This is a genomic window from Sphingomonas sp. SRI_018 (genome assembly GCF_057586275.1).
The window spans coordinates 218734-669179 of sequence record NZ_JBYCZO010000002.1 but is presented as its reverse complement, the minus strand read 5'-3'; the positions used below and the strand labels follow the sequence as shown (position 1 = coordinate 669179).

Annotated in this window: 423 protein-coding genes and 4 tRNA genes (1 of these 427 running past the window's edge); 206 read left to right on the top strand and 221 right to left on the bottom strand. The window is 68.4% G+C overall.

Annotation, left to right across the window (positions count from 1 at the left end; translation table 11 throughout):
- The 10 genes from lra1 to AC2YHA_RS15105 all read left to right on the top strand — a co-directional run.
- Positions 1–565, top strand: partial view of an L-rhamnose 1-dehydrogenase Lra1 gene (lra1, locus tag AC2YHA_RS15150; RefSeq protein ID WP_487402260.1) — the 3' portion only. 197 nt of this gene lie to the left of the window's left edge; only the last 565 of its 762 coding nucleotides appear in the window; its start codon lies beyond the left edge, outside the window; it ends in the stop codon at positions 563–565.
- Positions 562–1701 (top strand): FMN-dependent L-lactate dehydrogenase LldD, encoded by a 1140-nt coding sequence (lldD, locus tag AC2YHA_RS15145; RefSeq protein WP_487402259.1) that lies wholly within the window; start codon positions 562–564, stop codon positions 1699–1701. The genes lra1 and lldD overlap by 4 nt, the downstream gene beginning before the upstream one ends.
- A 264-nt stretch (positions 1702–1965) precedes the next feature.
- Entirely contained in the window at positions 1966–3174 is a 1209-nt protein-coding gene (gene rhmD, locus AC2YHA_RS15140) for an L-rhamnonate dehydratase (RefSeq protein WP_487402258.1), read from the top strand.
- A gap of 9 nt (positions 3175–3183) precedes the next feature.
- The gene (locus AC2YHA_RS15135; protein WP_487402257.1) at positions 3184–4032 is read left to right on the top strand and encodes a 2,4-didehydro-3-deoxy-L-rhamnonate hydrolase; all 849 of its coding nucleotides are present in this window, start codon (positions 3184–3186) and stop codon (positions 4030–4032) included.
- Positions 4029–4778, top strand: a complete 750-nt coding sequence (locus tag AC2YHA_RS15130) for an SDR family NAD(P)-dependent oxidoreductase (protein ID WP_487402256.1) — start codon at positions 4029–4031, stop codon at positions 4776–4778. Before AC2YHA_RS15135 ends, AC2YHA_RS15130 begins: the two co-directional genes overlap by 4 nt.
- A gap of 57 nt (positions 4779–4835) precedes the next feature.
- Positions 4836–5744 (top strand): amidohydrolase family protein, encoded by a 909-nt coding sequence (locus AC2YHA_RS15125; protein WP_487402255.1) that lies wholly within the window; start codon positions 4836–4838, stop codon positions 5742–5744.
- 190 nt (positions 5745–5934) lie between these two features.
- Complete coding sequence (rhaT, locus tag AC2YHA_RS15120; RefSeq protein ID WP_233784201.1) at positions 5935–7017, top strand: L-rhamnose/proton symporter RhaT; 1083 nt, start codon at positions 5935–5937, stop codon at positions 7015–7017.
- Positions 7014–10211 (top strand): alpha-L-rhamnosidase, encoded by a 3198-nt coding sequence (locus AC2YHA_RS15115; protein WP_487402254.1) that lies wholly within the window; start codon positions 7014–7016, stop codon positions 10209–10211. Before rhaT ends, AC2YHA_RS15115 begins: the two co-directional genes overlap by 4 nt.
- Before the next feature lie 12 nt (positions 10212–10223).
- Complete coding sequence (locus AC2YHA_RS15110; protein ID WP_487402253.1) at positions 10224–10892, top strand: aspartate/glutamate racemase family protein; 669 nt, start codon at positions 10224–10226, stop codon at positions 10890–10892.
- On the top strand, positions 10889–12142 hold the full coding sequence (locus tag AC2YHA_RS15105) for an MFS transporter (RefSeq protein ID WP_487402252.1): 1254 nt from the start codon (positions 10889–10891) through the stop codon (positions 12140–12142). Before AC2YHA_RS15110 ends, AC2YHA_RS15105 begins: the two co-directional genes overlap by 4 nt.
- Before the next feature lie 26 nt (positions 12143–12168).
- Here the strand turns inward: AC2YHA_RS15105 and AC2YHA_RS15100 are convergent, their stop codons facing one another.
- From AC2YHA_RS15100 to AC2YHA_RS15090, 3 genes are read right to left on the bottom strand one after another with little or no spacing between them, the layout of a single operon-like run.
- The gene (locus tag AC2YHA_RS15100) at positions 12169–13440 is read right to left on the bottom strand and encodes a four-carbon acid sugar kinase family protein (protein ID WP_487402251.1); all 1272 of its coding nucleotides are present in this window, start codon (positions 13438–13440) and stop codon (positions 12169–12171) included.
- Entirely contained in the window at positions 13437–14705 is a 1269-nt protein-coding gene (locus AC2YHA_RS15095; protein WP_487402250.1) for a ribulose-bisphosphate carboxylase large subunit family protein, read from the bottom strand. Before AC2YHA_RS15095 ends, AC2YHA_RS15100 begins: the two co-directional genes overlap by 4 nt.
- Positions 14705–16537, bottom strand: coding sequence for a beta-L-arabinofuranosidase domain-containing protein (locus AC2YHA_RS15090; RefSeq protein ID WP_487402249.1), 1833 nt, complete (start codon positions 16535–16537; stop codon positions 14705–14707). The genes AC2YHA_RS15095 and AC2YHA_RS15090 overlap by 1 nt, the downstream gene beginning before the upstream one ends.
- Before the next feature lie 122 nt (positions 16538–16659).
- Here AC2YHA_RS15090 and AC2YHA_RS15085 point away from each other — a divergent pair, with 122 nt between their 5' ends.
- Both AC2YHA_RS15085 and AC2YHA_RS15080 read left to right on the top strand, forming a co-directional pair.
- Entirely contained in the window at positions 16660–18702 is a 2043-nt protein-coding gene (locus tag AC2YHA_RS15085) for a beta-galactosidase (RefSeq protein WP_487402248.1), read from the top strand.
- 10 nt (positions 18703–18712) lie between these two features.
- Positions 18713–19924: an SGNH/GDSL hydrolase family protein gene (locus AC2YHA_RS15080; protein ID WP_487402247.1), complete on the top strand. Its 1212-nt coding sequence runs from the start codon at positions 18713–18715 to the stop codon at positions 19922–19924.
- Between the two features lie 138 nt (positions 19925–20062).
- On the opposite strand, the gene AC2YHA_RS15075 is transcribed toward AC2YHA_RS15080, so the two are convergent.
- The 5 genes from AC2YHA_RS15075 to AC2YHA_RS15055 form a co-directional block, all read right to left on the bottom strand.
- Positions 20063–22246, bottom strand: a complete 2184-nt coding sequence (locus AC2YHA_RS15075; RefSeq protein WP_487402246.1) for a hypothetical protein — start codon at positions 22244–22246, stop codon at positions 20063–20065.
- Positions 22247–22482: 236 nt separating this feature from the next.
- Positions 22483–24090, bottom strand: a complete 1608-nt coding sequence (locus AC2YHA_RS15070; protein WP_487402245.1) for an alpha-L-fucosidase — start codon at positions 24088–24090, stop codon at positions 22483–22485.
- 80 nt (positions 24091–24170) lie between these two features.
- Positions 24171–25457 (bottom strand): glycolate oxidase subunit GlcF, encoded by a 1287-nt coding sequence (gene glcF, locus AC2YHA_RS15065; protein WP_487402244.1) that lies wholly within the window; start codon positions 25455–25457, stop codon positions 24171–24173.
- A gap of 3 nt (positions 25458–25460) precedes the next feature.
- Positions 25461–26591, bottom strand: a complete 1131-nt coding sequence (locus tag AC2YHA_RS15060) for an FAD-binding protein (RefSeq protein ID WP_487402243.1) — start codon at positions 26589–26591, stop codon at positions 25461–25463.
- Positions 26591–28084 (bottom strand): FAD-linked oxidase C-terminal domain-containing protein, encoded by a 1494-nt coding sequence (locus AC2YHA_RS15055; protein ID WP_487402242.1) that lies wholly within the window; start codon positions 28082–28084, stop codon positions 26591–26593. Before AC2YHA_RS15055 ends, AC2YHA_RS15060 begins: the two co-directional genes overlap by 1 nt.
- 108 nt (positions 28085–28192) lie before the next feature.
- Here AC2YHA_RS15055 and AC2YHA_RS15050 point away from each other — a divergent pair, with 108 nt between their 5' ends.
- The 7 genes from AC2YHA_RS15050 (at position 28193) to apnL (ending at position 36117) form a co-directional block, all read left to right on the top strand.
- The gene (locus tag AC2YHA_RS15050) at positions 28193–29020 is read left to right on the top strand and encodes a phosphogluconate dehydrogenase C-terminal domain-containing protein (protein WP_233784215.1); all 828 of its coding nucleotides are present in this window, start codon (positions 28193–28195) and stop codon (positions 29018–29020) included.
- A gap of 261 nt (positions 29021–29281) precedes the next feature.
- A complete protein-coding gene (locus AC2YHA_RS15045; RefSeq protein WP_487402241.1) occupies positions 29282–30226 on the top strand; it encodes a substrate-binding domain-containing protein in 945 nt (314 codons plus the stop codon).
- On the top strand, positions 30223–30777 hold the full coding sequence (locus AC2YHA_RS15040; RefSeq protein WP_487402240.1) for a DUF2291 family protein: 555 nt from the start codon (positions 30223–30225) through the stop codon (positions 30775–30777). The genes AC2YHA_RS15045 and AC2YHA_RS15040 overlap by 4 nt, the downstream gene beginning before the upstream one ends.
- Entirely contained in the window at positions 30774–32288 is a 1515-nt protein-coding gene (locus AC2YHA_RS15035; RefSeq protein WP_487402239.1) for a sugar ABC transporter ATP-binding protein, read from the top strand. Before AC2YHA_RS15040 ends, AC2YHA_RS15035 begins: the two co-directional genes overlap by 4 nt.
- Positions 32289–32298: 10 nt before the next feature.
- Positions 32299–33324 carry an ABC transporter permease gene (locus tag AC2YHA_RS15030; RefSeq protein ID WP_487402238.1) on the top strand — a complete coding sequence of 342 codons (1026 nt, stop codon included), beginning with the start codon at positions 32299–32301 and terminating at the stop codon, positions 33322–33324.
- Entirely contained in the window at positions 33321–34346 is a 1026-nt protein-coding gene (locus AC2YHA_RS15025) for a Gfo/Idh/MocA family protein (protein ID WP_487402237.1), read from the top strand. The genes AC2YHA_RS15030 and AC2YHA_RS15025 overlap by 4 nt, the downstream gene beginning before the upstream one ends.
- Positions 34330–36117: a D-apionate lactonase gene (gene apnL, locus AC2YHA_RS15020; protein ID WP_487402236.1), complete on the top strand. Its 1788-nt coding sequence runs from the start codon at positions 34330–34332 to the stop codon at positions 36115–36117. The genes AC2YHA_RS15025 and apnL overlap by 17 nt, the downstream gene beginning before the upstream one ends.
- Here the strand turns inward: apnL and AC2YHA_RS15015 are convergent.
- Both AC2YHA_RS15015 and AC2YHA_RS15010 read right to left on the bottom strand, forming a co-directional pair.
- On the bottom strand, positions 36114–36851 hold the full coding sequence (locus tag AC2YHA_RS15015; protein WP_233784221.1) for a transcriptional regulator NanR: 738 nt from the start codon (positions 36849–36851) through the stop codon (positions 36114–36116). The genes apnL and AC2YHA_RS15015 overlap by 4 nt on opposite strands.
- A 26-nt stretch (positions 36852–36877) precedes the next feature.
- Entirely contained in the window at positions 36878–38143 is a 1266-nt protein-coding gene (locus AC2YHA_RS15010; protein ID WP_487402235.1) for an MFS transporter, read from the bottom strand.
- A gap of 270 nt (positions 38144–38413) precedes the next feature.
- Here AC2YHA_RS15010 and AC2YHA_RS15005 point away from each other — a divergent pair, with 270 nt between their 5' ends.
- The 3 genes from AC2YHA_RS15005 (at position 38414) to AC2YHA_RS14995 (ending at position 47209) form a co-directional block, all read left to right on the top strand.
- Positions 38414–41464 carry a TonB-dependent receptor plug domain-containing protein gene (locus AC2YHA_RS15005; RefSeq protein ID WP_487402234.1) on the top strand — a complete coding sequence of 1017 codons (3051 nt, stop codon included), beginning with the start codon at positions 38414–38416 and terminating at the stop codon, positions 41462–41464.
- A gap of 62 nt (positions 41465–41526) precedes the next feature.
- Positions 41527–43137 (top strand): DUF5060 domain-containing protein, encoded by a 1611-nt coding sequence (locus AC2YHA_RS15000; RefSeq protein ID WP_487402233.1) that lies wholly within the window; start codon positions 41527–41529, stop codon positions 43135–43137.
- Positions 43138–43150: 13 nt separating this feature from the next.
- Positions 43151–47209: a glycosyl hydrolase gene (locus tag AC2YHA_RS14995; RefSeq protein WP_487402232.1), complete on the top strand. Its 4059-nt coding sequence runs from the start codon at positions 43151–43153 to the stop codon at positions 47207–47209.
- Between the two features lie 153 nt (positions 47210–47362).
- Here AC2YHA_RS14995 and AC2YHA_RS14990 read toward each other — a convergent pair whose 3' ends face one another.
- The 5 genes from AC2YHA_RS14990 to AC2YHA_RS14970 form a co-directional block, all read right to left on the bottom strand.
- Entirely contained in the window at positions 47363–48412 is a 1050-nt protein-coding gene (locus AC2YHA_RS14990) for a glycoside hydrolase family protein (protein ID WP_487402231.1), read from the bottom strand.
- Positions 48413–48582: 170 nt separating this feature from the next.
- Positions 48583–50385, bottom strand: coding sequence for an IlvD/Edd family dehydratase (locus tag AC2YHA_RS14985; protein WP_487402230.1), 1803 nt, complete (start codon positions 50383–50385; stop codon positions 48583–48585).
- Between the two features lies 1 nt (position 50386).
- The gene (locus AC2YHA_RS14980) at positions 50387–51130 is read right to left on the bottom strand and encodes a FadR/GntR family transcriptional regulator (RefSeq protein WP_233784228.1); all 744 of its coding nucleotides are present in this window, start codon (positions 51128–51130) and stop codon (positions 50387–50389) included.
- A gap of 356 nt (positions 51131–51486) precedes the next feature.
- Positions 51487–51561 (bottom strand) — tRNA-Thr (locus AC2YHA_RS14975).
- 428 nt (positions 51562–51989) lie between these two features.
- The gene (locus AC2YHA_RS14970) at positions 51990–53780 is read right to left on the bottom strand and encodes an aminopeptidase P family protein (RefSeq protein ID WP_487402229.1); all 1791 of its coding nucleotides are present in this window, start codon (positions 53778–53780) and stop codon (positions 51990–51992) included.
- A gap of 134 nt (positions 53781–53914) precedes the next feature.
- Between AC2YHA_RS14970 and AC2YHA_RS14965 the strand changes: the two genes are divergently transcribed.
- Positions 53915–55975 carry a S9 family peptidase gene (locus AC2YHA_RS14965; protein ID WP_487402228.1) on the top strand — a complete coding sequence of 687 codons (2061 nt, stop codon included), beginning with the start codon at positions 53915–53917 and terminating at the stop codon, positions 55973–55975.
- A gap of 141 nt (positions 55976–56116) precedes the next feature.
- Here the strand turns inward: AC2YHA_RS14965 and AC2YHA_RS14960 are convergent, their stop codons facing one another.
- The 3 genes from AC2YHA_RS14960 to AC2YHA_RS14950 all read right to left on the bottom strand — a co-directional run bounded on the left by AC2YHA_RS14960 (position 56117) and on the right by AC2YHA_RS14950 (position 57522).
- Positions 56117–56374 carry a YjhX family toxin gene (locus AC2YHA_RS14960; protein ID WP_487402227.1) on the bottom strand — a complete coding sequence of 86 codons (258 nt, stop codon included), beginning with the start codon at positions 56372–56374 and terminating at the stop codon, positions 56117–56119.
- A 175-nt stretch (positions 56375–56549) separates the two neighbouring features.
- Positions 56550–56906, bottom strand: coding sequence for a GntR family transcriptional regulator (locus AC2YHA_RS14955; protein ID WP_233784232.1), 357 nt, complete (start codon positions 56904–56906; stop codon positions 56550–56552).
- Positions 56907–56943: 37 nt separating this feature from the next.
- Positions 56944–57522: a nitroreductase family protein gene (locus AC2YHA_RS14950; RefSeq protein WP_487402226.1), complete on the bottom strand. Its 579-nt coding sequence runs from the start codon at positions 57520–57522 to the stop codon at positions 56944–56946.
- Between the two features lie 116 nt (positions 57523–57638).
- On the opposite strand from AC2YHA_RS14950, the gene AC2YHA_RS14945 reads away from it, so the two are divergent.
- From AC2YHA_RS14945 to AC2YHA_RS14935, 3 genes are read left to right on the top strand one after another with little or no spacing between them, the layout of a single operon-like run.
- Positions 57639–59240 (top strand): peptide MFS transporter, encoded by a 1602-nt coding sequence (locus tag AC2YHA_RS14945; RefSeq protein WP_487402225.1) that lies wholly within the window; start codon positions 57639–57641, stop codon positions 59238–59240.
- A 56-nt stretch (positions 59241–59296) separates the two neighbouring features.
- Positions 59297–60001, top strand: a complete 705-nt coding sequence (locus tag AC2YHA_RS14940; protein ID WP_487402224.1) for an NnrU family protein — start codon at positions 59297–59299, stop codon at positions 59999–60001.
- Complete coding sequence (locus tag AC2YHA_RS14935; RefSeq protein WP_487402223.1) at positions 59998–60405, top strand: GFA family protein; 408 nt, start codon at positions 59998–60000, stop codon at positions 60403–60405. Before AC2YHA_RS14940 ends, AC2YHA_RS14935 begins: the two co-directional genes overlap by 4 nt.
- A 38-nt stretch (positions 60406–60443) precedes the next feature.
- Here the strand turns inward: AC2YHA_RS14935 and AC2YHA_RS14930 are convergent, their stop codons facing one another.
- A complete protein-coding gene (locus tag AC2YHA_RS14930) occupies positions 60444–61391 on the bottom strand; it encodes an aspartyl protease family protein (RefSeq protein WP_487402222.1) in 948 nt (315 codons plus the stop codon).
- 32 nt (positions 61392–61423) lie between these two features.
- Positions 61424–63361, bottom strand: a complete 1938-nt coding sequence (gene acs / locus AC2YHA_RS14925) for an acetate--CoA ligase (RefSeq protein ID WP_487402221.1) — start codon at positions 63359–63361, stop codon at positions 61424–61426.
- Positions 63362–63497: 136 nt separating this feature from the next.
- On the opposite strand from acs, the gene AC2YHA_RS14920 reads away from it, so the two are divergent.
- The 4 genes from AC2YHA_RS14920 to AC2YHA_RS14905 are packed head-to-tail and all read left to right on the top strand — an operon-like array spanning position 63498 to position 68332.
- On the top strand, positions 63498–65012 hold the full coding sequence (locus AC2YHA_RS14920) for an efflux transporter outer membrane subunit (RefSeq protein WP_487402220.1): 1515 nt from the start codon (positions 63498–63500) through the stop codon (positions 65010–65012).
- Entirely contained in the window at positions 65012–66409 is a 1398-nt protein-coding gene (locus tag AC2YHA_RS14915; protein ID WP_487402219.1) for an efflux RND transporter periplasmic adaptor subunit, read from the top strand. Before AC2YHA_RS14920 ends, AC2YHA_RS14915 begins: the two co-directional genes overlap by 1 nt.
- A 1-nt stretch (position 66410) precedes the next feature.
- Positions 66411–67127 carry an ABC transporter ATP-binding protein gene (locus tag AC2YHA_RS14910; protein WP_487402325.1) on the top strand — a complete coding sequence of 239 codons (717 nt, stop codon included), beginning with the start codon at positions 66411–66413 and terminating at the stop codon, positions 67125–67127.
- On the top strand, positions 67124–68332 hold the full coding sequence (locus AC2YHA_RS14905; protein WP_233784241.1) for an ABC transporter permease: 1209 nt from the start codon (positions 67124–67126) through the stop codon (positions 68330–68332). Before AC2YHA_RS14910 ends, AC2YHA_RS14905 begins: the two co-directional genes overlap by 4 nt.
- 81 nt (positions 68333–68413) lie before the next feature.
- On the opposite strand, the gene AC2YHA_RS14900 is transcribed toward AC2YHA_RS14905, so the two are convergent.
- Complete coding sequence (locus AC2YHA_RS14900; protein ID WP_487402218.1) at positions 68414–69037, bottom strand: nucleotidyltransferase family protein; 624 nt, start codon at positions 69035–69037, stop codon at positions 68414–68416.
- Positions 69024–69941 carry an XdhC family protein gene (locus AC2YHA_RS14895; protein WP_487402217.1) on the bottom strand — a complete coding sequence of 306 codons (918 nt, stop codon included), beginning with the start codon at positions 69939–69941 and terminating at the stop codon, positions 69024–69026. The genes AC2YHA_RS14900 and AC2YHA_RS14895 overlap by 14 nt, the downstream gene beginning before the upstream one ends.
- A gap of 120 nt (positions 69942–70061) precedes the next feature.
- Between AC2YHA_RS14895 and AC2YHA_RS14890 the strand changes: the two genes are divergently transcribed.
- Together AC2YHA_RS14890 and AC2YHA_RS14885 are read left to right on the top strand one after the other, a co-directional pair.
- Positions 70062–71105 (top strand): glycerophosphodiester phosphodiesterase, encoded by a 1044-nt coding sequence (locus AC2YHA_RS14890; RefSeq protein WP_487402324.1) that lies wholly within the window; start codon positions 70062–70064, stop codon positions 71103–71105.
- Between the two features lie 9 nt (positions 71106–71114).
- Complete coding sequence (locus AC2YHA_RS14885) at positions 71115–71411, top strand: hypothetical protein (RefSeq protein ID WP_487402216.1); 297 nt, start codon at positions 71115–71117, stop codon at positions 71409–71411.
- 91 nt (positions 71412–71502) lie between these two features.
- On the opposite strand, the gene AC2YHA_RS14880 is transcribed toward AC2YHA_RS14885, so the two are convergent.
- Complete coding sequence (locus AC2YHA_RS14880) at positions 71503–72258, bottom strand: alpha/beta hydrolase (RefSeq protein WP_487402215.1); 756 nt, start codon at positions 72256–72258, stop codon at positions 71503–71505.
- A complete protein-coding gene (locus tag AC2YHA_RS14875) occupies positions 72234–72920 on the bottom strand; it encodes a TIGR02117 family protein (RefSeq protein WP_487402214.1) in 687 nt (228 codons plus the stop codon). Before AC2YHA_RS14875 ends, AC2YHA_RS14880 begins: the two co-directional genes overlap by 25 nt.
- Before the next feature lie 24 nt (positions 72921–72944).
- Here AC2YHA_RS14875 and phhA point away from each other — a divergent pair, with 24 nt between their 5' ends.
- Positions 72945–73820 (top strand): phenylalanine 4-monooxygenase, encoded by an 876-nt coding sequence (phhA, locus tag AC2YHA_RS14870; protein ID WP_487402213.1) that lies wholly within the window; start codon positions 72945–72947, stop codon positions 73818–73820.
- Positions 73821–74037: 217 nt separating this feature from the next.
- Here the strand turns inward: phhA and AC2YHA_RS14865 are convergent, their stop codons facing one another.
- From AC2YHA_RS14865 to AC2YHA_RS14825, 9 genes are all read right to left on the bottom strand, one after another.
- Positions 74038–74943, bottom strand: coding sequence for a 50S ribosomal protein L11 methyltransferase (locus AC2YHA_RS14865; protein WP_487402212.1), 906 nt, complete (start codon positions 74941–74943; stop codon positions 74038–74040).
- Positions 74940–75638: an SDR family NAD(P)-dependent oxidoreductase gene (locus AC2YHA_RS14860; protein WP_487402211.1), complete on the bottom strand. Its 699-nt coding sequence runs from the start codon at positions 75636–75638 to the stop codon at positions 74940–74942. The genes AC2YHA_RS14865 and AC2YHA_RS14860 overlap by 4 nt, the downstream gene beginning before the upstream one ends.
- A 38-nt stretch (positions 75639–75676) precedes the next feature.
- Positions 75677–77047: a methyl-accepting chemotaxis protein gene (locus AC2YHA_RS14855; protein ID WP_487402210.1), complete on the bottom strand. Its 1371-nt coding sequence runs from the start codon at positions 77045–77047 to the stop codon at positions 75677–75679.
- Positions 77048–77062: 15 nt separating this feature from the next.
- Positions 77063–78418 carry a methyl-accepting chemotaxis protein gene (locus AC2YHA_RS14850; RefSeq protein ID WP_406693577.1) on the bottom strand — a complete coding sequence of 452 codons (1356 nt, stop codon included), beginning with the start codon at positions 78416–78418 and terminating at the stop codon, positions 77063–77065.
- 285 nt (positions 78419–78703) lie between these two features.
- Positions 78704–79783 carry a DNA replication/repair protein RecF gene (gene recF / locus AC2YHA_RS14845; RefSeq protein ID WP_233784252.1) on the bottom strand — a complete coding sequence of 360 codons (1080 nt, stop codon included), beginning with the start codon at positions 79781–79783 and terminating at the stop codon, positions 78704–78706.
- 153 nt (positions 79784–79936) lie between these two features.
- Positions 79937–80734 (bottom strand): Coq4 family protein, encoded by a 798-nt coding sequence (locus tag AC2YHA_RS14840; RefSeq protein ID WP_487402209.1) that lies wholly within the window; start codon positions 80732–80734, stop codon positions 79937–79939.
- A gap of 75 nt (positions 80735–80809) precedes the next feature.
- On the bottom strand, positions 80810–81058 hold the full coding sequence (locus tag AC2YHA_RS14835) for a hypothetical protein (RefSeq protein WP_233784254.1): 249 nt from the start codon (positions 81056–81058) through the stop codon (positions 80810–80812).
- Between the two features lie 32 nt (positions 81059–81090).
- On the bottom strand, positions 81091–82194 hold the full coding sequence (gene dnaN, locus AC2YHA_RS14830) for a DNA polymerase III subunit beta (protein ID WP_233784255.1): 1104 nt from the start codon (positions 82192–82194) through the stop codon (positions 81091–81093).
- Between the two features lie 136 nt (positions 82195–82330).
- A complete protein-coding gene (locus AC2YHA_RS14825) occupies positions 82331–82927 on the bottom strand; it encodes an outer membrane protein (RefSeq protein WP_233784256.1) in 597 nt (198 codons plus the stop codon).
- Between the two features lie 134 nt (positions 82928–83061).
- Between AC2YHA_RS14825 and AC2YHA_RS14820 the strand changes: the two genes are divergently transcribed.
- Together AC2YHA_RS14820 and AC2YHA_RS14815 are read left to right on the top strand one after the other, a co-directional pair.
- A complete protein-coding gene (locus AC2YHA_RS14820; RefSeq protein ID WP_487402208.1) occupies positions 83062–83718 on the top strand; it encodes a histidine phosphatase family protein in 657 nt (218 codons plus the stop codon).
- 5 nt (positions 83719–83723) lie between these two features.
- Positions 83724–84182 (top strand): invasion associated locus B family protein, encoded by a 459-nt coding sequence (locus AC2YHA_RS14815; protein ID WP_487402323.1) that lies wholly within the window; start codon positions 83724–83726, stop codon positions 84180–84182.
- On the opposite strand, the gene AC2YHA_RS14810 is transcribed toward AC2YHA_RS14815, so the two are convergent.
- Entirely contained in the window at positions 84116–85045 is a 930-nt protein-coding gene (locus AC2YHA_RS14810; RefSeq protein WP_487402207.1) for a LysR family transcriptional regulator, read from the bottom strand. The two genes, AC2YHA_RS14815 and AC2YHA_RS14810, sit on opposite strands and share 67 nt — an antisense overlap.
- A gap of 91 nt (positions 85046–85136) precedes the next feature.
- Here AC2YHA_RS14810 and AC2YHA_RS14805 point away from each other — a divergent pair, with 91 nt between their 5' ends.
- The 7 genes from AC2YHA_RS14805 (at position 85137) to AC2YHA_RS14775 (ending at position 92407) form a co-directional block, all read left to right on the top strand.
- A complete protein-coding gene (locus tag AC2YHA_RS14805) occupies positions 85137–86072 on the top strand; it encodes an NAD-dependent epimerase/dehydratase family protein (protein ID WP_487402206.1) in 936 nt (311 codons plus the stop codon).
- Between the two features lie 102 nt (positions 86073–86174).
- Positions 86175–87380 (top strand): FG-GAP repeat domain-containing protein, encoded by a 1206-nt coding sequence (locus tag AC2YHA_RS14800; RefSeq protein ID WP_487402205.1) that lies wholly within the window; start codon positions 86175–86177, stop codon positions 87378–87380.
- A gap of 240 nt (positions 87381–87620) precedes the next feature.
- The gene (gene rlmN / locus AC2YHA_RS14795) at positions 87621–88805 is read left to right on the top strand and encodes a dual-specificity RNA methyltransferase RlmN (protein ID WP_487402204.1); all 1185 of its coding nucleotides are present in this window, start codon (positions 87621–87623) and stop codon (positions 88803–88805) included.
- 94 nt (positions 88806–88899) lie between these two features.
- On the top strand, positions 88900–89658 hold the full coding sequence (locus AC2YHA_RS14790; RefSeq protein WP_487402203.1) for a sulfite exporter TauE/SafE family protein: 759 nt from the start codon (positions 88900–88902) through the stop codon (positions 89656–89658).
- 11 nt (positions 89659–89669) lie between these two features.
- Positions 89670–90386: a cytochrome b/b6 domain-containing protein gene (locus AC2YHA_RS14785; protein ID WP_487402202.1), complete on the top strand. Its 717-nt coding sequence runs from the start codon at positions 89670–89672 to the stop codon at positions 90384–90386.
- Positions 90383–91129: a molybdopterin-dependent oxidoreductase gene (locus AC2YHA_RS14780; RefSeq protein WP_487402201.1), complete on the top strand. Its 747-nt coding sequence runs from the start codon at positions 90383–90385 to the stop codon at positions 91127–91129. Before AC2YHA_RS14785 ends, AC2YHA_RS14780 begins: the two co-directional genes overlap by 4 nt.
- 48 nt (positions 91130–91177) lie before the next feature.
- The gene (locus AC2YHA_RS14775; protein ID WP_487402200.1) at positions 91178–92407 is read left to right on the top strand and encodes a class I SAM-dependent methyltransferase; all 1230 of its coding nucleotides are present in this window, start codon (positions 91178–91180) and stop codon (positions 92405–92407) included.
- 128 nt (positions 92408–92535) lie between these two features.
- Here AC2YHA_RS14775 and AC2YHA_RS14770 read toward each other — a convergent pair whose 3' ends face one another.
- Positions 92536–92955 carry a DUF1801 domain-containing protein gene (locus tag AC2YHA_RS14770; RefSeq protein ID WP_487402199.1) on the bottom strand — a complete coding sequence of 140 codons (420 nt, stop codon included), beginning with the start codon at positions 92953–92955 and terminating at the stop codon, positions 92536–92538.
- A gap of 144 nt (positions 92956–93099) precedes the next feature.
- On the opposite strand from AC2YHA_RS14770, the gene AC2YHA_RS14765 reads away from it, so the two are divergent.
- The 5 genes from AC2YHA_RS14765 to AC2YHA_RS14745 all read left to right on the top strand — a co-directional run bounded on the left by AC2YHA_RS14765 (position 93100) and on the right by AC2YHA_RS14745 (position 100726).
- Entirely contained in the window at positions 93100–94416 is a 1317-nt protein-coding gene (locus tag AC2YHA_RS14765) for an MATE family efflux transporter (RefSeq protein ID WP_487402198.1), read from the top strand.
- Between the two features lie 38 nt (positions 94417–94454).
- Entirely contained in the window at positions 94455–95675 is a 1221-nt protein-coding gene (locus tag AC2YHA_RS14760; protein ID WP_487402197.1) for an argininosuccinate synthase, read from the top strand.
- Between the two features lie 82 nt (positions 95676–95757).
- Positions 95758–97272 carry an NAD(P)/FAD-dependent oxidoreductase gene (locus AC2YHA_RS14755; RefSeq protein WP_487402196.1) on the top strand — a complete coding sequence of 505 codons (1515 nt, stop codon included), beginning with the start codon at positions 95758–95760 and terminating at the stop codon, positions 97270–97272.
- A gap of 15 nt (positions 97273–97287) precedes the next feature.
- Positions 97288–99075, top strand: a complete 1788-nt coding sequence (locus AC2YHA_RS14750) for a hypothetical protein (RefSeq protein ID WP_233784270.1) — start codon at positions 97288–97290, stop codon at positions 99073–99075.
- Positions 99076–99085: 10 nt separating this feature from the next.
- Positions 99086–100726, top strand: coding sequence for a hypothetical protein (locus tag AC2YHA_RS14745; protein ID WP_487402195.1), 1641 nt, complete (start codon positions 99086–99088; stop codon positions 100724–100726).
- Here AC2YHA_RS14745 and AC2YHA_RS14740 read toward each other — a convergent pair.
- The 4 genes from AC2YHA_RS14740 to sseA are packed head-to-tail and all read right to left on the bottom strand — an operon-like array spanning position 100704 to position 105179.
- On the bottom strand, positions 100704–101846 hold the full coding sequence (locus AC2YHA_RS14740; protein WP_487402194.1) for a GNAT family N-acetyltransferase: 1143 nt from the start codon (positions 101844–101846) through the stop codon (positions 100704–100706). The genes AC2YHA_RS14745 and AC2YHA_RS14740 overlap by 23 nt on opposite strands.
- On the bottom strand, positions 101843–103159 hold the full coding sequence (locus AC2YHA_RS14735; protein WP_233784273.1) for a mechanosensitive ion channel family protein: 1317 nt from the start codon (positions 103157–103159) through the stop codon (positions 101843–101845). Before AC2YHA_RS14735 ends, AC2YHA_RS14740 begins: the two co-directional genes overlap by 4 nt.
- Positions 103156–104343 carry a cystathionine beta-lyase gene (gene metC / locus AC2YHA_RS14730; RefSeq protein WP_487402193.1) on the bottom strand — a complete coding sequence of 396 codons (1188 nt, stop codon included), beginning with the start codon at positions 104341–104343 and terminating at the stop codon, positions 103156–103158. The genes AC2YHA_RS14735 and metC overlap by 4 nt, the downstream gene beginning before the upstream one ends.
- The gene (sseA, locus tag AC2YHA_RS14725) at positions 104340–105179 is read right to left on the bottom strand and encodes a 3-mercaptopyruvate sulfurtransferase (RefSeq protein WP_487402192.1); all 840 of its coding nucleotides are present in this window, start codon (positions 105177–105179) and stop codon (positions 104340–104342) included. Before sseA ends, metC begins: the two co-directional genes overlap by 4 nt.
- Positions 105180–105250: 71 nt before the next feature.
- Between sseA and queF the strand changes: the two genes are divergently transcribed.
- The 3 genes from queF (at position 105251) to AC2YHA_RS14710 (ending at position 109427) form a co-directional block, all read left to right on the top strand.
- Positions 105251–105697 (top strand): preQ(1) synthase, encoded by a 447-nt coding sequence (queF, locus tag AC2YHA_RS14720; protein ID WP_233784276.1) that lies wholly within the window; start codon positions 105251–105253, stop codon positions 105695–105697.
- A gap of 133 nt (positions 105698–105830) precedes the next feature.
- The gene (locus AC2YHA_RS14715; RefSeq protein ID WP_487402191.1) at positions 105831–108098 is read left to right on the top strand and encodes a glycosyltransferase family 4 protein; all 2268 of its coding nucleotides are present in this window, start codon (positions 105831–105833) and stop codon (positions 108096–108098) included.
- A gap of 57 nt (positions 108099–108155) precedes the next feature.
- Entirely contained in the window at positions 108156–109427 is a 1272-nt protein-coding gene (locus AC2YHA_RS14710) for a glycoside hydrolase family 130 protein (RefSeq protein WP_487402322.1), read from the top strand.
- Here AC2YHA_RS14710 and AC2YHA_RS14705 read toward each other — a convergent pair.
- The 4 genes from AC2YHA_RS14705 to AC2YHA_RS14690 all read right to left on the bottom strand — a co-directional run bounded on the left by AC2YHA_RS14705 (position 109402) and on the right by AC2YHA_RS14690 (position 113322).
- Positions 109402–111351: an OPT family oligopeptide transporter gene (locus AC2YHA_RS14705; protein WP_487402190.1), complete on the bottom strand. Its 1950-nt coding sequence runs from the start codon at positions 111349–111351 to the stop codon at positions 109402–109404. The two genes, AC2YHA_RS14710 and AC2YHA_RS14705, sit on opposite strands and share 26 nt — an antisense overlap.
- 145 nt (positions 111352–111496) lie before the next feature.
- Positions 111497–111781: a type II toxin-antitoxin system RelE/ParE family toxin gene (locus AC2YHA_RS14700; RefSeq protein ID WP_487402189.1), complete on the bottom strand. Its 285-nt coding sequence runs from the start codon at positions 111779–111781 to the stop codon at positions 111497–111499.
- Positions 111769–112041: a CopG family ribbon-helix-helix protein gene (locus AC2YHA_RS14695; RefSeq protein WP_487402188.1), complete on the bottom strand. Its 273-nt coding sequence runs from the start codon at positions 112039–112041 to the stop codon at positions 111769–111771. Before AC2YHA_RS14695 ends, AC2YHA_RS14700 begins: the two co-directional genes overlap by 13 nt.
- A 72-nt stretch (positions 112042–112113) precedes the next feature.
- Positions 112114–113322 (bottom strand): M20 metallopeptidase family protein, encoded by a 1209-nt coding sequence (locus AC2YHA_RS14690; protein ID WP_487402187.1) that lies wholly within the window; start codon positions 113320–113322, stop codon positions 112114–112116.
- A gap of 344 nt (positions 113323–113666) precedes the next feature.
- Here AC2YHA_RS14690 and AC2YHA_RS14685 point away from each other — a divergent pair, with 344 nt between their 5' ends.
- Positions 113667–115952 (top strand): TonB-dependent receptor plug domain-containing protein, encoded by a 2286-nt coding sequence (locus AC2YHA_RS14685; RefSeq protein ID WP_487402186.1) that lies wholly within the window; start codon positions 113667–113669, stop codon positions 115950–115952.
- A 170-nt stretch (positions 115953–116122) separates the two neighbouring features.
- Here the strand turns inward: AC2YHA_RS14685 and AC2YHA_RS14680 are convergent, their stop codons facing one another.
- The 4 genes from AC2YHA_RS14680 to hflK all read right to left on the bottom strand — a co-directional run bounded on the left by AC2YHA_RS14680 (position 116123) and on the right by hflK (position 121455).
- Positions 116123–117730 (bottom strand): helicase HerA-like domain-containing protein, encoded by a 1608-nt coding sequence (locus tag AC2YHA_RS14680; RefSeq protein WP_487402185.1) that lies wholly within the window; start codon positions 117728–117730, stop codon positions 116123–116125.
- Positions 117731–117797: 67 nt separating this feature from the next.
- Positions 117798–119318, bottom strand: a complete 1521-nt coding sequence (locus AC2YHA_RS14675; RefSeq protein ID WP_487402184.1) for a Do family serine endopeptidase — start codon at positions 119316–119318, stop codon at positions 117798–117800.
- Positions 119319–119464: 146 nt separating this feature from the next.
- The gene (gene hflC / locus AC2YHA_RS14670; RefSeq protein ID WP_233784286.1) at positions 119465–120325 is read right to left on the bottom strand and encodes a protease modulator HflC; all 861 of its coding nucleotides are present in this window, start codon (positions 120323–120325) and stop codon (positions 119465–119467) included.
- Positions 120322–121455: a protease modulator HflK gene (gene hflK / locus AC2YHA_RS14665; RefSeq protein ID WP_233784287.1), complete on the bottom strand. Its 1134-nt coding sequence runs from the start codon at positions 121453–121455 to the stop codon at positions 120322–120324. The genes hflC and hflK overlap by 4 nt, the downstream gene beginning before the upstream one ends.
- A gap of 70 nt (positions 121456–121525) precedes the next feature.
- On the opposite strand from hflK, the gene AC2YHA_RS14660 reads away from it, so the two are divergent.
- The 4 genes from AC2YHA_RS14660 (at position 121526) to AC2YHA_RS14645 (ending at position 127042) form a co-directional block, all read left to right on the top strand.
- Complete coding sequence (locus AC2YHA_RS14660) at positions 121526–122470, top strand: Mrp/NBP35 family ATP-binding protein (RefSeq protein WP_487402183.1); 945 nt, start codon at positions 121526–121528, stop codon at positions 122468–122470.
- Between the two features lies 1 nt (position 122471).
- Positions 122472–122900 (top strand): CoA-binding protein, encoded by a 429-nt coding sequence (locus AC2YHA_RS14655; protein WP_487402182.1) that lies wholly within the window; start codon positions 122472–122474, stop codon positions 122898–122900.
- 259 nt (positions 122901–123159) lie between these two features.
- Entirely contained in the window at positions 123160–125757 is a 2598-nt protein-coding gene (locus AC2YHA_RS14650; protein ID WP_487402181.1) for a TonB-dependent receptor, read from the top strand.
- Positions 125758–125764: 7 nt separating this feature from the next.
- A complete protein-coding gene (locus tag AC2YHA_RS14645) occupies positions 125765–127042 on the top strand; it encodes an alpha/beta hydrolase family protein (protein WP_487402180.1) in 1278 nt (425 codons plus the stop codon).
- Positions 127043–127044: 2 nt separating this feature from the next.
- On the opposite strand, the gene AC2YHA_RS14640 is transcribed toward AC2YHA_RS14645, so the two are convergent.
- A complete protein-coding gene (locus AC2YHA_RS14640) occupies positions 127045–128505 on the bottom strand; it encodes a mannitol dehydrogenase family protein (RefSeq protein ID WP_487402179.1) in 1461 nt (486 codons plus the stop codon).
- Between the two features lie 180 nt (positions 128506–128685).
- On the opposite strand from AC2YHA_RS14640, the gene AC2YHA_RS14635 reads away from it, so the two are divergent.
- The gene (locus AC2YHA_RS14635) at positions 128686–131343 is read left to right on the top strand and encodes a glycoside hydrolase family 2 TIM barrel-domain containing protein (protein WP_487402178.1); all 2658 of its coding nucleotides are present in this window, start codon (positions 128686–128688) and stop codon (positions 131341–131343) included.
- Here the strand turns inward: AC2YHA_RS14635 and AC2YHA_RS14630 are convergent, their stop codons facing one another.
- The 5 genes from AC2YHA_RS14630 to AC2YHA_RS14610 form a co-directional block, all read right to left on the bottom strand.
- Positions 131344–131706, bottom strand: a complete 363-nt coding sequence (locus tag AC2YHA_RS14630; protein ID WP_487402177.1) for an L-rhamnose mutarotase — start codon at positions 131704–131706, stop codon at positions 131344–131346.
- On the bottom strand, positions 131703–132722 hold the full coding sequence (locus AC2YHA_RS14625; RefSeq protein ID WP_487402176.1) for an aldo/keto reductase: 1020 nt from the start codon (positions 132720–132722) through the stop codon (positions 131703–131705). The genes AC2YHA_RS14630 and AC2YHA_RS14625 overlap by 4 nt, the downstream gene beginning before the upstream one ends.
- Positions 132719–133561, bottom strand: a complete 843-nt coding sequence (locus AC2YHA_RS14620) for an amidohydrolase family protein (RefSeq protein ID WP_487402175.1) — start codon at positions 133559–133561, stop codon at positions 132719–132721. Before AC2YHA_RS14620 ends, AC2YHA_RS14625 begins: the two co-directional genes overlap by 4 nt.
- Complete coding sequence (locus AC2YHA_RS14615; RefSeq protein ID WP_487402174.1) at positions 133561–134250, bottom strand: GntR family transcriptional regulator; 690 nt, start codon at positions 134248–134250, stop codon at positions 133561–133563. Before AC2YHA_RS14615 ends, AC2YHA_RS14620 begins: the two co-directional genes overlap by 1 nt.
- A 93-nt stretch (positions 134251–134343) precedes the next feature.
- A complete protein-coding gene (locus AC2YHA_RS14610; RefSeq protein WP_487402173.1) occupies positions 134344–135963 on the bottom strand; it encodes a rhamnogalacturonidase in 1620 nt (539 codons plus the stop codon).
- A 75-nt stretch (positions 135964–136038) separates the two neighbouring features.
- Here AC2YHA_RS14610 and AC2YHA_RS14605 point away from each other — a divergent pair, with 75 nt between their 5' ends.
- Together AC2YHA_RS14605 and AC2YHA_RS14600 are read left to right on the top strand one after the other, a co-directional pair.
- The gene (locus tag AC2YHA_RS14605) at positions 136039–137412 is read left to right on the top strand and encodes a glycoside hydrolase family 28 protein (protein ID WP_487402172.1); all 1374 of its coding nucleotides are present in this window, start codon (positions 136039–136041) and stop codon (positions 137410–137412) included.
- 68 nt (positions 137413–137480) lie between these two features.
- Complete coding sequence (locus tag AC2YHA_RS14600; RefSeq protein WP_487402171.1) at positions 137481–139004, top strand: tryptophan halogenase family protein; 1524 nt, start codon at positions 137481–137483, stop codon at positions 139002–139004.
- Here the strand turns inward: AC2YHA_RS14600 and AC2YHA_RS14595 are convergent.
- Positions 138965–140386, bottom strand: a complete 1422-nt coding sequence (locus AC2YHA_RS14595) for a sensor histidine kinase (RefSeq protein WP_487402170.1) — start codon at positions 140384–140386, stop codon at positions 138965–138967. The two genes, AC2YHA_RS14600 and AC2YHA_RS14595, sit on opposite strands and share 40 nt — an antisense overlap.
- Positions 140383–141117: a response regulator gene (locus tag AC2YHA_RS14590; protein ID WP_487402169.1), complete on the bottom strand. Its 735-nt coding sequence runs from the start codon at positions 141115–141117 to the stop codon at positions 140383–140385. The genes AC2YHA_RS14595 and AC2YHA_RS14590 overlap by 4 nt, the downstream gene beginning before the upstream one ends.
- A 133-nt stretch (positions 141118–141250) precedes the next feature.
- Here AC2YHA_RS14590 and AC2YHA_RS14585 point away from each other — a divergent pair, with 133 nt between their 5' ends.
- Positions 141251–142087, top strand: a complete 837-nt coding sequence (locus AC2YHA_RS14585; protein ID WP_487402168.1) for a MipA/OmpV family protein — start codon at positions 141251–141253, stop codon at positions 142085–142087.
- Positions 142088–142252: 165 nt separating this feature from the next.
- Here the strand turns inward: AC2YHA_RS14585 and AC2YHA_RS14580 are convergent, their stop codons facing one another.
- The 4 genes from AC2YHA_RS14580 to AC2YHA_RS14565 all read right to left on the bottom strand — a co-directional run bounded on the left by AC2YHA_RS14580 (position 142253) and on the right by AC2YHA_RS14565 (position 148098).
- The gene (locus AC2YHA_RS14580; protein WP_487402167.1) at positions 142253–144301 is read right to left on the bottom strand and encodes a hypothetical protein; all 2049 of its coding nucleotides are present in this window, start codon (positions 144299–144301) and stop codon (positions 142253–142255) included.
- A 44-nt stretch (positions 144302–144345) separates the two neighbouring features.
- The gene (locus tag AC2YHA_RS14575) at positions 144346–146982 is read right to left on the bottom strand and encodes a TonB-dependent receptor (protein WP_487402166.1); all 2637 of its coding nucleotides are present in this window, start codon (positions 146980–146982) and stop codon (positions 144346–144348) included.
- 160 nt (positions 146983–147142) lie between these two features.
- Entirely contained in the window at positions 147143–147538 is a 396-nt protein-coding gene (locus AC2YHA_RS14570) for a hypothetical protein (protein WP_487402165.1), read from the bottom strand.
- Positions 147539–147597: 59 nt separating this feature from the next.
- The gene (locus AC2YHA_RS14565) at positions 147598–148098 is read right to left on the bottom strand and encodes an Hsp20/alpha crystallin family protein (RefSeq protein ID WP_487402164.1); all 501 of its coding nucleotides are present in this window, start codon (positions 148096–148098) and stop codon (positions 147598–147600) included.
- A 220-nt stretch (positions 148099–148318) separates the two neighbouring features.
- On the opposite strand from AC2YHA_RS14565, the gene AC2YHA_RS14560 reads away from it, so the two are divergent.
- Both AC2YHA_RS14560 and AC2YHA_RS14555 read left to right on the top strand, forming a co-directional pair.
- Entirely contained in the window at positions 148319–148738 is a 420-nt protein-coding gene (locus AC2YHA_RS14560) for a secondary thiamine-phosphate synthase enzyme YjbQ (protein WP_487402163.1), read from the top strand.
- Positions 148739–148742: 4 nt separating this feature from the next.
- Complete coding sequence (locus AC2YHA_RS14555) at positions 148743–149198, top strand: NUDIX hydrolase (RefSeq protein WP_487402162.1); 456 nt, start codon at positions 148743–148745, stop codon at positions 149196–149198.
- Here AC2YHA_RS14555 and AC2YHA_RS14550 read toward each other — a convergent pair.
- The 8 genes from AC2YHA_RS14550 to AC2YHA_RS14515 all read right to left on the bottom strand — a co-directional run bounded on the left by AC2YHA_RS14550 (position 149188) and on the right by AC2YHA_RS14515 (position 157157).
- Positions 149188–149961: a nucleotidyltransferase family protein gene (locus AC2YHA_RS14550; RefSeq protein WP_487402161.1), complete on the bottom strand. Its 774-nt coding sequence runs from the start codon at positions 149959–149961 to the stop codon at positions 149188–149190. The two genes, AC2YHA_RS14555 and AC2YHA_RS14550, sit on opposite strands and share 11 nt — an antisense overlap.
- Positions 149928–150857 carry a hypothetical protein gene (locus tag AC2YHA_RS14545; protein WP_487402160.1) on the bottom strand — a complete coding sequence of 310 codons (930 nt, stop codon included), beginning with the start codon at positions 150855–150857 and terminating at the stop codon, positions 149928–149930. Before AC2YHA_RS14545 ends, AC2YHA_RS14550 begins: the two co-directional genes overlap by 34 nt.
- The gene (locus tag AC2YHA_RS14540; RefSeq protein WP_487402159.1) at positions 150854–151873 is read right to left on the bottom strand and encodes a diacylglycerol/lipid kinase family protein; all 1020 of its coding nucleotides are present in this window, start codon (positions 151871–151873) and stop codon (positions 150854–150856) included. The genes AC2YHA_RS14545 and AC2YHA_RS14540 overlap by 4 nt, the downstream gene beginning before the upstream one ends.
- Positions 151874–152058: 185 nt before the next feature.
- Positions 152059–152526, bottom strand: a complete 468-nt coding sequence (locus tag AC2YHA_RS14535) for a DUF2141 domain-containing protein (protein WP_487402158.1) — start codon at positions 152524–152526, stop codon at positions 152059–152061.
- A 286-nt stretch (positions 152527–152812) separates the two neighbouring features.
- Complete coding sequence (locus tag AC2YHA_RS14530) at positions 152813–154153, bottom strand: lipopolysaccharide biosynthesis protein (RefSeq protein ID WP_487402157.1); 1341 nt, start codon at positions 154151–154153, stop codon at positions 152813–152815.
- Complete coding sequence (locus AC2YHA_RS14525) at positions 154150–155280, bottom strand: CDP-alcohol phosphatidyltransferase family protein (protein ID WP_487402156.1); 1131 nt, start codon at positions 155278–155280, stop codon at positions 154150–154152. The genes AC2YHA_RS14530 and AC2YHA_RS14525 overlap by 4 nt, the downstream gene beginning before the upstream one ends.
- A gap of 54 nt (positions 155281–155334) precedes the next feature.
- Positions 155335–156447, bottom strand: a complete 1113-nt coding sequence (locus AC2YHA_RS14520; protein WP_487402155.1) for a hypothetical protein — start codon at positions 156445–156447, stop codon at positions 155335–155337.
- Complete coding sequence (locus AC2YHA_RS14515) at positions 156444–157157, bottom strand: phosphocholine cytidylyltransferase family protein (RefSeq protein WP_233784316.1); 714 nt, start codon at positions 157155–157157, stop codon at positions 156444–156446. Before AC2YHA_RS14515 ends, AC2YHA_RS14520 begins: the two co-directional genes overlap by 4 nt.
- A 115-nt stretch (positions 157158–157272) precedes the next feature.
- Here AC2YHA_RS14515 and AC2YHA_RS14510 point away from each other — a divergent pair, with 115 nt between their 5' ends.
- Entirely contained in the window at positions 157273–157959 is a 687-nt protein-coding gene (locus AC2YHA_RS14510) for an HAD family hydrolase (RefSeq protein WP_487402154.1), read from the top strand.
- Here AC2YHA_RS14510 and AC2YHA_RS14505 read toward each other — a convergent pair.
- The 13 genes from AC2YHA_RS14505 to AC2YHA_RS14445 form a co-directional block, all read right to left on the bottom strand.
- Complete coding sequence (locus tag AC2YHA_RS14505; protein ID WP_487402153.1) at positions 157895–159382, bottom strand: hypothetical protein; 1488 nt, start codon at positions 159380–159382, stop codon at positions 157895–157897. The genes AC2YHA_RS14510 and AC2YHA_RS14505 overlap by 65 nt on opposite strands.
- Positions 159383–159418: 36 nt before the next feature.
- Positions 159419–159814, bottom strand: a complete 396-nt coding sequence (locus AC2YHA_RS14500; protein WP_487402152.1) for a hypothetical protein — start codon at positions 159812–159814, stop codon at positions 159419–159421.
- Between the two features lie 4 nt (positions 159815–159818).
- Entirely contained in the window at positions 159819–160310 is a 492-nt protein-coding gene (locus tag AC2YHA_RS14495) for a demethoxyubiquinone hydroxylase family protein (protein ID WP_487402321.1), read from the bottom strand.
- A gap of 44 nt (positions 160311–160354) precedes the next feature.
- Positions 160355–160831, bottom strand: a complete 477-nt coding sequence (locus tag AC2YHA_RS14490; RefSeq protein ID WP_487402151.1) for a disulfide bond formation protein B — start codon at positions 160829–160831, stop codon at positions 160355–160357.
- A gap of 11 nt (positions 160832–160842) precedes the next feature.
- Complete coding sequence (locus AC2YHA_RS14485) at positions 160843–162180, bottom strand: S41 family peptidase (protein WP_487402320.1); 1338 nt, start codon at positions 162178–162180, stop codon at positions 160843–160845.
- Positions 162181–162278: 98 nt separating this feature from the next.
- The gene (locus AC2YHA_RS14480; RefSeq protein ID WP_487402150.1) at positions 162279–163424 is read right to left on the bottom strand and encodes a murein hydrolase activator EnvC family protein; all 1146 of its coding nucleotides are present in this window, start codon (positions 163422–163424) and stop codon (positions 162279–162281) included.
- A gap of 2 nt (positions 163425–163426) precedes the next feature.
- On the bottom strand, positions 163427–163846 hold the full coding sequence (locus AC2YHA_RS14475; RefSeq protein ID WP_233784322.1) for a 23S rRNA (pseudouridine(1915)-N(3))-methyltransferase RlmH: 420 nt from the start codon (positions 163844–163846) through the stop codon (positions 163427–163429).
- A 7-nt stretch (positions 163847–163853) separates the two neighbouring features.
- On the bottom strand, positions 163854–164237 hold the full coding sequence (gene rsfS, locus AC2YHA_RS14470) for a ribosome silencing factor (protein WP_487402149.1): 384 nt from the start codon (positions 164235–164237) through the stop codon (positions 163854–163856).
- Between the two features lie 14 nt (positions 164238–164251).
- Positions 164252–164872, bottom strand: coding sequence for a nicotinate-nucleotide adenylyltransferase (locus AC2YHA_RS14465; RefSeq protein ID WP_487402148.1), 621 nt, complete (start codon positions 164870–164872; stop codon positions 164252–164254).
- On the bottom strand, positions 164869–165153 hold the full coding sequence (locus AC2YHA_RS14460; RefSeq protein ID WP_487402147.1) for a type II toxin-antitoxin system RelE/ParE family toxin: 285 nt from the start codon (positions 165151–165153) through the stop codon (positions 164869–164871). Before AC2YHA_RS14460 ends, AC2YHA_RS14465 begins: the two co-directional genes overlap by 4 nt.
- Positions 165150–165404 (bottom strand): CopG family ribbon-helix-helix protein, encoded by a 255-nt coding sequence (locus AC2YHA_RS14455; RefSeq protein ID WP_233784326.1) that lies wholly within the window; start codon positions 165402–165404, stop codon positions 165150–165152. Before AC2YHA_RS14455 ends, AC2YHA_RS14460 begins: the two co-directional genes overlap by 4 nt.
- A 42-nt stretch (positions 165405–165446) precedes the next feature.
- On the bottom strand, positions 165447–166484 hold the full coding sequence (locus AC2YHA_RS14450; protein ID WP_487402146.1) for an aldo/keto reductase: 1038 nt from the start codon (positions 166482–166484) through the stop codon (positions 165447–165449).
- Between the two features lie 68 nt (positions 166485–166552).
- Positions 166553–167800, bottom strand: coding sequence for a glutamate-5-semialdehyde dehydrogenase (locus AC2YHA_RS14445; RefSeq protein WP_487402145.1), 1248 nt, complete (start codon positions 167798–167800; stop codon positions 166553–166555).
- A gap of 50 nt (positions 167801–167850) precedes the next feature.
- On the opposite strand from AC2YHA_RS14445, the gene AC2YHA_RS14440 reads away from it, so the two are divergent.
- Entirely contained in the window at positions 167851–168924 is a 1074-nt protein-coding gene (locus AC2YHA_RS14440; RefSeq protein WP_487402144.1) for a DUF3667 domain-containing protein, read from the top strand.
- A gap of 170 nt (positions 168925–169094) precedes the next feature.
- Positions 169095–169760 (top strand): hypothetical protein, encoded by a 666-nt coding sequence (locus AC2YHA_RS14435; protein WP_487402143.1) that lies wholly within the window; start codon positions 169095–169097, stop codon positions 169758–169760.
- Between the two features lie 120 nt (positions 169761–169880).
- On the opposite strand, the gene AC2YHA_RS14430 is transcribed toward AC2YHA_RS14435, so the two are convergent.
- The 3 genes from AC2YHA_RS14430 to AC2YHA_RS14420 form a co-directional block, all read right to left on the bottom strand.
- The gene (locus tag AC2YHA_RS14430; protein ID WP_487402142.1) at positions 169881–170261 is read right to left on the bottom strand and encodes a hypothetical protein; all 381 of its coding nucleotides are present in this window, start codon (positions 170259–170261) and stop codon (positions 169881–169883) included.
- Positions 170262–170678: 417 nt separating this feature from the next.
- Positions 170679–171110, bottom strand: a complete 432-nt coding sequence (locus tag AC2YHA_RS14425) for a YbaY family lipoprotein (RefSeq protein ID WP_487402141.1) — start codon at positions 171108–171110, stop codon at positions 170679–170681.
- A 24-nt stretch (positions 171111–171134) separates the two neighbouring features.
- Positions 171135–172037: a DUF3011 domain-containing protein gene (locus AC2YHA_RS14420; RefSeq protein WP_487402140.1), complete on the bottom strand. Its 903-nt coding sequence runs from the start codon at positions 172035–172037 to the stop codon at positions 171135–171137.
- 234 nt (positions 172038–172271) lie between these two features.
- Here AC2YHA_RS14420 and AC2YHA_RS14415 point away from each other — a divergent pair, with 234 nt between their 5' ends.
- The 3 genes from AC2YHA_RS14415 (at position 172272) to AC2YHA_RS14405 (ending at position 175572) form a co-directional block, all read left to right on the top strand.
- A complete protein-coding gene (locus AC2YHA_RS14415) occupies positions 172272–172565 on the top strand; it encodes a hypothetical protein (RefSeq protein WP_233784334.1) in 294 nt (97 codons plus the stop codon).
- 515 nt (positions 172566–173080) lie between these two features.
- Positions 173081–175000 (top strand): ribonucleoside-diphosphate reductase subunit alpha, encoded by a 1920-nt coding sequence (locus tag AC2YHA_RS14410; RefSeq protein ID WP_487402139.1) that lies wholly within the window; start codon positions 173081–173083, stop codon positions 174998–175000.
- Between the two features lie 152 nt (positions 175001–175152).
- A complete protein-coding gene (locus tag AC2YHA_RS14405) occupies positions 175153–175572 on the top strand; it encodes an endonuclease domain-containing protein (RefSeq protein WP_487402138.1) in 420 nt (139 codons plus the stop codon).
- A 74-nt stretch (positions 175573–175646) separates the two neighbouring features.
- Here AC2YHA_RS14405 and AC2YHA_RS14400 read toward each other — a convergent pair whose 3' ends face one another.
- Complete coding sequence (locus AC2YHA_RS14400; protein ID WP_233784336.1) at positions 175647–175889, bottom strand: DUF2171 domain-containing protein; 243 nt, start codon at positions 175887–175889, stop codon at positions 175647–175649.
- 83 nt (positions 175890–175972) lie between these two features.
- On the opposite strand from AC2YHA_RS14400, the gene AC2YHA_RS14395 reads away from it, so the two are divergent.
- From AC2YHA_RS14395 to AC2YHA_RS14370, 6 genes are all read left to right on the top strand, one after another.
- Positions 175973–176281 (top strand): hypothetical protein, encoded by a 309-nt coding sequence (locus AC2YHA_RS14395; protein WP_233784337.1) that lies wholly within the window; start codon positions 175973–175975, stop codon positions 176279–176281.
- Positions 176278–176472 carry a hypothetical protein gene (locus tag AC2YHA_RS14390; protein ID WP_233784338.1) on the top strand — a complete coding sequence of 65 codons (195 nt, stop codon included), beginning with the start codon at positions 176278–176280 and terminating at the stop codon, positions 176470–176472. Before AC2YHA_RS14395 ends, AC2YHA_RS14390 begins: the two co-directional genes overlap by 4 nt.
- Positions 176473–176477: 5 nt before the next feature.
- Positions 176478–176786, top strand: a complete 309-nt coding sequence (locus tag AC2YHA_RS14385) for a hypothetical protein (RefSeq protein ID WP_487402137.1) — start codon at positions 176478–176480, stop codon at positions 176784–176786.
- Between the two features lie 16 nt (positions 176787–176802).
- A complete protein-coding gene (locus AC2YHA_RS14380; protein ID WP_487402136.1) occupies positions 176803–177861 on the top strand; it encodes a ribonucleotide-diphosphate reductase subunit beta in 1059 nt (352 codons plus the stop codon).
- 2 nt (positions 177862–177863) lie between these two features.
- A complete protein-coding gene (locus AC2YHA_RS14375) occupies positions 177864–179273 on the top strand; it encodes a hypothetical protein (protein ID WP_487402135.1) in 1410 nt (469 codons plus the stop codon).
- 73 nt (positions 179274–179346) lie between these two features.
- Positions 179347–179988 carry a hypothetical protein gene (locus AC2YHA_RS14370; RefSeq protein ID WP_487402134.1) on the top strand — a complete coding sequence of 214 codons (642 nt, stop codon included), beginning with the start codon at positions 179347–179349 and terminating at the stop codon, positions 179986–179988.
- 299 nt (positions 179989–180287) lie between these two features.
- Here the strand turns inward: AC2YHA_RS14370 and AC2YHA_RS14365 are convergent, their stop codons facing one another.
- The 4 genes from AC2YHA_RS14365 to AC2YHA_RS14350 form a co-directional block, all read right to left on the bottom strand.
- Positions 180288–181694, bottom strand: a complete 1407-nt coding sequence (locus AC2YHA_RS14365) for an alpha,alpha-trehalose-phosphate synthase (UDP-forming) (RefSeq protein ID WP_487402133.1) — start codon at positions 181692–181694, stop codon at positions 180288–180290.
- The gene (locus AC2YHA_RS14360; protein WP_487402132.1) at positions 181676–183472 is read right to left on the bottom strand and encodes a glycoside hydrolase family 15 protein; all 1797 of its coding nucleotides are present in this window, start codon (positions 183470–183472) and stop codon (positions 181676–181678) included. The genes AC2YHA_RS14365 and AC2YHA_RS14360 overlap by 19 nt, the downstream gene beginning before the upstream one ends.
- Entirely contained in the window at positions 183469–184158 is a 690-nt protein-coding gene (gene otsB / locus AC2YHA_RS14355) for a trehalose-phosphatase (protein ID WP_487402319.1), read from the bottom strand. Before otsB ends, AC2YHA_RS14360 begins: the two co-directional genes overlap by 4 nt.
- A 274-nt stretch (positions 184159–184432) precedes the next feature.
- Entirely contained in the window at positions 184433–184822 is a 390-nt protein-coding gene (locus tag AC2YHA_RS14350; RefSeq protein WP_233784346.1) for a response regulator, read from the bottom strand.
- Between the two features lie 57 nt (positions 184823–184879).
- Here AC2YHA_RS14350 and AC2YHA_RS14345 point away from each other — a divergent pair, with 57 nt between their 5' ends.
- The 4 genes from AC2YHA_RS14345 (at position 184880) to AC2YHA_RS14330 (ending at position 187338) form a co-directional block, all read left to right on the top strand.
- On the top strand, positions 184880–185119 hold the full coding sequence (locus tag AC2YHA_RS14345; protein WP_487402131.1) for a DUF3572 family protein: 240 nt from the start codon (positions 184880–184882) through the stop codon (positions 185117–185119).
- Entirely contained in the window at positions 185116–185763 is a 648-nt protein-coding gene (locus AC2YHA_RS14340) for an HAD family hydrolase (protein ID WP_487402130.1), read from the top strand. Before AC2YHA_RS14345 ends, AC2YHA_RS14340 begins: the two co-directional genes overlap by 4 nt.
- Positions 185760–186236: a RidA family protein gene (locus tag AC2YHA_RS14335; RefSeq protein WP_487402129.1), complete on the top strand. Its 477-nt coding sequence runs from the start codon at positions 185760–185762 to the stop codon at positions 186234–186236. The genes AC2YHA_RS14340 and AC2YHA_RS14335 overlap by 4 nt, the downstream gene beginning before the upstream one ends.
- A 298-nt stretch (positions 186237–186534) precedes the next feature.
- Positions 186535–187338, top strand: a complete 804-nt coding sequence (locus tag AC2YHA_RS14330; RefSeq protein ID WP_487402128.1) for a TorF family putative porin — start codon at positions 186535–186537, stop codon at positions 187336–187338.
- A 138-nt stretch (positions 187339–187476) separates the two neighbouring features.
- Here the strand turns inward: AC2YHA_RS14330 and AC2YHA_RS14325 are convergent, their stop codons facing one another.
- The 8 genes from AC2YHA_RS14325 to AC2YHA_RS14290 all read right to left on the bottom strand — a co-directional run bounded on the left by AC2YHA_RS14325 (position 187477) and on the right by AC2YHA_RS14290 (position 195070).
- A complete protein-coding gene (locus tag AC2YHA_RS14325) occupies positions 187477–187911 on the bottom strand; it encodes a DUF3035 domain-containing protein (RefSeq protein WP_233784351.1) in 435 nt (144 codons plus the stop codon).
- Complete coding sequence (gene lspA, locus AC2YHA_RS14320; protein ID WP_487402127.1) at positions 187904–188410, bottom strand: signal peptidase II; 507 nt, start codon at positions 188408–188410, stop codon at positions 187904–187906. The genes AC2YHA_RS14325 and lspA overlap by 8 nt, the downstream gene beginning before the upstream one ends.
- Before the next feature lies 1 nt (position 188411).
- On the bottom strand, positions 188412–191297 hold the full coding sequence (gene ileS, locus AC2YHA_RS14315) for an isoleucine--tRNA ligase (protein WP_487402126.1): 2886 nt from the start codon (positions 191295–191297) through the stop codon (positions 188412–188414).
- Positions 191298–191344: 47 nt separating this feature from the next.
- Complete coding sequence (locus tag AC2YHA_RS14310) at positions 191345–192271, bottom strand: bifunctional riboflavin kinase/FAD synthetase (RefSeq protein WP_487402125.1); 927 nt, start codon at positions 192269–192271, stop codon at positions 191345–191347.
- Between the two features lie 19 nt (positions 192272–192290).
- Positions 192291–193460: a dipeptidase gene (locus AC2YHA_RS14305; RefSeq protein WP_487402124.1), complete on the bottom strand. Its 1170-nt coding sequence runs from the start codon at positions 193458–193460 to the stop codon at positions 192291–192293.
- Positions 193461–193571: 111 nt separating this feature from the next.
- On the bottom strand, positions 193572–194042 hold the full coding sequence (locus tag AC2YHA_RS14300) for a dihydrofolate reductase (RefSeq protein WP_487402123.1): 471 nt from the start codon (positions 194040–194042) through the stop codon (positions 193572–193574).
- Positions 194043–194049: 7 nt separating this feature from the next.
- Complete coding sequence (locus tag AC2YHA_RS14295) at positions 194050–194208, bottom strand: hypothetical protein (RefSeq protein ID WP_487402122.1); 159 nt, start codon at positions 194206–194208, stop codon at positions 194050–194052.
- 67 nt (positions 194209–194275) lie between these two features.
- Positions 194276–195070: a thymidylate synthase gene (locus tag AC2YHA_RS14290; protein WP_487402121.1), complete on the bottom strand. Its 795-nt coding sequence runs from the start codon at positions 195068–195070 to the stop codon at positions 194276–194278.
- 130 nt (positions 195071–195200) lie between these two features.
- Between AC2YHA_RS14290 and AC2YHA_RS14285 the strand changes: the two genes are divergently transcribed.
- Complete coding sequence (locus AC2YHA_RS14285) at positions 195201–195590, top strand: JAB domain-containing protein (RefSeq protein WP_487402120.1); 390 nt, start codon at positions 195201–195203, stop codon at positions 195588–195590.
- Here AC2YHA_RS14285 and AC2YHA_RS14280 read toward each other — a convergent pair.
- From AC2YHA_RS14280 to AC2YHA_RS14265, 4 genes are all read right to left on the bottom strand, one after another.
- Positions 195568–196317, bottom strand: coding sequence for a class I SAM-dependent methyltransferase (locus AC2YHA_RS14280; RefSeq protein WP_487402119.1), 750 nt, complete (start codon positions 196315–196317; stop codon positions 195568–195570). The two genes, AC2YHA_RS14285 and AC2YHA_RS14280, sit on opposite strands and share 23 nt — an antisense overlap.
- A complete protein-coding gene (gene prfB / locus AC2YHA_RS14275; protein ID WP_233784361.1) occupies positions 196314–197441 on the bottom strand; it encodes a peptide chain release factor 2 in 1128 nt (375 codons plus the stop codon). The genes AC2YHA_RS14280 and prfB overlap by 4 nt, the downstream gene beginning before the upstream one ends.
- A gap of 112 nt (positions 197442–197553) precedes the next feature.
- On the bottom strand, positions 197554–200082 hold the full coding sequence (locus AC2YHA_RS14270) for a penicillin-binding protein 1A (protein WP_233784362.1): 2529 nt from the start codon (positions 200080–200082) through the stop codon (positions 197554–197556).
- A 37-nt stretch (positions 200083–200119) separates the two neighbouring features.
- On the bottom strand, positions 200120–201307 hold the full coding sequence (locus AC2YHA_RS14265; protein ID WP_487402118.1) for an N-acetylmuramoyl-L-alanine amidase family protein: 1188 nt from the start codon (positions 201305–201307) through the stop codon (positions 200120–200122).
- A 396-nt stretch (positions 201308–201703) separates the two neighbouring features.
- Between AC2YHA_RS14265 and AC2YHA_RS14260 the strand changes: the two genes are divergently transcribed.
- The 5 genes from AC2YHA_RS14260 to AC2YHA_RS14240 all read left to right on the top strand — a co-directional run bounded on the left by AC2YHA_RS14260 (position 201704) and on the right by AC2YHA_RS14240 (position 208192).
- The gene (locus AC2YHA_RS14260) at positions 201704–204232 is read left to right on the top strand and encodes an Rne/Rng family ribonuclease (protein ID WP_487402117.1); all 2529 of its coding nucleotides are present in this window, start codon (positions 201704–201706) and stop codon (positions 204230–204232) included.
- A gap of 101 nt (positions 204233–204333) precedes the next feature.
- A complete protein-coding gene (locus AC2YHA_RS14255) occupies positions 204334–205698 on the top strand; it encodes a M48 family metalloprotease (protein WP_487402116.1) in 1365 nt (454 codons plus the stop codon).
- Positions 205695–206411, top strand: coding sequence for a DsbA family protein (locus AC2YHA_RS14250; protein WP_233784366.1), 717 nt, complete (start codon positions 205695–205697; stop codon positions 206409–206411). The genes AC2YHA_RS14255 and AC2YHA_RS14250 overlap by 4 nt, the downstream gene beginning before the upstream one ends.
- 90 nt (positions 206412–206501) lie before the next feature.
- Entirely contained in the window at positions 206502–207425 is a 924-nt protein-coding gene (locus AC2YHA_RS14245; protein WP_487402318.1) for an ABC transporter ATP-binding protein, read from the top strand.
- Positions 207425–208192, top strand: coding sequence for an ABC transporter permease (locus AC2YHA_RS14240; protein WP_487402115.1), 768 nt, complete (start codon positions 207425–207427; stop codon positions 208190–208192). The genes AC2YHA_RS14245 and AC2YHA_RS14240 overlap by 1 nt, the downstream gene beginning before the upstream one ends.
- 132 nt (positions 208193–208324) lie before the next feature.
- Here the strand turns inward: AC2YHA_RS14240 and glpX are convergent, their stop codons facing one another.
- The 4 genes from glpX to AC2YHA_RS14220 all read right to left on the bottom strand — a co-directional run bounded on the left by glpX (position 208325) and on the right by AC2YHA_RS14220 (position 212750).
- The gene (gene glpX / locus AC2YHA_RS14235) at positions 208325–209290 is read right to left on the bottom strand and encodes a class II fructose-bisphosphatase (RefSeq protein WP_487402114.1); all 966 of its coding nucleotides are present in this window, start codon (positions 209288–209290) and stop codon (positions 208325–208327) included.
- Positions 209291–209407: 117 nt separating this feature from the next.
- Positions 209408–210700: a homoserine dehydrogenase gene (locus tag AC2YHA_RS14230; protein ID WP_487402113.1), complete on the bottom strand. Its 1293-nt coding sequence runs from the start codon at positions 210698–210700 to the stop codon at positions 209408–209410.
- A 92-nt stretch (positions 210701–210792) separates the two neighbouring features.
- Positions 210793–212121 carry a PQQ-dependent sugar dehydrogenase gene (locus AC2YHA_RS14225; RefSeq protein WP_487402112.1) on the bottom strand — a complete coding sequence of 443 codons (1329 nt, stop codon included), beginning with the start codon at positions 212119–212121 and terminating at the stop codon, positions 210793–210795.
- Positions 212122–212159: 38 nt separating this feature from the next.
- Entirely contained in the window at positions 212160–212750 is a 591-nt protein-coding gene (locus AC2YHA_RS14220) for a TetR/AcrR family transcriptional regulator (protein ID WP_233784372.1), read from the bottom strand.
- Positions 212751–212836: 86 nt separating this feature from the next.
- Here AC2YHA_RS14220 and AC2YHA_RS14215 point away from each other — a divergent pair, with 86 nt between their 5' ends.
- The 4 genes from AC2YHA_RS14215 to AC2YHA_RS14200 all read left to right on the top strand — a co-directional run bounded on the left by AC2YHA_RS14215 (position 212837) and on the right by AC2YHA_RS14200 (position 216909).
- The gene (locus tag AC2YHA_RS14215; RefSeq protein WP_487402111.1) at positions 212837–213454 is read left to right on the top strand and encodes a glutathione binding-like protein; all 618 of its coding nucleotides are present in this window, start codon (positions 212837–212839) and stop codon (positions 213452–213454) included.
- Between the two features lie 235 nt (positions 213455–213689).
- Positions 213690–214850, top strand: coding sequence for a lycopene beta-cyclase CrtY (gene crtY / locus AC2YHA_RS14210; protein ID WP_487402110.1), 1161 nt, complete (start codon positions 213690–213692; stop codon positions 214848–214850).
- Positions 214850–216331 (top strand): phytoene desaturase, encoded by a 1482-nt coding sequence (locus tag AC2YHA_RS14205; RefSeq protein WP_487402109.1) that lies wholly within the window; start codon positions 214850–214852, stop codon positions 216329–216331. Before crtY ends, AC2YHA_RS14205 begins: the two co-directional genes overlap by 1 nt.
- The gene (locus tag AC2YHA_RS14200) at positions 216328–216909 is read left to right on the top strand and encodes an LOG family protein (RefSeq protein ID WP_487402108.1); all 582 of its coding nucleotides are present in this window, start codon (positions 216328–216330) and stop codon (positions 216907–216909) included. Before AC2YHA_RS14205 ends, AC2YHA_RS14200 begins: the two co-directional genes overlap by 4 nt.
- Before the next feature lie 9 nt (positions 216910–216918).
- Here AC2YHA_RS14200 and AC2YHA_RS14195 read toward each other — a convergent pair whose 3' ends face one another.
- Positions 216919–217326, bottom strand: a complete 408-nt coding sequence (locus tag AC2YHA_RS14195; protein WP_487402107.1) for a hypothetical protein — start codon at positions 217324–217326, stop codon at positions 216919–216921.
- Between the two features lie 108 nt (positions 217327–217434).
- Here AC2YHA_RS14195 and AC2YHA_RS14190 point away from each other — a divergent pair, with 108 nt between their 5' ends.
- Positions 217435–219249, top strand: coding sequence for an ABCB family ABC transporter ATP-binding protein/permease (locus tag AC2YHA_RS14190; protein WP_487402106.1), 1815 nt, complete (start codon positions 217435–217437; stop codon positions 219247–219249).
- Between the two features lie 105 nt (positions 219250–219354).
- Here the strand turns inward: AC2YHA_RS14190 and AC2YHA_RS14185 are convergent, their stop codons facing one another.
- Positions 219355–221145, bottom strand: coding sequence for an ABC transporter ATP-binding protein (locus AC2YHA_RS14185; protein ID WP_487402105.1), 1791 nt, complete (start codon positions 221143–221145; stop codon positions 219355–219357).
- A 392-nt stretch (positions 221146–221537) separates the two neighbouring features.
- On the opposite strand from AC2YHA_RS14185, the gene recQ reads away from it, so the two are divergent.
- From recQ to AC2YHA_RS14160, 5 genes are read left to right on the top strand one after another with little or no spacing between them, the layout of a single operon-like run.
- Positions 221538–223304 carry a DNA helicase RecQ gene (gene recQ, locus AC2YHA_RS14180; protein WP_487402104.1) on the top strand — a complete coding sequence of 589 codons (1767 nt, stop codon included), beginning with the start codon at positions 221538–221540 and terminating at the stop codon, positions 223302–223304.
- Positions 223301–223732, top strand: coding sequence for a TIGR01244 family sulfur transferase (locus AC2YHA_RS14175; protein WP_233786660.1), 432 nt, complete (start codon positions 223301–223303; stop codon positions 223730–223732). The genes recQ and AC2YHA_RS14175 overlap by 4 nt, the downstream gene beginning before the upstream one ends.
- A complete protein-coding gene (locus AC2YHA_RS14170) occupies positions 223729–224118 on the top strand; it encodes a hypothetical protein (protein ID WP_233784380.1) in 390 nt (129 codons plus the stop codon). The genes AC2YHA_RS14175 and AC2YHA_RS14170 overlap by 4 nt, the downstream gene beginning before the upstream one ends.
- A gap of 10 nt (positions 224119–224128) precedes the next feature.
- Positions 224129–225199, top strand: a complete 1071-nt coding sequence (locus AC2YHA_RS14165) for a sterol desaturase family protein (protein ID WP_487402103.1) — start codon at positions 224129–224131, stop codon at positions 225197–225199.
- Positions 225108–226595 (top strand): GMC family oxidoreductase, encoded by a 1488-nt coding sequence (locus AC2YHA_RS14160; RefSeq protein ID WP_487402102.1) that lies wholly within the window; start codon positions 225108–225110, stop codon positions 226593–226595. The genes AC2YHA_RS14165 and AC2YHA_RS14160 overlap by 92 nt, the downstream gene beginning before the upstream one ends.
- A gap of 26 nt (positions 226596–226621) precedes the next feature.
- Here the strand turns inward: AC2YHA_RS14160 and AC2YHA_RS14155 are convergent, their stop codons facing one another.
- On the bottom strand, positions 226622–227287 hold the full coding sequence (locus tag AC2YHA_RS14155; RefSeq protein ID WP_487402101.1) for an RlmE family RNA methyltransferase: 666 nt from the start codon (positions 227285–227287) through the stop codon (positions 226622–226624).
- Positions 227284–228288, bottom strand: a complete 1005-nt coding sequence (locus tag AC2YHA_RS14150) for a Ppx/GppA phosphatase family protein (protein ID WP_233784384.1) — start codon at positions 228286–228288, stop codon at positions 227284–227286. Before AC2YHA_RS14150 ends, AC2YHA_RS14155 begins: the two co-directional genes overlap by 4 nt.
- 180 nt (positions 228289–228468) lie before the next feature.
- On the opposite strand from AC2YHA_RS14150, the gene AC2YHA_RS14145 reads away from it, so the two are divergent.
- Together AC2YHA_RS14145 and AC2YHA_RS14140 are read left to right on the top strand one after the other, a co-directional pair.
- Positions 228469–228542, top strand: a tRNA-Gln gene (locus AC2YHA_RS14145).
- A gap of 29 nt (positions 228543–228571) precedes the next feature.
- Positions 228572–229195: a peptidylprolyl isomerase gene (locus AC2YHA_RS14140; protein ID WP_487402100.1), complete on the top strand. Its 624-nt coding sequence runs from the start codon at positions 228572–228574 to the stop codon at positions 229193–229195.
- Here the strand turns inward: AC2YHA_RS14140 and AC2YHA_RS14135 are convergent.
- Positions 229192–229797, bottom strand: a complete 606-nt coding sequence (locus AC2YHA_RS14135) for a TlpA family protein disulfide reductase (protein WP_487402099.1) — start codon at positions 229795–229797, stop codon at positions 229192–229194. The genes AC2YHA_RS14140 and AC2YHA_RS14135 overlap by 4 nt on opposite strands.
- A gap of 16 nt (positions 229798–229813) precedes the next feature.
- Between AC2YHA_RS14135 and argH the strand changes: the two genes are divergently transcribed.
- From argH to AC2YHA_RS14110, 5 genes are read left to right on the top strand one after another with little or no spacing between them, the layout of a single operon-like run.
- Complete coding sequence (gene argH / locus AC2YHA_RS14130) at positions 229814–231190, top strand: argininosuccinate lyase (protein ID WP_487402317.1); 1377 nt, start codon at positions 229814–229816, stop codon at positions 231188–231190.
- The gene (locus AC2YHA_RS14125; protein ID WP_233784387.1) at positions 231187–231423 is read left to right on the top strand and encodes a hypothetical protein; all 237 of its coding nucleotides are present in this window, start codon (positions 231187–231189) and stop codon (positions 231421–231423) included. The genes argH and AC2YHA_RS14125 overlap by 4 nt, the downstream gene beginning before the upstream one ends.
- 19 nt (positions 231424–231442) lie before the next feature.
- Entirely contained in the window at positions 231443–232699 is a 1257-nt protein-coding gene (gene lysA, locus AC2YHA_RS14120; RefSeq protein ID WP_487402098.1) for a diaminopimelate decarboxylase, read from the top strand.
- Complete coding sequence (locus AC2YHA_RS14115) at positions 232696–233448, top strand: precorrin-2 dehydrogenase/sirohydrochlorin ferrochelatase family protein (RefSeq protein WP_487402316.1); 753 nt, start codon at positions 232696–232698, stop codon at positions 233446–233448. The genes lysA and AC2YHA_RS14115 overlap by 4 nt, the downstream gene beginning before the upstream one ends.
- Positions 233445–234389 (top strand): zinc transporter ZntB, encoded by a 945-nt coding sequence (locus tag AC2YHA_RS14110; RefSeq protein WP_487402097.1) that lies wholly within the window; start codon positions 233445–233447, stop codon positions 234387–234389. The genes AC2YHA_RS14115 and AC2YHA_RS14110 overlap by 4 nt, the downstream gene beginning before the upstream one ends.
- Before the next feature lie 91 nt (positions 234390–234480).
- On the opposite strand, the gene AC2YHA_RS14105 is transcribed toward AC2YHA_RS14110, so the two are convergent.
- The 19 genes from AC2YHA_RS14105 to AC2YHA_RS14015 form a co-directional block, all read right to left on the bottom strand.
- Positions 234481–235017, bottom strand: coding sequence for an NADPH-dependent FMN reductase (locus AC2YHA_RS14105; RefSeq protein ID WP_487402096.1), 537 nt, complete (start codon positions 235015–235017; stop codon positions 234481–234483).
- 208 nt (positions 235018–235225) lie between these two features.
- Complete coding sequence (locus tag AC2YHA_RS14100) at positions 235226–235621, bottom strand: flagellar export chaperone FliS (protein ID WP_487402095.1); 396 nt, start codon at positions 235619–235621, stop codon at positions 235226–235228.
- An 8-nt stretch (positions 235622–235629) separates the two neighbouring features.
- A complete protein-coding gene (gene fliD / locus AC2YHA_RS14095; RefSeq protein ID WP_487402094.1) occupies positions 235630–237012 on the bottom strand; it encodes a flagellar filament capping protein FliD in 1383 nt (460 codons plus the stop codon).
- A 141-nt stretch (positions 237013–237153) separates the two neighbouring features.
- Positions 237154–238284, bottom strand: a complete 1131-nt coding sequence (gene flhB, locus AC2YHA_RS14090) for a flagellar type III secretion system protein FlhB (RefSeq protein ID WP_487402093.1) — start codon at positions 238282–238284, stop codon at positions 237154–237156.
- Entirely contained in the window at positions 238284–239057 is a 774-nt protein-coding gene (fliR, locus tag AC2YHA_RS14085) for a flagellar biosynthetic protein FliR (protein ID WP_233784394.1), read from the bottom strand. Before fliR ends, flhB begins: the two co-directional genes overlap by 1 nt.
- A 3-nt stretch (positions 239058–239060) precedes the next feature.
- On the bottom strand, positions 239061–239330 hold the full coding sequence (gene fliQ / locus AC2YHA_RS14080; RefSeq protein WP_233784395.1) for a flagellar biosynthesis protein FliQ: 270 nt from the start codon (positions 239328–239330) through the stop codon (positions 239061–239063).
- Positions 239331–239334: 4 nt separating this feature from the next.
- Complete coding sequence (gene fliP, locus AC2YHA_RS14075; protein WP_487402315.1) at positions 239335–240111, bottom strand: flagellar type III secretion system pore protein FliP; 777 nt, start codon at positions 240109–240111, stop codon at positions 239335–239337.
- 56 nt (positions 240112–240167) lie between these two features.
- A complete protein-coding gene (locus AC2YHA_RS14070; RefSeq protein WP_233784396.1) occupies positions 240168–240422 on the bottom strand; it encodes a flagellar biosynthetic protein FliO in 255 nt (84 codons plus the stop codon).
- Positions 240422–240718 carry a flagellar motor switch protein FliN gene (gene fliN, locus AC2YHA_RS14065; protein WP_487402092.1) on the bottom strand — a complete coding sequence of 99 codons (297 nt, stop codon included), beginning with the start codon at positions 240716–240718 and terminating at the stop codon, positions 240422–240424. The genes AC2YHA_RS14070 and fliN overlap by 1 nt, the downstream gene beginning before the upstream one ends.
- Positions 240715–241671, bottom strand: a complete 957-nt coding sequence (locus AC2YHA_RS14060; RefSeq protein WP_233784398.1) for a flagellar motor switch protein FliM — start codon at positions 241669–241671, stop codon at positions 240715–240717. The genes fliN and AC2YHA_RS14060 overlap by 4 nt, the downstream gene beginning before the upstream one ends.
- A gap of 6 nt (positions 241672–241677) precedes the next feature.
- Positions 241678–242298, bottom strand: coding sequence for a flagellar basal body-associated FliL family protein (locus AC2YHA_RS14055; RefSeq protein ID WP_487402091.1), 621 nt, complete (start codon positions 242296–242298; stop codon positions 241678–241680).
- Positions 242299–242316: 18 nt separating this feature from the next.
- Positions 242317–243942 (bottom strand): flagellar hook-length control protein FliK, encoded by a 1626-nt coding sequence (locus AC2YHA_RS14050; RefSeq protein ID WP_487402090.1) that lies wholly within the window; start codon positions 243940–243942, stop codon positions 242317–242319.
- A 36-nt stretch (positions 243943–243978) separates the two neighbouring features.
- Positions 243979–244401, bottom strand: a complete 423-nt coding sequence (locus tag AC2YHA_RS14045; RefSeq protein WP_487402089.1) for a hypothetical protein — start codon at positions 244399–244401, stop codon at positions 243979–243981.
- Positions 244394–245713 (bottom strand): FliI/YscN family ATPase, encoded by a 1320-nt coding sequence (locus AC2YHA_RS14040; RefSeq protein WP_233784402.1) that lies wholly within the window; start codon positions 245711–245713, stop codon positions 244394–244396. The genes AC2YHA_RS14045 and AC2YHA_RS14040 overlap by 8 nt, the downstream gene beginning before the upstream one ends.
- Positions 245714–245723: 10 nt before the next feature.
- On the bottom strand, positions 245724–246440 hold the full coding sequence (locus AC2YHA_RS14035; protein ID WP_233784403.1) for a FliH/SctL family protein: 717 nt from the start codon (positions 246438–246440) through the stop codon (positions 245724–245726).
- On the bottom strand, positions 246433–247434 hold the full coding sequence (gene fliG / locus AC2YHA_RS14030) for a flagellar motor switch protein FliG (protein WP_487402314.1): 1002 nt from the start codon (positions 247432–247434) through the stop codon (positions 246433–246435). The genes AC2YHA_RS14035 and fliG overlap by 8 nt, the downstream gene beginning before the upstream one ends.
- Before the next feature lie 2 nt (positions 247435–247436).
- Positions 247437–249116, bottom strand: a complete 1680-nt coding sequence (fliF, locus tag AC2YHA_RS14025; RefSeq protein WP_233784405.1) for a flagellar basal-body MS-ring/collar protein FliF — start codon at positions 249114–249116, stop codon at positions 247437–247439.
- 3 nt (positions 249117–249119) lie between these two features.
- Complete coding sequence (gene fliE / locus AC2YHA_RS14020; RefSeq protein WP_487402088.1) at positions 249120–249479, bottom strand: flagellar hook-basal body complex protein FliE; 360 nt, start codon at positions 249477–249479, stop codon at positions 249120–249122.
- Positions 249476–250744: a sigma-54 interaction domain-containing protein gene (locus AC2YHA_RS14015; protein WP_233784407.1), complete on the bottom strand. Its 1269-nt coding sequence runs from the start codon at positions 250742–250744 to the stop codon at positions 249476–249478. The genes fliE and AC2YHA_RS14015 overlap by 4 nt, the downstream gene beginning before the upstream one ends.
- A 304-nt stretch (positions 250745–251048) precedes the next feature.
- Here AC2YHA_RS14015 and AC2YHA_RS14010 point away from each other — a divergent pair, with 304 nt between their 5' ends.
- Positions 251049–251867, top strand: a complete 819-nt coding sequence (locus AC2YHA_RS14010; protein WP_233784408.1) for a flagellin N-terminal helical domain-containing protein — start codon at positions 251049–251051, stop codon at positions 251865–251867.
- A gap of 103 nt (positions 251868–251970) precedes the next feature.
- Here AC2YHA_RS14010 and AC2YHA_RS14005 read toward each other — a convergent pair whose 3' ends face one another.
- Positions 251971–252639, bottom strand: a complete 669-nt coding sequence (locus AC2YHA_RS14005; RefSeq protein ID WP_487402087.1) for an ArsR/SmtB family transcription factor — start codon at positions 252637–252639, stop codon at positions 251971–251973.
- Positions 252640–252710: 71 nt separating this feature from the next.
- On the opposite strand from AC2YHA_RS14005, the gene AC2YHA_RS14000 reads away from it, so the two are divergent.
- Together AC2YHA_RS14000 and AC2YHA_RS13995 are read left to right on the top strand one after the other, a co-directional pair.
- Entirely contained in the window at positions 252711–253016 is a 306-nt protein-coding gene (locus AC2YHA_RS14000; protein ID WP_487402086.1) for an NIPSNAP family protein, read from the top strand.
- A complete protein-coding gene (locus tag AC2YHA_RS13995; protein ID WP_487402085.1) occupies positions 253013–253351 on the top strand; it encodes an antibiotic biosynthesis monooxygenase family protein in 339 nt (112 codons plus the stop codon). Before AC2YHA_RS14000 ends, AC2YHA_RS13995 begins: the two co-directional genes overlap by 4 nt.
- Here the strand turns inward: AC2YHA_RS13995 and AC2YHA_RS13990 are convergent.
- From AC2YHA_RS13990 to AC2YHA_RS13945, 10 genes are all read right to left on the bottom strand, one after another.
- Complete coding sequence (locus AC2YHA_RS13990) at positions 253348–253584, bottom strand: helix-turn-helix domain-containing protein (RefSeq protein ID WP_487402084.1); 237 nt, start codon at positions 253582–253584, stop codon at positions 253348–253350. The two genes, AC2YHA_RS13995 and AC2YHA_RS13990, sit on opposite strands and share 4 nt — an antisense overlap.
- 1 nt (position 253585) lies before the next feature.
- Positions 253586–254047, bottom strand: coding sequence for a hypothetical protein (locus AC2YHA_RS13985; RefSeq protein ID WP_487402083.1), 462 nt, complete (start codon positions 254045–254047; stop codon positions 253586–253588).
- Positions 254048–254142: 95 nt separating this feature from the next.
- The gene (locus AC2YHA_RS13980) at positions 254143–254883 is read right to left on the bottom strand and encodes a sigma-70 family RNA polymerase sigma factor (RefSeq protein ID WP_487402313.1); all 741 of its coding nucleotides are present in this window, start codon (positions 254881–254883) and stop codon (positions 254143–254145) included.
- Positions 254883–256967, bottom strand: a complete 2085-nt coding sequence (gene flhA / locus AC2YHA_RS13975) for a flagellar biosynthesis protein FlhA (RefSeq protein WP_487402082.1) — start codon at positions 256965–256967, stop codon at positions 254883–254885. Before flhA ends, AC2YHA_RS13980 begins: the two co-directional genes overlap by 1 nt.
- Before the next feature lie 3 nt (positions 256968–256970).
- Complete coding sequence (locus AC2YHA_RS13970) at positions 256971–257813, bottom strand: lytic transglycosylase domain-containing protein (protein WP_487402081.1); 843 nt, start codon at positions 257811–257813, stop codon at positions 256971–256973.
- 177 nt (positions 257814–257990) lie between these two features.
- Positions 257991–258302 (bottom strand): flagellar protein FlgN, encoded by a 312-nt coding sequence (locus tag AC2YHA_RS13965; RefSeq protein ID WP_487402080.1) that lies wholly within the window; start codon positions 258300–258302, stop codon positions 257991–257993.
- A complete protein-coding gene (gene flgM, locus AC2YHA_RS13960) occupies positions 258289–258600 on the bottom strand; it encodes a flagellar biosynthesis anti-sigma factor FlgM (protein WP_487402079.1) in 312 nt (103 codons plus the stop codon). Before flgM ends, AC2YHA_RS13965 begins: the two co-directional genes overlap by 14 nt.
- Positions 258601–258667: 67 nt before the next feature.
- Positions 258668–259201, bottom strand: a complete 534-nt coding sequence (locus tag AC2YHA_RS13955) for a flagella basal body P-ring formation protein FlgA (protein ID WP_233784417.1) — start codon at positions 259199–259201, stop codon at positions 258668–258670.
- Positions 259198–259704, bottom strand: a complete 507-nt coding sequence (locus AC2YHA_RS13950; protein WP_233784418.1) for a flagellar motor protein MotB — start codon at positions 259702–259704, stop codon at positions 259198–259200. Before AC2YHA_RS13950 ends, AC2YHA_RS13955 begins: the two co-directional genes overlap by 4 nt.
- The gene (locus AC2YHA_RS13945; protein ID WP_487402078.1) at positions 259701–260360 is read right to left on the bottom strand and encodes a motility protein A; all 660 of its coding nucleotides are present in this window, start codon (positions 260358–260360) and stop codon (positions 259701–259703) included. Before AC2YHA_RS13945 ends, AC2YHA_RS13950 begins: the two co-directional genes overlap by 4 nt.
- Before the next feature lie 283 nt (positions 260361–260643).
- On the opposite strand from AC2YHA_RS13945, the gene flgB reads away from it, so the two are divergent.
- The 13 genes from flgB to AC2YHA_RS13880 all read left to right on the top strand — a co-directional run bounded on the left by flgB (position 260644) and on the right by AC2YHA_RS13880 (position 271381).
- On the top strand, positions 260644–260991 hold the full coding sequence (gene flgB, locus AC2YHA_RS13940) for a flagellar basal body rod protein FlgB (RefSeq protein ID WP_233784420.1): 348 nt from the start codon (positions 260644–260646) through the stop codon (positions 260989–260991).
- Between the two features lie 2 nt (positions 260992–260993).
- Positions 260994–261404 (top strand): flagellar basal body rod protein FlgC, encoded by a 411-nt coding sequence (gene flgC, locus AC2YHA_RS13935; RefSeq protein ID WP_233784421.1) that lies wholly within the window; start codon positions 260994–260996, stop codon positions 261402–261404.
- 2 nt (positions 261405–261406) lie between these two features.
- Positions 261407–262093, top strand: a complete 687-nt coding sequence (locus AC2YHA_RS13930) for a flagellar hook assembly protein FlgD (protein ID WP_233784422.1) — start codon at positions 261407–261409, stop codon at positions 262091–262093.
- A 29-nt stretch (positions 262094–262122) separates the two neighbouring features.
- A complete protein-coding gene (locus AC2YHA_RS13925; RefSeq protein ID WP_487402077.1) occupies positions 262123–263451 on the top strand; it encodes a flagellar hook protein FlgE in 1329 nt (442 codons plus the stop codon).
- A gap of 28 nt (positions 263452–263479) precedes the next feature.
- Positions 263480–264229 carry a flagellar basal-body rod protein FlgF gene (gene flgF / locus AC2YHA_RS13920; protein ID WP_487402076.1) on the top strand — a complete coding sequence of 250 codons (750 nt, stop codon included), beginning with the start codon at positions 263480–263482 and terminating at the stop codon, positions 264227–264229.
- Positions 264230–264245: 16 nt separating this feature from the next.
- The gene (flgG, locus tag AC2YHA_RS13915; RefSeq protein WP_233784425.1) at positions 264246–265034 is read left to right on the top strand and encodes a flagellar basal-body rod protein FlgG; all 789 of its coding nucleotides are present in this window, start codon (positions 264246–264248) and stop codon (positions 265032–265034) included.
- A gap of 56 nt (positions 265035–265090) precedes the next feature.
- Positions 265091–265792, top strand: coding sequence for a flagellar basal body L-ring protein FlgH (locus AC2YHA_RS13910; protein ID WP_487402075.1), 702 nt, complete (start codon positions 265091–265093; stop codon positions 265790–265792).
- Between the two features lie 2 nt (positions 265793–265794).
- Complete coding sequence (locus AC2YHA_RS13905; protein WP_233784427.1) at positions 265795–266898, top strand: flagellar basal body P-ring protein FlgI; 1104 nt, start codon at positions 265795–265797, stop codon at positions 266896–266898.
- Positions 266895–267212, top strand: coding sequence for a rod-binding protein (locus AC2YHA_RS13900; protein WP_487402074.1), 318 nt, complete (start codon positions 266895–266897; stop codon positions 267210–267212). Before AC2YHA_RS13905 ends, AC2YHA_RS13900 begins: the two co-directional genes overlap by 4 nt.
- Positions 267209–268540 (top strand): flagellar hook-associated protein FlgK, encoded by a 1332-nt coding sequence (flgK, locus tag AC2YHA_RS13895; protein WP_487402073.1) that lies wholly within the window; start codon positions 267209–267211, stop codon positions 268538–268540. Before AC2YHA_RS13900 ends, flgK begins: the two co-directional genes overlap by 4 nt.
- Positions 268541–268551: 11 nt before the next feature.
- A complete protein-coding gene (gene flgL / locus AC2YHA_RS13890; protein ID WP_233784430.1) occupies positions 268552–269454 on the top strand; it encodes a flagellar hook-associated protein FlgL in 903 nt (300 codons plus the stop codon).
- A 154-nt stretch (positions 269455–269608) separates the two neighbouring features.
- Positions 269609–270472, top strand: coding sequence for a flagellar motor stator protein MotA (gene motA, locus AC2YHA_RS13885; protein WP_233784431.1), 864 nt, complete (start codon positions 269609–269611; stop codon positions 270470–270472).
- Between the two features lie 3 nt (positions 270473–270475).
- Entirely contained in the window at positions 270476–271381 is a 906-nt protein-coding gene (locus AC2YHA_RS13880; protein ID WP_233784432.1) for a flagellar motor protein MotB, read from the top strand.
- Positions 271382–271408: 27 nt separating this feature from the next.
- Here AC2YHA_RS13880 and AC2YHA_RS13875 read toward each other — a convergent pair.
- A tRNA-Leu gene (locus tag AC2YHA_RS13875) sits at positions 271409–271495 on the bottom strand.
- A gap of 110 nt (positions 271496–271605) precedes the next feature.
- On the opposite strand from AC2YHA_RS13875, the gene AC2YHA_RS13870 reads away from it, so the two are divergent.
- A complete protein-coding gene (locus tag AC2YHA_RS13870) occupies positions 271606–272949 on the top strand; it encodes an MATE family efflux transporter (RefSeq protein ID WP_487402072.1) in 1344 nt (447 codons plus the stop codon).
- Between the two features lie 147 nt (positions 272950–273096).
- Here AC2YHA_RS13870 and AC2YHA_RS13865 read toward each other — a convergent pair whose 3' ends face one another.
- A complete protein-coding gene (locus AC2YHA_RS13865; RefSeq protein WP_487402071.1) occupies positions 273097–273924 on the bottom strand; it encodes an MJ0042-type zinc finger domain-containing protein in 828 nt (275 codons plus the stop codon).
- Between the two features lie 178 nt (positions 273925–274102).
- Between AC2YHA_RS13865 and ftsE the strand changes: the two genes are divergently transcribed.
- The 5 genes from ftsE to AC2YHA_RS13840 are packed head-to-tail and all read left to right on the top strand — an operon-like array spanning position 274103 to position 277434.
- Complete coding sequence (ftsE, locus tag AC2YHA_RS13860) at positions 274103–274807, top strand: cell division ATP-binding protein FtsE (RefSeq protein ID WP_233784435.1); 705 nt, start codon at positions 274103–274105, stop codon at positions 274805–274807.
- Positions 274804–275703, top strand: a complete 900-nt coding sequence (locus tag AC2YHA_RS13855; RefSeq protein ID WP_487402070.1) for a cell division protein FtsX — start codon at positions 274804–274806, stop codon at positions 275701–275703. The genes ftsE and AC2YHA_RS13855 overlap by 4 nt, the downstream gene beginning before the upstream one ends.
- Positions 275704–275705: 2 nt before the next feature.
- Positions 275706–276242, top strand: coding sequence for a YdcF family protein (locus AC2YHA_RS13850; protein WP_487402312.1), 537 nt, complete (start codon positions 275706–275708; stop codon positions 276240–276242).
- Positions 276239–276937 (top strand): lysophospholipid acyltransferase family protein, encoded by a 699-nt coding sequence (locus AC2YHA_RS13845; RefSeq protein WP_487402069.1) that lies wholly within the window; start codon positions 276239–276241, stop codon positions 276935–276937. The genes AC2YHA_RS13850 and AC2YHA_RS13845 overlap by 4 nt, the downstream gene beginning before the upstream one ends.
- A gap of 5 nt (positions 276938–276942) precedes the next feature.
- Positions 276943–277434: an anthrone oxygenase family protein gene (locus AC2YHA_RS13840; protein ID WP_487402068.1), complete on the top strand. Its 492-nt coding sequence runs from the start codon at positions 276943–276945 to the stop codon at positions 277432–277434.
- Here AC2YHA_RS13840 and AC2YHA_RS13835 read toward each other — a convergent pair.
- Both AC2YHA_RS13835 and hisC read right to left on the bottom strand, forming a co-directional pair.
- Positions 277428–278336 (bottom strand): prephenate/arogenate dehydrogenase family protein, encoded by a 909-nt coding sequence (locus AC2YHA_RS13835; protein WP_487402067.1) that lies wholly within the window; start codon positions 278334–278336, stop codon positions 277428–277430. The genes AC2YHA_RS13840 and AC2YHA_RS13835 overlap by 7 nt on opposite strands.
- Positions 278336–279436: a histidinol-phosphate transaminase gene (gene hisC / locus AC2YHA_RS13830; RefSeq protein ID WP_487402066.1), complete on the bottom strand. Its 1101-nt coding sequence runs from the start codon at positions 279434–279436 to the stop codon at positions 278336–278338. The genes AC2YHA_RS13835 and hisC overlap by 1 nt, the downstream gene beginning before the upstream one ends.
- 95 nt (positions 279437–279531) lie before the next feature.
- On the opposite strand from hisC, the gene metX reads away from it, so the two are divergent.
- Genes metX through AC2YHA_RS13810 form a run of 4 tightly spaced genes read left to right on the top strand, consistent with a single transcriptional unit; the run spans position 279532 to position 281940 of the window.
- Complete coding sequence (metX, locus tag AC2YHA_RS13825) at positions 279532–280650, top strand: homoserine O-acetyltransferase MetX (RefSeq protein WP_487402065.1); 1119 nt, start codon at positions 279532–279534, stop codon at positions 280648–280650.
- Positions 280643–281095, top strand: coding sequence for a GNAT family N-acetyltransferase (locus AC2YHA_RS13820; RefSeq protein ID WP_487402064.1), 453 nt, complete (start codon positions 280643–280645; stop codon positions 281093–281095). The genes metX and AC2YHA_RS13820 overlap by 8 nt, the downstream gene beginning before the upstream one ends.
- Positions 281073–281675, top strand: coding sequence for a methionine biosynthesis protein MetW (gene metW, locus AC2YHA_RS13815; RefSeq protein ID WP_487402063.1), 603 nt, complete (start codon positions 281073–281075; stop codon positions 281673–281675). The genes AC2YHA_RS13820 and metW overlap by 23 nt, the downstream gene beginning before the upstream one ends.
- 28 nt (positions 281676–281703) lie before the next feature.
- Positions 281704–281940, top strand: coding sequence for a hypothetical protein (locus AC2YHA_RS13810; RefSeq protein WP_487402062.1), 237 nt, complete (start codon positions 281704–281706; stop codon positions 281938–281940).
- 115 nt (positions 281941–282055) lie between these two features.
- On the opposite strand, the gene ssb is transcribed toward AC2YHA_RS13810, so the two are convergent.
- From ssb to AC2YHA_RS13785, 5 genes are read right to left on the bottom strand one after another with little or no spacing between them, the layout of a single operon-like run.
- Complete coding sequence (gene ssb / locus AC2YHA_RS13805; RefSeq protein ID WP_487402061.1) at positions 282056–282601, bottom strand: single-stranded DNA-binding protein; 546 nt, start codon at positions 282599–282601, stop codon at positions 282056–282058.
- A gap of 10 nt (positions 282602–282611) precedes the next feature.
- A complete protein-coding gene (feoB, locus tag AC2YHA_RS13800; protein WP_487402311.1) occupies positions 282612–284456 on the bottom strand; it encodes a ferrous iron transporter B in 1845 nt (614 codons plus the stop codon).
- A 37-nt stretch (positions 284457–284493) separates the two neighbouring features.
- Complete coding sequence (locus AC2YHA_RS13795; RefSeq protein ID WP_233784446.1) at positions 284494–284763, bottom strand: FeoA family protein; 270 nt, start codon at positions 284761–284763, stop codon at positions 284494–284496.
- Between the two features lie 54 nt (positions 284764–284817).
- On the bottom strand, positions 284818–285477 hold the full coding sequence (locus tag AC2YHA_RS13790) for a COQ9 family protein (protein ID WP_487402060.1): 660 nt from the start codon (positions 285475–285477) through the stop codon (positions 284818–284820).
- Positions 285470–286414 carry a DMT family transporter gene (locus AC2YHA_RS13785; protein WP_487402059.1) on the bottom strand — a complete coding sequence of 315 codons (945 nt, stop codon included), beginning with the start codon at positions 286412–286414 and terminating at the stop codon, positions 285470–285472. The genes AC2YHA_RS13790 and AC2YHA_RS13785 overlap by 8 nt, the downstream gene beginning before the upstream one ends.
- 58 nt (positions 286415–286472) lie before the next feature.
- Here AC2YHA_RS13785 and AC2YHA_RS13780 point away from each other — a divergent pair, with 58 nt between their 5' ends.
- The gene (locus tag AC2YHA_RS13780) at positions 286473–287552 is read left to right on the top strand and encodes an alkene reductase (protein ID WP_487402058.1); all 1080 of its coding nucleotides are present in this window, start codon (positions 286473–286475) and stop codon (positions 287550–287552) included.
- On the opposite strand, the gene ubiG is transcribed toward AC2YHA_RS13780, so the two are convergent.
- Positions 287553–288290, bottom strand: coding sequence for a bifunctional 2-polyprenyl-6-hydroxyphenol methylase/3-demethylubiquinol 3-O-methyltransferase UbiG (ubiG, locus tag AC2YHA_RS13775; RefSeq protein WP_487402057.1), 738 nt, complete (start codon positions 288288–288290; stop codon positions 287553–287555).
- Between the two features lie 51 nt (positions 288291–288341).
- Here ubiG and AC2YHA_RS13770 point away from each other — a divergent pair, with 51 nt between their 5' ends.
- From AC2YHA_RS13770 to AC2YHA_RS13760, 3 genes are read left to right on the top strand one after another with little or no spacing between them, the layout of a single operon-like run.
- Positions 288342–289598: an aspartate kinase gene (locus AC2YHA_RS13770; protein ID WP_233784451.1), complete on the top strand. Its 1257-nt coding sequence runs from the start codon at positions 288342–288344 to the stop codon at positions 289596–289598.
- Between the two features lie 45 nt (positions 289599–289643).
- Entirely contained in the window at positions 289644–290672 is a 1029-nt protein-coding gene (locus AC2YHA_RS13765) for an NAD(P)H-dependent flavin oxidoreductase (protein WP_487402056.1), read from the top strand.
- 1 nt (position 290673) lies between these two features.
- Entirely contained in the window at positions 290674–291258 is a 585-nt protein-coding gene (locus AC2YHA_RS13760; RefSeq protein WP_487402055.1) for a YdeI/OmpD-associated family protein, read from the top strand.
- Positions 291259–291373: 115 nt separating this feature from the next.
- Here the strand turns inward: AC2YHA_RS13760 and AC2YHA_RS13755 are convergent, their stop codons facing one another.
- Positions 291374–291694, bottom strand: coding sequence for a hypothetical protein (locus AC2YHA_RS13755; RefSeq protein WP_487402054.1), 321 nt, complete (start codon positions 291692–291694; stop codon positions 291374–291376).
- Between the two features lie 136 nt (positions 291695–291830).
- On the opposite strand from AC2YHA_RS13755, the gene ptsP reads away from it, so the two are divergent.
- The 6 genes from ptsP (at position 291831) to AC2YHA_RS13725 (ending at position 299725) form a co-directional block, all read left to right on the top strand.
- Positions 291831–294110: a phosphoenolpyruvate--protein phosphotransferase gene (gene ptsP, locus AC2YHA_RS13750; RefSeq protein ID WP_487402053.1), complete on the top strand. Its 2280-nt coding sequence runs from the start codon at positions 291831–291833 to the stop codon at positions 294108–294110.
- Between the two features lie 236 nt (positions 294111–294346).
- Positions 294347–295177: a helix-turn-helix domain-containing protein gene (locus AC2YHA_RS13745; protein WP_487402052.1), complete on the top strand. Its 831-nt coding sequence runs from the start codon at positions 294347–294349 to the stop codon at positions 295175–295177.
- Between the two features lie 68 nt (positions 295178–295245).
- Entirely contained in the window at positions 295246–296157 is a 912-nt protein-coding gene (locus tag AC2YHA_RS13740; protein ID WP_487402051.1) for a tetratricopeptide repeat protein, read from the top strand.
- 1 nt (position 296158) lies between these two features.
- Positions 296159–297133: a tRNA lysidine(34) synthetase TilS gene (tilS, locus tag AC2YHA_RS13735; RefSeq protein WP_487402050.1), complete on the top strand. Its 975-nt coding sequence runs from the start codon at positions 296159–296161 to the stop codon at positions 297131–297133.
- Positions 297134–297213: 80 nt separating this feature from the next.
- Positions 297214–299178, top strand: coding sequence for an ATP-dependent zinc metalloprotease FtsH (gene ftsH / locus AC2YHA_RS13730; RefSeq protein ID WP_233784459.1), 1965 nt, complete (start codon positions 297214–297216; stop codon positions 299176–299178).
- Between the two features lie 178 nt (positions 299179–299356).
- Entirely contained in the window at positions 299357–299725 is a 369-nt protein-coding gene (locus AC2YHA_RS13725; RefSeq protein WP_233784460.1) for a hypothetical protein, read from the top strand.
- Between the two features lie 444 nt (positions 299726–300169).
- Here the strand turns inward: AC2YHA_RS13725 and AC2YHA_RS13720 are convergent, their stop codons facing one another.
- Positions 300170–300667, bottom strand: a complete 498-nt coding sequence (locus AC2YHA_RS13720) for a MarR family winged helix-turn-helix transcriptional regulator (protein ID WP_487402049.1) — start codon at positions 300665–300667, stop codon at positions 300170–300172.
- Between the two features lie 64 nt (positions 300668–300731).
- On the opposite strand from AC2YHA_RS13720, the gene AC2YHA_RS13715 reads away from it, so the two are divergent.
- Positions 300732–302243, top strand: coding sequence for an FAD-dependent oxidoreductase (locus AC2YHA_RS13715; RefSeq protein ID WP_487402048.1), 1512 nt, complete (start codon positions 300732–300734; stop codon positions 302241–302243).
- Positions 302244–302373: 130 nt separating this feature from the next.
- Here the strand turns inward: AC2YHA_RS13715 and AC2YHA_RS13710 are convergent, their stop codons facing one another.
- On the bottom strand, positions 302374–303204 hold the full coding sequence (locus AC2YHA_RS13710) for a tyrosine-type recombinase/integrase (RefSeq protein WP_487402047.1): 831 nt from the start codon (positions 303202–303204) through the stop codon (positions 302374–302376).
- A gap of 640 nt (positions 303205–303844) precedes the next feature.
- Here AC2YHA_RS13710 and AC2YHA_RS13705 point away from each other — a divergent pair.
- Positions 303845–304285, top strand: a complete 441-nt coding sequence (locus AC2YHA_RS13705; RefSeq protein WP_487402046.1) for a ParB-like protein — start codon at positions 303845–303847, stop codon at positions 304283–304285.
- Here AC2YHA_RS13705 and AC2YHA_RS13700 read toward each other — a convergent pair.
- Entirely contained in the window at positions 304271–312259 is a 7989-nt protein-coding gene (locus tag AC2YHA_RS13700; RefSeq protein WP_487402045.1) for an autotransporter-associated beta strand repeat-containing protein, read from the bottom strand. The genes AC2YHA_RS13705 and AC2YHA_RS13700 overlap by 15 nt on opposite strands.
- A 177-nt stretch (positions 312260–312436) precedes the next feature.
- Here AC2YHA_RS13700 and AC2YHA_RS13695 point away from each other — a divergent pair, with 177 nt between their 5' ends.
- On the top strand, positions 312437–313345 hold the full coding sequence (locus AC2YHA_RS13695; protein WP_487402044.1) for a hypothetical protein: 909 nt from the start codon (positions 312437–312439) through the stop codon (positions 313343–313345).
- A gap of 133 nt (positions 313346–313478) precedes the next feature.
- On the opposite strand, the gene groL is transcribed toward AC2YHA_RS13695, so the two are convergent.
- Positions 313479–315098, bottom strand: a complete 1620-nt coding sequence (gene groL, locus AC2YHA_RS13690) for a chaperonin GroEL (protein WP_487402043.1) — start codon at positions 315096–315098, stop codon at positions 313479–313481.
- Positions 315099–315135: 37 nt separating this feature from the next.
- A complete protein-coding gene (gene groES / locus AC2YHA_RS13685; protein ID WP_487402042.1) occupies positions 315136–315450 on the bottom strand; it encodes a co-chaperone GroES in 315 nt (104 codons plus the stop codon).
- Positions 315451–315606: 156 nt separating this feature from the next.
- Here groES and AC2YHA_RS13680 point away from each other — a divergent pair, with 156 nt between their 5' ends.
- The 5 genes from AC2YHA_RS13680 to AC2YHA_RS13660 all read left to right on the top strand — a co-directional run bounded on the left by AC2YHA_RS13680 (position 315607) and on the right by AC2YHA_RS13660 (position 320549).
- A complete protein-coding gene (locus AC2YHA_RS13680) occupies positions 315607–315942 on the top strand; it encodes a hypothetical protein (RefSeq protein ID WP_487402041.1) in 336 nt (111 codons plus the stop codon).
- Positions 315939–316208 carry an usg protein gene (locus AC2YHA_RS13675; RefSeq protein WP_487402040.1) on the top strand — a complete coding sequence of 90 codons (270 nt, stop codon included), beginning with the start codon at positions 315939–315941 and terminating at the stop codon, positions 316206–316208. The genes AC2YHA_RS13680 and AC2YHA_RS13675 overlap by 4 nt, the downstream gene beginning before the upstream one ends.
- Positions 316209–316385: 177 nt before the next feature.
- On the top strand, positions 316386–316877 hold the full coding sequence (locus AC2YHA_RS13670) for an Hsp20 family protein (protein WP_487402039.1): 492 nt from the start codon (positions 316386–316388) through the stop codon (positions 316875–316877).
- Between the two features lie 360 nt (positions 316878–317237).
- Positions 317238–317603, top strand: a complete 366-nt coding sequence (locus AC2YHA_RS13665) for a nuclear transport factor 2 family protein (RefSeq protein WP_487402038.1) — start codon at positions 317238–317240, stop codon at positions 317601–317603.
- Positions 317604–318002: 399 nt separating this feature from the next.
- Entirely contained in the window at positions 318003–320549 is a 2547-nt protein-coding gene (locus tag AC2YHA_RS13660; RefSeq protein WP_487402037.1) for a TonB-dependent receptor plug domain-containing protein, read from the top strand.
- Positions 320550–320735: 186 nt separating this feature from the next.
- On the opposite strand, the gene AC2YHA_RS13655 is transcribed toward AC2YHA_RS13660, so the two are convergent.
- Together AC2YHA_RS13655 and AC2YHA_RS13650 are read right to left on the bottom strand one after the other, a co-directional pair.
- Positions 320736–321962, bottom strand: a complete 1227-nt coding sequence (locus AC2YHA_RS13655; protein ID WP_487402036.1) for a dipeptidase — start codon at positions 321960–321962, stop codon at positions 320736–320738.
- A 49-nt stretch (positions 321963–322011) separates the two neighbouring features.
- Complete coding sequence (locus tag AC2YHA_RS13650; RefSeq protein WP_487402035.1) at positions 322012–322587, bottom strand: cytochrome c; 576 nt, start codon at positions 322585–322587, stop codon at positions 322012–322014.
- 216 nt (positions 322588–322803) lie between these two features.
- On the opposite strand from AC2YHA_RS13650, the gene AC2YHA_RS13645 reads away from it, so the two are divergent.
- The 8 genes from AC2YHA_RS13645 to AC2YHA_RS13610 all read left to right on the top strand — a co-directional run bounded on the left by AC2YHA_RS13645 (position 322804) and on the right by AC2YHA_RS13610 (position 328739).
- Positions 322804–323682: a hypothetical protein gene (locus AC2YHA_RS13645; protein ID WP_487402034.1), complete on the top strand. Its 879-nt coding sequence runs from the start codon at positions 322804–322806 to the stop codon at positions 323680–323682.
- 122 nt (positions 323683–323804) lie between these two features.
- A complete protein-coding gene (locus AC2YHA_RS13640; RefSeq protein WP_487402033.1) occupies positions 323805–324863 on the top strand; it encodes a LysR substrate-binding domain-containing protein in 1059 nt (352 codons plus the stop codon).
- Between the two features lie 66 nt (positions 324864–324929).
- Positions 324930–325352 carry a DUF6152 family protein gene (locus AC2YHA_RS13635; protein ID WP_487402032.1) on the top strand — a complete coding sequence of 141 codons (423 nt, stop codon included), beginning with the start codon at positions 324930–324932 and terminating at the stop codon, positions 325350–325352.
- Between the two features lie 28 nt (positions 325353–325380).
- Positions 325381–325878, top strand: a complete 498-nt coding sequence (locus AC2YHA_RS13630; RefSeq protein ID WP_487402031.1) for a DUF6644 family protein — start codon at positions 325381–325383, stop codon at positions 325876–325878.
- Between the two features lie 9 nt (positions 325879–325887).
- Positions 325888–326355, top strand: a complete 468-nt coding sequence (locus tag AC2YHA_RS13625) for a DUF6644 family protein (RefSeq protein ID WP_487402030.1) — start codon at positions 325888–325890, stop codon at positions 326353–326355.
- A 398-nt stretch (positions 326356–326753) separates the two neighbouring features.
- On the top strand, positions 326754–327533 hold the full coding sequence (locus AC2YHA_RS13620) for a hypothetical protein (protein WP_487402029.1): 780 nt from the start codon (positions 326754–326756) through the stop codon (positions 327531–327533).
- A gap of 758 nt (positions 327534–328291) precedes the next feature.
- Positions 328292–328513: a hypothetical protein gene (locus tag AC2YHA_RS13615; RefSeq protein WP_487402028.1), complete on the top strand. Its 222-nt coding sequence runs from the start codon at positions 328292–328294 to the stop codon at positions 328511–328513.
- A 40-nt stretch (positions 328514–328553) separates the two neighbouring features.
- Entirely contained in the window at positions 328554–328739 is a 186-nt protein-coding gene (locus AC2YHA_RS13610; RefSeq protein ID WP_487402027.1) for a hypothetical protein, read from the top strand.
- Between the two features lie 144 nt (positions 328740–328883).
- On the opposite strand, the gene AC2YHA_RS13605 is transcribed toward AC2YHA_RS13610, so the two are convergent.
- Positions 328884–329360, bottom strand: a complete 477-nt coding sequence (locus tag AC2YHA_RS13605) for a hypothetical protein (RefSeq protein WP_487402026.1) — start codon at positions 329358–329360, stop codon at positions 328884–328886.
- Here AC2YHA_RS13605 and AC2YHA_RS13600 point away from each other — a divergent pair.
- From AC2YHA_RS13600 to AC2YHA_RS13585, 4 genes are all read left to right on the top strand, one after another.
- Positions 329353–329475, top strand: coding sequence for a hypothetical protein (locus AC2YHA_RS13600; protein ID WP_487402025.1), 123 nt, complete (start codon positions 329353–329355; stop codon positions 329473–329475). The two genes, AC2YHA_RS13605 and AC2YHA_RS13600, sit on opposite strands and share 8 nt — an antisense overlap.
- Positions 329476–329573: 98 nt before the next feature.
- Positions 329574–330491 (top strand): transglutaminase family protein, encoded by a 918-nt coding sequence (locus AC2YHA_RS13595; protein WP_487402024.1) that lies wholly within the window; start codon positions 329574–329576, stop codon positions 330489–330491.
- 59 nt (positions 330492–330550) lie between these two features.
- Positions 330551–330730, top strand: coding sequence for a hypothetical protein (locus tag AC2YHA_RS13590; RefSeq protein ID WP_487402023.1), 180 nt, complete (start codon positions 330551–330553; stop codon positions 330728–330730).
- Positions 330731–330823: 93 nt separating this feature from the next.
- Entirely contained in the window at positions 330824–331927 is a 1104-nt protein-coding gene (locus AC2YHA_RS13585; protein ID WP_487402022.1) for a calcium:cation antiporter, read from the top strand.
- A 129-nt stretch (positions 331928–332056) separates the two neighbouring features.
- Here AC2YHA_RS13585 and AC2YHA_RS13580 read toward each other — a convergent pair whose 3' ends face one another.
- Positions 332057–332329, bottom strand: coding sequence for a hypothetical protein (locus AC2YHA_RS13580; RefSeq protein ID WP_487402021.1), 273 nt, complete (start codon positions 332327–332329; stop codon positions 332057–332059).
- Between the two features lie 759 nt (positions 332330–333088).
- Here AC2YHA_RS13580 and AC2YHA_RS13575 point away from each other — a divergent pair.
- Positions 333089–333355: a hypothetical protein gene (locus tag AC2YHA_RS13575; protein ID WP_487402020.1), complete on the top strand. Its 267-nt coding sequence runs from the start codon at positions 333089–333091 to the stop codon at positions 333353–333355.
- Here the strand turns inward: AC2YHA_RS13575 and AC2YHA_RS13570 are convergent.
- From AC2YHA_RS13570 to AC2YHA_RS13510, 13 genes are all read right to left on the bottom strand, one after another.
- Positions 333330–333569, bottom strand: coding sequence for a helix-turn-helix domain-containing protein (locus tag AC2YHA_RS13570; protein ID WP_487402019.1), 240 nt, complete (start codon positions 333567–333569; stop codon positions 333330–333332). The genes AC2YHA_RS13575 and AC2YHA_RS13570 overlap by 26 nt on opposite strands.
- Positions 333566–333781: a DUF2274 domain-containing protein gene (locus tag AC2YHA_RS13565; protein WP_487402018.1), complete on the bottom strand. Its 216-nt coding sequence runs from the start codon at positions 333779–333781 to the stop codon at positions 333566–333568. The genes AC2YHA_RS13570 and AC2YHA_RS13565 overlap by 4 nt, the downstream gene beginning before the upstream one ends.
- Before the next feature lie 7 nt (positions 333782–333788).
- Positions 333789–335012: a TraB/TrbI/VirB10 family type IV secretion system protein gene (locus AC2YHA_RS13560; protein ID WP_487402017.1), complete on the bottom strand. Its 1224-nt coding sequence runs from the start codon at positions 335010–335012 to the stop codon at positions 333789–333791.
- Complete coding sequence (gene trbG, locus AC2YHA_RS13555; protein ID WP_487402016.1) at positions 335012–335857, bottom strand: P-type conjugative transfer protein TrbG; 846 nt, start codon at positions 335855–335857, stop codon at positions 335012–335014. The genes AC2YHA_RS13560 and trbG overlap by 1 nt, the downstream gene beginning before the upstream one ends.
- The gene (gene trbF, locus AC2YHA_RS13550) at positions 335854–336654 is read right to left on the bottom strand and encodes a conjugal transfer protein TrbF (RefSeq protein WP_487402015.1); all 801 of its coding nucleotides are present in this window, start codon (positions 336652–336654) and stop codon (positions 335854–335856) included. The genes trbG and trbF overlap by 4 nt, the downstream gene beginning before the upstream one ends.
- Before the next feature lies 1 nt (position 336655).
- Positions 336656–337954: a P-type conjugative transfer protein TrbL gene (gene trbL, locus AC2YHA_RS13545; RefSeq protein WP_487402014.1), complete on the bottom strand. Its 1299-nt coding sequence runs from the start codon at positions 337952–337954 to the stop codon at positions 336656–336658.
- Between the two features lie 110 nt (positions 337955–338064).
- On the bottom strand, positions 338065–338817 hold the full coding sequence (gene trbJ, locus AC2YHA_RS13540) for a P-type conjugative transfer protein TrbJ (RefSeq protein ID WP_487402013.1): 753 nt from the start codon (positions 338815–338817) through the stop codon (positions 338065–338067).
- The gene (gene trbE / locus AC2YHA_RS13535; RefSeq protein WP_487402012.1) at positions 338814–341267 is read right to left on the bottom strand and encodes a conjugal transfer protein TrbE; all 2454 of its coding nucleotides are present in this window, start codon (positions 341265–341267) and stop codon (positions 338814–338816) included. Before trbE ends, trbJ begins: the two co-directional genes overlap by 4 nt.
- On the bottom strand, positions 341261–341530 hold the full coding sequence (locus tag AC2YHA_RS13530) for a VirB3 family type IV secretion system protein (RefSeq protein WP_487402011.1): 270 nt from the start codon (positions 341528–341530) through the stop codon (positions 341261–341263). Before AC2YHA_RS13530 ends, trbE begins: the two co-directional genes overlap by 7 nt.
- Positions 341527–341859, bottom strand: a complete 333-nt coding sequence (locus AC2YHA_RS13525; protein WP_487402010.1) for a TrbC/VirB2 family type IV secretion system protein — start codon at positions 341857–341859, stop codon at positions 341527–341529. Before AC2YHA_RS13525 ends, AC2YHA_RS13530 begins: the two co-directional genes overlap by 4 nt.
- 3 nt (positions 341860–341862) lie before the next feature.
- On the bottom strand, positions 341863–342816 hold the full coding sequence (gene trbB / locus AC2YHA_RS13520) for a P-type conjugative transfer ATPase TrbB (RefSeq protein WP_487402310.1): 954 nt from the start codon (positions 342814–342816) through the stop codon (positions 341863–341865).
- Positions 342817–342860: 44 nt separating this feature from the next.
- Positions 342861–343265: a ribbon-helix-helix domain-containing protein gene (locus tag AC2YHA_RS13515; protein ID WP_487402009.1), complete on the bottom strand. Its 405-nt coding sequence runs from the start codon at positions 343263–343265 to the stop codon at positions 342861–342863.
- 2 nt (positions 343266–343267) lie between these two features.
- Positions 343268–345286, bottom strand: a complete 2019-nt coding sequence (locus AC2YHA_RS13510; RefSeq protein ID WP_487402008.1) for a conjugal transfer protein TraG — start codon at positions 345284–345286, stop codon at positions 343268–343270.
- A 176-nt stretch (positions 345287–345462) separates the two neighbouring features.
- Here AC2YHA_RS13510 and AC2YHA_RS13505 point away from each other — a divergent pair, with 176 nt between their 5' ends.
- On the top strand, positions 345463–347493 hold the full coding sequence (locus tag AC2YHA_RS13505; protein WP_487402007.1) for a hypothetical protein: 2031 nt from the start codon (positions 345463–345465) through the stop codon (positions 347491–347493).
- A 72-nt stretch (positions 347494–347565) separates the two neighbouring features.
- Here the strand turns inward: AC2YHA_RS13505 and AC2YHA_RS13500 are convergent, their stop codons facing one another.
- Entirely contained in the window at positions 347566–348471 is a 906-nt protein-coding gene (locus AC2YHA_RS13500; RefSeq protein WP_487402006.1) for a HEPN domain-containing protein, read from the bottom strand.
- A 308-nt stretch (positions 348472–348779) separates the two neighbouring features.
- Here AC2YHA_RS13500 and AC2YHA_RS13495 point away from each other — a divergent pair, with 308 nt between their 5' ends.
- Genes AC2YHA_RS13495 through AC2YHA_RS13475 form a run of 5 tightly spaced genes read left to right on the top strand, consistent with a single transcriptional unit; the run spans position 348780 to position 354694 of the window.
- On the top strand, positions 348780–350492 hold the full coding sequence (locus tag AC2YHA_RS13495; protein WP_487402005.1) for an Eco57I restriction-modification methylase domain-containing protein: 1713 nt from the start codon (positions 348780–348782) through the stop codon (positions 350490–350492).
- Positions 350493–350544: 52 nt separating this feature from the next.
- Positions 350545–351234 (top strand): PaeR7I family type II restriction endonuclease, encoded by a 690-nt coding sequence (locus AC2YHA_RS13490; RefSeq protein WP_487402004.1) that lies wholly within the window; start codon positions 350545–350547, stop codon positions 351232–351234.
- A gap of 3 nt (positions 351235–351237) precedes the next feature.
- Positions 351238–352320: an ABC-three component system protein gene (locus tag AC2YHA_RS13485; RefSeq protein WP_487402003.1), complete on the top strand. Its 1083-nt coding sequence runs from the start codon at positions 351238–351240 to the stop codon at positions 352318–352320.
- Positions 352308–352808 (top strand): ABC-three component system middle component 2, encoded by a 501-nt coding sequence (locus tag AC2YHA_RS13480; RefSeq protein WP_487402002.1) that lies wholly within the window; start codon positions 352308–352310, stop codon positions 352806–352808. The genes AC2YHA_RS13485 and AC2YHA_RS13480 overlap by 13 nt, the downstream gene beginning before the upstream one ends.
- Positions 352805–354694 carry an AAA family ATPase gene (locus AC2YHA_RS13475; protein WP_487402001.1) on the top strand — a complete coding sequence of 630 codons (1890 nt, stop codon included), beginning with the start codon at positions 352805–352807 and terminating at the stop codon, positions 354692–354694. Before AC2YHA_RS13480 ends, AC2YHA_RS13475 begins: the two co-directional genes overlap by 4 nt.
- Positions 354695–354731: 37 nt before the next feature.
- Here AC2YHA_RS13475 and AC2YHA_RS13470 read toward each other — a convergent pair whose 3' ends face one another.
- The gene (locus AC2YHA_RS13470; protein ID WP_487402000.1) at positions 354732–356306 is read right to left on the bottom strand and encodes an ATP-binding protein; all 1575 of its coding nucleotides are present in this window, start codon (positions 356304–356306) and stop codon (positions 354732–354734) included.
- Between the two features lie 232 nt (positions 356307–356538).
- Between AC2YHA_RS13470 and AC2YHA_RS13465 the strand changes: the two genes are divergently transcribed.
- Positions 356539–356736: a hypothetical protein gene (locus AC2YHA_RS13465; RefSeq protein ID WP_487401999.1), complete on the top strand. Its 198-nt coding sequence runs from the start codon at positions 356539–356541 to the stop codon at positions 356734–356736.
- Positions 356737–356757: 21 nt separating this feature from the next.
- On the opposite strand, the gene AC2YHA_RS13460 is transcribed toward AC2YHA_RS13465, so the two are convergent.
- Positions 356758–358131, bottom strand: coding sequence for an alginate export family protein (locus AC2YHA_RS13460; RefSeq protein WP_487401998.1), 1374 nt, complete (start codon positions 358129–358131; stop codon positions 356758–356760).
- A 47-nt stretch (positions 358132–358178) separates the two neighbouring features.
- Between AC2YHA_RS13460 and AC2YHA_RS13455 the strand changes: the two genes are divergently transcribed.
- The 5 genes from AC2YHA_RS13455 (at position 358179) to AC2YHA_RS13435 (ending at position 364009) form a co-directional block, all read left to right on the top strand.
- Positions 358179–359135, top strand: coding sequence for a chromate resistance protein ChrB domain-containing protein (locus AC2YHA_RS13455; RefSeq protein ID WP_487401997.1), 957 nt, complete (start codon positions 358179–358181; stop codon positions 359133–359135).
- Positions 359132–360538, top strand: coding sequence for a chromate efflux transporter (chrA, locus tag AC2YHA_RS13450; protein ID WP_487401996.1), 1407 nt, complete (start codon positions 359132–359134; stop codon positions 360536–360538). The genes AC2YHA_RS13455 and chrA overlap by 4 nt, the downstream gene beginning before the upstream one ends.
- A 71-nt stretch (positions 360539–360609) precedes the next feature.
- Complete coding sequence (locus AC2YHA_RS13445; RefSeq protein ID WP_487401995.1) at positions 360610–361299, top strand: superoxide dismutase; 690 nt, start codon at positions 360610–360612, stop codon at positions 361297–361299.
- Positions 361300–361312: 13 nt separating this feature from the next.
- Positions 361313–361768, top strand: coding sequence for a chromate resistance protein ChrB domain-containing protein (locus AC2YHA_RS13440; RefSeq protein WP_487401994.1), 456 nt, complete (start codon positions 361313–361315; stop codon positions 361766–361768).
- A 276-nt stretch (positions 361769–362044) separates the two neighbouring features.
- Positions 362045–364009 (top strand): TonB-dependent receptor plug domain-containing protein, encoded by a 1965-nt coding sequence (locus AC2YHA_RS13435; RefSeq protein WP_487401993.1) that lies wholly within the window; start codon positions 362045–362047, stop codon positions 364007–364009.
- Here AC2YHA_RS13435 and AC2YHA_RS13430 read toward each other — a convergent pair.
- On the bottom strand, positions 363972–364643 hold the full coding sequence (locus tag AC2YHA_RS13430; RefSeq protein WP_487401992.1) for a cation efflux transmembrane domain-containing protein: 672 nt from the start codon (positions 364641–364643) through the stop codon (positions 363972–363974). The two genes, AC2YHA_RS13435 and AC2YHA_RS13430, sit on opposite strands and share 38 nt — an antisense overlap.
- A gap of 67 nt (positions 364644–364710) precedes the next feature.
- Here AC2YHA_RS13430 and AC2YHA_RS13425 point away from each other — a divergent pair, with 67 nt between their 5' ends.
- Positions 364711–365106: a MerR family transcriptional regulator gene (locus AC2YHA_RS13425; protein WP_487401991.1), complete on the top strand. Its 396-nt coding sequence runs from the start codon at positions 364711–364713 to the stop codon at positions 365104–365106.
- Positions 365107–365154: 48 nt separating this feature from the next.
- Here AC2YHA_RS13425 and rlxS read toward each other — a convergent pair whose 3' ends face one another.
- Positions 365155–367128, bottom strand: a complete 1974-nt coding sequence (rlxS, locus tag AC2YHA_RS13420; RefSeq protein WP_487401990.1) for a relaxase/mobilization nuclease RlxS — start codon at positions 367126–367128, stop codon at positions 365155–365157.
- A 328-nt stretch (positions 367129–367456) separates the two neighbouring features.
- Here rlxS and AC2YHA_RS13415 point away from each other — a divergent pair, with 328 nt between their 5' ends.
- Positions 367457–367843, top strand: a complete 387-nt coding sequence (locus AC2YHA_RS13415; protein ID WP_487401989.1) for a response regulator — start codon at positions 367457–367459, stop codon at positions 367841–367843.
- Positions 367844–367988: 145 nt separating this feature from the next.
- Here AC2YHA_RS13415 and AC2YHA_RS13410 read toward each other — a convergent pair whose 3' ends face one another.
- From AC2YHA_RS13410 to AC2YHA_RS13390, 5 genes are all read right to left on the bottom strand, one after another.
- Positions 367989–368357, bottom strand: a complete 369-nt coding sequence (locus AC2YHA_RS13410; protein ID WP_487401988.1) for a hypothetical protein — start codon at positions 368355–368357, stop codon at positions 367989–367991.
- A gap of 544 nt (positions 368358–368901) precedes the next feature.
- The gene (locus AC2YHA_RS13405; protein WP_487401987.1) at positions 368902–369582 is read right to left on the bottom strand and encodes a lytic transglycosylase domain-containing protein; all 681 of its coding nucleotides are present in this window, start codon (positions 369580–369582) and stop codon (positions 368902–368904) included.
- Positions 369579–370172: a S26 family signal peptidase gene (locus tag AC2YHA_RS13400; RefSeq protein WP_487401986.1), complete on the bottom strand. Its 594-nt coding sequence runs from the start codon at positions 370170–370172 to the stop codon at positions 369579–369581. Before AC2YHA_RS13400 ends, AC2YHA_RS13405 begins: the two co-directional genes overlap by 4 nt.
- On the bottom strand, positions 370165–370392 hold the full coding sequence (locus tag AC2YHA_RS13395) for a helix-turn-helix transcriptional regulator (protein ID WP_487401985.1): 228 nt from the start codon (positions 370390–370392) through the stop codon (positions 370165–370167). The genes AC2YHA_RS13400 and AC2YHA_RS13395 overlap by 8 nt, the downstream gene beginning before the upstream one ends.
- 164 nt (positions 370393–370556) lie before the next feature.
- A complete protein-coding gene (locus tag AC2YHA_RS13390; protein WP_487401984.1) occupies positions 370557–370877 on the bottom strand; it encodes a DUF736 domain-containing protein in 321 nt (106 codons plus the stop codon).
- A gap of 385 nt (positions 370878–371262) precedes the next feature.
- Here AC2YHA_RS13390 and AC2YHA_RS13385 point away from each other — a divergent pair, with 385 nt between their 5' ends.
- Together AC2YHA_RS13385 and AC2YHA_RS13380 are read left to right on the top strand one after the other, a co-directional pair.
- Positions 371263–371733 carry a thermonuclease family protein gene (locus AC2YHA_RS13385; RefSeq protein WP_487401983.1) on the top strand — a complete coding sequence of 157 codons (471 nt, stop codon included), beginning with the start codon at positions 371263–371265 and terminating at the stop codon, positions 371731–371733.
- A 71-nt stretch (positions 371734–371804) separates the two neighbouring features.
- Complete coding sequence (locus tag AC2YHA_RS13380) at positions 371805–372146, top strand: DUF4440 domain-containing protein (RefSeq protein WP_487401982.1); 342 nt, start codon at positions 371805–371807, stop codon at positions 372144–372146.
- A 178-nt stretch (positions 372147–372324) separates the two neighbouring features.
- Here the strand turns inward: AC2YHA_RS13380 and AC2YHA_RS13375 are convergent, their stop codons facing one another.
- From AC2YHA_RS13375 to AC2YHA_RS13350, 6 genes are all read right to left on the bottom strand, one after another.
- Complete coding sequence (locus AC2YHA_RS13375; RefSeq protein WP_487401981.1) at positions 372325–374172, bottom strand: ParB/RepB/Spo0J family partition protein; 1848 nt, start codon at positions 374170–374172, stop codon at positions 372325–372327.
- Positions 374173–374277: 105 nt separating this feature from the next.
- Entirely contained in the window at positions 374278–374709 is a 432-nt protein-coding gene (locus AC2YHA_RS13370; protein ID WP_487401980.1) for a DUF2958 domain-containing protein, read from the bottom strand.
- 369 nt (positions 374710–375078) lie between these two features.
- On the bottom strand, positions 375079–375204 hold the full coding sequence (locus tag AC2YHA_RS13365; RefSeq protein WP_487401979.1) for a hypothetical protein: 126 nt from the start codon (positions 375202–375204) through the stop codon (positions 375079–375081).
- Positions 375205–375320: 116 nt separating this feature from the next.
- The gene (locus AC2YHA_RS13360) at positions 375321–376646 is read right to left on the bottom strand and encodes a glycoside hydrolase family 130 protein (protein WP_487401978.1); all 1326 of its coding nucleotides are present in this window, start codon (positions 376644–376646) and stop codon (positions 375321–375323) included.
- Positions 376627–376800, bottom strand: a complete 174-nt coding sequence (locus AC2YHA_RS13355; RefSeq protein WP_487401977.1) for a hypothetical protein — start codon at positions 376798–376800, stop codon at positions 376627–376629. Before AC2YHA_RS13355 ends, AC2YHA_RS13360 begins: the two co-directional genes overlap by 20 nt.
- Positions 376801–376803: 3 nt before the next feature.
- Positions 376804–377127 (bottom strand): hypothetical protein, encoded by a 324-nt coding sequence (locus AC2YHA_RS13350; RefSeq protein WP_487401976.1) that lies wholly within the window; start codon positions 377125–377127, stop codon positions 376804–376806.
- A gap of 155 nt (positions 377128–377282) precedes the next feature.
- Between AC2YHA_RS13350 and AC2YHA_RS13345 the strand changes: the two genes are divergently transcribed.
- The gene (locus AC2YHA_RS13345; protein WP_487401975.1) at positions 377283–377513 is read left to right on the top strand and encodes a hypothetical protein; all 231 of its coding nucleotides are present in this window, start codon (positions 377283–377285) and stop codon (positions 377511–377513) included.
- Positions 377498–379060, top strand: coding sequence for an MBL fold metallo-hydrolase (locus tag AC2YHA_RS13340; protein WP_487401974.1), 1563 nt, complete (start codon positions 377498–377500; stop codon positions 379058–379060). The genes AC2YHA_RS13345 and AC2YHA_RS13340 overlap by 16 nt, the downstream gene beginning before the upstream one ends.
- A gap of 49 nt (positions 379061–379109) precedes the next feature.
- Here the strand turns inward: AC2YHA_RS13340 and AC2YHA_RS13335 are convergent, their stop codons facing one another.
- From AC2YHA_RS13335 to AC2YHA_RS13325, 3 genes are all read right to left on the bottom strand, one after another.
- Positions 379110–380399 carry a glycosyltransferase family 4 protein gene (locus tag AC2YHA_RS13335; protein WP_487401973.1) on the bottom strand — a complete coding sequence of 430 codons (1290 nt, stop codon included), beginning with the start codon at positions 380397–380399 and terminating at the stop codon, positions 379110–379112.
- 89 nt (positions 380400–380488) lie between these two features.
- Positions 380489–381448 (bottom strand): L,D-transpeptidase, encoded by a 960-nt coding sequence (locus tag AC2YHA_RS13330; RefSeq protein ID WP_487401972.1) that lies wholly within the window; start codon positions 381446–381448, stop codon positions 380489–380491.
- Entirely contained in the window at positions 381445–381807 is a 363-nt protein-coding gene (locus tag AC2YHA_RS13325; RefSeq protein WP_487401971.1) for a host attachment protein, read from the bottom strand. Before AC2YHA_RS13325 ends, AC2YHA_RS13330 begins: the two co-directional genes overlap by 4 nt.
- A gap of 195 nt (positions 381808–382002) precedes the next feature.
- Here AC2YHA_RS13325 and AC2YHA_RS13320 point away from each other — a divergent pair, with 195 nt between their 5' ends.
- The gene (locus AC2YHA_RS13320) at positions 382003–382830 is read left to right on the top strand and encodes a universal stress protein (protein ID WP_487401970.1); all 828 of its coding nucleotides are present in this window, start codon (positions 382003–382005) and stop codon (positions 382828–382830) included.
- Positions 382831–382879: 49 nt separating this feature from the next.
- On the opposite strand, the gene AC2YHA_RS13315 is transcribed toward AC2YHA_RS13320, so the two are convergent.
- From AC2YHA_RS13315 to AC2YHA_RS13305, 3 genes are all read right to left on the bottom strand, one after another.
- Positions 382880–383530 (bottom strand): BON domain-containing protein, encoded by a 651-nt coding sequence (locus AC2YHA_RS13315; RefSeq protein ID WP_487401969.1) that lies wholly within the window; start codon positions 383528–383530, stop codon positions 382880–382882.
- 465 nt (positions 383531–383995) lie between these two features.
- Positions 383996–384649: an NAD(P)H-dependent oxidoreductase gene (locus AC2YHA_RS13310; protein ID WP_487401968.1), complete on the bottom strand. Its 654-nt coding sequence runs from the start codon at positions 384647–384649 to the stop codon at positions 383996–383998.
- Between the two features lie 11 nt (positions 384650–384660).
- Positions 384661–384804 (bottom strand): hypothetical protein, encoded by a 144-nt coding sequence (locus AC2YHA_RS13305; RefSeq protein ID WP_487401967.1) that lies wholly within the window; start codon positions 384802–384804, stop codon positions 384661–384663.
- Between the two features lie 131 nt (positions 384805–384935).
- On the opposite strand from AC2YHA_RS13305, the gene AC2YHA_RS13300 reads away from it, so the two are divergent.
- Positions 384936–387590 (top strand): bifunctional acetate--CoA ligase family protein/GNAT family N-acetyltransferase, encoded by a 2655-nt coding sequence (locus tag AC2YHA_RS13300; RefSeq protein WP_487401966.1) that lies wholly within the window; start codon positions 384936–384938, stop codon positions 387588–387590.
- Positions 387591–387603: 13 nt separating this feature from the next.
- Here the strand turns inward: AC2YHA_RS13300 and AC2YHA_RS13295 are convergent, their stop codons facing one another.
- From AC2YHA_RS13295 to AC2YHA_RS13280, 4 genes are all read right to left on the bottom strand, one after another.
- Positions 387604–388227 carry a response regulator transcription factor gene (locus tag AC2YHA_RS13295; RefSeq protein WP_487401965.1) on the bottom strand — a complete coding sequence of 208 codons (624 nt, stop codon included), beginning with the start codon at positions 388225–388227 and terminating at the stop codon, positions 387604–387606.
- Positions 388224–390098: a PAS domain S-box protein gene (locus AC2YHA_RS13290; protein WP_487401964.1), complete on the bottom strand. Its 1875-nt coding sequence runs from the start codon at positions 390096–390098 to the stop codon at positions 388224–388226. Before AC2YHA_RS13290 ends, AC2YHA_RS13295 begins: the two co-directional genes overlap by 4 nt.
- A gap of 143 nt (positions 390099–390241) precedes the next feature.
- Positions 390242–390625 carry a response regulator gene (locus tag AC2YHA_RS13285; protein ID WP_487401963.1) on the bottom strand — a complete coding sequence of 128 codons (384 nt, stop codon included), beginning with the start codon at positions 390623–390625 and terminating at the stop codon, positions 390242–390244.
- Positions 390626–390877: 252 nt separating this feature from the next.
- Positions 390878–391681: a universal stress protein gene (locus AC2YHA_RS13280; RefSeq protein WP_487401962.1), complete on the bottom strand. Its 804-nt coding sequence runs from the start codon at positions 391679–391681 to the stop codon at positions 390878–390880.
- Positions 391682–391823: 142 nt separating this feature from the next.
- On the opposite strand from AC2YHA_RS13280, the gene AC2YHA_RS13275 reads away from it, so the two are divergent.
- The gene (locus tag AC2YHA_RS13275) at positions 391824–392474 is read left to right on the top strand and encodes a DsbA family oxidoreductase (RefSeq protein WP_487401961.1); all 651 of its coding nucleotides are present in this window, start codon (positions 391824–391826) and stop codon (positions 392472–392474) included.
- Between the two features lie 43 nt (positions 392475–392517).
- Here the strand turns inward: AC2YHA_RS13275 and AC2YHA_RS13270 are convergent, their stop codons facing one another.
- From AC2YHA_RS13270 to AC2YHA_RS13260, 3 genes are all read right to left on the bottom strand, one after another.
- Complete coding sequence (locus AC2YHA_RS13270; RefSeq protein WP_487401960.1) at positions 392518–393177, bottom strand: YoaK family protein; 660 nt, start codon at positions 393175–393177, stop codon at positions 392518–392520.
- Positions 393178–393257: 80 nt separating this feature from the next.
- Complete coding sequence (fixJ, locus tag AC2YHA_RS13265) at positions 393258–393872, bottom strand: response regulator FixJ (protein WP_487401959.1); 615 nt, start codon at positions 393870–393872, stop codon at positions 393258–393260.
- Positions 393859–395169 carry a sensor histidine kinase gene (locus AC2YHA_RS13260; protein WP_487401958.1) on the bottom strand — a complete coding sequence of 437 codons (1311 nt, stop codon included), beginning with the start codon at positions 395167–395169 and terminating at the stop codon, positions 393859–393861. The genes fixJ and AC2YHA_RS13260 overlap by 14 nt, the downstream gene beginning before the upstream one ends.
- 344 nt (positions 395170–395513) lie before the next feature.
- Here AC2YHA_RS13260 and AC2YHA_RS13255 point away from each other — a divergent pair, with 344 nt between their 5' ends.
- The 3 genes from AC2YHA_RS13255 to AC2YHA_RS13245 are packed head-to-tail and all read left to right on the top strand — an operon-like array spanning position 395514 to position 396981.
- Positions 395514–396203, top strand: a complete 690-nt coding sequence (locus AC2YHA_RS13255; RefSeq protein WP_487401957.1) for an alternative oxidase — start codon at positions 395514–395516, stop codon at positions 396201–396203.
- 24 nt (positions 396204–396227) lie between these two features.
- Positions 396228–396578 carry a response regulator transcription factor gene (locus tag AC2YHA_RS13250; protein WP_487401956.1) on the top strand — a complete coding sequence of 117 codons (351 nt, stop codon included), beginning with the start codon at positions 396228–396230 and terminating at the stop codon, positions 396576–396578.
- A gap of 1 nt (position 396579) precedes the next feature.
- The gene (locus tag AC2YHA_RS13245) at positions 396580–396981 is read left to right on the top strand and encodes a group III truncated hemoglobin (protein WP_487401955.1); all 402 of its coding nucleotides are present in this window, start codon (positions 396580–396582) and stop codon (positions 396979–396981) included.
- Here the strand turns inward: AC2YHA_RS13245 and AC2YHA_RS13240 are convergent.
- Positions 396978–397679 (bottom strand): VIT1/CCC1 transporter family protein, encoded by a 702-nt coding sequence (locus AC2YHA_RS13240; protein WP_487401954.1) that lies wholly within the window; start codon positions 397677–397679, stop codon positions 396978–396980. The genes AC2YHA_RS13245 and AC2YHA_RS13240 overlap by 4 nt on opposite strands.
- Positions 397680–397804: 125 nt before the next feature.
- Between AC2YHA_RS13240 and AC2YHA_RS13235 the strand changes: the two genes are divergently transcribed.
- From AC2YHA_RS13235 to AC2YHA_RS13220, 4 genes are all read left to right on the top strand, one after another.
- On the top strand, positions 397805–398227 hold the full coding sequence (locus AC2YHA_RS13235) for a universal stress protein (RefSeq protein ID WP_487401953.1): 423 nt from the start codon (positions 397805–397807) through the stop codon (positions 398225–398227).
- Positions 398224–400842: a cation-translocating P-type ATPase gene (locus AC2YHA_RS13230; protein WP_487401952.1), complete on the top strand. Its 2619-nt coding sequence runs from the start codon at positions 398224–398226 to the stop codon at positions 400840–400842. The genes AC2YHA_RS13235 and AC2YHA_RS13230 overlap by 4 nt, the downstream gene beginning before the upstream one ends.
- Positions 400839–402113: an MgtC/SapB family protein gene (locus tag AC2YHA_RS13225; protein WP_487401951.1), complete on the top strand. Its 1275-nt coding sequence runs from the start codon at positions 400839–400841 to the stop codon at positions 402111–402113. The genes AC2YHA_RS13230 and AC2YHA_RS13225 overlap by 4 nt, the downstream gene beginning before the upstream one ends.
- 81 nt (positions 402114–402194) lie before the next feature.
- Positions 402195–403271 carry an NAD(P)-dependent alcohol dehydrogenase gene (locus AC2YHA_RS13220; RefSeq protein ID WP_487401950.1) on the top strand — a complete coding sequence of 359 codons (1077 nt, stop codon included), beginning with the start codon at positions 402195–402197 and terminating at the stop codon, positions 403269–403271.
- Between the two features lie 309 nt (positions 403272–403580).
- Here AC2YHA_RS13220 and AC2YHA_RS13215 read toward each other — a convergent pair whose 3' ends face one another.
- Together AC2YHA_RS13215 and AC2YHA_RS13210 are read right to left on the bottom strand one after the other, a co-directional pair.
- On the bottom strand, positions 403581–403922 hold the full coding sequence (locus tag AC2YHA_RS13215; RefSeq protein WP_487402309.1) for a DNA -binding domain-containing protein: 342 nt from the start codon (positions 403920–403922) through the stop codon (positions 403581–403583).
- Positions 403923–404076: 154 nt separating this feature from the next.
- Positions 404077–404289: a transcriptional regulator domain-containing protein gene (locus AC2YHA_RS13210; RefSeq protein ID WP_487402308.1), complete on the bottom strand. Its 213-nt coding sequence runs from the start codon at positions 404287–404289 to the stop codon at positions 404077–404079.
- Between the two features lie 317 nt (positions 404290–404606).
- On the opposite strand from AC2YHA_RS13210, the gene AC2YHA_RS13205 reads away from it, so the two are divergent.
- Together AC2YHA_RS13205 and AC2YHA_RS13200 are read left to right on the top strand one after the other, a co-directional pair.
- Complete coding sequence (locus AC2YHA_RS13205) at positions 404607–405392, top strand: LuxR family transcriptional regulator (RefSeq protein ID WP_487401949.1); 786 nt, start codon at positions 404607–404609, stop codon at positions 405390–405392.
- Between the two features lie 75 nt (positions 405393–405467).
- On the top strand, positions 405468–405824 hold the full coding sequence (locus AC2YHA_RS13200; RefSeq protein WP_487401948.1) for an acyl-homoserine-lactone synthase: 357 nt from the start codon (positions 405468–405470) through the stop codon (positions 405822–405824).
- Positions 405825–406058: 234 nt separating this feature from the next.
- Here the strand turns inward: AC2YHA_RS13200 and AC2YHA_RS13195 are convergent, their stop codons facing one another.
- Positions 406059–407156: an alpha/beta hydrolase gene (locus AC2YHA_RS13195; RefSeq protein ID WP_487401947.1), complete on the bottom strand. Its 1098-nt coding sequence runs from the start codon at positions 407154–407156 to the stop codon at positions 406059–406061.
- 19 nt (positions 407157–407175) lie between these two features.
- Entirely contained in the window at positions 407176–408420 is a 1245-nt protein-coding gene (locus AC2YHA_RS13190) for an MFS transporter (RefSeq protein WP_487401946.1), read from the bottom strand.
- Between the two features lie 75 nt (positions 408421–408495).
- Here AC2YHA_RS13190 and AC2YHA_RS13185 point away from each other — a divergent pair, with 75 nt between their 5' ends.
- Entirely contained in the window at positions 408496–409392 is an 897-nt protein-coding gene (locus tag AC2YHA_RS13185; RefSeq protein WP_487401945.1) for a LysR family transcriptional regulator, read from the top strand.
- Between the two features lie 241 nt (positions 409393–409633).
- Here AC2YHA_RS13185 and AC2YHA_RS13180 read toward each other — a convergent pair whose 3' ends face one another.
- Positions 409634–410524, bottom strand: a complete 891-nt coding sequence (locus AC2YHA_RS13180) for an alpha/beta fold hydrolase (protein WP_487401944.1) — start codon at positions 410522–410524, stop codon at positions 409634–409636.
- A 57-nt stretch (positions 410525–410581) separates the two neighbouring features.
- On the opposite strand from AC2YHA_RS13180, the gene AC2YHA_RS13175 reads away from it, so the two are divergent.
- From AC2YHA_RS13175 to AC2YHA_RS13150, 6 genes are all read left to right on the top strand, one after another.
- Positions 410582–411082 (top strand): winged helix-turn-helix transcriptional regulator, encoded by a 501-nt coding sequence (locus AC2YHA_RS13175; RefSeq protein WP_487401943.1) that lies wholly within the window; start codon positions 410582–410584, stop codon positions 411080–411082.
- Positions 411079–411672: a DsbA family protein gene (locus AC2YHA_RS13170; protein ID WP_487401942.1), complete on the top strand. Its 594-nt coding sequence runs from the start codon at positions 411079–411081 to the stop codon at positions 411670–411672. Before AC2YHA_RS13175 ends, AC2YHA_RS13170 begins: the two co-directional genes overlap by 4 nt.
- Positions 411669–412370 (top strand): SDR family NAD(P)-dependent oxidoreductase, encoded by a 702-nt coding sequence (locus tag AC2YHA_RS13165; protein WP_487401941.1) that lies wholly within the window; start codon positions 411669–411671, stop codon positions 412368–412370. The genes AC2YHA_RS13170 and AC2YHA_RS13165 overlap by 4 nt, the downstream gene beginning before the upstream one ends.
- A gap of 5 nt (positions 412371–412375) precedes the next feature.
- Entirely contained in the window at positions 412376–412849 is a 474-nt protein-coding gene (locus AC2YHA_RS13160; protein WP_487402307.1) for a PaaI family thioesterase, read from the top strand.
- 18 nt (positions 412850–412867) lie between these two features.
- The gene (locus tag AC2YHA_RS13155; protein WP_487401940.1) at positions 412868–413893 is read left to right on the top strand and encodes an NADP-dependent oxidoreductase; all 1026 of its coding nucleotides are present in this window, start codon (positions 412868–412870) and stop codon (positions 413891–413893) included.
- A 202-nt stretch (positions 413894–414095) separates the two neighbouring features.
- Complete coding sequence (locus tag AC2YHA_RS13150) at positions 414096–415262, top strand: hypothetical protein (protein ID WP_487401939.1); 1167 nt, start codon at positions 414096–414098, stop codon at positions 415260–415262.
- 13 nt (positions 415263–415275) lie between these two features.
- On the opposite strand, the gene AC2YHA_RS13145 is transcribed toward AC2YHA_RS13150, so the two are convergent.
- Both AC2YHA_RS13145 and AC2YHA_RS13140 read right to left on the bottom strand, forming a co-directional pair.
- On the bottom strand, positions 415276–416505 hold the full coding sequence (locus tag AC2YHA_RS13145; protein ID WP_487401938.1) for a tyrosine-type recombinase/integrase: 1230 nt from the start codon (positions 416503–416505) through the stop codon (positions 415276–415278).
- Positions 416506–416667: 162 nt separating this feature from the next.
- Positions 416668–416754, bottom strand: a tRNA-Leu gene (locus AC2YHA_RS13140).
- 123 nt (positions 416755–416877) lie between these two features.
- On the opposite strand from AC2YHA_RS13140, the gene AC2YHA_RS13135 reads away from it, so the two are divergent.
- From AC2YHA_RS13135 to AC2YHA_RS13090, 10 genes are all read left to right on the top strand, one after another.
- Complete coding sequence (locus tag AC2YHA_RS13135; RefSeq protein WP_487401937.1) at positions 416878–417810, top strand: complex I NDUFA9 subunit family protein; 933 nt, start codon at positions 416878–416880, stop codon at positions 417808–417810.
- A gap of 50 nt (positions 417811–417860) precedes the next feature.
- Positions 417861–418658 (top strand): undecaprenyl-diphosphate phosphatase, encoded by a 798-nt coding sequence (locus AC2YHA_RS13130; RefSeq protein ID WP_487401936.1) that lies wholly within the window; start codon positions 417861–417863, stop codon positions 418656–418658.
- Between the two features lie 155 nt (positions 418659–418813).
- Positions 418814–420247 (top strand): NAD(P)-dependent oxidoreductase, encoded by a 1434-nt coding sequence (locus AC2YHA_RS13125; protein WP_487401935.1) that lies wholly within the window; start codon positions 418814–418816, stop codon positions 420245–420247.
- Complete coding sequence (locus AC2YHA_RS13120) at positions 420169–420963, top strand: DUF2059 domain-containing protein (RefSeq protein WP_487402328.1); 795 nt, start codon at positions 420169–420171, stop codon at positions 420961–420963. Before AC2YHA_RS13125 ends, AC2YHA_RS13120 begins: the two co-directional genes overlap by 79 nt.
- Positions 420960–425477 carry a glutamate synthase large subunit gene (gltB, locus tag AC2YHA_RS13115; protein ID WP_487401934.1) on the top strand — a complete coding sequence of 1506 codons (4518 nt, stop codon included), beginning with the start codon at positions 420960–420962 and terminating at the stop codon, positions 425475–425477. The genes AC2YHA_RS13120 and gltB overlap by 4 nt, the downstream gene beginning before the upstream one ends.
- Positions 425478–425714: 237 nt before the next feature.
- Positions 425715–426770, top strand: coding sequence for an alginate lyase family protein (locus tag AC2YHA_RS13110; RefSeq protein ID WP_487401933.1), 1056 nt, complete (start codon positions 425715–425717; stop codon positions 426768–426770).
- Between the two features lie 131 nt (positions 426771–426901).
- A complete protein-coding gene (locus AC2YHA_RS13105; RefSeq protein ID WP_233784470.1) occupies positions 426902–427366 on the top strand; it encodes a hypothetical protein in 465 nt (154 codons plus the stop codon).
- Between the two features lie 46 nt (positions 427367–427412).
- Positions 427413–428084 carry a glutathione S-transferase family protein gene (locus AC2YHA_RS13100; RefSeq protein WP_233784471.1) on the top strand — a complete coding sequence of 224 codons (672 nt, stop codon included), beginning with the start codon at positions 427413–427415 and terminating at the stop codon, positions 428082–428084.
- Positions 428085–428232: 148 nt separating this feature from the next.
- Complete coding sequence (locus tag AC2YHA_RS13095; RefSeq protein ID WP_487401932.1) at positions 428233–428847, top strand: YbhB/YbcL family Raf kinase inhibitor-like protein; 615 nt, start codon at positions 428233–428235, stop codon at positions 428845–428847.
- 521 nt (positions 428848–429368) lie between these two features.
- Entirely contained in the window at positions 429369–430220 is an 852-nt protein-coding gene (locus tag AC2YHA_RS13090; protein ID WP_487401931.1) for an SDR family oxidoreductase, read from the top strand.
- 15 nt (positions 430221–430235) lie between these two features.
- Here the strand turns inward: AC2YHA_RS13090 and AC2YHA_RS13085 are convergent, their stop codons facing one another.
- From AC2YHA_RS13085 to AC2YHA_RS13075, 3 genes are all read right to left on the bottom strand, one after another.
- Positions 430236–431267, bottom strand: a complete 1032-nt coding sequence (locus AC2YHA_RS13085; RefSeq protein WP_487401930.1) for a GGDEF domain-containing protein — start codon at positions 431265–431267, stop codon at positions 430236–430238.
- A 108-nt stretch (positions 431268–431375) separates the two neighbouring features.
- Positions 431376–431927 (bottom strand): peroxiredoxin, encoded by a 552-nt coding sequence (locus AC2YHA_RS13080; RefSeq protein WP_487401929.1) that lies wholly within the window; start codon positions 431925–431927, stop codon positions 431376–431378.
- 59 nt (positions 431928–431986) lie between these two features.
- On the bottom strand, positions 431987–433021 hold the full coding sequence (locus tag AC2YHA_RS13075) for a phospholipase A (RefSeq protein ID WP_487401928.1): 1035 nt from the start codon (positions 433019–433021) through the stop codon (positions 431987–431989).
- Between the two features lie 50 nt (positions 433022–433071).
- Between AC2YHA_RS13075 and hisN the strand changes: the two genes are divergently transcribed.
- Positions 433072–433854 (top strand): histidinol-phosphatase, encoded by a 783-nt coding sequence (gene hisN, locus AC2YHA_RS13070; protein WP_233784477.1) that lies wholly within the window; start codon positions 433072–433074, stop codon positions 433852–433854.
- Between the two features lie 21 nt (positions 433855–433875).
- Here the strand turns inward: hisN and AC2YHA_RS13065 are convergent, their stop codons facing one another.
- Entirely contained in the window at positions 433876–435261 is a 1386-nt protein-coding gene (locus AC2YHA_RS13065; RefSeq protein WP_487401927.1) for a hypothetical protein, read from the bottom strand.
- Between the two features lie 111 nt (positions 435262–435372).
- Here AC2YHA_RS13065 and AC2YHA_RS13060 point away from each other — a divergent pair, with 111 nt between their 5' ends.
- Positions 435373–436884 (top strand): UxaA family hydrolase, encoded by a 1512-nt coding sequence (locus AC2YHA_RS13060; RefSeq protein WP_487401926.1) that lies wholly within the window; start codon positions 435373–435375, stop codon positions 436882–436884.
- Here AC2YHA_RS13060 and AC2YHA_RS13055 read toward each other — a convergent pair.
- From AC2YHA_RS13055 to AC2YHA_RS13020, 8 genes are all read right to left on the bottom strand, one after another.
- Positions 436881–437678, bottom strand: a complete 798-nt coding sequence (locus tag AC2YHA_RS13055) for an IclR family transcriptional regulator (RefSeq protein WP_487401925.1) — start codon at positions 437676–437678, stop codon at positions 436881–436883. The genes AC2YHA_RS13060 and AC2YHA_RS13055 overlap by 4 nt on opposite strands.
- Positions 437678–438970, bottom strand: a complete 1293-nt coding sequence (fucP, locus tag AC2YHA_RS13050; RefSeq protein ID WP_487401924.1) for an L-fucose:H+ symporter permease — start codon at positions 438968–438970, stop codon at positions 437678–437680. The genes AC2YHA_RS13055 and fucP overlap by 1 nt, the downstream gene beginning before the upstream one ends.
- Before the next feature lie 10 nt (positions 438971–438980).
- Positions 438981–439991, bottom strand: a complete 1011-nt coding sequence (locus tag AC2YHA_RS13045; RefSeq protein ID WP_487401923.1) for a zinc-binding alcohol dehydrogenase family protein — start codon at positions 439989–439991, stop codon at positions 438981–438983.
- Between the two features lie 122 nt (positions 439992–440113).
- Complete coding sequence (locus tag AC2YHA_RS13040) at positions 440114–440644, bottom strand: OmpH family outer membrane protein (protein ID WP_487401922.1); 531 nt, start codon at positions 440642–440644, stop codon at positions 440114–440116.
- Between the two features lie 19 nt (positions 440645–440663).
- Positions 440664–441089 (bottom strand): outer membrane protein assembly factor BamE domain-containing protein, encoded by a 426-nt coding sequence (gene bamE, locus AC2YHA_RS13035; protein WP_487401921.1) that lies wholly within the window; start codon positions 441087–441089, stop codon positions 440664–440666.
- Positions 441090–441123: 34 nt separating this feature from the next.
- Positions 441124–447177 (bottom strand): hypothetical protein, encoded by a 6054-nt coding sequence (locus tag AC2YHA_RS13030; protein ID WP_487401920.1) that lies wholly within the window; start codon positions 447175–447177, stop codon positions 441124–441126.
- Positions 447178–447416: 239 nt separating this feature from the next.
- Positions 447417–448187, bottom strand: coding sequence for a hypothetical protein (locus AC2YHA_RS13025; protein WP_487401919.1), 771 nt, complete (start codon positions 448185–448187; stop codon positions 447417–447419).
- An 845-nt stretch (positions 448188–449032) separates the two neighbouring features.
- On the bottom strand, positions 449033–449752 hold the full coding sequence (locus AC2YHA_RS13020) for a response regulator transcription factor (protein ID WP_487401918.1): 720 nt from the start codon (positions 449750–449752) through the stop codon (positions 449033–449035).
- Positions 449753–450446 lie beyond the last annotated feature (694 nt).

The following is a 450446-nucleotide window of genomic DNA, read 5'->3' as shown; positions in this document are numbered from 1 at the left end:
CCCGGAGACCGCGACCGACTTCGTCGCGCGCGCGACCGCGGCGCTGGGCCGCGTCGACGTGTTCGTCAACAACGCCGGCATCTGCCCGTTCCACGCCTTCCTCGACATGCCGGTCGAGACGCTGGAGCGCACGATGCGGGTCAACCTGCACGGCGCCTATTTCATGGTGCAGGCGGCGGCCAAGCAGATGGTGGCGCAGGGCGACGGCGGCTCGATCATCGCCATGTCTTCGATCTCCGCGCTGGTCGGCGGCGAGTATCAGACGCACTATACCCCGACCAAGGCGGGCGTGCTGTCGCTGATGCAGTCGACCGCGATCGCGCTCGGCAAGCACGGCATCCGCTGCAACGCGCTGCTGCCCGGCACCATCCTGACCGACATCAACAAGGACGACCTCGCCGACGTGGAGAAGCGCCGGTACATGGAGAGCCGCGTGCCGCTCGGCCGGCTGGGCCAGCCCGAGGACATGGTCGGGCCGACGGTGTTCCTCGCCTCCGACCTCGCGCAGTATGTCACCGGCGCGGCGCTGCTGGTCGACGGCGGCATGTTCGTGAACCTCCAGTGACGACGATCGCCTCGACGCTCGACTTCCGCACGGCGGCGAAGCGGCGGCTGCCGCGGTTCCTGTTCGATTATGCCGATGGCGGCGCCTATGCCGAGGCGACGCTGGCGCGCAACGTCGCCGACCTCCAGACGGTGGCGCTGCGCCAGCGCGTGCTGGGCGACGTCGCCGAGATCGACCTGTCGACGACCTTATTCGGACGCGCGCAGCCGCTGCCGGTCGCGCTGGGGCCGATCGGCATCGGCGGCATGTACCGCCGCCGCGGCGAGACGCAGGCGGCGCGCGCCGCCAATGCGCGGGGGCTGCCGTTCACCGTCTCGACCGTCGCGCTCTGCTCGATCGGCGAGATCGCGCGGGCGAGCCCGGGGCCGCTGTGGTTCCAGCTCTACGTGATCCGCGACCGCGGCTTCATGGGCGACCTGATCGCCGCCGCCAAGGAAGCCGGAGCGGAGGCGCTGGTGTTCACCGTCGACATGCCAGTGCCCGGCGCGCGCTATCGCGACGCGCATTCGGGCATGTCGGGTCCGAACGCGCCGCTGCGCCGCGTGCTGCAGGCGATCGGCAAGCCCGGCTGGGCGTGGGACGTCGGCATCCGCGGGCGGCCGCACCGGCTCGGCAACCTCGAGCCAGTGCTCGGCAACGCCAGCGGGATGAACGATTACATGGGCTGGCTCGGCGCCAACTTCGATCCGTCGATCACCTGGCGCGACCTCGACTGGATCCGCGCGGCGTGGGACGGCCCGCTGATCATCAAGGGCATCCTCGACCCCGAGGACGCGCGCGCCGCCGCCGACATCGGCGCGAACGGCATCGTCGTGTCCAACCACGGCGGCCGTCAGCTCGACGGCGTGCTGTCGAGCGCGCGGGCGCTGCCGGCGATCGCCGACGCGGTGCGCGACCGGGTGACGGTGCTGGCCGATTCGGGCATCCGTTCGGGGCTCGACGTGGTGCGGATGCTGGCGCTCGGCGCGCACGGCGTGCTGCTCGGCCGCGCCTGGCTCTATGCGCTGGCGGCACGGGGCGAGGCCGGCGTCGTGCAGCTGCTCGACCTGATCGAGAAGGAGATGCGCGTCGCGATGACGCTGACGGGGGTGAATGCGGTCGCCAAGATCGATCGGTCGATTTTGGCGGAAGGCTGACCTGGAACAATAAGCCCCTCCCCTTCAGGGGAGGGGTTGGGGGTGGGGGAGTGCGGCAGGCTCTGTCGCTTGGGGCGAGTCCCCACCCCAACCCCTCCCCTGAAGGGGAGGGGCTAGAGACCGATTTCCAGTTCGATATAATATTACTATTCTAGACAGCCCGGCCCGAATGAGGCTAAGGCTCGCTTCATCGGAAATTGGATCCACGCAGCGTTTCAACATATGGACCGGACGACCAAAAGGTAATACTAATATTATATCCATATGGTTGAGAGGGGAGGTTCGGCGGTGGCGCTATCGAGGATCAAGCATGTTCGCGCATTCACGGTGCGCGGCGGAGGCGCCGATTATCACGACCAGGGCGCGGGCCACTGGATCGACGACCATATCGCCACCCCGATGGCGCGCTATCCCGAATATCGCAGCTCACGGCAGAGCTTCGGCATCAACGTGCTCGGCACGCTGGTGGTCGAGCTGGAGGCCGAGGATGGCACTATCGGCTTCGCGGTGACCACCGGCGGCGAGCCCGCGGCGTTCATCGTCGAGAAGCACCTCTCCCGCTTCCTGATCGGCCGCGATCCGGCCGAATATGAGAAGATCTGGGACCAGATGTACTTCTCGACGCAATATTACGGGCGCAAGGGGCTGGTGGTGAACGCCATCTCCGGGGTCGACCTTGCCCTGTGGGACCTGCTCGGCAAGCTGCGCGGCGAGCCGGTGTACCAGCTGCTCGGCGGCGCGGTGCGCGACGAGCTCCAGTTCTATGCGACCGGCGCGCGGCCCGACGTCGCCAAAGAGCTCGGCTTCATCGGCGGCAAGCTCCCGCTCCATCACGGTCCGGCCGAGGGGCTGGAAGGGCTCAAGAAGAACGTCGCGCTGCTCGCCGATATGCGGTCGAAGGTCGGCGACGATTTCTGGCTGATGTACGATTGCTGGATGGCGCTGGACGTCGACTATGCGACGCGGCTCGCCATCGCCTGCCACGAGCTCGGCCTCAAGTGGATTGAGGAGGCGCTCTCGCCCGACGACTATTGGGGCTATGCCGAGCTCAGGCGCAACGTGCCGAAGGGCATGCTGGTCACCACCGGCGAGCATGAGGCGACCCGCTGGGGCTTCCGGATGCTGCTCGAGATGGAATGCTGCGACATCATCCAGCCCGACGTCGGCTGGTGCGGCGGCGTCACCGAGCTGCTCAAGATCTCCGCGCTCGCCGACGCGCGCGGCAAGCTGGTCGTGCCGCACGGCTCGTCGGTCTACAGCTATCATTTCGTGATCACCCGCCACAACTCGCCGTTCGCCGAGTTCCTGATGATGCACCCCGGCCCGACCGAGGTGGTGCCGATGTTCGCCCCGCAGCTGCTCGGCGAGCCGGTGCCCGAGAACGGCCGCATCAGGGCGTCGGCGCTCGACAAGCCGGGCTTTGGCGTCGAGCTCAACCGCGATATCGCCCTCCACCGTCCCTACCCGAACTGAGGAACCCCCATGAAGTTTTGCCGCTATGGCGCGAAGGGCGCCGAGAAGCCCGGTCTGATCGACGCCGACGGCCGCATCCGCGACCTGTCGGGCAAGGTGAGCGACATCACCGTCGACGCGGTCGCCGGGCTGGCGGGCGTCGATCCGGCGTCGCTGCCGCTGGTCGAGGGCGAGCCGCGCTACGGCGTGCCGGTCACCGGCATCAGCAAGATCGTCGCGATCGGCCTCAACTATGCCGATCACGCGCATGAATCGGGCCTGCCGATCCCGACCGAGCCGGTCATGTTCATGAAGGCGCTGTCGAGCCTGTCGGGCCCGAACGACGATGTCGTGCTGCCCAAGGATTCGACCCACAGCGACTGGGAGGTCGAGTTGGGCGTCGTGATCGGCAAGACCTGCCGCTACGTCGAGGAAGCCGACGCGCTCGGCCATGTCGCGGGCTATGTGCTGGCGAACGACGTGTCGGAGCGCTTCAACCAGAAGGAGCGCGGCTCGCAATGGTCGAAGGGCAAGGGCCACGACACCTTCTGCCCGGTCGGCCCCTGGCTGGTGACGCCCGACGAGGTCGGCGACGTGCAGAACCTGGCGATGAGCCTCGACGTCAACGGCGAGCGGATGCAGACCGGCAATACGAAGACGATGATCTTCAACGTCGCCGAGATCATCTCCTACGTCAGCCGCTATGTCACGCTGCTGCCGGGCGACCTCATCATCACCGGCACCCCGCCGGGCGTCGGCGAGGGCAAGAAGCCCGAGAAGATCTTCCTCAAGGCCGGCGACGAGATGGCGCTGACCATCGAGAAGCTCGGGCAGCAGCGGCAGAAGGTGGTCGCGTTCGACCTGGGGGCGTTCGCGTGACGCTCTATCCCGGCCGTTTCTTCCAGCGGACCGCAATCGTCACGGGCGGCGCGTCGGGCCTCGGCAAGGCGGTGGCGCGGCGCATCGTCGCCGAGGGCGGCACCGTCGCGCTGTGGGACCTCAACCCCGAGGCGCTCGCCGCGGCGAAGGAGGAGGTCGGCGCCGCCGACATCCAGGCGCTCGACGTGTCCGATCCGGCCGCGGTCGAGGCGGCGGCCAAGGCCAGCGCCGCCGCGCTCGGCAAGGTCGACATCCTGGTCTGCTCGGCAGGCATCACCGGCGCGACCGCCACCGTCCACGAGTATCCGATCGACAGCTGGCAGCGGGTGATCGACATCAACCTGAACGGCCTGTTCTACTGCAACCGCGCCGTGGTGCCGTTCATGCTGGCGAACGGCTATGGCCGCATCGTCAACATCGCCTCGGTCGCCGGCAAGGAAGGCAATCCCAATGCCTCCGCCTATTCGGCGTCCAAGGCGGGCGTGATCGGCTTCACCAAGAGTCTCGGCAAGGAGCTCGCCGGGAAGGGCGTGATCGCCAACAGCCTGACGCCCGCCACCTTCGAGAGCCCGATCCTCGCCCAGCTCCCGCAGAGCCAGGTCGACTATATGCGCTCGAAGATCCCGATGGGCCGTCTCGGCGAGGTCGAGGAATCGGCCGCCATGGTCTGCTTCATGGCGAGCGAGGAGTGCAGCTTCACCACCGCGTCGACCTTCGACACCTCGGGGGGGCGCACCACCTTCTGACGTTTAGGCGGCAGCCGCCCGCAAGAGGCGGCGCCGGCCCTCTGGGGAGAGATTAGAGTGCCGGAGATTCCGTTCGTCGACGCCCATGTCCACCTGTGGGACCTGTCGCGCATCCATTATCCGTGGCTGACGGGCCCCTTTTCCGACGACGGTCCCAACGGCAGCGTCGAGCCGATCGCCAGGGACTATCTGCTCGACGACTATCTGGCGGATGCGGCGCGGTGGAACGTGGTCGGCATGGTGCATGTCGATGCGGGCGCCGAACCAGCAGCGGCGCTCGCCGAGACCGAATGGCTCCAGGCGATGCGCGATGAGCGCGGGATGCCGAGCGGCATCGTCGCCTTCGCCGCGCTCGACGACCCGGATGTGGACGCGCTGCTCGCCGCCCATGCCAAGCATCCCGGCGTCCGCGGCATCCGCCATATCGTCAACTGGCACCCCGACCCCAAGCGCACCTACGGCCCGCGCGACGTGACGCGGGACGAAGCGTGGGCGCGCGGCTATGCCCGGCTCGCCCATCACGGCCTGTCGTTCGACCTGCAATGCTATCCCGGCCAGATGGAGCCGCTCGCCGGTCTGATCGCGCGTCATCCGGACGTGCCGGTGATCGTCAACCACATGGGCATGGCGGTCGCGACCGACCCCGACGGCTTCGGCGACTGGCGGCGCGGGATGCGCGCGCTCGCCGCCAACGCCCATGTCGTCACCAAGATCTCGGGCGTCGGCTTCGTCCACCGCCCGTGGACGATCGAGCAGGTCCGCCCGCTGATCCTTGAGGCGATCGAGATCTTCGGCGCGGAGCGCTGCCTGTTCGCGAGCGACTTCCCCACCGACAAGCTGTTCGGCAGCTTCGACCGGCACATGGAGGCCTATCACGGCATCGTCGCCGACTTCACCGATGCCGAGAAGCGCGCGCTGTTCGGCGCCAACGCCAACCGCGTCTACCGCCTGGGCCTCGACCTGTGATCGCGCCCGTTCCGCAACGACCGATCGCAGGGGCCGCTGGAGGCCGTTCGATTGAAGTTGAACCATCGTCATTCCCGCGAAGGCGGGAATCCATTGTCGCTGAAGTCGATGAGACTCACGACTGCCAGCCAGAATGGATTCCCGCCTTCGCGGGAATGACGGTCCCATCTGTGATGAATGGAGCCAATGCATGAACGGCAATCCGCTTCTCGGCGTCGTCTTCCATTGGCTCGGCGGCTTCTCCTCGGCGACCTTCTACGTGCCCTATCGCGGCATCAGGCGGTGGAGCTGGGAGATCTTCTGGATCACCGGCGGCATCTTCTCCTGGGTGATCGCGCCCTGGGTGATGGCGAGCATCCAGACCAACGACCTGCTGGGCGTGATGGCGCAGGTGCCGGGCCATATCGCCGGCCTCTGCATCCTGTTCGGCATATTGTGGGGCTTCGGCGGGCTCACCTACGGGCTCACCATGCGCTATCTCGGCCTGTCGCTCGGCATGGCGGTGGTGCTGGGGCTGTGCACCGTGTTCGGCACGCTGATCCCGCCGATCTTCCAGGGCGACTTCGCCAGCAAGCTGCTCGGCACCACCAGCGGCCTCGTCATCCTGCTCGGCCTGGCGATCACGCTCGCGGGCATCATCGTCGTCGCGCTGGCGGGCGCGCGCAAGGACGCCGCGCTGTCGGCCGAGAAGAAGGCGGAGGCGATCGCCGAGTTCGACTTCCGCAAGGGGATCGCGGTCGCGATCTTCTCCGGCATCATGTCGGCCTGCTTCGCCTTCGGCCTCGCGGCGGGCGAGCCGATCAAGGCGATCTCCGCCGCCGCCGGCACCGGTCCCTTGTGGACCGGACTGCCGACGCTGTGTCTCGTCATGTTCGGCGGCCTCATCACCAACGCGATCTGGTGCGGCTTCCTCATCGTCCGCAACGGCACCGCGGGCGAGTTCGTCGGCCGGCCGGGCAAGGCCGCCGACGCCGACGGCAGCCCGCCGCCGCTGCTCGCCAACTATCTGCTCGCCGCGCTGGGCGGGACGCTCTGGTACTTCCAGTTCTTCTTCTACACGATGGGCGAGAGCCAGATGGGGCGCTTCGGCTTCTCGTCGTGGACGCTGCACATGGCGAGCATCATCATCTTCGGCACCCTGTGGGGCTTCGGCTTCAAGGAGTGGAAGGACGCCGCGCCGCGCGTGCGCGGCATGGTGTGGTTCGGCATCTTCCTGCTCGTCGCCGCGACGGTGGTGATCGGCTACGGCAACATGCTGGGAGCCGCGGCGTGACCAGCCGCCGCGAGTTCCTCGCCGCCACCGGCACCGCCGCCGCGCTCGCCGCCGTCCCGGCCCGCGCCGCCTCGCCGGCCCTCGCGGTAACGGACCTGCGCGCCGAGCACACGACCGACCTGCTCGGCACGGACGTCGCCAGGCCGCGCCTGTCCTGGCGGATCGAGGCGGACGGGCGCAGCGTGAAACAGGCGCGCTACCGCATCCAGGCCGGGACCGGCTCCGGCAAGGCCGACCTGTGGGACAGCGGCAGCGTCGCCTCCGACGCGACCTTCGACATCGCCTGGGCCGGCAAGCCGCTCCAGTCGATGCAGCGCGTGTGGTGGAACGTCGAGGTCACGGACGACCGCGGCCGCACTGCCCGTTCCACCCCGGCGTGGTTCGAAACCGGCCTGTTCTCCCCTGCCGACTGGCGCGCCGAGTGGATCGAGGCCGAGGACGCGCTCGCTGCCGCCGATCGCGCGGCCGGCGTGCAATGGGTGTGGACCGAGAAGGCGCTCGACAGCCGCCCGCACGCCTTCCGCCTCGACTTCGAGGCGCCAGCCGACCTCGAGCGCGCCGAGATCCTGATCGCCGGCAAGGACCATATGCGCGGCGTGTGGATCAACGGCGAGCACAAGACGCCCGACGCGCTGCCCCTCGGGCTCGGCTGGGATACGATGCTGCCGTTCTGGGGCACTTTGCTCCCGTTCGAGGGCAATATCCGGCCTGGCCGCAACAGCGTCTGCGCGCTGGTCGAGGCCGAGACCACCGGCTTCTTCCCAGTCGACGGCGGCGCCTTCGCCGCGCTGATCCGCCTGCATCGCAAGGGCGGCCGGATCGACCGCATCGTCGGCAGCGTCTGGCGGGTGATGCCGGATGCGCCGAAGGGCTGGACCGAGCCCGGCTTCGATGCAAGCGGCTGGGCGCGGCCGGTAAAGAGCGGATCGCACGCCCAGAACGACCCGCGCCCGTCCGAGCCGGCAATGCTGCTCAGGACCGGCTTCACGCCGAGGAAGAAAGTGGTCGCGGCGCGCCTCTACGCGACCGCGCTCGGCGCCTATGACGCGCGCATCAACGGCAAGCGCGTCACCACTGCGCATCTGGCGCCGGAGATCAGCGTCGCCAGGGACCATGTCTTCTACCAGACCTACGACGTCACGAAGCTGATCGCGCCGGGCGAGAACGCGCTGGGCGTGGTGGTCGGCGACGGCTGGTATGCCGGCGCCTATGGCTGGCGGATGGAGCGCTACGGCTTCGGCCCGGCGCCGCGCCGGCTGCGCGCGCAGCTTCGGCTCGACTATGAGGACGGCTTGCACGACTGGGTCGTCACCGGCCCCGACTGGCGCATCGGCCGGTCCTGCATCCTCAAGTCGGACATCTACAACGGCGAGACCTGCGACGCGCGGCTGAAGGCCCCCGGTTGGGACGCGCCTGGATTCGATGCGTCCGGCTGGAGCCCCGTCAGGGTCGGCGCCGCGCCCGCCGCCAGGCTGGTCGCGCAGACCTCGCCGCTGCTCACCGCGAACATGACCCGCCACGCCGCAACGGTGACGCAGCCGGCGCCCGGCCGCTTCGTGTTCGACTTCGGCCAGAATTTCGCCGGCTGGGTGCGGCTCAAGGCCAGGGGCCCGAGCGGCACCGCAATCACGCTGCGCTTCGCCGAGCTGCTGAAGAAGGACGGCACCGCCGACCAATCCAACCTTCGCCTCGCGGAATGCACCGACCGCTTCGTCCTGCGCGGCGATGCCGGCGGCGAGACGCTCGAGCCGCGCTTCACCTACCACGGCTTCCGCTATGTCGAGGTCGAGGGCTATCCCGGCACGCCGACGCTCGCCGACATCGAGGGCGTCGTCGTCTACAGCGGCTGCCGCACCACCGGCGAGATGCGCTTCGCCGCGCCGCTGCTCCAGAAGATCTGGCAGAACGCCGAATGGAGCCAGCGCTCCAACTTCTTCGCGGTGCCGACCGACTGCCCGCAGCGCGACGAGCGCATGGGCTGGATGGGCGACATCCAGGTGTTCCTCGACGCCGCCGCGTTCAACATGGAGGTCGATCCCTTCATCCGCCGCTTCCTGACCGAAGTGCGCGCGGCGCAGCGGCCGGACGGCGCCTATCCGATCGTGGTGCCGCAGCCTCTCTCCTTCCCCGACGTGGTGACGGCGGGCTGGAGCGAGGCGGGGATCATCCTCCCCTATCAGCTGTGGCAGCGCTACGGCGACACCGCCGTCATCGACGAGAACTGGGCGGCGATGGAAGGCTGGATGGCCTATGTCGCGCGCGACAATCCCGACTTCATCTGGCGCAAGGACCGCGGGCTCGACCTCGGCGACTGGCTGTCGGTCGATGCGGTCAAGCCCGACGACGAGACCACGCCGCGCATCCTGTGCGCAACCGCCTATTGGGCTTGGGTAGCCGAGCTCATGGCGGAAATGGCGACCGCGACCGGGCGCACCACCGACGCCGCGCGCTACACGGACCTGCGCGGGAAGATCGTCCGAGCCGCGCAGCAGGCCCTGCTCAAGCCCGACGGCACCGCCGGCAACGGCAGCCAGACCAGCCAGGTGCTCGCGCTCCATTGCGGCCTCACCCCGCCCGACCAGCGCGCCGCCGCGGCGAAGATCCTCGCCGCCGACATCCGCCGCAGGGGCATGAAGCTGTCGACCGGCTTCCTCGGCACGCCCTACCTCCTCGACGTGCTCGCCGACGCGGGCGAATGGGACGTCGTCAGCGGCCTGCTGCTCCAGACCGGCTATCCGAGCTGGGGCTATATGCCGGTCAAGGGCGCGACGACGGTGTGGGAGCGCTGGAACGGCGACGTCGGCGACATCGCGATGAACAGCTACAACCATTACGCGCTGGGGGCGGTGGTCGGCTTCTTCTATCGCCGCCTCGCCGGCATCGCGCCGGCCGCGCCGGGCTTCCGCCGCATCGCGGTGCGGCCGGTGTGGCTGCCGCAGGTCGGCAAGGTCGCGGCCAAGTACGAATCCTGCGTCGGCACCATCGCGACCGAGGTCGACGGCGACGCGCAGGGCCTCACCAGCCTCGCGCTCACCGTTCCCGCCAACAGCGTCGCCGAGGTCGAGCTTCCCGCGCGCGCCTGGCGCGAGGGCGGCCGCGCACTCGACGGCCATTCCGACGTCCGCAATCTGCGCCACGAGCGGGGCCTCGTCCGCTTCGAGGTCGGCTCCGGCGCCTACTGCTTTACGATCTAAGAGGAATTTTCCTTGCCCACCCTCGGACTCATCCACAATTCGCCGATGCTCGCGCCGGTGTTCAACGAGATCGCGGCGCGGATCATGCCCGACGTCAAGCTGCTGCACTTCGTCGACGAGAGCACGATCAAGAACACGATCGCCGCCGGCCATCTTCAGAAGGCGACGATGCGGCAGGTGATCCGGCTGGTCGGCTCGACCTTCGACGCCGGCTGCGACGCGGCGCTGGTGACCTGCTCGTCGATCGGGCGCGCGGTCGACATGGCGGCCGAGCTCTATGACCAGCCCGTGCTGCGCGTCGACCGGCCGATGGCGGAGAAGGCGGTCGCGACCGGCCGCCGCATCGGCGTCGTGGCGACGCTGTCGACCACGCTTCAGCCCACCGCCGACCTCGTCCGCCGCGTCGCCGCGGAGCAGGGCAAGGACATCGAGCTGGTAGAGCACCTGTGCGAAGGCGCGTTCGAGGCGGTGATGGCCGGCGACGGCGCCACCCACGACCGCATCGTCGGCGAGGCGCTGACCGAGGGGCTCAAGGGCGTCGACGTGATCCTGCTCGCGCAGGCCTCGATGGCCCGCGTCGTGGCGAGCCTGCCCGAGGGTGCGGTGGCGGCGCCGGTGTTCTCCAGCCCCGAGCTCGGGCTCGAGCGCGCGCGTGACGTGCTGGCGAGCCTGGGGAAGTGAAGAAGCGGCGCCTCGTTCTCGGCTTCCTGGCCCTCCTGTCGATCATCACCTTCATCGACCGGATGGCGATCGCGGTCACTGGCCCCACGATCCAGAAGGACCTGGGCATCAGCCCCGTGCAATGGGGCTGGGTGCTGAGCGCCTATGTGATCGCCTATGCCGTGTTCGAGATTCCCTCGGGCGCGATGGGCGACCGGCACGGCTATCGCAAGGAGCTGACGCGGATTACCGTCTGGTGGTCCTTCTTCACCGCGATCACCGCCGCGTGCCGCAATTTCTGGCAGCTCGCCGCGGCGCGCTTCCTGTTCGGGCTGGGGGCGGCGGGTGCCTATCCCAACATGACCGGTGTGCTCTACCGCTGGTTGCCGGCACGCGAGCGGGCGCGCGGCCAGGGCGTGATCTGGGCGGCGAGCCGCTTCGGCGGGGCGCTGGCGCCGCTGCTGCTGGTGCCGGCCAACGCCCATCTCGGCTGGCAGGCGGTGTTCCTGATCCTTGGGGCGATCGGCTTCGTCTGGGCGATCGCCTGGTGGCGCTGGTTCCACGACCGCCCCGCGGAGCAGCCCGGCATCACCGCCGAGGAGGTCGCCGAGATCGGCAGCGACGATCATGGCGGCCACGCCGGCACGCCATGGGGCAAGCTGCTCGGCCTGCCGCAGCTGTGGCTGATCGCCCTCGCCTATTTCTTCTACGCGTTCGGCAGCTGGTTCTTCTTCGGCTGGTTCCCGACCTGGATGGTCAAGGGCGCCGGCTTCAGCGAAGCCGAGATGGGACTCTACGGATCGATCCCGTTCCTGCTCGGCGTGGTCGGCAACCTGCTCGGCGGCGTGCTGTGCGACCGGCTGGCGACGCGGATCGGCATCCGCAGCGCCTATCGGCTGATCGCAGCGATCTGCCTGGTGCTCACCGCCGCGCTGCTGGTCGCGATGAGCCTGGCGACGAGCAAGCTGATGGTGGTGATCTGCTGCGGCGCGGCGTTCATGGTGATGGACCTGATGCTGCCCGCAGCCTGGGCGATGTGCATGGCGATCGGCGGCCGCTACGGCGGCACCGCGAGCGGGGTGATGAACACCGCCGGCAATCTGGGCGGGTTCATCTGCTCGGTCGCGTTCGGCTACGTCGTCAAGGCGACCGGCAACTACAACCTGCCGCTGCAGGGCGTCGCGGCGATGGTGCTGGTGGCGGCGGCGATCTTCGCGGTGATCGATTGTACCAAGGGGCTCGATCACAAGGCGACGGCGGAAGCCCTCTAAGCTCCTCCCCGGTACGGGGAGGAACTTTAGCGCCCCCGCCGCACCGTCTCGAAGAAACCGTCGCCGCCCATCTGGCCGCCCTTGAGCACCAGCTCGAGCCCGTCGACAGCCGCTTCCTCGGCATGGGCGCACACCAGCGGCGCGCCGGGTTCGAGCGGTGCCGCCCAGGTCAGCGCGTCGATGCCGAGCTCGGCGACGCCGTGGCTCGACGTATCCCCGCCCGCGAACAGGACGCGGCTGAGGCGCTGCCGCCGGATGATCTCATGCGCCACGCGGCCCAGCGCCACGCCCAACCGGTCACCGGCCGCGGGTGCGGCATCGCCGAGCGGCCCGTCCGCCGAGTGGATCACGCAGCGCCCGCCCGCCGCCAGCGCCGTCTCGGCCGCTCCGACCAGCCGCGCCTCTTCCGCCGTCTCGCCATTCAGCAGCGCCGGGACGTCGGCGCGCACGCCGGCGTAGCCCTCCGTCATCCCCCGCGCGATCTGCCGCGCCGTCACCGGCGAGCAGCTTCCGCTCACCACCAGCAGCCGGTCGACCTCACCTGCCCGCGCCAGCTCGCCGGGAGCTTCGACCGCACCATTCGCCTGCCACGCCATCACCAGCGCGCGCGTGACGCCCGAGCTGCCGACCGCGAAACGCGTCCCGCGCGACAGCAGCAGCTCGCCCGCCACGGCGAGGCTCGGCATGTCGACGCCGTCGAACAACACCGCGCCCTCGCCCACCGCGTCGAACACCGCAGCAGCCTCGCCCGCCTGGATACGGTCGATCGGCACCAGCGCCACCGGCATGTTGGTCTGCAGCGCGAGATGGCGGCGCAGGTCCGCCTCGTGCATCGGCGTCACCGGATGGCGCGACATGGTCGGGTGGCGGTCGATGCGGAACACCTCGCCGCCTGCCGCCGCGAACAGGTTGCCGAACACGACGTAGCGGCCGAGATGCGGCGCCCCGACCAGGATCGGCACCATGCCGCCGAACGTCCGCGCGCCGATTTCCATCGCGCGGCCGATCGAGCCGGTGGCCGGGCTCGAATCGAAGGTCGAGCAGGTCTTGTAATGGACCACCGATGCCTCCCCGAGCGCCGCAAAGGCGTTCGGCAGGTTGGCATCCATCCATTCGGGCGAGCGGCTGCGGCTGTCCCCTGCAATCCCGATAGCGCCCACGTCGGGGAAACGCGCGCGCAATGCTTCGTCGGGCCGGCGCAGGAACAGCACCGCTGGCACCCCGCCCTCGGCGAGCTGCTCGAGGACGTCGGTCGAGCCGGTGAAATCGTCGCCGTAATAGCCGTAGAGCAGGGTCACCCCGCGAACGCCCCGAGCGCAGCCTGCAGTTCGGGCGCCTGGCGCGACGCCTCATCGAGCGGTACGCCCGCCACCGCCGCGTCCCAAGCCTGGCGGAGCGCGGTCACGCCCGCCGCCGGCCCACCGGGATGCGCGAGGATGCCGCCTCCCGCGGCGAAGATCAGGTCGGTCGAGCCCAATGCCTCATAGGTTGCGTGCGCCTGCTTGGCCGACTGGCCGGAGGAGAAGACCGGCATGATCTCGCAACCCGGATGCGGCGGGTCGAACATCGGCGTCAGGCATTCGCGCGCCGAGGCGATCACGCTTTCGTTCGCTTCGCAGAACTTGTTGTCGATGCCGTTGACGTGGGTGTGGTCGATCCCCGCCAGCCGCCACAGCTTCTGAAAGGCGACGTAGCTCATGCCGATCGCCGGCGAGCGGCCGAGCATCCCCCAGCCGTTGCGGTGGCCATGGATGGGAAGCTGAGAATGTGCGCGCAGCATCTTCATCGCCGGCAGGCCGATCGAGTTCATGCTCGCCATGACGCAGGTGCCGCCCTCGGCCAGCACATGATCGTGGCGGCGCAGCATCTCGTCGATGTCGCCGGTGAGGTTGGCGGCGTACATCGCCTTCTTGCCGGTGCGATCGGCATGGGCGTTGATCACGCGCATCACCGCCGAGATCCGCGCTTCGAACGGACAGGCTGGGCCGTCGGCCTGGAGCTCGTCGTCCTTGATGAAGTCGATGCCGGCGTCGAGCAGCCCGGCGACCTGCGCAGCGGTTGCCTCGGGGTCGAGGCCGACACTCGGCTTGATGATCGTGCCGATCATCGGGCGGTCCCAGACGTCGGCGAGCTTGCGCGTGCCATGCACGCCGAACTGCGGCCCCTGATAGCGATCGAGGAACACGGGCGGCAGCCTGAGGTCGAGCAGCTTGAGGCCGGAGAAGGCCTTCAGTTCCGACAGGTTGCCCGCGACCGTCGCGAGCAGGTTCGGCAGCGACGGCCCGAAATTATGGACCGGCCACGACAGCACCACCCGCGCCGTCCGCCGCCGCCCGTCGCCGCCGCCCTTGGGCAGGCCGGAGCCGGGTAGCGACGGCGCCGCCGCATCCTCCAGCTCCTCGATCGATTCGACCACTGCCGCATGCGCCTCGCGCAGCGCGTCGGTCTCGCCGGGCACGCGGACGAAGGTGCCGGTCGACTGCTCGCCGGCCATCGTCTCCGCCGCCTGGGCAAGCGGGAAGGCGGTCTCGATCCAATAGGTCGCGTAGACGCGGTTCGTCATCAGGCGACCTTGAAGTAAGTGTTGTAGCGCTCGGTATCGATCGCGAAATAGGGCACGAACACCAGGTCGCGGCCGTCGACGCTGGCGCGATAGGCCTGGGTCTGGTTGGCGATCGGAGCGAGCGCGCTGGGCAGCGCGATCGTCTGGACCTCGATGCCCGCCCACGGATTGACGCCGACGTACATCACTGCACCGCGCAGGACGGCGGCGATATTGGGGTTCTGGTCGTCGATCGGCAGCGTGCGCAGCGGCTGCGGCAGGACGAGATCGACAGTGTCGCCCGCCTTCCACGTCCGCGAGACGGTCGCGAGCGTGCCCGGCGTCGCCGCCTGCGGCTGACCGTTGACCGCCAGCGTCGCACCCTTCGCCCATGCCGGGATGCGCAGCTTCATCGCGAAGCGGCCATTGCCGGGCCTCCGCACCGTCAGCCGCACCGTGTCGGTCGCCGGATAGCCGGTCTCCTGCGCCACCTCGACCGCGCCGCCCGCACGGTCCCACGTCACCTGCGACGAGGCGTACATGTTGACGACCAGCGCGTCGTCGTCATGGAAATAGAGCCCCTGCACATAGTCGGCGACGCCCTGCACCAGCGTGCCCGAGCAGCACGGCCATTTCTTCTGGTAGTAGAGCTTCTCGCCGACGGGTCCGTAGTTCGAATAATAGGGATAGCCGCCGTCGCTGTCGGGCAGGCGGGTCGCCAGCATCGTGTTGTAGAGCGTGCGCTCGAGCCCGTCGCCGTACACCGGCTCGCCGGTGAAGCGGATCAGGTAGCGCGCCAGCTTCATGTCGGCGAAGCTGCCGCAGGGCGTCTCGAAATGCGCCTTGGAGGACTTGAGGCTGGCGGCGAGCTTGCCCTGGTGGAGCTCGACGAACTGCTCCTCCGGCCCCCAGCCGCCGCTCGCGAAGCGCTGCGGCTCCATGAACTTCCAGGCGTTGACCAGCGCCTGCCGGTACTTGGGGTCGCCGAGGTGGAGATAGGCCTGCGCGCCCGAGCTCAGCGCGATCGTGTGACTGTAGGCGTGCTTGGTCGGCAGCACGTCCTGCCCGGCCGCGAGCGGATCGAACCACTCCTTGTTGAGGAGATAGTGGACCGCCATCGCGCGGTATTTCTCGTCGCCGGTGATGTCGGCGACGTGGAACAGGTTCTCGGAGAGGACATAGGTCTCGTCATAGGGCGGATCGACCTTGCCGATGCGGTCGCGCGAGACCGGCGAGATATAGGGCACGCACTTGTCGATGATGATCGGCAGCAGCTCCTTGGCGCGCGCGACCCCGCTCAGCCGATAGGCGTCGACCAGCGCGACGACATATTTGTCCATGACATAGGCGGCCCATTGCGCCTGCGCGTTCTTGCCGGCGTAGGGATTCCTGGCGGCGATCATCGCCTCGCCGAAGCCGTCGACCAGCGCCGCGACCTTGGCGTGCGCCGCCTTGTCGCCGGTGGTCGCCGCGAGGCGGGCGAGCCCGGAGACATACTGACCGAAGGCGAGCCCGGGCACGAAACCATCGGCATCATACCAGCCGCCCATGTCCGGCCCCGGCGCCGGCAGGCCGGCGTTCTGGCGGAAGACCTTGAGCAGGCGATCGTTGTCGAGCGCCAGATAATGGGCGTGGATGCGGTCGTAATGCTCCTTGATCCGGCCGCTCCCGGTCAGCTGGACCGCGCCATAGGGGAATTCATGGAGCACTTCCCTGCCGCGCATCGCCGCAGCCGCCGCGCCCGCCCAGGCGGTGGAGGGCATCGCCGCCGCGCCGGCCGCCGCCGTCGCGCAGGCCGCGCAATGGAAGAAATCGCGCCTCGACACGCCTTCGGTCACCATGTCGTCCTTCATCCCATCCTCGCCCGATTCTGTCTGGCGTTCCCCGCGCCAACCCGCTTATACATATTCATATGATAATACGAATGGCAAGGGGAGGTGGTATGATCTGTAGGCCAGCAATAGCGGCTCTGGCAATGGCCTTGAGCAGCGTTGCCGCCCACGCCCAGCCGCCTGAGACGACGGCATTCCTGGCCCGCGCGACGGCCTTCGCCGACCGTCCGGCGATTGCCGTCGGCGTCTCCTGGTATCCCGAGCAATGGCCCGAGAGCCGCTGGGCGACCGATCTCGACATGATGAAGGCGACCGGCTTCAACACCGTACGCCTCGCCGAATTCGCCTGGAGCCGGATGGAGCCGGAGGAAGGCAGGTTCGACTTCGCCTGGCTCGACCGGGCGATCGCCGCGGCGGCGCGGCGCGGCTTCATGGTGGTACTCGGCACGCCGACCGCCGCGCCGCCGGCGTGGCTTACCCAGAAATACCCCGACACGCTGCGCGTCGACGAGAACGGCCAGCGCGCCGGCCATGGCGGGCGGCGCCACTTCTCCTTCGCCAGCAGGCGCTACCGCGACTTCGCCCGCCGCATCGCGACCGAGATGGCGAAGCGCTACGGCCACAATCCGGCGGTGGTCGGCTGGCAGATCGACAATGAGGTCGGGCCGCCGTCCTTCGATCCCGAATCGATCGCCGCCTGGCACGCCTTCCTCAAGGCCCGCTACGGCACGATCGACGAGCTCAACCGCCGCTGGGCCACCGAATATTGGAGCCAGCACTACAACGACTTCGACCAGGTCCCGCTCCACGCCACCGGCCAGCAGAACCCGGGGCTGCTGCTCGACTTCAAGCATTTCACCACCGCGACCTGGACCGACTACGTCCAGAACCAGGTCCGTGCGATCCGCCCGCTGATCGACCCGCGTGCCTTCGTCACCACCAACACCATGTTCTGGAACGCGGGCTTCGACCATTTCGTCATGCACCGCGATCTCGATCTGGCGTCCTGGGACAATTACATCCCGAACGGCCGGCCCGACTGGGTGGCGAACGGCGCCAACCACGACCTCGTCCGCGGCTACAAGCAGCGCAACTTCTGGCTGATGGAGACCCAGCCCGGCCGCGTCGACTGGGTGCCGGTCAACCGCGCGCTCGATCCGGGGCAGGTGCGCGAGCTTGCCTGGCAGTCGGTCGCGCACGGTGCCGACGCGGTGCTCTACTGGCAGTGGCGCCCGGCCGCGAACGGGCAGGAGACCTATCACGGCGCGATCCTCGGCCAGGACGGCCAGCCCAACCCGATCCAGCCGGAGATCGCCCGCGTCGCGGCCGACCTCACCAGGGCCGCGCCGCTGCTCGCTGATACCGAGCCGGCGGCGAAGGTGGCGATGATCTTCTCCTACGACAGCCGCTGGGCGATCGACCTGCAGCGCCACCACAAGGATTTCGATCCGGTCAAGGCGTTCACCGATTTCTACCGGCCGCTGCGGGTGCAGTCGCAGGGTGTCCATATCTTGCCCGTCGAGGCCGATCTCAAACGCTACCCGCTGGTAGTCGCACCCGACCTCAACGTGCTGACCGAGGCGCAGGCGAAGGGGCTCGAAGCCTATGTCCGCGGCGGTGGCCATCTCGTCCTCGGCCCGCGCTCGGGCATGAAGGACGACGCCAATGCGCTGTGGCCGGAGCGCCAGCCGGGCCCGCTCGCGAAGCTGCTCGGCGCGCGGGTCGAGCAGTTCTATGCGCTGGACGAAGGCGTCGGCATCGCCGGTTCGATCACCGGCAAGGCCTCGATCTGGGCCGAGGCGCTGGCGCCGGAGGCGACCGACGTCCGCACCCTCGCCACCTACACCGATCCCGGCGGATGGCTCGACGGCAAGCCCGCGATCGTGACCCGCAAGGTAGGGCGCGGCAGCATCACTTACGTCGGCGCCTGGCTTGATGCCGACACCATGGCGAAACTGGCGACAACGTTGCTCGCCGATGCCGGCGTGAAGCCGCTGATCGCCGACGCGCACCCCGACCTCGAGATCGCCGAGCGTACCGGCGCCGGCAAGCGCGTGCTGATCGTCATCAACCACGGCGCGGTCGCTCATCCGCTCACACCGCCCGCCGGCGCGAAACCGGCCGGCGGGGACTGGACGAACGGCCAGGTCGCCGCGCATGGTGTCGCCCTCTTCCAGCTTCCGTAAAGGATCGTCGATGAAGCCTCTCCGCCTGGCTCCGGCCCTGCTCGGCCTGCTCGCGCTCACCGCCGCTCACGCCGCCGCGCCCCAGCATTGGGTGCCGGGCTGGACTTCGTCGCCGATCGGCTATGAGCCGGATATCCGCGACGGCCTCGGCCGCCCGTTCAAGGACGAGACGGTGCGCCAGGAGGTCCGCGCGGGCATCGCCGGCACCACGATCCGCATCCGCTTCACCAACGAACTGTCGGACGTGCCGCTTCGCATCGGCGCCGCTTCGATCCTGCGGCTCGACGAGTCGGGGAAGCCGGTTCCCGGCAGCCTCCGCCCGCTGACCTTCAGCGGGGTCCGCGACGTCCGCGTGCCGACGCATGCGCCGATGCTGTCGGACCCAATCGCCTATCCGGTGAAGGCCGGCGAGCGCCTCGCCGTCTCGGTCCATTTCCCCGAGGAGGCCGCGCCGCCCGCCCATGCCCAGATGGTCGACGTCGCGGCCGGCGATACGACCGGATCGCTCGACCTGCCATCACCGCGCCACGTCCGCGCCTCGGGTATCGTCAGTGCGGTCGACGTGGTGAGCCCGGCGGCCTCGCGCGTGCTGGTGGCGTTCGGCGATTCGATCACCGAGGGCGCCGGCGCCACGCCGGGCAAGGCGATGAGCTGGCCCGACCAACTGGGCCGGATGCTGGCGGCAAGCCCGCGCGGTCGCTGCTGGGCAGTCGCCAACCAGGGCATCAGCGGCAACCGCCTGCTCAGCGAAGGGCGCGGCCCCAACGCACTGTCGCGCTTCGACCGCGACGTGCTGTCGGTGCCCGGCGCCACCCATGTCGTGATCCTCGAAGGCATCAACGACATCGGCAAGGTCAAGGACCCGGCGAAGGACTGGCAGCCGCCCGCCGACAAGCTGATCGCCGCCTATGAGCAGCTCCTCGCCCGCGCCCACGCCCGCGGCCTCAAGGTGATCTTCGGCACGCTGCTGCCCTATGAGGGCGCCGGCTATGCCTCGCCCGACGGCGAGCAGCGCCGCGCGACCCTCAACCGCTGGCTGCGCGCCAATGCCAAGCGTTTCGACGGCCTGATCGACTTCGACGCGGCGATGCAGGAGCCCGGCCAGCCGACGGTGATGCGCCTAGCCGAGCAGATCGGCGACCATCTCCACCCGAATGACGCGGGCTACACGACGATGGCGAAGACCGCGCTGCCGGTGGTGCTGGCGCAGGGGTGCCGGTGATCCTGAAGCGGATTCGATCAGCGTGAATCCGTCCCCCGGCGAAGGCCGGGGCCCAGTCGCGAACGGTTTGAGACTGGGCCCCGGCCTTCGCCGGGGAACAGCTGCTTCAAGCCGAAGCCGATCCGGATCGATCCTACGCTACCGCACCACCCGGATCAGGTAGCTCGTCGTCGCCGGCTTGCCGACCGCAATCTCCCAGCCCGGCTCGATCATCTTGCCCTTGATCTCCGGCCCGACCGGCCGCGCCGATCCGTCGAGCGGCTGCGCGAACACGCCGACCGCGCCCTCCAGGTCCTTGAGCTGGATCCACCCGGTGATCGGCTCGATCACCGTCGGCGCGGTGCCCCAGTTGGTCAGCATCGCGCGCCGTTCGTCCCAGACCTGGCCGCTGTTCTCGACCTTGCCGGTGGTGGTGAGCAGCATCCGGTTGGAGAGGCTGAGCGGCTTGCCGTCCAGCGACGACAGCGTGATCGTCGCGAAGCGGTTGCGGATGTCGGCGGCGAGGTGGCGCGTCTGCACCTTGGCATTGGCGCTGACGAAGCCGACCAGCGCCTGGCTCAGCGGCGTATCGATCGTCACCAGCCCGTCTTTGCCGCCCTGGGTGCGCCAGCTGAGCTCGCCGGTATCCGACACGATCGGGTTCATCGGCGGCAGCGGCGCCGGCAGGCTCGGCTTGCAATCGAGGCACGAGACCCGCGAGCCGTGGACCAGCGGGATCGTCATGTCGAAGCCGGGCGTGTAATAGGGCATCGCCGCACGCGGCAGCCGCGAGGCCTCGCTGATCTGGTCGGTCGAATAGGACCGCGTCAGCACCTCCTTCGCCGCCGACACGTCGCCGCGCAGGAACAGCATCGCGCCTGCCGGCATCTGCGCCATCTTCACCGGATCGAGCGTCATGTCGAAATGGTCGCCGATCATCGGCTTCCACTGGCCGGCGATCTTGGTCTCGAAGGTGTAGAAGAAGATGCCGTCCCAGTCCTGCAGCGCCGCGTAGGACGCCAGGATCGGGATCATCTCCGACGCATAGTCGCTGGGATAGGGGTGGTTGACCTCGCTCACCGTGAACGGCTTGCCGACCGTCGCCGAGCGGGCGAGCTTCTGGATGATCGACAGCTCGGGGCTGTTCACCATCGGCTCGTTGCGGCGGCCGTAGATGGCGGGGTGCTGCCAATAGACGTGCGCGTCCATGATGTCGGACTTCACCGCCGTGCGCATCAGCGGCTGGTTGGCGATGAAATAGGTATGGTCCGCCATCGGGATGATCGGCGATTTGACCCCGACCTCGTCCTTCAGGAAGCGCTTCATCTCGGCGTGGAAGTCGATCTCGACCTGCGTCAGGAAGCCGAGCTCCGCGTCGAGCCTGAGGCGCGGCGCCTCGGGATGGTCGCCGCGGCGCATGAACGGGATCGGCTGCCCTTCGGCGACGCCCGCCATCCGGCGCAGCTCGGCCACTTCGGCCGGCTTGCGGTTCTTCGCCAGCCAGTCGTTGTACATGCCGACCAGCAGCGCCTGATAGTGCGGCGTCATGTCGAGCTGGATGTTCGCCCCGCCCGGCACGCGCTCGCCGCGCAGCCAGTTGCGCATCCAGAATTCGAGCAGCGAATTCTCGTTCACCACTTCGACGATCACCACCGCCGGATCGTCGGCGTAGCGCAGCTTGGTATAGGGATTGAGGTGGCCGAGCAGCTGCTTCGCATATTCCTTCTGCGCGGCGATCAGCTCGGGGCCGAAATAGGTGAAGGCCTTGGCCGGACCGAGCAGCTCGGCGTCGGGGATGCCGTCGCCGGCCTTGTAGCGGCGGCCGACGTTCAGGTTGAAGTCGACGTAGATGCCGTTCTTCTTGAGCTCGGCGATCCAATAGTCGAGCCGGTCGAGCCGCTCGGCGTTGAACGCGCCCCGGCTGGACTGCTGATCCCAGCGGATCAGCCCGCGCGGCGCATGGGTGAAAGGCCCGGCGGTCGGCGAGACCTCCTCGCCCGCGTTGCGGATCGGGTTCACCGTGTCGGGCATGTCGAGGAAATGCAGCCGCACGCAATTGACCCCGAGCCGCGCCAGCGCGGCGGCATAGGTCACGGCATCCTCGTGCGACGGGATCTCCTCCGATCCCACCGCCCAGCCGGTCATGTTGACGCCCCAGCAGCGGAAACGCTTGCCGTCCGGGCGGTAGAGGTGGCCGTCCCTCGCCTGGATGAAGCCGTACTTCCCGGCCGGGCCGTCCAGCAGGAAGCGGGCGTCGGCGGCGGAGTCGACCCTCAGCTCATGGTTGACCGGAAAGGGCTGGAGCGGAATGTCTTGCGCAAGCGACGGCGCTGCGGCGAACAACGCGCACGCCGCCGAGAGGACGCGCCCTAGAGTCGGATTCGGCCAGCATGAATCCGTTCCCCGGCGAAGGCCGGGGCCCAGTTTCGAACTGCTCGCAACTGGGCCCCGGCCTTCGCCGGGGAACAGCTGCTTCAAGCCAGATGGATCAAATTCCAGCCGTTGCCCTCGACTCATCGCCCCCTCCTATTCTGTCGATCTTCGGCGACGCGCCGATGCCAGGCGCGCAATCTCCCGGCTCAGCGCGTCCTGATCTTGAGTGCGTAGGGGAAGGCGCCGTCGCCGACCGCCGGCAAGGTGACCTCGAGCCCCTTGGGCGTCTGCTTCCAGCTGATCCGGCCCCCGCCGAGCAGCTCGATGCTCCTGATCGGCGCGTCGAGATAGGGCGTGCCGGCGTAGAGCGTCTTGACCAGCACCCGCCCATCCTTCGGCCGCGAGAGGCCGAGCGCGTAGAGCGCATCGCCCTTGGTGGTGAAGCGGATGTCGGCCGGGGTGAAGCCCTTCACCGCCGACTCCTCGACCTGCCCGCCGACGCGGACCTGGCCCGACTTGGTCGGCCCCTCGCCGAAATATTTGAACGGCCGCGTGCCGTAGATCGCCTCGCCGTTGACCTTGAGCCAGCCGCCCATGCCGCGCAGCACCGTCGCGATCTCGTCGGGGATGGTGCCGTCGGCCTTGGGCCCGACGTTGAGCAGCAGGTTGCCGTTCTTGCTGACGATGTCGATCAGGTCGGCCACCAGCGACGGCGCGGTGCGGTAGGTGTCGTTCTGGGCATAGCCCCAGCTGTGGATGCTGACCGAGGTGTCCGACTGCCAGGGCGTGAGCTTCAGCGCGTCGGTCTTGCCGCGCTCCATGTCGAACAGCGCGCTGCCCTCGGCGAACTGCGAACCCTTGTAGGCGATGATGCCCTGCTCGTGCCGCGCGGCCGAGCGGTTGTAGTAATAGGCGGCGGTGTCGCGCATCAGCGGCTCGAACATCGGCGCCGAGGTCCACCAGTCGAAATAGATGAGCTCGGGCCGGTATTTGTCGATCAGCTCGGTGGTGCGCGCCATCCAGTCGTTCAGGAACGCCTGGTTCGGCGGCATCCAGTTCTGGAGCGAATCGCTGTCCGGCCAGGTGGTCGGCGCGTCGGCGGGAAGGCCGGTCGGCGCCGCCGGGCCGTAGAGGCCGGCGTACTTCGGATCGTTGACGTCCGAATCATAGGTGCGGCCCATATGGTACCACCACCAATGCTCCGCGCGGTGGGAGGAGAGGCCGAAGTGCATGCCCTTCGCCCGCGCCGCCTGCGCGATCAGCCCCACCACGTCGCGGTGCGGCCCCATCTCCGCCGCGTCCCATTCGGTGAGGTCGGAGGCGTACATCGCGAAGCCATCGCAATGCTCGGCGACCGGCACGACGTAGCGCGCGCCGGCGTCGGAAAAGAGCTGGATCCAGGCGGCGGGATCGAACTTCTCCGCCTTGAACCGGGGGATGAAGTCCTTGTAGCCGAACTTCGACTGCGGGCCGTAGGTCTTGACGTGGTGCTCGTAGGCGGCGTTGCCCGGCACGTACATGTTGCGCGAATACCATTCGTTCGCGAACGCCGGCACCGAATAGACGCCCCAGTGGATGAAGATGCCGAACTTGGCGTCGCGGAACCATTCCGGCGTGCGATAGCCCTGGCGCAGCGAATCCCAGTCGGACTTGAACGGCCCCTGCGCGACGCCCGCCTGCACCTCGCGCAGCTTGGCGTCGACCTTGGCCTGATAGCCCGGCACCTCGGCGGCCGCCGGCGCGGCGACCGCCAGCGCGAGCAGCGATGCCGACATCGCGGCCATGCGCCCGATCGAACCCTTGATCCCGGCCATCAACGCCTCTCCCCCGCTTGTGCTTTCGCTATCGTTAGCCGGGTAAGGAAGGTCGGATCAACAAAAATCCTATAATCACACTAATTGAATGCCGCCGGCTTCGGCCCGCCGGTCGCCCAGTCGAGCAGCTCGACGGTGTGGACCACGGGAATCGCCGCCCGCTGCCCGATCTGCACCGCGCAGCCGATGTTGCCGGTGGCGATCACGTCGGCATCGAGCCGAGCGAGGTTCGCCGCCTTGCGGTCGCCGAGCTGGCCGGCGATCTCGGGCTGGAGGATGTTGTAGGTGCCGGCCGAGCCGCAGCAGAGGTGCGCCTCCACCGGCGTGCGCACGACATAGCCGGCGCCGGCGAGCAGCCGCTTCGGCGCCTCGGTGACCCTCTGGCCATGCTGGAGCGAGCAGGCGGCGTGATAGGCGACCGTCAGCCCGTGCCCGTCACCGGCCGGCAGCTCCGCCTCGATCAGCAGCTCGCTCACGTCCTTCGCCAGCGCCGATACTCGCGCCGCCTTGTCGGCATAGGCGGGGTCCTCGCGCAGCATGAAGCCATAGTCCTTGATCGTGGTGCCGCAGCCCGAGGTGGTGATGACGATCGCGTCGAGCCCGCCGTCCTCGATCAGCGCGGTCCAGGCGTCGACGTTGCGGCGCGCGGCGGCGAGGCTCGCGGCGTCCTTGCCCATGTGATGGACCAGCGCGCCGCAGCAGCCCTCGCCGGGCGCGAACACCACGTCGTAGCCCGCGCGGTTGAGCAGCCGCACCGTCGCCGCGCGGATTTCGGGGCGCAGCACCGGCTCGGCGCAGCCCTGCATCAGCGCCACCCGCCCGCGCGCCCGCGGCGCCGGCGAGGGTGCGTCGGAGGGCGCCGGCGGCACCCGCTTCGGCGCCAGCGCCAGCATCGCCGCCATCGGCTTGAGCGCGGCGATGCGCTCGACCAGCGGCGTCGCCGGCCGCGCGAGCCGGGCCAGGGCGAGCGCGAGCCGGAACCGCCCCTGATAGGGCAGCACCTGGGCCAGCAGCGTGCGGAACAGCCGCTCGCGCAACGGCCGGCGATAGCGCTCCTCGATATAGGCGCGGGCGTGGTCGACCAGGTGCATGTAGTTCACGCCGGACGGGCAGGTGGTCATGCACGACAGACAGGAGAGACAGCGGTCGATGTGCTTGACGATCTCCGCGGTCGGCTCGCGCTCGTTCTCGAGCATGTCCTTCATCAGGTAAATACGGCCGCGCGGGCTGTCGAGCTCGTCGCCGAGCAGCACATAGGTCGGGCAGGTCGCGGTGCAGAAGCCGCAATGCACGCACTTGCGGATCACCGCCTCGGACGCTGCCATCGCCGGATCGGCGAGCTGTTCGGGGGAGAAATGGGTCTGCATGGCCTAGAAGCGCCCCGTCTCGAACACGCCCGCCGGATCGAAGGCGCGGCGCACCCGCGCCTCCAGCGCGGCGACGCCGGGGGTAGGTGGGTGGAGTGTCGGCACGGCGACGCGCATCGCTTCGGGCGCGCGGATGAGGGTGGCGTGGCCGCCTGCCCGTGCTGCGGCGTCGCGTACCAGCGTGGGGTCGCCGTCGAACGCGACCCAAACCAGCCCGCCGGCCCAGTCGAACAGCCAACGTGCGCCGTGCGGCTCCAGTGCAGCGGCGACCGCCGGACCGGCGCTCGGCGGCACGTTGATGCGCCAAAGGGGCTTGAGAAGTGGCGCGCGCAGCCGGTCCCACCACGCCGCGTCCTCTTCGCCGTCGAGTGCGACCACCGGTCCGTGCTCGCCAAGCACCTGTTCGATCATCCGGCACCGGGCCGTCACCGATGGCCCGAACCCGAGCAGCCGGAGCGCCGTCACCGAGGGTCCGTCCCCCGCTGGCAGATAGGCCGCCGCGCCGACCTCGGCCGGCGATCCCATCGCCGCCGCCATCACCTTCACCGCCGCCGCTGGATCGAGCCCCTCCACCGCGCGCGTCGCCGCAATCAGCGGGCGCGGCAGCACCTTCAGCGTCATCTCGGTGATCGCGAACAGCCGGCCCCAGCTTCCCGCCGCGAGCTTGGGCAGGTCGTAGCCGGTGACGTTCTTCACCACCTTCGCCCCGGCCACGAAAACCTCCGCCCGCCCCGACACCGCGCGCAGTCCGAGCAGATGATCGCGCGGCGCTCCGCCGGAAAGCCTGAGCGACCCCGCCACGCCCGCTGCGACCACGCCGCCGATCGTCGCTGCGCCCGCCGTCTCGCCAAGCAACGGCCCATGGTCGAACGGATCGAACGCCAGCCTTTGCCCGCGTCCGGCGACCAGCGCCTCGACCTCGACGAGCGGCGTCCCCGGCCGCACCGTCAGCACCAGCTCGGCCGGGTCGTAGTCGATCACGCCGGACAGCCCCGACAGGTCGAGTATCCGCGCCTCTGGCCGCGGCGCGCCGATCGCCGCCTTGCTGCCGCCGCCGCGGATGTCGAGCGTCGTGCCGGACCGGATGGCGTCGGCGATCGCGTCGCGGACCTCGGCTTCGCTGGTCGGTCGCATCAGAAGCGCGGCAGCTCGGGATGGGGCAGCTGCCCGCGATGGATATGCATCCGGCCGAGCTCGGCGCAGCGGTGCAGCGTCGGGAACACCTTGCCGGGATTGAGCAGCCCCTTCGGATCGAACGCGCATTTCAGCCGCTGCTGCTGGGCGAGGTCGTCCTCGCCGAACATCGTCGGCATCAGGTCGCGCTTCTCGACGCCGACGCCATGCTCGCCGGTCAGCACCCCGCCGACCTCGACACAGAGCCGCAGGATGTCGCTCCCGAACGCCTCGGCGCGCTCGAGCTGGCCGGGCTGATTGGCGTCGTAGAGGATCAGCGGATGGAGGTTGCCGTCGCCGGCGTGGAAGACGTTGGCGACCTCCAGCCCGTAGCGTTCGGACAGTTGGTTCATCCGCTCCAGCACCTCGGGCAGGCGCCGGCGCGGGATGGTGCCGTCCATGCAGTAATAGTCGGGCGAGATGCGTCCCACCGCCGGGAACGCGGCCTTGCGCCCGGCCCAGAAGGCGACCCGCTCCGCGTCGTCCTGCGAGGCGCGGAGCGTGGTCGATCCGTTCGCCCGCGCGATCTTCGTCACTTCCTCGATCAGATGGTCACACTCGGCGCCGACCCCGTCGAGCTCGACGATCAGCAGCGCCTCGACGTCGAGCGGATAGCCGACCTGGACGAACGCCTCGGCGGCATGGATCGCCGGCTTGTCCATCATCTCCATGCCCGCCGGGATGATGCCGGCGGCGATCACGTCGGCGACGCATTGCCCGGCGCCCTCGACGCTCGGGAAGCCGATCAGCAGCGCCCGCGCGCCCTCGGGCTTGGGCAGGATGCGCACCGTCACCTCGGTGACGACGCCGAGCAAGCCCTCCGATCCTACGACGACGCCGAGCAGGTCGAGACCCGCCGGATCGAGCTGCCGCCCGCCCAGCCGCACGATCTCGCCGTCCATCATCACCAGCTCGACGCCGAGCACGTTGTTGGTGGTGAGTCCGTATTTCAGGCAATGCACCCCGCCCGAATTCTCGGCGACGTTGCCGCCGATCGAGCAGGCGATCTGGCTCGACGGGTCAGGCGCGTAATAGAAGCCGCGCTCCTCGACCGCGCGGGTGATGGCGAGGTTGGTGACGCCCGGCTGCACCACCGCGATGCGGTCGTCATAGTCGATGTCGAGCACGCGGTTGAACTTGCCGAGCCCCAGCAGCACCGCATCCGCCAGCGGCAGCGCCCCGCCCGACAGCGAGGTGCCCGATCCGCGCGGCACCACCTTCACCCCCTCGGCATGGCACCAGCGCAGCACCCGGGAGACCTGCTCGGTCGTCTCGGGCAGCACCACCACCATCGGCATCTGGCGATAGGCGGTAAGCCCGTCGCTCTCATAGGGACGCAGGCCGTCGGGATCGGCGATCACGCCCTCGCCCGGCACGATCCGCCGGAGCGCCGCGACGATCGCATCGCGCCGCGCCAGCGTTCCGGCGTCGGGTTCGGGCATCTTCAGCGTCATGCGGTCCTTCCTACTCCCCACCGTCATCCCGGCGCAAAACTCGCTACTTGCACTACTCATTATACCAGCATACCATGACCGCCAAGTCAGCTTTGCGGAGGCATTCACATGGTCGCGATTGCGCTGTTCGGCGCGGGCGGGAAGATGGGCGCGCGCCTGTCGCGCAACCTCAAATCGAGCGAATACGACGTCCGCCACGTCGAACTGAGTGAGACCGGCCGCGCGCGCCTGCGCGACGAGCTCGGCATCGAATGCGTCGACCAGGCGGCCGCGCTCGAGGGCGTCGACGTGGTGATCCTCGCCGTGCCCGACACGCATGTCGGCAAGGTCGCGCACGAGATCTCGCCTGCGCTCAAGGCCGGCACGATGGTGGTCGCGCTCGATGCCGCCGCGCCCTTCGCCGGGCATTTCCCGGACCGGAGCGACCTCACCTATTTCGTCACCCACCCCTGCCACCCGCCGATCTTCAACGACGAGACCGATCCCGCCGCGCGCGACGACCGGTTCGGCGGGCTCCACGCGCGCCAGAGCATCGTCAGCGCGCTGATGCAGGGGCCGGAGGAGCATTACGACCTCGGCGAGGAAATCGCCAAAGTGATCTGGGCGCCGATCCTGCGCTCGCACAAGGTGACGGTCGAGCAGATGGCGCTGCTCGAGCCGGGCCTGTCGGAGACGGTCTGCGCCTCGCTGCTCGACGTCATGCGCGAGGCGATGGACGAGGTGGTCGACCGCGGCGTGCCCGCGGAGGCCGCACGCGACTTCCTGCTCGGCCATATGAACATCCTGGCCGCCGTGATCTTCAAGCACGTCCCCGGCGTCTTCTCCGACGCGTGCAACAAGGCGATCACCTTCGGCAAGCCGGCGCTGATGCGCGAGGACTGGAAGAAGGTGTTCGAGCCCGACGAGCTCGCCGCCAGCATCCAGCGGATCACCTGACGCGGATTTGGTCTAGGACGGATCGACGTTTGAGGGAGTGACTGACATCTCAACCCTCCTCCCCGTCACCCCGGACTTGGTCCGGGGTCCACCGGGAGGCAAGGACTGGACAAGAGGTTTTGAGCGCAGTCGGCGAGGCGCAGTGGACCCCGGACCAAGTCCGGGGTGACGGTCGGGAAGCGGGCTACGGAAGACCTACAACCTCAAAGGTCGACCGGCTCTAAGGCTCCCAAAAAAGAGGAGCGGGATCGGGAGAGGCAGATGATCGCAAGGCGCACGGTTCTGGGCATGTTGGGAGCAGCGACGCTGGTCGCGGGCTGCTCGTCCACTGCCGGCGCCGGGCACGGCATCATCGCGATCATCACGCCGCCCTACGACAACCCCTTCTTCCGCGCCCAGGCGGAGGCGGCACGCGACCGTGCGGTGGCGCTCGGCTACGAGCCGCTGATGCTCGTCCACGACGACGACGCCAGCAAACAGTCCGAGATGATCGATACGGCGATCGCGCGCGGGGCCAAGGCGATCATCCTCGACAATGCCGGCGCCGCCGCCACGGTGGCCGCGGTGCGCCGCGCCAAGACGGCGGGCGTGCCCTCCTTCCTGATCGACCGCGAATTGAACGTGCGCGGCGTCGCCGTCTCGCAGATCGTCTCGAACAACTATCAGGGCGCGCAGATCGGCGCCGAGGCGTTCGTCGCGGCGATGGGCGAGAGGGGCGCCTACGCCGAGCTGGTCGGGCGCGAGGCGGACACCAACGCGACGATCCGGTCCGAGGGCTTTCACGCGATCGTCGACCAGTACCCCGATCTCGAGCTGGTCGCGCGCCAGTCGGCCAACTGGAGCCAGACCGAGGCCTATGCCAAGATGGAATCGATGCTGCAGGCCAATCCGCAGATCAAAGGGGTGATCGCGGGCAACGACACCATGGCGATGGGCGCCTGGGCGGCGCTCAAGGCGGCGGGACGCACCGACGTGATCGTGGTCGGCTTCGACGGCAGCGACGACGTGAAGCAGTCGATCCTATCGGGCGGCATCCGCGCGACCGTGCTCCAGCCCGCCTCGCGCCAGGCGCGGATGGCGGTCGAGCAGGCCGACGCCTACCTGCGCACCGGCAGGACGGGCGCGCCCGAGAAGCAGCTGATCGACTGCATCCTGATCGTGCCGGGCAACGCCCGACGGCTCAGCAACTTCGACATGCGCGCATGACGCGGGCAACCTGGATGATCGCGCTGGCGCTGCTCGCCGGCTGCCGGCTCGAGACGCGCGAGGAGGCGGCGCGCCATGCGGCGAGCGCCGAGGTCGCCGACATCGACGGCATGGCCGACGAGGCGGCGCGCGATCTTCCCGCCGCAATCGCCGGCAAGGCGGCAGCGTTCCAGCCGGGCCGCACCGGCGATACCGCGCTCGCGGTGCGCCTCGCCGGCCGCGTGCTCGCGCTGGCCGGCGGCGAGCGGGCACGGTCGCTCGCCATAGACACCGACGGCGACGGCAGCCCCGACGCGATCGTCCAGCTCGGCCCGGTGGTGCGCGGCACGGCGCTGCGCGACGCGCTCGGCACGCGCACCTTCAACGACTTCGACAGCCAGATCGAGTACGCCCGTTACGCCCGCGCCATCAACGACCGCATCGTCGGCCGGGTGCGCGCCGCGGCGAAGGGCCTGACGCCCGGCGCGCACGTCGAGGTGATCGGCGCCTATGTGCCCGGCGACGACCGTCCCGCCTTCATCACCCCGGCCACGATCCGGCCCGCCGCATGACCGCCCCGCGTCTCCGCGCCGAGCGCGTGTCGAAGCTCTATCCCGGCGTGCAGGCGCTCGATGCGGTCGACTTCGACGTCCATGCCGGTGCGGTCAACGTGCTGATCGGCGAGAACGGCGCGGGCAAGTCGACGCTGATGAAGATCATCGCCGGGGTCGAGGCGCCGAGCGCGGGCCGCCTGCTGCTCGACGGCGATGAGGTGAGCTTCGCCGACCCCGCCGCTGCCGCGCGGCAGGGCGTGTGCATGGTGTTCCAGGAGCTGAGCCTGTTCGCCAACCTCAGCATCGCCGAGAACGTCTTCATCGGCCGCGAGCGTTGCCGGATGGGCATCGACATCGACCAGGCTTCCGAGATCGAGCGTACCCGCGAGGTGCTGGCGCGGCTCGGCCATCCGCTCGATCCGCGCGCGCTCGTCTCCTCGCTCACCATCGGCCAGCAGCAGATCGTCGAGATCGCCCGCGCGCTGGCGCAGGATGCGCGGGTGCTGATCCTCGACGAACCGACCTCGGCGCTGAGCGCGGCCGAGGCGGAGACGCTGTTCGGGGTCATCACCGAGCTGAAGGCGCGCGGCGTCGCCATCGTCTACATCTCGCACCGGCTCGAGGAGCTGAAGCGGATCGGCGACCACGTCACCGTCCTGCGCGACGGCCGCCTCGTCGCCACCGCCGAGATGCGCGACGTCGACGTGCCGTGGATCGTCCGCCAGATGATCGGCCGCGACGCCCCCACACGCGCCGAATCATCGCGCGGCGAGCCGGGCGCGGAGGTGCTGCGCGTCACCGACCTCGTCCTGCCCCGCGAGCGCGGCGGCTTCACCGTCGACCATGTCTCGCTGACGGTGCGCGCGGGCGAGATCGTCGGCATTTACGGCCTGCTCGGCGCCGGCCGCACCGAGCTGCTCGAATCGATCATGGGCTGCCGCCGCGACGCGACCGGACGGGTCGAGATCGCCGGCACCGACGTGACCGGCCGCGACGTCGCCGGACGCATGGCCGCCGGCGTCGCACTGGTACCGGAGGACCGCCGCCACGCCGGCTTCGTCCACAGCTTCTCGGTCGCGCGCAACCTGACGCTGGCCAGCCTCAGGCGATTCACCCGCCTGTTCCATCTCGATCCCGCGCGCGAGGCCGAAGCGGTGAATGCCTCGACCGGCGATCTCGCCATCAAGGCGGCTGGCCCCGATACGCTGGTCACCACTCTGTCGGGCGGCAACCAGCAGAAGGTGGTGATCGGCAAGGCGCTGCTCACCCGGCCGAGGGTGCTGCTGCTCGACGAGCCCACGCGCGGCGTCGACGTCGGCGCCAAGGCCGAGCAGTACCGGCTGATCCGCCGCCTCGCCGACGAAGGGCTGGGCGTGCTGTTCGCGACGTCCGAGCTCGACGAACTGACCGCGCTCGCCGACCGCGTCCTGGTGATGCGCGAGGGGATGATCGCGCTCGACCTGCCGTGCGACGCGGCCGATCATGACGGCATCACCGCCGCGGCCAATCCGCGTGCCGAGGCGGCCTGAAGGGGGAACGATGGGAGGCGACACGCTGCTTGTGCTGATGCGGCTGAGGACGGTGATCGCGCTGGTCGTCGTGCTCGCCGTCTTCTCCGCCGCCGCGCCCAATTTCCTCAGCAGCGCCAACATGGTGCTGATGCTGAAGCATGTCGCGCTGAACGCGATCCTGGCGATCGGCCTCACCTATGTCATCGTCGCCGGCGGCATCGACCTGTCGGTGGGATCGGTGGCGGGGCTCGCCGGCATGGTCGCGGGGTTCCTGATGCTGAACGGCGTACCGGTCGGCGGCGACATGCTGGTGCGCTTCAACCTGTTCGAGATCATCCTGATCGTGCTCGCGCTCGGCGTCGCGATCGGGTTCGTCAACGGCCTGCTCGTCGCACGGCTCAAGGTCGCGCCGTTCATCGCCACGCTCGGCACGCTCTACGTCGTGCGCGGCGCCGCGCTGCTGTCGTCGGACGGGCGGACCTTCCCCGACCTCGTCGGCGATCCCTATTACGGCACCGAAGGGTTCCCGGTAATCGGTGGCGGATACCTCCTCGGTCTGCCGGTGTCGGTGTGGATCCTGGCGGTGATCGCCGCGATCGCCGCCTATGTCGCGATGCGCACGCCGCTCGGGCGGCAGGTCTATGCGGTCGGCGGCAACGCCCATGCCGCAGCGCTTTCGGGCATCCGCGTGAACCGCGTGCTGGTCGTCACCTACATGGTCTCCGGCTTCTGCGCGGCGGTGGTCGGCCTGATCATCGCCTCCGAGCTGCAGGCGGCGCACCCAGCCACCGGCGAAACCTTCGAGCTCAACGCCATCGCCGCGGCGGTGCTCGGCGGCGCCTCGATGAGCGGCGGGCGCGGGACCATCGTCGGCACCTTGGTCGGCGCGGCGGTGATCGGCGTGCTCGGCGACGGCATGGTGATGATGGGGGTGAGCGCCTTCTGGCAGATGGTGATCAAGGGCCTGGTGATCATCGCCGCGGTGCTGCTCGACGGCGCCCAGGCGCGGCTCCAGCATCGCGTCGCCATCCGGCGCGCGGCGGCGATGGCATGAGCTTGCGCGGCGCTCTCATCGGCTGCGGCTTCTTTGCCGCCAACCAGCTCCATGCCTGGCGCGACCTGGAGGGTGCCGAGATCGTCGCGATCTGCGATACCGACGCCGCGCGCCTCGCCGTCACCGGCGACCAGTTCGGCATCGTCCGGCGCTACACCGATGCGGCGGAGATGCTCGCGGCTGAGAAACTCGACTTCGTCGACATCGCCACGACACCGCCCAGCCACCGCGCGCTGGTCGAGCTCGCCGCCCGCCATCGCCTGCCGGTGATCTGCCAGAAGCCGCTCGCCGCCACCTACGCCGATGCCGAGGCGATGGTCGCCGCCTGCGACGCCGCCGGCGTACCGATGATGGTCCACGAGAACTTCCGCTGGCAGGCCCCGATCCGTGCCCTGCGCGGAGTGATCGACGAAGGGCGCATCGGCACCCCTTTCTTCGCCCGCTTCGCCTTCCGCTCCGGCTTCGACGTCTACGCCGCCCAGCCGTACCTCGCCGAGGGCGAGCGGTTCATCATCGAGGACCTCGGCATCCACATTCTCGACGTCGCCCGCTTCGTGATGGGCGAGGCGGCGACGCTCACCTGCCGCACCCAACGCGTCAACCCTGCGATCCGCGGCGAGGACGTCGCGACGATCATGCTCGGCCATGCGGGCGGCGCCACCAGCATCGTCGATTGCAGCTACGCGACCCCGATCCACGACGAGCTGTTCCCGCAGACGCTGATCGAAGTCGACGGCGACCGCGGTCGGCTGAAGCTGGAGGCGAACTACCGTCTCACCATCGAGGACCGCGATTCGCTTGAGGTCCGCGACGTCGCCCCACCGCTGCTGCCCTGGGCGGAACGGCCGTGGCACGGCATCCAGGAAAGCGTCGCCGCGATCCAGCGCCACTGGGTCGAATGCCTCGCCGCCGGCTGCGAGCCCGACACCTCAGGCCATGACAACCTCCGTACGCTCGCGCTGGTCGACGCCGCCTATCGCAGCGCCGCCGAGGGTCGCACGATCGATGTCGACCCGCGCTGAGGACCTCTACGGCACAAACGAGCCCGAGCCGGCGCCGCTGCGGCTGGCAATGGGTCCGCTGTCGTTCGAGCTGGTCGACGGCAATGTCCGCGCGATCCGCGTCGGCGGGACGGAAGTGCTGCGCGGCATCCAGTATCTCGTGCGCGACCGCGACTGGGGCACGCTGAGCCCCGCGATCACCGATCTCGCGGTGACGGAACATGGCGACCGCATCACCATCACCTATCGTGCGTCGGTGCGCGACCCCGATGGCGCGAGGCTGGATTATCAGGCGACGATCCACGCCACCGGCACCAGCCTGGAATTCGCCGTGGAGGCTGCGGCGCAGGACGACTTCACCACCAATCGCCTCGGCTTCTGCGTGCTGCACCCGGCCGGCCTCGCGGGTGCCCCGCTGACGGTCGAGCACGGCGACGGCAGCATCGAACGATCGGCCTTTCCGACGCTGATCGAGCCGTGGCAGCCCTTCACCGATATCCGCGCGCTGATCCATCGCCAGGATGGCGCGACGATCGCCTGCCGCCTCGACGGCGACACCTTCGAGATGGAGGACCAGCGCAACTGGTCCGACGCCTCGTACAAGACCTACGTTCGTCCGCTCGCGCGGCCCTGGCCTTATATGGTGCCCGCCGGCACGGCCGATCGCCAGTCGGTGACGATCGCCATCGAGGGATCGCTATCGCCGGCGGCGCAAGCGAGCGGCCCGGTCACGATCGCACTCGACAATCCGGTCGGTGCGATGCCGCGCATCGGCCTGGTGGTCACCGCCGCTCAAGCCGCCGCCACGCTCGCCGAAGCTGAGGCATTACGGTCGATCGCCCCGCAGGACCTGCTGCTGACCTTCGAAGCCCACGCCGGACATGGCGCCGCCGAGATGCAGGCACTGGCGGAGGCCCGCATCGTCGATGCCCGCATCACGCTCGAATGCGTCGTCGCCGCTGCTGGCGATCTCGACGCGGAGCTCGGCACGATCGCGGAGCTTGTCGGCGATGCCGGGCTCGAGCTCGATGCCATATCGATCTTCCCCGCTCCCGACCTGCAATCGACGCCGCCCGGCAGCGAATGGCCCGCCTGCCCGCCGCTGGAGCAGGTCTATGCCGCCGCCCGCCGCGCCTTCCCGGGTGTCACGCTCGGCGGCGGCATGTTCGGCTATTTCACCGAGCTCAACCGCAAGCGCCCGCCGCTCGCGCCGCTCGACTATGTGACACACGCCACCTGCCCGATCGTCCACGCCGCCGACGACCGCAGCGTCATGCAGACGCTGGAGGTCATTCCCCACATCGTGCGCTCCGCCCGCGCGATCATCGGCGACAAGCCCTATCGGTTGGGTCCGAGCACGATCGGCATGCGCCAGAACCCTTATGGCTCGCGGACGATGGACAACCCCGATCGCCGCCGCATCCCGATGGCCCAGGCCGACCCGCGTCAGGACGGCCGCTTCGCCGCCGCCTGGACGCTCGGCTATGTCGCGGCGAGCGAGGCAGCCGGGCTCGACACGCTGACGCTCGGTGCGCTGACCGGCCCGTTCGGGCTGCTCGGCGATGACGGCCCGCGCCCTGTGTTCGCGACGGTGAAGGAGCTTGCCGCGCTGGCCGGAGCGCCGCGGCGGGCGTGCCGCTCGTCGGCCCCGGACCGGGTCCTGGCAGTCGCCACGGACCGCGCGGTCCTGCTCGCCAACCTTACCGCAGAACCATGCGAGGTCCGCATCGACGGCACCGCGCGCCGGCTCACGCTCGGCGCCTATGAGACGGCGAACGTCTCCGTCGCCTAGCCGGACGCCTCGACGTCCCTCGTATGCGCATAGAGGTGGTTCGAGCGTTCCAGATGCCGCACCATCGCCTGCTCCGCCCCTTCGGGATCATGCGCCGCGATGCGATCGATGATCTCGCCATGCTCGGCCAGCGTGCGCTCGCTCTGGCCCTGCCAGATCAGCATATGGGCGTGGTATTGCTGCAGCCAGCTCAGCATCCCTTCGCTCACCGCGCTGTAGATCGGGTTGCCGGTGATCCGGGCGATGCGGGTGTGGAAGCCCATGTCGACCCGCACGAACGCCGCCGCGTCGCCCGCGACCGATCGCTGCCGCTCGACGATCTCGCGCAGCTCGGCGACGTCGTCTCCGCTCGCCAGCTCGGCCGCCTTGCGCACCATCCCGCGCTCGAAGAAGCTGCGCGCCTCCTTCAGATTCTCCAGCGATTCCGGCGAGGCCGACAGCAGCAGCTGCGCCACCGTATCGATCTGACGGATCGCCGCCTGCGCGGTGATCTCGCGCACCCGCGCGCGCTCGCCATGGCTGATCGTCACCAGCCCGAGATTGGCGAGCGCCTGCATCGCCTCCCGGATCGCAGGGCGGCCGACGCCGAAGCGCGTCATCAGCTCGCGCTCCGACGGCAGGCTCTCGCCGGGGCCGCGCTCGCCGCTGACGATCATCGCCTTCAGCCTGTCGAAGACTTCGTCCGCAAGCTTGCGCCTGACGATGGTTTCGTTGTCCGGAGGTGTCACGGCCACGATCTTCTTCCCAAAATAGCCAGCGATCAAGTCGATTGCGGGACCGCCGACGGCGCCGGACGCTCGGCGAAACCGCGCGTGCAGTCGATCAGCGCGAACAACCCGGCCGCGACCAGCACCATCGCCGCGACGCCCCGCACCGGCAGGTCATAGTCCCCGGTGCCCTCGACCAGATAGCCGAACGCGACCGCGCAGACGAAGCCGCCGAAGTTGCCCAGCGTGTTCATCACCGCCGTCGCGGTGCCGCCGTGCCGTCCGCCGATCGTCATGCACATCGCCCAGGCGCTCGGCAGCATCAGGTCCATGACGGCGAAGCTCGCGCCGGCCAGCACGACCACGGCGGTCGCATCATGGACATGCGTCATCGCGTAGAGCAGCACCGCGGTGGTCAGCAGGCACAGCGAGGCGATCAGCCGATAGCCGACCCGGATGCCCAGCCGCACCTCCAGCCAGTCGCACAGCACGCCGCCGATGAGGTTGCTGACCACGCCGAGGATGAAGGGGATGGCGGCGTAGAACCCCATCTCGGCGGTCGAGAAGCCGCGCGCCTTGATCAGCCAGGTCGGGAACCAGCTGAAGAAGAACCATACGCCGAAGCAGTAGAAGAAATAGGCGAGGGCGATCAGCCAGAGCTGCGGCAATGCGAACAGCTGCCGCCACGGCGTGCCGTCATGCAGGCCGCCGCGATCCGCGCCGATCTCCGCCAGCTCGGCGGGCGTGATCCCCGGCATGTCGGCGGGCCGGTCGCGGAACCACAGGCGGAACGCCGCGACCCAGACGAAGCCGACCAGCCCCATCACCACGAACACCGTGCGCCAGCCGGCCAGCTCCATCAGCGGCACCAGCAGCAGCGGCGCCAGCGCGCCGCCGAGCCGGCTCGCCGACCAGATCACGCCCTGTCCCCGCGCCCGCTCGCGCGCCGGCAGCCAGCGGTAGAGGATGCCGGCGATGTTGGGATAGGCGCCCGCCGCCCCCGCCCCGAACAGGAAGCGCGCGCCGGCGATCTGCCAGACGTTGCGGCAAAAGGCGGTGACCAACGTGAAGAACGACCACCACAGAGTGATCCGGGTGAGCTCGCGACGATAGCCGCGATGATCGCCGAGCGCGCCGGAGGGGATTTCGAACGCCGAATAGGCGAGCGCATAGGCGCTCAGCACCCAGCCCCATGACACCGGATCGATCGCCAGGTCGCGCTGGATCGCCGGGCCGGTCACCGCGATCACCATCCGGTCGAGGAAGGTGATGACCGACAGCGCGGCCAGGATCGCGACGACCAGATGCCGCTTTCTCATCCCCTCTCCCTCGTCCGGCGTTCGATTCGCCAATCTCACTGGTATGATGATCTAAAGAGTCGCCGCTATGCAATGGTTTCGTTCAATTTCCTTATATATCTTATAATAATAAGATAAGATTTCTGTTGCTCATTATACCAGCATACCATATAACTGCCTGGCCGCAGATCGGACGACCGGGGACCCCGGATCGGCCGGCAGCGGCAGGGAGGTCAGGCCGCAAGCACCGCATCCAGTCGGGCACGGCCAAGGAGAGGGGAGTCTCAATCCATGAAGACATTCGGCCGTGCTCGTGCGCCCTTGCGCACCCTGCTCGCGAGCGGCGCCGCCGTATCGGCGCTTTGCCTTGCCGGCATCGCCCACGCCCAGACCGCGCCGGCAGCGGAGCCGGCCCAGGCCGAACCGGCCGGCGATCAGGTGCCTGCCAGCGACATCATCGTCACCGGCTCGCGCATCGCCAGCCCGTCGCTCACCTCACCCTCGCCGCTGCAGGCGGTGACGGCCCAGCTGATCGAGAACGCCGGCGCGACCAACGTCCAGGACGTGCTCCAGCAGATCCCGGCGGTCGGCGTCCCGAGCCAGAGCCGCGTCACCGGCGGCAACGACACCAATCCGGGCCTGGCGACCGTCAACCTGCGCAACCTGGGGTCGGACCGCACGCTGGTGCTGATCGACGGCCGCCGCACGGTCGCCGGCATCCCCGGCACCGCGCAGGTCGACCTGTCGATGATCCCGGCGCCGTTCATCGAGCGCGTCGACGTGCTGACCGGCGGCGCCTCGGCCGTGTACGGGTCGGACGCCATCGCGGGCGTCGTCAACTTCATCTACAAGAAGAAGTTCGAGGGGCTGCGCCTCAACGTCCAGTCCGGCATTTCCGAGCACGGCGACGACTGGCGGTTCGCGGCCAACGCGACGTTCGGCCAGAACTTCGCCGGCGACCGCGGCAACCTGATGGTCTATGCCGGCTGGAACCAGGAAGGCGCGGTCGACAATGCCGATCGCGAGCGGACCGCCACATCCTTCGCCAGCCTCGGCAACTCGCAGCGCGTGGGCGGCAACAACGATGCCAACCTGACCGCCGCGCAGAACCTGTTCACGCGACTCTATGCCCCGTCGAACGTCGGGCCGGGCGGTATCTTCAACTTCGGTGGCTCCGGCAACCGCATCATCCTGCCCGACGGCACCTTCCGCGGCTACAATGTCGCGCTCGACGGCTTCAACGCAGCGCCATACGGTCAGATCGCTTCGCCATCGAAGCAGATCACGCTCGCGTCGCGGCTCAACTACGACGTGACCGACCACGTCAACGTGTTCTTCGAATCGACCTATGTGAACTATCGCACCAACGGGCGCCGCGAGGCGTCGCCGATGCGTACCGACAGCGCATTGGGCGCGTTCACCGGGACGGGCGGCTATTATCCGATCCAGTTCAGCGTGCTCAATCCCAACACCGGTCAGGCGGTGATCCTCAACAACCCGCTGGTCCCGGCCGCGGTGTTCGCCGCGGCGGACAATCGCAACAACAATGATGCGATCAATTCCAAGGACATGAGCTTCCTGATCCGCACCACCATGTTCCCGCCGGGAACGCGCAGCACACCGACCGAACGCGACAATTTCCGCGTCGCCGGCGGCGCGAAGGTCGACCTCGGCGGCAGCTGGAACCTCGACGCCTATTATCAGTACGGCTTCACCAAGCAGAACCAGCGGATGACCGGCCTCGCCGATCTCTACCGCCTGGCCGAGGCGCTGCAGGTCATCCCCGACGCCTTCGACTATGACCGCGACGGCAACACGACCGAGGCGATCTGCGTCAACGCCAACGCGCGGGCGCAGGGCTGCGTGCCGATCGACGTCTACGGCCTCAACCCCGACGGGACGAGCAAGATCTCGCAGGCCGCGGTCGACTATCTGCGCACCGAGATGAGCCGCGAATCCAAGCAGGAGATGCAGGTCGCCGCGGTCAACCTCACCGGCTCGCTGTTCAAGCTGCCGGCCGGCCCGGTGCAGGTGTCGGTGGGTGCCGAATATCGCCGGGAATCGAGCAAGGAGGACTTCGATCCCCTGACCAACGCGGCGCGCAACGGCTATGTCCAGCTGCTCGACACCCATGGCAGCTTCAACGTCAAGGAACTCTACGGCGAGATCGTCGTGCCCATCCTGTCGGACACGCCGTTCTTCGACAATCTGACGCTGCGCGGCGCGGGCCGGATGTCCGACTATTCGACCGTCGGCACCTTCTACGCCTGGAACGTCGGCGCCGAATGGTCGCCGATCCCGGACATCCGCTTCCGCGGCGTCTATGCGCTCGCGGTGCGCGCGCCGAACATCGGCGAGCTGTTCGCGGCGTCGGCGGCAGGCATCATCACCATCACCGATCCGTGCCAGGGCGTGACGCTGACCCAGACCGGCTCGACCGCCGAGAACTGCCGCGCCGATCCGGGCGTGCTCGCCAATATCCGGCAGAACGGGTCGTTCACGCTGACCTTCTCCGACACGCAGGGCGTCGGCGGCATCACCGCGAGCAACCCGGACATCCGCGAGGAAACGGGCAAGACGCTGACGCTCGGCGTCGTCGTCAATCCGCGGTCGATCGATGCGCTGCGCAACCTGACGCTCACCGCCGACTATTTCGACATCAAGCTGGAAGGCGCGATCAACCGCCTGTCGGCGGCGACCGTGCTCAACAAATGCTATCGCGACGGCCTGGCCGACTTCTGCCAGTTCGTCACCCGGCGGTCGCAGGCGTCGGGCGCGTTCAGCGTCGGATCGGTCGAGCAGATCGTCCGCGGCCTGGTCAACAGCGGCGGCTCGTTCACGCGCGGCCTGGATTTCACCCTGAGCTACAGCCACGACGTCCTGGGCGGCAAGGCGAGCCTCACCGGAAGCTGGACCCATCTGCTCAAGAACGGCTTCAACGCGCTGACCGGCGACCCTTACGACAATACGATGGGCGAGATCGGCTCACCGCGCGATACCGCCAACGTCAGCCTGTCGTGGGACAATGACGATTTCGGCTTCACCGTCAGCAACGACTATGTCGGACCGCAGATGTTCGATTACGAGAACTACCAGACGACCTTCCGGCTGGCCGACGGATCGCTGCCCGACAAGAAGTATTTCACCATCGATTCAAAGATCTACACCGACGCGCAGCTACGCTTTAAGGGCATCGACCGGTTCGAGTTCTACGTCGGCGTGAACAACCTCTTCGATGTCCAGCCGCCGTCGATCTACGCCGGCCCGCCAGCATCGAACGCAAACGCGATCTGGGACCCGATCGGCCGCCGCTATTATGCGGGCGTGCGGTTGAACTTCTGACCTGATCCGCGCGGCGAGGCGGGCGCCGTTCCCGCCTCGACCGGACGAAGAGGGAGAGTTTCTTGCCCGTAAGCCGCCGCGAAGTGCTGGTCGGATCCGTCGCCTGCGGTGCGGCGACGCTGGCCCGGGCGGCGGAGATGCCGGCCGAGGTCGAGCGCTGGGGGATATGGGAGGCGTCGTTCGAAGGCCCGGCCACGGGCAATCCCTTCGACGACGTGCGCATCGCCGCCATTCTCGAGGGCCCGGGCAAGCGCCTCCGCGTGCCCGGCTTCTACGACGGCGACGGTGTCTATCGCATCCGCTTCAGCCCACCCGAGCAGGGCCGATGGCGCTGGACGACGGACAGCAACGTGGCAGCGCTGCACGGCCGCAGCGGCAGCTTCGAGGCGACCGCACCGAGCAAGGGCAATCGCGGCCCGGTGCGCGTGACGCCGGACGGCTATCACTTCGCCTATGCCGACGGCACGCCGTTCCGCCAGATCGGGACGACCTCCTATTCCTGGGCGCTCCAGTCGGACGCGAAATGCGCCGAGACGCTGGCAACGCTCAACGCGTCGCCGTTCAACAAGATGCGGATGTGCGTATTCCCGAACGTGCCGGCGGTCGCGACCGACCCGTTCGTCCGTACCGGCGCCGGCCTCAAGGACTGGGACCCGGCGCGCTTCGACCCGGCCTATTTCCGCCGCTTCGAGGATCGCATCCGCCGCCTCGGCGAGATCGGCATCGAGGCGGACGTCATCCTCTACCACCCCTATGATCCGAAGCGCGGCTATTCGGACATGCGGCGCGCCGACGACGAGCGCTACATCCGCTACGTCGCCGCGCGCTTCGGCGCCTTCCGCAACGTCTGGTGGTCGATGGCGAACGAATATGACCTCGTGCCGACCAAGACGACGGCGGACTGGGATCATCTGTTCCAGCTGCTGCAGGCGGCGGACCCGCATGACCGCCTGCGCTCGATCCACCAGTTCGACGTCTATTACGACGCCCGGCGCCCGTGGATCACCCACGCCAGCATCCAGAACAACAGCGCCGTGCTCGACGACCTGCGCGCCGCGCTCCATCGCGATTTCGCGCTCAAGCCGGTGATCTTCGACGAGGTCGCGTACGAAGGCAATTTCAACGAGCCCTGGGGCTGGCTGAAGGCGGAGGAGTTGGTTGAGCGCTTCTGGTACGGGCTCGTCGGTGGCACCTATGTCGGGCACAGCGAGACGTGGGAGCCGAACCGCGACGCCCGCTTCTCCTGGCTGGGCCAGGGCGGTAGGCTGACCGGCACCAGCGCGCCGCGCCTCGCCTTCCTGCGCAGGATCATGGAGGAGGGCCCCACGCCGGGCTTCGAGCCGATCCAGGCGTGGTGGAACCATCACGTCGCCGGCAAGCCCTATGAATATTACCTTCGCTACTTCGGAAAGGACACGCCGCGCGAATGGCCGGTCGTGCTGCCGAGCGGTACGGGCACCGGTCACGGGAACACGCCGCCCGATCGCGGCAAGGACCCCATCGCGCTCAGGGCGGACATCATCGACACCTGGGCCATGACGATCACGCCGGTCGACGGCGTCTTCCGCATGTCGCCGCGCGGCGACTATGAGCTTCACGATCCGGCGCGGCCGATCATCCGGCTGCCGGACAAGCCTTACTTGGCCGTCAGGCTCGTCAAAACTCAGGGTTGATAGGGAGAGACTGATGGAACGCCGCACCTTCCTCGCAGGCGCCGCGGCCGGCAGCTTCGCGGTCGCGCTGAACTGGCCGGTGCCGGCGCCGGCCGAGGGCGGCGACCCGCTCCGCGACGCCTTCCGCGCGCCGCCGCCCGATGCCAGGCCGCACACCTGGTGGCACTGGATGAACGGCAACGTCACCGCCGACGGCATCACCCGCGACCTCGAGGCGCTGGCGCGCGTCGGCGTCGGCGGGGTGCAGATGTTCGACGTCGGCTGCGGCATCCCTGCCGGCCCCGCACGCACCCTGAGCCCGGAGTGGATCAAGCTCGTCCGCCACGCCGCCGACGAATGCGGCCGGCTCGGCCTGTCCTTCACCCTCCACAATTGCCCCGGCTGGTCGTCGAGCGGCGGCCCCTGGATCACGCCCGCGCTGTCGATGCAGCAGCTCGTCTGGAGCGAGGCGACCGTCACGGGCGGTACGGTGGACCGCACCCTGCCGAGGCCCTTCACCCGCCTCGACCATTATCGCGACGCGATAGTGGTCGCCTTTCCGTCACTTCCCGGCGACCGGACGGAGGCGCGCGGCCAGATCGCCCGCGCCACGCTCGACGGCCAGGCGGCGGAGGTCCGCGTCCTCACCGATGGCGACGCCACGACCGCGCTCGACGTGAAGCCCGGCGACACGCCGTCCCAGCTCGTGCTCGAGTTCGCCGCCCCCTACCGCGCCCGCACGCTCGTCATCCGCGCCACCGCCGACGGCAGCGCCAATTTCGCGCAGCAGGCGATGATCCGCATCGAGGCCTCCGACGACGGCCGCAGCTATCGCTCCATCGGCGAGGCGGCGGTACCCAACTGGCGCCTCCACACCGTCCCGCCGATCGTCGCCAGCCTGGCGACCACCGCCGCCCGCTTCTTCCGCGTCTCCTTCCCCACGCCGATGCAGGTCGCCGAGCTCTCGCTCTCCGCCGACCCGCGCATCGCCGATGTCGGGACCAAGGCCGGCTGGGGCCGCGACGCCAACCAGGGCGAAGCGCCCGGCACCGACTCCGGCCCCGCGATCGATCCCAGATCGGTGATCGACATCAGCCGCCACATGGACGCCGACGGCCGTCTCCGCTGGCAGGCGCCGCCGGGCAGCTGGACCATCCTCCGCTTCGGCCACACCGCCACCGGCGCGCGCAACGTCTCCGCCTCGGCGGACGGTGGCGGGCTAGAGTGCGACAAGTTCAGCGCCGCCGCGCTCGACTTCCACTTCGACAGATATTTCGCCGAGGTCCTCCCCGCCCTCGAACGCCTCGGCAAGCGCGACCTCGCCGGCGCGATCATCGACAGCTACGAGACGGGAATGCAGAACTGGACCGCGGACCTGCCGCCCGAGTTCCAGGCCCGCCGCGGCTACGCCATCACGCCCTGGATGCCCGCCCTCACCGGCCGCATCGTCGGCGACGCCGAGCGCTCGGAACGCTTCCTCTGGGACGTGCGCTGTGTCCACGCCACGCTGATGGAGGACCGCTACTACGGCCGCTTCCACGAGCTCTGCCGGCAGCACGGCCTCGTTTCCTACACCGAGCCCTACGGCAACGGCCCGTTCGACGACCAGCAGGCCGGCGCCAGGGTCGACGCGCTGATGGGCGAATTCTGGGTGCGCGGCGGTGCCGCCGCCTATTCGGTCAAGGTCGCCGCCACCACCGCCCACGTCCACGGCAAGACCTTCGTCGGCGCGGAGAGCTTCACCGGCCGCCCGGCCCAGTCGCGCTGGCTCGAACACCCTTACGCGATGAAGGCGCTGGGCGACGAGATGTATACGCTCGGCCTCAACCACTTCGTCTTCCACCGCTACGCCCAGCAGCCGCACCCGACCGCGAGGCCCGGCATGACGATGGGCCCCTGGGGCTTCCACTTCGACCGCACCAACACCTGGTTCGAGGACGCCGGCCCCTGGCTGACCTACGCCGCCCGCTGCCAGCACATGCTGCGCCAGGGCCATTTCGCCGCCGACATCCTCTATTTCAGCGGCGAGAACTCGCCGGTCCAGGTGCCGACGCACGTCGAGGAGCCGATCGCCGCCACCCTCTCCGGCGCGCGGCCGCAGCTGCCGCTGCCGGTCCCCGCCGGTCACGACTATGACGTCGCCGACGCCGAGGTGCTGATGAAGCGCGTCCGCATCGAGGACGGCCGCATCCTGCTCCCCGAGGGTACGAGCTATCGCGTGCTGGTGATGCCCGAGGACCGCCGCATCACCCGCGAGCTGCTGGCGAAGCTCGCCGAGTTCGTCCGCGCCGGCATGTGGCTGGTCGGCCCGCGCGTCGAACATTCCCATGGCCTCGCCGGCTATCCCGACAGCGACGTCGAGGTCCGCCGCCTCGCCGCCGAGCTGTGGGGCGACCTCGACGGCCGCACCCGCACCTCGCGCACTGTCGGCAAGGGGCGCGTGTTCTGGGGCGTGCCGCTGCGCGACGTGCTCGACGCCGCCGGCTGCCCGCCCGACGTCGAGATCGGCGCGCGCTCGCCCGATCCGTTCGTCAACTGGATCCACCGCCACGCCGACGGCGCCGACGTCTATTTCGTCGCCAACGGCCGCCGCCGGGCCGAGGACCTGGTCTGCACCTTCCGCGTCGCCGGCCGCCGCCCTGAGCGCTGGGACCCGATGACGGGCGCGACCAGCCCGCTGCCGGTCTACGAACAGACGAACGGCCGCACCCGCGTCGCGCTGCGCCTCGATGAGGCGGGCTCCTGCTTCGTCATCTTCCGTGAGCCAGCCGGCTCGTCGATGTCGTTGCTCGCGGGCCCAGCCGGCCCCGTGCTCCAGACCAATCCCTATCCATCGGCGACTGCGCCCAACGCGGTCGACAGCTTCACCGTCACCGCCTGGATCAAGCCCGAGACCGACCTGTGGCCGATCGATCCGGCGATCGCCTCGACCAGCGAGGCGCCCGAGATCGCCGCCGCGCGCAAGACCGCGCTCGCCCGCACCGGCGGCGGCATGGAGCGGCTGGGGACGAGCGGCGCCAGCTTCCTGATCGACCCGCCCGCGGGCGATGTTGCCTATGGCGCCGGCCACGCCACGCTCGCCGTCTCAGCCGGCCGCAACGGCGTGATCCTCTACGAGAATGGCGGGGCAAGCTATCGGCCGGCGCTCGCGGCGCCCGTGCCGATCGCCGGCTGGACCCATCTAGCCGTGACCTACGACGACGGCCGTCCCGCCATCTTCCTCGACGGCAAGCCGGTGGCGACCGGCGCGCGCTCGGCCGCGCGCGTCCACGCGGCGCTCGGCCTCAGCGTTGCCCACCCGCGCCATTTCGAAGGCGACGTCGCCGCTCTCGATCTCCATCTCCGCCCGCTCGGCGCTGCCGACATCGCCCGGCTCGCCGCCGGCGGGCCGCCGGCTTCGGACGGCCCGCCGCCGATCGAGGTCGCCGCCGACGGCCTGCTGGTCTGGCAGAACGGCAGCTACGCGCTCGGCGGACGCAGCATCGCGGCGCGCGGCCTCGCACCGGCAATGACGCTCGCCGGTCCCTGGCAGGTGAGCTTCCCGCCTGATCTCGGCGCGCCGCCGTCGATCACGCTCGACCGGCTGGCGTCGCTCCACCGTCACGACGACTTCGGCGTCCGGCACTTCTCCGGCACCGCCACTTGGCGCACGCGCTTCGACGTTCCCGCGAGCGCGCTCGGCCGCAACCGCCGCCTGTTCCTCGATCTCGGCCGGGTCGAGGTAATCGCCGCCGTCCGCGTCAACGGCCGCGACCTCGGCAAGCTGTGGAAGCCGCCGTTCCGCATCGACGTCACCGACGCGGTGCGCGCGGGCGCGAACGCGCTGGAGGTCGCCGTCACCAACCTCTGGCCCAACCGCCTGATCGGCGACGAGCATTTCCCGGCGGAGTACGAATACACCGTCACCAACGCCGGCTCGACCGGCGGCATCGCCGCGCTGCCCGACTGGTATCGCCAGGGCCGCCCCAAGCCGGCCGGCAAGCGCGTGACCTTCGCGACGTGGCGGCATTACGATGCGAAGGCACCGCTGCTCGAATCCGGCCTGCTGGGGCCGGTGAGACTGCTCCAGGCGGAACGCTATCCGCTAGGCTGACAAAGCTCCTCCCCGGCACGGGGAGGGGGACCGCCGACCGAAGGTCGGTGGTGGAGGGGGCCCGCCGCAGCGGATTCCGGCGCCGAGAGCCCCCTCCACCAAGCCGCTACGCGTCTTGGTCCCCCTCCCTGTGCCGGGGAGGAGCTTCAATCCTCACCAGGGCTTCGACCGCGCCACCGCCAGCCCGCGCGTGTCGTTGGGCCACTTCCCGCTGACCGCACAGTAGAAGTGATAGAGCGCGCCGTCGTGCCAGATCACCGCCGGCTTGTGCGCGAATTTCTCGTCGATCGATCCCGGCGGGCCGACATCGACCAGCACCTCGTCGACCTTCCTGAAATCGGTGAGGTTGTCGCCGATCGCGAGCAGGTCGCGCGCGAATCCGTCCTGCGCCAGCCCGAAGTAGAACATCGCCCACTGGCCGCGATGCCTCACTACCACCGGATCGCTGGCGAACCGCGAATCGGGCTTCCCCGGCGCGCCGTTGGGGATCAGAGGATTGCCCGGGTGCCGCGTCCAGGTCTTGAGGTCCTTCGACGTCGCGAGTCCGGTCTGCTCGTGCCACGGCGTGCCGGTCGTCTTGGCGTTGTAGAACAGGTAGAAGGTATCGCCTTCCTTGATGAGATAGGGCTTGTAGAGCCCGCCCTTCTCCCACTCCGCGCCGTCCTCGGCGCGCAGGATCACCGGCCCGCGCTCCCAGTGGATGAAGTCGTCGCTCCACGCGAGCCCGATCACCGCCGCGCCTTCTTCATAGCCGGCGTTGGGATAGGCGTGCCACGCCGCCAGGTAGCGGCCATTGACCTTGATCAGCCGCGCCGGCGACATCAGATCGTTCTCGCGCAGGATCGAGGCGCAGGCGATGTTGTAGCGCGTGATCGGATCGCTGGGATCGCGCGCCATGATCACGCCCAGGCGGCGCCAGTTCACTAGATCGTCGGACTCGCAGATGCCGGTCTGGTATCCGGTGCCGTCGAAGCCGACATGGGTCAGGTAGAATTTGCCGTTGGCGGAAAAGACGAACGGGCAATCGACCGCCTTCTCGTCGAAGGCACCCTTCACGCCCGATCCGGCGAGGACCAGCTTGGGATATTTGTACGGCGTGCGATAGGGCGCGATCGGGTCCGCCATCGCCCGCGCCGAGCCGGGCACCACCAGCGCGCCGGCGCCGGCGGCAGCGGTGCCGAGAAGGGTGCGGCGGTCGATCATCTTATGTATCCTCGTAATCCTAAACCCCTCTCCCTTTGGGAGAGGGAGGGGCCCGCTCGGCGAAGCCGAGTGGGAGGGTGAGGGCGACCATCGCTCGCCGCAGTCACCCTCACCCTCCCGCCGCCTCCGGCGGCTCCTTCCCTCTCCCAATGGGAGAGGGACAGTGATCCCTAATGGCTGTCGCGCGGCACGCCGAAGGTCTCGTCGATCCGCTGGAACCGCTCGGCGCCCTCCAGGATCGCGCCGCTGCCCATCTGACCCACCACCTCGCGCTGCAGCGCCTGCCACGGCGTCTGCGAGGCCGGGAAGGCGAAGCCGCCCTTCGCGTCCAGCTCGCGCCGCCGCTCGGCGAGCTCCTCGTCGCCGATCAGCAGGTCGACACGCCCGCGGCCGACGTCGATGCGGAGGCGATCATAGGTCCGCACCAGCGCCAGGTTGCCCCCCGCAGCCGCCTCGGGGCTCGCGTTGAGGATCGACGGTGATCCGCTGGTGCCCGACTGGCGCCCGTCGCCAAGGCACGGCAGCTCGTGCACGCCCTGCCGGATCAGATAGTCGGGCGGCCGCATGTTCACGACCTCGGCTGCGCCCGGATAGCCGATCGGGCCGGCGCCGCGGATGACGAGGATGTCGGTATCGGTGACGCCCAGGCTCTCGTCGTCGATGCGGTGGTGATAGTCCTCGGGCCCGTCGAACACGATCGCGCGGCCCTCGAACGCCTCGGGATCGTCGGGATTGCTGAGGAAGCGCGCACGGAACTCGGGCGAGATCACGCTGGTCTTCATGATCGCGCTGTCGAACAGGTTGCCGGTCATCACCTTGAAGCCGGCGGCATCCTTGAGAGGCTGGTCGAAGCTGCGGATCACCTCCGGCAGCTCGATCTTCGCATCCCGGCAATTGTCGCCGATTGAGCGGCCGTTGACGGTCAGCGCTTCCTCGCGGATCAGCCCCTGGCGCATCAGCTCGCCGACCACCGCCGGCACGCCGCCGGCATGGTGATAGTCCTCGCCCAGATATTCGCCGGCCGGCTGGAGGTTGACGAGCAGCGGCACGTCGTACCCCGCCTTCTCCCAATCCTCGATCGACAGCTCGACCCCGGCATGGCGCGCGATCGCGGCGAGATGGATCGGCGCGTTGGTCGAGCCCCCGATGGCGGTGTTGACCACGATCGCGTTGAGGAAGGCGTCGCGCGTCAGGATGTCGGACGGGCGCAGGTTCTCGCGCACCATCTCGACCGCGCGCTTGCCGGTGCGGTAGGCGACCTGCTGGCGCTCGCGATAGGGCGCCGGGATCGCCGCCGATCCGGGAAGCTGCATCCCCAGCGCCTCGGCGAGCGAGTTCATCGTCGTCGCGGTGCCCATGGTGTTGCAATAGCCGGTCGACGGCGCCGAGCTCGCGACCAGCTCGATGAACTGCTTGTAGTCGATCTCGCCCGCGGCGAGCATCTGCCGCGCCTTCCACACGATCGTGCCGGAGCCGGTCCGCTCGCCGCGATGCCAGCCGTTGAGCATCGGCCCGACCGACAGCGCGATCGCCGGGATGTCGACGGTCGCCGCCGCCATCAGGCAGGCCGGCGTGGTCTTGTCGCAGCCGATCGTCAGCACCACGCCGTCGAGCGGATAGCCGTACAAGGTCTCGACCAGCCCCAGATAGGCAAGGTTGCGATCGAGCCCTGCGGTCGGCCGCTTGCCCGTCTCCTGGATCGGATGGACCGGGAATTCGAGCGCGATGCCGCCCGCCTCGCGGATGCCCTCGCGCACGCGCTCGGCGAGCACGATGTGGTGGCGGTTACAGGGAGAAAGGTCGCTGCCGGTCTGCGCGATGCCGATGATCGGCTTGTCCGACTGCAGCTCCTCCAGCGTCAGGCCGTAGTTGAGGTAGCGCTCCAGATAGAGCGCGGTCATGTCGGGATTATGCGGATTGTCGAACCACGCGCGCGATCTCAGCTTGCGGGGGCCGTTGTCGTCTCGACTCATCCTATTTCCTTGCTCCGGATTCGGTTCTGGCGATGCGTTCGACGCCGTGGTTGATCATCGCGCGCATCGCTTCGGCGGCGGTGGCGCCGTCACCCGCCTCGATCGCGTCGGCGATGCGCTTGTGGCCGCGGACGCTGACCTCATGTTCGCTCTCCTCGCGGACCGGCGAGCTGAGCGTGAATGACGCGACCAGCGCGGTCTCGACCACCGCCGACATCGACCGCATCAGCACGTTGCCCGAAGCGCGGCCGACCGCGCGGTGGAAATCGAGGTCGGCTTCGGCGAACTCGCGGGCGCTGCCGGTGGCGAGCCGCATCGCCTCGACGCAGCGGTGGAGCTCGGCGATGTCCTCGGCCGAGCGCCGCTCCGCCGCCACCGCGGCCGCCGCCGGCTCGAGCGCGAGGCGCACCTCGGTCAGGTCGCGGCGGAAGTCCGCGTCGAACCCGCGCGCCACCTTCCACGACAGCACGTCGGCATCGAAAAAGTTCCAGTGCGACGAATCGAGTACGGTGGTGCCGACCCGCGTCTTCGAGACGATCAATCCCTTGGCGGTCAGCGTCTTCAGCACCTCGCGCAGCACGGTACGGGAGATACCGAAGCGGCTGAGGATCTCGCTCTCCCCCGGGATCTTGGATCCGGGGGGATAGACGCCGGCGATGATCTCGCCGCCCAGGGCTCGCGCGACCTGATCGTGGCTCGAAAGCGCTCCCTCGGTATATTTGTGGAATTTGGCTGGGGATGCCATCGTGGAAGCTCCTGCTCGACCGCCGCCGCCCGATGCGGGCGGCATCACCACCCGCAGGACCGGCCCGTCCCCGGGAAATCCGGCAACGTGCCCCACGTCATCGGTCATTTGGCAGCCCCAAGGCAATCGGCCGACAACCGGACAACGAGAGAGCGCCCACCCGGGCCACACCGACCTTCCACTCCCTGTCCATGCACCCTCCCGCGGCATTATATGATTGGTAATATTTTATACACGAACGCGCAAGAAACGCCAGCACGTTAGCGCTACCATAACGCATCCTCATGCGCCGATCACGAATTTTATGGTCGTAGCTGGGGCCCCACAGGGGCAGGTTCAGCGAAAAAGGGGAGAAATGGTGCTGCCGGTGAGGATTGAACTCACGACCTCAGCCTTACCAAGGATGCGCTCTACCACTGAGCTACGGCAGCACTCGCCCGGAGGGGAAGCGCGCTAAGAGACGAGGAGGCGCCGATTGTCAAGGTGATAGCTGCGCGCCTATCGCATCCCCATGGAAACGCCCGACGCCAGAAAAGCCCGCCTCGCCGAAGCGCTGCGCGCCAACCTGCGCCGCCGCAAGGCCCAGGTACGCGAAGCTGCGGCCGAGTCGCTGCCGCCGCCTTCGCCACCAACGTCACCGCGCCGCGAGGATCAGGACGGATAGACGTTCGGGATTGCGGGTCTTCCCTAATCCCGTCCCAACCGTCACCCCGGACTTGTTCCGGGGTCCACCGAGCCCCGCGGTCTGCACTCAAACCTCTTGCCCCGGTCCTTGCCTCCCGGTGGACCCCGGAACAAGTCCGGGGTGACGGTGAATGAAGAGGAGATGACCTCATCCCCTCAAATCCCGACCCACCCCCTAAATCGGCGCGCATTTGGCGAGCAGCCAGCGGCGGTGCTCGGCGTCGAGGTCGGGGCCGAGCAGGTCCAGCACCTCGGCATGATAGGCGTTGAGCCACTGCCGCTCGCCATCGCTCAACAGCCGCGGCTCGATCAGCGCGCGCTCGATCGGCGCGAAGGTGAGAGTCTCGAACGCCAGCATCGGCGCGTCGCCGCCGGGCACGTCGCGCTCCACCACCAGGATCAGGTTCTCGATGCGGATGCCGTATTCGCCCGCCTTGTAATAGCCGGGCTCGTTCGAGAGGATCATGCCCGGCCGCAGCGGCTCGGCCGGGCCGCCGCCCGGATAGTTGGGCTTGGCGATGCGCTGCGGCCCCTCATGGACCGACAGATAAGCGCCGACGCCGTGGCCGGTGCCATGAGCGAAGTCGAGACCTGCCTCCCACAGCGGCCGCCGCGCGAAGGAATCGAGCTGGCCGCCGGTGGTCCCCTCCGGGAACACCGCGGTGGCGATGGCGATATGGCCCTTGAGCACGCGGGTGAAACGGTCGCGCATCTCCAGCGTCGGCTCCCCGATCGGGATGACGCGGGTGATGTCGGTGGTGCCGTCGCGCCACTGGCCGCCCGAGTCGATCAGGTAGAGCTGGCCGGGCCCGATCGGCGCGTTCGATTCGGCATCGGCCTTGTAGTGCGGGCTGGCGCCATGCGCCCCGGTCGCCGAGATGGTGTCGAACGAGAGGTCGACCGCGCCGGCCTCCTCGCGCAGCTTCTGGAGATGGTCGGAGGCGGCGATCTCGGTGAGCCCGCCCTTGGGCGCCGCGGCCTCGATCCACTTCAGGAACCGGACCATCACCACGCCGTCGCGCGCCTGCGCCGCCTTGTGGCCGGCGACCTCGGCCGGGTTCTTCTGCGCGCGCGGCAAAACGGTCGGATCGCGCAGCGCCAGCACGGTCGCGCCGCCAGCATCGAGCGCGTCGAACACCGCCGCGACCGACCGCTCGGGATCGACGACGACGCGCTTGCCGGCGAAGCGGCCCAGCGCCAGCGCGAACTCCCGCCTGTCGTGGACGCGCACCGCGTTGCCGAGATGCTGGGCGACCTCCTCCGTCATCTTCTCGGGCGCGACGAACAGGTCGGCGGTGCCGTCGGCGTTGACCAGCGCATAGGCGAGCGCGACCGGCGTATGCGCGACGTCGCTGCCGCGCATATTGAAGGTCCAGGCGATCGAATCGAGCGCCGAGAGCACGGCGGCGTCCGCGCCCTGCGCGGTCAGCCAGTCGGCGACCTCCGCCCGCTTGGCGGCGGAGGATTTGCCGGCGAGCGCATCGTCCTGCACCACAAGCCGCGCATCAGAAGGTGCAGGCTTGTCGGGCCACACCGCATCGACCGGATTGGTGTCCACCGCCACCAGCTCCGCCCCCTGGCCGGCGAGCGCCTTTCGCGCCTCCTCGACCCAGGCGCGGGTATGCAGCCACGGATCATAGCCGATCCGCGCGCCCTGGCCCGCGTTGGCGCGCAGCCACTCGGCGACGCTGGTGCCCGGCACCGACACGAACTGCCAATCGCTGCCGTCGACCTGCTGGCGAACCTGCAGCGTGTAGCGCCCGTCGGTGAAGATCGCCGCGCTTTCCGGCAGCACCACCGCGGTGCCGGCCGAGCCCTGGAAGCCGGTCAGCCACTCGAGCCGGCGCGCGTAGGAACCGACATATTCGGACATATGCTCGTCGGTGAGCGGCACGACGAAACCGTCGAGCCTGCGGGCCCGCAGCTGCTCGCGGAGCGCCGTCAGACGATCATGATGCGTGGACACGCCAACCTCCGTTCGCTCTGGGCTTGCCTGTCCCGGCGCGAGCCGGAATCGAAGGCCGTATTCTTTCTTACCGACCGGGTTAGAAGAAAGGACAGGGCTTCGACAAGCTCAGCCCGAACGGTATGGAGGGGCGTATGTCGAACCTTCCCAAGCCGCCCGCCGCCGAACGGCGCCCGCACACATCCACTCACCATGGCGCCGAGCTTTCCGACGATTGGGCCTGGCTCCGCGATCCGGGCTACCCCAAGGTCACCGACCCCGACGTGCTCGCCTATCTCAAGGCGGAGAACGACTATTACGAAGCGGTGATGGCACCGCTGAAGCCGCTCGCCGACACGCTGTTCACGGAGATGCGCGGGCGGATCAAGGAAGACGATTCGTCGGTGCCGCAGAAGGACGGCGACTGGCTCTACTGGACCGATTTCGAGACCGGCGGCGAATATCGCCGCTGGTGGCGCAAACCCGTCGGCGGCGGCGAGAACCAGCTCATCCTCGACGAGCCGGCGCTGGCGAAGGGCAAGGAGTATTTCCGGCTCGGCGGCTTCTCCGTCTCCAACAACGGCCGCTGGCTCGCCTATGCCTATGACGACAACGGCTCCGAGCGCTTCCTGCTCAAGGTCAAGGACCTCGAGACCGGCGAGCACCTGCCGGACGAGATTCCCGGCATCCTCTCCGACATCGTCTGGACCAGCGACGACAAGGGCTTCCTCTACGGCCTCGCCAACGACCAGTGGCGCACCGACAACGCCCGCTACCATCGGCTCGGCAGCGACCCGGCCGAGGACGTCGAGCTCTATCACGAGTACGACGAGGGCTATCGCGTCGGCGTCGGCGAGACGCAGTCGCGCAAGTGGCTGATCGTCTCGACCGGCGACCATGTGACGAGCGAGGTGCGCCTGCTTCCGGCCGATGATCCCTTCGCCGAGCCGATCCTGGTCGCCCCGCGCAAGCCCGGCCGCGAATATGACGTCGAGGAGCATGACGGCACGCTCTACATCCACACCAACGACACCGATCCGATGTGGCGGCTGGTGACGGCGCCGATCGCCGATCCCGGCAACTGGTCCGAGCTGATCGCGCCTTCGCCGCATTTCTACATGACCGGCGTCACCACCTTCGCCGATTTCTTCGTGATCGAGGGGCGCGAGGACGGGCTCGATCAGGTCGAGATCCATTATTACGACGGCCATCCCAAGCGCCGCATCGCCTTCCCGGAGGCGAGCTATGTCGCCGGCGTCGGCGACAATCCGGAATATCGCATCGACAAGCTCCGGCTGGGTTACGAATCGATGGTGACGCCCGGCACCGTCTATGACTACGACCTCGCCGACGGCAGCCTGACCACGCTCAAGGTGCAGGAGATTCCCTCGGGTTACGACCCGTCGAAATATGCCACCGAGCGGCTCAAGATCACGGCCCGTGACGGCACCGAGGTGCCGGTTTCCATCGTCTATCCCAGGGGCTTCCCGCGCGACGGATCGGGCAAGCTCTATCTCTACGCCTATGGCGCCTACGGCTATGCGATCCCGCCCGGCTTCTCGACCAGCCGCATGTCGTTCCTCGATCGCGGCATGGCCTTCGCCATCGCCCATATCCGCGGCGGCGACGACCTCGGCCAGCAATGGTATCACGACGGCAAGCTCGAGAAGCGGGAGAACACGTTCAATGACTTCGTCGACGTGGCGAGGGGACTGATCGAGCGCAGCTTCACCCACGAGGGCGGCATCGCCATCGCCGGCCGTTCCGCGGGCGGTGAGCTGATGGGAGCGGTGGTCAATTCCGATCCCGAGCTGTGGGGCGCGGTGGTCGCCGACGTCCCGTTCGTCGACGTGCTCAACACCATGCTCGACGCCAGCCTGCCGCTGACGCCGGGGGAATGGCCAGAATGGGGCAACCCGATCGAGGACAAGGCGGCCTTCGACCTCATCCGCAGCTATTCGCCCTACGACAACGTCCGGGCGCAGGCCTATCCGCCGCTCTACATCTCGGGCGGGCTCAACGACCCACGTGTGACCTATTGGGAACCGGCCAAATGGGCGGCGAAGCTGCGCGCGACCAAGACCGACGACAATGTCCTGGTGCTCAAGACCAACATGGGCGCCGGCCACGGCGGCAAGTCGGGGCGGTGGGAAAGCCTGCGCGAAGCCGCCGAGGAGATGGCATTCATCCTGTGGCAGATGGGCGCGGCCAACTAAAATCCTCCCCGGAACGGGAGGGGGGCCCGCGACGCGCAGCGGCGTGGTGGAGGGGGCCCGGCCCCAAGCGGATCCAGTAAGGAGAACCCCCTCCACCATGCTTCGCATGGTCCCCCTCCCCGTTCCGGGGAGGAGCTTGCGCTACCTGTTGTCGAGCTGCGCCCTAACCGCCTGCAGCCCCAGGCGGCTGATGCGGTAGGGCTGTCCGCCCAAGCTCGCGATCAGGCCGCGCCGCTTCAGGCGCCGGAACAGGGCGAGGGTGCAGTCGGCGAGGACGAAGCCCTCGCGCGTGAAGCAGATCGCCTCGACGATCCGTCCGGTGTCGTCGCGGCGGTGGACGATGCGCCCGCCCTGCGCCAGCGCGTGGAGCACGCGCTGCTCAAATCGGGAAATATTCACGGAAGTTGGTCCGCTGTTATGCGTGAACGGAGCATCCCGCCTGCTCGGGCAGAACGCGCGTACGCCGACGGTCAGCGGAACCCATGGTTCACGCCGCGTCGGATCAGCGGATGGCAAGTTCCTTCATGAAATCCTCGAAATGCGCTCGGACCTTAGGCGAGCGCGCCACCGGCGATCAAGCCGGCTCGTTCTCCAGCAGCTCGGCCGCGTCGAGCCCGAGCAGCGCGATATATCCACGCACCCGCGGCCACACCCCGGTCAGGAACCGCTCGCGCTCGGCAACACGCAGCCGGTCGACCGCGCCCGGCAGCACGAACATGCCGACCCCGCGCCGCACCTCGACATAGCCCTCGTCTTGGAAGCTCTGGTATGCCTTGGCGACGGTCAGCGGGTTGGCGCCCTGGTCGGCGGCGAAGGCCCGGACCGAGGGAAGCTGGTCGCCGGCACGATACTCGCCCCTGAGGATCGCGGCCGCGATCGCGGCGCGGAGCTTGAGATATACGGGACCGTCTTCGTGCTCGAGCGCTGTCATGCTGCCATAATACACCGATTCGGCGGTACGTCCACCCTCATCCTGTCCACTTCCGGACAATGCTGTTCATTTCCGGACGCGGCCGCTCCTCGATCGGCCGGGAGGGCGTGCCGATAAAGACGAAACCGGCGATCCGTTCCGGCGCCGCGCCGAACAGGTCGCGCACCGCATCCGAATAGGCCGCCCAGCCGGTCAGCCAGCCGCCGGCGAAGCCCATCGCGGTGGCGGCATGGAGCAGGTTCATGCCGGCGGCGCCGGCCGACAGCTCCTGCTCCCACAGCGGGATGTGGCTGTCGGGCTTCGGCGCGGACAACACCACCACCAGCGCCGGCGCCTGGCGGGCAAAGCCGTCCATCGCCTCGATCTCCAGCCGCCCCGCCTCCGGCCGCTCGGCGCGATAGGCGGCGACCAGCTTCGCCGCGAAGGCATCGCGCGCCTCGGCCGGCACGATCACGAAGCGCCACGGCGCGAGCTTGCCGTGATCGGGCACGCGCGCGGCGATCTCCAGCATGGCGGCGAGCTGGGCGTCGTCTGGACCGGGGCCGACCAGGTCGCGCGGCTTACCCGACCGGCGGGTGGTGAGCAGCGCGAGCGGGGAGGAGAGGTCGTTGAGCATGACGGTGCCCGTACCAGCCCCTCCACATCGCAACAATGTTTCACCGCGCCCGATTACGCGCTAATCTGATCGATCATCACTTGCCGTATCGACGGCCCTGGGGACCCTCGCATTCCATGATCACACCTTCCGTCTCGGGCGGCGTTCCGGCCGATGCCAAGACCTTCCTCGGCCATCCGCGCGGCCTCTACATGCTGTTCTTCGCCGAGATGTGGGAGCGTTTCTCCTACTACGGCATGCGCGCGATCCTGGTCTTCTACCTCACCAAGCATTTCCTGCTCGGCGACCAGCCGTCCTATGCGATCTACGGCGCCTATACCGCGCTCGTCTACATCACGCCCGTCATCGGCGGGATGATCGCCGACCAGTATCTCGGCGCGCGCAAGGCGGTGCTCGCCGGCGGCGCGTTCATCGCCTTCGGCCATCTGCTGATCGCGCTGGTCGAGGGGCCGCAGGGGATGCAGGGCGGCTATCTCGGCGGCTTCTACCTGGCGCTCGCGGCGATCATCGTCGGCACCGGCTTCCTCAAGGGCAACATCTCGGTGCTGGTGGGGCAGCTCTACGCGCGCGACGACGTGCGGCGCGATCCCGCCTTCTCGATCTTCTATATGGGGATCAACCTGGGCGGGTTCCTCGGCCCGATCGTCGTCGGCTATCTCGGCGAGCGCGTCAGCTGGTCGTGGGGGTTCGGCGCAGCCGGGATCGGCATGATCCTCGGCCTGGTCGTGTTCGTGCTGTTCCAGCGCGAGCTGCACGGCGCGGGCGAGCCGCCGTCGCGCGAGGCGCTCAAGGCGCCGGTCGTCCCCGGCCTGTCGCGTGAATGGGCGACCTATCTGGCGGCAGCACTCGGCGTGCTCGCGATCGGCTGGGTGATCCAGTATCAGAACGCAGTCGGCTGGGCGCTGGTCGCGTTCGCGCTCGTCACCTTCGTCTACGTCCTCTACCGCGCGGTCGCGACGCTGCCGCGGGTCGAGCGCAACCGCGTGTTCGCCGCGCTCTACCTGATCGCGCTGTGCCCCTTGTTCTGGGCCTTGTTCGAGCAGCAGGGATCGTCGCTCAACATCTTCACCGATCGCTCGGTCGACCGCGTCTATTTCGGCTGGGAGGTGCCGGCGTCGCTGTTCCAGTCGGTCAACTCGGTCTTCATCATCCTGTGCGCGCCGATGTTCGCGGGGCTATGGACCTGGCTCAACAAGCGCAACCTCGAGCCGACCGCGGCCTTCAAGTTCGGCATCGGCCTGATCCTGGTCGGCGTCGGCTTCTTCGCGGTCATCGTCGGCGCCGGCACCGGACGGGGCGGGCTGACCCCGGCGATGTACGTCATCCTGCTGTTCTTCTTCCACTCGGCGGCCGAGCTGTGCTTCTCGCCGGTCGGCCTGTCGTCGATGACGCGGCTGTCGATCCCGTCGATGACCGGGCTGATGATGGGCAGCTGGTTTCTGGCGATGGCCGCCGGCAATTTCCTCGCCGGGCTGATCGCGCAGGCGACCGGCGCCGAGGGCGCGGGGGTCGAGGGAATGCTCGACGTCTACGCCAAGATCGGCTGGTGGTCGATCGGCATCGGGGTGATCGCGCTCGGCGTGGCGCCCTTCATCACCCGGCTGATGCACCTCGACTCGCTCGGCGAGCCGCAGGTCGACCACGCCATGGCCGGCGAGAGCGAGCTGGCCGAGGGCGCGGCGACCGGGCCGGACGCCAGCCGCGGACTTAAGGCTTAGGGTGCACGCCGGGCGATGATGCGCTACTCTCTCCCCGAGCAAGGGGGAGGGCCGCCATGTCACCGCTCGGCTGGGTCGTCGTCGCCGCGATCGCGTTCGTCGGATCGCATTTCCTGCTGTCGCATCCGCTCCGCGCGCCGGTCACCCGGGCGCTGGGCGAGCGTGGTTTCTTCGGGCTCTACCTCGTCACCGCCTGGGCGACGCTGATCTGGCTCGGCTGGGCCTATGCGACCATGCCGCCCGAGACGCCGCTGTGGCCGGTCGGCGACGGGTTGTGGATTGTCGGCACCGTGCTCATGTACGTCGCGAGCGTGCTGCTGATCGGCTCTTTCGCGCGCAACCCGGCTTTCCCGACCCGGCCCGGCACCCCGCCGCCGACAGACGTGCCCGAGCCGCGCGGGGTGTTCAGCGTGACGCGCCACCCGATGATGTGGGCGTTCGCGCTGTGGGGCGTGACGCACATGCTGGTGATGCCTATCCCCTCGAACCTCGTGCTGGCGGGCGCGATCGCCGTGCTCGCGCTGGTCGGCGCGGCGCTGCAGGACCGGAAGAAGGAAGCGCAGCAGCCGGAACGCTGGCGCGCGTGGGAGGCGAAGACCAGCTATTGGCCCTTCGCCGCGATCGCCGCCGGGCGGACGAGGTTCACCCCGGCCGGCGTGGTGCCGGTGCTCGGCGGCCTCGCGCTGTGGCTCGCGGCGACCTGGGCGCACATTCCCCTCACCGGCTGGCCGGCGGGCGTGTGGAAGTGGATCGGCGGATGACGGAACGGATCACGGAAGGCGGCTGCCGCTGCGGCGCGGTCCGCTACCGGGCGGTCGGGGAGCCGCGCGCCACCTCGCACTGCCACTGCAGCGACTGCCGCCGGATGGCGGGCGCGCCGACGCTCGCCTGGGTGATCTTTCCCGAGGACAAGCTGGCGATCGTCGCGGGCGCGACCGCGATCCACGAGACTTCGCCCGGCGTCGAATGGGGCTTCTGCGCGCGGTGCGGCACGACGCTGACCTATCGCCGCGCCAATCGACCGGGCCTGTTCGACGTGACGACCGCGACCCTCGACGACCCCGAAGCCTTTCCGCCCGAGAAGGAGATCTGGACCGGCGAGCGGCTGTCGTGGGTCCGTTCGGACCCGGCGATCGCGCATTATCCGCGAACCAGCGCGGACTAGGATACGGAGAGTAGAGGATCGGCCGATCCGACCGCCCATCAATTGGTAACGGCCGACGACAGTCTCGGGACGAGCCAGAGCTTGCCCGCCTTGACGTCCATGACGAAGAAGAACCTGCCGAGCAGCCCCATGCCGAGCAAGCCGTCGCCGAACTCCGCGGGCCAGGGCTTGATGGTCGCCGGCACGTCCTTCTGCGCGACCGGTCCGATCCTGACCTCGGGCAATCGTGCCGAATCGACCATATGGAGCTGGCCCTCACCACCGGCGACAAGCTTCCCGGAGAGCTGCGCGTCCTTGATCCCGAGCCGCGCCCAGGCGGCCGGCGTAAGGGAGAGGCCGTCGCTGGCGCCCATATCCACAGTCAGCAACAGCGTCTGTCCGTTGACCGTTACCTCGATCTGCGGCCTGTCGCCCCGAAGCGCGACCATGGGGAAGGCTTCAGGCGGTTTCGCCGCTCCGCTCGGCGCCAGCTGGAAGGTACGGCGGCCGGGATCAACATTGACCGACAATTCCCTGAAATGCTCGGCGCCGAGAACATATTCGATCTTGCGGCCGACCAGCTTGGAGAGCGGCGCCAGATCGACGGCGGCGGCCGGGCCCTGGATCGTCAACTGCCCCGGGATCGCGACCGGCACGGACAATGCCAGCCTGGCGGGCAACTCCCCGGTCGCCGTCCTGATCATCTTGGTCTTGGTGCCGAATGCCAGTCCCGCCGCCTGCGCGAGACCGGCATCGATCAGGCTCGGACTGGCGCGATTGTCGAGCAGGGCCAGCACATCGCGGCCAGCGACGTTCGCCTTGAAGAGGATCAGGTTGCCCGCCGTTTCATATTGAACCGGCGCGCGCTTGTCCTTGGTGAGGAAGCGCAGTTGAACCGGATAGGTCTCCACCGGCTGCTGGTCGCCGGCCGAAGCGGGTTTCGAGACTTGAGGCGCGGCCTGGGGAGTTAGAACGAGAGCCGAAAGCAGCAGCATCCGCGACAGCATTCAATGGCTCCCCTTCCATCGTCACCGCATTTCTAGATCTTTCCCACCCGGTTCGCCACCAGATCGTCGACCACCGCCGGATCGGCGAGCGTGCTCGTGTCGCCGAGGTTCGACATGTCCCCTTCCGCGATCTTGCGCAGGATGCGGCGCATGATCTTGCCCGAGCGCGTCTTGGGCAGGCCCGGCGCGAACTGGAGCGCGTCCGGCGTCGCGATCGGGCCGATCTCGGTGCGGACCCATTTGACCAGCTCGGTGCGGAGCGCCTCGCTCGCCGTCTCGCCGGCGTTGAGCGTGACATAGGCATAGATGCCCTGCCCCTTCACGTCGTGCGGCATCCCGACCACCGCCGCCTCGGCGACCTTGGGGTGGAGCACCAGCGCGCTCTCGACCTCGGCGGTGCCCATGCGGTGGCCGGAGACGTTGATGACGTCGTCGACCCGGCCGGTGATCCACCAGTATCCGTCCTCGTCGCGGCGGCAGCCGTCGCCCGTGAAATATTTGCCGCGATAGGTGGTGAAATAGGTCTGGAAGAAGCGCGCATGATCGCCCCACACGGTGCGCATCTGCCCCGGCCAGCTGCGCGCGATCACCAGATTGCCCTCGGTCGCGCCCTCCAGCACCTTGCCTTCGGTATCCACCACCTGCGGCTCGATGCCGAGGAAGGGCATCGTCGCGCTGCCGGGCTTGAGGTCGGTCGCGCCGGGCAGCGGGGTGATCATGTGGCCGCCGGTCTCGGTCTGCCACCAGGTATCGACGATCGGGCAGCGGCCCTCGCCGACCACGTCGTAATACCAGCGCCATGCCTCGGGATTGATCGGCTCGCCGACGGTGCCGAGCAGCTTGAGGCTCTTGCGGCTGGTGCTGGCCACATGCTCGTCGCCCTCGCGCATCAGCGCGCGCAGCGCCGTCGGGGCGGTGTAGAGGATCTCGACCTGGTGGCGGTCGACCACCTGCCAGATGCGGCTGGCGTCAGGCCAGTTGGGCACGCCTTCGTACATCAGCGTGGTCGCGCCGTTGGCGAGCGGGCCGTAGAGGATGTAGCTGTGCCCGGTCACCCAGCCGATGTCGGCCGCGCACCAATAGACCTGCCCCGGCCGGTAATCGAACACCAGCTCATGGGTGAGGCTCGCCCACAGCAGATATCCTGCCGAGCTGTGCAGCACACCCTTGGGCTTCCCCGTCGATCCCGAGGTGTAGAGGATGAACAGCGGGTCCTCGGCGTCCATCGCCTCGGCCGGGCAGTCGGCGGAGACCCTGGCCGCCGCATCGTGATACCAGACGTCGCGCTCGCCCATCACGATGTCGCCGCCCGTCGCCTTGACCACGATCACGCGCTCGAGGCTCGGCGTGCGCGCCGCGGCCGCATCGACGTTCGCCTTGAGCGGCACGCGCTTGCCGCCGCGGCGGCCCTCGTCGGCGGTGACGACGATCTTCGAATCGCAATCCTGGATGCGGCCGGCGAGAGCGTCGGGCGAGAAGCCGCCGAACACTACCGAATGGATCGCCCCGATCCGTGCGCAGGCGAGCACCGCGAACGCCGCCTCGGGGATCATCGGCATGTAGATGGTGACGCGGTCGCCCTTCCTGACGCCCTCCGCCTTCAGCACGTTGGCGAAGCGGCACACCTCCTCGAACAGCTGGAGATAGGTGAAGCGCCTCGGCCCTTCGGCGGGATCGTCGGGCTCCCAGATCAGCGCCGTGTCGCCACCGCGGCTGGCGAGATGGCGGTCGAGGCAGTTGGCGGCGACGTTGAGCCGGCCGTCGGCGAACCAGCGGATGCCGAAGTCCGCCTCGGCGAAGCTCCACTCGCCCGCCTTGCTCGGCGGCACGACCCAGTCGAGCCGCTTGGCCTGCTCCAGCCAGAAGCCGTCGGGATCGGCGAGCGACGCCTCGTACATCGCCCGATACCGAGCCCCGTCGACCCGCGCATGACGCGCCCATTCCTCTGGAACCGGATAGACGTCGGCCATGCGCAATTCTCCTTCGCCGCGCCCTTTGCCCAACGGGCATGGGAGGGCGCAAGTCTGAACGAACATTTCCGATCGACGACAATTCGCGACATAAATCCGCTGGACGGCCGGGCCTTGTCCGGTCATCTCATCGCGCATGATGCCGCGTAGCCTGCTCGTCATCCTGACCGCCTCGGGCGCGCTCGCCGGCTGCGCCGTGGGACCGGACTATTACCCGAGGACCGCGGATCAGCTCGGCGTGCCGGATGCCTATTCGGTGCCGGCGGACAGCACCCGACGCGAGGACCTGACCCAATGGTGGACGCGCTTCGACGACCCGCTGCTCCAGCGGCTGGTCGCGAGCGCCGCCGCCACCAACCTCGACGTCGCGCAGGCGGTGACGCGGCTCCGCCAGGCGCGCGAATCGCTGGTACAGGCGCGCGCCGACCTGCTGCCCAGCGTCAGCGGGTCGGGCAATTATTCGCGCAACGTCAACATCCGCGGCGGCACCAGCACGATCACCCTGCCCGACGGCACCGTCACCAACATCTCGCGCAGCTCGAACGACAGCTTCTCGATCGGCGCCGACGCCTCCTATCAGGTCGACCTGTTCGGCGGCGTCCGCCGCGGCATCGAGAGCAGCCGCGCGCAATATCAGGCGACGGGCTACAACTATGCCTCGGTGCTGATCTCGACCCAGTCGGAGATCGCGCGCAACTACATGCTCGCGCGGCAGGCGCAGGCGAACCTCGTCAATGCCAAGGCATCGCTCGCGATCCAGAACGACAATCTGCAGATAGCGCAGTGGCGCGTGCAGGCGGGCCTCGTCTCCTCGCTCGACCAGGAGCAGGCGCGCTCGCAGCGGGCGCAGACCGCCGCCTCGATCCCGCCGATCGAGCAGAGCTACAATGCTGCGGTCTCGCGCCTCGCGGTCCTGACCGGCCAGGCGCCAGGCGCGCTCAAAGGCGAGATGGAGGCGGTGAGGCCGATCCCCGAGGGCCCGAAGACGGTCGGCGTCGGCATCCCGGCCGAGACGCTGCGCCAGCGTCCCGACGTGCTCGCCGCCGAGCGCAACCTCGCGTCCGCGACCGCCCAGATCGGCGTCGCCAAGGCGCAGCTCTACCCCGCGCTGCGCCTCACCGGCAGCATCGACACCAACGCCAACACACTGGGTTCGATCGGCGATATCATCACCGGCAGCGTGTTCGCCGGCCTCACCCAGCTCATCTTCGACGGCGGCCGCGTGCGCTCGCAGGTCAGGTCGAACGAGGCGGCGGCGGACGGCGCGCTGTTCGCCTACAAGGGCACCGTGCTGACCGCGCTGGAGGATGTCGAGAACGCGATCGTCGCGCTCAAGGCGGCCGAGACGCGCGAGCGCGAGTTCGCCGTTGCGCTGGATGCGGCGAACACCACCGCAATCCTCTCGCGCAGCCAGTATCAGGCCGGGCTCACCGACTTCACCACACTCAACCAGGCCGAGGCGTCGCTGCTCTCCGCGCGCAACGGACTGACCCAGGCGCAGAGCGACCGGGCGACCGCGCTCGTCCAGCTCTACGTGGCGCTCGGCGGTGGCTGGAACAGCGCCGCCGTCCCCGAAGCGCCGCCGGCCGGCGCGCCGCAGGGCGTCGTTTCCGAGGCCGCACTCCCTTCGCCACCGCTGCAGGATCGCTGATGGCTACCAACACCGCAGAGCTCAACGATTTCCTCGGCGCCAAGAAGGCACCTGCCTGGCGCCGCTGGGCGAAATGGGTGGCGATCGTCGTCGTCCTGCTGCTGCTCGCGCTGCTCGTCTCGCGCTGCGTGTTCGGTACCGCCGGCAAGCCCGAGTTCGAGACGCAGGCGGCGCGGCGGGGCAATCTCACCGTCACCGTCTCGGCGACCGGCAAGCTCGCGCCGACCAACCAGGTGACGGTGGGCTCGCAGCTGTCGGGCCTGGTCACCAAGGTGATGGTCGACGTCAACGACCGCGTCACCGCCGGCCAGCCGCTCGCGCTGATCGATCCCGAGCAGATCGACGACCAGATCCGTCAAGGCGAGGCGCAGATCGCCAACAACCGCGCGCAGGTCGGCGTCCAGCAGGCGACCGTCGCCGAGGCGCAGGCGCAGCTGCGCCGGATGGAGGAGGTGTCGCGCCTGTCGGGCGGCCGCGTACCGGCCAAGACCGAGATGGCGACCGCGCAGGCCAATTATCAGCGCGCAGTCGCTTCGCTCAAGGCGTCGCAGGCGTCGGTGGCGCAGGCCGAGGCGCAGCTCGCCCAGTCGCGCACCCAGCGCGCCCGTGCGGTGATCGTCTCGCCGGTGTCGGGCGTGGTGCTCGCGCGCCAGGTCGATCCGGGCCAGACCGTCGCCGCCTCGTTCAACACGCCGACGCTGTTCGTGATCGCCGAGGACCTCTCCAAGATGAAGCTGGAGGTCGCGATCGACGAGGCCGACGTCGGCCAGGTCCAGCTCGGCCAGAACGCCAAGTTCACCGTCGACGCCTTCCCGGGCAAGACCTTCCCGGCGGTGATCACCCGCGTCGACCTGGGATCGAACCTGACGGTCGCCAACGCGACGTCGTCATCGTCCTCTTCCACCAGCGGTACGTCGAGCACGCAAGGGCAGGTGGTATCCTATGCCGCGGACTTGACCGTCGGCAATCCGACACTCGAGCTCCGTCCTGGCATGACGGCAACCGCCGACATCGTCACCACGCAGAAGGGGAATGTCCTACTCGTCCCCAACGCCGCCCTCCGCTTCCGCCCCCAGACGGCGACAACCGCCCAGTCGGGCGGAGGCATCACCGGCGCGATCGGCATGCGGCCGCGCCGCATCGGCAACCGGGCGCAACGCGAGGTCACCACCGACCGCGGCGCGCAGCAGACGATCTACGTCAAGGACGAGCAGGGCAATCCCAAGCCGATCCAGATCACCACCGGCGACACCGACGGCACCGTCACCGAAGTGACCGGCGGCGACCTCAAGCCGGGCATGCAGGTGATCACCGGCCAGCTCTCCGGCAACAGCGACCGCGCCGCCACCAAGGGTCAGCGGCGCCAGCGCTCGGGCGGTCCGGGCGGCGGTGGCTGACGTGGCCGGTGATCCGATCATCTCGCTGCGCGGGGTCACCAAGACCTATGGCGAGGGGCCGACCGCCTTCCAGGCGCTGAAGGGCGTCGACCTCGACATCCAGGCCGGCGATTTCGTCGCGGTGATGGGCCCGTCGGGCTCCGGCAAGTCGACGACGATGAACATCCTCGGCTGCCTCGACGTGCCGACCGAAGGGACCTTCCTGTTCCGCGGCCATCATGTCGAGACGCTCGACCGCGACCAGCGCGCACTGCTGCGGCGGCGCTACCTCGGCTTCGTGTTCCAGGGCTTCAACCTGCTCTCGCGCACCAGCGCGCTCGAGAATGTCGAGCTGCCGCTGCTCTACCGCGGCGAGGACCGCAAGGCGCGTCACGACCAGGGCATGGCCGCGCTCGACAAGGTCGGCCTCGCCGAATGGTGGGACCATACCCCGGCCGAGCTCTCCGGCGGCCAGCAGCAGCGCGTCGCCATCGCCCGCGCGATCGTGACCGAACCCGCCGTGTTGCTCGCCGACGAGCCGACCGGCAATCTCGACAGCGAACGCTCGATCGAGATCATGGAGCTGTTGACCGACCTCAACAGGAACAGCGGCATCACCGTGCTCATGGTGACGCACGAGCCCGACATGGCGGCGTTCGCCCACACGGTCGTCCACTTCAAGGACGGGCTGGTCGAGCGGATCGAGGAGAACCACCGGCAGGGAGCGCCGGTGGCATGATCGGCACGACCTTCGTCCTCGCGATCCGGTCGATCCGGCGCCATATCCTGCGCTCGTTCCTCACCATCCTCGGCATCGTCATCGGCGTGGCGGCGGTGGTGACGATGGTGACGCTGGGCAAGGCGACCACCGCGGCGGTGCAGAAGCAGATCGCCGCGCTCGGCACCAACGTGCTCCAGATCCGCCCCGGTCAGGGCTTCGGCCGCGGCGGCGGCGGGCCGCGCCCGCCCGACTTCAAGCCCGAGGACGTCGAGGCGATCCAGCACCAGATCACCGGCGTCACCGCGGTCGCCCCGCAAGCGCAGTCGACCGGCACCGCGATCTACGAGGGCTCCAACTGGTCGACCACAATCAACGGCACCACCAACGCCTATTTCCAGGTCCAGCCCTGGCCGACGCAGCAGGGCCGCACCTTCACCCCGATGGAGGAAGCGGCGGGCAAGGCCGCGTGCATCATCGGCAGCACAGTCTACACCAATCTCTACCGCGGCGGCCGCGCGGTGGGCACGCGAATGCGGATCGGCGGCATCTCGTGCGACGTGATCGGCGTGCTCTCGACCCGCGGCCAGCAGGGCTTCGGCGGCGACCAGGACGATGTCGTCATCATGCCGATCAAGGCGGTGCAGCGCCGCTTCACCGGCACCCGCGACATCCGGCTGATCCTGGTCGGCGTCGACGACGATTATTCGACCGCCACCGTCCAGGCATCGATCGAGGACCTCCTGCGCGAGCGGCGCAACATCACCGCGGGCAAGGACGACGACTTCAACATCTTCGATACCAAGCAGATCAGCGACGCGCTCACTCAATCGACAACCATGCTCACCGGCATCGTCGCGGCGGTGGCGGCGATCAGCCTGGTGGTCGGCGGCATCGGCATCATGAACATCATGCTGGTGTCGGTGACCGAGCGCACGCGCGAGATCGGCATTCGCCTGGCGATCGGCGCGGTGGCCAGCGAGGTGCTGATGCAGTTCCTGGTCGAATCGATCGTGCTGTCGATGCTGGGCGGCCTGGTCGGACTAGTGCTCGGGCAGATTGCGGTGATCGTGATCTCGCCGCTGATCCAGGTCGACTATCTGTTCGATCCGCAGATCAACTTCGTCGCCTTCGCCATCTCGGCGCTGATCGGCGTGGTGTTCGGCTATTTCCCCGCACAGCGCGCAGCGGCGCTGAACCCGATCGACGCGCTGCGGCACGAATAAAGTCCGTCATCCCGGCGAAAGCCGGGATCTCATGCCGCATCGCGCCTTCGCTGGAGATCCCGGCTTCCGCCGGGATGACGGTTATCTCTCGGAGCGGTCGTGCCCCTCCCCGTCGTCGCCGAGGCCGTAGAGCCTGCGCAGCCGCTGCAGGTCCTCGACCGTGTCGATGTCGACCAGCTCGGCCTCGGAGGTGATGACGTGATGGGCGCCGGCGATGATCTTACGCGCGCCCTGGTCGCCTTCCAGCTTCATCAGTTCGTCGAAGTGGTTACGCCCGAACAGCGCCGGCGGACGCGGGGCAACGCCGTCGCTGGAAGCGAGCACCGCATCCGGCCCGCTGGCATAGTCGAGCAGACGGTAGATGTGCGCGGCCGTGACGCGCGGCATGTCGGCAAGCGCGATCATCACCGCCTCCGCACCGGCCTTCTGCGCCGCGTCGATACCGAAATGCAGCGAGCGTGCCATGCCGCGCTCGGGCTCGGGATTGGTCACCACCTCATAGCCGCACGCGGCGAAATCGACGACGGTGCCGGATACCACCGCGATCCGGCGCTTGAACGGCACCGCCTCCAGCGCGACGACGACGTGGAGCGCAAGCGGCTTGTCGAGGAATTCCTCAGCGAGCTTGTCGCGGCTGGCACCGTCGAAGCGGAGCGAGCGGCCGGCGGCGAGCAGGACGAGGGCGGTGTCTTCAGCTCGGATCATGGAAGGCCCTCACCATGGCGGCAGCGATCGAAAGCGCGATCTCGGCCGGGCCGACCGCGCCGATGTCGAGCCCGACCGGCCCGTCGATCCGGGCGAGATCGGCCTCTCCAACGCCGGCGGCGGCCAATCGTTCGCGCCGCGCGGCGTGGCTTTTGCGCGATCCCAGCGCACCGACATAGCCGGTCGGCGCCGACAATGCGGCGATGAGGGCGGGATCGTCGATCTTGGTGTCGTGGCTGAGCGTCACCACCGCCGTCGCCGGATCGGGGGCATAGGCGACGATCGCCTCGTCCGGCCAGCGATCGTCGAGCGTCACGCCGGGAAAGCGCTCTTCAGTGAGGAAGCGGGCGCGGGGATCGATTACGGTGGTCTTCACCCCCAGCTCTCGCGCCATGCCGGCGAGCGCCTGCGCGATCTGAACCGCGCCGACGATCAGCAGCCGGCGCGGCGGATCGTAACGGTTGACGAATCCCGCCTCTAACGGGCGGAGGCTGCTTTGTCCGCTGCCGAGGTCGGTGTTGACGCTGAGCGCCCGCCCCTCGGCGCGTGCCTCGTCGATGCGGTCGAACAGCTCCGGATCGAATCCCTCCGCCGACACCGGCTGCACCAGCACGGCGATCTCGCCGCCGCATGGCAGCCCCACCTCCCAGGCCGCGGCATCGGCGACGCCATAGGTCTTGAGCACCGCCGGCGAGCCCGCGATCACCTCGGCGGCGGTGGTGAGGATGTCGGTCTCGACGCAGCCGCCCGACACCGATCCCTCGAACCGTCCGTCCTGGTGGACGATCATATGCGAGCCCCTCGGCCGCGGCGCCGAGCCCCAGGTCGACACCACCGTGGCCAGCGCCATCGGCGCCCCCTTCCATGCGCGTGCGGCGGCAAGGACGGAATCGTTATCGGCCATGGTTCGTGCGGCTTTCGGGGCGCAGCGTCATACGCGTGACTTCTCGGCGGTGGAATGCATCGGCCTCGCCCCGGCGGACATGCCGCGGTAACGCTTGGAGATGGGTTGGTTTCCCCGATGATGACGCGCTTGTTCCGCCTCGGCAACATCCTCCTGCTGGCGCTGCTCGCCGCGCCGGTGCAGGCTGGCGCGATGGACAGCTCCAAGACGATCGTCATCGCCCATCGCGGCGCCAGCGGCCTCAGGCCCGAGCACACGCTCGCCGCCTACGAGCTCGCGATCGAGCAGGGCGCCGACTTCATCGAGCCCGATCTGGTGCCGACCAAGGACGACGTGCTGGTCGCGCGGCATGAGAACAACATCACCGACACGACCGACGTCGCCGCCCATCCCGAGTTCGCCGACCGCAAGGCGACCAAGACCATCGACGGCGTGACGATGACCGGCTGGTTCACCGAGGATTTCACGCTCTCCGAGCTCAAGACGCTGCGCGCCAAGGAACGGCTGCCGCAGCTCCGTCCCGACAATGCGAAGTATGACGGCCGGTTCGAGATCCCGACCTTCGCCGAGGTGATCGCGCTGGCGAAGCGGCACAACGTCGGCGTCTATCCGGAGACCAAGCACCCGACCTATTTCGCCGCGATCGGCCACCCAACCGACGGCCTGCTGCTCGCCGAGCTCAAGAAGGCCGATTGGGACCGCGCCGACGCGCCGGTGTTCATCCAGTCGTTCGAGGTCGAGAACCTGAAGCGCCTCCACACCCAGACCAAGGTACGCCTGATCCAGCTCATGGATGCGGAGGGCGGCCCGGCCGACGGCGCCGAGCCGAGCTATGCTGCGATGGCGATGCCTGAGGGACTGAAGGCGGTCGCCGCTTATGCCTATGGCATCGGCCCCAACAGGGACATGGTGGTGAAAGGCGACGGTCCGCCGTCCAGCCTGGTCGCCGATGCACACGCCGCGGGACTCAAGGTCCATCCCTGGACCTTCCGGGCCGAGAATTTCTTCCTGCCGCCCCTGTTCCGTGCCGGCCCCGATCCGCGCACGCACGGCCGCATCCAGGGCGACATCGCCCGCCAGCTCGCGCTGGGCATCGATGGCTTTTTCACCGATTTTCCGCTAGATGGCGTCGAGGCCCGCGATCATTTCATCGTCGGCCATTGAGGATGTTCCATGCGTAAGTTCGTGCTTCTCCTGCCGCTCGCCGGCCTCGTGACCGGCGGCTGCGTCGCCAAGGCGGCGTGGGACGTCGCCACGCTGCCGGTGAAGGCGGGCAGCCAGGCCGTCGACTGGTCGACCACCAGCCAGGAGGAGGCCGACCGCAACTACGGCCGCAAGATGCGCAAGCAGGAGGCGGAAGAGGGCAAACAGCGCAAGCAGTGGGAAAAGCACTGCAAGAAGAATCCCGACGATCCGCAGTGCGCGCAATATGGCGGCTATCGCGCGGGTGATCCTGCAACCCAGAATTGATCCTAAAACCCCTCTCCCTTTGGGAGAGGGAGGGGCCCATCGCGTCAGCGATGGGAGGGTGAGGGCGACACCTCACTAGCCGCGGTCCCCCTCACCCTCCCGCGCCTTCGGCACTCCTTCCCTCTCCCAAAGGGAGAGGGACAGTGGCGCCAAGCACCTGCGCGATGATCACCAACACGTCAGGGTTGAGCTGCACGCCGACATGGCTGCTCACCACCTCGATCGCCTTTTCCCCTTCGATCCGGCAGGCGCGTCCGTTCACCAGACCGTCCGAGGCGCTCCAGATCGCGGTGGCCGGCACCGGCAACGGCCGCGCGATCTCCTCACGCAGCGCGGCGACGCGGGGGTCGTCGATACGCTCGCCGGTCAGCCATTCGAAGGCACGCCACACATTGGTCGCGCGCGGATCGCCGGCGAAGGGCGAGCTCACCGTGATCACCTCGCGCACCAGATCGGGCCGGCGATGCGCCGCCAGCCGTGCCATGATCCCGCCGAGGCTCACCCCGATCAGCGTCACCGGCGCGCCCGCCTCCGCCGCCACCGCCGCGATCCGCGCGAACAGCCGCTCGCCCTCCACGCCGATCGTCCGCGCGCCGAGATTGCGCCCTAGCGTCCAGGGAAAAGCTCGATAGCCGAGCCGATTGAGATAGCCGCGCAACGCGAAGTTCGACCGGTCCGAGTTGAACAGCCCCGGCAGCACCAGCACCGGCCGGCCGTCGCCCCGCGGCACCTCCCGCAGCCGCCGCCTGGCTCCGGCAAGTCGCGCCGCATTGATCGCGCCGCGCGGCCATTCGCTGATCCACAGCCGGGCGGGCGGCGGCTTCAGCTTGAGGGCGCGGGCAGCCATGTCATCACCGTTACGGGAAAGGGCGTCCATGCGCCAATCCTGACCCCCGCTGCACGCAGCGCCTCGCCGGTCCAGCTGTTGCAGGTGCGAATCGCGCTGTAGCGGCCGCGCGCGGTGTAGAAGGCGTCATAGGCACCATAACCGAAGCGGCGGCCCGCCTGTTCCGCGAAGCTCGCCCGGATGAAAGCGGCAAGGCGGCGATATTCCTCGGGCCTCAGCACGATCGAGCGCACGCCGGGCCCGACGCGCGGTTCGGGAATCGCGTCGACGTGGATCACGGTGGTGTCGCTGCCGATCGCGCTGCGCAGGACGAGACGTGGGCTCACGTCCCACCAGGTCGGCGTGTTGAGATAGAAATCGCGATCGCCCCAGCCGAAGCTCCGCCAGCCGTAGCCGGCGTAGCGCGGCTCGCGGAAATGTTCCGGCCGCACGAGATCACCCCAATCCACTCCCTCTGCCGACACGGGCACGACGATGCCGGTGTGCACGCCATTGTCCTCGACGTAGATGCGCACGCCCTGTTCCGGCGGATGCCAGCCGCGGTTCGCCGGGATGCTGCCGCCGATCAGTCCGGCCGTGGCATAGGCGAGGATCGCCAGCGCGATCGCCGCCGCCCCCCGGCCGAGCCATGTCGCGATCCGTCGCCCACCACTTCGTTTCATCTGCAACTATGCTATGCTCGCGCTATGGCCGAAGACACCCATGTACTCGATTCCCCGCCCGAAGGCGCTGCCGCCGATTGGACGATCCCGCAGGATTGGCAGCACTATACCGCGGAGGAGCACGCCACCTGGGACACGCTGTTCGCCCGCCAGGCGAAGCTGCTCCCCGGCCGCGCATCGGAGGCGTATCTGCGCGGGCTGCATGCGCTCAAGCTTTCCGACGGCGGCATCCCCAATTTCGAGGAGCTGTCGGAACGGCTGACGAAGCTCACGGGGTGGCAGGTGGTGGCGGTGCCGGGACTGGTGCCCGACGACGTGTTCTTCGACCATATGGCCAATCGCCGCTTCGTCGCGGGCAATTTCATCCGCCGTCCCGACCAGCTCGACTATCTCCAGGAGCCGGACGTCTTCCACGACGTGTTCGGCCATGTGCCGATGCTCGCCGATCCGGTGTTCGCCGACTATCTCGCCGCCTATGGCCGCGGCGGCCTGCGCGCGCTGGAGCTGGGCGCGCTCAAGCAGCTCGCCCGCCTCTACTGGTACACGGTCGAGTTCGGCCTGATCGCCGAGCCTGACGGGCTGCGCATCTACGGCTCCGGCATCGTCTCCAGCTATGCCGAATCGCAGTTCGCGCTCGACGATCCCAGCCCCAACCGGATCATGTTCGATCTGCGGCGCGTAATGCGCACCGAATACCGTATCGATGACTTCCAGCAGAATTATTTCGTCGTGCCCAGCTTCGACGAGCTGCTGCGCGTGACGGTCGAGACCGACTTCGCCCCGCTGTATGCGGAGATCCTGCCGCTCCCCGACATCCCGGTCGGCGAGATCATCGCGGGCGACGAGGTGATCACGCACGGCACCCAAACCTATGCACGGGAGCGAGCGGCTCAGGCGTGAGGCTTATTTTTTGTTCACGCGGAGACGCGGAGGACGCGGAGGTGTCTCGCCTGTGGCCCCGTCTCGCGTCAGCGAGACCTTTCAACCTGTAGCGAGCGATAAGCATGAAGGCTGCTGGCGCGGCTGAGATGGCGGCAGGCGACGCACTCTCCGCGTCCTCCGCGTCTCCGCGTGAACAAATTCTTCCTTCTTCTTCGCGCCTTCGCGTGAACCAATATCAGCGCCGCCGCTTGCGAAGACGCAGGATCGTCCAGTCCCCTCGCTCGATCCGCCCCGCCACCCGACAGCCATGCCGCCGATAGGCGCGCGCGACCGCATCGGCTTGGCTGGTGAGCAACCCCGCCAACACGATCTGCCCGCCCGGCGCCGTCAGCGCAGCGAAGTCGGCCGACATGGCGATCAGCGGCCCCGCCAGGATATTGGCGATCACCAGATCGTAGGGCGCCCGCGCCAGCACCAACGGATCGGCGGCGCCATCGGCCACGGTCAGCGCCAGTTCGCCCGGATGCAGGCCGAGGGGCACGCCATTCACCCCCGCATTCTCGACGGTGACGTCGATCGCCACCGGATCGATGTCGGTCGCGGTGGCATAGGCGCGCGGCCACAGATGCATCGCGGCGAAGGCCAGCAAGCCGGTCCCAGTGCCGAGATCGATCAGATTGCGCACCACCGCGCCCTGCGCCCTGATCGCCTCCAGCATCATCAGGCAGCCCGAGGTGGTCTCATGCGTCCCGGTGCCGAAGGCGAGCCCCGCCTCGATCCGGAACGCCTTGGCGCCCATCGGCACCTCGCCCTTGTTGGTGCCGGTATGGACATAGAAGCGCCGCGTCGCGACCGGCTCGATGCCGGCCTGGCTCAGCGTCACCCAGTCCTCCTCCGCCAGCTTCTCGACCACCGGCTCGGCATCGCCCGCACTCGGCACCAGCGCGCGGAGGCTGGCGATCGCCGCCTTGCCGGGCTTCGCTTCGAAATAGGCATCGAGCTGCCACGCGTTCGGATCGTCGACCACGCGCTCGCTGGTCATCAGCACTGGCACCGGCTCGATCGCGGCGAGCGCATCGCCGATCTCGATCGCCTCCGCCTCGGCGCGGGTGCAGGGGAGAGTCAGCTTCCAGCTCGTCATCGCACGTAACTCGCGCCGTTGATGTCGATCACCGCGCCGGTCATCGACGGCGGCGCCTCCAGCGCCAGGAAGCGCGCCGCCTCCGCCACCTCGGCCGGTTCGGCGACCCGGCCCAGCGGGATGTCGGCGAGCAGCTTGTCGCCGCCGCGGCTCGCCAGATAATCGTCCGCCATGCCGGTCATGGTGAAGCCCGGGCAGATCGCGAAGGCAAGGATGCCCTCGCGGGCATAGCCGCGCGCGATCGTCTTGGTCATCGCGACCATGCCGGCCTTGGACGCGGCATAGTGCCAGTGCGCCGGCGAATCGCCGCGATAGGCGGCGCGGCTGGCGATGTTGACGATGCGGCCGCCCGTGCCTCGCTCCTGCCAGTGGCGCACCGCAAGGCGGCAGAGTTCGGCGGCGGCGGTGAGGTTGATGCGCATTGTCCTCTCCCAGGACGCGGTCCAGGCGTCGTGGACTTGGTCGAGGGGATTGTCCTCGAACACGCCGGCGTTGTTGACGAGGACGTCGATGCGGCCGTCCAGTCTGTCGAGAGCCTTTGTCCACAAGTCCAACGGCGCGGCGGGGTCGGCGAAGTCGGCGCGGATACCGCTCGCGGTGCCATGTCCGACGCAGCGCACGCCCGGCCGGTCGAGCGCGGCGGCGATCGCCGCGCCGATGCCGCGGCTCGATCCGGTGAGAAGCACATGAGTCATCCGCCCCGGATAGGGCGGCAGCGCCGTGCTGGGAAGCGTCAGGCGGCGGCCGAGGACGAGAAGTCGTCGGCCGCCTGCTTGAGAGCGGCGAGCCGGTCGTCGACCGCCCCGAACTCGCGGCCGAGCCGATCGATCTCGGAGGCGACGGCTTCGGTATCGGCACGGATGGCGGCGATAGTGGCGGACATCGAATCGGCCGCCAGCGCGGTCTCGTCCACCGCCGCGGTGATCGCCGTCACCGTCGTCGCCTGCGCCTCCATCGCTCCGCGGATGCGCTCCGCCGAGGTCTGCACCTCGTCCACCGTCATCCGGATCGATGCATTGGTCTCCACCGTCGAGCGCGTCGCCGACTGGATCGCCGCGATCTTCGCCGCGATGTCGTCCGTCGCCCGCGCCGTCTGGTTGGCCAGGCTCTTCACCTCCTGCGCCACCACCGCGAAGCCGCGCCCCGCGTCGCCGGCCCGCGCCGCCTCGATCGTCGCATTCAGCGCCAGCAGGTTCGTCTGACCCGCGATGTCGCGGATCAGCCCCAGGATCGATTCGATCGACTTGGCGTGGTCACTCAGCGTCCCGCTCATCTCCACCGCCTGGCTCGCCTGCGCCGACGCCCGCGTCGCGATCTCGGCCGCCGCCTCGACCTCCATCCGCGCGTCCTCGATCGCCCGGATCAAGCCGGCCGCCGTCTGCGCCGCCTCCCGCATCGCCAGCGCCGACTGCTCCGCCGCCGCCGCAACCTCGCTCGTCTTCCCCAGCATCCCCCGCGCGGAGGCGCCGGTCTGGCCGGCCTGGACACGGATGTCGTTGCCAAGCGCGCTGGTGCCGGCGATCGATTCGGCGATACTCGCCTTGAACTCGCGCGAGCGGGCCCTGCGCTCCTTGTGGGCCTGACGGGCATCGCGCTCGCCGAGATGCGAGGCGAGCAGCTCGGCCTCGATCAGCGCGAGCCGCTGGATCACGTCGGCGATCCGCGCCAGCCGCACCGGATCGCCCTCGACCCTCGCCTCGACCGCGGCCAGCGTCCGGCTGTGTGCGAAGGACAGGGCGGCGAGCAGCGCCGGCAGCGGCACGCCGGCGCGATGTGACTGGGCGGCGTGCTTCTCCGCGAGCACGCGCCATTCCTCGGCGAAGGGCTGGCCGTATTTGGCCTGGGTGTAATGGGCGCTGAGCGCGACCTGCTCGGCCAGCGCCTCGGGCGTGTAGCGGTCGCGGATCGACGCGGTCGCCGCGAGCGAGAGATAATGATCCCAGAAGGCGTGCGCGACCGCCTCGAACTGATCGCCCGCCAGCGCGACGATTTCCGCGCAGGCCGGCGCGATGGCGCCGTCCCAGTCATAGTCGCCGACGCGCTCGGCGAGGCTGCGCTCGCCGCCGCTCCAGCGGCCGAGGTCAGCGCGAAGCCGCTCCGCCATAAGTCATCTCTCCCATCAGGCCGCAACTTTCGTGACGAAGTCGCTGGCGTTGGTCTTGAGCGCACCCAATTGCCCGTCGAGCGCGGCGAAGCCCTCGCCCACCCGATCGATCTCGGAGGCGACGGCTTCGGTATCGGCACGGATGGCGGCGATGGTGGCGGACATCGAATCGGCCGCCAGCGCGGTCTCGTCGACCGCCGCGGTGATCGCCGTCACCGTCGTCGCCTGCGCCTCCATCGCTCCGCGGATGCGCTCCGCCGAGGTCTGCACCTCGTCCACCGTCATCCGGATCGACGCATTGGTCTCCACCGTCGAGCGCGTCGCCGACTGGATCGCCGCGATCTTGGCGGCAATGTCGTCCGTCGCCCGCGCCGTCTGGTTGGCCAGGCTCTTCACCTCCTGCGCCACCACCGCGAAGCCGCGCCCCGCGTCGCCGGCCCGCGCCGCCTCGATCGTCGCATTGAGCGCCAGCAGGTTCGTCTGACCCGCGATGTCGCGGATCAGCCCCAGGATCGATTCGATCGACTTGGCGTGATCGCTCAGCGTCCCGCTCATCTCCACCGCCTGGCTCGCCTGCGCCGACGCCCGCGTCGCGATCTCGGCCGCCGCCTCGACCTCCATCCGCGCGTCCTCGATCGCCCGAATCAGCCCCGCCGCCGTCTGCGCCGCTTCTCGCATCGCCAGCGCCGACTGCTCCGCCGCCGCCGCCACCTCGCTCGTCTTCCCCAGCATCCCGCGCGCGGCGAGCGATGTCCCGCTCGCCTGGTCGCGCAAGGCGACGCCGCGTGTCGACGCGCTCTCGACGGTGGAGGCGATGCTGCTGCGGAAATCCGCCGCCAGCCGGTCGCGGGCGACTCTCTGCCCATGCGCGCTGAACAGGCCGTAGATCGATTCGGTGATCTCGCCTTCCAGGCTGGAGAGACGGATGATGACGTCGATCATCGCCGGCAGCCGCGGATCGGTCGGCTCGACCCGGCGCAGCAGCGCCTCGAGCGCGACGCGGTCGCTCGCGCAGATCATCGAATGCAGCGCCATCGGCTCGATGTCGGCGGCATAGGCCGAGGCGACCGAGCGTTCGATCGAATCGACCCAGGCGCGGCCGCGTGTGTCGAGGAAGCGATTGCGGAGGAAGGTGACGCCGAGCTCGATCATCTTCTGCGTCTCGTGCGGCGCCCAATCGCGCTGGTCGGCGAAGCTCGCCACCCATTGTTCCCAATAAGCGGCCGCGATGCCGTGCGCTTCGGGCTCGATCATGTCCCAGACCGCCCGTGCCGACTCGACGAACGCATCGTCGACGCCGAACACGCGCAGCCGCGTCGGCAGGTCGATCCTGGCGCTCAGGCTTCCGGGCGGCGGCAGATCCTTGGTCAACTCGGTCTCCAGCGTCAGCGCGGCGCACTCACGATGCCGCGCATGTCGTCGCCGGAGATAGGACGGGAATGGTTAAGCGGCGGTTAGGGTCGGTCGACAATTGAGGAGAGCTGACACCTCCCCCCTCGGCGTCACCCCGGACTTGGTCCGGGGTCCACTAAGCCTCGCGGACGGCGCTCAAGCCTCTTGTCCGGTTCCTGCCTTCCGGTGGACCCCGGAACAAGTCCGGGGTGACGGCTGGGAACCGGGCTACGGAAGACCCGCAACCTCAAATGTCGATCCGCCTTAGCCTTCGATAACGCCGTCGACGACGCGATATCGGGTAGCCGGCTCAGGCACCTCGTCGAACAGGCCGGCTTCGGTGCCGGTCATCCACACCTGCCCGATCCCGGCCAGCGCGGCGAACAGCGCAGCGCGGCGGCCGGGGTCGAGATGCGCGGCGACCTCGTCGAGCAGCAGCACCGGCGGACGGGCAGTCGCTTCGGCGACGAGGCCGGCATGGGCGAGGACGATGCCGAACAACAGTGCCTTCTGCTCGCCGGTCGAGCAGAGTGCAGCCGGCTGCCCCCCCTCGACTCCGCTCGGGGCAGGCTTGTCGAGATGCGTCACCGCCAGGTCCTGGCGATGCGGGCCCACCAGCGTCCGGCCGGCGGCGGCATCGCGGCGGCGGCTTTCCCTCAGCGCCGCGGCGAGATCGTCCGCGGCCTCTCCCTCGATCGCCAGCCCCGCACGGGCGAACCCGCCGGGCGCTTCGGCGAGGCGCTCGTTCAGCCGCAGAACGGTGGTGCGCCGCGCCGCATCGATCGCGGCGCCATGCTCGGCCATTGCCGCCTCCAGCGCGGCGAGCCAGTCGGGATCGGCCGGCGCCTCCTCCGCCAATAGCCGGTTGCGCGCGCGCATCGCCGCATCGTATCGGGCAGCGTGATGGGCATGGGCCGGCGCCAGCGCCAGCGTGAGCCGGTCGAGGAAACGGCGCCGCTCCGACGCGGGCTCGACGAACAGCCGGTCCATCGCCGGGGTCAGCCACAGCACCGATACCCATTCCGCCAGCGCCGTCGCCGCGGCGGGCGCACCGTTGATCCGCACGATCCGGCGCTCAGGGGCGGACGGCTGGGTACCGGTGCCGATCTCGATTCCGCCCGCGAGCGTCGCCGCGACCCCGAACCCACCCGCGCCGCCCTGCCGCGCCATCTCCGACAAGGGCGCGCGTCGGAGCCCTCGCCCGGGCGCGAGCAGCGACACCGCCTCCAGCACGTTGGTCTTGCCCGCGCCATTGTCGCCGGTGAGCACGACGAAGCCCGGCCCCGGCGCCAGCGTCGCGGCCGCATGGTTGCGGAAATCGGTGAGGACGAGGCGCGACAGCATCGCGCCATCGCTTAAAGCCTGTTCGAAGGAAGTGGAATCGTGCTCCTGCGAAAGCAGGAGCCCTGGATCACCTGATATCGCCTGCGGCCTGAGCTCCTGCCTTCAGGAGCACCGATAGGCTTCAATCCGAACTGGATGGAGTCTGGGCCAAGATCAGATCGCCTGCACGCCCATCTGGTCGAGGTGGATCTGCGCCTCGTGATATTTGATCGCCGGCAGGATGTTGAGCCGCCGCCGCGCCGCCTCGAGCGGCTCGGCGAGCAGGATCTCGTAATCCTCGGCGTTCAGCCACTTGGCCTGCTTGCCGTGACGATAGCCTTCGATCACTGCGCGCACGACCTTGAGGCTCTTGGTCACACGGATGCTCTTGAGTGCGCCGGCAAGCGCGATCGCGCCCCAGCCGAGTCCCCTGGTCTGGGCAAAGGAAAAGGCGACGAGGCACAGTTCGCCGAGATGCTCCTCGGCGGTATAGCCGGTCAGGATGTGCCAGATGTCGTGGATGTCGCGCTCGCGCTGGCCGAACCAGACGTGCGGGTGCTCGGCCTGTTCCCAGCCGGTTCCGTCCTGATAGCTGATGTCGGCGAGGCCCATTGCCGAGAAGCCGGTCCGGTCGAGGAAGGCGCGGTAATGCGCGCCGACCGATCCTTCAGGCAGCGAATCGAGCCAGGCGCGATCGCTGAAACGCTCGGCGAGGTTGACCCGACGATAGGCGATGCGGCCGCCCTCCACGCTGGTCAGCAGCCGGCGGTAGTTCTTGTGGCTGGTGTCGGCGTTGAGCGCGCGCATGATGCGGAACACCTGCACGGTGTCGTCGCCGTTCGCCATCAGCTTGCGAAGCGCGGTGAAGGCTGCCCGCCAGTCGCGCTTCATCGGCAGGCCGGCGTTGATCACGGGAGCCGGCGCGGCTTCCACTTTGGTGCGCGGCAGGGTATCGATCGCTTGCGTTGCCATGGGTGCGAATCCTTACTGACAATTGTGTCAGTAACCAACGGCGAGGCGGAAATCAAGTTCCAACCGAGCCTGCGCTCAATAGAGCAAGCCGAAGCTCGCTGCGTCCAGGGACATGACCACCACGGCGCAGATGACGAGCCAGAGCGCGGTCAATGGCCATTCACCTTCGCGATCGAACAGTTTCGCCGTGACGGCGGGCATGCCGATGATCCAGAGCAGAAGCCAAGCCGAGCGGATGCCGGTCCAGTCCACGACGAACACCGTCGCTGCAGCGAGGAGCGCGACGATCGCAAGCTGGATCGAGCCGCGCAGGATCGTGACCACCCCGCCCGAAGCCCTCCTTCGAGCGAGACCCGTCAAACCCGCATCGGCATCAGCACATAGAGCGCCGGCGCCTTGTCGTTCTCGCGGATCAGCGTCGGGGCGGCGGCGTCGGCGAGATGGACCTCGACCGAATCGCCCTCGATCTGCGCGAGGATGTCGAGCAGGTAGCGGCTGTTGAAGCCGATCTCGAACGGCATCGCGGCATATTCGCCCGGCACTTCCTCCGCCGCCGCGCCATTCTCGGGCGAGGTCACCGACAGGGTGATCTTGTCGCGGTCGACCGCCATCTTGACCGCGCGGGTCTTCTCGCTGGCGATGGTGGCGACGCGGTCGACGCCTTCCTCGAAGCTGCGCGGGTCGAGCTTCAAGAGCTTGTCGTTGCCGGTCGGGATCACCCGCGAATAATCGGGGAAGGTGCCGTCGATCAGCTTGGAGGTGAGGATCGCCTGGCCGAGGTCGAAGCGGATCTTCGATCCCGACAGCGACACCCCGACCGATCCGTCGACCTCGTCGAGCAGCTTGCGGAGCTCGCCCACCGCTTTCCGCGGCACGATGACATCGGGCATCCCGTCGGCACCGTCCGGCTTCGCCACCGTCACCCGGGCGAGGCGGTGGCCGTCGGTCGCGGCGGCCTTCAGCGAATCGTCGGCGATGTGGAGGAAGATGCCGTTGAGGTAATAGCGCGTCTCCTCGGTCGAGATCGCGAAGCGCGTCTTGTCGATGATCTGCTTGAGCGTCTCCGCCGGCAGCTCGAACTGGGTCGGCAGCTCGCCCTCGGCAATCACGGGGAAGTCGTCCCGCGGCAGCGTCGGCAGCGAGGAATTGTAGCGGCCCGCGCGAATCGCCAGGCGGCCTTCCGCGGCGCTCAGCTCCACCTGGCTGCCTTCGGGCAGCTTGCGCGCGATGTCGAACAGCGTGTGGGCGGAGACGGTGGTCGCGCCGGCCTGGTCGACCGCGGCCGCGACCGTCTCGTCGATCTGCAGGTCGAGGTCGGTCGCCATCAGGCGGATCGCGCCGTCCCCCGATGCCTCGATCAGCACATTGGACAGGATCGGTATGGTGTTCCTGCGCTCGACCACCGATTGGACATGGCTCAGCCCCTTGAGCAGGGTTGCGCGTTCGATCGTCGCCTTCATCTCAAACCCCCGGACGCCCCCGGATGCGGCCGGCGGCAACTTTGCCGAACTATCTCTAGCGCGAAAAAGGGCCGGAGCAAGCGCCCCGGCCCTCTTGTTTGCCGCAATGCGGCAGCTTGACGTCAGAAGCGCCCGATCAGAAGCGGACGCCGACGCCCGCCAGCAGCTGATGGCGGTCGAGATCGACGTCATAGTCGTCGAGCTTGCTGTAGTTCGAGTAGCGATACTCGCCCTTGATGTAGGCGGTCGGCGTGATCTTGTACTCGATGCCGGCGCCGAGGCGGTAGCCGTCGAGGTTGGCGTGATCGCTGACACTGGTGGTGGCAGTGTCGTAGCGCGCGTCGATGCGCTGGTTGGTGTAGCCGGCCTTTGCGTAGAGCAGCGCCCGCGGCGAGACGGCGTAACCGATGCGGCCACCGACGTAGATGTCGCGGCCGGTGTCGACGCGCAGGCGATCGCCCGCAGCGAGCACGTCGTTGGCGCGCGTGTCGGCGCTGGAACCGGTCAGCTCGGCCTCGGCGCCGAACACCGCCTGGCCCGCCTGGAAATCATAGCCGACCGCGCCGCCGTAGACGACGCCGTCCTTGCTGGCACCCTGCCCGCCGTCACCCTTGAAGTGATCCCAGCCGGCCACGCCCTCGACGCGCGGGCCGCTGAACGGCGCCTGGTCCTGGGCGAAGGCGGGGGTTGCGACAGTGGCCGCCAACAGGGCGGCAAGGGCAATCTTACGCATTGGTAACTCCATTCAAACTCCCGCCAGTGGGTGGCGGGACCGGCTAAATGGTGCGCCGCACACCAAGTTGCATGAACCTCAGATAAACAGCGAAAAGCGTTGCATTTCGGCCACAGATCGGGCTTGGCAGGAGCATGGCGGGACGGACCGAACGCAAGGGGCGCGACTTCATCGCGCGGCATGGGGAAACGGTGTTCAACGCTGCGCGGCGGATGCAGGGAAGCCAGCCGCACACACCCCTCACCCGCGCCGGTTTCGCCCAGGCCGATGCGATGGGGGAGGCGCTACGGCGCATCCTGGGGCCCACGCCCAAACTTACCATGTGGTCGTCGAGCGCCGGTCGCGCGCTGCAGACGCTGGCGGTGATCGCCGAGCATCTCGAGCTCGACTGGCACCAGGCGCGTCACGACGACCGGCTGGTCGAGATCGGCATGGGCGAGTGGAGCGGGCGCTACTACCGCGACATCGCGGCGGAGATCGGCGACGGTTTCGTCGACCTGTCGCACGGCCTCTACACGCGCCCGCCGCCCGGCGGCGAATGGTACGACGCTATCGCGACGCGCGTCTCCGGCTGGCTCGACGATACCGACGACGATCCAGGCGACCGGCTCGTCATCATGCACGGCATGTCGAGCCGCGTGCTGCGCGGGGTGATGACCGGTGCCGACGTGCTCCCCCAATTCGACGCGCCGGTGGCGCCCAGCCTGCCGCAGGGATCGATCGCGATGATCGAGCATGGCGTCGAGACGATCGTCCACTGGGGCAGCGGCGAGGGCGGGACGCCGACGTGAGCCTGATGCTCGCGCTGGCGCTGCAGGCGGCGGCGAGCGGGCGGACGCCGCTCGGCGTGTTCGCGCGCTGGGGCGCGTTCCGCGACGCCACGCCCGCGCGCTGCTACGCCATCGCCGAGCCGGTCGCCCACTCCGATGCGCGCCCCTTCGCCAGCATCGCCACCTGGCCGGGCGACGGCGCGCGCAACCAGCTCAACATCCGCCTCAGCCGCCCGCGCGCGCCGAATGCCAAGGTCACGCTGTCGATCGGGGAACGCCGCTTCGAGCTGATCGCGGGCGACCAGGATGCCTGGGCGCCCGACGCGCGCACCGATGCCGCGATCGTCGCCGCGATCCGCGCCGGGCGCAGCATGAGCGTCGAGACGCTGAGCGCCCGCGGCGCCCCCTTCGCCGACATCTATCCCTTGAAGGGCGCCGCCACCGCGATCGACGCCGCTGCGGTCGGCTGCGCTCGGGCGAGATAGGCGCCGAGGCCCGCCACCAGCGCGTCGAACACCGCCCGGATGCGCGCGACGCCGCGCAAGTCCTCATGCATCACCACCCAGGTTTCCAGGTTGTAGCTGAATTCAGCCGCGAACAGGCGCACGAGCGCGGGATCGCGCGCGGCGAGCGGGACCTGGCAGACGCCGATCCCCACACCGGCGCGGATCGCGGCGAGCTGCGCGAGGTCGCTGTCGGACCGGAACATGAAGTCGCCGGTCCCCACCGGCAATCCCTCGGCCTGCACCGCCTTCAGCACGGCATTGTCATGCTCGGGCCCGATCAGACCGCACCGGCGCGCCTCGTCGATCGTCGCCGGTGCGCCGACCCGCGCGAGATAGTCGCGATGCGCGTGCAGCCCGAGCGGGATCGCGCCGATCCGCTTCGCCACCAGCGCCTCCTGCACCGGGCGGACCATCCGTACCGCGACATCGGCCTCGCGCCGGAGCACGTCCTCGTTGCGGTTGCTCGGCGACAGCGCGATCCTCAGCCGCGGGTGCGCCGCGCGCAGCTCGGCCAGGATCGGCGGCAGCACCTCGACCGCGATCACCTCGCTCGCCGAGACGCGGACCACGCCGGCCACTTCGCCCGCCTCGGCCGAGGCCGCCCGCGCCATCGCCTCGGCGGAGAGCGCCATCGCCTCGGCATGGCCGCCGAGCGCCAGTGCGGTCTCGGTCGGGCTGAGCCCGGCGGGCGTGCGGGTGAACAGCGCCACACCGAGCGTCGCCTCCAGCTCCTCGATCCGCCGCCGCACCGTCGGCTGGGCGAGATCGAGCGCGCGCGCGGCACCCGACAGGCTGCCCGCGCGCAACACGGCGAGGAAGGCGCGATGATGATCCCAGTCCATCAAATTTTGATAGGCCGACTGTTTATCCTTGGCAATTTTATGCAGGCACCGAGTGCCTCATATCGCCGCCGTCACATGGATGGAGGCGACGATGGCGAGGACGGCTCTGGTGCTGGGCGCGACCGGCGGGATCGGCGGCGAGACGGCCCGCGCGCTGGCAGCGCACGGGTGGCGCGTGAAAGGGCTGAGCCGCACGCCGCGCACCGGCGACGGGATCGCATGGGTGGTGGGCGACGCGATGGACCGCGAAGCGGTGATGCGCGCCGCCGAGGGCGCGGACGCAATCGTCCATGCGGTCAACCCACCGGGCTATCGCGATTGGGACAGGCTAGTGCTGCCCATGCTCGACAACAGCATCGCCGCGGCGCTGGCGGCGGGCGCGCGGCTGGCGCTGCCCGGCACGATCTACAATTATGATCCCGCCGCTACCCCGGTGGCGCGGCCGGACTCGCCGCAGGCGCCGGCGAGCCGCAAGGGCGCGATCCGCGTCGAGATGGAACGCCGGCTCGCCGAGACGCCCGGCCTGCGCGCGCTGGTGCTGCGCGCCGGCGACTTCTTCGGGCCGCGGCCGGGCAACAGCTGGCTGTCCCAGGGGATGGTGACGCCGGGCAAGCCGGTGCGGTCGGTGATGACGCCGGGCGCGCCGGGAGTCGGCCATGCCTGGGCCTATCTGCCCGACGTCGGCGAGGCGTTCGCGCGGCTGCTCGATCGCGAGGCCGAGCTGCCCGGTTTCGCATGTCATCATTTCGCCGGCTATTGGGACGCCGGCGGAACGCAGTTCGCGCGCGCGGTCGCCGATGCCGGAGGGCAGCCGCACGCGAGGGTCTGGCGGATGCCATGGGCGCCGATGCCGCTGATCGGCCTGTTCAACCCGACGATGCGCGAGATGGTCGAGATGAAGCCCTATTGGCGCCACCCGGTCCGCCTCGACAATACCAGCCTCGTCGCGACGATCGGCGAAGAACCGCACACGCCGCTGGCCGAGGCGCTGGCGACGACGCTTAGGGCTCTGGACTGCCGAAGCTAGGAACTTCCGACGTCGGACTTATGGTGCCGTTTCGCTTTCCGGGACGTTGGCGACGGAGGCTCACATCCGAGGCGCACCCAGGCCAAGGCAGGAGACAGGATCATGGTCCGTCATCTCATTGCATTGACGGTGCTGGCCGCCATGCCGGCCACATCGGCCCCCGGGCCCGACGAACCCAGCTTCATCGACGCGACCGCGACCGCGCTTCCTACGGCGCCGGAGCTCCACGCCCTCGACGGCGTATTCGTCGATGTCGACCGCGACGGCGATCTCGACCTCGCGCTGGCGGTCGAAGGCGACGTGAACCGGCTCTACATCAACGACGGCACGGGCCGCTTCAGCTGGAAGCAAGGCGTGTTCGGCACCAAGGCGCACGACAGCGAGCATGTGCGGACAGCGGACTTCAACGGCGACGGCTGGCCGGACCTGGTCTTCGTCGCGGAGGACGACAAGGCACACCAGCTGTTCCTCGCCGCCCCCGGCGGCCGCTTCACCGACGCGAGCGACCGGCTGCCCGGCCGCAGCGAAGGAAACGGCCTCGCCGTGGGCGACGTGAACCGCGACGGCCTTCCCGACATCGTCATCGGTTCGTCCGGCGCCGCCAAGGGCGACGGGCAGGAGCTGCTCTGGCTCAACGACAAGGCCCGGCCCGGGCATTTCGTCGATGCGACCGCCACCCATCTCCCCGCCGTTCGCGACGACACGCAGGACGTTGCGCTGATCGACATCGACGGCGACGGCGACCTCGACATGGTCGTCGCCAACGAGCGCCCGCCGAGCCGGCTGCTGCTCAATGACGGCCGGGGCCGGTTCATCGACGCGTCCCGCCGGCTGGACCCCAAGGTCCCAATGGAGACGCGCGAAGCGCACGTCTTCGACGCCAACGGCGACGGCCAGGTCGACATCCTGCTGCTCAATCTCACCAGCAACGCCGGCAAGTGGGACAAGGACCCGCAGGCCCGGCTGCTCATCAACGACGGGCGGCGCTTCGTCGACGAGACCGCACGGCGGCTGCCGCCCAATCGTTTTTCGAGCTGGGGCGGCGAGGTCGTCGATTTCGACCATGACGGCCATCCCGACCTGCTGGTCGGCGCGATCGACGTCCCCGGTTTCAAGCCGATGCAGGTCCGCGCCTATCGCAACGATGGCACCGGGCGGTTTCGCGACGTGACCGCCACGGCGATGCCGGCCGAGACCAAGGGGCGCGCGTGGAGCATGGACGTGGGCGACGTGAACCGCGACGGCATCGACGACGTCTTCATCGGCGGATGGGGAACGCAGGCGCGCCTGCTGCTCGGCCGCAAATGAGGCCCGGTCCCGCTGCGCAGCCTTTCGGTCGATGTGGCGGGCGGCCCCGGAGTGTCCGGATGAAATGGAATCGTGCTCCTGCGAAGGCAGGAGCCCAGGATCATGGGGACATCGCCAGCGGCCTGAGCTCCTGCCTTCGCAGGAGCACTGACGCTGCTTCGATCTGAACAGGACAGACCCTAGAAAATCGCCGCCGCTTCCGCTACATGAGCGCCCATGCCAGCAGCATCGGCCGCGCCCATGCCCATTCCCGGGCACATCGATCCCGTGCCCGTCGAGCGCGCCTTCAGGCCGCGCGCGGATGGCCGCATCGACCTGCTCGGCCTGTCGCGCGACGACCTGCGCATGGCGCTGGAGACCGCGCAGCTCGAACCCAAGCAGGCGAAGCTGCGCGCCAAGCAGCTGTGGCACTGGATCTACAACCGCGGCGTCACCGACTTCGAGCTGATGACCGACATCTCGAAGCAGCTCCGCCCGTGGCTGGCGCAGCGCTTCGTGATCAGCCGACCCGAGGTGGTGACCGCGCAGGTCTCGTCCGACGGCACGCGCAAGTGGCTGCTGCGCTCCGACGACGGGCAGGAATATGAGAGCGTCTTCATCCCGGACGCCGATCGCGGCACGCTGTGCGTGTCGAGCCAGGTGGGGTGCACGCTCAACTGCCGCTTCTGCCACACCGGCACGATGCGGCTGGTCCGCAACCTGACGCCGGCCGAGATCGTCGGCCAGGTGATGCTCGCCCGCGACGCGCTCGGCGAATGGCCGAGCCAGCCCGAGGGCCGGATGCTCACCAACATCGTGATGATGGGCATGGGCGAGCCGCTCTACAATTTCGACAACGTCCGCGATGCGCTCAAGCTGGTGATGGACGGCGACGGCCTCGCGCTGTCGAAGCGGCGCATCACCCTGTCGACCTCGGGCGTGGTGCCGATGATGGCGCGCGCGGGCGAGGAGATCGGCGTCAACCTCGCGGTGTCGCTGCACGCGGTGACCAAGGAGATCCGCGACGAGATCGTGCCCTTGAACCGGAAATACGGGATCGAGGAGCTGCTCCAGGCCTGCGCCGACTATCCCGGCGCCAACAACGCGCGGCGGATCACCTTCGAATATGTCATGCTCAGGGACAAGAACGACAGCGACGAGGACGCGCGCGAGCTCGTCCGTCTGATCAAGGCCTACAAGCTGCCGGCCAAGGTCAACCTGATCCCGTTCAACCCCTGGCCCGGTGCGCCCTACGAATGCTCGACGCCGGAGCGGATCAAGGCCTTCTCGAACATCGTGTTCGAAGCCGGCATCTCCGCCCCCGTCCGCACCCCGCGCGGCCGCGACATCGACGCCGCCTGCGGCCAGCTCAAGACCGCTTCCGAGCGGAAGAGCCGCGCCGAGCTCGACCGGCTGGCGGAAGAGAAGCAGGCGGCGCTGGGTTGAGCGCCCTCCGTCATCCCGGCGAAAGCCGGGATCTCCGGCCGCAAGCACACCGCCTGACGCATGAGACTCCGGCTTTCGCCGAAGTGACGTGTTGATGGTCGACCTGTCCTCCCTCGCCCTCGCCGCCGGGGCCGGCCTGATCGGCGGCACGATGAACGCGCTGGCCGGCGGCGGCACCTTCGCCACGCTGCCGGCGCTGATCGCGATCGGGCTGCCCGCCAACATCGCCAACGCCACGTCCAACGTCGCGCTGCTACCGGGGGCGGCGACGAGTGCCTGGGCCTTCCGGGACGAGCTCGGGCCGCTCGGCAAGGTCGACTGGCGCGTGCTCGCCGGCATCACCTTCGTCAGCGGCATCATCGGCAGCCTGCTGCTCGTGCTGACCCCGGCGCGCGCGTTCGACGTCATCGTGCCGTGGCTGCTGCTGTTCGCCTTTGCGGTGATGCTGTTCGGCAGGAGTGCCGCCGCATGGCTGCATGCGCGGGTGACGATCGGCGCGCCGACGCTGGTGGTGTGCCAGGTCTTCCTCGGCATCTACGGCGGCTATTTCGGCGGCGGGGTGGGGCTCGTCACCACCGCGGTCTACGGCCTGCTCGCGCATACCACGCCGCGCCAGATGTTCGCGCCGCGTACGCTGATGCTGGCCATCGCCAACGGTGCGGCGGCGATCGTGTTCATCCTGTTCGCGATGGCGGTGTGGTGGGCGTGCCTGCCGATGCTGATCGGCGGCATCGTCGGCGGCTGGATCGGCGCCGGCATCGGCAAGCGCCTGTCGCCGCTCGCGGTGCGCATCTGGACCCTGCTCGTCACCGGCGTCACCACCGCGGTATTCTTCCACCGCGCCTATTGGTAGGATCGCCCGGCATGGACGAGCCCTCCGTCTCCCCGCCGCCGCAGGTGATCCGCCGACACGCCCTCGCGACGCGGCTGTGGCATTGGACCAATGCCGTCTGCATCTTCGTCCTGCTCGGCTCCGGGCTGATGATCTTCAACGCGCACCCGCATCTCTACTGGGGGCAGTATGGCGCGAACTTCGACCATCCGTGGCTCAGCCTGCCGCGCTGGCCCGGCTGGCTGACAATCCCGTCGACCTACAATCTCGCGCTGGGGCGGCGCTGGCACCTGTTCTTCGCGCTGGTGTTCGCCTTCGGCCTGCTCGCTTTCATGATCGTGAGCCTGCTGAACCGCCATTTCCAGCGCGACTTGACCTTCCGCCGGCGCGAGCTGGCGCCGCGTCACTTGTGGGAAGACCTGAAGGACCATCTCGCCTTTCGCTTCCACGACCCCGACGATCCCGGCCGCTACAACACCCTCCAGAAGGCGAGCTATGTCGCCACCATCTTCGTGCTGATCCCGCTGATGATCTTCACCGGCCTCGCCATGTCGCCCGGCATGAACGCGGCCTGGCCGTGGCTGATCGACCTGTTCGGCGGCCGCCAGTCGGCGCGGTCGATCCATTTCATCGCGGCGGGGCTGATCGCGCTGTTCACCGTCGTCCACCTGACCCTGGTCATCCTCGCCGGCGTCGGCAATGAGCTGCGTTCGATGATCACCGGCAGATGGAAGGTATCGGAAGAATGATCGTCACCCGCCGCGCGCTGATCGGTAGCCTCGCCGCGACCACCCTTGCCGGTTGCGACGCGGTCGGCCGCAACCCGGCCGCGCGCGACATCCTGTTCTCGGCCGAGAACATGCACCGCTGGCTCCAGCGCAGCCTCGCCGGCCGCACCGCGCTGGCGCGCGAGTTCCGGCCGGACCAGATCTCCCCGATCTTCCGCGGCAACGGCACCCAGAACCCCGACTCCCCCGAATATCGGGCCCACGCCGCCGCGAGCTTCGCCGGCTGGCGCATCGCGGTCGACGGGCTGGTCGCCCGCCCGCTCAGCCTGTCGATGGCCGAGCTGCGCCGCATGCCCGCCCGCACCCAGATCACCCGCCACGACTGCGTCGAGGGCTGGAGCGCGATCGGCAAGTGGCATGGTCCACCGCTCAAGCTGCTGCTCGACGCCGCCGGCATGAGCGATCGCGCGCGCTACATCGTCTTCCACTGCGCCGACCGCTTCGGCGTGCGGCCCTATTACGAATCGCTCGACCTGATCGAGGCGCTCCACCCGCAGACCATCCTCGCCTGGGCGCTCAACGACGCGCCGCTGACCGTCCGCAATGGCGCGCCCGTGCGGCTGCGCTGCGAGCGCCAGCTTGGCTACAAACACGCCAAATATGTCCAGCGGATCGAGGCGGTTGCCAGCCTCGATGGCATCCATGGCGGCAAGGGCGGCTATTGGGAGGACAAGGCCGGCTACGACTGGTACGCCGGTATCTGACGAACCGGGGCTTTTGCACAGCCAAAACGATTGCTAGGCAACGGCGCGATGTCGCTGATCGATCGTTTCTTCGCGCGCGCAATCAAGCGCGGCCAGCTCACCGTGATCCACGCCGACGGCAAGCGGGTGAGCTTCGGCACGCCCGATCCCGAGCTGCCGTCGATCACCATCCGCTTCGCCAAGGGCGCGGTCGGCCGCATCCTGCGCGATCCGGCGACGGGCGCGGGCGAGACCTTCATGGACGGATCACTGGCGATCGAGGAGGGCGATATCCTCGGCCTGCTCAGCCTCGCCACCGCCAACAACCCGTGGGAGCGCGACGACAGCGCGCTCGAGGCGAGCTGGCTCGGCCGCGCGCTGACCGCGATCCGCTTCCGCATCGACCGCATCAACATGACGCGCCGGTCGAAACGCAACGTCGCGCATCACTATGATCTCGACGACCGGCTCTACGACCTCTTCCTCGACCGCGACCGCCAATACAGCTGCGCCTATTTCACCGATCCTTCGAACAGCCTCGATCAGGCGCAGGAGGACAAGAAGGCGCACATCGTCGCCAAGCTCGCGATCCAGCCGGGGATGCGCGTGCTCGACATCGGCTGCGGCTGGGGCGGGATGGCGCTCTACATCCACCGCAAGACCGGCGCCGAGGTGCTCGGCGTCACCCTGTCGGAGGAGCAGCTCAAGGTCGCCCGCCGCCGCGCCGAGGAGGCCGGGGTCGCCGACAAGGTCAAGTTCGAGCTGATCGACTATCGCAACCTCACCGGCACCTTCGACCGCATCGTCTCGGTCGGCATGTTCGAGCATGTCGGCACGCTCTACTTCCGCGCCTTCTTCGAGAAATGCCGCGCGCTGCTGACCGAGGAGGGCGTGATGCTGCTCCATACCATCGGCCGCACCGACGGGCCGGGGGTCACCGACAAGTTCACCCAGAAGTACATCTTCCCCGGCGGCTACATCCCCGCCCTGTCGGAGATCGCACGCGGATACGAGGGCGTGCGCATGTTCTGCACCGATATCGAGGTGCTGCGGCTGCACTACGCCTACACGCTGAAGGAGTGGTACGACCGCACCGTCGCGGCGAAGGATGCGCTGGTCGAGCTCTACGACGAACGTTTCTTCCGCATGTGGACCTTCTACCTCGCGGGCGCCTACGTCACCTTCCAGTACGGCAACATGGTGAACTACCAGCTCCAGTTCGCGCGGGGCCGCCACACGCTGCCGATCACCCGTGATTACATGGCCGAGGCGGAAGCCAAGCTGCGCGCGTCGGCGTAAGGTACGAACCTAATTAAGCCCCTCCCCTTCAGGGGAGGGGTTGGGGTGGGGCCTATCCGCAGGCGAGTTGCTTGGGGCACTGCCCCACCCCCGCCCCCTCCCCTGAAGGGGAGGGGCTTATGGTCCAGTCACCCCGGATAGCGCGTGCGATTGTCGGCGAGGCTGCCGGCGATCAGTTCCTCGAGCACGCCCATGTCCACGTCCTTCAGCGACTTGAGGTAGAGACAGCCCTTGCCGGTACTGTGCTTGCCCAGCCGGGCGAGCAGCGCCTCGCGCATCGGATAGCCGCTCGCCAGGTAGAGCGTCAGCGCCGCCTTGCGCGGGCTGAGGCCGATCCGACACATCTCGCCCTCGCGGCCGCTGTCGTATTTGTAGCGGTACTTGCCGAAGCCGATGATCGCCGGACCCCACATCGCCGCCGGCTCGCCGGAAACCTTCGCCATCAGCGCCGCGACGGTGCGCGCGTCGGCGCGGCGGCGTTCGTCTGGAACAGCGTCGAGGAACGCCTCGACCGACGCGGCGGTCGCCTGTGTCTTGTTCTCCGCCATTGCCCTCTCCCCCTCCCGTCACCCCGGCCTTGTGCCGGGGTCCACCGTGCAGCTGGAGCCGAACCGTGCGGACTGTGCGGCACGGTGGCCCCCGGCACAAGGCCGGGGTGACGAAGGGGAAAAGGCGCCCTAAGCCGCCCATCCATGGCCGCCCTCCCCCTCACCCGCCGCTCGATCCTCGCGCAGGCCTGGCCGATCATGGTCGGTCAGATGACGGTGCCGCTGGTCGGCCTGGTCGACACCGCGGTGATCGGACGCACCGGCGATGCCGCGGCGCTGGCCGGGGTCGCGCTCGGCACCACCATCGTCAACTTCATCTTCTGGAGCTTCGGCTTCCTGCGCATGGGCGTGACCGGCATGACTGCCCAGGCGGCCGGCGCGGGCGACACGGCGGAGACCGATGCGCTGCTGGTGCGCGGGCTGGCGGTCGGGCTGGGTTTCGGCGCATTGCTGGTGATGCTTCAGCTCCTGCTTATCCCGCTCGCCTTTCAGCTGCTCGCGGGCGGCGCCGATGTCGACGCGTCGGCCAAGCCCTATGTCGCCGCACGCTTCCTCGGTGCGCCGGCGAGCCTCGCGGTGTTCGCGATCAACGGCTGGCTGCTGGGGCTGGGTCGCACCCGCGCCGCGCTCGCGCTGCAGATCGTGATGAACCTGGTCAACGTCGGGCTCGACGTGCTGTTCGTCTGGCACTTCCACTGGGGTGCGCGCGGCGTCGGGCTCGGCACCGCCTGTGCGGAATGGACCGCCCTGGCGGTCGGTCTCGTGATGGTCGCCCCGCATCTCCGCGCGCTTCGCGATCGGGCCCGCCTGTTCGATGCGGCGAGGATGCGCCGGTTGTTCGCGGTCAACGCCGATATCATGATCCGCACCGTCGCGCTGCTGCTGCTGTTCGCCTGGTTCACCAACGCCGGCGCGCGGCTCGGCGCGACCACGCTGGCGGCGCAGCAGGTGCTGATGCAGGCGGTCGGCATCGTCGCTTTCGTGCTCGACGGGTTCGCCTTCACCGCCGAATCGCGCGTCGGCCATGCCGTCGGCGCGAACTCCCGGGCCGACCTCAGGCGCGCGGTGCGCCTGACGGGGGAGTTCTGCCTGGCGACGGCGCTGATCTTCTGCGCCGTCATCGCCCTCGCCGGCCGCAGCGGCATCGACCTGCTCGTCACCGACGCCGCCGTCCGCGAGCGGGCGGAGGCGCTGCTGCCCTTCGTCGTCCTCGTGCCGCTGGTCGGCACCCCGGCGTGGCTGCTCGACGGCGTGTTCATCGGCGCGACCGGCGGACGGGCGCTGCGCAACGCCGCGATCCTGTCGACGGCGCTCTACGTCGCCACCGATCTCGCGCTCCGCCCGCTCGGCGCGGCGGGGATATGGCTGGGGCTGCTCGCGAGCTATGTCTATCGCGCGCTCGCGCTCGGCTGGCATTGGCCGCGGCTGCTCAGCGGTCTTGCTCCATGGGACCCCGCCTGATACCGGCCCGCGTCCCCGACTCCCTGGAGCCCGTTACCATGTCCGACCAGATCAACCGTGTCGTCCTCGCCTTCTCGGGCGGTCTGGACACCAGCGTGATCCTGAAGTGGCTCCAGCAGACCTATAATTGCGAGGTCGTCACCTTCACCGCCGACCTCGGCCAGGGCGAGGAGCTCGAGCCGGCGCGCGCCAAGGCCGAGCTGATGGGAGTCAAGCCCGAGCACATCTTCATCGACGACCTGCGCGAGGAGTTCGTCAGGGACTATGTCTTCCCGATGATGCGCGCCAATGCGCTCTACGAGGGACTGTACCTGCTCGGCACCTCGATCGCGCGGCCGCTGATCGCCAAGCGCCAGATCGAGATCGCGCGCCAGGTCAATGCCGACGCGGTCAGCCACGGCGCCACCGGCAAGGGCAACGACCAGGTCCGCTTCGAGCTCGGCTATTACGCGCTCGCGCCCGACATCAAGGTGATCGCTCCCTGGCGCGAATGGGACCTCACCAGCCGCACCCGCCTGATCGAGTTCGCCGAGGCGCACCAGATCCCGGTCAGTAAGGACAAGCGCGGCGAAGCGCCCTTCTCGACCGACGCCAACCTCCTCCACACCTCGAGCGAGGGCAAGGTGCTCGAGGATCCGTGGGAGGAAGTGCCGGACTACGTCTATTCGCGCACGGTCAACCCCGAGGACGCGCCCGACGCGCCCGAGATCATCACGATCGATTTCGAGAAGGGCGACGCGGTCGCGATCAACGGCGAGGGCCTGTCGCCCGCGTCGCTGCTGGCGAAGCTCAACGACCTCGGTCGCACCCACGGCATCGGCCGCCTCGATCTCGTCGAGAACCGCTTCGTCGGCATGAAGTCGCGCGGCATGTACGAGACGCCGGGCGGCACCATCCTGCACCTGGCGCACCGCGGCATCGAGCAGATCACGCTCGACCGCGGCGCCGCCCACCTCAAGGACGAGCTGATGCCGCGCTATGCGGAGCTGCTCTACAACGGCTTCTGGTTCTCGCCCGAGCGCGAGATGCTGCAGGCGGCGATCGATCACAGCCAGGCCAAGGTCGCGGGCACGGTGCGGCTCAAGCTCTACAAGGGCGGCGTCCACGTCATCGGCCGCAAGTCGCCGCATTCGCTCTATTCGGAGAAGGTCGTGACCTTCGAGGACGACCAGGGCGCCTACGACCAGCGCGACGCGGCGGGCTTCATCAAGCTGAACGCGCTGCGGCTGCGGCTGCTGGGGCGGCGGGATCGCGCCTGAGCGCGGACCGTCAACGGCGCATTAACTCTATCTTAGCGCCTGCCGCGCCATTGCTCTCCCGTCACAGGGGGAGAGTGGACGGATGGTGGGCGACAATACGGCGGTCGACGTCGCGATCATCGGGGCCGGCCCAGCCGGGCTGACCGCGGCCTATCTGCTTGGCAAGGCCGGCTACTCCGTCACCGTCATCGAGAAGGACCGCGATTACGTCGGCGGCATCAGCCGCACCGTCGAGCATCAGGGCTTCCGCTTCGACATCGGCGGCCATCGCTTCTTCTCCAAGTCGAAGGAAGTGGTCGATCTCTGGAACGAGATCCTGCCGGACGATTTCATCGAACGGCCGCGGATGAGCCGGATCTATTACGAGGGCCGCTTCTACAGCTATCCGCTGCGTGCGTTCGAGGCATTGCGCAATCTCGGCCTCTGGCGCTCGGCGCTGTGCATGGCGAGCTATGCCAAGGCGAAGCTCTTCCCGATCCGCGAGGTGAGAAGCTTCGAGGACTGGGTGATCAACCAGTTCGGGCGCAAGCTCTATTCGATCTTCTTCAAGACCTACACCGAGAAGGTGTGGGGGATGCCATGCGACACCATGTCCGCCGACTGGGCGGCGCAGCGGATCAAGGGCCTCAGCCTCGGCGCCGCGGTGCTCGACGGGCTCAAGCGCTCGCTGGGGCTTAACAAGCGCCCCAACGACGGGATGCAGGCCAAGACGCTGCTCGAAAGCTTCCGCTATCCGCGGCTCGGTCCGGGGATGATGTGGGAAGCTGCCCGCGACAAGGTGATCGGCCACGGCAACCGGGTGCTGATGGGGCATGCGCTGCGCCAGCTCTCGCATGACGACGCCGCCGGACGCTGGCGCGTGCAGGCGACCGGCCCCGCCGGCGAGACGGTTACGATCAGCGCTGCCCACGTCATCTCGAGTGCGCCGATGCGGGAGCTCGCCACCCGCCTCCATCCGCTGCCCGCGGCGCTGCCGCAGGCCTCGGCGCTGCGCTACCGCGACTTCCTGACCGTGGCGCTGATGGTGCGTGCGCCCGATCTCTTTCCGGACAACTGGATCTACATCCACGATTCGAAGGTGAAGGTCGGCCGCGTCCAGAATTTCCGGAGCTGGTCGCCGGAGATGGTCCCCGATCCCGGGATCGCCTGCGTCGGCCTCGAATATTTCTGCTTCGAGGGTGATGGCCTGTGGGCGTCGACCGACGACGAGCTCATCGCGCTGGCGACGCGCGAGATGGCGACACTCGGTCTGTGTCGACCCGACCAGGTGGTCGGCGGCGCGGTGGTCCGCCAGGAAAAGGCCTATCCGGTTTATGACGACGATTACCGCGCCAATGTCGACCGGCTCCGTCACGAGCTGGAGGAACGCCATCCCACGCTGCATCTCGTCGGACGCAACGGCATGCACCGCTACAACAACCAGGACCACGCGATGATGACGGCGATGCTGACGGTGCGGAACATCGTCGCCGGCGAGCGGGTCTACGATGTCTGGGCGGTCAACGAGGATGCCGAGTATCACGAATCCGGCAACGAGGGCGAACGGGCCGCGCTCGCCAGCTTGCGCGGAGTGCCCGAACGACTGAAGGCCGCCTGACGGTACGCGGCACAGATGACCGCGCTTCACCGCCACCCCCTGTTCGCGCCGGTCGCCATCGGCTGGGCCATCGCCGCGGCCGTGCTGACTCTGGTTGCCGCTCGCTCGATCGCCCATCTCTGGTTCCCCGATGCCGACGACGCGATGCGCCTGCTCCAGGTGCGCGACTGGCTCGCGGGACAGAGCTGGTGGGACGTCAGCCAGCACCGGCTGTGGGGCGGCCATTTCGCGATGCACTGGTCGCGTCTGGTCGATCTACCGCTTGCGGCGGTGATGCTCGCGTTTGACCCGCTGGTCGGCCCTGCCGCCTCGAACCGAATCGCGATGACGCTGGTGCCGCTGTTGACGCTGCTCGTGGTGATGGCGCTCGGCGCCGAACTGACCCGCCGGCTGGCCGGCCTGGAGCGGGCAAAGCTGGCCGTGCTGCTGGCACCCCTGTCGGTACCGCTCCTCTTTCAGCTGCGGCCGCTCCGGATCGACCATCATGGTTGGCAGATCGCGCTGGCGATGCTTGCCGCGGTAGTGCTGGTCGGCCGGCCTTCCGCGCGATCTGGAGTGATCATGGGCGGGGCGCTGGCGGTGCTGCTGACGATATCGCTCGAAGGGCTGCCGGTCAGCGCCGTGATGATCGCGATGGCGATGCTGGCATGGGCGTTCGACCCGACGCGGCGGCCGCAGGCGATGGCCTTGATGGGAACGCTTGCGGGCGGGATCGTCCTGCTCCACGTCGCGACCCGTGGACCAGCGATGTTCCAGCCGGCCTGCGACGCCGTCGCGCCAGCCTGGATCGTCGCGATTTGGGTGGCAGCGACCGGCTTCGGCGCGGCGATGCTCGTGCCCGCCCGATCTCTCGTCGCGCGCCTTGCCCTGCTGACGCTGGCCGGCGGTGCGGCGCTGGCGGCGCTCGTTGGCATGGCGCCGGACTGTGTACGCGGCCCCTTCGCCTCACTCGATCCGCTCGTCTATCGCTTCTGGTATCAGAACGTCTCGGAAGGGCTGCCGATATGGCAGCAGACGCTGGCCTGGGCACTGATGACGGCGGGCTTTCCGGTGGTCGGGCTGATGGGCACGATCCTCGCCCGGCGCGGTGCCGCCGGACCCGAGCGCGTGCGCTGGACGATGATGCTGGGGCTCGCGAGCGCATCGTTTGCGCTATCGCTGCTAGTGATCCGCACCGGCGCCACTGCCAATGCGCTGGCGCTTCCCGGGGGCGCATGGCTTCTCCACGCGATGCTGGTGCGTGCGCGTGCCGTGAGGTCGCTGCTGCCGCGCATTGCCGCCACTGCCGGCGCGCTGGTCGCGGCAGCGCCGGGACTGGCGGCGGGCGGGCTCTTCGACCTGCGGGCCTCGCCGGTCACCTTCCCGGTCGCCCCGCTCACCCGTCCGCCATGCACCCATTCGCAGGAGATGGCCGATCTCGCGCAGCTCCCGCCGTCGCTGCTGTTCGCGCCGATCGACGCGACGCCAGCGCTGATAGGCTGGACCAGCCATCGCGCCATCGCCGGCGGCTATCACCGCAATGTCGCGGCAATGCACCGAGTTATCGCCACCTTCATCGCCGATCCGGAGGAGGCGCATCGATCGGTGCTGGCGAGCGGAGCACGCTACGTCGTCGGTTGCCCCGGCGAGAACGAGACCGAGATCTACAAATCCGCGGCCCCGAACGGTTTCTGGGCTCAGCTGGAACGCGGCGAGCGGTTCGACTGGCTCGAACCGGTGCCGATCGCCCATTCGCCGGTCCTCGCCTGGCGTGTCGTCTATCCGTCAAAGCACGGCTTGTCCCAAGGGGGGTCTCGCCCCTAGAAGCCCCCGGATGACCGGGGGCACAGATAAGCTTCATTGGTGGCAGACGCGCTGGTTCGTCGTCGCGGCGGCGATCATCGCGATGATTCCGCTCGTCTGGCCCGACGTGCCGCCGCTGGTCGACCTGCCCGGCCATATGGCGCGCTACCGCGTGCAGCTGAGCCACGGGCAATATCCCTGGCTGACCGAATGGTACAACTTCCGCTGGAGCCTGATCGGCAATCTGGGCGTCGACCTGCTGATCATTCCGCTCGCGCCGGTCGTCGGGCTGGAGTTCGCGGTCAAGCTGATCGTGATGGCGATCCCGGCGCTGATCGCGCTCGGCTTTCTGTGGATCGCGCGCGAAGTGCATGGGCGCATCCCGCCGACCGCATTGTTCGCGCTGCCGCTCGCCTACAGCTATCCCTTCCATTTCGGCTTCGTGAACTTCGCGCTGGCGATGGGCCTCGCGCTCAACGCCTTCGCCTTGTGGCTGCGGCTCGCGCGGACCGGGCATCTCGAGCTGCGGGCGGCCCTGTTCGTGCCGATCGGCGCGGTGATCTGGCTTGCCCACACCTATGGCTGGGGCACGCTGGGCGTGCTCTGCTTCTCGGCGGAGCTCATCCGCCAGCATGACCTGAGGCGAGACCGCAGCGGCGTGATCGCGCGCTGGGTGGTGCCGTGGTTCCATGCGGTGCTGCACTGCCTGCCGCTGGTTCCGCCCGCGCTGCTGATGGTGCTGTGGCGCAGCGGCCATGTCTCCGGCCAGACCGCCGACTGGTTCAACTGGCGGGCGAAGGCGATGTGGGTGCTGATGATCCTGCGCGACCGCTGGATCACCTTCGACATCGCCTCACTGGCGGTGCTGCTGCTCGTGCTGTTCAAGGGCGTGCGCGATCCCAACATCCAATATTCGCGCAACCTGCTGCTGTCGGGGCTGTTCCTGGCGGCGGTGTTCGTGCTGCTGCCGCGCATCATCTTCGGTTCGGCCTATGCCGACATGCGGCTCGCGCCGTTCATGCTCGGCATCGGGCTGGTCGCGCTCAGGCCCAAGCCCGGCATGTCGATGCGCGGCGCCGCCGTGCTCGCGGTGGTGGGCCTCTCCTTCTTCCTCGTGCGAATCGGCGGCACCACGATCAGCTATTGGCTCTACGACCGCGATTACGACCGCGAGCTCAAGGCGCTCGATCACCTACCGGTCGGCGCCCGGCTGGTCAGCTTCGTCGGCGAGACCTGCTACAACGAATGGAAGATGACGCGCCTCCAGCACCTGCCGGGGCTCGCGACGGTGCGGCGGCTCGCCTACACCAACGACCAATGGTCGATGCCGGGCGCGCAGCTGCTGACGGTGCGCTACCGCGCCGCCATTCCTTTCTCGCACGATCCCTCGCAGATCACCACCAGCGTGCAATGCCCGCGCGAATGGTGGCGGCCGATCGCGGTCAGCCTCGCGCGCTTCCCCAGACGGGCGTTCGACTATGTCTGGGTGATCCGCCCGCCGGCCTATGACAAAAGGCTGGAGGCCGGGCTGATCCCGGTATGGCGTCAGGGCAATTCGGCGCTGTTCAAGGTCGACCACAGCGTGCCCCGCGCGCAGCTCTCGCCCAGGGACCTCGGCCCCTATCCCGAGCTCTACCAGCGCATCCAGGTCATGGTGCGCCGCACCTCCTGAACGGGCCGAGCTCGCCCAGGAATTCCTGCTCGTGCTCGATCGCCTGCCGCTCGCGCACCAGGAAGTCGGCGACGGCGCGGCGGAAGTTCGGATCGGGGATATAGTGGGCCGACCAGGTGGTGACGGGTAGATAGCCGCGCGCCAGCTTGTGCTCTCCCTGCGCGCCCGCCTCGACGGTCTTGAGGCCCCGCGCGATCGCCGCATCGATCGCCTGATAATAGCAAAGCTCGAAGTGGAGGAATGGCACCTCCTCGGTACAGCCCCAGTAGCGGCCGTAGAGCGTGTCCTCGCCGATCAGGTTGAGGGCCCCCGCGATCGGCCGGCCGTGGCGCTCGGCGAGGATCAGCAGGCACCGGTCCGCCATCACTTCCCCCAACAGCGAGAAGAAGGCGCGGGTAAGATAGGGTCGCCCCCATTTGCGCGATCCGGTGTCCTGATAGAAACGCCAGAAGACATCCCAATGCGCCTCGGTAAGGTCGCGGCCGGTGACATGACGGATCGTCAGCCCCTCCACCGCCGCCGCCCGCTCGCGCCGGATCGCCTTGCGCTTGCGCGAGGCAAGCTCGCCCAGGAACGCGTCGAAGCTCCGATAGCCGTGGTTCGCCCAGTGGAACTGCGTGCCGGTGCGGATCAGCCAGCCCGCCGCCTCGAACAGCGGCACCTGATCGGGCGCGACGAAGGTGGCGTGTGCCGAGGACAGGCCATGCTGATCGGTCACCGCCTCCAGCGCCGCGATCAGCGTCGAGACCTGTGCCTGGTCCCGGAGCAGCAGTCGCGGCCCCGGCACCGGCGAGAAGGGCACCGCCACCTGCAGCTTGGGATAATAGCGCCCGCCCGCCCGCTCCCAGGCATCGGCCCAACCATGGTCGAACACATATTCGCCCTGGCTGTGGCTCTTGGCATAGGCAGGCGCAATCGCCGCCGCCCGGCCGTCCGTGCCCTCGACCACGACCGGCAGCGCCTGCCATCCGCTCATGCCTCCGACGGAGCCCGACCGCTCAAGGATCGAGAGGAAGGCGTGGCCGACGAACGGATTGGAACTGCCGGCGCAGGCATCCCACTCGGCGGCGGGGATCGACGAGACGCCGTCGGCGATGCGGGCAGTGACGGGGGAGCTCACGCGCGCGATGTAGGATCATCCTGCGCCGACGCCAGTCCGGCAGCGACTTGGCGGCCACCCGCGATCCGCACGTCGCTGCGCGGATAGGGCACGACGATCCCATGCTCCTTGAACAGCCGCCACAGCCGGTTGAGCACGTCCGACCTGACGTTGCCGACCCCGCTCTGCGGATCGTTGATCCACACCAATATGTCGTGCTCGACCGCATATTCGCCGAACGCGGTCACCCAGACGTTGGACGGCGGCGTGTCGAGCACGCGCGGGCTTTCCTTCGCCGCGCGCAGCATCAGCGCCTGCGCGAGCTCGAGGTCGCAGTCATAAGCGACGCGGACCGGGATGCGCACGCGGACGTTGGTGTCGGTATAGGACCAGTTTTCCACCTCCTGGGTCATCAGGATTTCGTTGGGGATCAAATGCTCCTTGCCGTCGCGAGTCACCACGCTGACGGCGCGGACGCCGATCTTGTTGACCCAGCCGAAGCTGTCGCCGACGACGATGACGTCGCCCGGCTTGATCGAGCGGTCCATGAGCAGGATGATCCCGGCGATCAGGTTGCCCACCGTCTTCTGGAGGCCGAAGCCGATCGCCAGCCCCATCGCGCCCGAGAACACCGCGAAGGTGGTGAGATCGATCCCCAGCAGGTCGACCGCGAAGAAGAAGGCGACCACCACCGCCGCGATGGCGATCAGCTTCTGCGCGAGCAGCCGCTGAGTGGGATCGAGCCCGCGCGCGCCCTCCAGCGCCTGCGCGGTCGCGCGGTTGACGAGGCGGACGAGGGCATAGAGCAGCACCGCCGCCACCAGCAGGCTGACCAATGTCAGCAGCGACAGCCGCCGCGACCCGATCTCCACCGCGATCGCGTCGAGGGTCGTGGTGATCGGCGCCAGCCCGCCCACCGCATGGCGCAGCAGCGCGGTGAACACCACCGCCGCCACACTCCACGCGATCCAACGCGACAGGCGGACACCGCGCAGCAGCTCGACCATCGCCAGCGCCCCGGCCGCGCCGAGCGCCACGCCGATGCCGGCATCGGCCAGCGGATGCCAAGGCCAGGCGCGCGACAGGATCGCCAGCAGCAGCGCGGCGGTGCCGTGACGCACGATCGCGCACAGCCGCTTGCCGACGCCTGCGCCGTGCTCGCCGACGCGTGCGGTCCACAGCGCCGTCGCGCGCGGACCGAGAGTCCGCCCCGCCAGCCAGCCGAGCGCGAGCGCCGCGACGACCAGCGCCAGCGCGATGCCGGCCTCGCCCAGCTCGGCCGGGGTCGGCTCCGCCAGACCCTTGGCCGCGAGCCAGGCGCCGGCCCGGCTCATCCCCGCGCCGTCCGCCACGCGGCCAGGCCGGCGTCGAGATCGGCGATGAGGTCGTCGGGGTCCTCCAGCCCGATCGACAGGCGGACCAGCGGCCCATGGCCTTCCCATCGGGTCGCGGTGCGGTAACGCTCCGGATCGACCGGGATCGCCAGACTCTCGAACCCGCCCCAGCTGTAGCCGATGCCGAATAGCTCGAGCGTGTCGATCAGGGCGGCGCGCTCGGCCTCGCCGCCGCCGGCCAGCTCGAACGAGAACAGTCCGGCGCCGCCCTTGAAGTCGCGGACGAACAGGTCATGGCCGGGACAGTCGGGCAAAGCCGGATGGAGCACGCGCGTAACCTCCGGCCGCTCCTTCAACCATTCGGCGATGCGCAGCGCGCTCGCGGCATGGCGCTCCAGCCGCACCGCCATGGTCCGGAGTCCGCGGCTACCGAGCCAGGCATCGTCCGGGCTCGCCGTCTGGCCGAGCTGGTAGCTGGTCGCGCGCAGCCGCTGCCAATGCTCCTCGGTGGTGGTGACCGATCCCAGCATCACGTCGGAATGGCCGGCGATGTATTTGGTGCAGGCCAGGATCGAGAAATCGACCCCCATGCCGATCGCCGGCAGCCCGAGCGGCGTCGCCCAGGTGTTGTCGATCAGCGTGACGACGCCGCGCGCCTTGGCCGCCGCGACGATCGCGGGCACGTCCTGCACCTCGAAGGTGAGGCTGCCCGGGCTCTCCATGAAGATCGCGCGGGTGTTCTCCCCGATCAGCCCGGCAATATCGCCGCCGATCAACGGATCGTAGTAGCGCGTGGTGACGCCGAAGCTCTTGAGCAGCCCGTTCGCGAAATTGCGGGTCGGGTCATAGGCACTGTCCACCAGCAGCAGCTCGTCGCCCGGCCGCAGCACGGAGAGCAGCGCCGTCGACACCGCCGCGACGCCGGAGGGATAGAGCAAAGTCGCGTGCGCCCCCGGCTCCAGCTCGGTCAGCGCCTCGGCGAGCGACCATTGGGTCGGCGTCCCGCGGCGGCCGTAGAACAGGCGGTGATGGGTGTCGCGCGCGGCGCCGGCGCGCAGGTCCGCGACCGAATCGTAGAGGATGGTCGAGGCGCGCCACACCGGCGGGCTGACGATGCCCTGCGTCCATTCCTCGCGCCGGCCGGCGGTGATCGCCTTGGTGGCGGACTTATGCTCGCCGCTCATGCCGCCGCTCCCGTCGCCTTGGGCGTGGAAGGATCGGCGCCCCATTCCGACCAGCTGCCGTCGTAAAGCGGCACCTCGTGTCCCAGCAGATGCGCGCCGAACACCAGCACTGCGGCGGTGACGCCGGAGCCGCAGGTGGCAACGAACGGCCGGTCCGGATCGATGCCGGCGCCGGTGAAGGCGGCGCGGAGCACGTCGCCGCGCTTCCAGGTCTCGTCGGGATGGAACAGGCTGTCCTGCGGCAAGCTCAATGACCCGGGGATGTGGCCGGGCGCCACCCCGGCGCGCGGCTCGGGCGAGCTGCCGGCGAAGCGCGCCGCCGAACGGGCGTCGGCGATCGGCGTCCCCTCCGCCAAGGCCGCCTTCATCCGCGCGAGGTCGCGGACCTCGCCGCTTCCGGGCGTGGTGATGAAATGGCCCGGCGCCGGCTGCTCGTCGCCGCTCGCCACCGGCCGCCCCTCCGCCAACCATTTCGGCAGCCCGCCGTCGAGGATGGCGACCCGTTTCGCTCCGAACAGCCGCAGCATCCACCAGATGCGCGCGGCGCTATGGTGCGGGGAATTGTCGTAGACGACGATGCGATCGTCGTTGGACAGCCCCAGCGCCGAGGCCGCTCGTCCGAACGCCTCGGCGGTGGGAAGCATGTGCGGCAGCGGGCTCGCCGGATCGGACACCGCCTCCAGCGCCATGAACACCGCGCCGGGGATATGCGCCGCACGATATTCGGCGGCGGCGTCGCGGCCATAGTCGGGCAGGATGAATGTCGCATCGACGATGCGGAGATCGCCCGCGCCCATCGCGTCGGCGAGCCATTGAGTGGAGACCAGCGAGTCCATGGCCCGGCTCTAACGGCGGCAAGGCGGAGCGTCGAGTTTTCCTCGGGGCCCTTCCGCCCTACATGGGAGCAATGACTCCGATCCACCTTGGCCAGTCCAGCAGCCTGCCGGCCTCTCCCGAAGAGGCCGTGCTCGATTATGTTCCCAACCCGCGCGCCGGTACCCGTTATCTGGTGCGCTTCGCGGCGCCCGAGTTCACCTCGCTCTGCCCGATCACCGGCCAGCCTGACTTCGCGCATCTGGTGATCGACTATGTGCCGGATGCGACCATCGTCGAATCCAAGTCGCTCAAGCTGTTCCTCGGTAGCTTCCGCAACCACGGCGCCTTCCACGAGGACTGCACCGTCGGCATCGGCCAGCGGCTGTTCGAAGAGATGAAGCCGCATTGGCTCAGGATCGGCGGCTATTGGTATCCGCGCGGCGGCATCCCGATCGACGTGTTCTGGCAGTCGGGCTCGCCGCCCGCCGACGTGTGGGTCCCGGCGCAGGACGTCCCCGGCTATCGCGGGCGCGGCTGAGCGCGCTCGCACCACGTCTGGCGGATTCTTTATGTTGCATTGCAACAGACAAGAAACCATCTTGCTTTGCGAACGTTCTCCGAAGGTTAGGCACAGCGCTCCATAACCTGTGTTGCATTCGCGAAGGGTAGAGATGGAACAGGCGGCGACGGCGAACCGGATCGATCATATCGCGTTGGTGGGCAATTACCTGCCCCGCAAATGCGGCATCGCAACCTATACGACAGATACGTTCAAGGCGCTCAGGGACCGTTATCCGGACCTTCGCGTCGACGTCTATGCGATGGACGATCATCCCGGCCGCTACGCCTATCCGCCGGAAGTCACCGCCGCCATCCCGCAGCACGAACGCCAGGCCTATGTCGCCGCCGCGCGCACGATCGAGGCCAGCGGCGCGCAGGCGCTGTGGGTCCAGCACGAATACGGCATCTTCGGCGGCGCCGCCGGCGAGTATCTGCTGGCGCTGGTCAACCGCGTCACCATTCCCCTCATCGTCACGCTCCACACCGTGCTCGAGCAGCCGAGCCCCGACGAGCGGCGCGTGCTGGAGGCACTGCTTCGCCGCGCCGCCAAGGTGATCGTAATGGCCGAGCGCGGCCGCGAGATCCTGAAGCGCGTCTATGGCGCCAGCCCGCGCAGCATCGCGATGATCCCCCACGGCGTGCCCGACCGCCCGCTGATCGAGGCGGCGACGATGAAGGGCCGCTTCGGCTGGGACGGGCGCGCGGTGATCCTGACCTTCGGTCTGCTCGCACCCAACAAGGGGATCGAGACGATGATCGCGGCGATGCCGGCGATCGTCGCCGAGCATCCCGATGCGCTCTACGTCGTGCTCGGGGCCACTCATCCCAACCTCGTCGCGCACGAGGGCGAGGTCTATCGCGACCGGCTGAAGGGGCTCGCCGCCGAGAAGGGCGTGGCCGACAACCTTCGCTTCGTCGATGCCTTCGTCGAGAACGACGAGCTGCTCGACTATCTTCAGGCAGCCGACATCTACGTCACGCCCTATACCAACCCGGCGCAGATCACCTCGGGGACGCTGAGCTATGCAGTCGGCGTCGGCAAGGCGGTGGTATCCACACCCTACGTCCATGCCACCGAAATCCTCGCCGACGGCCATGGCGTGCTCGTCGGCTTCGACGACAGCGAGGGCTTCGCGCGCGAAATCAACGCGCTGCTCGGCAGCGAGCGCAACCGGTCGCGCCTGTCGGAGCGCGCCTATGCCCGCGGCCGCACGATGATCTGGCCGCGCCTCGCCGAGGCGGCGATGGCGGAGATCGCCGCGATCGTCGCCGCCCAGCCGCGCCGCATCGCCGGCAGTCCGCCGCTCCGCCCGCTGACGCCGGACATTTCGGCCGTCGAGCGGATGAGCGATTCGACCGGCATGCTCCAGCATTCGATCTACTCGATCCCGGATCGGCGCCACGGCTATTGCATCGACGACAATGCCCGCGCGCTGATGCTGATGTGCCGGATCGAGCCCGTGGACGAGGTGGTTCGCGACAAATGGACCAGCGTCTATGCCTCGTTCGTCCAGCACGCCTGGAACCCGGAGGTGCGCCGTTTCCGCAACTTCATGAACTTCGACCGGAGCTGGTGCGAGGATGCGGGTTCGGAGGATTCGAACGGGCGCACGTTGTGGGCGCTCGGCGTCACCGCGAGCGAGGCGCGGCTGCAGAAGCATCGCGACTGGGCGGTGGTGATGTTCGACCGCACCGGCAGCATGGCGCTCGAGCTGGAGGCGCCGCGGGCCCATGCCTTCGCCATGCTCGGCGCCGCGGCGATGCTGAAGGCGCATCCCGAGCACGCATTGGCCCGCACCATTCTCAACCGTTTCGGTGACGAGCTGCTCCAGCTGCTCGACAGCGCCCGCCGGCCCGAATGGAAGTGGTTCGAGATCATGCTCGCCTATGACAACGCCCGGCTGCCGGAGGCGCTGATCCGCGCGGGCCTCGCGCTCGGCCGCGACGATTTCGTCCGCACCGGTCTCGAGACGCTGGAATGGATCGTCGAGCGCCAGACCTCGCCGGAGGGCCGCTTCCGCGCCGTCGGCACCGAGAGCTTCGGCCGTCCCTACGCCGATCCGCTGCCGTTCGACCAGCAGCCGCTGGAGGCGCAGGCGACGATCGACGCCTGCACCGCCGCCTATGACGCGACGCACGAGCAGCGCTGGGTCGAGGAGGCAAACCGCGCCTATCGCTGGTACCTCGGCGTCAACGACCTGGATCTGCCGCTCGCCACGGTGAGCGACGGCGGCTGCTTCGACGGCCTCCAGCCCGACGGTCTCAACCGCAACCAGGGCGCGGAGTCGATCCTGGCGCTTCAACTCGCCTCATGCGCGATTTCTGCTCTTGGAAAGCAGGCCGCACCCGTGGCAGGACCGGCGCACGCCGTCGCCTGACCCCCGGGGTCTTGCGCTCGGCACTGTCATGTGTTCCCGGGGGGCGCTTTGCTCGAGATGTTCCATCATGCGCTGAGGCTGCACGCCGATCCGTCGCGGGTGGTGGTGCGTCCGTTCCACATCGGCTGGACGTCGAACAACGGCGCGCCGAGCCGGACCGAGCGCATCGTCAGCGCGGTATTGGCGATGGACGCCAAGGAGACGCATGCCTCGCTGGAGGCGGTGCTCAAGGATTTCGAGGCGCGGCACTGGCAGACGCGGCGCGTGTTCATGACCCGCTATGACGAGATCGAGGCGCTGCTCGGGCTCGACGGCGCCGATATCGGCGACGAGAAGCGGCAGCTGATCGGCGCCTATTTCTGCCACGAATACAGCTATGCCGCCGCCGCGCTGATGAACCCGAGCGTGGTGCCGCACTATGACCAGAGCGGCATGCCCAAGGGCTCGACCCGCATCCTCATGTCGATGCGGGCGGTGGGCGAGGGCCATATCAGCTCGATCGCCTTCCGCGAGGGGATCGTCACCGACAAGAACCAGCTCAAGCTCGCGCCCGAGCCGCCCTTCGCCACCGCCGCCGACACGCCCGGCGACGAGCTCCATGTGCCGGAGGGGCCGATCACCGTCTACCGGCACCGCGATTCGACGCTGTCCGGCACGGTGATCTTCCCGATTACCGGTGCCCAGTCAAAGGGGCTGGAGGACCTGCGCCTCGTCAGGTTCACCCACGACGACGGCCGCGACGAGTGGATCGGGACCTACACCGCCTACAATGGCGAGCGCATCCAGTCGGAACTGTTGCGCACCACCGACTTCCGCTCCTTCGACCTGGTGCCGATGTCGGGATCGGCGGCGCGCAACAAGGGCATGGCGCTGTTCCCGCGCAAGGTGGGCGGGCGCTACATGATGATCGGGCGGCAGGACGGAGAGAACGTCTATGTCATCTCCTCCGACCGCATCGACCATTGGGACGAGGGCGAAATCCTGCTGAAGCCCGAGCATCCGTGGGAGCTCGTGCAGATGGGCAATTGCGGCCCGCCGATCGAGCTGGACGAGGGCTGGCTGCTCCTCACCCACGGCGTCGGGGCGATGCGCAAATACGCGATCGGCGCGGCGCTGCTCGACAAGGACGATCCGTCCAAGGTGATCGGCCGCACCGCCGAGCCGCTGATCGCCCCCGCCGACCAGGACCGCGAGGGCTATGTTCCCAACGTGGTCTACACCTGCGGAGCGCTGAAGCACGGCGACCGCATCTTCATCCCCTATGGGATCGCGGATTCCTCGATCGGCTTCGCCTTCGTCACGATCAGCGACTTGCTCGCGCAGCTGTGAGCGTGCGCCGGTAGGCGAAGGCGATCAGCGCCGCGAACACCGGCAGCGACAGCCACACCGCCACGCCCTCGAAGTCCGCGATCAGCGCCAGCGGCGCGTCGCTGCCGGTGGCGGCGACGATGCCGGCGAACACCACGCCGAACAGGCTCTCGCCGACGATCAGCCCGGTCGCGACCAGCACGCCCATCCGCGAGAAAAAGTCGCGGCGGGGCGAATCCTTGATCGTGCGCTCCCAGACATGGCCGATCACCGCGCCGACCGGCACCAGCAGGGTCGCCGACATCGGCAGGTAGATGCCCATGCCGAACGCGAGCGGCGGCAGGCCCATCTTGCCGTTGCGGCGCAGCGCCTCGTCGATCGCGACCATCACCACGCCGAACACCGCGCCGGTGCCGATCATCCGCCAGTCGAGCGTGCCGCCGAGCACGCCCTTGGCCAGCGACGAGATCAGCGCCGCCTGCGGCGCCGGCAGCGCGTTCGGCCCGGCATTGGGCGCGCCCGAGAAGCCGAAGGCGATGTTGAGCACGTCGAGCACCGGCGGGATGACCAGGCTGCCGAAGGCGACGCCGATCACCAGCGCCACCTGCTGCTTCCACGGCGTCGCGCCGACCAGCTGGCCGGTCTTCAGGTCCTGGAGATTGTCGTTGGAGATGGTCGCGATCGAGAAGATGATCGCGGTCGCGAACAGCGCATAGGCGACTAGCGCATCGCCGCGCTCGGGCGTTCCGCCGTTACCGTAGACCGCCGCCAGCATCAGCGAGGCCCCGAGGATGGCGAGGATGCCGACCCCCGACACCGGCGAGTTCGACGCGCCGATCAGGCCGGCCATGTAGCCGCACACCGAGGCGATCACGACGCCGATCACCACGACGTAGACGAGCGTCGCGAGGATGATCGGCACCGCATGGTCGGCGATCGGCCCGCCGGCCGCGAACGCCCAGAGCAGATAGGCGATCGGCACGAAGGTGAGCAGGATCGCCCCGCCGACGATTCCGATCGGCAGGTCGCGCTCGGTGAGCTCAAGCACCTGGCCCTGCCCGCGCGCCTTGGCCGCCGCCATCGCCGAACGGATGCCGCCGATGATCGGTCCCAGGATCTTGAGCAGGGTCCACACTGCCGCGACGCCGATCGCGCCGGCGCCGATGAAGCGCACCTGCGTGCGGAACACCTCGCTGACCACGTCGCTGACGGGGCCGGTCAGCCCATGCCAGCTGGTCAGCAGCGGCACCAGCACCACCCAGGCGGTGATCGTCCCCGTCAGCATCGCGAAGCCGACCGACAGGCCGACGAGATGGCCAACCCCGAGCAGCGCCATCGACAGCCCGACCGAATAGCCGCTCCCGGTCGCGCCGACGCGGAAGTTGCGGGTGAGATCGCCGAGCGTGAACTTGAACTGGGTGATCAGCGAGTAGAAGGCCGAGACGAGGCTGCCGGTGACGATCGCGCGCAGCCCCTGCGCGTTCTCCGCATCGCCGGCTTCGGTGCCGGCGCCGACCTTCAGCACCTCGGCGGCGGCGACGCCCTCGGGATAGGGCAGGTCCGATCCGGTCACCAGCGCGCGCCGCAGCGGCACCGAGAACATGACGCCGAGCACGCCGCCGGTCGCGCAGACTGCGACCGAGGTCCAATAGGGGAAGCCCGTCCACCAGCCGACCATGATCAGGCCCGGCAGCACGAAGATGATCGCCGCCAGCGTGCCCGCCGCGCTCGCGATCGTCTGGACGATGTTGTTCTCGAGGATGTTGTGCCCCGGCAGGAACCGCAGGATCGCCATAGAGATGACGGCGGCGGGGATCGAGGTCGCGAAGGTCAGGCCGACCTTCAGCCCCAGATAGACATTCGCCGCGGTGAACAGCAGCGTGATCAGGCCGCCGAGGATGACGCCGCGCAGCGTCAGCTCGCGAAGGGAGCCGGTCTGGGTCATGCGCGGTCCAGCCCGAAAATGTTGACTGAATCGACTCGCCTATCATGTGAGTCGAAGCGGACGAGCGCGGCCGGGGCGTCGTAATCGTGAAACGGCGTCATCCGGCCAAGGTGGCACAGATCGGGCCGTGTAGGAAAATGGTTTGTCAGTAGCCGGCTTCGCGTTGATGGCGAAAGGCGAGAAGGACCGCATCCTCCGCCGGATCGTAATGATAGAGCGCGACGTATCCGGATTCGCCGAAACCGATCACCAGTTCCCGAAGGCCGTCATGGACAGGGCGTCCGACCGTGGGGAAGCGTTCGAGAGTCTTCAGATGCTCGCCGATGACCTCGGCGGCGCGCATCGATGCCGCAGGACTGCGCTCGACGAGAAAGCGGCGACAGCGCTCGAGACCGGCCGCGCCGCCCTCGGTAACGATCAGTCGTGGCAATCAGGCACCGCCGTCTCCGCAGGCGTTCCCCAGGTTTCGAGCCAGGCCGCCACCTCGTCGCCGGTCAGATGCCGCCCCGTCTCACGATAAGCAATCCACGAAGCGAGCGCCTCTCGCTCGAAACCATCACGTGCTTCTTCGCGATCGACATATTGCCGGATCGCCTCACGCATGACCCAATGAGGACTGCGGTCGCGCGCGGCGGCAAGCTTCTGCACGCGGCCCTTCAATTTCTCATCCAGTTTGACCGACGTCGCCATTTTCTTATTCCAAGGTACTACCTGTTGATAATAAGGCCGACAACGCCGCCCAGTCAATTCGGGCGTAAGGCCTCAGCCGAATCCCCCCTCCAGGAAGCGCTCGGCAAAGGCGCAGTGGAGTGCGACGCCCTTCGCCATCACCGCCTCGTCGATCGTCATGCGCGTGTTGTGGAGCGGCGGGGCGGTGGCGGGGTCGACGTCCTCCGGGGCGACGCCGAGGAAGGCCATCGCGCCCGGCACCTCGCGCAGCACATAGGAGAAGTCCTCGCCGCCCATGATCGGCGCTGGGACGGTGCGCCAGCCGCGGCCGCCCAGCCCCTCGGCGATGCCCTGCACCAGCTCGACCGCGCGCGGATCGTTACGCGTCACCGGATAGCCCTCGTCGATGCGTAGCTCTGCGGTGCAGCCGTGTGCGGCAGCGACATGCTCGACGATGCGGGCGAGGCCCGCCTGAGCCTTGGCGCGGGTGGCGTCGGAGAGGGTGCGGAGCGTGCCCTTCATCTCCACCTCGTCGGGGACGATGTTGTAGGCGGAGCCCGCGTCGATCTTCGTGATCGACAGCACCGCCGGGTCGGTGACCGCGATCTGGCGCGCGACGAAGGTCGAGAGCGCGGTCACCATCTCGCAGGCGACCGGGATCGGATCGAGCCCCTCGTGCGGCATCGCCGCGTGCCCGCCCTGGCCGCGCACGGTGATGTTGAGCTGATCGGTCGAGGCGAGCAGCGGGCCCGGGCGGCTCATCACCAGCCCGCCCGGCGCGTTCGGCCAGATATGGAGCGCGAAGGCGGCGTCCGGCCGCGCGATGTCGAGCAGCCCGTCCTCGATCATGTGCCGCGCGCCGTGATGCCCCTCCTCGCCCGGTTGGAACATGAAGACGACGGTGCCGGGAAGCTGCTCGCGCCGCGCCGACAGAGCGCGGGCGGCGCCGACCAGCATCGCCGAATGGCTGTCGTGACCGCAGGCGTGCATCGCGTTCGGCACCCGGCTCGCGAAGTCGAGCCCGGTCTCCTCCGGCATCGGCAGCGCGTCCATGTCGCCACGCAGCAGCACGGTGCGGCCGTTGTCGGAGCCGCCGCGCAGGATGGCAATGAAGCCGGTGGTCGAGGTCGATTCGTGGATCTCGAGTGGCAGCCCCTCCAGCGCCGCACGTAGCTTGGCGGTGGTGCGCGGGCAATGGAGGCCGATCTCGGGATCGGCGTGGATCGCGCGTCGCAGCGCGACGACATCGTCGAGCTCGGCGGCGCCGGCGGCGGTCCAATCGGTGGTGAGGGGGGCGTTCATAAGCGACTCCGGCGAAAAGGCCATCCTAGAGCGAATGGCAGGAATCTGATCAACCATTCGTCACCCCGAACTTGTTCCCGGGGTCCACCGGGCGGTCGAGTACAGGTTTCACCGTTCCAGCTGCAACCCGGCGCCAGTCCTTGGAGGAGTGGATGCCGGAACAAGTCCGGCATGACGAATTATGGGGTCTGGACCCTAGATCGGTGGAGCAGCTGCACACCGTCACAGAACTGAAACCATAACGTCGCCGATACGACATCGATCCCCCCTAGCGGCGGCGGCAAGCGCACGGCCGTGGCGCTCGTCTCACGACCATCTTCATCGCCATCAGGGGGGCGACATCCATGATCGACCGGAAGACCATTCTCTGCGGCTGCGCGCTTGCCGCGCTGCTCGCGCCGATCGGCGCGGTCGCGCAGGATCAGGCCGGTGCCGAGAGTTCGACGCAGAGCGCCGGCGACACACCGCGCGCCAACGACATCATCGTCACCGGCAACATCGAGTTCCGCAACCGCACCGACGATCCCAACCCGGTGCTTTCCTACGACCTCGAATATTTCCAGAAGTTCGAGCCGGTGTCGGTCGGCGAGATGCTGAAGCGCGTGCCGGGCGTGACCTTCACCTCCGACGTGCTAGAATATGATGCGGTGCAGTTCCGCGGCCTGCCGCCGGGCTATACCCAGGTGCTGATCAACGGCCGCCGCGCTCCGGGCGGCGAGGCCGACCGCAGCTTCTTCGTCGACCGCATCCCGGCCGAGCTGGTCGAGCGCATCGAGCTGGTCCGCTCGCCGACCGCCGACCAGCCGAGCGAGGGCGCCGCCGGCACGCTCAACATCATCACCAAGGAATCGACCAGCTTCGAGGGCGGGTTCCTGAAAGGCGGCGCATTGATCAACACCCGGGACGGCGGAGTCCGCCCGTCGGGGGCGATCGCCTATGCCGGCCGCATCAGCGATTCGACCGATTTCTGGGGGGCGCTCAACTATCAGAAGCGGCGCAATCCGAAGAAGAAGGTCTCGTACCGCTTCGACGACACCCCGGTGACCGACGACAAGCGCTTCCCCGACGGGCTGGACAGCAAATACGTCACCGATCCCGAGTTCAACAACTTCGAGGCGCAGAGCGACACCCGGGACGGCAGCGACCTGTCGGGCAGCGGCGAGATCAGGACGCGCTTCGGCGACGGCGGGCATTTCCGCATCGGCGGCTTCTTCGTCGACACCGACCGCGACGAGGACGAGACCTCGCTCACCTGGGAGGGCGCCGACCTCGATTTCGACGGGGTCGAGACCCAGCATGAGGAGATCGACCAGCAGACCTATGCGGTCACCGCCGATGCGCTGATCCCGCTCGGCAATCTGAAGCTCGGCATCGCGGGCGCGTGGAACGCCTACCGCGACCACACCGTCGCCTCGACCTTCAAGGGAGACGAGGAGGATCTGAGCGATCTCGAGGCGGACGAGGTCGAGACGACCCGGATCAAGGACGACGAATATACCGGCACGCTGTTCCTGCGCTACGGCGACGGCGGTCCGTTCAAGGCCAAGGCGGGCATCGATCTGCTCAGCAAGACGCGCAACGGCTTCAATTCGGTGTTCAAGGTCGAGGACGACGAGACCGAGGTCGATCCGGCGGCGAACTTCAAGATCAGGGAGAAGCGCTACGACCCGTACCTGCGCCTCACCTTCGAGCCGGCGAGCGCGCTCACGGTCGACGCGGGCCTGCGTTACGAGATCACCGACCGCAAGACGACCGGTGCCGAGGGCACCGCCAAGTACAATGCCGACCTGCTCAATCCGTCGCTGCATATCCGCTATGCGCCGACGTCGCGCGACCAGTTCCGCGCCTCGGTCGCGCGGACGGTGCGGCGGCCCAACTACGACATGATCTCACCCTATGTGCAGGAAGAGAGCCCGGGCGACGATGACAATACGATCGGCAATCCGTCGCTGCGCAACGAGCAGGCCTGGGGCGTGGACGTCGGCTATGAGCGGCGGCTGGGCGCCAAGGGCATCCTGGGCGTCAACGTCTTCTATCGCGACATCAAGGACCTGATCGAGCTGGTGGCGTTCGAGAACAGCGACGCCGGCGGCCAGAACTTCCGGCCGCAGAACATCGGCGACGGGCAGACCTGGGGCGTCGAGGTCGACTTCTCGACTCCGGTCAAGCTGTTCGGCTTCGGCGAGACCGGCCTGTTCGCCAACTACACCTATCTCGACAGCAAGACGACGGACCCGTTCACCGGCGAGGAGCGGCGCTTCAACAACCAGCCGCACCATATCTACAACGTCGGCTTCATCCAGAACGTCGATCCGGCGGACGTGAGCTTCGGCGCGACCATCTCGGGCCGCAGCCGGGCGACCGAGTCGAACTTCGACGAGACGGTCGGCCTGCGCTACGACCCCGACCTGGAGGCGTTCGTCGAGAAGCGGATCGGCAAACATTTCGTGCTGCGCGCCTCGGTGCAGAACCTGCTCGACCGCGTGAAGTACGAGGATTTCCGCAAGTACGACGGCGACTCGTATGAGGAGATTCTGAAGGCACGCGCCGACGGCGATCTCGACGAATATGAGATCGAGCGCGAGCATTCCGGCCCGCTGGTCCAGCTCACGCTACGCGCGGCGTTCTGATCTTTTGCAACCACGGGCTCCCACGAAGGTGAGAGCCCGTGGCCTGTCTTGTTCGGATTGAAGTAGTGCTCCTGCGAAGGCAGGAGCTCAGGCGGCAAGCGACACCGCGCCGATCCAAGGCTCCTGCCTTCAGGAGCACGTGGGTGCTCAATAGCGGCCAGTGGACCGGACTACCTCCGGAATAACCCGCCCAGCACCCCCCGCACCAACCCGCCCACGATGCTGCCCGCCGCGCCGCCGCGGCGGGAGCCGCCGAAGATCGCCTTGGTCACCTCGTTGGCGACGGCACGCCCGGCGGCGGAGCTGGCCGAGCGGGTCGCGGAGGTGATCGCCTTGTTCCACGGGTTGTTCGCCGCCTCGCGCTCGGCGGCGATGCGGGCGCGTTCGGCTTCCTTGGCGGCGGCCGCCTCCTCCTTCGCCTTGAGCGCGGCCGCCTTCTCCGCCTCGTCCTGCGCCTTGGCGGCGGCGGCCGCGGCGGCGGCCTCGTTGGCCTTGGCGGCGAGGATCTCCTCCGCCGATTCGCGGTCGACCGCGGTGTCGTACTTGGCGCCGATCGCGTCGGTCTGGATCAGCACGCCGCGCTCGACCGGGGTGACCGGGCCGACGCGCGAGTACGGCGGCTTGATCAGCGTGCGCTCGACCGGCGAGGGCGCGCCATCGGGCTGGAGCAGCGACACCAAAGCCTCGCCGACCGCGAGCTCGGTGATCGCGGTGGCGACGTCGACGCCGGGATTGGCGCGGAACGTCTCGGCCGCGGACTTGACCGCCTGCTGGTCCTTGGGGGTGAAGGCGTTTAGCTTGTGCTGGACGCGGTTGTTGAGCTGGGCCGCGACCGTGTCGGGGATGTCGATCGGATTCTGGGTGATGAAATAGACGCCGACGCCCTTCGAGCGGATCAGGCGTACGACCTGCTCGACCTTCTCGAGCAGCGCCTTGGGCGTGTCGTTGAACAGCAGATGCGCCTCGTCGAAGAAGAAGACGAGCTTGGGCTTGTCGGGGTCGCCGACCTCGGGAAGCGTCTCGAACAGCTCGGACAGCAGCCACAGCAGGAAGGTCGAATAGAGCTTGGGGCTCGCCATCAGCTTGTCGGCGGCCAGGATGTTGACGATGCCACGGCCCTTGTCGTCGGTCGCGATGAAGTCCTCGATCGCCAGCGCCGGCTCGCCGAAGAAATGGTCGCCGCCCTGGGCACGCAGCTGGAGCAGCGAGCGCTGGATCGCGCCGACCGACTGTTTCGAGACGTTGCCGTAGGTGGTGGTGAGCTCCTCGGCACGTTCGGCGCAATGGGTCAGCATCGACTGGAGATCGTCGAGGTCGAGCAGCAGCAGCCCGTCCTTGTCGGCGACGTGGAAGGCGATGGTCAGCACGCCTTCCTGCACCTCGTTGAGGTCCATGAGCCGCGCGAGCAGCAGCGGGCCCATCTCGCTGACGGTGGTGCGGATCGGATGGCCCTGCTCGCCGAACAGGTCCCAGAACTGCACCGGATTGTCGGCATAGGCCCAGTCGGTCAGCCCGATCTGCTTGGCGCGCGCGGCGAAGGCCTCATGCGTCTTGGCGGTGGCGGCGCCCGCCATGGCGAGGCCGGAGAGGTCGCCCTTCACGTCCGCGACGAAGCTCGGCACCCCGTTCGCCGAAAAGCCCTCGACGATGCCCTGCAGCGTCACCGTCTTGCCGGTGCCGGTCGCGCCGGCGATCAGGCCGTGACGATTGGCACGCTTGAGCTGGAGCTCCTGCCGGACGCCGGCGGCGCTGGAACCGATGTAGATCGAGTCGGACATGAAAAATCCCTCCCGGGTTGCCCCGGGAGGGATAGCGCGAATGCGCGGTTTTCCAAGCCTGTCGCGGTTATTTCAACCGAACGGCGATGAAGCCGCCGTTGCCGCGCGCCCGCTGGATATAGAGCAGCACCTGGTCGCGCCCGGCCGACTTGGCGGCGTTCACCGCGCTGTTGAACTCGGCGAGGCTCGTCACCGGCGTGCGGTTGACCGAGACGATCACGTCGCCGCGGCGCAGCCCCTTGTTGGCGGCGTCGCTCGAGGGATCGGCGGAGACGATCACCACGCCGCGCGTGGCTGGATCGACGCCAACCTGGCGGGCGATCTGCGGCGTCAGCGGCGTGAGCTGTAGCCCCAGGCTGTTGGGCGTGGTGGCGGAGCCGCCATTGTCGTCCGGCAGCCCGTCGTTGTCGTCGTCATTGTCCTGGCTGAAACCGGTGAGCTGATCCTCCGGCGGACGCGTGCCGACGGTCACGTTGACCGTCACCGGCTTGCCGTCACGCACCACCGACAGCGGTACGCGGGTGCCCGGCGTCTGGCTGGCGATCAGATAGCTCAGCGTCTGATCGGGCGTGACCTCCTTGCCGCCGACGGCGACGACGACGTCGCCCTGCTTGAGGCCGGCCTTGTCGCCCGGCTCGCCCGGCTCGATGCGGCTGACGATCTCGCCGCGGTTCTTCGGCAGACCCAGCGCCGCGGCAATATCGTCTGTGACCGGCTGGATGCCGACACCAAGATAGCCGCGCTGAACCGTCTTGCCCTTGAGCAGCGTGTCGATCACCGGCCGCGCCTCTTCGGCAGGAATCGCGAAGCCGATGCCGACGTTGCCGCCGGTCGGCGACAGGATCTGCGAGTTGATGCCGATGACGTTGCCGTTGAGGTCGAACATCGGGCCGCCCGAATTGCCCTGATTGATCGAGGCATCGGTCTGGATGAAGCGGTCGAGCGGACCGCTGCCGACGCGGTGGACCGCGGAGATGATCCCCGCCGTCACCGTCGAACCGAGCCCGAACGGCTGGCCGATCGCGACCACCCAGTCGCCGACGCGCGCGGCGGTCGAATCGCCCCATTTCACGAACGGCAGGTTGGTGCCCTCGATCTTGAGCAGCGCGAGGTCCGACGCCTGGTCGCGCCCGATCAGCCGCGCCTTGAACTCGCGGCGGTCGGTGAGGGTGACGGTGATGCTGTCGACCACGGCATTGCGCGAGCCGGGCGAGATCACATGGCTGTTGGTGACGATATAGCCGTCGGGAGAGATGATGAAGCCCGATCCCAGCGACGTCGCGTCACGCGTTACCGGACGTCCGCCGCCCTGCTGGCCGAAGCCGAACAGGTCGCCGAACGGCGTCCCCGCGAAGGGATTGGTCTGGTTGACGGTCACGCGCTGCTGGGTCGAGATGTTGACCACGGCGGGCTGCAGCTTCGCCACCATGTCGGCGAAGCTCATCGGCGCACCGGCCTTGGGCGCGGTCGCCTGGATCGTGCCAGGCTCGTTCTGGGCGGTCTGCGCGCCCGCGGGCGGCTGGAGCGTCGCCGAGACGGCGGCCCCGCCAAGAAGGAGCGCTGCGGTGAGAGCGTAGGCGTAACGCACGTTAAGGTCTTCCTCTCGAGCTCGAAATGGACTGGAGCGACGCGGGTCTAATGACGACTACAATGCTGAACGCTCACTGAAGATGAACGGTTCGACAGCAGATGACGCCTTTTTCATGCCCAACTTGGTGATGCCCTCGTTTCGAATCAACGCCCCTGGAACTCGCGCAGATAGCCGTTCTGCGGGCTCAGGATGATCGAGGTGCCGCCGCGCCCCTGGTCGGAGCCGCCGTCGGCGCCGAAGGTGTAGCGGTACGACTGCATGGCCCGATAGAAGTCGTAGAACTGCGCGTCCTTGCCGAAGGCGTCCGCATAGATTTTCGCCGCCTGCGCTTCGGCGTCCGCCCGGACGATCTGGGCGTTGCGCTGGCCCTGGGCGCGGATGGTGAGCGCCTGCTGCTGCCGGGCCGTCCGCATCCGCTCGAGCGCGCTTTCCAGCGGCGTGCCGTCGGGCAGGTCGGCATGTTTTATGCGCACGTCGACGATCTGGACGCCGTACTGGCTGGCGTAGTTCTGCAGGCGCTTCTGGATATTGTCCATCACCTGGCCGCGTTCGGGCGACAGCAGCACCGCGAAGTCGACCTTGCCGAGCTCGGCCCGAAGCGCCGAGCTGAACAGCGGCTGCAGCGCCGAGGTGACGCCGTCGACGCTGCGCGCGGTCACCACCATGCGGAGCGGATCGATCACGCGGAAACGGGCATAGGCGTCGACCTGGAGCCGGAGCTGGTCGGTCGACAGCACCGGCTGGTTGTCGAGGTCGACGTCGAGCACGCGCTTGTCGACCCAGACGATGCGGTCGATGAACGGGATGCGCGCGATCAGGCCCGCGCCGGTGCGGCCGAACTCCTCGCCCTGCCGCCACGCGTTGACGGTGCGCACCGGCACCTCGAAGCGCAGGATCACCGCCTGGCGCGTCTCGGGCACGATGGTGAAGGTGCTGGCGAGCAGGATCAGCGCCGCGAGCAGCAGGATGCCGAACGTCATCGGCCTGCGCAGGACGCCGTTCATTGGGCGCCTCCCTGCTGCACGGCGGGCGGCGTCTGCGCGTCCGGGATCGTGCGCCGCGCCTCGGGCAGCGGCAGATAGGGGGTGACGCCGGGGGCCTCGACGATCGTCTTGTTCGACTTGGCCAGCACCGCCTCCATCGTCTCGTAATACAGGCGCCGCTTGGTGACGTCTGGTGACAGCTTGTATTGCTCGTAGATCTTGTCGAACTGCGCCGCCTCGCCCTGGGCGCGCGCGATCACCTGCTGAGCATAGGCGCGCGCGTTGTTGAGGTTCGACTGCGCCTCCTGCTGCGCGGCCGACACCGCCTTGAAATCGTCGTTGACCGCATTGGGCGGATCGGCCTTGCTGATCGCCACGCCCTGGATGCGGACGCCCGAGTTATACTCGTCGAGCGTCTCCTGCATCAGCTGCTGCACGCGCGCCTCGATCACGGTACGGCCGCGGCCGAGCGCCTGGTCGAGATCGACGTCGGCGACCACCGCACGCATCACGCTTTCCGCCGTCGCGCGCACCGTCTCCTTGGGATCGCGAATCTGGAAGACATAATCCTGCGGATTGCCGATGTTCCAGCGCACCTGATAGGCGAGGTTGATGATGTTCTGGTCGCCCGTCAGCATCAGATTCTCTTCGCTCGAGCTGGTCGGGAAGGTCTCCTCACGGATGTTCTGGACGTCGATCTTCTCGACGTTGTTGAACGGCGACGGCAGTGTCAGGTGGATGCCGGGCTCGAGCACGCCGGCATAGCGGCCGAAGAAGGTGACGACGCCGCGCTCCTGCGGTGCGATCTGCCAGATGCTGGTGAACAGCACCCACAGCGCGACGATCAGCCCGACGCCGATCAGCCACAGGCTGCGCCCCGAGACGCCGCCGGGCAGGCCGGGACCGCCACCACCGCCGCGCGCACGCTTCAGGAACTCATCGAGCGAGCTGACCGATCCGGGGCGCGAGCGCCGGCCCTCGGGCGGAAAGGACCAGGGATTGCGCGGACCGCCGCCACCGCCCTTGCCCGAATCGTCGCCGCCCTTGCCTGAATCATCGCCGCCGCCCGTGGGCTTGCCGCCCCAGGGGCTTTTCGGCGGCTCGTTGCGAAGGATGTGGCCGCGCGCGCGCCATCCCGAAAGAATGTTCATGGAGGCCTTTATAGGACCGGAGACGCGGAAAAACAGTGGCAGTGCGCGAACGGCACCCTAAGTGGCACGGATGGCCGACCCCGAACTCACCAATCTGCCGCCCCGCGTCACCGGTCGCGTGAAGGATGGGCGCGCGACCTTGATGGTCGACGTGACCGGGCTCGATACCGCCGCAGCCGCGCTGCTCGAGGCCGAGGCGCGCGCCGCCGCGGAGGCGCAGGGCCTCACCGATGCGCGCGTGCTGCGCACCAGCGAGCGCCGCCCGCGGCGGCTGATTGCGGTGGCGAGCGGCAAGGGCGGGGTCGGCAAGTCGACCGTATCGGCGAATCTGGCGGTGGCGCTGCGGGCGCTGGGCCGCGATGCGGGGCTGGTCGACGGCGACATCTACGGTCCCTCGCAGCCTCGCTTGCTCGGCGCCGAGGGGATGCAGCCCGACGCGCGCGACAAGAAGATGATCCCCGTGACGACGCCCGCGGGCGTGCCGCTGCTGTCGATGGGGATGCTGGTGCAGTCGGGCCAGGCGCTGGCATGGCGCGGGCCGATGGCATCGAGCGCGCTCGGCCAGCTGATCGATGCGCATTGGGGCGAGGCCGATCCGCTGATCCTCGACCTGCCGCCGGGCACCGGCGATGTCCAGATCACCATGGTGCAGAAGCACAAGCCCGCGGGCGCGGTGATCGTCTCGACCCCGCAGGACCTGGCGCTGATCGACGCGGCGCGCGCGATCGACCTGTTCAACAAGGCCGGCGTGCCGATCATCGGCCTGGTCGAGAACATGGCCGGCTACGCCTGCCCGCATTGCGGCGAGATCTCCGATCCGTTCGGCCAGGGCGGCGCCGAGGCGGAGGCGAAGCGGCTCGGGATCGATTTCCTCGGCCGCATTCCGCTCAGCATCGCCGTGCGGCGCGATTCGGATGCCGGGCGCCCGCCGGCCGCCGGGAACGGGCCGGAGGCGGCGGCGTTCGAGGGGCTGGCGGAACGGCTCGACACCTGGCTCCGCGAACACGGAGGATGACATGCCGCTGACCCGCGACGAGGATATCAAGGCCCTGCTGGAGGGCGCGCGCGTGATCGCGCTGGTCGGCGCCTCCGACCGGCCCGACCGGCCGAGCTATGGCGTGATGAAGCGGCTGCAGGACCACGGCTATCGCGTGATCCCGATCAACCCGCAGATCACCGGCGAGCACATCCACGGCGAGTTCGTGTTCCGCGAGCTCGCGCAGATCGGCGAGCCGATCGACATCGTCGGCATCTTCCGCCGTCCTCAGGCCGCCGGCGAAGCGGTTGACGAGGCGATCCAAGTCGGGGCGAAGGCGGTGTGGATGCAGCTCGGGGTGATCAACCATGAGGCGGCGGCACGCGCGGAGGCGGCAGGACTCAAGGTGGTGATGGACCGTTGTCCCGCGATCGAGATCCCGCGGTTGGGCGTGGCGCCGGTTCGCTAGAAGCCATTCCGACGAACTTAGTCGTGCTCCCGCGAAGGCAAGGAGCCCTGGATCGCGGGCGTGTTGCTTGCGGCCAGATTTCCTGCCTTCGCAGGAGCACTGGGCACTGTGATCTTCGATGGTCCATTCCCTCTGCTCGATCAGAAACTGACTTTTGCCCATAAAATTCGCTTGACTGAAATATCATGCTGCCGGATTGATATCGAGGCTCATAGGCACACATCAGACGCGCCGGGGCCGTTGGCGAGAGGACCCGGCTATGGTTTCCAGGATTTCCTTGCTGGCGTCGGCGGCGCTGGCCGCGCTCGCGGCGACATCGGCGAACGCACAGGTTGCCGCGAGCGGCGCGGGCGGCGGCGCTGATCCGCAGATCGAAGCGGACATCGTCGTCACCGGCCTGCGCGCGACGCTCGCCAATGCGGCGAACATCAAGCGCGATTCGAACCAGATCCAGGATTCGATCGTCGCCGAGGACATCGGCAAGCTGCCCGACACCAACATCGCCGAGACGCTGCAACGCATCCCCGGCGTCCAGATCGCGCGCAACTCGCGCGGCGAGGGTAACGGCTATGTCGTGCACGGCCTCAAGCAGGTGATGACCACGATCAACGGCCGCCAGCTGTTCACCAACACCGGCCGCACCGCGACCTTGCTCGACTTCTCGTCGGACATCCTGTCGGGCCTCGATGTCTACAAGACCGCCACCGCCGACCAGATCGAGGGCGGACTCGGCGGGCTGATCAACATCCGCACCGCCCGTCCGTTCGACTTCAAAGGCTTCCATTTCGCGCTCACCGGATCGGCGGCCTATAGCGACTTCCAGGACAAGGCGTCGCCGCGCGTCTCCGGCGTGGTCAGCGACCGCTTCGATACCGGCATCGGCGAGATCGGCGTGCTGGTCGGCGGCCAGTACGAGCGTTTCTACTCGGCGGGTTACCAGGTCTCGACCAACGTCTACGGCAACACCAACAACCTCTACGATCGCGACGGCGACGGCGTTTTCCCGAACGACAGCGGCGATGCGGTGACGGTGCCGACCCAGTTCCGCCCGCGCTACGAGACCGGCAATCGCGTCCGCTCGACGATGTACGCGGCGCTGCAGTGGCAGCCCTCGCCCGAGCTCGAGATCCACGCGGACGCGATGCGCAGCCATTCGGGCGGGCACAGCTTCACTCAGCAGCTCTCCATCCAGATCGACGGCGCGACGCGCGGCGTGCCCGGGAGCTTCATCTACAAGGACGCGCCGAACGGCAACGTCCCCGACAGCTTCGGGCTGACCAACGCACTGGTGCGCTCGGTCACCGGCGCGTCGGACAATCCCTACGACACCACCAGCCTGGGGCTCGGCTTCAACTGGAAGAGCGGGCGCTTCTCGCTGGCCGGCGAGGCGGCATATATTGATAGCTCAGGGCCATTCTATTCCCGCAGCATCGCGATCCAGACGCGCGCGCCGGGGGCGACGGTCGACCTCTCGGGAGCGACCCCGGACACGTCGGTGAGCGGCGTCGACGTCGCCAATCCCACGAGCTATGCGGCGACGGCCATCTATTCGGACCTCGGCCAGCAGAGCCTCGGCCGCGAGTCGTCGTTCCGCCTCGACGCCAAGTACGAGTTCGCCAACAGCCCGCTGACCGCGCTGCTGGTCGGCGGCCGCTGGGCGCGGCACCGGGCGGTCAACGACGTCTACAGCGTCAGCTCGACGGTGACGCTGACCCAACCGCTCGCCAACGTCGGCGAGCTGACGCCGGGCAATCTGTTCACCGACCAGAACGCCTCGATCAACCAGTGGCTGGCGATCGCCTCCCCCTTCATCAAGGATGCGACGCGCATGCGCGTGCTGGCGGGCATCTCGATCGACGATCCGGTCTATCCACTCGGCAACCACTTCAACTATCTGGAGACGGTCTGGGCCGGCTATGCCCAGGCGCGGTTCGGCTTCGACCTGGGCGTGCCGATCGACGGCAATGTCGGCATCCGCTACGTCAGCACCAAGAACCACCAGCGCGTGTTCGACGCGGCGGGGCAGCCGGTCGAGGGCAGTGCCACCTACGACAATTGGCTGCCGAGCGTGAATGTGCGCGCCAAGTTCACCGACAATCTGTTCCTGCGCCTCGCCTATTCCAAGGCGATCACCCGGCCCGATTTCGGCAACCTGTCGCCGGCGCTGGTGCTCAACGCGGTCAACTTCACCGGCAGCGGCGGCAACCCCAATCTGCAGCCGACCAAGGCCGACCAGTACGACGCCAGCCTCGAATATTATTTCGGCAAGTCCAACTATGCCGCGGTCGCGCTGTTCCAGAAGGACGTCACCGGCTTCATCCAAAAATTCTCGGTGACGGAGACGATCGACGGCCAGGATTATCAGATCAGCCGCCCACGCAACACCGGATCGGGCACGATCAAGGGATTCGAGCTCACCTACCAGCAGTTCCTCGACTTCCTGCCCGGTCTGCTGAGCGGCCTCGGCTTCCAAGGCAACTACACCTATGTCGACAGCAAGCTGCCCGTCGTCGGCCAGACCGTGATGGTGCCGGCGGACCTTTTGTCCAAGCATAGCTTCAACCTGACCGGCATCTATGAGAAAGGACCGCTGTCGCTCCACGTCTCGTACAACCGGCGATCGAAGAGCGTGCAGACCAACTTCGCCGACACGGCCGGACGGACGCTGTGGAACGCGCCGCAGGAATCGCTCGATTTCTCCGCGACCTACGCGTTCGACGAGCATTTTTCGATCAAGTTCGATGCGGTGAATCTGTCGTCGGCCTATCAGGTGCAATATTATGGCACGCCCGACCTTCCGACGCTGTCGAACCAGCTCGACCGCACCTATCAGCTCGGGTTCCACGTCAATTTCTGAAAAGGGGGTGGGCCGGAAGCGGCGACGTTTCCGGCCTTTACTTACGGCGGCGGCGGGGCTGCTCGCCGCGGCGCCGGTGGCCGCGCAGCTCGACGGGAACTTCGACGAGGCAAAGGTCCCCGCCTATACCCTGCCCGATCCGCTGACGGCGGCGGACGGCACGCGCATCACCAGCGCCCGGCAATGGTGGAGGCAGCGCCGGCCCGAGCTCGTCCGCCTGTTCGAGACCAATATCTACGGCATCGCCCCACCGCCGCCGCGCCACATGCGCTTCGTCGTCACCGACCTCGATCGCGCAGCACTGGGCGGTCTCGCGGTGCGCAAGCAGGTGAGCATCTATCTCGACGGCGCCGCCGGGCCACGGATGGCGGTGCTGCTCTACCTTCCTGCCCGCGCGAATAAGCCTGTACCGGTCTTCGTCGGGCCGAACTTCCACGGCAACCAGGCGGTCAATCCCGACCCGGCGATCGCGATCACGCCGAGCTGGGTCGTGCCTGCCGAGGGCGTCGTCAAAGGGCGGGCGACGGAACGCTCGCGCGGCATCGACGCCGCGCAATGGCCGATCGAGGAGATCGTCAAGGCCGGCTACGGCGTCGCCACCTATTTCACCGGCGATCTCTACCCCGACGGCGACGGCAAGTTCGCCGAAAGCATCCAGCCCTATTATCGCACCACCGCCTCGACGCCCGACCGCTGGGGCGCGATCGCGACCTGGGCCTGGGGTCTCAGCCGCGCCTATGACTATCTCGCCACCGACCGCGACGTCGATGCGGGGCGCGTGATCGTGTTCGGCCACTCGCGTTATGGCAAGGCGGCGCTATGGGCGGGCGCGCGCGACACCCGCTTCGCCGCCGTCATCTCGAACGATTCCGGCGAGGGAGGCGCCGCGCTCTACCGGCGACGGTTCGGCGAGACGATCCGGGTGATGAACGACTATTGGTTCGCGCCGACCTACAAGACCTATGCGGATCGCGAGGCGGCGCTGCCGGTCGACGCGCACGAGCTGATCGCGCTGGTGGCGCCGCGGCCTGTCTATGTCGCCAGCGCCAGCCTCGATCTCTGGTCCGATCCCAGGGGCGAGTTCCTCGCGGCCAAGGCGGCCGAGCCGGTTTACCGACTGCTCGCCGCCGAAGGACTCGCAGCCGAGGCGATGCCGCCGCCGGACCAGCCGGTGCTGTCGCGCATTGCCTATCATCTGCGCGCGGGACCGCACGACATCACGCGCTGGGACTGGGCCAACTACATCCGCTTCGCCGACCGCTATCTGCCGGCGAAGCGACGCTGAGCTCAGGCGAGCACCGCCAGCGCTCCGGTGGATTCGAGACGCTCGAGATGGCGGGTCAGCGTCGACCGGACCAGCTCATCCGCGGCGAGCGCGGGCGGGAAGATCGCGTCGATCGCCAGCAGCGCCGCAACGCGCTCCGCCGCCGAGCCGCAGCCCGCAAGCGCCGCCGCGGTCCTGGCCGCAAGGGGGTCGTCGACCGTGAAGGTCGTCCCGGCATCGTCGACGCCGCCCTGCCAGCGCATCCAGGCCGCCACTGCCAGCGCCAGCGTCTCCACCTCCAGCCCCGCCGCGCGCCGCGCCGCGATCGTCGCGAGCAGGCGCTGGGGCAGCTTCTGCGAGCCGTCCATCGCGATCTGGCGCGTGCGGTGCTGCAGCGCGCTGTTGGAGAAGCGCGCCATCAGCTCGCCGCGATAGGCGGCGATATCCAGCCCGGCGGGCGGATCGAGCGTCGTCGCCGCCTCGTCCCACAGCCGTTCGACGAAGCGCCGACCCTCCGGCCGCGCGACGAACTGGTGGACGAACTCGATGCCGGCGAGCCCGCCCAGATAGGCGATCCCCGAATGCGCGCCGTTGAGCAGCCGGAGCTTCGCCTCCTCCCACGGCGCGACGTCGCCGGTGAGCTGGACGCCGAAGCGCACGAAATCGGGCCGTTCGGAGGCGAAGCTGTCCTCGATCACCCATTGGCTGAAGGGCTCGGTCTTGACCATCGCCTGGTCCTCGACGCCGAGCTGGATGGCGAGCGCGGCGATATCGTCGGGCGTGGTCGCCGGCACGATGCGGTCGACCATCGTCTGCGGGAAGGCGCCGTGCCGGTCGATCCATTCCGCCAGGGCCGGGTCGTGCCGCTCGGCCATCGTCAGCACCGCCTGGCGCAGCCGCCGGCCGTTGTGCGGCAGGTTGTCGCAGCTGATCGCGGTAAACGGCGGCAGCCCCGCCTCGCGACGACGGGCGAGGCCGGCGACGAGGAAGCCGGGGGCAGTACGCGGCGCTGCCAGGCTGGCAAGGTCGCTCGCGACGTCCGCCTCCTGCTCGAGCAGCGCGCCGGTCGCCGGGTCGAGGCGATAGCCCTTCTCGGTCACGGTCAGCGTGACGATGTGGACGTCCGGGCTGGCCAGCGCTTCGACCACTGCGGCCGGGCTCTCGGGCGCGACCAGCACGTCCTGCGTCGCGCCGATGATCCGCACGCGCTGTTCGTCGCCCTGACGGACCACCAGGCTGTAGAGCCCGTCCTGCGGCACCATCTGGTCGCGCACGCCCGGCGAGCGCAGCGACACGCCGAGGATGCCCCAGCGCAGATCGCCGTCCGCCAGCGCCGCGTCGAACACCGCCGCCTGATGCGCGCGGTGAAACGCGCCGATGCCGAGATGCACCACGCCGGCGCGAACCGCTGCGCGATCGTAGGGAGGAGGCGTCACCGCCGCAGGCAGGCTGGACAGATTGGACAGGGAAAGCCGGTCGGTCATGATCATCCTAGTTGGCCGGGGCGGGAGGTGAACCGCTGCCAGCGGTCGATTGCGGACGCAAGCTCAAGCAGGCGGACGACCTTCTAGTCCGAACCCTTGCGGCGGCGAAAGAGATATCTCATAACTTTATTGATATCTTAATAGCAGATCGGACGCCGCCGTCCGGGAGAGGGAGCCGCGATGATGCAGCGTCACGTCATGGGAATGCTCGGCCTGCTGGTGGTCGCTTTCCTGCTTCCGACGATGCCGGCGGCGCGTGCGCAGCCTCGCACCGAAGTGGCGCTTGCCGAGGGTTGGCGATTCCATCTCGGCGATGCCCCGGCCGGCGCGATCGCGCCCGGCTTCGACGACGGAAGCTGGGAGCGGGTGTCGGTGCCACACACCTGGAACCGGCTTGGCAGCTATGAGCTGAAGCGTCGTGCCGATGCTAATGTGGTCCGCGGCGTGGGCTGGTATCGGCTCCGGTTCCTGGCGCCCGCCGACCTCCGGCAGAAGCGCGTGTTCCTGCAGTTCGACGCCGCCAGCATCGTCGCCGAGGTCTGGCTGAACGGCCGGCGGCTCGGCGCGCATGCCGGCGCCTTCAGCCGCTTCCGCTTCGACGCCACCAACGCCGTGCGCGAGGGCGACAATGTGCTGGTGGTGAAGGTCGACAATTCCAAGCCCGATCCCGGCAGTCCCACGCAATATGTCGTGCCGATCTCGGGCGATTTCTTCATGTATGGCGGGCTCTATCGGCCGGTGTCGCTGCTGGTCACAGGTGAGCGGCATGTCGACCTGCTCGATCATGGCGGCCCCGGCGTCTACGCGCATGCGACCAGCCTCACCGACCAGGCGGCGGAGGTGTCGGTGCTCGCGCGCCTCCGCAACGACGGATCGGATGCGACCGATCTTACGGTCCGCACGCGCATTGCCGATGCGACGGGGCGGGAGGTAGCGCGAGACGAGCGCACGCTACGTCTGGCGCCGGGCGCCACCGGCGAGAGCCGGGCTGCGTTGAGGCTGACGTCGCCGCGTCGGTGGAACGGTCCGGCCAACCCTTATCTCTATCGGACCATCGTCGAGGTCGTGGACAAGGGGCGCGTTACCGATCGCGTGACCCAGCCGCTCGGCCTGCGCACCGTCGCGATCGATCCGGTGCACGGCTTCATCCTCAACGGACGGCCGATGCAGCTCCACGGCGTCACACGGCATCAGGACCGGCAGGACAAGGGCTGGGCGCTGTCGCTCGCGGATCATGAGGAGGACATGGCGCTGATCCGCGAGATCGGTGCCAACAGCGTGCGCCTGTCGCACTACAACCATGCCGAGCCGTTCGACGACCTCGCCGACCGCTACGGCGTCATCCTCTGGGCCGAGCTGGGGCTGGTCAACCTCGCCTCGATCCCCGGCCAGGCGGACACGCCGCCCGAGATGCGCGCCAGCGCCGAGCAGCAGCTGATCGAGCTGATCCGCCAGAACTACAACCATCCCTCCGTCGCCGTCTGGTCGATCGGCAACGAGATCACCAACTGGTCGTCAAAGGGGCTGACCCCGTCGAACGCGCGGCCGCTGATGACCGCGCTCGACGCGCTCGCGCATCGCGAGGATCCGACGCGGCCGACCACCATCGCCGTGTGCTGCGAGCCGCTGCCGGGCGACAAGGACGACGGGCGCGACCGCACCTCCGGCACCGCCGACACGGTCGCCTACAACCTCTACCTCGGCTGGTACGGATCGGGCCATGCCGAGGAGGCGGCGAAGCTGGGCGGGGTGCTGACCGGATTGCATCGTGAGCGGCCCGACCTGCCGATCGGCGTCGGCGAATATGGCGCTGGCGGCGCGGTGACGCAGCACACCGACAACCCGTTCGGCGGCAAGATCGAAAGCATCTCGCGCCCGCAGCCCGAGGAGGTCCAGGCCGCGGTGCACGAGCTGTCGTGGAAGGGGATCGCGCCGCTCGATTTCCTGTGGGGCAGCTGGGTGTGGCAGATGTTCGACGCGACCAGCGACCTGCGCGAGGAAGGCGACAGCTTCGACATCAATACCAAGGGGCTGGTGACCTTCGACCGCAAGACGCGCAAGGATGCCTTCTACTTCTACAAGGCGGCGTGGAGCGACAAGCCGGTGCTGTACCTGACCGGCCGGCGCTACGTCGATCGCGCCTATCCGATGGTCGACGTGCGCGCCTACAGCAATGCGGCGAGCGCGCCCCTGTCGCTCAACGGGCAACCGGTGGGGACGGCGCGGTGCGCCGATCACGTCTGCGTCTGGCCCGGCGTGCGGCTGCGCCGGGGCGAGAACCGGCTGGAGGCGGTGGCCGGCGGGGTCACCGACCGTATCACCTGGCGCTACGACGGTCCCGAGGATGCGCTCCATGTCCGCACCGGCACGCTCACCGGCGTGACCCTCGGCGACGGGACGCGCTATGGGTCCGACGACTTCTTCACCGGCGGCACCGGCTTCACGCTCAACCCGTTCAAGCGCGAGCTCTACGCCAGCGGGACCGGCAGGCCCGCCAATCCACCCAAGATCGTCACCGGGACGGCGACGCCCGAGCTCTATGCGAGCTGGCGCGCGGGGCAGCGGTTCGGCTACGCGCTGCCGCTTCCCGACGGCGACTATCGAGTGACGCTCCACCTGTTCGATCCGGTGGAGACGGCGGCCGGCAAGCGCGTCTTCACCGTCACCGCGAGCGGCGGCGAGCGGCGCCGCATCGATCCGGTGGCGCTCGCGGGTGCAGGACTGAAGGCGGTGACGGTCGAGCTGCCGGCGACGGCGAAGGACGGCCGGCTCAGGCTCGACTTCGCCGCCGACCGCGGCGAGGCGCTGGTGTCCGCGATCGACGTCGTGCGCCGCTGATCAGTCGCCGAGCCCCTTGTGCTCGGTCAGGCGGAAGATGCGGTCCATCTCGTGCCACTTCGTGCCGGGGGTGGCGGCGGGGATCGGCTGCTGGAACCGCCGCATCCGCTCCTCCCAGGCGACGACGGCGGGGTTGGCCTCGTCCATCGCCGCCTTGCGTTCGGCGGAGAAATCCTCGGCGGCGTCGATGATCATGAACAGCCGGTCGCCGGCACGGTAGATCTCCATGTTGTCGATGCCCGCGTCGCGGATCGACTGGATGACTTGCGGAGGGGTGTGCCCCACCTGATGCCAGCGCTCATATTCGGCGATCAGCGCGGCATCGTCGACGAGATCGAGCGCGAGACAGATGCGGCGGGTCATGCGTCTTCCTTCTGTGCGGACGGCACCGGTGCATCGGCGCGGATCAGCCCCTGCTCTTTGAGCTCAATCCATAGCGTGGCGGGAATGGGCGTGGCGAGCAGACGGCGTGCGTCCGCGACCTGATCGGGGCTACCCATGCCGGGGATCGCCGCCGCCACCTGCGGGTGAGCGAGCGGGAACTGCAGCGCCGCAGCCGCCAGCGGCACGCCATGGCGGTCGCACAGCGCCTCGATCGCCGCGACGCGCTCGACGATCGCGGGCGGGGCCGGCTCGTAATTATAGTGGGGCGTGCCCCCGCCGCGCACGCCGGTCGCGAGGATGCCCGAGTTGAAGGGCCCGCCGATCACGATCCTGACGCCGCGCCGCTCGCACAAGGGCAGGAAGGAGGCGAGCGCCTCCTGTTCGAGCAAGGTATAGCGGCCGGCGAGCAGCACGACGTCGAGGTCGCCGTGCTCCAGCATCTCCTCGACCACCTGATATTCGTTGACGCCGAGGCCGATCGCACCGACGGCGCCGGCCTCGCGCAGCTCGCGCATCGCGCGGTAGCCGCCATCGAGGAACTCGGCGAAGCGGCGGGGATGATCGTCGCCGTGGGTGGCCCGGCCGACATCGTGCACGTAGAGGATGTCGATCCGCTCGCGCCGCAGCCGCTGCCGGCTCGCCTCGTAGGAGCGCATCGCCCCGTCGTAGGAATAGTCGAACACGCTCTCGAACGGCTCGGGTGTGACGAAGCCCTGGCGCGGCCGGCCGGGATCGGCATCGGGACGGGGATCCAGCCGCCGCCCGACCTTGGTCGAGACGATCGCGCTCTCGCCGGGGTCGAGCGCGGACAGCGCCGCGCCGAGCCGCTTCTCGCTGAGGCCGAAGCCGTAGTGCGGTGCGGTGTCGAAATAACGGATGCCGGCGTCCCACGCGGCACGCACCGTGGCGGCGGCATCCTCATCGGGCGTCGCGCGGTAGAGATTGCCGATCGCCGCGGCACCGAAGCCGAGCGGGCCCAGATCGTCGAAGTTCAAAGGTCAGCCTCTCCGATCGCGTAGAAGCGGCGCGCCGCCCCGACGAACAGCTCGTCCCGTGCCGCCGCATCCACCGGTGCGGCGAGATCATAAGCGGTATGGACCCAGTCGGCATAGCTGTCGCCGGCGTGCAGCAGCACCGGCCAGTCGCTGCCCCACATCAGCCTGCCGGGGAAATGCTGGACTAGATGCGCGACATAGGGTTGCAGGTCCGCCGCCGGCCGGCCCGGCGCCTGCTCCGTGCGCAGGCCCGAGAGCTTGCACCAGACATTGGGCAGCTCGGCCAGCGCGGCGATTTCCTCGCGCCAAGGGTCGAGCTCGCCACGCGCGGCGAATGGCTTGGCGCCATGGTCGATCACGATTGGAAGCTCCGGCCAACGCCTCGCGAACGTCAGCAACGGCGCGAGGTGGCGCGGCTGGATCAGCGCATCGAAGCGAAGGCCGTGCGCGATCATCGCCTCGATCGCAGACGCGCGCTCGGGCGCCAATATCCAGTCGTGGTCGTCGATCGCCTGCAGCATCGGCCGCAGCCCGCGCAGCTTTGGCCGGCGCGCCAGCTCGGCGATCCGCGCCGCCGCGTCGGGCCGGTCGAAATCGACCCAGCCGACGATCGCCTTCACCGTCGCGTCGTCGCCGGCGATCTCGCACATCCAGTCGGTGTCGCGGTCGTCCGGCTGCGACTGCACCAGTACGCTGCCGACGAGGTCGATGCCCGCCGCGGCCGACCTCAGGTCATCCGGTACGAAATCGCGATGGATCCGCGGCCATTCGGCGTCAGGCCAGCTCTGCCCCGGTCCGCCGATCCGCCAGAAATGCTGGTGCGCGTCGAGGATGCGCATCAGAACATGCCGAGGATGCGCTGCAGCGCCGCCTGGAAATGGCCGACCAGCGCGGCCTCGGCGGCATCGGCGTCGCGCGCCGCCGCCGCTTCGAGGATGTCGAGGTGCTCGCGCAGCGTCCTCAATGCCAGCGGCTGGGTGACGAGGCGATCGAGGCGGATCAGCGTCACGTAGTTCTTGAGGCGGCGCGAGGTGGTCTCGACCAGCGGGTTGCGCAGGCTGGCGATCATGCCGCCGTGGAGCCGCTCCTCGAGCTCGCCCAGGCGCACGAGCGCGGCGCCATCGAAGCCCGTCCGCTCGATGTCGGCGAGCAGCGTCTTGTGATCGGCGATCAGCCCGGCGACGACATCGGCCTCGGCGGTCTCGGCATAGGCCCGCGCCGCCGCACGCTCGATGATCGTGCGGAACTGATAGGTGCTGCGCGCGAGCTCCAGGTCGGGCTTCAGGAACTGGATGCCGGACCGCGGATGGATCGTCAGCACCCCCTCCGCCTCCAGCACGCGCAGGGCGTCGCGGAGCGGCTGCACGGGGATGCCGAGCAGGTTGACGAGGTCGTTCTGCGAAACGAATGCCCCGGCGGGCACGGTGCGGTCGAACAGCCCCTCCAGCACCTTGCGATAGGCGAGGTCGCTCAACCGTTGCGATCCGGCCACCGAACTGTCCTGCGCCGCTGCCGAAGTTGCCGCCATAGCCCCTGCCATATCTTAACAGCCGATTGATATTTCAAATCGGCATTATTGACCAGAGTGTAGTCGGCGGAGGGAGCTTAGTCGACGTTACCCTTATGCGAAGCTGTGGACATCGCCGATCGCGATATCGCTGCTGTTCTGCGCGGCGACGGCTCCTTCGCGCGTATGAGGAGAGATCAGGCCGTCGACGATCGCGCCCCTGACGTCGTCGAGCACCACGGCGGGCCGCGCATCCGGCGCCTCGGTACGGAAGGTCGCGTTCCTGAGCGCGAGGCGCCGGGCATGCCGCGCGAACAGGCCGAGTGCCGGCAGCGGGCCCATGAAGCTGACCTCCAGGCTGGTCTCGCGCCGGTCGGGCGGCACGCGCGCCGCATCCGCGGCGGTGCCGCCGCCGCGGTGGGTGACGTCGATGTCGGTGAAGCTCACGTCCTCCACCGGCGCGTCGGCGATGCCGGCGACGCCGCAGGGGAAGCGGGGATCGGCCCCGGATATGGTGATGTCGCTGAACCTGATCCGGCGGCATTGGCCGACCGGCGTCCCCGCCGGAGCGCGAAGGCGCGCGGCCTGGCGGACGAACAGCGGATGGTTGACCGGGTCGCGCATGATGATGCCGGAGACGAGCACGTCCTCCAGCGTGCCGCCGTCGACCACGCCCATCAGGATGCCGCGGCTGTTCTCGCAGGTGCAGTCGACGATCCGGATGTTGCGGAAGCCGCCGTTGCTCTCGGTGCCGAGCTTGATGCGGCCGAGCACGCCGATCTTGTCCGGCGCGCGATAGTCGGATGGACGATAGCTGCCGTCGAGCAGCGAGCCCATCGCATAGCCCATCGTCCTGCAGCCGGAGACGGTCACGTCCTCGCACGCGACCTTGCGGCCGAGAGCATAGCTGCTCTTGAGCACGATCGCGTCGTCCTTGGGCGCGTTGACCACGCAGCCGGTCACGCGCACGTCGCGGCAGCAGTCGATGTCAATGCCGTCGCGGTCGGTGTCGACGGTCAGGCCCTCGATTGCCATGTTGGTGACGCCGTGGGCGATCACGCCGAAATGGCCGCCCCGAAGGATGGTGAAGTCGCGCAGCCGCACATTGCGGCAGCGCATCAGGCCGATCGTCTTGTTGGCGCGCCCTACCGCCGCCTGCTCCTTGGGATCGCGGAGCCGCGCCTCGCGCGGGCTGAGCCCGAGCGCGGCGGGCGACTGCCAGCCGGGCCGCCCGTGCCAGCGGTCGCCCGGCCCCTCGCGGTCGAGCCCCACGCCATGCAGCATCCCGCGGCCGATGATCGCGATGTTGGATGCGCCGTCGCCGTAGATCAGGCTGTTGTGGACATGGGTGATCCCGAAGTCCTGAAACTGCTCCTCGAGGTCGTTCTCGGGCGGGTCGTAGCGGGCGCCATGCACAGCGGGGTCCGCCGCCTCGATCACCGATCCGGTCGCGAGCAGCAGCGTCACGTTGTCGAGCAGCCGGATCGAGAAGCAGAGATAGCGCCCCGCCGGCACCAGCACCGTCCCGCCGCCGGCGCGGCTGGCGTCGCGGATGGCGCGGTTGATCGCCGGGCTGTCGATGCTGCGGCCGTCCCCGCGCGCGCCATAGCGCCGCACGTCGTGGACCGACCCGTGAACGCCCGCAGCCGTAGCGAGCGCCGGTGATGTAGCCAACACCGCGGACAGGCCGAGAATCATCGTCCGTCGTTCGAACTCGACCCGCACCTCTCTCATCGCTTATCCCGTTGGCATATCTATTCAAGTATCTACTATATCAGTGCACTAAGAGAGGCAACGGAGGGGAATCGGATGACGCAATCGCGACGGGAGCTTCTGGGGCAGGCGCCGGCGCTGAGCCTGGCTCTTGCGATGCCGGGGCTGTCGGTCCCTGCCCGGGCCGGCCGCCTGTTCGACATCCGCCGCCATGGCGCGATTCCCGACGGCCGGACGGTGAACACCCGCGCGATCCAGAGGGCGATCGACGCCTGCGCCGCGGCGGGCGGCGGCATGATCGTGGTGCCGGCGGGCGTCTTCGTCAGCGGCTCGATCGTGTTGAAACCGGGAGTCGGGCTGGAGCTGCGCAAGGGCGCGGTGCTCAAGGGTTCACCCAATCTCGCAGACTATCCGCTCGTCCTGCGCCGCTTCGTCGAGGCTTATCCCGAAGCGCTGCGGATGGCACTGGTCAACGCGCGGGGCAACCACGGCCTCAGGATCGTCGGGCCCGGCACGCTCGACGGCCACGGCGAACCCTTCTGGCGGCGCTTCTTCCAGACGCCCGAGGAAAGCGTCGAGGGGCGGCGGGTCTATTATCACTTCCCACAGATCTGTTTCATCCAGGATTGCGACGACGTGCTGGTCAGCGGCGTCACCTTCAAGGATGCCGCCTTCTGGAACCTGCACCTCTACCGCTGCCGGCGCGCAGTGGTGGAGGACGCGCGCTTCGAGGTTCCGCATCACATCCGCGCGCCGAGCAGCGACGGCATCGATGTCGACAGCTGCCAGGACGTCACCATCCGTCACTGCCGCTTTTCGGTCGACGACGATTGCATCGCGCTCAAGGGCACGCAGGGCCCCGACGCCGCCGCCTATGCCGAGGCGCCGCCGGTCGAACGTATCCACATCCACGACTGCGTGTTCGAAGCCGGGCTCGGCTGTGTCACCTATGGCACCAACGGGACGATCATCCGCGATGTGAAGGTCGAGCGGATCACCAACCTCGGCGACATGCCGACGATCCGGTTCAAGGTGCGTCCCGACACGCCGGGGCAGGTCTATGAGGGGCTCCGCGTGCGCGGCATCCGCCTCTCACCGGCACCGACCCCTTTCGCGCGCTGGCATAACGGCGAAGTGTTCTACGGCATGACCGATCCGAACTTCGGCGCCGGCGATCCTCCGATCGGGCTGATCGTCAACGCGCGCTTCACCCACGGCACCAAGGTGCCGGCGCGACCGCCCGGCGCGATCATCCGCGACGTGGTGATCGAGGACGTGCGCGGCACCACGCGCGGCTTCGGCAACATCTCGGGCAATGCCACCACCGCGATCTCGGACATCACCTTGCGCGACATCGACGTGACGCTGCTCGATCCCGAGCGGGCGAAGCTGATCGCCCGCGGCGTCCGCAACCTGACGCTCGACCGGGTGCGCGTGAACGGCGCGCCGGCGGAGGTGGTCACGTCCTGAAAGCCGGGCTGGATGTCGGAGCCGATTATGGGGCAGGATGAGCCTTAGGCGTGACGACAGGTAGGACCATGGGTTCGCGGACCGGACCGGACGGAGAGGAGCGGATCGGCCGTGTCGTGATCCTGGGCGGCGGCACGGCGGGGTGGATGACCGCGACGGCGCTGGCCCGGACGTTCGGCCGGCAGCTTTCCGTCACGCTGGTCGAATCGGAGGAGATCGGCATCGTCGGCGTCGGCGAGGCGACGATCCCGACGATCCACTGGTTCAACCAGCTGATCGGCCTCGACGAGCCCGCCTTCCTCCGCGCGACCAGGGCGACGTTCAAGCTCGGCATCGAGTTCGTCGACTGGACGCGGCCCGGCCATCGCTATCTCCACCCGTTCGGCCAATATGGCGTGCCGCTGCCCGGCGTCGCCTTCCATCACCGCTGGCTCAAGGCGCAGGCGGAGGGGCTCGACCTGCCGCTCTCCGCCTTCTCGCTCGCGACGCGGCTCGCGCTGGAGAACCGCTTCGCCAAGCCGGCGAGCGATCCGCGCTCGATCCTGTCGACGCTCGGCTATGCCTATCATTTCGACGCCAGCCTCTATGCGCGCCACCTGCGCGCCCTGGCGGAGGCGGCCGGCGTGGTGCGTGTCGAGGGCAAGCTCGCCACGGTCGAGCGGCATCCCGAGACCGGCTTCGTCACCGCGCTGACCACCGAGCGCGGCGACCGGCTGGCGGGCGAGCTGTTCGTCGACTGCTCGGGCTTCCGCGCGCTGCTGATCGAGGGCGAGATGAAGGCCGGCTACGACGACTGGTCGCACTGGCTGCCCTGCGACCGCGCGGTCGCGGTTCCCTCAGCGCGCATCGCCGGGACGACACCCTACACGCGATCCACCGCGCGGCCAGCAGGGTGGCAATGGCGCATCCCGCTCCAGCACCGCACCGGCAACGGCCTTGTCTACGCCAGCGCGTTCCTGGGCGACGACGAGGCGGCCGCGAACTTGCTCGCCAACCTCGACGGCGAGCCGCTGGCCGAGCCGCGTTTCCTGCGCTTCACCGCAGGGCGGCGCCGGCGCGCGTGGATCGGCAACGTCGTCGCGGTCGGCCTGTCCGCGGGGTTCCTCGAGCCGCTCGAATCGACCAGCATCCACCTCATCCAGAGCGGCATCGCCAAGCTGCTCTCGCTGTTTCCGGACCGCAGCTGCGACCCTGCCCTGGCGGCACGGTTCGACGCGCTGTTCACCGCCGACATGGACAATATCAAGGACCTGCTGATCCTCCACTATCATGCCACCGAGGGCCGGTCCGAGCCGCTGTGGGCGCACTGCCGGCACATGGCGCTGCCGGAGACGCTGGTGGAGCGCGAGGAGCAATACCGCCGCTCCGGCCGGCTGATGATCGGCGCCGACGAGCTGTTCCGCGACGCGAGCTGGCTCGCGGTGCTGAACGGCCAGGGCATCCTGGCCGAGGGCTACCATCCCGTCGCCGACACGATCGACGCGGAGGTCAACCGCACGCAGCTCCGCCGGATCAGCGAGGCGGTCGCGCAGGCGGCCGCCGCGCAGCCCGGTCACGACAAGGCTTTGGCCGAGCTGATCGGATCATCATGAACCGCCGCGATCGGCCTTGCCCCGGCGGGTAGCGCGACGCGGACGGTGAAGCGGCCGCCCGCGCGGTCGAAGGCGATCTCGCCGCCATGGTCGCGCACGATGTCGCGGCTGATCGACAGGCCGAGGCCGGTGCCGCCGGTCTCGCGGCTGCGCGAGCTATCGAGCCGCTCGAACGGCGCGAAGGCGCGCTCGGCATCCTCGGGCGCGATGCCGGGGCCGGGATCGCTCACGTCGATCACGACGCGTTCCCCCGCGCCGCGGAGCGCGATCCGCACGCTGCCGCCGTAGCGGCAGCCATTGGCGACCAGATTGTCGAACACGCGCCGCATCGCCCCCGGGCGGCAGCGGATGTCGAAGTGATCGGGCCCCTCATAGGCGACGTCCTCGCCCATGTCCTTGCAGGTATCGGCGAGGCTGATCAGCAGCGAGGCGAGATCGACCGCCTCCATCGGCTCGCGCCGCGCCTCGCCGCGCATGAAGGCGAGCGCGTCGGCGACCATCGTCTCCATCTCCGCGACGTTGGACTTGAGCTGGGTGCGCTGCTCCTCGTCGGGGACATATTCGGCGAGCAGGCGCAGGCGCGTGAGCGGCGTCCTGAGGTCGTGCGAGATGGCGGCGAGCATCTGCACCCGCTCGTCGACGTAGCGCTTGAGCCGCAGCTGCATCGCGTTGAACGTGTCGGCGATCGCCGCGAATTCGGGCAGGCGCATCCCGGTGATCAGCGTCGGCTCGCGCTCCCGCCCCAACCGCTCCGCCGCGCTGGCGAGGCGACCGAGCGGCACCGCGATGCTCCGCGCCATCCAGATCGAGAAGACCGCGAGGATGAGCAGATTGCCGGCGCTCTCCAGCGCATTGCGGAGATAGTGCGAGAGGGTGTCGCGGGTCTGGTGCGGACGGATGACCAGCCACTGCCCGCCGTCCCGGCGCACGGCGATCTCCAGCCGGCCGAGCACCGCGCCGTCGCGGGTCGGGATATCGGTCCTCCCCAGGAGGGTCGGCATTGTGGGAATGATCCCCGTCGGGGTGCTGGGCGAGCGTTCCCAGAGCACGTCGCTGAACGTGTCCGCCCGGACGCGGACATCGGCTTCGCTCCTGCGCAGCGCGCGTGCCAGCGAGGACCGGAAGTCGTCGGCGAATTGCGCGGCCTTGCCGCCTTGGGAGAAGGGCGGTTCCGGATAAGACGCGATGTCGAGGAAGCGTGCCCGATCCGCGCCGAGGGAGCCGTCACGGGCCTGGACGACGGCATCGACGAGCCACGACCGCTGGACCACGAAGACCGGCGACGGCGGGATCAGCACGCGCAGCACCTGGTCGAACAGGAAAGAGGCGGTCACCGCCAGCACGATGGCGATCGCCAGGCGTATCGAGAGCTTCAGCTTCACGCCGCCATGTCCGGCTCAACCGCGGCGGAGAAGAAATAGCCGCCATTGCGCACGGTCTTGATCAGCGCCGGCGCCTGCGGGTCGGCCTCGACCTTGCGGCGGAGGCGGCTCACCTGCACGTCGATGCTGCGGTCGATGTTGAGGCTCGAGCGGCCGTGGACATAGTCGAGCAGCTGGTCGCGGCTCAGCACCTGCTGCGGATGCTGGACGAGGGCGACCAGCAGGTCGAACTCGCCCGTGGTGAGCTCGACCAGCGAGCCGGCCGGCGAGATCAGGGTGCGCCGGCCGGTGTCGAGTGTCCAGCCGGCGAAGCGGACGCGGCCGGCGGCGTGCTCGCGCGGCGGCGCGGCGCTCATCGCGGCGCGGCGGAGGGCGGCGCGGATGCGGGCGAGCAGCTCGCGCGGGTTGAAGGGCTTGGGCACATAATCATCGGCGCCGAGCTCCAGCCCGATCACGCGGTCGGTGTCGTCGCCGCGCGCGGTCAGCAGGATGATCGGCACGGTGCTGGTGGCGCGCAGGCGCTGGCACAGGGTGAAGCCATCGTCGCCCGGCATCATCACGTCGAGCACGACTACGTCGAACCGGTAGCGGCCGGTGAGCTCGCCCATCTGGCGGCCGTCGGCGGCGCTGGTCACGCGCAGGCCGTTGTCGCCGAGATAGCGCGCCAGCATCGTGCGGATCTGGCGGTCGTCGTCGACGATCAGGATATGCGGCTGTTCCTGGCGGGCCATTTCAGGAGCCTTAGCGTGGCGCCGGAACCGAGTCTGCATCCGTAACAATCTGAAATATCTCGACACCTCTGGGAAATCCCGGACCGGCGTGCGCGACGTATAGGCGCAGGGCACCAACCGACGGAGCCTCCCCATGTACGCAACGCGTCCCGCCTTCCCCTCGCGCCCGGCATGGCGCCATGCGTTCCTCCTGCTCGCGGTGCCCGTCGCCACCGCGTCCGCGGCGGGCGAGGCCCGGGCACAGGCGCAATCGCAGGAGGGCGGCGACTGGCAGGTGACGGTCGGCGCCGGCGCGATCTATACGCCCGACTATGAGGGATCGGACGATCACGACCTCCTCCCGTTCCCGGCGATCTCGATCAGCTATCGCGATCTCTTCTACGTCCGCGGGCCGGAGCTCGGCGTCAACCTGGTCCGGCTCAAGCCCAGCGACGACCTCAAGATCAACATCGGCCCGATGGCGCGCTTCCGCCGCGACCGGCCGGAAGACCGCAACGCCGACCTGAAGGGCCTCGGCGACGTCGATCTGGCCATCGAGGTCGGCGGCGCGCTCGCGATCGAGTACGGCAACGCCTTCCTGCGCGTGGCGGGAGGCAAGGACGTGGCGGGCGGCCATGACGGCGTGGTCGTCGAGGGCGAGGCGGGCCTCCGCTTCAACCTGGCCGAGCGGCTCAATGCCTCGGTCAGTGCGCGCACGAGCTGGGCCGACCGCAAATATATGAGCAGCTATTTCAGCGTCTCCCCCACCCAGTCGGTGGCGAGCGGCCTGCCCGTCTACCGGGCCGAAGGCGGCATCAAGGACGTCGGCGCGGGGCTGAACCTCAACTATCAGCTGAGCCGTCACTGGGTGGTCTCCGCGATCGGCGGCTACTCCCGTCTGCTCAACGACGCCAAGGACGCGCCGCTGGTCCGCCTGCGCGGATCGGACGATCAGTGGACGGGCGGGCTGTTCCTGGCCTATCGATTCTGACCGGCCTGCCATAAATCCGAAATGTCATGCCGGACGTGTTCCGGCATCCACTTCTCCACAGAGACCGGCGTCGAGGTTCCAGCTCGAACCTTGAAACCAATGCCTGGTCGCCCGGTGGAACAAGTCCGGGGTGACGAAGGTGGGGTAGGTTTTCCGCAAACCGCTCTAACGAAGAGAAGCCGGCGGCCGCACCGCAAGATAGACCGTGCTCCACAGCTGTGCGGCGTTCGATTCGTCGACGTCCTGCTTGCCGGCGCCGAACGGCACCACGCGGTAGCGGCCACCTTCATAGGTCCAGGACCAGAGCTCCGAGCTCTGCACCGCGCGCGTCGCGGAGATGGCGCGCCACAGCCGGGCCTGCGCCTCCGCGAGCCGCGTCCGCGTCGCCGCCGGCAGATCGCGCCGCGCGAGCTGGCGCTCGAGCCCGGCGGCGAGCAGCGCCTGCTGCCACGACCACACCACCGTCCCGTGATAGGCGGCGGGGGTGAAGCGCGCCTGCGCCTCGCTCCCCGCCAGCGCCGGATTGGCGACGAGCAGGCCGACGTCGGTCATCAGCCCGGCCGGGAACGGCCGCATGATCGCGCCGACGAAGGTATCGAGATCGGCCGGCGAGGGATCGCCGAACAGCAATGCGAAGCTCTCGTCGGAATTGACGATCGGCACCGGCGCGCCCTTTTCGTCGAGCGAGATGGCATGGAAGGTGAGCGGCGCCGATCCCAGCGCCGCCAGCGCCGGCCGGGCGGGGACGCCGGCGCGCGCGGCATAGTCGCGGATGCTCGCCGCCGCGGTGGCGGCCGGGACCGAGACCCGGAACAGTGCGGGCGCGCGGCTGCGCCATGCCTCGGCCATCGCCCGCGCCCGCGCGAAGGCGGCGCGGTCGTCGGCGGCGAGATAGGCGTCGAGCAACCCGGCGCGGGCGAGGCGGTCGATCGCATCGAGCGCGGCGGGCACGAACACCGCATTGACGTCGAAGGGATAGCGGCCGCGCCCCAGCCCCTCCTCGCTGTCGCGCCATTCGCCGGTCATCCGGCCGGGCTTCAGCGACACGAGATTCGCGATCTCGGGGGCGTCGGCGAAGGGGCGCGCCTGTTCGAGCACGTAGCGCAGGTTGCGCACCAGCGCCTTGCCCGCGGGCTCGGCGGTGCCGGGCTTCGCCGCGCTGGGGACGTCGCGGGCGAGGAAGGCACGGGCCGGGTCGGGCTTGGCATGATCGAGGAGATAGCTTGCCGCCACCGGCGCGAGCATGAAGTCGTCGTCGATCATCGCATAGTCGAGGGTCGGCACGTCGCCGCTGCCGCCGTTGCGGCGGTGCTCGACGACGGCGAATTCGGACAGGCCCTCCTCGTGCGCGACCTCACCCCGGTCGTTGAGCCGCGCCAGCACCGCACCGAGCCCGGCCTCGACCGCGGCCGGCTGGAGCACCGGCATCAGCAGCCGCACCGACATCAGCGTGTCGCGGCCGAAATAGGTGTCGAACCGCCACGATCCGGCGAGGAACTTCTCGCGATAGCTCAGGAAATGCAGCGCGTCGCGCGCGGCCGGATCGTCGGCGGCGCGGTCGTTGAGCAGCTCGGGCAAGGTGAGGCCGGTCAGCGGCGTGTCGCCGCTCGCCGCGACGATCTCCAGGCGGATGCGGCCGCCCGGCGCGGCGGTGATCGTGCCGCCGTCGACCCGCCCCTCCAGCACGTTGAGCTCGAGCCGGTAGCCCGGCGCGCCGTCGAGCCGGTCGCGGGCGTAGAGGATGCGGCTCCCCTCGCTCCGCATCGGCGCCGCGACCTCGGGCGGGAATTTGCCGATCGCCTGATAGTCGCGCAGGAAGCGGACGTTGGAGAGCACCGCCTGCTTCACCGTCAGCCGCGGCGCGGTGACGCTCGCCGCCGCGCGGATGCCGTAGAGCGGGCGGCCGCGGCCGTCGGCCAGCGTCACCGGCTCCGGAGCGCGCTCCAGCCGCCAGCTCGCCGGCGCCGCCACGCGGTCGAACCAGAGGCCCACGCCGCTGTTCCCTGCCGGGAAGGCGACGAGGATGCGCGGGTCGGCTCCCGAGCGCAGCAGCAGGTGCGCGGCGACCTGGCCGTCGCGGACGAAGGCGTTGAGGTTCTGCCCCTCGGTCAATTGATAGCTGAGCTCGGGCGTGCCGCTCGCCTGTGGGGGCGAGGCCATGCCGGAATCGCCTGCCGCGATCAGGCACAGCCCCGCCACCAGCCCCAGGCCCACTCCGGCCCTAACTCTTCCCGCGGCTCCCCGCGCCTGCCTCCCCATCAGAATTTCAGCGTCACCGTGCCGCCATAGGTCGGCCCGACGATGCCGCGGGCGTAGAAGAAGCCCGAATCCGCGTTCTGCGTCTGGCCCTGGCGCGGGTTGCCCTCTGTCAGGCCCATCACGTTGAAGATGTTGTCGGCGTCGAAGCTCACCTGCAGCCGCTCGGTGATGTTGAGGCTGATGCCCGCCCCCGTCACGCCATAGCCGGGCAGCGCGACGCCGTTGCCGGAATCGGCGAAGATCTTCCCGATATATTTGTAGCGCGCATAGACCTCGCCGAGGCCGCCCGGCAGCTTGAAGGTCGGGGTGATCGTGTAGAGCGTCGAGGGGGTGCGCTCGGGCCGGTTGCCGCTGTAGGTCGGCTGCGCCACGCCGTTCAGCGTCAGGTTCTGCAGCTTGGGCTTCTGGAACACGCCGGCGAAGTCGATGGAGAACCAGTTGACCGGGCGCACCGCGACGTCGACCTCGACGCCGGTGGTCCTGAGGTCCGCCAGGAAGGTGTCGAGCTGGGTCGGGTCGGTCGGGCTGATGAAATTGTAGAACTGGTCGTTGAAGTTGGTGCGGAACACCGTCGCCGAGGCGCTGACGAAGCGGCCGAGCTGGTAGCGCACGCCGGCCTCGTAGAGCTCGATCTCGGTGATCGGATCGGTGTTGTTGGTCTGGAAGCCGAGCGCATAGCGCGCATAGACGGCGAGGTTCGGCGTGATGCGGTAGTTGGCGCCGACCGTCCAGGCGACCTTCTCCTGCGTGCGGCGCGTCACGTTGAACGTGCCGTCCCAGGTCGAGCCCGGCGCGGGAAGGACGACGCCTGCGCCGGACGGCGGCGGCGGGTTGACCGCGGCGGCGCGGCCGTCGCGGAACACCGCGGAGTCGCTTTCCCAGCGCACGCCCGCGTCCAGGTGGAGATTGTCGCCGATCTGCAGCTCGTCATTGGCGTAGAGCGAGAAGGACTTGTCGTCGCGCTCGCGGATGCCGACGCCCCAGTCGCCGTAGGAGATGAGGCCGTTGTCGCTCAACGTGCCGACGACGTTGTTGTTCGCATCGAGCGCGACGATGTCGTAAATGTCGCTGTTGTTGCGGACGTCGTTGACCACCGTCCCGACCGCCGACTGGTTCTGCTTGCGGCTGACGTCGTAATATTGGACGCCGAAGGTCAGCGAGTTCTTGAACGACCCGCTCTCCATCTCCCAGCGCGCGCCGACGTTCAGGCCGAAGTCGTGGCCCTTCAGATAATCGTGGTTGAGCACGGTCTGCTGGAGGAAGCCGTTGCCGTTCAATGCGTTCAGCGCATCGGTCTGGTTCGCGCCGATGACCTCCCCGGTACGCAGGTTCTTGATGCCGAGACGCGCGGCGGCGGGGAAGGCGGTCAGCCCGCGATCGAGGAAGCTCATCCCGTCGATGACGCTCACCCGATCGAGCGGCGAAGACTCCGGCGTCAGATAATCGACCGCACTGGCGAGGCCGCCGTTGCCGGTGCCCGATCCGGGGAAGAGGCCGTTGAAGTCGTAGCTGAGATCGAGATAGCGGCTGTGGGCGAACAGCTCGAGCCCGTCCGCGACCGGCTTCTCGAAGTCGATGCGGAGCTGCTTGGTCTTGCTGCGCACGCCCTGGGTGTACCGGAAGTCGCGGAAGCCGTCGCTGTCGACGAAGTTCGACACCGGCACCGAGATGCGGGAGAAGGCGTCGCCGCCGATATTGTCCTTCTGCGGATCGAGCCCCGGCACCCCGTCCGGATCGCCGTTGTTGTAGGCATAGGGCATGCCGGCGTAATAGGCGGTCTTGAGATCGCCGATCTTGCCGGTCAGCCGGACATATCCCCCGTCGTCGAAGCGATATTCGAGCATCGCCTTCACGCGATAGCCGTCATAGTCGAACGGGTTCTTGCGGACGCCCGGGCTGCTCTGGAAATAGCCGCCGACGCTGAAGGCGAGATTGTCGGCGATCGGCGCGGAATAATAGAGGTCGGCGCGCTTCAGGCCGTAGTCGTAGGCGGTGACCTTGGCGATGCCCTCCGCCTCTTTGAAGTTGGGCTTGCGCGAGATGAAGTTGATCGTCGCGCCCGCGCCGTTGACCGTCAGCACGCCCGACGAGCCGCCCTTCACCGCCTCCAGCCGGTCGATGGTGAGGTCCTGCGCGAAGAAGAAGTCGGCGCCGCCGCCCTGATAGAGCACGGGCATCCCGTCCTCCTCGAGCTGGACGAAGCGCTGGCCGCCGCCCTGGAGGCCGCGGACCGAATAGTTGTTGGAGACCTCGCCCGCCGTTCCTTCGACGAAGATGCCCGGCACCAGCTCGAGCATGTCGGCCGTGGAGCGCGGCGCGCGGCGGTCGAGGTCCTCGCGCGTGGCGAAGGTGATGTCGGCCGAGGAGGTGATCAGCGGACGGTCGCGCGAAGTCTGGCCGGTGACGACGATGTCCTGCGTATAGTCCTGCGGGTCCGCGGACGAGGCGGGAGCGGCCGTCTGAGGTTGAGACTGGGCTTGGGCCTGAGCCTCCGCCTGAGGCGGGGCGGTCGGGGCGGGCGTCGGGGTCGGCGCCGGGGTGGCGGGTTCGGCCTGCGCGAACGCGGGCGCCGCCGGCAGGACTGCCGCGCTCAGCAGCAGCGCGGCACGAACACTGATACGCGCGTGAACAGGCATGTCTCCTCCGACGCTCCAGAACGCGGCCGGACCGGTTAGGGTCCGCATATCCGCCATTATCGTCCCGACGCCGCTGAACTCCGGGCCGGGCTCTGGAAACGGTTACATTATGCCTTATCGCCGGCCGCGGAACAACTCCGGCGCCGCGGGGGAACGGAGATCAGGCACCTTTCGGCGCAGAACCGCTGGGCCAGCGGGCCGGAAGCAAGGTGACGGGCACCGGTTCCGCAACGGGTGTCCATCCCTGCTTCGCGAGCACGTCGTTGCTCTCGATCGCCTCGCGGCCGCGGCCGAGCGACCAGGTGATGTGATAGGTGCTGCCGTCGGGCCGGTCGGTGGTGCCGTCGATCCGCACCGCCATCGCCTCCACCCCGGCGCCGTCGTCGGCGATGCCGACGATCTCGCCGATGGCCGGCTCGGGCAGCGGATCGTCCGGGCCCGCGCCCGACCGCAGCGTCACATGGTCCGCCACCACCTCCGGCCAATGCGGCGGAAAGCGCTCGAGGAGCACCGCGCGCTCGTCGCGGTCGAGCTTCCAGCCGATCACGTCCGCCATCGTCGGTCTCCTGAAAAGGGAGGGGAGGCCCCGTGAGAACGGGCGCGCCTCCCCGAGCCTCAGTGCCGCGTGTCGGCGTTGATCGGGATGCGGCGGCCGCGCTCGGCCTCCGGCCCCTTGGGCAGCGTCACCGTCAGCACGCCATGTTCGAAACGCGCCTCGGCCTTGTCCTCGTCGATGCCGCGCGGCAGTGACAGGCGGCGCTCGAACTTGCCGTAATAGCGTTCGGTGTAGCCGCGGGACTGGTCGCCTTCTTCCTGCCGACGCTCGCCGCGGATGGTGAGCACGCCGTCCTCGATGCCGAGGTCGACGTCCTTCTCGGTCATGCCCGGCAGCTCGGCGGTGATGCGCATCTCGTTGTCGGTCTCGCTCACCTCCAGCGACGGCCAGCCGCGGTTCCGGTCGCCACCGATCGCCGGCAGGTTCCAGCCGCGGAAGACGTCGTCGAACAGTTGGTCGAGCTCGCGGCGCAGCGTGAAGAACGGGCTCGGCTCACGCCCATAGCTGCCGAGCTGGCGGCTCTCGCGCTCACGGTCCCAGGGTGCCAATTCTCTCGCCATGATCCTCTCCTCATGCCTTGCAGAGCAATTAGGCCGCACGCCGGGGCACGGCATCTGCGATTGCGAGGGAGTGGGAGAACGCCCGACGCCATCGATCGCGAGGCCCGGGCCCGGATCGACGCCCGGCGATAGAAAGGTAGGCAGTGCGATCGGCGCTTCAAGACGATGGATCGCGGCGATGCGATGGATCGATCGGCGGCACTCGTACGATGGAGATGGGATGAGACAGAAGACGGACATGATCGAGGTCGCCACCGAGGGGCAGGGCCTCGTCGAGATCACCTTCGCGGTGGAGCGCTGGGTCCGGGAATCGGCGATCCGCGAGGGGCTGCTGACGCTGTTCTGCCGCCATACCTCTGCCTCGCTCGTGATCCAGGAGAACGCCGCGCCGGCGGTGCGGCGCGACATGGAGGCCTATTTCGCCCGCATCGCGCCCGAGGATCCGGCCGCCTACGAACATGACGACGAGGGGCCGGACGACATGCCCGCGCACCTCAGGGCCGCGCTCACCGGCGTGCAGCTGGCGATTCCGCTGATCGAGGGGCGGCTGACGCTCGGCACCTGGCAGGGCATCTATCTGTTCGAGCACCGCCGCCGGCCGCACCGGCGCTCGATCGCGCTCCACCTCATCGGCGAGTGACCGCGTGGCCCAGGAAAGCGCCGGCATCCTCCTGTGGCGCAGGCGCGAGCGGCTGGAGGTGCTGCTGATCCATCCCGGCGGTCCCTTCTGGGCGAACAGACATGAAGGCGCGTGGATGATCCCCAAGGGATTGATCGAGGCCGGCGAAACCGCGGCGGCAGCCGCACTGCGCGAGTTCGAGGAGGAACTCGGCATCCGCCCCGCCGGATCGCCGCAGCCGCTGTGCCGCATCCGTCAGGCCGGCGGCAAATGGGTCGAAGCTTTCGCGCTCGAAGGCGATCTCGACGTCGCCGAAGTCCGCAGCAACAGCTTCGAGATCGAATGGCCGCCGCGCTCGGGCCGGCGCCAGACATTTCCCGAGGTCGACCGCGCCGGCTGGTTCGGCCTTGTCGAGGCACGCGCGATGATCCTGCCGAGCCAGCGCCCGATCCTCGACGCGCTGGAGCGCCTCAGCGCTTGAGCGCGCGGACGAAGTCCAGGTCGGCGGGCTTGTCGACGTCCACCGCGGCCAGGCCGTAGCGCGCCTCCACCACCGCGGCGCGAACGCCGCAGGCGGCGCCCAGCCGGGCGAGCGCCTCGGCGAGCGACAGGCGCCCGGTGACGTAGCGGAGCAGCATGCCCGTCCCCAGCCGCCGCACGATCCGCCACGGCCGCTTGCGGTCGCGCTCCACCGTCTGCCACAGGTCGATCGCCGCCCCCGCTGCCGGGGTCGCCAGATGGAAGAGATTGCAGCCCGACCATTCGCCGTCGGCGAAGCGCAGATAGGTGCGCTTGGTGCCGGCGGCGTCGCGCTCGATCGTCTCGCGGCGGGCGAGTAGGGCGGCGACATCGGCGCCGGCGGGCACGTCGGCGAGGAACTGGCGGACCCATTGCGGCTCGAGCAGCGCATGATCGGCGGTCGTCACCAGCAGCGGCGCAGCGAGCCGGTCGAGCCCCTGCCGCGTGCTGAGGCTCGGCCCGCCGGCGGCGCCCAGCACCTCCACGCCGAGCGCCGCCGCATGGGCCTTGACCGCCTCGCTCGACGCCGAGACCGCGATCCGCGCGGCGCCGGCCTCGCGCAGCGCGCCGATCACATGCGCGAGCATCGTCTCGCCGCCGATCGGGATCAGCGCCTTGTCGGAGACGCCGGCATAGTCCGCCACCGGATCGGCGCCGCCGCGCGATCCGGCCAGTACCAGCGCGTTGAAGCTCATCGTGCGGGCGATATACGCGTGCCGCGCCACACCCGCCAGAGCACGCCGGGCGCGGCGAGGATCGGGTGCCGCTCGCGCCACGGCGTCAGCGGCAGCTGGACGCCGGTATGGCGCTCGAGCTTCCACAGCGCGTAGCGGGTGGCGCCCTCGAAGGTGAAGGCCGCCTTGACCAGGCGCGCGACATTGAGCGGCTTGCCGGCACGCCGGCGCGCCCGCCAGGCACGCGTCACCGTCCGGCGCATGTCCGACGGCACCGACGGCACCAGCACGCCGATGGCGTCACGCGCATGGCCGATCCCTGCCGCGTCCCATGCCAGCGGCAGCAGCCTGTCGTAGCGCTCGGGATGATAGGCGAGGATCTGGCGTTCGCGTCCGGGCCGCTCGACGCGGAACTCGGCGGTGTAGGTCTGGCGGAACAATGCGCTCCAATAATCGGCTGCTTCGCCGCGCTCGGGGCCCAGCACGGCCGCGAAACGCGCCGCGGTCGTCACCGCCGCCGCCACCGCCTCGATCACCCGCCGCGCTACCGCCGCATCCGCCGCCCAGACGAGCGCGGCCGGCTGGGTGAAGCGCGCCCAGATGGTGGTATCGAGCGACCGGCCGTCGACCGCGGTGCGGAAGGTGTCGATCGGCATGGTCGCCACCTTGGCGCGGATCATCCGCGTGCCGACCGGGGTCTCGACATAGCTCACGTCCGGCCACAGCCAGCGCGTGGCGAGTGCGCGCAGGCCGCGGCTCCGGATGCCGTCGGTCAGCACGTAGAAATCGAGCACGCCGTCGAAGTCGCCGGTCCGCAGCACCGATCCGTAGAACAGTACCGCCAGCACACCCGGCTTGTGCGCAAGTGCGGCCGCCGCGGCCCTCACCTCGGCAGGGACCGGAGCGTTCAGCTCCTCGGCAATGACCTCGACGAGCGGCGCGTTCACGGCACCGCGAACTGCAGCGGCGCGCCGGCGCGGATCGCGAGCTCGCCGCCGCGATACTGCTCGCCGTCGAGCACGAAGTCGCCGTCCAGCGTCAGCTCGAACGGCCCCGGATCGGCGCGGTGATAGCCCCAATCGTCGAGCCAAGCCGCCTCCGACCCCATCAGCAGCGGCCCGAAGGCGACCAGCGGCTTGGCGGGCGGTGCGTCGACCGCGAGGCCCTTGAGGCCGGGGCGCGGCCGGCCGAACGGCTTGAGGCCGAGCGGCATCCGCTCCAGCGTCGACAGGAACAGGATGTAGAAGGAGCGATCGACCTCGAAACCGTCCTCGCGGCGGATGCGCATCCGATCGCCGCGGCGCCAGGCGTTGCCCGCGCCGCCGAACAGCGTCTGCGCGATGCTCCAGGCGAGCGACAAGCCGACCGCGACGCCGTTGAAGGCGCCCCATTTGTGCGTGCGCTGGGCAAGCTCGGTCGCGCGCACGAAGCCGCCGGCACCGAACAGGAAGCCGCGCAATGCCGGCTCCGACGTGCCGATCCGCTCGATCTCGATCGGCGCGCGCGTCGCGAACCGCTCGGCACGCGCCGCTTGCAGCGCCGCCTCCACCGTCCATTCCTCGGGGATGCCGAGGTCGTAGGCGAGTGCATTGGTCTTGCCCGACGGGATCACCGCGAGCTTCGGCATGTCGTCGAACACCTTGGCCGCCGCGGTGATCACGTCGCGGACGGTGCCGTCGCCGCCGTCGACGATCAGCAGGTTGACGCCCTCGGCCGCGAAGTCGACCAGCGTCCGCTCGAGCGCGACGCGCGTGCGCGGCGAGGCGTAGAATACGTCGTCGGTGCCCTCGAACTGGAGGCCGTTCTTGTGGTTGCGGTGCGCGCGCGCATTGGCGATCACGCCGGCGCGAATCTCGTCCGCGGGGCGCAGCCGGCGGGCACGGACTGCCGCGCCGCCCGGCCAGGGCAGCACCACGCCCGTCTCACCCCGGGTGCGGGCGAGCTTCGGCGCGATATCGGCCACCGGCTTTTGCCGCAACGGATCAAAAAACTGGCGCAAAACAGTTCCCCGTTTCCACAGACATCTATACGTCACATTAGTTTCATTGGGCCGTAATGAGACCCGAGTAAGGCGCGAAATGGGAATTTGTTGTCATTTGACAACGGTCCGCCGCAAAAAATGCGGCCGGTGCCGCCAATCCCGCTACATCAGCGGCTGTAGCGCATCTTGATGCGGACGGTGCGGCGATCCGCCGACACCGGGAAGCGGACGGCACGGAACGACGGGACGCCCAGCGTCGTCGGCGCATCGTTGGAGAAGCCGAAGCCTTCCTTCACCGAAAACAGCGTGCGGTTGAAGTCATGATCGCCGTTCTCGTCGTGATAGATGGCGATGGCGTAATAGCCGGGCTTCAGCCAGAAGCAGGCGCGCGTCGTCCCGGCGGCCGCCGGAACGCGCTGGCGCAGCAGCTTGCCGCCCTTGGCGAGGAAGCGGCCCGAATCGTCGGGATAGACGGTGAACGCCACTTCGCCGGCGCCGTTGCGGACGTCGGTCGCCACCACGTCGAGCTGGATCGCTCCGCCGCCCGGCTGGCCGGCGCAGGCCGCCTCGGCGGCGGCCGGGGCAAGCATCGAAAGCGCGATCGCCGCAGCGGCGGCGGCAGCATTCCGGGTCATCGGACACAACTCCATCCATGCGAACACGGACGCACGAACCGCGCCCGCATGCCCTTTCCCCCAAGGTTCCGGCGGGAAATGTGCACTTTTAAGGCGATCACAAGGCCTTTGTATCGTTATGCGTCAGCGTTCCGGCCGGTCCTAGGGTCCAAACCCATAAACGGCAGTGGCCGTGACGGAGCGGATTTTGGTGCAGGGCTAGGAGCGAGGAAGGAGCGATGCGGATAGCATCGTGACTGACGAGCGACGACGCCATGCGCCAAAATCCGCCCGCCCCTCCGGGCGATCACGGCCGTTGCCGTTTATGGGTTTGGACCCTAAGCAGCCGCATCGTCGCGATTCCGAGGAGGAGCGCGATCACCAGCGAGTTCGCTACCACCGCGATCGCCACGCCGATCACGCCATATTGATCGTCGAGCAGGAAGGCGACGGCGAACAGCACCGCCGCCGCGATCAGCCGCACGACGAAGGTCAGGCCGGAGCGATTGGCGGCGAGCAGCAGCGGCTCGAAGCCGACGATCATCAGGTCGATGCAGCCGGCCGCCGCCAGCCAGATCAGGATCGGGTAGCCGCGCGCGAACGCGCTGCCGCCCATCAGCGTCAGCACCGGCTTGCCCGCCACGACGATGATCACGAACACGACGGCGGCGATGATGCTGGTCATCAGGAACGAGCGCCCGATCAGCCCGCCGACCCGGTGCATCCCGCCGGTGCCGACCGCGCGGACGATCTCCGGAAAGGCGGCGCGGGCGAGCAGCTGCGAGAATTTGGTCAGCGCCTGGGCAAGCTGCAGCGCCAGCCGAAAGGCGCCGGCCGAGGCGGTGCCGGCGATGCCGCCGACCAGCAGCAGCGGCACCTGCTTGCTCGACAGGCCGAGCGTCGAATTGGCGTTGGTGCTGAGCGCGAAGCGGACGATGCCGGGATGCTCGCGGATCACGCCCTTGAGGCTGCTGCCGCGCTTCAGCAGCTGGAGGTCGCCGGTCCGCGCGAGCAGGACCCAATAGGCGGCCGCGGTCAGCACCTCGGCCAGCGCCCAGGCGACCAGGAAGCCGCTGACGGTCGGCTTGATCACCACCGCCAGCGCCGCACCGACCAGCCGGACGAGCGGCGTCACGCTGTCCGCCAGCGCCGCCAGCGAGAAGCGGTCGCGCATCCTGAGCACGCCGAGCGGGGTCGAGCGGATCGAGAGCAGCTGGGCGACGGTGAACAACATGGTGGCGCGCGCATGCACCTCCCTCACCCCCAGGGCCTCGCCCCAGTTGTAGATGACCACCGCCGCCAGCAGCGTCCCCGCCACCGCGCTGCCGAGGTCGAGCAATCCGCAGGCGCGCACCAGCTTGGACAGCCGCGCTTCGTCGCCCGAATGCACGTAGGCGGTGCCGTATTGGACGATGATCTGCCAGGTCTGGAAGCCGACCAGGGTCGCCAGCGCCTGCGAGGCGCCGACGATCAGCGCGAAACGGCCGAAATTGCTGACGCCCAGCGTGCGGGTGACGATGGCGATGTAGACGAGCGAGAGCACCGCCAGCACGCCGCGGCTGGCCAGCATCCAGCTCAAGTTGCGCGCGATCGCCCGCACGCCGCTGCTCACCGCGCTTTCATGCGATCCGGATGGGTTCTCGGTCACGCGAGCCAGCTGACGATCTCGCGCCCCCGCGCCCGGACGACCATCGCCTGGATCAGCCGGACGAGATGGACGACGAGCGACAATGCGGTCCACGCCGCGACCGCGATGATGCCCCAGTCGGGCCGGCCGATCACGAGGAAGGCGAACAGGATCACCATGTTCGGGTTGCGCCGCGCGGTGACCAGCCGGAACTGACTGTCGAACCGCTCCCACACATGGATGTGCATCCCGAAGCGCGCGATGAACGCGCCCTCGATCAGCCGCTGCGCGACATAGCCGAACAGGATGGTGCCGATCACGATCCAGAATGTCCGGTCGTCGAGCGGCCGGCCATAGACCGCGCAGCCCGCCGCCCAGGCCCACCACCAGAAGGGCGGATGGACGAGGTCGACGCCGTGATCCCAGGCATTGCCGAGCGCCGAGGAGGTGATGGTGCAGCGCGCGAGCTTGCCGTCGACGGTGTCGAGCACCATGAAGATCAGGCCGACCGCCAGGCCGCTCCAGAACCAGCCGTGCCAGAAGGCGATGGTGGCGATGATGCACAGCACCGTACCGATCGCGGTCACCTGGTTGGGCGAGATGCCGAGCCGCGCCGCCAGCCGGGTCAGCGCGAACGCCCATTCCGGCCAGAGATATTTGGTGAGGATGTCGGTGACGCCCTTGTAGGCGCCGGCATAGCTCGCCCGCTCGATCGCGCGGACGTTCTCGGGCACCAGCCGCTCGGCGAAGGGCCGCTCGCGCTTGCGCAGCGCTTCGTTGAACAGCCCCTCCTCCGCCTCCGCCGCGATCGTCTCGAGCCCGGCATCGGGCGCGAGCGGCGCGTCGGCGGACATCGCCGCCAGCACCGCCCCGCGCTGCGCCGCGTTGGCGACGTGCGCGAGCACCGGCACGCCCTCGCGCGTGACGACGGTACCCGGGCGGCGCTTGAGATGCGCCATCCAGATTGGGTCGAACGCGAAATCGAGGTTGGCGACGATCGCGCCATGCGCCGGATCGCCCTGCAGCGGCAGCTGCTGCGCGAGCGCGATCCGCCGCAGCCGCTCGCTCGCGGTCATGCCCCAGATCCGCGTCGGGTTGTCGCCCCAGGGCACGACCACCGGCCGAGGTGCCGTCACATCATCCTTCATCGGGCATTCCGATAGCCGAACACAGGGTGGTCGCGATAGCGCCTGTTGCGCGGTTCAGCGCAAGGCGGCCAGCACTTCGGCGGCCGCGCGCCGCGGCGCCGCACCGCTGGCGTCGCCCAGCACCTCCGCGGCGAAGGCGCGCTGCACCGCCGCGTAGCGCCCATGCTCGCGAGGGGCCCGTTCGAGCGCGGCTGCCAACGCGTCGATATCGTCGACGACGTCGCCCGCCTGCCACATGTCGTAGACGCTATCGCCCTGCCACGCGACGCCATGCGCGTTGAGGAAGACGCACGGCCGCGGCCGCATCAGGAACTCCACGACCTGGCTCGAGGTGTCGCCGAGATAGATGTCGGCCGCCGCGGTGTAGCTGCCGTCGACCATCGCGAAGCTGTCGAGATCGCAATGCACGTCGCCCCGTCCTGCCAGCTCGGCGCAGAGCGTCCGCACCTCCGGGGCGCGCTCGACCAGCCGCTGGTGCGGCGCGAAAATCAGATTGTAGCGGCCCGACGCGATCACCCGCCGCACCACCTCCTCGCCCCACCGCCACCAGGACGATCGGTGCTGCTGCCAGTGCGGCGTGTAGAGCAGCACCGGCCGCGGCTCGGCGAAACGGAGGTCCGCGGCTTGGGCGTGGCGGAAGCCTGCCTTCATATAGCCGAGCGCGAGGATGCGATCGGCATCGACGCCGAAGCTCGCCAGCGTGGCGCGCTCGCGCTCGGAGGCGACGAAGGTCAGCCAGGCCGACTTGCGGCGGCGGTCGGAATAGGCGGACATCGACCCCGCCCCGTGCAGCGTCTTGATGAAGCGGGTCCGGAGCGGCAGCAGCGTCGGCAGCCATAGGCTGGTCTGCTCGGCGCACACCGCCACCGGTGTCCGGGCCAGCGCCGGCGCGAGGCGGGCGAGCGTCAGAAGCTTGGGCGGCAGCGGCGGGTTGCGCCCGTCGTCATAGCCGTGAAGCGTGCGAAACCCCGGCGCGCGACGCAGGCGCACACCGGTCGCTCCCATCTCCGCCAGCCAGCGGCCGAGCAGCTCCTCATGGACCGAAGTCGCAATCCATGCGTCGACCGGCAGCTCCGGCGCCGCGCGCGCCAGCTCCTCCAGGATCGGATAGAGGTGCGGGATCAGCAGCGTCTCGCCGAGGAACAGGAACGCGACCTCAGCCTTCACTGGCCGCCCCGTCCGCTCCATCCGGCGATGTCCTCGGGCCGATCGATCTCCTGCCACAGCGCACGGTCGGTCTCGATCGCGCCGACGCCGACGGTCTGGGCAAGCCGGGCGACCACCGCATGATGGTAGGAATTGAGCCCTCCGGGGGCAGCGATTACCCGCTCCAGCGCGTCAGGGTAGGCATCGCCGCCCGCCGACAGGATCACGCCGAGCGAGCGGTGCGTCGCGACATCCGGCGGCAGGTCCTTGGCCACGGCGCAGATCTCGCCGTTCGCGACCGTCACCAGCATGTCGTCGAGCGCCGGCTCTCCGAGCCGCTCGACCAGCAAGTTGACGCCGCTCGCGGTGCGCGCGACCGCATCGGCGATCAGCGGCGGATCGAACACCGTGTCGCCGTTCATCAGGCAGAAGGGCTCGCGAAGATGCTCGCGCGCCATCCACACGCTGCCTATGCTGCTCGCCACCGACCAGAAGGGGTTGAACACGAACTCGACCGGCAGCGGCGGCGGGGTGCGCTGGAGGTGCGCGATGATCTGCCGATAGCGATAGCCGCCGACGATCACCGCCTTGGTCAGGCCGGCCACCGCCAGCGCCTCGAGCTGGCGGTCGAGGATGCTCCGCCCCTCGACCTCGATCAGGCATTTCGGCATCTCCTGCGTGAGCGGCAGCAGGCGGGAGCCGATGCCGGCACTCAGGATCACGCCAATCATGGCCGCTCAGATAGCGCGCCGCCGCGCCTTCGCCAGTATTTTCTGCGGCGGAACCATGGTGCGCGGGGTACGGAGAGGCTAGGGCGGGCCTCCATCCTGCCCGGGGGGAACCGCATTGGACAGCGCGACGGAGAGCGGGAACAAGCTCTCGATCTTCGACCTCGACCGCACGCTGACGCGGCTGCCGACCTATTCGCCCTATCTGCTGCACGCCGCCCGCACGGTGGCGCCGTGGCGGCTGCTGCTGGTGCCGGCCGCGGCGGCGGCGACGGCGGCATACAAGGCCGGGCTGATCGACCGCAAGCGCACCAAGGAGCTGATGCACCGGCTGCTGCTCGGTCCACGCTTGAGCGCCGAGGCGCACGAGCGCGCGACCGCGCCGTTCCTGGCGCGGCTCCTCGCCGGCGGATTCCGCCCCGCCGCGCTCGAGCAGCTCGCCGCCGACCGCGCCGAGGGCCGCCGCCTGATCCTCGCCACCGCCGCACCCGACCATTATGCGCACCGCATCGCCGAGAGCCTCGGCATGGAGACGGCGCTCGCCACCAGGGTGCGCCGCGAGGGTGACCAACTCACCCATCGGATCGACGGCGACAATTATCGCGGCGCCGCCAAGCTGCAGGCGATCGAGACATGGATCGCCGAGCAGGCGCTCGATCGCGACCGGCTCCACATCCGCTTCTATTCGGACAATCTCACCGACGTCCCCACCTTCGCGTGGGCGGACGAGGCGATCGCGGTCAATCCCGGCGCAAAGCTGCGCCGGATCGCACGCGAGCGGGGCTGGCGGACGGTCGCATGGTGAGGATCGCCAGGCCGACGGCCGCCAGCGCCGCGACGGTCCACCAGGTCGCATAGCCGGACCAGACGCTCCACCCGAACCATTCGCTCGGCAGCGTGCGGAGCTGGCCGCCGAGGAACCGCTCGCGGATCACGTCGCTCCATAGCGGGAAGGGCTCGCGCCCGCCCGACATGATCTCCGCCGAAGCGATGATGCTGTTGAGCGCGACCGAGCCGGCCAGCACCGCCAGCGGCAGCGCCTTCGACCAGCTGCGCGCCATGCCCCAGAGCGGCGCGAGACCCAGCGCCAGCAGACCGATCATCGGCACCACATGGCGCGGCCCGGTCGAGTTGCCGCCGTCCCAATAGACGTAGGACGCATTGTAGAGGACCGTCAGCAGCGCAACCGCCAGCGCCAGCACGCCGATGTCGCGCATGCTCCGCCGCCGGAGCATCAGCGTGCAGCCGATCACGGCGGGAACGAGGATCGGCGCCACCCACACCAGCCCGCGCCGATCGCCGACGAGGATTTCGAACAGCGCCGCCGGCTTCGGATAGGTGAGGCCGAACAGGCCCTGCTGCATCCCCTCGAACCCGACCACGCCCTGATAGCCGAGGCGGAACAGGGTGTGGAACGCGAACAGATTATAGCCGACGAGCACGAGAAGCGCGGCGGCACCGCCCGCCAGCGCGGCGATCATGGGACCGGCCGGAAAGCCGTAGCGCCGCAGCCGCCACAATGCCCACAGCCCGATCGCCACGCCGCCGATCGCCGCCGCATGGTCGATCACCACCGCCCAGCCGAGCGCCAGCCCTGCCAGCAGCGCGAATTTGGTCGACGGTCGCTCACCATAGCTCCCGCGCCACACCGCCCAGGCCGCCACGACATAAAGCGCCGCCACCGGCGCATGGCCGAACAGGGTCGTCGACCAGCCCCAGATCGGCGTGCCGAGCGCGAATCCGATCGCCGCGAACACCCCCGCCGCCGCGCTCCCGCCGAGCACGCGCCCCCAGTCGAACAGCGCCAGCGCGGCCAGCGCCGTCAGCAACGCGACGCTGGTGGCGACCGCCAGCCGCAGTCGCAGCCGCAGGAACCGCTCGAACCCGACATCGTAGAGCTGGAGGCGCAGGCCGTGCGCCTGTTGCCCGGTCGCGGCATCGGCGAAAGCCACCGCCGGCAACGCCATCAGCGTCATCCCCGGCGCCTTGTCGAGGTAGAAATGATCGCCGAACCGCGCCTTGTCGATCGTCAGCGCCTGATATTCGTCGATGGTGGCATCGCCCTGCTCGACGATCGACAACGCCGCGAACAGCCGCGTCGCATGGTTGGGGTTCCACTCCCACGATCCGAACCAGACGCACGAGAGCCACACGAGCGCGAACAACAGCGCCGCGGTGACGCGCAGGCGAGCACGATCGCCGCCCCCTATCGATGCCGCGGTCTCCATCCCCCCTCTAGGACATCACGGCATGGGGGGCTTCGATCAGCGATCGGTATAGGCGCTGTCGGCCTGCGCCTTGGCACGGCGCTCCTGACGAGCCCGCGTCGCTCCCATCACGAAGCAGCCGGTCTGGCCGCCCGGGCCGACCGTCGAGCAACTGCCCGTGCCGGTCGCGCCGGTCGCGAGCACGTCGTCGACCTTGGTCGACCAGGCCTGATACTCCGGCTTGATCTCGGGCTCGCGCAGTTCCTTGGGCACGCGGAACTGCTCGCCGGCGTCGCGGCGCTGGCACACGACGATCTCCTGCCCGTCCTTGTTGGTCGGGCATTTCTGGTCGCCGTAGAGGATGACTACGCCATTGACCGGCGCATCCTGCGCGAAGGCGGGAACGGCGGCGAACAGGCCGATCACGGGCAACAGCAGCTTCATCGCAGCCATAGTCTCAAATCCTCTTCGCCACGGCAATCGCCGCCCGGCAGCCCAGCCTGATCAGGCCACTCATCACCGGATAGGCCGGCGCCATCTCCGCCCCGCTGGCGAGCGCGGTGTCGCGGTGCTCGATCTCCTCGTCGCGGAAGCGCGCGACCGCCTCGGAGAGTTCCGGATCGCTGTCGCCGAGCTCGTCGAGCTGCTGCTGGTAATGGTGGTCGATCTCGGTCTCGACCGCGACGGTGCAGGCCATCGCCGCCTCCGGCCCGATCGCCGCGGTGACCGCGCCGAGCGCGAAGCCGGCGACGTTCCAGAACGGCTGGAGCGCGGTCGGCCGCACCCCGCGCCTGGCGATCAGCGCGTCGAAGAAGGCGCGGTGGCGCTCCTCCTGCCCTGCCATCGCTGCGATCTTGCGCGCGGCGGGCGTGCGGTCGCCCATCACCGCGAGCTGGCCCTGGTAGATGCGGGTCGCGCCATATTCGCCGGCCTGATCGACGCGGATCATCGACGCGACGTCGCTGCGCCGGTCGCCGGGAAGGGCTCGTCCTGTCACCGCCTGCTCCATGCCAGCGCCCAGATGGCGATCGCACCGGCGATTGAGAAGATGGCATTGTACCCGGCGAGCGAAATTCCGAACAACGTCCATTGCGCGACGTCGCAACGGATCACCGGCGCGTTCATGATCGCGTCGAGCGTCGCCTGGATGTCGCCGTTCGAATGGATCGTCGAGGTGCAGGCGGTGATCCCCTGCCACCAGTGATATTCGACGCCGGCGTGGAACACGCCGATCAGGCCGCTGATCGCGATGGCGATGCCGGCGAGCGTCACCAGGAACCGGCGCAGCGGAACCGGCGCCGGGAAGGCGATCAGCGCGAGCGGGATCGCCGCCATATGCGGCCAGCGCTGCCACCAGCACATCTCGCACGGCACCAGCTTGCCGATCAGCTCCGATCCGAACGCGCCGGCGAGCAGCGCCGCCGGGACGAGCAGCGCCAGCAGATTGGCGGTGACGAGCTTCGAACGCACGCGTGAGCCGATCAGCGCCTGCGCGGCGTCACCGCCGCCACCTTCTGCGGCGCGACGGTCGACAGGCGCGCGATCGTCTTCACGGCATAGTCGAGCTGGAAGTCCTTGACCCCCTTCTTCTCCAACGCCTCGGCCGTGGCGGCGAAGCGGGGATCCTCGACGGTGTCCTCCTCGAGGACCTTGTTGTCGACCTTGGCCTCGTTGATCAGGTGCCGGCGCAGGTCCGCCTCGCGGAACACCGGCCGCGTCTTGTAGTCGGCGTCACTGAGCTGCGGCACGGTGATGTCGGGCTCGATCCCGCCCTCCTGCACCGATCGGCCCGAGGGCGTATAGTAGCGCGCCGTCGTCAGCCGCAGCGCCGAATTGGCCGACAGCGGCAGCAGCGTCTGCACCGATCCCTTGCCGAAGCTGCGCTCGCCCATCACCAGCGCGCGGTGATGGTCCTGCAGCGCGCCCGCCACGATCTCCGAGGCGGAGGCGGTGCCCGAATCGGTGAGCACGATCACTGGCAGGCCGCGGGCGAGATCGCCGGGCTTGGCGTAATAGCGCTCGATGTCGGTCTTCTCGCGGCCGCGCTGCGAGACGATCTCGCCATGGTCGAGGAAGGCGTCGCTGACCTCGATCGCTTGGGTCAGCAGGCCGCCGCCGTTGTCGCGCAGGTCGACGATATAGCCGGTCGGGGCATGGCCGAGCGACTTCTCGATCGACATGATCGCCGCCCGCGTGTCGGCGCCGGTGTTGGCGGAGAAGGTGTTGATGTTGATGACGCCGACGCCGTCCTTCACCTCCCACTTCACCGGCTTCTGGATGATGCGCTCGCGCACCAGGGTGAAGTCGAGCGGCTTGTCGCGGCCGGGGCGGACGACGGTGATCGACACCTTGGTGCCGGGCTCGCCGCGCATTCCCTCGATCGCCTCGTCGAGGGTCTGCCCGTAGATGAGCTGGCCGTTGATGTGGGTGATATAGTCGCCCGCCTTGATCCCGGCGCGCCAGGCCGGCGTATCCTCGGTCGGCGCGATCACCTTGACCGCGCCGTCCTCCGACGTGACGGTGAGGCCGAGGCCGCCGTAATTGCCCTCGGTCTGGATCTTCATGTTGTCGAAGTCGAGCGCGTCGACGTAGCTCGAATGCGGATCGAGCGCGGCGAGCATCCCCTGGATCGCGCCCTTGACCAGCGTCTTGTCGTCGACCTTGTCGACGTAATCGGCCTTCACGCGATTGTAGATGTCCATGAACACGTCGAGCTCGCGATAGGCGCCGGTATCGACCTCCGCCATGGCGGCAGTGGTGACGGGAACCAGCGCGAGCGTGCCGACGATCGCGGAAGCGCGGAGAAGAGAGCTAAGCATACGGGCCATCGGGCATCAGTCCTGCGGAGTTATTCTCAGGCTAGCGGTTTTGGAAGGGCCACGCAAAGCTTTGCTCTGTCGGATCGCGCCTGACCGTGTCAGCTGATCAGCTGGGCGAGATCGACCGGCGTTCCCTTGCGGCGCAGCTCGACGGAGATGCGCGCGTCGCCCGCGCCCGCGCGGCCGAGCGGAGCACCCTGCGCGACTCGATCGCCGCGCTTGACGGCGACGGCGGCAAGCCCGGTGATCGCGCTGGTCCAGCCGTTGCCGTGATCGATGATCACGACGGTCCGGTAATCGCGGAAGCGGCGGGCGAACAGCACCTGGCCGGCGGCCGGCGCGGCGACCGCGGCGCCGGGCGCGACGGCCAGCGTCAGGCCACGCGAGCGCACGCCGGCGCTCGAGAGCTCGCCGAGGCCCTCGACCACGCGACCGGTAGCGGGCAGGCGATAGGGCGGCACCGCGAAGCGCGCCGGTGGCGGCATCTCGCCCGCCTTGGCCGGGCGCGGCAGCGGGCCCGGCAGGGCGGCGAGCGCGGCGGCGGTCTCGGCCGCGGTGCCCGATTCCTCGATCTGGTCGACGAGATCGCGCGCCCGCTCGCCGAGCGCGATTGCGCGGTCGCTCTCGAACATCGCGCTGCGGCCGAGATCGCGGCTCCGCAGCCGATGCTCCCCTTCCATCCGCACCAGCGCCAGCCGCTCGGAGCGGAGGCTGGCGTGACCGTCGCGCAAGGTGGCGGCGGCGAGCGCGGCATTGGCGCGCAGCTTGCGGGAACGGGCGATCTCGGCGCGGACCGCCTCGGTGCGCTGGCGGACGACCGGCACCATCGTGCCGAGCACCGCGCGGACATGGACGATGTCGCTCATCGATCCCGGCTGGACCAGCGCCACCGCGGCCGGGCGCCGAGCCAATGACTGCAGCGCCGCGACCAGCCGCTCGATCGGCGCCTGGCGCTCGGCGAGACGCTTGCGCTGCTCCGTGATCAGGCCGTCGACCAGCGTGACGCGAGCCCGCGCCGCGACGATCTTCGCCTCGGCCGCCTTGATCCGCTCGGCGACAGCGGCTTCCTGGGCGCGCGCCTTGGCCGCCTCGTCCCGCTCGGTCGCGGCCGCGCGTTCGAGCGCGCGTGATCGCGCCTCAGCGGCGGCGGCTTCGGCATTGGCCGCCTTGAGCTCCGCGCGCCGGTCGGGCGGCGCCGGGGCGGCGGCAACCAGCGCGAGCGGGAGCAGGACGAGCCGCCGCACCGTCAGCCCTCGCGATGATAGGGGTGGCCGGCGAGGATGCTGGTCGCGCGGAACAGCTGCTCCGCGAGCATCGCCCGCGCCATCAGATGCGGCCAGGTGAGCCGGCCGAACGACAGGAGCAGGTCGGCACGGGCGCGCTCGGCATCGTCGAAGCCGTCGGCGGCGCCGATCATGAAGCGCGTCTCCCTCACCCCATCGTCGCGCCAGCGGCCGAGCCGCTCGGCGAATGCCTTCGATCCCATCAGCTCGCCGGTCTCGTCGAGCATGACGATCCTCGCCCCGTCCGCCGCCGGCACCCTGCCGCCCTTGTCGGGCAGCTCGGTCACCTTCGTCGGCCAGGCGATACGCGCGAGATAGCGCTCGACGAGCTCAGCCTCGGGGCCGCGGCCGATGCGGCCCCGCGCGACGATGTGCAGCAGCAATGCGGCGTCAGTTGACCGACGGCGGAGCGTCGCCGAACGCCCACATCCGCTCGAGGTTGTAGAAGCTGCGCACCTCGGGGCGGAACAGGTGGACGATGACGTCGCCCGCGTCGATCAGCACCCAATCGGCATTGGGCAGCCCCTCGACGCGCGCGGAGCGGCCGAACTCGGCCTTGATCTTCTCGGCGAGCTTGTTCGCCATCGACGCGACCTGACGGGTCGAGCGCCCGGAGGCGACGACCATATGGTCGGCGATGCTGCTCTTGCCCGCGAGCGGGATCGAGACGGTGTCGACCGCCTGATCGTCGTCGAGGCTCGCCAGCACGAGCCGATGGAGCGCCTCGACGCCGTCGGCATCGGGCGAACGCTGGACTTGGGGGTTGGCGGCCAAGGGAACTCCTGGGGTTACGGGATGCCCGCACGCGACCGGCGGTGACGGGAATAGCGGCGATGCCAGGCGGGATCGGCGGCCCGAAGCCGCGTCGCCGAAGTCGGATCGGGGCGGAAGCGCAGAAGCACGAGCGCCGGCAATCTCCATCCGGTCCAATTTAGTGCCTGGCGCGCGGGCTTCAATGAGCGCCGCAGCCAACCCATCGCCGGACCTGCATGGGCATCCCTATCATACCCCGGACGCGCGATCACCGCAATCGGGACCAGATGGGCTATATGCCGCCAGCGCTCCCAGCGATGGAAGCCGGCGAGATTGTCCGCCCCCATCAGCCAGATGAAGTCATGCTTCGGGTACAGGCGCACCAGTTTGGCGAGCGTGTCGGCGGTGTAGCGGGTCTTGAGCCGCCGCTCGATGCCGGTGACGCGGATCGGCGCGTGCCGGGCCATGGCGCGGGCGGAGGCCATCCGCGCCGCGAAGGGCGCCATGTCGCTCGCCCCCTCCTTGAGCGGGTTGCCCGGCGACACCAGCCACCACACCTCGTCCAGCCCCAGCGCGCGCAGGGCATGGAGTGAGATCGCGCGATGCCCGCGATGCGCCGGGTTGAACGACCCGCCGAGGAGGCCGATGCGGCTCATGGACGAGCCTGCCACCGCGCGCCGTGGATCACCCGCAGGATGCGGACATGGTCCGTCTCGATGCGGTAGAAAGTGAGATAGGGCGTGTCGGCCACGCGCCATTTGCGCCGATCGCCGCGCGCCGTTACGGGGCCGGCCTTCGGCAAGTCCCCCAGCAGTCGGGTGGCCGCAAAAATCCGCGCGACGATCGTTTCCGCCACGGGCGGGTGGACTGCACGATAATGGCGATCGATCGCTTCGAGATCACGCCGCGCAAGCGCGGCGAACCGTATCTCGCTCACTCGGCGGCTTCACCGCGATGACGGGCCTCGAACCAGGCTTCCATCTGCTCCTGGGTGAAGAATTCGCCGCGATCGATCTGCCGTTCGGCTTCGTCGAGCGAGGCAAGGAACTCGGCTTCCTCTTCCACGAACTGCTCGACCGCGCGCGCAACGATCCATGCGCGCGAGCGATCGAGCCGTTCCGCCAGCTTGTCGAGCTTGACGGCAGTCTCTGCGGCGATACGGCCCGAAACGACGGCGGAATGGGTCATGTATCGAATGTATACATGCCGCACCCATCCCGCAATGCCGGGTCAGCGCCCCGACGGCGGCGCGGTGATGGCGCCACCCTTGCGATACTCGCCCTGGCGCTCGATCATCCAGCCCGGATATTCGGGCGGGAGCGCGCTGGCGGCGTCGAGCGCGGCGACCTCATCGGCGCTCGGCACGACATCGATCGCGGCAAGGTTGTCGGCGAGCTGGTCGGGCCGCTTGGCGCCGACGATCACGCTGGTCACCTCGGGCCGTTGCAGCAGCCAGGCGAGCGCGATCTGCGCCATCGAACGCCCGTGCGCCTCGGCGATCGGTGCCATCGCGTCGAGCACCTTGTCGCCGCGTGCCGCATCGACCGGCGGGAAGGCGAAGCCGGCGCGCCGGCCCTCGCCGCCGCTGCGGTACTTGCCCGACAGGAAGCCGCCGGCAAGCGGGCTCCACACCATCAGCCCCAGCCCCTCGGAGGCGACCATCGGCCCGATCTCGCGCTCGAGGTCGCGGCCGGCGAGTGTGTAATAGGCCTGGACCGACTGGAACCGCGCCAGGTCCTTTCGCTCGGAGATGCCGAGCGCCTTGGCGATCTGCCACGCCGCCCAGTTGGAGACGCCGACGTAGCGCACGTCGCCGGCGCGCACGAGCGTATCGAGCGCCGCCAGCGTCTCCTCGATCGGCACCGCCGGGTCCCAGCCGTGGATCTGGTAGAGGTCGATATAGTCGGTGCCGAGCCGCTTCAGGCTCTCGCGCGCCTGCGCCAGGATATGCTTGCGCGAGGTGCCGCGGTCGTTGGGGCCCTCGCCCATCGGCCCCATCACCTTGGTCGCGATCACCAGCGCATCGCGGTCGAGGCCGAGGTTCCTGATCGCCTGTCCGGTGATCTGCTCCGATAGCCCTTCCGAATAGACGTTGGCGGTGTCGATGAAGTTGACCCCGGCGTCGATCGATGCCTTGACCAGCGCATCGGCGTCGGCCTGCTGGAGATCGCCGATACGGGCGAACATGCCCTGTCCGCCGAAGGTCATGGTGCCGAGGCAGAGTTCGGAGACGAACAGACCGGTGCGGCCGAGCGGTTTGTAGCGCATGCTGGATCTCCTGAGCGGGGCGGACGCCCGCGCCTCAGATAGGCGACGCTACCGCCGCTTCCAGGGGATCACCCGCGAATCTGCCCCGTCCCGCGCCCGACCCATTTGTAGGTGGTGAGCCCTTCGAGCGCGACGGGCCCGCGGGCATGGAGCCGGCCGGTGGCGATGCCGATCTCCGCCCCCAGCCCGAACTCGCCGCCGTCGGCGAACTGGGTCGAGGCGTTCCACAGCACGATCGCGCTGTCGACGGCGCGCAGGAAGCTCTCGGCGGCGGCGGCGTCCTCGGTCACGATCGCGTCGGTGTGGTGCGATCCATGCGCGGCGATATGGCCCAGCGCCTCGTCGAACCCGTCGACGACGCGCACGGCGAGGATCGATTCGAGATATTCGGTGTCCCAGTCATCGTCGCTCGCCGGCACGATCCGGCCATCGATCGCCCGCGCCGCCGCATCGCCGCGCAGTTCGCAGCCGGCATCGAGCAGCCTCTCGACGATCGGCGCGGGATCGGCATAGCCGCGGTCGATCAGCAGCGTCTCCGCAGCGCCGCAGATGCCGGTACGGCGCAGCTTGGCGTCGAGCACGATCCGCTCGGCCATCGCCGGATCGGCGGCGGCATGGACATAGACGTGGTTGTTGCCGTCGAGATGCGCGAGCACCGGCACCCGCGCCTCCGCCTGCACGCGCGCGACCAGCCCCTTGCCGCCGCGCGGCACCACCATGTCGATCACGCCCTCGCCCGCCAGCATCGCACCGACCGCAGCGCGATCGGTGGTGGGGACGAGCTGCACCGCATCGCGCGGCATCCCGCCCGCCGCCAGCCCCTCGACCAGCGCGGTATGGATCGCGCGATTGGACCGCACCGCCTCCGAGCCGCCGCGCAGGATCGCGGCATTGCCCGCCATCGCACACAGCGCTCCGGCATCGGCGGTGACGTTGGGCCGGCTCTCGTAGATGATCCCGATCACCCCGATCGGCACGCGGACGCGCGACAGCTTGAGGCCGTTGGGCCGCTCGCGCTGGTCGATCACCTGTCCCACCGGATCGTCGAGCGCGGCGATCGCGGCGACGCCGTCGGCGGTCGCCTGCACCCGCGCGGAATCGAGCCGCAGCCGGTCGCGCATCGCTGGGGAGAGGTCCGCCGCCGCCTCCATGTCCTCGGCATTGGCGGCCAGGATCGCGCCCTCGGCGTCGCGCAGCGCCTCGGCCGCCTTGCGCAGCGCCCCGGCCTTGGCCGCGCTCGGCATTGCCGCCAGCACCGTAGCGGCAGCGCGGGCCCGGGCCCCCATCTCGGCGATCAGTTGCGTGGCGTCGGTCATCGTTCCTGCCCGCTAGCATGGCGCGGCGCGAGATGGTAGGCGGAGGAGCCATGGGGGTGGACGCAGCCGGAGAAATCATCACAGGCGCGCTGCTCGGCCGTGCGGTCGAGCCGCACGCGGGCGAGAATCGCGGGGGCGTGGGCCATGGCGAAGGCGGCCTCTGCCTCAACTGCGGGACCGCGCTGGTCGGGCCGCATTGCCACCGCTGCGGCCAGAGCGCACACATCCATCGATCGTTCGGCGCGATCTGGCACGAGATCCTGCACGGCGTCGTCCATTTCGAGGGCAAGCTGTGGTCGACGCTGCCCCTGCTCGCCTGGCGCCCGGGCGAGCTGACGCGGCGCTACGTCCATGGCGAGCGCGCACGCTTCGTCTCGCCGATGGCGCTGTTCCTGTTCTCGATCTTCACCATGTTCGCGATGTTCCAGATCATGGGCATCTCGCCGCCGAGCGACATCAACATCGGCGGCAAGGGCGAGCTCGCGGTCGGGCTCGAGGAGGGGCACAAGCGCCTCGAGAAGGACTTGGCACAGGCGCAGAAGAACCGCGCGAAGGTGCCCGATGGCACCAAGGAGGCGGCGGCGCTCGACAAGCAGGTCGCGGATGCCCGCGAAGCGCTCGCCACGCTCGAGAAGACCGAATCGGTGCTGAAGCCGACGCTGTCGACGAGCAAGACCTCGATCCACACCGGCTGGGAGCGGCTCGATCACGGGCTGGAGAAAGCGCAGAAGCACCCGGAGCTGATGCTCTACAAGCTCCAGTCGAACAGCTACAAATTCTCCTGGCTGCTGATCCCGCTGTCGCTGCCGTTCATGTGGCTGATGTTCTTCTGGAAACGCGACTACAAGATGTACGACCACGCCGTGTTCGTGACCTATTCGCTCGCGTTCATGTCGCTGCTGTTCATCGTCCTGACGCTCGCGGGCGCGGTCGGCGTGAGCAATACCTGGCTGGGACTGGTGGGGACGGCTGTCCCGGTGATCCACCTCTACCGCCAGCTGCGCGGCGCCTATCAGCTCCGGCGCAGGACCGCGATCCTGCGCACGCTGTTCCTGCTGGTGTGCATCGTGATCGTCCTCACGATCTTCGCGACGCTGCTGATCGGGCTAGGGCTGGTCGGATAGCGGCGTCGAGTGAGGACTGGCCACAGCATCTGATGTCGGTTTTGCGAGGATCGATCATGAGGTGCGGACGTCCGCAATAGGTGAAGGACCGCTTTCGGTGGCAAAAGGCGATAGCAAACGACCAGCGATTTTACTGGCATGGGCTCTTCTGCGTCGGAGGTAGGGCTTCGATGATGCCGCACCGGACTTGGAAGATCATCAAAGTGGCGGTGCTTACCGCACTGCTCGCAGCTTCTCCCGCTCCAGGGCTCTCAGCGGATCAAGCCGCTCCATTGCCGAACGGTCTGGTTGCCTCAGGCCAGCCTAAGGTTCGGGGGTTATATGCCGAGTCGCGATATGGCCGCGTGGACGTCAACGAGGAAGTGGCGCGTCTTGAATCAGCCTGCGCGGAACGCGGTATCGCGGCGAAGATAGAGGGACGCGACTTGTTGTGGAACGGTAAACGCCAAATCTATCGCAGCCGCGACACCATCGCGGTATTCGAGGACACCCCGACAATCACATCGGATACACCATCCTGCACCGCCCGAATTTTCTTGCTGCAGGACATCAAGGTCATGCCCGCGTCGAGGGATAATCTCCGAATGGTCGGCTGGGAAGATCAACCTCCGGTCTGCAAACCCCGATCTTATTTTCATCATTGCACAGATCAAATTGTCGGCGGGGTGGCGGCAAGGTGCGTTAGCATGGGAGACAGCTTTGCGGGGTCCACCCACTGCTATTCCGCGCAGACAGACCTGAGCCGGGTCTTAGGATCGCCAGCTCGGATTATTCCGACGATGGGAGTGCGCCAGACAATTCCTGGCAATTCGATGTCGTTATGGTGGACGCTTTGATCGATACCGCTGTGTTCAGTGCCAAGCCATTACCGGGCGTGCACCCGTCGAGGGATGTAAAGAGCGCCACGACGACCCGCTAACAGGATCGATCCAGGTCGGTAGCAGCCAGTCCGTGACCTATTCCTTGCACGGATACCGCTTCTTCATGATCGCATAAAAGGCGTCCCTGACGCTGACGCCGCGATCAGCCGGCGGGATGGCGTTGAACTCGCGGATCAGGTCGGTGCTGGTCAGGCCGGTGCGGCCGCGCGGCGGCGGGCAGCTGTGCGGCGGCTCGCCCGCCCGGCTCGCGGCGGCGAGGTCGGCGCGATAGGCGGCGATCACGCCCGCGATCTCGGCCTTGAGCTGCTGGAGTTCCGGTGATTCGGCCGCAGCTGCCCCCATCGCGCGCAACGCGTTGGTCCGCGCGATGAAATCGGCGACGGTCATCGGCGGTTGCTGCACCGTCGCCGATACGCCCGAAACCGGCAGCAGCAACGCCGCTACGGCAGCCCACATGAAAAACCCTCCCGCATCCTTCGATGCGGAAGGGCTATGGAGCACGGGGTCGGCCGTCAATCAGCCTGCGATCAAGCACCCCGCGGCGCGGGATTGCCGACCGGACCCTTGGGCGGCCGCCCACGCGACCGATCTGTCCAGGCTCCGGCCGGTCTTCATCTCCACCGGCTCGCTCGATCCCTTTTTCGATGAGGACATGGATTATGCGCGGCCCCACCGCGCCGCACGTCTTCCCGGATGGGCTCCATGCCTGTGATATCGTGCCGACGGCCCGGGTGAGCGCAGCCGCCCGCGCCGCCGGCCTCGCGGCGCAGCACCGCTTTCTCCATGGCTGACGAAGAACGCTCGGCGATCCTGGTTCCGCCGTCGCGCCGCTTCAGGCAATCGCCCCTCGCGGGAGCGGTCGTCCCGGCCGGTCTATCCGGTCACCCGCACCAGCCGCAGCTCGATCGTTTCGCCCGGTGGCGGCAGCTCATTGTGAGTGTCGGTGATCCAGATCAGCCGCCCGCTTCCGTCCGTGATCCGCGCCGACACCGAATAGCGCCCGCGCGCGTCGATGCGGACGCGGTCATAGGTGAGCGAGAAGGGGATCGGCACCTGCCGCCCCTCGGTGGCGATTTCGGTCTCGGCGATCACCGGCGCCGGCGCATCCATGCGGCTGACGTCGCTGATGTGGACCTTCAGCCGGGCGTCCTGCGGCAGGGCGATGCGCTCGCGATAGATCACCGTGCCGGTCAGCGTCACCTGACCGTCCGGCGCGGACGGCACGGTCGCCACCTCCTTCGATGGCGCCGTCTGGCAGGCGACGAGGCCTGCCAGTAGCGGGATCAGCAGCGTTGCTCGCCTCATCATGGACTCCTTTCCCGCCGGCGATCAGCCGTTCGCGAAGTCGAGCTGGATCACCTTGGTCGGCGTCGCCCTGCAATAGAAGGGCAGCGTGCGGTCCCCGTCGGGATAGGCCGCGGTCAGCGAGGCGCCGAACCGCCAGCCGCCGTTGCCGGGTTCGATCGAGACGAGCCGGTCATAGGTGAGCCGCGTCCCGCCGGTGGCGCCGATCTGGCGCGCGGCCTCGCGCAGGCAGGTCTGCACCGAGGGCCGCGATGCCGACGGCAGCGGCGACAGGTCGGCGACCAGCGTGGCGGGCGGCCCGGCGGGGAAGGTCGCGGGCGCCTCCGGCTCAGCCGCCGCCGCTGCTGCCTCCTTCTTCCGCTTGTTCGCCGAGCTGGCGAGCAGCGCGATCAGGCCGCCGGCGACGGCGACCCCGGCGATGACGGCGCCGGTGCTCGGCCCCTTGTCGCGGTCGGGCGGATAATAGCCGCCGCCACCGCCGCCGGCCCAGCGGCCGTAGGTGAAGTCGGCGCGGCAGCCGCGGTCGACCCAGATCGAGCGCCGGTCGTAGCCCCAGCTCCGCCCATAGCTGCAGGAGCCGCCGAGCCGGCGGACGAGCTGGACGCGGTTCTCGGTGTTCGCGGCGCAGCGCTGATGGCGGTTCCGGCGCGATTCGCAGCGCAGCGTCTGGCCATAGCCGGGCCCGGGATAGACCGGCGGCCGGACCCCCGGATTGCCCGGATAGGGCGGCCGCGGCGGGCGTGGGCGGCCGGGAACGGGCGAGGGAAGCGGCACGGGCCGATCGACGATCGGCGACGGGAGCGGCACCGGCCGGTCGGGAACCGGCGAAGGAAGGGGTACCGGGCGGGTCTGCGCTGCGATCGGCACCGTTCCCGCCGGCGAAAGCAGCGCAGCGATGACCAGTGCTGCGACGGGCTTGTTCCTCATCCCCTGTCTCCCTGTTGCGTCTTGCCCCGACGACATCAGATTACACTCGACCGCGGGATCGACCAACATCAATCTGACGACGAAACGATCTCGATCGAATCGAGTAGTTCGGCGCCGGTGCTTAATATCGCGATCTTGCCTGTTTCATTGCTTGACTTGCCGGGCGAAGCATGATGCACTCGTTTAGTGCGCGTATGAGGCACTGTGTCGGTTCACTTCGTGAAGGGGGCGACGATGGATTTCACCGCACTGATCATCGAGGCCGTCAGCGGCGCCATCGGCGGAAACGCCGCGGGGGCAGCGTCGAAGACCACTAGCCTGGGCCCGCTCGGCAACACGATCGCGGGCGCGATCGGCGGCGGCGTCGGCGGGCAGATCCTGACCTCGGTCCTCGGCCTCGGCGCCGGGGCGGCGGCCTCCGGCCTCGACGTCGGCTCCATCGTCTCGGGCTTTGCGTCCGGCGGCGTGAGCGGTGCGGTCACCGCGCTGGTGATCGGCCTCATCAAGTCGAAGCTCGCCACCAGATAGGCGGGCGCCCACTCTTCATGTTCCTTGCGTGCGGGGGCGATCGACATCGCTCCCTCCTCGCCGTCACCCCGGACTTGCCTCCCCAAATCCAGGGTTCCGGACGATAACGCCCCGCCTCGAACAACTGCGGACACGACCGAAGCCGACGCCTCAGTCCACGCCGGAATCCCTCCAAAATATTTTTTCGATTCCCCATTTTTCCCTTGCGTTTCGCGAACGCAAGGAAAATCCGCGCGTCGCTGCGCCGCACCGCCTCACCCCGGCCGCGGACCGGGGCTTTTCAGCGCTTCATCGCACATTTACCAGTTGCACTCCCCGGCAAATGGGCACAATCTGTTGTGGCTCCGCAGGGGGACACACGCAATCGTTGGTAAACCGGGCCCGCGACCCCATATCGTGGGCGGTGGCCTCGTCTGCGCCCCGGCAGAGGAGGGTCACGCTTTGTTCCAGGGCGTGACGGGTGTAGGATGGGGGATCATCCCCCGAGTCGATCGTACGAAGCAGGGGTTGGTGCCATGGATTTCAGAGACACGTCGGAGAGCCGGGTGAACGAAGCCGCCGCCGCCACGCTGGAGGCCGCCGGAGCCGCGATCGCCGCTGCGGCGACGGACGCGTCGCTCGCCGATTCCAGGTCGGTGGCGCCGCAGCCCTATCCGGTCGAGATCGACCGCAGCCGCGACGCGCTGCTCACCGATTTCGGCAAGGAGACGCTGCGCGACCGCTATCTGCTGCCCGGCGAGAGCTACCAGGACCTGTTCGTTCGCGTCGCCTCCGCCTATGCCGACGATGCCGAGCACGCCCAGCGCATCTACGACTATATCTCGCGGCTGTGGTTCATGCCGGCGACGCCGGTGCTCTCGAACGGCGGCACCGGGCGCGGCCTGCCGATCAGCTGCTACCTCAATTCGGTGCCCGACAGCCTGGAGGGCATCGTCCAGACCTGGAACGAGAACGTCTGGCTGGCGAGCCGCGGCGGCGGCATCGGCACCTATTGGGGCAATGTCCGCGGCATCGGCGAGCCGGTCGGCCTCAACGGCAAGACCAGCGGCATCATCCCCTTCGTCCGCGTGATGGACAGCTTGACGCTGGCGATCAGCCAGGGGTCGCTCCGCCGCGGCTCGGCCGCCTGCTATCTCGACATCTCGCACCCGGAGATCGAGGAGTTCCTCGAGGTGCGCAAGCCCTCGGGCGACTTTAACCGCAAGGCACTGAACCTCCACCACGGCGTGCTCATTCCCGACGCGTTCATGGAGGCGGTGCGCGACGGCGCCGAATGGGAGCTGAAGTCGCCGAAGGACGGCTCGGTCCGCGGCAAGGTCGACGCGCGCGCGCTGTTCCAGAAGCTGGTCGAGACCCGCCTCGCCACCGGCGAGCCCTATATCGTGTTCTCGGATCACGTGAACTCGACGATGCCCAAGCATCACCGCGATCTCGGGCTCAAGGTGTCGACCTCGAATCTCTGCTCGGAGATCACGCTGCCCACCGGCCGCGACCATCTCGGCAACGACCGCACCGCGGTGTGCTGCCTCTCGTCGCTCAACCTCGAGACGTGGGACGAGTGGAAGGGCGACAAGCGCTTCATCGAGGACGTGATGCGCTTCCTCGACAACGTCCTGACCGATTACATCGAGCGCGCCCCCGACGAGATGGCCCGCGCCCGCTATTCGGCGAGCCGCGAGCGCTCGGTCGGCCTCGGCGTGATGGGCTTCCACAGCTTCCTCCAGGCGCGCGGCCTGCCGATGGAGGGCGCGACCGCCAAGGCGTGGAACCTCAAGATCTTCAAGCACATCAACGCTCAGGTGAACGAGGCGTCGATGGCGCTGGCGATCGAGCGCGGCCCGTGCCCCGACGCCGCCGAGATGGGCGTGATGGAGCGCTTCAGCTGCAAGATGGCGATCGCGCCGACCGCGTCGATCAGCATCATCTGCGGCGGCACCTCGGCCTGCATCGAGCCGATCCCGGCCAACATCTACACTCACAAGACGCTGTCGGGCTCGTTCGCGGTCAAGAACCCCTATCTCGAGAAGCTGCTGACTGAGAAGTCCAAGAACTCGGACGCGGTGTGGAACTCGATCCTGGAGAAGGGCGGCTCGGTCCAGCACCTCGACTTCCTGAGCCAGGACGAGAAGGACGTGTACAAGACCTCGTTCGAGATCGACCAGCGCTGGCTGCTCGAGCTCGCCGGCGACCGCGCGCCCTACATCGACCAGGCGCAGTCGCTGAACCTGTTCATCCCGGCCGACGTCGAGAAGTGGGACCTCCTGATGCTCCACTTCCGCGCGTGGGAGCTCGGCATCAAGTCGCTCTATTACCTGCGCTCCAAGTCGGTCCAGCGCGCGGGCTTCGCCGGCGGGGTCGAGGCCGACAACACCATCGACCTCAAGCAGATCGAGCTCGAGGCGAAGGACTATGACGAATGCCTGGCGTGCCAGTGAGGTGGGACGGGTAGGTCGCCCTCACCCTCCCATCGCTGACGCGATGGGCCCCTCCTTCTTCCATTGGGAGAGGGATTGCGGCGCATACCAATTCCCTCTCCCATTGGGAGAGGGAGGGAGCCGCGAAGCGGCGGAAGGGTGAGGGCGACACGATGTCCATGCGCCTCTACGCCAACCAACCCGCCGGCACCGTCACCCAACTCCGAACACTTCGTCGCAACGCGACCGAGGCGGAAAAGCGTTTGGTACGCGCGCTCAAGGAGGCATTCCCCACGCACAAGTGGCGTTTCCAGGCGCCGCTCGGCCCATTCCGTGTCGATGTCCTGTGCTTCTCCGAGCGACTGGTAATCGAGATCGACGGCGGCCAGCATGCTGAAGCCGCGGCCCACGACGCCGCCCGCACCCGCTTCATCGAAGGCGAAGGATACCGCGTCCTGCGCTTCTGGAACAACGACGTGATGGAAAACATCGAAGGCGTGATCGAGGCGATCCAAACCTCCCTCTCCCATTGGGAGAGGGAAGGGCCCCGCTCGGCGCAGCCGAGTGGGAAGGGTGAGGGTGACCGCGCATGATCGCACCCGCCACCCTCACCCCTCCGCCGCTGCGCGGCTCCTCCCCTCTCCCAAAGGGAGAGGGGATCATGAGCTCAAGCCTCCTCCTCGAACGTCACCGCGACGTCGCCGTTCGCGGACAGGCGCACCTTGTCGCCCTCGACCTCGGCGACCAGGCCGAGCGAGATGTAATGATGGTGCCCCTGGTGGCTGCCTTCGCCGCTGTCGGCCTTGATCAGCTTGATGCGGTCTCCTTCGACGCGGTCGACGGTGCCGACATGGACGCCGTCGGCGCCGATCACTTCCATATGTTCGCGGATTGCACTGGCATCGGCCATCATTGGTCTCCTTCTGAGGGTTCGCGCCGCCAACGCTTGCGCCGCCGAAACGATGCATCGCCGACAGCAGCAAGGCTCGCCGCATGATCCGCGCACGCACTCTCCTCCTCGCCGTCGCCCTCGCGAGCCTCGCCGCCTGCGCCAGACAGGTCGGCTCCGCGGTGGAGCCCGCCGCCCCCGGCTTCCTGTGGGGCGTGTGGCACGGCTTCATCTTCCCGGTCGCCTGGGTGCTGAGCCTGTTCATGCCGGACGTCGCGATCTACGCGGTGCCGAACAACGGCGGCTGGTATGATTTCGGCTATTTCGTCGGCATCGTCTTCCTCGGCGTCGGCGCCCGCAGCACGCGCAAGGTCTATATCGAGCGCATCGTCTATCGGGACCGGAGCCGATGAGCCGCGCCCCACTCATCATGTACGGCGTCGGCGCCTTGAGCCTCATGGGCAGCGCGGTCGTCGCGACGCGCCCGGCGAAGGACGAGGGCGCGGTCTACCGCCGCCGCATCGCCGCCGCGATGCTCGGCGCCTTCGCGCTGTTCATGACCGGCTTCGCCACCGCGAGCCTGCTGGCGGGAGTGGGGGGATGAGAGGAATGCTCCGGAACGCCGACGTCCGCGCGGTAGTCGTCCCGGTCGTTGTGATCGCCCTCTATTACACAATCTCGTCGCTGACCGGCTTCGGCGCCTGGGTAAACGCGAACCCGGTCGCCAGCGCCATCGTTCATGTGCTCGGCGTTCTTCTCTTCGGCGGGCTGGGCCTTCTCACCTTGCTGGGCTCCCGTTGGGACCGGCAGCTGCGATCGCTGGGCTATCGCCTCATCGGAGTCCTGTTCCTCGGCCTCGCCGCTATTGACGCCGCATTGCTCGTCAGCGGCGCCAACAACCCATCTGATCTTTTCTAGTCCCGGAGTAAGTCCCATGCCCCTTCTCGACGCCCGCAAGACCTACAAGCCCTTCGAATATCCCTGGGCGTATGACTTCTGGAAGCGCCAGCAGCAGATCCACTGGATGCCGGAGGAGGTGCCGCTGGGCGAGGACTGCCGCGACTGGGCGCAGAAGCTCGACCAGACCGAGCGCAACCTGCTGACGCAGATCTTCCGCTTCTTCACCCAGGCCGACGTCGAGGTGCAGGATTGCTACCACGACAAATACGGCCGCGTGTTCAAGCCGACCGAGATCAAGATGATGCTGGCCGCGTTCAGCAACATGGAGACGGTGCACATCGCCGCCTACAGCCATCTGCTCGACACCATCGGCATGCCCGAGAGCGAGTACGGCATGTTCCTCGAATATGCCGAGATGAAGGACAAGCACGACTATCTGCAGCAGTTCGGCGTCGACAACGACGAGGACATCGCCAAGACGCTGGCGATGTTCGGCGGCTTCACCGAGGGGCTGCAGCTGTTCGCGAGCTTCGCGATGCTGATGAACTTCCCGCGCTTCAACAAGATGAAGGGCATGGGCCAGATCGTGTCCTGGTCGGTGCGCGACGAGAGCCTGCACTGCGAGGGCATCATCCGCCTGTTCCACGAATTCGCGAAGGAGCGCGACTGCCTGACCGCTGCGGTCAAGCGCGACATCCGCGACATGTGCCACACCACGGTCGACCTCGAGGACGCGTTCATCGACCTGGCGTTCGAGCAGGGCCCGGTCGACGGCATGAGCGCGGAGGAGGTGAAGCGCTACATCCGCTACATCGCCGACTGGCGCCTGGGCCAGCTGGGCCTGAAGCCCATGTTCATGATCAAGGAGCACCCGCTCCCCTGGCTCACCCCGCTGCTCAACGGCGTCGAGCACGCCAACTTCTTCGAAACCCGCGCGACGGAATATTCGAAGGGCGCGACGCGGGGCGACTGGAACTCGGTGTGGGATTCGTTCGACAAGCGCCAGAAGGCCAAGCGCGACAAGGCGGCGAACGAGGATGGCGAGGGGAGTGGGGGGGATATGTTCTCGGCGGCGGGTGTGGCGGCGGAGTAATTATGGCTGAGCAGCTTTCATTTGAAGAGTTCACGCCGCGTCTACCATCGCGCTATGAAGATCTCGATGAGAGCTTCCGGGGGAGCCTCCGACCTAATGATGACTTACTAGATATCGTTAAATCTGCCTTTGCTTCTATGAAGATATCGGGAGGGATTCGATTTCTACCGATATTCGGAAAAAGTGGTTCGGGGAAGAGTAGTGCGACACTCGAGATAGGAACGCACATTCCAAGTTATGAAGTTAGAAAGCTCAGCAGAGATGCCATCTATAATCCGGAAAAGCTCGAAGCGGAATTTAGTGGGAACCTTTTTACAAGGCCGACAACCCCCCTCATTGCTGTAGTGGATCAATTCGAGGAAACCGCTGCTGATAAGGGAGATATTCCAAAAAACTTTGTCGAGAAACTGGCATACCTTGACGGATCGTACAGAGGTAGGCCGGTTCTTGTAATATGGCTGACGACAGATAGAAAATTTCAGATGCAGTTAGAACAAGCGACATCTCGCCGAGAGAGATTGCTTGTCAGAAACGGTTTCGAAATTTCTGGTCCGGATAGAATTACTTGGCCTGAAATAGTTTCACAAACGTTCTCGGCGCACAATAGCGGTAAAGAGCTTGCTGATTTCCAGATCCTGGATACTGACGTTCAGTCGATATCAGATAACGCATCCACGCTAGGACTATCTATTGAGGCAGTTGGCAAAAGGCTGGCTATTTTTGAGAGGCAGGTAACCGATCTATCCGATTACCAAGTGGTAATGCTGTGGCCAGTCACTGACGGTAAAAGAATTGAGACAATAAATAGGTTTAGCAGTCCACGACAAGGTTTTAGGATAAATTGGCACTCATTCTCCAATCAATTGAATCCTACGGATAGGGTGCAACTTCCTTTATCGGCGCTAAACAAGGCTCGGCTGTACTTTGATGTTAGGCTGGTTCCTATTGCTGCTGCGGACTTGAAGGGTATTTGTGGAGATTTGTTGACGTGGCCTCCGAAGGTAACGGTGTCATCTCTGGACCGGTTTAAAAGTACGCACCTATTTTCGATAATTAATAGAGATGCGCCTGATGAAAGCTATGTAACACTGAAGGAGCGCGAGTCTGCTAGGCGGACAGAAGCTGAAATTTGGTACAAGACTGTTACTGGGAAACCAGTTCAGATTGGACGCGCGATCGCTAGCGCATTTCAGGGGCTCGGTATGAGCGCTCGTTATGAAGTGACAGAAGCAAGCCCACATGGGAAGGTGCGAGCTGATGTCCTGATTGAACGCGGGAGCAAGCCCAGGAAGATTTTGCTTGAAATTAAGGCATTCTCCCCAGCTAATACGCGACCCTCCGACATAGCAGAGGCGATACGCATCACCTTAACGCGACACGCGCGATTCGCTGGCTTTATCCCTAGGCAGTAGGTACAAATCATTTTCCTACACGAACCAATATGGTTATATCCCCAGACTCCCTCAAACCAGAAGGAGTCGCACGATGCACCACAATCCCCCGAACCCCGACACCGCCGAGCCGCTGGCGGACTACACCCCGGTGGAAATCTCCACCCGCCGCGATGGCTGGACCGCCGAGCGGCAACGCAAGTTCCTCGAAGCGCTCGCCGAATCGGGCCGCGTCGCCGTGGCGGCGCAGGTGGTGGGGCTGTCGGTGCGATCGGCCTATCGGCTGCGCCATCATCCGCAGGGCCGGCGCTTCGCCGAGGCGTGGGATGCGGCGCTCTATTGCGGCGCCAACCGGCTGATCGCGATCGCGCTCGAGCGCGCCACCGTCGGCGGCTATCGCGAGGTGTGGAAGGACGGCAGGATCCAGTCGGAGGTGCGCGCGCCATCCGACAAGCTGCTCATCTACCTGCTCAACAATCTCGCGCCGCACGTCTTCAGCCGCGGGCCGGTCAAGCACCGCCAGAACCTGGTCGGCCCGGCCGAGGCGGGCTTCGCCGACCAGCTCGCCGCGCTCGCCGATGTCGCGCCCGACGCCGTCCGCACCGACCCGCTGGGCGAGGCGGACACCTCCCCGCCGCTCCACGCCGAGCGCGAGCGGCCGATGGCGAAGGATCCCTACACCGGCGAGGACTATGACTGGGGCGACGACGACGGCGACTGGATGGACGACGAATGAGGGCGGAAAGGATGCAAGAGTCACCCCCCGCTCTACCCGTGACTTTCGTGACCTTCGACGGTTTTCTGCGGGTTTGCGGGAGGGGGTGGTCATTAGCAGGCTCTCGGTTTCTGGAGGGGTCATGCCGGCCGAGTCACCCTCACCCTTCCGCGCGTCCGGCGCTCCCTCCCTCTCCCAAAGGGAGAGGGAATTTGAGCGGCGATCCTCCCATTCTCCCTCTCCCATTGGGAGAGGGAAGGGGCCCGCTCGGCGCAGCCGAGTGGGAAGGGTGAGGGTGACCTGCCGCCCATGAGTCTCCCTCACACCGTCTCCGCCTTCCCCGCCGGCGCCTCCTCGAACAACACCTCGGTAAACCGATGCAGCCACCACATCACGTCCTGCTGCTCGACATTGTCCATCATCCGCCGCCACCGCTCGATCCGTTCGGACAGCGGCATCCGCAGCGCCTGCATGATCGCGTCGGACATCTCCTCGGCGCTGTAGGGATTGACCAGCACCGCGCCCTCCAGCTGGCTGGCAGCGCCCGCGAAGCGCGACAGGATCAGCACGCCGGGGTCCTCCGGGTCCTGCGCCGCGACATATTCCTTGGCGACCAGGTTCATCCCGTCCCTCAAGGGCGTCACCAGCCCGATCCGCGCCGCCCGGTACACGCCGGCCAGCACGTCGCGCGGATAGCCCTGGTTGACGTAGCGGATCGGCACCCAGTCGAGGTCGGCATGCGCCCCGTTGATCCGCCCCGACAGCCCCTCCAGCGTGCCGCGGATGCGCTGGTAGCTCTCGACCGCGGCGCGCGACGGCGGGGCGATCTGGAGCAGGAACACTTCCTTGCGCTCCTCGGGATGCTCGGTCAGGAACCGCTCGTAGCCGAGGAAGCGCTCCTCCAGCCCCTTGGAATAGTCGAGCCGGTCGACCCCGACGATCATCTCGCGCCCGACCGCGCTGTCGCGCATCTGGCGGAAGGCGAGCCGGGCGGCCGGGCTGGCGGCGAGCTGGGCGAACTCCCTGGCGTCGATCCCGATCGGGCAGTCGAGCAGCCGCACCCGCCGCTTGCCGAGCACCACCACGTCGCCCTCGATCCGCGCCCCCATCTCCTCGCGGACGAAGTCGCAGAACGCCTCCAGCCACTCGGCGGTCTGGAAGCCGATCACGTCATAGGCGAACAATGTCTCGACCAGCCGGTTCGCCCCCGGCAGCGTGCCGAGCAGCCGGCGCGGCGGCCACGGGATATGGAGGAAGAAGCCCATGCGGTTGCGGCACCCACGCCGGCGCAGCTCCTCGCCCAGCGGGAACATGTGATAATCCTGCACCCACACCACGTCGTCGCGCTCGATCAGCGGCCGCACCGTCTCGGCGAAGCGCTCGTTGGCGCGCCGGTAGCCGCCGGCGAAGTCGCGCTCATATTCGGCCAAGTCGATGCGGTAGTGGAACAGCGGCCACAGGGTGCGGTTGGCGTAGCCGTTGTAGTACTCCTCGACGTCCTGCTCCTCCAGGTCGACGGTGGCGGTGGTGACGCCGCCCTTGCGGTCGAGATTGACCTGGCCGGAGAATTCCTCGGTCAGCTCGCCCGACCAGCCGAACCAGATGCCGCCCATCTCCCTCAGCGCCGAGGTCAGCGCGACCGCCAGGCCGCCCTGCGCGCCGTTGGAATTGCCGGCGCTGACGCGGTTGGAGATGACGATGAGGCGGCTCAACGGATGGAACTCCATGGTTTGCTGAGGAGGACGGCGCAGTTGATCAGGCCGACCAACGAATAGGTCTGCGGGTAATTTCCCCAGAGCTCGCCGCTCTGCGGGTCGATGTCCTCGGAGAGGAGCCCGGCGGGGGTGCGGCGCGCCAGCATCTCCTCGAACAGCTGCCGCGCGTCGTCGACGCGCCCGGTCGCGTGCAGCGCCTCGATCAGCCAGAAGGTGCAGACGTTGAACGCGGTCTCGGGCAGGCCGAAGTCGTCCTCGGTGGCGTAGCGCAGCATGTAGCTGCCGCGCCTCAGGCCCTCCTCGACCGCGACCAGGGTACCGCGGAAGCGAGCGTCGTCCGGCGGCAGGAAGCGGAGGTCGAGCAGCTGGATGATGCTGGCATCGAGGTCGTCGCCGCCGAAGGTGGCGGACAGGCGCTTGCTGTCCTCCCGCCACGCCGCGCCCTCGATCCGCTCCCGGATGCGGTCGGCGCGGTCCTGCCAGAACTGCGACCGCTCGCCGAGCCCCAGCGCCGCCGCGGCATTGGCGAGCCGGTCGCACGCCGCCCAGCACATCGCCGCCGAATAGGTATGGATATGGCTCTTGGTCCTCAGCTCCCACAGCCCCGCATCGGGCTTGTCGTATACCTCCCAGGCCCGCTCGCCGACCGTCTCCAGCGCCTCGAAGTCGGGCACGCCGCCCATGCGCAGCAGCCTTTGGTCGAAGAAGCTCTGCGTGCTGGAGAGGACGATCTGGCCATAGGCGTCGTGCTGGACCTGCTCATAGGCCTGGTTGCCGACCCGCACCGGCCCCATGCCGCGATAGCCGGTGAGCCCCTCGGCCACCCGCTCCTCCAGCCGCGCCTCGCCGCCGACGCCGTAGAGCGGCTGGATATGCCCGCCGCGGGCGTTGTCGACGATGTTGCGGAGATACTCGAGGTACGTCTCCAGCACGTCGAGCGCGCCCAGCCGGTTGAGCGCCTGCACCGTGTAATAGGCGTCGCGGATCCAGCAGTAGCGATAGTCCCAATTGCGCTGCGAGTTGGCGTGCTCGGGGATCGAGGTGGTCAGCGCGGCGACGATCGCCCCCGTCTCCTCGTGCTGGCACAGCTTGAGCGTGATTGCGGCGCGGATCACCGCCTCCTGCCATTCGAGCGGCGTGGCGAGGCTGCGCACCCATTCGCGCCATTCCTGCGCGGTGCGGTCGAGCATCGTCTCCAGCGCGACGCGCAGGTCGTCGGTGAAGCTCTCGTCGGGGCCCAGGAAGAAATGCAGCGGCCGCTCGACGCGAAACAGCCGCTCGTCCTCGACCCAGCCGACCGGCGCGGTGGTGGTGAGCCTGAGCGTCATGTCGGCGAGGAGGTAGCGGATATGGTTCGATCCGCGCGTAGTCGGCGCGTCCTCCGCCCCCCAGTCGCGGGCGGGTCTCAGGCGGATGCGGATACGCGGCGATCCCTGGATCGGCCGCACGATCCTGGCGAATGCGACCGGGCGGTAGGCGCGCCCGCTGCGATGGAAGCGCGGACAGAAGTCGATCACCTCGATCGCATTGCCCTGCCGGTCGGTGTGCTTCGTCACCAGGATCGGGGTGTTGCGCAGATAGCTCTGCTCGGTCGCGGCGCAGTCCTCCAGGTCGATCTCCCAGAAGCCGCGCGCGCCTTCGCCGGCGCGGGGCGCCGCGTCGAGCAGCGAGGAGAATACCGGCTCCCCGTCGACCCGCGGCACGCAGCCCCATACGAACCGCCCGGCGCGGTCGACCAGCGCCGAGACCTGGCAGTTGCCGATTGGCCAGAGGTCGAGCGTCGCGGTCACGCCAGCGCCCCCGCCAGCCAGGCGCGCACCGCCTTGGGGTCGGCCAGGCGGTACCGCGCCGCCGTCTCGCGCCCGGCACCGACCAGCACGCCGCTGCCGCCGAGCGCCCGCGCCGCCTCGAACCCGGCCTCGTCGGTCACGTCGTCGCCCAGGAACAGCGGCCGCGTTCCCGCCATCGGCGGCCGGCTCATCAGCCGCCGCACCGCCACCCCCTTGTCGCCGCCCGGCACGCGCACCTCGGCCATCATCTTGCCGGGCTGGAGCTGGAGGCCATGCTCATCGGCCAGCGTCTCGGCCAGCGCCAGCGCGGATGCTTCGACCATGGGAGCGAGGCGATAATGGAGACCGACGCCATAGCTCTTGCCCTCGACCATCACGCCGGGGTGGTCGCCCGCGAAGCGTCGGAACGCCTCCTCGACGCGATCGAGCGATGCAGGGCGTACCGGCTGGGCGAGCACGCCGCGCCAGCGATGCTCGCACCCGTGGCTGCCCGACAGCGCGATCGCGTCGCACACCGAGCCGAGGATCGCGTCGAGCTGCGCGAGCGACCGCCCGCTCACCACCGCAACGCGCCCGTCGAGCCGCTCGGTCAGCCTGAGCAGCAGCGCGCGCAAAGCCTCGTCGGCGACGACCTCCTCGGGCCGGTCGATCAGGTCGAGCAGCGTGCCGTCGAGGTCGAGGAACAGGCTGGCGCCGTCGAGCAGGGTCGTCGGCGGCGCGGGAAGGACAGTCTTGGCAGCGACGACGATGAGGGCTCCCCCGGATCACTCTACGCCGACCGAACGGCTGCGGCAGCCGAGGGTTCCGCTCCCCTAGCTCCTCCCCGGCACGGGGAGGGGGACCGCGCGACGAAGTCGCGTGGTGGAGGGGGCCCTCCATGTCGGTTGTCGCCTGCGGCCTGCCCCTCCACCAAGCCGCTACGCGTCTTGGTCCCCCTCCCCGTGCCGGGGAGGAGCTGCACTACGCCGCCGCCGGCTCCGGCGCCTCGGGCACCAGCGCGCGCACTTCCTCGATGAAGCGGATCACCGAGATCGGCTTCGACACATAGGCATTGGCGCCGGCTGCGCGGATGCGTTCCTCGTCGTCGCGGCCGGCATAGGCGGTCACCGCCATCACCGGCACGGGCCTCAGGTGCGGATCGCGCTTCATCTGCCCGATCAGCTCGAGCCCGCTGACATGGGGCAGCTGGATGTCCATCACCACCAGGTCGGGCGCGAAGCTCCGCGCGCGCGCCACCGCCTCGCGCCCGTCACGCACCGGCTCGGCCGCATAGCCGTGCGCGCGAAGCAAGTCGCAGAACAGCTTCAGATTGAGTTCGTTGTCCTCGACAACGAGCACTCTTTTTGCCACGCGATCCGAGCCCCTTCGGAAATGACTCTAGCAATGCCTGCCGCGGAAACAAACCACATGACGCTCGCGCTCCATGCGCTCGCCTGGACAGTGGCCGAGCCGGGCCGAGCCGACCGGCTGCTGGCGCTGACCGGCCTCACCCCGGCGGATCTGCGCGCATCCGCCGACCGGCCGGCCACCCTGGCGGCGGTGCTGGGCTTCCTCGAGGCGCACGAGCCCGACCTGATCGCCTGCGCTGCGGCGATCGACACCACGCCCGTGGCGCTGGTCGCCGCCCGCCGGGAGCTGGAGGCATGAGCCGGCCGCTCCTCATCTGCGACTGCGACGAGGTGCTGCTGCACATGGTGCGGCACTTCGGCGTATGGCTGCGCGAGCATCACGACATCGCCTTCGACGCGGCGGAGGGCCGCTTCGCCATGACCCGTGCCGACGGCAGCGTGGTGCCGGGCGAGGAGATGTGGGCGCTGCTCGATCATTTCTTCCCGGCCGAGATGAGCCGCCAGACCTTGGTCCCCCACGCCCGCGAGGCGCTGGAGCGGCTCGGCGCGGAGGCGGACATCGTCGTCCTCACCAATCTCGGCGACCATTGCCGCGACGCCCGCATCGCCCAGCTCGCCGCGCACGGCATCCCCCACCGCGTCGAGTGCAACCAGGGCGGCAAGGGCACGCCGGTCGCGCGGCTGGTCGCCGAGTACCGGCCGAGCGTGACGGTGTTCGTCGACGACCTCCCCGTCCACCACGAATCGGTCGCGAAGCACGTGCCCGAGGTCCATCGCCTGCACATGGTGTCGGAGCCCGACCTCGCCCCGCGTGTCTCCCCGGCACCGCACGCTCATGTCCGCATCGACGACTGGCGCGAGGCGGCCGAGTGGATCGCCGCCCGCTTCGCCGCGGGTCGGCCAGCCGAACCTCTCATCCCCATCGAAGGAGCCCAGCCATGACCACCGCGATCGACCGCAAGCTCGCCGAGCTCGGCCTCACCCTGCCCGAGGCGGCGGCGCCAATCGCTGCCTATGTGCCGACGGTCGAGGCGGGCGGGCTGCTCCACATCTCGGGCCAGCTGCCGTTCAAGGACGGCCAGGTGATGACCGGCCGCCTCGGCGACGACCGCGACCTCGCCTACGGACAGGAAGCGGCGCAGCGCTGCGCGCTGATGCTGGCCGCGCAGATCAAGGCGGCGCTCGGCGGGTTCGACCGCGTCGACCGCATCGTCAAGCTCGGTGTGTTCATCAACAGCGCCCCCGACTTCACCGACCAGCCGCAGGTCGCCAATGGCGCGTCGGAGCTGATGCAGGCGCTGTTCGGCGAGGTCGGCCGCCATGCCCGCAGCGCGGTGGGCGTACCGTCGCTGCCGCGCGGTGCCGCGGTCGAGGTGGACGCGATCGTCGCGCTGCGCCCGAACTCGCTGGATTGATCGAAGCGGCCCCTCAGTGCTCCTGCGAAAGCAGGAGCCATGGCCGCAAGCGGTAGGGCATGTGGTCCAGGACTCCTGCTTTCGCAGGAGCACCGTGTCTCACACCTCCATGGAAGTGTTTCCGGATTGTTGCTCGCCGGCAACACTGTTTGAACGAATTGTGTCTGCCGTCGGCCTTTTAGGTTGTGCGGCGCAATAACCTGCGCCACATCTCCGCCCGTCCGGCCAGCCGCGCGGGGAGATGACGCGGCATCCGGCAAGCAGGCGGGAACCTCGACCCAATTCAGGAGGTCTCTCGATGCGTTTCTCGACTCTCGCGCTCGGCACGATCGTGTTTCTCGCTGCCAATCCTGCCATGGCGCAGGAGGAGACGGCGCCGCCCAAGCCCATCACCATCACCGGCAGCGTTACCGCGATCACCGACTATCGCTTCCGCGGCGCCACCCAGACCAACGGCGATCCGGCGATCCAGGGCACGCTCAACGTCAACCATTCGTCGGGCTTCTATGTCGGCACCTTCCTGTCGTCGATCGACGGCGGGGCGGACGGCAGCACCCCCGCGCTCACCAACTACGGTGACGTCGAGGTCGACCTCTACGGCGGCTTCACCAAGACGCTGCCGAGCGGCCTCGGCTTCGACGTCGGCCTGCTCTATTACTGGTACGCCGACGGGGCGAAGAGCGTGAATACCGACTTCTTCGAGCCCTATGCCTCGGTCAACTACACCGTCGGCCCGGCCAATCTGAAGGTCGGCGGCAACTATGCCTGGGGCGGACAGAAGGGCCTGAACTTCACGCCCGGCAACGACGACAGCCTCTATCTCTACGGCGAGGCATCGGTCGCGATCCCGAAGACGCCGATCACGCTGAAGGGCCATTTCGGCCGCACCAAGGGCTCGCTCGGCCTGCTCAACCCGACCATCGCCGACGACAGCTATCTCGACTGGTCGCTCACCGCCGAGGCGGTCGGCGGGCCGCTCAAGGTGGGCGTGAGCTACGTCGATACCGACATCACCAACGGGGTCGTCCCCGGCATCGGCCATTATGCGCACGAGCTCGGCCGCGGTTCGACCGTGCTCGGCTACGTGGCGTTCAGCTTCTGATCGGATAACGGGCGGCGGCGCTGAGGCGTCGCCGCCTCTCATCCACCATGCAGTGCTCCTGCGAAAGCAGGAGCCCAGGCCGCAAGCGATATCCCGCTAATCCAGCGCTCCTGCTTTCGCAGGAGCATGGGTACGCTCTTATTGCCCGCTGGTAGGCTGCTGCTGCCCGGCAGCCGCGCGCGTCGACTGGCCGTCACCCTGCGGCGCGGCGATGATGTCGCGGGTGGTCGTGCCCTTCTCGACGACGTTGGTCTGCGGATCGCCGGCGGCCGAGCGGACGCCCGCCTCCGCGACGTCGCGGCCGGCGGCGCTCAGCGCGCTGGTCTCGCTGTTGCTGCGCGGTGCCGGGCCGCCGAACAGCGCGTCGAGCGCCTGGTTGGCGGGGCCGGTCTCCTGCGGACGCGGCGCGCCGGGCTGCGGCGGCTTCAGCGCGAAGTCGGGCGGGATCACCAGCGGCGCCTGGCGCGCCACCGCGAACTCGTCGGGACGCGAGCGGTCGAAGCCGCGGTTGCCGCAGCCGGCGAGCGCCAGCGCGGCGATGCCGACGACGGCGAGGGTGATGGCCTTACGCATTCAAACTCTCCCGAGGAGCAGGCTTCTCGCGCACGAACAGCGCCCGCGCGAGCAAAATCAGGACGCCGATGGTAATCGCGGCGTCGGCGACATTGAAGACCAAAAACGGCTGCCAGTCGCCGAAGTGGAGATCGGCATAGTCGACGACATAGCCGAGCCGCACGCGATCGAGGATGTTGCCGAGCGCGCCGCCCAGCACCATGCCGAGTGCGATCAGGTCGAGCCGGTTCTTCTCGCGCAGCATCCACCAGGCGACGCCGGTCGCGATCACACCGGTCAGCGCGACCAGACCCCAGCGCATCGCGTCGCTGTCCGCCGCCAGCATGCCGAGCGACACGCCGACATTGGGCACGAACTTGAGGTTGAAGATCGGCAGCACGGTGATCGATTCGCCGATCTGATCGAGCCCGAGCGCGCCCGTGACATAGGCCTTCACCGCCTGGTCGACGAGGAACAGGATCAGGGCGACGAGGAAGCCGTTCAGGCGGGGACGATTCATATCAGCCAACTACTTGAGTGCAGCGGTCGCACAGAGCGCCGTCGTGCGCAACCTCGGGAAGGTGCCGCCAGCACCGGCCGCACTTCTCGCGGGAGGTGCGGGTGACGGTGATCTCGGGACCCTTGGTCACCTTGGCGACGATGAACACCTCGGCGAGATCGCCCTCGGGCAGCAGCTCCTCGGGCACCGTCACCTCGGCCTCGAGACTCGATCGGATCACCTTGTCGCGGCGATAAGGCTCGATCGCTTCGGTGACGCGCTCGCGCAGCGCGCGGACATCCTCCCATTCGGTCGCGACCGGCCGATCGGCGGGCAGGCTCGGCAGCTCGGGCCATTCGAGGAAATGCACCGATCCGTCCTCGCTCGGGAAGCGCGTCAGCCACACCTCCTCGGCGGTGAAGGGGATGATCGGCGCGGCATAGCGGACCAGCGCGTGGAACAGCACGTCGAGCATCGTGCGATAGGCCCGCCGCTTGGGGTCGGTGGCCGCGTCGCAATAGAGCGAATCCTTGCGGATATCGAAGAAGAAGGCCGACAGGTCGTCCTGCGCGAAGTCGGTCAACGCGCGGGTGTAGCGGTTGAACTCATAGGCCTCCGCCGCCGCGCGCAGCTCGACGTCGAGCTGGCCGAGCCGGTCGAGGATGTAGCGCTCCAGCTCCGGCATCTCGGCGACTGGCAGCCGTTCCGCCTCGGTGAAGCCGTCGAGCGCGCCGAGCAGGTAGCGGAAGGTGTTCCTGAGCTTGCGATAGGTGTCGCTGGTGCCGGCGAGCACCTCCTTGCCGATGCGCACGTCCTCGAAATAGTCGGTCTGCGCGACCCACAGGCGGAGGATGTCGGCGCCGGCCTCGTCGATCACTTTCAGCGGATCGACGACGTTGCCGAGGCTCTTCGACATCTTGCGCCCATTGCCGTCGAGCGCGAAGCCATGCGTCAGCACCGCATCATAAGGGGCACGGCCGCGCGTGCCGCACGATTCGAGCAGCGACGACTGGAACCAGCCGCGATGCTGGTCCGATCCCTCCAGATAGAGGTCGGCGCGCACGCCCGCGCCGTAGCGCTGCTCGATGGTGAAGACGTGGGTCGATCCCGAATCGAACCAGACGTCGAGGATGTCGTTGACCGGCTCATAGTCGGCGAGGTCGTACTTGTTCCCGAGCAGCGCCTGATGGTCGGCGCCGAACCAGGCGTCGGCGCCGCCGGCCGCGAACGCCGCGACGATGCGGTCGTTGACCTCCGGATCGCGCAGATACTCGCCGGTTCCCTTGTGGACGTAGAGCGCGATCGGCACGCCCCAGGCGCGCTGGCGGCTGATCACCCAGTCGGGGCGCCCCTCGACCATCGATCGGATGCGGTTCTTCGAGCGCTGCGGCACCCAGCGCGTCCGCTCGATCGCGTCGAGCGCGAGCTCGCGCAAGGTCGGGCCGTTGCCGACCCCGGCGCCCATCATCACGCCGGTGCCGGTGGCGAGCTCGACCGGCTGCAGCGCCGCGGCGGCGGCGACCACGTCGGCCTCGACGCGCTGCGGCCGGTCCATCGGGATGAACCACTGCGGCGTGCAGCGGAAGATGATCTTGGCCTTGGAGCGCCAGCTGTGCGGGTAGCTGTGCTGGAAATCGTCCGACGCCGCGAGCAGCGCGCCCGCTTCGCGCAGGTCGCTGCAGATCGGCCCGTCGGACGCGACGAACTTCTTGTTGATGACGCTGCCCTGCCCGCCCAGCCACAGCCAGTCGGGACGGTAGAAGCCGGCATCGTCGACCGCGAAGACGGGATCGATGCCGTGCGCCTTGCACAGCTCGAAATCGTCCTCGCCGTGATCGGGCGACATATGGACGAGCCCGGTGCCGGCGTCGGTGGTGACGAAGTCGCCCGCCAGGAACGGCCGCGGCTTGGCGAAGAAGCCGCCGAGGTGGTGCATGGGATGGCGGGCGACGGCACCGGCGAGTTGAGAGCCCGAATACCGGCTGCCAGCTAAATGCGTGACGGAATGTTGTACGAGTCCGTCTTTATCCGGCCTGCTAGCACCGATGCGAGACGCCAACTGAGCCGAGAGCTTGTGCGCGACTAGAAGCTTCTGCCCGTCAATGATCACCAGTTCGTATTCAATCTCCGGCCCATAAGCCAAAGCCTGGTTCACCGGGATCGTCCACGGCGTGGTCGTCCAGATCACCGCATGGGCGCCGACCAGCTCCGGCGCGTTCGGCGCCTCGACGATCTCGAACGCCACGTCGATCTGCGTCGAGACTACGTCCTCATACTCGACCTCGGCCTCCGCCAGCGCGGTCTTCTCGACCGGCGACCACATCACCGGCTTGGCGCCGCGGTAGAGCTGGCCGCTCTCGGCGAACTTCAGCAGCTCGCCGACGATCGCCGCCTCGCTGGCGAAGTTCATGGTGAGATAGGGATCGTCCCAGTCACCCATCACCCCCAGCCGCTCGAACTGCGCACGCTGCACGCCGACCCAATACGCGGCATAGGCGCGGCATTCGGCGCGGAATTCCTGCGCCGGCACCTCGTCCTTGCTGCGCTTCTTGGCGCGGTACTGTTCCTCGATCTTCCACTCGATCGGCAGGCCGTGGCAGTCCCAGCCGGGGATGTACGGCGCGTCCTTGCCCATCAGCGATCGGCTGCGGACGATGATGTCCTTCAGCACCTTGTTCATCGCATGGCCCATGTGGATGTCGCCGTTGGCGTAGGGCGGGCCGTCGTGGAGGATGAAGCGCTCGCGCCCGGCGCGCTGCTCGCGCAGCCGGTCATAGATGCCGATTGTCGCCCAACGCTCGAGGATCGCCGGCTCCTTCTGGGCGAGGCCGGCCTTCATCGGGAATTCGGTCTTCGGCAGGAAGACGGTGGAGCGCCAATCGCTCTGGGTGTCGGGTGCGTCGGTCATGGGAACGCGCGCATTAGCCGACGTTCGCCCCAAAACAAACATTCCCGTCAGCGGGCGAGCATCGCCTTCGCCCGTTCGCAATCCTCCGTGATCCGCGCCGTGAGCGCGTCGAGGCTGTCGAACTTCTCCTCGGGCCGGATATAGTCGATCAGCTGCACCTCGATCTCCTGCTCGTAGAGATCGCCGGAGAAGTCGAAGAAATGGGGTTCGAGCAGCTCGACCGGCGGATCGAAGCTCGGCCGGATGCCGAGATTGGCGGCGCCGTCCAGCAGCCGGCCGCCGGGCAGCCGTCCGCGCACCGCATAGATGCCGTAGGCAGGGCGGAGATAGTTGCCGAGCCGCAGGTTCGCGGTCGGAAAGCCGATGGTGCGGCCGAGCTTCGCCCCCGGCTCCACCAGCCCGCGAATCGCGAACGGGCGGGTGAGCAGCCGCGCCGCCTCGCGCGGGTCGCCGGCCTGGAGCGCCTCGCGGATGCGGCTCGAGGAGACCGTCTCGCCGTCGAGCATCACCGGAGCGACGACGTCGGTCGAGAAGCCCAGCTCGCGGCCGAGCTCGGCGAGCACCGCGGTGTTGCCGCCGCGGCCCTTGCCGAAGGTGAAATCCTCGCCGGTCACCACCCCGCCGACGCCGGCCAGGCCGACCAGCCGCTGCTCGGCATAGTCGCGCGCGGTCAGCGCGACGAGCTCGGCATCGAACTCGAATACCATCATCGCGTCGGCGCCCGCGGCGGCGAACAGCTCCTGACGCTGGTCGAGCGTGGTGAGGCGGAACGGCGGCGCGTCGGGGCGGAAGAAGCGCACCGGATGCGGATCGAAGGTGGCGACGATCGCCGGCCGTCCCTCGGCGCGCGCACGCTCGATCGCCCTGCCGACCACCGCCTGGTGGCCGAGGTGAAACCCGTCGAAATTGCCGAGCGCGACGATGCCGCCACGCAGATGGGCCGGCACTGCCGAGCTGCCGGAGAGCCGCTCCATGGCCGGGCCTATAATGGCGCTAGCGCTGCGGCACCATCCCCGCGCGCAGCACGCGGAGCACGTTGCCGCCCATCAGCTTGGCGATCTCCTCGTCGGTGAAGCCGCGGTCCTTGAGTGCCTGGGTGATCACCACGAGCTGGCTCACGTCGAATCCGGTGGTGACCGCGCCGTCGAAGTCGGAGCCCAGCCCGACGTGGTCGATGCCGACGAGGTCGCGGACATGCGCGATCGCGTCGACCGCCTTGCGCGGATCGGTCGAGCAGATCGCACCGTCCCAATAGCCGATCCCGACCACGCCGCCGGTCCTGGCGACGCCGCGGATCTCCTCGTCGGTGAGGTTGCGGTTGACCTTGCACACCGCCTGCACTCCGCCATGGCTGGAGACGACCGGGCGCCTGGCCATCGCCAGAATCTCGGCGACCGAGCGGTGGCTCGAATGGGCGATGTCGACGACCATGCCGAGCTGCTCCATCCGCCGCACCGCCTGCCGCCCGAGCGGGGTGAGCCCGCCCTTGGTGACCCCATGCATCGACCCCGCCACCTCGTTGTCGAAGAAATGCGCGAGCCCCGCCATGCGGAAGCCCGCGGCGTGAAGCCGGTCGAGGTTGGCGAGCTTGCCCTCGATATCCTGCAGCCCCTCGATCGACAGCATCGCCCCGACCACCTTCTGCCCCTTCGCGCGGTCGGTGAGCAGGCGGTCGAGCTGCTCGGGCGTGGTGATCAGGCGGAGCTGCCCCTGCGACGCGGCGGCAGCACGCTTGAGCTTCTCGGCATGCCACAGCGAGCGTTCGAGCAACGATCCCCAGGTGCGTGGCGGCTGGAGCTGGGCGATCGTCAGCAGGGTGATATTGTCACTGTCACCCGAATTGGCGTCGTAGTTCTGCCCCTTCGGCGTCTTGGTGACCGAGGAGAAGACCTGGAGCGCGACATTGCCCTCGATCAGTCGCGGCAGGTCGACCTGGCCGCGATCGGCGCGCTTCAGCAGGCTGCGCGACCACAGCAAAGTGTCGGCGTGCATGTCGGCGATCGCGAGCTTCGCGTGCAGCGCCTGCGTTTCCGGCGTGACGCGGGGCAGGGGCGTGGCAGCGACCTTGTTCATGTCGCCCTCGACCTTGCCCGGCGCGAACGTGAAGAAGCCGATGGCGGCGATCACGATCAACGCCAGAATGATGAGCAGCCACCTGCGCATTGCCCCCCCCGTCATGCCGGACTTGTTCCGGCATCCACGATGCCGCCAGTCCTTTGGCCAAAGGGTATGCGGAACCGTGGACCCCGGCACAAGGCCGGGGTGACGAAGAGGTCAACGGCGCTGCAAGGTCACGAAGCTGTAGCCGTCATGATCTTTGCGGAAGATTTCCTGCCAATCGGCGGGATCGAATGCCGGCACCGTCGCATCACCCTCCGGCGCAGCATGAACCTCCGTCAGCTCCACCCGGTTGGCGCGGGGCAGGAACAGCGCGAACACCTCCGCCCCGCCGATCACCGCGATCTCCGGCACGTCGCCCGCCAGCGCGATCGCTTCCTCCGGCGTATGCGCGACTTCCGCGCCCGCGGCGGACCAGGCGGGATCGCGCGTCAGCACGATGTGCCGCCGCCCGGGCAGCGGGCTCGGAAAGCTCTCGAAGGTCCTGCGTCCCATCACCATCGGCTTGCCCATGGTGAGCGACTTGAAGCGCTTGAGATCGGCCGGCAGCCGCCACGGCAGGCCGCCGTCGCGGCCGATCACGCCATTGTCGGCGCGGGCGAGGTAGAAGGCGATGCGTGCACTCACCCGCCCGCTATGCGGCGGGAAGCGGCTCTTGCCAACCGTCGCCGACCAGCATCGGCGGCAAGCACGGGTGCGGCTTGGCGGTGGACGAGGGGATCAGCCCGGCCAGCGCCGAGGCGGGAATGACCTGCGCGAGCAACACGGCGACGGCGAGCAGCGGTCTCAGCATCTCGTTTCCTCCCCGATACGGACTACATATGTAGTCGTTCGGCTGAACCGAAGCTGAACGCCGCTATTCAGACGGCGACGGCGGCCTTGATGTGCGGCTGCGCCTCATAGCCGTGTAGGACGAAATCCTCATAGTCATAGCCGTCGATCGCCGGCGGCTTGCGCACGATCTCCAGCCGCGGCAGCGGCCCCGGCGTGCGGCCGAGCTGCTCGCGCGCCTGCTCCAGATGGTTGGCGTAGAGGTGGCAGTCGCCGCCGGTCCAGATGAACTCGCCCGGCTCCAGGCCGCATTGCTGCGCGAGCATGTGTGTCAGCAGCGCATAGCTGGCGATGTTGAACGGCACGCCGAGGAAGATATCGGCCGAACGCTGGTAGAGCTGGAGCGACAGCCGCCCGTTCGCGACATGCGTCTGGAACAGGCAATGGCACGGCGCCAGCGCCATCGCGTGGAGCTCGCCGGGATTCCAGGCGGTGACGATCTGGCGGCGCGAGGCGGGGCTGGTCCGGATCGTCTCGATCAGCTCCTTGATCTGATCGATGTGGCGGCCGTCGGCGGCCTCCCAATCGCGCCACTGCTTGCCGTAGACGGGGCCGAGGTCGCCGTTCGCGTCGGCCCACTCGTCCCAGATGCTCACCCGCCGTTCCTGCAGCCAGCGGACGTTGGTGTCGCCGCGCAGGAACCATAAGAGCTCGATGATGATCGAGCGCAGGTGCAGCTTCTTGGTGGTGAGCACCGGAAAGCCTTCCGCCAGGTCGAAGCGCATCTGGTGGCCGAATACGCTCCGCGTGCCGACGCCGGTGCGGTCCATCTGCTCGGCGCCTTGCGTGAGGGCGCGCTCCATCAGCTCGAGATACTGGCGCATGACGGCGACTTTAGCCGTGCGCGGCGGGCAGGCAAGCAGTGCCTCCGAACCGGTGGAATCAACCTCCACAATCGAGGCGATCGGAATTCGATAGCAAGGAAGCTTATGTCACAATTTCAGTATGATGCCGGTGCTGAACGACACCGTTCCGACCTATGTCGCCACCCTGGCGGAGGCGCGGGCATTGTTCGGCATCATCGCGGGCGCGCCGGCCGAGATCGCGGTGATCGCCTATCTCGCGAAGGATCGGCGGCTGGTCGGGCTCGATTATGTGGTCGGCACCTCCGATTCGGTCGAGGTCGCGCCGCGCCGGGTGGTCGCGGGCGTGCTGCGCCATGATGCCAGCCGGGTGGTGATCGCGCACAATCATCCGAGCGGCGATCCGAGGCCGAGCACCACCGACGTCGCCCATGCCCGGCGACTTGCGCAGGCGCTACAGCCGATCGACGTGCGCTTCGACGACCAACTCATCCTCACCCGTTCGGCGACGACCAGCCTCAGGGCGCTGGGGTTGCTTTAGGCTCGTTCGGCCGGGGAGCGCGGCAAGGGACGATCGCGGACGGATCGGGTCGCGGCCCCTGCGGACGGAACAGCGCGATATAGCCGCCCGCCGATGGCATCGCCTGGCGCTCGACCTGGACATAGCCGACCGCGGCGAACTCGCACTGGAGCAGCGCCGGCGGCGTGCCGTGGTTGCGGGTCTCGCGATTGGCGTCGACCACCACCACCGCGCCGTTGGGCTTCAGCGACGGCCGCAGGTTCCACAGGAACTCATAGGGCGACTGGATCTCGTGATACATGTGCACCATCAGCACGCGGTCGAAGCTTGCCGCGGGTAGCTTGGGGTCAGCGGGTTCGCCGAGGCGCACCGAGACATTGTCGAGCCGCTCGCGGGTGACGCGCTGGGCGAGCGTGTCACGCACCGCCGGCACGATGTCCTCGGCCAGCACGCGCCCCTTGGCGCCGACGCGCTGCGCGAGGCGGATGGTGTAATAGCCCTCGCCCGCGCCGATGTCGGCGACGGTCATGCCGCGGGCGATGCCGGCCTTGTTCATCACCGTCGACGCTTCGTTGAGGCGGTCGCGCGCCTCCTCGGTCGACCAGCGCGGCGAGACGATGCTCGCGACCGGACGGTCGGCCGCAGGGAACTCGGACTTGTCGTCGTCCTGCCGATTCGCGAGCTCGACCGGCGCGCTTTCGCAGGCCGGGAGCAGCAGCAGCAATGCGAAGGCGGCCTTTCGGATCAATCGACGTCCTCCACCTCGACCTTCTCGCCGGTCACGCGCTGGGATAGCGCGGCGGCCATGAACTCGTCGAGGTCCCCGTCGAGCACGTCGGAAGGCGAGGTGGAGGTGACGCCGGTGCGCAGGTCCTTCACCATCTGATAGGGCTGCAGCACATAGCTGCGAATCTGGTGGCCCCAGCCGATGTCGGTCTTGGTCGCGTTCTCGGCATCGGCGGCGGCCTCGCGAATCGCCAGCTCGCGCTCGTAGAGCTTGGCGCGCAGTCGCCGATAGGCCTCGGCGCGGTTCTTGTGCTGGCTACGGTCGTCCTGGCACTGGACGACGATGCCGGTCGGCAGGTGGGTGATGCGTACCGCCGAATCGGTCCGGTTGACGTGCTGCCCACCCGCACCCGATGCGCGATAGGTGTCGATGCGCAGCTCCGCCTCGTTGATCTCGATCTGGATGTCGTCGTCGATCACCGGATAGACCCATACCGACGAGAAGCTGGTGTGTCGCCGCGCCGCGCTGTCATAGGGCGAGATGCGCACCAGTCGGTGCACGCCGCTCTCGGTCTTGGCATAGCCGTAGGCGTTCTCGCCCTTGAGCAGCAGCGTCGCCGACTTGATGCCCGCCTGTTCGCCGGCGTGATGGTCGACCAGCTCGACCTTGTAGCCGTGGCGCTCGCCCCAGCGCGTGTACATGCGCTGCAGCATCTCGGCCCAGTCCTGGCTCTCGGTGCCGCCGGCGCCGGCGTTGATCTCGAGATAGGTATCGTTGGTGTCGGCCTCGCCCGACAGCAGCGCCTTCACCTTGTTCTCGTTGGCACGCCTGGCCAGCTCGGCGAGGCTCTGTGTCCCCTCCTCGGCCATCGCCTCATCGCCTTCGGCTTCGGCCATCTCGATCAGCTCGGCGGTGTCGGCGAGCTCCTGCTCGATGGCGCGGGTCGCGGTGATCGCCTCGTCGAGGCGGCGGCGCTCGCGCATCACCTCCTGCGCCGCCTTGGGATCGTTCCACAGCGCCTGGTCTTCGACGCGCGCGTTGAGCTCGTCGAGCCGGCGCAGCGCCTGGTCCCAGTTGAGGAAGCGGCGGAGCAGCGCGAGCGCGTCGTTGATGCTGTCGACATGGGCCTGCGCTTCGGCGCGCATGGGAATCAACTCCAAATCAAAATGTCCCCGGCGGACGTCGGGGATCTCAGGCAGCGAGCGATACGCCGGTGACACGAGATCCCGGCGCTTCGCCGGGATATAGGAATGCGGGCTAGTAGATTCCGCCTTCCCTTTGCAAGAAATCGCTGTCGCTCGGCCGTTGCTGGGCCTGGGGCGCGGCCTGGGTGGCGGTCGCGGCGGCCTTGGGGGCCTGGTCCTCCTGCGTGCGGCGGGCGCGGCGCGGCTCGGTCTCGGGCTTGAAGGCTTCCCAGATCACCGCCGGTTTGCCGTCGTTGGAGACTGGCCAGGCGCCATAGACCGGCCGCCCGCTGTTGCGGTCGATCCGCATCATGCGGATGCCCGGCGGGGCACGGAAGGGAACGACCGGCAGCCCTTCATAGGCTTTCTGCGCGAACGCCTTGAAGATCGGCGCGGCGATGGTGCCGCCCTGGGCATAGCCGCCGAGGTTCGACGGCGAATCATAGCCCATATAGAGCCCGCCGATCATCTGCGGCGTGCCGCCGACGAACCACACGTCGGTCGGGCCGGTGGTGGTGCCGGTCTTGCCCATCATCGGCCGGTTCAGGTCACGCAGGATCGTCGCCGTGCCCCGCTGGATCACGCCCTCGGTGATGTGGACCATCTGGAAGGCGGTGAGCGCGTCGACCGCCTGCCGCCAGCGGATCGTCGGCCGCGGCATCGGCTTGCCGTCCCAGTCGGGCGCGTTGCAGCGCTCGCACGCGCGCCAGTTCGCCGGCCAGATCACCTTGCCGTGACGATCCTGGACATAGTCGACCAGGGTCGGGGTCAGCGCGCGGCCCTGGTTCACGAGGATCGAATAGGCGTTGACCATGCGCGTCACTGTCGTCTCACCCGCGCCCAGTGCGTAGGAAAGATAGGCCGGCAGCTTCTGCTCGCTCACGCCGAGCTGCTGGATCATGTCGACGACATGGCTCATGCCGACCGTCGCGGCGGCGCGCACCGTCATCAGATTGCGCGATTGCTCGATGCCCCAGCGCATCGTGTGCGGCCCCGAGCCGCCGCCGCCGAAGTTGCGGAAGCATTTCTGGCCGAGCCGCGCGCCCTGATAGACGCAAAACGGCCCGTCGACGATGATCGACGCCGGGGTCATGCCATTGGCGAGCGCGGCCGAATAGACGATCGGCTTGATCGTCGATCCGGGCTGACGCATCGCCTGCGTCGCGCGGTTGAACGAGCTCAGCCGCGAATCGAAGCCGCCCTGCATCGCCAGCACGCGGCCGGTCGAGGGCTCCTCGACCACGAACGCGCCGGAGATCTTGGGCACGCTCCGCAGCGCCCATTGCCCGTTCTCCGGCGCGACCGCGATAATGTCGCCGGGTTTGAGCGCGGCGAAGGCGGTGCCGCCCTGGCCGCGGACCGGCATCTGCGCGCCCCAGCGCGGCAGCGTGCCGGTCTTGCCGTCGCCGAAGCCGATCGTCGCGGCGTCGCCGCCGGTGCCGATCACGATCGCGGTGCGCCAGTCGGCATAGTTGATGCCGATGTTGCTGGCGACGAAGGGGCCGAACCAGCTGTCCCCCTCGATCACCGCATGGCCGAGCGGCCCCGACCAGCCGCGCCCGCGGTCGAAACGCAGCAATCCCTCGCGCAGCGCGTCCTGCGCATATTGCTGGAGCCTGGGATCGTAGGAGGTGCGCACCCACAGGCCGCCGGCATAGACGCTGTGCGGTCCGTCCTTGTCGGTCTCGCCGAAACGCTCGAGCAGCTGGCGGCGCACTTCCTCGACGAAATAACCGCCGTTGGGGTCGTAGCGCGGGCTGCGCCGGCTGACGGTGCCGAGCGGCTCGGCGACCGCCTGGTCGTGCTGCGCCTGGGTGATGAAGCGGTTGCGCAGCATCTCGCCCAGCACCCAGTTGCGCCGCGCCAGCGCGCGGTCGGGGTAGCGGTCAGGACTGTAGTTGGACGGCCCCTTGGGCAGGATGGCGAGATAGGCCAGCTGCGCCAGGCTGAGCTCGTTCAGCTCCTTGTCGAAATAGGCATGGCTCGCCGCCTCGACGCCGAACGCGTTGCGGCCGAGCGAGATCGAGTTGAGGTAAAGCTCCAGGATCTGCTGCTTGGTCAGCGTGTCCTCGATCCGGAAAGCGAGCATCGCTTCCTTGGCCTTGCGGACATAGCTGCGCTCGTTGCCGATCAGCAGGTTCTTGGCGACCTGCTGGGTGATGGTGGAGGCGCCGATCGGCCGCTTGTCGTTGGTGAGGTTGGTGATCATCGCCGAGACGATGCCCGGATAGTCGACGCCGTGATGCTCGAAGAAGGTCCGGTCCTCCGCCGCCAGGAAGGCGCGGACCAGCAGCGGCGGATATTCGTCGTAGCTGAGCTGCACGCGCCGCTCGCGGGCGTAGCTGTGGATCGGCGTGCCGTCGCCGCCGCGCACGTTGGTCGGCAGCGGCGGTTCATAGGCCTTGAGCTTGTCTACCGAGGGCAGGCCGCTCGCGAGCGAGATCCAGAAGATACCGAACAGCACGGCGAGCACGCCCGCGGCGTAGCTCAGCCAGCGCACCCAGCGGCGCGTCCAGATGCGTCGGACGGCTGCCCAGACTCCGTTGGCATCACGCTGCAGGCGCAGGCGGAGGTCGGGCTGGTCGGCGGTACTCTCGGACATCGGCTCGGGGTTTAGCAGGTCCGGCGCGGGTTGGAAGTCAGCGTGAGGCCATCCGAGTGGCGAAATGAATTTCCACGGCGCGGCGCACGCCCTCGGCGATCCTCTCGCGGCCTTCGCGCGAGTTGAGGAAATCGGCGTCGCGCTGATTAGATATATAGCCCGTCTCGAACAGGACCGAGGGCATGTCGGGCGCCTTCAGCACGATCAGCGAGGCCATGCGGTGGAACGGCGCCTTGGTCGCGATCAGCGGCCTGGCCTCGCGTTCCAGCAGGCCGGCGAAGCCCGCCGAGCTGTTCATCGTCTCGCGCTGGGCGAGGTCGATCAGGATCGACGAGATGTCGGGCGAGGCGTCGGCGAGGTCGACGCCTGCGAGCACGTCCGCCTTGTTCTCGCGCGCGGCGAGCCGGGCGGCTTCCTTGTCCGAGGCGACCTCGGACAATGTGTAGACGGTCGCACCGGTGGCGTCGGGGTTGCCGGCGCTGTCGCAATGCACCGAGATGAACAGCTTCGCACCGAGCCGCCGCGCGATGCCATAGCGTTCCTGGAGGATGAGGAAGCGGTCGTCGTCGCGCGTCATCGCCACGCGCACCTTGCCGCTGGCGAGCAGTTCGTCGCGGATCGCGCGGGCGACTTTCAGCGTCAGATCCTTCTCGCGCAGCTCGCCGTCGGGCGAGAGCGCGCCTGGATCATGGCCGCCATGGCCGGCGTCGATCACCACCAGCGGACGCGAGGGATCGCCGGTGACCGGCGGCAGCGGCGCCGCTCTAGCCGGCGGCGGCACCGCCATGCTGACGCTGTAGCCGTGGCGCACCGGCGGCGCGAGATAGCTGAACGGCGGCAGGAAGCGCAGCCTGTCTTCGGCGGCGGCGCGCGCGAAGGTCGCATCGTCCACCGTGCGCAGCGCGAACGTCAGGGCGCGGTCGTCAGGGTCGAGGCTTCCCTCCGTCACGATCGCCGGCCGCGCGAGGTCGAATACCACGCGCACACCGCCGCGCTCTCGATCGATCGGGCTGCCGCCCGCCCGCAACCCGCCGAGGACGAACGCGCCCGCCTCTGCGGCGCGGCCGTCGACGTCGAGCGTGATCGCATTGCTGCGCACCCGCACGTCGCGGAGGACGCCTGCCCACGCCGGTATGCCCGCGAGCCAACCGGCGAAAAGGGCGAGAAGAGCAAGCACCTTCACGCTATGCCGTGTCGCCGCGGCCACGGTCCAGCCAAAACGCATGAGGGACGCCCGTCAGGTACCGCTGGCGGCAGGCAAAGGATGCCGCAACGGTTGTCCTTCCGGGCCGGCGATGCTACCTAGCCGGTGCCGGTACGGAACGGGACCGTTCCAAGCCGGCCGAGAAACCGCCGCGGCCGTCCGGGCCCGGCGCGCAATCAGGTTGACGCTGCATGAGGCAAAATCCGCTCCGCCTCCACCAGACCGCCGAGCGCGGCTGCGTGGACGGACCGGCCGCCCCGGACCACGGCTCCGGGCGGGCATCGGCAGCAGACGCATCATACCCATTCGTTCGTCCCGTAAGGCGCCGCACCGCCGGCGGAGGGACCAGCACATCGCGCGCGCCGCGCTCCCCAGCGGAGGCCGCGCGCGCCCGGAGAAACTATAATGACAATGCGCATGTTGATCGACGCTCGCCACCGGGAGGAAACCCGCGTGGCGGTCGTCAAGGGCAATCGAATCGAGGAATTTGACTTCGAATCCGCCGAGCGCAAGCAGCTCAAGGGCAATATCTATCTCGCCAAAGTGACCCGCGTCGAACCGTCGCTGCAGGCGGCGTTCGTCGACTACGGCGGCAACCGTCACGGCTTCCTCGCCTTCTCGGAAATCCACCCCGACTATTACCAGATCCCCAAGGAGGATCGCGACGCGCTGCTCCGCGAGGAGGCCGAGCACGCCGCCGAGGAAGCAGCGCTGCGGGCCGAGGCCGACGAGCATGACGACGATCATGCCGAGCACGACGACGAGCATCACGACGACGTGATCGCCGACGGCGACGAGGATGCGCCCGTGCGCAAGCCCAGGTCGAACGGCTCCGACGATCACGCCGTCGAAGCCCTTCGCGAGCGCCGCATGAACCTGCGCCGCCGCTACAAGATCCAGGACGTGATCCGCCGCCGTCAGGTGCTGCTGGTCCAGGTCGTCAAGGAAGAGCGCGGCAACAAGGGCGCGGCGCTCACCACCTATCTCAGCCTTGCCGGCCGCTATTGCGTGCTGATGCCCAACACCGCGCACGGCGGCGGCATCAGCCGCAAGATCAGCAACGCCAGCGACCGCAAGCGCCTCAAGTCGATCATGGCCGAGCTCAAGCTGCCGCCGACGATGGGCTGCATCGTCCGCACCGCCGGGCTCCAGCGCACCAAGGTCGAGATCAAGCGCGACTTCGATTATCTCGCCCGCCTGTGGGATGGCATCCGCGAGACCACGCTGCAGTCCTCGGCGCCCGCGCTGATCTACGGCGACAGCGACCTGCTCAAGCGTGCGATCCGCGACATCTACAACAAGGACATCGACGAGGTCATCGTCGAGGGCGACGAGGGCTATCGTCAGGCCAAGGACTTCATGAAGCTGCTGATGCCCAGCCACGCCCGGCGGGTGAAGCACTACAGCGACCCGGTGCCGCTGTTCCAGCGTGCGCATGTCGAGGACCAGCTGTCGGCGATGTATCACCCGGTGGTGCAGCTGAAGTCCGGCGGCTATCTGGTCATCAACCCGACCGAGGCGCTCGTCTCGATCGACATCAATTCCGGGCGCTCGACCCGCGAGCACAATATCGAGCAGACCGCGACCGCGACCAATCTCGAGGCGGCGCAGGAGATCGCGCGGCAGCTCCGCTTGCGCGACATGGCCGGTCTCATCGTCATCGACTTCATCGACATGGACCATTCGTCCAACGTCCGTAAGGTCGAGAAGGCGATGAAGGAGGCGCTCAAGAACGACCGCGCCCGCATCCAGGTCGGCCGCATCAGCTCGTTCGGCCTGATGGAGATGAGCCGCCAGCGCCTGCGCACCGGCGTGCTCGAGGCGTCGACCCGCCAGTGCCCGCATTGCGAGGGCACCGGGCTGGTGCGCACCGCTTCCTCGGCCGGCCTGTCGGCGCTGCGCCTGATCGAGGACGAGGCGGCGCGCGGCCGCGGCTCCAACCTGCTGCTGCGGGCGAGCCAGGAGGCCGCGCTCTACGTGCTCAACAAGAAGCGCAGCGAGCTTGCCGAGATCGAGGACCGCTACGGCGTGACGATCGAGGTCGCTTCCGACGGCGAGCTCGAGGGCGCGCGCATGTCGGTCGAGGCCTCGGGCCCGCCGCCGGCCTATGCGCCCAAGTTCGAGCCGGCGATGGTCGACGAATTCGACGAGGTCCCGGAGGACATCGAGGACGAAATCGACGAGGAGCTGGAGGCCGAGGCCACCGAGAGCGAGCCGCGCCGCGAGCGGGTCGAGGGCGACGGCGAAGGCCGCCGCCGTCGTCGCCGCCGTCGTGGTCGTCGCGGTCGCGGCCGCGAGGCTGGCGGGGACGAGCACGGTGCCGAGGAGGGCGAGGCTCCGGCCGAAGCCGCCGAGGCGGTGCAGGAAGTGCCTGTCGAGACGGCCGAGGGCGAAAGCGGCGAGCCGCGCAAGCGCCGCCGTCGTGGCCGCCGCGGCGGACGGCGCGGCGACGCGGTCGAGACACCGGTCGCGGAGGCCGATGCCGAAGCCGAGGCCGTCTCCGAACCCGAGCCTGCACCGGTAGAGGCCGAGGCCGAGCCGATCGCGGAGGAGGCGCCCAAGCCCAAGCGCACGCGTCGAAAGAAGGCAGCGGAGCCCGAAGCCGCCGAAGCGGTCGCCGAACCGGCGTCGGCGGAGCTCGCTGCGCCGGAGGCGGAAGTCGAGACCAAGCCCAAGCGCACCCGCCGCAAGAAGGCCGCTCCGGCCGAAGTGGAGGTCGAGCCCGCTCCGATCGAAACGGCGGCGCCTGCGCCCGCCAACGATGACGTGGCGGAAGCCCCCAAGCCCAAGCGCACCCGCCGCAAGGCGGCTGCCGTCGATGGCGCCGAGCCAGCCGAGGCCGCGCCAGCTCCCGAAGCCCCTGCCGCCGAGGCCGACGAAGCTGCGGCGAACGGAGAGGGCGAAGGGCCGCGCCGCGGCTGGTGGCAGCGGACCTTCGGCGCATGATGCGATAACAAGGCGTTGCGCCCGTTCCTTCGGGAACGGGCGCAGTCGCTTCAGGAGCGGTTCACGCGATGCCGGCAAAACGGCTTCAGATGCGAGCTTCGATGACGCGCTGGGCCAGGCTGCTGGCGGCGATGATCGCGGTCACCGCGATGGCGATCGTCCAGCCGGCGGCCGCCCAGTCGATCCTGCGCGATGCCGAGACCGAGCAGCTCCTCGCCGACATGACCCGGCCGATCATCATCGCCTCCGGCCTGTCGCCGGCCAACGTCAAGGTGGTGGTGATCAGCGATCCCTCGATCAACGCCTTCGTCGCCGGCGGCCAGATCGTCTACATCCACTCCGGCCTGATCGACGCCGCCGACAACGCCAATGAGGTGCAGGGCGTCGTCGCGCACGAGATCGGCCATATCGTCGGCGGCCATGTGCCGCTGCAGGATCAGGGCTATCGCAGCGCGATGGGCATCTCGATCCTGAGCCTGGTGCTCGGCGTCGCCGCGATGGCGGCAGGCGGGGGCGAGGCGGGCGCCGGCATCCTCGCCGCCGGCCAGCGCGCCGCGCTCGGCAAGCTGCTCGCCTTCACCCGCACGCAGGAGGCGAGCGCCGATGCCGCGGGCGCGAGGTTCCTCAACACCGCGGGCGTGACCGGCAAGGGGATGTTGAGCTTCTTCAAAAAGCTGCAGAACCAGGAATTCCGCTACGGCGTCGATTCGAGCGAGGGCAGCTTCGACTATACCCACCCGCTGTCGGGCGAGCGCATCGCCTCGCTGACGCACGACCTCGTCGATTCGCCGTCGTGGAACAAGCCGCTCGATCCCGCCATCGAACAGCGGTTCAAACGCGTCCAGGCCAAGCTGCGCGGCTACGTCAACGATCCCAAGCAGACGCTGGCCAAATATCCGACCTCCGACCAGTCGATCCCGGCGCATTATGCGCGTGCCTATGCCTATCACCTCTCGGGCTATCCCGATCAGGCGGCAGCCGAGGCGGCGGCGCTGGTCAAGGCCGCGCCGCACGATCCCTATTTCCTCGAGCTCGAGGGCCAGATCCTGCTCGAATCGGGCAAGCCCAAGGACGCGCTGGCGCCGCTGCGCGAGGCGACCGAGGGGTCGCGCAACCAGCCGCTGATCGCCACCACCTTCGGCCACGCGCTGCTCGCGACCGAGGATCCGCAGAACCTGCCCGAGGCGGAGAAGGTGCTGCGCCAGGCGGTCGCGCGCGACGACGAGAATCCCTTCGCCTGGATGCAGCTTGGCACCGTCTACGAGCGCAAGGGCGACGAGCCGCGCACCGCGCTCGCCACCGCGGAGCGCGCCAATCTGATGGGCGACGCGCGCACCGCGTTGGTCAGCTCCAGGGCGGCGATGGCCGGCCTGCCGCAGGGCAGCTCCGACTGGATTCGCGCGCAGGACATCATGCTGGTCTCGCAGACCGCGATGGAAGAGCAGAAACGGAACCGACGCAATTGACCCTGAGACCCTTTCTTCTCGCGCTGCTGCTGGTGGCGGCAGGCGCCGTCGGCGGCGCGGCCGTGCTCGGCCTCCAGGCGCTGCGCCCGGCTCCGGCCGCCGGCGACGTGCGCGGCTATCTCCTCGCCCATCCGGAGGTGCTCCCCGAGGCGATGAACGCGCTGCGCGAGCGCGAGAGTGCCAAGGCGGTGGCGGCGAACCGCGGCGCGATCGTCGATCCCTTCCCGGGCGCAGTCGGCGGCAATCCGAACGGCGACGTCACCGTGGTCGCCTTCATGGACTATGCGTGCGGCTATTGCCGCGCGAGCCTGCCCGCGCTCGCCGAGCTGGTGAAGGTCGATCCGGGCGTCCGCATCGTCTACCGCGAGCTGCCGATCCTCTCGCCCGAGAGCCGCACCGCCGCCGAATGGAGCCTGGCCGCGGCCGAGCAGGGCAAGTTCATGCCTTTCCACGAGGCGCTCTACGCCGCCGGCCGCGTGAACCAGGCGACGATCGCCGCCGCCGCGGCCGCCGCTGGCCTCGACCGCACCCGCGCAAGTGCGGTGGCACGCTCGCAGCCGGTGGCGGCGGAGATCGCCAAGAACCTCAAGACCGCGGGCGAGCTGGGCGTGACCGGCACGCCGAGCTGGGTGATCGGCGACCGATTCGCCTCGGGCGCGATCGGCTATGACGCGCTGGTCGAGGCGGTGAAGGCGGCCCGGGCGAAAAGCTAGGCCTGCATCACTCACCCTCACCCCTGGCGGGCGCCTTGTCCCGCGCCCGTCCGCGCCCTACCTACGCCGCAGCAAAGGGGCCCATCCGTGGTGCAATCGATCCTCGCCGTCTCCGGCGTCAGCAAGACCTATGCGTCCGGCCATCAGGCCCTGAAACACGTCGATCTCGACATCCGCAAGGGCGAGATCTTCGCGCTGCTCGGCCCCAACGGCGCGGGCAAGACCACGCTGATCAGCATCATCTGCGGCATCGTCACGCCATCGACCGGCACGATCACCGTCGCCGGGCATGACGCGCTCGCCGACTATCGCGCCGCGCGCAGTCGGATCGGGCTGGTGCCGCAGGAGCTGTCGGTCGACATGTTCGAATCGGTGCTCGCCACCGTCCGCTTCTCGCGCCGGCTGTTCGGCCGGGCGGGGCACGACGCCTATATCGAGCAGCTGCTCAAGGACCTGTCGCTGTGGGACAAGCGCGACGCCAAGATCATGGAGCTGTCCGGCGGCATGAAGCGCCGCGTGCTGATCGCCAAAGCGCTCAGCCACGAGCCCGACATCCTGTTCCTCGACGAACCCACCGCCGGTGTCGACGTGTCGCTCCGCCGCGACATGTGGAAACTGATCGGGAGCCTCAGGGAACGCGGCACCACCATCATCCTCACCACCCATTATATCGAGGAAGCGGAGGAGATGGCCGACCGCGTCGGCGTCATCAACAAGGGCGAGCTGCTGCTGGTCGAGGACAAGACCGAGCTGATGAAGAAGCTCGGCAAGCGCGAGATGGACATCGCGCTGGTCGAACCGCTGGAGGCGATCCCGCCCGAGCTCGGCGAATGGCACCTGACCCTGGAGAACGAGGGCCGGACGCTGCGCTACGTGTTCGACGCGCAGGCGGAGCGCACCGGCATCCCGTCGCTGCTGCGCAAGCTTCCCGATCTGGGGATCGCCTTCAAGGACCTCGAGACCTCCAAGTCGAGCCTCGAGGACATCTTCGTCGACCTGGTGGAGCACAAGTGATGGGGTTCAACCACCACGGCGTCTGGGCGATCTATCGTTTCGAGATGGCGCGGGCGCTGCGCACGCTCTGGCAGAGCCTGGTCACGCCGGTGATCACCACCGCGCTCTATTTCGTCGTGTTCGGCGGCGCGATCGGCAGCCGGATGCAGGAGCTCGACGGCGTCGGCTACGGCAGCTTCATCGTGCCGGGGCTGATCATGATGAACCTGCTCCAGCTGTCGATCTCCAACGCCTCGATCGGCATCTACTTCCCCAAGTTCACCGGCACGATGTTCGAGCTGCTCTCGGCGCCCGTCTCGGCGATGGAGATGGTGCTGGGCTATGTCGGCGCGGCAGCGACCAAGTCGATCGTGATCGGCCTGATCATCCTGTTCACCGCGATGCTGTTCGTCCCCGTGCCGATCGCGCATCCGTTCATGATGCTGGCGATGCTGGTGCTGACGGCGCTGACGTTCAGCCTGCTGGGCTTCATCATCGGCATCTGGGCCAAGGGATTCGAGCAGCTCTCGTTCGTCCCCGCGCTGATCGTGACGCCGCTGACCTTCCTCGGGGGCGCCTTCTACACGATCAACATGCTGCCCGAGCCGTGGCGGACGGTCAGCCTCGCCAATCCGGTAGTCTATCTGGTGAGCGGCTTCCGCTGGAGCTTCTTCGACAAGGGCGACGTGTCGATCTGGCTGAGCCTCGGGTTCACCGCGGCCTTCCTGCTGCTGTGCCTCGGCGTGGTCGGGTGGATCTTCCGGACCGGTTGGCGGCTGAAGAATTAGCAAGATCCTCCCCGCTTGCGGGAAGGGGGACCGCCGAAGGCGGTGGAGGGGGCCTGCCACGTTCGAATCGCTTTCGGCCCGCCCCCTCCATCAGCGTTGCGCTGCCACCTCCCCGCAAGCGGGGAGGATCGTTCAGACCCGGTGCTCGCCCTTCACCCAGCGCACCGTGCCGGAGCTGGCGCGCATCACCACGCTCTCGGTGGTCATCTTGGCGCCCTTGCGCTTGACGCCCGCCAGCAGCGATCCGTCGGTGACGCCGGTCGCGGCGAAGATGCAGTCGCCCTTGGCCAGCTCGGTGAGGTCGTAGATCTTGTCGAGCTCCTCGATGCCCCATTTGCGGGCGCGGGCACGCTCGTCGTCGTTGCGGAAGAGAAGGCGCCCCTTGAACTGCCCGCCGACGCAGCGCAGCGCCGCGCAGGCCAGCACGCCCTCGGGCGCGCCGCCGGCGCCCATGTAGACGTCGATGGTGGTGTCGGGATCGGTGGTCGCGATCACCCCGGCGACGTCGCCGTCGGGGATCAGCATGATGCCGCAGCCGACCGCGCGCAGCTCGGCGATCAGCTTCTCGTGGCGCGGGCGGTCGAGCACGCAGGCGATGATCTCGTTCGGCGCCACGCCCTTGGCGGCGGCGATCGCCTTGACGTTCTCGGTCGGGCTCTTGGCGAGGTCGATCACGCCTTCGGGATAGCCGGGGCCGACCGCAATCTTGTCCATGTAGACGTCGGGGGCGTTGAGCAGGCAGCCTTCCTCGGCGATCGCCAGCACCGCGAGCGCGTTGGGTCCGGCCTTGGCGGTGATGGTGGTGCCCTCGAGCGGATCGAGCGCGATGTCGATCTTCGGTCCCTTGCCGATCGCGCTGCCGACCTTCTCGCCGATGTAGAGCATCGGCGCCTCGTCGCGCTCGCCCTCGCCGATCACGACGGTGCCGTCCATGTAGAGGTCGTTCAGCGCATGGCGCATCGCCTCGACCGCGGCGGCGTCGGCGTCCTTCTCGTTGCCGCGTCCGACCAGCTTCGCGGCGGCGATCGCCGCCGCCTCGGTCACGCGGACCATCTCCAGCACCAGCACGCGATCGAGGATCTTGCTCGCAGACGGCATCGACGGTCCCCCAGGGAAGATTTGGCGGCGGGATAGGAGGCGCAGGGACGATTGTCGAGGCTTGCCCCGCGCGATTGGCCGGACGGATAGCCTCCTCTGGCCGCAGCCGGCGGCCGGTCAGCCGCCGAGCAGCGGCATCCACATCGGCTGGCCGGCCACGCTTTGCGACCCGCGCAGCTTGTCGAGCGCCTGCGCGACCGCGCGTTCCGGCACCTCGTGCGTGACGATCGCGACGAGCACGCTGCCGTCCTCCGCGGCGCCGCGCTGGATCAGGCTCTCGATCGAGACGCCGGCATCGCGCATCGCCGCCGCGATCTCGGCGAGCACCCCGACCTTGTCGGGCACGGTGAAGCGCAGGTACGCGCGCCCGCGCCGCTCGCCCGGATCGGCGGCGGGCAACTCGCTCAGCGACTTGGCAGGCATCGCATAGGGCGGGCCGAACTCGCCGCGCGCGATGTCGATGAGGTCGGCGACGACGGCGCTCGCGGTCGGCCCGTCCCCGGCGCCGGCGCCCTGGAACAGCAGGCGGCCGACGTAATTCCCCTCCGCCACCACCGCATTGGTCGAGCCGACGACATGCGCGAGCGGATGATCGAGCGGCACGAGGTGCGGATGGACGCGCTGGAACAGCCCGTGCGCGCCGGCCTCGGCGATGCCGACCAGGCGCACGCGGAAGCCGAGCGCGGCCGCCTCGGCGATGTCGGCGGCGATGACGTGGCGGATGCCGGTCACCTCGACCCGGTCGAAGGCCGGCCGCGTGCCGAAGGCGAGGCTGGCGAGGATCGACAGCTTGTGCGCAGCGTCGACGCCGTCGATGTCGAAGCTGGGATCGGCCTCGGCATAACCCAGCGCCTGCGCCTCGGCGAGCACCTCGTCGAAGCCGCGGCCTTCCGCCTCCATCTTCGACAGGATGAAATTGCAGGTGCCGTTGAGGATGCCGTAGACACGGCCGATCTCGTTGGCGGCGGCGCCCTCGCGCAGGCTCTTGATCACGGGCACGCCGCCCGCGACCGCCGCCTCGAACTTGAGCGCGGTGCCCTTCGCCTCCGCCGCTTCCGCCAGTTCGAGCCCGTGGTGTGCCATCATTGCCTTGTTGGCGGTGACGAAGCCCTTGCCCGCCGCGAGCGTTGCACGGGCGAGTGCCAGCGCCGGCCCGTCCGAGCCGCCGACCAGCTCGACCACCACGTCCGCCTCGGCGTGATTGGCGAGCGCGGCGGTATCGTCGACCCAGGTGAAGCGCGAGATGTCGACCCCGCGATCCTTGGCGCGATCGCGCGCGGAGACCGCGACCACCTCGATCGGTCGCCCGGCGCGCCGCGCGATCAGCTCGCGATTGGCGTCGATCAGCCGGATCACCCCGCCGCCGACGGTGCCGAGACCTGCGAGAGCGACGCGCAACGGTTTGGTCATTCAAATAGCCCTTCCTAAGCGCTGGTCCCGCTAGCGGAAGGCGGGATGGCGGAACAAGCCCGGCATCGCGAAGAATTATTTCTTGGGCGCTCCTACCGCGCCGCGCTGACCCGCCAGATCACGTTGCCGACGTCGTCGGCGACCAGCAGCGCGCCGGTCGCATCGGTGATCACCCCGACCGGGCGGCCCTGGGCCTTGCCCTCGGCATTGAGGAAGCCGGTGAGGACGTCGACCGGCTTGGTATTCGGCAGGGGGAAGCCGTTGCTGCCGAAGGGGACGTAGATCACCTTGTAGCCCGACGGCGGCACCCGGTTCCACGAGCCGTGGAGGCCGATGAAGGCGCCGTTGGCGTAGTTCGCCCCGAGCTTGGCGTCGGCGGCGAAGGTGAGGCCGAGCGCGGCGACGTGCGCACCGAGCGCATAGTCCGGCCGCTTCGAATATTCCTGCAGCGCGGGATTGGCGGGCTCGACACGCTTGTCGGGATAGCCGCCCCAATAATACCAGGGCCAGCCGAAATGGTCGCCGAGGTCGACCTCGGTCAGATAGTCGGGCGGCAGGTCGGAGCCGAGCATGTCGCGCTCGTTGACTACGGTGAATAGCCGGCCCGATTTGGGCTCGAACGCCAGGCCGTTGGGATTGCGCAGCCCGGCGGCGAAGATGCGCAGCGCCTTGGTCTCCAGGTTGAGCTCGAGGATGTTGGCGCGGTATTTCTCCGCATCCAGCCCGTTCTCGGCGATGTTCGAGGACGACCCCACGGTGATGTAGAGCAGCTTGCCGTCGGGCGAGGCGAGCAGGTTGCGCGCCCAGTGATTGCCGCCGCCGGGCAGCCGCGTCACATGCTCGGGCTTGGCGGTGATCTTCGTCTGGCCCGGCTTGAACGGGAAGCGCACCACCGCATCGGTGTTGGCGACGTAGAGCCAGTCGCCGACCAGCGCCATGCCGAACGGCGAGTTGAGGCCGCCGACCAGCACCGTCTTCCCTTCGGCGACGCCGTCGTGGTTTGCGTCGCGCAGCAGGGTGATGCGGTTGGCCGACGGCACGCCGGCGCCGGCGCGGCCCATCAGGCGGCGCATCACCCAGCCCTGGATGCCGCCGCCTTCGCGCGGGGGCGAGTTGGTCTCGGCGACCAGGACATCGCCGTTGGGCAGCCGATAGAGCCAGCGCGGATGATCGAGCCCGCTCGCGAAGGCCTGGACCTGCAGTCCCGCCGCCGCCTGCGGCTTGGCGTCGTTCTGCCAGCCGACCACGTCGGCGATCCTGACCGTCGGCACCGTCTGCCGGCGCGGCTCGGTGATGTTCGGGCGCGTGCCCGTCACCTGCTCGATCGGCGTCTGTGCCTGATCGGGCCGGCTGATCCACCACCAGCCGGCGGCGACCACCGCCAATACGAGGGCGAGGACGATCAGGATATGTCTGCGCATGGCCGCCAGCCTAGGCCGCGGCGCAGGTGCACGCAACGTCAGGCGATCAGGTCGATCGCATTCCTCGCCAGCGCGTCCAGCTCTTCCCTGGGAGCACCCGCCCGGGCGCGGATGCTGAGGGAATGAACGATCGCCGCGATGATGGGAGCATGGGGCCCGGCACGTTCGTCCCCCGCGTCGGCGAGAAGGCGTTCGATCCGCTCATCCTCCATCGCCAGGAAGTCGGCGAGGCGGGTTCGGATCTCCTCGTCGGTCACTGACGCCGTGGCGGCGGTGGAGACGAAGACGCAGCCCGAGGGCCGGTCCTCTCCGGTCAGATAGCCATCGATGATCGCGCGGAACATCGTCTCCAACATCGGCCGGAGCGGCAGCTGCGCCTCCGCAAGGCGGTCGAAGCCGCGCGTCGCGCGCGCATGGGTGCGCTCGAGCGCCGCCAGGTAGAGCGCGCGCTTGTCGCCGAATGCCGAATAGAGGCTCGGCCGATTGAGCCCGGTCGCGTCCGCCAACTCGTCGAGCGAAGTGCCGGCGAAGCCCCGCGTGCGGAACCGCTCCACCGCCGCGGCAAGCGCCCGGTCGGGATCGAAGCTGCGCGGACGGCCGCGAGGACGGGCAGGAGATTTTTGTACCATTTCGCAAAGAATCCTTGACCCGATGAATTTCATGCGAGACAGTATGAAAATCAAGTCCGGCGGAGTCGCCAAGGGAGTTCCATGCCATGAAGCTCTATTTCATCCCCTTCGCCTGCAGCCTCGCGACGCGGATCGCGGTGATCGAGGCCAAGCTCGATGCCGATTTCGTCCAGGTGACGCCCGACGCGGTGCTCGCCGACGGCCGGCCGTTCCGGACGGTGAGCCCGATGGGCTATGTCCCCGCGCTGGAGACCGAGGCCGGCGTCACGCTGACCGAGGGCGCGGCGGTGCTGTCCTACATCGCCGATCTCGCCGCCGAGGGCGTGCTGGCGCCGCCGCTGGTCAGCGACGAGCGCTATCGCATGACGATGTGGCTCAACTTCGTCGCGACCGAGCTGCACAAATCGGTGTTCGCGCCGCTGATGGGCCGGGCGGCGGGCCCGGAGGAGCGCGCGGCGGCGAAGGCACGGGCGGCGCGGCCGTTCGCGGTGCTGGAGGCGCATTTCACGGAAGGGCGGCCGTTCCTAGTCGACACGTTCAGCGTCGCCGACGCCTATCTGCTCGCGGTACTCAACTGGTGCGAGCACGCCGGTGTGCCGATCGACGAGTGGCAGGCGGTGAAGGCCTGGCGCGGCGCGATGCGGCGACGGCCGTCGGTCGCGCAGGCGATGGCGGAGGAGATGCCGCTGCTCAAGGCGGCGTGACGGTTCGGCGCGGTTTCCCAAGGAAAAGAGATTGAGCCGCACTCCGTTCGTCACCCCGGCGAAGGCCGGGGTCCACCGGGCAACAAGTTAGCTGCTTGAACCGCTTGTCCAATGCTTGCCGCACGGTGGACCCCGGCCTTCGCCGGGGTGACGGTAGGGTTTGGAATTGCGGGATTCCACAAAAACCGGTGCCACGGGACTTAACGTGCCGACTCCGATCCGCTAGCGCGGCGCGATGGCGGCGGTCATCACCTGCGATGTCGCGATCGTGGGCGGCGGGCTTTCCGGCTGCCTGTTCGCGCTCGCATTGGCTGAGCGGCGGCCCGAGCTCCGCCTCCGGCTGGTCGAGGCGGGTGAGCGGCTTGGCGGCAATCATCTCTGGTCGTTCTTCGACCGCGACATCGCGCCCCCGCATCGCTGGCTCGTGGAGCCGCTCGTCGTCCACGCATGGCGCGGCTACGACGTCGCCTTCCGCGGCCTGACCCGGCATGTCGCCATGCCTTATCGAGCGATCACCTCGGAACGGATCGACGAGGTCGTGCGCCGGCGGCTGCCCGAAGGAACGGTCCTCACCGGCCGCAAGGCGCTGGCGGCGAGCCCGACCACCGTCATCCTCGGCGGCGGCGAAAAGATCGAGGCCGGCGGCGTGATCGACTGCCGTGGTGCGGGCGACCTCACAGCGCTGAAGCTCGGATGGCAGAAGTTCCTCGGGCGCGAGCTGGTGCTGGAGGCGCCGCACGGACTCGAGCGTCCGATGATCATGGACGCGACGGTCGAGCAGATCGACGGCTATCGCTTCGTCTATGCGCTGCCGCTCGCGTCCGATCGCGTCCTCGTCGAGGACACCTATTATTCGGATCGCCGGCCGGTCGACCGTCAGGTGCTCGCGCGGCGGATCGACGACTATGCCCGCGCGAAGGGCTGGACGATCGCAAGCGTAGCGCGCGAGGAGGCGGGATCGCTGCCGGTGGTGATCGGCGGCGATTTCGGCGCCTATTGGCGGTCGGGCGGGAACAAGGTCGCCAAGGGTGGCGTGCGCGCGGGGCTGTTCCATCCCACCACCAGCTACTCGCTGCCCGACGCAGTGCGCGCGGCGGCCCTGGTCGCGGGAGCGGCGGACCTCTCCGGCGAGGGGCTGCACGCGCTGCTTCATGATCATGCGCGGAAGGCTTGGCGGATGCGCCGCTTCTACCGCCTGTTGGGGGCGATGCTGTTCCGCGCCGCCGAGCCCAGGGAGCGCTGGCGGCTGCTTGAGCGCTTCTATGGGCTGGACGAAGCGCTGATCGCGCGCTTCTATGCCGGTCAGTCGAGCCTGTGGGACAAGGCTCGGGTGCTCGCCGGCAGGCCGCCGGTGCCGCTCGGCCGCGCGCTCGCGGCGATCCGGGGAGTGAGGTGATGCAGCGCGCGGTGATCATCGGCGCCGGCTTCGGCGGGCTCGCGCTCGGCATCCGGCTGCAGTCGGCGGGGATCGCCACCACCATCGTCGAGGCGCGCGACAAGCCCGGCGGGCGGGCGTATGTCTGGCAGCGCGACGGCTTCACCTTCGACGCGGGGCCGACCGTGATCACCGCGCCCGAGGCGCTGCGCGAGCTGTGGCACCTGTCCGGCCGTGACATGGCGGACGACGTGACTTTGGTGCCGGTCGACCCCTTCTATCGCCTCAGCTGGCCCGACGGGACCAGCTTCGACTATACCAGCGACGACACGCGGCTCCGGTCCGAGATCGCCAAGCTCGAGCCCGCCGATATCGCCGGCTATGCGCGCTTCCTGCAATATTCGACTGCCGTCTATGACGAGGGCTACGTCCGGCTCGGCGCGGAGCCGTTTCTCGACTGGCGGTCGATGGCGAAGGTGGCGCCGGCGCTGGTGCAGCACCAGGCATGGCGGTCGGTCTATGCCATGGTGTCGCGCTTCGTGAGGAACGAGAAGCTGCGGCAGGCGCTGAGCTTCCACACCTTGCTGGTCGGCGGCAATCCGATGACGGCGAGCGCGATCTACGCCCTGATCCACAAGCTCGAGCGCGAGAGCGGGGTGTGGTTCGCGATGGGCGGCACCGGCCAGCTCGTCGCCGGGATGGCGCGGCAGTTCGAGCGACTGGGCGGCACGCTGCGCCTCAACGCGCGGGTCGAGACGATCGAGACGCTCGGCGATCGCGCAACCGGGGTGACGCTGGCGGGTGGGGAGACGATCCCCGCGGACGCGGTGGTGTCGAACGCCGACCTCGTCCACACCTATCGCCACCTGCTGCGCAGCTCGCGATCCGCGCAGCGCCGGGCGGACCGGCTGGAGCGCAAGCGCTTCTCGCCATCGCTGTTCGTCGTCCATTTCGGGATCAAGGGCACCTGGCCCGGCATTCCGCATCACATGGTGCTGTTCGGACCGCGCTATCAGGGGCTGCTCGCCGACATCTACGATCACGGGCTGCTGAGCGAGGACCTGGCGCTCTACCTGCACCATCCGACGGTGACCGATCCGGACCTGGCGCCGCCCGGCCATTCGACCTTCTACGCGCTGGCGCCGGTGCCGCATCTCGGCAAGTTCCCGGCGGACTGGGAGCAGGTTCGCCCGATCCTGGAGAAGCGCATCCTCGACGAGGTCGGGCGGCGGCTGATCCCAGATATCCACGAGCGGATCGTGACGAAGTTCAGCTATGCGCCGAACGACTTCCGCGACGATCTCGGCGCCCATCTTGGCAGCGCATTCAGCCTCGAGCCGATCCTGACGCAAAGCGCCTGGTTGCGCGCGCACAACCGGGACGATTCGATTCCCAATCTTTACCTCGTCGGCGCGGGGACGCATCCGGGCGCCGGCATCCCCGGCGTGGTGGCGAGCGCCAAGGCGACCGCGGGGCTGATGCTGGAAGGGAATGTGAAGTGAAGCGCGTTGCGGTCTATTGCGGTTCGGCGACGCCGGCCGATCCGGTCTACGTCGAATCCGCCCGCGCGGTCGGGCGCTCTCTCGCCGAGCGCGGGATCGGCGTCGTCTATGGCGGCGGGCGGCTCGGGCTGATGGGCGCGGTGGCCGACAGCGCGCTCGCGGCCGGCGGTGAGGTGGTCGGAGTGATCCCGCAGGCGCTGGTCGACGCCGAGGTTGCGCATCGCGACCTCACCGAGCTGCACGTCGTCGGCACGATGCACGAGCGCAAGCAGGCGTTCACCGACCTCTCCGACGGCTTCGTGACACTGCCCGGCGGCACCGGCACGATGGACGAATTGTGGGAAGCGATGAGCTGGGCGCAGATCGGCTATCACGCCAAGCCCGTGGGACTGCTCAACGTCGCCGGCTTCTACGACGGGCTGATCGCTTTCGTGCGGACGATGGGCGAGGTCGGATTCCTGCGTCCGCAGCATCGGGGGCTGCTGATCGTCGACGAGACGCTGGACGGGCTGCTCGGGAAGATGGCGGACTTCCGGCCCGCCACGACGATTGCGCAGATCGGCGCCAAGGATTTGTGACGGAGCGGTTCAGCCGATCGCGGTTGCCTTCCGCCATCCCGGCACGTGGAGGGCCGCCCAGCCGCCGAGCAGCGGAGCGAGCACCGCCGCCGCCTGCATCCATACTGGGCTGGGAAGCTGGATGACGTTGGCGATACCGCCAGCCGCGATCACGACCGCCACGATCCACGTCGTCGGCGGCCAGCCGGCGATGCGGAGCGCGATATGGCCGCCCACGAGCGCTCCGAGAAACCAGGCGAGCGCGACCAGCAGCTTGAGCGCGAGCGGCACCCCTTCGACATAGACCGCGAGCGCAGCCTTGTCGGTCATGTCGAGGCTGGCAGGCGGCGGCGCGATCCAGTGCCCGATCATCTCGACGACGAAGATCACCAGCATCGCGGCGACGATACCGGCGATCACTCCTAGCAGCTTGCGCATTGTCGGTCCCTCCCTGCGCCGCCCGCTTCTACATTATTTCACGCCAGCGATCACGCGGAGGATGCACGGCAGTTGCATCGGCGCCGCACGCGCCTAACTTCTGCGCCCATGCCCCCCGCCTCCCCCGCCGGCGGCGCCGAACGCCCCCTGATCGGCAAGCTCCGGCGCTTCCTTCCTTATCTGTGGCCACCCGGCGAGCCGATGCTCAAGGCGCGTATCGTCGGGGCGCTCGTGTTCGTGCTGCTGTCGAAACTGGTGCAGGTCTATGGCGCACCCTTTGCGCTGCAGGGCGCTGTGGACCGCATGGCGAGCGGGCCGCGCGACGCGATCACCTTCGTCGTGCTGCTGGTGATCGGCTATGCCGCCGCGCGGTTCGGCACGATCGTGTTCGACAATCTGCGCAATGCGATATTCGAGCGCGTCGGCCAGGACGCCACACGGCGGCTGGCGGCGGCGGTGTTCCGCCATCTCCACGATCTGTCGCTGCGCTTCCATCTCGAGCGGCGGACCGGCGCGGTCACCAAAGTGGTCGAGCGCGGCACCAAGAGCATCGACACGATGCTCTATTTCCTTCTGTTCAACATCGCGCCCACCGTGCTTGAGCTGGGCCTGGTGCTCCAGATCTTCGCCAGCCGCTTCGGCTGGTGGCTGGTCGCGGGCACGCTGGTGATGGTCGCACTCTACATCGTCTTCACCCGCGTGGTGACCGACTGGCGCGCAAAGCTCAGGGAGACGATGAACGACCTCGACACCGGCGCGGTTGCCCATGCGGTCGATTCGCTGCTCAACTTCGAGACCGTCAAATATTTCAACGCCGAGGACCGCGAAGCGCGCCGTTACGAGAAGGCGGTTGCCGCCTATGCCAATGCCGCGGTCAAGAGCGAGAACTCGCTGGCGTGGCTCAACATCGGCCAGGCCTTCATCACCAACGCGATGCTGGCGGGCGGCATGGCGCTGGTCGCCTATGGCTGGGCACGCGGCGAGTTCTCGCCGGGCGAGGTGGTGCTGGTGTCGACCCTCTTGTCGCAGCTGTTCCGGCCGCTCGACCTGCTCGGCATGGTCTATCGCACCATCCGTCAAGGAGTGATCGACATGGGGGCGATGTTCGACCTGATCGACACGCCGAGTGAGGTGGTCGACACCCCCGACGCGCCGCCGCTGACGGTGATGCAGGGCCATGTGCGGTTCGAGGATGTACGCTTCGGCTATGACGACGACCGGCTGATCCTGAAGGGCATCGACCTCGACATCCCCGCCGGCGCGACCGTGGCGGTGGTGGGTCCGTCGGGCGCCGGCAAGTCGACACTGGCCCGGTTGCTCTACCGCTTCTACGACCTGACCGGCGGACGCATCACGATCGACGATCAGGACATCGCCCAAGTCACGCAGCGCAGCCTGCGGGCGGCGATCGGGATCGTGCCGCAGGACACGGTGCTGTTCAACGATACCATCGGCTACAACATCGCCTATGGCCGCGAAGGCGCAGGCGAGAGCGAGATCCAGGCGGCGGCGCGCGGGGCGGCGATCGCCGGGTTCATCGACGCGCTGCCCGACGGGTACGAGACCCGCGTCGGCGAGCGCGGGCTCAAGCTGTCGGGCGGCGAGAAGCAGCGCGTCGCGATCGCGCGCACGCTGGTCAAGGACCCGCCGATCCTGATCCTCGACGAGGCGACCAGCGCGCTCGATAGCCGTACCGAGGCCGAGATCCAGGCCACGCTGGAGGACATCGAGGCGGGCCGCACCACCATCGTCATCGCCCACCGCCTGTCGACCGTGGTCCACGCCGACCAGATCGTCGTGCTGGAAGCCGGCCGCGTCGCAGAGCGCGGGACGCACGCCGAGCTGCTCCGGAGGAACGGGCTTTACGCCGAGATGTGGGCGCGCCAGGCGGCGGAGCAGGAGGCGGCGATCGCGGCGGAGTAGGTGACGTCACCCTTCCCACCGCCTACGGCGGCGGACCCCTTCCCTCTCCCATTGGGAGAGGGTGGGAGGCGCGAAGCGCCGGAAGGGTGAGGGTGACCCCGCTACTTATTCCGCCGCGTCGAGCATGATCCCACCCGCCTGCCGGTCGAACAGCGCCCGGTATACTCCATCCTCGCGCGAGAGCAGCGTCTCGTGCGGGCCGTCCTCGACGATGCGACCGTGGTCGAACACCAGGATGCGGTCGAGCGCGCGGACGGTCGACAGGCGGTGGGCGATGACGATCGCGGTGCGGCCGACCATCAGCCGCTCCATCGCCTGCTGGATCGCCGCCTCGCTTTCCGAATCGAGGCTCGACGTCGCCTCGTCGAGGATCAGGATCGGCGCGTCCGCCAGGAAGGCGCGCGCGATCGCCACGCGCTGGCGCTCGCCGCCCGACAGCTTGACCCCGCGCTCGCCGACCAGCGTGCGATAGCCCTTCGGCAGCCGCGCGATGAAGCCGTGCGCATTGGCGAGCGCCGCCGCATGCTCGATCTCGGCCTGGGTCGCATCGGGCCGGGCATAGGCGATGTTCTCGGCCAGGCTGCGGTGAAACAGGATCGGCTCCTGCGCCACGATCGCGATCTGGCGGCGCAGCGATTCCTGCGTGGCGTGGGCGACGTCCTGCCCGTCGATCAGCACCCGGCCGCCGCTGACGTCGTAGAGGCGCTGGATGAGCTTGACGAAGCTGGTCTTGCCCGACCCCGAGCGGCCGACCAGCCCGACGCGCTGGCCGGCGGGGATGGTGACGTCGAGATCCTCGAACAGCGGTTGCGTGTGGCCGCCGTAGCGGAAGCTGACGTGCTCGAAGCGAATCGCGCCTGCCGTGATACGGATCGGCCGGGCGTCGGCCTGGTCGGCGACGCCGAGCGGATGGCGGTCGAGCTCGACCATCTCCTCCGCCTCGTTCACCGCCTGCTGCAGCTCGTGTGCGTACTGGCCGATGTCGCGCAGATAGCCGTGGACGACGAAATAGGTGGTGAGGACGTAGACGAGGTCGCCCGCGCTCGCCCGGCCATGCCACCACAGCCACAGCGCGCTGCCGGTGACCGATGCCTGCACCGCCCACAGCAGCACGAGCTGCGCCGATCCGCTCCGTACCGCCCGGCGCCAGGCGCGCCGGGTGCGGCGGCGCCACTTGGCGAGGGTGCGGCCGAGCCGCGCATCCTCGCGCGCCTCGGCGCCGAACGCCTTGACCACCGCATTGGCGCCGATCGCATCGGCCAGCATGCCGCCGACGCGTGTGTCCCACTGGTTGGACAGGCTCGAGGCGGGCGCGACCACGCGCGTCGCCAGCACCAGCGTCACGGTGCCGTAGGCGGCGGCGCCGAGCGCCATCACTAGCCCGACCGCGGGCCAGTGCAGCGCAAGCAGCACCATCGTGCCGAGCAGCGCAACCAGCGATGGCAGCATCATCATCAGCACCACGTCGTTGAGCGTGTCGAGCGCCCACATGCCGCGGGTGATCTTGCGCTGCACCGATCCGGCGAAATTGTTGGCGTGCCAGTCGGTCGAGAAGCGCTGGACGCGGCGGAAGGCGCCGAGCGCGGAGTCGGCCATCATGCCGAGCGTGAGCGGCGTCACCGTCGACCAGGCGAGATGGCGCAGCGCCACCATCGCGAGGCCGAGCGCGACCATCGCGGCGAAGGCGTGGAGCGCCGCGTGACGTCCGGAGGAGCCGCTGGCCAACGCATCGGTCAGCCGGCCCGCGAACAGCGGCACCAGGATTTCCGCCATCGTCGCCGCGGTGATCGCGACGGCGATGAGCGCGGTATTCCAGGGACGCCGCATCCAGTGGGCGAACAGGAACGACAGGACGGCACGAATCGCGGCGTCGCCGCGACGGGAGGAATCGGTCATGCAGTGAGCGCGCGGGGTCGCCGCGCGTCCTCTTTTCGGATCAGGGGAATGGGCGAGCGGTCATCGCGACGAGGCGGACCTCTCGCACGGACCTAACGGAAGCGGTGCCTGAACCTTCGGCGGAGGCGCATATGCGATGTCGTCATCATGCCCTCCTTCGCTGCTGGCGTGACCGGGGACGCATTTAGCAGGAGCAGGCGGCATTGCCAACCGCCGCCGAATCCCGATCCGTCATGCCGGCCTTGTGCCGGCATCCACCGTGCCCCGATCCACACACGCGAAGAGGCGCGGCACGGTGGACCCCGGCACAAGGCCGGGGTGGCGACGGTTTTATGGCGCGGCACCACCGACTCACGTTGCCAACCGTCGCCGGACAGGGGATAGAACGAAGCGTGACCGACCCTCGCGCGACGCTCCAGACCGTCTTCGGCTTCTCCGATTTCCGCGGCGTCCAGCATGCGGTGATCGAGCGCGTGCTCGGGGGAGCCAGCACGCTTGCGGTGATGCCGACCGGCGCGGGCAAGTCGCTCACCTATCAGCTCCCCGCCGTCATGCTGGAGGGGACGTGCGTCGTGGTCAGTCCGCTGATCGCGCTGATGCACGACCAGCTCCGCGCCGCCGAGGCGGTCGGCATCCGCGCGGCGACCCTCACCAGCGTCGACACCAATCGGGCGGAGACGCGCGGGCGTTTCCTCGATGGCCAGCTCGACCTGCTCTACGTCGCGCCGGAGCGTGCCTCGGGCGCCGATTTCCGCGAGCTGCTGGAGCGCGGCCGCGTCTGCCTGTTCGCGATCGACGAGGCGCATTGCGTCAGCGAATGGGGGCATGATTTCCGGCCCGACTATCGCCTGCTGCGGCCGCTGCTCGATGCCTTCCCGACCGTGCCGCGGCTGGCACTCACCGCGACCGCCGACGCGCATACGCGCGCCGACATCCTCCATCAGCTCGGCATTCCCGACGAGGGGCTGCTCGTCGCCGGCTTCGACCGGCCCAACATCCGCTACGCCATCTCGCCACGCGACAACGTCGGCCGCCAGGTCGCCGACCTGATCGCCGAGCAGCCGGGGCCCGGCATCGTCTATGCCCAGACCCGCGCCGCCACGGAGAAGCTCGCCGAGGGGCTGGCGCGCACGGGCCGCGAGGTGCGCGTCTATCACGCCGGCCTGGATCCGGCGGTTCGGGCGGCGAACCAGGCCGCGTTCGTCGCCTCGGAGAGCATGGTGATGGTGGCGACGGTCGCGTTCGGCATGGGCATCGACAAGCCCGACGTGCGCTTCGTCGCCCATGCCGGCCTGCCCAAGTCGATCGAGGCCTATTACCAGGAGACCGGCCGCGCCGGGCGCGACGGCGATCCGGCGGTGGCGCATCTGTTCTGGGGCGCCGACGACTTCGCCCGTGCCCGCCAGCGCATCGGCGAGGTCGAGGCGGCGCGCCAGGCGGGCGAGCGGGCGCGGCTCAACGCGCTGGGGGCGCTGGTCGAGACCGCCGGGTGCCGCCGGCGCATCCTGCTCCGCCACTTCGGCGAGACGCTGGAGCGGGACTGCGGCAATTGCGACAATTGCCTCAACCCGCCGGCCGCGATCGACGCGACGACGACGGCGCAGAAGTTCCTCTCCGCCGTGTTCCGCACCGGGCAGATGTTCGGTGTCGGCTATGTCGAGTCGGTCCTGTTGGGGCAGTCGAGCGAGCGCAGCCTGATGAACGGGCATGAGCGGCTGTCGGTGTGGGGAATCGTCGACGGCGAGGAGACCGCGCTGCTGAAGCCGGTGTCGCGGGCACTGCTGCTGAAGGACGCGCTTCGGACCAACGCCCATGGCGGGCTGGAGTTCGGCCCCGCCGCCAAGCCCATACTGAAGGGTGAGGCGACGCTGGCGCTGGTGCTGCCGCCCAAGCGCGAGCGGCGGCGCAAAGGACAGGCGAATGGGGCGGCGAATCCCGTCGGCGATCCGCTGTTCGACGCGCTGCGGGCCAAGCGCCGCGAGCTCGCGCAGGAGGCGGGCGTGCCGCCCTATGTCATCTTCCACGATTCGGTGCTGCGCGAGCTCGCCGCGTCGAAGCCGGACAGCCTTGCGGCGATGAGTCGCATTTCAGGCGTTGGCGCGCGCAAGCTGGATGCGTATGGCGAGGCATTCCTATCCATCATTCGGGGGGCGGCATGATCCGCAGAATCGACGATCATGTTTCGGTGGCACCGCAGATTACCGTGCGGGAAGTGATCGAGGCCGCGCACGCCGGCTTCACCGAGATCGTCAACAACCGGCCCGACGGCGAGGAGCCCGGTCAGCCGACCGGCGCCGAGATCGCCGCCGCCGCCGAGGCGGCCGGGATCGAATATCGCGCGATTCCCGTCACGCACGCCGGCTTCTCCGGCAGTCAGGTCGAGGCCATGGCGGCGGCGCTGACCGCGGCCAAGGGGCCGGTGCTCGCCTATTGCCGGTCGGGCACACGCTCGGTGCATCTCTGGGCGCTGGCGCGGGCGCGGATGGGCGACGATCCCGAGACATTGGTCACCAAGGCGCACCACGCCGGCTACGACATCTCGGGCATCCGCGCGATGCTCGACACGCTGGCCGCCGCGCACAAGTGAGCTGGACGATCCTCGCCGGATCGCTGGCCGCGGTGCTGGCGCTGGCGGGGTTCGCGCGGTGGCTGCGGCTGGGCGAGAGCCGGATCGACGATCCCGACCGCGCGCGCGAGCACGCCGAGGCGCTGCTCGCCGGGTTCGAGGCCGGCCGCGTGCTGCTGAGCGAGGACGGCCGCGCCGCGCTGGTTGCGGGCAACGGCACGATCGCGGTGCTGAAGCGTCACGGCGCACGGGTCGCGGCGCGCCGGCTGGTGCCGCCCTTGCGGATCCGCGAGGCAGTCGAGGGGATCACCGTCGAGACGGGCGAGCGCTGGTTCGGTCCGGTCACCCTGACCGGGGTCATCGCCGACGACGTGCGCGGACTGGAAGCCTCGCTGACACTGGTGTAAGCGACGGCGGGTGCCCGACCTGCCCGATCCCGTCACGCTCGCGATTCCCGCCTTCGTGCTGCTGGTGGCGCTGGAGATGCTGGTCGCGAGGGTCCGTGATCCGTCGCGTTACGAGCCCAGGGACACGCTGACCTCGCTGCTGCTCGGGCTCGGCAGCACCGTCGCCGGGGTGCTGAGCGCCGGAGCGGTGCTGGCGGTGTCGCTGTGGGTCTATCGTTTCCGCATCTTCGACATCGGCTGGCAATGGTACTGGTTCGCCGCCGCCTTCGTGCTCGATGACCTCGCCTATTACTGGTTCCACCGCACCGCCCACCGCGTGCGCTGGTTCTGGGCGAGCCATGTCGTCCATCATTCGAGCCAGCACTACAACCTCTCGACCGCGCTCCGGCAGACCTGGACCGGGCTGATCGCGCTCAGCTTTCTGTTCCGCCTGCCGCTGTTCCTGATCGGCTTCCCGCCGGCTATGGTATTCTTCGTCGCGGGGTTGAACCTCATCTACCAGTTCTGGATCCATACCGAGACGATCGGGCGGTGCCCCAAGTGGTTCGAGGCGGTGATGAACACGCCGTCGCACCACCGGGTCCACCACGCGATCAACCCGCGCTACCTCGACCGCAACTATGCCGGCGTGTTCATCGTCTGGGACAGGATGTTCGGCACCTTCGAGCCCGAGCGCGACGAGGACCGGCCGCGCTACGGCATCGTCAGGAACCTCGGCAGCTTCAACCTGCTCTGGGCCGCGTTCCACGAATGGATCGGCATCGCCCGCGACGTGTGGCGCGCGCCGGGCTTCACCAACAAGATCAGATATATGACGGCGCCGCCGGGCTGGAGCCACGACGGCAGCCGCGAGACTTCGGAGGGGATCCGCGCGGCCTGGATCGCGCGGCAGGAGGGGCAACGACGCCGACATCATCGTCATCGGGTGCGGATCGGGAGGCGCCGCGGCCGCGGGCCGCCTGAGCGAGGGCGGGAAGTACCGCGTAGCCGTGCTGGAGGCGGGCGGGCGCAACGCCTCCGCCACCACGCTGATGCCGGCCATGCTCGCGCGGCAGACGCCGAAGACCAACTGGGCCTATGAGACGGTGCCGCAGCCGGGGCTCGGCGGCCGGCGCGGATATCAGCCGCGGGGCAAGGGGCTCGGCGGGTCGAGCGCGATCAATGCGATGCTCTACCTGCGCGGCAATCCCTGGGATTACGACAACTGGGCGGCGCTGGGCTGTGCCGGCTGGTCCTATGCCGACGTGCTGCCGGTGTTCCGCCGCGCCGAGCACAATGTCCGCGGTGCCGATGCTTGGCACGGCGGCGACGGGCCGCTGTGGGTGAGCGAGCAGCTCTGCCCGCATCCGGCGAGCTTCGCCTTCATCGAGGCGGCCGCCAGCCTCCAGCTCCCGCGCAACGACGACTTCAACGGCGAGCGGCAGGAGGGCGTCGGGCTCTATCAGGTGACGCAGCGCGGGGGCGAACGCTGGACCTCGGCGCGGGCCTATCTCGGCGAGGCGCGGCCGAACCTCGCCATCCTCACCGACGTCGTCGCCGAGCGCATCCTGTTCGAGGACGGCCGTGCTGTCGGCGTTGCCTACCGACGCAAGGGCGAGCGCCGCACGATCCGGGCGAAGGGCGCGGTAATCCTCTCCGGCGGCGTATTCGCGACGCCGCAGCTGCTGATGCTGTCGGGCATCGGCGAGGGTCGTCAGCTCGCGGAACACGGCATCCCCGTGACGGTCGACCGGCCCGCGGTCGGCGCCAACCTCCAGGATCACTGCGACTATACCGCGATCTACGAGAGCGACGCGCCCGGCCTGATGGGCAAATCGCTGAAGGGCAATCTCCGCGCGCTCGGCGCCATTGCGCAGTGGCACCTGAAGCGGACCGGCGCGATGACCACGCCCTTTGCCGAAAGCGGCGCGTTTGTGACGGTCGATCCGGCCTCGCCCGCGCCCGACATCCAATATCATTTCGTGATTGCGCCGGTCGACGACCATGGCCGCGCCACCGCCGGCGGCCACGGCTACAGCTGCCACGCCTGCGTGCTCCGCCCGGAGAGCCGCGGCAGCGTGCGGCTCGCGAGCGGCGACGTTGCCGACGCGCCTCTGATCGATCCGGCCTTCCTCGCCGATCCGCGCGACATGGCGCTGCTGAAGCAGGGCGTGCGGCTCATGTACCGCATCATGGCTGCACCGGCGCTCGCCGCCTATGGCGGACGCGAGCGCTATCCGGTCGATCCCGGCGACGATGCCGCGCTCGAAGCGATGATCCGCGCGCGGTCGGACACCATCTATCATCCGGTCGGCACCGCGCGGATGGGAAGCGACGCGGACGCGGTGTGCGATCCCAGGCTCCGCGTGCGCGGCGTCGACGGGCTCTACGTCGCCGACGCCTCGATCATGCCCAGGCTGGTGAGCGGCAACACCAATGCGCCGACGATCATGATCGGCGAGCGCTGCGCCGACTTCGTGCGGGCGGATTTGGGGTGAAAATCCTCCCCGGCACGGATTTTGGATCAGGTCCGCCCCTTGAACCCCTGCGCCACCACATACCATTCCGACGACCCCTTGCGGCTCGCCGGCGGCTTGGCGTGCTTCACCGTCGCGAAATTGCGCTTCATCTCGGCGACCAGGCTCGAATCCGCGCCGCCGGCGAACACCTTGGCGACGAAGGTCCCGCCCGGCTCCAGCACCTCGATTGCGAACTGGTGCGCCGCCTCGACCAGCGCCATCGTCCGCAACGCATCGGTCTGCGGATGACCCACCGTGTTCGCGGCCATGTCGGAGAGGACGAGGTCGGGCGCGCCGCCCATCGCCTCGCTCAGCCGCTCCGGCGCGCGATCGTCGAGGAAATCCATCTGGAAGATGGTGACGCCCTCGATCGGGTCGACCGGCAGCAGGTCGATGCCGACCACCGCGGCCTTGGGCGCCTGCCGCCGCACCACCTGCGTCCAGCCGCCGGGCGCGATGCCGAGGTCGACCACCCGCTTCGCGCCCTTCAGGATCGCGAAACGCTCGTCGAGCTCGATCAGCTTGTAAGCGGCGCGGCTGCGATAGCCCTCCGCCTTGGCGCGCTTGACATAAGGATCATTGAGCTGCCGCTCGAGCCAGCGCGTCGACTGCGCGCTGCGGCCGCGCGCGGTGCGCACGCGCGTGCGCAGGCCTCCGCCGCCCCGGCTCAATGCCGCGATCCCATCAGCCGGCGCAGGATGCCCTCGCGGATGCCGCGGTCGGCGATGCCGAGCTGTTCGGCCGGCCACAGGTCGAGGATCTCCTCCAGGATCGCGCAACCCGCCACCACTAGGTCGGCGCGCTCCTGGCCGATGCAGGGCACCGCGGCGCGGCCGGCCATGTCGAGGCTGGCGATGCGCCGGCTCACCTCGCGCATCGCGCTCGCCGGCATCAGCAGCCCATCCACCGCCGACCGGTCGTAGCTGGAAAGGCCGAGGTGGACGCTGGCGAGGGTGGTCACCGTTCCGCTGGTGCCGAGCAGCCGCAGGCTCCCCTCGCGCGGCGGCAGGCGGTCGGCGAACGGGGCGACCGCCTCGCGCATCTTGTCACGCATCACCTGATAGGTGCCGGGGCCGCCGATGCCGACGCTTTCGGTGAGCGACACCACGCCCCAGGGCGCGCTGTGCCAGTCGAGGATCGCGGGAACGGGCGATCGCGTGTCGACCAGCACCAGCTCGGTCGAGCCGCCGCCGATGTCGAACACCAGCGCCGGCCCCTCGCCCGGCTCGATCAGCGCGTGGCAGCCGAGCACGGCGAGCTTCGCCTCCTCCTCGGCGGAGATGATGTCGAGCAGGATGCCGGTCTCCGCATAGGCGCGCTGGATGAACTCGGCGCCGTTGAGGGCGCGGCGGCAGGCCTCGGTCGCGACCGAGCGGGCGAGCGCGACATCGCGGCGGCGCAGCTTGTCGGCACAGACCCTGAGCGCGGCGATGGTGCGCTCGATCGCCTCCTCGGACAGCCGGCCGGTGGCGGCGAGTCCCTCGCCGAGCCGCACGATGCGGCTGAAGGCGTCGACCACCGCGAAGCCGTTCGCCTGCGGGCGCGCGATCAGCAGCCGGCAATTGTTGGTGCCGAGGTCGAGCGCGGCATAGTGCCGCGCGTGCGGCCAGCGCCCGCGCGCTGGAACCTCTGGAGCCGGTCGCGGCGCATCGTGGCGCCGGGCGGTCGGCATGCTGGCGGGTCGATCCCCCACGTGCCGTCGTACTCACTACTTATGTTCTCGTCCGTCACGGCGCCGTATTGCGCCGCTCGGTGCTTGGGCCGATGCTAGCGGCGTGGCGGCGAAACGACAAGCGGGGCGGTTCACGGGCGTTGACAGCCGGGGAGGCGCGCCCTAATTGGCGCGGCCCATTGCCCTGTCGTCTAATGGTAAGACTACGGACTCTGACTCCGTCAATCGTGGTTCGAATCCACGCGGGGCATCCACTCTCCTCTCTTCCCGCTATGATCGCCGCATGATGCCGCGATTCGCCCTGGTTCCGCTCGCCGCGCTGCTGTTCGCCCTGCCGGCGATGGCGCAGGATGCCGTCGCGCCGCCCGATCCGCCGCGCCCCAAGCCGGCGACGGTCAGGGTGACGCTCACCACCACCGAAGGGCCGATCGTGCTCGAGCTCGAGAAGGAGCGGGCGCCGGTCACCACCGCCAATTTCCTGCGCTACGTCGATGCCAGGCGCTTCGACGGCATCGCCTTCTATCGGGCGATGAAGCTGTCTTGGGGCGGGCTGATCCAGGCCGGGCAGCGCGATCCGCGCAAGCTGTTCCCGCCGATCGCGCATGAGCCGACGACGCAGACCGGGCTCAGCCATACCGACGGCACCATCTCGATGGCGCGATTCGCGCCGGGGACGGCGACCGCGGACTTCTCGATCATGATCGGCGACATGACCGGGCTCGACGCCAATCCCAAGGCAACCGGCGACAACACCGGCTTCGCGGCGTTCGGCCATGTCGTCGAGGGGATGGACGTGGTGCGGAAGATTCAGGCGGCACCGGTCTCTCCCACCGAAGGGGAGGGCGCGATGAAGGGCCAGATGCTGGCCCAGCCGGTCAAGATCCTGACGGCACGGCGGACGCCTTAGGATGCGGCGGCGAGCGCCTTCGCCGCCTCCGCACCGATCCAGTCGACGGCGCCGCTCACGCGCCACACCTCTTTCCCTCGCGAATCGTAGAGGATCGTCGTCGGCAGATTGGCGCCGAGCCCGGTGCTGAACGCGATCTTTGAGTCGAGCGAAGGCCGGATCGCCTTGTAGCCGCCCTTGGCCCAGAAGGGCGCGACCTTGGACGGGTCGAGGTCCTGCGCGAGGGCGATCACCTGGAGCTTCGCCCCCTCGCGCGCCGCCAGCGCGTCGAGCGAGGGCATTTCCTTGATGCACGGTGCGCACCAGGTCGCCCAGAGATTGAGCAGCACCGGCTTGCCGCGATAGTCGGCGAGCGTCACGTCCTTGCCCGCCGGGTCCCGGAAAGCGAAGTCGGGCGCCGCCTCGCCCTTGTGCGTCGCGTCGAAGCTGCCGGCCTTGGGAGCCGCGGCGGACGGCGCGGCGACCTCGTCGGGTGCGGGCGGGGGCACGTCGTCGGCGGTATTGCCGGCGCCCACATTGCCTTGTGCCGCGGGCGGCGATTGCCTATCGCAGCCACCGGCCAGCAGGGCCATGACGAGGACCGGAGCCATCGCTGATCGCATGAGCAACTCCAATTCGATGTGGGGCGGGCGGTTCGCCGAAGGCCCGTCGGCGGTGATGCGTGCGATCAATGCCTCGATCCCGTTCGACAAGCAAATGTGGCGGCAGGACATCGCCGGGTCGAAGGCGCACGCGGCAATGCTGGGCGCGCAGGGGATCGTCGATCAGGCCGACGTCGATGCGATCCTCGCCGGGCTCGACCAGGTCGCGGCCGACTATGAGCGCGACGGCGTTCCCGAGGACCTCGCCCTCGAGGACATCCACATGCTGACCGAGGCGCGGCTCGCCGAGAAGATCGGGCCGGCGGCGGGCCGGCTCCACACCGCGCGCAGCCGCAACGACCAGGTCGCGACCGACTTCCGCCTGTGGGTGCGCGATGCGATCGACCAGGCGGAGGCGGCGCTCGGCGGCCTCCAGGACGCCCTCATCGCCCGCGCCGACGAGCATGCCGCCAGCGTGATGCCCGGCTTCACCCATCTCCAGAGCGCGCAGCCGGTGACGCTCGGCCATCACCTGATGGCCTATCACGACATGATCGCGCGCGACCGCGGCCGCCTCCGTGATGCGCGCGCACGGCTCAACAGGTGCCCGCTGGGATCGGCGGCGCTCGCCGGCACCGGCTTCCCGATCGACCGCGAGGCGACGGCGAGGGCATTGGGCTTCGACGGCCCCACCGCCAACTCGCTCGATTCGGTCAGCGACCGCGACTTCGCCATCGAATATCTGACGGCGGCCAGCCAGTGCGCGCTCCACCTCTCGCGCCTCGCCGAGGAATTCGTGCTGTGGGCGTCGCAGCCGTTTGGCTTCGCGAGCCTGTCGGACCAATGGTCGACCGGCAGCTCGATCATGCCGCAGAAGCGCAATCCCGACGCCGCGGAGCTGGTGCGCGGCCATGCCGGGCGGATCACCGGCTGCCTCGTCAGCCTGATGGTGACGATGAAGGGCCTGCCGCTCGCCTATTCGAAGGACATGCAGGACGACAAGCCGCCGGTGTTCGAGACGCACGGCCTGCTCGCGCTGTCGATCGCGGCGATGACCGGGATGGTCGAGAGCGCGACGTTCCGCACCGACCGGATGCGCGCGGTCGCCGAGACCGGCTTCTCCACCGCCACCGACCTCGCCGACTGGCTGGTCCGCGAGGCGGGCGTGCCGTTCCGCGAGGCGCACCACATCACCGGCCGCGCGGTCGCCCATGCCGAGAGTCTGGGCGTGCGGCTGGATTCGCTGCCGCTCGGCGCGTTCCGCGACATCGACGAGCGGATCGACCGCCGCATCTTCGACGTGCTCAGCGTCGATGCTTCGGTCGCGAGCCGCACCAGCTTCGGCGGCACCGCGCCGACACGCGTGCGCGAGGCGGTGGCGGCTGCCAGGGCGGCACGGGAGGCCGAGAGATGAAAGCGATCGCCCCGATCCTTATCCTGCTGCTGGTCGCCGGATGCGGCGGTCGCGGCGCGCTCAAGCCCGCGCCGGGCCAGGCGCTGCCGGTCAAACCCTATGGCGCACAGGCGACGCCGACGCCCGACCAGTTGATGACCCCTAGTGCCCAAGCCCGTCCCGAACGCACTGACGAGCTGCTCAAGAGCTCCGAGGAACGCGACAGCGACGAATTCGACCTGCCTCCACGCTGACCAGGGCCAGAGCTTCCGAATGACCCATTTCCACCTGAAGAACGGCGAGCTCCACGCCGAGGACGTCCCGCTCACGCGCATCGCGCGGGAGGTCGGCACGCCCGTCTATGTCTATTCCCGCGCGGCGTTCGAGGCGAACGCGCGATCGCTGCAGGAGGGGCTGGCACAGGTCCCGAACGCGCAGCTCGCCTATGCGATCAAGGCCAATCCCAACCTGGCCGTCGTCAACGTGCTGGCGAAGCTCGGCTATGGCGCCGATGTCGTGTCGGCGGGCGAGATGCATCGCGCGCTCGCCGCGGGAATGCCGCGCGAGACCATCCTCTTCTCCGGCGTCGGCAAGCGCATCGACGAGCTCGAGGCGGCGCTCGACGCCGGCATCGGCCAGTTCAACCTCGAGATCGAGGAGGAGGGCGCGGTGCTCTCCGAGCTGGCGCTCGCCCGCGGCGTCCGCGCGCCCGCGGTGCTGCGCGTCAACCCGGACGTCGACGCCGGTACCCACGCCAAGATCTCGACCGGCAAGGCCGAGAACAAGTTCGGCGTCGCGATCAGCGACGCGCCGGCGATCTACGCCCGGCTGGCGGCGCTGCCGGGCCTGGCGATGCGCGGGATCGCCAGTCACATCGGCAGCCAGATCGCCGACCTCCAGCCGCTGGAGATCAGCTACCGCCGTCTCGGTGAGCTGGTGGCCGAGCTGCGTGCCGCGGGTCATACCGTCACCCATGTCGACCTGGGCGGCGGCTTCGGCGTCGCCTATCGTCCGGGCGAGGTCTATCCCACGCCGGCCGAGATCGGCGCGATGGTCGCGCGCGCGACCGCCGGCTGGGACGTCAAGCTGATGTTCGAGCCGGGCCGCTTCATCGCCGGCAACGCCGGGGTGCTGTTGACCGAAGTGATCTGGGTGAAGCCGGGCGTCGGCGATCCCTGGGTGATCGTCGATGCGGCGATGAACGACCTCACGCGCCCGGCGCTCTACGACGCCTATCACGGCTTCAGCGCGGTGCGCCCGAGCGGCGAGCGCATGACCGCCCACATCGCCGGCCCGGTTTGCGAGAGCGGCGACACCTTCGCCAAGGGCCGCGAGATCGACGCCGTCGTGCGCGGTGATCTCGCTGTGTTCCATACCGCCGGGGCCTATGGCGCGACCATGGCCTCGACCTACAACAGCCGCGCGCTCGTGCCCGAGGTGCTGGTCGATGGCGACCGCTATGCCGTGGTCGCGGACCGCATCGCCGCCGGCACGATCATGGCGGCGGAGCGGGTGCCCGAGTGGCTGTGACCCTCCACAGCCTGCCGCTGTTCGCGCGGCTGGCGGGACGGCCGGTGATCCTGGTCGGCGAAGGGCATATCGCCGACGCCAAGCGCCGCCTGATCGAGCGCGCCGGCGGCGTGGTCGTGGGCGAGGAGAATGCGGAGGCGCGCTTCGCCTTCGTCGTCGGCGACGAGGCGGCGGCGATCCGGCTGCGCGCGCGTGGGCTTCTGGTCAACATGGCCGATCGCCCGGACCTCTGCGACTTCACCATGCCGGCGATCGTCGAGCGCGGTGACGTGGTGGTCGCGATCGGCACCGGCGGCGCCTCCGCCGGCCTGTCGGCGCAGCTCCGCCAGCGGCTGGAGACATGGCTGCCCGCCGGCCTCGGCGCGCTGGCGGCGGGGCTCAAGGGAGCGCGCGAGGCGATCCACGCGCGCTGGCCCGACTTCGACGACCGTCGCCGCGCGATCGGCGCCGCGCTCGCCGAGGGCGGGCCGCTCGATCCCTTCGCCGCGGGCGATGTCGATGCCTGGCTGGCTTCGACCGACACCGCACCGCAGCCGCGGCTGGTGAGCGTCACGCTTGCCTCGGCCGATCCCGACGACCTCACCCTCCGCGCCGCGCGAGCCCTCGGACTCGCCGACCGCATCTACCATTCACCAGAGGTGCCGGCGGCGATCCTCGACCGCGCGCGCGGCGATGCCGAGCGCATCGTCGGCGCCCCGCCGGCCGATCCGTTGCCGGGACTCAGCGTGGCCCTGGAGATGGCGGAATGAGCGGCTTCGCCTACAGCGTCAGCAACGGCCAGGTGAGTGAGATCCCGTTGAAGCAGGCGCCCGGCCAGCAGGCCGAGCTGCTCTGGGTCCACCTCACCGTCGGCAACGCGGAAGCGCAGCACTGGCTCGGCGGAGAGGCCAAGCTGCCTGACTATGTGATCGACGCGCTCACCGCCGCGGAGACGCGGCCGCGCTGCGACGCGATGGGGCCCGGCGCCTTCATCAACCTGCGCGGTCCCTCGCCCGACCCGGAGCTCGACGAGCTCGCTTCGGTCCGCATCTACGCGCAGGCGGGGACGGTCTATTCGGTCACGCGCCGTCCGCTCAACGCGCTCGACGAGGTCCGCAAGCTGGTCGTCGGCGGCATGGTCGCCGATCCCGGCGACCTCATCGCCGAGTTCGCGATGGCGATCACCGCCGAGCTCGATCCGATCGTCGCGCAATTGGGCGACGATCTCGACGCCTGCGAGAGCGAGCTCGAGGCGACCAGGGCGTTCGAGCTGCGCCGCCAGGTCACGCGCACCCGGATCGAGGCGATCGGCTATCGCCGCTTCCTGGTCCCCCAGCGTTCGGCGCTGGAGAAGCTGGCCACGCTGCCGTGCGACTGGCTGCACGACGACGACCGCCAGCACCTCGTCACCGCCGCCGACCGCGCCGCGCGCATGGCCGAGGAGGTCGAGGCGATCCGCGAGCGCGCGGGCCTGATGCACGAGACGCTGACCGACCTGCGCGGCGAGCTGATCGACCAGCGCAGCCTGATCATCGCGATCGCGGCGATGATCTTCCTGCCGCTGACCTTCATCACCGGCCTCTACGGGATGAACGTCGAGGGACTGCCCTATGCGCACGAGCCCTGGGCGTTCGACGCGATCATGGCGCTCTGCACGATCATCGGCGTCGGGATCACCGTTTATTTCGTCCGGCAGCACTGGACACGGTAGCTCCACCCGTCATTCCGGCGAAAGCCGGAATCTCAAGCCGCATGCATGATCGCGTGAGATCCGGGCTTCCGCCGGGATGACGATAATGGACTCAGCGCCGCGCCAGGAAATCCAGGATCTGCCCGACCATCAGCGCGATCTGCGGCTCGGCGCGGGCAATGGCGTCGGGCTCGGCCGAATTGATCGCGACCCCCAGCGGCGTCGGCCAGCCGCGCAGCGCGTGGGTGATCGTCCTGAGGCCCGTGAGCGTCGACACCGCCGCCTGCCAGCCCGCTGCGATCGCGATCTGCCCCACCGGCATCCCGCTGAAATAGGGCCGTTCGTCCTTCGCCATCAGCTCGACGTGATCGAGCGCATTCTTGACCAGGCCGGAGAATGTGCCGTGATAGCCCGGCGAGCCGAGGATGATCCCATCGGCATCGCGCAGCGCCGTGAGGAAGGCATCGATCTCGGCGCTGTTCTTGATCCCGGCCGGGTCGTAATTGGGGAAATCGATCGCTTCCCCGGTGAGCAAGGTGGTGCGGGCGCCCTGCGCCTCGGCGATCCGCAATGCCGCCGCCAGCGTGCGGCCGGTGGCGGATTCGGCGCGCGTGGTGCCCCCGAGAGCGACGATATGCGGCTGGCTCATGCGATGCCGGTTAGTGCAAGCGGCGGCGGGGCGCACCATTTTTTGGAGATGTGGCCCCCATTCCCTCCGTCACCCCGGCGAAGGCCGGGGTCCACCAGGCAGCAGGCGTTGCCGCTTGAACCGCTTGTCCGTTGCTCGCCGCACGGTGGACCCCGGCCTTCGCCGGGGTGACGGTAGAGGGGTGAATGCAGGAGAAATGGCCGACGACTTACCCCCGCCGCACCGTCTCCCACGCCGCCGCGATCTCCTCGATCGTCTCGGCGATGGCGATGAAGCGCCTGGGGTCGGCATCGAGGCTCGCTTCGACCAATTCGGTCCGTGCGCCCTGGTAGACGCGGGCGAGCGTCTTCGACACCTCGCCGCCCTTGTCGAAGTCGAGCCCGCCTTCGAGCGCGAACAGGATCGAGAGCGCACGGGTGACACGCTCGCTTTTGACGTCGAACCGGCGGTGCTCGGCCGCCCAGGCGGCGGTGCGCAGCGCGCGCGACGCCTCGGCATAGAGCAGCGAGACCAGGCCAGCCGGGTCCTCCCCGCCGGTGCGACCGGCAAGGTCGACCGCCCGATAGGTGTCCTCGGGACGCGCGAAGGCGGAAGAATAGCGCATGTCCCCGCTCAGTCGTTGCTGCTGTTCCAGGCCGCGATCTGCTGCTCCAGGAAGCTCTGCGTGCTCTTGTAGGCGGCGACCTTGGCATCCATGCTGCCGAATTGCTGGGTGAGGCGCGTACGCGTCTTGTCCTCGTCGGCCGACAGCTTGTCGCGGTCCTCGCCCAGCGCGGTCTGGGCCTGGCTGTAGCGCGTTTCGCTGGCGCCGAGACCGGTGGTGCGGCTGGTGACGGCGACGGTGATGGCGTTCAGCGCCGACGACAGGCCGGTGCCGTCGCCGCGGTCGGCGAACATCGCCTCGATTGCGTCGGGTGCCTTGGCGAGCTGCGCGGCGAGCTTGGCCGAATCGAGGCTGAGCGTGCCGTCGCGATTGGTGACGACGCCGATCGCGGCGAGGCTGTTGGGGATGCTGTCGCCGGTCCCGGTCAGGTTGATCGTGGTGAGCTGGCGCAGCCGGGCCAGCATGTCGCGCGCGCCGGAATCGCGGGCGAGGCTGCCGTTCACCGGGTCGGTCGCCGCCTTCAGCATCGCGTAGAGCTCGTTGTAGGTGCTGACGACGTCGTTCACCGCCTGCGACAGCGCCGCGGTGGAGGGCGCGCTGCCGATCGCGACCTTGGTGCCGACCGCCGCCGTCTGGAGTTCGAGCCGGACGCCGGGGAGGAGGTCGGTGATGATGTTGGACGCGCGGCGGACCTCGACGCCGTCGACCGCGACCAGCGCGTCGGCCGCCGCGGAGACGATCTGGGTGCCGGTCGCGCCGCCGCCGACGTCGAGCGCGGCGAGCCCGGCGTCGCCGGCGGTCTCGGTCGCGGTCAGGGTGAACGCCTTGGCCTCGCCGGTCGCGCCCTTCATCACCAGCCGGTCGCCGGTCGAATCGCTCACCACCGAGGCGGTGACGCCGATGCCGGCGGCGTTGATCTTCGCGGCGATGCCCGACAGCGTCGCGTCGCCGTCGCCGATCGTGATCGGCGCCGCGCTGGTGCCGTCGGCGAAGGCGAACTGCAGCGTTCCGGTGCCGATGCGCGTGCCGGCGGGCACCGCCGTCGCGGTGCTGGCGACCTGGGCGGAGGCAAGCGCGCGCACCTCGACGGTGGCATTGAGGCCGGAGAGCTTGGCGCCGGCGAGCGCGCTCACCTTGACGATCGCGCTGTTGGCGCTGGTCGGCTGCGTCTGGAGCGTGCCGCCGGTAACCAGCGACTTGAGCGCGGTGTTGAAGCCGGTGATGCCGTTCTTGAGCTGCGACACCGCCGAGACCTGCGCGGTCAGCGTCTCCTCGCGCTTGTCGAGCAGCTTGGTGCGCGTGTCGAACTGCGCGTCGACCAGCGAGGTCACCAGCGCCTGGATGTCGATGCCCGACCCGACCCCGAGCGTCTTGGTAATCGAATCGACCATCGCCTGTTCCCCTTCTCAAGGATAATCGGCCGCGGGCGGCGAAACTTTAGGACTCCTCTCGTGCTCCTGCGAAGGCAGGAGCCCTGGCCGCGAGCGACCCGCTTGGAGCCACGGCTCCTGCCTTCGCAGGAGCACAGGCACCTATCGCGTCACGTCCACTTTCCGCCCGTTCTCGTCGAACCGCGCGGTCTCCGGCACCGTCACCGGCGGCGGCGTGCCGCCCGCCTGCGCGTTGATGCCGAACACGAAGGCGAGCACCGTCGCGATCGCGAGGTAGAGGTCGTCGCGGACCTCCTGCCCTTCCTGGCTGGTGTAGTAGACCGCGCGGGCGAGCGTCGGATATTCGAGCACCGGCACCGCCATCTCGCCGGCGAGCTCGCGGATCGCGAGCGCGGTCTCGCCGCGGCCCTTGGCGACCACCACCGGCACCTGATCGCTCATCCGGTCGTAGCGCAGCGCCACCGCGAAATGGGTCGGGTTGGTGAGCACGACATGCGCCTCCGCCACCGCCTTCCTGAAGCTGCGCTTGAGGACGGCGCGCTGCTTGGCGCGGATCGCCGCCTTCACCTCGGGCGAGCCTTCGCTCTCCTTGTGCTCGTCCTTCACCTCCTGCTTGGTCATGCGCAGATTCTGGAGGCGGCGGAAGGCGGTGACCGGCACGTCGATCGCGGCGATCGCGACCAGCCCGCCCGCCATCGCGAACAGCAGCGTGAGGAAGGTCGAGCCGAGCGCGCCCACCGCCCGATTGAGGTCGGAGGATACGAGACCCATCGACCCCTGCGCGGTGTGCCATAGCATCCAGACGCCGATCGCGCCGAGCAGCACCACCTTGAGCAGCGACTTGGCGAGCTCGATCCAGCCCTGCATCCCGAAGATGCGCTTGAGCCCGCTCGCCGGGTTCAGCTTGTTCGCCTTGAAGCCGAGGTTCTTGGCGTTGAAGGTGAGCGCGCCGAGCCCGGCCTGGCTCAGGACCGCCGCGGCGATCGCCACCGCGAACAGCGCGCCGAGTGACGGCGCCAGTTTCCACCCCGCCTCGGCGAGCGGGCGGAACGGCTCGAAATGCTCGACGTCGGCACGGCCGAAGGCGAAGCTCGCCGCCATCACCTGGCGACATGCCGCCAGCAGCGCGGGGCCGAAGAACACCATCCAGCCGCAGCCGATCAGGATCACCAGCGCCGAGGCGAACTCGCGTGATCTAAGGACATCGCCCTCGTCCCGCGCCTTCTGCAGGCGCTTGGGTGTCGGGGCCTCGGTGCGATCGCCCTCCGCCATCAACCGAGCACCAGCTTCGCGGCCATGTCGAGCGCCTCGCGGACGATCACCTGCATGTAGTCGCCCATCGCCGGCAGCGCGATGAACAGCGCGACCACCCCGACGGCGAGGCTGGCGGGCAGACCCACCGCGAACAGGTTCAGCGCCGGCGCCGAACGCGACAGCATACCCACGACCATGTTGAGGCACAGCAGCAGGAAGCCGACCGGCAGCGCCAGCAGCAGGCCGGCGAGGAAGGTATAGCCGCCGAACAGCACGATGTTCATCAGCCGCCCCGGCGCGATCCAGGCGGCGCCGGGCGGCAGCGCCTCATAGCTGCGCACGACGAGGTCGACCAGCACGAGATGGCCGTCGACCGACAGGAACAGCAGCGTCAGCAGCACCGACAGGAAGTTGCCGACGGCGGGCGTGGAGACGCCATGCTGCGGATCGACCTGGGCGGCGAAGCCGATTCCCATCGAGCTGCCGATCAGCTCGCCCGCGACCAGCGGCGCGGCGAAGGCGATCTGCAGCACGAAGCCGAGCGCGAGCCCCACCAGCGCCTCCGATGCCACCGCGAGGAAGGTCGCGAGCGCGAAGATCTGCTCGGGCGCGCGAATCTGCGTCACGTTCATCACCAGCACCCCGATCGCGCCGGCGAGGGTGATGCGCACGGGCAGCGGCACCGCCACCGCGCTGAACACCGGCGCTGCAACGAATGCCGCGCCGATCCGCACCATGCAGAACAGGAGCGCCCAGAGCTGCGGCTCGATCGAGAGGCCGAAGCCCATCATCGGCTATTTCACCAGATCGGGAATGCGCTCGAAGATGCTGAGCGTGAAATCGCTGAGCAGCCCCAGGATCATGCCCCCGAAGATCACCAGGCTGACTGCCACCACGATCAGCTTGGGGACGAAGCTCAGCGTCTGCTCGTTGATCGAGGTCGCCGCCTGGATCATGCCGAGAATCAGGCCGGAGAGCAGCGCCGGGATCAGGATCGGCGCCGCGGCGAGCGCCAGCACCCACATCGCCTCGCGCGCCACCGTCAGAAAGTAATCGGCGTCCATCGCTTCAGCTCACGAAGCTGTTGGCGAGGCTGCCCATCGTCAGCGCCCAGCCGTCGACGAGGACGAACAGCAGCAGCTTGAACGGCAGCGAGATGATCTGTGGGCTCAGCATCATCATGCCGAGCGACATCAGCACCGTCGCCACCACCAGGTCGATGATGATGAAGGGCAGGAAGATGAGGAAGCCGATCTGAAAGGCCGTCTTGAGCTCGCTGGTGACGAAGGCGGGGAGCAGCACCGAGAACGGCACGTCGGCCGAGTTCGCATAAGGGCCGCTCTTCGCCATGCCGGCGAACATCGTCACGTCCTTGACCCGCGTCTGCTTGACCATGAAGGCGTGGAGCGGCTTGGCCGCGGTCGCGATCATGTCGGTCGCGCCGATCCTGCTCGCGGCATAGGGCTGGATCGCCGCGGTGTTGATCTCGCTGATCACCGGCGACATCACGAAGAAGCTCAGGAACAGCGAAAGGCCGATCAGCACCTGGTTGGGCGGCGACTGCTGGAGGCCGAGCGCCTGGCGCAGGATCGCCAGCACGATCACGATCCGGGTGAAGCTGGTCATCATCAGCAGGATGCCCGGCAGCACCGTGAGCAGCCCCATGATGATGAGGATCTGCAAGCTGAGGCTGAGCGGCGCGTTGCCGCCGCCGAGATCGCCCAGCGCACGGTCGACCGCATCGCCGACGCCGGGCGTCGCCGGCGCGGGCACCGCGGGAGCAGCCTGGGCGAAGGCCGGGAAGGCGACCAGCAGCGTGGTGATGAGCGCGAGCACGATCAGCAACGCGCGGAGCGTCCGGCCCGAATTGCTCCGGGCGGCCGGCAGGAAATCGGAAAGCGTCACTGGTCGGCCTTGTCGATCAGATTGACTCCGCCGCGGCCGACCGAGACCAGCAGCCGCCGCCCCTCGAAATCGAGCACCGCGAGGCGGAGGCCCGGCGAGATCATCATCGTCTCGCGGACCTTGAGGAGCCGCTCACCCTGGTTGCCGGGCATGCGCGCCTCGAGCCGGCGCCACAGATAGAGACAGCCGATCAGCAGGCCGCAGACGAGCGGCAGCAGCACGACCAGCTTCAGGATATAGCCCCACATCATCAGCGGTCGGTCCGCTTGTCGGGGCTGACCAGCTCGGTCATGCGCACGCCGAACTTGTCGCCGACGGTGACGACCTCGCCGCGGCCGATCAGCGTGCCGTTGACGAACACGTCGAGCAGCTCGTTGGCATGGCGGTCGAGTTCGATCACGCTCGCCTCCCCCAGCGCGAGTAGCTCGCGCAGCGTGAGCGAGGTCGAGCCGATCTCGACGGTCAGCTTGACGTCGACGTCCTGCAGCAGCCGGAAATTGGCGGCGACGGACGGGTCGACCGGGGCGGTGCCGGTCATGTCGTTCATTGGACGGCTTCCTCTTCGTCGAAGCGGTTGAGTTGGGTGATGCGGATCGCGGCATGGCCGTTGGCGGTGCCGACGAGACCGGTGCCGAGGCGATCGTTGTTGACCATGATCGGCACCTCGGCGCCGAAGCTGACCGGCAACACGTCGCCGACCTTGAGCTCCATGAGCGCGCCGAGCGAGATCACCGGCTCGGCCAGCACCGAGCGGACCGGGAAGCGCACGTTCATCGCCGCGCGGGTCAGGCCGGCGCGCCAGCGGGGCTCGACCGCGGTCGAGCGGCCGTTGACCACCTTGCCCATCAGCGTCGGCGCGAACGGCTTCAGCGCCGCGACCGGATAGAGGATGTCGACGAACACCGGGTGGCTCTCGCCCGCCGCGATGCCGAAGCGGGTCACCACCATGGCATCGTCGCCGTCGAGGCGCTGCAGCATCGCCGGGCTCGCCTCGGGATGGCCGGGGGCGAAGCCGATGCGCGCGAGCGGTTCCCAGGCGGAGGCGAGCGGCTCCGTCAGCATCTGGCCGAGCCGGATGATCATCGCCTCGGCCGCGGGGGTGAACTCGCCCGGCAGCGGCTTGGGACGTTCCCCGGGGCCGCCGAAATAGAGGTCGAGCGTCTCGAGCACGAAGCCGCCGTCGAACACGATCAGCGCGCGCGCCTCGCCCGGCGTCATCGCCAGCGGCAGCCAGGCGGTGAGGCCGTGCGGGCGTTCGGCGATATAGTCGGCGAAGCGCTGGACGACGAGCGGCTCGGCCCAGCTCCGGACCGAACGGCGCAGTACCGGCTCGAACACGCCGCGCAGCGTCCGCGCGAGGCGGGCGGAGAGATGCTGGACCGTGTGGAGGTCGCCGAACGGATTGAGGTTCGCGGCGCCCAGCGACGCGACATGCTCCGCCGCGGCGCGTGCGCGCCCGCGTCGTTCGTCGCGATTCGTGGTTGCCGTGTCGTTAACCATGCCCGGTCACTGAACAACGAAATTGGTAAAGTAGACGTTACTGATCCCGCCGAAGCCCGTTTTTTCCTTGAGCACGCGGTTGATCGCATCGGTCAGCCGCTTCTGGATCGCGCGCTTGCCGTCCTCGGCGAAGACGCTGTCCTCCTCGGTGTTGCCGAGCTCCATCAGGATCGCCGAGCGGACGGCGATCTCGTGGGTCTTCAGGTTGTTGATGACCGTGTCGTCGTAGGGCGTGGAGACGGCGACGCCCACCTGGATGAAATGGACGCTCTCCTTGAGGTTGGAGGTGAACTCCTTGTCGAGCGTGTAGTAGTTGGAGGCATATTTGTCCCCGCCCGAGCCGGCCGGCGTGGGCTGGCCGTGGCTGGCACCCTTGCTCTCGCCCTCCTCGCCGTGGCCGCCGCCTTCGCCCGCGGCCGCCGGCTTCTGCTCGGAGGCGGGAACGAGGCGGGGGCCACTCGGCGCGGCGGCATGACCGCCACCGCCGCCGATCAGGCCGCTCGATGCGGCATAGAGCCCGGCGCCGACGCCGCCGCCGATCAGCACCAGCAGGCCGCCGCCGATCATCAGCAGCTTCACCACGCCGCCTTTCTTCTTCTTGGGTGTCTCTTCGGTCTTGTCGCTCATGGTTCAGTCCTTCGGATGTCAGGCGACGCGCTCGTCGCTCGTTTCTGGGAGGTCTCGGGCGGCAGCGGCAGGGCTGCGCGGGCGGAACGGCGCGGCGGGCTGGCGCGGGTCGCGCGCATCCGGCTGCGCCTGGGGATTGCCGGAATCGACGCCGGAGCCGCCGAGCTTCAGGCCCCGGCTCTCCGCCATCTCCGCGAGCCGCGGGGCGGCGTCGGCGAGCAACGTGCGCGCCGCAGGCGTGTCGGCGGTGAGTTGGACATGGACGGTGTCGCCGTCGTGGCGGATCGCGACGTCGACCTTGCCGAGCGCGTCGGGCGCGAGGCGGATGCGCGCCTCACGCGTGCCGCCCTCGTCGCGGATCATCTCGATCCGCTCGATCATCTGGCCCATCCAGTCGTCGCGGCGGGTGTCGAGCGGCGCGCCGTGCGCCTGAGCGGAGGCGTGCACCGCGACCGGCGCCTGCCCGGCCGGCGCGGAGACGCCCGGCAGAATGGCGGCAGGATCGGCAGCCGCATCCTCGCGCTTCGCCGGCGCGGCGCGCTCGGCGGCGAAGATTGCCGCGGCGAAGGCCTGGGCAGCGGGCTGCGCGGCGGGGCTGGCCGTCCCGATCGGCTGAGGCTTCGGCGCGGCGGTGGCCGGGCGCAAGACGACAGGCGCGGCGCCCGGCTTAGGCCGCTCCGGCGCTGCGAGGGGAAGGCGGATCACCGGCGCCGATTCGCTTTCGAGAGGCTGGCTCGGGCGCAGCGGCATGGCCGCGACGAGGGCGGGCTGCGGTCGCGCGGTTGGCTCGGGCACTGATTCGGCCGGCTGGCGCGGCGTTGCGGGCAGCTCGATCTTCGTCTCGGGCCCGACCGGCGCATCGGGCGCAGCGGCTGGGGTCGGTTCAGAAGCGGCCCGGCCGGTCGTTGCGAGCGGACTCGATTGCGCGATGTCGAGGTTCGGTGGCGCGGATCGGCCGGATCGGATCTCCGGTGCGGCGTGGATCACGACGGGTTCGGGAATCGGCACCGTTGGCGACGCGATCGCGACCGCTACATCCTTCGCCTTCTTCGCCTTCCGATCGTGCGGTTCAGGCTCAGCTTCGACTTTGCTCCCGGCCTCCGGTCGCTCCGCGACCATTTCGGCCGAAGGCTGTGCCGGCACCTCCGCCATGCGGACCCTTTTTCCGCTCACCGGTTCGGCGTCGGTGCGGGCGTGCCTTTCGGATTTGATCTTCCTGGCGCCCGACGGCGTCGGCAGGATCGCGGGCGTCGCGGGTGCTTCGGCCGTTTCGCGGGCCTTTGCGCCCGAGGCTTCGGGATCGGTTAGGGCTTCTCCGGCGGCAACGGCAGCAAGCGCGGCGACGTCGATGTCGGTCCTCGGTCGCGCCACCGGCGGAGCAGGGGGCGTCCCCGTCGCCGTGGGGATATCGAGCGCCGGGAGGTCCGCAATCTCCACCGCCGGCAAATCCTTGCCGCCCGCGGCAGGCATTTGCCGCCCGATCGCCGGCATGTCCGCAACCGCGCCGGGCGCGAGCGGGCTTGCCGCCGGCGCCAGCATCTGCTCCAGCGCCACCGCGAAATCGGCGGAAATCGGCGGAATCGACCCCGCAGGCCGGGGCGCGCCGATCGGCCCGGTGGCGAGCAGGGTCGTGATCTGGATCATGCGGACAATTCCCCGTGGCGAAGCTTCGCCGGAGGATCAGCAAGGAGCGTGCCGTTTTCTCCGGAAGGCCGGTGCTTCCTCGAGCGCGCGGAGAGCCTTGATCGCTTCCTCGGCCTCGTTGCGCTCGATCAGCTTCTCGATCGCCGACTGGTCGCGCCGTGCTTCGCGGGTGGCGGCGCGGGCGCGCTCGACGCCCGCTTCGGCGGCCTCGACCCGTGCCTGTGCGGCCAGCGCCGAAGCATGGAGCCGGTCGCGGTAATAGGCTGCGGCGGCGAGGCTGGCAGCGAAGCCGGCCTCCGCCTCCTGCGGCGCGATATTGTCGGCGAGCTGGACGATGCGCGTCTTGAGCGCCGTCTCGCTGTCGAGCCGCGCGTTGGCGGCGATCTCCTCGGCCCGCACCCAGCCGAGCTGGAGCGTGCGCACGCGCAGCAGGCGATTCAGGCGATCGCGATCAGCCATCGCCGAACACCCCGACCAGCTCGGTCACCGCCTCGTCGAGCGGTACGACCTGGTCGGCGTCCTGCCGGACATAGTCCATCACCGCCGGATGATAGGCGATGGCCGCGTCGATCGCGGGATCGGCGCCGGCGCGATAGGCGCCCATCAGCACCAGGTCGCGGTTCTCCTCGTAGGTGGCGAGATGGCGGCGCAGCACGCGCGCGGCCTGGACGTGCTCGCGGGCTGCGATGTCGGTCATCACGCGGCTGACCGACGGACCGATGTCGATCGCCGGATAGACGCCCCGCTCGGCGAGCGCGCGGGAGAGTACGATATGGCCGTCGAGGATCGACCGCGCCGAATCGACCACCGGATCGTTGCCGTCGTCGCCGTCGGCGAGGACGGTGTAGATCGCTGTGATCGAGCCGCCGGTCGTGACGTCGGTCCCGGCGCGCTCGATCAGGCTCGGCAGCATCGCGATGGCCGACGGCGGGTAGCCGCGCGCCGACGCCGGCTCGCCCAGCGCCAGCCCGATCTCGCGGCCGGCATGGGCGACGCGGGTCAGCGAATCCATGATCAGCAGCACGCGCTTGCCCTCGGCGCGGAACGCCTCGGCGATGGCGGTGGCGCGCAGCGCGCCGCGGATGCGCAGCACCGGCGAATGGTTGGCGGGGACCGCCACGACGACCGATCGCGCGCGGGCTTCGCCCGACACCTTGGTCTCGAGGAAGTCGGCGACCTCGCGGCTGCGTTCGCCGATCAGGCCGACCACGACGACATCGGCCTTGGCGGCGCGCACGATCATGCCGAGCAGCACCGACTTGCCGACGCCCGATCCCGCCATGATGCCGACGCGCTGGCCCTGGCCGATGGTGAGCAGCCCGTTGATCGCACGCACGCCGACGTCGAGCGGCTCGAGCACCCTTCCGCGATCCAGCGGCGACTGCAGCCGACCGGCAAGCGGCCAATGATCGGCGCCGCGGATGGAGCCCAATCCATCGATCGGTTTGCCGGCGCCGTCGACTACGCGGCCAAGCAGCGCTGCGCCAACCTCCGCCTCGCCCGGCGGGCCAACCGGGCGCACTGGCGCATTAGGCAGCAGCGCGGCGGGACCGCCGAGATTCATGAGCAGGGTCTTACCGTCGCGGAAACCGATGACCTCGGCCTCGATCGTCTCGCCTACGGTGCAGACGGTCCCGACCGGCAGCGACAGTCCGACCGCTTCCATCAGCAGCCCGTCATAGGAGGCGAGCCGCCCCGACACCCTCGGTTGCGGCCGGAAATCGCGCAGCGCCAGATTGTCGAGATAGTCGGCGGTGAAGGCGTTCATCATGATCTTGGCATCATTTCGGCATCGCCACCCGGTCGATCGCGTGGGCGAGCTGGTCGAGCCATTGCTCGGGCCCGTCCTCGACGATGGTCGAGGCGCTTTCGAGCACGAAGCTGCCGCGCGCCACTGCCGGATCGGCGACCGGGAACAGCGTCTTGGGCAGCTTGCCCTCGATCAGCGGCATGTCGGCGGGGTGGAGCCGGAGCAGCGCCGATTCGGCCGAATCGGCCAGCAGCTCGACGGCCGCGTCGATCCGTGCGGCGAGCAGCTCGCCTGATACGCCCGCCTCGCCGACCAGCCGCGACACCAACAGCATCACCGTCTGGCGCAGCTGGCGCGCGATCCGCTCGCGATCGAGCCGGTCGCCGCCGGCCAGCGCCGCGCCGATCGCCTGGGCGAGCATATGGTCGCGGTCGGTGTCAGCCTCCGCCTGTGCGAGAGCGGCGGCGAAACCTTCCGCATAGCCTGCCTCGCGCGCGGCGGTGATCGGATCGATGAAGGTGCCCGGATCGAATTGGCCGGTCTCGGCATCGGCCGGATCGGGATCGCGCGGAGCGAAATGGCGCGGACCGGCTTCGCCCTGCGGCGTGAACGACTTGGGCTTCACGCGGCCGTTCGCCCGTTCGCGCGGGTCGATCGCCTCGAACCCGGTGGGCAGCGCGAAGGCGGCGGTCAGCGCAGCGGCGGCAGCGTCATGCCGGCTGACGAAACCCGCACGAAACTCAGACATAGTCATCCTCGCCGCCACGCATGATGATGGTGCCGTCCTTGGCCAGGCTGCGCGCGATCGCGATGATCGCCTTCTGCGCTTCCAGCACTTCGGACAGGCGCATCGGTCCGCGCTCCTCCATCTCGTCGCGGATGCCGTCGGCGGCGCGGCTCGACATGCAGGAGAGGAAGCGCTCGCGCGCGCTCTCGTCGACGCCCTTGAGCGCGCGGGTGAGCGTGTCGGCGTCGATGTTGCGGATGAGCACGCCCAGGTTCTTGTCGTCGAGCTCGAGCAGATTGTCGAACACGAACATCGCCTCCTCGATCGCGCGCGCGACCTCGCGGTCGATCTTGGCGAGCTTGGGCATCACCCGCGCCTCGGTGATCTTGCGCGCGTTCTGCATGATCTTGGCCGCCTCGCGCGTGCCGCCGAGCTGCACGCCGGCGGGCGCGCCCGCGCTGCCGACCCGGCTGGAAAGCATCGAGCGCAGCGTGTCGAGCGCCTCGGGCGAGACCGGCTCGAGCTTGGCGATGCGGTGGACGACCTCGGGCTGCATCGGCTCCGGCAGGATCTCCAGCACCTGCGCCGCGACCGTGGGATCGAGGTTGGCGATCAGCACCGCCGCGATCTGCGGATGCTCGTTCTCGATCAGCGAGGCGATCTCGCCGGCATCGAGCCAGTCGAGCAGGTCGATCTGTCCCGCCGCCTCGGGCGGGGTGATGCGGGAGAGCACGCTGTCGGCCTTGTCCGGCCCCAGCGCACGGGTCATCATCGTCTCGATCTTGGGCCTGGGATCGAAGCCGACGTCGGTGCGCTCCTTGGCCCTGGCGACGAAGTCGTCGAGCACCAGCTCGACCTCCGCCTCGCTGACGTCGGCGACCGCGAACATCGCCTTGCCGAGCTGGCGCACTTCCTCGGGATCCAGCTTCTGGAGGATCGCCGCGGCCTCCTCCTCGCCGACCAGCATCATCAGCACCGCGGCGCGCTCGACGCCGCTGTAGAGGCGGACGGGCATGGTCACTGCGCACCCTCCGTCTTGATCATGTCGCGCACCGCCAGCGCGGCGCGGGCCGGGTTCTCGCGGGTAAAGCCGCGCACCAGCCCGACGCGCTGGTCATAGCCGCGGGCATTGTCGAGCATCTCGACCGTCACCGGTCCCGAGCCGTCGGCGCGAACCGCTCCCGGCGCCGCTTCGGGATTGGCGAAGGCGAGCCGCGCACCGGCCTCGTCGCGCTTCTTCATCAGCGCCTTGGCGAGCGGACGGACGCCGAGCAGCAGCACCAGCAGCGCGATCACGATCGCGGTGACGTTGCGCAACACCATCGGCACCCATTCCGCCTGATACCAGGCCGGCTGGGGCGCGGCGTCGGCAGCGCCGGAGAATTTCCGGGAGATCACCGTCACCTGGTCGCTGCGCGCCGGATTGTAGCCGACCGCCGCCTGGACCAGCCCGGTGATCTGCTGGATCTCCATCGCCGTGCGCCGGCCCTTGTCCGGCTCGCGCAGCAGCACGGCGACCGACAGCCGCTTGATGCCGCCGGGCGCGGCGCGGGTGACCGACACCTCCTTGCCGAGGTCGTAGGCGCGGGTGAAGCTGTCCGACTGTTTCATCGCCTGGGTGACCGGCCCGGCCGGTGTCGCGGGCGTGCCCTGGGCGTTGGCGGCCGGCGGCTGCTGCCCCTGGGCGAGCTGAAGCGTGGCCGGCGCCGGCGGCGAGTTCGACAGCGCGCCGGGAATGCCGCCGGGCGCGCCGGCCGTGCCCGCGGGCTGATTGCCGGTCCAGTTGCCCTGCTCGGCCCGCAGCGCGCCCTGCTTGTCATAGCTCTCACGCGTCGCCTGGGTTTCGTCCATGTCGACGTCGGCCTGGACCTCGGCGGTGAAGTTGCCGGCGCCGAGCAGGGGGGTCAGCAGCTGGTTGATCTGCGCGCGCACCTTGTCCTCGACCTGGCGCTGCAGCGCGATGCGGGCGTCGCTGGCCGCGCCGTCGCCGCCCCCGCCGGGCTTGGACAGCAGCGCCCCCATCTGGTCGACGATGGTGACCGCATCGGGCTTCATCCCCGGCACCGACGAGGCGACGAGGTTGACGATCGAACGCACCTGCGCGTCGCTGAGCGCGCGGCCGGGCTGGAGCTTGACGATCACGCTCGCCGACGGCGCCGCCTGGTCGCGGACGAACACGGTGCTCTCGGGCGTGGCGAGGTGGACGCGCGCCTCGGCGACGGTGTCGATCTCCTCGATCGAGCGGGCGAGCTCGGTCTCGCGCGCCTGGCGCAGCCGCTCGCCCTCGACGGCGCGGCTGACGCCCATCGGCAGCTGGTCGAGCAGCGCATAGCCGCCCGGCGCCGCCTTCGGCAGGTCCTGGCTGGCGAGCAGCATCCGCGCGCGGTGATAATCGTCCTCGGCGACGGTGACCGATCCCGAGGAATCGATGTCGCTGGCGATGCTGGCGGCCTTGAGCGCCTGCACCACTGCGCCCTTGTCGCTGTCGGCGAGATTGGGGAACAGCACCCGCTGCGGCGGCTGGCGCAGCATCGCCCAGGCGAGCGCGGCGGCAGCGATCAGGCCGATCATGAAGATCAGCGGCAGCGATCGCTTGATCGCGGGCTGGCCCAGCAGGCCGGCGACCTGCTTCAGCGGATTGGCGAAGCGCCCGGCGAGCGGCGTGCCCTGCGGCACGGTGGCGAGGTCAGTGGCCATGGCTTATACCGGCATGCTCATGATGTCCTTGTATGCGGCAAGGAGCTTGTTGCGGACTTGCAGGGTCGCCTCGAACCCGACCGAGGCTTCCTGGCGGGCAAGCATCACCTTGGCGATGTCGATCGTCTCGCCGCGCTCATAGGCGGCGGAAAGCGCGCCGGCGCGGGTCTGGCTGTCGTTGACCGAGGTCACCGCGTCCTTGAAGGCGTCGGTGAAGCTCGCGACCGGGCTGGTTTCGGTCGGCTGGGCAGCCGCTGCGGCATTGGCGCGCTGAAGCGCGGCGTTGCGCTCGAGGATCTGCGCGCGCAGCTCCATCACACGATCGACGCCCATCGCGCCGTTCACGCCCGGGACGCCGCTCATGCCGAAATCGCCTGGCTATGGGCCTGGGCGATATCCTCACCCTGCTCGCGAGCCTTGGCGAGGCGGTAGCGCAGCGTGCGCTCGGAGATGCCGAGCCGCCGCGCCGTTTCAGTACGGCTGCCGCCGCACGCCGCCAGCGTCTCGCGGATCGCGGCGAACTCGCTCATCTGCACGACCTTGCCGAGCGTGGCGGGTTCGTCGTCGGCGAAGCTGATCGGCGCCGGCGCGGCCGGACGGTCGAAGATGATGTCGCCGGCCTCGATCCGGTCGCCGCGTGCCAGCAGCAGCGCGCGCTGGATGACGTTCTCGAGCTCACGGACGTTGCCCGGCCAGTCGTGGCGGAGCAGCGCGTCCAGCGCCTCGTCGCTCAGCCACGGCAGCGTCGCACGGTCGCCGGCATGACGGACGATCATCGCCGCGGCGAGCGCGGGGATGTCGCCGCGGCGCTCGGCGAGCGCGCGGGTGGCGAGCGGGAACACCGAGAGGCGATAGTAGAGGTCGGCACGGAAGCGCCCGGCGGCGACCTCGGTCTGGAGGTCGCGGTTGGCGCAGGCGATCACGCGGACATCGACCTTCTCCGCCTCGGTCGCGCCGATCGGCACCACCTCGCGCTCCTGCAGCGCGCGCAGCAGCTTGGCCTGGAGCGCGAGCGGCATTTCGGCGATCTCGTCGAGCAGCAGGGTGCCGCCATGCGCGGCGCGGAAGAAGCCCTGGCCGCCCGAGCTGGCGCCGGTGAACGATCCCTTCACATGGCCGAACAGCATCGCCTCGAGCATCGTCTCGGGCAGCGCGGCACAGTTGATCGCGATGAACGGCCCCTCGGCGCGTGCGCTGCCCAGGTGGATCGCGCGGGCGAGGACTTCCTTGCCGGTGCCGGTCGGGCCGCCGACCAGCACGGTGATATCGGACTGGGCGATGCGCTCGGCGAGCGCGTAGAGCGCCAGGCTCTCGGGATCGGCGGCGATCGGGGCGCCGGGCCGCAGCATCGCCGCGGCGAAGCCGGCGCCGAGGCCGCTGTCGTCCTGGCCGTAGCTCAGCCGCGCGGGATTGCCGTCGCGGAACGGGATCGCCTTGAGCCCGTCGTCGCCGACGATCAGTGTGCGGCCTGGAACCGGCGGCGTCTCGCCGTCGGCGATCAGGAACAGGTCGCCGGGCGTCGGCCGGCCGGTCTCGAACGAACCGATGTCGAACCCCTGGGCACGCAGGCCCGAGACGAGCGCATATTTCTGGCGGATCACCGCCGCGGATGGAAAAAGTGAAACCATGAGCTCCCCCGTGACGAGAACGAGATGGGGCAGCGATGGTTAATGTCGCGTAAAGCACGGCGGCCCGGCGGCAAATTCTTTCCGGGCGCGCCTGCACGGAGAAGGAAACCGGGGGCGCGAAGGCCCGCACGCGGGGTTCTTCATTCCCCGCGGAAGCGAAACGCCGGGCGGTTTCCGGCCCTTTGCCGCCTTGGTTTGCGAAAGTGCTTAATCGCCGCCGCGGCCGGCCGTTACCCCCTGTGGCGGCCTGAGCTCCCGTGAACGGGGGGATGACGGGATCGCCGGCTTTGAACGGAGACAAGACATGACTGTCATCGGTACCAACATTTCGGCGCTGCGCGCGGGGAACGCCTCCGCCCAGGCCAACGACGCGCTCAACGTCGCGATGCAGCGCCTGTCGAGCGGCAAGCGCATCAACTCGGCCAAGGACGACGCCGCCGGCCTCGCCATCGCCTCGTCGATGACCACGCAGGTCCGCGGCATGAACCAGGCGATCCGCAACGCCAACGACGGCATCTCGCTGGCGCAGACCGCGGAAGGCGCGCTGAACGAAGTCGGCAACATGCTGCAGCGCATCCGCGAGCTGGCGGTGCAGAGCGCCAGCGGCAGCTATTCGGCTGACGACCGCACCAACCTCGACACCGAGGTCCAGCAGCTCAAGACGCAGATCACCGACATTCTGACCGACACGAAGTTCAACGGGGTCACCCTGTTCGGCACCGGCGCTGCGGACGTTGACATCCAGGTCGGCGCCAATGCCGGCGAAACCGTGACCGTCGGCCTCTCGGCGCTGACGCTGACGCTGGGCGACGTGACGACCGCGGCGAATGCGAATACGCTGCTCGGCGATGCGGCGACCGCGGGTTCGGTCTCGGCCGCCCTCAAGACGGTCACCGACACCCGCGCCAAGCTCGGCGCCGTGCAGAGCCGCCTGCAGTCGGTGGTCAACAACCTGACCAACAACGTCACCAACCTGACCGACGCGCGCAGCCGCATCGAGGACGCCGATTTCTCGGCCGAGACGACGGCGCTCGCCAAGGCGCAGATCCTGAGCCAGGCCTCGACCGCGATGCTCGCCCAGGCGAACCAGAGCCAGCAGGGCGTCCTGCAGCTGCTGCGCTAAGCGCAAGGTCCCTTCCCGGCGCCTCCCCCCTTCAGGGCGCCGGGAAGCGACCCGTACCGCGTATCGAGAAGCCCCGATGGCCGGACGGCCGCCGGGGCTTTTCTCATAGGCCGAACGCGGCGTCGAAGGCGGCGGCGCCCTGCGGCGTGAAGCTGACCACCCGCCCCTCGCCGCGCCGCGCCCACCCCTTGGCGATCACATGATCGAGGATGGCGGCGCCGAGCCGTCCGGCGAGGTGGTGCCGCCGCTCGCTCCAGTCGAGACAGGTGCGGCAGAGCGGACGCCGCGATCCCTTGCCTGGCTCGATGCCGAGCGCGGCCAGGAAACCATGGCCGTCATCGGTCAGCCGAGGCGTCTCGCCGGCGGAGATCAACCCGCGCGAGACCAGGGCTTCGGCCAGCGCGACGGCGCGCGCGCCGGCGAGGTGATCGTAGCAGACTCGCGCCTCCCTGAGCGCCGCATCGCGCGGTCCCGGCCGCGCCCGGGTCGCACCGGTGCGCTGGGCGAGGCCCATCAGCGACTCGAGCACGTCGGCGACATCGGCGCCGGACAGGCGATAATAGCGGTGACGCCCCTGCTTCTCGGCGGCGACGAGCCCCGCCGCGGACAGCCGCGCGAGATGCTCGCTCGCGGTCGGCAGCGCCACGCCGGCCGCGCCGCCCAGCTCGCTGACGGTGAGCGCGCGCCCGTCCATCAGCGCGGTCAGCATGTTGGCCCGCGCGGGATCGCCGATCAGCGCGGCGACGGCGGCGATGCTCGGCCCGTCCTTCATGCTTCGGTGATAACCGAAGCATTGTCCGCGGACAAGGCGCTAGACGGCGGCGAGTAAATGGAGGCGACGCAATGATCACCTGCTTCATCCGCTACGAGATCGATCCCTTCAAGGTCGACCGGTTCGAACGTTATGCCCGCGCCTGGGGCGAGGCGATCCCGCGCTGCGGCGCCGACCTGATCGGCTATTTCGCCCCGCACGAAGGGTCCGCGACCACCGCCTATGGCATCTACGACATCGCCGATCTCGCCGCCTACGAGGCCTATCGCACCCGCCTCAAGGCCGATCCGGCAGGCCGCGACAATTTCGCCTTCGCCAAGGCCGAGGGCTTCATCCGCCGGGAGGATCGGATCTTCCTCAAGAGGGTCGATCGATGATCGCGGTGATCTTCGAGCTCGAGCCCGCCGATGCCGAACGCTATTTCGAGCTCGCCGGCGACCTGCGGCCCGAGCTGGAGGCGATCGACGGCTTCATCTCGATCGAACGCTTCCGCAGCGTGGGCGACTCGAACCGCTATCTCTCGCTTTCCTTCTTCCGCGACGAAGCGGCGGTAAGGGCGTGGCGCAACCGACCAGGCCACCGCGCCGCGCAGGCCGAGGGGCGCACCGGCGTGCTCGCCGATTATCGGCTGCGGGTAGCGGAGGTGATCCGGGACTATGGCATGACGCGACGCGAGGAAGCGCCCGACGACAGCCGGGGGGTTCATGGCTAGCCTTCCGGCGGCACCTGGAGGTCTGCCGGATCGAATGCATAGGCGAGCAGGTCGCCCGGCTCGCACTCGAGCACCGCGCACATTCGTGCGATCGTCGCGAAACGAATGCCGCGCACCTTGCCGGTCCTGAACAGCGACAGCTGGGTTTCGCTCATGCCCATCCGCTCGGCCAGCTGCTTGCCGGTGAGGCCACGCCGCGCCAGCACGGCATCGAGCGTGACCTGGACCGGCATGTCAGACGAACGCGTCGAGCTCTTCCCGCATCGCCGCCGCCCGGCCGAGAAGCTGTGCGATCAGCACTAGCGTGGCACCGGCGATGCCGAGCGTGACCACCGACCCGTCGAACGTCTGAAAATAGGGCCTGCCGTCGCGGAGATAGAACAGCACCGGAACCGCAAACACGTTGAACAACGCGCCGCCGAACAGGGCGGCGCCGACCCGGAACAGCAGCTTCGGCACGACCGTATCGAACATGGCTCCTTCGGCGATCGCCTTGAGCGCGACACGCATCATCCAGATTGCCCACATGTAGAGGGCGATCGGAGCATAGAAGATCGCGACTCCGTCGGCGAAGCGCCCTCCCTGCCAGAAGACATTGCCCAGCACCGCCGCGGCCAGGATGATGAAGCCCGCCAAGGGGACGGTCACCAGCCACATGAGAATACGAGCCTGTTTGCGGAGGATGGTGGTCGGCATGATCGTTCTCGCGTGATCGAGTCGATTTAACTATCACTTAAATTTGCTACTTCGTCAATCCGTGCGACCTCTCGCGCCACCCAGTGCAATCATGGCTATCCCAGCCGCCGCGCCAGCGCCTTCTTGAGCCGTCCGTGTGCCGATGCCTTGATCTGGCAGACGCGCGCGGCGCCGACGCCGAGCACCTGGCCGATCTCCTCGAGGTTCATTTCCTCGACGTAATAGAGCTGGACGACGATCTGCTCGCGCTCGGGCAGCTCGGCGATCGCGGCGGCGAGCGCGTCGCGCTGGTCGGCCTCGGCGAGCTGGTCGAAGGCGGAGGGCTCGTCGGACATGAACCAGGGGCCCTCGTCCGAATAGACGTCGTCGATCGGATCGAAGCGCACCGCCTCGGCGGTGGCATAGTCGGTGCGCAGCTTCTCGACGGTGACGCCGAGCTTCTCCGCGACCTCGCCGTCCGTGGGCTGACGGCCGTTCGCCTCCACGAGGCCGGACACCGCGTCGTTATACGCCCGTCGCCGCCGCATCGCGCCGCGCGTCAGCGTCGCCTGGCGGCGCAGCTCGTCGATCATGCTCCCGCGCAGGCGTGTCAGCAGATACTGCTCGAAGGCGACGGCGCCGCGCTCCTCGAAGCTGCCGACCGCCTCGATCAGCGCGACCAGGCCGACCTGGACGAGATCCTCGATGTCGACGATCGTGCTCATGCTGCCATGGATGTGCCAGGCGATGCGGCGGACCATCGGCAGGTGTTTGCGAACCAGCCCCTCGACGTCGCGCGCCGGGGTGGGCGCGTAGGTGAGCAGCTGGCCCGGATCGGGCTGGATACGAGCGTGCATCATGCCGGCAGCGCCTCCGGCGCGCCGATCACGGCGACGACCTCGACCGCCTTGTCCTCGGGGACCTCGAAGAAGCTCATCACCGGCGTGTCGGGCAGCACCGACTTGACCAGCTTGCGCATCGCGATGCGGATCGCGGGCTGGACGACCAGCGCGAACGGCTTGGCCTCGGCCATCAGCGGCTGGGCCGCGCGCTGCATGGCGTCGACGATACGGCGGCCGAGGTCGGGCTCGATCGTGTGACGGCGCGCAGGGTCGGAACGGACCGCCTGGCCGAGCAGCGCCTCGAGCTGGCCCTCGAGCGTCATCACGCGCAAGGGCTCGCGCACGCCGCACAGCTTCTGGATGATGAGGCCGCCCAATTCGGGCCGGATCAGCTCGATCAGTTCCTCGGCGTCGGCGGTGCGCTGGGCGGCGACCGCGATCGCGGCGGCGATGCGGCGGAACTCCTTCAATGGGATGCCCTCCGCCAGCAGCCCGCGCAACACCAATGTCAGCGTGGTCAGCGGCACCGGCTGCGGGCACAGCGCCGCCACCAGCGCGGCGGCGCGCTCCTTGAGGCCGTCGAGCAGCGACTGGACCTCGTCGGGGCCGAGCAGCTCGGAGGCATGGGCGAGCAAATTCTGGTTGAGATGGGTTGCGATCACCGTGCCGGCGTCGACCACCAGATAGCCCGCGCCGGTCGCCGCGTCGGCATCGGCCTGGCCGATCCAGATCGCGTCGAGGCCGAAGGTCGGGTCCTTGACCTTCTTGCCGGGGATGGTGCCGACCGCCTGGCCGGTGTCGAGCGCCAGCATCTCGTCGGGCGAGGCCTGGTCCTCGCCGACGATCACGCCGTTGACGAGAATGCGATAGGTATAGGGCGCCAGGTTGATGTCGTCGCGCACGCGCACCTGCGGCACGACGAAGCCCAGTTCCTTGGAGAGCTGGCGCCGCACCCCGGTGATGCGGCCCATCAGCGGCGCGCCCTTGCGCTCGTCGACCAGCGGCACCAGGCCGTAGCCGATGTCGAGCATCACCTGCATCGTGTCGGTGACCTCGTCCCAGCCGATCTTGGAGAGGTCCTGCGGCTCGGGCGCGGCCTCGATGACGGGAGCGGGGCGACCCGCGGCCTTCTTGAGCCGCCAGGCAGCGAAGCCGGCGGCGGCCGCGGCGGGCAAGATCACGAAATGCGGCATCCCCGGGATCACACCGAGGATGGCGAGGATCGCCGCAACCGGCGTCCAGGTCTTGTGGCTGCTGAACTGGCTGCCGATCTGGCCCGCCAGGTCGTCGGTCGAGGTGACGCGGGTCACGATCGCCGCGGCGGCGATCGACAGCATCAGCGACGGGAGCTGGGCCACCAGCGCGTCGCCGATCGCGAGCAGGACGTAGGTTTGCGCCGCTTCCTTGACGCCGAGCCCGTGGCTCAGCGTGCCGAGGATCAGGCCGCCGACGATGTTGACCGCGAGGATCAGCAGGCCGGCGATGGCGTCGCCCTTCACGAACTTCGACGAACCGTCCATCGCGCCGTAGAAATCGGCCTCGGTCGCGACCTCGACCCGGCGCGCGCGCGCCTCGTCGGGGGTAATGAGGCCGGCGTTGAGATCGGCGTCGATCGCCATCTGCTTGCCGGGGAGGGCATCGAGGGTGAATCGGGCGGAGACCTCCGAGACGCGGCCGGCGCCCTTGGTCACCACCATCAGGTTGATGATGATCAGGATCGCGAACACGAACAGGCCGACGACATAGTCGCCGCCGATCAGGAAGGTACCGAAGGATTCGATGACGTGGCCGGCGGCGGCCTCGCCCTCGTGGCCGTGGACCAGCACGACGCGCGTCGAGGCGACGTTGAGGCCGAGCCGGAACAGCGTCGCGAACAGGAGGACGGTCGGGAAGGCGGAGAAGTCGAGCGGCTTCTGCGCGTTGAGGGCGACCATCAGCACCGCGAGGCTGATCATGATGTTGGTGACGAAGAACACGTCGAGCAGCGCCGCCGGGATCGGCACCACCATCAGCGCGACCAGCGTCAGCATCGCCATCGGCAGCGCGAAGCTCTTGGCCATCGGCGCCGCGCGCGCCGGCAGGAACGGAAGCGTCGCCATCGCTTAGCCGCCCAGGCTCGCGAGCATCAGATAGGCGAGCCGCGCATTCTGAGGATTGGGTCGGAGCAGCGAGCCGGTTGCGGCGGCGGGCTGGGCCGCCTTGAGCCGGTCGAGGGTGCTCGCCAGCCATTCGCGGTCGCCGTTGGCGGCGCCGGTGCCGAGCACCACCTCGACGTTCGGATCGCCGGCATCGAGCGCATCCGAGGCGAGCCCGGTGCCGCCGCCTGCCGCCGCGCCCTTGTCGAGCTTGGCCGCGAAACGCTGATAGACCTCGCCGAGCGATCGCGCGCGGCCGTCGGAGGTGTAGAAGATGTTGCGGTTGGCGCGGGCAGCCGCCGGGAACAGCGACGCCGCGCTGCGGCCGGAATTGGCGTCCATCGCCGACAGGAACTTCTTCGCGCCGCCGATCCCGAGGAAATGAGCCATGTAGAGGTCGGTCCCGGTCGCCGCGCGGCCGAGGCTCGCCTCCAGCGCATCCTTGTTGTCGCTGGCGTGCTCTGCCGCCATCAGCGAGGCGGCGGCGGGATCGTTGCGCAGGTCGAGGATCGCCCGCCGCGCGGCGGGGTCGCTCACGACGAAGCGGCCGCTGCCGGTCTGCCTGATGCTGTCGGCCGCCCAGCCGAGGCCGTGCTCGGCGCCATGCTGCTTGACCACGCCGAGCCAGCTCTGCTCGATGAACTGGTAGAGTCCGGTCGCGCTGGAGGTGCCGGCGCGGGCATTCGGGCGCAGGCCGCTTTCGACCTGGGCCTGGCCCAGCAGATAGTTGAAGTCGATGCCGGTGCGTTCGCTGGCGACGGCGATCGCGTTCTGGACGCCGCCGAGGCGCTGGATCGAGGGTATGCTCATCGAGCTCTTGCCTGAAGTCCCATGGTTACCGGGACATTCAGCAAGGAGCGTGCCAAGATTTGGAGGTTAAACCCGACCCGTTCGTGCTGAGCTTGTCGAAGCACCGTCCTCCTTCCTCCAAGCGTCAGAGAAAGAAGAACGGCCCTTCGACAAGCTCAGGGCGAACGGAAAATAACGTCAGGCCAACGCCGCTGTACCGCCGGGCCGATAGGATTGCGCCGGGGCACCGGCAAGAACTTGCAGGCGGCGGCGAACGTTTGCCGCCATCAGGTTGACGTAGACGCGGCAGGTCTCGTTGAGCCGGTGCGCCTCGCGCGCGAGCTCCTCGATCTCCGGGGTCGACGGCTCACGAGCCGCGGCGACCGCGTCGATGCTTTTGAGCTTGGCGCTGGTCGCCGCCTCGAGCGCGTCGATGTCGTTGGCCTTGAGCGCGGCGATCTCGGCATGGAGCGCCTCGATCACGCGAACCAGCGCGTCACGACGCGTCATCGCTGCCTCCATGCGGCGCCCACTGCATCTTAAGCGCCAGCAGCCGGTCGGCGACCGTCGTGGGCAGCAGCGGGAAATTGCCGTCCTGGATTGCCTTGCGGACCTTGGCGACGCGATCGGCGTCGACCGGCGGCGTCGCCGCGAGGGGCTGCGCCAGCGCACGCAGCGTCGAGGGATCGGCGCGCACCGCCACGTCCTGTGCGGCCGGCTGGGCCGCAGACACGGGTGCGTTCGACGTGACCGGCGCGATGCGCCGGTCGATCGGTACGCTGGGCTTGGACCCGATCGGATCCACCATGGTCTCCGTCCTCGAATAGTATCTTCAGACGATCAAACGACCGGCCGCCGACAAGTTTAAGCATTTTTTATTGGGCCCAGCCGGGCAGCGTCGCCCGGCCGGCTTCGACCGCGACCGCCTGCACCGGCGGCTTGGCGGAATCGACCTTGATCGCGACCCTCCCGCCCGCGGGCGCATCGCCCATCGCGACGCCGTCGCGGGTAATCGAGAAGCCGGGCGCGCCGACCTCCAGCGTCACCGCGTCGCCGCGGCGGATCACCGGCTCGGCCTTGGGCGCAGGTGCGATCGGCGCGGCGGCGGCGACCACCGGCCGCGGACGCGGCGGCGTCATCACCGGCACGTAGATGCGCCACGCCGGTGCGTCGCAGGTGACGACCACCGAGTCCTGGTAACTGCCGCGCCAGTCGAGCTTGGGCAGCGGACAGGCGGCGAGCTTGAGGCGCTTGTCGACGGCGGCACGGGCGCCGCCTTCCTCGCCGACGGCGTGGCCGGTGAAGGCGGCGACGGCGACGTCGATCGCCGTGGTATCCTGGAAGCGGATCGTCTGCGCAACCGCAGGCAGCGGCGCGAGGAGGATGGCGAAAAGCAGCGGACGGATCATTGCGGGTCTCCTGCGAAACCGATCTGGAGCTGGACGGCGCGGCCGGCGCCGGGGCGGGTCTCGATGGCGATGCGGTCGGCCGGCACTGCGCGGGCGAGCAGCGCGGCGGCGGCGCGAGCACGGTCGGCGGCGAGAATCGCGGCGCTGCCGGTTGCGCGGTCGACGTCGCCAGGGGTGCCGTCGGTACCGCCGATCACCCGCAGCGTAGTGCGCGGGTCGCGCGCGGCCTCGCGCGCCCAGGCGATCGCGTCATTGGAAGGCAATGCTGCCGAGCCGGGCGCGAACCCGGCGATCACGCTGGCATCGACCGGCATCGGCGCGACGCGCTCGGCATCGAAGCCTTGGCGCAGCCCCTCGGCGATCGCGCGGCCGTCGAGCGCGCGATTGGCCTGGAGGAAGACGAAGAAGCCGACCAGCAGCAGCATGAGGTCGGCGAGCGTGATCAGCCACAGCGGCCGGCGCGCGCCTTCCTCGAACGGATCGTCGATGGTGAGGTCGCTCATGCCGCATCCCTCCTGACACGCGGGCGCTCGCGCTCGGCGAGTGCGGCGAGGGGTTGCACCAGGCGTGCACGCTCGAGCAGCTCGGCGCGCGCGAGGCGCTTGAGCCGCGCCGCGATCGGCATGGCGACCAGGTTGGCAGCGAGCGCGCCATAGAGCGTCGCCAGCACCGCCACCGCCATCGATCCGCCGATGGTGGCGGGATCGGTCATGCCGGCGAACATCCTCACCAGCCCCATCAGCGTGCCGACCATGCCCATCGCCGGGAAGATCTCGGCCGCCGCCGACCATAGGTCGATCGCGGCGCGATGCCGCTCGGCGCGTGCGGCGCGGCGCTGGTCGAGCAGTGCCGAGACCTCCTCGCCGCCCGCACCGTCGACGATGCGGCCGACGGCCGCGGCGACGTCCGGATCGGCGATGACGGTACGGTCGAGCCGGACCACGCCGTGCCGTGCCGAGATGCGAGACAGGGCGTCGATCTGCGTCAGCAGCGCGTCCGCCTGAAAGGGCTTGCGCCACAGCACGCCGAGCGCGGCGAACCCACGGAACAGGTCGCGGCCGGGGGTGCGCAGCACGAGGGCGAGCAGCGTGCCGCCGCCGACGATCGCCAACGCGGCGGGATCGGCAAAGCTACCGAGGGAGGGAAGTGAATGCAGCATCATCACCCTCACGCGTTGCAAGGGTGGGGCCAATTTCGCCCCCTCGCTCGTCATGCCGGACTTGATCCGGGATCCAGGGTCACGAGCGGCGTTGCCTGCGACTCTGGATCCCGGGTCAAGCCCGGCATGACGATGAATAGGGCGACGCGCATCCGGCAATCGCTTGCCGCCACCGGCAAGACCTTGCCGCTTCCCTTGGCCGACAACAACAAATCCGGCGCCCTCATCAATTTGGCACGCCCATTGCAAAGCTGCCCTCGAACCAGTGCGGGAGACCGACGAGATGAGCAACGACAGCCTGTTCGGCGTCCATGGCGCGGCGCTCGAAGTGCGCTCGCAGCGCATGGGCGTGCTCGCGTCGAACATCGCGAACGCCTCGACCCCCGGCTACCAGGCCAAGGACATCGACTTCGCCGAGGCGCTGCGCTCGGCGGAGAGCGGGCATGTCGACACGGGCATCGCCGCGGCGACCAAGTACCGCACCCCGCTGCAGATGAGCATGGACGGCAACACCGTCGAGCTCGCCACCGAGCAGACCGCCTTCGCCGAGAACGCGATCGCCTATCAGACGACGCTGTCGTTCCTCAACGGCCGCATCGGCCAGATCACCCGCGCGCTGAAGGGCGAATGACGATGGCCGACAATCCGATGTCCATCTTCCAGGTCGCCGGCCGCGCGATGAGCGCGCAGCTGGTGCGGATGAACACCACGGCGTCCAACCTCGCCAACGCCGGCGGCGTCGCCTCGACGCCGGATGCGGCCTATCGGACGATGAAGCCGGTGTTCCGCACCCAGTTCGACCAGGCGAGCGGCATGGCGACGGTCAACGTCGAGCAGGTCGTCACCGCCGGCGAGGCGCCGACCAAGCGCTACGACCCCGGCAATCCGATGGCCGACCGGGACGGCAACGTCTGGGAGAACGCCGTCGATGAGACGCGCGAGCTGGTCGACATGCTCGAGGCTGCGCGCACCTACCAGAACAATGTCGAGGTCATGCAGACCGCCAAGTCGCTGATCGTCGATACCCTCAAGCTGGGACGCTGACCATGGCCTCTTCCTTCGATTCCACGCTCGACGCGCTCGGCATACCGCGCACCAACTCGGGCACGCCGGTCCAGCCCGCCTCGTCGGCGAACACGACGCTCGGCCAGGCCGATTTCCTGAAGCTGATGACCGCGCAGATGCAGAACCAGGACCCGTTCAACCCGGTCGACAACACCCAGATGGTCGCGCAGATGGCGCAATTCTCCAGCCTGGCCGGCATCACCGAGATGTCGACCACGCTGAAGTCGATCGCCGACAAGCTCAATGCGACCTCCGCCAGCGACGCGATGGCCTATGTCGGCAAGACGGTGCTGACCGAAGGATCGGTCGCTTATCCGCGGACCGCGGGTGGCTTCGCCGGCCAGGTCGAGCTCGACGGCGACACGACCGGCGTCATCGTCACCATCGCCGACAAGGACGGCAAGGTCCTGAAGTCCGTCGACCTCGGCGCCCAGAAGAAGGGCACCGTCGACTTCGACTGGGACGGCAGCACCGACACCGGCGGCGAAGCCGGCGACGGCCCGTTCACCATCACCGCCACCGCCCGCAACGGCACCACCAAGGTCGACAGCCGCACCCTGGTGTGGGCGCCCGTCGCCTCGGTCTCGATCCCGTCGACCGGCGAGCCGGTGCTGTCGGTGGCCGGCATCGGCCAGGTCCCAGTCTCTGCCGTCCGCCAGGTCGGCTGAACCCAAGAACCTTCAAGGGAGCAAGTTCCATGTCCTTCTACACGTCGCTCAGCGGGCTCAAGGGTTCGCAGACCGAGATGTCGACCATCTCGCACAACCTCGCCAACGTCTCGACCAACGGCTTCAAGAAGAGCCGCACCGAGTTTGCCGACGTCATCGCGTCGAGCGTGTCGGTGAACCCGAACCAGATGGTCGGATCGGGCTCGGTGGTGAAGGCGATCCGCCAGGAATTCAGCCAGGGCGGGCTCGTCCAGTCCGAATCCTCGCTCGACCTTGCGGTCTCGGGCGACGGCTTCTTCGTGGTCAAGCCCGACCTCGAGGGCAGCAAGGTCAACTACACCCGCAACGGCGGCTTCATGGTCGATCCCGACCGCTACGTCGTCGACGCCAATGGCGGGCATCTCCAGGTCTATCCGGTCGACGGCTCGGGCACGGTAGTCGCCACCGGCGCCGGCGCGACGACGAGCCTGCGCGTCCCCGCCTTCAGCGGCACGCCCAAGGCGACCGGCGCGGTCAGCCAGTCGCTCAACCTGTCGGGCAATGCGTCGGTGCCGTCGTCGAATCCGGTGTTCACCGCCGCCAATCCCTATGCCTTCGACCGCTTCAACCCGGCGACCTACAATAATTCGACGCAGACCACGGTGTACGACACCGACGGCAACGCGATGACGATGACCAGCTATTTCGTCCGCGAAACCGCCCCTGCGGTCGTGCCGCCGGCGACGGTCGCGCCTTTGGGGCCGAGCACCTGGAAGGTCTACACCTTCGTCGGCGACCAGCAGCTCGATGCCGATGCCGGCACCGCGGGCGCCAATCCGATCACGCTGAGCTTCGACGTCAACGGCGCGCTGACCGCGCCGACCGGCGCCACCACCTTCGGCGAGTTCACCCCGACCGGCGCCGCCAAGCCGCAGACGATCTCGCTCGACTTCGGCAGCGCCACCACCCAGCTCGCCCAGCCGTTCGACCTGGTCGCGCAGAGCCAGGACGGCGCCGCGGTCGGCAAGCTCGAAGGGCTCAGCGTCGACGAGAACGGCATGGTCCGCGCCACCTTCTCGAACGGCGACAGCCAGGCGCTGGGAATGGTCGCGCTGGCCAACTTCTCCAATCCCTCGGGCTTGCGCCAGCTCGGCAACAGCTATTGGTCGCCGACCGGCCTGTCGGGCGATCCGCGCATGGGCCAGCCCGGCGCGGACGGCTTCGGCGCGCTGATGTCGGGCGCGATCGAGCGCTCGAACGTCGACATCACTGAGGAGCTGGTCAACCTGATCGCGGCCCAGCGCAATTTCCAGGCGAATGCGAAGGCGCTCGACGCGTCGAGCCAGATCTCGCAGTCGATCTTCAACATCCGTTCGTAACGGCGCGAACCCCCAGGGAGGCTGAACGATGGACCGGATGGTCTACACCGCATTGTCGGGGCTCAAGGGCCAGATGGCGGCGCAGGCGGCGATCGCGAACAACATCGCGAACGCCTCGACCACCGGCTATCGCGCCGACCGCGTCGCCTTCGAGGCAATGATGCTGAAGGGCGGCGGCGGGCTCGAATCGCGCGCGCCCTCAGGCGAGGAGGTCCGCGACGCCGACAGGAGCGGCGGCGCGATCCAGGACACCGGCAACCCGCTGGACGTCGCCGTCACCGGCACCGCCTGGATCGCGGTGCAGGCCCCCGACGGTAGCGAAGCCTACACCCGGCGCGGCGATCTGCGGATCGCGGCCTCGGGCGTGCTGGAGACCGGCGACGGTTTCCCGGTGATGGGGTCGGGGGGCCCCATCACCATGCCGCCCGCCGACAAGGTGATCATCGGCGAGGACGGCACGATCTCGATCGTGCCGCTCGGCGCCGAACCCGGCCAGGCGCCGCAGGAGATCGACAAGATCAGGCTCGCCAGCGCCGAGGGTTCCGACACCGTCAAGGGCCTCGACAACCTGCTCCATGTGCGCGGCGGCGGCGTGCTGCCCGACGATACCGAGGCGCGGGTCAAGTCGGGCGCGCTCGAGGGATCGAACGTCAACCTGACGCAGGCGCTGGTCGACATGATCGAGAACCAGCGCAGCTACGAAGTGCAGGCCAACCTGCTCAAGGAAGCCAAGAATCTCGACGAAAGCTCCGCATCGCTGATGCGGATGCCGGTCTGAGAAAGGAAATCAAGCGATGTCGTCCGCCGCTCTCCATATCGCCCGCACCGGGCTCGACGCGCAGGACACCCGGATGCGGGTGATCTCGAACAACCTCGCCAACGTCAACACGACGGGGTTCAAGAAGGATCGCGCCGCGTTCGAGACCCTGGCCTATCAGGTCGTCACCGCCCCCGGCGCCGCCAGCACGCAGGAGACGCGCTACGCGACGGGGCTCAACCTCGGCACCGGCGTGCGCATCCAGGGTACGGCGCGGATCGATACCCAGGGGTCGATGCAGACCACGGGCAACAGCCTCGATCTCGCGCTCGACGGCGACGGCTATTTCCAGGTGCAGATGCCCGGCGGCACGCTCGCCTATACTCGCGCCGGCAACTTCACGCGCTCGCCCGAAGGGCTGCTGGTGACCAGCGAGGGCTATCAGGTGATGCCGGGAATCACTATCCCCGAGGGCACCACCAACATCACCATCGGCACCGATGGCACCGTCTCCGCGACCGTGCCCGGCCAGACCGAGGCGAGCCAGCTCGGCCAGATCCAGGTCGCGAGCTTCCCCAATTCGGCCGGGCTGCAGGCGAGCGGCGACAACTATGTCGTCGAGACCGCCGCCTCCGGCCCGGTCAACCTTGGCATCGCCGGCCAGGACGGCCGCGGCAAGGTCCGCCAGGGGATGCTCGAGGGCTCCAACGTCAACGTCGTCGAGGAGCTGGTCGACATGATCGAGACCCAGCGCGCCTATGAGGTCAACTCGAAGATGATCTCGGCGACCGACGACATGCTCAAATACGTCAACCAGAACATCTGATGGGCCGCGCGATGACGTCTCGCTTCTCCCGTACCCCGGCGAAGGCCGGGGCCCAGTTGCGACCGGCTCGAGGCTGGGCCCCGGCCTTCGCCGGGGTACTGACCTGCGTCGCGGTCGTTGCCGCGCCTGCGCACGCCGGCATCTTCGGCGGCAAGAAGAAGGTCGCGCCGCCGCCCGAATACCAGGCGACCCCGCCGCAGCCGATCCGACCGCCGGAGCCGGCCAACGGCGCGATCTTCCAGCCGACCCGCGGCTATGCCGGGCTCTACGAGGGCGCGCGCGCGCGGTCGGTCGGCGATCCGCTGACGATCGTGCTGGTCGAGCGCACCTCGGCGTCGAAGTCGGCCGGCTCCAAGCTCGATTCGGGCGGCGGCTTCGGCCTGACCGGCCCCAGCACAGGCGCACTCCACCTGTTCGACCCGACCGACGCCAGCGCCAGCGGCAAGCGCAACTTCAACGGCACCGGCACCGCCGACCAGTCGAATGCGCTGTCGGGCGAGATCACCGTGACGGTGGCCGAGGTGCTGCCCAATGGCACGATGGTCGTCCAGGGCCAGAAGACGGTGACGCTCAACCGCGGCGACGAGTTCGTCCAGATCCGCGGCCTGGTCCGTCCCGCCGATGTCGACGTCAACAACCGTGTGCTATCGACCCGCGTCGCCGACGCCCGCATCGCCTACACCGGCCGCGGCGACGTCGCCCGCGCCAGCCGCCAGGGGTGGCTGAGCCGCTTCTTCCAGGTCATCAGCCCGTTCTGAGGATGCGCCAAATGCTCCGTCTGATCCTCGCTACCCTCGCAGCGCTGCTGATCGCCGCTCCGGCCCACGCCGAGCGCGTCAAGGACCTCGGCGCGTTCCAGGGCATCCGTACCAACCAGCTCACCGGCTACGGCATCGTCGTTGGCCTGCCGGGCACGGGCGACGACAATCTCGAATACACCGTCCAGTCGATGAAGGGCGTCGCCTCGCGCTTCGGCCTCCAGCTGCCGCAGAGCGTCAACCCGAGCCTCAAGAACTCGGCGGTGGTGATCGTGACGGCCGAGCTGCCGCCGTTCGCCAAGCCCGGACAGAAGCTCGACATCACCGTCTCGGCGATGGGCAAGGCCAAGTCGCTGCGCGGCGGCACGCTGGTGCTGACGCCGCTGCAGGGCGCCGACGGGCAGATCTACGCGATGGCGCAGGGCAACCTCGCGGTCGGCGGGCTCGGCGCGGAAGGCGCGGACGGCTCGAAGATCGTCGTCAACATCCCCTCGTCCGGGCGTATCCCCGAGGGCGCCACGGTCGAGCGCGCGGTCGACACCGGCTTCGCCACCGCGCCGACGCTGACCTTCAACCTCGCCCGCGCCGATTTCACCACGGCACAGAACGTCGCCAACGCGATCAACGGCCGCTTCGGCGTCGGGACCGCCCGCGCCGTCGATGCCGTCTCGGTCGCCGTGCAGGCGCCGCAGGGCAGCGACGTGCGCGCGCAGATCATGAGCGCGATCGAGAACCTGCCCGTCACCGCTGCCGAGGCGCCCGCCCGGGTGATCGTCAACGCGCGCACGGGCACCGTCGTCATCAACTCCGCCGTGCGCGTCAGCCCGGCCGCGGTCACGCACGGCAAGCTCACCGTCCGCATCGACGAATCGCAGCGGATCAGCCAGCCCGCCCCCTTCAGCCGCGGCCAGACCGCGCTGGAGCGCCAGAGCGCGGTCGGCGTCGAGGAGGAGAAGCGCCCGATGTTCCTGCTGGAGCCGGGACCCAAGCTCAGCGACGTGGTCAAGGCGGTCAACGCCATCGGCGCCTCGCCGGCCGACCTGGTCGCGATCCTGGAGGCGCTCAAGGAGGCCGGTGCGCTCAACGCCGAGCTGGTGGTGCTGTGACGAGCGTCGGCACCCCGATCGCCTCGACCGCGGGCGGCGTGTCCAATGACACGTCGCGCACAGCGTCGCGCGACAACCTGCAGAAGGCGGGCGAGCGCTTCGAGGCGATCTTCGTCAACATGATGCTGAAGTCGATGCGCTCGGCCAAGCTCGCCGACGGCCTGTTCGACAACAAGGCCGGCGAGCAGTTCCGCGACATGCAGGACCAGCAGCTCGCCGAGAGCATGGCCGCGCACACGCCGATCGGCATCGGCAAGGCGATGACCGAGTTCCTCGCCAAATCCACACCGACCGCCGAGGAGACGACGACATGAGCGACCTGCTCTACATCGGCGCCTCGGGCGTCCGCACCTATCAGTCGGCACTCGGCACCACGTCGGAGAACATCGCCAACGTCGGCACCGCCGGCTATGCGCGCCGCGCCGTCCAGGTCCAGGAGATCCCGGCGACCAAGGGCCTGCGCATGTCGGGCAACGGCTCGCTCGCGACCGCGCTGACCCGCTCGGCGAACGAGTTCCGCAACACCGACGTTCGCACGTCGGGCTCCGATCTCGCGCGGACCGAGGCGGGCATCGTCTGGCTCGACCGGGTGGAGCAGGTGCTGACCGGCAACGAGCTCGGCGCGCAGCTCACCGCCTTCTTCAACGCGGCGCAGGGCGTCGCCGCCGATCCCGCTTCGGTTGCGCCGCGCGGGGTGATGATCGAGAGCGCGGCGACGCTGGCGAACGCCTTCACCGCCACCGGCCGCGCGCTCGACACCGCGATCGGCGACCTCAGCCTCACCGGCCGCGACGCCGCGCGCGACCTCAACGACCTCGCGCAGCAGCTCTATCAGGTGAACCAGGGGCTTTCCCGCGCCGATCAGGGCTCGGCGATGCAGATGTCGATGCTCGACCAGCGCGACCGGCTGCTCGAGAGCATGAGCGCACTGGTCGACGTCGACGTGACCTTCGACGCCCAGAGCCGCGCGATCGTCCGCACCGGCGGCGCCGCCGGACCGGTGCTGGTCGATGCGGCCGGCGCGAGCCAGGTCAGCTTCGCGATGAGCGCCACCGGCGCCGCGCAGTTCCAGCTCCACCGCGGCGCCAGCGCGACGGTGATCCCGGCGCAGGGCGGCGCCTTCGCCGGCATCACCGAAGGGGCACAGCGCCTCGCCGATGCGCGCGACGCGCTGAACGACCTCGCCACCCGCTTCGTCGACGGCGTGAACGCGGTGCAGGCCGGCGGCCGCGATCTCGACGGCGCTGCCGGCACGCCGATGTTCGCCGCGGGCGATCCGCCGACCGAGGTCCGCCTCGTGCTGACCGACCCGCGCGGTATCGCCGCGGCGGCGCCTGGTGAGGGCACGCGCGGCAATTCCAACCTCCAGAACCTCGCGACGCTGCGCACCGACGGCAAGTTCGAGGCCGGGCTGTCCGACACCATCACCACCAATGCCGCCGCGCTCGCCGCGCGCAAGAACGTCGCCGCGGCGCAGAACTCGATCCGCGACGCCGCGGTCGCCGCGCGCGATTCGGTGACCGGCGTCGACCTCGACGAGAGCGCGGTCGAGCTGATCCGATTCCAGCAGGCCTATCAGGCGTCGAGCCGCATCATCCAGGTCGCGCGCGAGACGCTTCAAAACATCCTCGATATCCGCTGAGGAGCCTTCCCATGCGCATCGCCTCCAGCCTCTTCTACAATCAGGCCACCGCCACGCTGGGCACGCTCAGCGAGCGCGCGGGGGAGCTGCAGACGCAGATCTCGACCGGCAAGAAGCTCACCGCGCCGTCGAGCGATGCGGTCGCCTACCGCCAGCTGTCGAACGTCACCCGCACCGGCGCCGACGCCACCCAGGACGCCAAGAACGTGACGCTGGCGAGCACCCTGCTCAGCGCCTCCGACGCCGCGCTCGGCGACATCGAGGAGCAGCTCCAGCAGGCGCGCGAGCTGGCGATCCAGGCCAATAGCGGCACGCTGCCCGCCGATCAGAAAAAGACCATCGCCTCCACGCTCGATGCGATGATCGAGGACCTGTTGAAGCTGGTGAACACCCGCGACACCAGCGGCGCTCCGTTGTTCGGCGGGGCGAGCGGCGATACCGCCTACACCCAGGCGGCCGACGGTACGATCAGCTACATGGGCACCGGCACACCCGGCGCGATCCCGATCGGCGAAGGCTCGAGCCTGCGCGCGACGATCACGGGCGAAGAGGTGTTCAACAACCTGCCCAAGGCGGACGGCACCACCACCGACATGTTCAAGGTCCTCCAGGACCTTTCCGCCTCGCTCAAGGCCGGCGGTAACGCCGGTACCGCGATCGACGACCTCAAGACCGCGATCGATTCGATCGGCAACGCCCGCGCCTCGCTCGGCGCGCGCGGCGCCCGGCTCGACCTCGAGCAGCAGCGCCTCACCAAGGCTGCCGCGGCGCGCGAGGAGACGCGCAGCTCGCTGGAGGATACCGACGTCACCGCCACGGTGATCGAGCTGCAGAAGACGATGACGGTGCTGCAGGCGACCCAGGCGAGCTTTTCCAAGCTCACGTCGCTGTCGCTGTTCAACTATCTGAGCTAGCTGGGAGGAAAGCCCCTCCCTGGGGAGGGGCTTTGAGAGGCGGAAAAGATTTCTCACCCGCTTTAACCAAATTCCCACCTCCAGCCCTCAAAGATAACCCGAAACGGCCGTTAACCCTGACAGGAACGGTCTTCGCCAGGGGGTAATCGAGTTCATGTTTCCGGCGATCGGTCTCGTCATCCTGCTCGCAATGGTCTTCGGTGGCTTCGTCATCACGGGCGGCGCGCTGGGGCCGGTGATGCATGCCATCCCGCACGAGATGCTGATCATCGGCGGCGCCGCGCTGGGCGCGCTGGTGATCGGCAACTCGGGCAAGGAGCTGAAGGCGCTCGGCGGCGGCGTGATGAAGGTGCTGAAGGGCCCCAAGTACAAGAAGCAGGATTATCTCGACACGATCTTCCTCGTCTCCAAGCTCATGAAGATGCTGCGGACCGACGGCCCGATTGCGCTCGAGCCGCATGTCGAGGACCCCAAGTCCTCCGCGATCTTCGCCGAATATCCGCGCCTCCTCGCCGACGATACGCTGGTCAACCTGATCGCCGACACGCTGCGCCTGGTCGTCGTCTCGTCGGGCACGCTCGACGTCCACGCGGTCGAGGAGGTGATGGACAACGCCATCAAGACCCACCACCACGAGGTGCAGAGCCCGCAGGGTGCGCTCCAGTCGCTGGCCGATGCGCTGCCCGCGCTCGGCATCGTCGCCGCAGTGCTGGGTGTGGTGAAGACGATGGGTTCGATCGACAAGCCGCCGGCGATCCTCGGCGCGATGATCGGATCGGCGCTGGTCGGCACCTTCCTCGGCGTGCTGCTCGCCTATGGCATCGTCGGCCCGCTCGCCAATCGCCTCAAGCAGGTGATCGACGCCGACGGCGCGATCTACCACGTCGTCAAGCAGATCATCATCGCCTCGCTCCACGGCCACCCGCAGCCGCTGGTGATCGAGGCGGCGCGCTCCGGCATCGCGCACAAGAACCAGCCGGGCTTCGGCGAGGTATTCGACGGTTTGAGGGGAAGATAGGCCATGCCCGCCGCAAGGGCGCCGCACGGCTCGAACCAGCCGCCCAAGATCATCGTCAAGAAGGTCTATGTCGAGGAGCACGGCGCGCATCACGGCGGCGCCTGGAAGGTCGCCTATGCCGATTTCGTGACGGCGATGATGGCCTTCTTCCTGCTGTTGTGGATCCTCGGCGCCACCACCGAGAAGCAGCGCAAGTCGATCGCCGACTATTTCGCGCCGACGCTGGTCGAGATGCGGCAGGAAAGCGCCGGCTCCAACGGGCTGTTCGGCGGGGCCTCGCTCGTCGACAAGGACAATTATCCGCACCGCGCGTCGCAGACCGGCACGCGCGCGTTGACCGTGCCGGTGAGCGCGACCGGCGGGCTGCGCGAGGGCTCGGGCGATCGCGGTTCGATGAAGCGCGCCTCGATCTTCGCGGAGGACGAGGCCAACTTCAATCGCCTGCGCCGCCAGGTCGAGCTCAAGATCAAGCAGAACGCGCGGCTCGCCAAGCTCGGCAAGCACGTCAAGTTCGTCGCGACGCGCGACGGGATGCGCATCGATCTGCTCGACGATGCCGATTATTCGATGTTCGCGCTCGGCACGACCGCGCTGGTGCCCGATGCGTCGGAGCTGATCGGCCTGGTCGCCGAATCGATCCGCGGCATGGACAATCCGATCATGATCCGCGGCCATACCGACAGCCTCGCCTGGGGCGATCCCAGGGCGATGAACAACTGGATGCTCTCGTCGGGCCGCGCGGAGGCGACGCGCCGCCGGCTGGCGCTGGGCGGCGTGCCGGAGACGCATTTCGAGCGGATCGAGGGAGTCGCCGACCGCGAGCCGATGATCGTCAAGAATGCCGCCGATCCGCGCAACCGGCGCGTCGCGATCACCTTGCTCTATCGGCGGGGGACCTTCGGAGGCTGAGCCGCCCTATGGGCTCAGCCGGGGTGATGGTGCGGTCGAGAAGACTCGAACTTCCACGTCCTTTCGGACACAACGACCTCAACGTTGCGCGTCTACCAGTTCCGCCACGACCGCACATGAAACCCGCCGGACGTGCCGGCGGCTGGTAAGGCGAGCGCCCCTAGCGCAGCCGGACCGTGCTGGCAAGCTTCCTTGATCGCGTGGGAACGGTTACCGGCGAAACCATGTCCGAACCCGCCATTCCCGCCCGCGACGTCGCCGCCGAGACCCGGCGGCTGCTGGCGCTCGCCTGGCCGGTGGTGCTGACCAGCCTCAACTGGACGATCCTCCACGTCACCGACGTGGTGGTGGTCGGGCTGGTCTCGACCGAGCAGGCGGCGGCGCTGGGGGCGAGCCGGGCGCTGACCTTCATCGGCATCGTCGCCGTGCTCGGCTGGCTGACCGGCATCTTGGTGTTCGCCTCCCGCGCCGACGGCGCCCGCGACCTGCCGACGACGGGCCGCGTGTTCCAGGAGGGGCTGGTGCTCGGTCTGGCGCTGGGCCTCGCCGCGGGCGCGCTGCTGTTCGCCTTCGCCGAGCCGATGCTGCTGGCGATCGGCGTGGCGCCCGCGATCGCGCCGGACGCGGCCGCGGTGGTGCGGGTGATGGCGCTCGCCTATCCCTTCCAGACGCTGATCATCGCGGCGAGCTTCTTCCTCGAAGGCGTCAGCCGGCCGCAGCGGGTGACGGTCGTCAACTTCATCACGCTGCCGGTCAATGCGGTGCTCGCCTGGGCGCTGTCGGGCGGCCACGCCGGGCTGCCCGCGCTCGGCGCGGTCGGCGCGGCGGCAGCGACGGCGATCGCGTCGGTGCTCGGCGCCGCGTTGATGATCGGCGCCGCGCTTACGCTGGCGCGGGCCGAGGAGCGCGGGGTGCGCCGGTGGCGGGCGACGGGAGAGGGCGTGCGCAGGCTCGCCGCCTTCGGCCTGGTGCCTGCGATCGCGTCCGCGCTCGAGCTTGCCGGATTCTCGGTGCTGATCGCGCTGTCGACGCGGCTGGGGGAGGCGGCGACCCATGCCTTCCAGATCGTCTTCTCGATCCACAACGTGACCTTCGCGCTCGCGCTCGGCATGGGTTCGGCGGCCGGCGTGCGCGCGGGCAATGCGGTGGGCGAGGGCCTGCCGCGCGAGGCGCCATGGCGCGCGACGATCGCGACGGCGCTGGCCGCCGCGGCGACCGGAGTGTGCGCCGTCATCCTGCTCGTATTCGACCGCAGCGTTACCGGCGCCTTCCCCGCCGCCGTCGAGGTGCATGTGCTGGCCGCGGCGATGCTGCTCGTCTGGGCGCCCTTCATCCTGTTCGACGGGATGCAGGTGGTGCTGGTCTATACGCTGCGCTCGCTCGGCGACCAGGTCGCGGCGGGCCTCAACGGCGTCGCCGCCTTCTTCTTCGTCACCGGCGGGCTCGGCTGGCTGCTGGTCGAGCAGGGCGTCGGCCCGATGGCGCTGGTGTGGGCCTCGGGCATCGGCATGGTCGCGGCGGCGCTGCTCAACGGCCTCCGGCTCGGCTGGGTGAGCCGGCGACTCTAAATCCTCCCCAAGCTTGCTTAGGGAGGGGGACCATCGCGCAGCGATGGTGGAGGGGGCCGCCGGAACGGCGGCTGCGCCGCCGCCCCTCCACCACCGCCCTTGGCGGCGGTCCCCCTCCCCGAGCGAGCTCGGGGAGGATCTGGAGGGCTAGATCCCCCGCGCGAAGCTCAGCTCGAGCACGTGCGAATTGGCAGGCACGTCGAGCTTGGCCGAATTGAACTCGATCCCGCCGTTGGGCGCGAGCGAGCGCACCTTGGGCTCGATCGTCCAGCTGTAGACCAGCCGCCCCTGCGCATCGCGCAGCTCCGCGCGGATGTCGGGCACGCGCTGCACCGCGCCGGTCGGGTTCACCACCCGACCCGAGATCGCGAACAGCTCGTTGCCGCTGGCGAGGTTGCGGCGGTCGATCGACTTGTCGGCGAAACGCAGCGGCGTCTCGGCATCGCCCAGCGGCAGGCCGAGCTGTGCGGCAATGCCGGGCTGACCCGTGTAGAGGATCGCCCCCGCACCGATCAGCATCGAAGCGCCCGCGACCATCGCCGCCGCGGTCCAGCGCCGCGCGGGATTGCGCCGCGGCTTGAACGGCGGGCGGTGCGCGAACGCGTCGAAATCGCGCCGCGGCTCGGCCACGGCCTCGTCGACATAGCTTCGGACCGGCGCCGGCCGCGGTTCGGCGGCGGGAGACGCCGCTTCGGTCCGCGTCGCCCCAACTGGCGCCGCTTCGGCCGCCACCGGCTGGGGTGCCGGTGCCGCGGGAGCAGGCTCGGCCGCTATCGGCCGCGGCGCCGATGGCACCGGATCAGGCGGTGCCGCCGCACGCTCGACCGCAGGGGTCGATCGGTCGACCGCCGCCGAGGCCGGCGCTTGGAACCAGCTATGCTTGCAATTGGCGCAGCGGACGGTGCGGCCATCCGCACCGACGGCGCTGTCGGGAACGAGGTATCGCGTGCCGCACTCGGCGCATTCTAGGATCATGCGTCGTCACTCACACAGGCTGTTCGGCTCATCACACCCGATCAACCGCGCTGAATCTAAACACGAAACGACTCGGGGAGCAAGAGTCTCGAAAGAGTCAAGAGACATATTGTGGCACGGTGGCGCCTGTGCGATGGCTGTGGGCATCGGGGCAAGCAGCGGGTAAGCCGGCGCCGGCATGGCGAACATCGTCCAGTTCGAGAATGTCGGCCTGCGCTACGGCACGGGGCCGGAGACGCTGTCCGACGTCAGCTTCACGCTGGCGACCGGCGCCTTCTATTTCGTGACCGGTGCCAGCGGGGCGGGCAAGACCAGCCTCCTCAAGCTGCTCTACCTTGCGCAGCGGCCGACGCGCGGCACCATCCGGCTGTTCGGCGAGGATGCGGTGATGCTGCCGCGCTCGCGCCTGCCGGGCTTCCGCCGCCGGATCGGCGTGGTGTTCCAGGATTTCCGCCTGATCCCGCACCTCACCGCCTGGGACAATATCGCGCTGCCGCTGCGCCTGTCGGGGGTGCCCGAGGGCGACATCGAGGCGCCGGTGCGCGAGATGCTCGCCTGGGTCGGCCTGTCCGAGCGTGCGCACGCCCGGCCGCCGACGCTGTCGGGCGGCGAGCAGCAGCGCATCGCCATCGCCCGCGCGGTGATCGGCCGGCCCGAGATGCTGGTCGCCGACGAACCCACCGGCAACGTCGATCCCGAGATGGCGGCGCGGCTGCTCCATCTGTTCGACAGCCTCAACCGGCTCGGCACCACCGTGGTGGTGGCGACGCACGACTTTCATCTCCTGAGCCGCATCCCCAACGCGCACATGATGCGGATCGAGCACGGCCAGCTGCTCGACCCGACCGGCAGCCTCCGCCATCCGCCCGGGCGGCCGACATGAGCGAAATCGAGGAGGAGATCGTGGAGGTCGGCCGGGTCAAGTCGCGCTGGCGGCTGCTCGACGACGGCCGGCGCACGCGGGCGATGAGCTGGGTGATGGCGGTGATGCTGTTCCTGACCGTGCTTGCCGGCGCGCTGGGGCTCGGCACGCTCGGCGCGGCGACCAGTCTCGACAGCCAGCTTGCGGGGCGGCTCACGGTGCAGCTGGTGGGCGCAGATGACGATGCGGCGGCGGACCTTGCCCGGCGCCTGCGCGCGATGCCCGAGGTGAAGGCGGTGCGGCAGGTGCCCCGCACCGAGCTGGCAGAGCTGCTCGAGCCCTGGCTGGGTGACGCCGGGCTCGACGCCGACCTGCCGATGCCGGCGATGATCGACGTCGACCTCCGCGATCCCGCGGACGCCACCGCCGCGCGCGTTTCGGCGGCCGCCCGCGCTGCCGCGCCCGGCACACGGGTCGACCGCAACGCCGCCTGGCTGGCGCCGGTGCGCAGCTTCGTGCTGTCGCTCGCCTGGCTGGCGGGTGGCCTGGTGCTGCTGATGGCGGGCGCGACCACCGCGATCGTGCTGCTGGCGGCGCGCGCCGGGCTCGACACGCACCGCGACACCATCGAGGTGCTGCACATGCTGGGTTCGACCGACGTGCAGGTCGCGCGCCTGTTCCAGCGCAGGATCGCGCTCGATACGCTGATCGGCGGCGCGATCGGAACCGTCTTCGCGCTGGCGACGGTGGCGCTGCTCGGCAGCCGCATCGCCAGCCTCGATTCGGCGCTCGCCAGCGGGATCGGCCTTTCGGCGTTCGGCTGGGTGCTGCTCGCGCTGATGCCGGTCGCTTTCGCACTGCTGGCGATGGTCGCGGCGCGCATCACCGTGATCCGTGCGTTGAGGCAGGTACTGTGAAGATTCTCGTCCGCCTCCTCGCGATCGCCGCGCTGCTCTATCTGCTCGGCTTCGCGCTGTTCGGCTTCTCGCTTGGCCGCCCGCTCGGTGCGCGCAAGACTGATGCGATCGTGGTGCCGACCGGCGGCCCTGGTCGGATCACGCGCGGGATCGCGGTGCTCAAGGCGGGCGAGGCGAAGCGGATGCTGATCAGCGGCGCCGCCCCGGACGTGCGCCCGATCGAGCTTGCGATCGAATATGGCGTCGAGCCGCGATGGTTCGCCTGCTGCATCGATCTGGGGCAAGAGGCGGTCGATACCCGCTCCAATGGCGACGAGACCGCCGAATGGGTGCGCACCCACGGCTTCAGGTCGGTGCGGCTGGTGACGGCGGAATGGCATATGCCCCGCGCGCGGCTCGAGCTCACCCACGCGCTCGGACCGGATGTCGAGGTCGTCGGCGACGCCGTCGTCACTCGTCCGAGGTTCGGGATGCTGGTGCGCGAGTACAACAAATATCTCGTCCGCCGCGCGGCGATCCTGTTCGGGATCGGCGGATGATCGCCTGGGCGCGCACCTTGCTGTTCGTCCTCGTCTTCTGGGGCGGGTCGGTGCCGTTCGTGCTCGGCGCGCCGGTCGCCGCGCTGTTCGGGCGGCCGGTGCTCCGGCGCTATGCGCGTGCCTGGCTCGGCTTCCACAGCTGGGCGACGCGCTGGCTGATCGGCATCCGCACCCGCGTGATCGGCGCGCCGGCGGAAGGGCCCGCGCTCTATGCCTGCAAGCACCAGGCGATGTTCGAGACCTTCGAGGTCGCGCGAATGCTGGGCACGCCGGCGCCGATCATGAAGCGCGAGCTTGCCGGCATCCCGGTCTGGGGCTGGGCGGCGCAGCGCTACGGCGTGATCGTGGTCGACCGCAGCGCCTCCGCCACGGCGCTGAGGCGCATGATGCGCGATGCCGAGCAGGCGCTGGCCGAGGGACGGCCGGTGGTGATCTTCCCCGAAGGGACGCGTGTGAAGCCCGGCGAGATGCCGCCGCTCAAGCCTGGCTTCGCCGGCCTCTATCGCGCGCTCGGCCTGCCGGTGATCCCGGTCGCGCTCGACAGCGGCCGGCTGTGGCCGAAGCGCGGCGCCAAGCGCGCCGGCACCGTCACCATCGCTTTCGGCGATCCGATCCCCCCCGGCCTGCCGCGCCGCGAGATCGAGGCGCGCGTCCATGCCGCGATCAATGTGCTGGAGTCGAACGTGAGAGGATAGCCACGATGAAGATGGTGCTGTGCTGGCTGGCGCTGATCGGCGCGATCGGATCGGGATTGATCGCGGGGTTCTTCTTCGCCTTCTCGAACACGGTGATGGGGGCGCTCGGGCGGATGCCGCCGGCACAGGGGGCGGCGGCGATGCAGCACGTCAACGTCGTGGTGCTCAACCCGCTGTTCCTGTCCGTGTTCATGGGGACGGCCGTGGTCGGCGCGGTGCTGGCGGGCGGGGGGCTGCTGCGACTGGGGACGCCCGGCGCGGTGCTCGCGATCGTCGGAGGGCTCGCCTATGCGATCGGCACCTTCGGCGTGACGATGATGCTGAACGTGCCGCTCAACAACCAACTCGCGGCGGCCGATCCGGCGACGCAGGAAGCCGCGGCGCTGTGGGCGACCTATCTCAAGGACTGGACCTTCTGGAACACGGTCCGCACCTGGGCGGCGGTGGTCGCGATGGTGCTGCTGGTGTTCGGGTGGAGGGACCTCAGCCGTCAGTGATCCGACCGGCCGAAGTCCGGCCGTGCGTCGTCCTGGCCCTGCTCGATGATCGAGCGACGGACCGCGCGCGTCTCGGTGAACTTGTCGAACAGCACCTCGCCCTTGCCCCAGCGGATCGCGCGCTGGAGCTCGGTCAAATCCTCCGAGAAGCGCTGGAGCATGTCGAGCACCGCCTCACGGTTGGCCAGGAACACGTCGCGCCACATCGTCGGGTCGGAAGCGGCGATGCGGGTGAAATCACGGAAGCCGCCGGCCGAATATTTGATCACCTCGGAACTGGTCACCTCCTCGAGGTCGGACGCGGTGCCGACGATGGTGTAGGCGATGAGGTGCGGCAGATGGCTGGTCACGGCGAGCACGCGGTCGTGGTGGTCGGGCGCCATCTGCTCGACATTGGCGCCCAGCCGCCGCCAGAACTCCGCAACCCGCTCGACCGCGAGCGGATCAGCGCCGTCGGGCGGCGTCAGGATACACCAGCGCTTGTGGAACAGCGCGGCGAAGCCGGCCTCGGGGCCGCTGTTCTCGGTCCCGGCGACAGGATGGGCGGGGATGATCTTCGCGCCCGGCAGCGCCGCCGCCAGCGCCTCGACCACGCTGGCCTTGCATGAACCGACGTCGCTGACGATCGCTTCCGCCGGAAGGTCGGCGGCGAACTCCGCCGCCGCCGCACCCATCGCCCCGACGGGCACGCACAGCACGACGAGATCGGCGTCGATCACCGCCGCGCCGGCGCTGTCGGCGATATCGTCGCAGAACCCGAGCGCCCGCGCCGTCTCGCGCACCTCCGGATCGGCGTCGTAGCCCGACACGGTCACGCTCGGCATCGCCTCCCGCACGCCGCGCGCGATCGACGAGCCGATCAGCCCGAGCCCGATGACGGCGACGCGCGAAAACGGCAGCATCAGCCGGCTCTCTCGACCAGCGCGCGGAGCGCGGCGGCGACGCCGCGGGTCTCGTCCTCGGTGCCGATGGTGATGCGAAGGCCGTGCGGCAGTCCCTGGCCCGGCAGCCAGCGCACGATGTAGCCGGCGTCCATCAGCCCCTTGTAGGCGGCTTCGGCGGTCAGCTTGCCCTCGAACAGCACCAGCACGAAATTGGCCTGGCTCGGCACCGCGCGCAGCCCGGCATTGCCGAGCTTGGCCACCTCCTCAGCAAACCAGCGCCGCCATTCGGCATTGTGTGCGCGGGTGTGCTCGACGAAGCCGGTGTCGCCGATCGCGGCGATCGCGGCGGCGGTGCCGGCGATGGTGATCGAGAAGGGCAGGCGGATGCGGTGCATCGCCTCGATGATCGCAGGCGAGGCATAGCCCCACCCGATCCGCTCGGCGGCCAGCCCGTACATCTTCGAAAAGGTGCGCGTGACCAGCACGTTGGGCGCGCTTTCCGCCAGCGCCATGCCGCCGTCCTCGGCATCCCCCTCGATATATTCGGCATAGGCGTGGTCGAGCACGAGCAGCACGTCGCCCGGCAGGCCCGCATGCAGCCGCGCGATCTCCGTCTTGCCGGCATAGGTGCCGGTCGGGTTGTTGGGATTGGCGATGTAGACGATACGCGTGCGCGGCGTGACCGCGGCGAGGATCGCGTCGACGTCGGTCGCATAATCCTTGTCGGGCGCCACCACCGGGGTCGCGCCGACGCGCCGCGCGGCGATCTCGTACACCGCGAAGCCGTATTTCACGAAGATCACCTCGTCGCCCGGCCCGGCGAAGGCACCCGCCGCGAGGTGCAGGATCTCGTCCGATCCGTTGCCGTAGATGATCCGCATGGGATCGAGCCCGTGCTTCGCCGCCAGCGTCTCGCGCAGCTCGGCGCCGCTGGCGTCGGGATAGCGTTCCAGCCGGCTGGCGGCGCTCGCGAACGCCGCGCGCGCGGCCGGGCTGGTGCCGAGCGGATTCTCGTTCGACGAGAGCTTGACGACCTTGCGGCCGTCGTCGGTGGTCGAGCGCCCCGGCACATAGGGCGCGATCGCCATGATCCAGGGCTTGGGGACAGGAGCGTTCATGAAGGCGAGCCGATGGCCCAATGCGCGCGTGCTGGCAAGCGTTGCGGCGCGGCACGGGACTTGCGTTGCCGGGGAAACGGCCTAGCAGCGGGACGATGAGCGACGACCGCTTCGGCCTCGACCGCATTGCCCGTCTCGCAACGCCGCTGTCGCTCGACGGCGGTGCCAGCCTGGCGTCGGTCGAGATCGCTTACGAGACCTATGGGGAGCTCTCGCCGGCGAAGGACAATGCGATCCTCGTCTGCCACGCGCTGACCGGCGACCAGCACGTCGCCTCCAACCACCCGCGCACGGGCAAGCCCGGCTGGTGGACGCGGATGGTCGGGCCGGGCAAGCCGATCGACACCGATCGCTATCTCGTCATCTGCACCAACGTGCTGGGAAGCTGCATGGGCAGCACCGGTCCCGCCAGCCTGAGACCGGACGGCTGTCCCTATGGCATGAGCTTCCCGGTCATCACCATCCGCGACATGGTGCGGGCGCAGGCGATGCTGCTCGACCATCTCGGCATTCCGACGCTCGCGGCGGTCGTCGGCGGATCGATGGGGGGAATGCAGGCGCTGAGCTGGGCCGCGACCTATCCCGAGCGCGTCCGCGCGGCGGTGGTGATCGCGTCCACCGCGCGCCATTCGGCCCAGAACATCGCGTTCCACGAGGTCGGTCGCCAGGCTATCATGGCCGATCCCAAGTGGCGCGGCGGCGACTATTACGGCACCGGCGACCCGCCGACCGCGGGCCTCGCCGTCGCCCGCATGGCCGCGCACATCACCTATCTCTCCGAGGCCGGTCTCACCGAGAAATTCGGCCGCAAGCTCCAGGCGCGTGAGGTGAAGACCTTCGGCTTCGACGCCGATTTCCAGGTCGAGAGCTACCTGCGCCACCAGGGGCTGACCTTCACCGATCGCTTCGACGCCAACTCCTATCTCTACATCACCCGCGCACTCGACTATTTCGACCTGGCGGAGGAGCATGGCGGCCTGCTCGCCAATGCCTTCCGTGGTTCGAAGACCCGCTTCTGCCTGGTGAGTTTCGACACCGACTGGCTCTATCCCACTGCCGAATCGCGCACGATCGTCCACGCCCTCAACGCCGCCGGGGCCGCCGCGAGTTTCGTCGAGCTCCACTCGCCCTACGGTCACGATGCGTTTCTGCTCGAATCGCCCGAATTGAACCGGGTCGTCGACGGTTTCCTCAGGACCAACGGACATGACTGAGATCATCCTCTCCGACGATCGGGCCCGCCTGGACGTGGATCGCATCCACGGCTGGCTCGCCTCCAGCTACTGGTCGCCGGGTATCGAACGATCGCTGGTCGAGCGGGCGATCGCAGGGTCGCATTGCCTGGGCGCCTATCGCGACGGCGAGCAGGTCGGCTTCGCGCGGATGATCACCGATCACGCCACCTTCGCCTGGCTGGCGGACGTGTGGGTCGACGAGACGGCGCGCGGGCTCGGCATCGCCCGGCGGATGGTGCGCTGGTTCCTCGACCATCCGGACTTCGCCACCATCCGGCGGACGGGCCTGGTCACGCGCGACGCCCACGGTGTCTACGCGGACTGCGGTTTCACCCGGCTCCACCGGCCCGACCGCTACATGGAGCGGCTGGCGCCCTGGGCCCTTCAGCTGATGCAGGACGATGCCGAGCAGCCTGCGTCCTGACCTGGCGATCATCGCCGCGAATGTCGCGCCGGGCAGCCGTGTGCTCGACGTCGGCTGCGGCGAGGGCGCGCTGATGGCGGCGCTGCGCGACGAGCGCGGCGTCGACGCGCGCGGGCTGGAGCTCGATCCCGGCGACGTCGCGACGGCGGTCGCGCGCGGGCTGTCGGTGGTGCAGGGCGACGCCGACACCGACCTCAAGGACTATCCGACCGACGCGTTCGACTATGCGATCCTGAGCCAGACGCTCCAGACGACGCGGCGGCCGGACCATGTGCTCGACGAGCTGCTGCGGATCGGGCGGCGCGCGTTCGTCTCCTTCCCCAATTTCGCGCATTGGCGGGTGCGCGCGTCGCTTTTGTTCGGCGGGCGGATGCCGGTCACGCGGCTGCTGCCGCTCGAATGGTACGAGACGCCCAACATCCACCACGTCACCGTCGACGACTTCCGCGCCTTCGTGCGGCAGCGCGGGATCACGGTGGAGGGCGCCTGGTTCCTCGCCAACGGCGCTCCCGCCCGGCCGGCGGCGGCGAACCTGTTCGCCGAGCACGCGGTGTTCCTGCTGAGCCAATCCCGCCGCTGATGCGTTCTCTCCTCGAAGGAGAGCGATGATGAGCGACAAGCAGCCGACGCAGGCGAGCGGCGGTCCCGGCGGCAAGGGGGACGGCGTCAGCGACATCGCCAGCCGCAAGGGCGGCGGGGAATCGGGCGGCGGTGCCTACGCCGATAAGAATCTGGTCAAGCGAAAGGGCGAACAGTCGGGCTTCCTCGGCCACGGCGGCCAGAGCGAGATCGACTATCACGGACCCGACAATCCCAATGAGACATCGGGCGGCAACAAGCCTTGAGATTGATCGTGCTCCTGCGAAAGCAGGAGCTCTGGCCTCGAGCGATACCCTCGATGATCCAGGGCTCCTGCTTTCGCAGGAGCACTAGGTCACTTAATGCGAAGCTTCGGGCCGCTCAGAACGGCACGTCGTCGTCGAGGTCGTCCGCGAAGCCGCCGCCGAAGTCGTTGCCCTTGGCCGCGCCCGAGCGCTGGCCGCCCGAGTTGAAGTTGCCGCCGCGCCCGCCCGAGCTCTGTCCGGCGAAGTCGTCGCTGCCGCCCGTCCAATCGTCACCGCCGCGCGGGGCGCCGCCACCAGCGCCACCGCCCGGCGCGCCGTCGAGCATCGTCAGCACGCTGTTGAAACCTTGCAGCACGATCTCGGTCGAATAGCGGTCCTGGCCCTGCTGGTCCTGCCACTTGCGGGTCTGGAGAGCGCCCTCGACATAGACCTTGCTGCCCTTGCGCAGATAGCGCTCGGCGACGTTGGCGAGGCCTTCGTTGAAGACCTTGACCGTGTGCCACTCGGTGCGCTCCTTGCGCTCGCCGGTGTTGCGGTCCTTCCAGCTCTCCGACGTCGCGATGCGCAGCTCGACGACCTTGCCGCCGTTCTGGAAGCTGCGGCTCTCGGGATCGCGTCCCAGGTTGCCGACCAGGATGACCTTGTTGACGCTGCCCGCCATTCAAAAATTCCTACAATCCAATTGCCGTCGCGACCCAATAGGTCGCTCCCGCAGCGATGTAGGCCAGTGCGAACAAATAGCCAACCATGAACGCGGGCCATTTCCACCCGTTGGTTTCGCGCCGCGTGACGGCGATGGTCGAGATGCACTGCGGCGCGAACACGAACCACATCAGGAAGGCGAGCGCGGTCGGCAACGACCAGCGGCCCTTGAGCTGGTCCTGGATGCGCCCCTCGTTGGCGGCGTCGGTGCCGTCGATGGCATAGACGGTGCCGATCGCCGCCACCGCCACCTCGCGCGCCGCCATCGCCGGCAGCAGCGCGAGCGAGATGTCGCGGTTGAAGCCGATCGGCTTCACCACCAGCTCGATCGCATGGCCGATGCGGCCGCCGATGGAGTAATCGACGGGGGAGATGCCCGAGCCCTCGGGCGGCTTGGGGACGCTCAGCAGCAGCCACAGCACCACCGTGGTCGCGGCGATGATCGTGCCGGCGCGCTTCAGGAAGATGATCGCGCGCTGCCACAGGCCGAGCAGCACGTCGCGCATGCTCGGCCATTGATACTTCGGCATCTCCATCATGAAGCCCGAGGAGGCGCCCTTGGTCACCGTCCGCCGCAGCACCAGCGCCGCGCCATAGGCCCCCGCCACGCCGACGATCAGCAGGCCGAACATGACGAGCCCCTGCAGCCGCACGAACGGCAGCACCTGGGTGTTGGGGATCATCGCGCCGATGATGAGGGTATAGACCGGCCAGCGCGCCGAGCAGGTCATCAAGGGCGCGATCAGGATGGTGGTGAGCCGGTCCTTCTCGTCGTCGATGGTACGCGTCGCCATGATCCCCGGCACCGCGCAGGCGAAGGACGACAAGAGCGGGATGAAGGCGCGGCCCGACAGGCCGACGCTCGCCATCAGCCGGTCCATCAGGAACGCCGCGCGCACCATGTAGCCGGTCGATTCGAGCACGAGGATGAACAGGAACAGGATCAGGATCTGCGGCAGGAACACGATCACCGCGCCGACGCCGGCGATCAGCCCGTCGGTGATCAGCGATCGGACGAAGACGTCCGGCATCACCTCCCGCACCCAGTTGCCGAGCGAGGTGAAGCCCGCGTCGATCGCATCGGCGGGGATGACCGCCCAGGTGAACACCGCCTGGAACATCACGAACAGCAGCGCCAGCAGCAGCGCCGGTCCCGCCACCGGGTGCAGCGCGATCACGTCGAGCCGGTGGGTCCAGCGCCGCACCGCCGTCTCCGAGACGGTGGCCTTGGCCGCGATGGTGCGGGCGAGGCGCTGGAGCGTGGCGATATCGTCGACCGGTCCGCCGCCGGCCCGGATCGGCCGCGCACCGCTGACCTGCACCGCCTCGGCGAGCCGCTCCTTGAGCCGGTCGATGCCGCGCTTGCGGACCGCGACGGTCGGCACCACCGGCACGCCGAGCTCCTCCTCGAGCTGCGCCGGATCGAGCACCAGCCCGTCGCGCTCGGCGAGGTCGATCATGTTGAGCGCGATCACCACCGGCGTGCCGAGCGCGATGAGCTGGAGCGCGAAGCGCAGGTGGTTGTCGAGATTGGCGGCGTCGACCACCACCAGGATCGCATCGGGCAGCCGCTCGCCTTCCTGCCGGCCGAGCACGACGTCGCGCGTCACGCGCTCGTCGGGCGAGGCTGGATCGAGGCTGTAGGCACCGGGCAGGTCGATCAGCTCGACGGGGCGGCCGTCGGGCAGCGCCATCCGCCCGGAGTGGCGCTCGACGGTGACGCCGGGATAGTTGCCGACCTTCTGCCGCGCGCCGGTGAGCGCGTTGAACAGCGCGCTCTTGCCGGCATTGGGATTGCCGACGACCGCGACCAGCGGCGCGAGGGTGGCGGGGGCGTGCGTCGGACTTACTCTAGCTGGCGGGGGCGACGTGGATGGCGTGGCCGACGTGGCGGCGGATCGCCACCGTCATCCGCCCGATCCGGCAGGCGATCGGCCCGCTGCCGAGCGAGGCCTTGTGCAGCAGCTCGACCTCGACGCCCTCGTCGAGGCCAAGCTCGCGCAGCCGCCGCGCCTCCGGGGCGCTCAACGTGTCCCAGTCGACCGCGGCGACGGTGCCGGGCACGCGACGGGGAAGATGGCCGAGTCGGACGGGAGCGGACAAGGAGACGGGGGCATTCATTGCTGCGAGTGATTATCAATAGTAGCGCGGCGATGCCAGCGCAAAGTGCGACCCCTAGCGTACCGGATAGCGCAAGCGCCCGACGAAGCGCGACAGGCTCGGCCGATGGGCGGTGCGGGCGAGGAAGCCGGCCTTGGTCTTCTCGAACGCCATGATGCCGTCGATGCGCCGCTGGAGGAAGGCGCTGGTGTCGACGTGGCCTTCGCTCTCGTCGCCCAGGAATACCTGGATCGTCGCCGCATAGACGCCGGCGAGGATGCCCCGCTTGGTATAGTGGTTATAGTCGGTCGCGGTGTCGCCCGCCGCGCGCCACATGACGTCGGCCGAGCGCCAGCCGAGCTTCGCCGCCCGCACCAGGTTCTGCGGCAGGGCCAGCACCGCATAGGCCCGCCGGAGCGATTCGCGCAGCGGGGCGAGCAGCTCGAGCCGCGCCTCGACCAGCGCCGCGATCTTCTGCCGCACCTTCATCGCCGCCAGCGTCTCCGGCGGCAGCTTGGCGAGCATCTCCCGATCGATGTGCGCGAACCAGGCATCGATCATCTCGACCGCGCCGCCCGGCCAGGCGAGCTTCGCCACGTCGGGATCGACCCCGCGCATCGCGGCGGCTGCGGCGACGGCGCGCGGCGTCCAGCCGTCGAACGCGGCATTGACCGCGACGTCGCCGATCAGCGCATCGCGAATCTCGTCGAGCGTGGCATCTTGGAGGTCAGCCATCCCGGCTCCTTTGCGCCTGCGCGCCGACCGGCGCAAGCTGCACGGGTGTCCGTCCGCCGCGGCGGACCAGCACCAGCGCGAGGGCGACCAGCGCGGCACCGACGAAATCGAGCGTGCCGAGCCGCTCGTCATAGACGACCCAGCCGATCGCCGCCGCCACCACCGGCTGGATCAGCAGCGCGATGCCGACCACCAGCGGCGAGAGCTTGCCGAGCGCGTAGATCATCAGTCCCTGCCCCACCACCTGGCTCAGCACCGCCAGCGCGACCAGCGGCCCCCAGCGATGCGGCAGGATCGCTTCACCGAGCAGCCAGGCGGCGACGAGCAGCGGCAGCACGCTGGTGATGCTCGACAGCGCGAGCGCGGGCAGCGGCGCCATGCGCTCGCGCACCCGCGACATGACGATGAAGTAAAGGGCGTAGAACAGCCCGGCGGCGAGGCAGAGGAGATCGCCGACGAGATTGCGGGAGGACAGCTCGGCCGAGCGCCCGAGCAGCAGCGCGCCGCCGGCCACCGCGATCCCCAGCGCGACACCCTGCGACCGCGTCGGCCAGCTCCGCGCGGCGATGAAGCCGTAGACGGGAAAGACCAAGGTCGCGACATTGCCGAGCAGCGTGGAGTTGGCGAGCGTGGTCTGGTGGATGCCGACATGCCAGCTGCCGAGATCGGCGGCGAAGGCGATGCCGCTCAGCCCCAGCACCCACCACAGCCCCTTGGCGCTGGCGATCGGGCGCTGGCGGAGCGACCAGGTCGCCGCCAGCAGCAGCGGCGCGGCGATCGCCATGCGCCAGAAGGCGGCCGCCACCGGCCCGACATCGGCCATCCGCACGAACCACGGCCCGAACGCGAGCGCGACGTTCGCCCCCGCCACCGCCAGCAAGGGTAAGATTTGGCTTTGCTGCGGCGCAGCTTTTCTTGGCTCTCCGCTCCGGTGCATGCGGCCCTGTAACGTCCTAGCTTCGCCGCGTCGCCCCCAAGGGAGGTTTTATCCGGTCATGCCCAGCTTGTTCGATTCCATCGACCTCGGTGCGATCCGCGCACCCAACCGCGTGTTGATGGCGCCGCTCACCCGCGGCCGCTCGACCGAGGGCCATGTGCCGACGCCGCTGATGATCGACTATTACCGCCAGCGTGCCGGTGCCGGCCTGATCATCACCGAGGGTACCGGCATCAGTCGCGAAGGGCTGGGTTGGCCCAACGCGCCGGGCCTGTGGACCGACGAGCACGTCGAGGCATGGAAGCCGATCGTCGACGCCGTGCACCAGGCGGGCGGCCGGATCGTGCCGCAGCTGTGGCACATGGGCCGGCTGGCGCGGCCGGACGTCACCGGCCTGCAGTCGCTGTCCTCCTCACCGATCCAGGCGCCCTATGCGCCCGGCAAGCCCAATCCCTATGACGAGCCGCGGCCGGCGACGCATGACGACATCAGACGCGTGCTCGACGACTATTCCGCGGCGGCACGCAACGCGCTGCGCGCCGGGTTCGACGGCGTCGCGCTGCACGCTGCCAATGGCTATCTGATCGACCAGTTCCTGCGTGACGGCGTCAATCATCGCGAGGATGACTACGGCGGTCTGCCCGAGAACCGCATCCGCCTGCTCCTCGAAGTCGTCGACCGGCTGATCGCCGAGGCCGGCGCGGATCGCACCGGCGTGCGCCTGTCGCCCAACGGCGAGACGCAGGGCGCCGACGACAGCGATCCCGAAGCGATTTTCGTGCCGGCGGCGAGGGCGCTCGCCGAGCGCGGCATCGCCTTCCTCGAGCTGCGCGAGCTCACGCCGGAGGGGACCTTCGGCAAGAGCGAGGTGCCTCCGCTCAGCTCCAAGATTCGCGAGGTCTTCCCTGGGCCGCTAGTGCTCAACCAGGACTATGATTTTGCGGCCGCGCAGGCCGCGCTCGATGCGGGCCTGGCCGATGCAATCGCCTTCGGCCGGCCGTTCATCGCCAATCCGGACCTGGCCGAGCGCCTGCGCCAAGGGGCGCCGCTCAACCCGGCCGACCCCAGGACCTTCTACACGCCGGGTCCCGAGGGCTATACCGACTATCCGGCGCTGCCCGAGACCAGGGCTGCCTGATCAGGCGCGGCGGGCAGTCACGAAATAATCGAGCGCGCGGCTGTCGCTGAGCACGAAGCCGTGGCCCGGCGACAGGCTGAGCCCGCGCGTGTCGATCACCTCCAGCCCCGCATTCTCGACCAGCGCGGTCAGTTCGTCGGGCGTCAGGAACTTGTCCCAGTCGTGCGTGCCCCTGGGAATCTGGCCGGTGCCCTCGCCGATGGTGATCATCGCGAGGCGCGACAGCGCGGTGCGATTGGGCGTCGACAGCAGCATCAGGCCGCCCGGCGTCAGCACCTCCGCCAGCCCGCGGACGAAGGCGGCCGGATCGGTGACGTGCTCGATCACCTCGAAGCTCACCACCAGGTCGAAGCGCCGGCCGGCAACGGTTTCGATCCCGCCGGCGAGATAGTCGATGGCGAGGCCGCCCGCCGCCGCATGCGCACGGGCGGCGCCGATGTTCTCCGGTGCCGCATCGACCCCGGTCACCGCCGCGCCGAGCCGGGCGAGCGGCTCGGCGAGCAGCCCGGCGCCGCTGCCCATGTCGAGCGCGGTCTTCCCCGCAAGCGGCGTGAAGCTCGCCGGATCGCCGCCCCAATGCGCATCGACCTGCTCGCGCAGGTAGACGAGTCGCGGCGGGTTCAGCCGGTGGAGCATCGCCGAGGAGCCCTTGGGGTCCCACCAGTCGGCGGCGAGCCTGCCGAAATGCGCGGCCTCGGCCGGATCGATAGTTGCGGCTGTTACGGTTGCGTGACCCATGCCGTCTCCCTATCAGGGCGCCCCACCTCACCCAAGGGATAAGCGACACCCATGGCCCGCATCGTGATGAAGTTCGGCGGCACCTCGATGGCGGGCATCGAGCGAATCCGCAGCGTCGCCGCGCGCGTCAAGCGCGAGTGGGAGGCGGGGAACGAGGTCGCGGTCGTCGTCTCGGCGATGGCCGGCGAGACCGACCGGCTGGTCAATTTCTGCCGCGAGGCGTCGTCGCTCTACGATCCGCGCGAATATGACGTGGTGGTCTCCAGCGGCGAGCAGGTGACGAGCGGCCTGCTCGCGATCGCGCTGCAGGCGATCGGCGTGCCAGCGCGCAGCTGGCTCGGCTGGCAGCTGCCGATCCGCACCTCCGACGGTCACGGCTCGGCGCGCATCGCCGAAATCGATACGACCGCGCTGAACGCCAGTCTCGCCAACCGCGAGGTCGCGGTGATCCCAGGCTTCCAGGGATTGGCGGCGGGGGAGCGCGTGACCACGCTCGGCCGCGGCGGCTCCGACACGTCGGCGGTGGCGATGGCGGCGGCGATGAAGGCCGACCGCTGCGACATCTATACCGACGTCGACGGCGTCTACACCACCGACCCGCGCATCGTGCCGAGGGCGCGGAAGCTCAAGCGGGTGACCTATGAGGAGATGCTCGAGCTCGCCAGCGTCGGCGCCAAGGTGCTGCAGACGCGCTCGGTCGGGCTCGCGATGAAGGAGAATGTCCGCGTCCAGGTGCTCTCGTCGTTCGTCGACGAGGACGGCGAGGCGGAGCCCGGCACGATGATCGTCGGGGAAGAGGAGATCGGAGACATGGAACGCCAGCTCATCACGGGCATCGCCCACGACAAGAACGAGGCGAAGATCACGCTGACCAGCGTGCCCGACAAGCCGGGCGCGGTCGCCAGCATCTTCGCGCCGCTGGCCGAGGCCGGCATCAACGTCGACATGATCATCCAGAACATCGCGCACAATGCGGGATCGACCGACGTCACCTTCACCGTGCCGTCCGCCGACCTCGCCCGCTCGATCGACGTGCTGAACCGCGCGCAGGGCGAGATCGGCTTCGGCGAGCTGGTCCATGACACCCGCGTCGCCAAGATCTCGATCGTCGGCGTGGGGATGCGCAGCCACGCGGGCGTTGCGTCGACGATGTTCACCACGCTCGGCGAGCGCGGGATCAACATCCAGGCAATCTCGACCAGCGAGATCAAGGTCAGCGTGCTGATCGAGGAGGACTATACCGAGCTCGCGGTGCGCGTGCTGCACACTGCCTATGGCCTCGACGCGCCGGAGGATGCGGCGGCCTGACGAGCCGCTTGCCGCGCCGCGGCGGCGAAGCTACCGCCGTGCCTTATGACTGATTCCTCGATCGGCCGCGAGCGTCTCGCCCGGCGCATGGCGCGCGGCGCGCAGTTCCTCGGCTCCGACGTCGCGATCCTGTGCGGCGCCATGTCCTGGGTGTCCGAGCGTAACCTCGTCGCCGCCATCTCCAATGCGGGCGGCTTCGGCCTGATCGCGTGCGGGGCGATGAGCCCCGAGCTGCTCGACGCCGAGATCGCCGGGACCAAGGCGCTGACCGGCCGACCGTTCGGCGTCAATCTGATCACCATGCACCCGCAGCTGTTCGACCTGATCGAGGTCTGCGCCAGGCACCGGGTGAGCCATGTCGTGCTCGCAGGCGGGCTGCCGCCGGCGGGGAGTCTCGACGCGATCAAGGGCAACGGCGCCAAGCTGATCTGCTTTGCCCCGGCGCTGGCGCTGGCGAAGAAGCTGATCCGCTCGGGCGTCGATGCGCTGGTGATCGAGGGGATGGAGGCCGGCGGCCATATCGGCCCGGTCTCGACCAGCGTGCTCGCGCAGGAAATCCTGCCCGAGGTCGCCGCCGACGTGCCCGTGTTCGTCGCCGGCGGCATCGGCCGGGGCGAGGCGATCGCGGGCTATCTCGACATGGGCGCGGCCGGCGTGCAGCTCGGCACCCGCTTCGTCTGCGCGGCCGAGAGCATCGCGCATCCCAACTTCAAGAAAGCGTTCCTCCGCGCCTCCGCCCGCGATGCGGTCGCCAGCGTCCAGGTCGATCCGCGGCTGCCGGTGATCCCGGTGCGCGCGCTCAAGAATGCCGGCACCGAGCTCTTCACCGCCAAGCAGCGCGAGGTGGCGCAGGCGCTCGACGAAGGCGGCATCGAGATGGCCGAGGCGCAGCTCCAGATCGAGCATTACTGGGCCGGGGCGCTGCGCCGCGCGGTGATCGACGGCGACGTCGAGCACGGCAGCCTGATGGCCGGCCAGTCGGTCGGCATGGTGACCAGGGAGGAGCCGGTCGCCGAGATCGTCGCCACGCTGATGGCCGAGGCCGCGCATGCGCTGGAGAAGCGGGCGGGGTGACATGGAGCAGCGGAATGGCCTTCCGATCCGCGCCTTCGCCAATGCCGCCGATTGGGAGGAATGGCTCGCCGTGCAGCCGCGGACCTCGCCGGGGGTGTGGCTGAAGTTCGCGAAGGCCGGCAATCCGGAGTCCTCGGTCACCAAGGCGCAGGCGATCGACGGCGCGCTGATCCACGGCTGGATCGACGGTCAGCTCGCCCCCTATGACGACGCCTGGTTCCTCACCCGCTTCACCCCGCGCAAACCACGCAGCAAATGGTCGGCGAACAACCGGGCGCGGGCGATCGAGCTGATCGCCGAGGGACGGATGGCGGCCGCCGGGCAGGCCGAGATCGATCGCGCGAAGGCTGACGGTCGCTGGGATGCCGCCTATGCGTCGGCCTCGGCCGCCGAAGTGCCCGACGATCTCGCCGCCGCCCTGGACGCCGAACCGGCCGCGCGCAGCTTCTTCGATACGCTGACCGGCGCCAATCGCTACGCGATCCTGCATCGCATTCACGACGCGAAGAAGCCTGAAACGCGCGCGGCGCGGATCGCCAAGTTCGTGGCGATGTGCGCGGCGGGCCAGACGATCCACGGGAAATAGGGCCAGCCTTACAGCGCGATGGTCGGGCTTATCGGCGTCACCCGACGCGACCTGGCCCAGATTCGCGCCAGATATCGAGCGAGCCGTTCAGGCCCGGCCGCACCCGCTCGCCGGCTCAATCGTCGCAATATTCCCAGCGGCCGGCGTTGCAGGCGGCGACGGCGCGGCGCCAGGCCGCCATCTTGCGCCTGTATTCCGCATGGGCGTCGGCATAGGTGTCGCGCGCGTCGCGATAGTTCTGCCAATTCCTGCCGTCGCGCCGGCGGACATAGTCGAGCTGATCCTGGTTCATCCGTCTGATGGTCGCGCTATCGCGTGCGCGCGCCGCGGCGCTGCGCATGGCCGGATCGCGGGGGTCGTCGGCATGCGCCGCCGCCGGCAGGAGCGTCGCACTCATGGCCAGCGCGCAGGCAAACGAACCGAACTTCATGATCATGCGGCCCCCTCCGTGCCCTCGCTCCCGCTATTTGCCCGCAAGCTGCCGCAAAGCAATCGATTTGCGACGAGCGGGCGGCAGGCAACCGTTGCAGCTATCGCTTGCGTTGGCACCGGCCCCGTCTATCTGATAGGCCATGGCCCTCACCGCCGCCGCCTCCGCCCGCGAGATCCTGGTCCGCCTTCACGACGTGATGGCGGCGCGGACCAGCGCGCAGGCGAAGCTCAACGCGGTGGTCGACATCATCGGCGAGGCGCTGGAGAGCGAGGTCTGCTCGATCTACCTGCTGCGCGAAGGCGTGCTCGAGCTGTTCGCGACGCGCGGGCTCGATGCGGCGGCGGTGCACGTCACCAAGCTGGCGCCCGGCGAAGGCCTGGTCGGGACGATCGCCGGCAATGTCGAGACGCTCAACCTCGACGAGGCCGCCAGCCATCCCGACTTCGCCTATCGGCCGGAGACGGGCGAGGAACGCTTCCACAGTTTCGCCGGCGTGCCGATCATCCGGCGCGAGCGCGCGGTGGGCGTGCTCGCGGTCCAGCATGTCGAGCCCAGGCGCTACGACGACGTCGAGATCGAGGCGCTGCAGACGGTGGCGATGGTGCTGAGCGAGCTGATCGCCAATGCCGGCCTGATCGACATGACCGGCGGCGGCACTACCCGGCCGCAGTCGACCGCGACCGCGCGGATCAGCGGCTTCAAGCTGGTCGACGGCATGGGCGCGGGCGTCGCGGTGTTCCACCAGCCGCGCATCGTCATCGAGCATACCGTCGCCGAGGACATCGAGGAGGAGCGGCGCCGCGTCTATTCCGCCTTCGACAAGATGCGCGACCAGATCGAGCGCATGGCGGCGCAGGCCGAGTTCGGCGTCGGCGGCGAGCATGATGAGGTGCTCGAGACCTACAAGATGTTCGCCTATGACGAGGGCTGGTCGCGCCGCATCAACGAGGCGATCGACAGCGGCCTGACCGCCGAGGCGGCGATCGAGCGCGTGCAGCAGCGCACGCGGATGCGGATGCGCGAGATCGACGATCCGCTGCTGCGCGACCGCATGCACGACCTGGAGGACCTCTCCAACCGGCTGCTGCGTATCGTCTCGGGCCGGCTCGGCACCGCGGCGCAGATGGGCCTCCGGGAGGATTCGATCCTGCTGGCGCGCAACCTGGGGCCTGCCGAGCTGCTCGAGTACGACCGGCGGCGGCTCAAGGGCGTGGTGCTGGAGGAGGGCAGCCTCACCGCGCACGTCACCATCGTCGCGCGGGCGATGGGCGTGCCGGTGCTCGGCCGCGCGCGCGACCTCCGCCGGCTGGTGGCGGAAGGCGACAAGCTGCTGCTCGACGTCACTGCCGAGAGCCTGATCGTCCGCCCCTCGACGGCGATGGAGGAGGCGTTCGAGGCCAAGCTGGCGCTGGGACAGAAGCGTCGTGCCGCCTTCGCTGCGCTCCGCGACCAGCCGCCGGTCACCAAGGACGGACATCGGGTCACGGTGATGATGAACGCGGGCCTGCGCGACGACGTTGCCGCGCTGGACCTGAGCGGGGCCGACGGCATCGGACTGTTCCGCACCGAGTTCCAGTTCCTCGTCTCGGCGACGCTGCCGCAGCGCGAGCGCCAGCAGCGGCTGTATCGTGACGTGCTCGACGCCGCGGCGGACAAGCCGGTCACCTTCCGCACCGTCGACATCGGCGGGGACAAGGCGCTGCCCTACCTCAACCACGACGAGATGGGCGAGGAGGAGAATCCGGCGATGGGCTGGCGCGCGCTGCGGCTGGCGCTGGAGCGCGAGGGGCTGATGAAGGCGCAGGCGCGCGCGCTGATCGAGGCGGCGGCCGGGCGGCAGCTCAACGTCATGTTCCCGATGGTGAGCGAACCCTGGGAGTTCGACGAGGCCAAGGCGCTGTTCGAGGCGCAGCGCGAATGGCTGGCCGGCCGCAACCGCAAGATGCCGCACGAGATTCGCTACGGCGCGATGCTGGAGGTGCCGGCGCTGGCCGAGGTGCTCGACCAGCTGCTGCCGCGGCTCGACTTCCTGTCGGTGGGAACCAACGACCTCACCCAGTTCCTGTTCGCCGCCGACCGCGCGCATCCCAAGCTGGCGCTGCGCTACGACTGGCTGAGCCCGTCGATCCTGCGCTTCCTCGCCCGCGTCGCGGCGCCGGCGCAGGCGCTGGGCAAGCCGCTTGCCGTCTGCGGCGAAATGGGCGGACGGCCGCTGGAGGCGATGGCGCTGATCGGGCTCGGTATCGACCGCATCTCGATCACTCCGGCGGCGGTGGGGCCGATCAAGGCGATGGTGCGCAGCCTCGACCGCGCGGCGATCATGGCGCAGATGCGGGAATGGCTCGCCGCGCCGCCGTCGCGCGACCTGAGGGGGGTGCTGGAAGAATGGGCGCGGGCGCACGGGGTCGTGCTCGACTAGTCTTCTTAGATCGAAGCGTGTCAGTGCTCCTGCGAAAGCAGGAGCCCAGGATCACTGCCGACCCGCTTGCGGCCTGCGCTCCTGCTTTCGCAGGAGCACGATTTGACTTCATCAGAGCCGACTCCGGAGTTCGGGTTCAGCACCGAATCGCGCTTTTCCGCCATTGACAAGCGCTTCGGGGCCATGGGACACACCCGCGCGCCGCAGTTCGTGGCGTGGCCCCCACGGAGACGGCGATGGTCGAAGGCGAGGCGCAAGGCGACGCGAATTTGTTCCCGAAACAGTCGGGCGAGGTCCTGCGCGACGCGCGGATCGCGCAGGGGCTGGAAATCGCCGACGTCGCCGCCCGCACGCGCATCCCTCAGCGCCATCTCGAGGCGATCGAGGCGAGCAACTATGCGAGCCTGCCGTCCACCACCTATGCGATCGGCTTCGCCAAGGCCTATGCCCGCGCGGTCGGCGTCGACGAGGTGACACTCGGCACGCAGGTGCGGGGTGAGCTGTCGATGCTGCCGAGCCGCGAGCCGGCGACGCCGATCTACGAGGCCGACGAACCCTCGCGCACGCCGCCGAGCGGGCTGGTATGGGGCGGAGCGCTGCTCGCGCTGCTGATCCTGGCCGGCATCGGCCTGTGGTACGGCACCGGCATCTTCCGCGGCGACAGCGCGCCCACCGCGGCCGAGGCGACGGCGGAGCCTCAGGCGGCGCCGGCCGACACGGCGACCGTGGCGGTGCCGACGCCCGCGCCGACGCCGGCCGGCGGCCAGGTCACGCTCACCGCGACCGACGAGGTGTGGGTGCGCATCTATGACGCCGCCAACAATACGCTGCTGATAAAGACGCTGGCGCCCGGCGAGCGCTACGACGTGCCGATGGATGCCAACGGGCCGATGATCAACATCGGCCGGCCGGACAAGCTCGACGTCACCGTCAATGGCTCGAAGGTGGCGCCGCTCGGCAACGGCAAGGTCGCGATCAAGGACGTGCCGATCAGCGCCGCCGCCTTGCTCGCGCGCGGCGCGGCGCCGGCTGCGGCCGGCGGATCGAACGCGACCGCCGTCCCCTGACACTGGCGGCATGACGCCAAAGCTGCGATAGGGGCGCCCTGGGTTCGAGACACCGGGGATTGATGAGGATGCGTATCGTTTTGGCCGCGGCGCTGGTTGCCGCAACGCTCGGGTTCGCTGCTCCGGCGCAGGCGCAGAGCGGGCTCGAGGGTCGCGTGGGCAAGCTCGAGAGCGAGATGCGCGCGGTGCAGCGGAAGGTGTTCCCGGGCGGCGCCGGGATGACGGTCGAGCCGCAGATCACTGCGCCGCAGGCCCCGATCGCCGAACCGGGCACGCCGGCGGGCGGCGGGCTCGTCGACCTGACCGCGCGGGTGAGCGCGCTGGAGGCGGGCGTGCGCAACGTCACCGGGCAGGTCGAGCAGGCCAACTACCGGGTCCGCCAGCTCGAGGAGGCGTTCAACGCCTATAAAACCGCGACCGACGCACGGCTGAAGGCGCTGGAGGGCGGCGGCGTCCCGGCAGGCGATGCCCCCGCGGTAGGCGGGCCGGCCGAGGCTGCGCCGCCGCCGGTCACGCCGACCCGCCCGGCGGCGTCCGCGGGTGCCGATCCGGCACGCGCCGCGGCTGGTATCGAGCGTCCCAAGACCGGCGATGAGGCCGAGGACGGCTATGTCTACGGCTATCGCCTGTGGCAGGCGAAGCTCTATCCCGAGGCGGAGGCAGCGTTGAAGGCGGTCGCCGACAAATTCCCCAAGCACCGCCGTGCGAGCTATGCGCAGAACCTGCTCGGCCGCGCCTATCTGGACGAGGGCAAGCCCAACCTTGCGACGCTCGCTTTCTACGACAGCTACAAGAAGTTCCCGGACGGCGAGCGGGCGCCGGACAGCCTGTTCTACCTGGCGCAGGCGCTGGTCCAGCTCAAGAAGCCGGCGGATGCATGCAAGGTCTACAGCGAGCTGAGCTCGGTTTATGCCGGCAAGATCACGACCGCCATGGCCGCCGACATCGCCAAGGGTCGCGCGGCTGCCAAGTGCCAGTGACGTGACCGACCCCGAGCGTTTCGCCGTCGACGTCGCGGCGGCGCTCGGGCGCGGGCTGGATGAAGGCGAGCGGCTGGCACTTGCCGTCTCCGGCGGGCCTGACAGCATGGCGATGTTGGCGCTGGCGCATGCCGCCTTTCCCGGCCGCATCGTGGTCGCCACCGTCGATCACCGCCTCCGTGCCGCCTCCGCCCAGGAAGCGGCGATGGTCGCCGCCTGGTGCAGTGGGCGTGGCATTCCCCACGCCACACTCGTTCCGGCCGAGCCGATCGCCGGCGCCAGCATCCAGGCGCGGGCGCGCGAGGCGCGCTATGCGCTGCTCAGTGGCTGGGCGGAGGAGCAAGGCGCCGCGGCGCTGCTCACCGCGCATCATCGCGACGATCAAGCCGAGACCCTCCTGATGCGCGCGGCGCGAGGGTCGGGCGTGGCCGGGCTCGCTGCGGTCCGGGTGCGGCGCGATCTGGGTGTGGTGCCGCTGATCCGTCCGCTGCTCGACTGGAGCCGGGCCGAGCTGCGCGCGATCGTGGAGGCGGGTGGCCTGCCGTTCGTCGACGACCCCAGCAACCGCGACGACGCGTTCGACCGCACGCGCGTGCGGCGCCTGCTGGAGGAGAACCGCTGGTTCGACGCCGCCGGGCTCGCTCGCAGCGCCGCACACCTCGCCGAGGCGGAACAGGCGCTCGCCGCCTGGCTCGACCAGCTCTGGGCGGAGCGGGCGCGGATCGACGGGGCCGCCCTGACTTTCGACCCTGCCGGACTGCCGCGCGAGCTTCGCCGCCGGGCAGTGCGCCGCGGAATCGCCGAGATCCGCCGCGTCGCCGGCATCACCGGCCCTGCCTGGTCCGACGCCGCCAATGTCGAGCCGCTGCTCGACGCGCTCGAATCCGGCAGCGGCGCGACGCAGGCCGGGGTGGCGATCCGCCCCTCCCGCGGGCGCTGGCGTTTCGCCGCAGCCCCGCCGCGCCGCCCGCACTGATCGACCCGATCCCTCGTCCGTTCCATTGCCATTAACCTGCCAAGTCCTATCTTATCGGGCGGAAAGGTGATTCCCACGCGATGAACGACAACGACAAGCAGCCCGGCGGCCAGGACAACGGCGGCGGCAACCCCTGGATGAAGAGCCTGCTGATCTGGGTGGCGATCCTGCTCGGGCTGGCGCTGTTCGTCACGCTGATCGACGGCCGTTCGACCGCGACCGCGGGGAGTTCGATCCCCTATTCGACTTTCCTCGACAAGGTCGACGAAGGCACGGTCAAGGACGTCAACATATCGCGCGACGTCATCACCGGCACGCTCTCCTCGGGCGAGAAGTTCCGCACCTATCCGATCCAGGACCCGACGCTGATCCAGAATCTGCGCAAGAAGAGCGTCCAGATCAACGCGCGTCCGGACGAGGGCACCAATATCTGGCTGCTGCTGATCTACCAGTCGCTGCCGTTCCTGCTGTTCCTCGGTATCGCCTTTTTCGTCTTGAGGCAGATGCAGAAGAGCTCGGGATCGGGCGCGATGGGCTTCGGCAAGTCGCGCGCGCGGATGCTGACGCAGAAGGAAGGCCGCGTGACCTTCGACGACGTCGCCGGCATCGACGAGGCGCGCGAGGAGCTGCAGGAGATCGTCGAGTTCCTGAAGGACCCGACCAAGTTCGCCCGCCTCGGCGGCAAAATCCCGAAAGGCGCGCTGCTGGTGGGCTCGCCCGGCACCGGCAAGACCTTGCTCGCCCGCGCGATCGCGGGTGAGGCGGGCGTGCCGTTCTTCACCATCTCCGGCTCCGACTTCGTCGAGATGTTCGTCGGCGTCGGCGCCTCCCGTGTCAGGGACATGTTCGAGCAGGCCAAGAAGTCGGCGCCGTGCATCGTCTTCATCGACGAGATCGACGCGGTCGGCCGCCATCGCGGCGCCGGCCTCGGCAACGGCAACGACGAGCGCGAGCAGACGCTCAACCAGCTGCTGGTCGAGATGGACGGCTTCGAGGCGAACGAGGGCATCATCATCATCGCCGCGACCAACCGGCCGGACGTGCTCGACCCGGCGCTGCTGCGCCCCGGCCGCTTCGACCGCCAGGTGGTGGTGCCGCGCCCGGACATCGAGGGCCGGGTCAAGATCCTGCAGGTCCATATGAAGAAGGTGCCGCTGGCGCCCGACGTCGACGCGCGCACGATCGCCCGCGGCACGCCGGGCTTCTCGGGCGCCGACCTCGCCAACCTCGTCAACGAGGCCGCGCTGATGGCCGCGCGCAAGGGCAAGCGGCTGGTGGCGATGCAGGAGTTCGAGGAGGCCAAGGACAAGGTCATGATGGGCAGCGAGCGCCGCTCGATGGTCATGACCGACGACGAGAAGCGCATGACCGCCTATCATGAGGCGGGACACGCGATCGTCGCGCTGCATGAGCCGGCGTCCGACCCGATCCACAAGGCGACGATCATCCCGCGCGGCCGTGCCCTCGGCATGGTGATGCGCCTGCCGGAGCGGGACAGCTACAGCTACCACCGCGACAAGATGTACGCGAACCTGGCGGTGTCCATGGGCGGCCGCGTCGCCGAGGAGATCATCTTCGGCTACGACAAGGTCTCCTCGGGCGCGTCGAGCGACATCCAGTACGCGACCGGCCTCGCCCGGGACATGGTGACGCGCTGGGGAATGTCCGACGAATTGGGGCCGCTCCAGTACGCCGAGGCCGACGAGGAGGTGTTCCTCGGCTATTCGGTCAACCGCTCGCGCCAGATGTCGAACGAGACCGCGCTCAAGATCGACGCCGAGATCAAGCGGATCGTCGAGTCCGGCCTCACCCGCGCCAAGGAGCTGCTCACCAAGCACAGCGACCAGCTCCACACGCTGGCGCAGGCGCTGCTCGAGTTCGAGACGCTGTCCGGCGACGAGATCAAGCGGCTGCTTGCCGGCGAAACGATCGACCGCGGCGATTCCGGTGCGGCGGCGGCGCCGGTGCCGGTCAGCGGCACCTCCGTGCCCAAGACGCGCCGACCCAAGGGACCGTTCGGCAATCCGGCCCCGCAGGGCGCTTGATCGCGGGCCGATTGACGGCTGACCCTGTGCTCCATAGCCCTCCCGCATCGAAAGGTGCGGGAGGGTTTTTCATGAGACTTGCCGGGCTGGCGCTCGCGCTGGCGATGGCGGTCGTTCCGGCGGCGGTGGCGCAGCAGCCGCCGACGACGGTCGCCGATTTCATCGCCACCTGTCGCTGATGCCAGCGGAGGACAAGTTCAGCATCGTGCTTACTCGCCGCAGCATGTTCGCAATCATTATCGCTGTTGCGGCGCCGGTGTTGTTATGGGCCGTTCCCCCGATCGCGGGGCGCTCGAATCTTCTGTGGCTGCTCGCAGTTTTCGTTCCGGGACCGTGGGCTATTTGGCACTTGGCCAGGCAACTCTACACCGCCGCGATGCACGGTTACGTCGTGACCGGCGTTCCAGAAAAGCGGGTATATCGGGATGACGCTCCGAGCCTCTACAGAAACAATGTCATCGCCTATATCATCCTGTTCCCTATCGTGGCGGCCGGTGTCGTGATCATGATGCTGAACGCCCTCCAGGCAGAGCATCTCATCCGCTGACGTGGAGCAACCACTTTCCACTCGTTGCAGGCACGTCAGCACGCTGACAGGCTGCGGAGATCAGCACTTCGCCGTCCTCCTCGCCCGCAATCACATGCTCGCCGTACAATAGCGAACCGTCAACGAGATCGTGTCGATCACGACATCACAGGCCTCGTCGGTCATCGTCTTGCGCAGCCGATGCGACAGGCAGAGGCCCGGTTCTCGCTATCGTGCGGCCCTCGAGCGTCCGGATCGTGCCGTCGCGGACCGCCCGCGCATTGTGAGGCCAGACAGCGAATGCTGACAGCTGGTCAAGGGCGGCGGTGGTGGCGTATCGCCTCGATCGCTTATTCGTCGACGCGGCCGGAGACCTGAAGCGAGCCGCCCGCGTGGCCGCGGCATCCGGAAGAACCGCGGTGGTTTCTCAATGGTCTCATACGACCTTTCCGGCCGGCCCGCCGATCAGCTCTCCCGATCGGGCGGAGCGATGTCGCGTCCAGCAGTGATGTCGCGGTTCATACCGTCGGCGAGCATCCGGAGCAGCCGCACCAGATCGTCGAAATCCTGCCGGCTCCAGTCGCGGAACATCTCGATCGCCAGCCGCTCGCGCGCGGCATCCAGGGCATCGGTCGCCGCCTTGCCGCGTTTGGTGATCACCGCCTCCCGCACACGACGATCCGCCGCGCTAGGGCGGCGCTCGACCAGGCCGAGCTCCTCGAGTCGCGCCACCTGACGGCTCACGGTCGTATAGTCGCGGCCGGCTTTCGCGGCGAGATCGACGACCCCGATCGGCCCCAGCCGCTCGATCCCCACGATGAGCGGGAAAAGCGCACGCTCGAGCGTAAGCCCGGCCAGCCGCAGGATTTCCTCGTCCCGCTCCGGCTCGTTGATCACCGCGACGATGTCGAGGAGCGAGCGGTGCAGTCGGGGGAGCGCCTCCGAAATATGTGTAGGATGCACTTTCTTTATTGACACTGTCCGGCTCCCGATGGATATGTGCAACTTACACGCAATGGAGGCCAACATGGAAGCGGCAAATATCGACGTGCTGATCACCGGCGCCGGCGCCGCCGGCCTGACCTTGGCCATCGAGCTTGCGCGCCGGGGCGTACGGTTCCGTCTGATCGACAAGCTGCCGGCCCCGTTCCCCGGCTCGCGCGGCAAGGGTATTCAACCGCGTAGCCAGGAGATTTTCGAGGATCTCGGCATCCTCGACCGCATTGTCGCCACAGGCGGGCTCTACCCGCCGCTGCGCGAATATCGCAGCGACGGCAGCTTCCAGGACTCGCTGGTGGCGGAATCCTTTGCTCCGACGCCCGCCGAACCCTTCCACCTCGCGCTGCTCGTCCCGCAGTTCCTCACCGAACGGGTGATGCGCGAGCGGCTTGCCGAGCTGGGGCACCGGCCGGAATTCGGATGCGAGCTCGTCGCGTTCGTGCAGGACGACGAAGGCGTGACCGCCAGGCTGCTCATGCCCAGCGGGGAGCAGACGGTGCGCGCACGTTATCTGGTCGGCACCGACGGCGGCCGCAGCTTCGTGCGCAAGAGCCTCGAGCTGGACTTCCCCGGCAAGACGCTGGGCATCCGCGCGCTGGTCGCCGACGTGGTGCTGACCGGATTGGGGCGCGATGCCTGGCATCGCTTCAATGAAGGCGACATGGAGACCCAGATCTCCTTCTGTCCGCTGCCGGGTACGCCGATGTTCCAGATCCAGGCCCCGATCCCGCTCGAAGGCGACGCCGACCTGACCGCGTCGGGCCTCCAGGCGATGGTTGACACGCGGATCGGACGAAGCGGGATTCGCATCGAGAGCGTTTCCTGGGCCTCGGCCTATACGATGAACGCGCGTCTCGCCGACCGGTATCGGGTCGGACGCGTGTTTCTCGCGGGTGATGCCGCCCATATCCATCCGCCCACGGGGGGACAGGGCCTCAACACCAGCGTTCAGGACGCCTATAATCTCGGCTGGAAGATCGCTGCGACCCTCGCCGGGGCTTCGCCCGCGGTGCTGGACAGCTATGAGGATGAACGCCGGCCGGTCGCCGGGGCGATGTTGGGGCTCGCGACGAGGCTGCTCGATGCGGCGAAGCGCGGCGACATGCGGCGCGGGCGGGAGGTGCATCAACTCGACATCGGTTATCCGGATTCGCCGCTGTCGCTCGAGGTGCCGGCGCGTGAGGGCATGCTGCTCGCCGGCGAACGGGCACCCGACGCACCCGTGGCCGGAGCGGCCGGCCAGGATCGCCGCCTATTCGAGCTGTTCGCCGGGCCGCATTGGACGCTGCTCGGTTATGAGCCCGGTGGCACCGGGGTTGCTCCACGCGAGGGTCTGCACATCCACCGCATCGGCGCCGATGAGGCCCTGGTCGACCGGGAACGGCACTTCCAGAATGCCTATGGCGTCGCGACAGGCGACTGGGTGCTGGTGCGGCCCGACGGATATGTCGGGGCGATCGTCGATGCCGCGCATCTCACCGAACTGGAGCGCCATCTCGATGCGATGGGCCTCGCCGTCCCAGCGCACGCCGATGCCTAAGCTGCCGACGTTTAGAGGATGGGCGACGCCACTTACGATCGGCGCGTTCTTCCCCCATGGCGGGCACAGGTCTGCTGATGTTCTTCGAGCTGGATCGCGGATTGATGGTGGTGATCCACCAATGGTTCTCCTAGTTCTTCCTCGCGGGCGTCGCAGGCCACATGGCGGCTAACGTTCGGCCGCTCGCGCGCTCTAAATCGAACTCGCTCCATTCGGCCTGACGCAGCTCGCCCGGCCGGACGAACACATGCGGCGACATCCGTAGCACGTATTTGGTGATGCCGTACCCGGAGAACGCCTCTATCGCGCGCAGCAGCTCACCCACGTCCCTGGGGTTGGTGATAGCCGCGTAGTGTCGGGTCTTCGGGACAACGATCGCGCCCCTTAGGTCGGCGGCCACGTCCCGCTGCACCCGGCCAGTCGCGATGCCGTAGCGGAGGACGCGGCCGATAACGCTGCGCATGCGCCTGGCGCTTTCATAGCGTCCCGTCGCTTCCAGCTTGCGCAGCACGGCCAGCACTTCCAGCGCCTCGATCTGGTTGATCGGGCGCGACCCGATATCGGAATACGCCATCCCGAGCAGCCACTGCACCTTTTCGAGCGTGATCCCGGCGCGGCCTTCGCGGGTGATCTTCGTGACCCATTCCTCCGCGACTGACTTGAAGCTGTTGCCGGCGTCGAACTGCGCCCGCATCCGCTTGAGCTTCTTTTCCGCAGCTGGATCGATGCCGTCCGCGACCAGCTTGCGGGCGGCATCACGCGCCTCTCGTGCCTCCGGAAGGCTGACTTCGGGCCAGACGCCGAGCGACAGCACCTTGTCCTTGCCGAGATAGCGATACTTGAGTCGCCAGTATTTCGAACCGCTCGGGGTGACGAGGAGGAAGAGCGAATGCTCATCGAAGAGCTTGTACGCCTTTGCTCGAGGCCGGGCATTCTTGATGGCGAGAACGGTGAGCGCCAAGGGGGTATCTCCATCCGAAAACGGGTGGATCATGGGCCCCGAAAAGTACCCCAAAAGCGGGGTATCTGTGGGCAAACCCACCCGAACCTCGCCGGACAAAGTAGTAGAAAAAGCGCTTGTTTCCGAGCCACTTACGGGACGTTCTTGGACGTCCGTGGACGGGAAAGTGGTGCCAGAAGAGGACTCGAAAATGGCCAGTCAATACATTGACTAATAGTGATTTTTTCAAGAACACGGAGGCCATACCATAAGCAATTCCATGAACCTCAGAACTGGGTGGCGGTTCGGGTCCCTCCATCGCGTTCAGCCAATATGTTGAAGGTGATTCGGAGAGGCGACATACGACGGTTCATGACCACAGTTGGGCCGCAAGCTGCCTGGCGGGTTTTGGCGCGCGAATATGGGAAAGCCGACCTTGGCTCAGATGGACGGGTATAGCGTCGCACGCGCGCTCTTCGCCGCTGGCGGTCGCATCGTCGGGTGCGGCGCGTCCATCTGCCATTGCAGGTCGCTTATACCATGGAGCGCCGATCGGCGCTTTATGGCGGCGGTGCCGGCCAGCGCGCGCCGATGCTCGCAATCGCAATGATCAACGCCGCCGACCCCACCCGCCGCTGTATAGAGCCAGAGCACCCGTTCGATGCTGCAGGCGCATCATTCGCATGACAAGCTTCCCAAGTGGATCGGCGCGATGAAGGACGATCCGTATCGATCGCTTGCCGGCGAACTGCGGCGCTCGGGTGATTGTGCCAAGGACGCTACGCCCTATTCGGAATTCCTCTGGGCGGATTTCCTGAGCCGCCGGGTTAGCCGAAGCTTGTTGAGACGACTTCGAGCGGGCGGTGGCCAAGGCATTGGAGGCCGCTCGGCACCAGGACGCTTCCTACTTGCCCGGCTGGTGCGGGCGCCTGGAGGACACAAATCCGTGCCGCAGGCAGAATCGGAAAAGTCGCCGCGCCGGTCGGCAGAATACTTCCTCGAGGCCAGACACGACCCGCTGTTGCGACCGTTTGAGGAGTCGATTGCTACTCATTTGAAGACGGCAAGATTCCCCGCCAATGATTTCTTAAAAGCGCCATGATAGCGACGCTCGCGCAGCATGATCCTGCGCTCGCTTCGCGATCGTGCCGTCATACGAAAGATCGAACCGGACGTTCCTGGCAAGCGCCGCGCCGACACCTAACTCTGCCGCCAGCACATCGCGCGCGATCGGAGCGCCGGCAATGGTGAAGCGTGTGCCGTCCAATCTCGCCTGAAGCTCGGCCGAGCGGTCGCCGAACGCATGCCGCCACCCGGCCGACGAACGGAGCGTGATGCCGCCCCCGAGCGGAATCTCCCCGGCGCTGCGCAGGCCCAGGGTCGTGAAGGTGGTCGACAGGGTGCCGTGCGCCAGATCGAGAGCGGCCGCGCCGCCGCGTTCCCGGGCGTGCTCCGCGTCGACCGTTACATGGGCAAGGCCGGCGAACGGCTCCAACGAGCCTCCGGCGACAGGCAGCTGATAGGCCATTTCGCCGAAGGCCTGGGCGGTCGAGGCGCCGTAGCGAGACCGAAGCTGGTCGTCGAAGCCGGCGAACGCGACGGTGCGCCGAGCGGAAACGTCATGCCAGGCAAAGGCGTAGCCGGTGCGCAGCGCCAATGCGCCGAACCGCGCTCCGGCATAAAGGCCGACATGATAGCTGTCGACATCGGCATTGCCGCGGCCGTTGATGTCGTCGCGGTGATAGCCGCCGAACACCCCGAGCCGCGTGCCGCCGTCGGTGAGCCCCTCGATGCCGACGAGACCGCCGCCGGCCGAGCGCTCGACGCGCGCGGCGTTGCCGTCGCTGCCGAGATGGCCCCAGCTTGCCAGGGCTTCACCCCAAATCGCGACGCCGGTCTCGCCGTCCGCTTCGCGCATCCGGCGCAACGCCGCGCCTCGCGGCAGGCGGCTGTCCTCGACCAGCAGCGCGCGAGTCGAGGCGTGGATCTCGCCCGACAGGCCGTCGAACGCGGCACGAGCCCCCGCCGCGTCCGTCATCACCAGCGCGTCGTAGAGCGGGTTGCCGAAGGTCAGCCTCTCCAGCCCCGCGCCAACAGCGCGCTGGTTGCGCGTGACGCCGACGTCCTCGAAGCGGATGTCGTTGCGCTCGAGCGTCAGGGTCACGGTATTGGCGGCGTAGCCCAGGCTTGGATCGAGGAAGGCGAAATCCGAGGTCACCGCGCCGAAACTGCCCTGAATCCCGCCGACGGCAGTAAGGATCGTGTAGGTCGCGCGCGGCCGGTAATTGCCGCCCGGCCCAACATGGACGACCGAGCCGGCGAGCGTCGCGACGCCGAGCACGTCGATGCGATCGCTGGCGGCGCCAGCGGGATCGACTTCGACCTCGTAGCGGCTGCCCGGCGCGAAGACGAGGTTGCCGGTGACGGTGAGCGTGCCGATCGAGTTGCCCGGCGCGACCGTGCCGCCGCTCGCGATCGTCACCGAACCGAGCGCGCCGTTGCCGCGCAGCCAGCCCCCCGTGCCGAGGGTGAGCGCACCGCCGAGCTTGCCAGCGGTATTCAATACGCCGTTCTCGACGCGGACCTGGCCGGCGAAGCCCGAGCTGTCGCCGGTCAACCGCACCGTGCTTCCCGCGATGGTCAGGCTGCCCTGACCGCTGAGCCGCCCGGCATAGGTGCCGTCCTCCGCCTGCGAGAATAGCAGCGACGCGCCCGAGCCGATCGCGGCGTCGCCGGTGAAGGACTGGACCCTGGTCACCAGACTGCCGGCCTCGATCGTCCAGTCGAGCGAGCTTGCGCCGCCCAATGTCAGCACGCCGGCCCCGCGCTTGACGGCCGAGCCGTTCGCGCTGCCCAGACCACCGATCGTTCCGGCAAAGGTCGCGTCGCTTGCCTGATCGAACACCACCGTTCCGGCAGCGGCGACATCGCCCCGGATTGCGGCGGCATCGCCGATCAGCGTTCCCGCCTCGACAAAGGTGTTGCCCGAATAGCTGTTGGCGCCGGATAGGACGAGGGTGCCGAGGTCGGTCTTTACCAGGTCGCCGGTGCCGGTGAGCGCCGCCGCGATGGTCGCGGAGATGGCGGCGCCCGCTGCACTGCCGTCACCGACGCGGACGATGGTGCGACCATTCTCCCCCGCGAGCGTCAGTGTGTCGCCGGACAAGCGATAATCCTTGCCGGCGAACTGGAGGCCGGTGACCGACAACGCTCCGGCGCTACCGTCGATCGTCACGTCTCCACCGGGCCCCTGGAACACCGCAAAGCCCGGTTGCGGGCGCATCGCCCCGTTCACCGCGCCGGTCGCGTCGGTCCAGGCGCGGCCGTCCGCGCGCCAGACACCGGCGCCGCCATCGACGGCGCCGTTGTCGCGGCGGCCCGGATCGCCGCCGTCCCAGAAGAGCAGCTCCGCTCCGAACGACGAGACCAGATTGACCTGTCCCGCGACCGAGGTCTGCACGGCGAGGTCGTCCGGCGACATGCCGGGCAGGATGGTTCCGATCGCCAGCCCGCGATCAGCAAGCGTGCCGCCATAATCGAACAGGCGATAGATCCCGGCGCCGAAGCCGCCCGCGTCGGTGAGGTTGAGCGTCCCGTCGAGCGTCAGGTCGCCGGTGATATCGAACACCGCCGCACGGCCGGGCGCCCCGAGCGCGACATCGATCTGGGCGGCGGAGCCGAGCTCCAGGCTCGAGAGTGTCAGCATTGCACCGACCCCGCCGGCGAGATGACCGCCGTCCGCCACCCGCACGTCGCCCACCGCGCCCCGGCCGCCGAGCGTCGTCCCCGATCCGACCGTCAGGCGGCCACCCAGGCTGCCGTCGACGACGAGTTGCCCGGCTTCGAGCGATGTCGCGCCTCCGAACGCAGCGGAATTCCCGGTGAGCGTCAGCAGGCCCACGCCGGCCTTGACGAAGCTGCCGCCGCCCGAGAGCGCGCCGGCATAGCTCGCGTCACCTGCCTCCTCGAAGCGCAGCGACGCGCCGCTCGCCACCGCCGCGTCGCCGGTAAAGCGGGAAGCCGCCGTCGCGAGGCCGCCTTCGTCCACCGACCAGCGGACGTTGCTGGTGCCGGCGAGCGTCAGCGTGCCGGTGCCGGCCTTCACCGCCTGTCCCGGATGGCTGCCGAGTGCGGCGAGATTGCCCGCGAAGCCGGCGTCGTTCTGCTGGGTGAACCGCACCGTGCCGGCCAGCGACAGGTTGCCGCGGATCGCCTCCGCGCTGCCGGACAGAGTGCCCGCCTCGACCACGGTATCGCCGGCATAGCCGTTCGCCGCGGAAAGGATCAGCTCGCCCCCACCCCGCTTCACCAGTCCGCCGGCGCCCGACAGCGCGCCGTTCAGCGTCAGCGCAGTGCCGTCGGCGACCGAGAAGGTGCCGGTGCCGTTCAGCGTGACCGCCCGGTCGGTCGCCAGGTCGGCCGTCGCCGCAAGGCTGCCCCCGGCGAAGGTGATGCCGCCGCCTGCCGCACCCAGCGCACCATCGGAAGCGATCGACAGCACGCCGCCCTCGATCATGGTCCCGCCCGAATAGCTGTTCGCGCCGCCCAGAATCAGCGTCCCGGCGTCGCTCTTGACCAACGCAGTCGCGCCGGTCAGCGGGGCATCGATGCGCGCGGTGATGGCTGCGCCTGCTGCCGTGCCGTCGCCGACGCGGATCACCGTCCGTCCGTCGCTTCCCGCCAGGCCGAGCGCGCTGCCGCTCAGGCTGTAGCCGTCCACGGCGAACTGCATTCCGGTCGCGGACAGCGCGCCCGCCCCATCGTCGAGCACGACTCGCCCGCCCGTCCCCTGGAAAACGGCGAAGCCCGGCGGCGTCGGGCCGGCGTTGATGCTGCCGTCGGCGCCGGTCCAACTCCTGTCGCCAAGCCGCCAGGTCCCCGCGCCGCCGTCGACCGCACCGTTGAAGTGGCGCGCCGGGTCGCCGCCGTCCCAGAAACGCAGATCGGCGCCGGCCGACGACACCAGGTTCACCTGCCCGGCGGCAGCGGTCTGGACGAAGTAATCGCTGGCAGCCTGACCCGACGGCACGGCGCCGAGCTCGAGCCCGCGATCGATCAGCGCGCCGCCATAGCTGATGAGCCGATAGATGCCGGCCTGCAGCGGCGTCGCTCCGCCGACGTTCAGCGTTCCGTCCAGCGTCAGACCGCCGGCCACATCGAACAGCGCCGGGTCGCTCGTACGGCCGAAGGTGGCGTCGATCGCCGCACCCGCCGAAAGCTCGAGGCTGGCCAGCTCCAGCGTCGATCCGGCGATCCCGGCCAGACGGCCGCCCGTATCGACCCGAACGTCGCCCACGCTGCCGCTGCCGCTTAGCACACCATCCGCGCCGACCTGCAGCATCCCACCCAGGCTGCCGTTCACCCGCAGCGCCGATCCCGCGACGTTGGTAGTGCCGGAGAAGCCGCCCGACGCGCCTTCGAGCACTAGCGTCCCCGCCCCCCTCACATCGAAGGCCCCGCTGCCGGACAACGTATAGCGGTAGACGACCTCGCGCCCCGGCGCCGCGCCGGAGGAGAGCGCCAGCCGCCCGTCATCGCCGATCGCCACATTGCCGGTGAACGCCGCCGCCTGCGCGGTCAGCGTGCCGGCTTCGACGCTCCAGTCGAGATTGTTCGAACCGCCGAGGATCAGCTCGCCGTCGCCGCGCTTGATCATCTGGCCGAAGGTGCTGGCAAGGCCGGAGATGTCGCCGGCGAAGGTGACGCTGCCTTCCTCCTCGAACACGACGGTGCCGCCGTTCTCGAGATCGCCGCGGATCGAGCGGACGCTGCCGATCAGCGTGCCGGCATCCACCCGCGTCCCGCCGGTATAGCTGTTGTTACCGGACAGGATCAGCGTGCCGAGGTCGTTGACCAGCAGGCCGCTGTTGCCGATCAGCGCGCTTTCGATGCGTGCGGTCATCCCGCGCCCGGCAAGCGTGCCGTCACCGACGCGGACCGAGGTGAAGGCGCCGCCGTCGAGTGCGATCTCGCCGAGGGTCAGGCGGTAGCCGTCGACCGCGAACTGTATGCCGGTGACCGCGGGCAGACTGCCCGTGTCGAGCGTCACCGTCCCCGCGGAGCCCTGGAACACCGCGAACGCCGGCACCGGCCGCATCGGCCCGTTGGCGAACCCGTTCGCATCGGTCCAGCTCCGCCCGCCCGCGGTCCACAGGCCCGAACCGCCGTTGACCGCGCCGTTGTCGTAAAGGCCGGCATTGCCGCCGTCCCAGAAGCGCAACGTCAGCCCGGCGTTGGAGACCAGGTTCACCTGGCCGGCGACGCCCGTCTGCACGCTGAGGTTGGCACGGTCGACGCCGCCTGGGACCGACCCGATCGTCAGCCCGCTCCCGCTCTGCGTACCCGTATAGCTGATCAGGCGATAGACGCCGGCCGCGCCGAATCCACCGCCGTCGGTGACGTTGACGGCGCCGTCGAGCCGCAGATTGCCCGCCACGTCGAACAGTGCGTCGTTGCCCGGCGCGCCGAGCGTCACGTCCAGGATCGCCCCCGGATTCATGATCAGGCCGCCCATCGACAGCGTCCGCCCCGCGGCGCCGACCAGCGTGCCGCCGCCATAGAGCTGCACGATCCCGGCGATGCTGCCACCGCCGGTCAGCCGACCGTTCACGTCGACGAGCGAGCTCGCGATCGAGCCCTCCACCGCCAGCGTACCGGCGGCCACGTACACACCGCGCTGCGAATCGCTGGCGCCGGTGAGGGTGAAGGTGCCGCTCCCGATCTTGGTCAGGCCGTAGCTGGGGAAGGTCGGATTGGTCGGATCACCCCCCGAGATGTTGCCCGCGAAGGTGAAATCCGTGTCGGACCCACCGACGGTGAGTCCCAAGTCCCCAGCGTAGGTGATGTCGACCAGGCCGGCGCCGGCCAGCGCGCCGAAGATCTCCGACTTCTGGAAGGCGATCGTGGCGCCCGCGTCCACCGTCACCAGCGCGGTGTCGGCGATCGCGCGATTGCCCATACCTGCCCAATTGTCGACCCACAGCCTGCCTTCGCGGACATGGATGTCCCCGTCGAAGCTGTTGTCGCCATAGAGGCTCAGCGTGCCGAGCCCCGTCTTGGTGAACCCGCCGGTGCCCGAGATCGTGCGGTTGAGCGACGCATTCTGGAACTGGTCGACGTCGAGCATCACGTCACCGTCGAGCGTCAGCGCGCCGAGGGTCTGCCAGGGGGACCCGGCAAAGCTCAGCGTGGTGCCGCCTGCCATGCGGATCGCGCCGGTGCCGAGCGCGCGATCGTTCAGCAGCCGGATGGCGCCGCCCTCGATCACCGTTCCGCCGCTATAGGTGTTGGCGCCGGCCAGGCTCAGCACGCCATTGCCCCGCTTGATCAGGCCCCCGCCGGTGCCGCTGCCGCCGGTGCTGATCACGCCGTTCAGCCGAAGATCGCGGTCCCCGGTGATTGCCAGGTTGGCGTTGGCGGCCGCTCGGTTGATGACGATGGCGTTGGCGAGCGTAACGTTCGCGCCCGCCTCGACCTGCCCGCCGCCCGAGGCGAATACCGATATCGCGCCGGTGCCCAGCGCCTGGTCGGATCCGACGATGACTTTCGCGCCGTTGCCGATCGTCGTCCCGCCGGAATAGCTGTTCGCCGCCGACAGTGCGAGCGTCCCGCTCGATACGTTGACCCGCACGCCTCCCGACAGCACGCCCACGAGCGTGAGCTGGCCGGCGCCCGCCTTCCATAATGCTCCGGAGCCCGAGACGGTGCCGGCGTAAAGCGTGTCGGCGGCCTGGTTGACGGTGAGGGTGTTGTTCACCTGGATGGCGCCGGTTCCGCTCAAGGCGGCGACCTGCTGGACGGCCGCATTGGCCACCAGCGTCCCGCCCGCGAGCGTCAGCGGCCCCTGACCGATCGCCTCGTTCGCCTGCAGCACCAGCGTGCCACCCGCGACGGTCGTCCCGCCCGAATAGCTGTTGGCCGTGGCGAGCGTCAGCGTGCCCGCTCCCGTCTTGCGGAGGGACCCGGTGCCGTTGATCGAGCCTGAGAAGGTGGTATTGGCGTTGTTGGCGCCGACGGTCAGCGTCTGCGCGCCGAGCGCCACCGTGCCGCTCCCGGCCAGCGAGCCGATCGTCTCGTCGTCGTCCTCGAGCCCCGCCGCGCCGCCGCCGCCGGTCAGCGCGAGCGTCGCGCCGGCCGCGATCGTGACGGCGGACGCGTCGCCGATCGAGTTCCTGCCCGCGCCGAGCGCCCGCACGATGCCCTGCGAAATCGTCGTCCCGCCGGAATATGCGTGATCACCGGTGAGCTGAAGCGTTCCCGTGCCCATCTTGGTGAGCGAGAGCGTACCGCCGAACTCGCCGATCGTCGTGCCGAGCCGCAGCGTTCCGGCCGTAGTGACGGCAATCTCGTTCGCGCCTCCGGTGACGGAGACGTCGTAGGCGGCGAGCATGCCGTCGTTGAGCGAAATCCCAACATCGCCTTCGAGCAAGAGGCTGGAGGCGCTCACGCGGCCACCTGCGGCGATCTGAACGAGAGCGGGGGCGGCGCCCGATCCGCGGAGTTGGAGCAGTTCGGTCCTCAGCTCCGACTGGGCTCCGTCGACGACGAGCCGGGCCTGGCCGCCGTTGCCGTACGCCTGCGTAACGCCGGCTTGAACCAAGCCGCCGTTGGTGATGGCGACCGTCGCGTCGCCGCCGGTACGCCCGAAAGCGAGGTAACCGGTCACCAGGGCCTTGGCTCCCGGTCCGTCGACGACCAGTTCGCCGGACTGATTCGGGAGCTCACCGATCATGACGTAACTGGCGGACAGTGTTCCGCCGCTCGTCACCACGGCACGCGCGGGGGCGCTCTCGTCGGATTCGAGCCACAACGTGACGACCCGTGCATCGGGCGTATCGATGGCGATGTCGTCGCCGGTCTGGACCCGGGCGTCGAGGGAGGAGTTTGGCGGAACGCCCTCACTCCATTGGCTCGCGTCCGCCCAGCGACCGTCGCCGCCGAGCCAGTAGTTGTTGGTCTGCGCGCGTGCAGCGTCGGGCACAGCGATCAGCGCGAGACCGATGCCCACAGCCGCGAAGCCATGTGTCCCGAGCGCCGTGCCAGCCGCCAGCGCGCGGCGCAGAGAGTTGCTGCGCATGTCGATTTACCCCCTTTTGCCGGCAAGCGATCGGCGCGCGTCCGATCGACTGGCCGAGCACGGAGCATCGGGCGACAATCGTCGGAAACGGCGGCAAGCTGTTCCGGATATGGTTGAACTTAATAATCCGCGGCCATAACCGCCCACGAGTCCAAACTTTGCATGAACAAGGGAATTATGGGGATTGAGGCCGCGCCGCTGCTCGTCCGGAGCGATGCTCGCGCGAACGCGTTCCTGGCTCATCCGCGCCTGCGGCCGGCGCTGGCCGCCTATTGCCGCGAAATGATCGAGATCGATCCCGATGGCTGGCCGATCGCCAAGCTGTTCAACCAGTTCGGCCGCTACATGGTCGGCTTTCTCCAAATCCACCACTATCATGCCTGGCGCCACTATGGCGGGCCGCTGCCGACACTGGCGCGGCTCCAGGCGACGAGCAGCCTCAGTCCACGTCAGACCGCCAGCATCGTGGCCGGCCTGCGCGCCGGCGGGTTGCTGACGATCGAACCTGCTAACAGCCGCTCGCGAGGTCATATTCTCGCGCCGTCGCGTCAACTCACCGCCGCGATTACTCGCTCGATGCTCGCCTTCCTGCGCGCCGCCGATGCGCTCGAGCTCCCGATCGAGCCTCGCGCATCCCGGATCGAGAGCGATTCCACGTTACAGAACGAGCTCGTCTACCGATCGGCCGCGTTCGTGCTGGCCGGCAACGGCACCCTACTCGATCCCTTTCCGCGCGTGATGCATTTCGCGACCAAGGATTGCGGCTATCTCATCCTCGCCGCAGTCATGGCGGCAATCTATGCGCACCTGGCAGAGGAGAATGCGCTTTCGCTGTCCTATCGCAACCTGGCGAGGCATTTCCGCATCTCTCCCTCGCATGTCGGCAATCTGATGACTTTGGCCATGCGCGAGCAATGGTTTGCGACCGATGGCCGCGGCCGTATCGTTCATGCCGAGCAGAGCTTCGTCGATGAATTCGAATATTGGTCGGCATCGGAACTGGCGCACTATGCATCCATCGCCGACTCCATTCTCGCCGGTAAAAGCGAGGTATCCGCCACCGGCGAGCACATTTGGGATCAATAGCCGGCGTACGCCTTCCGGGCCGGACACGGAGGACGCCGTCCGCTGCGTTGGAGCTGCGGTGCTGACAGAATCGCCCCGTCGGTAGTCGTCGCGGAGGGTGGGCTCGGCCGATGGCCGAGCCCATTCTCGTTGATCAATAATCCATCGAAGGCATCGGTGCCGGCTTCTCCTCCTTGGGTAGCTCGGCGACCAATGCCTCGGTCGTGATCAGCAGCGAGGCCACCGACGCCGCATCCTGGAGTGCGGTACGGACCACCTTCGCCGGATCGATGACACCGGCCTTCACCAGGTCCTCATACTCGCCGCTCGCGGCGTTGAAGCCCCAGTTGTAGTCGTTCTGCTCGAGCAGCTTGCCGACGATATAGGCACCGTCCTCGCCGGCATTCTCGGCGATTTGCCGCGCGGGCGCTCGCAGAGCGCGCCGAACGATGTCGATGCCGGACTGCTGGTCGTCGTTGGCGGCCTGGAGGCCTTCCAGCGCCTTCAGCGCGCGCAGCAGCGCGATGCCGCCACCCGGCAGGATGCCTTCCTCCACGGCAGCGCGCGTGGCGTGGAGCGCGTCGTCGACGCGGTCCTTCTTCTCCTTGACCTCGACCTCGGTCGCACCGCCAACGCGGATCACCGCAACGCCGCCGGCGAGCTTCGCGAGGCGCTCCTGGAGCTTCTCGCGATCATAGTCCGACGTGGTCGTCTCGATCTGCTGACGGATCTGCGCGATGCGCCCATCGATGTCGGTCTTGGTGCCGATGCCGTCGACGATCGTCGCGTTGTCCTTGTCGATCACCACCTTCTTCGCGCGGCCGAGCATCGCGACCGTGACATTCTCGAGCTTGGTGCCGAGATCCTCGCTGACCACGTTGCCGCCGGTGAGGATCGCGATGTCCTCGAGCATCGCCTTGCGGCGATCGCCGAAGCCCGGCGCCTTGACCGCCGCGACCTTGAGCCCGCCGCGCAGCTTATTGACGACGAGCGTGGCGAGCGCCTCGCCTTCGACGTCCTCCGCGATGATCAGGAGGGGACGGCCCGACTGCACCACCTTCTCGAGCAGCGGCACCAGCGCCTGGAGGTTGGAGAGCTTCTTCTCGTGGATCAGGATGTAGGGATCATCCAGCTCGACGCGGAGCTTCTCGGTGTTGGTGATGAAATAGGGCGAGAGATAGCCGCGGTCGAACTGCATGCCCTCGACCGTCTCGAGTTCGGTCTCGAGGCTCTTGGCCTCCTCCACGGTGATCACGCCCTCGTTGCCGACCTTGTCCATCGCCTCGGCGAGGATGCGGCCGATCTCGGCATCGCCATTGGCGGAGATGGTGGCGACCTGGGCGATCTCGCTGTTGGCGCTGACCTTCTTCGCATGCGCCTCGAGATCCTTGACCACGGCGTTCACCGCCATGTCGATGCCGCGCTTGACGTCCATCGGGTTCATCCCCGCGGCGACGGCCTTGGAGCCCTCGCGCACGATGGCCTGGGCGAGGACGGTGGCGGTGGTGGTGCCGTCGCCGGCCTGATCGTTCTGCTTGTTGGCGACCTCGCGCAGCATCTGCGCGCCCATGTTCTCGAACTTGTCGGCGAGCTCGATCTCCTTGGCGACGGTGACGCCGTCCTTGGTGATGCGGGGTGCGCCGAAGCTCTTGTCGATCACGACGTTGCGGCCCTTGGGCCCCAACGTCACCTTCACTGCATTCGCAAGCGTATCCACGCCGCGCAGCATGCGATCACGCGCGTCCGACGCAAATTTCACTTCCTTGGCAGCCATTGCTCAAATCACTCCTTTCCTTGCCAATCGGTTGAAGTCAGGCAGCCTTGCGCAGCTCCGCGGTCGTCTCGATCACGCCGAGGATGTCGCTTTCCTTCATGATGAGCAGCTCCTCGCCGTCGATCTTGACCTCGGTGCCGGACCATTTGCCGAACAGGATGCGATCGCCGGGCTGGACCAAGAGCTCGACGAGCTTGCCGCTGTCATCGCGCGCGCCCGCGCCGACGGCGACGACTTCGCCCTCCTGCGGTTTTTCCTTCGCGGTGTCGGGAATGATGATGCCGCCCGCGGTCTTCTCCTCGGCCTCGATGCGACGGACGAGCACGCGGTCGTGCAAGGGACGGAAATGCATCTGCAAAACCTCCATTTGCCAGCAATGTTCGTGAAGGGTCGCCGCCCGAATGCGGCACGGCGACCGCGGGCGCCGGAGGAAACGGACAGCCGCTTCCGGACACCCGCAGCGCCTATTTAGCACTCTGGCCCAGCGACTGCCAAGAGGGATTCTTACGTGATCTTGAGCTTGAAGCTGATGATAAGGTTCAACAAATTACATGCTCGGGCGTTCGTGCCCGAGGAAAAGGAGCGACTGAAGGAAGGAGGTTATCGCGTGTCGAACAGCGCTCGGCTTCCATTCAAGAGTCCGAAGGACGTTCTCGCACACTCGGCGATCATGCCCGAGGTCAAACGCATGGTGCTCGCCTCCTGGGCATCCGACCGATTTGCGGTCGAGTCCCAGCCGGCGCTGCGCAAGCCGCCTGAGTTGCCACATCCGGTTCCGGTTGACGATGTGCTCGCGGCTCTTCGCCAGCTCGACAGGCCGGAGGAAGGAGCGAGGGTCCAGTGACCGATCGTGCCCTTCTGGCCCAGCTCGAAGGCTATGGACTGACGCTGGCGGAAATTCACTATCACCGTCCCGACGCGCCGTCGCTGCTGCAGCTGTTCGTCTGGCAGGAATATGATCTGGCGCCCGATTTTCCGGTGCTGCTGGATTTCCTCGATCACTGGCGCCGCGAGATCGAGGCGGCGCTCCATTCGGTGCGGATCGAACATGAGCGGCTGATCCGGCCGGCCGAGTGGCGCGCCGTCGATGGCATCATCTCGATCGAGTGAACCGCAGGCTGCTCCCCACGTGCGGAAACGATGCGAAACAAGCCCTTGAAACCTCTTGAAAGCCGTTTCGCCCGAACCAGATAAATGCTGCCGGATGCCGGCATGGATCCGGCATGGAGAGCGTCCGCTCTCTCGGACGCATCTTCATAGACTCGTTGCTCATAGGAGGACTTGGATATGAGGACCAACTACGACTTCTCGCCGTTCCGGCGCTCGACGGTCGGCTTCGACCGATTGTTCGATCTGCTCGAGAACGGCCTCACTTCGCAGATCACCGACGGCTACCCGCCGTTCGACCTCGTCCGCGACGGCGAGGACCGCTACCGCATCAACATGGCGGTGGCCGGCTTCCGTCCCGACGAGATCGAAGTGACTGCGCAGCAGAACATGCTGCTCGTCACCGGCCGCAAGAAGGACAGCGACGACAGCCGCTATATCCATCGCGGCATCGCCGCGCGCGACTTCGAGCGCCGATTCGGCTTGGCAGACTATGTCCAGGTGAAGAATGCGGACCTTCAGGACGGCATGCTCTCGATCGAGTTGGTGCGCGAGATCCCCGAGGCGATGAAGCCGCGCAAGATCGCGATCGGCTCGGGCGGCGAGGACGGCCGCCGCATCGAGGACTCCTCGAAGGCCATGACCGAAACCAGGCAGCTCGAAGCTGCCTAGGACGATCGGGTCCGCCGCGCCGCTCAGGGCGGCGGGCCCATTTGCCAGCAAACCAAGGAGAGAATCATGGCTATGCGTGATCTGATCCCGTGGCGCCGGCAGGAGAATACGGCGCCCGCGCTCTTCCGCGACGAGGAGCGGAGCCCCATTTCCACTCAATTATTGACGTCTGAAGCCGGTTAGACCGCACCGAGACTGGACCGGCAGGAAACGCCCCGTTTGCCACCGTTCCGGTTCGAGATCGGGCGGCTTGATACCTGTCTTTCATCGGAATGACTTGAGTGTGCGGTACGGTATCGCCCAATGATATGTTCGCGGGCACGTGATGGGTGGCCAAGCACGTAAGCACGGGAGGTAATTTTGTCGGAAGCGCCAGAAGTCGAACTGTTGCACGCGAGCATTCAGCGCGTCTGGAACGAACGCGACGACGCCGCCCGGCTCGCTGCAATCGACGAAATCTACCATACCGATGCAACAATCTTCGAGCCGACACGTGCCGTCAGCGGGCATCAAGCCATCTCCGAGGTCGTGGCGGGCGTCCTTGCCGACATGCCGGCCGGATTCCGCTTCGAAATCGACGGGCCGGGCTTAGGGCATCACGGCGTCGCTACGGCGCGGTGGAAAGGCGGCCCGCCTGGTGAAATCACCGTGACCGGCGTCGATGTTGCCCGTGCGAAAGACGGGAAGCTGATCGAGCACTATTTCTTCTTCAATCCTGCGCAGTGAGAAGTCGCAGGAGGGCCGTCTGTTCCGCTGAAACGAGCGTGGTAGGCCTTCGGTGTCAATAGGTGGGCAGCCAATCCCCATTCAACTCTCAAGTGACGGTCCGAAGTGGGGTCTGTGGCCGCCCCTCGATGACCGCTCCATTCCCTCATGCGACTAACTCACCTGCCGCCCGAACTAAGATGAGAAGACCGCGCTCATCGAACTGTGCCATCGAACGCTGACGGAGTGCGCACCATAGATCGACCCCACATGCCGCGTCAGTTCTCACCCATTCGCGCACCGTGCGACATCGGCGATGCCGATCACGTCCGCTGACATAAGCATGTAACCAATCGCCATGACCGGGCGGCGCCTGCCTGCCCTAGCACCCCTCCATTCGGGATTTCGATCGGGGGGCTCATGCGATCACCAGCAACTTTCGTCGGCCGCACATCGGTTGCAGCGCTTGCGCTGGCCCTGGGGCATATGGCCCATGCCCAGGAGACGCCGGCCGCGGCGGAGAACGAGGCGAACACCATCCTCGTCACCGGCTCGCGCGCGGCGAACCGTACCGCGGCGGAGAGCCCAGCGCCGGTCGACATCCTGTCGAGCGATGCGGTGGACAAGGCGAAGAAGGCCAATCTGCTCGAGACGCTCAACTCGCTGCTGCCGTCCTTCAACCTGCCCAATGTCGGCACGCCGAACGTCGGCAGCATGGTCCGCGCCGGCCAGCTGCGCGGCCTCAATCCGGACCAGACGCTGGTGCTGGTCAACGGCAAGCGGCGCCACTCGACGGCATTCCTCGGCGCGGGCGGCTTCAGCGCGTCGGCACCCGCCGATCTCTCGCTGATTCCGAGCGGCGCGATCTCGCGGATCGAGGTGCTGCGCGACGGCGCCTCGGCGATCTATGGGTCGGATGCGATCGCCGGGGTCATCAACATCATCACCGACAAATCGGCCGAAGGCGGCGAAGTCTCGGCGCGTGTCGGCCGCTTCTATGAGGGAGACGGCCTCACTCGACAGTTCAAGGCCGACCTGGGGGTGAAGCTCGGCGAGGGCGGCTTCCTGCATCTCGCCGGACAGATCGACGACCAGAAGATCGTCATCCGCAACAGCCCGATCCCTTCGAGCTTCCTGTTCTACTTCCCGCTCAACGCGTCGGGGCAGCAGATCCTGCCCGCGGGCAATCTCTCCTCGTCCCCGCGCCTGCCCGCCGGCGCCACCCCCAATCCGCGCGAGGCGACGCGCGACAACAATGCGTGGATCAACCAGGGCCATGCGCCGTTCCGGCTGGAGACGATCAGCGGCGACATCGGACAGAAGCTCGGCGAGACCGCCGAACTGTACGGCTTCGCCACCTTTGCCCATCGCACCTCCTCGGCGCCGCAGAACTTCCGGCATCCGAGCCGCGACGAGGTGGTCCGCGCCATCTATCCGGACGGGTTCACGCCCGTCGAGGCGATCAGCGAGGACGATTACGCGATCACCGCCGGCATCCGCGGCGACGATCTCGCCGGGTGGAATTGGGACCTCAGTTCCACCTATGGCCGCGACGTCATCGACATTTACGTCCGCAACTCGATCAACCCGACCTACGGGCTGCAGAGCCAGACGAACTTCTACATCGGCCGCGTCGCCTATTCGGACTGGACCAACAATCTCGACCTGCGCCGCAGCTACACCGACCTGCTGCCCTTCCCGATCGATGTGGCATTCGGCGCGGAGTATCGCGAGGAGCGGCACGCCCTCACCCCCGGCGACCGTCAGTCTTATACCCATGGCGGCCAGCCGGTGCTCGACGGCCCCAATGCCGGCAAGAGACTCGGCGCGTCGCTCGGCGGATCCCAGGCCCTGCCCGGCTTCCGCCCGGAGGACGAGACCCACAGCCGGCGCTGGGCGCTGTCCACCTATGGCGACGTCGCGCTCCATCCGACGCCCGATCTGCTGATCGATCTCGCCGGACGCTTCGAGCGCTATTCGGATTTCGGGAACACCGTCACCGGGCGCGCCACCGCACGCTATGATTTCGGCGGCGGCTTCGCGCTGCGCGGCACGATCAGCAACGGCTTTCATGCGCCGGCGCTCGCGGCTCAAGCGTACAAGAACACCGGCAACGCCAACACCTCGGTCAATCATGTCCTCCAGGTGAACTCGCCCGAAGCGCGGGCGCTGGGGGCCAAGCCGCTCAAGCCCGAGAAATCGACCAACTACAGCGTCGGCGTCGTCGCCGAGCCCGTGCAGGGGCTCAGCATCGCGGTCGATGCCTATCAGATCGACGTGCGCGATCGCATCGCCCAGTCGACCACCTTCCGCGAGGAGCTCTATCCAGGATCCGGCGTGCTGGTGGAGGCGGCGGGGTTCGGCCGGCTGGACGGCATCAGCTATTTCATCAACGCCGCCGACAGCCGCACCCGCGGCATCGAGGCGACGATCGAACACGGTTTCGACCTCGGTTCATGGGGCCGGATCAACTGGTCGCTCGCCGGTAATTTCAACGACACCAAGGTCACGCGGATCGCGCCGACGCCCGCGGTGCTGGCAGCGTTCAACATCCCGGTGTTCAGCACCGGATCGCAGAACACGCTGCGCTATCTCTCCCCGCGCGACAAGGAGATCCTGACCGTCAACTGGCGCAAGGGGCCAGTGTCGCTGCTGGTGCGCGAGACGCACTATGGAAAGATCAGGCGGTTCGGCACCCCGACCACGGTCGCGACCTCCGGCTCTTATGCCGGGCTGACCGAGATCGAATACAGCGTCGGCGGTCTGTGGGTCACCGATCTCGACATCTCGGTCGATCTCACCAGGCAGCTCACGCTGAGCGGGAGCATCAACAACCTGTTCGACGTCAAGCCGGCCAGGCTGCCGCAACCGCTGCTCGCGGCCTATCAGGAATATTCCTACACCAACAACGGGCCGATCAGCGCCGCCGGCGGTTTCTGGTCGGTCGCGCTGAGGTACAAATTCTAGGGTCTGTTCAAATGAAGTGGAAGCGTGCTCCTGCGAAGGCAGGAGCCCTGGATTACCGGGTGGCGCTTGTGGCCAAAGCTCCTGCCTTCGCAGGAGCACAGACACCGTTTCTATCGGGCCAGGACAGACTCTAGGAAAGGCCCGCGCTCCGATTTCGGGGCGCGGGCAGAACGGAGCAGGCTTCGCTCATCTGGCCACGACGTAACCGGGGTTCCTCGCATCGATCGCGGCCTGCCACACGCGCAGCAGATTGCTGCCCCAGAGCTTGTCGATGTCGCCTTGCGAATAGCCTCGGCGCCTGAGCTCGGCGGTCACGTTCGCCGTCTCGCCGACGTTCGACCAGCCGGTCACGCCGCCGCCATGGTTGAAGTCGGACGCGATCGCGACATGGTCGACGCCGATGCGTTTCACCGCGAGGTCGATCGCGTCGACGAACTCGGACAGGCTGGCCTTCGGTTCGGCGGCGCGGATGGCCGCCAGGCGTCTGGCATAGTCCGCCTGACGGTCCGACGGGAGCGTCCCGGCGCCGGTGGCGGGGAGGCCGAACTCCTGCTTCAACGCAGCGATCGCCGCCTGCGTCGCGGCGCTGTCGATATGCGTATAGGCGCTGAACGCGACGATGCCGATCACCCCGCCCTTGGCCTTGAGCGCGTCGAGCTGCGCGTCGGTGAGGTTGCGCGGGACGTCCACCCGGCCGCGCAGGCCCGAATGGCTCGCGATCACGGGCGCGCGGCTCAGCGCCAGCACCTGATCGAACGCGCGATCGGAAAGCTGCGATACGTCGATCACGGCGCCGAGATCGTTGAGCCGCGTCACCGCGTCGCGCCCGAGTGGCGACAGGCCGCCGTTCTCGTCGGCCTTGTCGCCCCGCGCCAGCGCCGGCCGCGAGGAATCGGCGAACTGATTGTTGCCGGCGTGGACGAACCCGAAGAACCGGACGCCTCGCCCATACCAGCGGTCAATCTCGTCGAGGTCGTCACCGAGCGGCCAGGCGTTGAGCAGCGTCTCGACGACGGCGAACTTTCCCGCCTGCACGATGCGCCGGACATCGTCGGGCGCCAGCGCCAGCTCCGCGCCGGCCTTTCCGTCGGTCAGCGAGCGCAATGCACGATAATGCGCGGTCAGCGACCATTTCGCTTCGGCGAGCGCCGCGGGGCTGCGATCGCCCTGCGGTACGAACAGCGCGATACCGGCGGCGGTGAGACCGCCCTGCCGCGCACGCTGCAGATCGAACTGCGAGGCGGGGTCCGCAACGCCGGTCCATTCGGGCGACGCGGCGGACGGCGGCAGGTCGAGATGGGGATCGAAGACGATCGACTGCCCATGTGCCGCTTGCGCCAACGCGAGCAGCGATGCGCCGAGCAAGCCCAGCACATGGCGGCGGGCAGGTTTCGGATGAGCGTTCGAGGTCATGATCTTTCCCTTCGTCATTCGACCGCACCGCTGCTTGCGGTTGGGCGGGCTAGAGCCGGTGCTTCTCGAATTCCTCCGCCGCCGGCATCGCCTGGGGCCTGGTGCGCGGGTGCCAGTATTGGAAATGGCAGGCGTCGCAGGCCGCATCGAGCCGCTCGCCCGCCGTCAGCACGGCCGAGGTGTCGCGCTTGCGAAGCGCAGCAAGGATCTCGCGCGCGGCCTGATCCAGTGTCTGCACCTGCGCCCGGAATGCGGCAGGGTCCGCCTGAATGTCGCGATCGATCTCGGCACCGGTCCGGGTGCCGAGCGTGTCGGCATCGGCGACCTCGGCATTCGGCGGCACCGCCGGCGGCAAGCCGTCGAGCTGCTTCGCCGCGTCGATCAGATGCAGCGCCTGCTCCTCCAGCTTGTGCCAATCCGCCTCGGTGCGGGGCTCGGCAGTCCGCGTACCCGCCGCCGTCTCGACCGTGCCGACCGCCGCCCAGATCGCATCCGCCGACGGATCGACCCCATCGGCCATGATCGACTGGATGGTCCCGCGAGGGAGCGGTTCGTGACGCCCGGCCGTGCCTCCGCAACCGGTCAGGACAATCGCGGACAGGATTGCGGCCAGGCGCCTCGGCATCGTCGACTCCGAACAGGGAGCCCTTGCCTCCGATCCGCAGCCGTTTCGCGCAAAGAACCAATGGCTATGACGAAGTGAGCGATCGGCATGACCCGCGCCGCGGCATAGCCACATGACGAGTTGTTATGGGCGCGCGCTCCCGCCGTCGCCCATAATCGCGCCTTCCAGATTTTCTCGGAGGATCAGGTGGGCGATCGAGCGAAACGCGTTGCGGCGATGGTGGCCATGCTGGCATTTGCCTCACCGCTGGCAGCGCAGCAGGCGCCCGGACCCGCCGCGGCCAAATACGGCAGCGACTTCGGCGAAGGCTCCAGCCTGCGCGGCGAGGAGCCGACCGGTCCGTCCCGTCCGGCCCCGCGCGGGCTGGACGGCAAGCCCGACCTCACCGGCTATTGGAAACCGCTGCGCGAGCCGGGAAAACCGGGCGGGAACATCGGCAAGGACCAGCCCAGTTTCCAGCTGCCGTTCACGCCGGCCGGAAAGGCCGCGCTGGAATATAATCTCACCAAGACGATCGACCCGGAGGCGCTCTGCATCCTGGGCGGCATTCCGCGGCACAACGCCAGCGGACTGCCCTTCGAGATCCTGCACACGCCGCAGCGGCTCGCGGTGCTCTATCTCTACAACACCCATCGCTTCGTCCCGATCGACGGGCGCGAGCGCGATCCCGACCAGGAGCCGCGCTACTTCGGCAATCCGATCGGGCATTGGGAGGGCGACACGCTCGTCATCGAGACCAGCGGCTTCCACGACAGCAGCGAGGGCAAGCTGTGGATCGACGAGAATGCCAACCCGCAGAGCGATGCGACGGTGGTCGAGGAACGCTGGACGCGGCCCGACCATGACCACATCCACCTCGAAATGAAGGTGACGGACTCCAAATACTATACGCGCCCCTTCACCTTCTCGCGCACCTGGGTGCTCGGGAAGCCGCGCGAAGGGCTCAGCGAATATGCCTGCAACGAGAACAACATCGACGCCGCCCACATCGGTCCCGGTCCCGGCCCGATCGGCCCCGACGGCAACCGCGGCAAGGATTACGGCGCCTTGCCGGACGTCCCGCCCTCACCCGACGACTATGACGACAAGAAGTGAGGCATGAGGGCCTGGAAGCGAAACTATCTTTATATCCCATCAAATCAGTAGAGATTACCCCCGACATAGACAGAGGGGGGTACGATGGGGATCGAGGCCGATGCCGTGGGACGCGCGCCGCGATGACGCTGGCGCAGCTTCGTTATCTGCTGGCGATCGTCGATGCGGGGCTCAACATCACGGTCGCGGCGGAGCGCGTGAACGCGACCCAGCCCGGCCTGTCGAAGCAGCTCAAGCAACTCGAGGATGAGCTGGGCGTGCAGCTCTTCGTCCGCCGCGGACGCAACCTCGAACGGCTGACCGCCGCGGGCGAGGAGATCGTCGAGCGCGCGCGCATCATCGCGGCGGAAGCGGAGAACATCCGGTCGTTCGTCGCCAACCAGCGATCGGACATGGGTGGCTCGCTGTGCATCGAGACCACGCACATCCAGGCGCAGTTCGTGCTGCCGCATATCCTGCCGCAGCTGCGGCGCGCCTATCCCGACCTCGACGTCGAGCTCGGCTTCGCCGCCGACGCGAGCGAGGCGAACCGCCACAAGGCGGACGCGGACCTGATGCTGTTCAGCACCGACGGGCGGCTGCCGGCCGGCGACGTGGCGATCCCGCTGTTCAGCTGGGATCCGGTGGCGCTGGTGCCGGGGAATCATCCGCTGGCCCAGCGCTCGCTTCCGCCGACCCTGGCCGAGCTCGCGCGCTTCCCGCTCATCACCTACGATACGTCGCGGACGGCGCCGCTGTCGCTTGCCCGCACCTTCCTGGAGGCGGGTCTCGCGCCGCGCTTCGCCTATACGCTGCGCGACGCCGAGGTGATCAAGGCGATGACGCGGCGCGGCCTGGGTGTCGGGCTGCTCGCGGAAATGGGCGTCGATCCCGGCGGTGAAGAGGGGCTGGCAGTCGTCCCGCTCGACGGCCTGTTCCGGCCGTGCGTGACCTGGGCCGTGCTGCGGCGCGACCGCGTGCTGCGCGCGCCGCTGGTCGAGCTGATCGCGCTGCTGTCCGGCCTCAACCGGCAGGCGATCGTCCGCATCGCGAACGGCGATGAGACTTATCCCGCCGACCTCGCCCTGCCGCGCTGGCCCGAGCGCCTGGAGATGCTGCGCGGCATCGGCGCGGGCGGCACCCTCCCCCGCGCGCGGCTGCGCCTCGCCAGCGCCTTCGGAACGGCGGTTGGCATGAGCTGATAGCCAATCGCTATTGGCGGCGCGGGACGCCGCCGTTGCACTCGCACGATCAAAGGAGATGACGTCATGCGCCCGTTCCTGTTGCTTCTCGCCTCTGCGACTGCGCTGACCGCGACCGCGGCAGCGGCCCATCATTCCTTCTCGGCGATGTACGACGCCAGCAAGCCGGTCCGGCTGGTCGGCAAGCTGACCAAGATCGAGTGGACCAATCCCCATTCCTATTTCTACGTCGACGTCGTCGGACGGAACGGCAAGGTGACGAACTGGGCCTGCGAGGGGGCGGGGCCGGGCGCGCTGTCCCGCCGCGGCTTCAAGAAGGGCGACATCAAGATCGGCGACACGCTGATCGTCGACGGCTATCTGGCCAAGAGCGGCGCCAAGATCGTCGACGCGCGCCGGGTGACGCTGCCCAACGGCACCGTGGTCAACGGCGGGACGCCGGGCGACGGCGGTCCGGAAGCGGCGCCCGCCGGCCGCCGGCCGTCCTGAGCGCGGCCGACAATCCCCTCCCCGTTCCATGTCGCTCACCTACCAAGCCATCCACTGGATCGCCGAGACCGGCTGGGCCACCGCGCTGCGCGAATCGGAAATCGTCTTTCCGGTGGTCCAGACCTTCCACATCCTCGGCCTCGGGCTGCTCGTCGGGACCATCGCGATCGTCGACCTGAGGCTGCTCGGCGCCGTGCTCGCCCGCCAGCCGGCGGCGCTGGTCGCGCGCCAGTTCCTGCCGCTCACCTGGATCGGCTTCGCCGTGATGGCGATCAGCGGCAGCCTGCTGTTCGCCGCCCAGGCCGAGCATATCTGGCAGAACGGCTTCCTCCGCGCGAAGCTCGTGCTGCTGGTGCTCGCCGGCCTCAACATGGCCGTGTTCCATGCGACGAGCTATCGCCGGATCGCGGCGTGGGGCGCGGTGGACCACCCGATCCCTCTCGCGGTCAAGGCGGCGGCGCTCGCTTCGCTGCTGCTCTGGGCGGGGATCATCACCGCCGGGCGCCTGATCGCCTATTTTGTCTGAAGGGCCGTCATGTCGCTGCTGAAGCTGTTCGAAGCGCTGGGGAACACACCTCCGGGCCAATTCCTGCGGGAGTCGACCACTGCCTTCGCTCTCACCGAGGCGGCGCATCTCATCGCGTTGTCGCTGCTCGGCGGGGTTGTCGCCGCAGTCGGGCTGTCGACCGCCGGGATACTTGTGCGGCGCGACTGGGCCGGCGCTTTGGCGGATGCGCTCCGCCCGCTGTTCGTCGGCGCGCTGCTGATGGTGGTGCTTTCCGGGGCGGGGCTGGTCGCCGCCGGACCCTATAAATACTATACGAATCCCGTCTTCTGGGTGAAGCTCGTGCTGCTCGCCGCGGCGGTCGCCGGCTATGCGATCCTCGACCGGCGATTGACCTTTGGAGACCATCCGAGCCGGTATTGGCGGGTGGCCGGTGTGGTCGTGGTCGCAGCGTGGCTCTCGGTCGCGATCGCGGGAAGGCTGATCGGCCTGATCTGACGCACCGGCAAGCGCCGCCTCCGTTCGCGCCCACCAACAGGCTACAACGGCAAGCTCGCCGCCAATTACCTCGCCATGATCCAGCTCGCCTCGATGCGGCGGTGGCTCCGCTCTTATGAGTCATCGTGTAATTTGTGGCTGCTTCCTCGGGCCGGCTGGGCGGCGCACCTTCTGGTTGTCGAACTGAAAGAGGAAAGCAGCCATGAAGCACTATGCCGGAATCGATCTGTCGATGGAAACATCGCACGCCGATGGGCGAAAGAGGTTTCGCCAATAGGTCATCCCACATTCATATCGGATTGTATCTCTTCTGTCTGGCGAGGTAGATGATGATCGAGTTCTTTTGATCCAGGTAGGATGGTCTGGATTCCTGTGTGAAGTCATCGAGGAGAAATGACGTGCGCATTCGATTTCTGACGCCGTTTCTGGCCGCTGTCGCAGCTTTCCCCGGTTCTGCAAGCGCGCAGATATTCGATACGGATTTCGGAGCGATGATTCTGAATCAGAATATTGGCTCCATCAACACCTACAATACACAAATGGACCGTATCAACAGCGAGCGACGGGCTTCGGAAAGGGGCAAGCAGCAGCAATCGTCGCGGCCCAACTCCCCCATTCCTGCGGCAACCATGGAACGGCTAAAAGAGACGGTAATCGACGTGCTTGATCCGGAATATGGACGCCGCCTCGCAGCCTATGGCTCGACGAGTTCAAGGAATTGGGTGAGCACCACTTTGAAGAGTGTCGGGGGACAGGTCGGGGCGCTCACGCCGGAGTATCATCGCCGCGTCCGTTCTAGCGGACAAAAAGCAGCCGACAACTGGCTTACGTCCCGCACGCGTCAGATCGCCAGCAGCTATGTAAGCACTGGTGGAACAGAAGCTGGCACAGCGCCGGCATCTACCGGAGTCGTTCCGGATTACGTTCTTGAACGCACACAGGCGGCGGCTTTCACCAATCTGCAAGGTGAATATCGTCGCCGCGCTTCCTCTTATGGCAAGGCGGATGCGGACCGATGGATGAGCGCGGCGGCCCGCGAAGTCGGACGGCAGACCGGGGCGCTCGGACCTGAATATCTCCGGCGCGTCAGCAGCCAGGGCAGCACACAGGCGGCCGATTGGTATGAGACGCAGGCGCGAGAAATCAGCCGCCGCTATATCGAGAAAAGCAGGCAATGATCCCAATAATCTTACCGGATACACTCCGGGCCTTATCGAGCACGCTCGTTCCCAAATCCGGCCTTCGGCTGGCCAACGTTACTGCGTCTAACGTGTCTGGACGTCGTCGCCCGCATCTTCGGCGACATGACGCCCGCTGCGATGGTTTGTCTGTGGGGCGTTGGCCATGTCTCAGCTCAGGCCCCGTGGCCCCGTCCGCGATCGTCAGCTCTGTCGGTTGGTTGCACTTTTTGGAGAGCTCTCCCTTTGGGTGCGCTGTCGCGGCTGTTATCGACCAATTCCAGCTAGACCTCGATCTGCGCGTGAACGTCTGCTTCTGACAGAAGCTGCCGTTTCCCGGTGATCATCTCGAGCGGTAGCCTCCCTGGCACCTTCGAGAAGGCAAGCCCGTCGCGCTTCGTTGCCGTACGATATCGTGGCAAAACGCGCACCGACCCCCTATATGGGTGGTATCGCGCCGTTTCGCTCATGAGCTAGGATGCGACTGAGAGATGTTTCGTGCTCCCGCTCTAGCGCGGAGCGTTGTATGTTTCAGATCTCCCCAATGCGCGTCACTCGAAGTGCGGTCACTATCGCTCCTCCACGTTCCTTCAGCCGCAGGCCGTTGAAGCCTTCGCGGCCAATTCTCTCGCTCCCGAACACCCACGCCCCAGACGCCACGCAGGCACGTGACCTCGAAGCGTGGTCAGCCGCATGGGCGGACGACGGTGGCGCGCCGTTGCAGAAGGCCGCCATACCGATGGCGCGGGAGATTTGACATGTCGCGCGCCGTCAACATCGATGCCACCGTCGATCAGGTCATTGCCATGTCGGCCAAGCACAATGCTGCGATCAGCGCGATCGAGCCGCTCCTTCCCCAAGGAACGCGCGTCGTGTTCATGAACGCCGAGGGCGCGGCCGTTGTCGCCAAGGCCTATGGTTCCCGGGTCCTCACCGGAGCGGTGACGCGCACGCAGTGGTGGCAGCGGCGCGTCGGCTGAATCCACGATTAGCGGACAAGCGCCGCAGCAAGGAACCATCATGTCGCCGAGAAACCCCGAATCTACCCATCCGATCGCTGACGATCCTGCGCAGGCGATGGCGGCCTGCGGCATCGAGCGCGTCCCCGTCGATTACTTCCACTGGAACGGCTATCGCTACAGCACGCTCAAGGACGCGCTGGCCGCGGCGCGGCGCGCGCAACCCATTGGAACCGCCGATGCTTGACCTGCTTCATCGGCTGTTCGGAACCCATCTCCCCGATCCGGCGCGCAACCATTGGGACCGCGGCCACTTCACCAGCGTCTGCGCCCGTTGCGGCCGGAACTTGGTGCGGTTGCCCGGTCTCCCGTGGCGCGTGGGTCGGGCGGACTAGCTCCCGACCATATGCGGCGATTGGCCGCTGCGCCCGACGATCGCCCAGTTCCGCCTGGAAAGGATCATGCAATGCAACCTTCCTCCACCATAGGCCGCGCGCAGGAAGCGCAGCAACGTCAACTCGCCTCGAACGCGGTGCTGCCGAACGTACAGCGGATCGCAGCGCTTGCTGCGGCTGCCTGGGCCAAGGAAGCGCTCGCCGCCGACAAGCGGGAGGAGCGAATGCGCCTCCGGAAGCTGAACGCCGGGGCTGCACCGGCACCGCACCTCGAACAGCCTCCGGATCGTGACCCACACCGTGTCGGCGAGAATGTCGACGCCACGCGCGATGCTGGCGCGCGCATCGCGCGAGTGAGCGCATTCCGGGCTGGTGCGGGCGAGCACCGGGGTGTAGGCCGGATCGCTGCTCCAATCCGGGTCAGAGCGTTGGCCGGCAGGCTCGAACGCGAAGGAGGAGCAACCGATGGCCAAGAGCCAGCGCAAGGGCAATAAGGAAACCCGTAAGCCCAAAAAGCCCGGTCCGCCCAAGAAGAACGCATCCAATCCCTCGGTGAAGGGAGTTCCGGCGTCCAACTTGGCGAAGTGAGCGGCCGCAGCCGGCCGAGGACCAGACAACCGCGAACGGTGACAAACGTCGCGGCGTGATCCTGTGCCCTGCCGCGACACCATTTTGGGAGCGAGCGCATGCTGCTCACGATCTGCCATAGCACCACCTACCGCTATGCGCGCGCGGTAACGCTGCTTCCCCACCGGATGAGGCTGTGCCCACGCGGCAGCCATAGCCTCAAGCTGGTGACCGCGCTGCTGAGCTGCTCGCCGCCCGCCTCGATCGATTGGACGCAAGATGTGTTTGGGAATCTGATCGCGACGGCCAGTTTTTCGGACATCTCCGACGAACTCACGGTGACCAGCCGTATGGTCGTCGAGCAGGGCGCGACCGCCTGGCCTGTGTTCAAGATCGCGCCGCACGCCCACCGATTTCCGTTCGCCTATTCGGCGGACGAGCGCATCGATCTTGGCGGGTTGCTTGTTCCCGAGCACTCCGATCCGGATGGGCGGCTAATGTCGTGGGCGCGTTCGATCGTCGCGAGCGGCGCAACCGATACGCTCGCACTGCTCCAGGATCTCAATGCCGCCACGCGCGCCGGCGTCGCCTATGCAGAGCGCCACGAGGAGGGTACTCAACCGCCGCTGGAAACGATCGACCGCGCGAGCGGCTCCTGCCGTGATCTGGCGACGTTGTTCATCGAAGCGACGCGCCATCTGGGGTTCGGGGCGCGTGCGGTCTCGGGCTACCTATACGATCCTCCCGCGTCCGGCGCGCTTTCGGGTGAAGCTCGGCAGCATGGCGCAACGCACGCCTGGGCGGAAGTCTATCTTCCCTGTGCGGGCTGGATAGCCTTCGATCCCACCAATGGGCGTATGGGCGAGGCGAACCTCGTGCCGGTGGCGGTGGGGCGGAACATCGTTCAGATACCGCCGCTCGAAGGCAGCTATCAGGGCGCCCCGCAGGATCTGGTGGAAATGGCGGTGGAAGTGATGGTCAGGTGCGGCAACGGGTTCGCTGCGCGATCGGATTTGGAGGTGCCGGCGCCGGTTTGAGGGCGCACGGCATCCGCCTTCCTGTAGTCGCGCCGAACCATGGCGCGTGGAGACTAGAAATGGAACTGAGACTGATCGTCGCCTATGTGCTCATGCTGCTCATGGCGTTGCTCGTCGCCGTAGTGGTCGGCTATCGCATTCACCACTCCCACGCGCGCAGCTATGCGCGCCGTTTGCGCCACGAAGCCAAGCGCGCTGCAGAGCTCGTGTCGGCAGAGAGGCAGACGCCGTCAAGCTAACGGCGTCCTGCGTAGTAGAGGAGAGCGCGTAGAGCGTTCGACCCCGGTGCGAGTTGTCCGGACAACCGATGCTCCGCCGACTATGGGAGAGGAATGAAACGCGCGACCCCGCGATTGGCGGTTGCATGGGCGACCGTGGCGGCCATGCAGCTTGCCGAGCCAGTCCGGCTGATCGGCGGGCATCCGGCGATCACCGCTGTCCTGTCTGCCTGGCTGCTCGGCGTCACCCTGTGGGCGGCATTTGGGGTAGTACACGAGGCGGAGGAGGTGGCGGAACGTTTGGGCGAGCCGCTCGGCACACTCGTCCTCACATTATCGATCGTCATCATCGAAGTCGCGCTGATCGGCGCGGTGATGCTGAGCGCCAGACAGGTGCCGACGCTTGGCCGCGACACCATGTTCGCGGTCTTGATGATCGTCCTCAACGGCGTGGTCGGCCTGTGCCTTCTGGTCGGCGGGCTTCGCTTCCATCAGCAGAGCTATAACCTGCAGGGGGCAAGCGCCTATCTGGCAGTGATCATCCCGCTCAGCGTCATCGCCTTGGTGCTACCGAACTTCACGACGTCGAGCGCGGTGGGTATGCTCTCTCTTCCTCAGGCGCTGTTCTTCTCGACTTTCACGATCGCCCTCTATGGCAGTTTCCTATGGCTCCAGACCGGCCGGCACCGCGGTTTCTTCGTTGCCGTTGCCGAGCGCCCGGAGGATGAGGCCGCAACGCCGCTCCCGCACCACCGGCGCGCACCCGGCTCGACCGCAACACGCGTCGCGGTGCTCGTGGCGAACATATTGCCGATCGTTATCCTCTCGAAAGATCTGGCGAAGCTGCTCGATCACGGCATTGCCGTGCTCGGCGCACCGACCGCCCTCGGCGGAATCCTCATCGCGTTGATCGTGTTCATGCCCGAGGGCATCTCGGCATTGAATGCTGTTGCCGCCAATCAGCTGACCCGAGCGATCAATCTCTGCCTGGGTGCCGCGACCTCGACGCTCGGTCTGACGGTGCCGGCCGTGCTGTTCATCGGACTGACGACCGGCCAGCCGGTGATTCTGGGCGTCTCTCCGGCGAACATGGTGCTGCTCGTGGTGACGTTGATGCTGAACACGCTGACCTTCTCGGGCACACGGACCACCATGCTGGAAGGTGCCGTGCACATATCGCTGTTCTTCGTCTTTCTGGTGCTCGTTTTCAGCCCATGACCGTTGAGCGAGCGGCTGCATTTCCCGGTTTCGGCTCGTGATCTGCCATTCCGGTTCCGGCCAACCTGCTCGCAGATCGGAATAGATCAGACAAACGTGCGAACATCCGCTCCTGCTATAGGCTGCTGTTCAACGCCCGTAGGGGGAATGGCAGCAAAGTTCCAATGCCAGTCGTTCGCGCCGCTGGATCGACGATCTGAACATGCGGCAGCTATCAGCGTCGGGATCGGACACCTCGGGCGGCGCAGACGGGAGGCGAAGCGGAATGGCATCGCCGTAGTCGAGCTTCAGGGCGTTGAGAACAAGGCGGTGCGCGGCCGTCGTTGCCCTGAGATCCATCTCATAGGCGTCGATCCTTGCATGGCCGGAGAGGGTAACATCGAGCAAGCGGAGCTGAGGCATATCCCACTCGCTCGCTTCAAGATGGAACGATCGACCGTGACGAACGGGTGCAGGATGCGTCTACGATCAGACGATCGCCCGGCACGACGATCTTCCGAACTCTGACAGACGCGGGTTCGTCGGGACAGGAACTCAATCGTCCTGCGAGTCCGGCAACTACCACAAACGACCGCCGAGCTGCTGTGGTCCGCACTAGCTTCACTCGGCTTCGGGCTTTTCGAAGCGCAAGCCAGTGAGCTATTTAGGATTCCCTCCGCCTTCGTTTTCCCATTGATCCACGGCGCTACGGAGCTGCGTATCGCGCGACTCCGGCCAGACCTTGCGCTTGGCTCGCTCAAGCGGGGTAAGCAAGCCATCCAGGAGCTTGCGATAGGCCCTCGCCATACCCTCATGAGCTATCCGGGAAGTAGGCTCCGCCGCTGCCTTGGCCGCAGCCAAGGATACCTTCAGTCTCTTCGCATAATATTCGATACTCATCGCTTATGCTTCCGCGAAACCGGAGCACGATGATCTCAAGCCAAGGTTGCTCGTTGAGTCGCCCTTATGGGCCCATATTATCACAATTGGCACATCAAGTAATGCATCGACGTCGAGGCGCGTATCGCCGGTAGAAACGCTTGACGAATATCCGCATCCGGCAATCGAGCCCCGTAGCAATGTTGAGTACCAGCCCCATATCAAACGCATCGCAGCCCATGCTACGAGCGCGGTCGCGGCTGAGAGATGTTTCGTGCTCCCGCTCACTGACGGAGACACGACATGAGCACCTATTTTGAGACTGCTGCGCCTACGCAGGACGGGGCGGTTCGCTCCTTAGAGGCTGACGCTTTGGAAGCGGCACTCCACGACATGGCCGAGTCATTTTCGAGAGACTTTATCGACGGCCGCGTGGGCGAGCAACACAACACCTTCGAGCATCGCACTCGGGTTCTTCGGCAACTTACCGCCAAGCTCGCCATCATGCGCACGCAATTCACGAACGCTGATCGACTAGCAGACGTCAGTGCTTCTCGAACAGCCGCTTGAGGCTGGCGTAAAGGATGAAGGTGGATCGGCCGATCTTTGCGGTTTCAAGTTCACCGGAGCCAATCAGCTCATAAAGCGTGGACCGCGGGATACCGGTCAGTTTAACCGCGGTTGCCACCCGGACGCAGATCGGCTCGGCCGGCAGATCCTCGAGCAGGGCGAGTGTTGCCTCTACCGCACTATAGCGGTCCTCGATGGTCCGCCCTTTGCTCATCGCTTCGCTCGCGAGCGCATAAAGGCACGATCGCCCTCGACAAAGCCCGTGAGCATTGCCGGAATGAGTTCCGTCACGGGCTCTTCGCGGCCATAGGTTTCCGCATAGGCTTTTGCATAGTCGTTCAGTGCGGCTTGGAGGTCAGGTGTGATGCTGATCGTGAGTTTGATCGGTGTGCGGTCTGGCAGCTTGGGAAGCTTCAAGTCTGACATGGGTCACCTATTCAGATGATGGAGCAAGCACGAGGTCGCGGTGCACGACGAGCCGCACCGGCGTGCCAGGCCGGATGGTGATCGTCGGCTGAATCTGGAGATTGCGCGAGGTGAACTGGTCACCGGCGCGCGCGACGTTCTGCTGAGTGGACTCCCGAATAGCCTGCACGAGGTCGCTCTCGCCGGTGAACGTGAGATTCGAGCCGACGCCGAGCAGCGTCGAGATCGCGACGCCCTTGAGCAGCGTCCAGGTGTGGAAATCGACCTTGTCCTCCAGGCCGGCGTAACCCGCCGGATCGGTCGCCGGCACATTCTCGATCCGCAGCGAGCTGCCGTTCGGAAAGACGATCCGCTGCCACACGACGAGTGCGCGTCGTTGCCCGAACGCCACCACGGAATCATAGGTGCCGATGAGGCGCGCGCCCTGCGGGATGAGAAGGATATTTCCTGTCGCGCTGTCGAACACGCGCTCGGTCACTTGCGCCGTGACCAGGCCGGGCAGATCGGAGCGGAGGCCGGTGATCAGGCTGGCGGCGATCACGCTTCCTGCCGAGAGCACATAGGGTGATGCTGCCGGTCTGACCGCATGCGGATTGACGTCGCCGTCGCGATCTTGCGCAGCGACGAAATCCGCCTTGCGCTGCTGCGCGTTCGGATCGCTGTCCGGGTCCAAAGCTAGCCTGCCGGCACCGGTGGGGGCGGTAGCCGCAGCGGTGGGAGCGGTAGCCGCAGCGGTGGGCGCGGCGGCCTCCGTTCCGATCGGCCGATTGCCCGTCTGCACCAGCACGCCTGATTCGCGTGCCGCCCTGCGTTTGGCAGCCGCTTGCTCGCGTGCCGCCTGTTCGGCTTGCTCGGCCACTGTCGGAGGGGGCGTCCCTTCCGCCGCGATCGCCTGCTGGTGCTTGAGGATGGGGCGGCCGAGATCGCCCGGTAGCGGCGGGCCGAGCCGCGGTGCGTCGCCGTAGCTGGCGGGAAGCGCGCTGAGGGCATCGGCTGGCGCCTTTGCCGGCTCGGCAAGGTCGCTCTGCTCGCCGACCAGCTGCAGGCTTCGCGGCTTGAGCGCAAACCAGGCGGTCACGACCAGCAGGACGATGGCGACCGCCGTCAGGCCGATAATGATGCCGCGCTTGAAGCGGATTGCGGGCGCGGGCCGTGCCCGAAGGACGAGCGTTCCCGGATCGACCTTGGCCGGCGCGGCGGCCTGGGGAGGAGTGGCGGCAGTGTCGGTCATCACGACCTCCTGCCGGTCCGGCTGATGTGCACCACCTGCTGGCGCTTCGTGCCGAGGCGGAGTTCCGCCGCGTCGAACAGCCGGTCGACCACATAGTAGCGGCCGCGCAGCCGGTAGTTGACGAGCTGGGCTTCGCCCCTCTCGTCGACCAGGAACAGCGGCGGCGCTTCTCCGACGGCGAGCGACGGCGGGAACTCGATGAAGGTCTGCCGCCCGTCATCGAAAGCCCGCAGCGGACGCCAGGCCGGCCGGTCTCCCGAGATCTCGTATGCGAAGTTGAGCCGCTCGATCTCAAGCCCTGCGGCGACCGGCGCGGCGGCCGCGGCGGCCTCCTGCGCGCGCCGGACGGCGAGCAATTCATCCTGCGGGTAGCTCCACGACAGCGCCGCCATTGCTGGTCCGGCCGTGCTGGTGAGCGCGATGTGGTAGGTTCGCCGGTCGGTCGTAATGACCAGGTTGGTGGCGAGCCCCGTCGAGAACGGCTTCACCAGCACATGGACGCGCTTCTCGGCACCCGCGCCGCTGCTCGTGTCGCCGATTACCCAGCGGACGGTATCTCCGCTCGCGACCGCGATCAGGTTCTCACCCGGCTGCAGCGCGATGTCGGTCACGCGCTCGGGCGCGGTGTAGGCGCGGTAGATCGTCCCCTCGGAAAAGGGATAGACCGCCGTCGCGTTCACGAAATCGGGGCGCCGGGGCTCCAGGGTGGCCTCGGCATTGGCGGCGCGGACCGCGGCGACGCTTCGTTGCGGCCGGCCGTCGGTCACCTGGGCGAATGCGGTGGATGCGGCGGTCGGGACGGTAGCGGCTGCGGCGAGCGCCGCGAGGGCGAGCTGACGGTTCATTGCCGGTTCTCCGTGGCGGTGGGGGATGGCGGTTCGAACGCGAGATTCGGGTCGAGCGGCGAGCCGAGCGGCACGCTCGGCGATGGGCCCGGCGCCGGTGTGGGCACGGGCGTCGGGTCGAGCTCGCGGCTCCAGTCGATCGCGTCGACATAGATGCCGAGGGGATTGCGCCGCAGCGTCTCTGCCGAAGTCGGGGCCTTCCGCACCACCGTCAGAATGCCGGTCCAGTTGGACGTGCCGGTCCGGACGCCGCGCTCGAACGCGGTCTCGGTCCATTTGACCTGGAACGAGCGGTCCGAGGCGCGGACGACGCTCGTCACCTGGACAGAGACGGTCCTTTCGCCGACGGCGGCGAACGGATCGGCGGCGCGCGCATAGTCGCCGAGGAACTGCGCGCCGCGCCGGGTGACGAAGTCGTAGGCGGACAGCCAGTCGCGGCGCATCAGCACGGGATCGAGCGAGACGGACCGGACCTGCTCGATGAAGCGCGCAAGATGCCAGGCGACCTGTGCGTCGGTCGGCTGGTAGTCGCGCTCGGCTTCGCTGAGGGCACGGGCCTCGCCGAGCCGGTCGACCGCGACGACATAGGGCACGACCTTGCTCTGGAGCGATTGCCAGACGAGTGCGGCCGACATGGCGGTGGTGAGAAACAGGCCGCCGAACGCCATCAGCCGCCAGTTGCGGGCCTGGACGCGTGCCGAGCCGATGCGCTCGTCCCACAGCTGCCCGGCGCGCTGGTAAGGCGTCTCCGGTTCGGGCGTGCGCCCGTAGCGCTGAACGCTTCGCTTGAAGCGCATCTCAATCCTCCTTTTCCTTGATGTCGGGGGCGGCCGAGGCGCCGCCACGGTCGCCCTCCTTGATCGTCTGAAGCGCGATGTGGCGGTGGTGCCGCGCGTCCTGCTGGCGGCGCAGCGACCGGGCCCATGACGGCGCGGCATCTTCGCTCGAAGGCGATGGCTGGGCGCCATCACCGCCGGCGAGCGCAGACCAGGCGGCGGCGCGCCCCGCTTCCGCCGCGTCCCTGAGGCCGAATGCCGCGCTTGCCTTCTGCCGGGCTGCACCTGCGGTCGCCTGCGCGACGCCCTTGAGGCCGGCGCCCACGGTCGGGGAGCTCGACGCTTCCTGTCCGAACTTGTAGGCGGTGGACGCCGCCGAGCCCATCGTTGTGCCGGCGCGGACGGCGCCGAGCGCGCCCGCGCCCGCCAGGCGAGCCGCGCCGATCGCGGCACCGCCGCTGAGCGCCACGACGCCGGCAGCACCAAGGGTCGTGCCGACGGCTGCGCCGGCGCCGAGCTGCGGCGCGCCGGCGACCAAGCCCGAGGCAATGCCCGGACCGAAGATGCCCAGGCCGAACAGCGAAAGGGCACCGAGCGCCAGGCTCATCGCCGCGCCGAGATCGGGCTCCTGCCCCTGCATCGAGGTCGTGAACTCCTCGAAGAAGTTGGAGCCGATACCGACGATGACGGCGAGCACCATGACCTTGATGCCGGACGAGACGACGTTGCCGAGGACGCGCTCGGCGAGGAAGCTGGTCCGGTTCCACAGCGCGAACGGCACGAGGATGAAGCCGGCGAGGCTGGTCAGCTTGAACTCGATGATAGTCACGAACATCTGCACCGCGAGGATGAAGAAGGCGAGGATCACGATCGCCCAGGCGAACAGCAGCACGGCGATCGTCAGGAAGTTTTCGAAGAAGCTGATGAACCCCATCATGCTCGATGCCTGCTCGAGCAGCGGCCAAGCCGCGGAGAAGCCGGTGCCCGCGAGGCGGCCGGGCTTGAGCAGATCGTCGGCCGACAGCGTGCCGCCGCCTGCGGTGAGCCCGGCCTGGGCGAACGAGCGGAAGATGATGTCGGCGAGCGTCGAGAAGCTGTTCAGGATCAGCGCGAATGCGCCGATGTAGAGGATCTTTTTGAGGAAGCGGCCGATCACGTCCTGCTCGCCGCCCATCGCCCAGAACAGCCCGGCGAGCGTGATGTCGATGCCGATCAGCACCGTGGTGAGGAAAGCCACGTCGGGACCGAGCAGCCCGAACCCGCTGTCGATGTAGCGGATGAAGGCGGCCATGAAGCGGTCGATGACGTTGAGGTCCTGCACTTGCGCTTTCCTTCGCGGGTGGGGTGCCGCGGGGCATGGCGGGGGAGCTTGGCCACGCCCCGCGGCGACGGCGGCGGGAGGCGAACCGCCGCCGCTCGGCCGGCGTCCGGCTATTGGGGCGTGTAGGCGGAGCCGGTGCCGAGGAACTTCCGGGTGGCGGCGCGCCCTTCGGCCTCCGCCTGGGCGCGGCGCGCGGCTTCGATGGCGTCGGCGCGATACTGCGCGGCCATCAGGGTCTGGATCTGGAACTGCTGCTTGGCGGTGAGCGCGAGCAGCTGGTTGGTCGCCTGGGCCGCCTGCAGTGCTCCTTCGGCGCCCTGGCTCTTGGCCACGATCGCATTGAGGCTCTGCGCGTCGGCGCTGACATTCTCGGCGACCTGCGCTTGGACCGTCATGGTCTGGCGATAGGCGGCCATGGCGGTGTCGAGCCGCTGGCGCGCCGCGATCACCCGATCGTCGGTCGAGAGCGCCCGATCGAAGTCCAGGGGGAAGAGCTGGCGGAACTGCTGATCGAGCCCGGCGACGCGGAAATTCAGCCCCTGCGCCTGATCCATCAGCCGGTCGATCTGCTGAAGGCGCTGGGTGATCGCCTGCAGCTCGGGGAAATCGATGCGGCTCAGATTCCTGGCCTGGTTGAGCAGCATCGTCGCCTCGTTCTGGAGCGAGCGGACCTGATTGTTGATCTGCTGAAGCGTCCGGGCGGCGGTCAGCATGGTCTGGCTGTAGTTGTTGGGATCGAAGACGGTGATCTGCGCGGATGCCGGCGCGGTGATGACCGCCATGCCGAGCGACGTTGCGGCGGCCAGGCCGAGCGCGGCGGCGATGACGTGCTTGCGTGAGGACGAATAGATAGAACGGGTCACGATCTTGTCTCCTCTAAGGTCTGCGGTTGGGGAGCTGGGAAGCGGGCGAGCAGGTCGGCGGCCCAGTCGAGCCCGGCATCGCGGAGGAAGCGCTGCGCGAACTTATCGGCGCCATGCTCGGCGAGCAGCGCGTCGACGCGCTTGACCCATTCGGGACCGGACGCGCCGCACAGGGCGAGCGCCACCGGACCGAGGCCGAGCTCGAACAGGCGATTTCCGCGCGCGGACTGGAGGTAATAGTGGCGCTTGGGGGTGGCCCGGCTGATCAGCTCGATCTGGCGGTCGTTGAGGCCGAAGCGCTCATAGGCCTGTCGGCTCTGCGGTTCGATCGCGCGGTCGTTGGGCAGCAGGATGCGTTGCGGGCAGCTCTCGATGATGGCCGGCGCGATGCTGCTCTCGGCGATATCGGCGAGGCTCTGGCTCGCGAACAGCACCGCGACGTTCTTCTTGCGCAGGGTCTTCAGCCATTCCCGGATCCGCGCGGCGAACAGCGGATGGTCGAGGAACTTCCAGGCCTCGTCGAGGATGAGGAGCGTTGCTCGGCCGTCGAATCGCGCCTCGAGCCGATGGAAGAGATAGTCGAGGACCGGCGCGACCACGCCCGCCTGCTGCATCAGCGCCTCGGTCTCGAAGCACTGCACGTCCGCGAACGCGAGCGTCTCGTCGGCTGCATCGAGCAGCCGTCCATAGGGACCTTCCACGGTGTAGGGCGTGAGCGCCATGCGGAGCGGCGCCGACTGGAGCAGCATGGAAAGCCCGGTCAGCGTCCGCTGCTCGACCGGCGCGGTGGCGAGGTTACCCAAGGCCGACCAGACCGCGTCCTTGACTTGCGGCGTGACTGCGACCTTCTCGTGCGAGAGCAGCGCGCCCAGCCATTCGGCCGCCCAGGCGCGCTCTACGGGCTCGTCGATGCGGCGCAGCGGCTGGAACGCCAGGCCGGTCTCGTCGCCCGAGGCGCCCCGTGCATAATGCGCGCCGCCCATCGCAAGGACAGCTACGCGAGCCGAAAAGCCCATATCGAAGATGACGACCTGCGAACCCGCATATCGCCGGAACTGCAGCGCGATCAGCGCCAGCAGCACCGACTTGCCGGCGCCGGTGGGCCCGACGACAAACATATGCCCCACGTCGCCGACATGGGTCGACAGCCGGAACGGCGTCGTGCCCGAAGTCTGCGCATAGAGAAGCGGCGGCCCACCGAGATGCCGGTTCGCATCCGGCCCTGCCCAGATGCCCGAGAGCGGCATGAGGTGGGCGAGGTTCAGGGTGTGGACGAGCGGCTGGCGGACATTGGCATAGGCGTGGCCCGGCAGCGACGAGAGCCAGGCTTCGACCGCGTTGATCGTCTCACGCACGCAGGTGAAGCCGAGCCCGCCCACGATGCGCTCGACCGCGCGGACCTTCTCCTCGACGCGGCCGCGATCGGCGTCGGCGACGGTGATGGTCGCTGTCAGATAGCCGAAGGCGACATGGTCGCCGCCGAGCTCCTGCAAGGCGAGGTCGGCATCGACGACCTTGTTGTCGGCGTCGCTGTCGAGCAGTTGCGCCGGCTGATTGTAGAGCACCTCGCGCAGAAGCGCGCTGATCGACTTGCGCTTGTTGAACCACTGGCGCCGGATGCGGGTGAGCACTCGGGTCGCGTCGGTCTTGTCGAGCGCGATGAAGCGCGTCGTCCAGCGATAGCCAAAGTCGGCGGAATTGAGGGCGTCGAGAATGCCGGGACGGCTGAGGCTCGGGAAGCCGAGCACGGTGACGGTGCGCAGGTGCCGGTCGCCGAGGCGCGGCTCGAGCCCGCCGGCGAGCGGCGTATCCGTGAGCAGCGCGTCGAGATACATCGGCGTGTCGGGAACCGCGACGAGATGGCGCCGGTCCGACACAGTGCCGTGAAGATAGGTCAGCGTCTCGGCATCATCGAGCGCGCGCACCTCCGGCATGAAGCCGCCGAACAGGTCGAGCACGCGGTCGGTCTCGGCAACGAAGCGCGCGAGCTCGCCGCGCCAGTCGCGGGCGCCGTTATCGTCTGGCCGATCGACCAGCACCCGGCCGGCGGCATCGCTGCTGTCGGGCGCGGGCAGCCAGAGCAACGTCAGGTAGTAGCGGCTCTCGAAATGCTCGCCCTCGGCCTCGAAGCCGGCGCGGCGCTCCTCGTCGACGAGCCAGGAGATGGGGTCGGGGAAGCGGCTCTCGGGATAGCCGGGTGCCTCGCGCCGCTCGGCCTCGAAGAACAGGGCCCAGCCCGAGCCGAAGCGGCGGAGCACGTTGTTGGCGCGCGCCGAGGCGGCGACGAGCTCGGCCTCGGTCGCGCTTTCCAGATCGGGGCCGCGGAACGCGAGCGTGCGCTGGAAGCTGCCGTCCTTGTTGAGGACGACGCCGGGCGCGACCAGCGCCGCCCAGGGCAGATGGTCCACGAGCCGGTCGGCGCGGTGCCGGTATTCGTGCAGCGCTAGCATGCGAAGTGCCCCTTCTGGCGCAGGTGCCGGAGCAGCACTGGCGCGAAGTCGGGGTCGCGGCGGGCGGCGAACACGGCGAGGCTGTGCCCCACCGCCCAGATCGCAATGCCGGCCAGCCATTGCTGAAGGCCGAGGCCGATCGCCGCCGCGATCGTGCCGTTGACGATGGCGAGGCCGCGCGGCGCCCCGGCGAGCAGGATCGGCTGGCCGAGGCTGCCGTGGATCGACGCCTCGAAGCCCTCGATGTGCGCTCCGCCGTTCACGCGACGAGCGCCCCGCCGCCGAAGCTGAAGAAGGAGAGGAAGAAGGACGAGGCCGCGAACGCGATCGACAGGCCGAACACGATCTGGATCAGCCGCCGGAACCCGCCCGCGGTCTCGCCGAACGCCAGCGTGAGGCCGGTCGTGATGATGATGATCACCGCGACGATCTTGGCCACCGGCCCCTGGACGGACTCCAGCACCTGCTGGAGCGGGGCTTCCCAGGGCATGCCCGAGCCGCCGGCCCAGGCCTGGGCCGAGAACGCGACCAGGCCGAAGGCGAGCAGCGGCAGGGGCGAAAGCGGACGGATAGGCGCGCAGAATCTGGACATGGATCAGTCTCCGTGGGTGGACGGTTCGGTAGTGGGGGTGAGGTCGACGAGGCCGTAGTTGCCGGCGAGATCGAGGCCGGCGAGCCGGGCGACGGTCTGGACACGCCGCGCGGTGCCGCGGCCTTCGATGAACACGACGAGGTCGACCGCCTCGGCGATCAGCCGCCGCGGCACAGTGACCACCGCCTCCTGCACGAGCTGCTCGATCCGATAGAGCGCGGCGGCGGCGCTGTTGGCGTGGACGGTGGCGATCCCGCCGGGATGGCCCGTGTTCCAGGCCTTGAGCATGTCGAGCGCCTCGGGACCGCGCACCTCGCCGACGATGATGCGGTCGGGCCTGAGGCGCAGCGTCGAGCGGACGAGGTCGGCCATGGTGACCGCGCCCGGCCGGGTGCGCAGCGCGACGGTGTCGGCGGCGGGTGACTGGAGCTCGCGCGTGTCCTCGATCAGCAGCACGCGCTCGTCGAGATGCGCCATCTCAGCGAGCAACGCGTTGGCGAGGGTGGTCTTGCCCGAGCTGGTGCCGCCGGCGACGAGGATGTTACGACGCTCGACGACGGCGAGCGACAGCAGCCGCGCCGCATCGGCCGACATGATGCCGTCGTTCACGTAATCCATCAGCGTGTAGAGGCGAGTCGCCGGCTTTCGGATCGAGAAGCAGGGGCCGAGCGACACCGGCGGCAGCAGACCCTCGAAGCGTTCGCCCGCGCCTTGCCCATGCGGCGGCAACTCGGCGGAAACGATCGGCCGGTCGGCGTGGACGTCGGTGCGGGCGTGGGAGGCGACCAGGCGGATGATCCGTTCGACCTGCGCGGGATCGAAGCGGACCTGCGTGTCGGTGCGCCCTTCGCCGAGCCGGTCGAGGCGGAGCGACCCGTCGGGATTGACCATGACTTCGAGCACGAGCGGATCGGCGAGCGCCGCCGCGATCGTCGGACCCATGGCGGTGCGCAGCATCGCGCGGCGCCGGCCTTCGGAGACGGTATCCGAGCCGCCGGCGCTCACGATGCGCCTCCAGTGCTCGGGTCATGGCCAATCGTGCGCTTGCCGGCGGCGAGCTGGCGCCCGACCTGCGCGACGAACTTCTCGAACCGGTCGCGGCCCACCGCCACAGCCGCCGCATCAGCGTCGGGCAGTGGCGCCGTCACCATCAATTGATAGCGCACGAACAGCGACAGGCTTTCGAGCAGCACCTCGATGTCGCGACGGGCGTGCTCGATCTCGCGATTAATCCGGTCGAGGCGAAGCTTGAGGAGATCGTCGATCTCCTTCGTGCCGCGCCGCGCCAGCCAGTCGGCGAGCGCGTCGTTGACGAGCCGGGACTTGTTGCCGGCCGTGCCGGCGGCGAGCGCCTCCAGCGCGTCGCTGAGCTCGCGATCGATATAGAGGTTTTGCCGGACCTTCATCGTCAGAGCCCCGGCACGAGATCATGGTCGCTGCCCTCGTTGAGGGCGTAGCCGCGGGCGACGGCGGTGAGGCCACGCGCCTGGTCCATGGCGCGCTGGTCGGCGGCGATGTCCTCCTCGTCGGCCGGCGCTATCGCCGGATCGGGCGTGGTTTCAGGCTGCGGCGACGTGTGCTCCGGCAAGCCGGGATGGCGCTGCTGCTCGAGGCCGCCGTCATCGGCCAGTTCTTCGGCCGCCTCCGACTCGCCGAGACGCGCATCCGGGCTGCGGACGATCCCGCCCCAGTCGTCGGCCTGCGCATCGGGCCGGTCGGTATAGCGGCCATCGGACAGCGCAGGCGGCGCCGCGACGCGGGCGGTGAAGTTGCGATCGGTGAAATAGCGCAGCTTGCGAGCGCGTATCGGCGCCATTCCCGAGACGAGCACCAGCTCGTCCTTGGGCGGAAGCTGCATGATCTCGCCCGGGGTCAGCAGCGCCCGCGCAGTCTCCTGGCGGCTAACCATGACATGGGCGAGCCAGGGCGCGAGCCGGTGGCCGGCATAGTTGCGCATCGCGCGTTGCTCCGTGGCCGTGCCGAGCGCGTCGGAGATCCGTTTGGCGGTGCGCTCGTCGTTCGTCGCGAAGGCGACGCGGACATGGCAGTTGTCGAGAATCGAGTTGTGCTCGCCATAGGCTTTCTCGATCTGGTTGAGGCTCTGCGCGATCAGGAAGGCGCGGATGCCGTAGCCGGCCATGAAGGCGAGGCTGGTCTCGAAGAAGTCGAGCCGTCCGAGCGCCGGGAACTCGTCGAGCATCATCAGCAGCCTGTGCCGGCGCCCCGGCCCAGGCTGGTCGAGGCGCTCGGTCAGGCGTCGGCCGATCTGGTTGAGCACCAGGCGCACGAGCGGCTTGGTGCGGCTGATGTCGGACGGCGGGATCACGAGATAGAGCGACGCCGGCCGCTCGCCCTCGATCAGGTCGGCGATGCGCCAGTCGCAGCGCGAGGTGACTTCGGCGACAGTGGGATCGCGATAGAGGCCGAGGAAGGACATGGCGGTCGAGAGCACGCCCGAGCGCTCGTTCTCGCTCTTGTTGAGGAGCTCGCGCGCGGCGGAGGCGACGACGGGATGGACCTGCGGCGCATCGTCGGTCCCGAGATGATTGGTGGTCATCATCCGCCGGAGCGTCGTGACGAACGGACGCTGCGGATCGGAGAGGAAGGTCGCGACGCGGGCGAGCGTCTTCTCCTCCTCGGCATAGAGGATGTGGAGGATCGCGCCGACCAGCAGCGAATGGCTGGTCTTCTCCCAATGGTTGCGCCGTTCGAGCGCGCCTTCCGGATCGACCAGGATGTCGGCGATGTTCTGGACGTCGCGGACCTCATTGGGACCGCGGCGGACCTCGAGCAGTGGGTTGTACCGCGCCGAGCGGGCGTCGGTGGGATTGAACAGCAGCGCATGGCTGAACCGCGATCGCCAGCCGGCGGTGAGCTGCCAGTTCTCGCCCTTGATGTCGTGGATGACGGCGGAGCCGGTCCAGCTGAGCAGCGTCGGCACGACCAGCCCGACGCCCTTGCCCGAGCGGGTCGGCGCGAACGCCATCACATGCTCGGGTCCGTCGTGGCGAAGGTAGCGCGCGCCGAGACGCCCGAGCATCACGCCGGCGTCGCGCAGCAGGCCCGCGCGCTCGATCTCCTTCTGCGTGGCCCAGCGCGCGGAGCCGTAGGTGGTGACGAACCGCGCCTGTCGCGCCCGCCAGAGTGATCCGAAGACCGCAGCGCCGCAGCCGATGAATCCGCTGGCGGCGGCCAGCGTGCCCGCGCGGTCGAAGACGTGCGGCGCATAGGCGTCGAAGTGATACCACCAGAGGAACAGCGCCCAGGGCCGATAGATCGGCAAGCCGGCGACATGGAACCAGGCCGGGCCGAGCTCCGGCTGGTAGGCAAGCATCGCCGCCGCCCATTGCGTGCTGGCCCAGACACCGAGGCACACGATCGCGAAGACGGTCAGGATCTGTCCGATGAGCAATTTGGTAGGCGTCACGTCGAGGCTCCCGCCGATCGACCGAGTGTCGATCCGGACGGCCCCAGAGTCCGCCTAAGCCCTTGGAAAGAGAATGGCGCTGATCGGCCCTGATGGGCGAGGAAGGGCTAGGTTCGGCAACGCGACAGAACGATTGGGCGATTGTTCAATGCCGTAACGAGCGGCAAACAGGAACGATGCCCAGCACCACCGATGTCGAATCGCTTCTGTTCCGTCATCTCACCGGACGGGCACAACCGCGGATACCGCATCCTACCTCAAACGCATTCGATTTAGCCCTATGGCAGGAGATCGCGCCAGGAGACGTCGCCACCGCGCGTGATTGGACCTTGGCGAGAACCGCGGCCTTGATCAATCAACAGGTTCGCGCACTGCGCGATCACTATATCGCGAAGCTCTTCGAGGGAATGTCAGCAGCCGAAGTTGTGATGCTGGCGATCGCGTCCGCCAACCGTGGCTTTCTAATCATCCGTGAGAAAATGCATGCAGCGATCGCCGAGTTTAAGGACGATTCCAAAGTTGCATACCTATCCGCACTGTCCCAGATCGCAATTACCACCCACGAGGGTGGGACGCCGCAAGTCAGTAGCGACATCAACACGGCGATAATCGATACGCTGCCACACTGGTTCGCGGCAGCCGCGCAGCTGACCGCTACAGATGAAGGCGCCGATCGGGATTTCGGCCCTCCTAGCGCGGCAGCGCAGGCAATACTGTCGATGGAGAACAGCTTCCGAGAGGTCTGGCAGGAGGTCTTGTGGGAACCTTGGGCGATCGAGATCACCGACGAAGCGGTACGCGTCTTTCCGATTAATCCCAAAGACCAAGCCATGTGGCGGATCTGGGACTGGCGAGAGCAAGCAATTCTCCATCAGAGTGCCGTTCTCAACCGGCATCTGGAACGGCGATATCCTGATGTTCCGGTTGAGCACCCGCTCGCAGTGACCGTTAGCGCCTACACGCCAGGAGCCGTGCCAGCGATCGCTCTCAGTCAGCCCACGGCCGAGCAGTCGATGCTCCATCGCTCGACCCTAGATCTTGTAGAGGACGCCTATGTTTCCGTTTTTCTCGATCAGCCGCTCAATGCCGTAGGTCTCACTCCCCGCCTGCTTGTGCGCGCGAGCCTGCTGCTGCAGGATCTGCTCGCTGCGGCGCTGCCGCACGATGCAGACCCGGACAAACCAGATAGGGCTTGGGTGGAGCGCATGGCATGCCGCATGCCGCGCACCAGCATCATCTCGGCCGTTGAGAACGCCCTCGGATTAACTCCGGTCGTTGCTGAAGCGACAGTGCAGTTCCTAACCTCGGATCCTCACGGCCCGCTGGGGCCACTTTTCACGACGGGTATCTGGCATCGGCCACTCGTCGCCAGCCAAGACGGCGCCGATCTAATGCTGGTCGCCGGAGCTCTCGTTTGGGGCTCACCGCTCCGAGCGGTCGAGCGCTGGCTCCAAGCCGGCCAAGGCACCGATCTATCCAAGACGACCAACGGTCTGATCTTTGAGCAGAACGTGAGAGATCGTCTCGTAGCGGCGATAGCTGGCAATCCCTTGCTGACTGGCGCGGCAAGCAACGTGCGCTCGATACCAGGCGGCGGAGGTAAGGAGGAGATTGACCTTGTTTTCCGGCTTGGTGCCAGCATCGTGGTCGGCGAGATCAAATGCTTCCTTGGTCCGGCCGATCCGATCGAACGCTATGATTATCTGCGCAAGCTCGAAGATGCCGCTTCACAGGCACGCCGCAAAGCGGCTTGGCTAGCGGACCATCTTGATGTGATCGCAGATCTCCTGCCTGAGAGTGATGCAAAGCTCAAGTTGCGCCTCGTCCCGCTCGTCATCACCAACCAGAGCAACGGCGCCAGCTGGTCGTTCGAAGGCTGCCCCGTCACCGATGCGCACTGGCTCGAACTCTTCCTTTCCACCGGCGAATATAATGCAGGGGCGGCCGTGTCGTTTGACGGCAGCAGGGATGCGGCCTTCGTGAGACGCACTCTGTATCAGTCCGCTGAAGAAGCGGAGAAAGTGATCCCGGCCGTTTTCGAAAAGCACCCCGGTGTCGCATCATTCATCGAGGCGCTCGACTGGTCCGAAAGCCAGATTCCCCTCTGCGATGGGCGTCCGCTGCTGATGGCATACCCCATCATGAACCCGCACCGCTACATGGCGACATTTTCGGTGCCGGCCACAGTTGCTCAACCTGATGATTGAACGCCAGCTCGCCCTGTACGAGGGCGATGCGATTGACCTATCCACGGCTCTCCCCGTGGCGGCTGTGGCTGACTACAGCCCGGCTGCGGACCTCAGTTCTTGGAGCCTTTCGCGCGACACGTGTTCGACGATGCCGCGTAGGGTGCGCACACAAGCAAGTATCGCGTTGAGTTCGTCGATGGTGATCTCATAGGCCGTCGAATAGCGCGCTTCGACATAGGCCCGCTTGAGCAGCTGGAAGCGTCGTCGATCGATCCGGCGCTCGCGCGGCCATGCCTCGATCAGGCGCGGCTCGTTGTCCTCGGCAAGCGAGCGGAGGAATTTGATGTTATGCGAGCGTGGGAAATAAAGCGTTCGCACGAGCAGGAAGCAGATGTAAGCGCGCTCGGTTGTCTGGTGCAGTAGGAAGGCTGCATCCTTGCATTCGCTTTCCTTAATGGCAAATTTCGACAGCTTGATCCCGCTGTCGATCTTCTTGAGCCACTCCTCGAAATAGGCGTTGGCCATCTGATAGGCATCGGCCGAAGTGAGTGGCATCGGCGTCGCCAGCGGATGGCAGGGCAATTCGTAAAGGATGATTCCGTCGCGGGCGATATCGACCCAGAAATACTCGCCGCGTTTGAGCGACTGGTTCACCTCGTCGAGCGAGTGCACGATGATGTTGACCGGCCGCCGAATCTCGGCGTCGCGCAGAATGCGGTCCTCGGCAACATACCAGTAATGGGCGATATCGGTGAGGTCCTCGTGGTTGACCACCACCAGCAGGTCGAAATCGGACTGGTAGCCGTTTTCGGGCTCGTCGACCCAATCGTCACGCGCATAAGAGCCGAACAGGATGATCTTGAGGATCTTGCCGTTCCTGCGGCTCGGCATCGTCGCCCTGGAGATCGCCTCGGCGAACTCCTCCATCAGCACACGCTGGACTCGTTCCAGCTCGCTCTGTTGGATGACCGGCAGGTGATCGACATCCTTTTTCATCACGGGGAATCTTCGGCGACCGAGTCCCTCTTGGCAAGCACAGGTTGTCGAACGGACAAATCGCCATCTATCATCAGGCGTTCGGCGGCGCCGGATGGCCGTTATCGGCGCGCGTTCTCAAGCGCGGTTCTCAACTTCCGGGGCCGTCGGACACCTTTGCCCGGAGGGGCTGCGTCGCCCGATCTCCTCAGTTACACGGATAGGACGTTGTTGACATCGACCGGCCGCACATGGTCTAGTTTTGTTCCGCGAGTTACGCGCCCGCAACCCCGCTGGAAAGCAATTTCCGCCGAAGCAAAAGTGTCCCAATGGCCCGGATCAGTCTTGCCGCAACACTTGAAGAGCCGTCCTTTCCTGATCTCTGTCCCGTGACCGAGGCGGTCAACGCTCTTGCGAATTCCGGAATTGAAGAACGAGGAGCGATTTTCACCAGGCGCGAGGTGGTGGAGTTCATTCTCGATCTGGTCGGCTACGACAGCCGCAAGCCGCTTCATGCCATTCGTCTGCTTGAGCCGTCCTTTGGGGATGGGGATTTCCTGCTGCCCGCCATCGAGCGCCTTTTGAAAGCCTGGAGTGCGACTGAGGCAACGCCTTCGTCCCTTGCCAATGCCGTGCGCGCGGTCGAGCTGAATCGCGACTCGTTTCAGCGGACCTATGATGATGTGGTTTTGCTGCTTTGCCGCTACGGAGTATCGCGCGACGAAGCACTCGCTGTCGCCGATCAATGGCTGATCCATGGCGATTTCCTGCTCGTGCCCTTGGAAGGGTCGTTTGATGCCGTGGTCGGAAATCCACCCTATGTCCGGCAAGAGCTAATCCCTGACGCGCTCATGGCTGAATATCGCAGGCGCTACAGTACGATTTATGACCGCGCCGACATCTACATTCCCTTCATAGAGCGTTCGTTGAGGCTATTGGAAAAGGGCGGAGAACTCGGCTTCATCTGCTCGGATCGCTGGATGAAGAACCGCTATGGCGGGCCGCTGCGCGGATTGGTCGCGAAGGACTTTCACCTTCAATGCTATGTGGATATGGTCGGCACCGATGCCTTCCATGCCGAAGTGACCGCCTATCCGGCGATCACCGTCATCGGCCGGGATAAGGGAAAGGTGACGCGCATAGCGCACCGCCCGCCCATCGAAAGCGCGGCGCTTACAGCCCTCGCCATCGCGCTCACCGGGAAAGAGCCGCCACCGCCCGAAACGGGCGTTGGGGAAATCAGCAATGTCGCGGCCGGTTCGGAGCCGTGGCTGCTCGACACAAGCGACCAGCTTGCGCTTGTCCGCCGCTTGGAAGCCGAGTTTCCGACAATCGAGGAGGCGGGTTGTAAGGTCGGCATAGGCGTTGCGACGGGCGCAGATAAGGCTTTCATCGGGCCTTATGACGAGCTTGACGTTGAGCCCGACCGCAAGCTGCCGCTGGTCATGACACGCGATATCGACAAAGGCACGGTTGAGTGGCGTGGTTTGGGCGTCGTCAATCCCTTCGCCGATGATGGCCGCCTTGTGGATCTGGTTCGCTTTCCACGCCTCAGACGCTATTTGGAAGCGCGGCGCGATCAGATCGCCGGACGTCATGTCGCGCAAAAAGCCCCCGCGAATTGGTATCGCACGATCGACCGCATATATCCCGCGATTGCCGCGAAACCGAAGCTGCTTATCCCAGACATCAAGGGCGGCGCACATATCGTGTATGAGGAGGGGCGGCTTTACCCGCACCACAATCTCTATTTCATTACATCAGACGTGTGGAATGTGCGTGCGGTGGAAGCGGTACTACTCTCCGGCATCGCGCGGCTATTCGTGGCCACCTATTCCACCAAGATGCGCGGCGGATTCCTGCGCTTCCAGGCGCAGTATCTCCGGCGCATACGCCTGCCGCGCTGGGAAGACGTTTCGTCCGCTCTCCAGCGCCGGCTAATCAAAGCCGCTGAAAATCAGGACGTTGCCGCCTGCAACGAAGCTGTTTACGAATTATATGGGCTGACCCAGAAAGAACGGGCAGCTTTGGGGGGTAGCTGACTGCATGGGCCTAGATTTAGCGGACTACGAACGTCAGGCGCGCGAGGCGGTTATGGCCTTCTGGGGCAACCGCGAACTAGCCAAACAAAAACAGATTGAAGCTGGAGTCGTCGATCAAGGTGAGCGTGCGGGCGTCACCGGCGGCAAGAACATGGACGGCTTCACAGCACTCATTATTGATCTCGTGCGCCGGAACGGTCTCCGGCACGCGCGGATTCATCAGCAGCGTGCACTGCTGACGTTGCCGGGATATTTTCGGCCGACGAAGCTTTGGGACCTGCTCGTAATGCTCGATGACCGGCTCGTCGCCGCGATCGAGCTGAAAAGCCAGGTCGGTCCGTCCTTCGGCAACAATTTCAACAACCGGACCGAAGAGGCGATCGGCACTGCACATGACTTCGCGGTTGCCTATCGCGAGGGCGCTTTTGGCAAACACCCTCGCCCCTTCGTTGGTTGGCTCATGCTCGTCGAAGATGCGGACGCTTCGCGCCGTCCGATCAACGATCGGTCGCCGCATTTCCGCGTCTTTCCGGAATTCAAAGGCGCATCCTACCTCAAGCGATACGACGTGCTTTGCCAACGCTTGGTTCAGGAGCAGCTCTACACTTCAGCTGCCGTCATGGCCTCGCCACGATCGGCCGCGAAGGACGGGGAATTCTGCGAAATGTCGGAGCTAACCAGCCTCAAAACTTTCGTGACAGGGTTCGCGGCTCATATAGCGGCCGAAGCTGCTCGGGCCTGAGCCATGGACGGCTTCGCTGAGATAGCCGATCCTCCAAAGCCGTCGGTCCTCACCTCAGCGGCCCTTTTGCAAGCGGGACCGCCGATCGAGCCGATCACAAGGCTCATGACTTATACGCCGGACCAGTGGGAGAGCTTCGTCGAGGAATGGGTTTCGGCCCTTAAGGACAAATATACTGGGGTTCGCCGCTTCACCGGCGCGAATGATCGCGGTATCGACATAGCAGGGTTCACCGATGCCGAGATGCTGAACGGCATCTGGGACCTATATCAGTGCAAACGGTTTCAAGCGACGGTAACACCCAGCGCGGCTTGGCCTGAAATCGGCAAGATCATCTGGCATTCGTTCCAGGGCCACTATAAGCCTCCTAGGACCTATTATTTCATGGCTCCTAGGGGCGTCGGCACAACGCTGGACCAGCTCCTATCGAACGCGCCCGCCCTCAAAGCGCGCGTGAAGAAGGAATGGGACAAAAATATTTCCGGCGCGATCATCAGCAACGAGAAGATCGCTCTTGCGGGTGAATTTGCCGATTATCTGGAGGCCTTCGATTTCTCGATCTTCAAATCCTTCTCTCCCCGCGAGCTGATCGACCAGCACAGGAGCACACCTTACTTTCTCTCGCGATTTGGCGGCGCACTTCCGCCCCGGCCGAAGCCGGACGATCCCCCCGACGAGATCCAAGAGCACGAACAAAAGTACGTCGGCAGCCTCCTTGAGGCCTATGCCGACCATACCAAGCAGCCGGTTGCCGACACCGCCGCGCTCGAGCAGTGGAAGCCGCTCCGCGACCATTTCAGGCGGTCGCGCGAAAGTTTCTATCATGCGGAGTCGTTGCGAGTGTTCGTCCGCGAAAAGGTTGAGCCGGGCACCTATGAGAGCCTTCAGGATGAAATTTTCGACGGAGTGATCGACACTGTCGAAGGCCAGCACGTGGACGGCTATGAAAGGGTCAAGGCTGCCACCAAGGCAGCGCAGGACATGTCTCTCGAATCCCATCCGCTCGGCCCCAGCGCGCTGACTAGAGACCGCCACGGCATCTGCCATCAGCTTGCCAACGAGGATCGTCTGAAATGGACGAAGTGACCAGAGGGCGAGCCTTGACATTCAACGGCCCCCTGGAGGCAGGGCTTCGTGCAGTGGCTATTCTGGGCGCGGCCTTTCCGCGTGCATTCGACATCCAGCGTCTGACCGCCTTCGATTATTTGCTCGTCCATACCGGCCAGCTTGGCGGTCCGGACGACCTTCACCCCGATAGCCCGATCCGCGCCCCAGCAACGCAGGTACGGCGGCGCGTGGTGCAGGACGGCGTTCATTTGATGATGACCCGCGACTTGATTGCGCGGAACGCCGATGACCACGGCATAACCTATCGCGCAGGGGAAGCAGCGGCGATGTTTCTGGATGCGCTGCAAGCGCCCTATCTGCGGGCGATGAAGGACAGAGCCGGATGGCTCGTCCACCATTTGGCGCACTATACCGACGCCGAATTCGAGGCCCTGATGCGCCGCTTCTTCGATCAGTGGCTCATGGAATTCCAGGAAACCGAGCAGAGTTTGGGAGCCGACACATGACGCGCGGCTTGCGCCTCCGCTCTCTCGCCTTCCACGGCCCCGCCACCGAACCCGCAATTGTCGAGTTCGGCCCTGGCCTGAACGTCGTTTACGGGGCATCGAACACTGGTAAATCCTTCATTCTGAACACTGTGGATTTCATGTTGGGCGGCAAGCCGCCACTTCGTGATATCCCCGAGCGGGAGGGTTACGATCGTATCTTACTCGCTTTCGAGTCCCTGACCGGCGAACAATTCACCGTAAGCCGCTCCATCGACGGCGGGGGCTTCACACTCTTTGACGGCCTCCATGCAGGAGAGCTACCCGAGGGCGGTGGCACCGCTCTTGCCGATACGCACAACGACAAACGCGATGACAATTTATCCGTCTTCCTGCTCAGTCAAATCGAACTGACCCAGAAACGCATTCGGAAGAACAAACGGGGCGAAACCCAGAGCCTCAGCTTCCGCAATCTGGCGCGGCTTATTCTGATCAACGAACAGGAGATCATCCAGGAACGATCGCCCCTGTCCGATGGCAATGTCGTCGCCGACACGGCCAATACCTCCGTCTTTAAACTGCTGCTGACGGGCGTTGACGACAGCGCATATACGGCTGGCCGCAAGCCGACGGCGGAAGATCAATCGCGCGGCGCTCAAATCGAACTGCTTGAGCAGCTTATCGCTGATTACGAAAAGCAGGTGAAAGAGCTCGCTGGCAAACCGGACGAGCTTCAGCAGCAGCTTGATCGCCTGGAAGCGACCATGGCCAATCAAAGCCAGCAGCTCGCCGCCACGGAGAGCGAGTTCAAGGAGGCCGCGGTCCAGCGGCGTGATGTCGCCAAAAAGGTGGAGGAAGCCAACAACAGGCTGACGGAAATCACGGCTCTCCTTGACCGATTCACGTTGCTCGACGCGCATTATCGGAGCGACGTTGAACGCTTGTCCGCCATCGAGGAGGCCGGCAGCCTGTTTGGCGCGCTTGGAGAGGCTGACTGCCCGCTTTGCGGTGCGGCCGCCGAGCATCACCTGAGCAAGGATGATTGCGACGGAGACGTTGATCGCGTCGTTGCCGCCGCCCGTGCGGAAATCGCCAAGATCACGGTGCGCCAGCAGGAGCTGGCCCAAACGATGGTCACGCTTCGCGATGAAGCCGTGAGCTTCGAACGCAGGATGCCGCGACTCGAGTCTCGTCTGAAAGAGCTATCGACACGGATTGAATCGATCGTCGCACCGAACCTCAGACAGCTTCGTTCCAGCTACAAGGAACTTGCCGACAAGGGCGGCGAAGTCCGGGAAGCGCTCGCGATCCATCGCGGCCTGAGCGACCTCATAGAGCGCAAGGAAAAACTGGAGAAGGAAGACGAAGCGCGGTTCGGCAGCCCGAATGAAACGCCGGATGTCGGACTCTCCACCGCGACAGTCGATAAGTTTGCGGCATTGATCCAAGACATCCTTCAGGCTTGGCATTTCCCCGGCGCGGATCGTGTGCATTTCGACCTGAGCACCCGCGATCTTGTCATCAATGGGAAGAACCGGATCGCCTACGGCAAAGGCCTGAGGGCTATCACACAAGCCGCTTTCACCATCGGCTTGATGGAATATTGCCGCCTGAACGAAACCGCCCATCCCGGTTTCGTCATGCTAGATTCGCCGCTGCTCTCCTACCGCGAGCCGGAAGGAGAAGGGGACGACCTTAGGGGCTCTGACCTCAATACCTGCTTCTTCGAATACATTGCCAAGCTTCCCAATGATCGCCAAGTCATCATCATCGAGAATACCGATCCGCCGCAGGAGGTTCGTTCTTCCGAACATACGATCCTGTTCACGGGCGTTCCCGGCCAGGGCCGCTCCGGCCTTTTCCCCAAGGGAGCAACAAGGGACGACTTCGAAGCCTTGCTCGTCTAATCTTGACCTACGCCACCTCCAAGCAGGGCAGCGCCGTTCAGTTTCTTACGAACTTGAGATTGTAGAGCTTTTTCAGGACACCTTCGACGACTGCGCGAAAGTCGGCCAGATCCGCGTCGCTCACGCCCGCCGTAGCGCGCTGATGGATCAACTTGTTTCGCATATCGCTGTAATGGCCGATCTTTTTCCAAGTGTCCGGCTTCAGGGTGACGTATTTCTGCACTTCCTGATGCACCTGATGCCTGGTGCGGAAAATGTTGAGCAACTGTGCGTCGGTGTAGTGCGTTCCTGAATCGCGAACCAGGTATTCCTTGAAAGCTATTTCAAGGGTGCTGTCCAAAACGATGAGGGCAATTCGGTTCTTCTGCTCCAAGGCCTGCTTCGAGATCAAATCCGCCGCGATCACACCTTCGTAGAGGCCTTTTACCCAAGGTTTCTTATTCGCGACGTTCTTATTCGCCTCCGTTATCACATCCCCGTATCGGGGTCGCGACTTCGGCATTGGCGGCAGGTAAGACTTCTTCGCCGCCGGGAAATCCTCGACCGGCACATCGATGATCGCGCCCTCCTTGTGCGCGAAAACCTTATCCGGCCAGTCGCCCATCCAGATGCGCGAAAGGGCAGCATAGTCCTTGACCACTTCCATTAGCCATGCATGAAGCGCCTGAAACACTTCATGTTTCGTGCTGATATCCGACTTGCTGCTGTTCCACGGCATCGAGCGGGCGTCGCCCTTCAACGACACCAGAACCTTCGCCAGCGACACCTTAGGGTGAGGGAGGCCCGCATAGCCCTTCATGAAACCCATGTCGAAGGTCTTAAGAGCGCGCGCCACCAAGCGATCGTTGCAGTAGAAGTAGACGCCGTATTCGCCTGTGGCAGGACTGGATTCGTCGCTTAGGCCTGCGATCGCCTCAACCCGAACCGTGCGGCCATCGTCGGCTTTCACCTCTCCCGTATATCGCCGCGGCTCGTAGTCCGGCGGATATGCCCAGTTGTCAAAAAATGTCGGAATAAGCGGGGCGCCATTAAGCTCGATTGTAACGGCCGCGTTCGTCAGAAACTTCGCATATGTCGCACTGAGATGATCGCGGAGAAGATCGATCGCTTCATCCGTGATCTGCATCCGCAGCCTTTGCAGATCCACGACCGTCGTGCTGGGCCGAATTCCATCCACTTCGTAAAGTGGCAACTCCCAGCTCTCATCCTCAAGCCAATTGTCGTCGAACTCGACCTGATGAGCTTTGTTCTTTCCGTGGCGCGTGGCGATCCGGATATCCTGGGCCAAGGCTACTACTGCGCGTTTGGTGCCGACGCCAAAAATTCCGATGGTCTCGTCCGTCGGAGCGGACCCGGTTTGACCGGGGCCGACGATATAGCTCAACTCGCTCTTCGGCAGGCCTCCGGCGTTGTCCTCCACGCAAATGCGCTGCTGATCCTTGTCAAGCGTCAACTTGATCGTGATCGGAGAAGATCGTCCCTGTCTAACCCATACATCGAGACCATTATCAACGAGCTCGCATAGCGAACGGTTGAGATCGTAATCCGCGATGATCGAAAGAAAGAGACGCTTCGATGGCGTCGCCTGTAATGTGCCTACTTGCGTCTTCACGAGTTGCCCCTCCCCGGTCCGGAAGAATAGAGCAGAACTGGCAGCTTAGCGAGATGTTCATAGAGCTTACTTTGAACACCCAGAGACAGAGGCGGCCGGTCTTACCGGACGCTTCCTACTCTCGACGGACTCCCCTCTCGCGACGTGCGCAGGCGCTTGCTCAATGTTCCCCTAATGTTCTAAAGCCCGTGCCGGCGCCCCTCACGGCGATTCGATCTATCTGGAGTCCGCCATGCAGCACGATGCCTGCCTGCGCGCCGCCGCGCGCGCGATCTACGATGCCTGTTACCCGACCGAGGAACTCGCGCCGGTCGGTTTCGAGGAAGCCGAGCGATACGGGACGATCCACTATCGCCGGGCCGTCGAAGCCGCGCAGAACGCGCGGCCGCACCTGCTGTACGATCGCGAGGCGCAGCCAAGCCTGTTCTAGGTCCTGTCTCCGTCCTGGCCGTCAGAAAACCGTCGTCAGCGCGACCGAGACATAGCGCGTGTTGCCGGTCCGCGGCGCGTTGGGTGCGGCTTCGAGGAAGCGGCCCTTGCCGAGCCAGACGGCGTTGAGCTCGGCGCGCAACCGCCGCGGCATGAGCCACCAGCGGACGCGCCCGTCGAGCTGATGTCCGGCGAAGCTGCCCGATCGGCCGCTCAGGTCGCGCACGCCGGTGGACGAGAAAGCATCGGTCCGCTCGGCGAGCCACATTGCTCGGTAAGTGATGAACCCGTCGAGCCGCGGCGTCGGTGCCATCTCGAGCCGGATGCCAGGCGTGCTGATGTTCGCCCGGCCGATCGCATTGTAGAGCCCGGCGGGCGCCAGGTCGGCGCGGCGCATACCGAACAGCGTGTCGAACCTGCCATAGGAACCGCCCGCGCGGCCGCCGCTCGCATAATCATATTCGATCGAGAGTCGCGCCTTGAGCGAACCCGGAAAGCTGTATCCGGCATCGGCGTGGAGGAACCAGGCCGAGACGTCGAGCTCGGGCGCGGCTGCCGCCGTCGAAGCCCGGATCGTGCCGAGCTGGTAGATGCCTTCGATCTCGAAATCGGCCTTGCCAGGTGCCGGCTCACGGATCAGGCGCGCGCTGACGCTGTGGAGGTGACGGTTGCGCGTCGGACGCGCGGGAGCGTCGCGCTCCGCCAACCCGAAATACCCCAACTCCGCCGTCGCGCCCGCGATCACGCGCGGCCGGCTCACCAGCCCGCCCCAGAGTTGGAGATCCAAGCCCTCACGATCGAACTTGTGCCGATTGTCGAGGATCGCCTGCGGATCGTCGGGCAGGCGGACCTGCGGCAGCGTATAGATGAGCACGGCCTGGGTGCCGTCGGCGCCGCGGAAGTCGGCGCGCAGGCCAGTATAGCCATTGGTCGTGTTGCGGTATTCGTCGGCGGCGACCAGCCGGCGCGAGCCGAGGTTGAGCATGAACCGCCCGACCTGGAGCGAGGTGCGGGTGTTGCGGCCCAGCGCCGATCCCAGGTCGGCGGCGACATAGGCCTGGACTGGCTCGAGGACGTTGACCTCGCCGGTGCCGATCCCGCTGCGCGCATCGCCGCCATAGGCGCGGCTGTCGTAGAGCTCCGCGCCGATGCGGATCGGGCCCTTGCGGTATTCGGCGAGAATGGTGGTGCGGATGCTGACCAGCTCGTCCTCGGCGTTGATGCCCGGCCGGACCTGCCCACCGATCGCCTCGTAGCGCAGGCGCACCGACCCGGAGACCGTGAGCCCGTCTTCCTGCGGCGGCGAGGCGGTGGGCGCGGTCTGCGCTGCTGCGCCGGTGGCGCATGCCAAGGTCAGCGTGGCCAGGCTCGCACGAGCCGCGGGGCCAAATTTCATTAGATGCATATGTATCTTCCGATTCGATTCTATGATACATATGCATCATGACTCGGAGCGACGACAAGACAGCCTGGCTTGCGCTGCTGCACCAGCTTCCCGCCAAGCCGCCCTATCTGCGCGTCAAGGTCGGGCGGCGCCTGCAGGCGATCGGCGCGGTGCCGCTCAAGAACGCCGTGCATGTACTGCCGAAGCAGGATGAGGCGGCGCACGTCCTTGCCGAGCTCGCGGACGAGATCCGCACGAGCGGCGGCGAGGCGATCCTGATCGAAGCGCGCCTCATCGCGGGGCAGAGCGATGCCGAGCTGCGCGCCGAGTTCGATGCGATCCGCGATGCCGACTATGAGGAGATCGCGCAGGATGCGCGCAGGCTGATCGAGACGGCACCGGTCGCCGGCTCCGAGATCGAGCGGCTGCGGCGGCGATTGGCGGACGTGGTCCGACTCGACTTCTTCGGCGCGCACGGGCGGCAGGGCGCCGAGGCGGCGCTGCGCGAGCTCGAGGAGCGCCGATTCAGCCACCCCGACATCAGCCGGAGCGAGCCCGCGCCCGCACTCGCGCCTGAGGACCTCAAGCGTCGCATCTGGGTGACGCGCCGCGGCGTCCATGTCGACCGCATCGCCTCGGCCTGGCTGATCCGGCGCTTCATCGATCCAGAGGCGAGCTTTAAGTTCGTCGACGGCAAGGGGTATGTGCCCGAGCCCGGCGAGCTCCGGTTCGACATGGCCGATGCCGAGTTCACCCATGAAGAGGACCGCTGCAGCTTCGAGACGCTGGTGCTGCGCGCCGGCCTCGACGATCCGGCGCTCGCCGCGATCGGCGAGCTGATCCACGAGCTCGACATCGCCGACGGCAAGTTCGAAAGGCCCGAAGCGGCGGGCCTCGGCGCAATGCTCAATGGCATCTGTGCGTCCAGCGAGGACGATCTCGAGCGGATCGCGCGCGGGAGCGACGCGCTCGACCAGTTCCACGCCTATTTCAGCAACCGGAAGGCGCCACGATGACCGACGCCGTATCCCTCAACCCTGTCCTCGAACCCGCAGCAGAGGCGAAGGATCACGGCATCCCGTTCGGCGAGGCCGTCAAGGTTTGGGCGCGGATCGCCGCGCTCTCCTTCGGCGGCCCTGCCGGGCAGATCGCGGTGATGCACCGCATCCTCGTCGACGAGAAGAAGTGGATCGGCGAGGAGCGGTTCCTGCACGCGCTCAACTACTGCATGCTGCTGCCCGGCCCCGAGGCGCAGCAGCTCGCGGTCTATATCGGCTGGCTTTTGCACAAGACCAAGGGCGGGCTGGTCGCCGGCGCGCTGTTCGTGCTGCCGGGCTTCCTCGCGATCCTGGGCCTCAGCTACGTCTATGTGCTGCTCGGCCAGGTGCCCTTGGTCACCGGCCTGTTCTTCGGCCTGAAAGCGGCGGTGCTGGCAGTCGTGCTGCAGGCGGTTGTGCGGGTGGGCTCGCGCGCGCTCAAGAACAATATGATGCGCGGCCTTGCGGCCGCCGCCTTCCTCGCGATCTTCCTGCTCGACGCGCCATTTCCCCTGATCGTGCTCGCCGCGGCGCTGATCGGCTTCTTCGGCGGCCGCGCCGGCCATCCCGCGTTCAAGGGCGGCGGCGGGCACGGCGCCGCCAAGGGCGAGGTGGTGCACGACCGCGATACCGCGCTTGGCGAGGGGCTGCCCGACCATGCGCGGCCGAACCTGTCCTGGTCGCTGCGCATCTCCGGCGCTTTGCTGCTGGTCTGGCTGGGGCCCGTGGCGGCACTGCTGTTCGCGTTTGGCCCGAATGATGTGTTCAGCCGCATCGCCACCTTTTTCAGCCAAATGGCAGTAGTGACCTTTGGCGGCGCCTATGCCGTGCTCGCCTATGTCGCGCAGGAGGCGGTCGAGACCTATGGCTGGCTTCAGCCCGGCGAGATGCTCGACGGGCTCGGCATGGCCGAGACCACCCCCGGACCGCTGATCATGGTGACCCAGTTCGTCGGCTTCCTCGCCGCCTTCCGCGAGGCGACCGGGCTGCCGCCGCTCGTTGCCGCGACGCTGGGCGCGATCCTCACCACCTGGGTCACTTTCTTGCCCTGCTTCCTGTGGATTTTCGCCGGCGCGCCGTTCGTCGAGCGGCTGCGCGGCAACCATGCGCTCTCGGCCGCGCTCGCCGCGATCACTGCCGCGGTGGTCGGCGTGATCCTCAATCTCGCAGTGTGGTTCGCGATCCACACACTGTTCGGGCAAGTGCGGGAGGTCCCCTTTGCCGCCGGCACGATCGACGTACCCGTGCTGGGAACCGTCAACTGGCCGGCGCTGCTGCTCGCCGCTGGTGCGATCGTCGCGGTGTTCCGGTTCAAGGCGGGCGTGCTGCCGGTTCTCGGCGTCTGCTCGGCGCTCGGCGCCGCCTATGTGCTGTTCCTCTGAAGGAGTGAAGCGTGACGACCGATCTTTCCCGACGCAGCGCAATCGCAACCCTCGGCATCGGAGCCGCCGCCATGACCATCAATGAAGCCTCCGCCCAGACCGCGGCCGCAGCGCCGCCGCCCGTCCCGGCCTTCGCCGGCAACCACCAGGTCAAGCCGCTCAAGTTCGATCCCGCGAAGCTGGTCGGCCTGTCCGAGCGGCTGATCCGGTCGCATCACGAGAACAACTATACCGGCTCGGTCCGGGCGCTGAACATGATCGAGGGCCGGCTCGCCGCGGCGCTCGCCGACCCGGACCTGCCGCCGGTGGTCTATGGCGGATTGAAGCGCGAGGAACTGCACCGCACCGGCTCGGTCGTGCTCCACGAGATCTATTTCGACGGGCTCGGCGGTGACGGCCAGGCGGCCGGCTCGATCCGCGACGCGCTGGGCGCGGCGTTCGGCTCGTTCGACCGTTGGGAGACCGATTTCCGCCGCACCGGCATGAGCCTTGCCGGCGGCTCGGGCTGGTGCGTACTCGTCTACAATCTCCACACCCGCTCACTGCACAATCACTGGGCATGGGATCACATGCACGGAGCGATCGCCGGCGTGCCGCTGCTCGCGCTCGATATGTACGAGCACAGCTTCCACATGGACTATGGCGCCGCGGCCGCGCGCTACGTCGACGCCTTCTTCCGCAACGTCGACTGGGAGACGGTCGAGCGCCGCTATGAGCATGCGCGCGCCGCGGCCTCGGTCGAGCCCATGGCTGGAGGATGAGAGGAGAAGCGCCATGAAATGGGTCACCCGCGAGCGTCCCAAGATCGACCGCATCGCCTGCCCGTGGCTGATCGCCCGGTTCATCGATGACGAACCCGAGTTCCTCTACGTGCCGAGCGACCAGGTGCTGGCCATCGCCGAGGATCAGGGCGCGATCCCCTATGACATTCCCGATGTCGAACTGAGCCATGTCGGCGAGAAGTGCAGCTTCGACGCGTTCCTCGACCGATACGATCTCGGCGACGACCCCGCACTCCGACAGCTCGCCACGATCGTCCGCGGCGCCGACACTTCGCGCCTCGACCTCACGCCGCAGTCAGGCGGGCTGTTCGCGATCTCGCTGGGGCTGTCCGCGAACTTTCCCGACGACCACGAGATGCTCGAGCACGGCATGACAATGTACGATGCGCTTTACGCCTGGTGCCGCTCCGGCCAGGGCGAAACCCATAACTGGCCGCCGAAGAGCTAGAGCAAACGTGATCGCGGCAATATTCAGTAGCGAATGGGCATGCAGCCCGGGTCCCCCCAGCAGGTGCTGAACGCTGTCGGCTGCGTTGACCGTCGATGCGCCGGCGAAAGCGAACGTCAGCAGCAGGTACAGGCTCCGGCGCGCAGCCTCCCGCCCGGTTCGACATAGGCGCTTGACCCTGTAGTTACTACAGGCCCCATGAGGCAGTCGGCCGTCCTTTGGTGCTTGCGCTCCAAGGGGCGGATCACTGCAGCTGGATCTTTTTGGGGAACATCGTTGGCTTACAGAACTGCGCTGTCTTTTTTCCGCCTGGCCGGCGCACTCCTGCTCACAACGACGGCGGTCGCGCCGCCAGCATGGGCGCAGGATCGGGACGATCCTGAGGAAGAGGAAACCGAGATCGTTGTCCAGGCGACCCGCACCGGCCGCCGCGTGCAGGACGAGCCGATCCGCGTCGAGGTCATCAACCGCGAGGAGATCGAAGAGAAGCTGCTGATGACCCCCGGCAACATCGCCATGCTGGTCGCCGAGACGCCGGGGGTTCGGACCCAGGTCACCTCGCCCTCGCTCGGCGCCGCGAGCATCCGCATGCAGGGGATGAAGGGGCGCTACACCCAGCTCCTATCCGACGGACTGCCGCTCTATGGCGGACAGGCGCCGGCCATCGGATTGCTGCAGATCCCGCCGACCGATCTCGGCCAGGTCGAGGTCATCAAGGGCGCCGCCTCGGCGCTCTACGGCCCGTCCGCGCTGGGCGGCGTCATCAACCTCGTCTCGCGCCGTCCGGGCGACGCGCCCCAAGGCGAGCTCGTCCTCAACGCGACCAGCCGCGACGGACAGGACGTGACCGCCTATGCCGCAACCCCGCTCGGCGGCGACTGGAGCACGTCGATGACCGGCGGGTTCAACCGCCAGAGCCGCCAGGACCTGGACGGCGACGGGTGGGCCGACATGCCCGCCTATGAGCGCTGGACCGTGCGCCCGCGCCTGTTCTGGACCGGCGCCGACGGCGCCAAACTCTATCTGACGGCCGGGGCGATGACCGAGCAGCGCGAGGGCGGCACCCTGCCGGGCCGCACCGCGCCCGATGGCCAGCCGTTTGCCCAGACCTTGGACAGTACGCGCTTCGACGGCGGCCTGGTCGCCGAAGTGCCGTTGGCGCCGGGCACGCTCCATCTGCGCGCCTCGGGCATGACCCAGAGCGACGATCGCCGGTTCGGCGCAACGATCGAGGAAAACCGGCGCCGGACCTTGTTCGGCGAAGCCTCCTTCTCGGGCCGCTCGGGGTCCACCTCGTGGCTCGCGGGCGCTGCCTTCCAGGCCGACCTGTTCCGCTCGAAGAGCTTTCCGGATTTCGACTACAGCTACGCCGTGCCGGCGCTGTTCGCGCAGGTCGAGCAGGACGTGGCGAGCGAGCTGACGCTCGCGGGCAGCGCGCGCTGGGACGCGCACAGCGAATATGGCTCGAGCCTCAGCCCGCGGCTGTCGCTGCTCTACCGCCCCGGACCCTGGACGGTGCGGGCTTCGCTCGGCCGCGGCTTCTATGCGCCGACGCCCTTCGTCGAGGAGATCGAGGAAGCCGGGCTCTCGCGGCTCGCGCCGCTCGCCAACCTGAAGGCCGAGACCGCCGATACCGCCTCGCTCGACCTCGGCTATGCCCGCGGCCCCGTCGAGGCGAGCGTCACCTTCTTCGCCTCCAACATCGACAACGCCGTGCAGCTCACGACCATTGCGCCCGACCGGGTCGCGCTGGTCAATGCCGGCGGCCTCACCCGCACGCGCGGTGCCGAGCTGTTCCTGCGCTACCGCTGGCGGGCGTTCACGGTCACCGGCAGCTATGTCTATGTCGACGCCAGCGAGCCCGATCCCGACGCCGCCGGCCGCAGGACGATGCCGATCACCCCGCGCCACAGCGCCGGGCTCGTCGCCATGTGGGAGCAGCACGGGCGGGGGCGGTTCGGGCTGGAGGCCTATTATACCGGCCGCCAGCAGCTCGACGACAATCCCTACCGCACGAGGAGCCGGCCCTATTTCGAGCTGGGCGCGATGGGCGAGCTCGTGTTGGGGAGGGTCAGCCTGTTCCTCAACGCCGAGAACCTGCTGAACATCCGCCAGACGAAATATGATCCGTTGCTGCTGCCGCAGCGCGCGCCCGACGGGCGCTGGACGGTCGATGCCTGGGCGCCGACCGACGGGTTCACGGTCAACGGCGGAATACGCCTGCGCTTCGGCGGGGAGTGAGCCGGCACCCGGCCGTGCGCTCATCGCGCAGCTCGCCAAGCGCTTGGCGCATGATCTGCCACCCGCCGCTGACGCCGAGGCCCGAGAGGATCGCCGCGACGATGATGTCGGGCCAGCCGGTCCCCGTTCCGAACACGCCGGCCGCTGCCGCCACCACGGCGAGGTTGCCGATCACGTCGTTGCGCGAGCAGATCCATACCGACCGCCGGTTGGCGTCGCCCTCGCGATAGCGCCAGAGCATGCTGGCACAGGCGAGGTTCGCGACCAGCGCAACCGTGCCGATGATCCCCATCGTCTCGGCCTTCGGAAGCGTCCCGGCCATCGCCATCCAGACCGTGCTGGCCAGCACCCACAACCCCAACAGAAGCAGCGACGCGCCTTTCGCGAACGCCGCCCGCGCGCGCCACGTGAGCGCCAGCCCGGCGACGCCGAGGCTGATCGCATAGTTGGCGGCGTCGCCGAGGAAGTCGAGCGCATCGGCCTTGAGCGAGGCGGAGTGGGCGACCACGCCCGCCGCGAGCTCGACGCCGAACATGCCGGCGTTGATTGCGAGTGCGATCCAGAGCACGCGCCGCCATGCCTTGTCATGGGTCGGCGCGGCCGTCTCGCAGCCTCCGCAACATCCGCCGGCCATGTCGTCACCTCGTTTTGCTCGTCGTGACGACCTATCTAGTCCCTGTAGCAACTACAGGGTCAAGGCGATGGCGCTCACGATCGGCGATCTCGGCAAGGCGACGAACACCAAGGTGGAGACGATCCGCTACTATGAACGGATCGGCCTGCTCGCGAAGCCCGAGCGGACGGGCGGCAACTATCGCGCCTACGACCAGGACGCGCTGGCGCGGCTCAGCTTTATTCGCCGCGCGCGCGATCTCGGCTTCTCGCTCGACCAGGTGCGCGAGTTGCTCAGCCTTTCGTCGCAGGACCAGCGCGACTGCGGCTCGGTCGATGCGATCGCCAACTCGCATCTCGCCGAGGTCGACCGCAAGCTTGCGGACCTGGCGGCGCTGCGCCGCGAGCTGAGCGCGGTCATCGCATCGTGCGACGGCGGCACGATCGCCGAGTGCCGCATCCTCGAGGCGCTCGCGCCGCGCTGACGGCTGCATCGCGTCGAATTGCGTACTCACCGCTGTCGCCCGCTTCCGTCACGAAATCGTCGGCCCGCTCCTGCCGCGGCCGATCGTCCAGCTGATCCCGTCGCCGCGAACGCGGCCGGACACCGTCTTGCCAACGTGCCGGTCGAGCACGGGACGCCAAGGCACGAGAGTGAACTCCCGGCTCTTCTCGATCAGCGCGTGACGCCCGCTCAGCAGATCGACGGGACGGCGGTAGATGCCTTCGACGCGTGCGCCCTCCGGCGTCTCCCGGAACGGCAGCCCGAGCTCGTCGGAAAGCTGCGCCGCGATACGCAGGAGCTCGCGCCGTCGTAACGTGTCGATCAGGCCGGTTGCGAACGCCGTGCCACTCGCCTGCTCCTCGGCCAGGCCTTGCGCGATCAGCCATTGCCGGCGCTGCCGCTGCGCATCGCGGACCGCCTGCCCGAACCCGGCCTCGCGCAGCGGCTCGGGCGACGCCGCGACGAGCTCGCGATCGAGCCACGTCGCGGCGTCGGCTCCGGTCAGCCGCTCGAGCGGCTCGGCGGACAGCGCCTCCACGCGTACCGGAGCTTCCCTGGCGCGGGCCGCCTCGTAAGCGGCGGCGCGGTCGAGATGATCGGGCGCGATGATCCAGCTGCCGTCGGTCGCGCGTTCCACCGCGCCGGACCTGCGCCGCATCGCTTCGAGCCGGCGGACATGCGTCTCGGCGAAGGCCTCGGTCGCGGTCGCATCGTGGCGCAGATGCGCGTCGATCGTATAGCGCCCGCCATTGGCGGCGGCGACCGCGGCGATGGTCCGGTCTACCTCGCGGACCGCCGGTCGCTCGGGCGCGATCCGAACGATCGCGCCGGCCGGAAGCGGCGCCAGCGCCTCGGCCCTGCCGATGTCGACATAATGGGTGCGGCCATCGGTCGCCTCGACCAGCAGGTAATGGCGGTCCCTGTGCTCGTCGGCGAGGCCGCGCTCGAGGACGCGGCCGGTGATCGGGCGCCCGTCCGGGGCCATGGGCTCGTAGATAGCGAGATCGGCCGCTGCCGGTGCGATACCGCGTTCCGTGTACGCGCGCTGCAGGGTGCGGATGATGTCGCCGCGCTCGCCCATCCGGCGCAGCGTATCCTCGATGCCCTCGGCAAGGCGCCAACCTCCCTCTTGCAGGCGCTCGGCGAGACCGAGCCGCGCCAGGGTGGCGAGGCGGCCCGTGCGAAGGCTCTGCTGGAAGGGGTCGCGTGCCAACGGGGCCACGACCCGGTCGGCGTCCATCTCGCCGATCAATCGCCGGTCGATGCCGGTCAGCCGCTCCTGGCCGATCTCGGCGCGCAGCCGCGCCTCGATGTCGCGGTCGCTGCGCGGCCCAAGGTCGAGGTCGACGAGCTCGGCGGCGCGCTCACGGATGCCGCGGGTCAGATAGTCGGGGGCGATGACGAGATCGCGGCCGCGCTCGTCCTTCCCGCGCACGATGACATGGGTGTGCGGATGGCCGGTATTGAAGTGATCGACCGCCACCCAGTCGAGCCGCGTGCCGAGATCCTGTTCGAGCCGCGCCATCAGCCGCCGGGTCAGGTCCTTGAGGTCGGCATATTGGTCGCCGTCCTCGGGCGAGACGATGAAGCGGAACTGATGGCGATCGTCGGCCTGTCGGTCGAGCCAGCTCTTGCCGTCCACGGTGTCGGCATCGCGGCCATAGAGCTCGCCCGGCCGGCCGTCGCGGGTTACGCCGTCACGCTGGACGTAGCGCAGGTGCGCGCGGGCACCGTCGAAACCCTTGCCGGCGAGCTTCGCGAGGCGCGCTTTGACGATGACGCGGCGCTGGCGCCAGGCGGCGTAGCGGTCGCGCCGGGCGAGCAGGCGTCCGACACCGGCGCCGCGGCCGATCCGGGTGGCGGAATAGGAAGCGCCTCGGCCCGAGCCGCCGCGCGCGAGATTGGTCGCGGCGAGCACACGCGATAGATAGGTTCGGCCGCGCTTGCCACCGCGGCTGCGGATGCGGCCGAGCCGCGGCTCGAATTCATCTTCTGTCGCCACCGGTCGATCCCCGTCTGGCGCCCCGCGGCAATCATGCCTTGCGCGTCGCGCGGTGAAAACCGGTGCCGCTGTAAGGGGCGGATTTCTGCGGTTTCCGGCGCCGACGGCACTGTCCGCCAAGCGGCAGTGCCGTTCATTCTTACGAAAAACGATGTGCAGGCAAACACTTACGGCAACAGGAGTGCCAGCGCTTTATCTTGCCTTACGTGACTTTCTGCTGTGGAGGCGGCAACGAATGGCGCCGGAGAACGTTTGATCGAGATCAGATTGCGTTCTTGACCTCGAATGCCTCGATCTCGATTGCGCCAACCGAGCGGGGGACCTGCCCTTGAACGAAACGGTTCGCATCCTCGTCGTCGATGACGAGGCAATGATCGTGATGACGATCGAAGACGCACTACGGCATGCCGGATATCACGTCGAGATAGCGCATTGCGGCTCGGACGCGCTGTCGATGCTCGAGCGAATATCCGAGATCGCGGGCGTCGTCACCGACATCAACATGGGCGCCGGAGCCGATGGCTGGGAACTCGGGCGCCACGCACGCCGGCACAACCCGGCGGTTGCGATCGTCTACATGTCGGGAGACAGCACGATGGACTATCCGGCGGAGGGCGTACCCGGCAGCATCATGATCCAGAAGCCGTTTGCCACGGACCAGATCCTCGCGGCCGTCTCGACGCAGCTCGAAAGGATCGCCAGCGACCTCGTTTGAGCCCGCCCTTACGCTGCGGCGCCGAACATTTTCGCGCGCCAAAGCCCGCTGCCTCGTGTCCGCTCGACAGCCTCCCGCCGAGGCAAAAAGAGAGCGGGAGCGACGCCAATCCGACGCCGCTCCCGCGCGCGAAACTGCCCGCATGTCAGCGCATGCGCTCGAATGCTTCGTGGGCATCCCGCGCGCTCTGCATCAGCCTGAGCTTGCAGATATCGTGCACCGCGCCGTCGCCATCGACGATGCAGGTGGCGACGAACCATGCACGCTTGAGCACGCCCAGAATCGCGATCCGTTCGAGTTCGAGGCTCTCGTCGTCGGCGTCGATCTCGCCTTCGTAGCGGCCGAGATGCCGCTCCATCATGCGGCTCTGCCAGTGGAAATCGGCGAGCTCCGCATCGAGGAACCGCGCGGCGATCTCGACGCTGCCCTCGCGTCCGAACTGCGCTTCGATTCCCGCGATGAGCGCCGGATAGGCGTCGCGGGTTTCGACCTGGAGAATGGAAATCATCGTCATGACGAACCTCCGAAGCTGTCGTCCTCTCGACTGAGGACGGACGTTCGGAGACGGGGGGCGGAGCGGCTGTCAGGGCCGCGGAGGCGCAGCCGGAGCGCCGCGAAGCGGCGGCGGAGGAACCGATTTTGTCGCGCGGCAAACCAACGAACGCGCGCGCGAAGCGCGCTCCCTCTCGCGGCAAAATTGGAGGGGCCGCCGGCCTTGCACAGCCGCTGCGCCGGCCGTCATGCTGGGCCTTGCCGAGACGAGCCCCACCCCTTTTTGTGAGCGACCGCGTTAGGCGCGCTGGCGATCAGCCGCTGTTCCCAAGTTGGACCCGGACGGTGGCGGTGCCGCGCTTCCGCGGTGCCTCCGGCGTCAAGCGCGCCTGCGCCAGCCGCACCGCATGCAAACGCGCGTACCCGACATGCGGCTGCTGTAGCGCCATAGGTGGCCGCGCAGCAGGCACTTGCCGAACTTGAGCAAATGGACGCCCATGACGGTCCTCCCGGACCTATCGAATCGCTTTGGTATCAAACGATCCGGGGCGGCGCTTTCATCCCGATCAGGGTTGTGGGCGCTGCACCGCCTCAGTGGCGAGCGTGACGAACAGGCGCGATCGCGGCGTCTCCGCTGCGCGCGCCTGCGGACCGCCGGCGGGATTGGCGCGCTCGATGACAAACAGGGTCGCGCGCTGCGGCGGCGTTTCGGGAGGGGCGGCTGGCAGCGTAGATCCGCCGCCGAGTTGCGCCAGATAGGCGCGGGTCTCGGCAGGCAGCGGCCCATTGCCGGCGAGCCAGGCGGCGTAGCGCGCCGGGCCGGCATTATAGGCGCCGAACAGGCCAGGATAGCCGAAGCGGTCGTACATCATCCGTAAGTAAAAGGTGCCGGCCAGGATATTGTCGCGGGGGTCGTGGGGGTCGGCGCCGAGCCCGAGCCGGGCGCGCAGCTCGGCCCAGGTTCCGGGCATGATCTGCATGAGCCCCATGGCGCCGGCGCGGCTGGTGATCGGACGGCCGTCTAAGTGCGTGCGCCCGCCGCTTTCGGCGCGCATCACGCGCTCGATCCAGTCGAGCGGGACGCCGAAGCGCTGCGAGGCCTCGCGCGAATGGGCGCGCCAGCGAGTCACGGCGTCGGCTGGAACGTCTCGCTCGGTAGCGGCCTGCCCGACCTGCCACGCAGCGGCCGAAGGCGCGAAGAGCAGGACGGCAGCGCCCGCCCAAAGGGCCGCGGGAAGCCGGATCATGCGCCGGTCTCCGGGGCGTGCCTGGTCCAGAGCGGGTGGGCGGTCCCGACCACGTCCGAGGTCCGGCTGATCCCGAAATAGCGCCCGTCGAACGACGCTGGGCTGGCCGGATTGAGGAGCAGCAGCTCGCCCGCTCGCAGCCTCCGGCACCCTTCCCAGCGCGGCAGCGGGCGACCGAGCCGGTCGGCGGCGAGCCGGCGGACGACAGGGCGGCCGTCGATCGTGAGCATGCCGTCGATCCCGCAGACGCGCGCGCCCGCGACCGCGGCGACGTGCTTGATCGCCGGCACGTTGTGCGGAAGGTAGCGCCGCTCCGCGGCGAGCCGTCGCGCTGGCCCGGGCAGCCAGGCGACGACCAGGTCGCCGCGTGCCGGCGTCGTTGCTGCGCCGACCCGGTAGAGCCCGATCGGCGCGCTCGCGCTGGCGTTCCAGAGGAGGCGCGGGCGCGGCGGAACGGCGATGGTGAGGCCGATAGCGGCGACGCCGAGCGCGACCGCGCAGGCGCTGCGGCGCGACCGCCGGCGCCGCCGGACGCTCCGCCGCCGCGCCTGCGCGTGGGCGAACAGCGGCAGGTCGCGCGGGTCAGCCATGGCCGCCTCCGCGCGCGCTGGCGGCCGACCAGGCCTCGATATCGTCGATATGGTAGCGCCAGGTTCGGCCGTGGCGGCGGCAGCGCGGGCCCTTGCCGGCAAGCCGCATCGCCTTCAGCGTCGAATAGGCGATTCCCAAGTGGAACGCGGTCTGCTTGGCGGTGAGGAAGGGGCAGGATACACGCGCGGCCTTGGCGCGCGCTTCGGCGTCGTCGTCCATGTCTCGGGTCCGGTTCTGGGGCGGCGACAACGCGCCGCAACGAGCCGAGGCTGGCCGAAGCGCGCCGCGTCCGGCAGGGTCGGAATCGCATCCATGCAAATTCGACTCCCCATTCTCACGGACTTGCGCTCCCGCGCTTGCCGGCGCGGGAGCGCTTGGCCGATTCAGTCGGCCGGGTTCCAGATGATGGCGAAGGCGTCGTCATCGTCCTGGCCCGCCGCGCGGCCGAGGTTGGCGTAGAGCCGGCGCGGCCCGAACTCGGGGGCGGCGAGGCTCAGCGAGACATAGTCCTTGCCGGACATCTCGCCGCGTCGGACCCAGCCGGCGCCGACCTCGACGCCGCCGGCCGAGACGCGATAGTCGGGCTGCGTGTCGCTGCTCTTCGAGCGGTTGGGCAGAATCTCGATCTCGGTGCGGATCGAGAGGGTCTTGAGCTGGCCCTTGAAGCCTTCGCCTTCGCGGGTGACATAACCGATTGCGGGCATTGATCGTCTCCTTAGGTATCTCGCCCGAACCGTCTCCGGGCGATGGGCGGACCGAAGGAACGGGCCGAGCCGGACGCGCGAACCCGCCAGGGCCGCAGCGTCAGCGGAGGACCGGAGCGGGCGCGCTTATTTGGAGCGAAGCGGCGCGAGGAGCCGGCGAAGCCGGCGGGGAAATAAGCGCGTGCGCGATGGTTTCGCGGGGCCGGCGACCGTTCCAGGTCATGCGCCCAAGGAGCCGGAGACGGCGGCGCGAGCGGCCGGACGACGCTGCCCGACGTCGAGCCGGGTCCCCATGCGGAAGAGAGCGCACTGGCCAGATCTGCGCCCCAATAGACGTGCCGCAGATCGATTGCCCGACGCCGATCGGCGCGATAGCGGCCCCCGCATGGACAGGAATCGGCGCGGGTCAAGGAGACCGGATGGACAGGGCGAGGCGGGGTCGGCGCGGCGCATCGGAGCTTGCGCCGCCGCGTTTGTGGTTGCGCTGCTGCTCGGCGCAGCCGCGCCCGCGCAGCCGGGGCACGTCGCCTATGTCATCGACGGCGACACGTTCCGCCTGGCGAGCGGCGAGCGCATCCGCATCGCCGGGATCGACGCGCCCGAGACGCAGCCGGGGCAGGCGAAATGCGCGCGCGAGATCGCGGCGGGCCGTACGGCAACGGCGCTTGCGCGCGGGCTGCTGATGGGCCGCACCGTGCGGGTCGCGCGGCTCGGCCGCAGCTACAATCGCACGGTCGCGCGGGTGACGCTCGACGGCCGCGACGTCGCCGCGCGCCTGGTCCAGGCGGGCGCTGCGCGCTGGTGGCCGCGCGGCGCGCGCAAACCCGACTGGTGCAGCGGTCGCGGCCGGCGCTGACCCTTGCGCGATGGTCTTGCGGGCAGGAAACCACCGTCAGGCGGGTGCGTTGCCGCGACGAAGGACAACGCATGGACGAAGCAGGCTTCTGGAAGCTGGAGGAATCCTTCTGGACCGGCGGTGAAGACTTTTATGCCGAAACGCTCGACCCCGCCTGTCTGATGGTCTTTCCCGCAATGGGCGCAATCGACGCGGCAGCCGCGGTGGAAGGCCTTCGGCAGGCGCCGCGCTGGCGGTCGGTCGAAATGACCGATCGCCATCTGGCGCGTCCGGCCGACGAGATCGCCGTTCTCGCCTATCGGGCACTAGGCCGGCGCGACGAGGGGTCGCCGTACCGGGCCTGGTGCGGCTCGACCTATCGTCGCGACGGGGAGCGGTGGCGGCTCATCCAGCACCAGCAGACGCCGGCTTGACGAACGGCGACGACGCGGGCCGATCAGCGCCGGCCGGCGATCGTCGCGTCCCGCGGAGATCGCGCCGTTCCACGGCTTTGGCGCTCAGCCGCCCTCAATGGCGGCTGCGCGCGACCGGATTTGCGGGATATCTCGCGCAAGGATCGGCGGGGCGGCAATCGCCGCCCCGCCCATTCTCTCACGCCGCCAGCGCCTGCGCGGGCTCGCCATTCACCGGGTCCGCATCGCTCGCGTCGGCGTCCGGCATTGCCACGGCAGCCGGTGCGGGCGCATCGGGGTCCGGGTCGCCGTCGGCGCGCGCGGCGGCGACGAGCGCGTGTGCCGCAACCGTGCCGACCCCGCCGCGCGTGGTGTAGGCGGCGGGCGGGAACGCCATCCATTTCGGCACCCAGCGCTCGATCTTGGAGCGCCCGTTCGCGCCTTCGAGATGATCGACGGCGATGCGCTTCAAGGTCTTGAGCTTCTCGCCCGCATTGGCGCGGGCGACGGTCTCGCCCGCGATCTCGGCGACGATCCGGCCCATCACCTCGCGGTCGCGGACCAGCTCGAAGAAAGCCGCATCCGCCTGCCACCAGTCGGCCATGTCGAGGCCGATATGGAGCCCCAGCGCCTCGGTCGCCGGAGTTCCGGCAGCGAGGCTTTCGCCCATGACGACCGCGATCGCGTCCATAACGGCGGCGTCGGGTAGTGCGAGCAGCCGGGCGAACAGCGCGGCGAGGGTGTCCGCCGGTCCATCGGCGTCGGCGATGGCACCGCCGATCACGGTCGGCTCCTCGGGCGAGAAGCCGAGCAGGGCGAGCACCGCACGACGGCGCTCGTCGAACACCGTCTCGCCGCGCGAGACCTCGACGCTCTCGCGAACGTCCTCGGAACGCGCCGACTGCGGTTCGATCCGCACCTGCCAGAGCGGCGAGCCGGTGATGGCGTGCGCGACCAGCAGCCGCAGCGCGACGCTCGGCGAGTCGAGCAGCGCGGCACGCACGGCGGCGTGGCGGTGCAGGTCGATATAGGTCTGCATCGCCGAGCTGATCTCCGGGCGCGGCGGCTTGGGCGCGCCGGGCGCGTCGCCGCTCTCGATGCGCCGAGCCTCTTTGCGGGTGAGATAGCCCTCGTGGAAGATCACCTCGCCGGTCGCGCGAACGTCGATGTAGACGCGCCCGCCCTTGCGCTTGGGAGCCTTCTCATATTCCCAGCCATGGAAATGCTCGGACGGCGGGACGATCACCGCATCGGCCCATCCGGCTTCCAGATAGGCGGCGCGGCGCGCTTCGACGGCGGCGTTCTGCGCGGTCCAGAAGGCGTCGGCGTCCGCGAAATAGCGGTCGTCGCCGAACAGGTCGGCGATCACGGCGAGCCCGCTCGCCTCGACGTCGAACAACGCATGGGCGGTGCTGATCGACTGGCCGCCGAACAGCCATGCCTTGAGCTGGTATCCGGTCGGCGCATAGCCGTCGGGATCGTCGGCGAGCGCAAGCCACGCGCGCTGCTGGCTCTTGCTGGCGAGGGTCAGGTGGCGGACGGTCACCCGGTCGATCTCCTCGCGGGCATACATCTGCCGGATGCGCGGGAGCAGGTTGCCGAGCGCGAGGACGCGCTTCACCGTCAGCTCGGGCAGGCCGAAGGTGGCGGCGATATCGTCCACCGAGCGGCCCTCCTTCACCAGCCGGGTGAAGGTTTCCCATTGGGTGACCTCGTCGGGGTCGAGCCGGGCGAGGTTCTCGATCAGCGAGGCCTCGATCGCATCGGCGTCGTCGCCGCTGTCGAGGATCGCGCAGGGAAGCTGGCAGGCGTCGGGCTCGGCGCTGTCCTGCTCCTCGGCGACGAGCCGTGCGGCGTGGAAGCGGCGGCTCCCGGCGACGATCTCGAACCGGTCGGGCGCGCCGTTCGCACGCACGATCAGGGGCACGAGGATGCCGCGTGCGCGCACGGTCGGGAGGATATCCGACACATCGGGCGGGCGCTTGGCATGACGCATGTTGGCCTTGCTGACTTCGAGCTTGTCGAGGGGAATGAATTCGAGTTTCATCACACGCACTCCGTTGGAGTGCCGGTCCGTCTTGTCTTGCAGGGTGAGGCGGACCGGCTTGGTCGGCGGCGGACGGCCGCCACGTCATCCGGTTCCTCGGCAGGCTCAGGTCTGGCCTGCCTTGGAGTCCGGAAGCTCGGTCCCGCCCCCATCGCCATCGTGCGGCGCGTTTCCGTCGCCGGAGGCGAGAAGCCGCTCCGCCGAGAGGATCGAGCCCGCCTGCCGCGCGGCCTCGGCCCATTCCGACAGCGGGTGGGTAGTCGAGAAGAAGAGGTCCCGCTCGATGCGCAGCCCGAACGGGAGCCGGACGCTCGCGATTTCGGCGAGGCTGAAGCTGCCCAGCTCGGGGCAGCCGAAGCCGAGATCGGCGAGGCCGAACAGCGTGTCGCCATCGGCGTCCAGCTCGGTGGCGAGCCAGGTCGCGGCCCCGCAGGGGTTGAAGAACTTCACCACCGGCACGGGGTCGTGACGGGGTTGGCACGCGGCTTCGGCATTGGCTCGAAGCGCCGCGCGCAAGGCTTGGGTAAGCAGGTCCATATTCGCCTCCTCACCGCCCTGAAAACCCCACGGCCTTCCCCGGAAAGCGGGGGTGGGCGGCGAGAGGCGACCGGAAAGGCGCGGGCCCGAGCGGCGGCGGCACCCGAAGGGCCGCAATGGCAATGGAGGAGCCGGCCCTAGCCGGCTTGCCGCCGCCGCGTCCGCGCCTAGGAGGGCGCGCCGCCCACTCCCGCGCATCCGGGAGAGGCCACGAGCCTGCGCCGCCGCGCCTGCGCGGCGACCGCTGATGCGCCAGTGATCGTCACCATCGGGCCGAGCCGTGCGCAAGCGGGGCTCGGCGGCAAGGGCAGCGCCCTGAGCCGTAGAGCGCGATCGAGCGCGGCCCGCGCGCACGCGCCGGCATCTGGATCACCCAATGCTGGTCGCTGCCCAGAGCTTGAACAGGATGGTCAGGACGATCTCGATAATCAGGAAGATGATCAGGATCGCCATCAGAAGGGCGTCCAAACCAGCCTGGTGGGATTTGTCTTCCATCGCGCACCTCCGGTTCTTCTCTGAATTCCGCCGCGCTCTGGTGCGATCAGGAAAGATACGAGGTCATCACGGACACCGGCTCTCGGTGCCATCTCGTTTCAGCCGGAGAGAACCGCTCATGCCATCGTCGCGAGAAGGGTATCGATCGACGCCGTCGCGAAGGTCGTGAAGGAGTCCGCAACGCCATACGGCAGCAGCAAGGTTCGCCCGACGACGATGGCGCCGCACGTGTAGGCGACGTTGGGAACATAGCCGTCGCGGGTTTCGGGGCGGGGCCGGATCAAGGGTTCGGTCGAACGGGCGAGCAGCTTCGACGGATCCTGCTTATCGAGCAGGCACGCGCCCAGACAATAGTTCCGGACCGGCCCTACGCCATGGGTGATCACCAGCCATCCCTCGTCCAGCTCGATCGGCGAGCTCGAATTCCCGAGCTGGATGAACTCCCAGGGCCAGCGCGGTGAGATGATGACGTCGCCGTTCTCCCAGCTGTAGATGTCGTTCGACCTCAGCAGCCAGATATTCTCATGGTCCTGGCGGCCGAGCATCGCATAGTGACCGCCAATCCGTTGCGGAAACAGCGCCATGCCCTTGGTTCCGCTCATCGCGCCGCGCAGTGCGCTGAGCTCGAAGCTCACGAAGTCGCGCGTCCGCAGCAGCTCCTGGCGGATCGCCTCGCCGCTGAACGCGGTATAGGTCCCAAAATAGGTGACGTGGCCATCCTCGTCGGTGAAGCGGACGAGGCGCAGGTCCTCGATGCCGTGTCGCTGGCGGAAGGTGACGGGAAAGATCACCAGTTCGGAGAGATCATCGTGCGCGCCGTAATAGAAGCGTACGCCGGGATCGTCCGGGGCGCCGCCGGGGATCGTCTCGATCTGAGGGGAAACGGCGCGAGGACTGGGCGGATCTATGACGAGCGTGCCTGTTTCCGAGAAGGTCCCCGTGCGGAAGATGATCGAGGAGACATGGCCCTCGCCCACGCCGCGCAGCGACAGCACCACGCGTATCGCGTCCGGTGCCACGTCGTCCTGGTCGGGATGCGGCACGATGCTCGGGTTGAACAGCGCCGCGGCCTCGAACGAATATTCCTCGACGAAGTATGCGCCTGCGAGCAGCGCCTGTTCAGCGCTGACCTCCCGGCCGTCGGCCTGCGGCTCGACCAGGTCATAATAGCGCCGCCGCAGGACGGGTTCGACATCGCGGTGGCGGTCCGACAAGCTTTCGATCACCCGGCCCAGCTCGACGCGCCGTGCCTCGTCGCTCAACGACAGCACGCGATCGAGGATGCGCGCGACCCGCGGCCGCGCCAGGCCATGGGGGATGCCTCCATTCTCCGCGGGTACGAACGGGCGCAGGACGACACGGGCCGGCGCCGGCCGAAGCAGCAGGTCAAGCGGCCGGACGAGTCCGACAGATGCCTGCCCCTCAGGGTTGGGACCAGGCAATGATCAGCACCCAGAAATCGCTGAGCACGATCCAAAGGAGACGTGCGAGCACGAAGAGGAGCAGCAGCGCGATGCCGGCGGCTACCCAGTCGGGCAGCGCCGGCCGCTTTCGCGCCGGATGCACGGCGGGAACCTCGGAGCGCCGCCTCGCCATTGGTCAGCTCTCGATCCGGCTCAGGATATGCGCTGTCCCGTCGGCGGCGACGTCGATCAGGTACTGGCGGCCATCAGTGCAGCGTGCGCGCCAGCGCGGCAGTCCACCGGCGCCGCTAACGCTCTCTGCCGTGGTCACGCCCTGGCAATCGATCCCGGCATCGCGGATCGCGCGCAGGAACACCGCGCGACGCTGGGGATCGGACAATCCGGACACGGCTGCGGTCGCGTTGACTCCGGCGTCCGGCGACGCCTCCGAGCGGTTGGCAACGGGGGATCGGTCACAGGCGGCGGCGAGCAGCAGGGCCGCAAGGATGACACGTCTCATCGGTACCTCCATCAAGACCGATGGCAATCAAGGCCAAATCGCGCGTTCGCCCAATGCGTAGTTGCCCGGATCGGCCGGTGCTCGTTCGTAGGATTGCGGATGGCGGTGAATGCCCCGCGCGGCATCCTCGGCCAATGGTCTCAAGGAGCCGAACGATGGCAAAAGCGCCGCTGATCCCGCCACCCGATACGATCGATCCCCATGCGCCGCCGGAAGCTCCGCCGCCGCATTGGCCGGCCGAGCGCGGCACACCTGTCGCGCCCGAATGTCCGCCCTCGCTGCCTGAGGAGGGATCGCCCGACACGGCGCCGCCCGAGCGACCCGTGCCCGAAGGCGATACCGCTTCCGAAAGTTGCCTGAGGACCAGCCCATGTCGCTCGAACTGACCTTTCACGGCGCCGCCGGCGCGGTCACGGGATCCTGCATGGAGCTTCGCGGAACACGCCACAACGTCCTTGTCGACTGCGGGCTGTTCCAGGGTTCGCGGGCGCTCGAAGCACTGAACTACGAACCATTGCCGTTCGATCCGCGCGATCTCGACTTGGTCGTGCTGACCCATGCCCACCTCGATCATGCAGGCCGGCTACCGCTGCTGATCCGCGAAGGGTTGCGTGCGCCCGTGCTGTGCCTGCTTCCCAATCGCCAGCTGCTCGGACCGCTGCTGATGGACTCCGCCAGGCTGCAGGCGGCGGATGCCGAACGGCGCAACGACCGTCCCGATCGCGTCGGCCTGCCGCCGTTCGAGCCGCTCTACGATTTCGAGGACGTGACCAGAGTTGTCGAACGGGTCGATACGCTGCGGACGGGCAAATGGGCCGAGCCGCTTCCCGGCCTGCAGCTGCGCTTCTGGGATGCGCATCATATCCTTGGCGCTGCCTCGGTCGAGCTACGGCTCGACGGGCAGGCGCTGCTCTTCTCGGGCGATATCGGCAATGGCGCGACGCGCGTCGCCGATCCGCCGGCGCCCGATAGCGGATGGGATCATGTCGTCTGCGAGGCGACCTATGGGGATCGTGACCGCACCATTCCCACCGAGGAAGCGCGGCGCGAGCTACTGGCGAAAGCGGCCGAGGCGGCGCTTGGGCGTGGCGGCAATCTCGTCATTCCCGCCTTCGCGCTCGAACGTACCCAGCTGCTGATTGAGGATTTCGTCGCGCTGTTCGATGCGGGGCGTCTCGCACCGGTCCCGGTATTCATCGACGCACCGCTCGCCGACAAGGTAACGCACGCCTATCGGCGCTACGACAACCCGCCGCGCCGCGGTCCCTCACCGTTCGACCATCCCAAGATCCGCTTCACCCGCAGCGTCGACGAATCCAAGATGCTCAACCGCATATCGGGCGCGGTCATCATTGCCGGGTCCGGTATGTGCACCGGCGGCCGCGTCCGCTACCATCTGCTGCGTAACCTGCCGCGGGTCGACTCGACCGTGCTGTTCGTCGGCTACCAGGCGCGCGGCACGCTGGGCGCGATCCTTCAGGGCGGCGCCCGCCTCGTCCGGATCTCCGGAGTCGACGTCCGGGTGCGCGCGCGCCTCGAGTCGCTCGACGCCTATTCGGCGCATGCCGACCGTGGCGGGCTGCTGCGGTGGATCGCTGCGCGCGCGCCGATCCACGGCAGCCTGTTCCTCGACCACGGCGAATCTCCGGCGCTCGATCGCCTCGCGGCCGATGCGGCGCAGCTTCCCGGCATTCCCCGGCCGATCGTGCCCGTGCTCGGCGAGTCCTTCCGGTTGGAGTCGCGGGCGCTCGCCACGCGCCAGGCCCCGCCGCGGGTCGACGCTCCGAGGCTCATCGCCGGCGAAGACCTGTCCAGTCGTCAGGCGGCGCTGCGCGAACTGCTCGATTCGCGCCTTGCCGCGCTGCCCTCGGACGAGGCGCGCGGTGCCGCACTCGATACCGTGCGCCGCGCCGTCGACAGCCTGCCGCGCTGAACTGGACCGACGTCGATGTCGTGACGGTCGCCGGGCCGCCGGGCGACCGTCAGGCGCCCAGGGCGATGCCGGCGGGCACCGACCGGCCGTTCCGGCATGCCAGGGTCGCGGGCGGCGAAGCTCCATCCAGAAGCATGGCGAAACGCGCCAGCGAGCGTTCGGCGAGCTTCCGCCAGGTCATGTTGCGCGCCGCGCGATAGGCTTGGGCGGCGCAGTCGTCGCGCGCGGCGTCGTCGACGAGCCACGACGCGACGGCGTCGGCCGTCGCCGCCACATCGCCGAATCCGACGAGCCGCCCGGCGCCGCCGGCAAGCAACTCCCTGGCATGGACATAGGGTGTCGAGACGATCGGCTTGCCCAGCGCGAACGCATAGGCGAGCGTTCCCGAGGTAATCTGGGCGGGATTGCCATAGGGTGTCACATAGACGTCCGCGGCAGCGATGGTGTCGAGCAACGCCTCCTCGTCGAGAAAGCGGTCGTTCCAACGCAGATGCGCGGCGATGCCGAGCCGTTCCGCATGCGCCTGGAGCAGCTCGCGGTAGGCTTCGCCCTCGCGGGCGACGAGATGAGGATGGGTCGCGCCGACGATCCGGTAAAGCGCCTTCGGGCAGCGGGCGAGCACGGCAGGCATCGCCTCGATCATCGTCTCGATCCCTTTGCCGGGAGAAAGCAGGCCGAAGGTGAGGATCGTCTTGCGATCCTCTAGGGCGAGCCGCTGCCGCATGGCGGTGGGCGGGACATAGGTACGATCGGGCGTGCCGTGGGGAATCACGGCGATGCGCCCTGCCGGGACGCCGTAGCTGCCGACCAGGATGTCACGGGCATGCCGTGCCATCACGATCAGCAGGGTTGCGCGCGCGGTGATGCCGGCCATGACCCGGCGCTGATCGTCGTTGGGCTGGTCGAGGACCGTATGCAGCGTCACGGCGACCGGCGCGTCGATCCCCGCGAGGAGGTCGAGAAGATGGCTTCCGGCGGACCCGCCGTAGATGCCGAACTCATGCTGCACCCAGATGAGATCGGCTCCGCTGGCAGCGATCCGCCTGGCCGCCGCGCGATAAGCGGCACGGTCCTCCTGGTCGATCGTCCCGGCGACCGATGCCGGGAAGGCATAGGATCGGCCAGGGTCGACCATCGCATAGTGATCGATCGCAAGATCCGGAAACGCAGCGCGCATCGCGTCATGCACGTGGCTCGTATAGGTGGCGAGGCCGCAAAGCCGCGGCAGTGCATTCCCGATCAGCGCGATCCGTGGCAGGCGTCGGCGGGGGAACGAGTGAGGCTCGACGAGGCCGCGCCCGACGATAGGCGTGGCATTGCCGGCCGAGGTCGAAACCACATGCTGTCTCCTTGTGACGATTACTACGTTCCCTCGCTACGGACGCTGCGGCCGTTCCCGAATCAGGGATTGCCCGTAGCGCAGCCGGCCTAGCGTCCTTCGAGCAGCGTGACCGACGTGGCCGGACTTCCGGCGACCAGGCTGTCTCCGGTCACCACGATTGTCGTGCCCGGGGCCACGACCTCCGCGACCGCGCGGCGGAACGCCGGATCGACACCGAAGCCGTCCCAGAAGCCCGCCGGAGCAGGATCGGCTTTCGCGTCGGGCTGGAGCGCCACGCTGAACCATTGCCGCTTGGTCCCGCCGTCCACCACGAGGACATAGGCGGTGGTCGCCTCCACGCGTCCGGCGATCGCTACCGCGGCGCGCCCGATCTCCCGCCCGTTCCGCAGGACGACGACGCGGCGGTCGGCAGCGCTGACCACGATCGACACCGGCCCGTCGGGCGCCCGCTCGGGATGCCACCAGCTTTCCCTCGGCGGAGCCGCGGCGACTTCGCCACGCAACGGATCCCCCGCCGGCGCGAGCCGCGGCAGGTCGCGCGCATCGGTGATCACGACCGTCATCCCCAGCCGTGTCACGTCATAGAGCAGCCTGGCGAACGCGGGCGGCAGCCGGATGCAGCCATGTGACGCCGGATAGCCCGGCAGGCTGCCGGCATGCAGGGCGATGCCGCCCCAGGTGAGGCGCTGCATATAGGGCATAGGCGCGTCGTCGTAGAGGCTCGAATGATGCTCGACCTCCTTCTGGAGCACGGTGAACACGCCCGTCGGCGTCTCGTAACCGGGACGACCGGTCGACACCGTCGTCACCGCGACCGGCATACCGTTGCGATAGAGCACCGCACGCTGTCCGGCGATGCTGACGATCAGCACCACGGGACCCTGCGGGGCGATCTGCGGAGCCCACAGGAACTCGCCTGGCCTGAGCCGTTGCGCCGTCTCGACGATGCTTCCCGGCGCGACCGGCACCGCCACCTGCTGCGCTACCGCCGGCGCCGTGCAGGCAAGAGCGAGCAGCGGCAGCCTGCCAAACCGTCCGGGCCTCATGCGTGCGCCATGTGCAGGCGCTCGGCGAGCTCGGCCGGCGGGCAACGGGCGAGGTCCCTGGCGATCTCGGCGACGACATGCCCGCGATAGGCCTTGGGAAGCGCATGGCGCAGTCCGCCCAACGTCCGCGAGGGCGCCACCAGCAGGAGCGGCGTCCCGGCGGCCAGCAGCGGCTCGATCGTGTCCAGGATCTCCGCCAGCCTTCGCCGCGGATCGGCTGGACCGTCGCCATGCGCGCGGGTTAGCAGCCGGGCGGGAACGAGCTCGAAGTCGGGCGCGTGGTCGCGGCCGCGGTTGCGGAGCAGGCGGACATGGACATCGTCGAGCACCAGCACCAAAGCGCCGTGCGAAATCAGCATCTGAACCTCCCTCGATCGGTCGGGGAGAGGATTCGCCAGGCGCGGCCGTCCGGAAATGCGCAATTGCCCGTAGTCGCGGCGCTTAAGGTACCGAGGCCTTGCGGGAGCGCCCGCGCCGGCGCCGCCACTAAGGAACATTCCCAAGCGCGTCGCCGCCGCATTGGCGCTTCGCTCCGCAGGCGAAAGGAGCGAGTCATGATCAAGGATCTGCTGTTCGTCATCGACAACGCGAAACGGGCCGAGTCCTTCCTGAAGGCGGCGGTCGCGCTCGGAGAAACCTTCGGCGCCTATTGCGAGGTCGTCACCCTCTCCGCCGGGCCACTGCTGGCTGCGGAGTTCGCCCCGCTCGGCGCCCTCTACCTTCCCGAGGATGAGCTTCGCCGCGACGAGGAGGCGCGCCTGGCCGAGGTGCGAAAGATCGTCGCCGAGGCGACCTGTCCGGTCGAGGTCTACGGGCTTCGCGACGACGTCGCGTGGATCCCGCAGGATCTGAGGCTGAGCCGGCCGCTCGCCGACTTCTGCGTGGTCGGCACGGAGGAATGCTGGGAGGTGCCGTGGCTGCGCCGCCGCGTGCTCGACACCCTGCTCCTCTCGACCGGAACGCCGTTATTGCTGCTGCCCCCGAAGAAGGCGCTCGGCCGCATTCGCCATGCGATCATCGGCTGGAAGGCGTCTCCCGAAGCGAACCGCGCCGTGCACGACCTGGTGGCGATCGCCGAACCTGGAGCCCGCATCGAGATCGTCACCGTCGGCGCCAATCCCGGCGACGCCAACGCGCTCGCCACCGTTGCCGAAGCTCAGCGCCATCTCGTCCGGCACGGCTTCGACGTGTCGACCTTCGCGCTGCCAAAAGGGGACTGGTCGCGCGTCGCCGAGATGCTCGAGCATCATGCCCGGCGGCGGCAGGCGGATCTGCTGGTCGTCGGCGCCTATGTGCATTCGCGCCTGCGCGAGACCGCGTTCGGCGGGGTGACGCGCGATCTCCTGTCGAACGCGATCGTTCCCGTGCTCCTCTCGCACTGAAGGCGCGTGCGAGCGCTCCCGGCTCGCATGGCGGGCCGGGAGCCGGGGTTCACGCGAGGATGATCTCGTCCTCGACCGCGAGCACGCCGGGCGCCGCCCACGCGGCCGCCTCCGCCGTACGACGCTCATTCCAGCCGCGCACCGCGCCGCCGAGCATGACCTTGCCGCCGTCGACGCGAACGGTGATCGTGCTCGCATCGACCTCGCTCGAGCGCTTCAGCGCCGCCAGGATGCGCTCGTGCACGTCAGCCGGTGCGGGCTTCGGCTGCACGGTGATGTAGCTCGCCACGCCGCGCACGCCGCCGATACGGCCGGCCGCCGTGTAGGCGGCCTGCTTGTGGTAGTTCCACTCGACCTCGCCGGTAAGCGTCACATATCCCTTCTCGACCTTGACCGTGATCTTGTCCTCGGGAATGCGCGAGTCCCATGCGAAGACTCGCACGATCCGCCCCGCAATCTCGTCATCCGAAGTCTTGGGCTCGCCCGGCAGGCGCACATCGATCTCCTGCGCCACCGCCTTCACGCCCTTGACGCAGCGCGCGAGACGCTCGGCCGCAAGTTTCATCGTATAGCCGGGAACATGGCCGATGAGCGTCACCACACCGTCACGCGCGGTGACGCCGATATGGCCATGCTCCACGTCGGGAGCCCAGGACAGCTGGTCGATGACGTCCTGCTGCAGCTGGCTGTCGCTTTTCATATGCCGTCTCCTGATCCGAAGCGTCGGGCTTCCTCGCTCGGCCGCCGACTCTTGCGCGCCGCGGTGGATGCGAGAACTAGGAGTGTTGCTTAGTGGCCTGCGCGTAGAGGCGGCGCTTGGCAAACTCGGTCGCGGCGGCATAGGCGAGCACAATAGCAAGCGTGCGATCAGCGCCGGCGGCACCATCCGCACCCGCTGCGGGGCCGAAGCGGCCGGCTCCGCCTGATCGTCGCCGACAACGGATACCGCATGGGGCGCCAGGACCTTGGCAGACTGCGGGAGGGCGGCGGCCGGCCCCGCGCTTACGGCACCGGCTTCGGCCTCGTATGCGACTTCGTTACCGTGGCACGCGGCCGGCTCGCCATCCGCAGCGCGGCACGGCGGTGATGATCGACTTGCCGACGATCCCCCGCGCCCCGCGACGCCGATGGCCGGTGCCGGCCTGAGACCGCTCCTGCACCGTGATCAATGGCAGGCGTGCGCCTGCTCGCGCCGGTGCCAGGCGTTCAGCAGCTTCGCGCAGAGCAGGCGGGTCCGCCCACGCGCCTGCTCGAGGCATTCCTCGATATATTGGGCCTTGGTTCCGCGGACGATCGCGTCGAAATGGACGTGGTCGTCGCTCGCGAACGCGAAGATCGTCGACAGATAGGTGTCGAAGGCCTGGCGCAGCGATACCCATTGTCCGTGTTCCTCGAGCCATGGACGCGTGGTCGCCGACGAGCTCAGGATCATCAGATGCTTGCCCCTGAGCATCGGGTGGGGAAGATCGTTCTTGATGCGGTCCGGCCCGAAGCCGGCACCGAGCACACGGTCGATATAGCCCTTGATGATCGCCGGCGGCATGCCGAACCACAAGGGATAGATCAGCGTCACCACATCGCACTCCCGCAGCAGGGCAAGCTCGGCCGCGACATCGGGCGCGGGCTCGAAGCGATCGCCCGCCGGCCGCTCGTCGGCCTTGAGCAGCGGATCGAAGCCGATCGCATAGAGATCGCGAACCTCGGCCTGCTGGCAGCAGGCCTCGACGGTCTCGCAATAGGTCTGTGCGACCGTATGGTTGAAGCTCCCTGGGGCCGGGTGCCCGAGCACGACGAGATGGCGGATCGGAACCTGCGACATCGTCCGTCCTCCTAGGCCGGCAGGTGAAGGACGAGGCGGGCGAGCACGCCGGTCAGCATGACGCCGCCGAGGCCGGATAGGCCGACGGCGACGCGTGGCTGCCGGCTCAGCACGGCCGCGGCGCGGGGGGCAAAGGCGCTGAGTATGTGAATCATGGGACATCTCCGCGATCGATGGCGCCAGCCTCTTCGATCGCGTCACTCACCGACATACGGTTCTCTACTTATCGCGGACCGCCCCACGGCGGTGCTCAATCACGGCTGCCAAAAAAACTGGGAGCGATGCCATGACCGTCCGCAGCCTCGACGTCCTGTTCCACCCGCGCAGCATCGCGGTGATCGGCGGCTCCAGCCGTGCCGGCTCGCTCGGCGAGCGCGTCCTCGAGAACATCATCGACGGCGGCTTCGAGGGCCTGATCTTCGCGGTCAACCCCAAGCGGGTCGAACTCGACAAGACCTGGTGGGTCCACTCGATCGACGCGCTGCCCGAGGCGCCCGACCTCGCCATCATCGTCACCCCCGCCGACACCGTTCCCGGGATCATCGGCGAGCTCGGCGCCAAGGGGGTCAAGGTCGCGGTGGTGCTCTCCGCCGGCCTCCAGGACCCCATGCTCCGCGACGCGATGCTCGCGGCGGCCCGACCGCACCTGCTGCGTATCGTCGGGCCCAACTGTCTTGGCGTGCTGCTCCCCCATGTCCGGCTCAATGCGTCGTTCGCGCCGCGATCAGCCGCGCCCGGCCGGCTCGCTTTCGTGTCGCAGAGCGGCGCGCTGGTGACGGCGATGCTCGACTGGGCGGTCGACAAGCATGTCGGATTCTCGGCGGTGATCTCCGCCGGCGACATGGCCGACGTCGACCTCGGCGACCTGATCGACATGCTCGCGGCCGATCCGGCGACCGACGCGATCCTGCTCTATATCGAAGGCGTCACCGCACCGGCGAAGTTCATGTCCGCCGCTCGCGCAGCCTCCCGGATCAAGCCGGTGATCGCGATCAAGGCGGGCCGGAGCGCCGCCGCGGGCAAGGCGGCGATCTCGCACACCGGCGCGCTGGTCGGCGACTATGACGTCCATGCGGCGGCGTTCGCCCGCGCCGGCATCGTGCTGGTCGACAGCCTCACCGATCTGTTCGACGCCGCGCAGATGCTGTGTCGCCATCGGCCGCAGGGCGGCGACCGGCTCGCGATCGTCACCAACGGCGGCGGAGCCGGGGTGCTTGCCGCCGATGCCCTGGCCGACCAGCGCGGCACGCTGGCGACGCTTGCGCCGCAGACGATCGCCGCGCTCGAGCCCGTGCTGCCGCGCGCCTGGTCGCGCGGCAATCCGATCGATGTGGTCGGCGACGCCCGGGCCGAACGCTTCTCGGCCGCGGCCGGGGCCGCGCTGGCCGATCCGGGCGTCGACGCATTGTTGGTGATCCATTGCCCCACCGCTGTGGCGACCGGGACCGAGATCGCCGCGGCGTTGGCCGCCGCGGTCAAGTCGGGCAATCCCGCCCGCAAGCCGGTCATCGCCTGCTGGATGGGCAGCGCCAACGCCAATGCGGTGTGCGCGATACTCGACGAGGCCGGCATCCCGCTGTTCGACAATTCCGACGACGCGGTGCGCGGGTTCGGCTATCTGCTGCGCGCGCATCTCGGTCAGGAGGCGCTGCTCAGGGCGCCGGGGCGCGTCAGCATCGCCGCGACCGACAAGGCCTGCGCCACCGCCGCGATCGCCTCCGCCGGCCCGGAGGGCCGGACCAATCTCAATGCGACCGAGGCCAAGGTGCTGCTGGCCGCCTATGGCGTGCCGATCAACGCCATCCGCTTTGCCCAGACCGCCGATGCGGTAACGGCGGCAGCGGCCGATCTTGCGCCGCCCTATGCGGTCAAGCTCGTGTCCCCGCAGCTGCCCCACAAGTCCGACGTCGGCGGCGTCCGGCTCGACCTCGCCACCGGCGAGGATGCGGCCCGGGCGGCGCGGGAGATGACGGCGCGGATCCGGCACAGCCATCCCGAGGCCTCGATCAGCGGCTTCGAGGTCGAGACCATGGTGCCGATCGGCGACGGCCAGGAGCTGCTAGCCGGGTTCGTCAATGATCCGACGTTCGGCCCGGTGCTCGCGTTCGGTGCCGGCGGCAAGGCGGTCGAGGTGATCGCCGATCGCGCCCTCGGCCTGCCGCCGCTCGACGACCGGCTCGCGGAGGATATGATCGACGCCACCCGGATCGGCAGGCTGCTCAAGGGCTATCGCGACGTCCCGCCCGCCGATCGCGCGGCAATCGTCCGCGTGCTCAACGCGCTGTCGGCGATCGCGGTCGATTTTCCCGAGATCGCCGAGCTCGAGATCAACCCGCTGATCGCCTCGGCGGATGGGGTGATCGCGCTCGACGCGCGCGGGCGCCTGTTCGGCGATGATCGCCGGTCGAGGCTGGCGATCCGGCCGGTGCCGGTCGAATGGACCGCGGACCTCACCACCAGGAGCGGTATCGCGCTGCATGTGCGCCCCGTCGTTCCCGAGGACGAAGCGCTGCTTGCCGATCTCTTCGCGCATGTGAGCCGCGAGGACCTGCGGTTCCGGTTCCTCACCGGGCGGGAAAGCGTCGGCCGGGACCAGCTCGTGCCGATGTGCCAGGTCGACTATGCCCGGACGATCAATTTCCTCGCCTTTGCCGGCGACGTCGTCGTTGCCAGCGCCATGCTGGCGACCGATCCCGATCACCGCCGCGCCGAGCTCGCGCTCGCGGTGCGGGAAGGCTACAAGGGCAAGGGGGTGAGCTGGACGCTCGTCGGGCACGTCATGCGCTACGCCGCCGCCGAGGGTATCGAGACCGTCGAGTCGCTCGAAAGCCGCGACAACCGTGCCGCGCTGGCGCTCGAGCGCGAGATGGGGTTCAAGCCGGTCCCGGCGACCGACGACGCAAGCGAGGTCCTGGTCCGGCGGCGCGTGACCATGCACTGACCGCCGAGCCGCCTCAGGCCCGGCTTTCCCCCATGCCGGCGGCGAAGGCGATGCGCAGCGCCTCCGAAAGGCTGCGCGCCTTGAGCTTGGTCATGATGTTGGCGCGATGGACCTCCACCGTCCTTGGCGAGATGCCGAGGTCATAGGCGATCGTCTTGTTGGGATAGCCCTGGGCAAGTCCCTCGAGCACCTCGCGCTCCCGATCGCTGAGCGCTCCGAGCACGACCTCGGCCTCAGCCGCTCGGACCATCACGTCCTTCTCGGAGGCGATCTGCGCGAGCGCCCGCGTGATCGCATCCTGCAAGGCGTCGGTGTCGAACGGCTTCTCGAGGAAGTCAATCGCGCCGGCGCGCATCGCCGTCACCGCATTCGCCACGTCGCCATGGCCGGTCAGCACGATGACGGGCATGGTGATGCCCCGCTCGTTGAGCTGGCGCTGAACCTCGAGGCCGTCCATCTCCGGCATGCGGATGTCGAGGAGGATACAGCCCACCTCCACATGCCGGACCTCCTTGAGGAACGCGACACCCGAAGGCCAGGTGCGCACCGCATAGCCCGATGTCTTGAGGAAGAAGCTCGCGCCGCGGCGGACGCTCTCCTCGTCGTCGATGACGTGAACCATTGGCTTGTCGCTCATATTGGCGCCTCCATGTCCGCGCGAACCAGCGTGAAGTGAAATTGCGAGCCGCCCTCCGGGCCCGGCTCCATCCAGATGCGTCCGCCATGCGCCTCGACGATTGTCCGACAGATCGAGAGGCCGAGGCCCATGCCGCCGCTCTTGGTGCTGCTGAAGGCGCGGAACAGGTTCTCGGCGACCTCGGACGAGATGCCGGGGCCGGTGTCGGCCACCGTGACGCGGACGAACCCCGCCTCGTCGGGCGCGCTCGAGACGATGAGGACGCGCTCGGGCGCGTCCGCCATCGCCTCGATGGCGTTGCGCATAAGGTTGATCAGCACCTGCTGCGTCTGGATGTGGTCGACGAGCACGCTGTCGACGCGTTGGTCGAGGGCGACATGCGCCTCGATACCTTTCTCGCGTGCGCCGATCAGCGCGAGCTTGGCGGCATCGTCGACCATCGCGGACAGCGAGCCGATCTCCTTCTCGATCTCGCCGCGCCCTACGAACTCACGCAGGCGGCGCACGATGCCGCCGGCGCGCAGCGCCTCCTCATAGGCCTCATCGAGGCCTTCCTCGATCATCGCGCGATCGTCGGGATTATCCTCGCGCAGGAGGTTGCGCACGCCACGGACGAAGGTGACCACCGCCGTGATCGGCTGATTGAGCTCGTGCGCGAGCGTCGACGCCATGGTGCCCATCGCGCTCACCCGTGCCGCATGCACCAGCTCGGAGCGCAGCTGCTCGATCCGGGCCTCCGCCCGCTGCTTCTCGGTCAGGTCACGGATGAAGCCTGTGAAGACCCGCGTGCCCTCGGTGACCGCCTCGCCGACCGAGAGCTCCATCGGGAAGGTCGAGCCGTCGCGCCGCTCGCCGATCACCGTGCGCCCCATGCCGATGATCCGCCGCTCGCCGGTCGCGAGATAGCGCTGGATATAGCCGTCGTGCCGGTCGCGATCCGGCGACGGCATGAGGCGGCTGACGTTCTGGCCGGCGATCTCGGCTTCGGCATAGCCGAACAGCTTCTCGGCCGCCGTGCTGAACGACAGGATCCTGCCCGTCTCGTTGATCACGATCATCGCGTCGGGGACAGTTGCCAGGATCGAGCGGAACTGCGACGCGCTCGCCTGGTTGCGGCGCTCGGCCGCGCGCTCCTCGGTGACGTCGCGGATGACCTTGCCGAAGCCGCGCAGCGCGCCGGTATCGTCGTAGAGCGCGGTGACCGTGACGTGCGCCAAGAACTCCGAGCCGTTCTTGCGCACCCGCCAGTCGTCTCCCTCGAACCGGCCTTCGGCGCGGGCGCGAGCGAGATCCCGCTGCGGCTTGCCGGCGGCCACGGCCGGCTCGGGATAGAAGATCGCGCAATGCCGCCCGAGCACTTCCTCCTCGGTCCACCCCTTGAGGCGCTCGGCCGCCTTGTTCCAGATCGTCACCCGCCCCTCGGGATCGAGCATGTAGATGCCATAGCTCGTCGCGCCGTCGATCAGGAGGTTGAGCGTATCGGCGAGGTCGTCGGCGCGCGCCGCACGGCGCGCGGCGGTCTGCTCGCTTGATCGCCAGCGGCGGCGCAGAGCAGCGATATGGGCGGCGACGCCGACGATCACCGCCACCGCGAGCAGGAAGGCGGCAAGCTCGAAGGGGGCGATCGGCCCCTCGGCCCAGCCGAGCAGGTAGACGAGCGCCACCGACAGGGCAGCGGCGACCAGCGCCGGCCACGGCCCGGCGAGGACCGCCGTCACCAGCACCGCGACCGTGAAGAATAGATAATAACCGCGATCGTCGAGCCAGTCGCGCGCCGCCCACCGCACCAGCGCCGCGATGGCAACCGAAGCGACTGCGGTGCCGCAGGCAGACACGGCATCGCGTGCGAACGAGGTGCGGGCGTCGGTCAAGGGCCCCTCCCCGATCCGGCGCGCCCGCCGTGCGCGACCAGACACGGCCGAGGTCCCCGCATCGGTTGTCGGATCATAGCATGGCGATGCAGCCTCAGGAACAGAGCAAACCCTAGGCTGCACATCGGTTGAGGCGGGCCCGCTCATGCGTCGGTTTGAGGCTCGGCGAGCGCATCGATCAGCGCATCGTCGCGGAACGGCTTCGCCAGCACTGCGGCAAAGCCGGCGGCCTTCGCCTGCAACTGCAGCGCATGCGAATAGAAGGCAGTAATCAGCACGGCGACGCCGCGCCAGCCTGACGCTCTGAGCGCCCGTAACACGGTGATGCCGTCGGTGCTCGGCAGGGCATAGTCGATCACGACATGGCTAGCGCCCGACAGCGCGGCATCCGCCAGCGCGGGCGCCGCTTCGGAGAAGGAATAAACCTCATAGCCCTGGCCGCGCAGGAGCAGCTGCAAGGCGCGGCGCACGGCAGCATCGTCCTCGATCAGCACGAGGTGAGGTGCGGGCGCATTCTCGGGAGTCATTCGACCACGCCTTTTACAAGCCCGCCCGCGGAGGTCGGACAAGTCGGGAAAGGCCTAGGCGATCGCCGGCCGCGCCGGCGATCCGTAATCTTCCGTATCGCCTCGCAGGCAACATTAGCGAAACCGAGCCCCATCAGCAGCATCCCCCGCGGTCGCCGAGGGCGCCCACCTTCGACGGTGGCGCCCATGCCGACGATCGCCCCATTCTCGCGCCGGCACATCGTCGTGCCGGCGCCTTCGCGCTCTTCCGCCTCAGTGCGCAATGAACAGCGGCACCGGACATTCCTTCAGCATGCGCTTGGTGACGCCGCCGAAGGCGGCCTCGATGAATCGACGATGCCCGAAGCCGCCCATCACGAGATATGCCGCGCCGACCGCCGCGATCATGTCGAGCAGCACGGTGCTCGGGATGTCTTCGCGTGCGCTCTCGCGCCGGACTATAGGCTTGATGCCGTGCCGGGAGAGATACTCGGCCGCTTCGCTGGCAGGCAGTCTGATCGAGCCGTCGTCGACCTCGACGATGGTCACCGTCCCCGCATGCTGCAGTAGCGGCACCGCCGCGCGCAGCGCCGTCTCGGCCTGTTCCGAACCGTCCCAGGCGACGAGCGCATGGCCGAAGGCGTCGAACCCCGTCGCATTCTCGGGAACCGCGACGATCGGCCGGCCGGTCTTGACCAGCAGGTTGCCGACGAGCTCGCGCATGTCCGGATAGGGAATGCTATCGAGCTCGCGATTGAGGACGACCAGGTCCGCAAGGGCAGTGCTGTCGCATACGCACGGCGTGAGGAATCCCTTCTCATCGATCCAGTCATAGGGCACCCCCTCGACCCTGAGCCGGGCTTCCATGCGCGTGCGATTGGCGCCCTCGCGTTGCTCCTCGTCGGCCATCAGCAATGCGGTGCCGCCGCAATCGGCATAGTCGCCAACGAAGACCGGCGCGATCGCGATATCGATGCAGGTCAGGTGCCCGTCGAGCGCGCGAGTGAGATCCACCGCCGCCTGAAACCGCGCTTCCTGGCCGGCATCGTCATGCATCAGGACAAGGACATTCTTCATGGTTCGCCTCCTGCGAATTGCACGGGCGAGGCTATGGGCAGCGCGCAATGCGGCCCATGCGGAATGTTACGGATCGGCTACCGATGAAATCAGGTTCCCGGCACCCTAGATCGCATAGGCGCTTACGGGAAAGGATTGCTTGATGGCCCAGCCGATGAGGATCGACTTCGTTTCCGACATCTCCTGCCCCTGGTGCATTATCGGCCTGCGCGGGCTCGAGGAGGCGCTGGAGCGAACTGCCGGCCTCATCGACGCCGAGATCACTTTCCAGCCATTCGAGCTCAATCCCGGCATGGCGCCGGACGGCGAGAACATCGTCGAGCATGTCGCCCGCAAATACGGCGCGACACGCGAGCAATCGGTCGCCAATCGCGAAACGATCCGGCAACGCGCTGCGGCGGTGGGGTTCCGCATGAACACCTCGGAGGACAGCCGCATCTACAACACCTTCGACGCGCACCGCCTGCTCCACTGGGCCGCAATCGAAGGGCGCCAGGCCTCGCTCAAGCACGCGCTGTTCGAAGCCTATTTTGCCGAGGGGCAGGATCCGTCCGATGCCGACGTCCTCGTCGCGGCCGCCGGGAAGGCTGGCCTCGCCGGCGATGCCGCACGCGAGGTGCTGACCTCAGGCCGCTATGCCGACGAGGTCCGGCATGCCGAGCGCCTCTGGCAGGCGCGCGGCGTCCGTGCCGTGCCGGCGGTGATCATCGAGGAGAAATATCTGATCTCGGGCGGCCAGCCTCCCGAGGCCTTCGAGCAGGCACTGCGCCAGATCGCGGCCGAAGGCGCATAAGGCCCCTGACTGGAAACCGCAGACCTTTCGTTCCGCCGATACCTTAGCGAGCGGACTGGCGGCTACGGCCGGTGTCGAAGATGCGGCCCGCCGAGACGGAGAATAGCAACGCGAGGGCGCTGCCGATCCAGAGCGCGGCGGACTGGGCGTTCGCCGCGGTCGCTGCTCCGCAGACCGCGCCGGCGACGAACCCGCCCCAGAGCAGCAGGTAAGGCAGCCATCCCCATCTGTCGCCGCCCGAAATCGCGCTTGCGAGGCCTTGGCCGAGCTTGACGATGCTGCCGGTCATGTAGGTCAGGCCGATACGGACCTGCCCGTCCTGCTCGAAGATCGCGTTCTCGGCCCCCATCGCGAACGCCGTCAGCGCCAGTGCGGCGTGGAGATATCCGGCCGACGCCGATACGGCCGCGCCGGCGATCAGCACCGCGATCGCGAGGAGCACGGCCGCCGCCCGCCGCTCCCCCGCCGCCCGCCCGTAGAGCGATCCCGCCGTCACGCCGAGGAGAAAGGCGACGATCAATCCGCCGGCCGCCAGCGCATCCGGCAGCGCCTCCGCGATACCTACCGCCAGCCGCGTCGAGTTGCCGCTCATGAACGAGACGAAGAATCCCTTCGACAGGATGAATCCGCAGGCGTCGACATAGCCGGCGAGGCCGGACAATCCGGCTGCGAACAGTCTCACCCGCCCGTCGTAGCGATCCATTCCGTCATCCTATGAGCGGCGCGGTGATGTCCTGCAACATGCTGGCGCCGGCCGGCATGTCATCGTCCTGTCGCCCCCCTTCACGAGAGACGGGCGAGCGTCACCATCCGGACGAGCTCCGGCAGCGTCTTGGCATGCATCTTCATCATCACATTGGCGCGATAGACCTCGACCGTGCGCGCGCTGATGCCGAGATCGAAGGCGATCGCCTTGTTGGCCTCCCCCGCCACCAAGCTGTCCATGACCTCACGCTCGCGTGGGGAAAGGCCGGCGATCCGCTTCAGAACCGCCTGGCGATCCGCCTGCGCCTGGTCGTCGCCGGCCCGCCGGGCCAGTGCGTTGCGGATCGCCGCCAGCATCACCGCATCATCGAAGGGCTTCTCGATGAAATCGGCGACGCCGGCCTTCATCGCCTGGATCGCCAGCGGCACATCGGCATGACCGGTGATGACGATCACCGGAACGGCGGCGTCCCGGCGCCGGAGCTCCTCGACCAGCTCGACTCCGCTCCGGCCAGGCATGCGCACGTCGGTCACGACACAGGCGCCGGCCAGCGGCGGCGATGCCGCCAGGAAGGCATCGGCGGACGCGAACGAACGGGCCCGGATCCCGGCGCAATCGAGCAGGAATTCCAGCGAGTGGCGCGCGCTATCATCGTCGTCGATCACATAGACGATCGCCTCACTCGCCATCATACAGCTCCTCCTCGCCGACGCGCGGCAGTGTGAAACCGAACAACGCCCCGCCGCCCGCGCGCGCGCGGGCCCAGATCTGCCCGCCATGCGCCTCGATGATCGTGCGCGAGATCGACAGACCGATGCCCATACCCGCACGCTTGGTGGTGACGAAGGGTTGGAACAACTGCTCGGCTACCTCTGGATCGATTCCGGACCCGCTGTCGGCAACGGTCACCTGCGCCATGTCGGCGTCGGCGGGTTCGGTGGTGATCGTCAGCTCGCGGCGCGCCGATGCCGACTCGGTCATCGCATCGACGGCATTGCGCACGAGGTTCAGCACGACCTGCTGGACCTGAACCTTGTCGGCGAGCACCAGATCGATCTCTGGGCTGAAGTCATATTGCACGCGGATACCATGTTCCTTGGCGCCGATCAGCGCCAGCGCGCTCGCCTCCTCGATCATCTTCGGCAGGCTTTCGACCGCGCGCTCCGCCTCGCCGCGGCCGACGAAGTCGCGCAGGCGCCGGATGATGTCGCCGGCGCGCAGCGCTTCACGCGCCGCCCGCTCCACCGCATCGGCCACCCGCTCCTGCGGTACCTCGACGCGCTCGAGCAGCATACGGGTGCCCTTGAGATAGTTGGCGATCGCCGAGAGCGGCTGGTTGAGCTCGTGCGCCAGCGCCGAGGCCATCTCGCCGAGAGCCGTCAGCCGCGACACATGGACAAGCTCGTTCTGGAGCTCCTGCAACCGCGCTTCCGCCTGCTGGCGCTCGGTAAGGTCGCGGATGAAGCCGGTGAAGTAGCGCTGCCCGTCGGCCCGCATCTCGCCTACGGCGAGCTCGATCGGGAAGGTCGAGCGGTCCTTGCGTTCCCCGACGACGACCCGGCCCTTGCCGATGATCCGTTTCTCGCCGGTCCGGTAGTAGCGCTCGAGATAACCGTCATGTGCCGAGCGATAGGGATCGGGCATCAATATGCTGACATTGCAGCCGAGGACCTCGTTGGCCTGCCAGCCGAACATTCTCTCGGCCGCCGGGCTGAAGTCGCGGATCAAACCCAGCTCGTCGATCACCACGATCGCATCCGGCACCGTATCGAGGATCGAGCGCAGGTGCGCTTCGCGGCGCGCAAGACCGGCGGTGACGCGCTCGGCTCGGGCGCGGGCGCGCTGGAACCATTCGCCGCCGAGCGCGATCGCGCATCCGATCACCACGAAGGCCGCGGCCGCGATCAGGCTCCCCGCCTCGATCGGGCCGATCAAGCGGTCGCACCACAGACCGACCGCCGCGCCGGCGATGCTCGCAGCAAGGCCCATGCGCAAGCCGGACAGAGCGCTCACCGCCACCACAGCCGGAACGAAGAAGATATAGGTCGCCGCGGCCCGAGCTGCTCCGCGAAGGTGATCCGGACGCCGGCGCCGAACCCGATCGCCACGGCGGCGAGCGCCAGCGTCACGACCAGCGGCGGTAACGGCCAGACCGCCAACCGAAGGGGAAATCGTCGTGGAACCGCCTGCTCGCTATGCACCTGAACGTCATCCTCCCCCACCTCCGGTAAGGCCCTTAGGGGCCGCACGGTAGGGTCAATATCCGAATGTCCGCATTGGCCTCGGGATCATAGAGGCCGGACACCGGCAAACGAGTGCCACGGAGACCAACCATGATCCCACCGTTCATCGATCTCGGCGTCCATCACCAGCCCAAGGGACTGTCGGACCGGATCGCCTTCGCCTTCACCAAAGTGCTGCGCTGGACCGCCGACACCTTCTTCGCCGAGCGTTACGGCCATCGCGCCGTCGTTCTGGAAACGGTTGCCGCCGTTCCGGGGATGGTCGGCGCGACGATCAATCACCTCGCCTGCCTGCGCCGCATGTGCGACGATAGGGGCTGGATCAAGACGCTCATGGACGAAGCCGAAAATGAGCGCATGCACCTGATGACCTTCATCGAGATCTCCAAGCCCACCTTCTTCGAGCGGGCCGTGATCATCGGCGTGCAGTGGGTGTTCTACCTGTTCTTCTTTGGCCTTTATCTCGTCAGCTCGAAGACCGCGCACCGGGTGGTCGGCTATTTCGAGGAGGAGGCCGTGATCAGCTACACCCATTATCTCGCCGAGATCGACGAAGGGCGCAGCGAGAATGTGCCGGCGCCCGAGATCGCCAAGCGCTATTGGAGCCTGCCCGAGGACGCGACACTGCGCGACGTGGTGCTCGTGGTCCGCGCCGACGAAGCGCACCACCGCGACGTCAATCACGGCTTCGCCAACGAGCTTGGCGGGTTGCCGGTCGGCGCCGTCGCCGCCTCTCCGCCGCATGCGACGCTCGAGCCCAATTGGAAGCGGGCCGCCTGAACCGGGCGGTGGCGAGGACAGGATATGACCGCGGAGAATTCGATCCTGCTGTTCATCAGCGACGCTTCGGTCCTGGCTTCGCTCCAGTTCGCGCTCTCGCTCGAAGGGTTTCAGGTGGCGGACGGACTGGCGGCAGGCAATCCGCCGGCCGCCTGCCTGGTGATCGACCAGGCCTGCCGCGGCGGCGGGCTGGACCTGCTCCGATCGCTTCGCGCCGACGGCCGCAATGCACCGGCCCTGCTGCTCGCCACCAATCCCGGGCCCGCCCTGCGGCGGCGGGCCGGGGCCGTCGGCGCCGCCATCATCGAGAAACCCCTGCTCGGCGACGAGCTGACGCGCGCGCTGCACTGCATCCTGCAAACCGAGGCCGCCTGAGATGCCCACATCCATCACCGAAGACGATATCCATCGGCTTGTTCCGGCATTCTACGACCGCATCCGCAAGGACGCGGTGCTCGGACCGATCTTCAACGGCGCGATCGAGGATTGGCCGCGCCACATCGATAAGCTGCAGGCATTCTGGTCCTCGGTCATGCTCACCAGCGGTCGTTACAAGGGCCAGCCGATGACCGCTCACGTCCGGCACGAGCAGCATATGACGCCCGAGAATTTCGCGCGTTGGCTGGCGCTCTGGCGCCAGACCGCCACCGATCTGCTGGCGGCCGAGGCGGCGGCCGCCTTCCAGGACAAAGCCGATCGCATCGCCGAAAGCCTTCAGCTCGGCATGCAATTCTATCGCGACCGGCGTGCCGCATGCCGCGCAGCGGACCGCGCCTAGACCGCGGCGCCCGCCAAATGCCCGACCGCCGCGGTGATCGCCATCGCGAGCGCCCCCCAGAACGTCACCCGCAGCACCGAACGAAGCGGCGGCGCGTCGCCAGCCTTGGCGCCGAGCGCGCCCAGCACCACCAGGCAGGCGAGCGACGCAGCGACCACCATCGGGATCGCCAAGGCGTGCGGCGTGAGCGAGACCGCGAGCAGCGGCGCGGCCGCGCCCGCGCTGAAGGTCGCTGCCGAGGTAAAGGCGGCCTGGAGCGGGCGCGCGGTCGATATATCGGAAATGCCGAGCTCGTCCTGCGCATGCGCGGCGAGCGCGTCCTTGGCCATCAGCTGGTCGGCGACCTGGTGCGCCAGCGCCCGGTCCAGGCCGCGCGCGACATAGATTGCCGCAAGCTCTTCATGTTCGAACTCGGGCTGCTCGGCCAGCTCACGCCGCTCCTTGGCGAGGTTGGCGCGCTCGTTGTCCGCTTGCGAGCTGACCGAGACATATTCGCCGGCGGCCATCGACATCGCCCCGGCGACCAGCGCCGCGACGCCGGCCAACAGCACGCCGCCCTTGTCCGCGTCCGACGCCGCGACGCCGACGATCAGGCTGCCGGTCGAGACGATCCCGTCGTTGGCGCCGAGCACGGCGGCGCGCAGCCAGCCGACCCGCGCGATCGTATGCCGTTCGACATGAGCCCTCAGCCTGGTCATCGACGCCTCCTGCCACGCGGGCCCGTCCCACAGCTTTAGGTAATATCACCAACTGACGCGACCGCGCCGCCCGCTAGGCTACGCCGCACATCCTCAGCGTCTTCGCGGAAAAGGCATGGGTGGCCATGTATCGCAGCATTCTCGTTCCGATCGACCTCGATCAGCCGGGTTCCTGGGCCAAGGCGCTGTCCGCCGCGGCAGCGCTATGCCGCTGCTTCGGCGCCAACCTTACCCTTGCGACCGTCGTCCCGGACAGCCAGCTGACGCTCGAGGAGCAATGGTCGGCGATCGCTTGCCGCGAGATCATTGCCACCGCCGAAGCGCGGCTCGCCGCGCTCGCGGCCTCGGTGACCGGTCCGGCGGAGATCGCGCATCGCGTCGAAGTCGGCGCCGTCTCCGCCACGATCGTGGCGATCGCCAAGCGCGGCGGTGCCGACCTGATCGTGCTCGCCTCGCATCGTCCGGCGATGACGGACGTCCTCCTCGGCAGCACCGCCGCACGCGTGGTCCGCCATGCCCGCTGCTCGGTCATGGTGGTCCGCGAATGAGTGCCGCAGCCGTCCTCGATCAGGCACCGCCCACCCCGGCACCACCCGGCCGCTCCACCGCCCTGTGCCTTGGCCTCAGCCGCGCCGAGGCCGGGCGTCGGCTCGCCTGCGAAGGACCGAACGAGCTTCCGCGCCAGGGCCGGCGCACGGTCCTGTCGATCCTGATCGGTGTGCTGCGCGAGCCGATGCTGTTCCTGCTGATCGCCGCCGGCCTCGTCTATCTGGCGCTGGGCGACCAACAGGAGGCCGTGATGCTGATCGCATTCGCCGGCTTCTCGGTGGCCGTGACGGTCGTCCAGGAGGCTCGCAGCGAACGCGCGCTGGAGGCGCTACGCGATCTCGCCAGCCCCCGTGCGCTCGTAGTCCGCGGCGGCGAGCGGCAGCGTATTCCTGGCCGCGAGGTGGTGCGCGGCGATCTCGTCGTGCTCGCCGAGGGCGACCGCGTTCCGGCCGACGGCTGGATCGTCGAGAGCGACGGGCTCGCTGTCGACGAATCGCTGCTGACCGGCGAATCCCTGGCCGTCGCCAAGGGCGAGGTGACCACTCTCTCGGACAAGCGCCCGCCGCGCCCGGGCGGGAACGGCCTCGCCTATGCCTTCTCGAGCACGCTCGTCGTGCGCGGCAGCGGCCTGTGCTTCGTCAACGCGACCGGCCCCCGGACCGAGGTCGGACGCATCGGCCAGTCGCTGTCGGCAATCGAGACCGGCGCGCCGCGCCTCCATCGCGAGATCCGCCTGCTGGTGCTCGCCTTTGGCCTCGGTGCCCTCGCGGTCTGCGCGCTCGCCGTGCTGCTGTTCGGGCTGCTGCGCGGCGGATGGCTGGACGCCGCGCTTGCCGGCATCGCGCTCGCCATGTCGATGCTGCCGGAGGAGTTCCCGGTCGTGCTTGCCGTGTTCATGGCAATGGGCGCGATGCGCATGTCGCGCGTGCGTGTGCTCGCCCGCCGCGCCGCCGCCATCGAGACGCTGGGCTCGGCGACGGTGCTGTGCACCGACAAGACCGGCACGCTCACCGAGAATCGCATGCGCGTCGCCGAGCTCGCCCTGCCCGATGACCGCACCTTCGCGCCGGATGGGCCGGCGGCGGCGCCCCGCGACTTCTGGACCGTCGCCGAGCTCGGCGTGCTCGCGAGCGAACCCGAGCCGTTCGACCCGATGGAAGCTGCGTTCCACGCGTTCGACCGCATCCATCGCGACGCCGACCTGCCGCGCCGCCGCGATGCCGGCTGGACCCGGCGGCACCACTATCCGCTCGATTCAGCGCTGCTCGCGGTCTCCCATGTCTGGAACACCGGCAACGCCGACGATGTGATCGCCGCCAAGGGCGCACCCGAGGCCATCGCCGAGCTGTGCCGGCTGGGCGTGCACCAACGCGCCCGGATGCACGAGGCTGCCGGCGCGATGGCGGCCCGCGGACTGCGCGTGCTGGCGGTGGCCGAGGCGCGCTGGCGGGGAGCGGAGCTGCCGCCGTCGCAGCGCGGCTTCGACTTCGCCTATCGTGGCCTGGTCGGGCTTCACGATCCGCTGCGCGCCTCCGTGCCCGATGCCGTCCGCCAATGCCGCAACGCCGGCATCCGCGTGGTGATGATCACCGGCGACTATCCCGAGACCGCACGCGCCATCGCGGACCAGGCGGGCATTGACGCGGGCGAGGTGGTGACCGGCACGACGGTCGCGGCGATGGACGACGCCGGGCTTGCCCGCCGCATCGGCGGTATCGGTATCTTCGCGCGCGTCATGCCCGAGCAGAAGCTGCGCATCGTCGAGGCGCTGAAGGCCGCCGGCGAGGTCGTCGGCATGACCGGCGACGGCGTCAACGATGCGCCCTCGCTCAAGGCCGCCGACATCGGCATCGCCATGGGCGGGCGCGGCACCGACGTCGCGCGCGAAGCCGCCTCGATCGTGCTGCTCGACGACGACTTCGGCTCGATCGCGACCGCTGTCCGCGTCGGCCGGCGCATCTACGACAATCTGCGCAAGGCGATGGGGTTCATTGTCGCGGTCCATATTCCGATCGCTGGGCTGGCATTGCTGCCGTTGCTCGCCGGTTTCCCGATCCTGCTCGCGCCCGTCCATATTGCCGTGCTCGAGATGATCATCGACCCGGTCTGCTCGCTCGCGTTCGAGGCCGAGACCGAGGAGGCCGACGTCATGCGCCGAGCGCCGCGCCCGCCATCCGCGCGGCTGCTGTCGTTCGACCTCCTCGGCTGGTCGCTCGTCCAGGGTCTGGTGGCGTTCGCGGCGGTGGCCGGCCTGCTGCTCTGGGACTACGGCCACGGGGCCGCCGAGGAGACGCTGCGCGCCGCCACCTTCATCGCGCTGGTCGCCGCCGTCGTTGCACTGGTGCTGGTCAATCGTTCCTTCTCGGCATCGCTCGTGACCGCCCTCCGCCGACCCAACCTCGCCCTCGTGGTCGTCGCCGCACTGGTCATCACGGTGTTGGCGCTCGCGCAGCTCGTGCCGGGCGTCGGCCAGCTGTTCGGTTTTGCGCCGCTCACGATGCGCGAGGTCCTCGTTGCGGTCGGGGTGGGCGCCGCCGTGCTGACCCTGCTCGAGCTTACGAAGCTCGTCCGCCGCGCGCCGCGCCCGCGCGGCGCCGGCCGGATCGCCGCATGAGCACACCGGTGGCGACCTCCCCGGCGCTCCTGGCCACGCCGGCGACGGACGTCCTGCTGCCGCTCGGCTATGCGCTGGCGATCGGTCTGCTGATCGGTCTCGAGCGCGGCTGGAGCGACCGCGACGACCCGAGCGGTACCCGCGTTGCCGGTATTCGCACCTTCGCGATGCTGGGCGTGCTGGGCGGCGTCGCCGCCTTGCTGCCTGTGGCGGCGATGGTCGTGCTGATCGGCGCATGCGGCACCGTCCTCGTCATCGGCTATGTCCGGCAAAGCGGCCCCGATACCGGCCGAAGCGCGACCAGCGCGCTCGCCGCGCTAAGCGTGCTCGGGCTCGGCGCATTGGCCGTAAGCGGCCGCCCGTTCGAGGCGCTCGCCTGCGCGGCCGCCCTGATGTTGCTGCTGTCGATGCGGCAGAGCCTGCATCACCTGCTCAAGGATATGAGTGGCGAGGAGCTGCGCGCCGCCGCCCGCTTCGCCATCCTCGCGCTCGTCCTGCTGCCGCTGGCGCCGGACCGACCCCTCGGTCCCTATGGCGCCTGGAATCCTCATCAGCTGCTGCTGGTCATCGTGCTGGTCTGCGGCCTGTCGTTCGTCGGCTATGTCGTGGCGCGCCGCGCCGAGGCCACCCGCGGCATGCTCCTTACCGCCGCGTGCGGCGCGGTCGTGTCTTCGACCGCGGTGACCGCGACCTTCGCGCGCCGCCTCACTGGCACGAACGGCGCTGATCGTGCGCTGAGCGCCGGCATCGCGCTTGCCTCCGCGATCAGCATCGCCCGCGTGCTGCTGCTGATCGCAATCCTGGCGCCGCACGCGCTCGGACGGCTGGCGATCGTCTTCGTGCCGCCGCTGTTGCTGCTCCTTGCCGCGACAGTGTGGCGGATGCGCCGCGCTTCCGTCGAACGGCCGATGGCGGTCGCGCTCGACAACCCGCTCGAGCTCGCCGGTGCGATCGGCCTCACCCTGCTCGTCGCGCTCACCGCTCTCGCGAGCCGTTGGGCGCTCGACCATTATGGTCATATGGGCAGCGCGGTCGTGCTCGGGCTGACCGGCCTCGCCGATGTCGATGCCGCGGTGATCGTGTTCGCCGGGCTGCCGATTGGGCCGGAGTCCGTCGATCTCGCCACCGCGCTGGCGCTGCCGGTCGCGCTCAACATGACGGTGAAGACGGGGATCACGCTCGTGTTCGCGCGCGGCCGCGGTGCCGCTGCGGCGGCCGCGCCTCTGGCCCTGGCTGCGGGACTGATCGGGCTGACATTCGCGATCGCCTAGCTCCGCCCCATCCGGGATTCTCCGAAGCGAGCCCAATGCGGCGGGAGCCTATGTTCCCCGCCTTGCCTGAGGAGAGACATCATGGCCGACACAATGCGCGCGACGATCTTCATCGAGCCCGGCAGGATCGTGCTGGGCGAGAAGCCCATTCCCAGGGTCGGGCCGCTCGATGCGCTGGTTCGCATCACCACCACCACGATCTGCGGCACCGACATCCATATCCTCAAGGGCGAATATCCGGTCGCCTCGGGGCTGACGATCGGCCATGAGCCGGTCGGCGTGATCGAGAAGCTCGGCTCGGCGGTGCGCGGATATCAGGAGGGCCAACGCGTCATCGCCGGCGCGATCACGCCGTCGGGCTGGTCGAACGCCTCGCTGTGCGGCTGCGGCTCGCAGGACGGGCAGGACGGCCCGCACGGGTTCAAGGCGATGGGCGGCTGGCGCTTCGGCAACACCATTGACGGCGCCCAGGCCGACTATCTGCTCGTGCCCGACGCGATGGCGAACCTGGCACCGATCCCCAACGGCCTCAGCGACGAGCAGGTGCTGATGTGCCCCGACATCATGTCGACCGGGTTCGGCGGCGCCGAGGCCGGCCGCATCCGCATCGGCGACATCGTCGCGGTGTTCGCGCAGGGCCCGATCGGCCTGTGTGCGACCGCGGGCGCGCGGCTGATGGGCGCCGCCGAGATCATCGCGGTCGAATCGGTGCCGGCACGCGCCGCCATCTCGCGACGGCTGGGCGCCGATCATGTGGTGGACTTCACAAAGGAGGATCCGGTGAGCGCCATCCATCGGATCACCGGGGGCCGCGGCGTCGACGTCGCGATCGAGGCGCTCGGCCGGCAGCAGACCTTCGAATGGGCGCTGCGCGCGCTGCGCCCGGGCGGCACGCTGTCGTCGCTCGGCGTCTATTCCGAGGATCTGCGCATCCCGCGCGACGCCTTCGCAGCGGGGCTTGGTGACCACAGGATCGTCACCACGCTCTGCCCAGGTGGTAAAGAGCGGATGCGGCGGTTGATGGCGACGGTCGAGAGCAGCCGGATCGACACTGCGGCGCTGGTGACGCACCGCTTCGCCCTCGATGAGATCGAAGCAGCCTACGACTTGTTCGGGCACCAGCGCGATGGCGTACTGAAGGTTGCGATCAGGCCGTGACGTTAGCCATTGCAACGCGTTAGGAGGGCGGCTCTCAAACGCGCCACGGCGTTGTATCGAGCAATTATCTGCCTGGCAGCCACATCCGGTTGCACCGGCGCGGCAGATAGCTGGCGCCCTGGCAGAGCGCGTCGTGGACGCGCAGCATCAGCATGAGCCGGCCGGCGCGCGCATCGCGGGGAAACAGCGATGCCTGGAAACGGCGGCGGCGGCAAAGGTGGAGAAAGCGGCGAGATCCGCCAGCGTTGCGGCTTCAACGAGAACAGTTCACCCGGCTCGCAGAACCTGCCATGGGATCAGCCGAGCCGATCATGCACGCCGCTGGAGAAGGTGACGATACCCGCCCCGCGCCATCATCTGCGCGTCGCGCACGAGGCGGCGCACGCGCGAGCGCAGCGAATCGGTGCGCTCGCTCCAGTCGAGCAGGATGCGGTCCTCGCCGAACAGCGCAGCGCCGATCTCGCGCTGGCTAGCGCCTGCAGCGAGTGCGTCGTGAACGCGCAGCACCGTCAGCCAGCGGTTTACCCGCGAATCGCGCGGGAACAGTGAGTGGGCAAAGCGGCCGTGGCGGCACAGCGCGATGAAGCGGCGGAGCGGTAGGATCTTGGGTTCCGCCGAAGCGAAGCCGAGCAGGCGGTAGTGGAGCAGCACGGCTTCCTCGCGCGCGATGCTGCCTTTCTCGACGTCGATTCGGATGCGATGCCATCCGTCGGAGAGCACCGCATGTTCGCGGCCGTCGCCGTCGGTTGCGATCGCCAGCCATGGCGCAAGACGCTCGGTGCGGATGCTGTCCGGGTTCGCGGGATCAGACGGGAGTGCGATGACGCGCAGCGTGCCGGGATCGAGATCGGCATGCCAGATGATCCGGGCCTCGGGCGCAGCGCGGTCCGGATCCTCGGCGAAAGTGGAGCCCCCACTGGATCGGCTCGAACCCTGGAGCGGGGCCGCCGCGTGTCGCCCGGCTCGCCTGCGCGTACCAGGCGATGTAATCGGGATCGCGGCGGAGCCACTCCCACATGAGGCCAGCCCGATCAATTCCGCGCAGGCGAGTATAGCGGCTGCCGTCGCGCCAGTGTTCGGCGCCCTGGTCTTGGCCGTCGCCGATCATGCCTGCGCGAGCAACTCGAGGGCGGCGCAACGGCTACTTGCCGGCACTGAGGGCGGGTCGGGCAAAGCTTGCCACGGACTCCACCGTCTTCGATGCGCGCAACATCTTCTTCGTATGAATTTCACATGATAACGTGATGCAATCGCAAGAGTCGCCGGAGGACGGCGTGAGGTCCCGTTCTCCAGCCCGTATCTGTGGGAAAGGGCGGCCTCGGGACACACGGTGGCTTGAGACGCCGCCCGGGGCTGTGTTGCTGCCCGATGGGCATGCACGGCACGGCGATGCAGTTCATCCGCATCGTCGAGGAAGTAAGGACCGTCGATGACCTGGCCGCTGCGATGCAGGCGGTCACCGCCGAGCTCGGCTTTCAATATTTCGCACTGACGCACCACGTCGACATTCTCGCCGCCGACGGCACGGCGATCCGCATCCACAATTACCCGGACAGATGGGCCGACTATTACGACCGCAACGCGCTGGGTGTGTCCGACCCCGTGCATCGCGCGAGCCATGTGACGAGCGTCGGCTTCTGCTGGTCGCGCATGCCCGAGATGATTCCGCTGACGGCCGAGGACCGGCGCGTGCTGGCGATGGGGCGCGATGAAGGGATCGGCGAGGGCTTCACCGTGCCGGCCCATGTTCCGGGCGAGGCGCGCGGTTCCTGCTCGTTCGCAAGCGAGGCGGGGCGCCCGATCGTGGTCGATCTGCTGCCGATGGCGCAGCTCGCCGGCGCCTTCGCGTTCGAGGGCGCGCGGCGGCTCTGGTCGGAGCGCGGGCACCTGCCCCAACCGCCGCCGCCGGCGCTCACCGACCGGCAGCGCGACTGTCTGCTCTGGGCAGCGCGCGGCAAAACCGATTGGGAGATCAGCCGGATCCTCGGCGTGACCGAAGAGACGGTCGCCCGCCATATCAAGCTGGCCTGCGCGCGATACGGGGTGAGCAAACGAACATTGCTGGCGATCCGGGCGCTGTTCGACGGAACCCTCACTTTCACCGATATCTTCCGACGCTGATATTACCCTTTCCGGGAATAGCGGCCGGCGCCGCGTCCGCAGACCCTTGGCGAACCAAGCCAAGGGAGCTCAGCCATGCTTCATGTCATGCAGTTCGGTGCGCGTCCGGCCTCGGACGGCGTGCTCCGCGCGATGTTCGCCGCGCGCAAGCAGGTCTTCGTTGACCTGCTCAAGTGGGACGTGCCGGTGATCGACGGCGCCTATGAGGTCGATCAGTTCGACGATCCGCACGCGACCTATCTGGTGCTCGCCGACCGGCAAGGCGCGCATCTCGCCTCGGCGCGTCTGCTGCCGACGACGCGCCCGCACATCCTCGACAGCTTCTATGCCGAGCTGTGCGAAGAGGAGCCGCCGCGCGGGCCCGACGTCTATGAGGTGACAAGCGGGATTCTCACGTCCCGGCGCCACCCTCGCGGCGCCCGGTCAGACTAGCTCGAAGCAGGCGATACGCAACCCGTTCGCGGGCGTGGTAGGAATTGCAGCCATTCTGGATGGAGAGGGGAGACGACCCTCAACATACCAGCAAACGACCGACTGCTTTTGATTCGGTGATTGAAGCCGATCCCTGTCTCTGCCTTGAAAGCGCCGCCAAGGTTTCGCGAGACTGGTCCAGCTCCCTTTGATCACGAGGGCGTCAAAGAGCGTGCGCGGAGCCTCGCCTAGCCCTCAACTCATTGCGAGGTGCTGGCGAAAAAACGCCGTGAGCTTGTCGAACGGGATGAGGTTCACACGGTCATACAGGTCGACATGGCCGGCACCCGGAACGATGACCAGCTCCTTCGGCTCAGCAGCCCGCTTATAGGCGTCTTCGCTGAACTCCCGCGAATGGGCCTGGTCCCCGGCGATGAACAGCATCGGACGCGGCGAGATCGTCTCGATATCGTTGAACGGATAGAAATTGACGAAGCGCACCTCGCTCGACAGCGTCCGGTTCTGCGTCTGCTCCAGCGTCCGGCCAGCGGGGATCGCGATGCCGCGCGGCGTGCGGTAGAAGTCCCAGAATTCGCGCGTGATTGCATCGGCGTCTGCCCCCAATTGCACGGGCAGATAGTTCTGGAAGATCGCCTCGCCGGTGGTGAACTCGGTGTAGCGTTGCTCCGCCGCCCTGGCGAGCAAGGCCTTGCGTTGCTCGAGCGACACCGAATGGTTGAGCCCGTTCCGGGTGACCGCACCCATGTCGTACATGCTGACCGTGGCAACCGCCCTCAGGCGCGGATCCAGCTTCGCGGCGCTGATCGAGAAGCTGCCGCTGCCGCAAATGCCGAGCACGCCGATGCGGTCGCGGTCGATGAAGTCGCGCGTGCCGAGATAGTCGACCGCGGCGCTGAACGCCTCTGAATAGAGCTCGGGCGCGACCAGGTTGCGCGGCTGCCCCTCGCTCTCGCCCCAGAAGGGCAGATCGATCGCCAGTGTCACGAAACCCTGCTCCGCCAGCTTCTGCGCGTAGAGCATCGAACTCTGCTCCTTCACCGCGCCCATCGGGTGGCCGACGATGATCGCCGGGCTGCGTCCGCTCGCGCCTTTGGGAGACACAAGGTTGCCGGTCACCTGCATGTCGTATTGGTTCTTGAACGTCACCTTGCGGATATCGACGGCGTCGCTCTTGTAGAAGTTGTTGGCATCGCTGGGCATGGTCTGGGCTCCTGCTTGCGGGATGTTGAGGGCGGAGAGGCCGACGAATGCGATCGCGGCAGCGGCGGTCTTCAGGACCCGGCGCCTGTCGACGGATTTGACGTCGGGTCCGGTGGGAATGCGGTTTTGCATGATGGAACTCCTTTTTCGTTCAGGCGGTCGCGGAGACGGGCAGCGCCGAGGCGGCTGGCCGGCCCGCAACCGAGCGGGAGGCGAGGAACGCAACGACGGCGGACCCGCACAGGATGAAGGCGCTGACAGCGAAGGTCGCCTGGTAACCGCTAGCGTCGAAGATCAGGCCGCCCACCGCGGCGCCCAGCGTGATGGCAAGCTGGATCGCCGCGACCATCAGTCCGCCGCCGGCTTCGGCGTCATCGGGCAGGGTCTGGCTCAGCCAGGTCCACCAGCCGACCGGGGCGGCAGTCGCGATGAAGCCCCACAGGGCCAGCAATACGCCTGTCCCGATGGCGGAGGATCCCAATGCGATCAGCGCCAGGGCGATCGCCGCAAGCGCGATCGGCATTGCGACAAGCAGAGCGTAGAGCCGGTTCTTCAGAACCAGCCCGATCAGATACGTCCCGGCAAGGCCGCTGACTCCCAACACCAGCAGGATCAGCGAGAGACCCGAGACGCTCACCCGGGTAACGGTCTCCAGGAACGGCCGAAGATAGGTGAACAGGGTGAACTGGCCGATAAAGAACAGCGATACCGCCAGGATTCCCAGTGCCACGGTTCGACGCCCCAGGACGCCGAAAGCCGCCATCCGGCTGGACCGGCCCCGTGCGGGCATCGATGGCAGGGTCATGAACAGCCAAGCGAACGTCAGCACCGCCAGCGGGACGACCGAGAAAAAGGCTCCGCGCCAGCCGATATATTGACCGAGAAACGCTCCGAGCGGCGCGGCAATCGTGGTCGCCAGCGCGTTCCCTCCATTGAGGAGGCCCAGCGCCTTGGGCACTTCGTCCTCGGACACCAATTGCATGACGATCGCTGCCGTCATCGACCAGAAGCCGCCGATCACCACGCCGATGAGCGCGCGACCGAGCATCATCACGGGGAAGCTCGGGGCGAAGGCCACGACTGCGCCCGACACCAGCATGACGACCGTGAGCGCCAGCAACAGCGTGCGGCGGTCGATGCGCTGGGTTGCCGAGGAGATGAACAAGCTGGTCAGAACGGCGAAGACGCCGGACACCGCGATCGTTTGCCCGGCCTGCCCTTCGGTGATCCGCAGGTCGGCCGCGATTGGACTGAGCAGGCTGACCGGCATGAATTCGGATGCGATCAGCGTGCCGACGCAAAGCGTCAGCGCGAACACCGCGCTCCAGCTTGCCGGCGGCGAGGGCGCGGCCCGCCGCCCGGCCTCAGCCGGCGAAGAGGTCGTATCGATTTGCATGGCAGCTAGATAGCGGCTGCCACCATCCTCAATTAGACGCTATAATTGGCATAAACCATTAAGTGAGACTTCAAAATGGCTCGTGCGCCGCTAGCCGATCTTGGCGCCTTCATCGCAGTCGCGCGGGAACGCAGCTTCACGCGTGCGGCAGCGCAGCTGGGGGTGTCTCCCTCCGCGCTCAGCCAAACGATGCGCGCGCTGGAAGAGAGGCTGGGCGTGCGCTTGCTCACCCGCACGACCCGCAGCGTCGCCCCGACCGACGCAGGCGAACGGCTGATCGCGACGGTGGGGCCTCATCTGGAGGAAATCGAGACCGGCCTTGCCGCATTGACGGAGCTTCGCGACAGACCGGCGGGCACGATCCGGATCACCGCCGTCGATCACGCGGCGGAAACGATCCTCTGGCCCGCGCTTGCAACCTTCCTGGCGGAATATCCGGATATCAAGGTCGACCTGATCGTCGACAACACGCTGCGGGACATCGTTGCCGAGCGTTTCGATGCCGGCATCCGGATGGGTGAACGAGTCGCCCGCGACATGATCGCCGTGCGGATCGGGCCGGAAATCCGGATGGCGGCCGTCGCCACCCCCGCTTACTTCAAGGCGCACGGCAAGCCGAAGATTCCGCAGGACCTGGCAAGGCATAGCTGCATCAATCTGCGGATGCCTACGCTCGGCGGCGTTTACGTCTGGGAATTCGAAAAGGGCACGCGCGAGATCAACGTGCGCGTCGAAGGGCAGTTGACCGTCAACGACATCGTGGTGATCAGGAATGCCGCGCTCCACGGTCTCGGAATCGCGTTCATGCCCGAAGACATGGCACAGCCTTATCTCGATGCCGGTAATTTAGTCCGCGTCCTGGCCGACTGGACGCCGCCATTTCCGGGTTACTACCTGTACTACCCAAGCCGCCGACAACAATCGCCGGCCTTCGCGTTGCTGGTGGAGGCACTGCGATATCGCGGCAATTGATGGATTGTCCCCAGGCTCCGCTTTCGATCCCGGGATTCTGACGCATTACATCGCCCTTTGCACTACCCTGGACCGACTGAAGGAGCCTTGCTCCGCCTTTTACCGCTCTGCCAAACCGTTGATGCTACGCATGGGGTGAAGGTTGGCCATACACATACGAAGTAGCGAGGGGGCAATCGCGTGTGGGCCTCGGCTTGGAGGTCAACCAAGCGATCATCTGGGCCGTCCATCGCTTGGATAGTCAGCTGAGGAAAGCGAGCGCCTCGGCGATGAAGGTCCGATGGTGCTGGAAGATGCCGCCGTGGCCGGCGTCTTCGTAGATGGACAGCTTCGCCCCCGGAATGCGCCGCGCCAGATCGACTGAATTGACGGTCGGGACCATCAGGTCATCGTCACCATTGGCGACGAAGGTCGGTTGGGTGATGGCACTCAAGTCCTGTGGTGCCTGCGTGCCCCAGGCGTGGATCGCCTTCAACTGCGCGCGGAATGAGCGGATCGCCATCGGCCTGTCGCGGTCCCGGGTTCGCTCCTTCAGCCGGGCGAGGAATGCCTTGGCTGCCTTCCGGCCGTTCGCGGTGCGGGTGAAGAACAGGTAGTATTTCGGATCCCTCAGCGTCAGCGCGCCTTTCACGATCGCGCGCAGCGTCAGGCCGGTCACCTTGTCGATCCCCTCGCCGCCCGCCGGCCCGGTTCCGGTCAGGATCATCCGACGAACGAGCGGTGGTTCGGTCAGCGAGATCTGCTGCGCGACGAAGCCGCCGAGCGAGAAGCCGAGCAGGTCCACCTGATCGAACTCCATCGCGCGAATGAAACAGACCGCGTCGCGCGCCATCTCGGCCACTGTCGTCGGCGTTCGGCCGCCGGACGCACCGACGCCGCGATTGTCGAAGACGATCACGCGGCGCTTCGCCGCCAGGCCGTCGACCACGCGCGGATCATAGTTGTCGAGCGTGGCGCCGAGGTGATTGAGCAGGATCACCGGCACGTCGGTCCGCGGTCCCAGGTCGCGATAGACGAAGGGAACGCCATCGACGGCGATGTGACTGGTGCGAACTTCCGCGAAGGAAGCGGCGGCTGGGTCTGTCATCTCGATCACCCAGGGGCGGTCGGCCTCGCGTCGCCGAGAAGCCACTTGCATATCGTGCTCGGAACATATACTTCAATGATTGAAGTTACAAGTTGAGAGACGATGAAACCCAAATCCTTTGCCGGAATGCGCTGCTCCATCGCAGGCGCGCTCGAGCTGATCGGGGATCGCTGGGCGCTCCTCGTGATCCGCGATCTCTCGCTGGGCCTCAGTCGCTACGACGACTTGCGTGCCAGCACGGGTATCCCCGCCGCGACGCTTGCCGCGCGCCTGAAGCATCTGACGGCGGCCGGCATCGTCGAACGGGTCCGCTATCAGGAGCGCCCGCCCCGCGACGAATACCGCCTGACCGCCAAGGGCCGTGACCTGTGGAAGGTGAGCGTGGCGCTGCGCGAATGGGGAGACCGCTGGGACGCGACCGGGTTCGGCGCGCCGACGATCGAGACCATCGATCGCGACACCGGCCGTCCGCTCGTCCTCGCGCTCGTCGATGCCGAAACCGGGCAGGCGGTGCCTCTCGACCGTGTCCGCCTGCGCCCCGGTCCCGGTGCGGACGAGGCCGTCCGCCGCCTTCTTGATCCCGCCACAGGAGCAGACCGATGAGTCAGCCGATCGAATTCTTTTACGACTTCCGCAGCCCCTACAGCTATCTCGCCTATATCCAGCTGCGCGCGATGGATGTCGACATCGCGCTTCGGCCGATGAAGATCCTCGAAGTGATGGAGAAGGTCGGCAACGTCCCGACTACCATCACCTGTGCCGCCAAAGGGCGCTACGCTCGCATGGACCTGGCGCGCTGGGCGAAGCGCTACGGCGTCACGCTCAACCCGTCGAACATGCGTGACAATGACGGTGATGCATGCTCGCGCGCCGTGCTGGCGGCGGCATCGTCCGGCGAAGCCGCCGCGATCACGCTGGCGCTGTACCGGGCCTGCTGGAGCGAAGGCCAGACGCTCGCGACGACCGGCGAAATCCTCGCCGCGATCGAAGCCGCGGGCCTCGATCCCGCCACCATCGCCTCGCGGATCGACGCCCCCGAAACGGTCGCGCAGCTCGACGCCAACACTGGCGAGGCGGTCGAGCGCGGCGTGTTCGGATCGCCGACCATCTTCGTCGGAGACGCAATGTTCTTCGGCAACGACCGGCTCGATTTCGTGCGCGAGGAGCTCGCGCGATTGAAGGAAGCAGCATGACCGATCCCACCATCAAGCCGCTCGCGCTCGTCACCGGCGTCGGTCCGGGTACCGGCGCCGCAGTCGCGTGGCGCTTCGCGGAAGGCGGCTATCGCGTCGCCATGCTGGCACGCGATGCCGACCGCCTCGCCGCGCTGGAGCAGGAGATTCCCGGCTCGATCGCGGTGCCGTGCGACGTATCCGATGCTGACGCGCTCGAGCGCGCGATCGCGCAAGTCGGCGATCCGAAGGTGGTCGTCCACAACGCCGTCGGCGGCGCGTTCGGCACCTTCGCTCAGGTCGAGCCCGAGACGCTCCAGCGCAATTTCGAGATTAACACGATGGCGTTGTTCCACCTGGCGCGGCTGACGGCGCCGGCGATGATCGCGGCGGGTGAAGGTGCGCTGATCGTTACCGGCAACACCTCGGCCCAGCGCGGGCGCGCGGCCTTCGCCGGCTTTGCGCCGACCAAGGCGGCGCAGCGCATTCTGGCGGAGTCCCTGGCGCGGGACCTGGGTCCAAAGGGCGTCCATGTCGCTTATCTCGTCATCGACGCCGTGATCGACGTGCCGTGGCAGCGGGAGCGCCTGCCGGATGCGGCGGACGACTTTTTCATCTCGCCCGCGTCCATCGCCGGCGAGGTGTTCCACCTCGCGCATCAGCCGCGCGATGCCTGGTCGTTCCTCGCCGAGGTCCGCCCGTTCCATGAGCCTTGGTGAGCGCGATGCCGGATCAGATCGATACAGCGCCCGACGGACTGGCGCAGCTTCGCGCCTTGCTCGACGGCGGGCTGAAGGCGCCGATCGGCAAGACGCTCGGCTTCGATCTGGTCGAGGTGGAACGGGGCCGAGTGGTGTTTGAGGGCACGCCCGATCGCAGCGTCTATAACCCGCTCGGCGCCGTGCATGGCGGTTATGCGGCGACGCTGCTCGACAGCGCCTGCGGCATCGCCGTGCATTCGCAGCTTGGCCCGAACCGCGGACACACGACGCTCGAGCTGAAGGTCTCCTATCTGCGCGGGCTCAGCGAGCACAGCGGAACGGTCCGCGCCACCGGCCGCACCGTATCGGTCGGGCGGCGCGTCGCCTTCGCGGAGGCGACGCTCCACGACGGCGAGGGGCGGCTGTGCGCGACCGCCACTTCGACCCTGCTCGTGTTCGACGTCGAGCCGCGCGGGCGCGGTGCCCTGCAGCCCTGAATCGAACTGGAGACCGTCATGAAGGCATTTGCCATCGACAGCTACAAGGGTCCGCTGACCCTGCAAGAGCTGCCTGACCCGACCCCAGGGCCAGGCGACGTCGTCGTCGAAATCGCTGCGGCGAGCGTCAACCCGATCGACTTGAAACTGCGCGATGGCGACTTCAAGGCGCTCTTGCCCGCCAAAATGCCCCTGATTCTCGGGAATGACCTGGCGGGTACCGTCGTGGCGGTGGGAGCCGGCGTGCGGCGCTTCAAGGTCGGCGACGAGGTCTTCGCCCATCCGGACAACGATCGGATCGGCACCTTTGCCGAACGCATCGCGATCGCCGAGGCCGACCTGGCCCTCAAACCCTCCAGCCTCAGCATGACCGAGGCCGCTTCGCTTCCGCTCGTCGCATTGACCGCGTGGCAGGTGCTCGTGGAGCGCGCCCAGATCAAACCGGGGCAGAAAGTACTGATCCATGCCGGGTCGGGGGGCGTCGGCACGATCGCGATCCAACTCGCCAAGCACTTGGGCGCGACCGTCGCGGCGACCACCGGCACCGGCAATGTCGATCTGGTCAAAAGCCTCGGTGCCGATGTGGTCATCGACTATCGCAGCGAGGATTTCGCCGAGCGGCTGAGCGGCTACGATGTCGTCCTCAACACGCTCGGTCCCGATGTGCTCGAAAGATCGCTCCTGGTGCTGAAGCCCGGCGGAAAGCTGATCTCGATCTCCGGTCCGCCCGATCCGGCCTTTGCCCGGGAGATCGGCGCGAGCTGGATCATGCGCCAGGTGCTGCGCCTCGCGAGCTTGAAGATCCGCCACAAGGCGGGAAAGCGCGACGTCGATTATTCGTTCCTGTTCATGCGCGCGGACGGCGCGCAGCTCAGCGAGATCGCGAAGCTGGTCGACGCCGGCGCGATCCGCCCGGTGATCGACCGGGTGTTCGCGTTCGCCGACACACCCGCGGCGATGGCTAGTGTCGAATCCGGTCGTTCCCGTGGCAAGGTCGTGATCCGGGTCACCGACGATGCGGCGACCGCCGCGCCCGACATTTGAAGACGCGGGAGCTGGCATAGGGATTTGACGCCAGAGCTGCCGTCGCGGGATGTCGGCGTTTGTCATGACATTGCGGAGAAGGTCGTCGCGCTGGGCGCTTGTCGGCGCTGCCGCCGCTGGCTTCAGCGAATCTTGGCATTAGGGAATCCCAAACCTCAGTCGTCTCCGGTGCCGTAAGTCCAAAGATTCGAGCGGAGTCCCATTGTCTCAGGTTCGCCTTACGCGCGCTGAACTCTACAAACTGGTCTGGGCTGAGCCGCTCAACAAGGTCGCCGAGCGCTTCGGCACCTCGGGCCAGCGGCTCAGCCATATCTGCGATGCGCATGCGATCGCCAGGCCGGAACAGGGGCACTGGCTTCGACTCGAGATGGGCAAGCCGGTCAGCGTACGGCCACTCGAACCCGCTCCTGTCGGAATACCGGACGTTATCTCGATCAGCCCGAGCAAGCGACGAAAAGCGCATGCGTCCGCCGAAACTGTCCCATGCGCCCCCGACGCCGATTCTTCCGCGGCATCCACACTCAGGGTTCCGGAACGCCTCGTACGGCCACACCCTCTAATCGCCGAGTGGATCGCCACGCGCGAACAGCAAGCCCGCAAGAAGGAGCAGGTCTACGATCCCAGGCTGAAGCGGCTCGTCATGCCGACGCCGTTGACGGCGGCCGACCGGCGCCGCTTTCGGATCGCCGACGCGATCTTCAAGGCAGTCGGGAAGCAAGGCGTGCAAGTCAGGAAAGGCGAGCGCCGCGAACTGCTGATGGTGCGCGGCGGTGAGCAACTCACCTTCCAGCTGCGATATCGGCTCAAGCGAGGGCAGCGGCAGCTCACGCCGGACGAGCTGCGCTGGCGCGGGCCGGACGCAGAGAAATGGGTCTACGAACTCTACGAAACCGACGCGCTGGTCTTCGAGATCAAGACCTGGCTCCCGAGGGGAACACGCGCCGAATGGGAGGATTCGAAGCGAGCGACGCTGGAGCAGCAACTCGACGATATTGTCGTCGGGATCATGGCGGCGTTCCCGGCGCTCGAGCAACTCCGCAAAGAACGGGAGGAGGATCGCCGCCGAAGTGAGCTCGCTGAGCGCGAACGACGCGACCGGGAGAATGCGCGCAAGCTCGATGCGGCCCGCTTCCGACGCCTGCTCGAGCTGGCTTCCGCCTGGCGCGAGGCCGAGCTCGCCCGCGCGTTCCTGGCGGCTCTGCGGGAGCGGCTGCCGACGGACGCGCTCCCGGTCGCCGGCATCGAAGCCGCCGACTGGCTCGCTTGGGCCGAGCGGAAAGTCGAGGAGCACGACCGGCTCAATCGCGGCGCCGGGTCCGTCTTCGAATCGATCGCCGAGGTTACTTTGTGGACCTACCCCGATGCGTGACGACTGAAGCGCTCTAGCCGCGCCGAGCGCCGAAGTTCGGCTTCAGGACCTTCGCGCCATCGCGGAGATGATCGAGGTGATCCGACCAGTGCTGCATCATCCGCACCCGCTCGTCCCAATATTCGCCGCGGGTATAGGCGCGGCGCACACCGTTGTTCTCCATATGCGCGAGCTGGCGCTCGATCGCGTCCGGGTTGAACAGACCCGACTCGTTGAGGAGCGTCGCCGCCATCGCGCGAAAGCCATGCGCGGTCATCTGGTCCTGCTTGAAGCCGAGCACCCGAAGCGCGGCATTGACGGTGTTCTCCGACATCGGCCGCCGCGGCGAGCGGAACGACGGGAAGCAGTAGCGTCCGGCGCCGGTCAGCTCGTGCAACTCCTCGAACAACCCGACCACCTGGGTCGAGAGCGGGACTCGATGAGGGCGCCGCATCTTCATCTTTTCCGCCGGGATCGCCCAGACAGCGCGCTCGAAGTCGAATTCGCTCCATTCGGCCTGGCGCAGCTCGCCCGGCCGGACGAACAGGTGGGCGGAAAGCCGGAGCGCATAGAGCGTGATCGCGTGGCCGCTATAGCCTTCGATCGCCCGCATCAGCTCGCCCGCGCCCTTTTCCGTGGTGATCGCCGCAAGGTGCTTCACCTTGGGAACGGTGAGCGCGCCGCGGAGGTCGCGCGCCGGGTCGTGCTCGGCCCGCGTCGTGGCGATAGCGTAGCGGAACACTCGGCTGAGCACGCTGCGCATCCGGCGCGCGCTCTCGTAGCGGCCGGTGGCCTCGACCGAGCGGAGCACCGCGAGCACTTCCTGAGCGGTGATCTTGGCGACCGGCCGGTTGCCGAGCTTGGGATAGGCCTTGGCGAGCAACCAGCGGACCTTGCTCAGCGTGACCTCGGCCATCCCTTCGCGTTCGTTCTTGGCGACCCACTCCTCGGCGACCAGCTTGAAGCTGTTCTCCTCGGACAGCTTCTCGCGAGCGGCCGCGAGCTTGGCCTCATGCGAGGGGTCGCGGCCGGCCGCGATCATCCGCCGCGCCTCGTCGCGCTGCCCGCGCGCGTCGACGAGGGTGACCTCCGGCCACGCGCCAAACGAGAGTGTCCGCTGCTTGCCGAGATGGGCGTAGTTGAGCCGCCAGAGCTTCCGGCCGTTCGGTTTGACGAGAAGATAGAGCCCGGCCCCGTCGGTGAGCTTGTATTCGCGCTCGCGCGGTTTGGCGTTTGCGATGGTCGTTGCGTAGAGTCTTCCCATGGTATCGGCCCGTCCATGCGGGGTCTCCGATACCATGCAGGATACCATATTTGTTCCCGATTGGTGCCGGATCAGCCCGGATTTGGTCGGACGGTCATAGCATAAAAAACGGCAGATTTCTGCCGTTTTTTGGACGTTCTCGGATGCCCTCGGAAGAACAAATGGTGCCCAGAAGAGGACTCGAACCTCCACGCCCTTTCGAGCGCCGCCACCTGAAGACGGTGCGTCTACCAATTCCGCCATCTGGGCACGGGGTAGGCGGCGCGCTCTAATGAATGGGATCTGCGGTTGTCAACCGGCTGTTGGCCTTGCCGATCGCGCGCGCTCGGGGCATGGAGCCGGCGACTACCCAAGGAATCCTCGACAGGCGCAATGAAGGACCAGCTCATCACCCTGTTCGGCGGCGGCGGATTCGTCGGCCGCTATGTGGCGCAGGCACTGCTTGCCGCCGGCGCGCGCGTGCGAGTCGCGCAGCGCGTCCCCCGCGACGCCTGGTTCCTGAAGCCGCTCGGCGGCCTCGGGCAAACCCAGTTCGTCGCCGCGGACGTGACCAGGCCCGCCACCGTCGCCCGCGCGATCGAGGGGGCGGACGGCGTCGTCAATCTCGTCGGCAGCTTCGCCGACATGGCCGCTGTCAACGCCGGCGGCGCGCGCGTCGTCGCCGAGGCGGCGGCCGCCAAGGGCATCGGCGCGCTCGTCCATGTCTCCGCGCTCGGCGCCGATCCCGAGTCGCCTTCGACCTACGGCCGCACCAAGGGCGAGGGCGAGAAGGCAGTGCTCGCCGCCTTCCCGGGCGCGACGATCCTGCGCCCGTCGCTGGTGTTCGGGCGCGAAGACCAGTTCACCAACCGTTTCGCCGGGATGATCGCGGGCGCGCCCGTGCTGCCGGTGCTGCGCGGCGCGACCCGCTTCCAGCCGGTCTACGTCAAGGACGTCGCGAGCGCGGCGGTGAAGGCGCTCGCCGCGCCCCAGGATCATGCCGGCCGCACCTATGAGCTCGGCGGGCCAGACGTGCTCACCATGACCGAGCTCTATCGCTGGCTCGGCCGCACCATCGGGCGCGAGCCGCTGATGGTCGACCTGCCCGATTCGCTCGGCAGCCTGATCGCAGCGTTCGGCTTCCTGCCGGGCGCGCCGATCACCATGGACCAGTGGCGGATGCTCCAGCGCGACAATGTCGTGAGCGCCGGCGCCGAGGGGCTCGGTGCCCTCGGCATCGATCCCACGCCGCTCGCCAGCGTCGCGCCCGCCTGGCTGGTGCGTTTCCGCCGCCACGGACGCTTCGCCAAGCGCCTGCCTGCCTGAATCCTCGTTGTTAGCGTGCCGCCCGTCCGCGGCCTGAAAGTGAGGCCGTGATGGACCTTCTGACCGTGATCCTGCTCGGCATCGTCGAGGGCGTGACCGAATTCCTGCCGGTGTCCTCGACCGGGCACCTGATCCTGGCGGGGGCGCTGCTCGGCTTCCATGGCGAGAGCGCGGGCACCTTCGACATCGTCATCCAGCTCGGCGCGATCCTGGCGGTGGTGGTGCTCTACTGGCGGCGCTTCTGGGATGTCGCGCAGGGGCTGTTCCGGGTCGAGCGCGGGGCGCTGATCTTCATCCGCAATCTCCTGCTCGCCTTCCTGCCCTCGGCGGTGATCGGGGTGATCGTCTACAAGGCGGTCAAGGCGATGCTCGAGAATCCGACGATCGTCGCGGTCGCGCTGATCGTCGGCGGCGTCGCCATCCTGGTGATCGAACGGCTGGTGCGCGACGCCAAGGTGCACAGCGTCGAGGGGATGAGCTGGCGCACCGCGCTGGGCATCGGCGTGATCCAGTGCCTGTCGATGATTCCCGGCGTCAGCCGCTCGGGGGCGACGATCATGGGCGCGCTGGGCCTGGGGGTCGAGCGGCGCACCGCGGCCGAGTTCAGCTTCTTCCTGGCTGTGCCGACGATGCTCGCCGCCTCGGCCTATGACCTCTACAAGAACCACGAACATCTCGGCGACACCGGCTGGAGCCAGATCGCGGTCGGCTTTGTCGTATCGTTCGTCGTCGCGCTGCTGGTGATCCGCTGGTTCGTCGGCATCGTCACCCGCCACGGCTTCGCGCCCTTCGCCTGGTACCGAATCGCCGCCGGCGCGCTGGCGCTGGTGTGGCTGCAGTTCAGATAGGTCAATAAACGGAACTATTTTTGAAAGGTCATTTCGTCTCGACGACCGAAAAGACCATTTCGGCCACGGAGATAGGGCAGGATTGATGCCATATCTGCCGATTTGACCTATGCCCTTGGCGGCCTTTCGCGTTACCGGGCGGCGAAAGGTCGATCATGGCAGGCGAAAAGCTTCTTCAATTCGTAACCCGGACGCAGGCCTACCCCGCCAAGCGGGAGGCGCAGGCGCGTGCCGAGGATTTCCGCGAGATCGCGGAACGCTACGGCGTGCCCGCGGCCGAGGAGCAGGCGAGCCGCTGCTCGCAATGCGGCGTGCCCTATTGCTCGGTGCACTGCCCGCTGCACAACCATATCCCGGACTGGCTGCGGCTCACCGCCGAGGGGCGGCTGCGCGAGGCCTATGAGCTGAGCAACGCCACCTCGACCATGCCCGAGATCTGCGGCCGCATCTGTCCGCAGGATCGGCTGTGCGAAGGCAATTGCGTGATCGAGTTCTCTGGCCACGGCGCGGTGACGATCGGATCGGTCGAGAAGTTCATCACCGACACCGCCTGGGAAGAGGGCTGGGTCGAGCCGGTCGCCGTGGGGCCGGCGCGGGGCCAGTCGGTCGGCATCATCGGCGCGGGTCCGGCGGGGCTCAGCGCGGCCGAGTATCTGCGTGGCTATGGCTATGACGTCCATGTCTACGACCGCCACGACCGGATGGGCGGGCTGCTGACCTACGGCATCCCGGGCTTCAAGCTCGAGAAGCCGGTGGTGATGCGCCGCGTCGACCGGCTGAAGCAGGGCGGCATCGTCTTCCACGAGGGGTTCGAGGTCGGCCGCGACGCGACGCTGGACGAACTGCGCGAGCGGCACGACGCGCTGCTGATCGCTACCGGCGTCTACAAGCCACGCGCGATCAAGGCGCCCGGCGTGGGCTCGGCCGGAGTGGTCGAGGCGCTGACCTACCTCACCGCCTCCAACCGCAAGAGTTTCGGCGATGCGGTGCCCGAGTTCGAGGACGGCAGCCTCGACGCCAAGGGCAAGCATGTCGTGGTGATCGGCGGCGGCGATACCGCGATGGATTGCGTGCGCACCGCCGTCCGCCAGGGCGCGGCGTCGGTGAAGTGCCTCTACCGCCGCGACCGCGCCAACATGCCGGGCTCGCAGCGCGAGGTCGCCAATGCCGAGGAGGAAGGCGTCGAGTTCGTCTGGCTCTCCGCCCCGCAGGCATTCGAGGCAGCGGAACGAGTGACGGCGGTCCGTGCGGAGAAGATGCGGCTCGGCCCCCCCGACGCCACCGGCCGCCGCGCCCCCGAGCCGGACCCGGGCAGCGACTTCCGGCTGGAAGCCGATCTCGTCATCAAGGCGCTCGGCTTCGACGCCGAGGACCTGCCGCGGCTGTTCGACGCGCCGGAGCTGGGCGTCACCCGCTGGGGGACGCTCAGGACCGACAACAAGACGATGATGACCAGCCTCGACGGCGTGTTCGCGGCCGGCGACATCGTGCGCGGCGCGAGCCTGGTGGTGTGGGCTATCCGCGACGGCCGCGACGTTGCAGCGAAGATGCACCAGTATCTCAAGGTCAAGGGGAAGGTGGCGGCATGAGGGGGATGACCGGAGCCTTGTTGGTTGCGCTGGCGACGCCGGCGGCCGCGCAGACGACGGCCGCCCCGCCGGTTCCTTCTTCGGCCGGCGCGACCGATCCGGCAAAGCTCGCCCTCGGCCAGCGCATCGCGGGACGCCTTCTTCCCGACGGCACCTACCGCACGATCATGAAGGCCACGATGGATCAGGTGACGTCGATGTTCACCGACCAGATCGGGGCCATGCCGGTTCGCGACCTGGTCAAGGCGGGCGGCCTTTCGGAAGAGCAGGCGGCGAAGCTCGGTCCTGGTACGATCCGGCAGATCGCCGAGATCATGGACCCGGCATTCGATCAGCGGATGCGCATCACCATGAAGGTCATGGGCGAGGAGATGGCCGAGCTGATGGTCCAGATGGAGCCGGAGTATCGTGCCGGTTTGGCGGAGGCTTATGCCACGCGCTTCTCCGCCGATCAGCTCGCCGAGCTCGATCGTTTCTTCGCGACGCCGACCGGCAGCGCCTACGCTTCGCAGTCGATGGCGATCTATGCCGATCCGGCGATGATGCGGCGGATGCAGACGCTGATGCCGAAGATCATGCAGGCCATGCCCGGCATCATCACGAAGGTGACCGCGGCCACGGCCGACCTGCCCAAGACGCGCGACGCCAAATCACTGTCGAAGGAGGAGCGGGCACGCCTCGAGGCGCTGCTGCTTCCCGCGAAGGATTCCCAATGAGCCAGCTCGACACCGAACGCCTCCGCCTCGCCCGCGAGGGCATGTACCGCCCCGAGTTCGAGAGCGATGCCTGCGGCGTCGGCCTGGTCGCCGCCACCGACGGCGTGCCCTCGCGCCGCGTCGTCGCCGCCGCGATCGACGCGCTGAAGGCGGTGTGGCACCGCGGCGCGGTCGACGCCGACGGCAAGACCGGCGACGGCGCCGGCATCCACGTCGACCTGCCCGCCAAGTTCTTCGACGACGCCGTGGTCGCCTCGGGCCACCGCGTGCTGCCGAACCGGCTCGCGGTCGGCATGATGTTCCTGCCGCGCACCGACCTGACCGCGCAGGAGACGTGCCGCACCATCGTCGAGAGCGAGATCATCGAGGCCGGCTACACCATCTACGGCTGGCGCCAGGTGCCGGTCGACGTATCGGTGATCGGGATGAAGGCGCAGGCGACGCGCCCCGAGATCGAGCAGATCATGATCGCCGGCCCGCTCCCCGACGAGCAGGACGCGGCCGAGTTCGAGAAGAACCTCTACCTGATCCGCCGCCGCATCGAGAAGCGCGTGATCGCGGCGCAGATCAGCGGCTTCTACGTCTGCTCGCTGAGCTGCCGGTCGATCGTCTACAAGGGGCTGTTCCTCGCCGAGAGCCTCAGCGAGTTCTACCCGGACCTCAAGGACGAGCGGTTCGAGAGCCGGGTCGCGATCTTCCACCAGCGCTATTCGACCAACACCTTCCCGCAATGGTGGCTGGCGCAGCCGTTCCGTTGCCTGGCGCACAACGGCGAGATCAACACGATCCGCGGCAACAAGAACTGGATGCTGAGCCACGAGATCAAGATGGCCAGCATCGCGTTCGGCGAGCGATCGGAGGACATCAAGCCGGTGATCCCGGCCGGCGCCAGCGACACCGCCGCGCTCGACGCGGTGTTCGAGGCGATCTGCCGCTCCGGCCGCGACGCGCCGACCGCCAAGCTGATGCTGATCCCCGAGGCCTGGGGGCCGAAGGGCGAGATGCCGCTCGCGCATGTCCAGATGTACAAGTATCTCGCGAGCGTGATGGAGCCGTGGGACGGCCCCGCCGCGCTGGCGATGACCGACGGCCGCTGGGCGGTCGCGGGCATGGACCGCAATGCGCTGAGGCCGCTGCGCTATACGCTGACCGGCGACGGGCTGCTGATCGTCGGGTCGGAGACCGGCATGGTGGTGGTGCCCGAGAGCACAGTGGTCGAGAAGGGCCGGCTCGGTCCCGGCCAGATGATCGCGGTCGACCTCGACCAGGGCCAGCTGCTCCACGACCGCGAGGTCAAGGACCGCCTCGCCGGCGAGGCCGATTACGGATCGATGATCGGCGAGTTCCTGAGCGTGGACGACCTTCCCCGGGCGAAGAGCGAGCCGCTGCGCTTCGACCGCGCCGAGCTTGCGCGCCGCCAGGTCGCGGCCGGGCAGACGCTGGAGGACATGGAGCTGATCCTGTCGCCGATGGTCGAGGGCGCCAAGGAAGCGATCGGATCGATGGGCGACGACACGCCGCTCGCCGTCATCTCGGACAAGCCGCGGCTGATCAGCCAGTTCTTCCGCCAGAACTTCAGCCAGGTGACGAACCCGCCGATCGATTCGCTGCGCGAACGGCACGTAATGTCGCTCAAGACGCGGTTCGGCAACCTCGCCAACATCCTCGACACCCAGGCGGCGCCGAGCAAGGTGCTGGTGCTCGAGAGCCCGGTGCTCACCAACCGCGACTGGGATCGGCTGAAGGCGCATTTCGGCGCGCATGCGGCCGAGATCGACTGTACCTTCCCCGCCGACGCGGGCCCGGAGGCGCTGCGCGCCGCCATCGCCGACATCCGCGTCCAGGCCGAGCAGGCGGTGCGCCAGGGCAAGAGCGAGCTGTTCCTGACCGACGAGCATATCGGCCCGGACCGCGTCGCCATCGCCGGCGTGCTGGCGGCGGCAGCGGTGCATACGCACCTCGTCCGCCGGGGCCTGCGCAGCTATGCCAGCGTCAACATCCGCAGCGCCGAATGCCTCGACACCCATTATTATGCGGTGCTGATCGGCGTCGGCGCCACCACGGTGAACGCCTATCTCGCCGAAGCCACCATCGCCGACCGCCACGCGCGCGGGCTGTTCGGCGACCTGAGCCTCGACGAATGCCTACAGCGCCATCGCACCGCGATCGACGAGGGGCTGCTCAAGATCATGTCGAAGATGGGGATCGCAGTGATCTCCAGCTATCGCGGCGGCTACAACTTCGAGGCGGTCGGGCTCAGCCGCGCGCTGGTCAACGACCTGTTCCCGGGGATGCCTGCCAAGATCTCAGGCGAGGGCTATGCCTCGCTGCATCTCAGCGCCAAGCTGCGCCACGATGCAGCGTTCGACAGTGCAGTGGCGACGCTGCCGATCGGCGGTTTCTATCGCCAGCGCCATGGGGGCGAGACGCACGCCTATTCGGCGCAGCTCATGCACACGCTGCAGACCGCGGTCGCGACCGACAGCTATTCGACCTATCTGCAGTTCGCGCGCGGCGTGCGCGATCTGCCGCCGGTCTATCTGCGCGATCTGCTCGAGTTCAACTATCCGCGCGAGGGCGTGGCGATCGATTCGGTCGAGGCGATCACCGAGATACGGAAGCGCTTCGTGACGCCGGGCATGTCGCTGGGGGCGCTCAGCCCCGAGGCGCACGAAACGCTGGCGATCGCAATGAACCGGATCGGCGCGCGAGCGGTGTCGGGTGAGGGCGGCGAGGATTCGTCGCGCTACAAGCCTTACGAGAACGGCGATAACGCCAACTCCAGCGTCAAGCAGATCGCCTCGGGCCGCTTCGGCGTGACCGCGGAATATCTCAACGCCTGCGACGAGATCGAGATCAAGGTGGCGCAAGGCGCCAAGCCCGGCGAGGGCGGCCAGCTGCCCGGCTTTAAGGTCACCGAGCTGATCGCGAAGTTGCGCCACGCAACTCCGGGCGTCGGCCTGATCTCGCCGCCGCCGCACCACGACATCTACTCGATCGAGGACTTGGCGCAGCTCATCTACGACCTCAAGCAGATCAACCCGCGCGCGCGGGTCTGCGTCAAGCTGGTGAGCGCCGCCGGCATCGGCACCGTCGCGGCGGGCGTCGCCAAGGCGCACGCTGACGTGATCCTGGTCGCGGGACACAATGGCGGCACCGGCGCCAGCCCGCAGACCAGCATCAAATACGCCGGCACGCCGTGGGAGATGGGCCTCAGCGAGGTCAACCAGACGCTGACGCTCAACGGCCTGCGCGGCCGCGTGCGCCTGCGCACCGACGGCGGGCTCAAGACCGGGCGGGACATCGTCATCGCCGCGATCCTGGGCGCCGAGGAGTATGGCATCGGCACGTTGAGCCTGGTGGCGATGGGCTGCATCATGGTGCGCCAGTGCCATTCGAACACCTGCCCGGTCGGCGTGTGCGTCCAGGACGAGCGGCTGCGCGCCAAGTTCACCGGCACGCCGGAGAAGGTCATCAACCTGATGACCTTCATCGCCGAGGAGGTGCGCGAGATCCTGGCGCGCCTCGGCGTCACCAGCCTCGACGAGGTGATCGGCCGCACCGAGCTGCTCCGCCAGGTCAGCCGCGGCGCCGAGCATCTCGACGACCTCGACCTCAACCCGATCCTCGCCAAGGTCGACGCGACCGATGCCGAACGGCGCTTCAGCCTGTCGACCTTCCGCAACGAGGTGCCCGACAGCCTCGACGCGCAGATGATTCGCGACGCGGCTGCGGTGTTCAGCCGGCGTGAGAAGATGCAGCTCACCTATTCGGTGCGGAACACCCACCGCGCGGTGGGCACGCGGCTCTCCAGCGAGATCACGCGCACCTTCGGCATGTCCGCGCTCGACGACGGCCATGTCACCATCCGCCTGCGCGGCTCGGCCGGCCAGTCGCTCGGCGCCTTCCTGTGCAAGGGCGTCAAGCTCGAGGTGTTCGGCGATGCCAACGACTATGTCGGCAAGGGGCTGTCGGGCGGCATCATCGCGGTGCGGCCGATGGTGTCCTCGCCGCTCGCCAGCCAGGACAACACCATCATCGGCAACACCGTGCTCTATGGCGCGACCTCGGGCCGGCTGTTCGCGGCGGGCCAGGCGGGCGAGCGCTTCGCCGTCCGCAACTCGGGCGCCGAGGTGGTGGTCGAGGGCTGCGGCGCCAACGGCTGCGAGTATATGACCGGCGGCACCGCCGTGGTGCTCGGCCGCGTCGGCGCCAACTTCGGCGCGGGCATGACCGGCGGCATGGCCTTCGTCTATGATGACGACGACAGCTTCGAGCGGCGCGCCAATCCGGAGAGCATTGTCTGGCAGCGGCTCGCCTCGCGCCATTGGGAATCGGTGCTGCTGGCGATGATCCGCGCGCATGTCGACGCGACCGACAGCGCCTGGGCGGCAGGTCTGCTCGAGGACTGGGACCGCGTGCGCGGCCAGTTCTGGCAGGTGTGCCCGAAGGAGATGGTGACGCGGCTCGCCTATCCGCTCGACGACGAGGTGGAGGTGATCGCGGCGGAATAGGGCGTCCGGTCTGAATCGTGCTCCTGCGAAGGCAGGAGCCTTGGCCGCGAGCATCCCGGCTTGCCAGCGCTCCTGCCTTCGCAGGAGCACCGGTGCCGTTTGTCCGGGCATTGGTTCGTATGCGTTTCGGTTCGTCGCATTCGGCTGGACCCATCGGCCAATTCGGAGGTTTGTAGCGGCTCCCGGATGCGGAGCGGCAGGGGCCGCGCTTCGCGTCGCTCTTGAAGGCTGGCCCGCATGAAGCTTTCCGCCGTCTGCTGCACCCTCGCCCTCGCGCTGGGCACCATCCCTCCCGCCCTGGCGCAGGATCACGCGATCCTCGGCCCCCGGTTCGGACAGGACGCCGGCAACGATCCCGCCGCCCGCGCGGTCATCCGCCGCGCGGGTGCCGCGCTCGACCGTCCGCCCGGCGCGGTTCCGCAGCTCCATACCGAAGGGACGCTGCCCGGCCAGGGCATCCGCGACGCCAGCCTGCAGGCGAAGCAGGACCAGCCGATCGTCCTCGACCTCGCGCTGGCATGGCGGCTGACCGGCGACCGGCGCTATCTCGACCAGGCGGGCCGCTATCTGGAGGCCTGGGTCGATACCTATCGGATGTCGTTCAACCCGATCGACGAGACCGGGTTCGACGCGCTGATCCTCGCCACCGACCTGACCGAGGCCGACCTGCCGGCGCCGGTCCAGGACAAGCTCCAGGATTTCTGGCGCCGGATGGCGTCGGGCTATCTCGACGCGATGGAAGGCAAGGCCAGGAACAGCGCCAACAATTGGCAGAGCCATCGCGTCAAGCTCGCGACCATGGCCGCCTATGCGGTGGGCGATCCCGGACTGATTTCGCGAGCGCGTCAGGCGTTCCGGCGGCAGGTGACGGCCAATATCCGGCCCGACGGATCGACGCTCGATTTCGAGCAGCGCGATGCGCTCCACTATGTCACCTATGATCTCGATCCGCTGCTGATGGCGGCGCTCGCGGCCAAGGCGCACGGCGAGGACTGGATCGACTGGAAGAGCCCGGCGGGATCGAGCCTCGCCGGCGCGCTCGACTGGCTCGAACCCTATGCGATGGGCGAGAAGGCGCATGTCGATTTCGTCAATTCGACGGTGCCGTTCGACCGCCAGCGCGCGGCGGCGGGCGAGAGCGCCTATGTGCCGCGTCCCTGGAAGGCGGGCAGTGCGGTCAACACCTTCGCGATGGCGGCGCTGGTCGATCCCGCCTATCGCGACGTCGCCGCGGCGCTGGCGTCGCGCACGGGCAGCAAGCCGGCGGATTGGGTGAGCCTCTATGCGCGTTGACCGCCACTCAGACCTGAACAGGCTAGGTTCCCGGCGATCGACCGGCTATGATCGCACGGGTGTTCAGCTTCGGCTCAGCCGGCCGGAGCTAGGGAGCGCCCCCGATTCGCTCCCGAAGGAGTGAGGATGTCATGCGTCTCGTTCTGACCCCAGTCATCGCTCTTGGCGCTGCCGCGCTCGTCGTCGCTGCCCCTGCCGCCGCGCAGGACCATGAAACGGCGCCACCCGTCGCCAAGGTCGGTGAGGCGCTGTCGAATCCGATGGTGCAGGAAGGCGCCGCCCAGGCGGTGACCAACCTCGCCGACGTGCTGCTGGCGACACGGATCGGGCCGCTCGCGCATTATGCCGATCCGGACGGCGACATCCGCCCCGACGACACGCTTGCCGATCTCGAGGCGCGGCGCGATCCCGATTACCGCCGCCACCTTCAGGATCGTACCCGCAAGTCGGTGGCGATGGCGGGCCAGGCGGCGCGCGACGCCGGCGCGATGGCGGCCGAGCTCAAGGCGACCGGCGCGCGGCTCAAGGCGGCGCTCGCTCCGATGGTCGCCGCGCTGAGGTCCTATTCCGCCGCATCCGACGACGATCATTATTGATGTCCACGCCTAGACGCGCGCCGCGCTCGCCGTAAGAGTGGCGGGGATGTGGCAGCTTTATCAATTCCCGCTCTGTCCTTTCTCCCGCAAGGTCCGTCTGCTGCTCGGCGAGAAGGGCGTCGGCTATGAGCCGGTGCGCGAATCGCCCTGGCTGAGGCGCGACGAATTCATCGACATGAATCCCGCCGGCCAGACGCCGGTGATGGTCGACGTCGAGCGCGGCACCGTGCTGATCGATTCAATGGCGATCTGCGAATATTTCGAGGAGACGGTCGAGAAGGCGGCGATGATCAACGGCACCGCCGCCAACCGCGCCGAGATCCGCCGGCTGGTCGCGTGGTTCGACACCCAATTCTATCGCGACATCACCGCGCCGTTCCTCAACGAGCGGATGCTGAAGCGGGTGACGCGCCAGGGCACGCCCGACGGCGCCGCGCTGCGCGAGGCGATGAAGGCGGTGGTCGGCCATCTCGACTATATCGATTACCTGCTCGACCATCGCACCTGGCTCGCCGGCGCGACGATGAGCCTTGCGGACCTTGCCGCCGCCGCCCAGATCTCGGTCGCCGACTATCTCGGCGGGATCGACTGGAAGAGCCACGAGCAGGCCAAGCGCTGGTACGTCGGCATGAAGAGCCGCCCAAGCTTCCGCCCGCTGCTCGCCGAGCGGATGGAACTGGTGAGCCCGCCCGCCGATTACGAGAAGCTGGACCTTTAGATTCGTTTCAGCTGCGCTGAAGCGGTGCCGGCCCGCTCCCCCACCCGGCCACCCAGCAGCAGCATCCTATGGGTGGCCGGGTGGGGGAGCGGGCCGGCACCGCAACCGTTTCAGCAAGGCTGAAACACATTCTAGTAAGGGGCAAGCCATGCTCGAACACGTTCCCCGCTGGCTCGGCGCCGTGCTCAAGGGGGTGCGGGCGGGCGCGGACAAGCTCACCATCGTCCAGCCGGACCTCGGCAATTTCGCCGCGCTCGAGCTACGCAGCCCCGCCTTCGCCGATGGTGGGCGGCTGCCCGAACGGTTCACCGCTGATGGCGCGGGCGTGTCGCCGCCCTTGTTCTGGACCGGCGTGCCCGAGGGCACCGATAGCTTGGTGCTGATCGTCGAGGACCCCGATGCACCGGCGCCGAGCCCGCTCGTCCATGCCATCGTCTGGGGCATGCCCGGCGAGGACGGGCGGCTAGCGGAAGGCGCGATCGTCGCCGACGGGCCGGGCGGCGAAGGGGGCGACGTCGGCCGCAACAGCTTCCGCCGCGAAGGCTGGCTGCCGCCCGATCCGCCGCCCGGCCACGGCGAGCACCGCTACGTCTTCCAGCTGTTCGCGCTCGCGCCGAGCGACACGCCCGGCGAGACCCCCAGCCGCGGCAACGCCGTCGCGGCGATGCGCGGGCGCGTGCTCGCCGCCGGGCTGATCACCGGCACCTATTCGCGCGGCGAGCCGGCGCCGACCGGGCGCGTGGGATCGGTTGCCGCCGCCTGATCGCCAACAGTTGGCGTTATTTACGGCGGATGTTGGCGTTTGACACCACATCGAAATCGAGCCCTTAGTAAAATCAATAACTTAGAAAATTGGCACGACCCCTGCAAAACACTTGGCATCGGCGCCGGATGGTCCGGCACCGGAAACAAGACAGGGAGTTGTTACCATGGCTATCCGTTTCGAGACCTTCCAGCGCAGCGCCGTCGCAGTGTTCGGTGCGCTGATCGCCACCATGATGCTGGTCGTCGCTTCGGCTCCGCACGTTCCGCTCGCCTGACCGGAACGTCGGAGCCCCCGACCCTCCACGCTGATCCAGGAGTTCACGTCATGCTTCGCTCGTTCGCCATCGGCGCCGTCTCGTTCGCCTTCACCGCGGTGCTGATCCTCGCCAGCGCCACCGCCCCCGGGGTTCATCTCATCGCGGCCTGAGCCCCGGGCTGCCGCTTCCCTCCCGCGACGGGAGGAACAACGTCACGCTCCCGCCGGTTGGACGATCATTCCCAGCCGAGGACATGGGAGCGATGACCGACACCGTCGAAATGATCCATGAGGATGCGCTTCCCGGCCACGAGAGCGCATTGGAGCCCAAGCCCGACTGGCAGCCGCGCTACCCCGGATCGGGGCGGCTCCAGGGCCAGGTCGCGATCGTCACCGGTGCCGACAGCGGCATCGGCCGCGCCGTCGCCGCGCTGTTCGCCCGCGAGGGCGCCGACATCGCGATCGTCTATCTATGCGAGACCCAGGACGCGCTGGAGACCAAGCGCATCGTCGAGGCCGAGGGCCGCCGCGCGATCACGCTGACCGCCGATGTCGGTTTGAAGACAATGTGCGAGCGCGTCGTCGCCGAGACGATCGACGCGTTCGGGCGCCTCGACGTCCTGGTCAACAATGCCGGCGAGCAGCATCCCGACCCGGACATCACCGACATCACCGAGGAGCAGCTGAGGCGCACCTTCCAGACCAACATCTTCGGCATGTTCTTCATGGTGCAGGCGGCGATGCCGCACCTGAAGGAGGGCGCGCGTATCGTGAACTGCACTTCGATCACCGGCTATCAGGGATCGAAGGAGCTGCTCGACTATTCGTCGACCAAGGGGGCGATCACCGCCTTCACCCGCTCGCTGTCGGAAAACCTGATCGGCAAGGGCATCCGCGTCAACGCGGTGGCGCCGGGGCCGATCTGGACGCCGCTCAACCCGTTCGGCGGGACGCGCCCCGAGAAGATGAAGGATTTCGGCAAGGACACGCCGATGGGCCGGGCGGGCCAGCCCAACGAGGTCGCGCCGGCCTTCCTCTTCCTGGCGTGCGAGGATTCGAGCTACATGTCGGGGCAGGTGCTGCACCCCAACGGCGGGACGGTCGTCAACGGCTGAACGGACGCCCTCCGCTCAGCCGACGCGAATGCAGTTCCGGCCCTCGTTCTTGGCCCGGTAGAGCAGGCGGTCCGCGCGGCCGAACGCGGCACGCGCGGTGTCGCCCTTTGCTACCGGCGCCAGGCCAGCCGAGAAGGTGACCGCACCCAGCGGCTCGTCGGTCTCGCGCAGGCGATAGCGCTTGGTCGCGACCAGCTCGCGCGCGATCTCCAGCGTCGCGCGGGCCGAGCCGGCGTCCATGTCGGTGAACAGCACGACGAACTCCTCGCCGCCGTAGCGGGCGACGAGATGGTTGCCGCAGGCCTCGCGCAGCGCAGCGGCGATCGCCCTCAGCACCCGGTCGCCTACCGCATGTCCGAAGCGGTCGTTGACCGACTTGAAATGATCGATGTCGCACACGGCGAGCCACATCGTCGCATCCGTCGCGGCATGGCTGGCGAACGCCTCCTCGAAGGCGCGGCGATTGGGAAGGTCGGTCAGCGGATCGCGCCGGGCGTTGTCGCGCGCCTCCTCGAGCTTGGCGCGCAGCTCCGCGGCCTCGCGGGTCGCGCTCTCCAGCCGTGCCTCGGCGGTACGCACGCGCGCGACCATCGCGGCAGTGATCCGCGCGACCTCCGCCACCGCCGCCGACCCGTTATCGAGCGCGTCCTGCTGCTGGCGGATGCGGTCGGCGCTCTCGGCAAGCTCCCGGCCGAAGCCATGGGTCTCGGCATGAAGGCCCTGGATGATGTCGGCGAAGCCCTCGACCTGGAGCTGCGTCTGCGCGATCAGCCCGTCGGCACGCTCGCGTTCGCTGCCCGTGCCGGGCGTGACCTCGCCCCCCAGCGCCTCGATATCACGCAGCGTCAGCCGCACGCCGCCGTCGGTCAGTCGGGCCACTGCCTGCGCCAGCGGCGCATCGGGATAGGCGAGGATCGCATAGGCGAAGGCGTAGTTGGCCGGATCGGGGTCGAGCCGCTGTGCCGTCAGGAAATCGCCGATCCGGTCGAACAGCTGGCGCGGCGCTGAGCCGGCCTGTTCGGAGCGGACGACGTGAGCCCCCTTCATGATCTTTTCCGATCCCCTCGCGGCCAGCCCAGCCCGGCGCGGCCGCTCAGGCACGCGTCTAATGCCGAACTGCTAACATCGGGTTGTCGCTACGATATATCAGTGAGGTCACGACCGCCGCTTACCGAGGCCCTGCACCGCGGCGAGCGTGCCGGTGATATGCCCCGTCGGGCTGGGATCGTCGTGGACATAGGCAATGCGGCCGTCGGGCGCGATGACGTAGCTGGTGCGGCTGGTCGCGTTGATCGTCGCGCCGCCCGGCGTCTTGATCGAGCGGCCGAGCGCCACGTCATAGCCCTTCACCACATTGGGCCCTGCGCTGGCGACGGTGAACTTGCCGGCGCATTTCTCCGACGAGAATTTCTGCAGCACATCGACCGAGTCGGCCGACATGCCGAGCACGGTCGCGCCGGCGCGGGTGAACTCGGGGATCTTCTCGGCGAAGGCGGCGGCCTCGGCGTTGCAGCCGCCGGTATAGGCGGCGGGGAAGAAGTAGAGCACGACCGGGCCCTTCCTCAGCAGGTCGTGCAAGCGGACGTTGACGATCTTGCCGGCGACCGCGCCGCGCGTGGCGAAGTCGGGGGCCTTCGCGCCGGGGGCAAGCGCCGCCTCGGCGGGAACGGCGAGCAGGGCGGCGACGGCGATCAGGGGCAGGCGCATGGGGCAGGTCCTTCGCTGGAAATGCGCCCTTGGGATACGCCTTCGCCGGGCGCGAGTCATCACCGCGTGAGCGCGATCCCGAAGCGGGCGTGGGTATCGTTGATGCGATAGTCGTCGAGCGCCTCGCCATAGCCGGTGAAGGCCTGGCCGAAGAGATAGATGCCGATGCCGTCGCCGACGCCCGCGAGCGGGTAGGAGGCAAACAGCTCGGCCCCGCCCTTGCCGGTGCCGGGATTGCCGCGCGCGGTGACGGATAGCTTGATCCCGTCGGCCTGGCCGATCGCGGCCTTGAGCGAGGTATAGCCCCAGTAACGGTCGAGCCCGGACGTGTCGTCGAGGAACGCCCAGACCTGCGGCACCAGCTCGGCGTGCCATCCGTCGCCGAGGTCGAATCTTTTGGCCGCGCGCAGGGTCAGCCGGTTGACGGAGATCGAGCCGGGGCCGTCCTCGCCGTTCGAGTCATGGCGGAAGCCTGCGGCGACGTTGAGATCGTGGGCCACCGGTATGTCGAAGAAGGCCTCGGGGCTGTAGGTGGTGCTCCGGAACGGGGCGGACGGGCGGTCGATCGCCCAGAACATCGTCTGGGTATAGGCGAAGGTGAAGCGCGACAGCAGCCCGTCGCCGCCGAACGGCTTGAGCGCGAAGCTCACCTGCAGCTTGGCGCCCGCGTCGTCGGCGCCGACGACGCCGTAGATCGGCTCATAGGGCGCGAAGCGGTCGAGGAAACCGGAAGCTTCGCCATTGCCTGAGGCGACGACGGTCTCCCGCGCGATCGGCGCGGCGGCGGGCGGCGCCGGCTGAGCCGCGGCGACGCCGGTCTCGGCCAGGCGATAGCCGAGCTTGACGAAGCCGTGCGCCGGCACCTCAGCCGGCGAGCCGCTCACCGGCTCGAGGACGAGGCGCGTGCCGTCCGCGGCGGTGATCTCGAGCCGCTTGGGGGGTTCCGAAGCCTGGGCGGTTTCACCCTCGTTGATCAGATAGATATCGACGCCCTGCCGCGCCGCCTCCGCGGAGGCGATCGGGGCAGGCAACTGTCGGACCTGAGCCGCGGCGGGCGTCGCGGCGGCGGCGAGAATCAAGGGAAGGAGGCGCATTGCGGGCGGAACTCCTAGCCGTCCGCCGACAGGCGCGCTAGGCGGGGGCCATGGCTGTCACCCCCTCAGACGTCGCGCTTGCGCACCGGCTCGCCGATGCCGCGGGCGCCGCGATCCGCCCACTGTTCCGCGCCGAGTTCGGCCTGGAGATGAAATCCGACGAGACCCCCGTCACCCGCGCCGATCGCGAGGCCGAGGCCGCGATGCGGCGGCTGATCAAGGCCGAGGCGCCGCGCGACGGCATCGCCGGGGAGGAATATGGGATCGAGGAGGGATCGAGCGGCCGCCAATGGGTGCTCGATCCGATCGACGGCACGCGCGCCTTCATCGCCGGCCGCCCGATCTTCGGCACGCTGATCGCGCTGGTCGCGGACGGCTGGCCGGTGCTGGGGGTGATCGACCAGCCGATCCTCAAGGAGCGCTGGATCGGCGTCACGGGCCGGCCGACCGAGTTCAACGGCGCGCCGGCGCGCACCCGGTCCTGCCGCGATCTCGCCGGGGCGCTGCTCGGCACGACCTCACCTGCCTGCTTCGACGACGCCCAGCTCCATGCCTTCGAGCATCTCGACGGCGCGGTGCGTTCGACCGTGCTCGGCGGCGACTGCTACAATTATGCCTGCCTTGCCTCGGGGCACCTCGATATCGTGGTCGAGGCCAATCTCAAGCTCCATGATTTCGCCGCGCTGGTGCCGGTGGTCGAGGGCGCGGGTGGGCGGATGTGCGACTGGGCGGGCGATCCGCTCCACGCCGGCAGTACCGGCGAGGTGATCGCCGCCGGCGACCCGGCGCGGATCGAGGACATCATCGACGCGCTCGGTTGCCGCGGGCATTGAGCTCGGCGCTCGCCGGAGCCTCTAAAGGCCGAACAGCATTGCCGTGTGCGGCGGCACCGTAATGGTCCGCGTCGGCACGACGGCGAAGGTCCGAAGCGAGGTCGCCTCCTTGCTGTCGAGCGCCGGGCCGGTCAGCATCTCCGCCTTCGCGCCTACGGCCCCGGGAAGAGTGATCCGGGCTGATCTCTCGGCCTTGTTGATGACCGCGAGCCGGCGCCGACCATCCTGCTGCAGCGCATAGGCAGTGACATGGGGATCGAGACCGCTCGCCGTCAGCGGCAGGAAGCGGGCGCCCGTCAGCAGCTGCGCGAACTGGATGCCGAAATATTGCGGCCGGCGCGTGAATCCGGTCGAGGGCGCCCCGGCGATCGGCGTATAGAAGCCGTTGCCGCCGCCGTGCCAGTTGACCCCGATCCAGCCCTGCCGGGCGAAGCGGAGCATCGCGTCGGCGCACCACAAGGCCGAGGCCAGCGTATCCGACACTCCCGGCTTGCCGCCGTCCCAGCACGAACCGCCCTCGGTCATGCGGAAGGGCAGCCCAGCGGTCCGCATCGCATCGCGCACCACATCCATGCCGGCGAGATGCATCGTCGCCGTCTTCGGGTCGGGCTCCATCAACTGGTCGAGCGTCGCGTCGGGCGAGCCGGCCGGGCCCATCGCATAATAATGGCCGCTCAGCATGATCACGTCGGGATGGCGCAGCGCCTCGGCGGCGAAGGCGGTGAGATAATCGAGCTTGTTCGAGATATCGGGGCCGGCGAACTTCACGCCCGGCGCCGCGGCGGCGACCGCATCGTGAAAGTTGCGCCATTCGCGGATGAAGTCGTCCGGCGTCCATCCGGCCGGGCGGTAGCGCCGGCGGAACGAGTCGGGCTCGTTACCGATCTGGAGCGCGATCAGGCGATCCCCAAGGGTGCGCTGAACCGCGGCCGCCTCGATCGCGGCATTCTCCCTGCTGCCCTGCCCGAAGTTGAGGCCATAGAGACACCGCCATCCGGCCGCATCGAGAAAGCCGCGCAGATTGCGGAGCGCGCGGGCGCTGGTGACGGTGCCGTGCTTGACGGTCTTGGAGGTGTCGGGGCCGAAGATCTCGAACGGCGGCGGGCCGGCGGGATCGGCATCGGAATAGCGCGTATATTCGCTCGATCCGCCGCCGATGCGCAGGACGCCCGACGGCGACAGCTCCCGAAACAACGTGACCAGGGCCGCATTTGCGGGCGCGAAGAAATCGGGATTGGCGAGCTGCGCCGCCTCATAGGAAAGCCCGACATAGTCCGGCGGGATTGTCGGTCCGGTCGCCTGGGCGCCAATCGATATCTCACCCTCGGTCTGGGCAGACGCGGCCCGCGGCAGCGCAGCCGAAACACCAGTGGCAGCCAGAGCATGGAGCAGGTCGCGTCGCTTCATACAGTAGCTAATATCTCAATTCGCGATTATAACATCTCAAATTGTCCGCGGGCCGGTCATTGCCCAACGGGCATTTGACATTTCCCCAGCCGTTCCCATTCCAGGACCACGATGACTCTCACGCTCGAAGCCGCACCGCACGCCATCCATCGTGTCGACGCGCGCGATCATGTCGCCACCGCGCTCCGCGACCTCCTTCCGGGCGAGCGGGTCGCCGCGCCCGACGGGCCGATCGAGGTGCGGGACGAGATTCCGACCGGCCATAAGATCGCTATCCGTCCGATCGGCGAAGGCGAGGAGGTGCTGAAGTTCGGCTGGCCGATCGGCCGCGCCACCCGCGCCATCGCCGCGGGCGAGCATGTCCACGTCCAGAACGTCGCGACGCTGCTCGACGGGGTCGAGACCTATGAGTTCCGCCCTGCCGCCGGTGAGGAGGAGGCGACCGCCGCGCCGCCGCGCACCTTCCTCGGCTATCGCCGCGAGAGCGGCCGCGTCGGCACGCGCAACGAGATCTGGATTCTCTGCACCGTCGGCTGCGTCGGCGCGACCGCGCGGCGGCTCGCCGAGCTCGCCAACGCGCGCTTCGCCGGGCGCGTCGACGGCATCCACGCCTTTCCGCATCCCTATGGCTGTTCGCAGCTCGGCGACGATCTCGCGCACACGCGGCAGATGCTCGCCGCGCTGGCGCAGCATCCCAATGCCGGCGGCGTGCTGATCGTCGGGCTCGGCTGCGAGAACAATCAGCTCGGCGCGCTGCTCGCCGAAGCGACCGATCTCGCTCCCGATCGCGTCCGTTCCTTCACTACGCAGATGGTGGCGGACGAATATGAGACCGGCCTGGCGATGATCGAAGAGCTGGTCGCCCGCGCCGAGCAGGACCGGCGCGAGCCGGTGCCGCTGTCGGAGCTGGTGATCGGCCTCAAGTGCGGCGGCTCGGACGGCTTCTCCGGCGTCACCGCCAACCCATTGGTCGGCCGCGTCGCCGATGCGGTCGCCGCAGCGGGCGGCACGCCAGTGCTGACCGAAATCCCCGAGATCTTCGGTGCCGAACGCATCCTGATGGCCCGAGCGCGCGACGAGGATGTGTTCGAGAAGATCCGGAGCGTGGTCGACGATTTCAAGGGCTATTTCATCGCCCACGGCCAGCCGATCTACGAGAACCCCTCGCCCGGCAACAAGGCAGGCGGGATCACCACGCTCGACGAGAAATCGCTCGGCGCCGTGCAGAAGGCCGGCCGCTCGACGGTGGTCGAGGTGCTGCGCTACGGCCAGCGGGTCGGCGCGCACGGGCTGACACTGCTCGAGGCGCCGGGCAACGACGCGGTGTCCTCGACCGCGTTGACCGCTGCGGGGGCGACGGTGATCCTGTTCACCACCGGCCGCGGCACGCCGATGGGCTTTCCGGCACCGACGCTCAAGATCGCGTCGAACAGCGCGCTGGCGGAGCGCAAGCCCAACTGGATCGATTTCGACGCCGGCACATTGCTCGCAGGCGAGAGCGCCGAGGACGCGACCGGGCGGCTGCTCGATCTGGTCGTCGCCACGGCATCCGGCGCTCCGACCCGCTCGGAACGCAACGGCGAGCGCGAGATCGCGCTGTGGAAGCAGGGCGTGACGGTCTAGCCGTCGCTGCGCCCGAACCAGCCCAGGCCCGCTGAAATCGTACGGGCGGCGGCGGCGAGGTGCTCCTGGCTCGCGTCGATCGCGACCGGCTGCGATCCGTCGATACGCTCGAGGAACGGGATGGTGAGCGCCGCCGCCAGCCGGCCGTCGAAGCCGAACACCGGATAGCTGATGTCGACAACGCCATAGGTCATTGCGCTCGGCCGCCGCTCGAAGCCGCGCGCACGGATCGCCGCCAGCGTCGGTTCCAGCTTCGGCAGCACGGTCTCCGCCTCCTCGGCGCGCGGGCCAAGCAGCGCGAAGCGCCGATCCGGATCGGTCAGCGCCAGCAGCAGGTTCCCCGAGCAGCTGCTGAACAGATCGATTGCAGCGCCGCGCCGGACGCTGAAACCGGTTGGCCCGGGGTTCTCCTGCCGCAACACCACCAGCCCCTGCCCCTCCGCCGGGACGACGAGGTGGCAGGACTGACCGACGGCGTGTGCGAGGTCATACATGACCGGCGCCGCGACATGGGTCAGGTCCTGCACCGGCGTCGCGCGATGCGCGAGGTCGAGCACGCGATAGGTGACCCGGTAACGGTCCGACTCCGGCTCCTTGCGGAGATAGCCGCGGCGCTCCATCACCACGATCAGCCGGAACAGCTCGCTGATCGAGCGGCCAAGCCCGGAGGCGATCTCCGACAGCGTCAGCCCGTCGGGATGGTCCGCGAGCAGCTCGAACACGTCGAAACCCTTTTCGAGCGCAGGCGCCGAATAGGTGTTCTTGAGCGCCCTGGGCTGCCGGTCGCCGCTCATCACACCGTCCGGGCCCGCGCATAGACCGCGACCGCGACGAAGCAGGCCAGCGGCAGCGCGACCGCAGCCTGGATCGTCCCCGCCCAGTGCGAGACCAACCCCATCAGCGGCGGGAACACCGCGCCGCCGATGATCGCCATGATGATCAGCGAGGATCCCAGCATCGCCTTGTCGCCGAGGTCCTTGACGCCGAGCGAGAAGATCGTCGGGAACATGATCGACATGAAGAAGCTGGTGAGCCCCAGCGCTGCCACCGCCACCCATCCGGACGCGACGATGGCGACGGCGGTGAGCGCGATGTTGGCCAGCGCGAACACCAGGAGCAGCCGCCTGGCCGCGATCCGCTGCATCAGCAGCGTGCCGATGAAGCGGCCCGACATGAACAGGATCAGGCTGACCGACAGCAGATAGGCGGCGGTGCGCTCCGGCGTCGCCGGCACCAGCTCCTTCACGAAATCGACGAAGAAGCTCCAGATGCCGACCTGTGCGCCGACGTAGAAGAATTGCGCCGCCACCGCGCCCGCCAGACTGGGGACCTTCAGGACCTGCCACAGCGAGGTGCGTTCGGTCTGCCGTGCCGGGCCCGCGCCGATCTCCGGCAGGCGGACGAGAGCCACGGCAATCGCGAGGAGGACGACGACGCATGCCAGCGTGAGGTAAGGCCCCTGCACCATCCGCGCCTCGGCGAGGCGATAGGCCTCGAGCTGGGCGGGGGCCATCGCCGCGAGCTGACCCCGGCTGTGCTCGACTCCGGAGAAGATGAACCGGCCGCCGATGATCGGCGCGATGAACCCGCCGAAGCCGTTGAACGCCTGCGCGAAGTTGAGCCGCTGCGAGGCGCGGCTCGGGTCGCCGAACGCGACGATATAGGGGTTGGCCGCGGTCTCCAGGAACGCCGCGCCCGATGCGATCACGAACAGCGCAGTCAGGAACACGGCGTATTGGCGCACCTCGGCCGCGGGATAGAAGAGCAGCGCACCTGAGGCATAGAGGCCGAGCCCGGCGAGGATGCCGGCGCGATAGCCGAACCGCCGCATCAGCAGGCCGGCCGGCAGCGCCATGGTGAAATAGCCGAGGTAGAAGACGAACTGGATGAACCCCGCCTCGGCACGGTTGAGGTCGAGCGCCTTCTGGAACTGGCGGATCAGGATGTCGTTGAAATTGTTGGCGATCGCCCACAGGCAGAACAGGCTCGTCACAAGCGCGAAGCCGGCGAGATAGCCGGGCGTGATGAAGGCGCCGCGCGGCGCTGGCGACTTATCCGTGCCGATGGGAATGCTGGTGCCTGCCATTCTCTCTTCCCTATACCGTCACGATCGCCTTCATGACCGATCCCTGTTCATCGATCAGCGCCGGAATCCGCTCGGGAACCTCCGCGAGCGGGAAGGCGTGGGTCATGATCGCCTCCGTCGGGATCGCTCCGCTCTCGATCGCGGCGATGACCACGCGGAAATCCTCCGCCGTCGCATTGCGGCTGCCGATCAGGCGCATCTCGCGCTTGTGGAACTCGGGATGGGCGAAGGCGACGGCCTGCTTGGTGAGGCCGACCAGCACATAGCTGCCGCCATGGGCGACGAAGCCGAACCCGCGCTCCATCGCCGCGCGGTTGCCGGTGGCGTCGAACACGACGTCGAAGAAATCGCCGTCGGTCCGAGAAGCGAGCATCGCGTCGAGATCGTCGTCGACCGCGACGACATCGGCGATGCCGACCGTGTCGCGCGCATAAGTCAGTCGCTGACGGCTCGTGTCGGCGAGCGTCACCGCCGCTCCCGTCTGCGCGGCGAACAGCGCAACCGCAACGCCGATCGGCCCGGCGCCGACCACCAGCACCCGGTCGCCCGACTGCACCTCGCCGCGACGGACCGCATGGGCGCCGACCGACAGGAACTCGACCATCGCCGCCTGATCGAGCGTCAGCGAGCCCACCGGGATCACCGCTCGTTCGGGAACGACGAGATAATCGCACAGGCCGCCGTCGGCATGCACGCCGAGCACCTGGATCGCCACGCAGCAATTCGGCTTGTCCTTGCGGCAGGCGACGCAGTCGCCGCAGGCGAGATAGGGATTGATCGTGACGAGTTCGCCCTGCCGGAGCCCGCTGTCCTCGTCCGCCTCGGCGACCTCGCCGGCGAGCTCGTGCCCGATCACGCGCGGATAGCTGAGGAAGGGCTGGTCGCCGGCGAAGATGTGATAATCGGTGCCGCACAGGCCGACCCGGCGGATGCGGATCAGTACCTCGCCCGGCCCGCGAGCGGGAATCGGGCGCTCCGTGATGTCGAGCCGACGCGGCTGCTCGCACACGATTGCCCTCATCGCCTCTCCGTCTCCGCAATTTCACATATGAAAGCGTCTTTAGCCTATAGCAGCCGTGCCGCCGCGCAAGAGAAATCGCGACGCGCGGGATTTGACGTGAGGCGCGGGCGTGGCCGCACGACCTATTGCAGCGCGATTGCGGGAAGGATCGCGTCCATTTCCTTGGTCACCGCCCCGGTTACGTCCATCGCGTTGTTCCAGCCATAGGCGTGGTCGCGCTCCATGACGACGCTGCAGGCGGTGCGGGTGACGACGCGGCTGAGCGCCTGGCCGAGCGCGCCGTCGATCTGCTGCTGGCCGCGCTGCTGGGCGGCGATGAAACGCGCGTTCTGCTGCTGCTCGAGCGTCTGCGCCTGCTGATTGAGGGCGGTGAGCTGACGCTGATACTCGATCGGCGCAATTGCGCTCTGCCGCGCCTCGAGCTGCCGGCGCTGCTGATCGAGTGCCGCGCGGCGCTGCGCGAGGTCGCCGTTCAGCGAGCCCTGCATCTGCTTGAGCTGCGCCTGCATCGACTGGCCGGCGCGGGAGGCCGCAATCGCGCCGGCGCGCGACAGCAGGCACAGGCCCTGGATCGGCGGGCCGAAGGTCTGGGCCTGCGCCGGCATCGCGGCGCAGGCAAACAGGGAGGCGGCGATGAGGCTGATCGAGCGCATGCCGCCGCCTCTCGCCCAATCAGTCGGCGGCCGCAACCCGGTCCGCGCAGGCCTGGTCCTGCCAGATCACCTCGGACACGGAGACGTTGTAGAGGCCGCGCTGGCGCGTGAGGCGGATCTCCATCCGGCAACGCACCCGCTCCGTGCTCCCCGGCGCGGTGGGGAAGAACAGCACATAGTTCCATCGCCGGGTGATGCCCTCGTCGAAGTGGGGCGTGCCGATCAGCCGGTAGACGGTGAACTTGTCGACGCCCGGCGTGATCATCCGGACCGCGGCGGGATCGACGACCACGCCCAGCTTCTTGTGCTCGAGCGGCGTCGGGTGGAACGCGCTGGGATCGACCCTGCCGACATAAGCCGAGGTGGTGCCGGCCTTCTCCCCGGCGATGGCCGGCGAGAGACCGAGGGTGGCCAGAAGCGGAAGGGCGAGGAGCCTGAGTGTCATTGTGTCCTCCTTGAGATGATGGGGTTCACGAGGATCAGAACTGGAAGCCGACGCCGACGTTGGCACCGACATGCTGCTGGGTGTCGTAGGTGGCGCCTGCCTTCACCACGGTCACGCCGTCGTCCATCACCCGCGACAGGCCGAGCGCGAATGCCGACTGGCCGCGATAGGTGCCGCCGCCGAACGCCAGCATCCCGCGGCCCGGTTCGAACGCCTGCGGCATGCCTGCCGCGGCGAGCGCGCCCGCGGTTCCGGCATTGGCCTCGCGCCGGACCTGCGAGAGGTCGTACTGGATCCCGGCGACCTTCTGGTCGGTGTAGGCATTGGCCGACTGCAGCGTCTTCGAGAGTCCGTCGTTGAGCTGCTGGACGTTGACCGCGTCGGTCGGCGCGACGCCGGCCGCGACATTGTGGATGGTCGCCGCCGACCCGCCCGGATTGAGCGTCACCGAATTATGGTCGGCGTCATATTGCACCGAATTGTTGGCGACCTGCTGCACCTGATGGAGCTGCGCGCCGTTGACCGCATCGGTGGAGGTGGCGTTGACCGCGCCCGCGCCGACGTTCTGGACGACGTTGCCGCCCATGTTGACGCTGGTGTTGGCCCCGACGGTGAGTCCGCCGTTCGCCGTCACCATGCCGGCGAAGGTCGGATTGTCGACCACCCCGACCTGGAGCTGGTTGCCGTTCAAGGTCACGACGGTGTTAGAGCCGGCGGTGACGTTGAGCGTGCCGTTCGACCCGATGTTGGTCGACGGACCGCCGTTGGCCTGGATGTTCCAGCCCGCGCTCGCCGTCTGATTCAGCGACTGCAGCGCGTCGTTGACGTTGTTGTAGGTGTTGCCGCCGACGTTGAGTTGGGTGGTCACCGTGCCCGTGGTCGGATCATAGGTCGAGCCGCCGCCCAAGCTGTTCGCGACGCTGTCGCCGAGGTTGGTGACATTGTTGGCGACCTCGGTCACCCGGTTGTCGACGTTGGTGACGCGGTTGTCGAGGTTGGTCACCTTGCTGTCGACCGCCTGAAGCTGGCTGACGTTGACCGCATCGGTCGCCGCCGAGCCGGCGGCGACGTTGGTGACCTTCCGCTCGGCGCCCGCGCTGCCCACCGAAACTTCGCCAGCCGAGTTCTGCGGCGCGGTGAGGCCATAGGCGGCATAGCCACTCTCCGAGCCGACGCTGGTCTGCGACCCAGCCCCGAGGGCGACGCTGCCCGAGTGGGTGGCGTTGGCGCCAGCGCCGATCGCGACCGACTGGATGCCGTTGCCCTGGGCATTGGTACCGAGGGCGATGGCGTCGGCCTGGGCGACCTGCGCGTTCTGACCGATCGCCGTGCCGCCCGGCGCGGTCGCCTGGACGATCGCGCCATTGCCCATGCCGATGCCGTTGTTGCCGTTGACCACGGTCTGCGGCCCGATCGCGACCGATTCCTGGCCAATCGCCAGCGAATCCGCCGCCGTCGAGTTGGCATGGAAATACATGATCGGCGTCACCGCGAAGGACGACAGCGCCCCCGCCAGCTGACGGATCGTCACCGCATCCTGCGCCTGGGTGCCGTCGGCGACGTTGGTGATCTGGCGATAGGCACCGGCACTTCCGACCGAGATGGCGCCGAGCAGCGTCTGATCACTGGTATTGTAGGGAATGTAGCCGGTGGTCGCCGGGATCTGACCGACGGTCGGCGCCAGGGCGCGATCCGCGACCGAGCCGGCGCCGAGCGCCAGCGATCCGTCGACGGTGGCCTGGGCGCCGCGGCCCAGCGCCACTGCATTGCCGGCGCTCGCCTGCGCCTGATAGCCGAGCGCCGTCGATCCTACCCCCTGGGCGAAGGCGTCGGTCGGCGCGAGGCCCGTCTCGTTGGTGCGGGCGTAGCGGATGCCGTCACCGTTCGCGTCGGTGAAGATGGAGGTGGTATCCCCGGCGATGTTGGTGATCGTGTTGCCGAGATTGGTGAGGCTACCCTCGACGGTCGTCACCCGGCCGTCGAGATTGGTGACGGTGCTGCCCAGGTTGGTGACGGTATTGCCGAGATTGGTCACCTGCGTGCCGAGGCCGTCGACCGCCTGGTTGGTGGCGAACAGCTGCGAGCCGTTGATCGCGTCGGTCGAACCGCCGTCGACCCGTCCGGCGGCGACGTTGGTGATGGTCCGCTCGGCTCCGGCCGCGCCGACGCTCACCGTCGAGGTGGGCGTCGTCCCCGCGAAGGTATAGGCGGTGCCGTTGATGGTCGTGCCGCCCGTGGCCACCGCAACGTCCGTGGTCGAGCCGCTGCCGAGGGCAATGTCGCCGGCGTTGTTGGCCACCGCATTGGGGCCGATCGCCACCGAGTTCGTCCCAAGCGCCTGCGAGTCCGGATCGCTCGAGTTGGCGTGGAAATATTTGATCCCGCCGCCGTTGTTGATGTTGGTGAGATCGCCCTCGATCGTCGTCACGCGACCGTCGAGATTGGTCACGTCGCCCTCGACCGTGGTCACGCGGCCGTCGAGGTTGGCGATGTCGGTGGTGTTCTGGTCCACCTTCTGGTTGGTCGCGAACAGCTGGGAGCCGTTGACCGCGTCGGTCGAGCCTCCGTTCAACTGTCCGGCCGCGACATTCTGGATCTGCCGCTCGGCCCCGGCCGCGCCGATCGAGAAGGCCCCGCTCGGCGTCGCCCCGGCGAAGGTGTAGGCGGTGCCGCCGATCGTCGCCCCGCCGACCGCGGTGGTGGCGCCCGACACGGCATTCAGGCCGATCGCGACATCGCCGGCGTTATTGGCCACTGCATTGGGACCGATCGCGACCGAGTCCGTCCCCAGTGCCTGGCTGTCCGGCAGCGCCGAGTTGGCGTGGAAATACTTGATCCCGCCGCCGGTCGTGATGTTGGTAAGATCGCCCTCGATTGTCGTCACGCGGCCGTCGAGGTTGGTCACCTGCGTGCCGAGATTGTCGACCGCCTGGTTGGTGGCATAGAGCTGCGACCCGTTGATCGCGTCGGTCGAACCGCCGCTGATCCGGCCCGCCGCGACGTTCTGGATCTGCCGCTCCGCCCCGACCGCGCCGACGCTCACCACCGCACCCGCCGCCGGGCTGCCGCCGGCGAAGGTATAGGCCGTGCCGTTGATCGTCGCGTTCGGCGTCGGGCTCGACGCCGTCACCGTGCTGCCCGCGCCCAGCGCCACTGCGCCGTCGAGGCCGGCGGCGACGTTCACGTTGCTGCCGACGACGAAGCTGTTGTTGGAGTTGATCGTGTTGTTGTTGCCGAGCGCATAGGAACCGTTGCCGTTGACCGTGTTGGGGTCGCCGATCGCGGCCGACCCGACGCCGTTCACGACGTTGCCCTTGCCGATGCTGATCGAATTCTGGGCGTTCGCCTGCGCGCCGTTGCCGATGGCGACGGCGCTGTCACCGGCAGCCACCGCGCTGCTGCCCTGCGCGATGCTGTCGCCGCCGGTGGCCTTCGCGCTGAAGCCGAGCGCCACGTCACGCGAGGTGGAGCCGTCGGTCGCGCCTGCCTGCGCGCTCGTGCCGAGCGCCGTCGCGAGCGTGCCATATGCGACCGACTGATCGCCCACCGCCACGCTCGAGGGTCCGAGCGCCCGGGCACGGCTGCCCAGCGCCGCGCTGAAGTCCGCCGCATTGGCCAGGTTGCCCACCGCGACGCTGCCGCCGCCGGTCGTGCTCGAGGCGCGGCCGATCGCGACGTTGCTCGATCCATTGGCTGCTGCGTCCGAGCCCAGCGCGATCGAGTCGGAGAGCGCCGCCCTGGCATTGGTGCCCTGCGCGATCGTATTGAGCGCCTGCGCCTGCGCACCCGTGCCGAGCGCGAGGGCGTTGGCGCCTCCGGCGCTCGCCGTGTCGCCGAGGGCGACGCCGGACGGCGCATTGGCGACCTTCGATCCCCAGCCGATCGCGACACCGTTGGTCGAGGCCGCATCGACGGCCAGCCCGGTGTTCGACCCGATCGCGACGCTGCCTTCGCCCGCGGCGACGATCTGGTTGCCGAGGGCGGTCGCGTTCGTGGCGGTCGCCTGGGTCAGATTGCCGATCGCGACGCCTTCCAGCCCGCTCGCGTTGGCACCGGTGCCAAGCGCGACGCTGCTGCCGCCGCTGGCCTGGGCGAGCGTGCCGATCGCCGTGGCCCCGTCCTCCGACGCCTGGGCCTGCGTGCCGACCGCAATGCTATTGAGATGGTTCGCGACAGTGCTGGTGCCCAGCGCGAGCGAATTGACGCCTGAGGCGGTCGAGTTGTTGCCGAAGACGAAGGCGCCGTTGGCCGAGGCGGTTGAGGTTACGCCGACCGCTGCCGAATTGGCGCCGCTGGCCACGGTCTGCACGCCCGCCGCCAAGGCATTGATGCCGCTCGCGCCGTCGTTGTTGTAGTTGCCGTTGGGGCTGCCACCATCGTTGACGCTGTAATAGTGGCTGGCCGCGCCCGCGATCGCTGCCGAAAGCGCTTGGTTGGTGGCATAGAGCTGCGAACCGTTGATCGCGTCGGTCGAGGTGTCGCTGATGCGGCCGGCGGCGACGTTGGTGATGGTCCGCTTGTTGGTGGCGGTGCCGACGCTGACGGTGCTCGTCGGCGTGGCGCCGGCGAAATTATAGACCGTGCCGCCGAGCGTGACGCTGGCCGTGCCGACCGCGACGTCGGTGGTCGAACCGCCGCCCAGCGCCACGTCGCCGAAGTTGTTGGCGACGGCCGAGTTTCCGAGCGCCAGCGCGGTGTTGGCAAGCGCGTTGGCGCCGGCACCGAATGCCATCGCGTTCGTCCCGTTCGCGACGCTGATCCGTCCGATGGCGATGGCGCTTCCGCCCGTCGCGGTCGAATTAGAGCCGATCGCGACGCTCTGGTCGGTGTTGGCGACCGCCGTATCGCCGAACGCAAGGGCGCCGGCCGCCAACGCCTTGCTGGTGCTGCCCAGCGCCACGGCGCCCTGGCCGACCACCTGGTTCTGATAGCCGATGCCGACCGCGCCCTGCGCCGCCGTGCCGGGCGTGCTCACCGCCTGCCCGCCGCCGCCGACCATGTTGGTGTTGCCCATCGCAACCGAACCGTTGCCGGTCGCGGTATTGTCCAGACCGCTCGCGATCGCGCCGTTGCCGCTAGCGGTATTGGGATCGCCGATCGCCACCGCGCCGTTGCCGTTGGCGGTGTTGCCGGCACCAACGGCCACGGCGCGGCCGCCCGTCGCGGTCGAGTTGGTGCCGATGGCGACCGCACTCGCGGAATTGGCGACCGCATTCGTTCCGGCCGCGATCGCATTCTGGGCGCTTGCGTTCGCGGTGTCGCCCACGGCCAGCGCGCTGGTTCCACTCGCTGATGCGCTAATGCCCAGCGCGGTTGCGCGCGCGACGGTTGCGTTCGTGGTGTCACCCACGGCCAGCGCGCCTCCTCCGCCCGCTGATGCGTTAATGCCCAGCGCTGTTGCGCGCGCGGCGTTCGCGTTCGCGGTGTCGCCTACGGCCAGCGCGCTCGTTCCGCTCGCCAGTGAGCTAACCCCCAGCGCGGTCGAGCGCGCGACGGTCGCTCGGGTACCGTTGCCGAGCGCTACGGCGGCATTGGCCGTACCTTGGGCGCCCGACCCAATTGCGACCGAGCCAATTGCACTCGACACAGCAGCATTGCCCAGTGCCAGTGCGAAGTTGCCCGAAGCGTCTGCGTTGGGACCGAGCGTTGCCGAGCTTATGCCCGACGCCCGAGAATTTACCCCGATCGCGGTTGCGAACTGAGCCGATGCCACGCTTTCACGTCCTATCGCGGTGGCGTCGGACACGTTTGCCGTCACGTCCGTGCCGATGGCGATGGCGCTCTCAGCGAGGGCGCCCGTCGCGGCTCCGGTGCGCGCGCCCAGATAGACGGCGTTTATGCCGCTGGCAGTGGCTCCACTGCCAACGGCGGTGCCGTTGGTCTGGCTGGCCAGGGCATTGATGCCGATCGATGTCGTCGAGTTGGCAGCCACGCCGATGCCGGCATTGGTTCCGATCGCGACGTTGTCGCTGCCCGTGACCAGATTGCCTGCCGAGGCGGAAAGCGTACCGTCGTAGGTGACGGCGCCATTGCCGCTTCCGAGGGCGACGTTGCGCGTCCCCGTGACGCCGGAACCAGCGCCTCTCAAGACGCTTGGGACACCTCCGCCAACCGCGGTATTCTGTCCACCACTGACGAGCGTGCCGGCCGCAATGCCCACCGCAATGGAACTGGCATTACCGGTAGTCGATCCGGCGCCGGCGCCCTGACCGACAGCAACCGTACTGCCACCAATGGCCAGCGCTTGCGCTCCGAGTGCGAGCGAGCTGTTCCCCGTCGCCCGAGCGCCATTGCCGACGGCGGTGGCGGCGTTGTCCGTAGCTTGGCTCACGCTGCCGATAGCGACAGAATGGCGCTGGTTGCCTGACTTGCCACGCCTACCGCCGTAGCGACGCCGGTGGCATTGGCCCCGTTGCCGATGGCAGTCGCCCCCGCGCCGTTTGCAAAGGAGTTGACGCCAAAGGCGCTTGATCCCTCCGCGCTGGCGCGCGCGGCTCCGCCTACGGCGAGGGCGTTGATGCCGGTCGCGTTCGTATTAAAACCAATAGCTATCGCATTGAGGCCATTGGAGGTGAGGCTATAGCCCAGCCCGATCCCACCGGCGGTGGTCACGGTGACGCTGGTTCCGAGACCAATGGTATTATTGCCGCTGACCGCCACGCCCGTTCCCACGGCGGTTGAGCCACTGCCAGTGGCGCTGCTGCCACAACCGATAGCAACACTAGCCGGTACAGTTGCAGAGGGGTTGGAGCAGGTGGCGGCATTGGTGTTGACCCCATTGCCAATGGCGACCTGCGCGAAAGCCGTTTGAGGGGTGGCGACAACGCTCAGCGCGGCCAACGCTACGCCGGAGAAAAGGCCCGTCTTGCCTGTCAGCGCAAGCGGAAGGCCCGATGCCGCCGCTGCGGCGCTAGACGGATTCGTCGTGCCGAGCCCGCCAAGCCCGAGCTTGTCGCGGTTCACCCCAAGCACCCGATGCGCGCGGCGCAGCACCGCCATCAGCCGGCGGCGTTGCGACCAGCTCGCGCCCTCGGCGCCGACGACCCAGTTCGCGGCAAAGCGGGCGCGACGAACATTCTGCGACTCAAATCCGGACATGCCACTTCCCCTTGTTGAACTGGCCACGGCACCTCGACCGATGGCACGGAGCGAACAGACACAGTTTCCCCGCCGCCCCGAGGTGCGAGGACGCTTCCACGAAATTCAGAAATTCAGTTCAGTCCGATCGGGAGTGGCGCGACGAGCCTCAGCTCGTCCCGCCCCTCCCCAATTCATCCGAAGTCTGCCTCTGGCCCATTGCGGCGAAGAGATTGGCGCACTTGCGCACGCCCAGCCCGCCCCGCCTGCTCCTGAAAGACGTTGACGTTGCCTGCGGGAGCCTTGGCCGCGGAGGGCGGCCGGGTCTCGGCCGATGCGCCGGCGGCGAGGGAGATGGCGAGCACGGCGGCAACCAGGCGCCGGGCCCGCGGACGAGAGACGTCCGCGCGTTCTTCTTGATGCGACGAAGTGCAGACCTTGGAAGATCGTTCGGTCATGCAGACAAACCCCCTTGTTGCCAGACTGACGTCTATGATCGACCCGTCAAAGAGGATGGATTCGTGCGAAACCCTGCTTTCGCAATGATTCGCCCCTTTATCCAGATCGGACGCATTCAGACTAGGTCCATCTTCGGGAGAAGTTCAATATGGTGTTACAAAATTTTTCAATCGGCGTTAGTAAATCTGTAATAAACCAAGTAGGAATTAGCTAGCGGCCGTCAGCCGTATACGATTGGATACTATTTCCTACTAAATTCTACTGTTCTTTGACAGACATTTTGTTGCGAATAAGCGCATGCGAGCCGACGACTCGGGTGATCGATGGCGTGCGCGAATGCCAAGAAGGGCCGGATCGGAGATCGACTCCGATATGGCGGAGAACGGTAACGCGGCTTCTGCGGAACGCTAGCGGGCGGGCGTCCTGCGCCGTTCCAGCCGGATCGGAGCGGAGAAGAGGTAGCCGCGGCCATGCACGGTCTGGATCGGGGCGGGATCGCCGGTCGCCTTTTCGATCTTGCGCCTGAGCCGGCGGATCACGGCGTCCAGATTCTTGTCGCCGGCCTGGTCGGTGCCGTAACCGAGCTCCGCGCGAAGCTCCGCACGCGCGATCACCGCACCGGATTGGATCAGCAGCCGCTGGACGAACCGCGTTTCCACAGCGGTCAGCTTCACCAGTCTTCGGTTCGGAGCCTGCAGCGTCCAATGGACCGGATCGAAGAACCAGCGCGGCTCCGCTGTCACGGGTGCCGGAACACGCATTTCGCCGCGGACGATCCGCCGGGCGAGGCTGTGCACCCCGTGAACCAGCTCATCGCCGGCGACTGGTTTCGCCAGGTGGAGATCGACGCCGCTCTCGAACGCTCCGATCCGATCCTGCGGCCGGTTGCCGACGGTAAGCAGAATGATGCCGACACCGCCCTTTCGGCGCAGCCAGGACGCGATCTCCAGCCCGACCTGATCGGACGGGCCGGCATCGATCACGACGATGTCATAGCTGTCCATCGCTATGCTTCGATAGAACTCCAGCGCCGACCCGGCGCCTTCGGCCTCGAAGCCCTCACGCCGCAGGCGTTTGTGCAACGGCTCATCGGAACCCGCCCCCTCTTCAAGAACGATGATACGCATTCAAGCCACCATGTTCATGGGTAGGGACCGGCGCGGCGAGCAAACTGGAATTCGCTGCATGATCAGATGCTTATGATGATTTGGCTGTTGGGGCGGTAGAGGCGCTCGCCGCGTCCAGCAACCTTGATACGCACATCACGGGCCTGCACATCGCCGATCCTTTGCTTGGCAGCGATATTGAAGGAAATTTGAGCTAAGGAACAGTTAGCGCTCTCATATTTTTTAACTTATTTTACAATTGAGTAGACAAGGATACTATCCTATCTATCTTGATTTGGCTCGCCAAGGCCAAGCATTCGCGATCTCCACGCTGTTACGCGGCCGCCTGAGAGTTCGCGAGTGGAATTGGCTTTCCTCAGCAGCCTTGAGGCGGCGGCTGTCCTCGACCTTTTCGATTTCGCTGGCGGCGTCAGTCCTTTCTGGGTGAGCTGGAGAGACGCCCGTCCTCCTACCTTCGTCCATTCGGCGAGGCGCTCGCCGACCACGAAGTCGATCGCGCGTGCAAATGCCTGCCTCCCCCGGCCGCGAAGTTGCGATGGCGGTTACTCCTACGCTCGCGACCGCTGCCTGACGGCGATGCTGCCTTGCGCGCGGAAACCTCGTTGAAGGAGCAATTTGATCGCTCTTACCGAAGCCTCGGTGGGGAGGTTCTTCTTGTGTAATGAGAAAAACCTGGCCGTAGAGTTTGCCAAGG

What these genes read in the sequence shown, in the direction of transcription:
- rhmD (WP_487402258.1), top strand. Translation starts at nt 1,966, where the DNA reads ATGGTTGAGAGGGGAGGTTCGGCGGTGGCGCTATCGAGGATCAAGCAT.
- AC2YHA_RS15135 (WP_487402257.1), top strand. Translation starts at nt 3,184, where the DNA reads ATGAAGTTTTGCCGCTATGGCGCGAAGGGCGCCGAGAAGCCCGGTCTG.
- rhaT (WP_233784201.1), top strand. Translation starts at nt 5,935, where the DNA reads ATGAACGGCAATCCGCTTCTCGGCGTCGTCTTCCATTGGCTCGGCGGC.
- AC2YHA_RS15095 (WP_487402250.1), bottom strand. Translation starts at nt 14,705, where the DNA reads ATGACGAACCGCGTCTACGCGACCTATTGGATCGAGACCGCCTTCCCG.
- AC2YHA_RS15090 (WP_487402249.1), bottom strand. Translation starts at nt 16,537, where the DNA reads ATGAAGGACGACATGGTGACCGAAGGCGTGTCGAGGCGCGATTTCTTC.
- AC2YHA_RS15085 (WP_487402248.1), top strand. Translation starts at nt 16,660, where the DNA reads ATGGCCTTGAGCAGCGTTGCCGCCCACGCCCAGCCGCCTGAGACGACG.
- AC2YHA_RS15080 (WP_487402247.1), top strand. Translation starts at nt 18,713, where the DNA reads ATGAAGCCTCTCCGCCTGGCTCCGGCCCTGCTCGGCCTGCTCGCGCTC.
- AC2YHA_RS15070 (WP_487402245.1), bottom strand. Translation starts at nt 24,090, where the DNA reads ATGGCCGGGATCAAGGGTTCGATCGGGCGCATGGCCGCGATGTCGGCA.
- glcF (WP_487402244.1), bottom strand. Translation starts at nt 25,457, where the DNA reads ATGCAGACCCATTTCTCCCCCGAACAGCTCGCCGATCCGGCGATGGCA.
- AC2YHA_RS15060 (WP_487402243.1), bottom strand. Translation starts at nt 26,591, where the DNA reads ATGCGACCGACCAGCGAAGCCGAGGTCCGCGACGCGATCGCCGACGCC.
- AC2YHA_RS15055 (WP_487402242.1), bottom strand. Translation starts at nt 28,084, where the DNA reads ATGACGCTGAAGATGCCCGAACCCGACGCCGGAACGCTGGCGCGGCGC.
- AC2YHA_RS15050 (WP_233784215.1), top strand. Translation starts at nt 28,193, where the DNA reads ATGGTCGCGATTGCGCTGTTCGGCGCGGGCGGGAAGATGGGCGCGCGC.
- AC2YHA_RS15045 (WP_487402241.1), top strand. Translation starts at nt 29,282, where the DNA reads ATGATCGCAAGGCGCACGGTTCTGGGCATGTTGGGAGCAGCGACGCTG.
- AC2YHA_RS15040 (WP_487402240.1), top strand. Translation starts at nt 30,223, where the DNA reads ATGACGCGGGCAACCTGGATGATCGCGCTGGCGCTGCTCGCCGGCTGC.
- AC2YHA_RS15035 (WP_487402239.1), top strand. Translation starts at nt 30,774, where the DNA reads ATGACCGCCCCGCGTCTCCGCGCCGAGCGCGTGTCGAAGCTCTATCCC.
- AC2YHA_RS15030 (WP_487402238.1), top strand. Translation starts at nt 32,299, where the DNA reads ATGGGAGGCGACACGCTGCTTGTGCTGATGCGGCTGAGGACGGTGATC.
- AC2YHA_RS15025 (WP_487402237.1), top strand. Translation starts at nt 33,321, where the DNA reads ATGAGCTTGCGCGGCGCTCTCATCGGCTGCGGCTTCTTTGCCGCCAAC.
- apnL (WP_487402236.1), top strand. Translation starts at nt 34,330, where the DNA reads ATGTCGACCCGCGCTGAGGACCTCTACGGCACAAACGAGCCCGAGCCG.
- AC2YHA_RS15010 (WP_487402235.1), bottom strand. Translation starts at nt 38,143, where the DNA reads ATGAGAAAGCGGCATCTGGTCGTCGCGATCCTGGCCGCGCTGTCGGTC.
- AC2YHA_RS15005 (WP_487402234.1), top strand. Translation starts at nt 38,414, where the DNA reads ATGAAGACATTCGGCCGTGCTCGTGCGCCCTTGCGCACCCTGCTCGCG.
- AC2YHA_RS14995 (WP_487402232.1), top strand. Translation starts at nt 43,151, where the DNA reads ATGGAACGCCGCACCTTCCTCGCAGGCGCCGCGGCCGGCAGCTTCGCG.
- AC2YHA_RS14990 (WP_487402231.1), bottom strand. Translation starts at nt 48,412, where the DNA reads ATGATCGACCGCCGCACCCTTCTCGGCACCGCTGCCGCCGGCGCCGGC.
- AC2YHA_RS14985 (WP_487402230.1), bottom strand. Translation starts at nt 50,385, where the DNA reads ATGAGTCGAGACGACAACGGCCCCCGCAAGCTGAGATCGCGCGCGTGG.
- AC2YHA_RS14980 (WP_233784228.1), bottom strand. Translation starts at nt 51,130, where the DNA reads ATGGCATCCCCAGCCAAATTCCACAAATATACCGAGGGAGCGCTTTCG.
- AC2YHA_RS14965 (WP_487402228.1), top strand. Translation starts at nt 53,915, where the DNA reads ATGTCGAACCTTCCCAAGCCGCCCGCCGCCGAACGGCGCCCGCACACA.
- AC2YHA_RS14955 (WP_233784232.1), bottom strand. Translation starts at nt 56,906, where the DNA reads ATGACAGCGCTCGAGCACGAAGACGGTCCCGTATATCTCAAGCTCCGC.
- AC2YHA_RS14950 (WP_487402226.1), bottom strand. Translation starts at nt 57,522, where the DNA reads ATGCTCAACGACCTCTCCTCCCCGCTCGCGCTGCTCACCACCCGCCGG.
- AC2YHA_RS14945 (WP_487402225.1), top strand. Translation starts at nt 57,639, where the DNA reads ATGATCACACCTTCCGTCTCGGGCGGCGTTCCGGCCGATGCCAAGACC.
- AC2YHA_RS14940 (WP_487402224.1), top strand. Translation starts at nt 59,297, where the DNA reads ATGTCACCGCTCGGCTGGGTCGTCGTCGCCGCGATCGCGTTCGTCGGA.
- AC2YHA_RS14935 (WP_487402223.1), top strand. Translation starts at nt 59,998, where the DNA reads ATGACGGAACGGATCACGGAAGGCGGCTGCCGCTGCGGCGCGGTCCGC.
- AC2YHA_RS14930 (WP_487402222.1), bottom strand. Translation starts at nt 61,391, where the DNA reads ATGCTGTCGCGGATGCTGCTGCTTTCGGCTCTCGTTCTAACTCCCCAG.
- acs (WP_487402221.1), bottom strand. Translation starts at nt 63,361, where the DNA reads ATGGCCGACGTCTATCCGGTTCCAGAGGAATGGGCGCGTCATGCGCGG.
- AC2YHA_RS14920 (WP_487402220.1), top strand. Translation starts at nt 63,498, where the DNA reads ATGATGCCGCGTAGCCTGCTCGTCATCCTGACCGCCTCGGGCGCGCTC.
- AC2YHA_RS14915 (WP_487402219.1), top strand. Translation starts at nt 65,012, where the DNA reads ATGGCTACCAACACCGCAGAGCTCAACGATTTCCTCGGCGCCAAGAAG.
- AC2YHA_RS14905 (WP_233784241.1), top strand. Translation starts at nt 67,124, where the DNA reads ATGATCGGCACGACCTTCGTCCTCGCGATCCGGTCGATCCGGCGCCAT.
- AC2YHA_RS14900 (WP_487402218.1), bottom strand. Translation starts at nt 69,037, where the DNA reads ATGATCCGAGCTGAAGACACCGCCCTCGTCCTGCTCGCCGCCGGCCGC.
- AC2YHA_RS14895 (WP_487402217.1), bottom strand. Translation starts at nt 69,941, where the DNA reads ATGGCCGATAACGATTCCGTCCTTGCCGCCGCACGCGCATGGAAGGGG.
- AC2YHA_RS14890 (WP_487402324.1), top strand. Translation starts at nt 70,062, where the DNA reads ATGACGCGCTTGTTCCGCCTCGGCAACATCCTCCTGCTGGCGCTGCTC.
- AC2YHA_RS14885 (WP_487402216.1), top strand. Translation starts at nt 71,115, where the DNA reads ATGCGTAAGTTCGTGCTTCTCCTGCCGCTCGCCGGCCTCGTGACCGGC.
- AC2YHA_RS14880 (WP_487402215.1), bottom strand. Translation starts at nt 72,258, where the DNA reads ATGGCTGCCCGCGCCCTCAAGCTGAAGCCGCCGCCCGCCCGGCTGTGG.
- AC2YHA_RS14875 (WP_487402214.1), bottom strand. Translation starts at nt 72,920, where the DNA reads ATGAAACGAAGTGGTGGGCGACGGATCGCGACATGGCTCGGCCGGGGG.
- phhA (WP_487402213.1), top strand. Translation starts at nt 72,945, where the DNA reads ATGGCCGAAGACACCCATGTACTCGATTCCCCGCCCGAAGGCGCTGCC.
- AC2YHA_RS14865 (WP_487402212.1), bottom strand. Translation starts at nt 74,943, where the DNA reads ATGACGAGCTGGAAGCTGACTCTCCCCTGCACCCGCGCCGAGGCGGAG.
- AC2YHA_RS14860 (WP_487402211.1), bottom strand. Translation starts at nt 75,638, where the DNA reads ATGACTCATGTGCTTCTCACCGGATCGAGCCGCGGCATCGGCGCGGCG.
- AC2YHA_RS14855 (WP_487402210.1), bottom strand. Translation starts at nt 77,047, where the DNA reads ATGGCGGAGCGGCTTCGCGCTGACCTCGGCCGCTGGAGCGGCGGCGAG.
- recF (WP_233784252.1), bottom strand. Translation starts at nt 79,783, where the DNA reads ATGCTGTCGCGCCTCGTCCTCACCGATTTCCGCAACCATGCGGCCGCG.
- AC2YHA_RS14840 (WP_487402209.1), bottom strand. Translation starts at nt 80,734, where the DNA reads ATGGCAACGCAAGCGATCGATACCCTGCCGCGCACCAAAGTGGAAGCC.
- dnaN (WP_233784255.1), bottom strand. Translation starts at nt 82,194, where the DNA reads ATGAAGGCGACGATCGAACGCGCAACCCTGCTCAAGGGGCTGAGCCAT.
- AC2YHA_RS14825 (WP_233784256.1), bottom strand. Translation starts at nt 82,927, where the DNA reads ATGCGTAAGATTGCCCTTGCCGCCCTGTTGGCGGCCACTGTCGCAACC.
- AC2YHA_RS14820 (WP_487402208.1), top strand. Translation starts at nt 83,062, where the DNA reads ATGGCGGGACGGACCGAACGCAAGGGGCGCGACTTCATCGCGCGGCAT.
- AC2YHA_RS14815 (WP_487402323.1), top strand. Translation starts at nt 83,724, where the DNA reads ATGCTCGCGCTGGCGCTGCAGGCGGCGGCGAGCGGGCGGACGCCGCTC.
- AC2YHA_RS14810 (WP_487402207.1), bottom strand. Translation starts at nt 85,045, where the DNA reads ATGGACTGGGATCATCATCGCGCCTTCCTCGCCGTGTTGCGCGCGGGC.
- AC2YHA_RS14805 (WP_487402206.1), top strand. Translation starts at nt 85,137, where the DNA reads ATGGCGAGGACGGCTCTGGTGCTGGGCGCGACCGGCGGGATCGGCGGC.
- AC2YHA_RS14800 (WP_487402205.1), top strand. Translation starts at nt 86,175, where the DNA reads ATGGTCCGTCATCTCATTGCATTGACGGTGCTGGCCGCCATGCCGGCC.
- rlmN (WP_487402204.1), top strand. Translation starts at nt 87,621, where the DNA reads ATGCCCATTCCCGGGCACATCGATCCCGTGCCCGTCGAGCGCGCCTTC.
- AC2YHA_RS14790 (WP_487402203.1), top strand. Translation starts at nt 88,900, where the DNA reads ATGGTCGACCTGTCCTCCCTCGCCCTCGCCGCCGGGGCCGGCCTGATC.
- AC2YHA_RS14785 (WP_487402202.1), top strand. Translation starts at nt 89,670, where the DNA reads ATGGACGAGCCCTCCGTCTCCCCGCCGCCGCAGGTGATCCGCCGACAC.
- AC2YHA_RS14780 (WP_487402201.1), top strand. Translation starts at nt 90,383, where the DNA reads ATGATCGTCACCCGCCGCGCGCTGATCGGTAGCCTCGCCGCGACCACC.
- AC2YHA_RS14775 (WP_487402200.1), top strand. Translation starts at nt 91,178, where the DNA reads ATGTCGCTGATCGATCGTTTCTTCGCGCGCGCAATCAAGCGCGGCCAG.
- AC2YHA_RS14770 (WP_487402199.1), bottom strand. Translation starts at nt 92,955, where the DNA reads ATGGCGGAGAACAAGACACAGGCGACCGCCGCGTCGGTCGAGGCGTTC.
- AC2YHA_RS14765 (WP_487402198.1), top strand. Translation starts at nt 93,100, where the DNA reads ATGGCCGCCCTCCCCCTCACCCGCCGCTCGATCCTCGCGCAGGCCTGG.
- AC2YHA_RS14760 (WP_487402197.1), top strand. Translation starts at nt 94,455, where the DNA reads ATGTCCGACCAGATCAACCGTGTCGTCCTCGCCTTCTCGGGCGGTCTG.
- AC2YHA_RS14755 (WP_487402196.1), top strand. Translation starts at nt 95,758, where the DNA reads ATGGTGGGCGACAATACGGCGGTCGACGTCGCGATCATCGGGGCCGGC.
- AC2YHA_RS14750 (WP_233784270.1), top strand. Translation starts at nt 97,288, where the DNA reads ATGACCGCGCTTCACCGCCACCCCCTGTTCGCGCCGGTCGCCATCGGC.
- AC2YHA_RS14745 (WP_487402195.1), top strand. Translation starts at nt 99,086, where the DNA reads ATGACCGGGGGCACAGATAAGCTTCATTGGTGGCAGACGCGCTGGTTC.
- AC2YHA_RS14735 (WP_233784273.1), bottom strand. Translation starts at nt 103,159, where the DNA reads ATGAGCCGGGCCGGCGCCTGGCTCGCGGCCAAGGGTCTGGCGGAGCCG.
- metC (WP_487402193.1), bottom strand. Translation starts at nt 104,343, where the DNA reads ATGAGCGGCGAGCATAAGTCCGCCACCAAGGCGATCACCGCCGGCCGG.
- sseA (WP_487402192.1), bottom strand. Translation starts at nt 105,179, where the DNA reads ATGGACTCGCTGGTCTCCACTCAATGGCTCGCCGACGCGATGGGCGCG.
- queF (WP_233784276.1), top strand. Translation starts at nt 105,251, where the DNA reads ATGACTCCGATCCACCTTGGCCAGTCCAGCAGCCTGCCGGCCTCTCCC.
- AC2YHA_RS14715 (WP_487402191.1), top strand. Translation starts at nt 105,831, where the DNA reads ATGGAACAGGCGGCGACGGCGAACCGGATCGATCATATCGCGTTGGTG.
- AC2YHA_RS14710 (WP_487402322.1), top strand. Translation starts at nt 108,156, where the DNA reads ATGTTCCATCATGCGCTGAGGCTGCACGCCGATCCGTCGCGGGTGGTG.
- AC2YHA_RS14705 (WP_487402190.1), bottom strand. Translation starts at nt 111,351, where the DNA reads ATGACCCAGACCGGCTCCCTTCGCGAGCTGACGCTGCGCGGCGTCATC.
- AC2YHA_RS14695 (WP_487402188.1), bottom strand. Translation starts at nt 112,041, where the DNA reads ATGGCGACGTCGGTCAAACTGGATGAGAAATTGAAGGGCCGCGTGCAG.
- AC2YHA_RS14690 (WP_487402187.1), bottom strand. Translation starts at nt 113,322, where the DNA reads ATGAACGCCCCCCTCACCACCGATTGGACCGCCGCCGGCGCCGCCGAG.
- AC2YHA_RS14685 (WP_487402186.1), top strand. Translation starts at nt 113,667, where the DNA reads ATGATCGACCGGAAGACCATTCTCTGCGGCTGCGCGCTTGCCGCGCTG.
- AC2YHA_RS14680 (WP_487402185.1), bottom strand. Translation starts at nt 117,730, where the DNA reads ATGTCCGACTCGATCTACATCGGTTCCAGCGCCGCCGGCGTCCGGCAG.
- hflC (WP_233784286.1), bottom strand. Translation starts at nt 120,325, where the DNA reads ATGAACGGCGTCCTGCGCAGGCCGATGACGTTCGGCATCCTGCTGCTC.
- hflK (WP_233784287.1), bottom strand. Translation starts at nt 121,455, where the DNA reads ATGAACATTCTTTCGGGATGGCGCGCGCGCGGCCACATCCTTCGCAAC.
- AC2YHA_RS14660 (WP_487402183.1), top strand. Translation starts at nt 121,526, where the DNA reads ATGGCCGACCCCGAACTCACCAATCTGCCGCCCCGCGTCACCGGTCGC.
- AC2YHA_RS14655 (WP_487402182.1), top strand. Translation starts at nt 122,472, where the DNA reads ATGCCGCTGACCCGCGACGAGGATATCAAGGCCCTGCTGGAGGGCGCG.
- AC2YHA_RS14650 (WP_487402181.1), top strand. Translation starts at nt 123,160, where the DNA reads ATGGTTTCCAGGATTTCCTTGCTGGCGTCGGCGGCGCTGGCCGCGCTC.
- AC2YHA_RS14640 (WP_487402179.1), bottom strand. Translation starts at nt 128,505, where the DNA reads ATGACCGACCGGCTTTCCCTGTCCAATCTGTCCAGCCTGCCTGCGGCG.
- AC2YHA_RS14635 (WP_487402178.1), top strand. Translation starts at nt 128,686, where the DNA reads ATGATGCAGCGTCACGTCATGGGAATGCTCGGCCTGCTGGTGGTCGCT.
- AC2YHA_RS14630 (WP_487402177.1), bottom strand. Translation starts at nt 131,706, where the DNA reads ATGACCCGCCGCATCTGTCTCGCGCTCGATCTCGTCGACGATGCCGCG.
- AC2YHA_RS14620 (WP_487402175.1), bottom strand. Translation starts at nt 133,561, where the DNA reads ATGCGCATCCTCGACGCGCACCAGCATTTCTGGCGGATCGGCGGACCG.
- AC2YHA_RS14615 (WP_487402174.1), bottom strand. Translation starts at nt 134,250, where the DNA reads ATGGCGGCAACTTCGGCAGCGGCGCAGGACAGTTCGGTGGCCGGATCG.
- AC2YHA_RS14610 (WP_487402173.1), bottom strand. Translation starts at nt 135,963, where the DNA reads ATGAGAGAGGTGCGGGTCGAGTTCGAACGACGGACGATGATTCTCGGC.
- AC2YHA_RS14605 (WP_487402172.1), top strand. Translation starts at nt 136,039, where the DNA reads ATGACGCAATCGCGACGGGAGCTTCTGGGGCAGGCGCCGGCGCTGAGC.
- AC2YHA_RS14600 (WP_487402171.1), top strand. Translation starts at nt 137,481, where the DNA reads ATGGGTTCGCGGACCGGACCGGACGGAGAGGAGCGGATCGGCCGTGTC.
- AC2YHA_RS14590 (WP_487402169.1), bottom strand. Translation starts at nt 141,117, where the DNA reads ATGGCCCGCCAGGAACAGCCGCATATCCTGATCGTCGACGACGACCGC.
- AC2YHA_RS14585 (WP_487402168.1), top strand. Translation starts at nt 141,251, where the DNA reads ATGTACGCAACGCGTCCCGCCTTCCCCTCGCGCCCGGCATGGCGCCAT.
- AC2YHA_RS14575 (WP_487402166.1), bottom strand. Translation starts at nt 146,982, where the DNA reads ATGCCTGTTCACGCGCGTATCAGTGTTCGTGCCGCGCTGCTGCTGAGC.
- AC2YHA_RS14570 (WP_487402165.1), bottom strand. Translation starts at nt 147,538, where the DNA reads ATGGCGGACGTGATCGGCTGGAAGCTCGACCGCGACGAGCGCGCGGTG.
- AC2YHA_RS14565 (WP_487402164.1), bottom strand. Translation starts at nt 148,098, where the DNA reads ATGGCGAGAGAATTGGCACCCTGGGACCGTGAGCGCGAGAGCCGCCAG.
- AC2YHA_RS14560 (WP_487402163.1), top strand. Translation starts at nt 148,319, where the DNA reads ATGAGACAGAAGACGGACATGATCGAGGTCGCCACCGAGGGGCAGGGC.
- AC2YHA_RS14535 (WP_487402158.1), bottom strand. Translation starts at nt 152,526, where the DNA reads ATGACCCGGAATGCTGCCGCCGCCGCTGCGGCGATCGCGCTTTCGATG.
- AC2YHA_RS14525 (WP_487402156.1), bottom strand. Translation starts at nt 155,280, where the DNA reads ATGAAGGATGATGTGACGGCACCTCGGCCGGTGGTCGTGCCCTGGGGC.
- AC2YHA_RS14515 (WP_233784316.1), bottom strand. Translation starts at nt 157,157, where the DNA reads ATGATTGGCGTGATCCTGAGTGCCGGCATCGGCTCCCGCCTGCTGCCG.
- AC2YHA_RS14505 (WP_487402153.1), bottom strand. Translation starts at nt 159,382, where the DNA reads ATGGAGACCGCGGCATCGATAGGGGGCGGCGATCGTGCTCGCCTGCGC.
- AC2YHA_RS14500 (WP_487402152.1), bottom strand. Translation starts at nt 159,814, where the DNA reads ATGGCTGCGATGAAGCTGCTGTTGCCCGTGATCGGCCTGTTCGCCGCC.
- AC2YHA_RS14495 (WP_487402321.1), bottom strand. Translation starts at nt 160,310, where the DNA reads ATGATCCGCGTCGATCAGGCCGGCGAATATGGCGCGACCCGCATCTAC.
- AC2YHA_RS14485 (WP_487402320.1), bottom strand. Translation starts at nt 162,180, where the DNA reads ATGCTTAGCTCTCTTCTCCGCGCTTCCGCGATCGTCGGCACGCTCGCG.
- AC2YHA_RS14465 (WP_487402148.1), bottom strand. Translation starts at nt 164,872, where the DNA reads ATGAGCCGCATCGGCCTCCTCGGCGGGTCGTTCAACCCGGCGCATCGC.
- AC2YHA_RS14455 (WP_233784326.1), bottom strand. Translation starts at nt 165,404, where the DNA reads ATGACCCATTCCGCCGTCGTTTCGGGCCGTATCGCCGCAGAGACTGCC.
- AC2YHA_RS14450 (WP_487402146.1), bottom strand. Translation starts at nt 166,484, where the DNA reads ATGCGCTACAAACCGCTCGGCCGCACCGGTCTGTTCGTCTCCGAACTC.
- AC2YHA_RS14445 (WP_487402145.1), bottom strand. Translation starts at nt 167,800, where the DNA reads ATGACCGACGCCACGCAACTGATCGCCGAGATGGGGGCCCGGGCCCGC.
- AC2YHA_RS14440 (WP_487402144.1), top strand. Translation starts at nt 167,851, where the DNA reads ATGGGGGTGGACGCAGCCGGAGAAATCATCACAGGCGCGCTGCTCGGC.
- AC2YHA_RS14435 (WP_487402143.1), top strand. Translation starts at nt 169,095, where the DNA reads ATGATGCCGCACCGGACTTGGAAGATCATCAAAGTGGCGGTGCTTACC.
- AC2YHA_RS14430 (WP_487402142.1), bottom strand. Translation starts at nt 170,261, where the DNA reads ATGTGGGCTGCCGTAGCGGCGTTGCTGCTGCCGGTTTCGGGCGTATCG.
- AC2YHA_RS14425 (WP_487402141.1), bottom strand. Translation starts at nt 171,110, where the DNA reads ATGAGGCGAGCAACGCTGCTGATCCCGCTACTGGCAGGCCTCGTCGCC.
- AC2YHA_RS14420 (WP_487402140.1), bottom strand. Translation starts at nt 172,037, where the DNA reads ATGAGGAACAAGCCCGTCGCAGCACTGGTCATCGCTGCGCTGCTTTCG.
- AC2YHA_RS14415 (WP_233784334.1), top strand. Translation starts at nt 172,272, where the DNA reads ATGGATTTCACCGCACTGATCATCGAGGCCGTCAGCGGCGCCATCGGC.
- AC2YHA_RS14410 (WP_487402139.1), top strand. Translation starts at nt 173,081, where the DNA reads ATGGATTTCAGAGACACGTCGGAGAGCCGGGTGAACGAAGCCGCCGCC.
- AC2YHA_RS14405 (WP_487402138.1), top strand. Translation starts at nt 175,153, where the DNA reads ATGTCCATGCGCCTCTACGCCAACCAACCCGCCGGCACCGTCACCCAA.
- AC2YHA_RS14400 (WP_233784336.1), bottom strand. Translation starts at nt 175,889, where the DNA reads ATGGCCGATGCCAGTGCAATCCGCGAACATATGGAAGTGATCGGCGCC.
- AC2YHA_RS14395 (WP_233784337.1), top strand. Translation starts at nt 175,973, where the DNA reads ATGATCCGCGCACGCACTCTCCTCCTCGCCGTCGCCCTCGCGAGCCTC.
- AC2YHA_RS14390 (WP_233784338.1), top strand. Translation starts at nt 176,278, where the DNA reads ATGAGCCGCGCCCCACTCATCATGTACGGCGTCGGCGCCTTGAGCCTC.
- AC2YHA_RS14385 (WP_487402137.1), top strand. Translation starts at nt 176,478, where the DNA reads ATGCTCCGGAACGCCGACGTCCGCGCGGTAGTCGTCCCGGTCGTTGTG.
- AC2YHA_RS14380 (WP_487402136.1), top strand. Translation starts at nt 176,803, where the DNA reads ATGCCCCTTCTCGACGCCCGCAAGACCTACAAGCCCTTCGAATATCCC.
- AC2YHA_RS14375 (WP_487402135.1), top strand. Translation starts at nt 177,864, where the DNA reads ATGGCTGAGCAGCTTTCATTTGAAGAGTTCACGCCGCGTCTACCATCG.
- AC2YHA_RS14370 (WP_487402134.1), top strand. Translation starts at nt 179,347, where the DNA reads ATGCACCACAATCCCCCGAACCCCGACACCGCCGAGCCGCTGGCGGAC.
- AC2YHA_RS14365 (WP_487402133.1), bottom strand. Translation starts at nt 181,694, where the DNA reads ATGGAGTTCCATCCGTTGAGCCGCCTCATCGTCATCTCCAACCGCGTC.
- AC2YHA_RS14345 (WP_487402131.1), top strand. Translation starts at nt 184,880, where the DNA reads ATGACGCTCGCGCTCCATGCGCTCGCCTGGACAGTGGCCGAGCCGGGC.
- AC2YHA_RS14340 (WP_487402130.1), top strand. Translation starts at nt 185,116, where the DNA reads ATGAGCCGGCCGCTCCTCATCTGCGACTGCGACGAGGTGCTGCTGCAC.
- AC2YHA_RS14335 (WP_487402129.1), top strand. Translation starts at nt 185,760, where the DNA reads ATGACCACCGCGATCGACCGCAAGCTCGCCGAGCTCGGCCTCACCCTG.
- AC2YHA_RS14330 (WP_487402128.1), top strand. Translation starts at nt 186,535, where the DNA reads ATGCGTTTCTCGACTCTCGCGCTCGGCACGATCGTGTTTCTCGCTGCC.
- AC2YHA_RS14325 (WP_233784351.1), bottom strand. Translation starts at nt 187,911, where the DNA reads ATGCGTAAGGCCATCACCCTCGCCGTCGTCGGCATCGCCGCGCTGGCG.
- lspA (WP_487402127.1), bottom strand. Translation starts at nt 188,410, where the DNA reads ATGAATCGTCCCCGCCTGAACGGCTTCCTCGTCGCCCTGATCCTGTTC.
- ileS (WP_487402126.1), bottom strand. Translation starts at nt 191,297, where the DNA reads ATGACCGACGCACCCGACACCCAGAGCGATTGGCGCTCCACCGTCTTC.
- AC2YHA_RS14310 (WP_487402125.1), bottom strand. Translation starts at nt 192,271, where the DNA reads ATGGAGCGGCTCTCCGGCAGCTCGGCAGTGCCGGCCCATCTGCGTGGC.
- AC2YHA_RS14305 (WP_487402124.1), bottom strand. Translation starts at nt 193,460, where the DNA reads ATGCGCAGGTGGCTGCTCATCATTCTGGCGTTGATCGTGATCGCCGCC.
- AC2YHA_RS14295 (WP_487402122.1), bottom strand. Translation starts at nt 194,208, where the DNA reads ATGCTGAGACCGCTGCTCGCCGTCGCCGTGTTGCTCGCGCAGGTCATT.
- AC2YHA_RS14290 (WP_487402121.1), bottom strand. Translation starts at nt 195,070, where the DNA reads ATGCGCCAGTATCTCGAGCTGATGGAGCGCGCCCTCACGCAAGGCGCC.
- prfB (WP_233784361.1), bottom strand. Translation starts at nt 197,441, where the DNA reads ATGCGCGCCGAAGCGCAGGCCCATGTCGACAGCATCAACGACGCGCTC.
- AC2YHA_RS14270 (WP_233784362.1), bottom strand. Translation starts at nt 200,082, where the DNA reads ATGTCCGAGAGTACCGCCGACCAGCCCGACCTCCGCCTGCGCCTGCAG.
- AC2YHA_RS14265 (WP_487402118.1), bottom strand. Translation starts at nt 201,307, where the DNA reads ATGCGTTTTGGCTGGACCGTGGCCGCGGCGACACGGCATAGCGTGAAG.
- AC2YHA_RS14260 (WP_487402117.1), top strand. Translation starts at nt 201,704, where the DNA reads ATGTTGATCGACGCTCGCCACCGGGAGGAAACCCGCGTGGCGGTCGTC.
- AC2YHA_RS14255 (WP_487402116.1), top strand. Translation starts at nt 204,334, where the DNA reads ATGACGCGCTGGGCCAGGCTGCTGGCGGCGATGATCGCGGTCACCGCG.
- AC2YHA_RS14240 (WP_487402115.1), top strand. Translation starts at nt 207,425, where the DNA reads ATGGGGTTCAACCACCACGGCGTCTGGGCGATCTATCGTTTCGAGATG.
- glpX (WP_487402114.1), bottom strand. Translation starts at nt 209,290, where the DNA reads ATGCCGTCTGCGAGCAAGATCCTCGATCGCGTGCTGGTGCTGGAGATG.
- AC2YHA_RS14230 (WP_487402113.1), bottom strand. Translation starts at nt 210,700, where the DNA reads ATGACCAAACCGTTGCGCGTCGCTCTCGCAGGTCTCGGCACCGTCGGC.
- AC2YHA_RS14225 (WP_487402112.1), bottom strand. Translation starts at nt 212,121, where the DNA reads ATGCGCAGACATATCCTGATCGTCCTCGCCCTCGTATTGGCGGTGGTC.
- AC2YHA_RS14220 (WP_233784372.1), bottom strand. Translation starts at nt 212,750, where the DNA reads ATGGTACAAAAATCTCCTGCCCGTCCTCGCGGCCGTCCGCGCAGCTTC.
- AC2YHA_RS14215 (WP_487402111.1), top strand. Translation starts at nt 212,837, where the DNA reads ATGAAGCTCTATTTCATCCCCTTCGCCTGCAGCCTCGCGACGCGGATC.
- crtY (WP_487402110.1), top strand. Translation starts at nt 213,690, where the DNA reads ATGGCGGCGGTCATCACCTGCGATGTCGCGATCGTGGGCGGCGGGCTT.
- AC2YHA_RS14205 (WP_487402109.1), top strand. Translation starts at nt 214,850, where the DNA reads ATGCAGCGCGCGGTGATCATCGGCGCCGGCTTCGGCGGGCTCGCGCTC.
- AC2YHA_RS14195 (WP_487402107.1), bottom strand. Translation starts at nt 217,326, where the DNA reads ATGCGCAAGCTGCTAGGAGTGATCGCCGGTATCGTCGCCGCGATGCTG.
- AC2YHA_RS14190 (WP_487402106.1), top strand. Translation starts at nt 217,435, where the DNA reads ATGCCCCCCGCCTCCCCCGCCGGCGGCGCCGAACGCCCCCTGATCGGC.
- AC2YHA_RS14185 (WP_487402105.1), bottom strand. Translation starts at nt 221,145, where the DNA reads ATGACCGATTCCTCCCGTCGCGGCGACGCCGCGATTCGTGCCGTCCTG.
- AC2YHA_RS14175 (WP_233786660.1), top strand. Translation starts at nt 223,301, where the DNA reads ATGATCCGCAGAATCGACGATCATGTTTCGGTGGCACCGCAGATTACC.
- AC2YHA_RS14150 (WP_233784384.1), bottom strand. Translation starts at nt 228,288, where the DNA reads ATGCCGACCGCCCGGCGCCACGATGCGCCGCGACCGGCTCCAGAGGTT.
- AC2YHA_RS14140 (WP_487402100.1), top strand. Translation starts at nt 228,572, where the DNA reads ATGATGCCGCGATTCGCCCTGGTTCCGCTCGCCGCGCTGCTGTTCGCC.
- AC2YHA_RS14135 (WP_487402099.1), bottom strand. Translation starts at nt 229,797, where the DNA reads ATGCGATCAGCGATGGCTCCGGTCCTCGTCATGGCCCTGCTGGCCGGT.
- argH (WP_487402317.1), top strand. Translation starts at nt 229,814, where the DNA reads ATGTGGGGCGGGCGGTTCGCCGAAGGCCCGTCGGCGGTGATGCGTGCG.
- AC2YHA_RS14125 (WP_233784387.1), top strand. Translation starts at nt 231,187, where the DNA reads ATGAAAGCGATCGCCCCGATCCTTATCCTGCTGCTGGTCGCCGGATGC.
- lysA (WP_487402098.1), top strand. Translation starts at nt 231,443, where the DNA reads ATGACCCATTTCCACCTGAAGAACGGCGAGCTCCACGCCGAGGACGTC.
- AC2YHA_RS14110 (WP_487402097.1), top strand. Translation starts at nt 233,445, where the DNA reads ATGAGCGGCTTCGCCTACAGCGTCAGCAACGGCCAGGTGAGTGAGATC.
- AC2YHA_RS14105 (WP_487402096.1), bottom strand. Translation starts at nt 235,017, where the DNA reads ATGAGCCAGCCGCATATCGTCGCTCTCGGGGGCACCACGCGCGCCGAA.
- AC2YHA_RS14100 (WP_487402095.1), bottom strand. Translation starts at nt 235,621, where the DNA reads ATGCGCTATTCTTCCGCCTTCGCGCGTCCCGAGGACACCTATCGGGCG.
- fliD (WP_487402094.1), bottom strand. Translation starts at nt 237,012, where the DNA reads ATGGTCGATTCGATTACCAAGACGCTCGGGGTCGGGTCGGGCATCGAC.
- flhB (WP_487402093.1), bottom strand. Translation starts at nt 238,284, where the DNA reads ATGGCGGAGGGCGATCGCACCGAGGCCCCGACACCCAAGCGCCTGCAG.
- fliR (WP_233784394.1), bottom strand. Translation starts at nt 239,057, where the DNA reads ATGATGGGCTTCGGCCTCTCGATCGAGCCGCAGCTCTGGGCGCTCCTG.
- fliQ (WP_233784395.1), bottom strand. Translation starts at nt 239,330, where the DNA reads ATGGACGCCGATTACTTTCTGACGGTGGCGCGCGAGGCGATGTGGGTG.
- AC2YHA_RS14070 (WP_233784396.1), bottom strand. Translation starts at nt 240,422, where the DNA reads ATGATGTGGGGCTATATCCTGAAGCTGGTCGTGCTGCTGCCGCTCGTC.
- fliN (WP_487402092.1), bottom strand. Translation starts at nt 240,718, where the DNA reads ATGAACGACATGACCGGCACCGCCCCGGTCGACCCGTCCGTCGCCGCC.
- AC2YHA_RS14060 (WP_233784398.1), bottom strand. Translation starts at nt 241,671, where the DNA reads ATGGTTAACGACACGGCAACCACGAATCGCGACGAACGACGCGGGCGC.
- AC2YHA_RS14055 (WP_487402091.1), bottom strand. Translation starts at nt 242,298, where the DNA reads ATGAGCGACAAGACCGAAGAGACACCCAAGAAGAAGAAAGGCGGCGTG.
- AC2YHA_RS14050 (WP_487402090.1), bottom strand. Translation starts at nt 243,942, where the DNA reads ATGATCCAGATCACGACCCTGCTCGCCACCGGGCCGATCGGCGCGCCC.
- AC2YHA_RS14045 (WP_487402089.1), bottom strand. Translation starts at nt 244,401, where the DNA reads ATGGCTGATCGCGATCGCCTGAATCGCCTGCTGCGCGTGCGCACGCTC.
- AC2YHA_RS14040 (WP_233784402.1), bottom strand. Translation starts at nt 245,713, where the DNA reads ATGATGAACGCCTTCACCGCCGACTATCTCGACAATCTGGCGCTGCGC.
- AC2YHA_RS14035 (WP_233784403.1), bottom strand. Translation starts at nt 246,440, where the DNA reads ATGTCTGAGTTTCGTGCGGGTTTCGTCAGCCGGCATGACGCTGCCGCC.
- fliG (WP_487402314.1), bottom strand. Translation starts at nt 247,434, where the DNA reads ATGCCCGTCCGCCTCTACAGCGGCGTCGAGCGCGCCGCGGTGCTGATG.
- fliF (WP_233784405.1), bottom strand. Translation starts at nt 249,116, where the DNA reads ATGGCCACTGACCTCGCCACCGTGCCGCAGGGCACGCCGCTCGCCGGG.
- fliE (WP_487402088.1), bottom strand. Translation starts at nt 249,479, where the DNA reads ATGAGCGGCGTCCCGGGCGTGAACGGCGCGATGGGCGTCGATCGTGTG.
- AC2YHA_RS14015 (WP_233784407.1), bottom strand. Translation starts at nt 250,744, where the DNA reads ATGGTTTCACTTTTTCCATCCGCGGCGGTGATCCGCCAGAAATATGCG.
- AC2YHA_RS14010 (WP_233784408.1), top strand. Translation starts at nt 251,049, where the DNA reads ATGACTGTCATCGGTACCAACATTTCGGCGCTGCGCGCGGGGAACGCC.
- AC2YHA_RS14005 (WP_487402087.1), bottom strand. Translation starts at nt 252,639, where the DNA reads ATGAAGGACGGGCCGAGCATCGCCGCCGTCGCCGCGCTGATCGGCGAT.
- AC2YHA_RS14000 (WP_487402086.1), top strand. Translation starts at nt 252,711, where the DNA reads ATGATCACCTGCTTCATCCGCTACGAGATCGATCCCTTCAAGGTCGAC.
- AC2YHA_RS13995 (WP_487402085.1), top strand. Translation starts at nt 253,013, where the DNA reads ATGATCGCGGTGATCTTCGAGCTCGAGCCCGCCGATGCCGAACGCTAT.
- AC2YHA_RS13990 (WP_487402084.1), bottom strand. Translation starts at nt 253,584, where the DNA reads ATGCCGGTCCAGGTCACGCTCGATGCCGTGCTGGCGCGGCGTGGCCTC.
- AC2YHA_RS13985 (WP_487402083.1), bottom strand. Translation starts at nt 254,047, where the DNA reads ATGCCGACCACCATCCTCCGCAAACAGGCTCGTATTCTCATGTGGCTG.
- AC2YHA_RS13980 (WP_487402313.1), bottom strand. Translation starts at nt 254,883, where the DNA reads ATGCACGCTCGTATCCAGCCCGATCCGGGCCAGCTGCTCACCTACGCG.
- flhA (WP_487402082.1), bottom strand. Translation starts at nt 256,967, where the DNA reads ATGGCGACGCTTCCGTTCCTGCCGGCGCGCGCGGCGCCGATGGCCAAG.
- AC2YHA_RS13970 (WP_487402081.1), bottom strand. Translation starts at nt 257,813, where the DNA reads ATGAGCATACCCTCGATCCAGCGCCTCGGCGGCGTCCAGAACGCGATC.
- AC2YHA_RS13965 (WP_487402080.1), bottom strand. Translation starts at nt 258,302, where the DNA reads ATGACGCGTCGTGACGCGCTGGTTCGCGTGATCGAGGCGCTCCATGCC.
- flgM (WP_487402079.1), bottom strand. Translation starts at nt 258,600, where the DNA reads ATGGTGGATCCGATCGGGTCCAAGCCCAGCGTACCGATCGACCGGCGC.
- AC2YHA_RS13955 (WP_233784417.1), bottom strand. Translation starts at nt 259,201, where the DNA reads ATGATCCGTCCGCTGCTTTTCGCCATCCTCCTCGCGCCGCTGCCTGCG.
- AC2YHA_RS13950 (WP_233784418.1), bottom strand. Translation starts at nt 259,704, where the DNA reads ATGAGCGACCTCACCATCGACGATCCGTTCGAGGAAGGCGCGCGCCGG.
- AC2YHA_RS13945 (WP_487402078.1), bottom strand. Translation starts at nt 260,360, where the DNA reads ATGCTGCATTCACTTCCCTCCCTCGGTAGCTTTGCCGATCCCGCCGCG.
- flgB (WP_233784420.1), top strand. Translation starts at nt 260,644, where the DNA reads ATGAGCAACGACAGCCTGTTCGGCGTCCATGGCGCGGCGCTCGAAGTG.
- flgC (WP_233784421.1), top strand. Translation starts at nt 260,994, where the DNA reads ATGGCCGACAATCCGATGTCCATCTTCCAGGTCGCCGGCCGCGCGATG.
- AC2YHA_RS13930 (WP_233784422.1), top strand. Translation starts at nt 261,407, where the DNA reads ATGGCCTCTTCCTTCGATTCCACGCTCGACGCGCTCGGCATACCGCGC.
- AC2YHA_RS13925 (WP_487402077.1), top strand. Translation starts at nt 262,123, where the DNA reads ATGTCCTTCTACACGTCGCTCAGCGGGCTCAAGGGTTCGCAGACCGAG.
- flgF (WP_487402076.1), top strand. Translation starts at nt 263,480, where the DNA reads ATGGACCGGATGGTCTACACCGCATTGTCGGGGCTCAAGGGCCAGATG.
- flgG (WP_233784425.1), top strand. Translation starts at nt 264,246, where the DNA reads ATGTCGTCCGCCGCTCTCCATATCGCCCGCACCGGGCTCGACGCGCAG.
- AC2YHA_RS13905 (WP_233784427.1), top strand. Translation starts at nt 265,795, where the DNA reads ATGCGCCAAATGCTCCGTCTGATCCTCGCTACCCTCGCAGCGCTGCTG.
- flgK (WP_487402073.1), top strand. Translation starts at nt 267,209, where the DNA reads ATGAGCGACCTGCTCTACATCGGCGCCTCGGGCGTCCGCACCTATCAG.
- flgL (WP_233784430.1), top strand. Translation starts at nt 268,552, where the DNA reads ATGCGCATCGCCTCCAGCCTCTTCTACAATCAGGCCACCGCCACGCTG.
- motA (WP_233784431.1), top strand. Translation starts at nt 269,609, where the DNA reads ATGTTTCCGGCGATCGGTCTCGTCATCCTGCTCGCAATGGTCTTCGGT.
- AC2YHA_RS13880 (WP_233784432.1), top strand. Translation starts at nt 270,476, where the DNA reads ATGCCCGCCGCAAGGGCGCCGCACGGCTCGAACCAGCCGCCCAAGATC.
- AC2YHA_RS13870 (WP_487402072.1), top strand. Translation starts at nt 271,606, where the DNA reads ATGTCCGAACCCGCCATTCCCGCCCGCGACGTCGCCGCCGAGACCCGG.
- AC2YHA_RS13865 (WP_487402071.1), bottom strand. Translation starts at nt 273,924, where the DNA reads ATGATCCTAGAATGCGCCGAGTGCGGCACGCGATACCTCGTTCCCGAC.
- ftsE (WP_233784435.1), top strand. Translation starts at nt 274,103, where the DNA reads ATGGCGAACATCGTCCAGTTCGAGAATGTCGGCCTGCGCTACGGCACG.
- AC2YHA_RS13855 (WP_487402070.1), top strand. Translation starts at nt 274,804, where the DNA reads ATGAGCGAAATCGAGGAGGAGATCGTGGAGGTCGGCCGGGTCAAGTCG.
- AC2YHA_RS13845 (WP_487402069.1), top strand. Translation starts at nt 276,239, where the DNA reads ATGATCGCCTGGGCGCGCACCTTGCTGTTCGTCCTCGTCTTCTGGGGC.
- AC2YHA_RS13840 (WP_487402068.1), top strand. Translation starts at nt 276,943, where the DNA reads ATGAAGATGGTGCTGTGCTGGCTGGCGCTGATCGGCGCGATCGGATCG.
- AC2YHA_RS13835 (WP_487402067.1), bottom strand. Translation starts at nt 278,336, where the DNA reads ATGCTGCCGTTTTCGCGCGTCGCCGTCATCGGGCTCGGGCTGATCGGC.
- hisC (WP_487402066.1), bottom strand. Translation starts at nt 279,436, where the DNA reads ATGAACGCTCCTGTCCCCAAGCCCTGGATCATGGCGATCGCGCCCTAT.
- metX (WP_487402065.1), top strand. Translation starts at nt 279,532, where the DNA reads ATGAGCGACGACCGCTTCGGCCTCGACCGCATTGCCCGTCTCGCAACG.
- AC2YHA_RS13820 (WP_487402064.1), top strand. Translation starts at nt 280,643, where the DNA reads ATGACTGAGATCATCCTCTCCGACGATCGGGCCCGCCTGGACGTGGAT.
- metW (WP_487402063.1), top strand. Translation starts at nt 281,073, where the DNA reads ATGCCGAGCAGCCTGCGTCCTGACCTGGCGATCATCGCCGCGAATGTC.
- AC2YHA_RS13810 (WP_487402062.1), top strand. Translation starts at nt 281,704, where the DNA reads ATGAGCGACAAGCAGCCGACGCAGGCGAGCGGCGGTCCCGGCGGCAAG.
- ssb (WP_487402061.1), bottom strand. Translation starts at nt 282,601, where the DNA reads ATGGCGGGCAGCGTCAACAAGGTCATCCTGGTCGGCAACCTGGGACGC.
- AC2YHA_RS13795 (WP_233784446.1), bottom strand. Translation starts at nt 284,763, where the DNA reads ATGAATGCCCCCGTCTCCTTGTCCGCTCCCGTCCGACTCGGCCATCTT.
- AC2YHA_RS13790 (WP_487402060.1), bottom strand. Translation starts at nt 285,477, where the DNA reads ATGGCTGACCTCCAAGATGCCACGCTCGACGAGATTCGCGATGCGCTG.
- AC2YHA_RS13785 (WP_487402059.1), bottom strand. Translation starts at nt 286,414, where the DNA reads ATGCACCGGAGCGGAGAGCCAAGAAAAGCTGCGCCGCAGCAAAGCCAA.
- AC2YHA_RS13780 (WP_487402058.1), top strand. Translation starts at nt 286,473, where the DNA reads ATGCCCAGCTTGTTCGATTCCATCGACCTCGGTGCGATCCGCGCACCC.
- ubiG (WP_487402057.1), bottom strand. Translation starts at nt 288,290, where the DNA reads ATGGGTCACGCAACCGTAACAGCCGCAACTATCGATCCGGCCGAGGCC.
- AC2YHA_RS13770 (WP_233784451.1), top strand. Translation starts at nt 288,342, where the DNA reads ATGGCCCGCATCGTGATGAAGTTCGGCGGCACCTCGATGGCGGGCATC.
- AC2YHA_RS13765 (WP_487402056.1), top strand. Translation starts at nt 289,644, where the DNA reads ATGACTGATTCCTCGATCGGCCGCGAGCGTCTCGCCCGGCGCATGGCG.
- AC2YHA_RS13760 (WP_487402055.1), top strand. Translation starts at nt 290,674, where the DNA reads ATGGAGCAGCGGAATGGCCTTCCGATCCGCGCCTTCGCCAATGCCGCC.
- AC2YHA_RS13755 (WP_487402054.1), bottom strand. Translation starts at nt 291,694, where the DNA reads ATGATCATGAAGTTCGGTTCGTTTGCCTGCGCGCTGGCCATGAGTGCG.
- ptsP (WP_487402053.1), top strand. Translation starts at nt 291,831, where the DNA reads ATGGCCCTCACCGCCGCCGCCTCCGCCCGCGAGATCCTGGTCCGCCTT.
- AC2YHA_RS13745 (WP_487402052.1), top strand. Translation starts at nt 294,347, where the DNA reads ATGGTCGAAGGCGAGGCGCAAGGCGACGCGAATTTGTTCCCGAAACAG.
- AC2YHA_RS13740 (WP_487402051.1), top strand. Translation starts at nt 295,246, where the DNA reads ATGCGTATCGTTTTGGCCGCGGCGCTGGTTGCCGCAACGCTCGGGTTC.
- ftsH (WP_233784459.1), top strand. Translation starts at nt 297,214, where the DNA reads ATGAACGACAACGACAAGCAGCCCGGCGGCCAGGACAACGGCGGCGGC.
- AC2YHA_RS13725 (WP_233784460.1), top strand. Translation starts at nt 299,357, where the DNA reads ATGCCAGCGGAGGACAAGTTCAGCATCGTGCTTACTCGCCGCAGCATG.
- AC2YHA_RS13715 (WP_487402048.1), top strand. Translation starts at nt 300,732, where the DNA reads ATGGAAGCGGCAAATATCGACGTGCTGATCACCGGCGCCGGCGCCGCC.
- AC2YHA_RS13705 (WP_487402046.1), top strand. Translation starts at nt 303,845, where the DNA reads ATGCTGCAGGCGCATCATTCGCATGACAAGCTTCCCAAGTGGATCGGC.
- AC2YHA_RS13700 (WP_487402045.1), bottom strand. Translation starts at nt 312,259, where the DNA reads ATGCGCAGCAACTCTCTGCGCCGCGCGCTGGCGGCTGGCACGGCGCTC.
- AC2YHA_RS13695 (WP_487402044.1), top strand. Translation starts at nt 312,437, where the DNA reads ATGGGGATTGAGGCCGCGCCGCTGCTCGTCCGGAGCGATGCTCGCGCG.
- groL (WP_487402043.1), bottom strand. Translation starts at nt 315,098, where the DNA reads ATGGCTGCCAAGGAAGTGAAATTTGCGTCGGACGCGCGTGATCGCATG.
- groES (WP_487402042.1), bottom strand. Translation starts at nt 315,450, where the DNA reads ATGCATTTCCGTCCCTTGCACGACCGCGTGCTCGTCCGTCGCATCGAG.
- AC2YHA_RS13670 (WP_487402039.1), top strand. Translation starts at nt 316,386, where the DNA reads ATGAGGACCAACTACGACTTCTCGCCGTTCCGGCGCTCGACGGTCGGC.
- AC2YHA_RS13660 (WP_487402037.1), top strand. Translation starts at nt 318,003, where the DNA reads ATGCGATCACCAGCAACTTTCGTCGGCCGCACATCGGTTGCAGCGCTT.
- AC2YHA_RS13655 (WP_487402036.1), bottom strand. Translation starts at nt 321,962, where the DNA reads ATGACCTCGAACGCTCATCCGAAACCTGCCCGCCGCCATGTGCTGGGC.
- AC2YHA_RS13650 (WP_487402035.1), bottom strand. Translation starts at nt 322,587, where the DNA reads ATGCCGAGGCGCCTGGCCGCAATCCTGTCCGCGATTGTCCTGACCGGT.
- AC2YHA_RS13645 (WP_487402034.1), top strand. Translation starts at nt 322,804, where the DNA reads ATGGTGGCCATGCTGGCATTTGCCTCACCGCTGGCAGCGCAGCAGGCG.
- AC2YHA_RS13640 (WP_487402033.1), top strand. Translation starts at nt 323,805, where the DNA reads ATGACGCTGGCGCAGCTTCGTTATCTGCTGGCGATCGTCGATGCGGGG.
- AC2YHA_RS13635 (WP_487402032.1), top strand. Translation starts at nt 324,930, where the DNA reads ATGCGCCCGTTCCTGTTGCTTCTCGCCTCTGCGACTGCGCTGACCGCG.
- AC2YHA_RS13630 (WP_487402031.1), top strand. Translation starts at nt 325,381, where the DNA reads ATGTCGCTCACCTACCAAGCCATCCACTGGATCGCCGAGACCGGCTGG.
- AC2YHA_RS13625 (WP_487402030.1), top strand. Translation starts at nt 325,888, where the DNA reads ATGTCGCTGCTGAAGCTGTTCGAAGCGCTGGGGAACACACCTCCGGGC.
- AC2YHA_RS13615 (WP_487402028.1), top strand. Translation starts at nt 328,292, where the DNA reads ATGTCGCGCGCCGTCAACATCGATGCCACCGTCGATCAGGTCATTGCC.
- AC2YHA_RS13610 (WP_487402027.1), top strand. Translation starts at nt 328,554, where the DNA reads ATGTCGCCGAGAAACCCCGAATCTACCCATCCGATCGCTGACGATCCT.
- AC2YHA_RS13600 (WP_487402025.1), top strand. Translation starts at nt 329,353, where the DNA reads ATGGCCAAGAGCCAGCGCAAGGGCAATAAGGAAACCCGTAAGCCCAAA.
- AC2YHA_RS13595 (WP_487402024.1), top strand. Translation starts at nt 329,574, where the DNA reads ATGCTGCTCACGATCTGCCATAGCACCACCTACCGCTATGCGCGCGCG.
- AC2YHA_RS13590 (WP_487402023.1), top strand. Translation starts at nt 330,551, where the DNA reads ATGGAACTGAGACTGATCGTCGCCTATGTGCTCATGCTGCTCATGGCG.
- AC2YHA_RS13585 (WP_487402022.1), top strand. Translation starts at nt 330,824, where the DNA reads ATGAAACGCGCGACCCCGCGATTGGCGGTTGCATGGGCGACCGTGGCG.
- AC2YHA_RS13580 (WP_487402021.1), bottom strand. Translation starts at nt 332,329, where the DNA reads ATGCCTCAGCTCCGCTTGCTCGATGTTACCCTCTCCGGCCATGCAAGG.
- AC2YHA_RS13575 (WP_487402020.1), top strand. Translation starts at nt 333,089, where the DNA reads ATGAGCACCTATTTTGAGACTGCTGCGCCTACGCAGGACGGGGCGGTT.
- AC2YHA_RS13570 (WP_487402019.1), bottom strand. Translation starts at nt 333,569, where the DNA reads ATGAGCAAAGGGCGGACCATCGAGGACCGCTATAGTGCGGTAGAGGCA.
- AC2YHA_RS13565 (WP_487402018.1), bottom strand. Translation starts at nt 333,781, where the DNA reads ATGTCAGACTTGAAGCTTCCCAAGCTGCCAGACCGCACACCGATCAAA.
- AC2YHA_RS13560 (WP_487402017.1), bottom strand. Translation starts at nt 335,012, where the DNA reads ATGACCGACACTGCCGCCACTCCTCCCCAGGCCGCCGCGCCGGCCAAG.
- trbG (WP_487402016.1), bottom strand. Translation starts at nt 335,857, where the DNA reads ATGAACCGTCAGCTCGCCCTCGCGGCGCTCGCCGCAGCCGCTACCGTC.
- trbF (WP_487402015.1), bottom strand. Translation starts at nt 336,654, where the DNA reads ATGCGCTTCAAGCGAAGCGTTCAGCGCTACGGGCGCACGCCCGAACCG.
- trbE (WP_487402012.1), bottom strand. Translation starts at nt 341,267, where the DNA reads ATGCTAGCGCTGCACGAATACCGGCACCGCGCCGACCGGCTCGTGGAC.
- AC2YHA_RS13525 (WP_487402010.1), bottom strand. Translation starts at nt 341,859, where the DNA reads ATGTCCAGATTCTGCGCGCCTATCCGTCCGCTTTCGCCCCTGCCGCTG.
- trbB (WP_487402310.1), bottom strand. Translation starts at nt 342,816, where the DNA reads ATGCTGCGCACCGCCATGGGTCCGACGATCGCGGCGGCGCTCGCCGAT.
- AC2YHA_RS13515 (WP_487402009.1), bottom strand. Translation starts at nt 343,265, where the DNA reads ATGAAGGTCCGGCAAAACCTCTATATCGATCGCGAGCTCAGCGACGCG.
- AC2YHA_RS13505 (WP_487402007.1), top strand. Translation starts at nt 345,463, where the DNA reads ATGCCCAGCACCACCGATGTCGAATCGCTTCTGTTCCGTCATCTCACC.
- AC2YHA_RS13500 (WP_487402006.1), bottom strand. Translation starts at nt 348,471, where the DNA reads ATGAAAAAGGATGTCGATCACCTGCCGGTCATCCAACAGAGCGAGCTG.
- AC2YHA_RS13495 (WP_487402005.1), top strand. Translation starts at nt 348,780, where the DNA reads ATGGCCCGGATCAGTCTTGCCGCAACACTTGAAGAGCCGTCCTTTCCT.
- AC2YHA_RS13490 (WP_487402004.1), top strand. Translation starts at nt 350,545, where the DNA reads ATGGCCTTCTGGGGCAACCGCGAACTAGCCAAACAAAAACAGATTGAA.
- AC2YHA_RS13485 (WP_487402003.1), top strand. Translation starts at nt 351,238, where the DNA reads ATGGACGGCTTCGCTGAGATAGCCGATCCTCCAAAGCCGTCGGTCCTC.
- AC2YHA_RS13480 (WP_487402002.1), top strand. Translation starts at nt 352,308, where the DNA reads ATGGACGAAGTGACCAGAGGGCGAGCCTTGACATTCAACGGCCCCCTG.
- AC2YHA_RS13475 (WP_487402001.1), top strand. Translation starts at nt 352,805, where the DNA reads ATGACGCGCGGCTTGCGCCTCCGCTCTCTCGCCTTCCACGGCCCCGCC.
- AC2YHA_RS13465 (WP_487401999.1), top strand. Translation starts at nt 356,539, where the DNA reads ATGCAGCACGATGCCTGCCTGCGCGCCGCCGCGCGCGCGATCTACGAT.
- AC2YHA_RS13460 (WP_487401998.1), bottom strand. Translation starts at nt 358,131, where the DNA reads ATGAAATTTGGCCCCGCGGCTCGTGCGAGCCTGGCCACGCTGACCTTG.
- AC2YHA_RS13455 (WP_487401997.1), top strand. Translation starts at nt 358,179, where the DNA reads ATGACTCGGAGCGACGACAAGACAGCCTGGCTTGCGCTGCTGCACCAG.
- chrA (WP_487401996.1), top strand. Translation starts at nt 359,132, where the DNA reads ATGACCGACGCCGTATCCCTCAACCCTGTCCTCGAACCCGCAGCAGAG.
- AC2YHA_RS13445 (WP_487401995.1), top strand. Translation starts at nt 360,610, where the DNA reads ATGACCATCAATGAAGCCTCCGCCCAGACCGCGGCCGCAGCGCCGCCG.
- AC2YHA_RS13440 (WP_487401994.1), top strand. Translation starts at nt 361,313, where the DNA reads ATGAAATGGGTCACCCGCGAGCGTCCCAAGATCGACCGCATCGCCTGC.
- AC2YHA_RS13430 (WP_487401992.1), bottom strand. Translation starts at nt 364,643, where the DNA reads ATGGCCGGCGGATGTTGCGGAGGCTGCGAGACGGCCGCGCCGACCCAT.
- AC2YHA_RS13425 (WP_487401991.1), top strand. Translation starts at nt 364,711, where the DNA reads ATGGCGCTCACGATCGGCGATCTCGGCAAGGCGACGAACACCAAGGTG.
- AC2YHA_RS13410 (WP_487401988.1), bottom strand. Translation starts at nt 368,357, where the DNA reads ATGACGATGATTTCCATTCTCCAGGTCGAAACCCGCGACGCCTATCCG.
- AC2YHA_RS13405 (WP_487401987.1), bottom strand. Translation starts at nt 369,582, where the DNA reads ATGATCCGGCTTCCCGCGGCCCTTTGGGCGGGCGCTGCCGTCCTGCTC.
- AC2YHA_RS13400 (WP_487401986.1), bottom strand. Translation starts at nt 370,172, where the DNA reads ATGGCTGACCCGCGCGACCTGCCGCTGTTCGCCCACGCGCAGGCGCGG.
- AC2YHA_RS13395 (WP_487401985.1), bottom strand. Translation starts at nt 370,392, where the DNA reads ATGGACGACGACGCCGAAGCGCGCGCCAAGGCCGCGCGTGTATCCTGC.
- AC2YHA_RS13390 (WP_487401984.1), bottom strand. Translation starts at nt 370,877, where the DNA reads ATGCCCGCAATCGGTTATGTCACCCGCGAAGGCGAAGGCTTCAAGGGC.
- AC2YHA_RS13385 (WP_487401983.1), top strand. Translation starts at nt 371,263, where the DNA reads ATGGACAGGAATCGGCGCGGGTCAAGGAGACCGGATGGACAGGGCGAG.
- AC2YHA_RS13380 (WP_487401982.1), top strand. Translation starts at nt 371,805, where the DNA reads ATGGACGAAGCAGGCTTCTGGAAGCTGGAGGAATCCTTCTGGACCGGC.
- AC2YHA_RS13375 (WP_487401981.1), bottom strand. Translation starts at nt 374,172, where the DNA reads ATGAAACTCGAATTCATTCCCCTCGACAAGCTCGAAGTCAGCAAGGCC.
- AC2YHA_RS13370 (WP_487401980.1), bottom strand. Translation starts at nt 374,709, where the DNA reads ATGGACCTGCTTACCCAAGCCTTGCGCGCGGCGCTTCGAGCCAATGCC.
- AC2YHA_RS13365 (WP_487401979.1), bottom strand. Translation starts at nt 375,204, where the DNA reads ATGGAAGACAAATCCCACCAGGCTGGTTTGGACGCCCTTCTGATGGCG.
- AC2YHA_RS13355 (WP_487401977.1), bottom strand. Translation starts at nt 376,800, where the DNA reads ATGGCGAGGCGGCGCTCCGAGGTTCCCGCCGTGCATCCGGCGCGAAAG.
- AC2YHA_RS13350 (WP_487401976.1), bottom strand. Translation starts at nt 377,127, where the DNA reads ATGAGACGTGTCATCCTTGCGGCCCTGCTGCTCGCCGCCGCCTGTGAC.
- AC2YHA_RS13345 (WP_487401975.1), top strand. Translation starts at nt 377,283, where the DNA reads ATGGCAAAAGCGCCGCTGATCCCGCCACCCGATACGATCGATCCCCAT.
- AC2YHA_RS13340 (WP_487401974.1), top strand. Translation starts at nt 377,498, where the DNA reads ATGTCGCTCGAACTGACCTTTCACGGCGCCGCCGGCGCGGTCACGGGA.
- AC2YHA_RS13330 (WP_487401972.1), bottom strand. Translation starts at nt 381,448, where the DNA reads ATGAGGCCCGGACGGTTTGGCAGGCTGCCGCTGCTCGCTCTTGCCTGC.
- AC2YHA_RS13325 (WP_487401971.1), bottom strand. Translation starts at nt 381,807, where the DNA reads ATGCTGATTTCGCACGGCGCTTTGGTGCTGGTGCTCGACGATGTCCAT.
- AC2YHA_RS13320 (WP_487401970.1), top strand. Translation starts at nt 382,003, where the DNA reads ATGATCAAGGATCTGCTGTTCGTCATCGACAACGCGAAACGGGCCGAG.
- AC2YHA_RS13315 (WP_487401969.1), bottom strand. Translation starts at nt 383,530, where the DNA reads ATGAAAAGCGACAGCCAGCTGCAGCAGGACGTCATCGACCAGCTGTCC.
- AC2YHA_RS13310 (WP_487401968.1), bottom strand. Translation starts at nt 384,649, where the DNA reads ATGTCGCAGGTTCCGATCCGCCATCTCGTCGTGCTCGGGCACCCGGCC.
- AC2YHA_RS13305 (WP_487401967.1), bottom strand. Translation starts at nt 384,804, where the DNA reads ATGATTCACATACTCAGCGCCTTTGCCCCCCGCGCCGCGGCCGTGCTG.
- AC2YHA_RS13300 (WP_487401966.1), top strand. Translation starts at nt 384,936, where the DNA reads ATGACCGTCCGCAGCCTCGACGTCCTGTTCCACCCGCGCAGCATCGCG.
- AC2YHA_RS13295 (WP_487401965.1), bottom strand. Translation starts at nt 388,227, where the DNA reads ATGAGCGACAAGCCAATGGTTCACGTCATCGACGACGAGGAGAGCGTC.
- AC2YHA_RS13285 (WP_487401963.1), bottom strand. Translation starts at nt 390,625, where the DNA reads ATGACTCCCGAGAATGCGCCCGCACCTCACCTCGTGCTGATCGAGGAC.
- AC2YHA_RS13280 (WP_487401962.1), bottom strand. Translation starts at nt 391,681, where the DNA reads ATGAAGAATGTCCTTGTCCTGATGCATGACGATGCCGGCCAGGAAGCG.
- AC2YHA_RS13275 (WP_487401961.1), top strand. Translation starts at nt 391,824, where the DNA reads ATGGCCCAGCCGATGAGGATCGACTTCGTTTCCGACATCTCCTGCCCC.
- AC2YHA_RS13270 (WP_487401960.1), bottom strand. Translation starts at nt 393,177, where the DNA reads ATGGATCGCTACGACGGGCGGGTGAGACTGTTCGCAGCCGGATTGTCC.
- fixJ (WP_487401959.1), bottom strand. Translation starts at nt 393,872, where the DNA reads ATGATGGCGAGTGAGGCGATCGTCTATGTGATCGACGACGATGATAGC.
- AC2YHA_RS13260 (WP_487401958.1), bottom strand. Translation starts at nt 395,169, where the DNA reads ATGGGCCTTGCTGCGAGCATCGCCGGCGCGGCGGTCGGTCTGTGGTGC.
- AC2YHA_RS13255 (WP_487401957.1), top strand. Translation starts at nt 395,514, where the DNA reads ATGATCCCACCGTTCATCGATCTCGGCGTCCATCACCAGCCCAAGGGA.
- AC2YHA_RS13250 (WP_487401956.1), top strand. Translation starts at nt 396,228, where the DNA reads ATGACCGCGGAGAATTCGATCCTGCTGTTCATCAGCGACGCTTCGGTC.
- AC2YHA_RS13245 (WP_487401955.1), top strand. Translation starts at nt 396,580, where the DNA reads ATGCCCACATCCATCACCGAAGACGATATCCATCGGCTTGTTCCGGCA.
- AC2YHA_RS13240 (WP_487401954.1), bottom strand. Translation starts at nt 397,679, where the DNA reads ATGACCAGGCTGAGGGCTCATGTCGAACGGCATACGATCGCGCGGGTC.
- AC2YHA_RS13235 (WP_487401953.1), top strand. Translation starts at nt 397,805, where the DNA reads ATGTATCGCAGCATTCTCGTTCCGATCGACCTCGATCAGCCGGGTTCC.
- AC2YHA_RS13230 (WP_487401952.1), top strand. Translation starts at nt 398,224, where the DNA reads ATGAGTGCCGCAGCCGTCCTCGATCAGGCACCGCCCACCCCGGCACCA.
- AC2YHA_RS13225 (WP_487401951.1), top strand. Translation starts at nt 400,839, where the DNA reads ATGAGCACACCGGTGGCGACCTCCCCGGCGCTCCTGGCCACGCCGGCG.
- AC2YHA_RS13220 (WP_487401950.1), top strand. Translation starts at nt 402,195, where the DNA reads ATGGCCGACACAATGCGCGCGACGATCTTCATCGAGCCCGGCAGGATC.
- AC2YHA_RS13210 (WP_487402308.1), bottom strand. Translation starts at nt 404,289, where the DNA reads ATGTGGGAGTGGCTCCGCCGCGATCCCGATTACATCGCCTGGTACGCG.
- AC2YHA_RS13200 (WP_487401948.1), top strand. Translation starts at nt 405,468, where the DNA reads ATGCTTCATGTCATGCAGTTCGGTGCGCGTCCGGCCTCGGACGGCGTG.
- AC2YHA_RS13195 (WP_487401947.1), bottom strand. Translation starts at nt 407,156, where the DNA reads ATGCAAAACCGCATTCCCACCGGACCCGACGTCAAATCCGTCGACAGG.
- AC2YHA_RS13190 (WP_487401946.1), bottom strand. Translation starts at nt 408,420, where the DNA reads ATGCAAATCGATACGACCTCTTCGCCGGCTGAGGCCGGGCGGCGGGCC.
- AC2YHA_RS13185 (WP_487401945.1), top strand. Translation starts at nt 408,496, where the DNA reads ATGGCTCGTGCGCCGCTAGCCGATCTTGGCGCCTTCATCGCAGTCGCG.
- AC2YHA_RS13175 (WP_487401943.1), top strand. Translation starts at nt 410,582, where the DNA reads ATGAAACCCAAATCCTTTGCCGGAATGCGCTGCTCCATCGCAGGCGCG.
- AC2YHA_RS13170 (WP_487401942.1), top strand. Translation starts at nt 411,079, where the DNA reads ATGAGTCAGCCGATCGAATTCTTTTACGACTTCCGCAGCCCCTACAGC.
- AC2YHA_RS13165 (WP_487401941.1), top strand. Translation starts at nt 411,669, where the DNA reads ATGACCGATCCCACCATCAAGCCGCTCGCGCTCGTCACCGGCGTCGGT.
- AC2YHA_RS13160 (WP_487402307.1), top strand. Translation starts at nt 412,376, where the DNA reads ATGCCGGATCAGATCGATACAGCGCCCGACGGACTGGCGCAGCTTCGC.
- AC2YHA_RS13155 (WP_487401940.1), top strand. Translation starts at nt 412,868, where the DNA reads ATGAAGGCATTTGCCATCGACAGCTACAAGGGTCCGCTGACCCTGCAA.
- AC2YHA_RS13145 (WP_487401938.1), bottom strand. Translation starts at nt 416,505, where the DNA reads ATGGGAAGACTCTACGCAACGACCATCGCAAACGCCAAACCGCGCGAG.
- AC2YHA_RS13135 (WP_487401937.1), top strand. Translation starts at nt 416,878, where the DNA reads ATGAAGGACCAGCTCATCACCCTGTTCGGCGGCGGCGGATTCGTCGGC.
- AC2YHA_RS13130 (WP_487401936.1), top strand. Translation starts at nt 417,861, where the DNA reads ATGGACCTTCTGACCGTGATCCTGCTCGGCATCGTCGAGGGCGTGACC.
- AC2YHA_RS13125 (WP_487401935.1), top strand. Translation starts at nt 418,814, where the DNA reads ATGGCAGGCGAAAAGCTTCTTCAATTCGTAACCCGGACGCAGGCCTAC.
- gltB (WP_487401934.1), top strand. Translation starts at nt 420,960, where the DNA reads ATGAGCCAGCTCGACACCGAACGCCTCCGCCTCGCCCGCGAGGGCATG.
- AC2YHA_RS13110 (WP_487401933.1), top strand. Translation starts at nt 425,715, where the DNA reads ATGAAGCTTTCCGCCGTCTGCTGCACCCTCGCCCTCGCGCTGGGCACC.
- AC2YHA_RS13105 (WP_233784470.1), top strand. Translation starts at nt 426,902, where the DNA reads ATGCGTCTCGTTCTGACCCCAGTCATCGCTCTTGGCGCTGCCGCGCTC.
- AC2YHA_RS13100 (WP_233784471.1), top strand. Translation starts at nt 427,413, where the DNA reads ATGTGGCAGCTTTATCAATTCCCGCTCTGTCCTTTCTCCCGCAAGGTC.
- AC2YHA_RS13095 (WP_487401932.1), top strand. Translation starts at nt 428,233, where the DNA reads ATGCTCGAACACGTTCCCCGCTGGCTCGGCGCCGTGCTCAAGGGGGTG.
- AC2YHA_RS13090 (WP_487401931.1), top strand. Translation starts at nt 429,369, where the DNA reads ATGACCGACACCGTCGAAATGATCCATGAGGATGCGCTTCCCGGCCAC.
- AC2YHA_RS13085 (WP_487401930.1), bottom strand. Translation starts at nt 431,267, where the DNA reads ATGAAGGGGGCTCACGTCGTCCGCTCCGAACAGGCCGGCTCAGCGCCG.
- AC2YHA_RS13080 (WP_487401929.1), bottom strand. Translation starts at nt 431,927, where the DNA reads ATGCGCCTGCCCCTGATCGCCGTCGCCGCCCTGCTCGCCGTTCCCGCC.
- AC2YHA_RS13075 (WP_487401928.1), bottom strand. Translation starts at nt 433,021, where the DNA reads ATGCGCCTCCTTCCCTTGATTCTCGCCGCCGCCGCGACGCCCGCCGCG.
- hisN (WP_233784477.1), top strand. Translation starts at nt 433,072, where the DNA reads ATGGCTGTCACCCCCTCAGACGTCGCGCTTGCGCACCGGCTCGCCGAT.
- AC2YHA_RS13065 (WP_487401927.1), bottom strand. Translation starts at nt 435,261, where the DNA reads ATGAAGCGACGCGACCTGCTCCATGCTCTGGCTGCCACTGGTGTTTCG.
- AC2YHA_RS13060 (WP_487401926.1), top strand. Translation starts at nt 435,373, where the DNA reads ATGACTCTCACGCTCGAAGCCGCACCGCACGCCATCCATCGTGTCGAC.
- AC2YHA_RS13055 (WP_487401925.1), bottom strand. Translation starts at nt 437,678, where the DNA reads ATGAGCGGCGACCGGCAGCCCAGGGCGCTCAAGAACACCTATTCGGCG.
- fucP (WP_487401924.1), bottom strand. Translation starts at nt 438,970, where the DNA reads ATGGCAGGCACCAGCATTCCCATCGGCACGGATAAGTCGCCAGCGCCG.
- AC2YHA_RS13045 (WP_487401923.1), bottom strand. Translation starts at nt 439,991, where the DNA reads ATGAGGGCAATCGTGTGCGAGCAGCCGCGTCGGCTCGACATCACGGAG.
- AC2YHA_RS13040 (WP_487401922.1), bottom strand. Translation starts at nt 440,644, where the DNA reads ATGCGCTCGATCAGCCTCATCGCCGCCTCCCTGTTTGCCTGCGCCGCG.
- bamE (WP_487401921.1), bottom strand. Translation starts at nt 441,089, where the DNA reads ATGACACTCAGGCTCCTCGCCCTTCCGCTTCTGGCCACCCTCGGTCTC.
- AC2YHA_RS13025 (WP_487401919.1), bottom strand. Translation starts at nt 448,187, where the DNA reads ATGTCCGGATTTGAGTCGCAGAATGTTCGTCGCGCCCGCTTTGCCGCG.
- AC2YHA_RS13020 (WP_487401918.1), bottom strand. Translation starts at nt 449,752, where the DNA reads ATGCGTATCATCGTTCTTGAAGAGGGGGCGGGTTCCGATGAGCCGTTG.